The 461,373-nt window shown below is 70.4% G+C and carries 393 protein-coding genes, 3 rRNA genes, 6 pseudogenes, 1 CRISPR repeat array and 1 riboswitch (2 of these 404 cut by a window edge); of the genes and pseudogenes, 208 read left to right on the top strand and 194 right to left on the bottom strand.

The genetic code is table 11. The annotated features are described in order from the left end of the window. Positions 1-331: the 3' portion of a DEAD/DEAH box helicase gene (locus tag ACFQVD_RS13225; protein ID WP_343961216.1), read on the top strand. The gene continues 2,399 nt to the left of window position 1, outside the view; the window shows 331 of its 2,730 coding nt (coding positions 2,400-2,730); the start codon falls outside the window, past its left edge; it ends in the stop codon at positions 329-331. 56 nt (positions 332-387) lie between these two features. Here the strand turns inward: ACFQVD_RS13225 and ACFQVD_RS13220 are convergent, their stop codons facing one another. From ACFQVD_RS13220 to ACFQVD_RS13210, 3 genes are all read right to left on the bottom strand, one after another. Beyond that, the gene (locus tag ACFQVD_RS13220; protein WP_386271206.1) at positions 388-1,815 is read right to left on the bottom strand and encodes an RNB domain-containing ribonuclease; all 1,428 of its coding nucleotides are present in this window, start codon (positions 1,813-1,815) and stop codon (positions 388-390) included. An 80-nt stretch (positions 1,816-1,895) separates the two neighbouring features. After that, complete coding sequence (locus ACFQVD_RS13215) at positions 1,896-2,789, bottom strand: 5'-3' exonuclease (protein WP_343974054.1); 894 nt, start codon at positions 2,787-2,789, stop codon at positions 1,896-1,898. A gap of 17 nt (positions 2,790-2,806) precedes the next feature. Beyond that, positions 2,807-4,024 (bottom strand): PP2C family protein-serine/threonine phosphatase, encoded by a 1,218-nt coding sequence (locus tag ACFQVD_RS13210; protein ID WP_343974057.1) that lies wholly within the window; start codon positions 4,022-4,024, stop codon positions 2,807-2,809. Between the two features lie 255 nt (positions 4,025-4,279). Here ACFQVD_RS13210 and ACFQVD_RS13205 point away from each other — a divergent pair, with 255 nt between their 5' ends. Next, on the top strand, positions 4,280-5,365 hold the full coding sequence (locus ACFQVD_RS13205) for a M24 family metallopeptidase (protein ID WP_343974060.1): 1,086 nt from the start codon (positions 4,280-4,282) through the stop codon (positions 5,363-5,365). 124 nt (positions 5,366-5,489) lie between these two features. Here ACFQVD_RS13205 and ACFQVD_RS13200 read toward each other — a convergent pair whose 3' ends face one another. Together ACFQVD_RS13200 and ACFQVD_RS13195 are read right to left on the bottom strand one after the other, a co-directional pair. Then, positions 5,490-6,899 carry a dihydrolipoyl dehydrogenase family protein gene (locus ACFQVD_RS13200; RefSeq protein ID WP_364151571.1) on the bottom strand — a complete coding sequence of 470 codons (1,410 nt, stop codon included), beginning with the start codon at positions 6,897-6,899 and terminating at the stop codon, positions 5,490-5,492. 256 nt (positions 6,900-7,155) lie between these two features. Then, positions 7,156-8,106 (bottom strand): pirin family protein, encoded by a 951-nt coding sequence (locus ACFQVD_RS13195; protein ID WP_343974066.1) that lies wholly within the window; start codon positions 8,104-8,106, stop codon positions 7,156-7,158. A gap of 122 nt (positions 8,107-8,228) precedes the next feature. On the opposite strand from ACFQVD_RS13195, the gene ACFQVD_RS13190 reads away from it, so the two are divergent. Both ACFQVD_RS13190 and ACFQVD_RS13185 read left to right on the top strand, forming a co-directional pair. After that, the gene (locus ACFQVD_RS13190; protein WP_343974069.1) at positions 8,229-8,705 is read left to right on the top strand and encodes an Lrp/AsnC family transcriptional regulator; all 477 of its coding nucleotides are present in this window, start codon (positions 8,229-8,231) and stop codon (positions 8,703-8,705) included. Between the two features lie 67 nt (positions 8,706-8,772). Then, on the top strand, positions 8,773-9,729 hold the full coding sequence (locus tag ACFQVD_RS13185) for a nucleoside hydrolase (RefSeq protein WP_343974071.1): 957 nt from the start codon (positions 8,773-8,775) through the stop codon (positions 9,727-9,729). 121 nt (positions 9,730-9,850) lie between these two features. Here the strand turns inward: ACFQVD_RS13185 and ACFQVD_RS13180 are convergent, their stop codons facing one another. Then, positions 9,851-10,693: a dioxygenase family protein gene (locus ACFQVD_RS13180; RefSeq protein WP_343974073.1), complete on the bottom strand. Its 843-nt coding sequence runs from the start codon at positions 10,691-10,693 to the stop codon at positions 9,851-9,853. A 448-nt stretch (positions 10,694-11,141) separates the two neighbouring features. Between ACFQVD_RS13180 and ACFQVD_RS13175 the strand changes: the two genes are divergently transcribed. Beyond that, complete coding sequence (locus ACFQVD_RS13175) at positions 11,142-11,402, top strand: hypothetical protein (RefSeq protein WP_343974077.1); 261 nt, start codon at positions 11,142-11,144, stop codon at positions 11,400-11,402. 14 nt (positions 11,403-11,416) lie between these two features. On the opposite strand, the gene ACFQVD_RS13170 is transcribed toward ACFQVD_RS13175, so the two are convergent. From ACFQVD_RS13170 to ACFQVD_RS13145, 6 genes are read right to left on the bottom strand one after another with little or no spacing between them, the layout of a single operon-like run. Then, positions 11,417-12,388 (bottom strand): N-acetylglucosamine kinase, encoded by a 972-nt coding sequence (locus ACFQVD_RS13170; protein ID WP_364151578.1) that lies wholly within the window; start codon positions 12,386-12,388, stop codon positions 11,417-11,419. Next, the gene (locus ACFQVD_RS13165) at positions 12,385-13,644 is read right to left on the bottom strand and encodes a 6-phospho-beta-glucosidase (RefSeq protein ID WP_343974083.1); all 1,260 of its coding nucleotides are present in this window, start codon (positions 13,642-13,644) and stop codon (positions 12,385-12,387) included. Before ACFQVD_RS13165 ends, ACFQVD_RS13170 begins: the two co-directional genes overlap by 4 nt. Then, complete coding sequence (locus ACFQVD_RS13160) at positions 13,641-14,519, bottom strand: carbohydrate ABC transporter permease (protein ID WP_343974086.1); 879 nt, start codon at positions 14,517-14,519, stop codon at positions 13,641-13,643. The genes ACFQVD_RS13165 and ACFQVD_RS13160 overlap by 4 nt, the downstream gene beginning before the upstream one ends. Then, a complete protein-coding gene (locus ACFQVD_RS13155) occupies positions 14,516-15,457 on the bottom strand; it encodes a carbohydrate ABC transporter permease (RefSeq protein ID WP_343974089.1) in 942 nt (313 codons plus the stop codon). Before ACFQVD_RS13155 ends, ACFQVD_RS13160 begins: the two co-directional genes overlap by 4 nt. Before the next feature lie 6 nt (positions 15,458-15,463). Further along, entirely contained in the window at positions 15,464-16,807 is a 1,344-nt protein-coding gene (locus ACFQVD_RS13150) for an extracellular solute-binding protein (protein WP_343974092.1), read from the bottom strand. A 40-nt stretch (positions 16,808-16,847) separates the two neighbouring features. Continuing rightward, positions 16,848-18,044, bottom strand: a complete 1,197-nt coding sequence (locus ACFQVD_RS13145; RefSeq protein ID WP_364151583.1) for an ROK family transcriptional regulator — start codon at positions 18,042-18,044, stop codon at positions 16,848-16,850. A gap of 409 nt (positions 18,045-18,453) precedes the next feature. On the opposite strand from ACFQVD_RS13145, the gene ACFQVD_RS13140 reads away from it, so the two are divergent. The 4 genes from ACFQVD_RS13140 (at position 18,454) to ACFQVD_RS13125 (ending at position 24,246) form a co-directional block, all read left to right on the top strand. Next, positions 18,454-20,565, top strand: a complete 2,112-nt coding sequence (locus ACFQVD_RS13140) for a HelD family protein (RefSeq protein ID WP_343974101.1) — start codon at positions 18,454-18,456, stop codon at positions 20,563-20,565. A 579-nt stretch (positions 20,566-21,144) separates the two neighbouring features. Next, on the top strand, positions 21,145-22,812 hold the full coding sequence (lnt, locus tag ACFQVD_RS13135) for an apolipoprotein N-acyltransferase (protein WP_343974104.1): 1,668 nt from the start codon (positions 21,145-21,147) through the stop codon (positions 22,810-22,812). Beyond that, on the top strand, positions 22,812-23,564 hold the full coding sequence (locus ACFQVD_RS13130) for a polyprenol monophosphomannose synthase (protein WP_343974107.1): 753 nt from the start codon (positions 22,812-22,814) through the stop codon (positions 23,562-23,564). Before lnt ends, ACFQVD_RS13130 begins: the two co-directional genes overlap by 1 nt. Before the next feature lie 130 nt (positions 23,565-23,694). Beyond that, a complete protein-coding gene (locus tag ACFQVD_RS13125) occupies positions 23,695-24,246 on the top strand; it encodes an FxsA family protein (protein ID WP_343974110.1) in 552 nt (183 codons plus the stop codon). Here the strand turns inward: ACFQVD_RS13125 and ACFQVD_RS13120 are convergent. After that, the gene (locus tag ACFQVD_RS13120) at positions 24,233-24,676 is read right to left on the bottom strand and encodes an SRPBCC family protein (protein ID WP_343974113.1); all 444 of its coding nucleotides are present in this window, start codon (positions 24,674-24,676) and stop codon (positions 24,233-24,235) included. The genes ACFQVD_RS13125 and ACFQVD_RS13120 overlap by 14 nt on opposite strands. A 204-nt stretch (positions 24,677-24,880) precedes the next feature. Between ACFQVD_RS13120 and ACFQVD_RS13115 the strand changes: the two genes are divergently transcribed. Then, positions 24,881-25,378: a GNAT family N-acetyltransferase gene (locus tag ACFQVD_RS13115; protein WP_343974116.1), complete on the top strand. Its 498-nt coding sequence runs from the start codon at positions 24,881-24,883 to the stop codon at positions 25,376-25,378. A 111-nt stretch (positions 25,379-25,489) separates the two neighbouring features. Here the strand turns inward: ACFQVD_RS13115 and ACFQVD_RS13110 are convergent, their stop codons facing one another. After that, on the bottom strand, positions 25,490-26,053 hold the full coding sequence (locus ACFQVD_RS13110; protein ID WP_343974119.1) for a snapalysin family zinc-dependent metalloprotease: 564 nt from the start codon (positions 26,051-26,053) through the stop codon (positions 25,490-25,492). 64 nt (positions 26,054-26,117) lie between these two features. After that, positions 26,118-27,239: a S1 family peptidase gene (locus ACFQVD_RS13105; RefSeq protein ID WP_343974122.1), complete on the bottom strand. Its 1,122-nt coding sequence runs from the start codon at positions 27,237-27,239 to the stop codon at positions 26,118-26,120. Positions 27,240-27,631: 392 nt separating this feature from the next. Between ACFQVD_RS13105 and ACFQVD_RS13100 the strand changes: the two genes are divergently transcribed. Continuing rightward, positions 27,632-28,828, top strand: coding sequence for a PP2C family protein-serine/threonine phosphatase (locus tag ACFQVD_RS13100; RefSeq protein ID WP_343974177.1), 1,197 nt, complete (start codon positions 27,632-27,634; stop codon positions 28,826-28,828). Positions 28,829-28,846: 18 nt separating this feature from the next. Here the strand turns inward: ACFQVD_RS13100 and ACFQVD_RS13095 are convergent, their stop codons facing one another. The 4 genes from ACFQVD_RS13095 to ACFQVD_RS13080 form a co-directional block, all read right to left on the bottom strand. Next, on the bottom strand, positions 28,847-29,665 hold the full coding sequence (locus ACFQVD_RS13095) for an isocitrate lyase/PEP mutase family protein (RefSeq protein WP_343974125.1): 819 nt from the start codon (positions 29,663-29,665) through the stop codon (positions 28,847-28,849). A 171-nt stretch (positions 29,666-29,836) separates the two neighbouring features. Next, the gene (locus ACFQVD_RS13090; RefSeq protein WP_030904469.1) at positions 29,837-30,181 is read right to left on the bottom strand and encodes an RNA polymerase-binding protein RbpA; all 345 of its coding nucleotides are present in this window, start codon (positions 30,179-30,181) and stop codon (positions 29,837-29,839) included. A gap of 148 nt (positions 30,182-30,329) precedes the next feature. Further along, complete coding sequence (locus tag ACFQVD_RS13085; RefSeq protein WP_343974180.1) at positions 30,330-31,745, bottom strand: MFS transporter; 1,416 nt, start codon at positions 31,743-31,745, stop codon at positions 30,330-30,332. 142 nt (positions 31,746-31,887) lie between these two features. Then, complete coding sequence (locus ACFQVD_RS13080; RefSeq protein WP_343974132.1) at positions 31,888-32,685, bottom strand: glycerophosphodiester phosphodiesterase; 798 nt, start codon at positions 32,683-32,685, stop codon at positions 31,888-31,890. A gap of 241 nt (positions 32,686-32,926) precedes the next feature. On the opposite strand from ACFQVD_RS13080, the gene qcrB reads away from it, so the two are divergent. Then, positions 32,927-34,618: a cytochrome bc1 complex cytochrome b subunit gene (qcrB, locus tag ACFQVD_RS13075; RefSeq protein ID WP_343974135.1), complete on the top strand. Its 1,692-nt coding sequence runs from the start codon at positions 32,927-32,929 to the stop codon at positions 34,616-34,618. Positions 34,619-34,621: 3 nt separating this feature from the next. Here the strand turns inward: qcrB and ACFQVD_RS13070 are convergent, their stop codons facing one another. From ACFQVD_RS13070 to ACFQVD_RS13050, 5 genes are all read right to left on the bottom strand, one after another. Continuing rightward, positions 34,622-35,179, bottom strand: a complete 558-nt coding sequence (locus ACFQVD_RS13070; RefSeq protein WP_343974138.1) for a TrmH family RNA methyltransferase — start codon at positions 35,177-35,179, stop codon at positions 34,622-34,624. Positions 35,180-35,255: 76 nt separating this feature from the next. Then, complete coding sequence (locus ACFQVD_RS13065) at positions 35,256-35,870, bottom strand: class I SAM-dependent methyltransferase (RefSeq protein ID WP_343974141.1); 615 nt, start codon at positions 35,868-35,870, stop codon at positions 35,256-35,258. A 32-nt stretch (positions 35,871-35,902) separates the two neighbouring features. Next, positions 35,903-36,850: a VWA domain-containing protein gene (locus ACFQVD_RS13060; protein ID WP_343974144.1), complete on the bottom strand. Its 948-nt coding sequence runs from the start codon at positions 36,848-36,850 to the stop codon at positions 35,903-35,905. Further along, on the bottom strand, positions 36,847-37,908 hold the full coding sequence (locus ACFQVD_RS13055) for a DUF58 domain-containing protein (protein WP_343974147.1): 1,062 nt from the start codon (positions 37,906-37,908) through the stop codon (positions 36,847-36,849). The genes ACFQVD_RS13060 and ACFQVD_RS13055 overlap by 4 nt, the downstream gene beginning before the upstream one ends. Positions 37,909-38,008: 100 nt before the next feature. Further along, on the bottom strand, positions 38,009-39,013 hold the full coding sequence (locus ACFQVD_RS13050) for an AAA family ATPase (protein WP_030904452.1): 1,005 nt from the start codon (positions 39,011-39,013) through the stop codon (positions 38,009-38,011). 227 nt (positions 39,014-39,240) lie between these two features. Between ACFQVD_RS13050 and ACFQVD_RS13045 the strand changes: the two genes are divergently transcribed. The 3 genes from ACFQVD_RS13045 (at position 39,241) to ACFQVD_RS13035 (ending at position 42,722) form a co-directional block, all read left to right on the top strand. Then, positions 39,241-40,005: a hypothetical protein gene (locus ACFQVD_RS13045; RefSeq protein WP_343974151.1), complete on the top strand. Its 765-nt coding sequence runs from the start codon at positions 39,241-39,243 to the stop codon at positions 40,003-40,005. Between the two features lie 524 nt (positions 40,006-40,529). Further along, positions 40,530-42,188 carry a catalase gene (locus tag ACFQVD_RS13040; protein ID WP_343974154.1) on the top strand — a complete coding sequence of 553 codons (1,659 nt, stop codon included), beginning with the start codon at positions 40,530-40,532 and terminating at the stop codon, positions 42,186-42,188. A gap of 261 nt (positions 42,189-42,449) precedes the next feature. Continuing rightward, on the top strand, positions 42,450-42,722 hold the full coding sequence (locus tag ACFQVD_RS13035) for a WhiB family transcriptional regulator (protein WP_343974157.1): 273 nt from the start codon (positions 42,450-42,452) through the stop codon (positions 42,720-42,722). Here ACFQVD_RS13035 and ACFQVD_RS13030 read toward each other — a convergent pair. From ACFQVD_RS13030 to ACFQVD_RS12950, 17 genes are all read right to left on the bottom strand, one after another. Further along, positions 42,715-43,665: a DUF72 domain-containing protein gene (locus tag ACFQVD_RS13030; protein ID WP_343974160.1), complete on the bottom strand. Its 951-nt coding sequence runs from the start codon at positions 43,663-43,665 to the stop codon at positions 42,715-42,717. The two genes, ACFQVD_RS13035 and ACFQVD_RS13030, sit on opposite strands and share 8 nt — an antisense overlap. Positions 43,666-43,713: 48 nt before the next feature. After that, positions 43,714-44,763, bottom strand: coding sequence for an NAD-dependent epimerase/dehydratase family protein (locus ACFQVD_RS13025; protein ID WP_343974163.1), 1,050 nt, complete (start codon positions 44,761-44,763; stop codon positions 43,714-43,716). A gap of 96 nt (positions 44,764-44,859) precedes the next feature. After that, positions 44,860-45,663, bottom strand: a complete 804-nt coding sequence (locus tag ACFQVD_RS13020; RefSeq protein ID WP_343974166.1) for a DUF3152 domain-containing protein — start codon at positions 45,661-45,663, stop codon at positions 44,860-44,862. 211 nt (positions 45,664-45,874) lie between these two features. Continuing rightward, positions 45,875-46,819, bottom strand: a complete 945-nt coding sequence (bdeA, locus tag ACFQVD_RS13015; protein WP_386274312.1) for a bis(hydroxyethyl) terephthalate hydrolase — start codon at positions 46,817-46,819, stop codon at positions 45,875-45,877. Positions 46,820-47,025: 206 nt separating this feature from the next. Further along, entirely contained in the window at positions 47,026-49,785 is a 2,760-nt protein-coding gene (locus ACFQVD_RS13010) for a helix-turn-helix transcriptional regulator (protein ID WP_343974169.1), read from the bottom strand. A 166-nt stretch (positions 49,786-49,951) separates the two neighbouring features. After that, complete coding sequence (ptsP, locus tag ACFQVD_RS13005; RefSeq protein WP_343974172.1) at positions 49,952-51,601, bottom strand: phosphoenolpyruvate--protein phosphotransferase; 1,650 nt, start codon at positions 51,599-51,601, stop codon at positions 49,952-49,954. Continuing rightward, on the bottom strand, positions 51,594-51,878 hold the full coding sequence (locus ACFQVD_RS13000) for an HPr family phosphocarrier protein (protein WP_030904431.1): 285 nt from the start codon (positions 51,876-51,878) through the stop codon (positions 51,594-51,596). The genes ptsP and ACFQVD_RS13000 overlap by 8 nt, the downstream gene beginning before the upstream one ends. Positions 51,879-52,058: 180 nt before the next feature. Next, the gene (locus ACFQVD_RS12995; RefSeq protein ID WP_386271191.1) at positions 52,059-53,093 is read right to left on the bottom strand and encodes a zinc-dependent dehydrogenase; all 1,035 of its coding nucleotides are present in this window, start codon (positions 53,091-53,093) and stop codon (positions 52,059-52,061) included. Further along, complete coding sequence (locus tag ACFQVD_RS12990; RefSeq protein ID WP_343982482.1) at positions 53,090-53,560, bottom strand: PTS sugar transporter subunit IIA; 471 nt, start codon at positions 53,558-53,560, stop codon at positions 53,090-53,092. Before ACFQVD_RS12990 ends, ACFQVD_RS12995 begins: the two co-directional genes overlap by 4 nt. Further along, positions 53,541-53,849, bottom strand: a complete 309-nt coding sequence (locus ACFQVD_RS12985; protein WP_386271189.1) for a PTS lactose transporter subunit IIB — start codon at positions 53,847-53,849, stop codon at positions 53,541-53,543. The genes ACFQVD_RS12990 and ACFQVD_RS12985 overlap by 20 nt, the downstream gene beginning before the upstream one ends. A gap of 42 nt (positions 53,850-53,891) precedes the next feature. After that, the gene (gene mtlA, locus ACFQVD_RS12980; protein ID WP_386271187.1) at positions 53,892-55,028 is read right to left on the bottom strand and encodes a mannitol-specific PTS transporter subunit IIC; all 1,137 of its coding nucleotides are present in this window, start codon (positions 55,026-55,028) and stop codon (positions 53,892-53,894) included. 79 nt (positions 55,029-55,107) lie between these two features. Next, positions 55,108-56,049, bottom strand: coding sequence for a 1-phosphofructokinase (gene pfkB, locus ACFQVD_RS12975; RefSeq protein WP_386271185.1), 942 nt, complete (start codon positions 56,047-56,049; stop codon positions 55,108-55,110). After that, positions 56,046-56,807 (bottom strand): DeoR/GlpR family DNA-binding transcription regulator, encoded by a 762-nt coding sequence (locus ACFQVD_RS12970; protein ID WP_386271183.1) that lies wholly within the window; start codon positions 56,805-56,807, stop codon positions 56,046-56,048. The genes pfkB and ACFQVD_RS12970 overlap by 4 nt, the downstream gene beginning before the upstream one ends. 208 nt (positions 56,808-57,015) lie before the next feature. Beyond that, on the bottom strand, positions 57,016-57,558 hold the full coding sequence (locus ACFQVD_RS12965) for an RNA 2'-phosphotransferase (RefSeq protein WP_343960971.1): 543 nt from the start codon (positions 57,556-57,558) through the stop codon (positions 57,016-57,018). 64 nt (positions 57,559-57,622) lie between these two features. After that, positions 57,623-58,066: a type II toxin-antitoxin system PemK/MazF family toxin gene (locus ACFQVD_RS12960; RefSeq protein WP_343960974.1), complete on the bottom strand. Its 444-nt coding sequence runs from the start codon at positions 58,064-58,066 to the stop codon at positions 57,623-57,625. Between the two features lie 121 nt (positions 58,067-58,187). Next, positions 58,188-58,385 (bottom strand): DUF5302 domain-containing protein, encoded by a 198-nt coding sequence (locus ACFQVD_RS12955; RefSeq protein WP_343960976.1) that lies wholly within the window; start codon positions 58,383-58,385, stop codon positions 58,188-58,190. Between the two features lie 221 nt (positions 58,386-58,606). Continuing rightward, complete coding sequence (locus tag ACFQVD_RS12950) at positions 58,607-58,789, bottom strand: hypothetical protein (protein WP_343960978.1); 183 nt, start codon at positions 58,787-58,789, stop codon at positions 58,607-58,609. A gap of 88 nt (positions 58,790-58,877) precedes the next feature. Here ACFQVD_RS12950 and ACFQVD_RS12945 point away from each other — a divergent pair, with 88 nt between their 5' ends. Both ACFQVD_RS12945 and ACFQVD_RS12940 read left to right on the top strand, forming a co-directional pair. Further along, positions 58,878-59,315: a MarR family winged helix-turn-helix transcriptional regulator gene (locus ACFQVD_RS12945; protein ID WP_343960980.1), complete on the top strand. Its 438-nt coding sequence runs from the start codon at positions 58,878-58,880 to the stop codon at positions 59,313-59,315. A 22-nt stretch (positions 59,316-59,337) separates the two neighbouring features. After that, positions 59,338-59,565 carry an HGxxPAAW family protein gene (locus tag ACFQVD_RS12940; RefSeq protein ID WP_343960983.1) on the top strand — a complete coding sequence of 76 codons (228 nt, stop codon included), beginning with the start codon at positions 59,338-59,340 and terminating at the stop codon, positions 59,563-59,565. On the opposite strand, the gene ACFQVD_RS12935 is transcribed toward ACFQVD_RS12940, so the two are convergent. From ACFQVD_RS12935 to ACFQVD_RS12925, 3 genes are all read right to left on the bottom strand, one after another. Then, entirely contained in the window at positions 59,566-59,910 is a 345-nt protein-coding gene (locus tag ACFQVD_RS12935) for an anti-sigma factor antagonist (RefSeq protein WP_343960985.1), read from the bottom strand. 82 nt (positions 59,911-59,992) lie between these two features. Continuing rightward, on the bottom strand, positions 59,993-60,664 hold the full coding sequence (locus tag ACFQVD_RS12930) for a response regulator (RefSeq protein ID WP_343960987.1): 672 nt from the start codon (positions 60,662-60,664) through the stop codon (positions 59,993-59,995). Further along, a complete protein-coding gene (locus ACFQVD_RS12925) occupies positions 60,664-62,346 on the bottom strand; it encodes a sensor histidine kinase (RefSeq protein ID WP_343960989.1) in 1,683 nt (560 codons plus the stop codon). Before ACFQVD_RS12925 ends, ACFQVD_RS12930 begins: the two co-directional genes overlap by 1 nt. An 89-nt stretch (positions 62,347-62,435) precedes the next feature. Here ACFQVD_RS12925 and ACFQVD_RS12920 point away from each other — a divergent pair, with 89 nt between their 5' ends. The 14 genes from ACFQVD_RS12920 to ACFQVD_RS12855 all read left to right on the top strand — a co-directional run bounded on the left by ACFQVD_RS12920 (position 62,436) and on the right by ACFQVD_RS12855 (position 76,410). Then, positions 62,436-63,791: a cation:dicarboxylate symporter family transporter gene (locus tag ACFQVD_RS12920; RefSeq protein WP_343960991.1), complete on the top strand. Its 1,356-nt coding sequence runs from the start codon at positions 62,436-62,438 to the stop codon at positions 63,789-63,791. A gap of 266 nt (positions 63,792-64,057) precedes the next feature. Continuing rightward, a complete protein-coding gene (locus ACFQVD_RS12915) occupies positions 64,058-64,816 on the top strand; it encodes an SDR family NAD(P)-dependent oxidoreductase (protein ID WP_343960994.1) in 759 nt (252 codons plus the stop codon). A gap of 2 nt (positions 64,817-64,818) precedes the next feature. Continuing rightward, on the top strand, positions 64,819-66,168 hold the full coding sequence (locus tag ACFQVD_RS12910; RefSeq protein ID WP_343960996.1) for a class-II fumarase/aspartase family protein: 1,350 nt from the start codon (positions 64,819-64,821) through the stop codon (positions 66,166-66,168). Beyond that, positions 66,161-67,108, top strand: a complete 948-nt coding sequence (locus ACFQVD_RS12905; protein WP_343960998.1) for a thiamine pyrophosphate-dependent dehydrogenase E1 component subunit alpha — start codon at positions 66,161-66,163, stop codon at positions 67,106-67,108. Before ACFQVD_RS12910 ends, ACFQVD_RS12905 begins: the two co-directional genes overlap by 8 nt. Further along, on the top strand, positions 67,101-68,108 hold the full coding sequence (locus ACFQVD_RS12900) for an alpha-ketoacid dehydrogenase subunit beta (RefSeq protein ID WP_343961000.1): 1,008 nt from the start codon (positions 67,101-67,103) through the stop codon (positions 68,106-68,108). The genes ACFQVD_RS12905 and ACFQVD_RS12900 overlap by 8 nt, the downstream gene beginning before the upstream one ends. A gap of 209 nt (positions 68,109-68,317) precedes the next feature. Next, entirely contained in the window at positions 68,318-69,301 is a 984-nt protein-coding gene (locus tag ACFQVD_RS12895; protein ID WP_343961002.1) for a sugar ABC transporter substrate-binding protein, read from the top strand. Further along, the gene (locus ACFQVD_RS12890; RefSeq protein WP_343961004.1) at positions 69,298-70,812 is read left to right on the top strand and encodes a sugar ABC transporter ATP-binding protein; all 1,515 of its coding nucleotides are present in this window, start codon (positions 69,298-69,300) and stop codon (positions 70,810-70,812) included. Before ACFQVD_RS12895 ends, ACFQVD_RS12890 begins: the two co-directional genes overlap by 4 nt. Continuing rightward, positions 70,802-72,064: an ABC transporter permease gene (locus ACFQVD_RS12885; RefSeq protein ID WP_343961006.1), complete on the top strand. Its 1,263-nt coding sequence runs from the start codon at positions 70,802-70,804 to the stop codon at positions 72,062-72,064. The genes ACFQVD_RS12890 and ACFQVD_RS12885 overlap by 11 nt, the downstream gene beginning before the upstream one ends. Beyond that, positions 72,061-72,519: a VOC family protein gene (locus ACFQVD_RS12880; RefSeq protein WP_343961008.1), complete on the top strand. Its 459-nt coding sequence runs from the start codon at positions 72,061-72,063 to the stop codon at positions 72,517-72,519. The genes ACFQVD_RS12885 and ACFQVD_RS12880 overlap by 4 nt, the downstream gene beginning before the upstream one ends. An 89-nt stretch (positions 72,520-72,608) precedes the next feature. Next, positions 72,609-73,451, top strand: a complete 843-nt coding sequence (locus tag ACFQVD_RS12875) for an amidohydrolase family protein (RefSeq protein ID WP_343961010.1) — start codon at positions 72,609-72,611, stop codon at positions 73,449-73,451. 2 nt (positions 73,452-73,453) lie between these two features. Beyond that, a complete protein-coding gene (locus ACFQVD_RS12870; RefSeq protein ID WP_343961012.1) occupies positions 73,454-74,563 on the top strand; it encodes a Gfo/Idh/MocA family protein in 1,110 nt (369 codons plus the stop codon). Between the two features lie 20 nt (positions 74,564-74,583). Further along, a complete protein-coding gene (locus ACFQVD_RS12865) occupies positions 74,584-75,615 on the top strand; it encodes a LacI family DNA-binding transcriptional regulator (RefSeq protein ID WP_343961014.1) in 1,032 nt (343 codons plus the stop codon). Between the two features lie 289 nt (positions 75,616-75,904). Next, the gene (locus ACFQVD_RS12860; protein WP_343961016.1) at positions 75,905-76,051 is read left to right on the top strand and encodes a hypothetical protein; all 147 of its coding nucleotides are present in this window, start codon (positions 75,905-75,907) and stop codon (positions 76,049-76,051) included. Next, positions 76,048-76,410 (top strand): MmcQ/YjbR family DNA-binding protein, encoded by a 363-nt coding sequence (locus tag ACFQVD_RS12855; RefSeq protein WP_343961018.1) that lies wholly within the window; start codon positions 76,048-76,050, stop codon positions 76,408-76,410. The genes ACFQVD_RS12860 and ACFQVD_RS12855 overlap by 4 nt, the downstream gene beginning before the upstream one ends. Here the strand turns inward: ACFQVD_RS12855 and ACFQVD_RS12850 are convergent. Further along, positions 76,394-77,323 (bottom strand): hypothetical protein, encoded by a 930-nt coding sequence (locus tag ACFQVD_RS12850; RefSeq protein ID WP_343961021.1) that lies wholly within the window; start codon positions 77,321-77,323, stop codon positions 76,394-76,396. The genes ACFQVD_RS12855 and ACFQVD_RS12850 overlap by 17 nt on opposite strands. 197 nt (positions 77,324-77,520) lie before the next feature. On the opposite strand from ACFQVD_RS12850, the gene ACFQVD_RS12845 reads away from it, so the two are divergent. Genes ACFQVD_RS12845 through ACFQVD_RS12830 form a run of 4 tightly spaced genes read left to right on the top strand, consistent with a single transcriptional unit; the run spans position 77,521 to position 82,245 of the window. Then, entirely contained in the window at positions 77,521-78,729 is a 1,209-nt protein-coding gene (locus tag ACFQVD_RS12845) for an LLM class flavin-dependent oxidoreductase (protein ID WP_386271171.1), read from the top strand. After that, positions 78,726-80,051, top strand: coding sequence for an NtaA/DmoA family FMN-dependent monooxygenase (locus tag ACFQVD_RS12840; RefSeq protein ID WP_343961025.1), 1,326 nt, complete (start codon positions 78,726-78,728; stop codon positions 80,049-80,051). The genes ACFQVD_RS12845 and ACFQVD_RS12840 overlap by 4 nt, the downstream gene beginning before the upstream one ends. Next, on the top strand, positions 80,048-81,121 hold the full coding sequence (locus tag ACFQVD_RS12835; RefSeq protein ID WP_343961027.1) for an LLM class flavin-dependent oxidoreductase: 1,074 nt from the start codon (positions 80,048-80,050) through the stop codon (positions 81,119-81,121). Before ACFQVD_RS12840 ends, ACFQVD_RS12835 begins: the two co-directional genes overlap by 4 nt. Beyond that, positions 81,118-82,245, top strand: coding sequence for an LLM class flavin-dependent oxidoreductase (locus ACFQVD_RS12830; RefSeq protein ID WP_343961029.1), 1,128 nt, complete (start codon positions 81,118-81,120; stop codon positions 82,243-82,245). The genes ACFQVD_RS12835 and ACFQVD_RS12830 overlap by 4 nt, the downstream gene beginning before the upstream one ends. Before the next feature lie 126 nt (positions 82,246-82,371). Here the strand turns inward: ACFQVD_RS12830 and ACFQVD_RS12825 are convergent, their stop codons facing one another. Together ACFQVD_RS12825 and ACFQVD_RS12820 are read right to left on the bottom strand one after the other, a co-directional pair. Continuing rightward, positions 82,372-83,529 carry a cation:proton antiporter gene (locus ACFQVD_RS12825; protein ID WP_343961031.1) on the bottom strand — a complete coding sequence of 386 codons (1,158 nt, stop codon included), beginning with the start codon at positions 83,527-83,529 and terminating at the stop codon, positions 82,372-82,374. An 8-nt stretch (positions 83,530-83,537) separates the two neighbouring features. After that, positions 83,538-84,020, bottom strand: coding sequence for a cation:proton antiporter regulatory subunit (locus ACFQVD_RS12820; RefSeq protein ID WP_326639330.1), 483 nt, complete (start codon positions 84,018-84,020; stop codon positions 83,538-83,540). Positions 84,021-84,185: 165 nt separating this feature from the next. On the opposite strand from ACFQVD_RS12820, the gene ACFQVD_RS12815 reads away from it, so the two are divergent. From ACFQVD_RS12815 to ACFQVD_RS12790, 6 genes are all read left to right on the top strand, one after another. Continuing rightward, positions 84,186-85,016 (top strand): ABC transporter permease, encoded by an 831-nt coding sequence (locus ACFQVD_RS12815; protein ID WP_343961037.1) that lies wholly within the window; start codon positions 84,186-84,188, stop codon positions 85,014-85,016. Further along, on the top strand, positions 84,989-85,756 hold the full coding sequence (locus tag ACFQVD_RS12810; RefSeq protein ID WP_343961039.1) for an ABC transporter ATP-binding protein: 768 nt from the start codon (positions 84,989-84,991) through the stop codon (positions 85,754-85,756). Before ACFQVD_RS12815 ends, ACFQVD_RS12810 begins: the two co-directional genes overlap by 28 nt. Then, positions 85,753-86,739, top strand: coding sequence for an ABC transporter substrate-binding protein (locus ACFQVD_RS12805; RefSeq protein WP_343961041.1), 987 nt, complete (start codon positions 85,753-85,755; stop codon positions 86,737-86,739). Before ACFQVD_RS12810 ends, ACFQVD_RS12805 begins: the two co-directional genes overlap by 4 nt. Before the next feature lie 49 nt (positions 86,740-86,788). Further along, positions 86,789-87,895 carry an LLM class flavin-dependent oxidoreductase gene (locus tag ACFQVD_RS12800; RefSeq protein WP_343961044.1) on the top strand — a complete coding sequence of 369 codons (1,107 nt, stop codon included), beginning with the start codon at positions 86,789-86,791 and terminating at the stop codon, positions 87,893-87,895. 245 nt (positions 87,896-88,140) lie between these two features. Next, positions 88,141-89,322 (top strand): helix-turn-helix domain-containing protein, encoded by a 1,182-nt coding sequence (locus ACFQVD_RS12795; RefSeq protein WP_343961046.1) that lies wholly within the window; start codon positions 88,141-88,143, stop codon positions 89,320-89,322. Between the two features lie 203 nt (positions 89,323-89,525). After that, complete coding sequence (locus tag ACFQVD_RS12790) at positions 89,526-89,948, top strand: hypothetical protein (protein WP_343961048.1); 423 nt, start codon at positions 89,526-89,528, stop codon at positions 89,946-89,948. Positions 89,949-90,138: 190 nt separating this feature from the next. Here the strand turns inward: ACFQVD_RS12790 and ACFQVD_RS12785 are convergent, their stop codons facing one another. Beyond that, on the bottom strand, positions 90,139-91,473 hold the full coding sequence (locus ACFQVD_RS12785) for a helix-turn-helix domain-containing protein (protein ID WP_386271165.1): 1,335 nt from the start codon (positions 91,471-91,473) through the stop codon (positions 90,139-90,141). Between the two features lie 221 nt (positions 91,474-91,694). Here ACFQVD_RS12785 and ACFQVD_RS12780 point away from each other — a divergent pair, with 221 nt between their 5' ends. From ACFQVD_RS12780 to ACFQVD_RS12740, 9 genes and pseudogenes are all read left to right on the top strand, one after another. Beyond that, on the top strand, positions 91,695-93,197 hold the full coding sequence (locus ACFQVD_RS12780) for a hypothetical protein (protein WP_343961053.1): 1,503 nt from the start codon (positions 91,695-91,697) through the stop codon (positions 93,195-93,197). Next, a complete protein-coding gene (locus tag ACFQVD_RS12775) occupies positions 93,194-93,835 on the top strand; it encodes a hypothetical protein (RefSeq protein ID WP_343961055.1) in 642 nt (213 codons plus the stop codon). Before ACFQVD_RS12780 ends, ACFQVD_RS12775 begins: the two co-directional genes overlap by 4 nt. A 92-nt stretch (positions 93,836-93,927) precedes the next feature. Then, positions 93,928-94,269 (top strand): annotated as a pseudogene (locus ACFQVD_RS12770) (class I SAM-dependent methyltransferase); the annotation flags it as partial. 9 nt (positions 94,270-94,278) lie between these two features. After that, positions 94,279-94,620 carry a hypothetical protein gene (locus ACFQVD_RS12765; RefSeq protein WP_343961059.1) on the top strand — a complete coding sequence of 114 codons (342 nt, stop codon included), beginning with the start codon at positions 94,279-94,281 and terminating at the stop codon, positions 94,618-94,620. Between the two features lie 5 nt (positions 94,621-94,625). After that, entirely contained in the window at positions 94,626-95,438 is an 813-nt protein-coding gene (locus tag ACFQVD_RS12760) for a hypothetical protein (protein ID WP_343961061.1), read from the top strand. Beyond that, entirely contained in the window at positions 95,438-96,391 is a 954-nt protein-coding gene (locus tag ACFQVD_RS12755; RefSeq protein WP_343961063.1) for a GNAT family N-acetyltransferase, read from the top strand. Before ACFQVD_RS12760 ends, ACFQVD_RS12755 begins: the two co-directional genes overlap by 1 nt. Next, entirely contained in the window at positions 96,388-97,491 is a 1,104-nt protein-coding gene (locus tag ACFQVD_RS12750; protein ID WP_343961065.1) for an aldo/keto reductase, read from the top strand. Before ACFQVD_RS12755 ends, ACFQVD_RS12750 begins: the two co-directional genes overlap by 4 nt. Continuing rightward, entirely contained in the window at positions 97,491-98,318 is an 828-nt protein-coding gene (locus tag ACFQVD_RS12745) for an endonuclease/exonuclease/phosphatase family protein (RefSeq protein WP_343961067.1), read from the top strand. Before ACFQVD_RS12750 ends, ACFQVD_RS12745 begins: the two co-directional genes overlap by 1 nt. Before the next feature lie 90 nt (positions 98,319-98,408). Next, positions 98,409-100,538 (top strand): B12-binding domain-containing radical SAM protein, encoded by a 2,130-nt coding sequence (locus tag ACFQVD_RS12740; RefSeq protein WP_386271161.1) that lies wholly within the window; start codon positions 98,409-98,411, stop codon positions 100,536-100,538. Here the strand turns inward: ACFQVD_RS12740 and ACFQVD_RS12735 are convergent. Next, positions 100,535-101,170, bottom strand: a complete 636-nt coding sequence (locus ACFQVD_RS12735; protein ID WP_343961070.1) for a hypothetical protein — start codon at positions 101,168-101,170, stop codon at positions 100,535-100,537. The genes ACFQVD_RS12740 and ACFQVD_RS12735 overlap by 4 nt on opposite strands. Positions 101,171-101,734: 564 nt before the next feature. Between ACFQVD_RS12735 and istA the strand changes: the two genes are divergently transcribed. The 4 genes and pseudogenes from istA to ACFQVD_RS12715 form a co-directional block, all read left to right on the top strand. Beyond that, entirely contained in the window at positions 101,735-103,264 is a 1,530-nt protein-coding gene (istA, locus tag ACFQVD_RS12730; RefSeq protein ID WP_386274280.1) for an IS21 family transposase, read from the top strand. After that, positions 103,261-104,040 (top strand): IS21-like element helper ATPase IstB, encoded by a 780-nt coding sequence (gene istB, locus ACFQVD_RS12725; RefSeq protein ID WP_364159275.1) that lies wholly within the window; start codon positions 103,261-103,263, stop codon positions 104,038-104,040. Before istA ends, istB begins: the two co-directional genes overlap by 4 nt. A 119-nt stretch (positions 104,041-104,159) precedes the next feature. Further along, positions 104,160-105,589: a CRISPR direct-repeat array (repeat unit 28 nt; unit sequence GGACCATCCCCGCGTGCGCGGGGAGCAC). Between the two features lie 331 nt (positions 105,590-105,920). Next, complete coding sequence (locus ACFQVD_RS12720; protein WP_343978184.1) at positions 105,921-106,307, top strand: YciI family protein; 387 nt, start codon at positions 105,921-105,923, stop codon at positions 106,305-106,307. After that, positions 106,307-106,543, top strand: a pseudogene (locus ACFQVD_RS12715) (sigma factor); the annotation flags it as partial. The gene ACFQVD_RS12720 and the pseudogene ACFQVD_RS12715, both read left to right, overlap by 1 nt. Before the next feature lie 44 nt (positions 106,544-106,587). On the opposite strand, the gene ACFQVD_RS12710 reads toward ACFQVD_RS12715, so the two are convergent. The 5 genes from ACFQVD_RS12710 to ACFQVD_RS12690 all read right to left on the bottom strand — a co-directional run bounded on the left by ACFQVD_RS12710 (position 106,588) and on the right by ACFQVD_RS12690 (position 109,524). After that, entirely contained in the window at positions 106,588-107,376 is a 789-nt protein-coding gene (locus ACFQVD_RS12710) for an endonuclease domain-containing protein (protein WP_386271158.1), read from the bottom strand. Next, positions 107,373-108,050 carry a recombinase family protein gene (locus ACFQVD_RS12705; protein ID WP_343978179.1) on the bottom strand — a complete coding sequence of 226 codons (678 nt, stop codon included), beginning with the start codon at positions 108,048-108,050 and terminating at the stop codon, positions 107,373-107,375. The genes ACFQVD_RS12710 and ACFQVD_RS12705 overlap by 4 nt, the downstream gene beginning before the upstream one ends. Next, positions 108,047-108,265: a hypothetical protein gene (locus tag ACFQVD_RS12700; protein WP_343978176.1), complete on the bottom strand. Its 219-nt coding sequence runs from the start codon at positions 108,263-108,265 to the stop codon at positions 108,047-108,049. Before ACFQVD_RS12700 ends, ACFQVD_RS12705 begins: the two co-directional genes overlap by 4 nt. Further along, entirely contained in the window at positions 108,240-108,983 is a 744-nt protein-coding gene (locus ACFQVD_RS12695; RefSeq protein WP_343978173.1) for a peptide deformylase, read from the bottom strand. The genes ACFQVD_RS12700 and ACFQVD_RS12695 overlap by 26 nt, the downstream gene beginning before the upstream one ends. Positions 108,984-109,356: 373 nt before the next feature. Next, positions 109,357-109,524: a hypothetical protein gene (locus ACFQVD_RS12690; protein ID WP_343978170.1), complete on the bottom strand. Its 168-nt coding sequence runs from the start codon at positions 109,522-109,524 to the stop codon at positions 109,357-109,359. A 112-nt stretch (positions 109,525-109,636) separates the two neighbouring features. Here ACFQVD_RS12690 and ACFQVD_RS12685 point away from each other — a divergent pair, with 112 nt between their 5' ends. The 3 genes from ACFQVD_RS12685 (at position 109,637) to ACFQVD_RS12675 (ending at position 116,703) form a co-directional block, all read left to right on the top strand. Continuing rightward, the gene (locus tag ACFQVD_RS12685) at positions 109,637-115,354 is read left to right on the top strand and encodes a DNRLRE domain-containing protein (RefSeq protein WP_343978167.1); all 5,718 of its coding nucleotides are present in this window, start codon (positions 109,637-109,639) and stop codon (positions 115,352-115,354) included. Between the two features lie 27 nt (positions 115,355-115,381). Then, positions 115,382-116,014, top strand: coding sequence for a hypothetical protein (locus ACFQVD_RS12680; protein WP_343978165.1), 633 nt, complete (start codon positions 115,382-115,384; stop codon positions 116,012-116,014). A gap of 224 nt (positions 116,015-116,238) precedes the next feature. Continuing rightward, positions 116,239-116,703, top strand: coding sequence for a hypothetical protein (locus tag ACFQVD_RS12675; protein WP_343978162.1), 465 nt, complete (start codon positions 116,239-116,241; stop codon positions 116,701-116,703). A gap of 458 nt (positions 116,704-117,161) precedes the next feature. Here the strand turns inward: ACFQVD_RS12675 and ACFQVD_RS12670 are convergent, their stop codons facing one another. Further along, positions 117,162-117,395 carry a helix-turn-helix transcriptional regulator gene (locus ACFQVD_RS12670; RefSeq protein WP_343978159.1) on the bottom strand — a complete coding sequence of 78 codons (234 nt, stop codon included), beginning with the start codon at positions 117,393-117,395 and terminating at the stop codon, positions 117,162-117,164. Continuing rightward, positions 117,392-117,712 (bottom strand): hypothetical protein, encoded by a 321-nt coding sequence (locus ACFQVD_RS12665; protein ID WP_343978156.1) that lies wholly within the window; start codon positions 117,710-117,712, stop codon positions 117,392-117,394. The genes ACFQVD_RS12670 and ACFQVD_RS12665 overlap by 4 nt, the downstream gene beginning before the upstream one ends. A 101-nt stretch (positions 117,713-117,813) precedes the next feature. On the opposite strand from ACFQVD_RS12665, the gene ACFQVD_RS12660 reads away from it, so the two are divergent. Both ACFQVD_RS12660 and ACFQVD_RS12655 read left to right on the top strand, forming a co-directional pair. After that, positions 117,814-119,193, top strand: a complete 1,380-nt coding sequence (locus tag ACFQVD_RS12660; RefSeq protein ID WP_343978153.1) for an IS630 family transposase — start codon at positions 117,814-117,816, stop codon at positions 119,191-119,193. 791 nt (positions 119,194-119,984) lie between these two features. Next, positions 119,985-121,391 carry an IS701 family transposase gene (locus ACFQVD_RS12655; protein WP_343978150.1) on the top strand — a complete coding sequence of 469 codons (1,407 nt, stop codon included), beginning with the start codon at positions 119,985-119,987 and terminating at the stop codon, positions 121,389-121,391. A gap of 60 nt (positions 121,392-121,451) precedes the next feature. Here the strand turns inward: ACFQVD_RS12655 and ACFQVD_RS12650 are convergent, their stop codons facing one another. Together ACFQVD_RS12650 and ACFQVD_RS12645 are read right to left on the bottom strand one after the other, a co-directional pair. Further along, the gene (locus ACFQVD_RS12650) at positions 121,452-122,006 is read right to left on the bottom strand and encodes a transposase (RefSeq protein WP_343978147.1); all 555 of its coding nucleotides are present in this window, start codon (positions 122,004-122,006) and stop codon (positions 121,452-121,454) included. Beyond that, a complete protein-coding gene (locus ACFQVD_RS12645) occupies positions 122,003-122,611 on the bottom strand; it encodes a helix-turn-helix domain-containing protein (protein ID WP_343978144.1) in 609 nt (202 codons plus the stop codon). Before ACFQVD_RS12645 ends, ACFQVD_RS12650 begins: the two co-directional genes overlap by 4 nt. Before the next feature lie 91 nt (positions 122,612-122,702). Here ACFQVD_RS12645 and ACFQVD_RS12640 point away from each other — a divergent pair, with 91 nt between their 5' ends. From ACFQVD_RS12640 to ACFQVD_RS12625, 4 genes are all read left to right on the top strand, one after another. Beyond that, the gene (locus tag ACFQVD_RS12640; RefSeq protein ID WP_343978141.1) at positions 122,703-122,936 is read left to right on the top strand and encodes a hypothetical protein; all 234 of its coding nucleotides are present in this window, start codon (positions 122,703-122,705) and stop codon (positions 122,934-122,936) included. Positions 122,937-122,997: 61 nt separating this feature from the next. Then, on the top strand, positions 122,998-124,176 hold the full coding sequence (locus ACFQVD_RS12635; RefSeq protein ID WP_343978137.1) for a saccharopine dehydrogenase family protein: 1,179 nt from the start codon (positions 122,998-123,000) through the stop codon (positions 124,174-124,176). A 377-nt stretch (positions 124,177-124,553) separates the two neighbouring features. Beyond that, complete coding sequence (locus tag ACFQVD_RS12630) at positions 124,554-124,838, top strand: DUF1540 domain-containing protein (protein ID WP_343978134.1); 285 nt, start codon at positions 124,554-124,556, stop codon at positions 124,836-124,838. A 77-nt stretch (positions 124,839-124,915) separates the two neighbouring features. After that, positions 124,916-126,088 carry an NADH:flavin oxidoreductase gene (locus tag ACFQVD_RS12625; RefSeq protein ID WP_343978131.1) on the top strand — a complete coding sequence of 391 codons (1,173 nt, stop codon included), beginning with the start codon at positions 124,916-124,918 and terminating at the stop codon, positions 126,086-126,088. A gap of 12 nt (positions 126,089-126,100) precedes the next feature. On the opposite strand, the gene ACFQVD_RS12620 is transcribed toward ACFQVD_RS12625, so the two are convergent. Together ACFQVD_RS12620 and ACFQVD_RS12615 are read right to left on the bottom strand one after the other, a co-directional pair. Next, complete coding sequence (locus tag ACFQVD_RS12620; RefSeq protein WP_386368498.1) at positions 126,101-127,543, bottom strand: MFS transporter; 1,443 nt, start codon at positions 127,541-127,543, stop codon at positions 126,101-126,103. A 239-nt stretch (positions 127,544-127,782) separates the two neighbouring features. Beyond that, entirely contained in the window at positions 127,783-129,381 is a 1,599-nt protein-coding gene (locus ACFQVD_RS12615; protein ID WP_343978125.1) for a M4 family metallopeptidase, read from the bottom strand. A gap of 316 nt (positions 129,382-129,697) precedes the next feature. Here ACFQVD_RS12615 and ACFQVD_RS12610 point away from each other — a divergent pair, with 316 nt between their 5' ends. Beyond that, positions 129,698-130,510 carry an SAM-dependent methyltransferase gene (locus tag ACFQVD_RS12610; protein WP_343978122.1) on the top strand — a complete coding sequence of 271 codons (813 nt, stop codon included), beginning with the start codon at positions 129,698-129,700 and terminating at the stop codon, positions 130,508-130,510. 156 nt (positions 130,511-130,666) lie between these two features. Beyond that, complete coding sequence (locus tag ACFQVD_RS12605; RefSeq protein ID WP_343978119.1) at positions 130,667-131,308, top strand: lysoplasmalogenase; 642 nt, start codon at positions 130,667-130,669, stop codon at positions 131,306-131,308. A 102-nt stretch (positions 131,309-131,410) separates the two neighbouring features. Here the strand turns inward: ACFQVD_RS12605 and ACFQVD_RS12600 are convergent, their stop codons facing one another. The 7 genes from ACFQVD_RS12600 to ACFQVD_RS12570 form a co-directional block, all read right to left on the bottom strand. Continuing rightward, positions 131,411-132,313 carry a dioxygenase family protein gene (locus tag ACFQVD_RS12600; protein WP_343978116.1) on the bottom strand — a complete coding sequence of 301 codons (903 nt, stop codon included), beginning with the start codon at positions 132,311-132,313 and terminating at the stop codon, positions 131,411-131,413. 28 nt (positions 132,314-132,341) lie between these two features. Then, on the bottom strand, positions 132,342-132,626 hold the full coding sequence (locus ACFQVD_RS12595; protein WP_364156863.1) for a fumarylacetoacetate hydrolase family protein: 285 nt from the start codon (positions 132,624-132,626) through the stop codon (positions 132,342-132,344). Next, positions 132,626-133,066, bottom strand: coding sequence for an OsmC family protein (locus ACFQVD_RS12590; RefSeq protein ID WP_343978113.1), 441 nt, complete (start codon positions 133,064-133,066; stop codon positions 132,626-132,628). The genes ACFQVD_RS12595 and ACFQVD_RS12590 overlap by 1 nt, the downstream gene beginning before the upstream one ends. A 167-nt stretch (positions 133,067-133,233) precedes the next feature. Then, on the bottom strand, positions 133,234-133,494 hold the full coding sequence (locus ACFQVD_RS12585) for a DUF1876 domain-containing protein (protein WP_343978110.1): 261 nt from the start codon (positions 133,492-133,494) through the stop codon (positions 133,234-133,236). A 104-nt stretch (positions 133,495-133,598) separates the two neighbouring features. Next, on the bottom strand, positions 133,599-134,717 hold the full coding sequence (gene fbp, locus ACFQVD_RS12580) for a fructose-1,6-bisphosphate aldolase/phosphatase (RefSeq protein WP_343978107.1): 1,119 nt from the start codon (positions 134,715-134,717) through the stop codon (positions 133,599-133,601). 210 nt (positions 134,718-134,927) lie between these two features. Beyond that, a complete protein-coding gene (locus tag ACFQVD_RS12575) occupies positions 134,928-135,359 on the bottom strand; it encodes an Hsp20/alpha crystallin family protein (RefSeq protein ID WP_343978104.1) in 432 nt (143 codons plus the stop codon). A gap of 334 nt (positions 135,360-135,693) precedes the next feature. After that, positions 135,694-136,149, bottom strand: coding sequence for a MarR family winged helix-turn-helix transcriptional regulator (locus ACFQVD_RS12570; RefSeq protein ID WP_343978100.1), 456 nt, complete (start codon positions 136,147-136,149; stop codon positions 135,694-135,696). A gap of 146 nt (positions 136,150-136,295) precedes the next feature. On the opposite strand from ACFQVD_RS12570, the gene ACFQVD_RS12565 reads away from it, so the two are divergent. The 3 genes from ACFQVD_RS12565 (at position 136,296) to ACFQVD_RS12555 (ending at position 140,421) form a co-directional block, all read left to right on the top strand. Beyond that, positions 136,296-137,735 carry an MFS transporter gene (locus ACFQVD_RS12565; RefSeq protein ID WP_343978097.1) on the top strand — a complete coding sequence of 480 codons (1,440 nt, stop codon included), beginning with the start codon at positions 136,296-136,298 and terminating at the stop codon, positions 137,733-137,735. A 184-nt stretch (positions 137,736-137,919) separates the two neighbouring features. Next, positions 137,920-139,671 (top strand): serine/threonine-protein kinase, encoded by a 1,752-nt coding sequence (locus ACFQVD_RS12560; protein ID WP_343978094.1) that lies wholly within the window; start codon positions 137,920-137,922, stop codon positions 139,669-139,671. Between the two features lie 252 nt (positions 139,672-139,923). Beyond that, the gene (locus tag ACFQVD_RS12555) at positions 139,924-140,421 is read left to right on the top strand and encodes a DUF1203 domain-containing protein (protein WP_343978092.1); all 498 of its coding nucleotides are present in this window, start codon (positions 139,924-139,926) and stop codon (positions 140,419-140,421) included. 74 nt (positions 140,422-140,495) lie between these two features. On the opposite strand, the gene ACFQVD_RS12550 is transcribed toward ACFQVD_RS12555, so the two are convergent. The 13 genes from ACFQVD_RS12550 to ACFQVD_RS12490 all read right to left on the bottom strand — a co-directional run bounded on the left by ACFQVD_RS12550 (position 140,496) and on the right by ACFQVD_RS12490 (position 156,269). Next, positions 140,496-141,659 carry an acyl-CoA dehydrogenase family protein gene (locus tag ACFQVD_RS12550; protein WP_343978089.1) on the bottom strand — a complete coding sequence of 388 codons (1,164 nt, stop codon included), beginning with the start codon at positions 141,657-141,659 and terminating at the stop codon, positions 140,496-140,498. Continuing rightward, on the bottom strand, positions 141,646-142,845 hold the full coding sequence (locus tag ACFQVD_RS12545) for a CaiB/BaiF CoA transferase family protein (RefSeq protein WP_343978086.1): 1,200 nt from the start codon (positions 142,843-142,845) through the stop codon (positions 141,646-141,648). Before ACFQVD_RS12545 ends, ACFQVD_RS12550 begins: the two co-directional genes overlap by 14 nt. 40 nt (positions 142,846-142,885) lie before the next feature. Continuing rightward, positions 142,886-144,352 (bottom strand): FGGY family carbohydrate kinase, encoded by a 1,467-nt coding sequence (locus ACFQVD_RS12540; RefSeq protein WP_343978084.1) that lies wholly within the window; start codon positions 144,350-144,352, stop codon positions 142,886-142,888. Further along, complete coding sequence (locus tag ACFQVD_RS12535; RefSeq protein ID WP_343978081.1) at positions 144,349-146,100, bottom strand: glycerol-3-phosphate dehydrogenase/oxidase; 1,752 nt, start codon at positions 146,098-146,100, stop codon at positions 144,349-144,351. Before ACFQVD_RS12535 ends, ACFQVD_RS12540 begins: the two co-directional genes overlap by 4 nt. An 11-nt stretch (positions 146,101-146,111) precedes the next feature. After that, the gene (locus tag ACFQVD_RS12530; protein ID WP_343978078.1) at positions 146,112-147,128 is read right to left on the bottom strand and encodes a DUF2804 domain-containing protein; all 1,017 of its coding nucleotides are present in this window, start codon (positions 147,126-147,128) and stop codon (positions 146,112-146,114) included. Next, positions 147,125-148,555 (bottom strand): NAD-dependent succinate-semialdehyde dehydrogenase, encoded by a 1,431-nt coding sequence (locus ACFQVD_RS12525; RefSeq protein WP_343978075.1) that lies wholly within the window; start codon positions 148,553-148,555, stop codon positions 147,125-147,127. The genes ACFQVD_RS12530 and ACFQVD_RS12525 overlap by 4 nt, the downstream gene beginning before the upstream one ends. Further along, positions 148,552-149,232, bottom strand: a complete 681-nt coding sequence (locus ACFQVD_RS12520) for a GntR family transcriptional regulator (RefSeq protein ID WP_343978072.1) — start codon at positions 149,230-149,232, stop codon at positions 148,552-148,554. The genes ACFQVD_RS12525 and ACFQVD_RS12520 overlap by 4 nt, the downstream gene beginning before the upstream one ends. Positions 149,233-149,248: 16 nt before the next feature. After that, positions 149,249-150,409 (bottom strand): mandelate racemase/muconate lactonizing enzyme family protein, encoded by a 1,161-nt coding sequence (locus ACFQVD_RS12515; RefSeq protein ID WP_343978069.1) that lies wholly within the window; start codon positions 150,407-150,409, stop codon positions 149,249-149,251. 7 nt (positions 150,410-150,416) lie between these two features. Further along, a complete protein-coding gene (locus tag ACFQVD_RS12510; RefSeq protein ID WP_343978066.1) occupies positions 150,417-151,286 on the bottom strand; it encodes a carbohydrate ABC transporter permease in 870 nt (289 codons plus the stop codon). After that, positions 151,280-152,119 carry a carbohydrate ABC transporter permease gene (locus ACFQVD_RS12505; protein ID WP_343978063.1) on the bottom strand — a complete coding sequence of 280 codons (840 nt, stop codon included), beginning with the start codon at positions 152,117-152,119 and terminating at the stop codon, positions 151,280-151,282. The genes ACFQVD_RS12510 and ACFQVD_RS12505 overlap by 7 nt, the downstream gene beginning before the upstream one ends. A 113-nt stretch (positions 152,120-152,232) precedes the next feature. Next, positions 152,233-153,591, bottom strand: coding sequence for an ABC transporter substrate-binding protein (locus ACFQVD_RS12500; RefSeq protein ID WP_343978059.1), 1,359 nt, complete (start codon positions 153,589-153,591; stop codon positions 152,233-152,235). A 59-nt stretch (positions 153,592-153,650) separates the two neighbouring features. Then, positions 153,651-154,781, bottom strand: a complete 1,131-nt coding sequence (locus tag ACFQVD_RS12495; protein ID WP_343978056.1) for a zinc-binding dehydrogenase — start codon at positions 154,779-154,781, stop codon at positions 153,651-153,653. Between the two features lie 210 nt (positions 154,782-154,991). Next, positions 154,992-156,269: a YncE family protein gene (locus tag ACFQVD_RS12490; protein ID WP_343978053.1), complete on the bottom strand. Its 1,278-nt coding sequence runs from the start codon at positions 156,267-156,269 to the stop codon at positions 154,992-154,994. A gap of 325 nt (positions 156,270-156,594) precedes the next feature. On the opposite strand from ACFQVD_RS12490, the gene ACFQVD_RS12485 reads away from it, so the two are divergent. Then, positions 156,595-156,999: a hypothetical protein gene (locus ACFQVD_RS12485; RefSeq protein ID WP_343978050.1), complete on the top strand. Its 405-nt coding sequence runs from the start codon at positions 156,595-156,597 to the stop codon at positions 156,997-156,999. 92 nt (positions 157,000-157,091) lie between these two features. Here the strand turns inward: ACFQVD_RS12485 and ACFQVD_RS12480 are convergent, their stop codons facing one another. From ACFQVD_RS12480 to ACFQVD_RS12430, 11 genes are all read right to left on the bottom strand, one after another. Beyond that, a complete protein-coding gene (locus ACFQVD_RS12480) occupies positions 157,092-158,036 on the bottom strand; it encodes a MurR/RpiR family transcriptional regulator (RefSeq protein WP_343978047.1) in 945 nt (314 codons plus the stop codon). Between the two features lie 173 nt (positions 158,037-158,209). Further along, positions 158,210-159,535 (bottom strand): ArgE/DapE family deacylase, encoded by a 1,326-nt coding sequence (locus ACFQVD_RS12475; RefSeq protein ID WP_343978044.1) that lies wholly within the window; start codon positions 159,533-159,535, stop codon positions 158,210-158,212. Then, the gene (locus ACFQVD_RS12470) at positions 159,532-160,530 is read right to left on the bottom strand and encodes a branched-chain amino acid ABC transporter permease (protein WP_343978187.1); all 999 of its coding nucleotides are present in this window, start codon (positions 160,528-160,530) and stop codon (positions 159,532-159,534) included. Before ACFQVD_RS12470 ends, ACFQVD_RS12475 begins: the two co-directional genes overlap by 4 nt. A 5-nt stretch (positions 160,531-160,535) precedes the next feature. Beyond that, positions 160,536-161,411, bottom strand: a complete 876-nt coding sequence (locus ACFQVD_RS12465) for a branched-chain amino acid ABC transporter permease (RefSeq protein WP_343978041.1) — start codon at positions 161,409-161,411, stop codon at positions 160,536-160,538. Beyond that, positions 161,398-162,129 carry an ABC transporter ATP-binding protein gene (locus tag ACFQVD_RS12460; RefSeq protein WP_343978038.1) on the bottom strand — a complete coding sequence of 244 codons (732 nt, stop codon included), beginning with the start codon at positions 162,127-162,129 and terminating at the stop codon, positions 161,398-161,400. The genes ACFQVD_RS12465 and ACFQVD_RS12460 overlap by 14 nt, the downstream gene beginning before the upstream one ends. Continuing rightward, positions 162,126-162,872 (bottom strand): ABC transporter ATP-binding protein, encoded by a 747-nt coding sequence (locus ACFQVD_RS12455; RefSeq protein ID WP_343978035.1) that lies wholly within the window; start codon positions 162,870-162,872, stop codon positions 162,126-162,128. Before ACFQVD_RS12455 ends, ACFQVD_RS12460 begins: the two co-directional genes overlap by 4 nt. Continuing rightward, a complete protein-coding gene (locus ACFQVD_RS12450; RefSeq protein ID WP_386271140.1) occupies positions 162,869-163,684 on the bottom strand; it encodes an SDR family NAD(P)-dependent oxidoreductase in 816 nt (271 codons plus the stop codon). The genes ACFQVD_RS12455 and ACFQVD_RS12450 overlap by 4 nt, the downstream gene beginning before the upstream one ends. Before the next feature lie 78 nt (positions 163,685-163,762). Next, positions 163,763-165,352 carry a gamma-glutamyltransferase gene (locus tag ACFQVD_RS12445; protein WP_386271138.1) on the bottom strand — a complete coding sequence of 530 codons (1,590 nt, stop codon included), beginning with the start codon at positions 165,350-165,352 and terminating at the stop codon, positions 163,763-163,765. A gap of 28 nt (positions 165,353-165,380) precedes the next feature. Further along, positions 165,381-166,226 carry a polysaccharide deacetylase family protein gene (locus ACFQVD_RS12440; RefSeq protein WP_364220875.1) on the bottom strand — a complete coding sequence of 282 codons (846 nt, stop codon included), beginning with the start codon at positions 166,224-166,226 and terminating at the stop codon, positions 165,381-165,383. Next, on the bottom strand, positions 166,223-167,536 hold the full coding sequence (locus ACFQVD_RS12435; RefSeq protein WP_343967842.1) for an ABC transporter substrate-binding protein: 1,314 nt from the start codon (positions 167,534-167,536) through the stop codon (positions 166,223-166,225). Before ACFQVD_RS12435 ends, ACFQVD_RS12440 begins: the two co-directional genes overlap by 4 nt. Before the next feature lie 201 nt (positions 167,537-167,737). Then, the gene (locus ACFQVD_RS12430) at positions 167,738-168,532 is read right to left on the bottom strand and encodes an SDR family NAD(P)-dependent oxidoreductase (protein ID WP_343967844.1); all 795 of its coding nucleotides are present in this window, start codon (positions 168,530-168,532) and stop codon (positions 167,738-167,740) included. Between the two features lie 197 nt (positions 168,533-168,729). On the opposite strand from ACFQVD_RS12430, the gene ACFQVD_RS12425 reads away from it, so the two are divergent. The 3 genes from ACFQVD_RS12425 to ACFQVD_RS12415 are packed head-to-tail and all read left to right on the top strand — an operon-like array spanning position 168,730 to position 172,365. Further along, positions 168,730-170,019 (top strand): glutamine synthetase family protein, encoded by a 1,290-nt coding sequence (locus ACFQVD_RS12425; protein WP_343967846.1) that lies wholly within the window; start codon positions 168,730-168,732, stop codon positions 170,017-170,019. Continuing rightward, the gene (locus ACFQVD_RS12420) at positions 170,009-171,181 is read left to right on the top strand and encodes an amidohydrolase family protein (protein ID WP_343967849.1); all 1,173 of its coding nucleotides are present in this window, start codon (positions 170,009-170,011) and stop codon (positions 171,179-171,181) included. The genes ACFQVD_RS12425 and ACFQVD_RS12420 overlap by 11 nt, the downstream gene beginning before the upstream one ends. Then, a complete protein-coding gene (locus ACFQVD_RS12415) occupies positions 171,178-172,365 on the top strand; it encodes a M20 metallopeptidase family protein (protein ID WP_343967851.1) in 1,188 nt (395 codons plus the stop codon). The genes ACFQVD_RS12420 and ACFQVD_RS12415 overlap by 4 nt, the downstream gene beginning before the upstream one ends. 13 nt (positions 172,366-172,378) lie before the next feature. Here the strand turns inward: ACFQVD_RS12415 and ACFQVD_RS12410 are convergent, their stop codons facing one another. Genes ACFQVD_RS12410 through ACFQVD_RS12400 form a run of 3 tightly spaced genes read right to left on the bottom strand, consistent with a single transcriptional unit; the run spans position 172,379 to position 174,608 of the window. Further along, entirely contained in the window at positions 172,379-172,927 is a 549-nt protein-coding gene (locus tag ACFQVD_RS12410; protein ID WP_343967853.1) for a hypothetical protein, read from the bottom strand. Between the two features lie 12 nt (positions 172,928-172,939). Beyond that, positions 172,940-173,914, bottom strand: a complete 975-nt coding sequence (locus ACFQVD_RS12405) for an ankyrin repeat domain-containing protein (protein ID WP_343967855.1) — start codon at positions 173,912-173,914, stop codon at positions 172,940-172,942. A gap of 1 nt (position 173,915) precedes the next feature. Continuing rightward, a complete protein-coding gene (locus tag ACFQVD_RS12400; RefSeq protein ID WP_386271132.1) occupies positions 173,916-174,608 on the bottom strand; it encodes an endonuclease V in 693 nt (230 codons plus the stop codon). A 287-nt stretch (positions 174,609-174,895) separates the two neighbouring features. On the opposite strand from ACFQVD_RS12400, the gene ACFQVD_RS12395 reads away from it, so the two are divergent. Continuing rightward, positions 174,896-176,065 carry an MBL fold metallo-hydrolase gene (locus ACFQVD_RS12395; RefSeq protein WP_343967859.1) on the top strand — a complete coding sequence of 390 codons (1,170 nt, stop codon included), beginning with the start codon at positions 174,896-174,898 and terminating at the stop codon, positions 176,063-176,065. A 31-nt stretch (positions 176,066-176,096) separates the two neighbouring features. On the opposite strand, the gene ACFQVD_RS12390 is transcribed toward ACFQVD_RS12395, so the two are convergent. From ACFQVD_RS12390 to ACFQVD_RS12380, 3 genes are all read right to left on the bottom strand, one after another. Then, positions 176,097-176,861: a nucleotidyltransferase domain-containing protein gene (locus ACFQVD_RS12390; RefSeq protein WP_343967861.1), complete on the bottom strand. Its 765-nt coding sequence runs from the start codon at positions 176,859-176,861 to the stop codon at positions 176,097-176,099. Next, on the bottom strand, positions 176,858-177,508 hold the full coding sequence (locus ACFQVD_RS12385; protein WP_343967863.1) for a nucleotidyltransferase domain-containing protein: 651 nt from the start codon (positions 177,506-177,508) through the stop codon (positions 176,858-176,860). Before ACFQVD_RS12385 ends, ACFQVD_RS12390 begins: the two co-directional genes overlap by 4 nt. A 106-nt stretch (positions 177,509-177,614) precedes the next feature. Then, positions 177,615-178,262, bottom strand: coding sequence for a pyridoxamine 5'-phosphate oxidase family protein (locus ACFQVD_RS12380; protein WP_343967865.1), 648 nt, complete (start codon positions 178,260-178,262; stop codon positions 177,615-177,617). A 288-nt stretch (positions 178,263-178,550) separates the two neighbouring features. On the opposite strand from ACFQVD_RS12380, the gene ACFQVD_RS12375 reads away from it, so the two are divergent. Further along, complete coding sequence (locus ACFQVD_RS12375) at positions 178,551-180,515, top strand: Xaa-Pro dipeptidyl-peptidase (RefSeq protein WP_343967867.1); 1,965 nt, start codon at positions 178,551-178,553, stop codon at positions 180,513-180,515. Positions 180,516-180,701: 186 nt separating this feature from the next. After that, a complete protein-coding gene (locus tag ACFQVD_RS12370) occupies positions 180,702-180,872 on the top strand; it encodes a hypothetical protein (protein WP_169750237.1) in 171 nt (56 codons plus the stop codon). Between the two features lie 108 nt (positions 180,873-180,980). Here ACFQVD_RS12370 and ACFQVD_RS12365 read toward each other — a convergent pair whose 3' ends face one another. Together ACFQVD_RS12365 and ACFQVD_RS12360 are read right to left on the bottom strand one after the other, a co-directional pair. Further along, positions 180,981-181,199: a DUF2277 domain-containing protein gene (locus tag ACFQVD_RS12365; protein WP_343967870.1), complete on the bottom strand. Its 219-nt coding sequence runs from the start codon at positions 181,197-181,199 to the stop codon at positions 180,981-180,983. 212 nt (positions 181,200-181,411) lie between these two features. After that, positions 181,412-182,719 (bottom strand): serine hydroxymethyltransferase, encoded by a 1,308-nt coding sequence (locus tag ACFQVD_RS12360; RefSeq protein ID WP_386271128.1) that lies wholly within the window; start codon positions 182,717-182,719, stop codon positions 181,412-181,414. Between the two features lie 139 nt (positions 182,720-182,858). Here ACFQVD_RS12360 and ACFQVD_RS12355 point away from each other — a divergent pair, with 139 nt between their 5' ends. From ACFQVD_RS12355 to ACFQVD_RS12345, 3 genes are read left to right on the top strand one after another with little or no spacing between them, the layout of a single operon-like run. Then, positions 182,859-183,938, top strand: coding sequence for a helix-turn-helix domain-containing protein (locus tag ACFQVD_RS12355; protein WP_343967874.1), 1,080 nt, complete (start codon positions 182,859-182,861; stop codon positions 183,936-183,938). Between the two features lie 29 nt (positions 183,939-183,967). Next, positions 183,968-184,126 carry a hypothetical protein gene (locus ACFQVD_RS12350; protein ID WP_343967876.1) on the top strand — a complete coding sequence of 53 codons (159 nt, stop codon included), beginning with the start codon at positions 183,968-183,970 and terminating at the stop codon, positions 184,124-184,126. 3 nt (positions 184,127-184,129) lie between these two features. Beyond that, the gene (locus ACFQVD_RS12345; RefSeq protein WP_343967878.1) at positions 184,130-185,566 is read left to right on the top strand and encodes a WS/DGAT/MGAT family O-acyltransferase; all 1,437 of its coding nucleotides are present in this window, start codon (positions 184,130-184,132) and stop codon (positions 185,564-185,566) included. On the opposite strand, the gene ACFQVD_RS12340 is transcribed toward ACFQVD_RS12345, so the two are convergent. From ACFQVD_RS12340 to ACFQVD_RS12325, 4 genes are all read right to left on the bottom strand, one after another. Next, positions 185,453-185,980, bottom strand: coding sequence for an ATP-binding protein (locus ACFQVD_RS12340; RefSeq protein WP_343967881.1), 528 nt, complete (start codon positions 185,978-185,980; stop codon positions 185,453-185,455). The two genes, ACFQVD_RS12345 and ACFQVD_RS12340, sit on opposite strands and share 114 nt — an antisense overlap. 188 nt (positions 185,981-186,168) lie before the next feature. Further along, positions 186,169-186,714, bottom strand: a complete 546-nt coding sequence (locus ACFQVD_RS12335; protein ID WP_343967883.1) for a type 1 glutamine amidotransferase domain-containing protein — start codon at positions 186,712-186,714, stop codon at positions 186,169-186,171. Positions 186,715-186,745: 31 nt separating this feature from the next. After that, a complete protein-coding gene (locus ACFQVD_RS12330) occupies positions 186,746-187,063 on the bottom strand; it encodes a DUF4031 domain-containing protein (protein WP_343967885.1) in 318 nt (105 codons plus the stop codon). After that, complete coding sequence (locus ACFQVD_RS12325; RefSeq protein ID WP_343967888.1) at positions 187,060-187,611, bottom strand: TetR/AcrR family transcriptional regulator; 552 nt, start codon at positions 187,609-187,611, stop codon at positions 187,060-187,062. Before ACFQVD_RS12325 ends, ACFQVD_RS12330 begins: the two co-directional genes overlap by 4 nt. A gap of 112 nt (positions 187,612-187,723) precedes the next feature. Here ACFQVD_RS12325 and ACFQVD_RS12320 point away from each other — a divergent pair, with 112 nt between their 5' ends. The 5 genes from ACFQVD_RS12320 to ACFQVD_RS12300 all read left to right on the top strand — a co-directional run bounded on the left by ACFQVD_RS12320 (position 187,724) and on the right by ACFQVD_RS12300 (position 192,776). After that, complete coding sequence (locus ACFQVD_RS12320) at positions 187,724-189,298, top strand: MDR family MFS transporter (RefSeq protein ID WP_343967892.1); 1,575 nt, start codon at positions 187,724-187,726, stop codon at positions 189,296-189,298. A gap of 60 nt (positions 189,299-189,358) precedes the next feature. Beyond that, the gene (locus tag ACFQVD_RS12315; RefSeq protein WP_343967895.1) at positions 189,359-190,312 is read left to right on the top strand and encodes a GNAT family N-acetyltransferase; all 954 of its coding nucleotides are present in this window, start codon (positions 189,359-189,361) and stop codon (positions 190,310-190,312) included. A gap of 115 nt (positions 190,313-190,427) precedes the next feature. Next, positions 190,428-191,363: an ABC transporter ATP-binding protein gene (locus ACFQVD_RS12310; RefSeq protein WP_343967897.1), complete on the top strand. Its 936-nt coding sequence runs from the start codon at positions 190,428-190,430 to the stop codon at positions 191,361-191,363. A gap of 34 nt (positions 191,364-191,397) precedes the next feature. Further along, positions 191,398-192,198 carry an ABC transporter permease gene (locus ACFQVD_RS12305; RefSeq protein WP_343967900.1) on the top strand — a complete coding sequence of 267 codons (801 nt, stop codon included), beginning with the start codon at positions 191,398-191,400 and terminating at the stop codon, positions 192,196-192,198. Next, entirely contained in the window at positions 192,195-192,776 is a 582-nt protein-coding gene (locus tag ACFQVD_RS12300) for a TetR/AcrR family transcriptional regulator (RefSeq protein ID WP_343967903.1), read from the top strand. Before ACFQVD_RS12305 ends, ACFQVD_RS12300 begins: the two co-directional genes overlap by 4 nt. A gap of 162 nt (positions 192,777-192,938) precedes the next feature. Here the strand turns inward: ACFQVD_RS12300 and ACFQVD_RS12295 are convergent, their stop codons facing one another. The 4 genes from ACFQVD_RS12295 to ACFQVD_RS12280 form a co-directional block, all read right to left on the bottom strand. Beyond that, entirely contained in the window at positions 192,939-194,234 is a 1,296-nt protein-coding gene (locus ACFQVD_RS12295) for an AAA family ATPase (protein ID WP_030922360.1), read from the bottom strand. 166 nt (positions 194,235-194,400) lie between these two features. Next, the gene (locus ACFQVD_RS12290) at positions 194,401-195,870 is read right to left on the bottom strand and encodes a hypothetical protein (protein ID WP_343967906.1); all 1,470 of its coding nucleotides are present in this window, start codon (positions 195,868-195,870) and stop codon (positions 194,401-194,403) included. Positions 195,871-195,922: 52 nt separating this feature from the next. After that, positions 195,923-197,050 (bottom strand): hypothetical protein, encoded by a 1,128-nt coding sequence (locus tag ACFQVD_RS12285; protein ID WP_343967908.1) that lies wholly within the window; start codon positions 197,048-197,050, stop codon positions 195,923-195,925. A 28-nt stretch (positions 197,051-197,078) separates the two neighbouring features. After that, positions 197,079-197,855 carry a hypothetical protein gene (locus ACFQVD_RS12280; protein WP_343967910.1) on the bottom strand — a complete coding sequence of 259 codons (777 nt, stop codon included), beginning with the start codon at positions 197,853-197,855 and terminating at the stop codon, positions 197,079-197,081. A gap of 397 nt (positions 197,856-198,252) precedes the next feature. Between ACFQVD_RS12280 and ACFQVD_RS12275 the strand changes: the two genes are divergently transcribed. Together ACFQVD_RS12275 and ACFQVD_RS12270 are read left to right on the top strand one after the other, a co-directional pair. After that, positions 198,253-198,549 carry a FadR/GntR family transcriptional regulator gene (locus ACFQVD_RS12275; RefSeq protein WP_343967912.1) on the top strand — a complete coding sequence of 99 codons (297 nt, stop codon included), beginning with the start codon at positions 198,253-198,255 and terminating at the stop codon, positions 198,547-198,549. Further along, positions 198,513-198,830 (top strand): FadR/GntR family transcriptional regulator, encoded by a 318-nt coding sequence (locus ACFQVD_RS12270; RefSeq protein ID WP_343967914.1) that lies wholly within the window; start codon positions 198,513-198,515, stop codon positions 198,828-198,830. The genes ACFQVD_RS12275 and ACFQVD_RS12270 overlap by 37 nt, the downstream gene beginning before the upstream one ends. Positions 198,831-198,849: 19 nt before the next feature. Here ACFQVD_RS12270 and ACFQVD_RS12265 read toward each other — a convergent pair whose 3' ends face one another. Further along, positions 198,850-199,329, bottom strand: a complete 480-nt coding sequence (locus ACFQVD_RS12265) for a hypothetical protein (protein WP_343967916.1) — start codon at positions 199,327-199,329, stop codon at positions 198,850-198,852. A gap of 339 nt (positions 199,330-199,668) precedes the next feature. Between ACFQVD_RS12265 and ACFQVD_RS12260 the strand changes: the two genes are divergently transcribed. After that, positions 199,669-200,283 (top strand): hypothetical protein, encoded by a 615-nt coding sequence (locus tag ACFQVD_RS12260; protein ID WP_343967918.1) that lies wholly within the window; start codon positions 199,669-199,671, stop codon positions 200,281-200,283. On the opposite strand, the gene ACFQVD_RS12255 is transcribed toward ACFQVD_RS12260, so the two are convergent. Then, positions 200,256-201,650, bottom strand: a complete 1,395-nt coding sequence (locus tag ACFQVD_RS12255; RefSeq protein WP_343967921.1) for an MFS transporter — start codon at positions 201,648-201,650, stop codon at positions 200,256-200,258. The two genes, ACFQVD_RS12260 and ACFQVD_RS12255, sit on opposite strands and share 28 nt — an antisense overlap. A gap of 196 nt (positions 201,651-201,846) precedes the next feature. On the opposite strand from ACFQVD_RS12255, the gene ACFQVD_RS12250 reads away from it, so the two are divergent. The 3 genes from ACFQVD_RS12250 to ACFQVD_RS12240 are packed head-to-tail and all read left to right on the top strand — an operon-like array spanning position 201,847 to position 205,655. Continuing rightward, on the top strand, positions 201,847-203,604 hold the full coding sequence (locus tag ACFQVD_RS12250; protein WP_343967923.1) for an ABC transporter ATP-binding protein/permease: 1,758 nt from the start codon (positions 201,847-201,849) through the stop codon (positions 203,602-203,604). After that, a complete protein-coding gene (gene cydC, locus ACFQVD_RS12245; RefSeq protein ID WP_343967925.1) occupies positions 203,601-205,391 on the top strand; it encodes a thiol reductant ABC exporter subunit CydC in 1,791 nt (596 codons plus the stop codon). The genes ACFQVD_RS12250 and cydC overlap by 4 nt, the downstream gene beginning before the upstream one ends. Positions 205,392-205,436: 45 nt before the next feature. Next, complete coding sequence (locus tag ACFQVD_RS12240; protein ID WP_343967927.1) at positions 205,437-205,655, top strand: hypothetical protein; 219 nt, start codon at positions 205,437-205,439, stop codon at positions 205,653-205,655. A 51-nt stretch (positions 205,656-205,706) separates the two neighbouring features. On the opposite strand, the gene gndA is transcribed toward ACFQVD_RS12240, so the two are convergent. From gndA to ACFQVD_RS12225, 3 genes are all read right to left on the bottom strand, one after another. Beyond that, positions 205,707-207,137: an NADP-dependent phosphogluconate dehydrogenase gene (gene gndA / locus ACFQVD_RS12235; protein ID WP_343967929.1), complete on the bottom strand. Its 1,431-nt coding sequence runs from the start codon at positions 207,135-207,137 to the stop codon at positions 205,707-205,709. 320 nt (positions 207,138-207,457) lie between these two features. Then, positions 207,458-209,086 (bottom strand): serine/threonine-protein kinase, encoded by a 1,629-nt coding sequence (locus ACFQVD_RS12230; protein WP_343967932.1) that lies wholly within the window; start codon positions 209,084-209,086, stop codon positions 207,458-207,460. 57 nt (positions 209,087-209,143) lie between these two features. After that, positions 209,144-210,403, bottom strand: a complete 1,260-nt coding sequence (locus ACFQVD_RS12225) for a glycosyltransferase family 4 protein (protein WP_343967934.1) — start codon at positions 210,401-210,403, stop codon at positions 209,144-209,146. 295 nt (positions 210,404-210,698) lie between these two features. Between ACFQVD_RS12225 and ACFQVD_RS12220 the strand changes: the two genes are divergently transcribed. From ACFQVD_RS12220 to rrf, 4 genes are all read left to right on the top strand, one after another. Further along, positions 210,699-211,283: a TetR/AcrR family transcriptional regulator gene (locus ACFQVD_RS12220; protein WP_343967936.1), complete on the top strand. Its 585-nt coding sequence runs from the start codon at positions 210,699-210,701 to the stop codon at positions 211,281-211,283. A gap of 618 nt (positions 211,284-211,901) precedes the next feature. Then, positions 211,902-213,427 (top strand): 16S ribosomal RNA (locus ACFQVD_RS12215). A 385-nt stretch (positions 213,428-213,812) separates the two neighbouring features. Then, positions 213,813-216,942 (top strand): 23S ribosomal RNA (locus tag ACFQVD_RS12210). A gap of 71 nt (positions 216,943-217,013) precedes the next feature. Then, positions 217,014-217,130, top strand: a 5S ribosomal RNA gene (rrf, locus tag ACFQVD_RS12205). Together the 16S, 23S and 5S rRNA genes form the textbook arrangement of a ribosomal RNA operon. Before the next feature lie 115 nt (positions 217,131-217,245). Here rrf and ACFQVD_RS12200 read toward each other — a convergent pair. After that, positions 217,246-218,241 carry a phosphotransferase family protein gene (locus ACFQVD_RS12200; protein ID WP_343978445.1) on the bottom strand — a complete coding sequence of 332 codons (996 nt, stop codon included), beginning with the start codon at positions 218,239-218,241 and terminating at the stop codon, positions 217,246-217,248. Beyond that, the gene (locus tag ACFQVD_RS12195; protein ID WP_343978442.1) at positions 218,238-219,428 is read right to left on the bottom strand and encodes an acyl-CoA dehydrogenase family protein; all 1,191 of its coding nucleotides are present in this window, start codon (positions 219,426-219,428) and stop codon (positions 218,238-218,240) included. Before ACFQVD_RS12195 ends, ACFQVD_RS12200 begins: the two co-directional genes overlap by 4 nt. A 52-nt stretch (positions 219,429-219,480) precedes the next feature. Between ACFQVD_RS12195 and ACFQVD_RS12190 the strand changes: the two genes are divergently transcribed. The 3 genes from ACFQVD_RS12190 to ACFQVD_RS12180 all read left to right on the top strand — a co-directional run bounded on the left by ACFQVD_RS12190 (position 219,481) and on the right by ACFQVD_RS12180 (position 225,082). Further along, positions 219,481-219,843 carry a DUF6285 domain-containing protein gene (locus ACFQVD_RS12190; protein WP_343978439.1) on the top strand — a complete coding sequence of 121 codons (363 nt, stop codon included), beginning with the start codon at positions 219,481-219,483 and terminating at the stop codon, positions 219,841-219,843. A gap of 621 nt (positions 219,844-220,464) precedes the next feature. Continuing rightward, positions 220,465-221,643, top strand: a complete 1,179-nt coding sequence (locus ACFQVD_RS12185; protein WP_343978436.1) for a sugar phosphate isomerase/epimerase family protein — start codon at positions 220,465-220,467, stop codon at positions 221,641-221,643. 118 nt (positions 221,644-221,761) lie between these two features. After that, on the top strand, positions 221,762-225,082 hold the full coding sequence (locus ACFQVD_RS12180; protein ID WP_343978433.1) for a PQQ-dependent sugar dehydrogenase: 3,321 nt from the start codon (positions 221,762-221,764) through the stop codon (positions 225,080-225,082). Between the two features lie 56 nt (positions 225,083-225,138). Here the strand turns inward: ACFQVD_RS12180 and mctP are convergent, their stop codons facing one another. The 4 genes from mctP to ACFQVD_RS12160 all read right to left on the bottom strand — a co-directional run bounded on the left by mctP (position 225,139) and on the right by ACFQVD_RS12160 (position 228,278). Beyond that, positions 225,139-226,734 carry a monocarboxylate uptake permease MctP gene (mctP, locus tag ACFQVD_RS12175; RefSeq protein WP_343978430.1) on the bottom strand — a complete coding sequence of 532 codons (1,596 nt, stop codon included), beginning with the start codon at positions 226,732-226,734 and terminating at the stop codon, positions 225,139-225,141. Between the two features lie 4 nt (positions 226,735-226,738). Beyond that, positions 226,739-226,948: a DUF3311 domain-containing protein gene (locus ACFQVD_RS12170; protein ID WP_343978427.1), complete on the bottom strand. Its 210-nt coding sequence runs from the start codon at positions 226,946-226,948 to the stop codon at positions 226,739-226,741. 134 nt (positions 226,949-227,082) lie between these two features. Further along, the gene (locus ACFQVD_RS12165; protein WP_343978424.1) at positions 227,083-227,724 is read right to left on the bottom strand and encodes a carboxymuconolactone decarboxylase family protein; all 642 of its coding nucleotides are present in this window, start codon (positions 227,722-227,724) and stop codon (positions 227,083-227,085) included. Continuing rightward, positions 227,724-228,278 carry a VOC family protein gene (locus tag ACFQVD_RS12160; protein WP_030914976.1) on the bottom strand — a complete coding sequence of 185 codons (555 nt, stop codon included), beginning with the start codon at positions 228,276-228,278 and terminating at the stop codon, positions 227,724-227,726. The genes ACFQVD_RS12165 and ACFQVD_RS12160 overlap by 1 nt, the downstream gene beginning before the upstream one ends. A 468-nt stretch (positions 228,279-228,746) precedes the next feature. On the opposite strand from ACFQVD_RS12160, the gene ACFQVD_RS12155 reads away from it, so the two are divergent. Further along, the gene (locus ACFQVD_RS12155; RefSeq protein ID WP_343978419.1) at positions 228,747-229,778 is read left to right on the top strand and encodes a LacI family DNA-binding transcriptional regulator; all 1,032 of its coding nucleotides are present in this window, start codon (positions 228,747-228,749) and stop codon (positions 229,776-229,778) included. Positions 229,779-229,981: 203 nt separating this feature from the next. After that, the gene (locus ACFQVD_RS12150; RefSeq protein ID WP_343978416.1) at positions 229,982-230,896 is read left to right on the top strand and encodes an SDR family oxidoreductase; all 915 of its coding nucleotides are present in this window, start codon (positions 229,982-229,984) and stop codon (positions 230,894-230,896) included. A gap of 16 nt (positions 230,897-230,912) precedes the next feature. Here the strand turns inward: ACFQVD_RS12150 and ACFQVD_RS12145 are convergent, their stop codons facing one another. Next, positions 230,913-231,941 carry a helix-turn-helix transcriptional regulator gene (locus ACFQVD_RS12145; protein ID WP_364155127.1) on the bottom strand — a complete coding sequence of 343 codons (1,029 nt, stop codon included), beginning with the start codon at positions 231,939-231,941 and terminating at the stop codon, positions 230,913-230,915. A gap of 392 nt (positions 231,942-232,333) precedes the next feature. On the opposite strand from ACFQVD_RS12145, the gene ACFQVD_RS12140 reads away from it, so the two are divergent. The 3 genes from ACFQVD_RS12140 (at position 232,334) to thyX (ending at position 237,788) form a co-directional block, all read left to right on the top strand. After that, a complete protein-coding gene (locus tag ACFQVD_RS12140) occupies positions 232,334-234,475 on the top strand; it encodes an anthranilate synthase component I (protein WP_343978410.1) in 2,142 nt (713 codons plus the stop codon). Positions 234,476-234,747: 272 nt separating this feature from the next. Then, positions 234,748-236,061: an amidohydrolase family protein gene (locus ACFQVD_RS12135; RefSeq protein WP_343978407.1), complete on the top strand. Its 1,314-nt coding sequence runs from the start codon at positions 234,748-234,750 to the stop codon at positions 236,059-236,061. Between the two features lie 86 nt (positions 236,062-236,147). Then, positions 236,148-237,788 carry an FAD-dependent thymidylate synthase gene (gene thyX, locus ACFQVD_RS12130; protein ID WP_343978404.1) on the top strand — a complete coding sequence of 547 codons (1,641 nt, stop codon included), beginning with the start codon at positions 236,148-236,150 and terminating at the stop codon, positions 237,786-237,788. Positions 237,789-237,860: 72 nt separating this feature from the next. On the opposite strand, the gene ACFQVD_RS12125 is transcribed toward thyX, so the two are convergent. Together ACFQVD_RS12125 and ACFQVD_RS12120 are read right to left on the bottom strand one after the other, a co-directional pair. After that, positions 237,861-238,190 (bottom strand): molybdopterin synthase sulfur carrier subunit, encoded by a 330-nt coding sequence (locus ACFQVD_RS12125; RefSeq protein WP_343978401.1) that lies wholly within the window; start codon positions 238,188-238,190, stop codon positions 237,861-237,863. A 341-nt stretch (positions 238,191-238,531) separates the two neighbouring features. Then, a complete protein-coding gene (locus tag ACFQVD_RS12120) occupies positions 238,532-239,647 on the bottom strand; it encodes a globin domain-containing protein (protein ID WP_343978398.1) in 1,116 nt (371 codons plus the stop codon). Positions 239,648-240,055: 408 nt separating this feature from the next. Between ACFQVD_RS12120 and ACFQVD_RS12115 the strand changes: the two genes are divergently transcribed. Then, positions 240,056-240,970, top strand: a complete 915-nt coding sequence (locus ACFQVD_RS12115) for an alpha/beta hydrolase (RefSeq protein WP_343978395.1) — start codon at positions 240,056-240,058, stop codon at positions 240,968-240,970. A gap of 50 nt (positions 240,971-241,020) precedes the next feature. Here ACFQVD_RS12115 and ACFQVD_RS12110 read toward each other — a convergent pair whose 3' ends face one another. Together ACFQVD_RS12110 and ACFQVD_RS12105 are read right to left on the bottom strand one after the other, a co-directional pair. Continuing rightward, positions 241,021-242,202, bottom strand: a complete 1,182-nt coding sequence (locus ACFQVD_RS12110; RefSeq protein WP_343978392.1) for an acyl-CoA dehydrogenase family protein — start codon at positions 242,200-242,202, stop codon at positions 241,021-241,023. Between the two features lie 80 nt (positions 242,203-242,282). Then, positions 242,283-242,891: a class I SAM-dependent methyltransferase gene (locus ACFQVD_RS12105; protein WP_343978389.1), complete on the bottom strand. Its 609-nt coding sequence runs from the start codon at positions 242,889-242,891 to the stop codon at positions 242,283-242,285. A 217-nt stretch (positions 242,892-243,108) separates the two neighbouring features. Here ACFQVD_RS12105 and ACFQVD_RS12100 point away from each other — a divergent pair, with 217 nt between their 5' ends. The 9 genes from ACFQVD_RS12100 (at position 243,109) to ACFQVD_RS12060 (ending at position 253,657) form a co-directional block, all read left to right on the top strand. Continuing rightward, a complete protein-coding gene (locus ACFQVD_RS12100; protein ID WP_343978386.1) occupies positions 243,109-243,528 on the top strand; it encodes a hypothetical protein in 420 nt (139 codons plus the stop codon). Between the two features lie 251 nt (positions 243,529-243,779). Continuing rightward, the gene (locus tag ACFQVD_RS12095) at positions 243,780-244,376 is read left to right on the top strand and encodes a CDP-alcohol phosphatidyltransferase family protein (RefSeq protein WP_343978383.1); all 597 of its coding nucleotides are present in this window, start codon (positions 243,780-243,782) and stop codon (positions 244,374-244,376) included. Positions 244,377-244,379: 3 nt separating this feature from the next. Further along, positions 244,380-246,881 carry a mannose-1-phosphate guanyltransferase gene (locus tag ACFQVD_RS12090; RefSeq protein WP_343978380.1) on the top strand — a complete coding sequence of 834 codons (2,502 nt, stop codon included), beginning with the start codon at positions 244,380-244,382 and terminating at the stop codon, positions 246,879-246,881. 227 nt (positions 246,882-247,108) lie between these two features. Further along, positions 247,109-247,621: an FHA domain-containing protein gene (locus tag ACFQVD_RS12085; protein ID WP_343978377.1), complete on the top strand. Its 513-nt coding sequence runs from the start codon at positions 247,109-247,111 to the stop codon at positions 247,619-247,621. 26 nt (positions 247,622-247,647) lie between these two features. Then, positions 247,648-248,298 (top strand): transcriptional regulator FtsR, encoded by a 651-nt coding sequence (gene ftsR, locus ACFQVD_RS12080; RefSeq protein ID WP_386271103.1) that lies wholly within the window; start codon positions 247,648-247,650, stop codon positions 248,296-248,298. A gap of 79 nt (positions 248,299-248,377) precedes the next feature. Then, positions 248,378-248,848, top strand: a complete 471-nt coding sequence (locus ACFQVD_RS12075) for a bifunctional nuclease family protein (protein ID WP_326639501.1) — start codon at positions 248,378-248,380, stop codon at positions 248,846-248,848. Between the two features lie 144 nt (positions 248,849-248,992). Beyond that, a complete protein-coding gene (locus ACFQVD_RS12070) occupies positions 248,993-249,613 on the top strand; it encodes a MerR family transcriptional regulator (RefSeq protein ID WP_343978365.1) in 621 nt (206 codons plus the stop codon). A 15-nt stretch (positions 249,614-249,628) separates the two neighbouring features. Beyond that, positions 249,629-249,721: riboswitch (glycine riboswitch) on the top strand. A gap of 182 nt (positions 249,722-249,903) precedes the next feature. Next, positions 249,904-252,759 (top strand): aminomethyl-transferring glycine dehydrogenase, encoded by a 2,856-nt coding sequence (gene gcvP / locus ACFQVD_RS12065; protein ID WP_343978362.1) that lies wholly within the window; start codon positions 249,904-249,906, stop codon positions 252,757-252,759. A 115-nt stretch (positions 252,760-252,874) separates the two neighbouring features. Beyond that, positions 252,875-253,657, top strand: a complete 783-nt coding sequence (locus ACFQVD_RS12060) for a tetratricopeptide repeat protein (RefSeq protein ID WP_343978359.1) — start codon at positions 252,875-252,877, stop codon at positions 253,655-253,657. Positions 253,658-253,792: 135 nt separating this feature from the next. Here ACFQVD_RS12060 and ACFQVD_RS12055 read toward each other — a convergent pair whose 3' ends face one another. Beyond that, the gene (locus ACFQVD_RS12055; protein ID WP_343978355.1) at positions 253,793-254,107 is read right to left on the bottom strand and encodes a hypothetical protein; all 315 of its coding nucleotides are present in this window, start codon (positions 254,105-254,107) and stop codon (positions 253,793-253,795) included. A gap of 104 nt (positions 254,108-254,211) precedes the next feature. Between ACFQVD_RS12055 and ACFQVD_RS12050 the strand changes: the two genes are divergently transcribed. Continuing rightward, positions 254,212-254,844, top strand: coding sequence for an alpha/beta hydrolase family protein (locus tag ACFQVD_RS12050; protein ID WP_343978457.1), 633 nt, complete (start codon positions 254,212-254,214; stop codon positions 254,842-254,844). Positions 254,845-254,861: 17 nt separating this feature from the next. On the opposite strand, the gene ACFQVD_RS12045 is transcribed toward ACFQVD_RS12050, so the two are convergent. Both ACFQVD_RS12045 and ACFQVD_RS12040 read right to left on the bottom strand, forming a co-directional pair. Then, a complete protein-coding gene (locus ACFQVD_RS12045; RefSeq protein WP_030915037.1) occupies positions 254,862-255,053 on the bottom strand; it encodes a DUF5999 family protein in 192 nt (63 codons plus the stop codon). Between the two features lie 404 nt (positions 255,054-255,457). Beyond that, on the bottom strand, positions 255,458-256,045 hold the full coding sequence (locus ACFQVD_RS12040; RefSeq protein WP_343978350.1) for a TetR/AcrR family transcriptional regulator C-terminal domain-containing protein: 588 nt from the start codon (positions 256,043-256,045) through the stop codon (positions 255,458-255,460). Between the two features lie 213 nt (positions 256,046-256,258). Here ACFQVD_RS12040 and ACFQVD_RS12035 point away from each other — a divergent pair, with 213 nt between their 5' ends. Continuing rightward, positions 256,259-256,660 (top strand): hypothetical protein, encoded by a 402-nt coding sequence (locus ACFQVD_RS12035; RefSeq protein ID WP_386271098.1) that lies wholly within the window; start codon positions 256,259-256,261, stop codon positions 256,658-256,660. A 19-nt stretch (positions 256,661-256,679) separates the two neighbouring features. Here the strand turns inward: ACFQVD_RS12035 and ACFQVD_RS12030 are convergent, their stop codons facing one another. From ACFQVD_RS12030 to ACFQVD_RS12020, 3 genes are all read right to left on the bottom strand, one after another. Then, positions 256,680-257,339, bottom strand: coding sequence for an isochorismatase family protein (locus ACFQVD_RS12030; RefSeq protein WP_343978344.1), 660 nt, complete (start codon positions 257,337-257,339; stop codon positions 256,680-256,682). Positions 257,340-257,554: 215 nt separating this feature from the next. Then, positions 257,555-258,721 (bottom strand): isochorismate synthase, encoded by a 1,167-nt coding sequence (locus tag ACFQVD_RS12025; protein WP_343978341.1) that lies wholly within the window; start codon positions 258,719-258,721, stop codon positions 257,555-257,557. Positions 258,722-258,741: 20 nt separating this feature from the next. Further along, on the bottom strand, positions 258,742-259,509 hold the full coding sequence (locus tag ACFQVD_RS12020) for a 2,3-dihydro-2,3-dihydroxybenzoate dehydrogenase (protein WP_386271095.1): 768 nt from the start codon (positions 259,507-259,509) through the stop codon (positions 258,742-258,744). Positions 259,510-259,884: 375 nt separating this feature from the next. Here ACFQVD_RS12020 and ACFQVD_RS12015 point away from each other — a divergent pair, with 375 nt between their 5' ends. Then, positions 259,885-260,094 (top strand): MbtH family protein, encoded by a 210-nt coding sequence (locus tag ACFQVD_RS12015; protein ID WP_343978336.1) that lies wholly within the window; start codon positions 259,885-259,887, stop codon positions 260,092-260,094. 87 nt (positions 260,095-260,181) lie between these two features. Here the strand turns inward: ACFQVD_RS12015 and ACFQVD_RS12010 are convergent, their stop codons facing one another. The 3 genes from ACFQVD_RS12010 to ACFQVD_RS12000 all read right to left on the bottom strand — a co-directional run bounded on the left by ACFQVD_RS12010 (position 260,182) and on the right by ACFQVD_RS12000 (position 263,310). Then, positions 260,182-261,516, bottom strand: coding sequence for an RNA polymerase sigma factor (locus ACFQVD_RS12010; RefSeq protein WP_343978333.1), 1,335 nt, complete (start codon positions 261,514-261,516; stop codon positions 260,182-260,184). A gap of 192 nt (positions 261,517-261,708) precedes the next feature. Continuing rightward, positions 261,709-262,086: a hypothetical protein gene (locus tag ACFQVD_RS12005; RefSeq protein WP_343978330.1), complete on the bottom strand. Its 378-nt coding sequence runs from the start codon at positions 262,084-262,086 to the stop codon at positions 261,709-261,711. A gap of 48 nt (positions 262,087-262,134) precedes the next feature. Then, the gene (locus ACFQVD_RS12000; RefSeq protein ID WP_343978454.1) at positions 262,135-263,310 is read right to left on the bottom strand and encodes an AMP-binding protein; all 1,176 of its coding nucleotides are present in this window, start codon (positions 263,308-263,310) and stop codon (positions 262,135-262,137) included. A 116-nt stretch (positions 263,311-263,426) separates the two neighbouring features. Here ACFQVD_RS12000 and menB point away from each other — a divergent pair, with 116 nt between their 5' ends. After that, the gene (gene menB, locus ACFQVD_RS11995; RefSeq protein WP_343978451.1) at positions 263,427-264,281 is read left to right on the top strand and encodes a 1,4-dihydroxy-2-naphthoyl-CoA synthase; all 855 of its coding nucleotides are present in this window, start codon (positions 263,427-263,429) and stop codon (positions 264,279-264,281) included. Positions 264,282-264,398: 117 nt separating this feature from the next. Next, positions 264,399-266,057, top strand: a complete 1,659-nt coding sequence (gene menD, locus ACFQVD_RS11990) for a 2-succinyl-5-enolpyruvyl-6-hydroxy-3-cyclohexene-1-carboxylic-acid synthase (protein WP_343978327.1) — start codon at positions 264,399-264,401, stop codon at positions 266,055-266,057. A gap of 40 nt (positions 266,058-266,097) precedes the next feature. On the opposite strand, the gene ACFQVD_RS11985 is transcribed toward menD, so the two are convergent. After that, on the bottom strand, positions 266,098-266,829 hold the full coding sequence (locus ACFQVD_RS11985) for an ABC transporter permease (protein WP_343978324.1): 732 nt from the start codon (positions 266,827-266,829) through the stop codon (positions 266,098-266,100). After that, positions 266,826-267,512: an ABC transporter ATP-binding protein gene (locus ACFQVD_RS11980; protein ID WP_343978321.1), complete on the bottom strand. Its 687-nt coding sequence runs from the start codon at positions 267,510-267,512 to the stop codon at positions 266,826-266,828. The genes ACFQVD_RS11985 and ACFQVD_RS11980 overlap by 4 nt, the downstream gene beginning before the upstream one ends. 155 nt (positions 267,513-267,667) lie before the next feature. Between ACFQVD_RS11980 and ACFQVD_RS11975 the strand changes: the two genes are divergently transcribed. The 9 genes from ACFQVD_RS11975 to clpB all read left to right on the top strand — a co-directional run bounded on the left by ACFQVD_RS11975 (position 267,668) and on the right by clpB (position 276,923). Continuing rightward, positions 267,668-268,438 carry a histidine kinase dimerization/phosphoacceptor domain-containing protein gene (locus ACFQVD_RS11975; RefSeq protein ID WP_343978318.1) on the top strand — a complete coding sequence of 257 codons (771 nt, stop codon included), beginning with the start codon at positions 267,668-267,670 and terminating at the stop codon, positions 268,436-268,438. Beyond that, entirely contained in the window at positions 268,435-268,767 is a 333-nt protein-coding gene (locus ACFQVD_RS11970) for a sensor histidine kinase (protein WP_386368490.1), read from the top strand. The genes ACFQVD_RS11975 and ACFQVD_RS11970 overlap by 4 nt, the downstream gene beginning before the upstream one ends. Before the next feature lie 175 nt (positions 268,768-268,942). After that, the gene (locus tag ACFQVD_RS11965) at positions 268,943-269,584 is read left to right on the top strand and encodes a response regulator transcription factor (RefSeq protein WP_343978315.1); all 642 of its coding nucleotides are present in this window, start codon (positions 268,943-268,945) and stop codon (positions 269,582-269,584) included. Between the two features lie 169 nt (positions 269,585-269,753). After that, on the top strand, positions 269,754-270,236 hold the full coding sequence (locus ACFQVD_RS11960) for a general stress protein (RefSeq protein WP_343978311.1): 483 nt from the start codon (positions 269,754-269,756) through the stop codon (positions 270,234-270,236). A gap of 131 nt (positions 270,237-270,367) precedes the next feature. Further along, positions 270,368-272,266, top strand: a complete 1,899-nt coding sequence (gene dnaK, locus ACFQVD_RS11955) for a molecular chaperone DnaK (protein WP_343978308.1) — start codon at positions 270,368-270,370, stop codon at positions 272,264-272,266. Further along, positions 272,259-272,939 carry a nucleotide exchange factor GrpE gene (locus ACFQVD_RS11950; protein ID WP_343978305.1) on the top strand — a complete coding sequence of 227 codons (681 nt, stop codon included), beginning with the start codon at positions 272,259-272,261 and terminating at the stop codon, positions 272,937-272,939. Before dnaK ends, ACFQVD_RS11950 begins: the two co-directional genes overlap by 8 nt. After that, positions 272,939-273,895: a DnaJ C-terminal domain-containing protein gene (locus ACFQVD_RS11945; RefSeq protein ID WP_343978302.1), complete on the top strand. Its 957-nt coding sequence runs from the start codon at positions 272,939-272,941 to the stop codon at positions 273,893-273,895. Before ACFQVD_RS11950 ends, ACFQVD_RS11945 begins: the two co-directional genes overlap by 1 nt. Continuing rightward, positions 273,892-274,326, top strand: coding sequence for a chaperone modulator CbpM (locus ACFQVD_RS11940; protein ID WP_343978299.1), 435 nt, complete (start codon positions 273,892-273,894; stop codon positions 274,324-274,326). Before ACFQVD_RS11945 ends, ACFQVD_RS11940 begins: the two co-directional genes overlap by 4 nt. Beyond that, positions 274,323-276,923, top strand: a complete 2,601-nt coding sequence (clpB, locus tag ACFQVD_RS11935) for an ATP-dependent chaperone ClpB (protein WP_343978448.1) — start codon at positions 274,323-274,325, stop codon at positions 276,921-276,923. The genes ACFQVD_RS11940 and clpB overlap by 4 nt, the downstream gene beginning before the upstream one ends. 193 nt (positions 276,924-277,116) lie before the next feature. Here the strand turns inward: clpB and ACFQVD_RS11930 are convergent, their stop codons facing one another. Both ACFQVD_RS11930 and tnpA read right to left on the bottom strand, forming a co-directional pair. Further along, positions 277,117-279,432: an AAA family ATPase gene (locus tag ACFQVD_RS11930; protein ID WP_386271082.1), complete on the bottom strand. Its 2,316-nt coding sequence runs from the start codon at positions 279,430-279,432 to the stop codon at positions 277,117-277,119. Positions 279,433-280,470: 1,038 nt separating this feature from the next. Next, the gene (tnpA, locus tag ACFQVD_RS11925; RefSeq protein ID WP_343982708.1) at positions 280,471-280,968 is read right to left on the bottom strand and encodes an IS200/IS605 family transposase; all 498 of its coding nucleotides are present in this window, start codon (positions 280,966-280,968) and stop codon (positions 280,471-280,473) included. A 33-nt stretch (positions 280,969-281,001) separates the two neighbouring features. On the opposite strand from tnpA, the gene ACFQVD_RS11920 reads away from it, so the two are divergent. From ACFQVD_RS11920 to ACFQVD_RS11905, 4 genes are all read left to right on the top strand, one after another. Next, entirely contained in the window at positions 281,002-282,153 is a 1,152-nt protein-coding gene (locus ACFQVD_RS11920; protein WP_343982705.1) for an RNA-guided endonuclease InsQ/TnpB family protein, read from the top strand. A 71-nt stretch (positions 282,154-282,224) separates the two neighbouring features. Beyond that, the gene (locus ACFQVD_RS11915; RefSeq protein ID WP_343982701.1) at positions 282,225-283,028 is read left to right on the top strand and encodes an inositol monophosphatase family protein; all 804 of its coding nucleotides are present in this window, start codon (positions 282,225-282,227) and stop codon (positions 283,026-283,028) included. Positions 283,029-283,139: 111 nt separating this feature from the next. After that, on the top strand, positions 283,140-284,462 hold the full coding sequence (locus tag ACFQVD_RS11910; RefSeq protein ID WP_364155079.1) for a lanthionine synthetase LanC family protein: 1,323 nt from the start codon (positions 283,140-283,142) through the stop codon (positions 284,460-284,462). A 337-nt stretch (positions 284,463-284,799) separates the two neighbouring features. Then, positions 284,800-285,690 (top strand): hypothetical protein, encoded by an 891-nt coding sequence (locus ACFQVD_RS11905; protein WP_343980515.1) that lies wholly within the window; start codon positions 284,800-284,802, stop codon positions 285,688-285,690. Positions 285,691-285,908: 218 nt separating this feature from the next. Here the strand turns inward: ACFQVD_RS11905 and ACFQVD_RS11900 are convergent, their stop codons facing one another. Continuing rightward, positions 285,909-286,895, bottom strand: coding sequence for a sulfotransferase family protein (locus ACFQVD_RS11900; RefSeq protein WP_343980518.1), 987 nt, complete (start codon positions 286,893-286,895; stop codon positions 285,909-285,911). Positions 286,896-287,336: 441 nt separating this feature from the next. On the opposite strand from ACFQVD_RS11900, the gene ACFQVD_RS11895 reads away from it, so the two are divergent. The 3 genes from ACFQVD_RS11895 to ACFQVD_RS11885 all read left to right on the top strand — a co-directional run bounded on the left by ACFQVD_RS11895 (position 287,337) and on the right by ACFQVD_RS11885 (position 289,176). Then, positions 287,337-287,966 carry a YigZ family protein gene (locus ACFQVD_RS11895; protein ID WP_343980521.1) on the top strand — a complete coding sequence of 210 codons (630 nt, stop codon included), beginning with the start codon at positions 287,337-287,339 and terminating at the stop codon, positions 287,964-287,966. Positions 287,967-288,314: 348 nt separating this feature from the next. Beyond that, positions 288,315-288,950, top strand: coding sequence for a DedA family protein (locus tag ACFQVD_RS11890; RefSeq protein ID WP_343980524.1), 636 nt, complete (start codon positions 288,315-288,317; stop codon positions 288,948-288,950). A 109-nt stretch (positions 288,951-289,059) separates the two neighbouring features. Continuing rightward, positions 289,060-289,176: a histidine kinase gene (locus ACFQVD_RS11885; RefSeq protein WP_343980527.1), complete on the top strand. Its 117-nt coding sequence runs from the start codon at positions 289,060-289,062 to the stop codon at positions 289,174-289,176. A 212-nt stretch (positions 289,177-289,388) separates the two neighbouring features. Here ACFQVD_RS11885 and ACFQVD_RS11880 read toward each other — a convergent pair whose 3' ends face one another. From ACFQVD_RS11880 to ACFQVD_RS11855, 6 genes are all read right to left on the bottom strand, one after another. Beyond that, a complete protein-coding gene (locus tag ACFQVD_RS11880) occupies positions 289,389-290,729 on the bottom strand; it encodes a sulfatase family protein (RefSeq protein WP_343980530.1) in 1,341 nt (446 codons plus the stop codon). A 246-nt stretch (positions 290,730-290,975) separates the two neighbouring features. Then, the gene (locus tag ACFQVD_RS11875) at positions 290,976-291,902 is read right to left on the bottom strand and encodes an ABC transporter substrate-binding protein (protein ID WP_343980533.1); all 927 of its coding nucleotides are present in this window, start codon (positions 291,900-291,902) and stop codon (positions 290,976-290,978) included. Between the two features lie 118 nt (positions 291,903-292,020). Continuing rightward, positions 292,021-292,998, bottom strand: coding sequence for a formylglycine-generating enzyme family protein (locus tag ACFQVD_RS11870; RefSeq protein ID WP_343980536.1), 978 nt, complete (start codon positions 292,996-292,998; stop codon positions 292,021-292,023). After that, positions 292,995-295,175 carry an arylsulfatase gene (locus tag ACFQVD_RS11865; protein ID WP_343980539.1) on the bottom strand — a complete coding sequence of 727 codons (2,181 nt, stop codon included), beginning with the start codon at positions 295,173-295,175 and terminating at the stop codon, positions 292,995-292,997. Before ACFQVD_RS11865 ends, ACFQVD_RS11870 begins: the two co-directional genes overlap by 4 nt. After that, the gene (locus ACFQVD_RS11860; RefSeq protein ID WP_343980542.1) at positions 295,172-295,897 is read right to left on the bottom strand and encodes an ABC transporter permease; all 726 of its coding nucleotides are present in this window, start codon (positions 295,895-295,897) and stop codon (positions 295,172-295,174) included. The genes ACFQVD_RS11865 and ACFQVD_RS11860 overlap by 4 nt, the downstream gene beginning before the upstream one ends. A gap of 92 nt (positions 295,898-295,989) precedes the next feature. Then, a complete protein-coding gene (locus ACFQVD_RS11855) occupies positions 295,990-296,814 on the bottom strand; it encodes an ABC transporter ATP-binding protein (RefSeq protein ID WP_343980545.1) in 825 nt (274 codons plus the stop codon). A 210-nt stretch (positions 296,815-297,024) separates the two neighbouring features. Here ACFQVD_RS11855 and ACFQVD_RS11850 point away from each other — a divergent pair, with 210 nt between their 5' ends. After that, on the top strand, positions 297,025-297,735 hold the full coding sequence (locus tag ACFQVD_RS11850; RefSeq protein WP_386368485.1) for a GntR family transcriptional regulator: 711 nt from the start codon (positions 297,025-297,027) through the stop codon (positions 297,733-297,735). 147 nt (positions 297,736-297,882) lie between these two features. Here the strand turns inward: ACFQVD_RS11850 and ACFQVD_RS11845 are convergent, their stop codons facing one another. Beyond that, positions 297,883-298,437 carry a GNAT family N-acetyltransferase gene (locus ACFQVD_RS11845; protein ID WP_343980551.1) on the bottom strand — a complete coding sequence of 185 codons (555 nt, stop codon included), beginning with the start codon at positions 298,435-298,437 and terminating at the stop codon, positions 297,883-297,885. A gap of 176 nt (positions 298,438-298,613) precedes the next feature. Beyond that, positions 298,614-299,843, bottom strand: a complete 1,230-nt coding sequence (locus ACFQVD_RS11840) for an isochorismate synthase (RefSeq protein ID WP_343980554.1) — start codon at positions 299,841-299,843, stop codon at positions 298,614-298,616. A 179-nt stretch (positions 299,844-300,022) separates the two neighbouring features. Between ACFQVD_RS11840 and ACFQVD_RS11835 the strand changes: the two genes are divergently transcribed. Beyond that, positions 300,023-300,877, top strand: a complete 855-nt coding sequence (locus ACFQVD_RS11835) for an SGNH/GDSL hydrolase family protein (RefSeq protein WP_343980556.1) — start codon at positions 300,023-300,025, stop codon at positions 300,875-300,877. A 25-nt stretch (positions 300,878-300,902) separates the two neighbouring features. Here ACFQVD_RS11835 and ACFQVD_RS11830 read toward each other — a convergent pair whose 3' ends face one another. The 5 genes from ACFQVD_RS11830 to ACFQVD_RS11810 form a co-directional block, all read right to left on the bottom strand. Continuing rightward, the gene (locus tag ACFQVD_RS11830; RefSeq protein WP_343980559.1) at positions 300,903-301,508 is read right to left on the bottom strand and encodes a response regulator transcription factor; all 606 of its coding nucleotides are present in this window, start codon (positions 301,506-301,508) and stop codon (positions 300,903-300,905) included. Positions 301,509-301,575: 67 nt separating this feature from the next. Continuing rightward, on the bottom strand, positions 301,576-302,625 hold the full coding sequence (locus tag ACFQVD_RS11825) for a sensor histidine kinase (protein WP_343980562.1): 1,050 nt from the start codon (positions 302,623-302,625) through the stop codon (positions 301,576-301,578). Positions 302,626-302,767: 142 nt separating this feature from the next. Beyond that, positions 302,768-303,493, bottom strand: a complete 726-nt coding sequence (locus ACFQVD_RS11820; protein WP_343980566.1) for an ABC transporter permease — start codon at positions 303,491-303,493, stop codon at positions 302,768-302,770. Continuing rightward, entirely contained in the window at positions 303,493-304,350 is an 858-nt protein-coding gene (locus ACFQVD_RS11815; RefSeq protein ID WP_343980569.1) for an ABC transporter ATP-binding protein, read from the bottom strand. Before ACFQVD_RS11815 ends, ACFQVD_RS11820 begins: the two co-directional genes overlap by 1 nt. A 255-nt stretch (positions 304,351-304,605) precedes the next feature. Beyond that, entirely contained in the window at positions 304,606-305,352 is a 747-nt protein-coding gene (locus tag ACFQVD_RS11810) for an alpha/beta fold hydrolase (protein ID WP_343980572.1), read from the bottom strand. Positions 305,353-305,435: 83 nt separating this feature from the next. Between ACFQVD_RS11810 and ACFQVD_RS11805 the strand changes: the two genes are divergently transcribed. Together ACFQVD_RS11805 and ACFQVD_RS11800 are read left to right on the top strand one after the other, a co-directional pair. Beyond that, complete coding sequence (locus ACFQVD_RS11805; protein WP_364155065.1) at positions 305,436-306,392, top strand: helix-turn-helix transcriptional regulator; 957 nt, start codon at positions 305,436-305,438, stop codon at positions 306,390-306,392. Positions 306,393-306,607: 215 nt separating this feature from the next. Continuing rightward, entirely contained in the window at positions 306,608-307,003 is a 396-nt protein-coding gene (locus ACFQVD_RS11800) for a VOC family protein (RefSeq protein ID WP_343980579.1), read from the top strand. A gap of 57 nt (positions 307,004-307,060) precedes the next feature. On the opposite strand, the gene ACFQVD_RS11795 is transcribed toward ACFQVD_RS11800, so the two are convergent. After that, positions 307,061-310,276 (bottom strand): S41 family peptidase, encoded by a 3,216-nt coding sequence (locus tag ACFQVD_RS11795; RefSeq protein ID WP_343980582.1) that lies wholly within the window; start codon positions 310,274-310,276, stop codon positions 307,061-307,063. A 70-nt stretch (positions 310,277-310,346) separates the two neighbouring features. Continuing rightward, positions 310,347-310,526, bottom strand: a complete 180-nt coding sequence (locus ACFQVD_RS11790) for a hypothetical protein (RefSeq protein WP_343980585.1) — start codon at positions 310,524-310,526, stop codon at positions 310,347-310,349. A 603-nt stretch (positions 310,527-311,129) separates the two neighbouring features. Between ACFQVD_RS11790 and ACFQVD_RS11785 the strand changes: the two genes are divergently transcribed. Then, a complete protein-coding gene (locus tag ACFQVD_RS11785; protein WP_343980587.1) occupies positions 311,130-311,420 on the top strand; it encodes a DUF3040 domain-containing protein in 291 nt (96 codons plus the stop codon). A 31-nt stretch (positions 311,421-311,451) separates the two neighbouring features. Here ACFQVD_RS11785 and ACFQVD_RS11780 read toward each other — a convergent pair whose 3' ends face one another. The 4 genes from ACFQVD_RS11780 to ACFQVD_RS11765 all read right to left on the bottom strand — a co-directional run bounded on the left by ACFQVD_RS11780 (position 311,452) and on the right by ACFQVD_RS11765 (position 316,877). Next, a complete protein-coding gene (locus tag ACFQVD_RS11780) occupies positions 311,452-313,083 on the bottom strand; it encodes a penicillin-binding transpeptidase domain-containing protein (RefSeq protein ID WP_343980590.1) in 1,632 nt (543 codons plus the stop codon). A 72-nt stretch (positions 313,084-313,155) separates the two neighbouring features. Continuing rightward, entirely contained in the window at positions 313,156-313,806 is a 651-nt protein-coding gene (locus tag ACFQVD_RS11775; RefSeq protein ID WP_343980593.1) for a lysophospholipid acyltransferase family protein, read from the bottom strand. A gap of 570 nt (positions 313,807-314,376) precedes the next feature. After that, entirely contained in the window at positions 314,377-315,795 is a 1,419-nt protein-coding gene (locus ACFQVD_RS11770) for a rhamnulokinase (protein ID WP_343980596.1), read from the bottom strand. Between the two features lie 20 nt (positions 315,796-315,815). Beyond that, positions 315,816-316,877 (bottom strand): LacI family DNA-binding transcriptional regulator, encoded by a 1,062-nt coding sequence (locus ACFQVD_RS11765; RefSeq protein WP_343980599.1) that lies wholly within the window; start codon positions 316,875-316,877, stop codon positions 315,816-315,818. A 196-nt stretch (positions 316,878-317,073) separates the two neighbouring features. Between ACFQVD_RS11765 and ACFQVD_RS11760 the strand changes: the two genes are divergently transcribed. The 8 genes from ACFQVD_RS11760 to ACFQVD_RS11725 all read left to right on the top strand — a co-directional run bounded on the left by ACFQVD_RS11760 (position 317,074) and on the right by ACFQVD_RS11725 (position 330,225). Continuing rightward, positions 317,074-318,615, top strand: coding sequence for a sugar ABC transporter ATP-binding protein (locus ACFQVD_RS11760; RefSeq protein WP_343980602.1), 1,542 nt, complete (start codon positions 317,074-317,076; stop codon positions 318,613-318,615). Between the two features lie 64 nt (positions 318,616-318,679). Continuing rightward, positions 318,680-319,702 carry an ABC transporter permease gene (locus ACFQVD_RS11755; protein WP_343980605.1) on the top strand — a complete coding sequence of 341 codons (1,023 nt, stop codon included), beginning with the start codon at positions 318,680-318,682 and terminating at the stop codon, positions 319,700-319,702. After that, complete coding sequence (locus ACFQVD_RS11750; RefSeq protein WP_343980608.1) at positions 319,692-320,759, top strand: ABC transporter permease; 1,068 nt, start codon at positions 319,692-319,694, stop codon at positions 320,757-320,759. Before ACFQVD_RS11755 ends, ACFQVD_RS11750 begins: the two co-directional genes overlap by 11 nt. Positions 320,760-320,769: 10 nt before the next feature. Next, on the top strand, positions 320,770-321,858 hold the full coding sequence (gene rhaS, locus ACFQVD_RS11745) for a rhamnose ABC transporter substrate-binding protein (protein ID WP_343980610.1): 1,089 nt from the start codon (positions 320,770-320,772) through the stop codon (positions 321,856-321,858). A gap of 160 nt (positions 321,859-322,018) precedes the next feature. Then, entirely contained in the window at positions 322,019-323,170 is a 1,152-nt protein-coding gene (gene rhaI / locus ACFQVD_RS11740) for an L-rhamnose isomerase (protein ID WP_343980613.1), read from the top strand. A 51-nt stretch (positions 323,171-323,221) separates the two neighbouring features. Continuing rightward, entirely contained in the window at positions 323,222-325,264 is a 2,043-nt protein-coding gene (locus ACFQVD_RS11735; RefSeq protein ID WP_343980615.1) for a bifunctional aldolase/short-chain dehydrogenase, read from the top strand. A gap of 40 nt (positions 325,265-325,304) precedes the next feature. After that, complete coding sequence (locus tag ACFQVD_RS11730; protein WP_343980617.1) at positions 325,305-326,732, top strand: L-fucose/L-arabinose isomerase family protein; 1,428 nt, start codon at positions 325,305-325,307, stop codon at positions 326,730-326,732. A 466-nt stretch (positions 326,733-327,198) separates the two neighbouring features. After that, positions 327,199-330,225 carry a glycosyl hydrolase gene (locus tag ACFQVD_RS11725; protein WP_343980620.1) on the top strand — a complete coding sequence of 1,009 codons (3,027 nt, stop codon included), beginning with the start codon at positions 327,199-327,201 and terminating at the stop codon, positions 330,223-330,225. Between the two features lie 54 nt (positions 330,226-330,279). On the opposite strand, the gene ACFQVD_RS11720 is transcribed toward ACFQVD_RS11725, so the two are convergent. Together ACFQVD_RS11720 and ACFQVD_RS11715 are read right to left on the bottom strand one after the other, a co-directional pair. Then, positions 330,280-330,828, bottom strand: coding sequence for a hypothetical protein (locus tag ACFQVD_RS11720; protein WP_364155048.1), 549 nt, complete (start codon positions 330,826-330,828; stop codon positions 330,280-330,282). 144 nt (positions 330,829-330,972) lie between these two features. Next, positions 330,973-331,947, bottom strand: coding sequence for a tyrosine-type recombinase/integrase (locus ACFQVD_RS11715; protein WP_343980622.1), 975 nt, complete (start codon positions 331,945-331,947; stop codon positions 330,973-330,975). 90 nt (positions 331,948-332,037) lie between these two features. Between ACFQVD_RS11715 and ACFQVD_RS11710 the strand changes: the two genes are divergently transcribed. The 4 genes from ACFQVD_RS11710 to ACFQVD_RS11695 all read left to right on the top strand — a co-directional run bounded on the left by ACFQVD_RS11710 (position 332,038) and on the right by ACFQVD_RS11695 (position 335,514). Further along, positions 332,038-332,583, top strand: coding sequence for an MOSC domain-containing protein (locus ACFQVD_RS11710; RefSeq protein ID WP_343980625.1), 546 nt, complete (start codon positions 332,038-332,040; stop codon positions 332,581-332,583). A gap of 49 nt (positions 332,584-332,632) precedes the next feature. After that, complete coding sequence (locus ACFQVD_RS11705) at positions 332,633-333,430, top strand: GNAT family N-acetyltransferase (protein WP_343980628.1); 798 nt, start codon at positions 332,633-332,635, stop codon at positions 333,428-333,430. Positions 333,431-333,566: 136 nt separating this feature from the next. After that, positions 333,567-334,670, top strand: coding sequence for a winged helix DNA-binding domain-containing protein (locus tag ACFQVD_RS11700; RefSeq protein ID WP_343980631.1), 1,104 nt, complete (start codon positions 333,567-333,569; stop codon positions 334,668-334,670). Between the two features lie 199 nt (positions 334,671-334,869). Then, positions 334,870-335,514: a LysE family translocator gene (locus ACFQVD_RS11695; RefSeq protein WP_343980634.1), complete on the top strand. Its 645-nt coding sequence runs from the start codon at positions 334,870-334,872 to the stop codon at positions 335,512-335,514. Positions 335,515-335,720: 206 nt separating this feature from the next. On the opposite strand, the gene ACFQVD_RS11690 is transcribed toward ACFQVD_RS11695, so the two are convergent. Beyond that, positions 335,721-336,092, bottom strand: a complete 372-nt coding sequence (locus ACFQVD_RS11690; RefSeq protein WP_343980637.1) for a VOC family protein — start codon at positions 336,090-336,092, stop codon at positions 335,721-335,723. Between the two features lie 349 nt (positions 336,093-336,441). On the opposite strand from ACFQVD_RS11690, the gene ACFQVD_RS11685 reads away from it, so the two are divergent. Next, positions 336,442-337,995, top strand: coding sequence for an FAD-dependent monooxygenase (locus ACFQVD_RS11685; protein WP_343980640.1), 1,554 nt, complete (start codon positions 336,442-336,444; stop codon positions 337,993-337,995). Between the two features lie 180 nt (positions 337,996-338,175). Beyond that, on the top strand, positions 338,176-339,132 hold the full coding sequence (locus ACFQVD_RS11680) for a LysR family transcriptional regulator (protein WP_343980643.1): 957 nt from the start codon (positions 338,176-338,178) through the stop codon (positions 339,130-339,132). A gap of 105 nt (positions 339,133-339,237) precedes the next feature. Here the strand turns inward: ACFQVD_RS11680 and ACFQVD_RS11675 are convergent, their stop codons facing one another. The 7 genes from ACFQVD_RS11675 to ACFQVD_RS11645 all read right to left on the bottom strand — a co-directional run bounded on the left by ACFQVD_RS11675 (position 339,238) and on the right by ACFQVD_RS11645 (position 346,873). Beyond that, positions 339,238-340,434, bottom strand: a complete 1,197-nt coding sequence (locus ACFQVD_RS11675) for a vWA domain-containing protein (protein WP_343980646.1) — start codon at positions 340,432-340,434, stop codon at positions 339,238-339,240. Continuing rightward, positions 340,424-341,173: an SRPBCC family protein gene (locus ACFQVD_RS11670; RefSeq protein WP_343980649.1), complete on the bottom strand. Its 750-nt coding sequence runs from the start codon at positions 341,171-341,173 to the stop codon at positions 340,424-340,426. Before ACFQVD_RS11670 ends, ACFQVD_RS11675 begins: the two co-directional genes overlap by 11 nt. A gap of 35 nt (positions 341,174-341,208) precedes the next feature. Then, complete coding sequence (locus tag ACFQVD_RS11665) at positions 341,209-342,099, bottom strand: AAA family ATPase (RefSeq protein WP_343980654.1); 891 nt, start codon at positions 342,097-342,099, stop codon at positions 341,209-341,211. An 81-nt stretch (positions 342,100-342,180) separates the two neighbouring features. Further along, on the bottom strand, positions 342,181-343,068 hold the full coding sequence (locus tag ACFQVD_RS11660; RefSeq protein ID WP_364155140.1) for an XdhC family protein: 888 nt from the start codon (positions 343,066-343,068) through the stop codon (positions 342,181-342,183). Positions 343,069-343,108: 40 nt separating this feature from the next. Beyond that, on the bottom strand, positions 343,109-345,502 hold the full coding sequence (locus tag ACFQVD_RS11655) for an aerobic carbon-monoxide dehydrogenase large subunit (protein WP_343968611.1): 2,394 nt from the start codon (positions 345,500-345,502) through the stop codon (positions 343,109-343,111). Then, positions 345,499-345,996 (bottom strand): (2Fe-2S)-binding protein, encoded by a 498-nt coding sequence (locus tag ACFQVD_RS11650; protein ID WP_343968609.1) that lies wholly within the window; start codon positions 345,994-345,996, stop codon positions 345,499-345,501. The genes ACFQVD_RS11655 and ACFQVD_RS11650 overlap by 4 nt, the downstream gene beginning before the upstream one ends. A gap of 1 nt (position 345,997) precedes the next feature. Continuing rightward, positions 345,998-346,873, bottom strand: coding sequence for an FAD binding domain-containing protein (locus tag ACFQVD_RS11645; RefSeq protein WP_343968607.1), 876 nt, complete (start codon positions 346,871-346,873; stop codon positions 345,998-346,000). Between the two features lie 656 nt (positions 346,874-347,529). Between ACFQVD_RS11645 and ACFQVD_RS11640 the strand changes: the two genes are divergently transcribed. The 3 genes from ACFQVD_RS11640 to ACFQVD_RS11630 all read left to right on the top strand — a co-directional run bounded on the left by ACFQVD_RS11640 (position 347,530) and on the right by ACFQVD_RS11630 (position 354,446). Beyond that, positions 347,530-348,933 (top strand): glycoside hydrolase family 43 protein, encoded by a 1,404-nt coding sequence (locus tag ACFQVD_RS11640; protein WP_343968605.1) that lies wholly within the window; start codon positions 347,530-347,532, stop codon positions 348,931-348,933. A gap of 47 nt (positions 348,934-348,980) precedes the next feature. Beyond that, complete coding sequence (locus tag ACFQVD_RS11635; protein WP_343968603.1) at positions 348,981-353,069, top strand: galactose-binding domain-containing protein; 4,089 nt, start codon at positions 348,981-348,983, stop codon at positions 353,067-353,069. A gap of 96 nt (positions 353,070-353,165) precedes the next feature. Next, positions 353,166-354,446, top strand: a complete 1,281-nt coding sequence (locus ACFQVD_RS11630) for a hypothetical protein (RefSeq protein ID WP_343968601.1) — start codon at positions 353,166-353,168, stop codon at positions 354,444-354,446. A 48-nt stretch (positions 354,447-354,494) separates the two neighbouring features. On the opposite strand, the gene ACFQVD_RS11625 is transcribed toward ACFQVD_RS11630, so the two are convergent. Beyond that, positions 354,495-355,706 carry a leucine-rich repeat domain-containing protein gene (locus ACFQVD_RS11625; protein ID WP_343968599.1) on the bottom strand — a complete coding sequence of 404 codons (1,212 nt, stop codon included), beginning with the start codon at positions 355,704-355,706 and terminating at the stop codon, positions 354,495-354,497. Positions 355,707-355,922: 216 nt separating this feature from the next. On the opposite strand from ACFQVD_RS11625, the gene ACFQVD_RS11620 reads away from it, so the two are divergent. The 4 genes from ACFQVD_RS11620 to ACFQVD_RS11605 all read left to right on the top strand — a co-directional run bounded on the left by ACFQVD_RS11620 (position 355,923) and on the right by ACFQVD_RS11605 (position 360,616). Continuing rightward, entirely contained in the window at positions 355,923-357,095 is a 1,173-nt protein-coding gene (locus tag ACFQVD_RS11620; RefSeq protein ID WP_343968597.1) for a UDP-N-acetylglucosamine--N-acetylmuramyl-(pentapeptide) pyrophosphoryl-undecaprenol N-acetylglucosamine transferase, read from the top strand. 427 nt (positions 357,096-357,522) lie between these two features. Further along, positions 357,523-358,554 carry a LacI family DNA-binding transcriptional regulator gene (locus ACFQVD_RS11615; protein ID WP_343968595.1) on the top strand — a complete coding sequence of 344 codons (1,032 nt, stop codon included), beginning with the start codon at positions 357,523-357,525 and terminating at the stop codon, positions 358,552-358,554. 12 nt (positions 358,555-358,566) lie between these two features. After that, positions 358,567-359,541 (top strand): ABC transporter substrate-binding protein, encoded by a 975-nt coding sequence (locus tag ACFQVD_RS11610; protein WP_343968593.1) that lies wholly within the window; start codon positions 358,567-358,569, stop codon positions 359,539-359,541. Positions 359,542-359,776: 235 nt separating this feature from the next. Next, on the top strand, positions 359,777-360,616 hold the full coding sequence (locus ACFQVD_RS11605) for an NAD(P)H-binding protein (RefSeq protein ID WP_386271058.1): 840 nt from the start codon (positions 359,777-359,779) through the stop codon (positions 360,614-360,616). Between the two features lie 14 nt (positions 360,617-360,630). Here the strand turns inward: ACFQVD_RS11605 and ACFQVD_RS11600 are convergent. The 4 genes and pseudogenes from ACFQVD_RS11600 to ACFQVD_RS11585 form a co-directional block, all read right to left on the bottom strand. Continuing rightward, positions 360,631-361,584: pseudogene (locus tag ACFQVD_RS11600) on the bottom strand (RNA polymerase sigma factor); the annotation flags it as partial. 324 nt (positions 361,585-361,908) lie between these two features. Next, positions 361,909-362,418, bottom strand: a complete 510-nt coding sequence (locus ACFQVD_RS11595; RefSeq protein WP_343968589.1) for a hypothetical protein — start codon at positions 362,416-362,418, stop codon at positions 361,909-361,911. Between the two features lie 426 nt (positions 362,419-362,844). After that, a complete protein-coding gene (locus ACFQVD_RS11590) occupies positions 362,845-363,852 on the bottom strand; it encodes a zinc-dependent alcohol dehydrogenase family protein (RefSeq protein ID WP_343968587.1) in 1,008 nt (335 codons plus the stop codon). Between the two features lie 11 nt (positions 363,853-363,863). Then, positions 363,864-364,538, bottom strand: a complete 675-nt coding sequence (locus tag ACFQVD_RS11585) for a pyridoxamine 5'-phosphate oxidase family protein (protein ID WP_343968585.1) — start codon at positions 364,536-364,538, stop codon at positions 363,864-363,866. Positions 364,539-364,832: 294 nt separating this feature from the next. Between ACFQVD_RS11585 and ACFQVD_RS11580 the strand changes: the two genes are divergently transcribed. From ACFQVD_RS11580 to ACFQVD_RS11570, 3 genes are read left to right on the top strand one after another with little or no spacing between them, the layout of a single operon-like run. Further along, on the top strand, positions 364,833-366,218 hold the full coding sequence (locus ACFQVD_RS11580) for a cytochrome ubiquinol oxidase subunit I (RefSeq protein WP_343968583.1): 1,386 nt from the start codon (positions 364,833-364,835) through the stop codon (positions 366,216-366,218). A gap of 21 nt (positions 366,219-366,239) precedes the next feature. Then, a complete protein-coding gene (gene cydB / locus ACFQVD_RS11575; RefSeq protein WP_364212610.1) occupies positions 366,240-367,235 on the top strand; it encodes a cytochrome d ubiquinol oxidase subunit II in 996 nt (331 codons plus the stop codon). Between the two features lie 31 nt (positions 367,236-367,266). After that, on the top strand, positions 367,267-368,034 hold the full coding sequence (locus ACFQVD_RS11570; protein ID WP_386271054.1) for a sugar phosphate isomerase/epimerase family protein: 768 nt from the start codon (positions 367,267-367,269) through the stop codon (positions 368,032-368,034). 2 nt (positions 368,035-368,036) lie between these two features. On the opposite strand, the gene ACFQVD_RS11565 is transcribed toward ACFQVD_RS11570, so the two are convergent. The 3 genes from ACFQVD_RS11565 to ACFQVD_RS11555 all read right to left on the bottom strand — a co-directional run bounded on the left by ACFQVD_RS11565 (position 368,037) and on the right by ACFQVD_RS11555 (position 369,615). Then, positions 368,037-368,615 carry an HAD-IA family hydrolase gene (locus ACFQVD_RS11565; protein ID WP_343968575.1) on the bottom strand — a complete coding sequence of 193 codons (579 nt, stop codon included), beginning with the start codon at positions 368,613-368,615 and terminating at the stop codon, positions 368,037-368,039. Positions 368,616-368,742: 127 nt separating this feature from the next. Further along, positions 368,743-369,297 (bottom strand): hypothetical protein, encoded by a 555-nt coding sequence (locus ACFQVD_RS11560; RefSeq protein WP_343968573.1) that lies wholly within the window; start codon positions 369,295-369,297, stop codon positions 368,743-368,745. 6 nt (positions 369,298-369,303) lie between these two features. Further along, positions 369,304-369,615: an alpha/beta fold hydrolase gene (locus tag ACFQVD_RS11555; RefSeq protein WP_343968571.1), complete on the bottom strand. Its 312-nt coding sequence runs from the start codon at positions 369,613-369,615 to the stop codon at positions 369,304-369,306. A gap of 228 nt (positions 369,616-369,843) precedes the next feature. On the opposite strand from ACFQVD_RS11555, the gene ACFQVD_RS11550 reads away from it, so the two are divergent. From ACFQVD_RS11550 to ACFQVD_RS11520, 7 genes are all read left to right on the top strand, one after another. Continuing rightward, the gene (locus ACFQVD_RS11550; protein ID WP_343968569.1) at positions 369,844-370,722 is read left to right on the top strand and encodes a DUF4132 domain-containing protein; all 879 of its coding nucleotides are present in this window, start codon (positions 369,844-369,846) and stop codon (positions 370,720-370,722) included. Continuing rightward, positions 370,719-375,707, top strand: coding sequence for a DNA-binding protein (locus ACFQVD_RS11545; RefSeq protein WP_386271050.1), 4,989 nt, complete (start codon positions 370,719-370,721; stop codon positions 375,705-375,707). Before ACFQVD_RS11550 ends, ACFQVD_RS11545 begins: the two co-directional genes overlap by 4 nt. A 139-nt stretch (positions 375,708-375,846) precedes the next feature. Next, positions 375,847-377,034: an ATP-binding protein gene (locus tag ACFQVD_RS11540; RefSeq protein ID WP_343978701.1), complete on the top strand. Its 1,188-nt coding sequence runs from the start codon at positions 375,847-375,849 to the stop codon at positions 377,032-377,034. Continuing rightward, a complete protein-coding gene (locus ACFQVD_RS11535; RefSeq protein WP_386271047.1) occupies positions 377,031-380,714 on the top strand; it encodes a vWA domain-containing protein in 3,684 nt (1,227 codons plus the stop codon). Before ACFQVD_RS11540 ends, ACFQVD_RS11535 begins: the two co-directional genes overlap by 4 nt. Then, positions 380,711-382,693, top strand: a complete 1,983-nt coding sequence (locus ACFQVD_RS11530) for a hypothetical protein (RefSeq protein ID WP_343976876.1) — start codon at positions 380,711-380,713, stop codon at positions 382,691-382,693. The genes ACFQVD_RS11535 and ACFQVD_RS11530 overlap by 4 nt, the downstream gene beginning before the upstream one ends. 122 nt (positions 382,694-382,815) lie before the next feature. Next, positions 382,816-383,244 (top strand): nitroreductase family deazaflavin-dependent oxidoreductase, encoded by a 429-nt coding sequence (locus ACFQVD_RS11525; RefSeq protein WP_343976874.1) that lies wholly within the window; start codon positions 382,816-382,818, stop codon positions 383,242-383,244. 267 nt (positions 383,245-383,511) lie between these two features. Next, positions 383,512-384,921 carry a helix-turn-helix transcriptional regulator gene (locus ACFQVD_RS11520; protein WP_343976870.1) on the top strand — a complete coding sequence of 470 codons (1,410 nt, stop codon included), beginning with the start codon at positions 383,512-383,514 and terminating at the stop codon, positions 384,919-384,921. A gap of 39 nt (positions 384,922-384,960) precedes the next feature. Here ACFQVD_RS11520 and ACFQVD_RS11515 read toward each other — a convergent pair whose 3' ends face one another. From ACFQVD_RS11515 to ACFQVD_RS11505, 3 genes are all read right to left on the bottom strand, one after another. Further along, entirely contained in the window at positions 384,961-386,148 is a 1,188-nt protein-coding gene (locus tag ACFQVD_RS11515) for an IS30 family transposase (protein ID WP_449343694.1), read from the bottom strand. A gap of 219 nt (positions 386,149-386,367) precedes the next feature. Then, positions 386,368-387,930: an FAD-dependent oxidoreductase gene (locus ACFQVD_RS11510; protein WP_343965077.1), complete on the bottom strand. Its 1,563-nt coding sequence runs from the start codon at positions 387,928-387,930 to the stop codon at positions 386,368-386,370. Between the two features lie 108 nt (positions 387,931-388,038). Then, entirely contained in the window at positions 388,039-389,055 is a 1,017-nt protein-coding gene (locus ACFQVD_RS11505) for a hypothetical protein (RefSeq protein WP_343965075.1), read from the bottom strand. Between the two features lie 95 nt (positions 389,056-389,150). On the opposite strand from ACFQVD_RS11505, the gene ACFQVD_RS11500 reads away from it, so the two are divergent. The 3 genes and pseudogenes from ACFQVD_RS11500 (at position 389,151) to ACFQVD_RS11490 (ending at position 390,495) form a co-directional block, all read left to right on the top strand. Next, on the top strand, positions 389,151-389,804 hold the full coding sequence (locus ACFQVD_RS11500) for a TetR/AcrR family transcriptional regulator (RefSeq protein ID WP_343965073.1): 654 nt from the start codon (positions 389,151-389,153) through the stop codon (positions 389,802-389,804). A gap of 152 nt (positions 389,805-389,956) precedes the next feature. Further along, a pseudogene (locus tag ACFQVD_RS11495) lies at positions 389,957-390,094 on the top strand (tyrosine-type recombinase/integrase); the annotation flags it as partial. A gap of 215 nt (positions 390,095-390,309) precedes the next feature. Next, complete coding sequence (locus tag ACFQVD_RS11490; RefSeq protein ID WP_386274481.1) at positions 390,310-390,495, top strand: hypothetical protein; 186 nt, start codon at positions 390,310-390,312, stop codon at positions 390,493-390,495. On the opposite strand, the gene ACFQVD_RS11485 is transcribed toward ACFQVD_RS11490, so the two are convergent. The 3 genes from ACFQVD_RS11485 to ACFQVD_RS11475 form a co-directional block, all read right to left on the bottom strand. After that, on the bottom strand, positions 390,452-390,835 hold the full coding sequence (locus tag ACFQVD_RS11485; protein ID WP_343965079.1) for a hypothetical protein: 384 nt from the start codon (positions 390,833-390,835) through the stop codon (positions 390,452-390,454). The genes ACFQVD_RS11490 and ACFQVD_RS11485 overlap by 44 nt on opposite strands. A gap of 301 nt (positions 390,836-391,136) precedes the next feature. Further along, positions 391,137-391,805 (bottom strand): TetR/AcrR family transcriptional regulator, encoded by a 669-nt coding sequence (locus tag ACFQVD_RS11480; protein ID WP_343965071.1) that lies wholly within the window; start codon positions 391,803-391,805, stop codon positions 391,137-391,139. 10 nt (positions 391,806-391,815) lie between these two features. Next, positions 391,816-391,989: an alpha/beta fold hydrolase gene (locus ACFQVD_RS11475; RefSeq protein ID WP_343965069.1), complete on the bottom strand. Its 174-nt coding sequence runs from the start codon at positions 391,987-391,989 to the stop codon at positions 391,816-391,818. Positions 391,990-392,413: 424 nt separating this feature from the next. Here ACFQVD_RS11475 and ACFQVD_RS11470 point away from each other — a divergent pair, with 424 nt between their 5' ends. The 7 genes from ACFQVD_RS11470 to ACFQVD_RS11440 all read left to right on the top strand — a co-directional run bounded on the left by ACFQVD_RS11470 (position 392,414) and on the right by ACFQVD_RS11440 (position 407,177). Beyond that, entirely contained in the window at positions 392,414-395,821 is a 3,408-nt protein-coding gene (locus ACFQVD_RS11470; protein ID WP_343965067.1) for a hypothetical protein, read from the top strand. Between the two features lie 130 nt (positions 395,822-395,951). Then, on the top strand, positions 395,952-396,116 hold the full coding sequence (locus tag ACFQVD_RS11465) for a hypothetical protein (RefSeq protein ID WP_343965065.1): 165 nt from the start codon (positions 395,952-395,954) through the stop codon (positions 396,114-396,116). Continuing rightward, positions 396,113-398,809, top strand: coding sequence for a LamG domain-containing protein (locus ACFQVD_RS11460; protein WP_343965063.1), 2,697 nt, complete (start codon positions 396,113-396,115; stop codon positions 398,807-398,809). The genes ACFQVD_RS11465 and ACFQVD_RS11460 overlap by 4 nt, the downstream gene beginning before the upstream one ends. A 26-nt stretch (positions 398,810-398,835) precedes the next feature. Continuing rightward, positions 398,836-400,131: a ComEC/Rec2 family competence protein gene (locus ACFQVD_RS11455; RefSeq protein ID WP_343965061.1), complete on the top strand. Its 1,296-nt coding sequence runs from the start codon at positions 398,836-398,838 to the stop codon at positions 400,129-400,131. Further along, a complete protein-coding gene (locus tag ACFQVD_RS11450; protein ID WP_386271043.1) occupies positions 400,131-404,408 on the top strand; it encodes a DUF6603 domain-containing protein in 4,278 nt (1,425 codons plus the stop codon). Before ACFQVD_RS11455 ends, ACFQVD_RS11450 begins: the two co-directional genes overlap by 1 nt. Beyond that, positions 404,401-406,224 carry a hypothetical protein gene (locus ACFQVD_RS11445; protein WP_343965057.1) on the top strand — a complete coding sequence of 608 codons (1,824 nt, stop codon included), beginning with the start codon at positions 404,401-404,403 and terminating at the stop codon, positions 406,222-406,224. The genes ACFQVD_RS11450 and ACFQVD_RS11445 overlap by 8 nt, the downstream gene beginning before the upstream one ends. 116 nt (positions 406,225-406,340) lie before the next feature. Beyond that, on the top strand, positions 406,341-407,177 hold the full coding sequence (locus ACFQVD_RS11440) for a maleylpyruvate isomerase family mycothiol-dependent enzyme (RefSeq protein WP_343965055.1): 837 nt from the start codon (positions 406,341-406,343) through the stop codon (positions 407,175-407,177). A 20-nt stretch (positions 407,178-407,197) separates the two neighbouring features. Here ACFQVD_RS11440 and ACFQVD_RS11435 read toward each other — a convergent pair. Further along, positions 407,198-407,482, bottom strand: a pseudogene (locus tag ACFQVD_RS11435) (response regulator transcription factor); the annotation flags it as partial. Positions 407,483-407,566: 84 nt separating this feature from the next. On the opposite strand from ACFQVD_RS11435, the gene ACFQVD_RS11430 reads away from it, so the two are divergent. Beyond that, positions 407,567-408,586 (top strand): iron chelate uptake ABC transporter family permease subunit, encoded by a 1,020-nt coding sequence (locus ACFQVD_RS11430; RefSeq protein ID WP_343965053.1) that lies wholly within the window; start codon positions 407,567-407,569, stop codon positions 408,584-408,586. Next, positions 408,583-409,593, top strand: coding sequence for a FecCD family ABC transporter permease (locus ACFQVD_RS11425; RefSeq protein WP_343965051.1), 1,011 nt, complete (start codon positions 408,583-408,585; stop codon positions 409,591-409,593). Before ACFQVD_RS11430 ends, ACFQVD_RS11425 begins: the two co-directional genes overlap by 4 nt. A 35-nt stretch (positions 409,594-409,628) precedes the next feature. Here ACFQVD_RS11425 and entS read toward each other — a convergent pair whose 3' ends face one another. Continuing rightward, complete coding sequence (entS, locus tag ACFQVD_RS11420) at positions 409,629-410,870, bottom strand: enterobactin transporter EntS (RefSeq protein WP_343965049.1); 1,242 nt, start codon at positions 410,868-410,870, stop codon at positions 409,629-409,631. Between the two features lie 78 nt (positions 410,871-410,948). Between entS and panD the strand changes: the two genes are divergently transcribed. Together panD and ACFQVD_RS11410 are read left to right on the top strand one after the other, a co-directional pair. Further along, a complete protein-coding gene (gene panD, locus ACFQVD_RS11415; protein WP_343965047.1) occupies positions 410,949-411,356 on the top strand; it encodes an aspartate 1-decarboxylase in 408 nt (135 codons plus the stop codon). A gap of 3 nt (positions 411,357-411,359) precedes the next feature. Further along, the gene (locus ACFQVD_RS11410) at positions 411,360-412,934 is read left to right on the top strand and encodes a (2,3-dihydroxybenzoyl)adenylate synthase (protein ID WP_343965045.1); all 1,575 of its coding nucleotides are present in this window, start codon (positions 411,360-411,362) and stop codon (positions 412,932-412,934) included. Between the two features lie 105 nt (positions 412,935-413,039). Here ACFQVD_RS11410 and ACFQVD_RS11405 read toward each other — a convergent pair whose 3' ends face one another. Next, positions 413,040-414,350: a salicylate synthase gene (locus ACFQVD_RS11405; RefSeq protein WP_343965043.1), complete on the bottom strand. Its 1,311-nt coding sequence runs from the start codon at positions 414,348-414,350 to the stop codon at positions 413,040-413,042. 139 nt (positions 414,351-414,489) lie between these two features. Here ACFQVD_RS11405 and ACFQVD_RS11400 point away from each other — a divergent pair, with 139 nt between their 5' ends. From ACFQVD_RS11400 to ACFQVD_RS11380, 5 genes are all read left to right on the top strand, one after another. Beyond that, on the top strand, positions 414,490-426,591 hold the full coding sequence (locus tag ACFQVD_RS11400) for an amino acid adenylation domain-containing protein (RefSeq protein ID WP_386271039.1): 12,102 nt from the start codon (positions 414,490-414,492) through the stop codon (positions 426,589-426,591). Positions 426,592-426,683: 92 nt separating this feature from the next. After that, a complete protein-coding gene (locus tag ACFQVD_RS11395; protein ID WP_343978950.1) occupies positions 426,684-427,709 on the top strand; it encodes an iron-siderophore ABC transporter substrate-binding protein in 1,026 nt (341 codons plus the stop codon). A gap of 68 nt (positions 427,710-427,777) precedes the next feature. Next, the gene (locus ACFQVD_RS11390) at positions 427,778-429,052 is read left to right on the top strand and encodes a lysine N(6)-hydroxylase/L-ornithine N(5)-oxygenase family protein (RefSeq protein ID WP_343978947.1); all 1,275 of its coding nucleotides are present in this window, start codon (positions 427,778-427,780) and stop codon (positions 429,050-429,052) included. A gap of 143 nt (positions 429,053-429,195) precedes the next feature. Further along, positions 429,196-429,501, top strand: coding sequence for a hypothetical protein (locus tag ACFQVD_RS11385; protein ID WP_343978944.1), 306 nt, complete (start codon positions 429,196-429,198; stop codon positions 429,499-429,501). A gap of 239 nt (positions 429,502-429,740) precedes the next feature. Next, positions 429,741-430,211, top strand: coding sequence for a hypothetical protein (locus ACFQVD_RS11380; RefSeq protein WP_343978941.1), 471 nt, complete (start codon positions 429,741-429,743; stop codon positions 430,209-430,211). Positions 430,212-430,431: 220 nt separating this feature from the next. On the opposite strand, the gene ACFQVD_RS11375 is transcribed toward ACFQVD_RS11380, so the two are convergent. Next, positions 430,432-430,842: a DUF2000 domain-containing protein gene (locus ACFQVD_RS11375; RefSeq protein WP_343978938.1), complete on the bottom strand. Its 411-nt coding sequence runs from the start codon at positions 430,840-430,842 to the stop codon at positions 430,432-430,434. Positions 430,843-430,996: 154 nt separating this feature from the next. Between ACFQVD_RS11375 and ACFQVD_RS11370 the strand changes: the two genes are divergently transcribed. Further along, positions 430,997-431,833, top strand: coding sequence for a helix-turn-helix transcriptional regulator (locus ACFQVD_RS11370; RefSeq protein WP_343978935.1), 837 nt, complete (start codon positions 430,997-430,999; stop codon positions 431,831-431,833). A 107-nt stretch (positions 431,834-431,940) separates the two neighbouring features. Here ACFQVD_RS11370 and ACFQVD_RS11365 read toward each other — a convergent pair whose 3' ends face one another. Beyond that, the gene (locus ACFQVD_RS11365; protein ID WP_343978932.1) at positions 431,941-432,933 is read right to left on the bottom strand and encodes an alpha/beta fold hydrolase; all 993 of its coding nucleotides are present in this window, start codon (positions 432,931-432,933) and stop codon (positions 431,941-431,943) included. A gap of 279 nt (positions 432,934-433,212) precedes the next feature. Between ACFQVD_RS11365 and ACFQVD_RS11360 the strand changes: the two genes are divergently transcribed. The 5 genes from ACFQVD_RS11360 to efeB all read left to right on the top strand — a co-directional run bounded on the left by ACFQVD_RS11360 (position 433,213) and on the right by efeB (position 438,123). Further along, entirely contained in the window at positions 433,213-433,998 is a 786-nt protein-coding gene (locus ACFQVD_RS11360; protein WP_343978929.1) for an SDR family NAD(P)-dependent oxidoreductase, read from the top strand. Continuing rightward, entirely contained in the window at positions 433,988-434,641 is a 654-nt protein-coding gene (locus tag ACFQVD_RS11355) for a TetR/AcrR family transcriptional regulator (RefSeq protein WP_343978926.1), read from the top strand. The genes ACFQVD_RS11360 and ACFQVD_RS11355 overlap by 11 nt, the downstream gene beginning before the upstream one ends. A gap of 182 nt (positions 434,642-434,823) precedes the next feature. Then, a complete protein-coding gene (gene efeU / locus ACFQVD_RS11350; protein ID WP_343978923.1) occupies positions 434,824-435,675 on the top strand; it encodes an iron uptake transporter permease EfeU in 852 nt (283 codons plus the stop codon). A 21-nt stretch (positions 435,676-435,696) separates the two neighbouring features. Beyond that, complete coding sequence (efeO, locus tag ACFQVD_RS11345; RefSeq protein ID WP_343978921.1) at positions 435,697-436,842, top strand: iron uptake system protein EfeO; 1,146 nt, start codon at positions 435,697-435,699, stop codon at positions 436,840-436,842. A 27-nt stretch (positions 436,843-436,869) separates the two neighbouring features. After that, a complete protein-coding gene (gene efeB, locus ACFQVD_RS11340; RefSeq protein ID WP_343978919.1) occupies positions 436,870-438,123 on the top strand; it encodes an iron uptake transporter deferrochelatase/peroxidase subunit in 1,254 nt (417 codons plus the stop codon). A gap of 191 nt (positions 438,124-438,314) precedes the next feature. Here efeB and ACFQVD_RS11335 read toward each other — a convergent pair whose 3' ends face one another. Both ACFQVD_RS11335 and ACFQVD_RS11330 read right to left on the bottom strand, forming a co-directional pair. After that, a complete protein-coding gene (locus ACFQVD_RS11335; protein WP_343978916.1) occupies positions 438,315-438,926 on the bottom strand; it encodes a TetR/AcrR family transcriptional regulator in 612 nt (203 codons plus the stop codon). Continuing rightward, entirely contained in the window at positions 438,927-440,579 is a 1,653-nt protein-coding gene (locus ACFQVD_RS11330) for an MFS transporter (protein WP_343978913.1), read from the bottom strand. 115 nt (positions 440,580-440,694) lie between these two features. Here ACFQVD_RS11330 and ACFQVD_RS11325 point away from each other — a divergent pair, with 115 nt between their 5' ends. Continuing rightward, positions 440,695-441,117: an amino acid--tRNA ligase-related protein gene (locus ACFQVD_RS11325; protein ID WP_343978910.1), complete on the top strand. Its 423-nt coding sequence runs from the start codon at positions 440,695-440,697 to the stop codon at positions 441,115-441,117. 260 nt (positions 441,118-441,377) lie between these two features. Here ACFQVD_RS11325 and ACFQVD_RS11320 read toward each other — a convergent pair whose 3' ends face one another. Further along, positions 441,378-441,770, bottom strand: coding sequence for an ATP-binding protein (locus ACFQVD_RS11320; protein WP_343978907.1), 393 nt, complete (start codon positions 441,768-441,770; stop codon positions 441,378-441,380). A gap of 542 nt (positions 441,771-442,312) precedes the next feature. Here ACFQVD_RS11320 and ACFQVD_RS11315 point away from each other — a divergent pair. The 3 genes from ACFQVD_RS11315 to ACFQVD_RS11305 all read left to right on the top strand — a co-directional run bounded on the left by ACFQVD_RS11315 (position 442,313) and on the right by ACFQVD_RS11305 (position 443,737). Further along, complete coding sequence (locus tag ACFQVD_RS11315) at positions 442,313-443,149, top strand: helix-turn-helix domain-containing protein (protein WP_343978904.1); 837 nt, start codon at positions 442,313-442,315, stop codon at positions 443,147-443,149. Beyond that, positions 443,131-443,355 carry a DUF397 domain-containing protein gene (locus ACFQVD_RS11310; protein WP_343978901.1) on the top strand — a complete coding sequence of 75 codons (225 nt, stop codon included), beginning with the start codon at positions 443,131-443,133 and terminating at the stop codon, positions 443,353-443,355. The genes ACFQVD_RS11315 and ACFQVD_RS11310 overlap by 19 nt, the downstream gene beginning before the upstream one ends. Positions 443,356-443,482: 127 nt before the next feature. Next, positions 443,483-443,737 carry a hypothetical protein gene (locus ACFQVD_RS11305; RefSeq protein WP_343978897.1) on the top strand — a complete coding sequence of 85 codons (255 nt, stop codon included), beginning with the start codon at positions 443,483-443,485 and terminating at the stop codon, positions 443,735-443,737. Between the two features lie 83 nt (positions 443,738-443,820). Here ACFQVD_RS11305 and ACFQVD_RS11300 read toward each other — a convergent pair whose 3' ends face one another. Both ACFQVD_RS11300 and ACFQVD_RS11295 read right to left on the bottom strand, forming a co-directional pair. Beyond that, on the bottom strand, positions 443,821-444,225 hold the full coding sequence (locus ACFQVD_RS11300) for a transposase (RefSeq protein ID WP_343978894.1): 405 nt from the start codon (positions 444,223-444,225) through the stop codon (positions 443,821-443,823). Between the two features lie 6 nt (positions 444,226-444,231). Then, a pseudogene (locus ACFQVD_RS11295) lies at positions 444,232-444,294 on the bottom strand (hypothetical protein); the annotation flags it as partial. Between the two features lie 178 nt (positions 444,295-444,472). On the opposite strand from ACFQVD_RS11295, the gene ACFQVD_RS11290 reads away from it, so the two are divergent. From ACFQVD_RS11290 to ACFQVD_RS11275, 4 genes are all read left to right on the top strand, one after another. Next, positions 444,473-445,669 carry a cytochrome P450 gene (locus ACFQVD_RS11290; RefSeq protein ID WP_343978891.1) on the top strand — a complete coding sequence of 399 codons (1,197 nt, stop codon included), beginning with the start codon at positions 444,473-444,475 and terminating at the stop codon, positions 445,667-445,669. Positions 445,670-445,671: 2 nt separating this feature from the next. Then, entirely contained in the window at positions 445,672-446,322 is a 651-nt protein-coding gene (locus tag ACFQVD_RS11285) for a TetR/AcrR family transcriptional regulator (RefSeq protein ID WP_386271030.1), read from the top strand. Positions 446,323-446,535: 213 nt separating this feature from the next. After that, positions 446,536-447,774, top strand: coding sequence for a cytochrome P450 (locus tag ACFQVD_RS11280; protein ID WP_343978885.1), 1,239 nt, complete (start codon positions 446,536-446,538; stop codon positions 447,772-447,774). A gap of 31 nt (positions 447,775-447,805) precedes the next feature. After that, positions 447,806-448,000 (top strand): ferredoxin, encoded by a 195-nt coding sequence (locus ACFQVD_RS11275; RefSeq protein WP_343978882.1) that lies wholly within the window; start codon positions 447,806-447,808, stop codon positions 447,998-448,000. Positions 448,001-448,028: 28 nt separating this feature from the next. Here ACFQVD_RS11275 and ACFQVD_RS11270 read toward each other — a convergent pair whose 3' ends face one another. Then, positions 448,029-448,778 (bottom strand): Mut7-C RNAse domain-containing protein, encoded by a 750-nt coding sequence (locus tag ACFQVD_RS11270; protein ID WP_343978879.1) that lies wholly within the window; start codon positions 448,776-448,778, stop codon positions 448,029-448,031. Positions 448,779-449,362: 584 nt separating this feature from the next. On the opposite strand from ACFQVD_RS11270, the gene lanL reads away from it, so the two are divergent. From lanL to ACFQVD_RS11245, 4 genes are all read left to right on the top strand, one after another. Then, positions 449,363-452,230 (top strand): class IV lanthionine synthetase LanL, encoded by a 2,868-nt coding sequence (gene lanL, locus ACFQVD_RS11260; RefSeq protein WP_386271027.1) that lies wholly within the window; start codon positions 449,363-449,365, stop codon positions 452,228-452,230. Between the two features lie 198 nt (positions 452,231-452,428). Further along, on the top strand, positions 452,429-454,195 hold the full coding sequence (locus tag ACFQVD_RS11255; RefSeq protein ID WP_343982214.1) for an ABC transporter ATP-binding protein: 1,767 nt from the start codon (positions 452,429-452,431) through the stop codon (positions 454,193-454,195). 68 nt (positions 454,196-454,263) lie between these two features. Next, complete coding sequence (locus ACFQVD_RS11250) at positions 454,264-454,494, top strand: zinc-ribbon domain-containing protein (RefSeq protein WP_030915582.1); 231 nt, start codon at positions 454,264-454,266, stop codon at positions 454,492-454,494. Between the two features lie 9 nt (positions 454,495-454,503). Next, positions 454,504-454,653 (top strand): hypothetical protein, encoded by a 150-nt coding sequence (locus tag ACFQVD_RS11245; RefSeq protein ID WP_343982218.1) that lies wholly within the window; start codon positions 454,504-454,506, stop codon positions 454,651-454,653. A 10-nt stretch (positions 454,654-454,663) separates the two neighbouring features. Here the strand turns inward: ACFQVD_RS11245 and ACFQVD_RS11240 are convergent, their stop codons facing one another. Together ACFQVD_RS11240 and ACFQVD_RS11235 are read right to left on the bottom strand one after the other, a co-directional pair. Continuing rightward, positions 454,664-455,899 carry a YncE family protein gene (locus tag ACFQVD_RS11240; protein ID WP_343982221.1) on the bottom strand — a complete coding sequence of 412 codons (1,236 nt, stop codon included), beginning with the start codon at positions 455,897-455,899 and terminating at the stop codon, positions 454,664-454,666. A gap of 211 nt (positions 455,900-456,110) precedes the next feature. Further along, positions 456,111-458,423, bottom strand: coding sequence for an excinuclease ABC subunit UvrA (locus ACFQVD_RS11235; RefSeq protein WP_343982225.1), 2,313 nt, complete (start codon positions 458,421-458,423; stop codon positions 456,111-456,113). A 76-nt stretch (positions 458,424-458,499) separates the two neighbouring features. Here ACFQVD_RS11235 and ACFQVD_RS11230 point away from each other — a divergent pair, with 76 nt between their 5' ends. Both ACFQVD_RS11230 and ACFQVD_RS11225 read left to right on the top strand, forming a co-directional pair. Next, complete coding sequence (locus tag ACFQVD_RS11230; RefSeq protein WP_343982228.1) at positions 458,500-459,291, top strand: TetR/AcrR family transcriptional regulator; 792 nt, start codon at positions 458,500-458,502, stop codon at positions 459,289-459,291. Positions 459,292-459,408: 117 nt separating this feature from the next. Next, entirely contained in the window at positions 459,409-459,606 is a 198-nt protein-coding gene (locus tag ACFQVD_RS11225) for a DUF6203 family protein (RefSeq protein WP_343982231.1), read from the top strand. A 124-nt stretch (positions 459,607-459,730) separates the two neighbouring features. On the opposite strand, the gene ACFQVD_RS11220 is transcribed toward ACFQVD_RS11225, so the two are convergent. After that, positions 459,731-460,498, bottom strand: coding sequence for a HalD/BesD family halogenase (locus tag ACFQVD_RS11220; RefSeq protein ID WP_343982235.1), 768 nt, complete (start codon positions 460,496-460,498; stop codon positions 459,731-459,733). A 159-nt stretch (positions 460,499-460,657) separates the two neighbouring features. Here ACFQVD_RS11220 and ACFQVD_RS11215 point away from each other — a divergent pair, with 159 nt between their 5' ends. Continuing rightward, positions 460,658-461,373, top strand: partial view of a B12-binding domain-containing radical SAM protein gene (locus ACFQVD_RS11215; protein ID WP_343982238.1) — the start only. The gene runs 1,210 nt beyond the window's last position; only the first 716 of its 1,926 coding nucleotides appear in the window; its start codon is at positions 460,658-460,660; the stop codon falls past the right edge of the window.

Raw genomic sequence — 461,373 nt, 5'->3', positions numbered from 1 at the left:
GCAGACGCTGGCCGACATGGTCCGTCTCTGGGGTGAGTTGGAGTCGATCGAGAGCGACCACGGCCTGTCGTTCATCAGGGAACCCGACTTCGGCTTCGCCTGGGCGGCCTTCCGCTGGGCCAGGGGCCACACCCTGGACTCCGTGCTCCGAGACGGCGCCGGCGGCGCGGAGCTGGCAGCGGGAGACTTCGTACGCTGGATGAAGCAGCTGCTCGACCTTCTCGGCCAGATCTCCACTGCCGCCCCGGCCGGGAGCAAGGTCAAGCAGAACGCGAGCAAGGCGATGGACGCGCTGCGTCGCGGGGTGGTGGCCTACTCGTCCCTGGCCTGAGCCAGGCCGCGCGAGGGGCGTGCCGGGCATGGCTGGTTTCCCGGGGCGAGGCGCGGTCAGGCCAGGCTGAAGCGGACCTCGCGGGTGGTCGGGTCGGCGCGTGTCAGCCGAACGCGCACACTCCTGCCCAGCCCGAGCCCTTCGCCGTCGCAGCGGGCCACCACCGCCGGATCGGTGAGCTGCACCTGGCCCCACGGCCGCTCCTCGGCCACGTCGATCACCACCGCGTCGAACGTCTGGCCCACCCGCTCGCGGAGCACGAAGGCCTCCACCAGGTCCACGCACGCCCTCTCGACGCCGTTCACGCGCCGCCCGGTGGTGTGCATGATCTCCGGCAGCTCGTCCATGGCCTCCTGGACGTCCTGCGGCACCGGCTCGCCCGCCGCGATGGCCAGGCAGATCTCCGTGGCGTAGCGGTCGATGAGCCGGCGCAGCGGCGCGGTCACATGCGCGTACGGCGCGCCCACCGCGGCGTGCTCCGCCTGCGAGGGGGGCTCGCCGTTGAAGGCCACGTAACCGGCGCCGCGCAGCAGCACCGTCGACTCCTGCAGGAACGCGGCCTGCTCGGGAATCTTCGGGTCGAGGGCGTGCACGACGTCGCCGTACCCCGCGCCCTCCGGCCAGGGCACGCCGAGTGCCGCGGCCACCCTGCGGACCTGGGCGACTCTCTCGGCGGGGGCGGGCGGCAGCACCCGCAGCAGGCCGATCTCGGCGTCCAGCATCATCGAGGCGGCGGCCATGCCCGTCAGCAGCGAGATCTGCGCGTTCCACGCCTCGGCCTCCAGCGGGGCGCGCAGCTCCAGCCGGTAGCCGTCCCCGTCCGGAACGACCTCCTGGTCGGGGGTGGGCAGCGTGACGCCGCCGCCGGCCCGCTCCAGGGCGAGCCTGAGCCGGCCGATCTCGGCCAGCAGCCGCAGCGTGCCGTCGGCGGTGCCGGTGTCGATCGCGGCCTGCGCGTAGTCGTAGTCGAGCCGCTCGCGGCTGCGTACCAGCGCCCTGGTCACGTCCGCGCCCACGATCCGGCCCTCCGCGTCGAGGTCGACGCACCACAGCGCGGCGGGCCTGGTCACGCCCGGCAGCAGGCTGGCGGCGGCCTCCGACAGCAGCGGCGGGTGCAGCGGCACGCGCCCGTCGGGCATGTAGACCGTCTCGCCCCGGGTGCGGGCCTCGGCGTCGATCGCCCCGCCGGGCCTGACGAACGCCCCGACATCGGCGATGGCGTACCAGACGCGGTAGCCCCCGGGCCGTTCCTCCAGGTGCACGGCCTGGTCGAGGTCCATCGCCCCCGGAGGGTCGATGGTGATCAGTGGCAGGTCGGTCCGGTCCAGCCGGGGCAGGGTGGGCACCTCGGCGACCCACTCGGCCTCGTCGACCACCGCCCGGGGGAATCCCTCGGGCAGCTTCATCTCACGGCGGATCCGTTCGAAACCGTCGTCGAGCCGGGGGTGGGACTCTCCGGGGACCCGGATGCTCTTGTGAGGCACAGGGAGCAACCTACCGGCTTGCGGCGGTCCCGCCCTACCGACTAGGGCGAAATGGTCAGATCGGACATTCGGCGGACGGGTCAGAGCGCGGAGGTCAGGCGTTCCAGCGGCCCGCCCAGGCCGTAGCGCTCGCTCAGCGCCGTCAGGGTGTCCGGGTCGCGGGGCTTGGCCGGGAGCGTGAGGTCGGCCTCGGGCAGGGGCGCGTCGCGGGCGACCCGGACCACCTCGGGGGCCACCCGCAGGTAGTCGCGGGCGGCCGACAGCCTGGCACGCTGCCCCGAGGTCAGGTCGCCGTCCCCGTCGACGGCGCGTAGTAGCGCCTCCAGGGAGCCGAACCGGGTGATCAGAGCCGCCGCGGTCTTGTCGCCCACCCCCGGCACGCCCGGCAGGCCGTCACTGGGGTCGCCGCGCAGGGTGGCGAAGTCGGCGTAGGAGCGGCCGGGGATGCCGTACTTCTCGGCGACGGCGACCTCGTCGACCACCTGGAGGTTCTTGACTCCTCTGGCGGTGTAGAGAACGCGAACCGGCCGGGAGTCGTCGACCAGCTGGAACAGGTCGCGGTCACCGGTGACGACGTCGACCTGGCCGCTCGCCCGTGCGGTGAGCGTGCCCATCACGTCGTCGGCCTCGTAGCCGGGCACGCCGATGCGGGCGATGCCCACCGCGTCGAGCACCTGCTCGATCACCGGCACCTGCGGGGCGAGCGTGTCCGGAGTCTCCTCGGCACCGCCCTCGGCGACCCGGTGGGTCTTGTACGTGGGGATGGCCGCCACCCGGAAGGCGGGGCGCCAGTCGGCGTCCATACAGGCCACGAGCTCGTGGGGAGAGTACTGGCGGACCAGCATGGCGATCATGTCGATGACGCCGCGCACCGCGTTGACGGGCATGCCATCGGGCGAGGTCATCGACTCGGGAATCCCGTAGAAGGCGCGGTAGTACAGCGACGGGGTGTCAAGAAGCATCAGGCCGGGCATGGCGACCATTTAACCAATCAGCCGAGCACCCCGATGGCCAGAACGCAGGTGTCATCCTCGGGATTGGGGCCGCCGATCACCTCGATGAGCTGATCGAGCCCGTCGTTCGGATCCCCTCTCAGCAGGGCCGCGGCCTCCATGGTCAGTGCCAGGCCCTCGTCGATGTCCCGGGTGCGCCGCTCCACCAGCCCGTCGGTGAAGAGCAGCAGCAGGTCGTCCTCCCGCAGTTCGACCCCGGCCAGCTCGTACGGCTCGTCGGGGGTGGCGCCCAGCAACACTCCGGCCGGCGGGTCGAGCTGGGTGGCGGTCCCCTCGCGGACCAGGATCGGTGCCGGGTGCCCGGCCTGTCCCCAGGTGAACATCCTGGTGGCCGGGTCGAGGTGGCCGACGATCGTGGTCGCCGTCGTCTCCGGCATCCGGTGCAGCACAAGGTCGTTGAGCCAGGCCAGCAGCCGGTCGGGGGAGTGGCCGGTCATCGCGAGGCCGACCAGGGCGTGCCGCAGCTGGGCCATCTGGGAGATCGCGGGCATCCCGTGCCCGGCCACGTCGCCGATGGCCAGCAGCACCCTGTCGTCAGGCAGGGGAACGGCGTCGTACCAGTCGCCGCCGAGGCTGGGCTTGGCGTCCGCCGCCACATAGCGGACCGCGATGCGCGCGTGCGGCAGGTCGATGGTCTCTCCCAGGCCGGGCATTATCGCCTCGCGTAGCGCGAGGCTCATGTGGTGTTCCTTCTCGGCCTGTTCGCGGACGCGGAGCAGCTTGCTCCGCGACTCGGACATGACGCGCTCGGCACGACGTCGGCAGGTGATGTCCTGGACGACACCGTGCACGGCGGCGTGACCGCCGGTCACGACGGGATCGAGCACGGCGCGAAGATGGCGGAGCTCGCCGTGGCGGCGGATGCGGAACTCGACCTCCCCGGGTTCGGCCCGGTGCATGACGGACCACAGGCGCAGATCGAGGTCGGGACGGTCGGTCGCCTCGACGTGGCCGGCCAGATCGCGCAGGTGGATCGGGCCGTCGCCGGGATCCCGGCCGAATATGGTGTACATCTGATCGGACCAGATCGACTCTCCGGTCTGGAGATTCCACTCGGTCCAGCCCATATCGCCCAGGCGTTCCGCGTGCGCCAGGCGGGTGTTGAGGAGTTGCCGCTCCACGGCCATGTGCTCGTCCGGTTCGTCTCGCAACCGCTGCGCCATCTCAGCGGCGATCGACGGAGCCGGACCGGTCACCTGGTCGTTTCGTGGGGGGAGGGGGGGCTGGTGGCCGCCCACTACGCCGACCATGTAGCTCGCTCTCGAAATGTATAGCTTTGCGGATATTTTGCCAACAAAATGTGATCGTACTTCAACGGATTGTAGTGGCGGGGTTGCCCTCGTGCCTTCCTTTTCCTGAGTTTCGGTCCCGGGGCCGCTCCCGGATGCATCGCCGCTTCGCCCGGGATTAGATTGGTCGGTGTGACGACGGACTCCTCTGATCTCTATCCTGTGACCCGACTGGAGGCAGCCCGCGAGGCCGCCGCGACCGCCGGGCTCGACGCGCTACTGCTCACGCCAGGCCCGGACCTGCGTTACGTGACCGGTTATGAGGCGCTGCCGCTGGAGCGGCTCACCTGCCTGGTGCTCCCGGTCGTGGGTGAGGCCTTCCTGATGGTGCCCCGCCTGGAGTTGCCCGCCGCCGAACACTCTCCGGCGTCCAGGCTCGGCGTGGAGTTCGTCCCCTGGGACGAGACCGACGACCCGTACGCGGTCGTCGGCGGGCGTTTGGGCGCGGTTGGAAAGGTGGGCCTCGCCGACCGGATGTGGGCGATGCAGTCGCTGCGCCTGCGCGATGCGATCCCCGGAGCCGAGCAGGTGCTCGCCGGGACGGTCCTGCGCGGACTACGGATGCGCAAGAGCCCGGCCGAGGTGGTGGCGCTGCGCGAGGCGGGCGCCGCGATCGACGCCGTCCACGCCCAGGTGCCCGGCTTCCTGCGGGCCGGCCGGACCGAGCGGGAGATCGGCAGGGACATCGCCGAGGCGATCATCGCGGCCGGGCACTCCACCGTCGACTTCGTCATCGTCGGTTCCGGTCCCAACGGTGCCAGCCCGCACCACGAGCTGTCGGACCGGATCGTCAGGGAGCGCGAGCCGATCGTGGTCGACATCGGGGGGCAGATGCCCGACGGCTACTGCTCGGACTCCACCCGCGTCTATGCCATCGGCGAGCCTCCGGCGGGCTTCCTGAAGTACTACGAGGTGCTCAGGCACGCCCAGCAGGCGGCCTGCGACGCGGTGCGTCCCGGGGTGCCGTGCGAGGCGATCGACACCGCCGCGCGAGACGTGATCGCGGCCGAGGGGTACGGCGACTACTTCATCCACCGCACCGGCCACGGCATCGGCCTGGAGACCCACGAGGAGCCCTACATCGTCGCGGGCAACGCCGAGCCGCTGGCGCCCGGTTTCGCCTTCTCCGTCGAGCCCGGCATCTACCTGCCCGGGGCGCACGGCGCCCGCATCGAGGACATCCTCGTCTGCACGGAGGAGGGCGGCGAGCGGGTCAACCACCGCACCCGCGAGCTGGTGGTCGTCTGACGGGTGCTCCGGCAGGTCTCCGTCCGGCCCCCGTCCGGCCGTGCCGTGGCGATCGCGCCCCGGGACGCTCCGCGGGCCGAGGAGATCACCGGGGCCGCCCGCCCGAGCCTCCGTCACAACCCGGCTAGAGCCCGTACGTCTCCAGCAGCCGCAGCCAGATCTCGCTGACGGTGGGGAAGGACGGCACGGCATGCCAGAGCCGGTCGAGGGTCACCTCGGCGGTGACGGCGATCGTCGCGGCGTGCAGCAGCTCGCCCACGGCCGGGCCGACGAAGGTCACCCCCAGCAGGACACGGCGCCGCTCGTCCACCACGGCCTTGGCCATGCCGCGGTAGCCGTCGCCCTGCAGGTAGGCTCCCGACACCCTGCCCAGGTCGTACTCGACCACGCGGACGTCGAACCCCTCGCGGCGGGCCTGGGACTCGGTCCGGCCGACCGCGCACACCTGCGGGTCGGTGAAGACGACCTGCGGCGCGCCGTAGCCGTCCGCCACGTCGCGCAGTCCCGGCAGGTCGTCGGGCTCGCCCTTGGCTCGCGCCGCGATGACGTCGCCGCACAGTCGTGCCTGGTACTTGCCCATGTGGGTGAGCAGGGCGCGGCCGTTGACGTCGCCCACCGCGTACAGCCGGCCGTCGGAGACGCCGGTCGCGCGCATGCTGTCGTCGACCTCCACCGAGCGCCCGGCCTCCAGGCCGACGCTCTCCAGGCCCAGGTCGCCGGTCGCGGGACGCCTGCCGGTGGCCACCAGCAGCTCGTCCGCCTCGACGGGCGGCCCCTCGGACAGGTGGAGGGTGACCGGGCCTCCCGGCCGGGGCCGCTCGACCTTCGTCACCTGGACGCCCTCGCGCACCGTGATGCCCGCCTCGGCGAACGAGGCGGCCACCAGTTCCCCGGCGAACGGCTCCATCCTGCCGAGCAGCCCGCCGCGTGCCAGCACCGTCGTCTCTCTCGCGCCGAGTCCGTGCATGGCCTGGGCCATCTCGCAGGCCACCACGCCGCCGCCCAGCACGGCCAGCCGCTCGGGGACGCGCCTGGCCGCCGTCACCTCATGGCTGGTCCACGGCCTGGCCTCGGCCAGGCCGTGAATCGGCGGGATGAGCGCGTCGCTGCCGGTGGCCAGCACGACCGCGTGCCTGGCGGTCAGGGTGCGGACCGAGCCGTCCTCCGCGCTCACCGCGACCCGTCCTGGGCCGTCCAGCCGCCCGTGACCGCGGACGAACTCCACGGGCACGCTCCTGATCCACTCGACCTGGCCGCTGTCGTCCAGGTGGGACACCGCCTCGTCGCGCCGGGCGAGCACGGCGGCGGTGTCGATCGGGCCCAGTGTCAGGCCCGGTACCCGGGCGACCTCGGCGGCCAGCTCCACCGGGCGCAGCAGCGCCTTGCTGGGGATGCACGCCCAGTACGAGCACTCGCCACCGGCCAGGCGCCTCTCGACGATCGCGGCGGTCAGCCCTCCCCTGACCGCGCGGTCGGCGACGTTCTCGCCCGCGGGGCCCGCGCCCACAACCACCACGTCGAACTCGTCAGACACGACTTACCTCCCAGGCCGAACCGGTCATGGACCCGTACCGCTCCCGTGGCGCGGGTCGTACCAGCTTCGCACCCTCCGGTCCGGGCCGGAGACACGCGGGGCTCCGGCGAGGCGCGGCTCCCTCCTTCGCGTCGAGAGGCGCGGCCTGACCGGTGATCCCGGCCACTGGTCCCACTGGTCCCAGCCACGGCGGGAGCCGCGGGACAGCGCCCGGCGGCGGGCGGGGCCGTCCCGGACGGGGGTGGGGACCGGCCCGTCAGCGGCGGCGTCCGCGAGCCTTCAGGGCGGTCAGCGGAAGTTCGGGAGCGGGCAGCGGGATGGCGCCGCCGGGCACCGTGCCGAACTCCTCGCCCTCCATCCACTCCTGCCGGAACCGGGCGATCTCCTCGTGGCTGCGGCCGACGAAGTTCCACCACATGACGATCCGCTCCTCGAACGGCTCGCCGCCGATGAGCAGCAGCCGACCGGCGTCCTCGGCCCCCATGGTCAGTGCCGAGCGCCCGCCGCCCAGGTAGAGCAGCGGCCCGGGGGTCAGGTCCGTCTCGTCGACCCGCACGGTGCCGGACAGGGCCAGCACGGCGTACTCGAAGCCGGGCCGGAGCGGGACGGAGATCGCCGCGCCGGCCTCCAGCCGCACCTCGGCCCCGACCAGCGGGGTGTGCACCGTCGCCGGTGACCTGACGCCGTCCAACTCGCCCATGATGACGGTCACCCCGGCGCCCGGCAGGGTCAGTTCGGGCAGCACCGGGTGGTGCTCGAAGGCCGGGGCCGTCCCGCGGGCGGCCGAGGGGAGAGCCACCCACAGCTGGACTCCGTGCAGGTCGGCCTCGGCGGCCGACTCCTCGGAGTGGGAGATGGCACGCCCCGCGGTCATCAGGTTGAGCTGGCCCGGTCTGATCAGCTGCTCGCTACCGACGCTGTCGCGGTGCAGGATCTCGCCCGCCATGAGCCAGCTGACGGTCTGCAGCCCGGTGTGCGGGTGCGGAGGGACGTTCATCGTCGTCTTCTCCGGGCCGTAGTGGTCGACGAAGCACCAGGCGCCGACCATTCTGATGTCCCGGTTCGGCAGGGTTCTGGTGACCTTCATCGCCCGCGGGCCGCCCAGCACCACGTCCCTGCCGGCCAGCAGTTCGGTCACCGGCTCCGCCGAGACGTCCTCGAGGCCACCGCAGGCCGATTCCCGCGGATCTGTTTCCAGGTTGCTCATCTCGCGACTTTACGTTCCGATCCGGCCGCCACGGGAACCGGGCTTGAGGTCGCCCGTGGTTGGGACCGTGCCGTGACATCCGGACGGTGCGTGTGCTCTCCGGTGCCGTTACCGTTTACGGGATGGAGGAGATCGACCGCTGTATCGTCACGTTGCTGGCCAGAGATGGCCGGATGAGCTTCACCGATCTCGCCAGGGAGACCGGGTTGTCGGTGTCGGCGGTGCACCAGCGGGTGCGCAGGCTGGAGAAGCGCGGGGTGCTGCGGGGTTACGCGGCGCTGGTCGACTACGACGCCGTCGGGCTGCCGCTCACCGCGTTCGTGTCCATCAAGCCGATCGATCCGGCCGCCGCCGACGACGCCCCGGAACGGCTGGCCCACCTGAGCGCCGTCGAGGCGTGCCACAGCGTGGCCGGGGACGAGAGCTACATTCTCAAGGTCCGGGTGGCCTCGCCGATCGCGCTCGAGGAACTGCTGAACCAGATCCGCACCGCCGCCAACGTCTCGACCCGCACCACGGTCGTGCTCAGCACGCCGTACGAGCACCGTCCTCCGGAGCCGGCCGGCACGGAGGCCGGTAAGCCCGACGAGCGCGCCTGAGCCCGAAAGGCGCAGGCTACTAAATGCCGATTTGCCGGGCATGGGGTAGTTAATCCAAGCTGAACGGGTGTCAGCCAGGAAGATCATTATTGACTGTGACCCGGGGATCGACGACGCCCTGGCGCTCGCCCTCGCTCATGGGAGCCCCGACCTGGAGGTCTTGGGGATCACCACGGTCGGCGGCAACGTCGACCTGGCCAGGACCACGGACAACGCGCTGCGGCTCCGCGAGTTCCTGGGGTTCGGCGACGTGCCGGTCACCGCGGGCAGCGCGGGAGCCCTGCTGCGCGCCCGGGTGGACGCGGCCGACGTGCACGGCGGCTCCGGTCTCGGGGACGCGCTGCTGCCTCCGGCGACGCTCCCGCCGGCCGCGGGGCACGCCGTCGACTTCATCGTCGAGACGCTCAGGGCCGATCCGGGCGAGGTGACCCTGGTCGCCATCGGCCCGCTGACCAACGTGGCGCTCGCGGTGCTCAGGGAGCCGAGGATCGTCGGCTGGGCGCGGGGGCTCACGATCCTCGGCGGATCGTACACCCGGGGCAACTTCTCCCCGGCGGCCGAGTTCAACATCGCCGCCGACCCGGAGGCCGCCGCGATCGTCTTCGGCGCGGGCTGGACGGTGACCATGATCGGCCTTGACGTGAGCCGTGCCGCCATGGCCACGGAGGCGGTGGCGGCCCGAATGGCGGCCATGGGCAGGCTCGGCGCCGACCTGCTCATCCCGTGCGTGCGGTTCTACGGCATGATCACCGCCGACGGCGGGCCCGCGATCCACGACGCCTGCGCGGTCGCCCACCTGATCGACCCGTCGCTGATCACCCTGGAACCCGCGGTCGTCGACGTCGAGACGGCGGGCCGCTTCACCTCGGGGATGACCGTGACCGACTTCGACCTCCGGGGCCGCGCCCCCAACGCGCTGGTCGGCACCTCGCTCGACGTCGGCCGCTTCTGGGACCTGCTGCTGGCCGTCTACGCGCGGGTCGCGGAGTCGATCGAGCGCAGGGAGAAGCGCGTCGGACACTGACCGGGAGACCTCCGGCGGGTGCCCGGTCCGGGGAGAGGCCGGACCGGGCACCCGGGCCTCGGCGACACGACGTCCACGAGCGGAGGTGGGTGGTCGCCGGTCATGCCGGCCGTCCGGTGCGTCAGACGCGCCGCCACAGGGCCGGTACGTTCGGCGGCTCCCATCCGGCGTAGGCCGTGTGCCCTTGCAGGCAGCGGTAGGTCACGCCACCGTAGGTGACCTGGTCGCCGGCCTTGTAGTCCGTTCCGGCCTGCCACGTCCCGCCCCCGTTGGGTGGGCTCGTGGTCGGCGTCGGGCTGGGCGACGGGGTGCCGACGATGTCGAGCACGAAGTCGAACGTCGCCTCCCTGCCGGAACCGGCCGTGCGCACGGTCATGACCAGTGACGGGTCGAAGATCGTGTCGGTGTTGTTGCGCGGTTCGTTCGGGAAGTAGAGCTGGGTGGTGAGCACCGGCCGGTTCGGGGCCTGGACCTTGACGTGGATGTGCCGGGTGCGTCCGGGATACAGGCCCGGAACGATCGTGGTCAGTTTGAACGCGCCCTGGGCGTCGCTGAACTGGTGCCCGCGGAAGCCGAATCCGCTGTTGTCGTAGGCGCCGTTGGTGTCCGCCTGCCAGAAGTCCAGGAGCGCGTTGGCGATCGGCTGGCACGAGCGGCCGAACACGTAGCCGCTGACGGTCAGCGGGACGCCCGGTGTGCCGGGCCCGGCCAGTGAGGTGCGCCGCGGCGAGTTGGGCTTGAAGTAGGGCCCCTCGGTCTGGGCGATCGTCGGGTCGTCGCCGTCGTCGCAGAAGGGGGTGGGGGCGAGCAGCCCGTCCGCTCGCCGCGCGTCGCGGGCCAGCGCGGGAGCCTGGCCGACCAGCAGCGGAATCGGGGCGATGAGAGCGGCCTTCAGCAGGGTCTTGCGGCTGATGCCCTCGCTCTCGTCGCCGGTATTCTGGTGGTGGATGTTCTCGGCGTCCACAATGGCCTCCTTGGCCTCCGGGGGACGTGCCTGGACGCGACCTGTCGAACGCGCGCGGCGCCGGGGCGGCCGGTCGAAACCGGCGCCGCACGACACCGCCGCGGGGAACCGGCGGGACCTGGCAGCCTGGACGTGCACAAGGCTTACATTGGACGTGAGGCCGCAATACCCTCCATGTTTCTATAACTTTGCCATATGACTACCGCAGTAGTAATCATGCAGGTGAGGGCCGCTTGAATAAGGCTTTCGCCACGTCATACCAAATATTTATGACACGAATGGGATGACATGACCGGTGAAATTCCGGTGGGTGATTCAGCTCGCGGATATCTCCGTTTCACCGCATGGGGACGGGGCACCTCCGCGTGGAGCCCGGGTGGCGGCGGTCGTCTACAGAGTTCGGCGCTGGGCAGTTACCTCTTGTGGACACTGGCGAAAGGAGCCGGCCGTGCCTGACAACAATGCGCTGATCATTCGATTCCATCCGGTGGGAGGTGAGGACGTCTCCGTGACGAGCGGGGACTTCGACGGGGAGGCCGAGGCGCTGGAGGCGATCTCCCGTGCTCTGGACGAACGGCGCAGCCTGGTGCTGACCCAGGTGAGATACGGCTTCGAGACCGAGACGATCGGCATGGTCGTCAACCTGGCCAACGTGGTGTCGGTACGGGTGTCCAAGCCGGGCGAGGTCCAAGCCGGACAGTACCTGTAACGGCGCCTCGCGGGTCATGTCGCGGCGTGGAAGTGGGCTCGCAGACGGGCCCTGGCCTCCTCGGTGGCGCCGAGGGCGTCCAACCCCAGGAGGGCGGCCCCCATGATGGGGGCGACGTCGGCGACGATCGGCTTGGCCTGCGGAGCCCGCTCCGCGAAGCCCCGCTCAAGCAGCTCGCTCATCAGCGGGTCGCGGGCGGTGAGCACGCCGCCGCCCAGGACCACCTCCATCGGCACGGCGAGCAGGTCCAGGCGGCGCAGCGCGACCACCGCGAGCACGACGACCTCCTCGGCCATCCGCGCCACCAGCGAGCGGGCCACCCCGTCGCCCCGGGCGGCGACGGCCATCAGCACCGGTACCAGCTCGTTCAGCCTGCCGTAGGGCAGCTCGCCGAAGTGGATGGCCAGGGACACCTCCTCGACGGTGCGGGTGCCGAAGTGCTCACGGATCGCGGAGGTCAGCGCGCTGGCGGGACCCCGGCCGTCCTCGGCGCGTACGGCGTGCCAGAGCGCCTCCTCGCCGAGGCCGAGGCCGCCGCCCCAGTCGCCGGTGAGCCGCCCCAGAGCCGGGTATCTCGCCACCTCCCCCGAGGGGGAGACCGCCACCGCGTTGATGCCGGCGCCGCACACCACGGCCACGCCCGCGGGGCCCGAGGCCCCGGCGCGCAGCAGCGCGAAGGTGTCGTTGCCGACGGTCGCCTCCGTGCCGTACCCCCGCCGGAGGATCTCCGCGCGGAGCGCGTCCTCCTCCACCGGCAGGTCCGCGCCCGCCACGTAGGCGGCCACGTGGTCGGCGTACGGCGCGGCCGCCCCCTCGCCGAGCGCGGAGCGCACGGCGTCGCCGATCACGTCGATCGCGGCGCCCACCCCCGCGGTCTGCGGCTGGAAGGCGCCGGCGCGCCCGGTGGCGATGACCGAACCGTCCTCGCGGACCAACGCGACGTCGGTCTTGCTGTTGCCGCCGTCGACGGCCAGGACCGTCCTCACGCGTTCGCCCAGGACAGGTGCCCGCGGTTGGCCTCGATCAGGCGCCGGGCCAGGTCTTTCGAGAGCGCGGCCTGCCCGATCAGCGGGTGGGCCAGCAGTGCGTCGGCGACACGGTCCTCGCCGCCGTGCAGCGCGGCCGCGAGCGCCAGCGTCTCGTACGCCGTGACGTGGGCGATGAGCCCGGCGAAGAGCGGCTCCACCGGCTCCACCGGCAGCGCGGTCGCGCCCGCCGCGGTGATCGTGGCCGGGACCTCGATGACCGCCTCGTCGGGCAGGAACGGCAGCGTGCCGTCGTTGCGCAGGTTGACCACCTGGGTGTCGCCGCGCTCGCCGACCAGCGAGGCGATCAACGCCACCGCGGCCTCCGAGTAGAAGGCGCCGCCGCGCTTCTCCAGGAGTTCCGGCTTGGTGTCCACGGCCGGGTCGGTGTACATCTCCAGCAGCGCCGTCTCCATCGCCGAGACCTCGGCCGCCCGCGACGGCCTGGTCCGCTGCTCGGCCACCACCAGGTCGTGCTCGTAGAAGTAGCGCAGGTAGTAGGAGGGGACCACGCCCAGATGCCGGATCAGCGCGGCGCTCAGGCCGACGTCCTCGGCGATCTCCTCGGCGTGGCTCTCCAGCAGCCGCGGCAGCACGTCGACTCCGTCCAGCCGGACGGCCCGCTCCCAGGTGAGGTGGTTCAGGCCGACGTGGCCCAGGGAGATCCGCTCGGGGGCGACGCCCAGGTTCGCGGCGAAGCGGCGCTGGAAGCCGATGGCCACGTTGCACAGGCCGATGGCCCGGTGCCCGGCCTCCAGCAGCGCCCTGGTGACGATGCCGACCGGGTTGGTGAAGTCGACTATCCAGGCGTCGGGCGCGTGTTCCCTGATCTTCTCTGCGATGTCCAGCACCACCGGTACCGTGCGCAGCGCCTTGGCCAGCCCACCCGCCCCGGTCGTCTCCTGGCCGACGCAGCCGCACTCCAGGGGCAGGGTCTCGTCCACGTCACGCGCGGCCTGGCCGCCGACACGCAGTTGCAGCAGGACCGCCCGTGCCCCGGCGACGCCCTCCTCGACGGAGGTGGTGGCGACGACCCTGGCCGGATGCCCGGCCCGCGCCAGCATCCGGCGCGCCATGCCGGACACCGGCTCCAGCCGGCGGACGTCCGGGTCGACCAGCGCGATCTCGGTCAGCGGGAGCTCGTCGCGTAGTCGTGCGAACCCGTCGATCAGCTCCGGCGTGTACGTCGAGCCGCCCCCGACAACGGCGAGTTTCACCCTTTTACTCCTGTCAGCGTGACGCCCTCGATGAAGACCTTCTGGGCGAAGAAGAACACGATGATCACCGGGGCCATGACGAGCAGGGTCGCCGCCATGGTGAGGTTCCACTGCACGCTGTGCAGTGCCCGGAAGGACGCCAGCCCGAGGGAGAGCGTCCAGTTTTCCTCGTTTATCTGGGCGTAGAGCAGTGGGCCGTAGTAATCGTTCCAGCAGTAGAAGAACTGGAACAGGCCCACCGCCGCTATCGCCGGACGCGCCATCGGCAGGATCACCCTGATCAGGGTCTGGAGGTCCGAGCACCCGTCCACCCGGGCGGCCTCGGTGTACTCCCTGGGGATCGTGACCAGGAACTGCCGGAGCAGGAAGATCGAGAAGGCGTCCCCGAACAGCATCGGCAGGATCAGCGGCCACAGCGTGCCGGTGAGGTCCAGGCGCGCCCAGATGAGGTAGACGGGGACCGCGACGACCTGCGGCGGCAACATCATCATCGTGATGACCGCGAGGAAGGCGAGCCTGCGCCCGCGGAAGCGGAAGCGGGCCATCGCGTAGGCCACCGGGATCGACGACAGCAGCATGAACGCGGTGCCGAGCCCGGCGTACAGGAACGTGTTGCCCAGCCAGGCCAGCAGCCGCGACCTGGCGAACACCTCGGCGAAGTTGCCCCAGTTCCAGGTGTCCGGCCACAGGTCGCCGGTGAGCGTCTGGTCGGTGCTCATGACCGCGGTCAGCGCCACGAACACCAGCGGGGCGACGAACATCAGCGACAGCGCCACGGCGACGGCATGGGTGGCGATCCAGTACAGAACCCTGCGGGTACGCGGGCCGCGCGCGGGGGAACCCGGCGCCGCGCGCTTCATGGTCAGGGTGGTCATCGGTCTCCTCCCTGGTCGAACGCGCGGAACCGGCGGAGCAGGACGAGGGTGAAGAGCGTGGAGACTGCGAACAGCAGCAGGGCCAGTACGCAGGCGTAGCCCATGCTGAAGTCGCGGAAGCCCACGTGGAACAGCCACTGCGCCAGCGTCAGCGTCGACAACTCGGGGTAGCCGGGGACGAAGGCGGTGCCGGGGGAGTCGGTGACCCCGGCGGCGACCCGGGAGGCGATCATCGCCTGGGTGAAGTACTGCAGGGCGTAGATGACGCCGGTGACCGCCGAGAACATCAGCACCGGCGAGATCGTCGGCAGCGTGATGCTCCTGAACTGCCGCCATCCGCCGGCCCCGTCGATCGCGGCCGCCTCGTACAGATGCTTCGGCACGTCCAGCAGGGCCGCAAGGAAGATCATCATTGTGTTGCCGATGCCCCACATGGCCAGCAGGGTCAGGCCGGGTTTGGCCCAGTTCGCGTCGCCGAACCAGTCGGGCGCGGTGATCCCGGAGAGTTCGATGAACTGGTTGAAGGGGCCCGAGGGGTTCAGCAGGAACACGAAGGAGACGGTTCCGGCCACCACCGGGACCAGCGAGGGCAGGTAGAGGACGGTGCGGAAGAAACCGGCCCCCGCCTTGAGCCGGGTGAGCAGCTGCGCCACGCCCAGCCCGAAGATCACCTGGGCGGGGACCATGAAGACCACGAACCAGAGCGTGTTCCTGATGGAGACCCAGGCCCGGTCGTCCACCAGGAAGTAGCGGTAGTTGTCCAGGCCCACGAACTCCAGGGTGAACAGGTCGTAGCGGTGGAAGGAGAAGTAGAGGGTCGCACCGAGGGGGTAGGCGAAGAACAGCGCGAACCCCACCAGCCAGGGCGACATCCAGAGGAGGGCCACCAGGCCCTCACGGCGCCGCCACCTGGGCGGCGCCGTGTGGACGATGCTCATCGAGGCTCAGCCCCCGGAGAGCTTCAGCTTGTCGTCGAGACGCTTGTCGACCTTGGCCAGCTCGGCGTCGAGGTCGGTGACCGCCCCCTTCTCCCACCGGCCGAGGAACTCCTGCACCGTGTCCTGGTTGAAGGTGCTGTTGACGTTCGCCGGGACCGTGCTCGTCTTCGGATGGGCGAAGATGTCGAGGAATGTCTGGAAGTTCGGGTCCTTGTCCAGGTCGGGGGACTCCAGCGAGGCCTTGGTGGTCGGCACGTTGCGCAGCGCGTTGGAGAGCGTGACCAGCGCCGAGGTGTCGGTGGTCAGATACTTGACCAGTTCCCAGGCCGCCTGCGGGTTCTTGGCCCCCTTGGGCACACCGATCACGGTGCCCGCGGTGAAGCCGCTGCCGTACAGGTCGGGCCTGGTGTCGGAGACCGGGAGCGGTGCGGTGCCGTAGTCGAGGTCCTTGGCCTCACCGGCGATCATGGCGTTACGCCACTCGCCGTCCAGGACCATGGCGACCTTGCCCTTGTAGAACGGGTGGCCGGCCGACCACTCCTGGCCCAGGCTCTTGCGGAACTTCTCCAGCTTGTCGTAGCCGTACCAGTCGACGAGGTCCTTCTGCCAGCGCAGCAGTTCCCGCCACGCCGGGTCGGAGCCGATCGCCGAGGTGCCGTCCGGCTTGTACCAGGTGGCGCCGACCATCGGGGCGAGGTGCGAGGCGGAGTTCTCGTAGTACTGGAAACTCGGGATGAACCCGGCGACCTCGATGTTGCCCTCCGCGTCACGGACCGTGAGCTTCTTGGTCAGCTCGGTCAGCTCCGAGAGCGTCTTGGGCGGCTCGGAGCCCTTCATCAGGGCCCTGTTGTAGTAGAGCCCGTACGCGTCGGCGAGCAGGGGCATCACGCACCGCCTGCCCTCGTACTCGGTGTAGGAGCGCGAGACCTCGGGCAGCACGGACAGGTCGATGCCGTCCTGTCCGATCACCGGGGTGAGGTCCTGGAACGTTCCGCTGCGGCACCACTGGGCCACGTTGTCCGTGGTGAAGGAGGAGGCGATGTCAGGGGCCTTCCCGCCGCGCACCGCCTGGGTGATCTGCTCGTCCTGGACGCCCTTGACCAGTTTGACGGTTATCTGGGGAAATTTCGTACGGAATCCGGCTATGGCGTCTTCGAACGCCTTGACCTCGCCGGGTGCGGAGAATCCGTGCCACAGCTCGATGGCCGAGGCCGGCAGGGCGGCGGAGGCCGAGCCTGAGGGCTTGGGGCGCGAACCGAGCGTGGGCGCGCCCTCGGTGCCCGCGGTGCAGGCGGTCAGAGCGGCGGCCGTCAGGGTGGCGAGGGTGAGGGTGAGAAAGCGTCGGTGCACGACGGCTGCCTCCTGGGGGTGGGGGGGATACGCGGGAGGATCAAGAGAGGACTGTGGAGCCGAAGACCTCTTCGCGCGCGGTCGCGAGGGCCAGATCCAGCGCGCCGGCGAGGACGGGATTGCCCTCGACGGTTGACAGCAGCAGCGGTGGCCGGGGGATGGTCAGCGCGTGGAGTTCGTGCTCGACGAGTTCGCGCAGGGTGTCGCCGCCCGCGAGCAGGGTCCCGCCGGTCAGTACGATGATCTCGGGGTCGATGACCGAGGTGATCGAGGCCAGCCCGACTGCCAGCCGGGAGGCGATGTCGCGCAGCCCGGCACGGGCGTCGTCGGCGCGCCTGCCGGTGGACGCGGCGGCCCGCACCGCGTTCAGCACCGCCTGCGCGGGGGCGCCGCCGCGCACGCCGTACGACCGGAGGATCTTGAGCACCGCGGGGCCGCCGGTCAGTGCCTGGTAGCCGTGGTTGGCGTAGCGGCCGGTCTCCCTGGCGGTCGGCGCGCCGGGGGTGGGCATGTAGCCGATCTCGCCGGCGCCGCCGGTGGCGCCCCGGTGCAGCCGGCCGCCGAGGACCAGCGCCGCGCCCAGGCCCTCGTCGGCCCAGAGCAGCACGAAGTCCCGGTGGCCCCGGCCCACGCCGTGCGCCTGCTCGGCCTGGGCGACGAGGTTGACGTTGTTCTCTATCGCGACCGGTACGCCCAGGCCGTCGCCGAGGGTGCGGACCAGGTCGGGGATGTGCCAGCCGGGCATGTCCCTGCTGGTGGCGTAGGCCAGCCTGCCGGTGCCCGGGTCGATCGTGCCCTGCACGCCGATGACCACGCACCGCGGCGTCTCCGGAGCACCCGCGCCCTCCAGCGCGGCGGCGACCCGATCCACCGCGTCGCCGCCGGAGCGGCCGGGAGTGGGCAGGTGGTACTCGCCGACCACGGCGCCGGTGATGTCGGCGACCCTGACGTCGATGCCCGCGCGCGTGACGTCCATCGCGGCGGCGTACGCGGCGGCCGGGTTGAGCCGGTAGACCTCGGCGGTGCGGCCGGGCAGTCCCTCGCGGATGCCGTTGAGCACGACCAGGCCCGCCTCCTGCAGGCGGATGAGCAGCTGCGAGGCGGTGGGCTTGGACAGGCCGGTGAGGGCACCGATCTCCGGGCGGGTCAGCGGGCCGCGCTCCAGCAGTGCCTGCAGGGCGGCGCGGTCGTTGATCGCGCGCAGCAGGCTCGGGGTGCCCGGCGTCGGCTGCTTCACTGGCCCTCCGTGTGCGTCCTCGCATTCACCGATGAGGCGAAGTTAGGAAACTTTCCTAACTTCGAGTGAATGTAAGGAACCCGGCGGATCCCCGTCAAGCGGGCAGGAGGCGTCGCAATGAAGCTGTGATGGCTCAGGGGCGGGTAAACTTCTCGACGGACCTGCTAGGGTGATGGTTTGTCATAACAACTAGCGCAATGGTCCGGAGTATCCCATTACTAGCAACGATAATGGAGCGACGGCAACCCGTCAAATCGAGCTGACCAAGGAGCAGGAGTATGTCTCCGCTCTCTACGCGAGGCTCGATCTGCTGCGCGAGCGCACCCAGCGGCAGCTGGACGGCGTCCTCGCGCAGGGAGGGAGCGGGGGCACGCACCAGAACCGCTCTGAGCGCGACACCTTCGCCGGGATGTACGCCGAGCGCCTGGGCCGCCTGTGGGCGGTCGAGAACGGCCTGTGCTTCGGCCGGCTCGACAACGCCGACGACACCTCCCTCTACATCGGCCGCATCGGCATGGCCGACGACGACCAGCGCCGACTGCTGATCGACTGGCGCGCCCCGGTCGCCCAGCCCTTCTACGGCGCCACCCCCGCGGCCTCGATGGGCGTCACCCGCCGCCGCCACCTGCAGACCAAGGGCCGCAGGGTGATCGGGATCGACGATGACCTCCTGGATCTCGACAACCTCACGGACGAGGACGTGGCCACCCTCAACGGGGAGGCCGCCCTGCTCGCCTCCCTGGCCGCTCGGCGCACCGGGCGGATGCGCGACATCGTGGCCACCATCCAGTCGGAGCAGGACCGCATCATCCGCTCGGACCTGGACGGGGTGCTGGTCGTGCAGGGCGGTCCCGGGACCGGCAAGACCGTGGTCGCGCTGCACCGCGCGGCCTACCTGCTCTACACCCACAGGGAGAAGCTGGCCCGCAGGGGGGTGCTCATCCTCGGGCCGAACCTGACGTTCCTGCGCTACATCGAGCAGGTGCTGCCCTCCCTGGGCGAGACCGACGTGCTGTTGTCGACGGTCTCCGAGCTGTACCCGGGGGTCGTTCCCGGGCGCAAGGAGCCTTCGGAGGTGGCCGGGCTCAAGGGTGACTCCCGGATGGCCCAGGTCGTCGCGCGGGCCGTGCGCGAGCGGCAGCGGGTGCCGCGCAAGCCGATCGAGATCCGCCTCGACCGCTACACCCTGCGACTGGAGGGCAACGTCCTGGAGGCGGCGCGCAACAGGGCGGCCCGCTCCAGGCGGGCGCACAACGAGGCCCGCTCGATCTTCGTCCGCCACCTGCTCAACGCGCTCGCCCGCCAGGCGGCCAGGCAGCTGGGCAAGGGGATGATCGACGACGACGAGCTGGCCGACATCCGCGAGGAGCTCCGTACCGAGCGGCCCGTCAAGGCGGCCCTGAACCGGCTCTGGCCCTACGTCACACCACAGCAGCTCCTGATCGGGTTGTTCACCTCCCGAGAGCGCCTCGACCACGCCGCCGCCGAGTTCGGCGAGGCCGAGCGGGAGCTGATGCTGCGCGAGCCGCCCCGCAAGGGGGAGAACTGGTGGGCCGAGTCCGACGTGCCGCTCCTGGACGAGGCCGCCGAACTGCTCGGCGACATCGACCCCGCGGTGCTGCGGGCCGGGGCCTGGATGGCCGAGGAGGAGCAGGCGGCGCAGCGGGCCGCCGCGCTCGACGAGCGGCAGCACCAGCTCGAGTACGCCAAGGAGGTCCTGGAGCTGACCGGGCTCTCCGACATCATGGACGCCGAGAAGTTCGCCGCCCGCCATCTCGGCGACGACGTCTTCCTGACCACCGCTGAGCGCGCCGCGGCGGACCGCAACTGGGCCTTCGGCCACGTCATCGTGGACGAGGCGCAGGAGCTGTCGCCGATGGACTGGCGGATGCTGATGCGACGCTGCCCGACGCGGTCGATGACGATCGTCGGCGACCTGGCCCAGACCGGGTCCTCGGCCGGGGCGCGCTCCTGGGGCCGGGTCCTGGACCCCTACGTGGCCGGGCGCTGGCGCGAGGAGACCCTCAGCGTCAACTACCGCACCCCGGCGGAGCTGATGGCGGTGGCCGCCGACGTGCTCACCCTGGTCGATCCGGCGCTGAAGGCCCCGGCCTCGGTCAGGGAGACCGGGACGCGCCCGTGGGCGGACTCACCGACGGCCTCGCTCGGCGACGTCGTCAAGGCCGAGATCGTGGAGGGTGGGCGACTTGTCGTGATCGTCCCCGAGTCGCGCGCACGGGAACTCGGAGAGGTGGTGCTCCGCTCCGTCGACGGCGCGGTCGCCGGTCCGGGGTCCGCCGCCCTGGACGCCCAGGTGGCGGTGCTGACCGTCGCCGAGGCCAAGGGGCTGGAGTTCGACGCGGTCATCGTGGTCGAACCGGAGTCGATCCTGGGCGAGTCCCCGCGCGGGGCCAGCGACCTTTACGTGGCGTTGACCCGCGCGACCCAGCGGCTTGGCGTCGTGCATGACGGTCCGCTTCCCGATGCCCTCGCTCGACTTGAGAGACATCGGATCACATGAGACCATTGACGGCTCTCGTCGATCATGTCCCAGCTGCGAAAACTTGATGTTTCCGCTGTTAGTGACACGGTTGACATCTGCGCTGGGCTCGGTAGTTTGCTGCCCAGTCCAGCACGGGACTGGCCGGTCGGCCGCCTTCCGACATCGTCGTTTCCTGCGCCCGTGACGGGGGTGACCCCGTCCGTTCAGCCAGACGCAGGGCCGGCAGTCCGTCGAGGCGGGGCACTCCTTCCGGGCGGGGGGTTGGACCCAGGAGGGGTCCGGGCACCCAGTAGACAACGGCAATCCGCGCTCGCCGCCGACGGGACGGAACCGGTCCGAAGGGTTGCCCGGGCTCTCTTCCCGCTCCCGTGCGAGCGCCGCAAGCGTCGGGGCGGTCCGGGGTGTCGAAGGACACCCCGGACCGCCCCGTTGCCGGGTACGGGAGCCCTTCTGGGGGTTTGCTGGTTTCAGGGCGTTCTGGTGGGCTTATGAGGAATATGTCGTGGAACTTTTTGGGGGCGTGCCCGCTGGGCGGTAGCGTTCGGGCAGGAGGACCGGGCGTCGCCGGCCCGTACGACATCGCAAGGAGCCCCGCCCGTGGTGCAGGAGAAGACGGCCGCCCCGGTGCCGGAGGCGTCCGAGACGGACGACCCGGCAGGTGAGGCGGTCTCGCCTCTCCCCTCCCGTCTGGAACTGCCCGCCCGCGTCGCGGGCGTGGTGGCCGGTGGCCTGCTGATCTTCCTCGCCTTCCCGCCGCTCGGGTTCTGGTTCCTCGCTCCGCTCGGCATGGCCTTGGCGCTCCTGGCGGTGCACGGCACCCGCCCGCGCCGTGGCGCCTGGCTGGGCCTGCTGGCCGGGCTCGCCCTGCTGCTGCCCGGCCTGCGCTGGGTGAGCCCGATCGGTATCGACGCCTGGCTGGGGCTGGTCGCCATGGAGAGCGTCTTCTACGCCGCCTGGGGTGCGGGCGCCGCCCTGGTGGCCAGGCTGCGCCTGTGGCCACTGTGGAGCGCCGCGCTCTGGGTGGCGGCCGAGTGGGCCAGGGGTGAGTTCCCCTTCGGCGGGTTCCCCTGGGCGCGGGTGGCCTTCAGCCAGGGTGAGTCGATCTTCACTCCGTACGCGGCACTCGGCGGGGCGCCGCTGGTGAGCTTCGCGGTGGCCCTGTGCGGTGGCCTGCTCGCGCTGGCGGTGTCACGGTCGTTCACGGCTCCGCGCACGTCTCCGGCACAGGGAGGGGCCAGGGGCCCGCGCTGGGGGCGGGCCGTCGCGTGGCCGCTCGCCGGGGCGCTGGCCGTGCCGGCCGGGGCGCTGGCCGTCCCCAGGTACGGCGACGAGGGCGAGAACGTGACCGTCGGTGTCATCCAGGGCAACGTCCCCGGCCGGGGCATGCACCCGCTGGGCGACGAGCCGGCCGTGGTCCTCGGCAACCACACCAGGATGCTGCACCAGATGGCGCGGGACATCAGGGAGGGCAGGACCCCCCGCCCCGACCTGGTCGTGCTGCCGGAGAACTCCACGGACATCGATCCGCTGCGCAGCGAGTTCGCCAGGAGCGAGATCGACGCGGCGGTCAAGGACATCGGGGTGCCCGTCCTGGTCGGCGCGGTGGTCGGGATCGGGGAGAAGAACCGGGCGACCCGCAGTCTGGTCTGGGACCCGGTGACCGGGCCCGGCGCCCACTACGACAAGCAGCAGCTGGTCCCCTTCGGGGAGTACACCCCGCTCAAGGAGCTCGTGCTGGCCCTGTTCGAACGCGCCTCCCTGGTCGGCAAGCAGTCGGTGGCGGGCACCCGCGACGGCGACCTCAGGATGGGGCCGGTGACCATCGGCGCGATCAACTGCTACGAGGTGGCCTTCGACGGCATCGTGGGCGACACCGCCAGGACGGGCGCCTCGCCGCTGGTGGTGCAGACCAACAACGCCACCTACGCACTGACCAACCTGCCGCCGCAGCAACTCGCCATGTCCCAGTTGCGGGCCGTGGAGCACAATCGGGCGGTGATCACTTCCGCAATTACGGGTATATCGGCATATGTGACTCCAAGCGGTTCGATCGCCTGGCGCACCGGGGAACTGGTGCCCGCCATGAACGTCCTGACAGTCCCCGTCAGGACCGCGCAGACCATCGCCACGCGCGTGGGCGCGCTGCCCGAATGGGCCTTGATACTTGTGGGTGCGGGCGCGGTGGCCGTCGCCTGGCGGCGCCGGACGCGCGGCGTGGGGCACTCCGTGATCCGAAAAGACGATCAGCAGGTGGGAGACGCGTGATGGAGCGGATGCTTGGTCGGGTGCTCGTCATCGTCCCGACGTACAACGAGCGGGAGAACCTGCCGATGATCACCCGGCGGCTGCGCGAGGCCGTGCCCGAGGCGCACCTCCTGGTCGTCGACGACGACAGCCCCGACGGCACGGGGGCGGTCGCCGACAAGCTGGTGGCCGATGACGACCACGTCCACGTGCTGCACCGGCCGGGAGGCAAGCAGGGCCTGGGCGCGGCCTACATCGCGGGTTTCCGCTGGGGCCTGGGGGAGGGCTTCGGTGTCCTCGTGGAGATGGACGCCGACGGCTCCCACCGGCCAGAGGAACTGCCCAAGCTGCTGGACAGGCTGACCCGCGGGGCCGACCTGGCGATCGGCTCCCGCTGGGTGCCCGGCGGCAAGGTCGTCAACTGGCCGGCCTCGCGGGAGTTCCTGTCGCGCGGCGCCAACGTCTACACCCGGTTCATGCTCGGCCTTCCGGTCCGCGACGCCACCGCGGGGTTCCGTGCCTACCGGGCCGCCACCCTGGAGAAGATCGGCCTGGAGGACGTCGAGTCGCAGGGCTACTGCTTCCAGGTGGACCTGACCCTGCGTACGGTCCGCAACGGGCTGCGCGTCACCGAGGTGCCGATCACCTTCGTGGACCGCACCATCGGGACCAGCAAGATGGGACGCGGCGTGGTGGTCGAAGCCTTCTGGCGGGTCGCCGCCTGGGGTGTCATGGGCCTGCCCGCGCGTCTGCGCCGCCGCCGCGGTCGCTGATCCTCGGGGTACGGCGAGGGTGCGGTCCCAAGGCTCCGCCGAAGACGCGTCCACGCTGAGCGAACGCGGAACGCACGACCGCTCCGCAGCGTTGTCATGTCATACGGCTGTCGCATGAGTTGAGGCAAAGATGCGCTTTCTGCTGGTCCTGACCTTCCTTGTAGTGCCGGTCCTTGAGGTGTTGGTGCTCATCCAGGTCGGTCAGGTCATCGGTGGCTGGACGACGCTGGCCCTTCTGCTCGCCGGGGGCCTGCTCGGTTCCTGGATCGTGCGCCGCGAGGGCCGCCGGGCCTGGCGCAACCTTCAGAGCGCGCTGCAGAGCGGGCGGATGCCGGACCGCGAACTCGCCGGCGGCGGCCTGACCCTCGTGGGCGGCACGTTGCTGCTCATCCCCGGCTTCCTCTCCGACGTGCTGGGCGTCCTGTGCCTGCTGCCCTTCACCCGGCCGGTGGTCCGCAGGCTCGGCGCCTGGTTCTTCGCCCGCCGGGTGCGCACCATCATGGCCAGGAACGCGGCGGGCGCCGGACTCGGTTCGCCGTTCGGCGACGGCTCGCCCTTCGACGTGCTGCGCGACGCCGGGAGGCCGCCCGGCTCGGGTCCGATCCTGCACGGGGAGGTCATCCGTGACGAGCCGGCCGCCTCCGAAGGGGCGGCCGGTCCTCGGAGCCTCACCGATCGCTGAGCGCGGCCAGGCGGCGCAGTGAGAGCCGGAACAGCGCGGCGTTCAGCGGCCTGACCGCCAGCCAGCCGAGTCGTCCGGCCGCGCCGAACGGCAGGTCGAGATCCTCTTCCCAGATGATCGTGCTGCCGCCGCCCTCGCGGGGCAGCACGCGGAAGACCCCGGTGCCGCGCACCGGCCGCCCCGTGTGCCGGACCCCCACGCTCCTGGGCGGGTCCCACTCGGTGATCTCCATGGTGTCGAGGAACCCGAGAGGTCCCACGCCGGTGAAGGCCGCCAGCCGGCTCCCGGTGCTACGGCCGTTCCCGGCGGTGATTCGTGCCCGGGTCAGGACCATCCACTCGTCGTGCCTCGACCAGTCGGTCAGCACGGAGAAGACCTGCTCGGGCCGGGCGTGTGCGTCCACCGAGACGCTGATATGGGAACGGGTCACCTCCGGTTCCTTCCCATCGCCCGGCGGTCGATCCTCTGGGAGGCACCGCGGACATTGGTAAAAAATCCTATTTTACCTACCTTTTAAGTAGAGTTAAAGTTGTGAGAATGTGATGGCCTGGCGGGCGACGCCGGTCCGGGCCGGCGCCATGCGGAAGTTCCGGACGGTCCGTGACCGCGGGAACGGAGAGGAAGTGGGGCTGTTGTGACCGCGTTCGCGAAGGGAGCCGGCCTGGTCACGGTCAGGCCCGTTCCCTGGGACGACGGTGCGGCTGTGGCGCTGCGCCAGGCCATGACCGAGGAGATGGGCGCCCGCTACGCCGACCTGCTCGCCGCCACCCCCGGCCTGCTGCCCCGGGGCATGGACGTCGAGCCTGAGACCGTCGCCTACAGCGGGGTCGCGTACTCGGCGGAGGGGCTTCCCGTCGGGCACGTGGCGCTGCGCAGGCTCGGCGGAGAACTGGAGCTCAAGCGGATGTTCGTGGTCCCCTCGCATCGGGGCACCCGCGTGGCGCGAGCCCTGCTGGCCGCGGCGGAGGACGCGGCTCGCGCGCTGGGCGCGTCCCGGATCATCCTGCAGACCGGTGACCGCCAGCCGGACGCGGTGAGGCTGTACCGGAGGGAGGGATACACCCCTGTCCCGATCTTTCCTCCGTACGAACGGCTCGCGGGTTCCCACTGCTTCGAGAAACTCCTGTCGTGACCCATGGTCAGAGCCGGGGCTCCCGGCGAACACGAGCCGACACGCCTTCGCCGGCCCGGCCGATGGGTTCGGCCGGACCGGCGAGGTGCCCGTGGGTACCTGGATGATCAGCTAGGACGCCACGCGCTCCGGGCTGTCGACGTAGATCTCACCGAAGTCGATCGCCGGGGCGAACCCGGCGAAGTTCCGCTGGACTTCGGCCTTCTCCGCCGCGTTCGGGTAGGGGTTGGTGCAGTTCGTGCCCGCGCTCGCGCCGGACATCAGGTCCGTGCACCGGCCGGTGCGCCGGTCGGGCAGGCCCAGGATGTGGCCGATCTCGTGGGTGGCGATACGCAGCGGGTTGTGGCCCTCGGCGGTCGCCTGCCGTCCCATCCACACGGTTCCGCGGCCCAGGCTGGTGGGCTGCGCGCGAGGCCAGCCGTTGTCGGCGAGCACCACGAAGTCCGCCGGGCTGCCGGCCACCAGCCGCACGTTCGAGACGCTGGAGTTCCAAATCTGTGCCGCCTGATCCACGGCGGACCGGAACTCCGCGGCTCTGCTCGCGTCGTATCTGAGCACGCGTACGGCCGCCGTACGAGTGTCAGCCGCGTGGACGAGCGTGGCCTGGACGGGGATGGCCACCAGGAAGGCCAGTCCCAGGATGAGGGCGACACCGAAGCGAGTGATTCTAGACATTTCTAGCGGGCCTCCTCGGCCATCGGGGGGTTGCTCGCGGGGAGCAGCTGGTGAGGAGGCGGGGTCAGCCGGTGACGAGCGTCAGCCCGTACACCGAGAGGATCTCGTTGACCGGCTGGTGGTAGGTGGTGCCGCCGACGGTGCAGTTGCCCGAACCGCCGGAGGTGACGCCCTGGGCCTGGCTGCCGGAGATGTAGGAACCGCCGGAGTCGCCCGGCTGGGCGCACACGGTGGTGCGGGTCAGGCCGCTCACCGTGCCCTGCGAGTAGGTCACGCTGGTGTTGTGCTGGCTGATGACGCCGCAGCGCCAGCCGGTGGTCGAGCCGGAGCGGCAGATCGAGGCGCCGACCGAGGCCTGGGTGGAGCCGCGGACGATCACGTTCGCGCCGCCGGAACCGCGCACCCACGGCTGCACGGTGTGGCCGGGAGTGGCGACCCAGGCGTAGTCGTTGCCGGGGAACGACGAACCCTGGAAGGTGCCGGACGGGTTGGTGGTGGTGTTGCCGGCCCGGCCGCAGTGTCCCGCGGTCACGAAGCCGGGGGTGGTTCCCTTGCGGACGGAGAAGCCGATGCTGCACCGGCTGGAGCCGATGTAGTAGGCGAGGCCGCCGATGATGTTGGCGAAGGGCTGGGGCTTCTCGGCGGAGAGCGTCACCCGGACGGCGTTCTTGTCGACGCCCGCGGCGGAGACGAGGGCCTCGCCCGCGGCCTGGTCGCCGGTGAGGACGACGACGCTGTTGGTGGTGACGTCGACGTACCAGAGGGACGCGCCGGCCCTGGCCTCCGCGGAGGCCTGGTCGAGACCGTCCTTGACGGCGTTGAGTTCGGCCAGGGTCCGGCCGACGATCACGGGCTGCGCGCCCTTGGCCCTGATGGCGGCGGCGTCGGCGGCGTCGGTGGTGGCCACGGAGAGCTGGGAGGCGTCGCCGTTGAGCCAGGCACCGGCGTAGTCGGCGCCGAGTTCACCGCTCAGGGCGGACTCCGAGGCGGCCGCGCGCTGCTCGTTGGCCAGTCGCTGCACGGCCTGCTCGGCGGTGAGGCCGAGGTCGCGCTGGAGGGCCTCGAGCATCGCTGCCGGAGGCTGGGGGGCGAGGGGGGCGGGTGCTGCGGAGGCGGGCGCCACGGTGGCGGCCAGGTACAGGGCCACGGTGGTGGCTCCGGCCAGGAGGGTACCTCGACGTAACATGAACACTCCTTGTGAGGGGTGCTGTCAAGGTATTTGCGGGGCGCCCGTTAAGGGATCTCCCAAAAAATCCCTATCGCGATGTTATGGAGTCCTGATCACCGATGGCGGGAGTGATCGGCCCGGACACGATCTGGAGCACGTCTACCCGCACCGGCAGGCCGTGGCCCTGTGCGGGGGTGACTGACAGGCCGCCGGCGGATGCGGATCCCGGGGAAAGGGCCGGGTTGATCCCCTTCGCGGGGGTAGAGGTTCTTCTGAAGGCGTCGGATGAGCCGTTCGTGTTCGGCGTCCGGCGCGGACCGGGGTCTCGAGGAGTCGCCGTGGACGGATCCACACCATCCACGCCGCAGGTGGGCTGCAACGACGTGGGGCCTCACCGGGGACGGGCGAGAATGCTCGCGGGACTTGTCGAGGCCAGCCATCTGAGCACGGTGGAGCGGCTGCCGTCCCTCGTTGAGGAGCACGCCGCGCATGTCGGTCTGTACGACGTGCTGATCTACCTGGCCGACCTGCAACAGGATGTGCTGCGCCCTCTGACCGGCCGGGGCGAGAGCGCCGAGCGGGAGCCGGCCGAACTGCGGATCGACGGAACGCTGGCGGGACGTGCCTTCCAGGAGATGCGCGTGCTGCCCGGCGCCGGTGCCGCGGGCGAGGGGGGACGATGGTGGGTGCCGCTGCTGGACGGCACGGAACGCCTCGGGGTGCTGCGCGTCAGTGCCCGGCCGGACACCGACGGCGACCGGTCGCAGGAGGACATGCGGCACCTGGCGTCCGTGGTCGCGCTGATGCTGGTGAGCAAGCGTTCCCAGAGCGACTCCTATGCCCGGCTGGTGCGGACCCGGCCGATGAACGTCGCCGCCGAGATGCAGTGGAACCTGTTGCCGCCGCTCACCTTCGCCAGCGAGAAGGTGATCATCGGTGCCGCGCTCGAACCGGCGTACGAGCTCGGCGGCGACGCCTTCGACTACGGGCTGGACGGCGAAGCCGTCCACCTGGCGGTCTTCGACGCGATGGGCCATGACGCGTCGGCCGGGCTGACCGCCAACCTCGCGGTGGCCGCCTGCCGCAACCAGCGCCGCCAGGGGGCCGGCCTCGTCCGGGTCAGCGAGGGGATCGAGGAGGTGCTGATCAAGGAGTTCGGCCAGGGCAACCGTTTCGCCACGGCCATTCTGGCCGACCTGAACATGCGCACCGGAGTGTTCGCCTGGGTCAACCGGGGTCATCACCCGCCGGTGGTGATCAGAGGGGGGCGATGGGTCACCACCCTGAGATGCCCGCCCGCCCACCCGCTGGGCCTCGGACTCGGACTGCCGGTGACCCTGTGCAGGGAGCAGCTGGAGCCAGGCGACCGCGTGCTCCTCTACACCGACGGCATGGTCGAGGCCCGCGACCGCGCGGGCAGGGAGTTCGGTCTGGCGCGCTTCGTCGACTTCATCATCCGGCACAACGCCGACGGCCTGCCCGTGCCGGAGACCCTGCGCCGCCTGGTCCGCAGCGTGCTGAAACACCACGACGGCAGGCTCCAGGACGATGCCACGGTCCTGCTGGTGGAGTGGTGCGGCGGAGCCGAGGGCAAGCTCAGCCTCTGAGCCCGGCGGGGCGCCGGATCAGAGCGCGGGGGAGTAGGGGCTCTCACCGTCCCGGATCGCGGTGAGCATCCGGGCCGTGTACGCCTGCACGGCCTTGTGCAGGCCGTGGCCGAAGCTCACCCGGGCCACCCCGAGGGAGGCCAGCTCGCCGAGCGACGGCGTACCCGGACGGAACAGGATGTTGATCGGCCCCTCGATCCGCTCGGCCAGTGCGCGGACGGCCTCGGCCTCGGCCGCGAAGATCGGGTAGACGCAGTCGGCGCCCGCCTCCAGGTAGCGGCGGCCCCGCCGCACCGATTCGGCCAGCCGCTCCCCGGCGTCTCCCGTGCCGTTCATGTAGGTGTCGATCCGGGCGTTGATCACCAGGTCCACGCCGGCGTCGGCCGCGGCGGACCGGACGGCGCCCAGGAAGGCCGCCTGCTCGTCGACGTCGACCATGGCACCGGTGCGCGGATCGGAATCCTCCAGGTTGCAGCCGGAGGCCCCGGCGGCGGCGAGCCGCTCGACCAGTTCGGCGGGCTCCAGCCCGTAGCCGCGTTCCATGTCCGCGGTGACGGGCAGGCCGACCGAGCGGCTGATCCTGGCGATCGCGGCCAGCATCTCCTCGACGGGTGTCTCCTCACCGTCGTCGTAGCCGAGCACCGGGGCGACGGCGGCGCTGCCGGTGGCGATCACCGGGAACCCCTCGGCCTCGACGGCACGTGCCGACGCGGCGTCCCAGACGTTGGGCACCACCAGCGGTCGGCCCGGCACGTGCAGCGCCCGGAGCGCCGCGGCTTTCTCACCGGCCGTCGTCGAGGTGGTGCCGGTGGTCTCTCTGCTGGTCTGAGTGGTCATGGAAATGACCTTAGGGAGAAAGCGAACCGACCCCAAGGACCAATTCCGCACTAATCGGCTGAGCCACTTCGCGCCCCGGTCGTCACCGGGGCAGCGGAGAAGGCAGTGGAGAAGACGGAGACCTTCGGCCCCCTGGTCAGGGGGCCGAAGGTCTCCGTCCCTTCGAATCCGTCAGGCGCTCTTGCGGCGCTGGGCGCGTAGAATCGCCAGGCGCTCGTTGAGCACCTCCTCCAGGTCCTCGATCGTGCGGCGCTCCAGCAGCATGTCCCAGTGCGTACGCGGGGGCTTGGCCTTCTTGGCCTCCGGCACCTCGCCGTCCACCCGGAGGGCGGTCGCACCGCACATGCGGCACTCCCAGGTCGCCGGGATCTCGGCCTCAGCGGCAAGCGGAACGTCGAATCGATGGCCCTTCGGGCAGGTGTAGGACACCTCCTGGCGCGGGGCCAGATCGGTGTTGCGGTCGTTCTCGTAGCTGGTCGCCCCGAGCCGGGTACCGCGTAGCGCACGCTCGCCCATGTCTGAATGCCTCCTGAGGGCCCCGTCGTGAGGGGTTCGTCTCCCACGGCGTACAACGCTTGATACCGTGTGTGGATTCCCACAGACAGCGTGATCCAATCGCACGTTCTTGACCCGGTCTGTGAAGGAACCCTTTTCCGGAGCGTTCTCAGAGGCGTTCCGGCACCTGGTTTCCGGCCGCCCTGATGGCCTTGGGCAGGTCGATGAGGGCGAGCAGCACGAAACCGAGCACGAAGAAGATCACCAAAGAGACGATGCCCAGGCGATAGCTGTCGGTCAGCTGGAGCGCCAGGCCGAGGGTGAACGACCCGAGGAACGTCGAGCCCTTGTCGCTGATCTCGTACAGGCTGTAGTACTCCGCCTCCTTGCCCCGCGGGATCACATGTGAGAACAGTGACCGCGACAGTGCCTGCGTCCCGCCCATCACGATCGCGATGGCGAATCCCAGCGCGAAGAAAGGCCCGGCCGACCCCTTGGGCAGGAAGTAGGCCACGGCCACCACGGCGACCCAGGCGATCAACGCGACCATCACGACCCGCTTGGCCCCGTAGGAGGCGGCGAGCCGGCCGAGCAGCAGCGCCCCGAAGAAGGCCACGAACTGCACCATCAGGATCGCCGCGATCCGCACCTCCTGGCCAAGACCGAGCTCCTTGTCGGCATAGGTGGCCGAGAAGGAGATGACGGTCTGCACGCCGTCGTTGTAGATGAGATAGGCGACCAGGAAGCCCAAGGTCAGCGGGTAGCGCCGTAGCTCCCTGATGGTGCGGCCCAGCTGGCGGAAGCTGCCCGTCACGGCCTGGGCGGTCGTCTCGGTGCCGGGGGCGAGCGCCCGCCGGTTGCGCAGCCGCAGCAGCGGGATGACGGTGAACCCGCCCCACCACAGGCCCGCCGAGGCCAGGGCGATGCGCACCGCTTCGGCCTCGGTGACGCCGAAGGACCTGTGCTTGAGGAAGAGCACCAGGTGGAAGGCGAGCAGCAGGCCGCCGCCGAGGTAGCCGAAGCCCCACCCCTGGGCGGAGACCCGGTCGCGCTCGTCCGCCGTGGCGATCTCCGGCAGGAACGAGTTGTAGATCACGAACGCGGCGGCGAAGGCCACGTTGGCCACCAGGAACAGCGCGCCGCCCAGCAGGTAGCGTCCGTCGGCGACGAACCAGAAGCAGAGGGTGGCGCCGGCGCCGAGGTAGGCGAACAGCCCCATGAGCTCCTTCTTGCGGCCGGTGTGGTCGGCCAGGGCGCCCGCCACGGGCATCAGGATGATCTGCAGGATGGCCGCGGTGCCCACCACGAAGGAGTAGTAGGCGCTGGGCCGCACGTCGAACCCGAGCACGTCCACGTAGGGGCGACCCTGGGCGGCGGTCTCCGCGATCGTCGTCAGGTAGGGGCCGAGGAAGACCGTCAGGACGGTGGTGGGGAAGGCGGAGTTCGCCCAGTCGTAGAAGTACCAGCCGCGCTGTTCGCGGCGGCGGGCCTGGGGGGTTTCCTCGACGACCTGTTCGGAGGTCATGGGGGTCCTCGGTTCGCTGGGGGGCGGGGGGCAGGGGCGCTCGCGCGGTCGTGCGTTCAGGTCGCCACGAGAGGGCAGGCGCGTGGTGGCCGGGCCGGTGCTCTCGCGGGGTCCCGCCTGTCCCGGCGGTCACGCGCCCGCACGCCACTCATCTCACCCGGGCGGCTCATGTGACTCACGCGGTTCACGCGGTTCACGCGGTTCATGCGGCGAGACGGCCGGGGTGCCACTGACCACGGGCCTCCAGCACGTCGCGCAGCCCGGAGATGTTGTCGGTCATCAGGCCGTCCACGCCCGCGTCGAGTAGGCGTTCCATCACCCCGGTGTTGTTGACGGTCCACACGTGGACCTGCATGCCGAGCGCGTGCGCCGTGCGGACCAGGGCGGGCGTGGTGATCCGCAGGCCGCGGAAGCCCACCGGCACCTGCGCGCACGGTACCCCGGCGCGGGCCAGGCGGGCGAGCAGCCGGCCGTATCCGGAGGTGGTGGCGGCGGCGCGCAGGGCCGCCACGCCGCGTGGTCCGAGCGAGGAGCACACCTCGCGACCGATCGCGGCACGGGCGCGGGCGAGTCGCTCCTCGGAGAAGGAGGTGAGGCAGATCCGGTTGTGGGAGGCGGTCCGCCTGACCGTCTCGGCGAGCGGCGCGATGGCCGCCGCCTCCTTGACGTCGATGTTGAAACGCGCCTCGGGCCACGAGCCCAGCAGGTCCTCCATCAGCGGGATCTCGTCCACGCCGCCGATCCGTGCCTCGCGCACCAGCCGGTACGGCAGCGCGGCGATCCGTCCCCGGCGATCGGTCACCCGGTCCAGCGTGTGGTCGTGGAAGGCCAGGAGCACTCCGTCGGAGGTGGCGTGCGCGTCGGTCTCCAGGTAGGTGTAACCGAGCTCGACGGCCCGCTCGAAGGCGGCGAAGGTGTTCTCCCTTCCCTCGGCCGCCCCGCCCCGGTGGGCGAAGGCGAGTGGGGCGGGATGGTCGAGGAAGGCATAACGACGCTGCACGTGCAGGAGTATGCCCCCTGTGAGCAGGGCTCGCCATCGCGGGCAGGTGAACATTTGGGTCACAAGACCACGGAACCGGACCGATCGGCGAGTCTTTGCCTCGGCTTGTTCATCGGCTTGTTCATCACCATGGATGATGAAAAACACCTGGTCGTCCACGGCAGACCTCGCCGTTTCAGCTGGTTCTCGGTTCACGGGAGCACGACGTCGAGACCGAGGTCCACGAGAACGGAGGCCGCGCATGAGCACCGGGAGCATTCCGAAGCCCGTGGCGGGCGTCAGCGGGTTCGTCGACGACCGCCTCGGCGCCGCCTCCTTTCTCAAGCGCAACATGCGGAAGCTCTTCCCCGACCACTGGACGTTCCTGCTCGGCGAGATACCGCTCTACTCGTTCGTCGTCCTGCTGCTGACCGGCGTGTTCCTGACGTTCTTCTTCAGGCCCACCATGGGCGAGATCGTCTACGACGGCTCCTATGGCCCGCTGCGGGGCATCATGATGTCCGAGGCGTACGCCTCGACGTTGAACATCAGCTTCGACGTGCGCGGTGGCCTGCTGATGCGGCAGATGCACCACTGGGCCGCCCTGCTGTTCGTCGCCGGGATGATGGCGCACATGCTCCGGATCTTCTTCATGGGCGCCTACCGCAAGCCCAGGGAGCTGAACTGGGTGATCGGCGTGCTGCTGCTGATGCTGGCCCTGGCCGAGGGGCTGACCGGCTACTCCCTGGCCGACGACCTGCTCTCCGGTGTCGGCCTGCGGATCACCGCGGGCACGATGATCTCGTTTCCGGTGATCGGCACCTGGCTCACCTTCTTCCTCTTCGGCGGCCAGTATCCCGGCGAGGACATCATCTCCAGGTTCTACTCGATACACATCCTGCTCCTGCCGGGCGTCCTGCTGGCGCTGATCACCGCCCACCTGATGCTCACCTGGGTGCTGAAGCACACGCAACTGCCGGGCAAGGGCCGCACCAACGACAACGTGGTGGGCGGGCCGACGTACCCCTCCTTCATGGCCAAGTCGGGCGCCTTCTTCATGTTCACCTTCGGGGTCATCGCGCTGCTGGGCACCTTCGCGCAGATCAACCCGATCTGGTTGTACGGTCCCTACACCCCGGCCAACATCTCGGCTGGTTCGCAGCCCGACTTCTATCTGGCGTTCCTGGACGGCGCGCTCCGCCTGATGCCCTCCTGGGAGATCAACTTCCTGGGCTTCACGCTGCCGATGAGCGTGCTGATCCCGGCGCTGGTGCCGGCGGGCATCATCATGACGGGCCTGGCGCTGTATCCGTTCATCGAGTCGTGGGTCACCGGGGACCGCCGCGAGCACAATGTGGTGGACCGTCCCCGGAACAACCCGCACCGCACCTCGATCGGCCTGGCCGCGATCACGTTCTACGGGATCCTGTGGCTGATAGCCTCGAACGACGAGATCGCCGCGTTCTTCCACCTCTCGCTGAACATGCTGACCTACACCGGCCGCGTCATGATCTTCCTGGGGCCGGCCCTGGCCTACTACATCACCTACCGGATCTGCCTGGGCCTGCAGCGCCGCGACGCCGCGCAGATCGGCCACGGCGTGGAGACCGGCGTGATCAAGCGTCGGCCGCTGGGCGACTACATCGAGGTGCACGTCCCGCCCAACGAGGGCATCGAGGCCCTCATCCGGGGCAAGAGGCCGATCCCGACCATCTCCACGGCCGTCGAGGACGAGGAGGGGATCCCCGCGGCCAAAAAACACCGCCGGCTCGCCAGGCTTCGCGCCAGGATGAGCAGGGTCTACGGGGGCGAGAAGGTCCCGCTCGACGGTGCCCGGGGGCACGACGGGCAGAGGCCGGACGGGCAGGGAGCCGAAGGGCGCGCGGCCATCGGTTCGGGCACCGGTTCGGGCACCGGTTCGGGCACGGAGGAGAGCGGGCGCCCGAACCGATGACGGTCAGTCCTCCGGCAGCGCCCTGCCCGACCACTCCTGGCGGCGGACCTCCGCCACCGCGATCGCCGCCGCGACCGAGACGTTGAACGAGCCGACCCGGCCCACCTGCGGGATGTAGCAGACGCCGTCGACGGCCTCCAGCAGCGCGGGGGAGCATCCGTGGTCCTCGCTGCCCACCACCAGGCACACGTCGCCGTCCAGTTTGGCCTCGGACAGAGGCACCGCGTCGCCGGTCAACTCCACCGCGACCACGGTGAACCCGTCGTCCCTGGCCGCCCGTACGGCCTCCAGGACGGGCACCGGCTCCTCCCAGGCCACCAGGCGGTCGGTGCCCAGCGCGGTCTTCTGCGCCTTTGGGTTGGTCGGCGGGGTGGCGTTGCCCGCCAGCCAGATCCGCTCCACCCCGAAGGCGGCGGCCGTGCGGAAGATGGAACCGACGTTGAACGGGCCGGTCACCGACTCCAGGATCAGTGCGAGCCGCCCCTCGGTGTTTCTTCGCCAGGTGCGGTTGAGGCGCTTGACATCGGTCGGGCGCAGCTGCCTGCGCGGGTTCGCCGTCATCGGTCGTTCACCGTTCCTCGTCGTTCCTCGTTCGTCTCTCGGGCGGCTCGTGTCCCGCCCGCCGGGATGACCGTGCTCACCGCGCCGGGTCCGCCTGCGACCTGGCCTGCACCCGGAGGATCCGGTACGCCGAGCGGGAGGCCACCCGCTCGGTGGGCCAGCCCCGCTCGTTCAGCCAGCGCTGCAGGGAGTCCGAGCCCAGGTGCTTCTGGACCACCAGGTGGGCGACGCCGTCGGGGGCGAGGCGTGACAGCCAGCGGGTCAGCATCTCGTGCATCGCGGCCTTGCCGATGCGGATCGCCGGATTGGACCAGATGGCGGAGAACCGCACCTGGGGCGGAACCTCGTCGACGTGCATCGCCCTCACGTTGCCGAGGGAGGCGGACCTGGCGTTCCTGGCGCACAGCTCCACGGACCTGCGGTTGACGTCCACCGCCCAGACCGTCGCCTCGGGGGCGCGCGAGGCCATCGTCAGCGCGATCGGCCCGTAACCGCAGCCCAGGTCGAGCAGGTCGCCGCCGGACGGCGGAGGAGGCACGCTCTCCAGCAGGATCCGGGTGCCCACATCGACGCGCTCGGCGGAGAAGACCCCGCTGTCGGTCTCCAGCTTCAGGTGAAGGTCGGGGAGCACGAGCGTGACCGAGCCGGGACGGTCGGCGGTCTCGGGACGCTCCTCGAAGTAATGTGCCACGTCGTAGAACGTTACCAATGGCGGGGACCCGCTCAGGGCAGCCGCGACCCCAGCAGCAGGGCCACCCCGGCGGTCACCAGCCCGGTCAGGACCGCCGCCACCACGAACCACTGGGTGACCTCCTGGTTGACCGTCCGGTAACCCAGCGAGGTGCCGATCTGCTCGTACACCTCCCGCAGCTGGCTGCCGGACTCCGCCTCGTAGGCCCGGCCGCCGGTGCCGTCCGACAGGGTCTGCAGCGTGGTCTTGTTCACCGGCACGTTCACGTCGCGCCCGTCGATCGAGACGGTGCCCTCCTGGGTGCCGTAGGCGATCGTGGAGACCGGCACGCGCGAGCTCATCGCCGACTCGATCGCCTCCGCCACCGAGCGGCCGGAGGTGTTGTCGCCGTCGGACAGCAGTACGATCGCCGCGGGCGGGGGGTCGGTCACCGCCCGCTGGTCGAAGGAGCGCAACGAGTCCAGGGAGCTGAACACCGCCTCGCCGATCGCGGTGCCCGCACGGGTGCTCAGGTTGCCCAGGGAGGTGTTCACCGCCTGGTGGTCGGTGGTGGGGGAGACCACGACGGAGGCGGAGCGGGCGAAGGCGACCAGCCCGACGTTGAAGCGTTCCGGCAGGTCCGCGACGAACTTCTGGGCCGCCTCCTTGGCTGCGGCGATCCGGTTCGGCTGGACGTCGTCGGCCTCCATCGACAGCGAGACGTCCAGCGCGATGATGATCGTCGCGCGGTCGCGGGGAATCCGTACCGAATCGGCGGGACGGGCCGAGCCCACGATCAGCAGGCCCATCATGACGAGGAACAGCAGCGGGGCGACGTGCCGCCGCCAGCCGGGCTCCGAGGGGGTCACCAGCGTCAGCAGCGGCAGGTTGGTGAAGCGCAGCGCGTAGCGGCGCCGGGCGAACTGGGCGGCCACGTAGCCCGCCACGAGCAGCGCCAGCGCGGCGAACAGCCACAGCCAGGCCGGAGAGAGGAAAGTCACCGTGTCGCTCCCGACCTCGGGTGCCTATGGGTCAGGTACGCCATGCGCCGCTGCCGCAGTACGAACTGGGCGATGTCGAAGACCCAGTCGCGGTCGGTGCGCAGCACCAGGTGGGCCACCCCGCAGCGGCGCAACGCCGTCTGGTTGGCCGCCCGCTGCGCGGCGGCGGCTTCCGCGTACGCCCGGCGGACCTTGGGCGTGAGCTGGATCTGGCGGCTTCGCCCCGACTCCGGGTCGGTCAGGTTGACCAGTCCGACCGCCGGCAGCTCCAGCTCGCGGGGGTCGATCACCTCGACGGCCATCACCTGGTGGTGAGCGGCCAGCCTGCGGATCGGCCGCTCCCAGGGCAGCTCCAGGGTGGGATCGAGCGTGGGTTCGGGGTCGAGAAAGTCGGAGACGATCACTCGCAGGCCGCGCCGTCGCCGTGCCGAGGCCATCACCTCGATCGCCTCGGCCAGGTCGGGGGCGTCGATGACGGCACGACCCCTGGGAGCCTCCATCAGCGAGTGCAGCAGGCCGTACAGCGCCGGGCGGCCGCTCCTGGCGGGCATCCGGTGGACGTACTCGTCGTGCAGGACGTACGTGCCGAAGCGGTTTCCGATCCGGCCCGCCAGGAAGCCGATCGCCCCGATGGCGGCCACGACCAGGTCCCGCTTCTCCATGTCGGCGGTGCCGAAGTCCATGCTGGGCGACAGGTCGGCCAGCGCCCAGGTCTCCAGCTCCCGGTCGGCGACCAGGTCGCGCACGTGCGGGACCGTCGTGCGGGCGGTCACCGCCCAGTCCATCCGCCGGATGTCGTCCTCGCCGGGCACGTAGACCCGGCTGTCGCCGAACTCGCTGCCAGGACCGGGAAGAAGCCCCTGGTAGGCACCCTGTAGCAACCCGTCCAGGCGCCGTACGATGGTGAGCTCCAGCCGCCGCAGTGCCTGCTCGGCAGTGCCGATTGCGACGCTGCGCGTCGCGGTGAGGCCGCTCTTACCCGGCTCCTTCCCTGCTACCGGCGACGCTGCGCGTCGCGGTGAGGCCGCTCTTACCCGGCTCCTTCCCTCGTCGTTCATCCGCTTCGCTCCTTCACTCCTCAGTCCAGTCCCCGGCGCGGCCTCACGGAAGTCCCTCAGTCCAGGTATGGGCACGTCCCCACGCCGCTTTCTGAGGTGGTCACCGGGGGCCCTGGTTCCAGACGACGAGGGGGGGCGGAACGGCGGCGAGGATCTGGCGGATCACGTCCTCGGGATCGATCCCGTCCGCCAGGGCGTCGAAGGTGAGCATCAGCCGGTGGGACATCACGTCCACCGCCACGTCGCGGATGTCGTCGGGGAGCAGGTAGTCGCGGCCCCGCAGCAGCGCCAGGCCACGTCCCGCCGCGACCAGGCCGAGGGTGGCCCGGGGGCTGACACCGATCTCGATGTTCTCCTCCAGCCCGGCCAGGCCGTAGTCGGCGGGGGAGCGGGTGGCCATCACGAGCCTGACCACGTAATCGGCGACGAGCTGGTGCACCGAGACCTGATCGGCCATCGACTGCAGCGCGGCCAGCCGCGCGGGGTCGAGCACCGCCCTGGGCGTCGGCGGCGTGACGCTCATCCGGTGCAGGATCTCCAGTTCCTCGTGGGCGCTGGGATGGGCGACGCGGACCTTGAACAGGAACCGGTCGCGCTGGACCTCGGGGAGGGGGTAGACGCCCTCGGACTCGATCGGGTTCTGGGTGGCCAGCACGATGAACGGCCTGGGCAGCGGGTGGGTCTCCCCGGCCAGGGTCACCTGCCGCTCGGCCATGACCTCCAGCAGCGCCGACTGCACCTTGGCCGGGGCACGGTTGATCTCGTCGGCGAGCAGGAAGTTGACGAACACCGGGCCGAGCTCGACGTCGAAGACCTCGCGGGAGGGGTGGTACACCCGGGTGCCCACGATGTCACTGGGGACCAGGTCGGGGGTGAACTGGATACGGGCGAAGGCGCCGCCGACCACGGTGGCCAGCGTCGAGGCGGCCAGGGTCTTGGCCACGCCCGGTACACCCTCCAGCAGGCAGTGGCCACGGGCGAGGAGCGCCACGAGCAACCGCTCCACCATGTGCTCCTGCCCGACGATGACCCGCCGGACCTCGGTCAGGGCGTCGCGCAGCAGTCCGGTGTCGATCTCGCTCGGCAGTTCTTCTGCGACGGTCATGTCGATATTCCATCACGTCCGGCAAGGGAACCGCCGGGTCGACCCGGCGGTGAATCGCCTCCCTCGTCATGCTTCTCGTGTTCGAGACGGCCGGTGCCCGTCTCGGCCGAGGGAGGCGAGCAGCCGGCTTCTCGGGTGGGGAGGTCCCCCGAGCCCGGTGGCGGCCCGTGCGGCGTGCCCGATCTCGTCACCCGTGCGGCATGGGGTGATCGGCCGGGTGTGCTTTCATGTCAGACGTGGCCACTCCGCTCCAGTATGGCGACCCGCCCCAGCTGGGACCCTTCGTCGTGCAGGCACGTCTGCGGGTGGGGCCCGCCGGGCTGGTCTATCTCGGGCTCGCCCCCGACGGCAGGGCCGTCTCGGTCGCGGTGCTGACCAGGGGAGCCGCGCTCGACCCGGCGGCCCGCGACCGCTTCGTCACCGGTGTCCGTGACGCGGCGGCCAGCCGTTCCGGTGTCCGCGGCTGGATGGCCAGGGCGACCCGCGGGCGCACCGCGGTGGCCGACACGGTTCCGCAGGTGCTGGCCATGGACGGCGGGAGCGCCCCGTGGGTGGCCACGCCGTACGAGCCCGACAGGGCGGGAGCGGAGCGGTTCCTCGAACCGGTGCTGGTCAGCGGAACGCTGATCGGCGAGCAGCACGGCCCCGACTTCGCGCCGCACTGGGTGGGCGACCGCTCGCCCGCGCTGCCCGCGCCGCCCAAGGACGCGCCGCCGCCGACCGAGACCCGCCGGGCCGTGATCGCCGCGGGGGTCGTGCTGACCCTGCTGCTCGTGTTGCTGGCCGTGACGGTCTGGCTCCTGCTGCGCAAGGAGGACGATTTCCGGCCGCCGCCGAGGCCGCTTCCGCCCACGGTGTTCGTGCCGACCCCGCCCCCGATCCCGGCGACGCCGGATCCCGGCCGGCCCACTCCTTCGCCGTCGCCGAGCCGGAGCGGGACCGGTACCCCCGGCCCTGAGCAGGGCGACGAGAACGAGGGCGAGCCGATCTAGGAGGGCGCCGTGAGGCCGCGCCGGGGACTGGACCGAGGAGCGAAGGAGCGAAGCGGATGAGCGACGAGGGAAGGAGCCGGGTCCCAGCGGCCGAACCGCGACGCGCAGCGTCGCAAATGGCTCGTGAGGCCGCGCCGGGGACTGGACCGAGGAGTGCCCGTGAGGCCGCGCCGGGGACTGGACCGAGGAGCGAAGGAGCGAAGCGGATGAGCGACGAGGGAAGGAGCCGGACAAGAGCGGCCTCACCGCGACGCGCAGCGTCGCCGACAACACGGAGCGAAGCGGATGAGCGACGAGGGAAGGAGCCGGACAAGAGCGGCCTCACCGCGACGCGCCGGCGTCGCCATAGGCACGGCGACGCCATAAGAACGCCGAGCCGCTGTCCGGCCGTTTAAATTGCCATCCTTCTTTGTGAAGATTCTTCTCTTTGTCGCTATAAAACGCCCTCTGTCGGATAAGGGGGACCGTGTACCGATATGAAGTGGTACGCCGAACGTGACCGCGGCAGGGAAGGAATCGTCATCATGACGGATGTGTCGAGCGTGGGGCCCCAGCCGGGCGATGACCGCCCGATTCTGACCAACCGGCAGGGGCACCAGGTCTACGACAACCAGAATCAGCGCACGGTCGGCGCGAGGGGTCCGGCCACGCTGGAGAACTACCAGTTCCTGGAGAAGATCAGCCACTTCGATCGCGAGCGCATCCCCGAGCGGGTGGTCCACGCCCGAGGGACGACCTCCTACGGTTACTTCGAGGCCTACGGCACGTTCGGTGACGAGCCGATCAGCCGCTACACCCGGGCGAAACTCTTCCAGGAGCCCGGAAAGCGGACCGATGTGGCAGTCCGGTTCTCCACCGTGATCGGTGGCAGGGACTCCTCCGAGGCCGCCCGCGACCCGCGCGGGTTCGCGGTGAAGTTCTACACCGAGGACGGCAACTGGGACCTCGTCGGCAACAACCTGGGGGTCTTCTTCATCAGGGACGCCATCAAGTTCCCCGATGTGATCCACTCGCTCAAGCCGGACCCGGTGACGTTCAGGCAGGAACCCGGCCGGATCTTCGACTTCATGTCACAGACGCCGGAGAGCATGCACATGCTCGTCAACCTGTTCAGCCCGCGCGGCATCCCGGCCGACTACCGGCACATGCAGGGATTCGGGGTCAACACCTACAAGTGGGAGAACCAGGAAGGCGACAGCCGTCTGGTGAAGTACCACTGGATCCCCAAGCAGGGCGTGCGCAGCATGACCGCCGAGGACGCCGCGGCCGTACAGGCACTGGACCTCGGACACGCCACCAGGGACCTGCACGAGGCGATCGAGCGGGGTGACTTCCCCGAGTGGGAGCTGCGGGTGCAGATGATGAGCGACGACGACCACCCCGAGCTGGACTTCGACCCGCTGGACGACACCAAGGTGTGGCCGGAGAACGAGTTCCCGCCCATGCCGGTCGGCAGGATGGTGCTGAACCGCAACGTGGCCAACAACTTCGCCGAGAACGAGCAGATCTCCTTCGGGACCGGTGTCCTGGTCGACGGCCTCGACTTCTCCGACGACAAGATGCTGGTGGGCCGTACGTTCTCCTACAGCGACACCCAGCGCCACCGGGTGGGGCCCAACTACCTGCAGCTCCCGGTCAACCAGGCCAAGCACGCCGAGGTGCGCACCAACCAGCGCGACGGGCAGATGACCTATTTCGTCGACGGCCAGGGCGAGAACCCGCACGTCAACTACGAGCCGTCCATCACCGGGGGGCTCAGGGAGGGGCAGTACCCCACCTACGACGAGCAGGGGCCGGTCATCTCCGGGAGGCTGACCCGCAAGCGCATTCCGCGTACCAACGACTACACCCAGGCAGGCCAGCGCTACATGCTCATGGAGCAGTGGGAGCGCGACGATCTCGTGCGGAACTTCGTCGACCTGCTCTCCCAGGCCTCGCGCCCCGTCCAGGAGCGGATGGTCTGGCACTTCCTGATGGTCGAGGACGACCTCGGGCTCAGGGTGGGGGAGGGGCTGGGCATCAGCCCCGGGGACGTCTCCCACCTGAAGCCGTTGGTCGGCCAGGACCTGACGGACGAGGACCGCGAGCGGCTGTCCAAGCTGGGCAAGAACGGGCCGCGCGACGTGACCGGCCTGAAGATGACGCACTGCGTGCCCGACGAGCGGGCACGGGTGGAGCGGTAGTAACCGGTCGCCGGGCCGGGGTGCGCGCCCCGGCCCGGCGGGAGCGGCGGTCGCCGGGCCCCGGAGCGCGCGGGGATGGTCAGGCCGTCGGGCACCGCCGGGGTCGGGCCCGTTGATCGGGATTTCCCTTAACGGAAGAGACCATCGGTCAAAATCACCCGATTTTTCCGCTTAAAAGGTATGAGTGCCACTACAGCGGGCACGCGATCCTCAACCTGAGCTGCCAGTATCTGAGCCGTTCTCACTCCCAATTGGATCGCCATGCCTGTTAAGAGCAACGTTATTCCGATCATCAGCTGGTCCCGCCGCTCCTCCTGCCTCAGCGAGGATCCCGAACTCTTCTTTCCGGTGTCCTACGAGGGGCCGGGTCGTGAACAGTACGAGCGCGCCAGAGCCGTGTGCCGCCGCTGCCCGGTGCGCGGGCGTTGTCTGGAGTACGCGTTGAACACCCAGCAGATGGACGGCGTGTGGGGAGGCACCACCCCCGACGAGCGCAGGGCCACCATGACCAGGGCGAGGCGCCAGGTCAGGTAGCGGTGCCCCGGAACCGGTCGGCCGTCCGGGCCTCGTCCTGCCCGTCCTGTTCGCCGGGCTCGCCCGCCTCTTCGACGAGCGCGCCGAACCTGGCGGCGTTGCGCTGGGCGTTGTCCCGGCAGCAGTTGTTGAAGAGCACGTGGGTGACCTCGGCCTGTGCGGCGAGCTCTCTGATCCTGACCGCCCAGTGCTCGAGTTCCGCCTCCGAGTACAGGTAGGCGAAGCGCTCGTCGATGTTCTTGCTGGTCCACCTGCCGGAGTGCCCATGCAGCCGTACCACGGCGAGGCCGGAGGTCGCGGCCAGGACCGGCGGGATCGACGAAGGATGCCCCTGGGGCATGTCGACCCCCACGTAGGCGAGATCGTGTTCGGCGAGGAAGGCCAGGGTGTCCTCGCGGTTCTCCTCGTCCATCCAGGTGTGGTTGCGGAACTCGACGCTGATCCGCATCGGCGCGCAGCGCCGGGCGCACTCCAGGATGTGGCGCCTGTTGTTCTCCCCGATCGGGAACCACGGCGGGAACTGGAAGAGCACCGCTCCCAGCCTGCCCGCCTCGTGCAGCGGTTCCAGCGCGCTGAGGAATCGCCGCCAGACCTCGTCGACGATCTCCGGCGGCACGTCTTTGAGGTAGAGGTTGTGCTCCGGCGGTGCGCCGAGTCTCTCCCGCAGGTCCCGGTAGAGGGCGGCAGGCCGGGTGGGGTGCCCGGTCAGCAGGGAGAACGCCTTGACGTCGAAGGTGAACCCCGGACGGGTGCGGTCTCGCCAGGACTCCACGGTGCTCTGCGACGGCGGGTGGTAGTAGGTGGCGTCCACCTCGGCGATCGGAAACCTCGACGCGTAGTAGGCCAGTCGCTTCGCCGGGGTGGAGGCGTCACCGGGATACCAGCCCGACTCCAGCAGCGATCGGTGCGTCCACGAGGCGGTGCCCACGAGGATCCTGCTCATGCCCGCGTCCCTCCTGACGATTCCGGCGGTCCCGTCGCCGCGTGGTCTCTACGGCCTCGCGCCGACGCCGCCGGCCAACTCGCCCAGGCGTCCGGGCCCTCCGGTGCGCGGTGAGAGTGGCGGGGTGTCCATACCTTCGGCGTCGCGCAGTCCCGAGAACAGCTCGCTCATCGCCTCCAGCGCCGTGTGCCGCGGCTGCCAGCCCAGCTCGGCATGGGCGCGGCCGGTATCCATGATCGGCATTCTGAGCACCAGGTCGACCAGGCCCGGTGAGGCGGGTACCAGCCTCAGGTGCCAGGCCGCGGCGGCCGCGCTCCTGAGCGCCCAGCCGGAGACGGGCACCAGCCGGGCGCCGAGCAGATCGGCCAGCACCGAGGGCTCGATCACCGGGCCGGCCGCGATGTTGAAGGCACCCGACACCGGACGGGTGACCGCCAGCCGGTAGGCCTCGCCGACGTCGGCGCTGTGCACCACCTGGAAACGGAGCCCGGGGGTGTCGGGCACGAGAGGGATCAGGCTCGGCCGCAGCAGCCGCTGCGGCACGAACGGGCCGCCGAACAGTCGCCGCTGCTCAACCGCCGCCTCCCGCTTGAAGGTGAATCCCGGCCGCAGCCGCACGACCCTGATCTGTGGGTGGTCGCGTTCGAACGTGTCGAGTACCCGTTCGAGGTAGGCCTTCTCCCTGCCGTAGGCGGCGCCGGGCCAGCCGTGGGTCGGCCAGTCCTCGGCGACCGCTCGGTCCTTGCGCGCGGAGGAGTAGGCGCCGACCGAGGAGGCGTGCACGAGCGTGGAGACGCCCGAGCGCGCGGCGGCCTCGAAGACCCTGATACCGCCGAGGACGTTGTTCCGCCAGGTGGTCACCGGGTCACGGGTGGGCTGGAACAGCCACGCCAGGTGGATGACCGCGTCGGCCCCCTCCAACTGCGGCGCCAGGTCGCCGGTGGTGATGTCCACGGCCCGCCAGGTGGTCTTGGGCGGCTGCCAGGCCGGCGGCCTGCGGGCCAGGCCCACGATGGATGTGATGTCGGGATCGGCGGCAAGGGCGGACACCACGCTGGTGCCCACGTTTCCGGTCGCGCCGACTATGGCTACTCGCATGTCTACCGGGTGCCCGGGGAGAGGCCGGTGAATCTTCTCCCGTCACGGCTTTGCCGTACGTGGTGGTTCACCGGCCGCACATGACCGCCGTGCCGGTCAGCGGCGGGGTGACGGCCAGGGGTTGGGGCGGCAGCCGTACAGGGACTTGGTCTGCTGGAGCATCACCGGGGCCCGCCGGCCGGGGCCGGGGCAGGACACGTGGCCGTGGCCGAGGCCGTGCCCGACCTCGTGGCTGATGACGTACTCGCGGTAGGAGGCCACGTCACGGCCGTAGCCTCGTGCCCCGGTGTTCCAGCGGACCGCGTTGATGATCGCGCGCTCGCCGTTCCAGCAGGACAGCGTGCCGTTGGTCCGCATCGGCAGGCAACGCCGGTCGGCGGTCTCCGGGCTGCTCAGCGAGACCCTGAGCTTCACCGGGCCGCGCGCCACCCGTTTGAACCGGTACCCCCAGCCGCGCGGGTCGTTGAGGATCCGGTGCACCTCGGAGGCGAACTCCTCCACCTCGAACGGCAGGCCCCGCTCGACCTCCACCGCGTACCGGATGACCCTGCCCTTGCCCCTGGGAGGTCTGGCCTCGCCGGGGGCGACGGCGTAGCGGCCCTTGGCCGCCCGGGGCACCTTCATCCTCAGCGGCTGCTGCCGACCGTTGGCCAGCAGGAGCGGCTCCTTGACCGGGCCAGAGGGGTCGGCCGTCCCCCGAGGCTGCGGTGGCGGGGTCGGTGTCACCGGTGTCACGGGTATCTGGGGCAGGGCGGCGTCCGGGGGTGGGGGAATATCGGGAACGGCTTCGAGGTGACCGCTCAGCAGGGTGACCGCTCCGGCCGTGAAGGTGGCCACGACGCTGAACGCGAGAAGCCACATAACGGTCTTGGAGTCACGTCGACTTTCGTTCCTGGACATAGTCCGTAAACCCTATTGCCCCCCGGCGGTAACTGATCAAACCGGGGGAAAATCCATCAGATGATGGCATCTCAGGGAGCCCCGCGGTGGGTACGCCGACGGCGGCCGCGTGCGGCGGCCGCCGTCGGATCAGGGGGTTCGCGGTCGCGGGCCGCCGCCGGTGCCGTGCTTCGACGGCGGCCCGGTGACGGCCCGGTGGTGGTCCGGTGTCCTAGGAGTGCGGGCAGGTGTCCTGGTACTCGGAGATGTTCCGGTCACCCCGGGGCGCGGGGCACAGGAACTGCTCGTAGCGGGTGTCGTTGTCGACGAACCGCTTCAGCCACGAGATGCTGTACTTGGCGATCGTCGTGTTGGAGCTGTTGGGCGCGAAGTGGCTGGCGCCGTCGAGCTCCAGGTAGGCCTTCTCCGAGGAGGCCGGGATGCTGTTGTAGAACGGCTTGGAGTGCAGGCTCACCGAGGCGATGCTGTCGTTCTCCGCGCCGACGATCAGCGTCGGGACCCGGATGCCCGACCAGCTCTTGGTCAGGTGCCACGCGGTCAGCGGGACGGCCGCCTGCAGCTGCGGTCGGCTGTTGGCGGCCTCCAGAGTGCCGCCGCCGCCCATCGAGTGCCCCATCACGCCGAGCCTGCCGGCGTCGACCCGGCTGGCCGCCGAACTGCTCTGCACCAGGTAGTCGAGCGCGGCCAGCAGTTGCCTGCCGCGGCTGGCGGGCTGGTCGGAGGTGGTGATGGTGTCGATGTTGAAGACCACGAAACCGTGGGAGGCCAGCCGCGAGGCGAGCCAGGCCATGCTCGACTTGCTCGCGGTGTAGCCCGGGGCGATGGCTATTCCGCCGAAGGTCCCCTCGCTGGTGGACGTCGGGTAGTAGATCGTCCCTCCGCCGAAGCCGGTCACCCGGAGCGAGGAGACGTTGGTCTCCGCGATCGCGAACGGCCCTCTGACCGCCTCGATGCTGGCGTTGGTCGGGTCGGGGCCGCGGTCGTACGGGCCTGCGGCGGCGGCCTGTGCGGCGGGGGCCGCGACGGCCTGCGCGGCGGGCGCGAGGCCCCCGCCGGTGCCGAGCAGAGCGAGTGCGAGGGTCAGCGTGGCGACAGTCGTCGCCCGGCGGGACCGCCTGGGCGCGCGGGCCTGGGGGGTGGTGCGGTACGGCTGCACGTTGCTGTACTCCGTTCCTGTGGGGGGAACCAGGGCGATACGGTGGTCGGGTCGACAACCGTTCGTCGCGCGCCGGTCCGCCGCCGGAGGCGGCGGCACGGTCAGCGCCACCAGGTGACCCCTCGGGTTTCTGACAGTCGCCACTTTCTCGTTGTCAGGCCGGAAGTGCATCGGTGAAATCACCCGTACTGCATCGCACCCGTGAATCAGGACATCAGCCGCACCAGCTCCACCCGCGAGCGGATGTCGAGCTTGGTGAAGATGTTCCTGAGGTGGTGCTCGACGGTCCTCGGACTCAGGAAGAGCCGGGCCGCCACCTCCCGGTTGGTGGCGCCGTCCGCGACGATCCGCGCGATCTGGTACTGCTGCGCCGTGAGTTTCCCGGTGGCCCCGGGGTGGGACGACCTGACGGCCTCCCCGGCCCCGCGCAGCTCGGTGCGGGCCTGCTCGGCCCAGAGGCGCGCGCCGAACCGCTCGAACGTCTCCAGGGCGCTGTGCAGATGCTCCCTGGCCGCGCCGGGGCGCCGGTTCCTGCGCAGGGCACTGCCGAAGAGCAGCTGGGTGCGGGCCGTCTCGAACTCGGAGAAACCCTGGTGGTGCAGGTCGAGCGCCGCTCTGAAGTACTCCTCGGCGTCTCCGGGGGCGGCCAGGAGCGCGTGACAGCGCGTGGCGAGCGCGCGTCGGTCGGGGCTGCGGGTGCTGCCCACCCAGCCGTCCAGCACCCGCAGGGCCCTCTCGGCCGCCTGCCGGTCGCCGGTGCGGGCGGCGGCCTCGACGAAGTGGGGCGTCGATATGACCCGCACCACGAGGTGGCCGCCTGCCCCGCCCGATCCGGACGTGGCCCGCAGCCGCTTGGCCGCGTCGGCGTGGCGTCCCGCCGCGAGGTCGAGGTGGGCCAGCGCCCAGTTGCCGAGTGCCCCCGCCACCCCCAGGCCGTGGGCGCCCGCCAGCTCGATGGCGCTCGCCGCCCTGATCGCGCACGTCTCCTCGTCGCCCTCGACGGCCGCGGTGAGCGCGAGCCATCCCAGGTGCTGGCCCGCGCTGTTGGGCCTGCCGCGTTCCTGGGCTATCCGGAGTCCCTCGACGGCGCTGGCGGCGATGGAGGCGTAGCGGCCCATCCAGATCTCGGCCTGGATCATGAACTCCAGTACCTGGGGCACCGTGGAGACCGCCCCGAGCGCGCGCGCCGTCTCCACCGCCCGGCCGAACAGCCGCTGCGCCTGCGCGTCGTCACCCAGCAGCAGGCCGGCCACGCCCGCCCACACCAGCACCGACGGGGTACGCACCGAGGGCGCGAGCTCCAGCACCCGGCGGAGCGGATCGGCCGCCTCCCGGTGACGGCCGCCGAAGGTCGCCGCCGTACCGGCCAGATACTCGAACATCAGCTGGGTGGCCGCCGGGTCGTCCGGGCGGCGCAGCGCGGCGGCCCGCCGCGCTATGTCCAGGTAGCGAACGTTGTCGCCGGCCAGATAGCTCGCCTCGCCCGCGCGGATGAACACCCGGACGGCCTGTCCCCGATCCCTGTCCAGTAGCGACTCGGCCGCCGACATCAGGTCGTCCCCGGCGCTGCCGGTCTTCCCGCTGCGCAGCTCCAGGTTGCCGCGGATCAGCTCGGCCTGGCTCCGTACCTCCTCGGAGATGGTCAGCGAGTGCAGGCGGGCCAGCAGCGACCGGGTGCGCCTGGGCAGCCCGGCACGCCACGCGCGGTTGGCGGCGGCGGCCAGGCGCGCGGCCTTGACGTCGCCGTGCGCGGTCAGTTCGGCCGCCCGCTCGAAGGCGAGGAAGGAGGCCGGATGGCCTCCCTGGAGGTCCGCCGCCGCGGCGGCCGCGGCCAGTTCGTCGGCCAGTGACTCGTCGGGGCCGTCCATCGCCTCGGCCCGATGCCAGGCGCGCCGCAGCCGCTGGTGGTCGTGGCGCAGCACGCCGGCGAGCAGGCGGTGCGCCGTTCGGCGCCCGGCAAGCGAGGAACCGGCGTAGACCACGGCCCGCATCGCGGGCTCACGGAAGTCGTAGCGGTCGCCGGCGGCGTCGGCGACGCGGACGATCACGCCCGCCCTCTCCGCCGGTTCGAGCACGGTCAGCGCGCAGCGCGGCTTCGCGGCCTCGAGCAGGGTGACCGTCTCCAGGTCGGGGTCGGCCGCGAGCAGCAGGAGCATGTCCGCGGTGTCGCCGGGCAGCCGCGCCAACCGGTCGGCGTACGCGCGCCAGAGCCGCCCGCCCCTCGGCAGCGTCTCGGGCGGCGCGACGGCGCCGGAGAGCTGCTCGGGACTGAGCGACCGGGCGAGTTCTCCGAGCGCGAGCGGGTTGCCGCAGGCGATCTCCAGCAGCGACGCCCGCACGTCATCGGCCAGTTCCGGCGCCAGGTCGTCCGCCAGTCGCCCGGCCGCCTCCTTGTCCAGGGCGCTCAGCTCGAAGGCCGGTATGTCGTCGGGGACCGCGGTGCCGTCGTCGGCACCGAACAGTAGTACCACCGCCTCCCCTGTCAGCCGCCTGGCCGCGAAGAAGAGCGCCTCGCGGCTGGGCGCGTCGAGATGGTGAACGTCGTCGACGCAGGCCAGCACCGGGCCGTCGAGGGCCACCAGGAGATTGAGCACCGCGGCGGGAAGCGCCAGCCCGCCGTCCACCGCGCCCAGTTCCAGTGCTCGCGCCAGCGCCACGGCCTGTGCCGGGGGCAGCGCGGGCAGCCGGTCGGCGACCGGCCGGAGCAGTCCGTGCAGCCCGGCGCAGGGCAGGTGCGACTCCGCCTCGGTGCCGCGTGCCCTGAGCACGGCGAAGTCGCCCGACTCGCCCGCGCGCTCAGCCGCGACATCGAGCATCGCGGTCTTTCCCGTTCCCCGTGCCCCCCGCAGGATCAGCGCGCCTCCCGATCCGTCGCGCGCGGCGTCGAGAAGTCGCAACAGTGCGTCCTGCTCCGCGTCACGGCCGTGCAGTGCCGGTGACCGGATGACGGGGGAGGGTGAGGGCATGTCCCAGTGTTACGCGCGTATGTCGCGCCTGGAAAGGGCCGGGGCGGGGTCTCCGCCGGCCCGCACCGGTGCCCCGGCACCTTCCGGGGAGAACACCGGTGATTTCACCGATGCGTGCCGGGGAAACGGGCCGGAGGGAGGGGGTCTCCGGCCCGTTTCAGGGGGGTCACCAACCCGGGAGGATCATCTTTCTGGCCTGCCCGGGGTCGTCCGCGCCCAGGGCGAGCCGGGCGTTGTCGCGGCACTGCGCCAGGGAGTGCGCGGCGAGGCTCTCCCGCACCGCGGGCACGCTGGGCGCCGACATCGACAGACTGGTGACGCCCAACCCGACCAGGACCGTCGCCAGGAGCGGGTCCGCCGCCGCCTCGCCGCACACGCCGACGGGCTTGCCCACCGCCTGCCCGGCCGCGGCGCAGTCGGCGATCAGCTGGAGCAGCGCCGCCTGCCAGGGGTCGAGCAGGTCGGCGAGATCTCCGTGCTGCCGGTCGGAGGCGAATGTGTACTGACTCAGGTCGTTGGTGCCGATGCTCAGGAAGTCGAGCTCCTTCAGCAGGCGTTCGGCGCGCAGCGCGGCGGCGGGGACCTCCACCATCGCCCCGACGCGGGCGATTCCCCGGGCGCGGGCCCGCCCGGCGAAGTCGGCCGCCTCGCCCACCGTCGTCACCATGGGCGCCATCACCCACGGCTCGGCCCCGCTCTGGCGCGCGGCCTCGGCGATGGCGTCGAGCTGGGTGTCGAGCACCTCGGGCCTGACCCGGGACACCCGCAGCCCCCGCACGCCCAGCGCCGGGTTGGTCTCTTCGGCCAGCCCGAGGAACGGCAGCGGCTTGTCGGTGCCCGCGTCAAGGGTGCGGACCACGACGTGCCCGCCGGGCGCGGCGCGGAAGACCGCGGCGTAGGCGGCCACCTGCTCCTCATAGCCCGGCTCCTCACGCCGGTCCAGGAAGAGGAACTCCGTACGGAACAGTCCCACTCCCTCGGCGTCCACCCCCTGCGGTGCGAGGTCGGCCGCGGAGCCGATGTTGAGCAGCAGCTTGACCGGGTGGTCGTCGGAGGTCCGGCCGGGGCCCCGGCTCGTGCTCGTCCGGCGGCGTTCGGCCTCCGCCAGGCGCTGGATCTCGGCGGCGGCCTCCTCGCCGATGCCGACCTCCACCTCGCCCCGCAGACCGTCGACGGACACCCACGTCCCCTCGCCGACCTCGCTCACCTCCCGGCAGGCGACCACGGCGGGCAGGCCGCGGGCGCGGGCCAGGATGGCGGTGTGGCTGGTCGGACCACCCCGTGAGGTGACGAGGGCGAGAACGCTGTCGGGGTCCAGGTTCACCGTGTCGGCGGGGGAGAGATCCTCGGCGATCAGGACGAAGGGATGACCGGGGGTGGGCACCCCGGGGACGGGTAGGCCGAGCACCGCCGCGACGGCCCGGTTACGGACGTCGTCGAGGTCGGCGGCTCGCTCGGCGATGTAACCGCCCGCCGCCAGCAGTGCGCGCCGATGATGGGCGCATGCCTCGTCGATGGCGTGCGCGGCGTCCTTGCCCGACCTGACGGCGGCCTCCACGGACTCGTGCAGACCGGGGTCGTCGGCGATGAAGGACTGCGCCTCCAGGATCGCCCGCGCGTCGGCGTCGGGCGCCTTCTCGGCCCGCTCCGCCAGTTCGGCGGCGGTGGCTCGCAGCGCGTCCAGTGCCCGGCCGAGTTCGGCGTCGGCGTCGGCGACCGGCGTGGGGGCCGGCAGCTCCGGCGGGGCCGCCATCCGGCAGACTCGCCCGGCGGCCCGCCCCGGGCTCACGCCCAGGCCCTTGAGCGTCTCAGCCATGCGGTGTCTCTTCGGCGTCGAGGTCGCGGGCGAGCAGGTCGGCGAGGGAGTCGAGTGCCTCGTCGGCTCCCGGTCCCTCCGCGTCCAGGGTGACCTCCGTGCCGTGCGTCGCGCCCAGCGCCAGCACGGCGAGCATGCTGTTGGCGGGTACGGGTTTGCCTTCCCCGACACGGATGCGGACGGGCATCCCCTGCTTGGCCGCGGCCTGCACGAAGATCTTCGCGGGCCGGGCGTGCAGGCCCGTGCTTGAGGCGATGACCACTGTCCTCTCCGGCATCTCCGGTTCTCCTTCTGCGTGTTCTGCGAGTGGTGTGAGCTTGCGCCGGCCCTCCCGCCGGATCCGGCGGGAGGCGGGCGGGGCACCCCGATGTGGATCGGGGTGCCCTCCGGCGGCTCCCCGGTATGGCCTTTCGCTCCTGCCCGGCCCGAAGGCCCGAAGCTCCGGGGGCCGGGGCGGTCAGGGTTCGATGGTGACCTTGATGGCCTCGCCCCTGCTGACGATGTCGATCCCCTCCAGAACCTCCGCGAGCGGCAACCGATGCGTGATCAGATCGGAGACCGGCACCGAACCGTCGGCGATCAACCCCAGAGCCCGCGCGTTGTGCGCGGGACTGGACCCGTTCGCCCCCACGATGGTCAACTCCCGGTAGTGCACCAGATTGGAGTCACACCCGATGATCGGATTGTCCTTGGGCAGACCACCGAAGAAACTGATCCGCCCCTGACGGGCCGCCATCCGCAACGCCTGCTCCTGGGCCGCCCCCGAGGCCGCGGCGGTGATGACGACATCGGCGCCCCTGTCCTCGGTCAGCTTGAGCACCTGCTCGACCACGTCCTGGCCGTGCACCGCCGCGTCCGGGGCGACCAGAGCGGCGGCCATCTCCAGCCGCTCGGCGTTGATGTCGACCAGGAAGACCCGGCCCGCGCCGCGCGAGCGGGCCAGCCGCACGTGCAGGCAGCCGATCGGGCCCGACCCCATGATCACCACGTCGTCGCCCTCGCCGACCCGGGCCAGTTCCTGGCCGTTGAGCACACAGGCCAGCGGCTCGGCCACCGAGGCCTCGGCGAAACCGACCCCGTCAGGGATCCGGTTGACGCCGTCGACCGCGAGCACCTTGGCCGGGATGATCATGTAGTCGGCGAAACCGCCGTCGTAGTGATACCCCATCGACTCCTGGTTCGGGCACACCGTCATCCGGCCCCGCAGGCACTCGGCGCAGCTGCCGCACGGGATCGCGGCGATCACCTGCACCCGCTCGCCCGCAACCCATCCGCTCACCCCCTCGCCGACCTCGGCGACCTCACCGGCGATCTCGTGCCCCATGACCCTGGGCGGCCGGATGTGGTGATGACCGTGTCTGGAGATCTTCACATCCGTGCCGCAGGTCGAGCAGTTGCGCACACCGATCTTGATCTCACCCGGTCCGGCGACGGGCTCCGGCGCCTCCTCGACGCGGATATCGCCGGGAGCGTAGAAACGGGCGACCTTCACTGTGCTTCGTCCCCTTCGTTGGGTTGCAGCAGCCCGACCACCTGGGCGACCTCGGTCGCCTCGCGAAGGGCCCGGGCCTGCTCGGGATCCATCAGGATCTGGGCGAGTTCGGCCAGCAGCCGCACATGACCATCGCCCTTGGCCGCGATACCGATACACACCGTGACCTGCTCGCCGTCCCAGTCGACGCCCTGGGGAAAGCGCAGCACGCAGATCGCGTCATGGTGAACGGCGTCCTTCGCGGCCAGGGTGCCGTGCGGGATGGCGACCCCTTCGCCGACGTAGGTGGAGATCGAACGCTCCCGCTCCAGCATCGCGGCGATATAGGAGCTTTCCACCGCGCCCACCTCGAGCAGCGCCTGACCGCACTGGCCGATCGCGTCATCACGGCCGGTGGCGGAGGCCTCCAGCAGGATGGCGCGTGGGTCCAGCGGTAGTGGCGCGGCCTCAGGCATCGACGATGCCACCGTTCTTGATCGTGTTGATCAGCCTGGTCACCGCCGGGTCCCCGATGAAGACCTGGAAGGAGACCAGTACCTTCTCCGGGGCGCCGGCCCGGGCCCGGCCGGCCAGACCCGCATGACAGAGAACCACATCGGCATCGGCCGGAATCGAGTTGACCGGGGTGTGCTCGACCTGGACATTGTGGCTTTTCAACTGCTTGCGCAACTGGGTGGCCAGCATCACGCTGCTGCCCATCCCCGCGTCACACGCCACGATGATCTTACGGATGTCCTTGCTGTCGATACTGGGCACCGCTCAGACCTCCTTCAGGACGGATACGCTCTTGGCCACCGCTCAGGCCTCCTTGAGGGTGGGCGCACCCTCGGACCCGGCGACGCCCTCGCCCTCGCCCTGGCCCTGGCCTTCGCCTTCGCCTTCGCCCTCGTCCTTGCCGCGGCCGAAACCGAGCAGGACCGAGGCCACCGCGAAGGACACCGCGGTCGCGGCGAAGATCCCGGCCAGCACCCCGAACCAGCCACCCTTGGGCGTCACCGCCAGGTAGGCGAAGATACTGCCCGGCGAGGCCGCCGACACCAGACCCGCACCGGTCATGATGAAGACCAGGATGCCGGTGGCGCCACCGGCGATGACCGCCAGGATCAGCCGGGGCTTCATCAGCACATACGGGAAGTAGATCTCATGGATCCCGCCCAGGAAGTGAATGATGATCGCCGCCGGGGTGCTGGGACGCAGCAGACGCGGCCCGAAGAACATGTAGGCCAGCAACAACCCCAGGCCCGGGCCGGGGTTGGACTCCAGCATGAACAGGATCGACTTACCGAACTGGGTCACCTCGTTGGCGCCCAGCGGGGTCAGCACCCCGTGATTGATCGCGTTGTTGAGGAACAACACCTTGGCCGGCTCGATCAGGATCGAGGCCAGCGGCAGCAGGTTGGACTCCACCAGCCAGCCCACCGCGTTGCCGGCCGCGGTGGTGACCGCCGAGACGACCGGGCCGATGCCCCACACACCCACCAGGGCCATCGCGCCGCCGACGATACCGGCGCTGAAGTTGTCGACCAGCATCTCAAAGCCGGCCTTGATCCGGTCGGCGAGGAAGGCGTCGATGAGCTTGATCAGGAACGCCGCCAGCGGCCCCATGATCATCGCGCCGAGGAACATCGGGTTCTCCGCGCCCACCACGACACCCATGGTGGCCACCGCGCCGACCACCGCACCCCGCTGGCCATGGACCATCCGCCCGCCGGTATAACCGATCAGGACGGGCAGCAGCGTGGTGATCATCGGCCCGACCAGAGCCGCCAGGCTCTCGTTCGGCAGCCAGCCGGTCGGGATGAACAAGGCGGTGATCAGACCCCAGGCGATGAACGCCCCGATGTTCGGCATGATCATCCCGGCCAGATACCCGCCGAAACGCTGGATCTTCGCTTTCACCCCGGTTCCGGTGATGGTGGGGGTGTATTCGCTCATGTGATTGTGCTCCTTCCGGGGCGGCCGGCCCCCAAGGAAAAGAGGGGAGACCGGCCAGGGGGGTGGATCCGCGCCGCTGTCAGCCCCCGGACCGCAGCGGCAGGGTGGGATCGGCGGCGATGACACGCACGTCATCACGCCGAATGTCATCAGGGCCGGGCATCCGGCTGCCCGGCAGCCCGACCGCGGCGGTCGCCCAGGCCAGCGCCTCGACCAACGCCTCCTGCCCGCACGCGCCGGCGGCCAGGAACCCCGCCAGCATCGCGTCACCGGCACCAACCGAACTACGCGGCTCGGCCAGCGCGCACCGGCCGAACCACACCTGATCGCCTTGCAACAAAATCGCGCCGTCGGCGCCCAGACTGGCCAGCACCGTGCCCGCGCCCCGGGCCCGCAGACTTTCGGCCGCCTTGATCGCATCCCCCAGGCAGGAGATGACCATGCCGGTGGCCTCGCTCAACTCCTCCCGGTTGGGCTTGACCAGGGCCGGAGCCTGGGTGAGCGCGTGAACGAACGCAGGCCCGCTGGTGTCGACCGCGACGTTGATCCCGGCCCCGGTGAAACGCTCACACAGGCGGGCATAGACATCGACGGGCACCCGCGGCGGCAGACTCCCCGAGGCCACCACCCAGTCCGCCGAGCCGGCCGCACCGAGCACCGCGGCGGCCAGAGCCTCCAGCTCGGCCGGCGACAACGCCGTCCCCGGCTCGTTGATCTTCGTGACCGTGCCGTCCGGCTCGGCCAGCGCGACATTGGAACGGGTGGCCCCGGCCACCGGCACGGTGACCATCTCGATCCCCTCGGCCGACAGCAGGCTCACCAGCCGCCGCCCCTCGTCCCCGCCGAAGGGCACCACCGCACACGAGCGGACCCGGTTGGCCAGCAACGCCCGCGAGACGTTGACCCCCTTGCCGCCGGGGTCCAGATGCGTCGCGGCCGCCCGGATCACCGCCCCGCGCCGCAGCGAGGCCACCTCGATCGTGCGATCCAGGCTGGGATTGAGGGTCAAGGTGACGATCACGCCCGGATCACCTCGGGCCCGGCCGCGGCCAGCTCGGCCGCCACCCCGCTGTCGAGACCCATGTCACTGATCACCACATCGATCTCCTGGAGCGCGGCGAACCGGGCCAGATAGGTGTTGGCGAACTTGGTGTGATCGGCCAGCAGCACGCAGCGCTGCGCCGCGGTGACCATCGCCCGCTTGATCGCGGCCTCGGCCGGATCCGGGGTCGTCAGCCCCTTGGCCACCGAACAGCCGTTGGCCGCCATGAACGCCACGTCCACGTGCAACTCGGCCAACGGCCGCAGCGCCCAGTCATCAACGGTGGCCAGGGTCCGCCCCCGCACCCGCCCCCCCAGCATGATCACCGTCAGGTTCGCGCGGGTGGCCAGCGCGGTGGCCAGCGGCGGGGAGTTCACGATCACGGTCAGCTCCCGGTCGGTCGGCAGCGCCTGTGCGAGCCTTCCGGTTGTCGAGCCGGCGTCGATGATGATCGCGCCGTCCTCGGGAAGCTCGGCCAGCGCCGCCTTGGCGATGCACTCCTTCTCCGCGATCATCACCTCGTCGCGGGCGGCCAGCTCGGGTTCGAAACCGAGGCGCTCGACCGGGATCGCCCCGCCGTGCACGCGCCGCAGCACCCCCGAGCGTTCCAGTGCGGTCAGGTCCCGGCGGATCGTCTCGGTGGTGACGGCGAACTCCTCCGAGAGCGTCACCACGTCCACACGTCCGATGGTTCGCGCTCGGCGCAGGATCTCCTGCTGCCGCTCCTCGGCGTACATGCTGTTGATTCACCGCCGTTTCCATGTTGTTTCAGCTTTATTTACACCCGAATATGTTGGAAGGTCAATGGTTGGCTTCCGTCAGGCTGAGTCGAGCACGAAAAACCTAGGTGTTTACCTGGAGTGCGGGCACACATGGCCGGAGGGTACGGACGCCCGAGATCTTTGGGGTGCGCTGGAAACGGTGCCCCTCGCCGTGGGAGGTCCCTCAGCCGGGAAACGAGATGTGGGCGGACGGCACGTGGGCGGTCAGCCAGACGCCGTTGGCACTGACCTGGAACTCGTGACCCGCCCGGTGCATCTCACCTGAGCGGACGACCAGCACGACCGGCCTGCCCCGGCGCGCACCCACCCGGGTCGCGGTTTCCCGATCGGGGGAGAGGTGCACCGCGTGCCGGGTCATCGGCCGCAGGCCGTCCTTCCTGATGGCGGCCACGCGTGAGCCCACCGTTCCGTGGAACAGGACCTCGGGCGGCTCGACCGCGGGAAGGTCCAGGGCGACCTCGACCGAGTGGCCCTGGTTGGCGCGGATCCGGTCACCCTCGATGGTGAAGCGCCGCTTGTCGTTGCCCGCGACCACCTGCGCGAGCTCGTCGCGGGTGATCACCAAGCCGTGCCGCGCGGCGGCGGCGAGCAGGGCGTCGATGTCCGCCCACCCCTGCGGGTCGAGGACCAGCCCGATGCGCTCGGGCTGGTGCCGGAGATGCGCGGAGAGATATTTGGAGACTCGAACCAGTCGTTTGTTGTCCATGGAACAACAGGATGCTGACTCGCCCGCCGCTTTTCGGCGGGTTCGCGTGGGGTGTCTCCCGGCCTCAGCCGTCGGCGGCCCAGCCGTGGGTGCGCTTGAGCACAGCGGCCACGCGGGCGAAGCGCTCGGCGTCGAGGACGGAGCCCTCCCGCCGGATGTCGTCCTCGTCGAGAGCGAAGATCCGGTCGAGACGCAGGTAGGAGACGCGGTTCTCCCGGTCCCAGCGGCCGGGGCCGAGCTCCAGCCAGTCGCTCGGATCGCCGTTGCCACCTCGGCTGGACAGCATCAGCGCGAGCAGCTTGTGCCCGTGGCGGCCGACGACCAGCAGCGGCCGGTCCTTGCCGCGGTTCGGGTCCTCCTCGTAGGGGACCCAGGCCCAGACGATCTCGCCGGGGTCGGCGAGCCCGTCGAGGTCGGGGGAGTAGTTCAGGGTCGCCGCCCGGTCGACACGGTAGACCTCGCTGACCGCGCCTCGAACCGGTCGGGGGTCCTCGCCAAGATCACGCACAGACGCAGCCTATTGCAGGCACACGGCGCCTTTCAAAGGGGGGGGCGGTGCCGCCCGCTGGCCGGACGCCAGCCGGGCGGCGATCGGTCCGGGGCATCCGGACCCGGTTCGGGTGCGCGGCTCAGCCGCCACTCTTGCGGCGGAAGGAGCGCTTGGCCGCAGCCGGGCCGTGAGCACCGTGGATCTTCGAGGCGTTCTTCCCCTTGCCCCCGGCGTTCGCGTCCGCCTGGGCGAGCTTCTTGCGCTCCAGGGCCTCGCGGAACTTACGCTTCAGTTCGTCGTCGGAACTCTCCGGCTCCTCCGGCGTGACGTCAGACATGCAGACCTCCTGATCTGGCCGATCCGGCTGATCCGGGCGGACGGTCCCACCCTGGCCAACCGGACCTCATCCTCTCATGTTTCGAACATGGATCCGGCTGGCCGGAACGCGTCGCGGGCCTGGCCGCGAGGGCCGGTCGCCGACGGTGCTCGCGACGGCGCCCGCGGCGGTGCCTTCGGCGGCGGCCGGGACGTGTGGTGACCGGGGAGGGGGCACTCCCTCTAGTTCAGGTCCATGGCCATCAGCAGCAGCAGTCCGGCGAGGTGGCCGACGACCACGAAGACGATCACGAAGATGAAGACGAACTTCGCCGGGCCGTGCTCGAAGTTACGGCCCTCCTTGAGCGCGGGTCGCGTGGCCTGGCGCTCGGCGATCCGCTCCTCGATCGACTTGCTGTGAAACATGGGGATCCTTTGCTCGCCGATGCTTGGGGCGATAATAGTTTGTGTATTAATTATCGTACTATGTCGGGTGGAGGTGCGTGTGAGTGACATGACTGATCCGCTAAGTCTGGAGAGCCAGGTGTGTTTCGCCCTGGCGGTCGCCTCGCGCAACGTCATCGGGGTCTACCGGCCGCTGCTGGAGCCGATGGGGCTGACCCACCCCCAGTATTTGGTCATGCTCGCCCTCTGGGAGCAGGCGCCGCTGTCGGTCAAGGAGCTGAGCAAGCTACTGAGACTCGACCCCGGTACGCTGTCCCCGCTGCTGAAGCGTCTCGAGGCCGTTGGCTACATCCGGAGGCAGCGTGACGGCCAGGACCAGCGTGTCCTGGCAGTCTCGCTCACGCCGGAGGGCCGAGGGCTGCGGGACGAGGCGGAGAAGGTTCCGCCGGCGATCGTCAGGCGTCTGGGAACGAACCTGGAGGAGCTCCAGGAGCTCCACCGGTCGCTGAACCGGGTGATCGCCGCGGCGGACGGCGCGCATCACTGATTCATGTGGAGAGGAAAGGCTCATGGCTGGAAGCCACGGAGGAAGTCCCAAGTCTTGGCTTGCGGTGATCATCATTCTGCTGGGGTTCACCGTGGGAGGCGTGGCCCTGTGCCTCGGCCCCAACTGGATGCTCTTCTGGATCGGGACCGGGATCGTCGCGATCGGTGGAGTGGTCGCTCTGGCGGTCGACATCTTCTCGGATGTCATCATCGACGCCCCTCGGGTGCCGCTGGACAACGGCAACAGCTGATCAGACCTCCTGCAGCGCCTCCTCGACAGAGGTGAAGACCTCGAAGGAGGGGCGCAGGCCGGTGATGGCGAGAATGCGCTCCAGGGTGCCGTGCACGCCGACGAGCGCAAGACGGACACCCAGAGCGCGACTCCGCTGGAGCACCAGGATCAGCTCCGCGACCCCGGTGGAGTCGCAGAAGGTGAGCCCCGTGACATCGGCCACGATCAGAGAAGGCGCTTCGACCTCCCAGGCGTTCTCCATCTCCAGGCGGAGGACAGGGGCGTGCCGGTAGTCGAGCTCTCCGAGCACCTGGACGACGAACACCGTCCCGAACAGGTTCGATGAGGCCGTGAAAAAGGTCATGGCTGGCTCCTTTGCCCGCAGGTGGCAGGGCGGGCTGTCCTTTTTCCTACCAGGTCCGGCGCCGCCGTGCTCCCGGAGGGCGTCAAACGACCCGGTAGAGCAGCTCGGGCCGTCCGACCCCACCGTACTGGGGAACCCGGCGGGTGATTCCGCTCTCCGTCAGATGCTCCAGGTAGCGGCGGGCGGTCACCCGGGAGACGCCGATCGCAGCCCCGGTGGTCTGGGCCGACAGGCCGCCGGGAGATTTGCGTAGCTCCGCCAGCACGGCGTCGAGAGTGGCCTGGGTCATCCCCTTGGGCAGGAGGCTCTGCGCCGGACCCCGCAGCGCCGCCAGGGTGCGGTCCACCTCGCCTTGGCCGCTGGCCTCTCCCAGGCCCTCCACCGAGGAGCGGAACTCCGCGTAGTGGGTGAGCTTCTCCTTGAGCGAGGCGAAGGTGAACGGCTTGAGCAGATACTGGGCCACACCGACGGAGACCGCGGACCTGACCACCGACAGGTCCCGTGCGGAGGTGACCGCTATGACGTCCGACATCACGCCCGCCGCCCGCAGCGTCCGGCACACCTCAAGACCGTGCACGTCGGGCAGGTAGAGGTCGAGCAGGATCAGATCGACCGGGTGGTGCCGTAGGAAGCGCAGTGCCTCCCCGCCGGATCTGGCCACCCCCGCCACCCGGAAGCCGGGCACCCGCTCCACGAAGACCCGGTTCGCCTCGGCGGTGATCTCCTCGTCCTCGACCACCAGTACCGAGATCATCACATTTCCTTTCCGCGCAGCGGCAGCCGTACGGTGAACACCGCGCCCGCCCCGCTCTCCAGGACGGTGCTCTCCAGGACGGTGCTCTCCAGGACGGTGCTCTCCGGGATGGTACGGGCCGTCCCCGTCGCATGGGGCGGTCGTACCGGGTGACCGACCTCGATCGTTCCGCCCAGGCGGCGGACCGCCTGGCCGACCATGGCCAGCCCGAGGCCGCGGCCGTCGCCCTTGGTGGTCCATCCCCTGCGGAAGGCCTCGCCCGCCGTCGCGGGGTCGAGCCCCGGGCCGCTGTCGGCCACGCTGATCACGAAGGCCGTCTCGTCGGCGCGCAGCCGCACCTCCACCCGGGCGGGAGGGGTTCCCGCCGTGGCGGCTTCGGCCGCGTTGTCTATCAGGTTGCCGACGATCGTCACCAGATCGCGGGTGTCCAGGCCGAGGTCGTCGAGCTCGCTGTCCGCGGTGATCGCCAGCTCCACCCCCCGTTCCCCGGCCTCGGCGCTCTTGCCCAGCAGCAGCGCGGCGAGCACGGGTTCGCGTACGGCGCCCACCACCCGGTCGGTGAGCTGCTGTGCGGCCCTGATCTCCGCGGTCGCGAACGCCACGGCCTGCTCGGCGCGGCCAAGCTCGACGAGGGTGATGACCGTGTGAAGCCGGTTGGCCGACTCGTGCGCGGCGGCCCGCAGGGAGTCGGCGAAGCCGCGCTCGGCGTCCAGCTGCCCGGCCAGGGACTGCAGCTCGGTGTGGTCGCGGAGGGTGACCACGGTGCCGAGCGAGCGGTTGCCTGAGCGGACCACCGCCGCGTTCACCACCAGCGTCCGCTCCCCGGTCATATGGATCTCGTCGGTGCGGTTCTCGGCCGTCGAGAGCCGCTCGCCCAGTGCGGTGGGAAGGCCCAGCTCGGTGACGTGCCGTCCGTTCACCTCGCCCGCGAGGCCCAGGAGCTCCCGGGCGCCGTCGTTGCAGAGCGTCACCCTGCCCGCGTCGTCGACGAGCAGCAGCCCCTCCCGTACGGCGTGCAGGATCGCGTCGTGGTACTCGTACATCCGGCTCAGCTCGGTGGGGCCCATGCCGTGGGTCTGGCGGCGTAGCCGGGCCCCGACCAGGTAGGTGCCCACCCCGCCGAGGGACAGGCCGAGCAGGCCGATCAGCGCGGCGCCGGCGATCTGGCCGCGGAGCCTGACGCTGATCTTGTTGATCGTGATGCCCGCGCTGACCAGGGCCCTCACCCGGCCGCGGTCATCACGGACCGGGGCGACGGCGCGGACCGAGGGGCCGAGGGTGCCGGTGTAGGTCTCGGTGAAGACCTGCCCGGCCAGGGCGGGTGCGGTGTTGCCGAGGAAGCGGTGGCCGATCTGGGCCGGGTTGGGATGCGTGTAGCGCACGCCGTCCAGGCTCATGATCGTGATGAAGTCGACCCCGGTCTCCCGCCTCACCCGTTCCGCGTACGGCTGCAGGGCCGTCGAGTCGCCCAGGGAGGCGAGGACGGAGGGGGAGTCGGCCACGCTGACCGTCACCGCTCTGGCGGTGCCGACGGCCTCCTCGACGAGCAGGTCGCGCATCTGCAGGAAGGCGAGCAGCGCACCACCGATCACGGTGACGCCCACGACGACGATCTGCAGCGCCAGCATCTGCCTGGCCAGGCTCCAGCCACGCACCTGTCTGGAAAGCTCCCGCAAGTTCACGAACGAAATGTACGCAATGGTGACTTAGATCACAGCGTCGACGGATAGTCGCTCGACCGGATTTTTCTTCTACCACGGTGGAGACACGCATGAGCGCGGCCCGAGATAGAACACACTACCTGTACATAGCCGTGATCGCCGCTGTGGTCGCCGGAGTCACGGTCGGGCTCGTCGCCCCCGATCTCGGCAAGGAGCTGAAGCCACTCGGCACCGCCTTCGTCGCCCTGATCAAGATGATGATCAGCCCGATCATCTTCTGCACCATCGTGCTCGGCGTCGGATCCGTCACCAAGGCCGCCAAGGTCGGCAAGGTCGGTGGTCTCGCGCTCGGCTACTTCCTCGCCATGTCGACGGTCGCGCTGGGCATCGGCCTGCTCGTGGGCAACCTGATCGACCCGGGGCAGGGCCTCGCGCTCACCGACGAGCTCCGCAAGGCCGCCGAGGCCGAGGCGGCCAAGGGCGGCGAGAGCGACACGGTGACGTTCCTGCTCGGGATCATCCCCACCACGCTGGTCTCGGCGTTCACCGAGGGCGAGGTGCTGCAGACCCTTCTCGTCGCGCTGCTCGCCGGGTTCGCCCTGCAGGCGATGGGCGAACGCGGCAGGCCCGTGCTGAACGGCATCGCGCACATCCAGCGGCTCGTCTTCCGGATCCTCGCCATGATCATGTGGGCCGCCCCCGTCGGCGCCTTCGGCGCGATGGCCGCGGTCGTCGGCGCCACCGGCGTGGACGCGCTCAAGAGCCTCGGCGTCATCATGCTCGCCTTCTACGTGACCTGCCTGCTCTTCGTGTTCGTCGTCCTCGGCCCGATGCTCTGGCTGGTGGCGCGGATCGGGCTGCTCTCGCTCCTGCGCTACCTGGGCAGGGAGTTCCTGCTGATCCTGTCGACCTCGTCGTCGGAGTCGGCGCTGCCGCGCCTGATCGCCAAGATGGAGCACCTCGGCGTGAGCCGGCCGGTCGCCGGGATCACCGTGCCGACCGGCTACTCCTTCAACCTGGACGGCACCGCCATCTACCTCACCATGGCCACGCTGTTCGTCGCGAGCGCCACCGGCGCGCCGCTCTCCTTCGGAGAGCAGATCTCCCTGCTGGTCTTCATGATGATCGCGTCGAAGGGCGCGGCCGGGGTCACCGGCGCCGGCCTGGCCACCCTCGCCGGGGGCCTGCAGTCCCACCGCCCCGACCTGGTCGACGGCGTCGGTCTCATCGTCGGCATCGACCGTTTCATGTCCGAGGCGCGGGCGCTGACCAACTTCGCGGGCAACGCGGTCGCCACGGTCCTGGTCGGCACCTGGACCGGCGAGTTCGACCGGGAGCGCGCGGCCGAGGTACTGGCGGGGAGGGTCCCGTTCGACGAGACGACCCTCCTGGACGACGACGATGACGGCGGCGACACCCCGCCGCCCGCCGCGCGCTCGGACGACCCGGTGATGTCACCGGCATAGCGGGAATCCGGGCGGCCGGCGTACGGGCCGGTGCCGGACACTTGTCTCGGGGGAGCGAGTGTCCGGCACCGGCCCGTATCCGTACCGGAACGCCCAGGTGAGCCCCGCGACTTCCGGGCGCACACCGGTCCGTGGAAGCGCTGCGGAGCGGGTTAACACCAGAAAAATTTCGCAATAAAAACGATTGACCGACCTCTTGTCCGTTTTGTGAGGCCACTGCTACATTCCCAGTCAATCGTTTGACCAACCAAAGGGGATCCTCGGGGATGGCTGTCACGATCGACCTGACGGGGCGCACGGCGCTCGTCACCGGTGCCGCGGGAGGTCTGGGTTTCGGATGCGCCCAGGCGCTGGCCGAAGCGGGAGCCGACCTCGTCGTCTCCGATCTCGCAGGGCCGCGGCTCACCGAGGCCGCCTCCTCTCTTGGGGCGCGCGAGTGGGCCACCGACCTCACCGACCCCGGCCAGGCGGTGGCGCTGGCCGAGGGGATCGGCCGGATCGACATCCTGGTGAACTGCGCGGGGGTCATGCGCACCACGCCCCTGCTGGATGTGTCGCCGGAGGAGTGGCGGCGCGTCGTCGACGTCAACCTCAATGGCGCCTTCTGGATCACCCAGGCCGTCGGGCGCCGGATGGTCGAGCAGGGCGGCGGGTCCATTGTGACCCTCGCCTCCGTCGCCGCCCGCTCGGGGCGGCCCAACGCCGCCCACTACTCGGCGACCAAGACCGCGCTGCTGTCGCTGACCAAGTCGGCCGCGGAGGCCTTCGCGCCGGTGCGGGTCAACGCGGTCTGCCCAGGGATCTTCCTCACCCCCATGTGGGACGGAATCATCGCCGATCGTGACGCCCGCTTCGGCCCGGACGCGGGCGCGCACTATCTCAAGGAGGTCAGCGACCGCTCCCCGCTCCGGCGTCCCGGCCGCCCGGACGAGCTGGCCTCCGCCGTGCTCTTCCTCGCCAGCGACCTCGCGTCGTTCGTCACCGGCCAGGCGCTCAACGTCGACGGCGGACTGGAGATGAACTGACCGTGCAGACCTTCAAGCTGCTGCCCAAGTTGTTCGGCGACGCGGGCATGGCCGATGTCTTCTCCGCCGAACGCACCGTGCTCTCCTGGCTGCGGGTCGAGGCCGCGCTGGCCCAGGCACAGGCCGAGGCGGGGGTGATCGACGAGAGCGACGCCGAGGCCATCATCGGGGCTTGCGTACCGGCCAACATCGACGTCGAGCGCCTCTGGCAGGAAGCCGTCAACGTCGGCTATCCCATCCTCCCGCTGGTGCGCATGATCGCCGCGGCGCTGCCCGAGGGGCCCAACGGCCGCGTGCACTACGGGGCGACCACCCAGGACATCATGGACAGCGGTCTCTCGCTGCAGATGAGGGAGGCGCTGGACCACCTGACCGCGCTGCTGGACGCCTTCGGCGGAGTGCTCGCCGAGCTGGTCGAGGAACACGCGGGCACCGTCGTGGCCGCGCGGACCCACGCCCAGCAGGCCGTGCCCACCACCTTCGGCGCGAAGATGGCGGTGCTGCTCGCCGAGGTCACCCGCCAGCGCCGGCGGCTGCGCACCGCCGCGAGGCAGGTCCCGCTCGTCTCCCTGTTCGGCGCCGGCGGTACCTCCGCCGCGATGGGCGAGCAGGCGGCCGTGGTCAGGAAAGGCGTGGCCTCCCGGCTCGGGTTGGTGCCGACCGACGTGCCCTGGCACGTGGCCAGGGACGGAGTCGCCGAGTTCGGAGTCGTCTGCGCGGGTGTCACGGCGACCGCCGCCAGGTTCGCCCGCGAGATCGTCGACCTGTCCAGGACCGAGGTCGGAGAGGTTCGCGAGGCGGGCGGCCACCATCGCGGCGCGTCCTCCACGATGCCGCAGAAGGCCAACCCGATCGGCTGCGAGGCCATCATCGGGATGTCCGGCACGGCGGGGGCGCTCAGTTCCGCGGTGTTCCGGGCGATGGAGGCGGGCCATGAGCGGGCCGCGGGCGAGTGGCAGGTGGAGTGGTACGTGGTGCCGCAGCTCGCCGAGCTCGCCGCGGGCGCGCTGGCCACGGCCGCGGAGGTGGCCCGGGGGCTGCAGGTCTTCCCCGAGGCGATGCGGAGCAACCTCGGTGCCGAGGGTGGCCTGATCATGGCGGAGGCGTACATGATGCGCCTCGCCCCCGCCCTGGGGCGGGAGCAGGCGCACGATCTGGTCTACAAGGCGGCCCACGAGGCGCGGGCACGCGGTCGCGCGCTCGCCGAGACCCTGCGTGAGGTGGCCGCTCCCGGTGAGCTCGCGAGCCTGGGACCGCTGCCGATGCCTCCCGAGTCCTACCTCGGCGACGCCGAGACGATCTGTGTGACCGCGCTGGCGGCGTGGCGAACCAAGGAGAACGACGATGAGTGAGCGACGGCTCGCGGATCTGCTGGCCATGTGGCGGATCCGGGCCTTCGAGGAGAAGGTGCGCGACCTGCGGCTCGAAGGGCCGATCGTCGGCTCGGTGCACCTGTGCATCGGTCAGGAGGCGATCCCCGTCGGCGCTTGCGACGCCCTGCAAGCCGAGGACGCGCTGTTCGCGACATACCGCGGCCACGGTTGGGCGCTCGCCAGGGGCGTGCCCGCCGAGCCGCTCTTCGCGGAGCTGATGGGCCGGGCCACCGGCGTCAACGGCGGAAGGGGCGGCTCCGCCTACTTCACCGCCGCCGAGTACGGCTTCCACGGCGAGAACTCCATCGTGGGCGCCGGTGCTCCGATCGCCTGCGGCGCGGCGCTCGCCGGCCGGTTCGACGGCTCCGGGCGGGTGGCGGTCACCGTCTTCGGCGACGGTGCGATGAACCAGGGCGCGGTGCACGAGGCGATGAACTTCGCCGCCGCCTTCGACCTCCCGGTGGTCTTCGTGTGCGAGAACAATCGCTACTCGGAGCTGACCCCGATCGCCGACATGGTCCGCGGCGGACGCCTGGCCGACCGGGCCGCCGCCTACGGCATGCCCGGCCATCGCATTGACGGCAATGACGTCGAGGCGGTCCGCTTCCACGTGCGCGACGCCGTCGAGGTCGCCCGCGAGGGCGGCGGACCGACGCTGCTGGAGTGCATGACGGAGCGCATCTCCGGCCATTACATCGGTGACGCGGAAAGCTACCGCAGGCCTGGGGAGATGGACCGGATCAGGCGCAGGGAGCCGATCGCGCGGCTGCGTGAGGGCCTGCTCGCCGACGGTGTTACCGCGGCCGAGATCGACGCGGTCGAGAGCCGCGCGAGGGCCGAGACCGAGGCCGCCGCCGCGGCCGCGCTGGCCGCACCGCTCGCCGACCCCGCGACCGTGATGGAGCACCTCTATGCCTGAGAGCACCGTTTCCGAGACCACCCGCAAACTGTCGTACGGGGAGGCCGTCAACGCGGCGCTGCACCGCCTGATGGAGGAGTTGCCGGAGACGCTCGTCTACGGCGAGGACGTGGGCGTGCCCGGCGGCGTCTTCGGTGTGACGCGGGGCCTGCGCAAGCAGTACGGTGACCGCGCGTTCGACACTCCGATCAGCGAGTCGGCGATCCTCGGCAGTGCCGTGGGCGCGGCCATGATGGGCCGCCGCCCGGTCGTCGAGATCATGTGGGCTGACTTCTCGCTCGTCGCGCTCGACCAGATCGTGAACCAGGCGGCGAACGTCCGCTACGTCTCCGGCGGGCGCCTGGCGGCGCCGCTGACGATCCGCACCCAGCAGGGCAACGGACCGGGCGCGTGCGCGCAGCACTCCCAGTGCCTGGAGGCGCTGTTCCTGCACGTTCCCGGGCTGCGGGTGTGCATGCCGTCCACCCCGCAGGACGCCCACGACCTGCTGGTCACGGCGGTGCACAGTGACGACCCCGTCCTGGTGGTCGAGAACAGGACTCTCTACTTCGGGGCGAAGGAGGAGGTGCGCGTCGGTGGCCCGGTCCTGCCGATGGGCGGCTCGCGGATCCGCCACGAGGGCTCCGACGCCACCGTCGTCACCTGGGGCGCCATGACCTGGCGGGCGGTGGAGGCCGCCAGGAGCCTGGCCATGGAGGGCATCGGGGTCGAGGTGGTCGAGACGCCCTGGCTCAACCCGTTCGACACCGGCGCGGTGGTCGGCAGCGCCCGCCGCACGGGCAGGCTCGCGGTGGTCCACGAGGCCAATGTCACCGGCGGTTTCGGTGCGGAGGTCGTCGCGCGGGTGGTCGGCGCGGGGGTGGTGCTGAAGGCACCCCCGATCCGCGTCGGCACGCCGGATGTCAGAATGCCCGCCGCGCCGGTCCTGGCGCAGGAGCTCGTCCCGGACGCGCGCCGTATCGCGGGCGAGGTGCGAACGCTCGTCCTGGGCGGTTCGTGACAGCGGCCCCGATGACGAACCGGTCCGTGACTCCTCCGCTCCCCTCCCTCGGCCGAGGTGGGCGACGGACGAGCCCGGCCCGTTTCGAACCCGGGAACCCGACCAGGGAGGCGATTCCCCTGCCGGGGGAACCCGGCGGTCCCCTCGCCGGAGCCGATGGGGCGCCGCCGTCAAGTCAAACGTTTGACCTCTTATCAGCAGGAGAAACAATGAAGAAGGCATTCCTCGTGGTGGCCGCCCTCGCGGTCGGTGCGACCGCCTGTGGCGGCTCCTCGGGCACGGATGAGGCCGCGCCGGAGAGCGGGAAGAAGCAGTACACGATCGGCGTCTCCAATCTCGGCCTGAGCTTTCCCTTCCCCGCCGCGATCGGCAAGGGCATCAAGGAGGAGGCGGCCAAGCTCGGCGTCACGATCGTCGAACTGGACGCGCAGGGCAAGGCCGACAAGCAGAGCAACGACATCCAGGACCTGATGGCCCAGCAGCCCGACGGCGTACTGATGCTGCCGGTCGACTCCGGTGTCGCGCAGGGCCTCGCCGACCGGCTGAAGGCCGCGAACATCCCCACGGTCGCGGTGGCCTCCCAGGTCGGCGACCCCAAGACCCGCAAGCTCAAGGACGTCTACCCCGGGCTGGTCGCCCTGGTCACCCAGGACGAGTACGCGGCCGGCGGCAAGGCCGGGGAGATCGCCGCCCAGATCGTGCCCGGCGGAGGCAAGATCGCCATCGTCGAGGGCGCGGCGGGCTTCGCCGAGGTCGTCAACCGCTGGCAGGACTTCCCCGCGGCCTCCGAGGCGAAGGGGGCGAAGTTCGAGGTCGTCGCCAGGCAGCCCGGAGACTGGGTGCAGGACAAGGCCCAGTCGGCGTGCCAGAACATGCTGGCGTCCAACCCCGGCGTTCAGCTCTTCTACGCCCAGTCCGACGACATGTCGGTGGGCTGTGCCAAGGCGGTCAAGGCCGCGGGCTCCGAGGCCAAGGTCATCGGCATCGGGGGCAGCAAGCTCGGAATCGACGCGATCAACGCGGGCGACGTGGTGGGCACGGTCTGCTTCAAACCCGAGGACCTCGGCAGGCTCGCCCTGACCACCCTCTACAAGCACCTGACCGGTGAGCAGAGGCAGGACGCCGCCTTCGTGACCTACGACACCCCGTCGATCACGAAGGACAACGTCGCCGACTGCACCCCGCAGTGGTGACCGCCCCGCTGCTCTCCCTGGAGGGCGTCGGCAAGTCGTTCCCCAACGGCACCGTCGCACTGCGGGGAGCGAGGTTGAACGTCCTGCCGGGAAGCGTGCACGGTCTGGTGGGTGCCAACGGCGCGGGTAAGTCAACGATGATCAAGGTCATCGCCGGGGTACACGCGCCGACGACGGGAACCGTGCGCTGGAAGGGCGAGGAGGTCGTCTGGCGTGACCCCGGATCCGCCAGGAAGGCGGGCGTCGCGACGATCATGCAGCACGTACCGCTCGCCCCGTCGCTCACCGTGCTGGAGAACGTCTTCCTCGGCGCTCCCGGGCCATGGCGGCTGCCGCGCGCCCGCCGTGCGGAGTTCGCCGGGCTGCTGGAGCGCGTCAACTACCTGATCGACCCCGACGCCGAGGTGATGGACCTGGCCATCGGGGAGCGGCAGATGGTGGCGATCCTCCAGGCGCTCGCCATCGGCGCCGAGCTCGTCGTCATGGACGAGCCGACCGCCTCGCTCGCCGAGGGCGAGCGGCAGGTCGTCTTCGAGGTGGTCAGGAGACTCAGCGCCCAGGGCACCGCGTTCCTGTACGTCTCGCACTTCCTCGACGAGGTGCTCTCGCTCACCGACCGGGTCACCGTCCTGCGGGACGGGACCGTCGTCGAGGAGGGGGAGACGGACGCCTACGACGAGGACCGGCTGGTCCAGGCGATCGTCGGCCGGGACCTGCTCGCCGTGGAGCGTCGCACGGCCCCGCCCGCCGAGATCTCCGGACCGGCGTTGCTGGCCGTGCGGGAGCTGAACGCCCCGGCGGGCGTACGCGACGTCTCCTTCGAGGTACGTCCGGGAGAGGTCGTCGGCTTCGCGGGCCTGCTCGGCTCCGGGCGCTCGGAGATTCTGCACGCCGCCTACGGCGCCGACCCTCACGCCCGCGGTGAGGTACGGGTCGCCGGCGAGAAGGTGCGGCGAGGCCCGCGCGCGGCCGTCGCCGCCGGTATGGCGCTGGTCCCCGAGGACCGTAACGCCCAGGGCCTGATCGGTACCTTCCCGATCTGGAAGAACATCTCACTGCCCGACCTGCCGTCCCTGGCCCTGGGCCGGGTGATCCCGGGGGAGGGCGCGGAGACGGAGCGTGCCGCCCGGGTCATCGAGGACCTTGGCATCGTCTGCCCGGGACCCGAGGCCATGGTCACCGAGCTGTCCGGCGGTAACGCGCAGAAGGTCGTCTTCGGCAAGTGGCTGCACGGCGGGACCCGGATCCTCATGCTCGACGAGCCCACCGCCGGAGTCGATGTCGGGGCCAAGGCCGACATCCTCGAACTCGTCCGCGGATTCGCCGCCCGGGGAGGCGCCGTGCTCATGGTGAGCAGCGAGTTCGAGGAGATCCTCGCGGTGGCGACCCGCGTGTTCGTCGTCCGCGAGGGCCGGATCGTCGCCGAACGACCGGCACACGAGACATCCGAGGAGGAACTGCTGATGCTGGCCAACGGATTCGGTGAGGGAGGTGCGCAGGGTGCCGCCTGAGACCTCGCCCCGCACCCCCGCGGCCCTGCCCGCGCGGCGCTCGCGGCTGACCGCCGCGCTGCGGCCCGGCAACGCCGGGGTGGTCTACGCCTTCGTGCTCATCGTCGCCGTGCTGACGCTGCTCTCGGCCCAGCTGGGCCGGCCGAGTTACCTGTCACCGACCAACATCGTCAACATCCTGGACCAGTCGTCGCTGGTGGCCATCCTCGCCGTGTTCACCACGGTGGTCCTGATCAGTGGGAACTTCGACCTCTCCGTCGCCTCGGTCTCCGCCTTCTCGGCCGCGACGGTGCTCAGCCTGGTCAGCACGCTTGGGCTGCCGATGGCGATGGCGATCGCACTGGGCGCGGGACTCCTCTGCGGTGCGGTCAACGGGCTGATCGTCCAGCGGGTCGGTATCAACGCCTTCATCGTGACGTTGGGCACCATGACGGCCGTACGCGGCCTGGTGCTCATCCTCACCGACGGCCGCACGATCACCGCCGAGGACCCCGACGCGCAGCGGGCGCTGATCGCGCTACAGGCCGGGTACTGGACGGTCCCGCACATCCTGGCCGTCGCCGGAGCGGTGGTCCTGGTCGTCGGGGCGGTGCTGGCCCTGCTCGCACGCAGGTCCGGCGGCAGCCCGCTGCGCGGTGGCGTCGCGGTGGCGGCCGGTGCCGTCCTGATCGCGCTCAGCCCGGTCCTCGGCTTCGAGTTGCGGCTGAGCAAGCCCACGTACTACCTCCTCGTGATCGTCACGATCACCTGGGCCGTGCTGCGCTACACCGTGATCGGCCGCCGCCTGTACGCCGTCGGCAGCAATGCCGAGGCCGCCCGCCTGTCCGGTATCAACGTCGACCGCTACAAGATCGGCGCGTTCGTGCTCAACGGTCTCGGCTCCGGTTTCGTCGGCGTGCTGTTCGCCGCCAAGTTGCTGGCCATCAACCCGACAGGCCTGCAGGGCACCGAGCTCACCGTGCTCGCCGCCGCGATCCTCGGCGGCACCTCGCTGTTCGGCGGCCTCGGCAGCGTGCTGAAGTCCGTCGTCGGCGCGCTGATCCTGTTCACTCTGGACAACGGGTTCAACGTGCTCAATCTGGGGGCCAACTACCAGGGCCTGATCGTCGGCACCGTGGTCATCGTGGCCGCGGCCATCTACACCATCGCCGGGCGGCAGCGCCAGGTTCGCCGGGTGCGGGAGTCACAGGCGAAACCGGTGGAGACCACTCCGGAACCCAGCGAACCCGAAAGACAGGGGGTGCTGCGATGAGGGGAGTCTGGCACTTCTCCTTCACCGTCGCCGACCTTGACAGGTCCGTGGCCTTCTACCGTGATCTGCTCGGCTTCACGCTCGTGCACCGGCAGGACCAGGACAACGACTACACCCGCAGCCTCGTCGGCTACCCCGACGCCGTGCTGCGCATCGCGCAGCTGGCCGTACCCGGTCAGCCGCGCGGGGTCTCCACCCACGACCTGGAACTCGTCGAGTATGTCCGCCCGCGCGGCGAGGGCAGGGACCCGGCCAGGCACCTGCCGGGCGCCGCCCACCTGGCGCTCGCCGTCACCGACGCCCGTGCCGAGTACGCGCGGCTGTCGGCGGCGGGGGTGCGTTTCGTCTCGCCGCCCAACGAGATCACCGCCGGGGTCAACGCGGGCGGGTTCGCCTGCTACTTCCTCGACCCGGACGAGATCACCTTGGAGTTCGTGCAGCCGCCGCCACGCTGACGAACTCCCCGGATCCAGCGGCGTTGACACCCCCGGTGGAGCGTCCTAGTTTGTGCAAACTCAAACGATTGATCGAAAAGGAGCGGTGGATGGCCGTCATCGATGCCCACCAGCACTTCTGGAACCTGGAGACGGGTTCCTACTCCTGGTTGACGCCGGAGGCGGGGCCGATCCACCGCACCTTCGCCCCCGAAGAGCTCCTCGGGCAGCTCGCCGCCGCAGGTGTGGAGCGGACCGTGCTGGTCCAGGCCGCCGACACCTACGCCGACACCGACGCGATGCTGGCGCAGGCGGACGCCCACGACTTCATCGCCGCGGTGGTGGGCTGGGTTCCGCTGAACCGGCCGGAGGAGGCCGCCGAGGCGCTGGAGCGCTATGGACGGCACCCGAGGTTCGCCGGGGTCAGGCATCTCATCCACGACGATCCCGACCCCGACTGGGTGATCCAGGACTCGGTGGTCGAGGGGCTGGGCCTCCTCGCGGCGGCGGGGCTGCCGTTCGACGTGGTCGCGGTGCTGCCCAGGCACCTGGAGCACGTGCCGGTCCTCGCCGAGCGTGTCCCCGGGCTGCGGCTGGTCATCGATCACCTGGCCAAGCCGCCGATCAGGGAGAAGGGCTGGGAGCCATGGGCGTCGCTGATCGCCCGAGCCGCCGAGCATCCCGATGTGTACGCCAAGGTGTCCGGTCTCAACACCGCCGCCGACGCCGAGACCTGGACCGCCGAGGACCTCCGCCCCTACGTCGACCACGCGATCGAGGTGTTCGGCCCCGACCGGCTGATGTTCGGCAGTGACTGGCCGGTGGCCGTCCTCGCCGGAGACTACGCCAAGGTGTGGCGGGAGACGGGCGTGCTGCTCGCGGGCCTTGACGAGAACGACCGCGCGGCCGTACTCGGAGATACGGCCGCGCGCTTCTACCGGATCGAGGCCTGACCGTGCTGGACCTGCTCACTCCGATCGCGGCCGCCGCCGACCTGACCATCCCGGCGGGACACCGGCTCCCGATCGCGGTCGTCGGGGCGGGCGCCATCGTCGACGTCGCCCACCTGCCCGCCTACCGCGCCGCCGGCCTGGAGGTGACCGGCCTGTACGACCTCGACGGGGAACGGGCCCGTGAGGTGGCCGCCCGGCATGGCGTCACGACGGTGTACGGCTCCCTGCGGGAGTTGCTCTCCGACGAGCGGATCGCCGTGGTGGACATCGCCGTCGCACCCGAGGCGCAGCCCGGCATCGCGCGGGCGGTTCTGGAGAGCGGCAGGCACGTGCTCTGCCAGAAGCCCTTCGCTCCCGACGTCGCCACCGGAAGGCAACTCGTCGACCTGGCCGCCGCGCGCGGGTTGAAGATCGCGGTCAACCAGCAGCTCCGCTTTGACGAGGGAATCGCCGCCGCGCGGGCCATGGTCAGGGCCGGATGGGTCGGTGAACCGACCACGATGACGTTCACCGTGAACATAGCCACCGACTGGAGCGGCTGGGAGTGGCTCGTCTCCACGGACCGCCTGGAGATCGTCTATCACTCGATCCACTACCTGGACGCCATCCGCTCCATTCTCGGCGACCCGGTGACCGTGTTCTGCACCGGCAGCCGTACGGCGGGTCAGCTCCCCAAGGGGGAGACTCGCACTATGAGCACCCTGGTCTACCCCGGCGACGTGCGGGCCCTGGTCCACGTGACGCACGAGAACCGGACCGGCGACCACGAGGCCGCGTTCCGAATCGACGGCACCGAGGGGGCGATCAAGGGAACCCTCGGGCTCCTCTACGACTACCCGCACGGCCGTCCCGACACACTGCTGGTCAACAGCCGCACGGTACCGACCGACGGCTGGCTGCCGTACCCGGTGACCACCCGCTGGCTGCCGGACGCGGTCGCCGGGCCCATGGGGTCGCTGCTCGCCGCGATCGCGGAAGGTGGTGAGCCGGAGACGGCCGGTGCCGACAACCTGGGCACCCTCGCCCTGCTGGACGCCCTCTACCGCTCCATGGAGACCGGGGAGAGCAGGCGCCTGCGGGCCGGGCCGGAGCCGGTGGGGGAGGCACGGTGAGGTCCGGGACGGACGGCGGCGTGAAACCCGGAGTGAGGGGCGGGGGGAAACCCGTCCGGGTGACCCTGGCCCACGTCGCGGCGGAGGCGAGGGTCGACCGTGCGGTGGTCTCGCGGGTCGTGAACAACGACCCGTCGCTCAACATCCGGCCGGAGACCAGGGAGCGCGTCCTCGCCGCGGTCGCCGCGCTGGGATACCGGCCGAACGTGGCGGCCCGGAGTCTGCGCACGGCCCGCGCCCACATGTTCGGCCTGTTCATCCCCGACTTCGCCAACCCCGTCTACGCGGAGATCATCAAGGGGGCCGAGGCCGCCGCGGCGGCGCTGAGCTACGTGCTCGTCACCGGCAGCGCCGCGGGGGCGGGGCTCGGCGGCTACATGGACCTGCTCGGGCAGGGCAGGATCGACGGCCTGCTGCTGGCGGGCGCCGAGGGCGAGTCCGGCCTGATCGAGCAGCTGGATCGGGCGACCGTGCCATGGATCATGCTCAACCGCAGGAGCCCCTCGGTCAAGCGCTACGTGGTCCTGGACGACGAGCGGGCGGCCAGGCTCGCGGTCGAGCATCTGGTGGGGCTCGGCCATCGTCGTGTCGCCCATCTCGCCGGGCCCGACGGCGCCGACACGGCGCTGCGGCGCCGGGCGGGATATTCCATGGCGATGAGTGCCGCGGGCCTGCCGGAGGGGCAGGTCGTCGCCGCCGACTACACTCCCGCCGGCGGTGCCGCGGCGATGGCCGAACTGCTCGCCGCCCCCGACCCTCCCACCGCGGTCTTCGTGGCCAACGTCGCCTCCGCCATCGGCGCCATGGAAGCCGTACGGGCGGCGGGTCTGGAGATCCCCCGCCAGATCTCCATGGTCGCCGTGCACGACCTGGACCTCGCCAGCTACCTGGCACCGCCGCTCACCACGGTCCGGATGCCTCTGGCGGAGCTTGGCAGGAGAGGGGTGGCCCTGCTCGGCAGCCTCAAGCCGGAGGAGAGCGTCGAGGAGGTTCTCGACGGTCCCATCGAGCTGATCGTCCGCCGCTCCACGGCCCCGCCGCACGGAACCTGAGCCGTGACCCGGGCTGTCCGGGGCGTCCGGGGCGTCCGGGGCGAGCCTGCCCGAGGTCGCCCCGGACCGGCCCTGTTCGGGCCCGGGCGTCCGGGAGCGCTCAGGCCGACCGGTGCAGGAAGCCGAGGTCGAGTGCGGGCAGCCCGGCCCGGACCGTGGTCCGCCGGGCCTCGGGGTGAACCTCGCGAACATTGTCAGCTCCCGTCGTCGATGATCCGGTGTGCCTGCTCGCGGTGCGCCATTCCTGGTCCCCTTCGCGCTCCGGGCGGGGACGCGCTAGCGTGCGGGGGTGGATGGGACCTTCGCCGTCGAGGAGGCGCGGACGCTCATGCCCGCGCTGCTGAAGCAGGCCGCCGGGCTCGCGCCCTCGGAGGCCCTCGACCTGCGGTGGACCCTGCGCCGGGTCATCGCCTCCCTCGACGAGTCGTCACGATGATCACGGCCGACGACGTGCGCCGCGTCGCCATGGCGTTGCCCAGGACCGAGGAGAGGGTCGTCAGGGACCGGGTGACGTTCCGGGTGGGCCGGATCGTCTACGTAGCGATCTCGCCCGACGAGACCTCGATGGGATTCGCCTTCCCCAAGGAGGAGCGGGCCGCGCTGATCGCGTCCGCGCCGGAGACGTTCCACATGCCCCGGCCCTCCGACGAGCGCTACAACTGGGTGCGGGTCCGGCTCGCGGCGATCGACGCGACCGAGCTGCGCGAGCTGGTCGAGGACGCCTGGCGGATGGTCGCGCCCAAACGGGTCGTGGCCGCCCACTTCGGGGAGCCGGTGGTCAGGAGGTCCCGCTGAGATGAACCTCCCGGGCCAGCCTCGTCGTCTGGCCGGTGGAGCGCTGCCAGGTGGCCCCGGCCGGGTGGGCGGTCAGCAGGACCATGATCCAGCGCTCCCCGGGGCCGACGAGGCCGGTGCTGTGCAGTACGGGACGGCCCAGGTCGGGTACGGGACCGGCTCCGGCGGGTGCCGCCGTGGTGCCCCCGCTCGGTGCGGTGGCGCCCAGGGCCGCCGGAGCCGGAGAGGCGGAGGTGAAGGCGGCGGAGGCGGTGCGGGCGGCGGGAGAGGTCGCCGGGCGGCAGCGGACCGGGGGCGTGGAGCCGTATCCCGACCAGCCCTGCTTGACCGCCCACGGCCCGCGCACCCCACGGGGGATGCCGAAGTACTGGTCGAAGCCGTCGGAGCCGCACTGCCCGGCCCTGCGCAGGTGGCCCAGGATCAGACCGCTGACCTTGGGGTCGGCCCGGTCGAGCAGGTAGCGGTAGGTCTTGACGACATCCATCGCGCTGAGCGAGGTATAGCCCCAGAATCCCGGTTTGTCGGCCGGTGGGGGAGTGGTGTCGGTGAGTTGTAGCTTGCGCGCCATCCGCTGGATGATCCTTCCCTGGCCGCCCCTGCTCCAGAAGGAGGTCGCGGCGTCGTCGTCGCTGACCCGCAGCATGACCTTGAGCAGTGCCAGGTCCTCCTTGGAGACGCCGCTGCGCGACTCCAGACGGTCGATCGCGATGAGGATCTTCACCACCGACGCCGACCGGAACCTCCGGTGCGCGTTGCGGTACTCGGTCACCTTCGCGCTCTGCCGGTCGAAGACCACGTAACCGGCGGTCACCCCGGCCGGGACATGTGGCTTGCCGGGGGCGGTGGCCGAGGCCGGAGTGGTGGCCGCCAGGAGGGGGAGGGCGGTCGCGAGGACCGTCAGCAAACGCGTCACAAGACAAATGCCTACCAGATCCCGGCGTCGGCGACAGGAAGACGACCTCTGGAAGGAGGCGTTCCGCGAAGGTCCACACCATGGAGACTCCCCGGGACCCGCTCCCGGAAGCGTGCCTCGGGACCCGCCGGTCGATCTCCGGCGATATAACCAACTAAACATGTAGAGATTACGGGTTTTAATGTTACTGTCGTTATATGTCGGCAGTTCCCCTGCATCTCGCCGTCGCTCTCGACGGCGCCGGATGGCACCCCGCGGCCTGGCGTGATCCCGCCGCCTCCCCGAAAGCCCTGTTCACCGCCGCCTATTGGGCCGGACTGGTGGCCGAAGCCGAGCACGGCCTGCTCGACTTCGTCACCATCGAGGACTCCCTCGCCCTGCAGACCACTCTTCTGGACGGCCACGACGGCCGTGCCGACCAGGTACGCGGCCGGCTCGACGCCGTCCTGGTGGCCTCCAGGATCGCCCCCCTGACCAGCCGGATCGGGCTGGTGCCCACGGTGACCACCACGCACACCGAGCCCTTCCACGTCGCGAGCTCCATCGCCACCCTCGACCACGTCAGCACCGGGCGGGCCGGGTGGCGCGCCCAGATCTCCGGGCGCCGCACCGAGGCGGCCCACTTCGGCCGCCGCGAGGTTCCCGAGCTCCGCCCCGAGAACCTCGCCGACCTCGACAAGGCGGGCGTCGTGCGGGAGCTGTTCGCCGACGCCGCCGACGCCGTCGAGGCCGTGCGGCGCCTCTGGGACAGCTGGGAGGACGACGCGGTCATCCGCGACGTGGCCACCGGCCGGTTCGTCGACCGGGACCGGCTCCACTACGTCGACTTCGAGGGGGCGGGCTTCACGGTCAAGGGGCCCTCCATCGTGCCGAGGCCGCCCCAGGGGCAGCCGCTGGTCACCGCGCTGGCCCACTCCCGGCTCCCGTACGAGTTCGCCGCGCGCGGCGCCGACGTCGTCTACGTCACGCCACACGACAGTGAGCAGGCGCGGGCCGTCGTACGCGAGGTACGGGAGATCTCCGGGCAGGTGCGCGATCCGGCCGCGGAGGAGCTGAGGATATTCGCGGACCTGGTCGTCCTCCTCGATGACGACGCCAAGGGCGCCCGCGAACGCAAGGCACGGCTCGACGAGATCGACGGCGCCACCTACACCTCCGACGCCGCGATCTTCACGGGTACCCCGGGAGAGCTCGCCGACCTGCTCCTGGAATGGCGCGCGGCCGGGCTGCAAGGGTTCCGGCTCCGGCCCGCCGTGCTGCCGACCGACCTGACCGCGATCACCCGCGGCCTGGTGCCCGAGCTGCGCGGCCGCGGCGCCTTCCGCCACGCGTACCAGGCCGGCACGCTCCGCGGCCACCTCCACCTGCCCCGACCCGCCAGCCGCTACGCAGGGAGCCGACGATGAAGCAGGTCATCCTCGCCGCCCACTTCCCGGGCGTGAACAACCACACGGTCTGGAGCGATCCGGCCTCGGGCAGCCAGATCGACTTCGCCTCCTTCGCCCACCTGGCGCGGACCGCCGAGCGCGGCAGGTTCGACTTCTTCTTCCTGGCAGACGGGCAGCGGCTGCGCGAGCAGCGCGGCAGGATCCACGACCTCGACGTGGTCGGCCGCCCCGACTCGCTCACCGTGCTCTCCGGGCTGGCCGCGGTCACCGACCACCTGGGCCTGGCCGGGACCGTCAACGCCACCTTCAACGAGCCGTACGAGCTCGCCCGCAAGCTCGCCACCCTCGACCACCTGTCCGGTGGCCGGGCCGGGTGGAACGTCGTCACCTCCTCCGACGCGTTCACCGGGGAGAACTTCCGCAGGGGCGGCTTCCTGGAGCACTCGCAACGCTACGAGCGGGCCGAGGAGTTCGTCCGGACGGTCCGCGAGCTCTGGGACTCCTGGGCCGCCGACGACCTCGTCGCGGACCCGGCGACGGCCACGTTCGCCAGACGGGAGGCGGGGAGGTTCGCCCACCGGGGCACCCACTTCGACATCGGCGGCCACTTCACCGTGCCGCGCAGCCCGCAGGGCCGCCCGCTGACCATCCAGGCCGGAGACTCCGAGGGCGGCAGGGCCTTCGCGGCGGCCACCGCCGACGCCGTCTTCTCCCGGCACAGCAGGCTCGAAGAGGGGCAGGCCTTCTACCGCGACATCAAGTCGAGGCTGGCCGCGCACGGCAGGTCCCCCGACTCGCTGAAGATCCTCCCCGGTGTCACGTTCGCGCTCGGTGACACCGACGCCGAGGCCCAGGAGAACGCCGACCACATCCGCCGCCAGCAGGTCAGCCCGCAGACCGCGATCCTGCTGCTCGAACAGCTGTGGAACCGCGACCTGTCGGCCTACGACCCAGAGGGCCCGCTTCCCGAGATCGACCCGGACGTCTCGGAAGACTCGATCATCAAGGGCCGGACCAGGATGTCCAGGGACCCGCTCAAAACCGCGGCGGAGTGGCGGGCCCTGGCGGAGTCCAAACGGCTCGGCATCCGCGACCTGATCATCGAGGTGACCGGTAGGCAGTCCTTCATCGGCTCGCCCTCGCGCGTCGCCGAGGAGATCAACGAGTTCGTGCAGAGCGACGCCTCCGACGGTTTCATCCTGGTGCCGCACCTCACCCCCGGGGGCCTGGACGACTTCGTCGACAAGGTCGTCCCGCTGCTGCAGGAGCGCGGAGTCCTCCGCGCCGAGTACGAGACCACCACGCTACGCGGCCACCTGGGGCTGGAGGGGCACCGTTGAAATTCCTCGCCATCACCCTCATCGTCCACGGCCCCAACCCCGTCACCGGGGAGCTCAAGTCGACCAACGCGCGCCTGCGCGAGGTGGTCGAGAACGCCGTGCTGGCCGAGGAACTCGGGTTTGACGGCTTCGGCGTCGGGGAGCGGCACGAGCGCCCGTTCATCTCCTCCTCCCCGCCGGTCGTGCTCAGCCACATCGCGGCGAAGACGTCGACGATCAAACTGTTCACCGCGGTCACCACGCTGAGCCTGCTGGATCCGGTACGGGCCTACGAGGACTACGCCACCCTCGACCACCTCTCCGACGGCCGCCTGGAGCTCATCATCGGCAAGGGCAACGGGGCCGCGCAGGCCCAGCTCTTCCAGGTGACCGGCGAGGACCAGTGGGAGCGCAACCGGGAGGGCTACGAGCTCTTCCGCCGCCTGTGGCGGGAGGACAGGGTGACCTGGTCCGGTAGGTTCAGGCCGTCCCTGACCGACGCCGAGACCTGGCCGCGCCCGCTGCAGCGGCCCATCCGCGTCTGGCACGGCAGTGCCACCAGCAAGGAGTCGGTGGACCTCGCCGCCCAGTACGGAGACCCGCTGTTCTCCGCCAACGTCAGCAACCCGGTCGAGCCGTACGCCGAGCTGATCCGTTACTACCGGGAACGCTGGGAGTTCCACGGCCACGACCCCGCCGACGCCCTGGTGGGCGCGGGCACCGCCGGGTACTACGCGGCCAGGAACTCCCAGGACGCGATCGAGACCTATCGGCCGATCTTCAATGCCAGGCTGGAGCTGTTCAGGAAGGTCGGGGTGGACCCGGTCTTCCACACCCTGGAGGACGCGATCGAGCGCAGCTCGATCCTGGTCGGCAGCCCGCAGCAGATCATCGACAAGGTGCACCGCTACCACCAGCGGCTCGGGCACGAGGTCATGCACCTGCACGCGGACGCGGACGGCCTCACCGACAAGCAGCACCGGACGGCACTGGAACTCTTCCAGAGCGACATCGCCCCGGTGCTGCGCGCGGAGATCCCCAGCAGACCGTTCCCCCGGCACGAGGGCGCGCGGGACGGGAGGCGCTCATGACCGCCCTGTCGGTCCTCGACCTGGCCCCGGTCCCGTCCGGCGGCACGCCGGGCGACGCGCTGCGCAACACCCTGGACCTGGCCAGGCGGGTCGAGGAGTTCGGCTACCTCCGCTACTGGGTGGCCGAGCACCACTTCGCGTCCGGCGTCGCCAGCGCAGCCCCGGCCGTGCTCGCCGCCCTGGTGGCCGCCGCGACCAGCACGATCAGGGTCGGCTCGGGAGCCGTACAGCTCGGGCACCAGACCGCGCTGTCGGTGGTCGAGCAGTTCGGCCTCATCGACGCGCTCCACCCGGGCCGGGTCGACCTCGGCCTGGGCCGGTCGGGCCGGCGCAAGGCCGAGTTCGCCGAGCCGGCGAGGAAGGCCCCGCCCGCGCCGAGGCCCGCCAGGGTCGTGGACGGCCTGCTCATCCCCGAACCCTTCTCCTTCACCGCGCTCGCGAGGTCGCCGCTGCTCTCCCTGTACGGCTCGCTGCTCCAGCAGCCCGGCGCGGAAAGCCCCGACTTCGCCGACCAGGTGGACGACATCGCGGCGCTGATCGCCGGCACCTACCGCTCCCCGGAGGGGGTGGCCGCGCACGCGGTGCCCGGCGAGGGCGCGGACCTGCGGCTGTGGATCCTGGGCAGCAGCGGCGGGCAGAGCGCGCAGGTGGCGGGGGAGCGGGGGCTGCCGTTCGCGGCGAACTACCACGTCAGCCCGTCCGGCGTGCTGGAGGCCGCGGAGGCGTACCGGGAGGCGTTCAAGCCCTCGGAGACCCTGGCGGAACCCCATCTGATCGTCTCGGCGGACGTCGTGGTGGCCGAGGACGACGAGAGGGCCCGCGAGCTCGCCTCCCCGTACGGGCTCTGGGTCCGCAGCATCCGCAGCGGTGCCGGAGCGATCCCGTTCCCGACACCGGCCGAGGCCGCGGCCCACGAGTGGACGAAGGAGGACCGTGCGCTGGTCGCCGACCGGCTGGACACCCAGTTCGTCGGCTCCCCGGGCACCGTCGCCGAGCGGTTGCGCGTCCTGCGCGACGTCACCGGCGCCCACGAGTTGCTCGTCACCACCATCACCCACGATCACGCCGACCGGGTCCGCTCCTACGAGCTGCTCGCCGAGGAGTGGTCGAGGCCCGTCGCCTGAGAGGGGACACCCCCGGTGGCGGCCACTCGCCGTCCGTGCCCCGGAACAGGTGGGGGCGGGCTGCCGGGTGCGTGGGCCCGGCCGCGTCCGTCGTCGCGGCCGGGCCCACGTACCAGGTCGGGCAGGTCAGGCGCGTTTGGCGATGGCGGTGATGAAGGGCTGCATCAGCCGGGCGGCCAGCGGGCCGAACGCGGCGAGGATGAGGACGTAGGCGGCGGCCAGCGGCCCCAGGTCGGGGTGGACTCCGGCGGCCACCGCGAGACCGGCGATCACGATGTTGAACTCGCCTCGGGGGATGAGCGCGATTCCGGCCCGGGCCTGTCCGGCTCTGGCGATGCCCGCCCGATGGGCGGCGTAGGCACCGGTGAGCAGTTTCGTGATCATGCTGATCACGGCGAGGAGCACCGCCAGTCCGGCGACCGGGAGTATCTTGGTCGGATCGGTCTGAAGGCCGAAGAAGACGAAGAACACCGCGGCGAACAGGTCGCGGATCGGGGTGAGCAGTTCCTGCGCGTCCTCGGCCAGCTCGCCGGAGAGGGCGATGCCGACCAGGAAGGCGCCGACCGCGGCCGAGACCTGGAGCTGCTGGGCCACTCCGGCGACCAGCAGCGCGAGCCCGATCACCTTCAGCAGCAGTACCTCGGAGTTGGGGCTGGAGACGAACGCCTCGATGAACCTGCCGTAGCGGAGCGCGACCAGCAGTACGACGCTGACCGTGCCCAACGCGATCGCCACGGCGATCGCACCGCTGGCGAAGCTCAGCCCGGCCAGCACCGCGGTGAGGATCGGCAGGTAGACGGCCATCGTCAGGTCCTCGAAGACCAGCAGCGACAGCACCACCGGTGTCTCGCGGTTACCGATCCACCCCAGGTCGGACAGGACCTTGGCGGTGATCCCGGAGGAGGTGGCGTAGGTGACGCCGGCCATGGCGATGGCGGCCACCGGACCCCAGCCCAGCAGCAGTGCGGTGATCGCGCCCGGTGCGGCGTTGAGCACCAGGTCGACCACGCCCGCGCGGGCGTTGCCCTTCAGGCTGGTCACCAGCTCGGAGGCGTTGTACTCCAGACCGAGGGTGAGCAGCAGCAGGATGACGCCGAGTTCGGCGCCTACGGAGGTGAACTCCTCGCTGGTGGCCAGGGGCAGGATGCCGCCGGTGCCGAAGGCCAGTCCGGCGATGAGGTACAGGGGAATGGGCGAGATACCGACTTTGAGGGCGAGCGCGCCGAGGATGCCGAGCCCGAGAAGGACAGCACCGAGCTCAAGGAAAAGAATTGCCGTATGCACCAGGTTTCCTACCCGCCGGACAGGATGTCAGAGACGGCGGATGTGCTCTCCGGGCTGCCCACCACGACCACCACGTCGTTTCCGAGCAACCCGAAATCGGGGGCGGGGCTGGCGAACACCTGACCCTCGCGAACCACGGCCACGATGGAGGCGCCGGTACGGGTGCGGACGCGCGCGTCACCCATCGGCCGGCCGGCGTACGGCGAGCCGGGCGTGATCGGCAGCTGCAGGCTGACGAGTCCCTCGACCTCGCTGTGCAGGGCGTTGAGGCGCTGCACGATGCGCGGGGCGCCGAGCAGTTCGGCGAGCGCGTCGGCCTCCTCGTCGTTCAGTTTTATGGTCTCGCATGCGCGGTCGGGATCATCAGGGTCGTACAGCACCAGGTCGCGACGGCCCGTGCGGTGAGAGACGATTCCTATTCGCCTGCCTGAGCGCGTCGTGAACTCGTGCCGCAGCCCTATACCTGGCAGTGCCGTCTGCTCGACCTCCACCGTGCCAGCTCCTTGCGTGTGTTTGCCTGATTCTCTTGCCAGGAGAACCTACCAACTCGGGCTTTGTCGAGTAATGTCGAGGATAACCGGTATTACCGATTGACTTTGTGGGTTATTTGGCCGACGATGAGCGGGAACCCGCCCCCAGCCTCAGTGAGGTCTTCCGTGCCCGCTCCTGTCGTCGACGTGGGGGTGCCACAGCGGGCCGCGCGAACGCGGTCACGTGTGCCCCTGCCCTCCGCCGCCGTCTGGCAGCGCCTTGTCAGCCCCCTGGTCATCGTCGTCGTCTGGCAGGTCGCCGGCGCCGTCGGACTTCTCCCGGAACAACTCCTCGCCTCGCCCGTCAAGGTCCTCACCGCCGCCGCCGGGCTCGTCGAGGAGGGTGTCCTGCCCGAGGCGATCGCCGTCTCGCTCCAGCGGGCGGCGATCGGCTTCACTCTCGGCGCGGTCGCCGGGATCGGCCTGGCCCTCGTGGCGGGGCTCAGCCGCATCGGCGAGAACGCCGTCGACCCGCCGCTGCAGATGCTGCGGGCGCTCCCGCTGTTCGGCCTGATCCCGCTCTTCATCCTCTGGTTCGGGATCGGCGAGACGCCCAAAGTGGCGCTGGTCGCCCTCGGCGTGGCCTTCCCGCTCTACCTCAACACCTTCTCCGGAATCCGCGGCGTCGACGGCAGGCTCGCCGAGGTGGCCCGGGTGCTGCGGCTGAGCCGCACGGAGACCGTCACCCACATCGTCCTGCCGGGCGCGCTGGCCCAGACCCTCGTCGGCCTGCGGCAGAGCCTGGGCGTGGCCTGGCTGGCGCTGATCGTGGCCGAGCAGATCAACGCGGACGCCGGCCTGGGACACATGATCAACGATGCCCGGGAGTTCCTGCGCACCGACGTGATCGTCGTCGGTCTGATCGTCTACGCGATCCTCGGGCTGCTGACCGACGCGCTGGTGCGCCTGCTGGAGAGGAGGGCCCTGTCATGGCGACAGAGCTTCCTGTCACGTTGACCCCGCCGCGCACGGTGATCCCGCTCCGTGCGGCGGCTCCGGTGGCCGCGGTCAGGGGACTCACCCGGGACTTCGGGGAACGCCGGGTTCTCGACGGGGTCGACCTGGAGATCGGCCGTGGCGAGTTCGTCGCCCTGCTCGGCCGGAGCGGCTCGGGCAAGTCCACGCTGCTGCGGGTGCTCGCGGGACTCGACCCCGGCGCCGAGGGCGAGGTCGAGGTCGGCGGCACCGCCGCCGTGGCCTTCCAGGAGCCCCGGCTCGTACCGTGGAAGCGGGTCCTGGCCAACGTCGCACTCGGGCTGCGCGCCCCCGACCCGCGCGCCGCCGCGCTGGCCGCGTTGGAGGAGGTCGGTCTCGGCGCCCTGCGCGACGCCTGGCCGCTCACCCTGTCCGGCGGCGAGGCCCAGCGGGCCTCCCTGGCCAGGGCGCTGGTCCGCGAGCCCGGCCTGCTCCTGCTCGACGAGCCGTTCAGCGCCCTGGACGCGCTGACCCGCATCACCATCCACCGGCTCGTGCTCGACCTGTGGGCCCGGCACCGCCCCGGCATCCTGCTCGTCACCCACGATGTGGACGAGGCCGTGCTGCTGGCCGACCGTGTCCTGGTGCTCGACGGGGGCGCCATCGCCCACGAGTCCGGGATCGAGCTGCCCCGCCCCCGCCACCGCGACCACCCCGAGCTCATCGCACTGCGCTCCACCCTGCTCGACAGGCTGGGCGTCACCCCGGAGGAAACCGCATGAAACGTCGTATCGCCGTGGCTCTGCTCCTGTTCCTCACCACCGCGTGCGGAGCCGGGGAAGGACAGGGTGTCCGCGCCGACGGTTCGGTCGACCTGTCCCAGGTGACGCTCCGCGTCGGCGACCAGAAGGGCACGGGCCTGCAGGCGCTGCTGACCGCGGCCGGCCAGCTCGACGACGTCAAGTACAAGGTCACCTGGTCACAGTTCACCTCGGGGCCACCGATCCTGGAGGCCATCAACGCCGGTTCGGTGGACTTCGGCGCGGTCGGCAACGCGCCGCCGGTCTTCGCGGCCGCCGCAGGGGCGAAGATCTCCGTTGTCGCGGTCGCCGAGAAGGGTCTCGGCGGCCAGGCGGTCGTCGTCCCCGCCGACTCGCCCGTCAGGTCCCCGGCGGACCTGCGCGGCAAGCGCGTCGCGGTGGCCAAGGGCAGCTCCGCCAACTTCCACCTGCTGGCCGTGCTGAAGAAGGAGGGATTGAGTTTCGCCGACATCCAACCCCAGTACCTCCAGCCGCCGGACGCCCTGGCCGCGCTCTCCTCCGGCAGGATCGACGCCTGGGCCATCTGGGATCCCTACACCGCCCAGGCCGAGTCGCAGACCAAGGCGCGCATCCTGGTCGACGGCGAGGGTTACGCCAACGGCTTCGAGTTCCAGATCGCCGGGAAGGAGGCCCTCGCCGACCCGGCACGCACCGCCGCGCTGGGCGACTGGGTGGCGCGCGTCCGCAGGGCACATCAGTGGGCCAACGAGCACCCGGACGAGTGGTCCAAGGTCTTCTCCGAGCTCACCGGGCTGGACCAGGCCGTCGTCGGCGCGGCGATCAAGCGCAGCTCGTACCAGGACCTCAGGCTCGCCGGTGACGTCGTCGACCGCGAGCAGCTCGTCGCCGACGCCTTCAGCGAGGCCAAGCTCATCCCCGTCCCCGTCACGTTCGCGGACTTCGTCGACACCCGGTTCGACGCCACCCTGGACGACCCCTCGTGACGCCCGCCCCGAGGTCCGTGCCCGGGGGACCCACGCCTGGAGGCATCCGATGAAGTTCCACTGGTTCCTGCCCACCGCCGGTGACAGCCGGGTCCTCACCGGGGGCGGCCACGGCCTCGGCAGGGGGCACGGCCGCTCCGAGGCGGCCACGTTCCGCCCGCCGGACATCGAGTACCTGGCGCAGGTCGCCCGCTCCGCCGAGCAACTCGGCTTCGAGGCGGTGCTGACCCCGACCGGCACCTGGTGCGAGGACGCCTGGCTGGTCACCGCCGCGCTGACCCGTGAGACCGAGCGGCTGAAGTTCCTCGTCGCCTTCCGGCCGGGCTTCATGTCACCGACGCTGGCCGCGCAGATGGCCGCCACCTACCAGCGGCTCTCGCGCGGCAGGCTGCTGCTCAACGTGGTGACCGGCGGGGAGAGCGCCGAGCAGGCCAGGTTCGGCGACCACCTGTCCAAGGACGAGCGCTACGCGCGCACCGACGAGTTCCTGTCGGTCGTGCGCGGCGCCTGGAGCGGTACTCCCTACGACTTCGACGGCGGTCACTACCGCGTCGAGGGCGCGACGGTCGCCGAGACGCCCGACCCCGTCCCGGAGATCTACTTCGGCGGCTCCTCGCGGGCCGCCGGACCGGTCGCGGCCAGGCACGTGGACGTCTACCTCACCTGGGGCGAGCCCCCCGGGCAGGTGGCGGAGAAGATCGAGTGGATCCGGGAGCTGGCGGAGGAGCGGGGCCGTAAGCTCCGCTTCGGCATCCGGCTGCACGTGATCACCCGCGACAGCGAGCGCGACGCCTGGGCGGAGGCCGAGCGATTGCTGGCCGCCATCGACCCGGCCGACATCGTTTCGGCCAGAAAGCTGCTCGGCCGTAGCGAGTCGGTCGGCCAGCGGCGCATGCTGGAGCTGCACGAGGGCTTCACCGGGGGCACCGCCCGCGACCTGGAGATCCATCCGAACCTCTGGGCCGGGGTCGGCCTCGTGCGGGGCGGTGCCGGCACCGCGCTGGTCGGCAGCCACTCCCAGGTCGCCGAGCGGATCGAGGAGTACGCCTCGCTCGGCATCGAGGAGTTCGTCCTGTCCGGCTACCCCCACCTGGAGGAGGCGTACTGGTTCGGCGAGAACGTGCTCCCCCGCGTCGCCGCGCCTGCTCTAAGGTGATCATGACCACGCTGTCTGAGCCTTCCGCAACGGAATGGGAGGAAGCCCGCTCTGTACTGCGGCGCAATCAGGACAGCCGTTGCCAGGCGGACCTGGACCAGTTCGAGCCCTACGAGCCGGCGCAGAAGCTGCTGCGGACACCAGTCTGGCAGAGAGGGGGAAAGTACCCGCGCATCCTCGCCGATAAGTGGGTCCCGCATGCTTAGCCTGGGAGTGTCTACGTCACCAGGGGAAGGGGCGAGGCTATGCCCGAAAGTAGCGCGGTAAACGAGCTGGCGGCACGGGTGTTCAGCGTCCGTAAGCGGCGCGGGCTCAGCCAGAAGCAGCTCGCCCGGTTGTCGGGGATATCGGAAAGTTGGGTGTCGAAACTGGAGCAGGGCATCCACCGCGACGTGCGGCTGAGCACGGTCCGTAAACTCGCGGCCGCGCTGCAGGTGTCCACCACGTACCTGATGGGCGGCCGAGGCGACACCGAACACGAGGTCGAACCTGACCAGACGTTGTGGGCGCCGACCTACCAGGCATTGATCGGCCTGGCCGGTCCGCCCGGCGAGGAGCCGACCATCGACAGCGTGCGCGGCGGCATAGAGGCGTTGAAGGCACCGCTGGCCGGGAACCGCTACAGCGAGCTGGCGGCGGCGCTGCCGGTGCTGCTGCGCGACGTCGAAACATTCGACGGTGAGGGCCGGGCACTGCGGTCTCAGCTGCTGAACACGGCCGGATGGGTGCTCACTCAAACCCGCCAGTTCGCCATGGCCGAACCCACCCTGGACCGGGCGATCGACATCGCGGAGGACCGGCTCGACGCGGCCGCCGCCGTCAACACCCGTGTGTGGCTGCACCTGCGGCAGGGGCAGCTCGACCAGGCGCGCACCCTCGCGACGAAGTGGGCCGACGACATGGAACCGAGGTTTTCGAAAGCGACCACAGCTGAGCTGACCATGTGGGGGCGCCTGCTGATCAGCGTGTCCAACGCGGCCATCAGGGACAACCGCCCCGGCGAGGCGGAGGACGCGCTCAAGCTGGCGCGGGCGGCGGCCGTCCGGATCGGCTACGAGGTGCTGTCGGACACGAGCACGGCGCGGACGTTCGGGCCGACAACAGTCGGCATGATCGACGCGGAGAACGCGGCGGTGTTGGACCAGCCCGACCGGGTTCTGAGAATCGCCGAACGTATTTCCTCCCAGCCGCGGTACGCCACCTCGGTCAGCCGGTTGCGGCACCAGCTCGACGTCGCCCACGCGCTGACGGTGACGAGGAGGCACGCTGAATCGCTCGCCGTTCTGCAGCGGCTGGCGGAGGTGGCGCCGGAGTGGTTGGCCGCGCAGCGGTACGGCCGCGACATCCTGAGCCACATGTTCGCGGCGAAACGCACACTGACCCCGGAGATGCGTAACCTCGCCGACGCCATTGGATTGCCGTACTGACCAGCGAAGATAACAGCCACTGCTAGTTACGGTGATCGCGGAAACAAACTGTCAGTGACACACAGTGGTGAGCGACTTACGGTCGGAATGTGGTCCATATCACGCCCTCGCTGTTCGGGGCGGGCGCCGTCGAGGAAGAAGGGGGCGGCGTTGACCGCGGGACCCCACGGTCCTGACCTGTCACTGTACGAAAGCCGACACATATGACATCCCCACAGTTGCATCACGCTGATGCCTCGCAGGTACGCCCTAGTCCTGCGGAGCTGATCGGACAGCTCGTCGAAGCCGCCATGCGGCGTGGCCTGACTGTCAAGCAGACCGGGAACGCCATCCTGAACTTCTCGCACCCGCCTGAGTACAGCAGCGAAGGCGACCCCGGCGACCTGGTCCGCGCTCGGCTGCTTTTCTCAGGCCTGTCGCAGATGGTTGTTCTCGTGCGGGACAAGGATGTTCCGCAGCCTGAGAGCGGGGCGCCCGCCCTGGCCTGGTACTGGTGGTGGCAGGGCGACCGGCTGGCTGGCGAAAGCAGTGCCGACGAACTGGAGCGTCTCGCCGCCGCCGCTGACATCGAAACGGCAGCCGACAAGATCGCATACGTGTTGCGGGTAGGCTCTCCCACCGCCTGACCGCACTGCGTTTCCGCCCGACCCTGGTTCCGCGTGGTCACGCGGAACCAGGGTCGGGTTTCCCTTGTCCAAGCCCTCCTGTGGGGGCCTGACGTGTTCGCCGGTTGGGGCTGGACGGGGTGAGCGCGCGGGGGGCATCGGCGCGTTCAGAGCCTCCCAAACGCGCCCCAGGCTGGTGGTGCCCCGGTTTTCAGGCGGGCAGCGACTCCAGATAGGTGCGGAACTCTTTCGCCGTGGGTTCCCCGTCGGGGAGTCGCCCGGCGAAGGCTCGGAGCTGGTCGGCGGCCCGGCTGGACTCGACGCCGGGCAGCAGGTCGGCGGCGCGGCGCGCCGTGTCGAGGGCACTGCCCAGGTCGCCCTGGTCGAGTTCAGCGGCGGCGACAGCGGCCAGGCCGAGCACCGCGTCGCGGGTGTAGTCGCCGCCGCGGTCGGCGATGCCCTGCTCCAGCAGCCGCACCGCGATGTCGGACCGGCCGAGCCGCACGAACCCCAACCCGACCTCGATCGTGTGGGACGGCTGCCGCATCCAGTAAATCCACGGCGGGTCGTCGTCGGGGGTGCGGCGCCCCCAATGGTCGTCGGCGCGGAACAGGGTTTCGATGGCTTGCCGCTGTTCGCCGACGGCGGCGTGGGCGCGGACCTGCCACGCGTCGAGCATGGCGTGCACAGTGCGGGAAGCTCCGGCGCCGATGCGTTGCCGGGCGGTGTGCAGCAGGTTGAGGGCGGCGCGGCCGTCGCCGGCGTAGGTGTGCTGCATCGCCATGAGCGACAGAATGTACGCGCCGGTCAGGGTGTCGCCTCCGGTGGCGGAGGTGCGCAGCCCCGCATGCCAGTAGCGGTCGGCGGCGGCCTGGCGGCCGGAGTCGAACGCGCACCAGCCGGCGAAGCGCAGCAGCTCACCGGCCAAGCCGAGCAGGCGCTGTTCGACCGGGGCCCGGTAGCGGCCGCGGTGGAGCAGCCGGGCCACGAGTTGCAGGTCGGCTTGGGCGAGGTTCAGGCAGTAGTCGCCGCCGACCAGGTCGTCGAGGTGCCACAGCTGGCGGGTTCGGCATTCGACCCAGTTGGTGACGTCGGTGTCGACGGTGCCGCCGTTGGCGGCGTGGCTGATTTTCTGCGCGGGCACGGCCGCCCACGCGCTGGCCAGCCGGGCGGCGTCGTCGCCTGCGATGAGGGGGAACGCCCGCCGGTCGGTGCTGGCGTCCAGGCAGCCGGTGAGGGTGAGTTTCGCTGTGCTGGCCGTCCACGCCTCGTGCAGTGGTTCGGTGCCGTGGACGGTCAGCAGCCATGACGGCCACGGCAAAGCGAGCACGGTGTTCGGGTCGACGCCGACTTCCTCGGCGATCGCGAACTGCGCGTCGAGCTCCGGCACGGTGCCGCGCTCCCACCGGTGGATCTTCTGCCGGTGGGTGGCCATGTTCAGGCCGGACCGTCGCCGTACGAGTTCGGCGACGTCGGCGAGGGTCCAGCCACGCTGGTGCCGCAGGTACGTCAGCGGGTGGTGGAACAGGTTCCGGTCGCCGCCCACGCGGAACCCCTTCTTGTCCAGGAGGGTGCAGGAGATGACAGCGAGATTACGTCGTTGCCCTGGCCCGGGCTGCTGGTACCGGCTTGGCTGACATCAGAACGTGACCAGCAGAGCGCGAGGTGCGACGGGAGGGGCCAGTGATGGCCGTCCCCTTCTCCCCACGCTTCGAATAAGGAGCTCTCGGTGATGATCTTCATGCGGGTGGCGGGTACCGGAACCGGGTGGTTCGGGTGATCCCGCCGGGACGGGTCGCGTCCCTTGACTTCCGGGGTGAGCCGACGGACCTGCCGGAAGCGTTCGCGGCGGTGATCGAAGCGGTCGCGAAACTCGTCGACGTGGTCGACGTGACCGGCGACGCGTTCGACACACGGGTACGGGCACGGCCCGGCGGCGTGGTCCGGTTACTGGCCGACGTGCCCGCCCAGAGTAAAGCGTTCAGCGCGGGCACGCTCGTCGTGACAATGGTGCTGGAGGAAACCACCGGCTGGTCGCTTGAGGAGATGAAAGCGATTCTCGGCGCGGTGCGGCGGGTACCGTTCACCGCCACCGAAATGGGGGTGCTGCGCGCGCAGATGCCGCTGACAGGGGAGCTTCCGCTGTTCGCGCCGCCGGGCTGTCTGTCGCAGGTGGCGCCGGTGTTGACCGTGCACCACATGACGGACTTCCTGGTGCTCGTCGAAGCGGTGCGGGCGATGGGGGTGCCGGCGCAAGCCATCACCGTGCTCGACAAGGGGTACCCGTACCGGCACACCGCCCGGGTTGACACCCACCTGACCCGGCAGGGCGTCACGGTGTGGCCGTGGGAGCGGGCCGCGGACGCGTTGGACGACCACGCCTGCCGGGCCGCCCAGCTCGGCCGGAAAGGGCTGCTGGTCGACGACGGCGGGTACACCCTGCCGGTGCTGCTGGCCGACCGGCCCGGCCTGCTGCCGGACTTCGTCGGCCTGGTCGAGCAAACCATGTCCGGCATCACGAAGCTGGAACCGTGGCAGGGGCGGTTGCCGTTGCCGGTGTTCTCCGTCGCCGAGTCGACGATGAAAGCAACGGTGGAGTCGTACGGGGTGGCGGACGCGGCGATCCGTAACGTGCTGCGGCTGCTGCCAGAGGAGAAACTCGAAGGGCAGCCCGCCCTGGTGGTGGGGTGGGGCCGCATCGGCGAGCAGGTCGCGGAGGTACTGCGGTCCCGGCGGATGCGGGTGGCGGTGCACGACCAGCAGTTGGTGCGGCTCGTCGCCGCCCACGAGCGGGGATTCGTCACCGGCCGCTGCCTGAGCGCGCTGCTGTCGGAGCACCGGCCGGTGCTGGTCGTCGGCAGCACCGGCCGTACGTGTCTGCGGGGCGAACACGCCGCCGCCATCCGCGGCGACTGCCACCTGGTGTCGACCACGTCACGGGACCGGGAGTTCGCGGTCGCCGAGCTCGCCGGCGAAGCCGTGCACGTCAGCGACGACGGGCTGCTGGGTCTGGGGTTGCGGCTGCGATCAGGGGCGCGGGTGACGATCGTCGGCGACGGGTACCCGGTGAACTTCCACCACGCCGAGTCGCTGCCGAACAGCTACTCCGATGTGATCCTCGCGAGTCTCCTCGTGGGCGCCGCCACTCTCGCCGCCCCCGGCCACGGGTTCGCACCGGGCCATAACGTGGCCGCGTCGAACCGGGTTCTGGAATCGTGCGGGCTGCTGGAACGGTACTACGCCCGGTTCGGTCCGAAAGCCGTCCGGTGACGCGGCCGGTCACCGGACAGGGGGAGCGGTACTTCACCGTCGCCGACGCGGGGACGATGTTCAACCCGGGAGTGGTGACCAGCAACGCCCGCCGCCGCCGCGTCTGGTACGAGGAACACGACCCGGCCGCCGCGGTGAGGATCGCGCTTACCGTCGCCCGCCGCTCCTGGATCGACGCGGTAACGGTCGTCCCCGCCGGGGTTGCCCTGGCCGGGGCGGGCCTGGCGCTGGCGTTCGGCGAACACCTGTACGAGGTGCGGCGGTTACGGGGGCTGCGGGGGGCGTGTGTGACGAGCCCGGTGAGGCCGCCGCTGCCGCGGGCCCGGCTGTGCCGGCTGCCGCACCTGGTCACTGTCGAAGGACGCGACGGGGCGTGGCGGGATGTCGCGGTGTGGGAAGTCATGCACGCCGACCGGTTCCAAACGTGGCTGGGCCGTGACAGCGCCGACCTGAAAACCGTGGAGCAGTGGCTGCCGCACCTTCTGAGGTTGCGGGGTGCGGTGCGGGCCAGGGAACTACCTGACTGCGGGGCCGTGCGGGCGCTGTACGCGCTGCTGGAAACCCGTTACCTGTCGCTTCGCCTGGTGCTGGAAAACCCGCACCTGTTCGAAACGTTACTTACGAAGGAGACACGTTGACTAGCAGCTGGTTTTCGCCGTCCGGCGGTGACCTGTCAGCCGGGTACGCCCGCCACGCCGGAACGTTGCGGGGCGCGCTGCGGCACGCCCTGGTGGCTCGGGCGTTGCGCACCCACCTGCCTGACGGGCAGCAGCGGGTGTTGGACGTCGGCGGCGGCGATGGCCACCAGGCCGCGCAGCTTGCCCGCGTCGGCCACCTGGTGACGGTGCTCGACCCGGACCCGGCAATGCTGGAACGCGCCGCTGCCCGGATCGCCGCCGAACCCGGCGAAGTGCGGGACCGGGTTCGTCTCGTCGAAGGGGACGGCGAACACGCCGAAGACGTGGTCGGCGGCGGCTTCGACGTGGTGCTGTGCCACGGCGTGCTCATGTACGTCGCTGACCCTGATCGGTTTGTCCGGCACTTGGCGGGGGCGGCCCGGCCGGGCGGCTTGGTGTCGTTGATGACGAAAAACCAGGACGCGCTGGCCATGCGGCCCGGGCTGGAAGGCCGGTGGGCTGACACGCTCACCGCGCTGCGTGGCGGCCCGCAGCTGGGCAACCTGGGGGTGACCAGCCGCGCCCACAGCGCCGCCGCTGTCGCAACGATGCTGGCGGAGGCGGGCGCGGCCACCACCGCCTGGTACGGGGTGCGGGTGTTCACCGACCATCTGGGCGACGCCCCCGTGGGGGAGAACTTCGACCTGGTGCTCGACGCCGAATGGGAGGCGGGGCGCCGCGACCCGTACCGGCGGGTCGCCCGGCTGCTGCATTTCGTCGCGTGGACCGCCCGGGAAGGACAGTGACCGGGATGCGAACAGCACCTCTTACCGTGGTGGACGCCTGGTCAATGGCGCGCCGCAGCTGCAGCCGGTCGTGTTTCTGCTACCACGCGACGTGGCGGCCGTTCCGCCAGGCCGGAGTGAAAAGCAACCCGCGCTGGCACCTCGACTTCTACCAGCAGGGTCTCGCCGGGCGAACCCCCGCCAGGGTGCTGGTGTGCGGCTCGTCGGACGAGACGATGCCGCAGCTGCTGACCGGGTTGCTGCCCCGCGCGGAGGTCACTGTCGCGGACGCCTGCCCTACGCCGCTGCGTCTCATCGACGCGTGGGCCGACTGGGCGGGGGCGGACGTTGTCACCGCCCGGTCACACGCCCCCGGGCTGGTCGGCCTGTCCGGACCATTCGATGTGATCGTCACTGACGGGTTGTTGTCGCTGCTGCCTGGCACGGCCGCGCGAGACGCGCTGCTCGCCCGGTGGGCGGAGCTGCTGGCCGGCGACGGTGTGCTGCTGTACACGACCCGGCTGGCGGGTCCGGGCGGCCAGCTGGAGTTCGACAAACCCAGCCGGGCGGTGCAGGCGTTAGCTGCCGCGACGTGGCCCGCCCCGCCGGCGGAGCGGGTGCGGCTCGCCCGGGAGCGGTGGCAGACGCCGTCCCGGCCCGCCCCGTACAAGACGGCTGGGCAGGTCGCTGACGCGTTCCGCGCGCAGTTCAAGCAGGTGCGGGTGTTCACTCGGGCGGCGGCGCCGACGCTGACGTTGGCGGCGCATCCGGCGTTTTGGGCGGGGCGGGGCAGCGTGTGTGTCGGCGTGGTCGCCGCCCTGCCGAGAGAGGAGCGGTGATGCAGCCGGTCAACATTTCCGTGTACCGGCCCGGTACCGTCCTGGACGATGAGCTCGCCGGCCTCGGGTACGCGGCGATGCGGGGCTGGCCGGATCAGCGGCCGGTGACGGCCGCGCTGGTGCGGTCACGGCTCCGCCCGCCGGGGAAGGCGCTGCCGACGATGCTGTTCGTGTCGCGGACGGCGAGCGGCGGCCTGGCCGCCGCGGCGGCGGTGCGGCATTCCGCGGCGCCCGGCGCACCGGCCCGCCTGTGGGGGCCTGTGGTCGCCCCCGAATGGCAGCGGCGGGGGCTGGGCACCCTGCTGCTGCAGTACGTGACGGATTATCTGCCCGGGCATGGGGTGGTGGCGCTCACCGCGGAAATCCCGGCGTCCCGCGAGCACGGGTGCGCCCTGTACGAACGCGCCGGATGGGTTCCGCACTCGTCGGCGGTGCTGCTGAAAGGGCCGCTCGCACCACCCGCCCACCCGCCAGTCGGCGGGGTGCGGGTGCGGCCGGTGGGGGTGTCTGACGCGGCCGCGCTGGGCCGCCTGTACCGGGCGGTCAACCCCGGCCATGGGGGTGTCGTGGCGGAGAACACGTACTGGCGGTGGGGGAGCGACGAACGGTTCGTCGCTGACGGGCTGCTCGGCGTGGACGGCGCCGTCGGGGAGTTGCGGGCGGCCGCCCTGGTGTACCCGCTCATTCACGCATCGCCGGGGGAGCCCGCGGAGGCGTTGCTGGCCGACGTGCTCGTGCGGCCCGGCGAGGATCGGGCGGCGGTGGCGCAGCCGTTGATCGCGGCGACGTTGGCTGCCGGCATCCGCCATGACGCCGTGGTGGCCCGCGCCGTGGTTCCGGCCGCCCAGCGTGACCTGCTGGCAGACCTGCGCGCGGCAGGCCTGACCGCTCGGGAAGACATTCGCTACTACCAGGCGCCGCTGAAATCATCTGCTCGAAGGGAAGCGTCATGACATCGTCTGCTGTTTCGTCGTCGCGTCGGACGTTGGGCCGGTGCGGTATCACCGTGCCCGCGGTCGGGGTCGGCTGCTGGGGGATCGGCGGCCCAGCGGAAAACCTGGGTCTACCGATGGGGTGGTCCACCGGTAGTTCCGCAGCGGCTGCCGCCGCTGGCCTGGAAACCGCCTGGCAGGGCGGCGCCCGCCTGTTCGACACCGCTGACGTGTACGGGTTGGGCCGGTCTGAAAGGCTGCTGGGTGACCTGGTGGCGCGGGTGCCGCGCGACGAGATCGTGCTGGTGTCCAAGGTCGGCTACTTCGCAGGCACCGCCCAGCATGGGTTCGACCCGCGGCACATGCGCCGCCAGCTGGAACAAACCCTGGACAACCTGCGCACCGACCACGTCGACGTGTATTTCCTGCATCATTCGGAGTTCGGGGCCGGTGACCGGTGGTTGGAGCCCGCGGTCGAGGCGATGCGGGCGTTCACCCGGGAGGGGCTGATCCGGGCGGTTGGTATGCGTGGGCCGCACCGGTTCGCGCGTGATCGTCTTACTGTGGCTGCGGACCAGCGCGGCGACAAGATCGCCCGGTTCCAGGCGGTGTTCGACGTGGTTCGCCCGGACGTGCTCGCGGTCCGCGACCACTTGCTGTCACCTGCCGCCCGCTCGGAAGGGATCTTCGCGTTCGCGGAGCGGCACAACGTCGGCGTGCTGATCAACAAGCCGTTGGCGCAGGGCCTGCTCACCGGCGTCTACGACCCGACTGCCCTGCCGCTGTTCGGGGCGGGGGATCACCGCTCCCGGAAGCGGTGGTTCACCCCCGCGGCGATCGAGGTCATCAACGGAGGGTTGAAGGAACTTCACGGCGTGGTCGGCTGGAACCGCAAAGACCTGATCCGGGTCGCTTTGTGGGCGTGTTTGGGCCGGTACGAGCAAGCGGCGGTGCTGGTGGGTTTCACCACACCGGAGCAGGTGGCGATGAACCTGTCCGCGCTGAGCGACCCCCCGCACCCAGAACTGATCGCCCAAGCCCGCGCGATCATGGGGCGGGTACAGGCCCGCCTGGACGAACAAGGCGAGGTTTTCCTCGACGAAACCGGGGGAAGCGCCTGATGGGCGGGGCCGGCCACCAGCAGCTGAGTTTCTCGCCGCCGGAGGCGCAGCACGGTGTGCTGCCAGGCCAGGTGCGGGTGCTGACGCTCAACGTGCAGCACGCCAGCCCGTCCCGGTCGCGGCGGCAAGCTGACTGGTTGGCGGGGCAGGACGCCGACGTGGTTGTGCTGACCGAGGTGACGCCGGGCGGCCACAGCATCGCTCAGGAGTTGAGCGAGCGGGGGTTCTCCGTGCACCTGGCCGACGGCGGCTCCGACTACCTGACTGTGGTCGCCTCCCGCATCGGCAAGCAGGAACCGGTCCCCGAGGTGCGACCCGGTCACCTGCCGCACCGGTGCGCCGCTGTCCGCATCCACCTCGACGACGGGCTCACCGTCGGCGTGGTCGGCCTGTACGTGCCGTCCCGCGGCCCCCGAGAACGCCGCAACGTCGACAAACGCGCGTTTCAGAACGCGGTGGTGGAGTTGCTGCCCGACATGGCTGGTGAACTCGCCGTGACAGGCCCTGTCGTCATCGCCGGAGACCTGAACGTCGTCGAACGGGGCCACCGGCCGCACCACACCGTGTTCGGCACCTGGGAGTACGAGTTTTACGCCGCATTCGCCGCCGCCGGGTACGGCGACGCTTTCCGCCACTGCCACCCCGACGGGCTCGACCACTCCTGGTACGGGCGCCGCAGCGGCGAAGGCTACCGCTTCGACCATATTTTCAGCTCGCCCGTGGCCGCAGTCGTCGACTGCCGTTACGTGCACGAGCCGCGCACCACGGGGCTCAGTGACCACGCGGCGATGACCGCGACCCTCGCCGTGCCCGCCAGCACTCTCTAACACCGCTCGTCTCACACCCTCGTGGCGCCGCTTCGCGGCGCCACGAGGCGAGTTCGTCATGCCCTTCTTCTTCTATGCACGGAGGTTCGCATGCCCCCCACCGCCGCCAGCCTGAACCTGCTGCTGGACGCCATCGGCCGGCTCAGGCTCACCCCGCTGACCGCCGCCCAGCAGCAGACGATCCGGGAAGTCCCCTACTCCCAGCCGAACAGGTTGCGTGACGTCGTGGCCGGGCTGCTGCCTGGCCACGACGTCGTGCTCGCCGGAACGTTGGAGCGGCGGCTGCTGGCCGCCACCACCGGCCGGCCCGGCACATGGCTGCTGGCCGACCTGTCCGGGCAGCCGCACGAAACCCGCGCCTGGCCCGGCTGGGCCGCGCAGCACCTGCGGCTGCACACCCCCGGGGGCTGGGTCAGCCGCGCCGACCTGACGGGCGCCGCGGTGGCCCGGCTGACCCGGCCGCGAATCCTCCTCGCCGCCCTGTACCGGCCCGAGTGCTTTCCGCTGCCGCGTTTCCCGCTGGCGATCTCCGACCTGGCGAGGGCGGCCCGCTCCACCCTGTCGGGGCACGTGAACCTGATGGACATGCAGCTCGGCGCCACCCTCGACGACATCATCGGAGCCGTCCGCGCCCAGCGGCCCGACATCCTCGGAGTGTCGGCGACGTTCGGCCAGCACGATTTGATGACCCGCCTGCTCGACGCGGTCCAAGACGACGTGCCGCTGATCCTCGCCGGCGGCAGCTTGACGGTCCGCAACGAAGCGCTGCTGCTGGAACGTTACCCGCAGCTGCTCATCGCCCGCGGCGCCGGCGAGCCGACCATCCGTGACGTCATCGCCCACTGGCACGGCGACCTCGAACGTGATCAGATCCACGGCATCGGGTACGTGGGGGCGGCCCGCGGCGGCGCTTTCACGCTGGCCCGCCGCCGCACCGCGGTCGTCCCGAACCGGGACGCCGACGACTTCTTCCCCGAACTGGACTTGATGCAGGACACGTTCGCCCACCAAGGGGTGGCACAGCTGGAAACCACGAGAGGCTGCACCAGTAAATGCTCGTTCTGCCCGAGAGGCCACAAAGGCACCTGGGCGGGGGGAGCCCCGGAGCAGCTGCAGTGGATGCTGGCCGCCCTCGACGAGGAGTTCAACCGCCACCCCGGGATTTCCCGCACCCTGTACCTGGTCGACGAGGAGGCCATCGGGCGCGGCGACGACGCGGTGCCGCGAGCCCTGGCTGTCGCCGCGGAAATCACGAAAGCCGGTTTCCGGTGGGAGACGTCGTGCCGTATCGACCAGGTCGCCCACCCCGGGTACGACACCGGCTGGCATGTGGAGCGGGCCCACATGTGGCGGACCCTCGTCCGTGACGGGCTGCGCCGCTGCCTGTTCGGTGTGGAATCCGGGGTGACGTCCATTCTGGAACGTTTCAACAAGGACACCACTGCGGAGCAGAACGCGCTGGGCATCCGTACCCTGTCGGCGCTGGGCACACCGACCCGCTTCACCTACATCACGTTCGACCAGCTGATGACGGTTGAGGAGTTGCGTGCCACGCACGCCTTCCTAGGCCGCACTGATCTGCTGCTGCGCCCGCTGCCGCACCTGAGCGCCGAACAGATCGTCGACGGTGTCCGAGACCCGGGATTCATCGCCGAGCACAGCACCGGCCGGCCGTTTTACACCGGCGTGTCATACATGCTGGTGTCGATGGAGTGTTTGATCGGCGCCGCCTACACCCGGCAGGTGCAGGCGGCGGGCCTGGCCGGGCAGGTGCGCCCGTCGATGGGCCGCGTCGACGCGGCGTTCGCCGATTCGCGGATCGGCGTGTGCTCCGAGCGGGCGCAGCTGTGGGTGGACCGCAATTTCGCGATCGACTACACGCTGAAATCCCTGGAAAAGGTGTTGGACGGTGAGCCGCGCCGGCAGGTCCGGGCGGCCCGGGTCGTCATCAAGGACGCCGCGTTCACCATCCTCACCGGCATGATCAACCTGGTGGATGGGTGTGTTGACCCGTCGCAGGGGGCGCCGCTCACCGCCCTGCTCGACGCCCTGCTCGACGCCGAGTTCGACCGGCTGCGCGACCGCATGGCCACCACCGTCCCCGCGGTGGTGGCGGCGCTGCCGGGCCAGGCCGCCGACCGGCTCGTCTACGAGCACCAGCGGTGGGCGGCCTCAACAGGCTGGGAGCTGATCAACGCTGCTGACCCGTGCGGAACCTAACCGGCGGAAGGCTCAGGGATCGGTACCCAGTTGAACTCGGGGCAGTGGCGAGCGTACGTGACGAGTTTCCACGTCGCGTAGTCGCCGGTGCGGCCAGAGCCGCGCAGCAGGTGCTTCACCCAGGTGTGGGCGACGCGTTCCTCCCGGCTCATGCCGGCATCGATTTCGTCGAGCATGCGGCAGGCGACCGTGAAGTCTTCCTCGGTGAGCGCCGACAGGTCGATGTCGACACCATCGACGTCAAAGGAGAACACCAGCCGGGTGGTGGTGAAACTGGTGAAGCGTTCACCTTTGAACGCGGCGTGCGGGGCGAGCGCCGCCATCAGCTCGTCCCGCTCGGCGACGGGGTAGCCGATACCCAGGTCCAGGTCGCTGGACTCCAGGTTGAGCTGAATGCCGAAAGAGCCGACATCGCGTGGGGTGTGGCCCGTCCAGGACTCGACGAGCCGGGCTGCTTCGGCACGGATCCGCAGGAGCCGCGGGTCCTCCGCGCGGCGCGCCTGCCAGAACGCTTCGGCTCGGGCGAACTCGCCGGCGGGAAACGACTCAGGGTTGGCCCACTTGGCAGCGAGGAAGACGTCAAGATCAAGAGCGGTGGTGTGCGCGTCTGCGGACAGTGTTTGGTCGGTCACCGGGTCAGCGTAGTAACAGCAGTGTCGTCGACTACGCAGGTTGACGGTAATTGGTGGCGGCGTCCGGCAGCTCAGTGCGCTGCGCTCTGGCCGTGAGCAGAAGACGAGGGGGCTTCGGCGCCTGCGCGAGGGCGGCACCGTCGCCTCCGCTTACCCCGGCTTGTTCGTGGCTGGCGGCCGGTGCGCCCCTCTATGCCAAGCTCAACTGGGGACCATCCCCGCGTGCGCGGGGAGCACAAGCGAGTGGACACCCCGGCAGGGTGGGCGACGGGACCATCCCCGCGTGAGCGGGGAGCACGGCGATCCCGTGCCCGTAGACCTGTTGAGACAGGGACCATCCTGAGAGCGGTCACGTGGAACTCTTGATCGGCGGACAGAAAAGTCGCGGCTGACGGACACCGGTTCCTGGTGGGCGGCCACCAAAAGTCTTGGTCAATGGCCAGGCCGATCTCCTGATCTTGTCCGTGTGTCACAGCTTGGGTTCCCCTCCGCGGGGGCTTGGGTTGCGGGTTGTCGAGACCTTGCACCCCAGACCCGCGGAGGGGGCCCGTGACGAAGTCTGGCATGGAGCTGATGGAGATTTACGAGGCTTACGACCTGACCGGGTGCGCCTGGTCGGCGGCGCAACTGGCGGGGTGTGACCCCAAGACGGTGCGCCGGTATATCGCGATCCGCGCGGCGGGCGGCAACCCGCACCAGCCGGCGCCGCGACCTAAGGCGATCGACGCGTTCCTGGCGAAGATCGAGGAGAAGGTCGACCGGTCGAAAGGGAAGATCCGCGCGGACGTGGTGCACAAAGACCTGGTCGCGATGGGATTCGCCGGGTCCGAGCGGACCACGCGGCGGGCGGTCGCCGAGATCAAGGCGGCCTGGAAGGCCGGACGGCGGCGCGTCTACCGGCCCTGGGTGCCTGAGCCGGGGATGTGGCTGCAGTGGGACTGGGGCGAGGGCCCGCGGATCGGTGAGCGCCGCACGCAGCTGTTTTGTGCCTGGCTGGCCTGGTCGCGGTTTCGGGTGGTGATCCCCGCCTGGGATCAGACGCTGGCCACGTTGACGTCGTGCCTGGACGCGGCGCTGCGGCGGCTGGGCGGGGCGCCGACGTATCTGCTGACCGACAACCCCAAGACGGTCACGATCGAGCACATCGCCCGCATCGCGGTGCGCCACCCGCAGATCGTCGAGCTGGGGCGGCATTACGGGTGCGTGGTGACTACCTGCGAGCCGTTCGATCCCGAGTCCAAGGGCGGGGTGGAGGCAACGGTGAAGATCGCCAAGGCGGACCTGGTGCCCACCCACGCCAACCTCCGCGCCGCCTATGGGAGTTTCACCGAGTTGGAGACCGCGTGTGCTGCCTGGAGTGAGCACATCAACGGCCGCCGCCATCGCGAGACACACCGGCCGCCGATCGAGATGCTGGCCGAGGAACGCGCTCGCCTGCACGTGCTGCCCGCCGATCCCTACGTGCTCGCGCTCGGCGCCGAGCGCCTGGTCTGCGACGACCGGACCGTCCGCTGGGGCGATGTGCGCTACTCGGTGCCGCCCGGCCACGAGGGACAGACGGTCTGGTGCCGCGTCCACGGCGACGAGTTGGTCATCGTCGGCCGCTCCGGCACCGATGAGCAGCACGGTCAGCACGGTCTGAGGGAACTGTGGCGGCATCGGCTGTCGGTTCCGGGCCGGCCGCGGATCGTCGATGCCCACTATCCCGAGCACGAGGGCGGCAACGGCCCCAAAGCGCCCCGGCCTCGCCCGCGGACCAAGGCCGAAGAAGCGTTCCTGGCGATCGGGCCGGGTGCGCAGGCGTGGCTGATCGAGGCCGCCGCCACCGGAGTGGTGCGGATCCGCACCAAAATGGCCCGCGCGGTCGAGCTGGCCAGTCTGCTGGGCGCGGCCCGGGTGGATGAGGCGCTCGGCCTGGCCGCGATCAACGGCCGGTTCGCCGAAGCCGATCTGGCCTCCATCTGCGACCACCTCGCGTTGCATGAGCACGCCGGTGAAAACACCCGTGTCGACGAGGCTCACTCGGTCCAGCCCGGCACCGCTTCCTGGGCTGCCTTCAGTAACACCAACAGCGTCAAAGGAGATCACTCGTGAGTGTCACCCTTCCTGCGGCCCCACCGGTCCCGGCCGAGTTGGAGGCCCTGTTTCGCCGGATGCGTTTTCCTTACGCCCGCAAAGCGGCGCCCGAGGTGCTGGCGACCGCCCGCGCGCAACGCTGGGACCCAGCCGAAGTCGTGCGCGTCCTGCTCAATGAGGAGGTCGTCGGCCGCGACCAGGCGACCCGCCGCAACCGGCGCAAGAGCGCGGGCTTTCCCTCCGGCAAGACCTTTTCCTCCTGGCGGCGCGAGGGCTCCACGATCAACGAGGCCACCCAGAACGCGCTGATGACGCTGGAATGGGTCAGCCGCGCGGAGAACCTGGTGATCGCCGGACCGTCCGGCACCGGCAAGTCCCACTTCGCTGAGGCACTGTCGCATCTGGCGATCGAAAAAGACCTGCGGGTGGCCTGGTTCACTCTGGAGTCTCTCAGTGCCACGGTCGGCCGGGCCAAGATCGACGGATCGGTCTCGCGCGCCATCGGCCGCATCTGCCGCAGCGACGTCATCGTTATCGATGATATCGGGTTGCTGCCGGTCGGCCACGAGACCTCCGAGGCGTTCTACCGCGTTATCGATGCCGCCTACGAGCGCCGCTCGGTCGTGGTCACCAGCAACATCCACCCGTCGGGTTTCGACACCATCATGCCCAAGACGCTCGCCACCGCGACCGTCGACCGGCTGATGCACCACGCCCACCTGGTGGAGACCAGCGGCGACTCCCATCGCCTGGCCGAGGCTCTGTCCGGGCGTGGAGTGATCCCGCTGACCTGACCGCCCACCCGGAGATCGACCTGGCCACCCACCGGGATTCCCAGTGGCCACGCCAGGAATTTTGATGGCCATCAGCCAGGAGAAATCTGGCCGCTCAACTGGAGAACGGCGTGTCCGCTAGCACATCCCCGCGTGCGCGGGGAGCACAGGATGTCTGCGGCTTCCCTGTCGGCGCGGTGGGGACCATCCCCACGTGCGCGGGGAGCACCACGGGCTTGCCTTGGGAACCCATAGGAGGACGGGACCATCCCCGCGTGCGCGGGGAGCATAGGCCGTCGTCGTGCTTGATCTCCATGACGTGGGGACCATCCCCGCGTGCGCGGAGAGCACGTGACGTCGAGCCCGAACTCGTTCCACGCGAAGGGACCATCCCCGCGTGCGCGGGGAGCACAGCAGCGGGCGGTCCTTTACGCGGGCGGTGCAGGGAGCATCCCCGCGTGCGCGGGGAGCACAGATTGAGAAGGCTAAGGCATTCCGGTTCCGAGGGACCATCCCCGCGTGCGCGGGGAGCACGCCCCTTGCCGAGCGAGGCGGACCCGAGCCGGAGGACCATCCCCGCGTGCGCGGGGAGCACACGGGGCAACGTCTCACCGGCTGATCACTCCAGGGACCCTCCCCGCGTGCGCGGGGAGCACAGAACCATGAACACCACCCTGATCCCCGGCACGGGACCATCCCCGCGTGTGCGGGGAGCACCGTAATGGCGACGCTCCCGCCGTCCGGCATCAAGGACCATCCCCGCGTGCGCGGGGAGCACGAGCGGGAGGCACAGGACCGTGCCGACACACTGGGACCATCCCCGCGTGCGCGGGGAGCACTCCGACTGCTTGGTCTCGGCGTACGCGATGAGGGGACCATCCCCGCGTGCGCGGGGAGCACGGCGTCCGGCGGGGCGAAGAAGACCAGCACCAGGGACCATCCCCGCGTGCGCGGGGAGCACGTCTGCCCGCCGGATGGAACCGTGCTCGACCCGGGACCATCCCCGCGTGCGCGGGGAGCACGGCGGGGCACCATGACCCGCGAGGGGTCACCCGGGACCATCCCCGCGTGCGCGGGGAGCACCGCGAGTGAACGAGGGCTTCTCGGTAGCGGCCGGGACCATCCCCGCGTGCGCGGGGAGCACAGATCGCGCCGTGGTGCACGCAGGCCGTGATCGGGACCATCCCCGCGTGCGCGGGGAGCACACCGCCTCGACCTGGTCGGCGGCGAACATGTCGGGACCATCCCCGCGTGCGCGGGGAGCACAGACGTCCAGAGGTCTAGATGCCCGAATGGGGGGACCATCCCCGCGTGCGCGGGGAGCACCCACCACCTCCATACCACGACACCATCGTTTCGGGACCATCCCCGCGTGCGCGGGGAGCACTTGTGCGCGGCCACGCCGATCTTCAAGACCTCGGGACCATCCCCGCGTGCGCGGGGAGCACCCGTGAGCGTCTTGTCGATGAGGAGCAGCAGCAGGACCATCCCCGCGTGCGCGGGGAGCACAAGTCGAACGCTGTCCCCGACAGGCCGCCGGAGGGACCATCCCCGCGTGCGCGGGGAGCACAGACGTCCAGGTGTCTAGATCTCCAGAGGGGATGGACCATCCCCGCGCGGGGATGGTCCCCAGCCGGTGACGACCGGCAGGCGGAGGTCGGCGCGATCGTTATCTGGGGTTGTTAAGCGAACCTGCTGGTCAATCGTATGAAGGTCGTTAAGGCACATCAGGCAAGTGGAGGCGGGCATGGTGGAGTCCGGCGCGAAGGTGATCGATCGGTGATTAGCCGTTGCGATGTCGCTGTGAGAGATTTCTCCGGGGTCGTGTCGATCGGCGGGCCGCTCGTTCGACGTGAGGGAGTGAGGGCCGAGGGGCGGCCCCGCCGGACGAGGAGAACACGATGTCGAAGTACATGCTGATCATGCGGGGCGCCGATGAGACGAACGCGGCCATGATGGCTTCGATCGACGAGGCGATGGCCGCGACCGGCCGGTTCATCGAGGACATGATGAAGGCTGGGGTCCTCGTCGCGGCCGAAGGGCTGGACGATCCGGGTCAGGGCGTCGTGGTTGACTTCGCAGGCGAGGCGCCGGTGGTCACGGACGGGCCCTACGGTGAGACCAGGGAACTGTTCGGTGGCTACTTCCTGCTCGATGTCGCCACGAAGCAGGAGGCGGTCGAGTGGGCCAAGCGGGTCCCGGCGGTCCGCGGGTCCAAGATCGAGGTACGGCGGGTGGCCGAGGCCGACGAGGTCCCGCAGGGCGGCGAGAACGACGGCCGGATCTGATGGGCAGAGCCGACGTTGAGGCCGTCTGGCGGATCGAGTCGGCCCGGATCGTCGCCGCGCTGACCCGCTTCACCGGCGATTTCGGGCTGGCCGAGGACGCGGCCCAGGAGGCGGTGGCCGAGGCGCTGGTGTCGTGGCCGCACGCCTGTCCGGCCAATCCGGCCGGCTGGCTGATGGCCACGGCCCGGCGGCGGGCGATCGACGCGATCCGCCGCCGGGCCGCTCTCCAGGACCGATAGGCCTCCGGGGAGGAGCGGACCGGAGGCCGATGCCGAGCGCCTCACGCGCCGGATCGCCGGGGTTTGCGGCTGATCGCAGCTCGCGGGTAGGTCAGGCCGAGGTGAGCGGCCGGCGGGTCGTTGAGGTAGTCGCCCCAGGCGCAGCCGGTGGGGTGGGGGCAGGTCTCCAGCCAGGTGTTGCAGTGCCGGCATAGCAGGCCGCGGACCTGGAAGCTGGCGGGGTCGTGGTCGACGAACACACCGAGCGTGCTGTGGCATGTGTGGCAGGCCGGGCCCAGGGCCGCGATCAGCGCTCTGATGATCGGGCCGAGGACCGGCCCCTGGAACGGAGGCCACCGTGCGCTGTCTTGGTCGACCGGGCAGCGCTCGCGTCGCCTGACGAGCGCGGGGTCGGTCTCGGAGTCGAGGGCGAGCTCGGAGTCGAGGGCGAGCACCGCCCAGCGTACCGACCCGCTTCCCGGGTGGCCCTCCTCTGGCCGGGTGCCGGTGGGCGGGTTGACCCGATAGTGGTGTCCGTCCGCGCTCCACCACTTGCACCATTGCTCGTGCGGCAGAGCTGGGGGCGGCGGCTTCTTCCGTCCTCGCCACGCTCGAGCGCAAAGGTATCGCGTGCCATGACGCAGGTGGTAGCGGCCGTCGTCGCCGAGCACGGCGATCGGAGGGGTGAGCGCGACGGATCCGGTGATGAGGCGGCAGGGCTGAGCGGCCCTGGCGGAGGCCAGCGCTGCCAGGGCCGCGGGCTCGTCGGTGTCGGCCACCCAGGCCAGCCGGTGCAGGAGCGCGTCGCGACGGTGCTCGGGGAAGTCGGCGGGCCCCAGCCAGGCGATCATGAGGTTGTCTGCGAGGCGGGGAGTTCGTGAGCACCTGCGGTCCTGCCGGTGCGGAGCTGTTGCAGGTCGGGGATGTGGTTGTACAGGGTGCCCGGGGAGACGCCGAGCAGCTTGGCGATCGAGGTGATCGAGTTGGCGGGGTTGGGCAGCATGTCGCGGGCGGCGCGCAGGAGTTCGGGGGTGATGACGGTGGGGCGTCCGCCGGTGCGGCCGCGGGCCCTGGCGGCGGCCAGGCCGTCGCGGGTGCCGGCGACGATGAGTTCGCGGATGAACTCGGCCAGGGCGGCGAAGACGTGGAAGATGAGCCGGCCGCCGGGGGTGGTGGTGTCGAGGTTCTCGTGCAGCGAGGTGAAGCCGATCTCGCGCTTGCGCAGCTCGCCGGCCATGGTGATGAGGTCGGCCAGGGAGCGGCCGTAGCGATCCAGGCTCGGGACGACGAGGGTGTCGCCCTCGGTCAGGAAGGCGTGGCAGGCGGCGAGCTCGGGCCGGTCGGCGGTCTTGCCGGACTTCTTGTCGGCGAACACGCGCCGGCAGCCCGCCGTCTTGAGCGCGTCCAGCTGGCGCTCGAGGTTCTGCCCGGCGGTGGAGACGCGGGCGTAGCCGATGCGGATCTCGCTGCGGTGGGCGGGGAAGGCGGCCAGCGGGTCGGCGGGGAGCTGCAGGGCGTCGGTCACGCCGGCCATTCTCTCAACAAACGGTGTTCGGAGGTTGTTGAACCGCCCGGGTTGTTGAAGGAGTTTTTGAAGGCTTGGGAGGCCTCCGGCAGCCCGTTTTCAAGATCTTCAGAAAACGAGGTTTTCTGAAGCTGCGGGAGGTCTTCGATCGCGGGTTGCGGCCCGGCCGCGCGCCGCTTTCGTTCGTCGTCAGGGGCGTCTCCAGGGCTGGCCAATGCCGCGATACTCCTCCACCGGGATGGGCGTGACGCCCTTTCGCATGCGGCTGGTGTACAGCCGGCCGGCGAGGTGGTCGATCTCGTGGGCGACCAGGCGGGCCAGCCCGTACGGGAACGCGGTGATCTTTCTCTGCCCGTCCAGGGTGGTGTGCTCGACCTCCAGGGTGAGCGGGCGGGGGGCCATGCCGCGCACGTCGAAGAAGGACAGGCATCCCTCGTACTGCTCGTCGGTCTCGGCGCAGGCGTCGGTGATGCGGGGGTTGAGCAGCACGACCGGGTCGGCGTCGGGGTCGGGCGGGATGACGATGGCGGCGGCCCGGCCGATGCCGACCTGCGGCGCGGCCAGGCCCATGCCCTTGCCGAACACGTGGTGTTCGCGGACCCGTTGCAGAGCGGCGAACAGTGCGTCGATCACCTCGCTGGCCGCCTCGGCCTGCTCGGGTAGGTCGAAGGGCTCGGCGACGGCGGCCAGGATGGCATCTCCGGCCTGGACGATCCCGGCGGCCTTCATCCGGTCGCTGCTGGTGCGCAGGCTCGGCGCTGCGTCCGTCTCGCCGGGCCGGGCGCGGAAGCGCCATTCCAGCCGGTAGCGGGCGCCCATCGGCGGATCGGCGGTGCCCCAGGCGAACAGCGTCTCATCCGCGCGCTGGGTACGGGTGATGGGGTCGTGCAGCGGGACGGCCTCGGCGGTGGTGGAGGTCTCGGTGCCCCACACCTTCGGCTCGAGCGCGGGTCGCCGAGATGCTCGGCTACACCTTTCAAGCCACTACACGCCACGCGGCGGCGGCTGGCAGCCCTTGGAGCCGTTACGCCGCTGGCGACCACACAGAGTGACCATGGATCTGCCCGCACAGGCGAACACAGATCACTCAATCAACGGTCTCTGCCAGTACTGACCCCCGACTCATCCCGAACGCCCAGACCGAAAACCACGTGCCCGCAAGGGGCGACGGTCGCCCATCGTGACCTGCGCCAACCTCAGCTCCAGGTTCTTCTGCTCGGTATCGGCGCTCCAGCGCACTACGCCCTCGTCCATCCGGGCGCCCAGGTGGATGTGCCGCAGTGCGTCGGCCGTGACCGTACGTCAATCAGCTCTCGGCAGGCAACTGGTCGACGCGGCCCGGCTCCACCTCGGTCGCGGCCGCGATCAATTGCACCAGGCCGCTGACGGTCGGGATGCGCGGGCCGATCCCCACATGCGGCGCATCCGCGATCGGGTCGTCTGGCAGGTCATCGCGCCACAGCTGTGCGTACACCGCTTAATGATCACAGAACGCGGTTTTCCTGCCGCTAATAAAGATCTTTACAGGTACCTTACGCCATGTCATGATCACTCCGTTTTGCCGCTTTTATAAATGAAAGGCACGAGTGACCACATCACGCACATCGTCCGGCTTATCGCGCTGGACGTGCCGCCGCGCTGCCCTGGTCGCGGCTCTGACGCTGCCGCTCTCGCTGATGAGCGCGCCCGCGATCGCCCAGAGCCCCGCCCCACCCCCCACCGCACCCCCCACGACGTCACTCCCGAGCGCCCCCACGACGCCGACCGGAAAAGCACTGGCGCAGGCCAAGAAGGAGAACCGGCGCGTCGAGGTCGAGTCGATGCGCTCGGAGAGCACCACGTTCTACGCCAACCCGGACGGCAAGACGGTCCGGATGGAGTCCAGTGCCCAGCCGATCCGGAAGAGGAACGCCGACGGCAAGGGTTTCACGCCGATCGACACCACCCTCGTCAAGGCGGACGGCGCCATCAAGCCCAAGGCCACGCTCGGCGACCTCGTTCTGTCCGCGGGCCGAGACAAGACCCTGCTCAAGAGCCAGGTGACCGGCGCCCCGGCAGCGGCGGACGACGCCACGGCGAAGATCAGCACACCCTCGGCACTGCCTGAGCCGCAGCTAGAGGGCAACACCGCCACTTACCCCGGCGCCTATGGCAAGGGCCGCGACCTCCTGGTGACCGCGACCGCGACCGGTTTCCGGCAGCAGATCGTTATCACCGAACGGCCCAGCGGGCCGGTCAGCTTCAAAATGCCGGTGGCACTGCCCGCCGGGCTCTCCTTCGGCAAGAACGCGCAGGGCCGGCCCATCATCGTGGGCAAGGACGGCAAGACGCTGACCGAACTGCGGCCGACACTCCTGCAGGACGCCACGGCCGCCGACGCCTACGCCCCCATCGACGCAGGCAAGGTCGGCAAAGCCGCGATCAGCTTCGATGACGACGGTAAGTCGCTGGTGTTCGCCCCAGATGCCGTGTTCCTGGCTGACCCTGCGGTCACCTATCCCGTGACCATGGCGGCCGTGGCAGCCGACTGGTGGGAGACCCACACCGGCGCAGGCGGTCTGCCCAAGCAGGGCTGGGACACCTTCGTCAACAACGCCGACTACCAGGACAGCTGGGACAACTTCACCCTGGACCGGATCCTGGTCGGCAAGTCCGACAGCGGCACCGTGCGCTGGCGCAGCTACATCAAGTTCCCCGACATACCCGACGAGTTCCGCGGCCTCGAGGTGCAGAATGCCGACCTGATCCTGTGGAACCACCTGTCCAACGACTGCGGGACCTACGTCGGCTCTGGGATCACCACCCGGCGGGTCACGTCGCTCTGGGACGAAGCGACCATGACGTGGAACAGCCAGCCTTCGGTTACCTCAACGGGCCAGATCACCGAGGGCGCCGCTTACAGCCCCAACTGCACCAGCGGAGCCGCGAGCTGGGCAGGCAAGGAATGGGACCTGGTCTACTCGATCGACGAGATCGTCCAGGCATGGTCGGACGGTGCCTCCAACTACGGCGTCCAGCTCAGTGCCGGCAACGAGTCGGACATCACCAACTGGCGCCGCTACCGGACCGACGAGGCAGGCGGCTGCAGGAGCACCCCGCTGGAGGAGTGCAAGGGGCAACTCCACCCGCCCATCCTCACCGTGGACTTCGAGCTCCCGCCCACCCCGGTGGTCGGCGCGCTGCTGATGAGCCCGGATGAGACCAGGCCCACGTCGATTACCGAGCTCAACGCGTGGGCGGCGCGCGGCCGGGTGTCGAACACCCTGCCCGAGCCCGCCCCGGCCACCTTCGAGGAAGACTTGGCCTATCGGTCCTCGTCGGACCAGGACGTCACCACATCAACCGACGACTTGCAAGTACCGTTGCCCTCCCCAGAGGAAGGGGTCACTGCACGCTGGCCGTTCAGCGAGGCAACGGGGACGACCGCGGCTGACGTCTCGGGGAACAACCACACAGCCACAGTGAACAACGGAGTCACGTGGACTCCCGGAGTAAGCAACTCCGCCCTGACCAATGCGGTCGTCGCCAGTGAGTCCACCACACATCCCGAGGCGCAGACCCCGCAGCCGGCTCGAATCGCTGCTTCGCGACAGGCCGTCGCGCAAAAGTCCGCCGTCGAGGTCACCGATGAGACGACCGCGACCAGCGTCACCTACGCCCAGCCAGACGGGAAGACGTTCAAGACCGAGGTCGCGGCCGGTCCGGTACGCGCCCGGCAGGGCGGCGCCTGGGTGCCGATCGACACGACTCTGACCGAGCAGGGCGGCAAGCTGCGGACCAAGACCCTCGCCGAGGGCGCGGTCGTGGAGCTGTCCGCGGGCGGCACGGACCCGTTCGTGAAGATGACGACCGACGGCAAGTCGTACGCGCTGCGCTGGCCGACGCCGCTGCCCAAGCCGACGGTCAAGGGCAGCGTGGCCACCTACACCGACGCCGCCGGCGTGGGCGCGGACCTGGTGGTGACGGCGTTGCCGGCCGGGTTCCGGCACGAGGTGGTGCTGCGCCAGCGGCCCGCCAAGCCGCTGCAGCTGCGGATCGGCGTAGACGACGACGGTCTGACCCTGACCGAGGGCAAGGGCGGCCGGCTGCTGCTGAAGGGCAAGAACAAGAAGCTGGTCGCTGCAGCGGGACAGCCGATCATGCGGGACGACAGCGGCAAGGGCCGGCCTGCGTCAGCCAAGCGCGGCGAGGCCAGCACGAACGTGGTCACCAAGGACGGCCGTACGGAGCTAGTAGTCAAGCCGGACCAGGCGTTCCTGGCGGACGCAGGCACCACCTACCCGGTGCGGGTGGCTTCGGCGGTCACGCTGCCGCTTGGTGCCGACGTGGACGTCAGCACCAACGACACGATCGACCTGCCCGCCTACCCAGACAACCAGTACATGGTTGCCGGCACCATGACAGACGCGCTTAAAGCCCGGGTGCACCTGCAGTTCGACACCACTGGCCTGCAAGGCAGCACGGTCACCGCCGCCACGCTGTCGATGAACACCATCGACAGCCACAACTGCGGCGCCGCGCTCGCCAACGGCATCCAGGTCGCCCGCCTCACCGGCGCCTGGGACCCGGACAACCTGTACTGGGCCAACAAGCCCGCCCTCACCACCGAGGACGCCTCCACCAACTTCAAGGGCGTCACCCAGGACTGCGCCACCTACCCGGACAGCATGGACTGGAACGTCACCGGCATCGCCCAGGACTGGGCCGCTGGAGCCGCCAACCACGGCCTGGTGCTCAAGTCGCCCGGCGAGGCGAACATCAACAACTACCGGGTGTTCACCTCCTCCGAGGACACCGACTTCAATCTGCCGCCCAAGCTGACCATCACCACCAGCGGCCCGGCCTCGCAACCGGCCGTCTCCGCCCCGGCCATCACACCAGCGCACACGGCCGACGGCGTCACCGTGACCAGCTCGCTCACCCCGCAGCTCGCCGCGACGGTCGCCGACTCCGCGGGCGGCAACCTCACCGGCCAGTTCGAGGTCGAGCACGACCCGGCCGCCGCCGGGCAGGGCAGCGGCCAGATCTGGACCGGGACCTCACCCGAGGTCACCTCCGGCGAGCAGGCTGTGGTGACCGTTCCCGCGGGCAAGCTGGTCGACGGCTGGAAGATCCGCTGGCGCGCCCGCGCAGTGAACCCGGCCGCCTCGGTCTCGTCATCATGGTCGGCATGGCAGGAGGTAACGGTTGACGTTCCCGATCCAGGCACTCAGCCAACAGTAGGAGCCCTGCAGGTCAATCCGTCGCAGCTCATCGACGGGAAGCTACATACCGCCTCGCTCACCCCCAGCCTGCTGGCGCAGGTCACAGACCCACTCGGCGGAACCCTCAGGGCCGAGTTCGAGGTCGAGCACGACCCGGCGGTCCCCGGGCAGGGCACAGGGCAGATCTGGTCCGGCTCCGCAGATAACGTGACATCGGGAACGCAAGCGAACGTCACCATCCCGGCCGGCGAACTGGCAGACGGGTGGGAACTACGCTGGCGCGCTCGCGCAGTCGTCGGCGAGACATCATCGCCCTGGTCGGACTGGCAGCTCATCAGGGTCAAGCTTGCCCAGCCCAGCCCCGGTCCGCTGGCACAGACCGCTCAGGCGGTCATCAACACCGACCAGAGCTTCACTGTGGCGGCATGGCTGAGGTGGGACAGGGACGGCACGTACACCGCTCTTGAACAGCGCGGCACCAACCAGGCTCCCTTCCAACTGGGCAACGACCCTGAGCGTGGCCTGATCTTCACCTTTACCAGCGCGGATACCGCCAGTCCTAGCGTCGAGGGCGTGTTCTCCGGCGTGAAGGCTCCAGTCAACGAGTGGTTCCATCTTGCCGCCGTGTACACGCGCGACTCCAACACAGCCACGCTCTACCTGGACGGCAGGCCGATCGGAAGCAACACGCTTACCTTCACTCCCTGGAAGTCCTCCGGGCCGCTAACGCTCGGCACGGCCATGAACGGCAGCATCGACGAAGTCTGGGTCTACGGCCGTGATCTCATCGACGACGAAGTCTTCGCGCTGATGGACGGCAGCCCGACGGCTCCGCTCGGAGCCGTCGGGCAGAAGGCTCCGTCAAGTGCCACGGCACTCGCCGCTGGCCGCTACGACAGGATCTCCCCGGAGACCTGCTGGGAAGACCATGGCTGGCGCACGCGCACCTACGGCCTGATGAAGAACCGCTTCAGTGGCTGCATGCTCCATTCGCTCGCAGTGTTCAGCGGAACGGTCAGCTCCGACGATGACGGCATCGATGTCGACGCGGATCAAGAATGGGCCGGTAAGGTCATGCTGGTGGCCAAGACCTTCAGCGGCAAGGCCGACCTTGACGCTGGGGCGACCACCCGCGATATGTGGTTCGACCTGTACGTCGGCCACAGCAGTTGGACGGGCATCGATTTCTTCCCCAATGACGATGTCCCGCTCACCATCGGTATGGCTCCCTCGCGAGGTCAGACGGCATGTCGTGATGTCACCACCTTCCAAGGCGCCACCCAGAAGAACCATCTGACCATGGACGTTGAGGACTGGATCGAGGCCGCAGACGAAACCGATGACGGGAAGTGGTCCAAGCTCGCCACCTTCCGATTCCGCTCCGACCCGGCTCACGCTCTCAACAGCCCAGAGAAGATCGCCACCTGCGTGTTCAAGCCGTACGTGCACATGACCAGCAGCTTCCACCTGCCCCTTTTCGAGTACGGCACGATCGAGGAAAAGGCTCAGATCACCTGCGATTCCGCCCGGTACATCGCGGAGCGGGCGGGCGGGTGCACGCTTCCGGTGCTGCCGTCGATCGAGTGGCGGATGGGAGCCAACTACGACCTCGCTTACAAGCACTACTGGAAGGCCTGCTACCAGTCGGCCGACACCTATCCCAAGGACTCGGCCAAAACCATTCTCGGATGCGCGGTGGACGGCACCCAGCGTCCCCCCAAATCCAATTACCTGTGGCGAATCGACGACCCGTCGGCAAAGAACAGCAACGCCCGGGCCAAAGCACGATGCGACAGCCTGTGGCCCGGTGCCACCTGGCCTGCTCAGGAGTGCGACGAATACCCGTTCCAATCTTCGGGAACCCGGAACGCCGATAATGACACCCACCGAAATTTCTCGGTGTGCTCCATGCCGAAGACACAAAACGGAGAGGCGGGCAAAGCGCTGACCCGTCTCTACAATCGCGATCGGATCCTGTACGGCCAAAACTTCTTCAACCGCTTCGCCACCAAACTCACCAGTGTCGAACCTATGAAGGACCTGTGCTTTCAGCCGATAAAGCAGAGTTCAGGCTTCTTTAATGACCAACCGAAAGACTAGGGGCTAGCCCGCGTGGCGGGAGAGAACATGTTCTCTCCCGCCACGCGGCTGTTACTAGATAATGAAAGATCGAAAATGAACTTCCAGGAAACAGTGCAGCGTTACGCAGAACTCCTCCTCGGAGACGGCAGCTGGCTTACCGAGGAGCTTGCATGGACGGTTCTACGGCCGCGAGTCGGACCACTGACGCTGAGCGATGTCGCGCAGCGGTTGGCCGGGAACAGCCACGCACTCATCGTCGAGCGCGATTTCGAGGAGGCCTACACGGACAATGCTGTCGTACTCGACGCAACGGATGAAGCCGTGATGATCGTAGACCTTCACAGAACGAGCAACACGCCAGACCCGGACTTCATCGCCCAGCTCAGTCGCAACGTTGATGTCTGGCACGTCTCCTGGCATACGGCGCTGAGCCGACGGATGATCCATGCCCTGGATGGGCGCATCATCGCAGCCGTCCCCCATCTTGACCCAGCCGATGCTGTCGGCGAGGATCTCCACTCAGTCCAAGCCGAACTGGCTGCTCTGTCCGCAGCTCAACATGACCCCTGGCCCGCCGTCGAGGCAACCGCCCTGGCCATTGTTGAAAAACGCACAGGCGCACGGCTGCGCCTCGATTGGTTCGACCACGCTCATCCTTCGATAGCCATTGATCAATGACGTCAATGCCATGGTGGCCTTCTGTGTAATAACCCAGAGTTCGTTGAGTAGTTCAGCATGGCCATAGCTGCAGGACCTGGGCTTACCTCCTGGGATCCCTGGTTCTTTCGAGATTGATGAGACTTCAGAGATTCTGAAGGTCTATCGTCCTCGTTGTTCGTCTTGCATAGATGGCGAAGACGAGGAGGCTGGACTTGGCGCTGGCTGTGGTGAAGGATCTTCGCGTGGCCCGAGCCCCGGCCACCGCCGAAGACCTGGAGGCGCTGGAGACCGATGTGCTGGCCGGGTTCATCCTGGCCCGAGCGGCGGCGGGGCTGTCGGACGGCACGATCTCCTCAGATGTGGTGCATCTGGAGCAGGTGCGGGCCTGGTTCGGGCGGCCACTGTGGGAGATGGAGCCCGCCGACGCCGACGCATACTTCGGCAAGGTGATGCGCGGCGCCGCCAGGGGCACCCGCTTGTCGCGAGCGCAGGCGATCAAGACCTACTTCCTATTCGGGGTGCCGTGTTGGGTCGGACCGGGGCGCCCTGCCGTGATTACTCCCGGTGGGTTTCCCCGGCCCGCCCGCCGCACCCGGCGTGCGTGTCTCCGCGCACCGGGCGCTCCACATGCCTTGCCCGCTGGTCAGCCGCCTGAGGCGGTTGCCGCTGTCGGAGCCCATGGAGTCGCGATGTTGCCACCGCGGTAGCGGTAGCGCTTCACCGAGACAGTGGATGTGCCGGTGAAGGCGACTCCCTGGTGAGCGATTCTCCAGCCGACGTCGCAGAAGCGACGCCTGAACTCCGGCATCCCCATGCGGGCCTTGCCCGCATATTTCCGGCGGATCCGGGGCATGACGAGCATCCGAACGAAAAGTCCCGTTAGCGGGTGGCGCCAGCTCTGGCCGAGCCATGGTCGATCGTTATCTGGGGTTGTCAAACGAACTTGCTGGTCAGCAACATGAAGGTCGTTAAAGCACATCAGGCAAGTAGAGACGAGCATGGCCGGGACTAGTGCGACAGTCTCCTGGCGCGTGGGAAGCAATAGGTCATTGCGATGAGGCGTCGCAGCGCGGTGTGGGCGGGTGGGCCCCAGATAGCCTTGCCACTGGGCGGCCGCAGACGCCAGCCTCTCCGATGAGGATGCCGCTGAGGGTGCGGCCTACCGCTAGGGCACCTTGGGTAGCTCGAACAGGTGCCTGACCGGGATCGGCAAAGCGTCCGCGATCTGGAACACCTTGTCGAGGTGCGGGCTGTACATGCCGTTCTCGATCCGGTTGATGGTTTTGCGGTCCACTTCGGCCAGCTCGCCCAGCTGCTCCTGTGTCAGGCCGTGCGCCTCGCGCAGCTCGCGCAGCCTAAGTGGTCCTGCCCATAAGTTCTTCGGGGGTTGGGGATTCACCAGTGGCTGAGGTATAAGTCGCAGGCGCAGTCGAGGGCGTCTTGGGGAGTGCCGACGGGTAGGCCGGTGGGCAGGATCTGGTTCTCGTACTTGCCGCTGCTGGCGAGGTAGAGCCCGAATCCCCAGGTGGAGGCCGATCCGCCGTAGCGGAGCCGGATGAGGGGCAGCCGGTCGCCGTCGGCCAGCTCGCCCTCGATGTAGGCGAACTGGCCGTGGTAACGGACGTGCAGGTCGGCCAGCTGGGGCCAGTGGTCGCGGGCGTGCTGACGCAGACGCTGGGCCAGGGAGGTCTTGGTCGAGGCCGGGATGGCGGGCATGACGGCTATCTTGCCGTCTCCGGCGTGTCGATCATGGCGTGAGACAGTGATCACGGGCATGGTCGTGCGAACCCCCGAAGATCTTCCCGAGAGTCTCCCGCGTGCCTGTCCTTCGTGCCCGCCAGATCGTGTTGACCGCGTCCGAACGGCGTCGGCTCAAGCAGCTGGCCTATTCCCGTACCGCCCCCTACCAACTGGTCGTTCGCGTTCGGGTCGTGTTGGACGCCGCGCACGGCTACTCCAACAACGCGATCACCCGCAGACAGGGCGTAGCAGTCGATACCGTCCGGTTGTGGCGCGGCCGATACGCCGACCAGGGCTTGGACGGGTTGAAGGACCGGCCCCGCCCGGGCCGGCCACCCCGCCTCACCCCGGTCCAAAAGGCCGAGGTCAAAGCCTTGGCCTGCCAACTACCGGCCGAGAGCGGAGTGCCACTGTCTCGTTGGAGCGGCAGCGACCTGGCCGCCGAGGTGATCGGCCGGGGCATCACCGACAAGATTTCAGCCTCGACCGTCCGCCGGATCCTGGCCGCCGACGCACTCAAGCCCTGGCAGTACCAGTCGTGGGTGTTCATCCGCGACCCCGGATTCACCGTCAAGGCGGCCCGGGTGCTGGACCTCTACCAGCGGGTCTGGGACGGACAGCCACTGGGCGAGGATGAGTACGTGATCTCCTCGGATGAGAAGACCTCGATCCAGGCCCGCTGCCGCTGTCACCCGGCCCTGCCGTCCGGCACCGCCCGCAGGATGCGGGTCAACCACGAATACGACCGGGGCGGTTCGCTGGCCTACCTTGCCGCCTACGACGTCCACCACGCCCGCGTGATCGGGCACTGCGCGGCCAAGACCGGCATCGTCCCGTTCATGACCCTGGCCGAGAAAGTCATGACCACCGAGCCCTATGCCTCGGCAAGGCGGGTGTTCTGGGTCGTCGACAACGGCTCCTCCCACCGCGGCAAAGCCGCCGCCGACCGGCTCTGCGCCCGCTTCCCGAACGCGGTGATGGTCCATACCCCGGTGCATGCGTCCTGGTTGAACCAGGTGGAGATCTTCTTCTCCATCGTGCAGCGCAAGGTCGTCACACCCAACGACTTCACCAGCCTTGACCAGGTCGAAGACCGGCTGATCGCCTTCGAGCGTCGTTACAACGAGACCGCACAACGAGACCGCCCGGCCCTTCAGATGGGAGTTCACCCCGACCGACCTCGAGGACCTGATGGCCCGGATCGAGCGACACGAACAGAAAGAGCACCACTCCCAGCAACCCAGTGGCTGCGATCACCAGCCTGCCGCACTACCAGCAGCCGCGTGAACCCCCGAAGAACTTACGGAGCGGACCACTTAGCCATGATCTGGCCGTCCCGGCTGGTCCACTGCTCGCCGTACTTACCGAACTTGGCGGTGGCTTTCTGCGGGTCTTCAGGAACGGTCTCGCTGTCGAAGAAGGCCATGTTCCCGATCGTGTCGGCGGTCCGGAGGTAGAGGGAGGCCTGCTCGCACGCTAGCCAGACCACGTGCTGACGCGCGTGGGGAGGCAGGGTAAGGAACCGTTCGACCAGTTCGCGCCGCTGCGCGGCGGACAGCTTCGCCAGCTCCCAGGGTTGTGGTCTGGTACTGGGGGAGTCAGGCGCCGGGGTGTCGCCGAGAGCGGAACGGACACGGTGCACGGTCGACGCGTCGTTGTCGAGCAGCCCGTCCAGGTCGTAGATGAACTGTTCGACATCGTGTTTAGCGAAGCGCGCGAGCGCCAGGAAGAGATCACGCCTGATCGCAATCGCTTCGGGAGAGGAATCGTCCCTCCCGCACTTCGACCACAGGTCGAGCCATGCTGCTTGCAGCACGTCAGGGTTCTTGAGACGGTTGATGAGAATATTCAACGTCGTCTCGGCGGGTTTTCTATCCGTTTCGGGATCGTTCCGAAGAGGCGTGAGCGACGTCTCGAAGACAGCGAGGTCGCTCTGCAGCACGGCCTGAACTTTCTTTCCGAGCCCGTCCTTCACTGCACGGTCGTAGTCGCGGATCGCTGACATCAGCGCTGGCGGATGGTACCTGCGGTCGAAGTTGCGGGAGTCTTCCAGCCATCCCAGCAGTTCTGTGGCGGCCGCCGGGAAGTTCAGCAGCGAAGGGCTAGACCATCCGCGTTCCGGCGCTCTCAGGGCGTGCCGTACCTCGTCCGCAGTGTCTGGCTCCCTGAGGTCAGCAGAAGAGGACTCAGCCACATACCCTCCCTAATCGGTGGTTTGTTGACGTGGGGTTGATGCCGCAGTAAACCGGTGGATAGGGATGATCGCTGCTGTTCGGGGGTGGTCATGGTGGTGACCGCGCGGCGTCCGTGTCCACCGGCGCCGGGTCCGTTGGAGGAGTACGCGACCCGGTTCGATGATCTATGGTGCTCGCTCGCGCAGCGCCGGGGGTTTCGCGAATATCTGGCCGGGCTGTTGTTGCCGCGGGACCGAAACAAGACGCTGACCTGCCTGGCCGGTGCGGAGCCGGTGGTCGGAGCCCAGAACGCGGCGGTGCAGCGGCTGCAGTTCTTCCTGTCGGAGTCGCCGTGGGATCCCGAGGCGATCAACGCCCGGCGTCTTGAGCTGCTGCGGGCCGATCCGGCGACCGCGCCGCATACGGGCGGGGTACTGGTGGTCGACGACACCGGCGACCGCAAGGACGGCACCGCCACCGCGCACACCGCCCACCAGTACCTGGGCTCGGTCGGGAAGATCGAGAACGGGATCGTGGCGGTGACCACGCTCTGGGCCGACGAGCGGGTCTATTATCCGCTGCACGCGCCGCCCTACACCCCCGCGAGTCGGCTGCCTCGCGGCCGCAGCGATCCGGCATTTCGCACCAAGCCGCAGCTCGCGACCGCTCTGGCGGGTCGAGCTCAGGCCGCCGCCATACCCTTCCGGGCGCTGGTGGCCGACTGCGCCTACGGCGACAATGCCGCCTTCACCGCTGAACTATGGGCGGCCCGGCTGCCGTTCGTGCTCGCGCTCAAGCCGCACAAGGGCTCCTGGGCCCCGGCCGATGAGGCGTACACGCCGATCGACGCCGCCCGGGAGCTCTCCTGGGGAGGTCCCCAAGCGCCGGGCGTCTGGACCAAGGTCGTGCGGCGGTTTCGAGACGGCCACACCACCGTGTGGTGGGCCGCCGACGCGGTCCTGGGCGGCTACGGCCCTCACCAGGCAGTCCGGCTGATCGTCGCGACCGCCGACCCGGCGACGCTGCCGGTCAAGGCGACCTGGTATCTGGCCACCAACCTGCCCCGCCCCGGCGGTCCGCGCGCTGTCGCCTCGTCTTTCCCGCCCGCCGGCCTGGCCGAGATCGTGCGTCTCTACGGCCTGCGGACCTGGATCGAACAGGGCTACAAGCAGGTTAAGGACGAACTCGGCTGGGCCGATTTCCAGGTCCGCTCCGATGCCGCGATCCGCCGCCACTGGACCCTGGTGATGTGCGCGTTCACCTTCTGCTGGCATGCCCGGCCCGCCGATTCGGCCCCGCCGCCACACCTCCCGCCCGCCCCGGCCGACGCCGACGGCGGAGAGAGGGGGGCTCACCGTCACGGTGCCACCCGTGCCACTGTGCTGGCCTCGGGCCGCCCGCTACGTCCGCGGCTGGCTGACCCCCTGCGCGCTGCTGCAACGCTGGTGGCGCAACTGGTCGAGCAGGCCCCCGCCCGCTGAACTACAAGCCCTGGTCACAGCCGTCACCGCGGGACGGCCCCTCAACCTCTACGCCCCGTTTTAACAAACCACCGTAATGCTGCGTTCCTTAAAGCAGGTAGATGAACTTGCGGCGCAGGATTCGGGGCTGTGGGGTGGTCGCCCCCAGATCCAGGGGTGGGCGTGGGCGTTGAGTTGCGCGGTGGCGAGGGTGACCGCGTGGGTGATCTCGGTGGCGTCGGCGAGGGTCTGCCCGGCGAACGCCGTCTTACGCAGCAGCCGCCACCAGCCCTCGGCCAGGTTCAGCCAGCAGGCCTTGACCGGGATGAACACCTGGCGGATCCGCGGATGGCGCAGCAGCCATTGGCGGACCTTCCAGCTGGAGTGGCTGGAGAGATTGTCGGTGACGACCATGATCGGGCCGCGCCGGTTCGCCTTGCCGATCTGCGTCAGCAGCTGGATCCAGCCGTCGCTGTTGCGCGAAGGCGCGCAGAAGGTGAGCTTGATGCCGTCGCGGATGCGCAAGCCGCCGTATACCCAGCTCTTGTCGGCGCCGCGGGAATAGGTCAGCGGCGCTTTGATCCGGTGCCCGTCGACCGGCCAGGCGGGCGCGGGTGCGAAGGTCCGCGGGGTCACCGGTCCCAGCTCGTCGGTGCAGATGACCGTGGTGCCGGGCGGTGGCTGGGCGTAGAGGCCGATGACCTCGGCTCTTTTGGGGCGAAATCCGGATCGGTCGAGGTGGTCCAGGAGCGGGGATGGCGCCAGCGGACCTTCTCGGTGAGCAGGATCCGGCGGACCTGGCTGCGCGCGATGACGATGCCCTGCGCGCGGGCTGCGGTGGTCAGGCTGTCCAGCGTCCACTCGGCGGGGCCGGCCTTCTCGTCTGCGACCAGGTCCCCGGCCTCGTCGCGGACTGGTCTCCCGGGCGGAGTCGAGCGCGCCAGCTCGATGAGCTGCCCGCGTTCGAGTTCGGTGATGCGTGGTTTGCGGCCTGCCCCGGGCCGGTCGCCCAGTCCGGCCAGGCCTTCGGCGTTGAAGCGCTCGATTCGCTCGCGTACGGTCTGCATGTGACAGCCCAGCTTGGCCGCGATGGCACTGGTGCGCAGGCCCTGCCAGCTGAACGCGATGATCTGCGCTCTCATGATCCAGTCGGCCGGGGCGTGACGGGCCCCGGCCAGCTTGCAGATCTGTCGTTTCTCTTCGGCATCCATCGGCGGACGCGCATGCAGCAGTTTCGGCATGCTTCTATCTCCTTCGGACTGTTACCACCCTAGCGAGTGGTCTGTCCGGAATCTCTGGAGCACCTCACATTCAAGGAAAAGGTCTTCGCCCTTGTGGTTGCTGGAGCAGGGCATGTCACCGGATCAGGTGGCCGATGCGCTGGGAGTGGGCTGCGAATCGGTGTTCCGCTGGGAACGCCAAGCGCGGGCAGGCGGTGATCAGGCGCCGCGGATCAAGAAGGCGCCAGGCTGGCCGCGGCGGCCGACGCCCGGGCAGGAGCAGACGGTCAAGGCGGTGGTGTGTGATGCCACCCCTCTCCGCGTCGCCAGGCCCGTCCAGGAGTGATCACGGCCACATCCGGCGAGCCCGTCTTGCGCGTGGTCTCCGCGGGGAGGAATCTCGGTGCATGCCTGACGACCGCCCGTACGACATCGTGCTGTTCGGCGCCACCGGGTTCACCGGGGCGCTCACCGCGGAGTACCTCGCGCGCAACGCCGGTCCCGCCCTTCGCTGGGCGCTGGCCGGGCGCAACCGGGCCAAACTCGAAGCGGTCAGGGACCGGATCGGCCTGCCCGAGCTGCCGCTGCTCCACGCCGACGCGACCGACCCGGCCTCCCTGGTGGAGATCGCCCGGCAGGCCAGGGTCGTCGCGACCACCGTGGGCCCCTACGTCTTCTACGGCGAGCCGCTGGTGGCGGCCTGCGCCGACGCGGGCACCCACTACGCCGACATCACCGGCGAGCCCGAGTTCGTCGACCGCATGTTCATCCGTCACCACGAGCGGGCCGCGAGGACCGGGGCCAAGCTCGTGCACGCCTGCGGGTTCGACTCCGTCCCGCACGACCTCGGCGCCTACTTCACGGTCAGGCAGCTGCCCGAGGGGGTGCCGCTGGAGGTCAGCGGCTTCGTCCGGGCCTCCGGCGCCGCCTCCGGCGGCACCGCGCACTCCCTCGTGACGGCGATCTCCCGCTTCCGGCAGACGATCGAGGCCGCGAACGTCCGGCGCGAACTCGAAACCGTCTCCGGACCCGCCACGGCCTCCGCGACCAGGAAGACGCGTGGCGTGCCCGGCTCGGTCCGCCACGTCGGGGGCTGGGCCCTGCCGCTGCCCACGCTCGACCCGCAGATCGTCGCTCGCTCGGCCCGCGCGCTGGACCGCTATGGCCCCGACTTCACCTACCGTCACCACCTCGCGGTCAGGCGACTGCCCGTCGCGCTCGGCCTCGCCGCCGGAGCGGGTGCCCTCGCGCTGCTCGCCCAGATCCCACCGACGCGTTCCCTGCTGCTGCGCCGCTTCGCACCCGGTGAGGGGCCCGGCGTCGAGCAGCGGGCCAGGAGCTGGTTCAAGGTCACCTTCCTCGGCCTGGGCGGCGGGGCGCGCGTCGTCACCGAGGTCGCGGGCGGCGACCCCGGTTACGGCGAGACCGCCAAGATGCTCGGCGAGTCGGCGCTCTGCCTGGCGACGGACGACCTCCCGGAGGTCTCCGGTCAGCTGACCACCGCCGTGGCGATGGGCGACGCGCTGATCGGCCGCCTTCAGCGGGCGGGCATCACCTTCACGGTGCTGAGCGACTCGCGCAAATAGGCGTTCGTGACATCGGTCGTCCCCGCCTCGGTGGAGAAGGGGCCGGGAAGCTCCGTTCGGCGGGGCCGGCCGGGTGCCTTCCCGATCGTGAAGGTCCGTCGGAGGCCGCTCTTGGCGAAGCCTTGGGGGCCAGCTGAGCGTGAAGGTGATTCGGGCGCGGTACTAGACCGGTTAGTCCCTGTGTCCGCGTGCGGGAACGGGGACCGCGTCATGTCCGACTCCTGAGCGCGGAAGAGCGTGGTGAGGACCTGACGGCCCGGGTGCCGGCGGAGGAGCCGGCGCCGCCGCGCGGTGATACCGAACAGAACGTCGGGCGACCGGCCCCGACGATGGCCGGCCACGTCCGGGGCAGGCCCGAGTCCCAGGAGGCGTCAGCCATGAAAATGCCCGCAGTCAACGAGTGCCAGGTCGATGCGTGCGCCTACAACGCGGAGCACATCTGCCACGCGCTGGCCATCACGGTCGGCAACAGTCATCACGCGGAGTGCGAGACCTTCTTCAAGGTCGACGTGAAGGGGGGCGACCCCGCCGCCACCGGCCGCGTCGGCGCCTGCAAGATGTCCGACTGCCAGCACAACGTCCAGTACGAATGCCAGGCCTCCGGCATCGTGGTCGGTTACGCGCAGAAGGACATCGACTGCCTCACGTACGCGCCGGCCTGACCGCGGACGAGCCGTACGGCGACGGAACAGCGTCTCGATCTCTTGGCATCCAAGCGCTTGTTTGGTAACACTGGCCCATGGCAGAAACCGCCGCGGACGTCTTCGCACCCGCGAAGCTCGGGCCGATCACCCTGCGCAACCGCCTGATCAAGGCGGCCACCTTCGAGGGCATGACCCCCGAGGCGCTGGTCTCCGACGAGCTGATCGGCTTTCACCGGCGGGTGGCCGCCGGGGGCGTCGGCATGACCACGGTGGCCTACTGCACGGTGGCGCCGGAAGGCCGTACGCAGTGGCGGCAGATCTGGATGCGCCCGGAGGCCGTGCCCGGTCTGCGCCGTCTCGCCGAGGCGGTGCACGCCGAGGGCGCCGCCATCTCCGCGCAGATCGGCCACGCCGGCCCGGTGGCCAATCCCGCCTCCAACAGGCTCCCCGCGCTGGGCCCGTCCCGGCGCTTCAACTGGCTGGGCATGAGCATGACCCGGGCGGCGACCGTCGCGGACATCGAGCGCATCGTCCGCGCGCACGCCGACGCGGCGCTCCTGGCGGAGGAGTCGGGATTCGACGCCGTCGAGATCCACCTGGGACACAACTATCTGGTCAGCTCCTTCCTCAGCCCTCGGCTCAACAACAGGACCGACGGCTACGGTGGCAGCCCGGTCAACCGGGCCCGGCTGGCGCGCGAGGTCGCCCTGGCGGTGAGGGAGGCCGTCGGCGGCCGGATTGCGATCCTGGCCAAGCTCAACATGGACGACGGGGTCAGCGGCGGCCTGACACCCGACGAGAGCCTCCAGGTCGCGACCTGGCTGGAGGCGGACGGCGGCCTCGACGCCATCGAGCTGACGGTGGGCAGTTCGCTGCTCAACCCGATGTACCTGTTCAAGGGCGACGCCCCGATCCGTGACTTCGCCGCGGCCCTGCGGCAGCCGCAGCGGCTGGGGGTGCGGCTGCTGGGCGGCCGGTTCCTGCGCTCCTACCCCTACCGGGACGGCTACCTGCTCGACGACGCCCGCGCCTTCCGCGCCGCCCTGAAGATGCCGCTGGTGCTCCTCGGCGGCGTCACCAACCTGGCGACCATGGAACTGGCCATGCGCGAGGGCTTCCAGTTCGCCGCCATGGGCCGGGCCCTGCTCATGGAGCCGGACCTGCCCAACCGGATCATGAAGGACCGCGCTGTCGAATCCCGGTGCATCCACTGCAACCGGTGCATGTCGACGATCTACTCCGGCACCCGGTGCGTGCTCGCCGAGTGATCGCGCCCGGTCTCAGTCGAGCCCGGAACGCCGGGAGGCGAACACGTCGGCGACGGCCACCACCAGCGAGATCAGCACGAAGACGATGGTGACCAGCAGCGAGTGCCGGAACGCCAGCGCGTAGTCGCCGTGGGAGGAGGCGACCTCGGAGAAGAACACCGCGCCGATCGCCGCGATGCCCATGGCCGCGCCGATCCGCTGCCCCGTCTGGAGCACCCCGCCGGCGGCTCCGGCCACCGGGACCGGTACCTCCGACAGGGTCAGCGTCTGGTTGGGGGAGATCACCAGGCCGCTGCCCAGCCCGGCGAAGACCAGCGGCAGCGCGATGGCCCAGCCCACATGCTCGCCGGGGACCAGCAGCACCGCGAGCACCGTGACGCCCAGCGAGGCCGCGACCACCAGCAGTCCCGACACCACCAGTGACCGGCCCAGCCGGGTGACGACCCGGCCGCCCAGTGCGGCGGTCACGGCCGACCCCCCGGCGAACGGGGTGGTCGCCAGCCCGGCCTCCAGGGCCGAGTAGCTCAGGCCGTTCTGCAGGTACAGGGTGAGCACGAAGAAGATCGCGGTGAAACCGGCGAAGTAGAGCGTCCCGAGCAGGACGCCGAGCGCGTACGAGCGCCTGCGGAACAGGGACAGGTCGACGACCGGCTGGTGGCTTCGTCCGTATCGGCGCTCCCAGGCGACGAAGACGGCTAGCACCACGATCCCGGCGAGCAGGGCCAGCCACTTTTCCGGGCCCCGCCACTGCTGCCCCTCGACGAACGGCAGGAGCGCCAGCGTGATGCCGGCGGCGAGCAGCAGCACGCCCACCGGGTCCATGCTCTCCCGGGGACGCCTCCCGTGGGCGGGAGGCCGGATGTAGCGGTATGCCAGGACCACGGCCAGCACGCCGATCGGCACGTTGACGTAGAAGACGAGGCGCCAGGCGTCGGGGCCGCCACCGAGCTGGATGAGCGCCCCGCCGAGCAGCGGGCCCACCGCGGTCGAGACACCGATCACGGTGCCCAGCATCCCGAACGCCCGGCCCCGCTCCGCTCCCCGGAAGAGCTGCTGGATCAACCCGCTGACCTGCGGGTTCAATATCCCGCCCGCCATTCCCTGAACGAGTCTCGCGATGACCAGGAACGTCGGGTCGCCGGCCATCCCGGCCGCCGCGCTGGACAGGGTGAACAGGACGACGCCGAGAACGAACGCGTTGCGCCGGCCGTGCATGTCGCCGAACCGTCCGGCGGGGATCAACGCCAGCCCGAAGGTGAGCGCGTACCCCGACACCACCCACTGCAGGTCGCTCTGCGGAGCGTCCAGCCCGGTGCGGATCGCCGGCAGCGCCACGTTGACGATGCTGACGTCCAGCAGGGTCATGAAGCCGGCGACGAGGCAGACGGTCAGCGCCTTCCAGCGGCGCGGGTCGGCCCCCTCCTGCTCCTGGAGGGCCGTCGCCTCGCCGCTCATCCGGCCGCGCGGTGCGGGGATCCGGCTTCCCGGTCCGCGGACCTTTCCCACCCGCCGTCTTTCAGGCCTCCGGGCGGTACGGGTGACCGGCTGAGGACCATCGTCCGCCCCCGTTCTACGCCTCCGGCTTTCAGCAGCCCGTATCTACCCCTCTCGGATGTTCAAATCACAGTCCGGGCCCCGGCGAGTCGCCGGAGCCCGGACTGTGGTTCATCTTCGGAGCCGGAAGCCGCCCGGTGCTACGGGCAGGTCGCCTCGCCGCTCTGCAGCGGGACGTTCACCGCGCTCCAGGCGGCCTTGACCGCGTTGACCTCGACGCAGCCGCTGAAGAGCGCCTTGGCGGCGGCCACGGTGGCCTTCCGCGCCTTGGGGTGCGTCCACGGCGAGGTCTTGCTGTTCAGCCCGGCCTGGAAGATCTGGCCGGCCTTCTGGATGCCGATGCCGGTCAGGGTGGACGGACCCGAGCAGACGGGGCTGGCCGGCTTGCCCACCGGGTTGGTGCCCTCGGCGAGCAGGTAGAACCAGTGGTTCTGCGGGCCCGCTCCCGCGTGCACCTCGTAGTTGAAGGGGGAGGTGTAGCAGTTGGGGTCGCCGAGCGCGGCGGGGTTGTACATGTTGCGGATCTCACCCGCGCCGACCAGGTTGACCTCCTCGCCCACCAGGTAGTCCGGCGGGTCGAGGGTGGCGGGCTGGTTGGCGTAGTGCTCGGTCAGCGCGCCGAAGATGTCGCCCGTCGACTCGTTCAGGCCGCCGGCCTCGGTGGTGTTGGACACGGTGGCCCCGGAGTACTGGAAGACGGCGTGGCCGTACTCGTGGCCGACCACGTCCATCGAGGTGGCCTGCCGGTTGTTGGCCTGGTTACGCCCGAAGTTGGTGTAGCTGCCGGTCCAGTAGGCGTTGACGGCGCTCAGGCCGACCCGGGCCGGGAACGCGCCGCCGGAGCCGTTGAACCCGTTGCGGCCCAGCCAGTTGCGGAGCATGTTCCACTCCGTCTGCGCCGCGTACAGGGCGTCGACGCAGGCGGTCTCCAGGTTGGTGCCCGAGCCGGTGCCCCAGGCGTCGTCGGTTCCGGTGTAGGCGGTGCCGCCCTGCCCGCCGCAGCGCAGGCCGGGACGGGTGGTGTCGGTCATCGAGTACGAACTGCCGGAGCCGGAGGTCTGGATGGTCACCGGGTTGCCGTTGTAGTAGCTGTTGCCGGTCCCGGCGCGGACCTCGTCGTAGGAGTCGACGATCGACCCGTCGAGGGCGTCCACGAAGACGTGCAGGACGCTCGGGGTCTCGCCGTTGGCGCCGGTGACGACCACCTCCCAGGCCAGCTTGGGCGTGGTGGTGGCGGCGTGCACGAGCAGCCGGGGGGTGCTCACGCTCTCCACGGTGGACACCTGCGCGCGGGCGGTGGCGGTCGCCGCGGCGGCGTCCACCTTGCTCGTGACGTCGACCGTGATCCTGGACTGCTGGCCCGAGCTCACCGACCCGACCAGCTCTCCGGCCCGGTCGGTGGAGACGATCACTTCACCGCCGAACACCGGCAGACCCCGGTAGGTGCGCGCGTAGGTCAGGTACTGCAGGCCCTGGGCGCCGGAGATGTTGGCGATCAGGGTGAACTTCTCGTTCTGCCCCTTCAGGAGGGCTTCCGACCTCATGGCGATGGTGGCGTTGGCGGTGGTGACGGCGCGGTTGCGCGCCTCCGCGTCCGGCGGTGAGTAGGCCGGGGGGTCGGCGGAGAGGGCGCTGGCGGCGATGTCCGCCGACGCCGACGTGCTGCTCACCGCGGCGGGGGTGATCAGGGTGGCGACGGCCATTACGGCTACGGCGCCCAGCTTGGTCTTCGGATTCACGGGGGGCGATTCCTCTCGGTGTCCCTTGTGGGGAGGAGGGATACAGGGAGCCCTGAGAGTCGGGGCTCCCCCAAAGCTGACACCGAGTGAGGCAGTCGAACACCTAACAAAATCCCATAACGCCGTGATATGGGCGGTTGTCCGTACCGGGGTACCTGCTGTTATGGCTCGCCGTTGCGGGGGAGAACATCATGTTTTAGGACTCCCTCGACTGAATTGGTCTGATGTACGGCGATTTTTTCGTCGGGCCGATCGGAGATCATCTAGGGTGGGCTCCGATCGTGTTGTTACGGGGTGCGCTGGTGAGGAGGCTCTGATGAGCGAGGGAATCACAGAGGTCGACACCGAGGTGTTGGCGCGAATCGACACCTCGGTCCCACATTCGGCGCGGGTGTGGGACTACTGGCTTGGCGGTAAGGACAACTACGGTCCCGACCGCGCGGTCGGCGACGAGATCGTGAAGGTCATGCCGGATCTGCCGGTCAACGCGCGGGCCGAGCGGGAGTTCATCGGCCGGGTCGTGCGCCATCTGGCCGGTGAGGCGGGCATCGACCAGTTCCTGGACGTGGGCACCGGCATTCCGGCCGCGGACAACACCCACCAGGTCGCCCAGCGGGTCAACCCCAAGGCGCGGATCGTCTACGTCGACAACGACCCGATCGTGCTGGCCCACGCCAGGGCGTTGCTGCGCGGCACCCCGGATGGGGAGACCGCCTACATCGACGCCGACCTGCGCGATCCCGAGCCCATCCTGCGACAGGCCGCGCGGACACTGGACTTCTCCCGGCCGGTCGCGCTGATGCTGATGGGCGTCCTGGAGTTCGTCCCCGACGGGGACCAGGCCCACACCGCGGTGCGCACGCTGCTGGACGCGCTCCCCTCGGGCAGCCACCTGGCCATCGCGCACAGCGTGCACAGCCCGTCGATGGACGAGGCCGCCGCCAGGTGGAACGCCAGCGCCGCCACCCCGCTCACCCTCCGCACCCGGCAGCAGCTGGAGGAGTTCCTCGGCGGGCTGGAGTTGCTGGAGCCCGGCGTGGTGTCGCTGCCCACGTGGCGGCCCGAGCCGCAGACCAGCTTCCGCGACCGCGACGTCTTCCAGTACGGCGGCGTGGGCCGCAAGCCGTAGGGCACCTCGCCGTCCGCGTGTTCTGACCCGGGAGTCCGGATCGGCCCCGCCCGGTCCGGGGGCCCGGTGCCCACCTGGCGGCCCGCGCGGCCCGGGTACCGTCGAAAGGCGACGGGCGCCTAGGGCCTGCCGGGTGGCAGGCCCTAGCATCCAGATGTGCAGAATGATGTTCTGAGGGCCGGAGCGGTCTCCCGCACCCTGTCGGCCGCCTTCTGGCTCTGTTCCGCGGTCCATCTGGCGCTGGTCGCCGTCGGCGAAGGCCCGATGAACTCCGTGACCAAGGCGCTGCTGATGCCGCTGCTCGCGGCCTGGGTGCTGGCGCGGCGGGGACCGCGCCTGCTGGTGGCGGCGCTCCTGCTCTCCTGGGGCGGCGACGTGGCCCTGGAGATCGACGGTCTCTTCATCGCGGGCATGGCCCTGTTCGCCGGGGCGCACGTCTGCTACGTGACCTGTCTCGTCCGCGAGGGGGCACTTCGGGTGTTGCGCCGCCCGGCGATCCCGGTGGTCTACGGCGTCCTGTGGGCGGGAATGATCTTCCTCCTCTGGCCGGGCCTGGGCGACCTGCGCCTGCCGGTGGCGGTCTACTCGCTGCTGCTGACCGCCACCGCGGTGACCGCCGCCGGTCTCGGCCCGCGCATCGGGACCGGCGGCGCCCTGTTCCTGCTCTCCGACGCGCTGATCGCGTTCGGCCTGGCGGACCTTCCCCGCCCGCCGATGACCGGCCTGGTGATCATGGCTACTTACGTCGCGGCCCAGTACCTCCTGGCCTCGGGCATCGTCGATCGCCTCCGTGACTGAAGTGATCGCACAGCCGGCGGCGGATGCCCCTCCGCCGGAGGGGACATCCGACCGGTCCGCTCCGGGGAGATCGTCACCGGCAGGGGCCGCGGTTCTCCATGATCACCTTTTCATCTCCGACTCGGTGGCGAGCCTGATGTCGAACGTGACGTCCAGGTAGGGCCCGTCCATCCCGTACCGCTCGATCGAGGCCTGGTCCTCGCGCGGCTCGAAGTCGACGATGATCTCCGGCTTGACCGCGAAGGCGGCGTCGGAGTCCAGGTAGGGGTCGTCGTTGACGAACACGTGGGTGGTCAGCGTGTGATGCCCGGCCGCCTCGACGCGGATGTGAAGATGGCCGGGGCGCATGGGATGACGTCCCATGGCGCGGAGCATGTCGCCTGCCGGGCCGTCCATCGGCACGGGGTAGCTGGCGGGCTTCACGGTGCGAAACCAGTACTCGCCGTTCTCGTCGGTGGTGAACAGACCGCGCAGGTTGCCTTCTGGCTGCTCGGCGTCCTGGGTGTCGTAGTGGCCCTTGTCGTCGGCCTGCCACACGTCGAGGATCGCACCCGGCAGGCGGTTCCCGTGGCAGTCCTGCACGGTGCCGTGGATCACGGCGCTCTCGGCCCGGCCCCATTCGGGGCCCGCGGCGATGAGGTCACCCAGTTCGCGCGGCGGGGCCACGGAGTGGAAGGGGCCCTCCACCGAACTCGGCGTCATGTCGGCCGGTCCCTGGTTGTTCACGTCGTCGACGAGCGTGGTCAGTCCCAGCATGTCCGAGAGCAGGACGAACTCCTGCCGGGTGGGCGTGCAGAACGAACCGGTACGTGCGAGGAAGGCGAGTCCCGCCTCCCACTCGGCCGCCGTGGGCCGCACGTCCTCGACGAAGCCGTGCAGGTGACGGATGAGGCTCTCCATGATGGTCATCAATCGGGTGTCCGCACCCTGGAGCTGGCCGACGACCTGCTCGGTCACGGGGGGGCTGCCGGCCGGGCCGCGCCCGGAGCCCATGGTCTCACTCATGCCCAGTCCTCTGCGCTCGCTGTGTTGATCACTGGAGTACGGGCGCCGCTCGGCTTCCCGACCTCCACCTCGACCACGTCGCCGTCGTGCAGCAGCCGCGGGGTGTACGCGGGTAGCCGATCCCGGACGGCGTTCCGGCGGCGATGACGGCGCCGGGCCGGAGCGTGAACGTGCGGCTGTCGAACGAGAGAGTCGTCCCTGCTGAGAAGATCATCTTATTGGTCGAGGAGATCGAGAGTATCCGGCTCGTCAAGAAGCCGGGCGAGGCGGGTCGCTCCGCGGAGTTCTTCGGCCTGGACGTCACCGATGGCATCAGGTCGTTTCGATCGCCTCCATGACCGCTCCCTCCTCGGTGCGGACCTGAAGGGTGATCTCCGGCGGCAGCCGCAGCGAGTTGTGCACGGCGCTGTGCTCCACGACGGTGGTGAACGATTCCCGAAGCCCTTCGGGAAGGCCGGGAGCGTCGACGACCAGATCGATTCGGCCGACCCGTGCCGGACGCAGCTCCAGGTCGTAGTGGGCGGTCACGGTGACGCCGGCGGGCAGCTCACATCGGTGAAGGTAGCGTTCGGCGCGATGGGCGACGCAGGCCGCGAGACTCCCGACGAACAGCTCGACCGGAATGGGGCCGGTGTCGCCTCCGCCGAAGTCCGTGGGCTGGTCGACACGGATGGTGTGGCGGCGTATCCGAACGTCGAAGCGGTCGCCGCCGTGCCAGGTGATCTTCACCATTCCGTTCCGGTTCTGCTTCATGGGTGACTCCACGGGTGTGTTCAGGTTCCGTAGGTGGAGCACGTGGATCTCATCGCCCCGGGATGGCCCCTGTGCGTCGACAGGTGAAGAGCGCGCACCGTCCGCGGACCGTGGCCGAGGCGGACGGTGCGGTCATGCCGATCCCGGTGGCCCGAGGCGAGAGGCCGTCACCATGAGGTGGGCCCGGCGGCGACCTGGGCGATGTCCTCCGCGGTGACGGTGCGCAACCTTTCCGCCAGATCGGCGAGCGCGCGGGCGACCGCGAGCTCGTCGCCGATCTCGGGGACCGACTGGTCGACCGGGTTGCGGCGCGCGTGACCGATCCCGGTCAGGTGGGTGTCGTCCTTGGTGGTCAGGAGCGCCCGGGCGGAGGTGTCATCGCCCTCTTCGGTGATGTAGATCTGCACGGTCCATTGCTTGGCTTCCATGGAAGGAACCTCCGATCGAACGGGTGTTCGCGGTGTCGTGCCCTCGAGTGCGCGGCGGGCCGATCGGACGCCGATCGCCCGGGATGACCGGGCGGTCGCGTGGATCATCCGACGGGTGTCGCGATCTCGGTGGTCATCGGGGTCCAGCGGTTCGCGAGCCGCTGGGCGAGAGCGGGCATGGTGGTGTACTCCAGTTCCGACAGTGGCAGCCGGTGCGGTTCGAACGGACCGTGGCGGCGGAGATAGTCCATGATCTCGGAGGCCTGGGCCCGTGCGCCGTCGAAGGCCGGATCGTCGAACATGTCGCGCGGGCCGATCAGCTTCCCGTCGTGGATCTGGAATCCCAGCGCGACCACGCGCGGCGGGCCGTCGAACCGGGACGGGTGCGCCTGCCGGACCGGGACAGGCAGGAACGGCGCGTGGTGCGAGCCGCGCATGCACCCGGCGACCGTGTACGGGAAGGCGAAGGGTTCCAGTGCCTCGCCGACCGCCGGCAACCCGGACTGGCAGCGGACGATCATCACCGGGTCGTCCTTGCCGACGTACTTGCCGGCGATCAGGGACAGCCGCTGGGTGCTGGTCGTGGCCGCGGTCTCACCCAGGGTCTTGGAACGGACGCCGTGGATCACGTAACGGGCCGGGGCGCCGATGTACATCAGCATGTCGTACAGGTCGGCCGGGCAGTCGAAGACGATGCGCTTCTCCTCGTACAGGTCGTAGACCTCGAAGCCGAAGCCGGCGTGCATCTTTCCGTCGATGACCAGGCCCGCGGTGTTGAACGGGTCGGCGAACATCTTGTACAGCGGCAGGTTCCACGCGCCCGGCTCGGTCTTGTCGGCCAGGAAGCACAGCACCGGCTCTGACGGGCGCTCCTCGAACTCCAGTTCCGCGTACCCGGGACCCATGCCCCGCAGGTTGCCGGAGAAGGCGTCCGACAGCAGGTCCTGGCCGGCGCCGTACAGGCCGAGTCCCTTGGCGATGTGGGTGGTGGCCTGGAAGGTGTCCCAGGCGAAGGAGTGGATGAGCCCCGCGTCGGCGCCGTAGGTGTGGGTCATGATGAGCGAGATGTCGTCGCCGCAGCTGGCGACCTGGCCGTCGATGAGCAGTCCCGAGGCGGTCGCCCGGTCGATCTCGCGGCGGGCCTCGGCCATCATGTTCGGGTGCACCGCGGAGTGGCCGACGAACCCCCCGGTGTCGGCCTTGATGACACTCAAAGTGATCATGATGATCCCCCCGTGGGTTGTCCTGCTTCCACGCTGGTCAGGGGCCTTGCGTATGGATAGGGCAGAAGGCCCCGGCCGGGCGGGACTTCCGTACCTGCTTGTGGGGGGTGCTCGGGCGGCCCGCGACCGGTGATCCGCGCGCGGAGGATCCGCCGCGATCCGCGGGTCATGAGCGGACCCGCGTCATGTCGAGCGGGTCCGCCCGATCCGTCAGGACTCTTGCCGAGGCGTGGACTCGATCTGGATGTGCTTCTCCTGCTGTTTGGTGTCGGCGAGTTTGACGCTGACCTCCAGAACCCCCTTGTCGTAGGAAGCCTTGACGTCGTTCTCGTCCACGTCGCTGGGCAGTGTGATCGACCGGGTGAAGGAGCCGTAGCGGAACTCCGTCCGCTGCTGGTCCCTCTGCTCGTCACGCCGCTCGGCGTGGATGGTCAGGAGACCGTTGGACAGGGTGATGTCGACATCCTTGTCGGGGTCGATTCCCGGCAACTCGGCCCGCAGTACGTAGCGATCGTCCTTGACGTAGTCCTCGAACTTGATGGGCTGCGCCGCCGGCGACTGCAGGGCGGCGAGGGGCATGTCCAACCAGTTGAACAGTTCGGGGACGAGGCCTCGCCGCTCGCGGATCATCGGCATGCTCATGGTGTCCTCCTTGTCTACCGGGGTCTTCCCATATCTCCATCACACCACCGGGCAGGACTCGGGATAACAGTCAGAGGTCCCTAAACACGTAGGTCTTTTGGCCGCCGTGCCCGACGCCGGAAAGCCGTCGACGCCCTTCGAACCGTGGCTCGGGCGCGATTCGAGGCGGCACCACCGGATCGCGGCGGTGGCCTGGGCCGAGGCCGCGCCGTCGGCGGCCACGGCGCTGGGACGGGGGTTGTCGGCCGGAGGTCTTCGCGCAGAGCCGGGTGTGGTGCCCGAGGGGCCAGGGCGGCCCTGACCGGAAACCTCGGAGGGCACCACCGGCAGGCGGTCAGGGACGGGGCCAGGGGCGGCCGGTGAGACGTTCGATATCGGTGTTGAACCGCTGGAGGCAGGCGGCGAAGGTGGCGACCTCCTCGGGCGTCCAGCCGTCCAGCACCTTGTCCATGCTGCGGACGATCTCGTCGCGCTGGCACCGGAGGCGGCGCTCGCCTTCGGCGCTGATGTGGAACTTGCGGGCGATGCCCCCGTCGGGGTCGGGGATGCGTTCGACCAGCCCGGCGCGGAGCATGGCCGAGGTCTGCCGGTTGAGGGTGGAGGGGTCCAGGTCGAACGCCTCGCTGAGCTGCCCGATGGACATCGGGCCGACGAGCTGGATGCGGCTGAGCAGGACGTAGGCGCTGCGGTCCAGGTGGTCGCCCGCACGTTCGGCGCGGGACAGGGTCAGGTGGTAGTACCGCCCGAGCAGCATGGTCTCGTACTCGATCGAGTGTGTGGGCTTCTCCAAGCCGATCCCTCTCCAGACTTCCTCGCGTCCTGTTCCGCCATACGAGCGCGCATCGGTGGTCGGTGTGTATCACCCCCATTTTATGCATCAAGCACATTATGTGTATCGTACACATCGCCTTATTTGTCCAGACAAGGGAGATCCACGTGGACGACTCCACGTCCACCACCCGCCCCGGTGGGATCGTCGGTGTGCTGGCGGTGGCCGGTATCGTCGCCTCGCTCATGCAGACCCTGGTGGTGCCGCTGATCGGCGAGCTGCCACGCATATTGCACACCGACGCGGCCAACGCCTCCTGGGTGATCACCATCACCCTGCTGGTGGGGGCGGTGGCCGTCCCGGTGATCGGGCGGCTCGGCGACCTGTACGGCAAGCGCCGGATGATGCTGGCCTGCTCGGTACCGATCATCGCGGGCTGCGTGACCTGCGCGCTGGCCGACTCGGTGACCCAGATGATCATCGGGCGAGGTCTGCAGGGCATGGGCATGGGCATGATCCCGCTGGGCATCAGCGCACTGCGTGACCTGCTGCCGTCCGAGCGGGTAGGCCCCGCGATCGCGCTGATGAGCTCGTCCATGGGCATCGGCGGAGCGCTCGGGATGCCGGTCGCGGCGGCGGTCGCCGAGTACGCGAGCTGGCGGGTGCTGTTCTGGGGCGCGACCGCGCTGAGCGTGCTGGTCGCCGGCCTGATCTGGCTGCTGGTGCCCGCCACGCCCGCCCGGACCACGGGACGCCTCGACGTCGTCGGCGCGCTCGGCCTGGGCATCGGCCTGGTCTGCCTGCTGCTGGGGGTTTCCAAGGGTGCGGACTGGGGCTGGGCGAGCGGAACCACCCTCGGGCTGTTCGCCGTCGCGCTGGTCGTCTTCGTGGTGTGGGGCTGGTGGGAGCTGCGAGCCGGTGACCCACTGGTCGATCTGCGCGTCACCGCCCGGCGCCCGGTACTGCTGACCAACGTGGCCTCGATCGTGGTCGGATTCGCGATGTACGCCCAGGCGCTGATCGTGATCCAGATCCTGCAGCTGCCCGAGGCCACCGGGTACGGTCTGGGCCAGTCGATGCTGGCCGCCGGCCTGTGGACGGCCCCGTCGGGCCTGATGATGATGGTGGTCTCGCCGCTGGGCGCACGGCTGTCGGCCGCTCGCGGCCCCAAGGTCACCCTGGTCACCGGCAGCCTGGTCATGGCGCTCGGGTACGGCTCATCGATGGCCCTGCTCGGGACGACGTGGGGCCTGCTGATCGTCACCTGCCTCTGCAGCATAGGCGTCGGACTGGCCTACGGCGCGATGCCCGCCCTGATCATGGGTGCGGTTCCCCGGTCGGAAACCGCCGCGGCCAACAGCTTCAACTCACTGATGCGCTCCATCGGCACCTCGGTGTCAGCCGCGGTGATCGGTGTCGTCCTCACCCAGATGACCATGCGGCTGGGCGGGCACACCCTGCCGTCCGAGAGCGGCTTCCGCACCGGTCTGCTGATCGGCTGTGGCGTCGCGCTCGTCGCCGCGGCGATCGCCTCCGCGATCCCGGCGCGCCGGGCCGACTCCCCGGCCGAGGACGCCGTCACCGCCGAACCGGCGACCGTGTCCTGACGCCTCCACCGAGGACTCCGCCGTTCCGCCCTCGAACGCGCGGAGCGCCCTGAGCACCCGGACAGGGGAACCGCGCCAAGAAGCGGGTCTGTTGACATCGCCGCCGACGGTTTGAGCCGGTGCAGAACTTTGCGGAGGTGGACGGCATCTCATCGAAGGAGTAGATGAGGCGAGGGGGCCAGCGATGATCGACGCTCTTCAACCGGGTGATCCGCAGCGGCTGGGGGAGTACTGGCTGGCCGGTCGGTTGGGGGCCGGGGGGCAGGGGGTGGTCTACGACGCCTACGACGAGGACGGGACCCGTGTCGCGATCAAGGTTCTGCACAGCTCCGGCGGTGCTTCGCAGTATCTGAAGGAGGTGCGGGCGGCCCAGCGGGTCGCGTCGTTCTGCACCGCGAAGATCCTCCAGGCGCGTCTGGAGGGTCCCAGGCCGTACATCGTCAGTGAGTTCGTCAACGGGCTGAGTCTGGGCCGGGTCGTTCAGGACGGTCGTCGCTTCCAGGGCGATGACCTGCATCGGCTGGCGATCGGGGTGGTGACCGCGCTGGTGGCCATCCACGAGGCCGGGATGATCCATCGTGATCTCAAGCCCGACAACATCCTGCTCGGCCCCGACGGCCCGCGACTGATCGACTTCGGGATCGCCCGGACCGTGGAGATGTCGCTGACCCCCATGGGGATGCCCGCCGGCACCCCTCCGTACATGGCGCCGGAGATCTTCGAGGGTAGGCGGGCCGGAGCGGCGGCCGATGTCTTCTCCTGGGGGGCGATCGTGTTGTTCGCCGTCACGGGCGAGCATGCCTTCCAGGCCGATTCCGTTCTCGGGGTGGCTCGTCGGGTGCTCACCGCCGATCCTGATCTCGGTATGTTGCCGGAGTCGCTGCGTATGCTGGTCGGTGCGGCGCTGGCCAAGGACCCGCTCGCCCGGCCGACGGCCCGCGCCATCCTGTCCGCCCTCATCAACGACACACCGGACACCCCCGGCGACCTGATGGCGGCGGGTAGCGCGGAGGCAGGGTCACCGGCCCGGTGGGAGCCGATCGATCCGACCCTGGGCATGATCGCCGAGGATGCCTACACCGCCCTCACCCCTGAGGAACGCGACCGTGTTCCCGAGGTCTTCCTCCGCCTGGTGACGGTCGGCGACGACGGCGACCTGTTGCCCCGGCCGGTCCCGCACGCCGAACTCTTCGGCGGGCTGACACCTCCGGAGGAGCGGGTGCTGCACAACATGCTCATGGCTTTCCGTGACCTGGTCACCCATGCCGATGAGCGGATCACCCTCGCCAGGCCCGCGGTGCTGAGGGCCTGGCCTCGGCTGCGCGGCTGGCTCGACACCGAGCGCGACGGCCTGCCCGTCCATCACCGGATCCGGCAGGCCGCGCAGGCGTGGGAGACCCGCGGCCGGCGACCGGGAGACGTGCTCAGCGGCGGAGTTCTGGAAGAGGCCCTGCTCTGGGTCACCACAGGCCGTCGGCGTCTCGTACTGAACCGGCTGGAGAGCGAGTTCCTCAACGCCGGCACCCGCGCCCTGACCCGCGACATCCGGCGCCGCCAGGCCCTCACCGTCTTCCTGGCCGCGCTCCTCGCCGTGGCCCTGGTGGCGACGGCCCTGGCCGTACGGGCGCGGCGAGACGCCGACCACCGGCGCGACGTGGCCGTCTCCCACCGGCTCGCCGCGCAGAGCGAACTCCTCGCCGGCGATCCCAGGCTGTCGGCACTGCTGGCGGTGGCGGCCTGGCGCGTCAGCCCGACCCCCGAGGCCCGCACCGGCATGCTCACCGCCCTGAGCGACCCGGAGCGCGCGATCCTGGCCGGCCACACCAACGTGCCCGACCCGGTCACGGCGGACACCCCCGGCCCCACGGAGAACGAGCCCGAGGTCGGCACACCGACCCTGGGCCAGCTGCTGAACCGCGCGGTGCGCGCGGCCTGAGAGGCCGGCACCGACACCGGGCCGGACACCCGCCGGCCCGGCCACTCCGATGAGACACGGCCCCGCCCCGGCGAACCGGGGCGGGGCCTCATCTTCGATCCCCGACCCGTGTCCTGGGATCGCCCCGGCGGTTCACCGGCCGGCTTGAGCCGTACGGGAACCTTGAGCCGTACGGAACAGCGTGATGGTCCGGCCCGCAACCAGGTCTGATTTCCGCCAGCGCACCGACCGGTCAGGGCCGAACATCGATCCATGAGCACCTTCCGTACTTTCGCCATCGACGCCGAGGTCGTCGCCGGGTTGCGGGTCCGTGACGACGCCGGGCGCCCGCCCCGTCCGGTCACCGACACCGAGGGAGGTTCCCCGCTGCGCTGCTGCCTGCGTCACAGCCTCCCCGGAGAGGAACTCGCCCTGCTCTCGTACGCGCCGCTGCGCCGGTGGGCGGCCCAGGCCGGAGCCGACCCCGGCCCGTACGACGAGGTGGGCCCGGTGTTCGTGCACGCCGAGCCGTGCGAGGGGTTCGGCGGGACGGATTTTCCCGCCGGGATGGGGGGTGAGCTGCGGGTCTTCCGCGCCTACGACGACAGGGGCGGCATCCTGGGCGGACGGCTGGTGGAGCACCACGTCAGCGGTGACGCCATCGCGTCGGAGGCCGTCCTGGCCGAGCAGTTCGCCGACCCCGAGGTGGAACTGGTGCACGTACGGGCCGTGCTGTTCGGCTGCTTCATGTTCGAGGTACGCCGCGCCTGACCCCGGCCCCCCGGGATCGCGTCCTCCGCCTGACCGGCAGGCCGGCCAGGCGGAGGACGGCCCCGCCCGGCCGGTCAGCGGAAGGCGGAGTGGCCGGTGACCGCCCGGCCGAGGGTGAGGGCGTGGATCTCCTCGGTGCCCTCATAGGTGGCGACGCTCTCCAGGTTGACCAGGTGGCGCATCACCGGATACTCGAGGGTGATCCCGTTGGCCCCGTGCACGCCGCGCGCGACGGCGGCCACCCGCTGGGCGGCGCGCACGTTGGCGAGCTTGCCGAAACTGATGTGGGAGTGGTGGGCCCGCCCCTCGTCCTTGAGGCGGCCGATCCGCAGGGCCGTCAGGTTCGCCTGGTCGACGTCCACCAGCATGTCGGCGATCTTCCGCTGGGTGAGCTGGAAGGCGGCGATCGGCCGGCCGAACTGGGTGCGGGTCCGCGCGTAGCCGAGCGCCGCCTCGAAGCAGTCGCGGGCCGCTCCCGCGGCTCCCCACACGATGCCGAAGCGCGCCTCGGACAGGCACGACAGCGGGGCCTTGACGCCCTCGGCGAGGGGGAGCGCCGCCTCGTGCGGGAGCCGTACGCCGTCGAGGACGAGTTCGGAGGTGATCGAGGCGCGCAGCGAGATCTTCCCGTGCAGTGTGGTGGCGGAGAAACCCGCGGTGTCGCGGGGGACGAGGAAGCCGCGGATGCCGTCCTCGGCTCTCGCCCACACGACGGCGACGTCGGCGACCGACCCGTTGGTGATCCACATCTTGGTGCCGTCGAGGACCCAGTCCATCCCGTCCCTGCGGGCCCGGGTACGCATCGAGCCCGGGTCGCTGCCCGAGTCGGGCTCGGTCAGGCCGAAGCAGCCGATGGCCTCACCGGCCGCCATGCGCGGCAGCCACTCCCGCTTCTGCTCCTCGGAGCCGAACCGGTGGATCGCCGTCATCGCCAGCGAGCCCTGGACGGACACCAGGCTGCGCAGTCCGCTGTCAACGGCCTCCAGTTCGCGGCAGGCCAGCCCGTAGCTCACCGCGTTGGTGCCCGCGCAACCGTAGCCCTCCAGGTGCATGCCCAGCACGCCCAGCGCGCCCAGGCCCCTGGCCACCGCGTGCGGGTCGGGGATGGTGCCCGCCTCGAACCAGCCGGCGACGTGCGGCCGGAGTTCGGCGCGGCAGTAGTCGCGCACGGCGTCGCGGATCGCTCGCTCCTCGTCGTTCAGGTCGCGGTCGACTTCCAGGAAATCATGCGGGTTCAACAGGGGGCCTCACTGAGTGGACGGCTTGATGGATGGCGCCCGCCTGCCGGAGGAGGGCGATGCGGTCGTCGGTGATGCCGAGTTCGGCCAGCAGTTCGCGGGTGTGCTGGCCGAGAAGCGGCGGGGGAGCGATGTCGCGGTCGGCGGAGACGCTCTCCAGGGTGAATCCGGTGCGGATGAGCTCCAGCGGTCCGGCGGTCGGGTGCTGGAGCCGCAGGGTCACGTCGCCGGCCGTGCGGATCGCGTCCAGGACGCCCCGGATCCTGCCGGAGGGAACTCCGGCGGCGTCGAGCCGCGCGATCCATTCGTCCACCGTGCGGGTCGCGAAGACGGCGCCGAGTTCGGCGACCAGCGCGTCGCGTTCGCGGACGCGGCCGTCGTTGGTGCGGAAACGGGCATCGCCCGTCAGGTCGTCGCGTCCGATCGCCGCGCACAGCGCGCGGAACAGCCGGTCGTTGCCCGCGGCGACCATGAGACGGCCGTCGGCCGCCTCGAACGCCTGGTAGGGCACCACCGTCGGGTGCGCGTTGCCGTAGGCGAGCGCCTCCTCACCCGAGACCAGCGCGCTCTGCGCCACGTTGACCAGACCGGACAGCGCCGATCCCAGGAGCGAGACCTCGACCAGCTCGCCCTGTCCCCGGGTCGCCTGGCGGTGCAGGGCGCCCAGGATCGCGACGGCCGCGTTGAGCCCGGCGAGCACGTCGGTGATCGCGACCCCGACCTTGCTCGGGGACTCGCCGGTGATGTGCATGTAGCCGCTCTCGGCCTGGATCGTCGCGTCGAACCCCGGCCGGTCGCCGCCGGGGAACCCGGTGATCGAGCAGTACACGACGCCCGGGTTCGCCTGCCGTACCGCCTCGTATCCGATGCCCAGGCGCTCGGCGACCCCGGGGCGGAAGTTCTCGATGACCACGTCCGCCTCGGCGCACAGCCGCTGGGCGACCTCGCGGCCGAAGGGGTGCTTGACGTCGAGCGCGAGACTCCGCTTGCCGCGGTTCACCGCGAGATAGTAGGCGGCCTCGCCGCCCGCGTACGGTGGGCCCCAGGCCCGGGTGTCGTCGCCGTGCTCCGGATGCTCGACCTTGATCACATCCGCGCCGAGCTCGGCGAGGACCATGGTGGCGTACGGCCCGGCCAGGACCCGGGAGAAGTCGGCGATCCGGATCCCGTCGAGCGGACCCGTCATCGTCCCTCCCACGGGAACCGGCTGCCGAGACCGGCTGGACTCATGACCCGAACCGCCGGGCCGCGTCCACCGCGTCGAGCCAGCGGCGGTACCCCTCCGGAGAGATCTCGCGGGGCTCGAAGACCCGGCCGCCACCTCTCACCTCGGAGATCTCGGCCGGGTCGCGCCACACCCCGCCCGCCAGGCCGGCCAGGAAGGCGGCGCCCAGGCCGGTGGCCTCGGTGGTGTCCGGCCGTACCACCGGCCGGCCCAGGAGATCGGCCTGGATCTGGCAGAGCAGGTCGTTGGACGCGGCTCCGCCGTCCACCGCCAGATGGGAGACGGGGATGCCCGCCGCACCGCTGACGGCCTCCACGACGTCGCGGATCTGGTAGGCGATGCCGTCGAGGACGGCACGGGCGAGATGGGCGCCGGTGGTGCCCCGGGTGATGCCCAGCAGGGCGCCCCTGGCCCGCGGATCCCAGTGCGGCGTGCCGATGCCGGTGAGCGCGGGGACGAAGATCAGCCCGTCGCTGTCGGGCACGGACGCGGCCAGCCGCTCGCTCTCGGCCGAGTCGCTGATCACGCCCAGCCCGTCACGCAGCCACTGCACCGCGGCTCCGGTGACGAACACCGATCCCTCCACGGCGTACTGGACCGGCTCGCCGGCGAGTTGCCAGGCGACGGTGGACAGCAGTCCCGCGTCGGCGGGGGCGAGTCGGTCGCCGGTGTTGACCAGCAGGAAGCTGCCCGTGCCGTAGGTGCACTTCATCGCGCCGGGAGTGAACGCGGCGTGGCCGAACAGCGCGGCCTGCTGGTCTCCCGCCACTCCGCCGATCGGCAGGTCCAGCCCGAGAAAGTGGTCGGGCGCGGTGCGGCCGATGAGCGCGCTCGAAGGAACGATCTCCGGCAGTGCGGCCGGCGGCACCTCGAAGAGCTCGGTCAGCTCAGCGGACCAGCCGGCCGTGGCGAGGTCGAACAGCAGGGTCCGGGAGGCGTTGGACGGATCCGTGGCGTGCAGCCGGCCGCCGGTGAGCCGGGCCAGCAGGTAGGAGTCGACGGTGCCGACCGCGGTGCGGCCCTCTCGCACACCGGCCCAGACCTCCGGGAGGTTCCCGCGCAGCCAGGCCAGCTTGGTGGCGGAGAAGTAGGGGTCCAGCGGGAGCCCGGTGAGCTCGCGGATCCGCGGCTCGTGCTCCCTGAGCCGGTCGCACTCTCCGGCGGAGCGGCGATCCTGCCAGACGATCGCCCGGGTCGTCGGCCGCAGGGTCGCGCGGTCCCAGAGCACGACGGTCTCGCGCTGGTTGGTCAGCCCGACACAGGAGACCGGTACGGCCGCCGCGGCGAGCGCGTCCGAGCAGGCCCGCAGCGTGGCGGCCCAGATCTCGTCGGGGTCGTGCTCGACGAGGCCGGGCGCGGGAAAGTGCTGCGGGAACTCCTGGTGGCCGCGGCCCAGGACACGCCCGTCCTGCGCGACCACGAGTGAGGTGACACCGGTGGTCCCGGCGTCGATGGCCAGAACGCTCACGCGGCACCACTCCATCGGCCGGCGAGGTCGGCGAGCAGGGGGACGAGTTCGGCGTCGGCGGAGGTGTCCAGCGCCGAGTGGGTCACCTCGGCCGCGTGCGTGTAGCTCCCGGCCTGCTCGGCGGCCCAGCTCGCGGTACGGCCCAGCGCGCCGGCCAGCAGGCGGGCCACATGGGGTGCGGCGCTCACGCCTCCGTCGGCGGTCTCCAGCCCGGCCCGGCTGCGGCGGCGCAGTATGTCGTCCACGGTCATCGCGGCCTCGTGCCGTGCGGCGTACAGGACCTCGGCCGCCAGCAGTGAGGGGGTGCCCGGTACGGGTTCCAGCAGTTCCGGGTTCCGGCGGCCCAGGGTCAGCAGGGCCGGGTAGTCGGCGCCGTAACGGCGTGCCAGCCGTTCCACCGCCGCCACGGGAAGTCCCGCGGCCACGGCCGCGGAGTCGCGGCGGTTCCAGGCCTGGGCGTAGCCGTTGGAACCGACCAGCCCGAGGTGCTCGGTCACCGACGGGCGGACCTTCGGCAGGCCGCGCACCACCGCGTCGACCGCGTCCTTGGCCATGATCCGGTAGGTGGTCAGTTTGCCGCCGACGACGACCACGACGCCGGGCGCGACCTCCTTGACCACGTGTTCGCGGCTGATGGCCGTGGTGGAGTTCCGGTCGGGCTGGTCCACCAGGGGACGCAGGCCGGCGTACACGCCGAGCACGTCGTCCCTGGTCAGCGGATCGCTCAGCCACTGGTTGGCCTGGTCCAGCAGGTAGCGAACGTCGGCGCCGGTGGGGAGCACCGGCCCGGGGCCGATCTCCCAGGGGGTGTCCGTGGTGCCGACGAGCACCACGTCCCCCGTCGGGATCAGGAACAGCACGGAGTGGGGCGTGCGGGCGATCAGCGCGCTGTCGAGCCTCAGCCGCTCGCGTGACACGACCAGGTGCACGCCCTTGGAGGCGCGGACCCCCACCTGCTGGTCGCCGAGCATCTGCTGGGTGAGCCCTGACCAGGGGCCGGTGGCCAGCACCACGCGGCGTGCGCGGACCGTGAACTCCGTACCGGTGAGCAGGTCCTCGCAGGTGGCGACCGTGTGGTCGGAGCGGGAGGCCAGGGCGTTGACCCGGACCCGGGTCAGCACGGTGGCCCCCTCCCGCGCGGCCGTACGGGCGAGTGTGACGACCAGGCGGGCGTCGTCCACGTGGCCGTCGTCGTAGGCCAGCGCGCCGACGGCGGCGTCACGGCGCAACTGCGGCGCCTCGCGGAGCAGGGCGCGGTGGGTCAGGTGCCGGTGCCGGCGGAAGCCGTGCCGGTCGCCGATCCCGGCGAGCGCGTCGTAGAGGGTCAGCCCGGCGCCCACGTAGCCGCGCTCCCAGACCCGGTGGGTCAGCGGATAGAGGAAGGACATTCGCTGGACGAGGTGTGGCGCCAGGTCCTGCAGCAGGCCGCGCTCGTGCAGCGCCTCCCGGACCAGCCCGAACTCCATCTGCTCCAGGTAGCGTACGCCGCCGTGGAGCAGGCGGCTGGAGTTGCTGGAGGTTCCCGAGGCAAGGTCGCCGCCCTCCAGCAGGGCCGTGGTCAGCCCGCGTGAGGCCGCGTCCAGTGCCGCGCCCGCGCCGGTCGCGCCGCCGCCGACCACCAGGACGTCCAGCAGGCCGCCGGTCAACTCGGTCAGGTCACAGTCACGGCGCAGCGGGTCGAGGCTGTCGCCCGCTCCGAAGGGCAGACCGGCCGCGAACGGTTCACGCTCTCGCTCAGAGATCATCATGTTCTGCTCCATTACCAGCGTCGCTGTACTTCCTCGGCCCAGCCGTACAGGTCGTCGATCCTGATCACGGTTCCGTCGTCGGCGACAACGGTGCCGCGGTAGTGACCGAAGGCCTGGTCCTCCCGGCTGCGCATGTAGCGGAGCCGGGTGACGTCGGAGGACCGGACGTACTCGGGGACGAACTCCAGGTCGACCCGCTCGCCGGTGATCTGCCAGGGGGCCATCCAGTCGGAGGTGTCATAGCGCCAGACCAGCTCCTCGCTGATCTTGTGCAGCCTTCCGTCCAGGAAGATCCCGTTCTCCACGCTGCCGGTACCGTCGGTCCACTTGCCGCCGATCTGCACGCCGATCTCGTGGCCGCCGGAGCGCCCGGACGCCGCGCCCCAGTTCCACAGCACGTTGCCGGGCCACCGGCCACGTCCGTGGTCCAGGGTGGCGAGGGTGTCCTCGGCGGTCAGCTTGATGCGGCGGCCGTTCACGACCAGCGTGCCCTCGGCGGGGCGTCCGAGATCCTTGACGGTGTACTGGAAGCGGCGGGATGACCAGGGCACGACCACGCCCAGGCTGTCACGGCCCTCGACGCGGTGCACGAGCAGGTCGGCCTCGAACTCGGGGGACCTGACCCGTAGCCGGGTTCCCACGGTCGCCTCGTCCACGGCGATCTTGACCGGGCCCTTCGCGATCCTGACGCTGCCCTCGCCGCTCCGCTCGGAGAATCCGGTGCCCTGGCTCGGTACGAGCAGGCTCCGGCTGAACACGTCCTTCTTCGTGGCGCGGTCCAGGTACCAGACGGACTCACCGGCCAGATAGTCCAGGCTGGAGGCGCTGAAGGAGAAGATGTGCTCGGGACTGGTCAGGCACCAGTAGTCCCAGCGCATCGTACGGCCCCAGCCCCGGATGTTGGACCGGTGCAGCGGGGTACGGCTCCAGCCGACCGCGTCCGGATTGAGGCGCCCATCCGGACGGCAGAGGTCGACCCGCTTGGTGATCTCACGCTCGACGATCCGGCGGGAGGTCTCCTCGGTCATCGGCCCAGTCCCACGTTGACGTACTTGTACTCCACGAAATCCTCCACTCCGTGACGGCCGCCCTCGCGGCCGTATCCACTGCCCTTGACCCCGCCGAACGGCCCCTGCGGCGGGGCGAGCGGGGCTCCGTTGACCGAGACGATGCCGAACTGAAGTTCCTCGCAGACGCGCACGACCCGGCCCAGGTCCCGCGTCCACAGGTAGGCGGCCAGGCCGTACGGCGTGGCGTTGGCCCTGGCCACCACGTCGGCGTCCTCTGCGGCGCCGAAGGTCAGGATCGGGGCGACCGGGCCGAAGGTCTCCTGCCGGCACACGAGCATGTCGTCGGTGACGCCGGTCAGAACGGTGGGCGGGTGCAGCCTTCCGGTTCCCTCCCGGCGGGTCGTCGCGAGCCGGGCGCCGTGCGTGAGCGCGTCCTCGACGTGCCGCCTGACCTTGGCGAGCGCCCGGTCGTCGATCAGCGGGCCCATCGTGACGCCGGGGTCCATGCCGTTGCCCACGGTGATCGCCTCGGCCAGCCTGACGAGCTCGTCGGTGAACTCCGCGGCGACGGACTCGTGGACGTAGATCCGGTTCGGGGAGGTGCAGGCCTGGCCGGCGTTCATGAACTTGGCCCGGGCCACGCCCGCGGCGGCGGCGGTCACGTCGGCGTCGGGGAAGACGAGCACCGGGGCATGGCCGCCCAGTTCGACGCTGAGCCGTTTGACGTCGTCGGCGCTCTGCCGGATCAGCTGCCTGCCGACGGCCGTCGAGCCGGTGAACGAGACCTTCCTGACCCGTGAGTCGGCCATGACCGTCTCGGCGAACTCCTGCGGCCGGGACGTGGTGACCAGGTTGAAGACCCCCGGTGGGAAACCGGCCTCGGTCAGGCACTCGGCGACCGCGATCGCCGACAGCGGGGTGAGTTCGGAGGGCTTGAGGACCACGGTGCACCCCGCGGCCAGTGCCGGGCCCAGCTTGCGGGTGATCATCGAGACCGGGAAGTTCCAGGGGGTGATCGCCGCGACGACGCCCACCGGTTCCGGCAGCAGCCAGATGCGGGTGTCGGTGCTGGTGGAGGGGATGGTCTCGCCGTACACGCGGCGGGTCTCCTCGGCGGACCACAGGAGGTGGTCGGCTCCCGCGACCACCTCGCCGGTCGCCTCCGCCAGCGGTTTGCCCTGCTCGGCGGTCATCACCGCGCCGATCGCCTCGGCCCGGTCGGTCAGCAGCTCGGCGGCCCGGCGCATGATCGCGGCGCGTTGGTGCGCGGGCATGGCGCGCCAGCCGGGGAGCGCGGAGGCCGCCGCGTCGACGGCCTCGGTGGTCAGCTTCCCGTCGCAGTCGGCCACTTCGGCGACGGTCTCGCCGGTCGCCGGATCGGTGACCGCGAAGCGTTCCGCCGCGTCACGCCAGCGCCCTCCGACGAGGGCCTGTCCCGTCTTCATCTCTCCTCCTCCATCACTTCGATCAGCGCGGCCAGCGCGGCCATCTCGTGGGCGTACTGCAGCTCGCTCGCGCGGCCGATGTCCCCCTCGGCGAGTGCGTCCCTTATCGCCACGTGCTCGGCGTGGGATTTCGGCAGCCGCCAGGGGACCAGCCGGAAGCCGCGCTGGGCGGTCTCCGTCTTCGACCACAGGCCCACCAGCATCCGGTGCACCAGGCGGGACTTCTCGGTGTCGCAGATCAGCGAGTGGAACCGGCGGTTCAGGCCGGCGAAGGCGGCGACGTCGCCGCTGTCGATGGCGACGACCGAGGCCTCCAGGACGGTGTCCACCTCCAGCAACCTGGCGCCGCTGAGCGGAGCCGGGTGGAGCTGGAGGGCCAGGGAGGTGAGCGCGGCGCGGATGCCGTACAGCTCCCGCACGTTGTCCACGGTGAACTCGGCGACCACCGCGCCGATGTGCGGGCGCTCGACGAGCCACTCCTCGGACACGAGCTGCTTGATGGCCTCACGTACCGGTGTGTCGCTGACGCCGACGGCCTCGGCCACCACCCTGGTGATGATCTTCGTGCCGGGCTGGGCCTGGCCCGACATGATCATTTGCTTGATGTGGTCGGCCGCGAGATCCGCCTTGGTGCGGAACGGCTTCGGCCGGCCTGACGGGGGGAACACCTCTGTCATCGCTGTTGGACACCCCTCAAACCCGTTGGACGGTCAGCGGCTCGATCGCCGCGTGGTCCAGCTCTACACCGAGACCGGGGCGGTCCGGAACGGCTACAACCCCGTTGGAATCGGGCAGCAGCGGCTCGGTGAGCATGACGTGGAAAACCTCCGGAACGATCACTGGGGGATCGTAGGGGTATTCCAGCCAGTCGCAGTTGGGCAGTGAGGCGCAGAGCTGCAGGTTGCCTGCCACCCCGAGTCCGGTGGCCCAGGCGTGCGGGACGACCCGGCGGTGCCTGGCCGCGGCCATCGCGCCGAAGTCGCGCAGGGCCGCGATGTCCTCGCTCTCGTTGGCATCCGGCTGGTAGATGGTGAAGCAGTCGTCCTCCAGCAGTCGGACGAGCTGGCCGATGCCCCGGTTGTGCTCGCCGCCGGCGATCGGGATCGGCGAGGCCGCGGTGAGCTCGCACAGCGCGCGGTAGTCGTGGCGGGGGAGCGGCTCCTCCAGCCAGGCGACGCCGAGATCGGCCAGTTCCCTGGCGGTGGTCAGGGCCCGGTCGAAGTCCCACATCATGCGGCTGCCGTCGGGCCGGTAGCGCCAGCGCGCCGCGGCCTGGTTGGCGTCCACCATGATGGCGATCTCCGGGCCCACGGCCTCGCGGACCGCGGCCACCTGGGCGACGTCCTCGGCGATCGTGTCGGCGTGGACGCGCAGTTTCACGCCGGTGAAGCCCTCCGACACCACGCGCAGTGCGTCCTCGGCCCGCTGCTCGGGGTCGCGGACCTCGCCGAAGCTGGCGTAGGCGCGGACCCGGCGGGCATGCCCGCCCCAGAGCTGGTACAGCGGGCGCCCGCAGGCCTTGCCGACGGCGTCCCAGACGGCCACGCTCACCACCCACGGGCGCGGGAAGACGTACTCGGCCACGTAGCGCAGGTGGTTGGCGATGTGGCCGGTGGCGAACAGGTCCATCCCGACCAGCCGGGGGCGGATCCATCCCCTGATGGTCTCCAGCAGCAACGGGCCGGTGGCGTGGCCCATGTCGCCGCCCGCCACGCCGACCACGCCCTCGTCGGTCTCGACCTCGACGATCACGGCGGACATGCTGCGGTGGGCGCCCTCGGGGGCCCACGACGGGGCGAAGGGGCGTGGATAGGGCAGTTCGATGAGGCGCGCCCGGACATCTCTGATCCTCATTGCCGCCTCATCCCTTGGTCGCGCCATCGGCGAGACCCTTGATCAGATACTTCTGCACGGCCAGCGCGAAGATCACCACAGGCAGTACGGTGAGCGTGCCCACGGCGGCCAGCGGGCCCCAGAGCCCGCCCTTCTCGGTGTCGGCCGCGATCCCGGCGATGGCCACCGGGATGGTGACGGCCTTGTCGTTGGTGAGGATCAGGGCGAACAGCAACTCCTCCCAGGCCAGGATGATGCAGAAGATCAACGTGGAGACCATGCCGGTCAGGCTGCACGGCACGATGATCCGGAAGAACGCCCCGATCCGGGAGCAGCCGTCGATCATCGCGGCCTCCTCCAGCTCCTTGGGCAGGCTCTTGAAGAACGCGCGCATCAGCCAGACGACGTACGGAACCAGGAAGGTCACGTAGGCGAGGATCACGGTGATGTACTGGTCGGTCAGCCCCAGCTTGCGGGCCACCAGGAACATCGGCACGACCAGCGCGATCGGCGGTACCGCGCGCGAGGCCAGGATGAGGCCGCCCATGACACCCGCGCCGCGCATCCTCATCCTGGACAGCGCGTAGCCGGCCATCGAGCCGGCGACCATCGAGATGATCGCCGCCCCCACCGCCACGATGATCGTGTTGATCATGCGGGGCAGGATGCGGGCCTGATGGAAGTAGCTGACGTAGTTGTCGAAGGTGATCTCGCTGATCCACTTCGGCGGGATGGTGAAGATGTCCTTGGGCAGCTTGAAGGAGATGCTGATCATGAAGATCACGGGGTACAGGAAGGCCAGCGTGACCAGGATCGCGGCCGTGATCGTCGCGATCCGTCCCAGGCGGGCCCGGCCGGCCTGCCGGTTTCCGGGTGCCGGGGCGGCGGTGCTCACCATCGGTTCTCCAGACGACGGCTGATGCTGAACAGGAAGTAGGTGAGAACGACGGTGATGATCAGCACTATCGTCGCCATCGAGGAGGCCGAGCCGAACTCCAGGCTGCGGAAGCCCTTCTCGTAGATGTAGAGGTTCACCACGTTGGTGGCGTTACCCGGGCCGCCCCTGGTCGCGGCGAGCGCGATGTCGAACATCTTCACCGCACCGAGCCACCGGACCACGAAGGCCGCGGCCATCACCGGCACCAGCAGCGGCAGCGTGATACGCCACAACGTCTGCCAGCGGCCGGCGCCGTCGGACTTGGCCGCCTCGTACACGTCACCCGGCAGGGCCATGATCCCGGCCGCGGCGATGAGGACCACGAACGGCGTCCACCGCCAGGTGTCGATCAGGATCACGCTGACCATGGCGAGGGTCGGGTCGCCGATCCACTCCACCGGGCCGATGCCGACCAGGCCGAGCGTGTAGTTGACCACGCCCCAGAGCGGGTCGAGCAGCATCCGCCAGACACCGCCGGCCACGACCGGGGCGACCACCATGGGGATGAGGAACAGCGCGCGCAGCACGCCGCGGCCCCGCCACTCCACGTTGAGCAGGAAGGCGATGGCGAACCCGAGGATCATCTGCAGCGGCAGCGCGATCACCAGGTAGATGCCGGTGACCTTGAGCGACTCCAGGAAACCCGGGTCCCTCAGCACCATCTCGTAGTTCTTCCAGCCCACCCAGCCGACGGGTTCGAAGAGCGCCAGGTCGAAGTCGGAGAAGCTCACCCAGAGCGTGTAGAAGATCGGATAGAGCAGCATGCCCGCCAGCAGGACGAGCGCCGGGGTCATGAACAACCACGCGGTACCTGGCTCGCCGAGCCGGAACCGCCGGGCGGCCCTGGGGCCGGACCCCCGGGCAGGGGCCTTGCCGGCCCCTGCCCGGTGTGTGCGAGTGGAGACACTCACTGCGGGTAACCCTTGGACTTCAGCAGCTCGGTGATCTCCTTGGCCGCCTCGTCGACGGCCTGCTCGGCGGTCGCCTGACCGGACATCGCCCGGCTCGTCTGCAGGGCGAGGATCTGCTGGACCGCGTCGGCCTCGGGGAGCCGCGGCCGCCACATCTTGTTCTTCTCCACCGCGGCGTAACCGGCCTTCAGCGCCTCGTAGACCGGGGCGGCCCACTCGGCCGCCGGAGTGCCGTTCAGCGTGGAGTTACGCGCCGGAAACGTTCCCAGCGCGCTTCCGGCGAACTGCTCGCCCTCCTTGGAGGTGATCCACTGCAGCCAGGTCCACGCGGCGGCCGGGTGCCGCGTCTTCTTGGCGATGCCCGCCGACCACACGCCGCGATGCGCGCCCGGACCGGCCGAACCCGCCGGGAGGGTGGTGAGGCCGACGTCCTCCGGCTTCAGCGTGGTGGACGTCTCGTCCACGGCCGTGCCCTTGTAGACGCTGCCCCACATGAGCATGGTGGCGGTCCGGCCCTGGCGGAAGGCCTCGAGCGGCTCGTTGAACTGGTAGGTGCTCGCTCCCGGCGGGGCGTACTTCAGCAGGTCGACATGGGTCTGCAGGGCCTTCACCCCGGCCTCGTTGTTGAACGCGACCTTGAGGTCGTCGTCCAGCAGCGCCACGCCGTTGGAGTTCAGGACGGTCTGCCAGACGGTCGGGGTGAGCGGGTCCTTGGTGAAGTAGGTGCCGATCGCCCAGGCGTCGACCTTGCCGTCGCCGTCGGTGTCCTGGACCAGCTTCTTGGCGTCGGCGAAGTACTGTTCCCACGTCGTCTCCGCCGTGGGTTCCTGGACGCCGGCCTTCTTGTACAGCTTCTTGTTGTAGAACATCAGCAGCAGGTTGGAGCGGACCGGGACGGTGTACTGCTTGCCGTCCCACTGACCCGCGGCGAGCGGGGTGGGGTTGAAGTCGGCCCAGTCGTAGCCCGCGTCGGTCCACTTGCTCACGTCGGCCTTGAGGTCCATCAGGCCGCCGGTCTTGGCCAGCTGGGGGATCCACGAGTCGTCGCCGAGCACCACGTCGTAGGTCGGGGTGGGCCCGGTCAGCTCCAGCATGGTCTTGGGGAGCTGGTCGTTGTACGGCACGCCGTCCACGGAGACCTTGATATTGGGGTACTTCTTGTTGAACTCGGGGACCAGCTGGTCCTGCCACTGCTTGGCGAAGGCGTCGTTGGCGATGACCCTGATGGACACGGGGTTCTCCGCCGTGCCGAGTCCGCCGCCGTCGGCGGAGACCTCGGACGCCGTCGAGCCGCACGCTGTGATGGTCAGGCCGAGCGCGGCTGCTGCTGCGGTCAACCGGAGGGAACGGCGCATGGCCGGTCCTCCTCTCGGGGGTTGTACAGGATGGGGAAAGGGGTGTTGCGGAGAAGAGGTCAGAGGGCGGGGTCGATCGCGAGCTTGACGATGTCCCGGCCGTCAAGGGGGGAGCCGTCGCCGAGGGCGGCGAGGGCCTCGCCCACCCGTCCCAGCGGCACCCGGTGGCTGACCACACGGTCGTACGGCCGGCCGCCGCGTTCCAGGATGAGCAGCGCCTGGTGGTAGTGACGCAGCATGTCGGGGCCCGCGCCGTAGACACCGGCGATGGTGATGTCCCGTTTCAGCAGGTCGCTGAAGGGATTGAAGGGGATCGTCCCCCGATCGGTGAAGTTGCCCAGCTCGGCGAGCACGCCACCGTCGGCCACCAGGCCGATGGCCTCCATGAAGGCGGCCGGCGAGCCGCTGGCGCCTATCACGCAGTCGGCTCCCGGCGCGCCGAGCACGTCGAACACCGCACTGCGGCGCTCGGCCACGCCGGTCAGTTCCTGGATGCTCACCGTCGCGTCCGCCCCGAGCGCCGCCGCCAGTTCCAGCCGCGCGTCCGGAGCACCCACCGCGACGACCCGGTGCGCTCCCGCCGCGCGGGCCGCGACCACGGCCATCAGCCCGATCGCGCCCACTCCCTGGACGACCACGGTGGAGCCGACGCCGACCGAGCCCCGGGTGATCCCGTGCAGCGCCACCGACATCGGCTCCTGCAGGACCGCCACCTCGGCGGGCAGGGTCGTCCGATAGAACACCGTGCCCGCGTTGGCGGCGTGCAGGTAGTCGGCGAATCCGCCCGTCAGATGCGGTGGGGTCGTCACCGGTGAGGTGAACCCGTAGGACGGGCGCCGGTCAGGACAGCCGGCGGGACGGTGCCGCACCTGGCACTGGTAGCAGCGCCCGCAGCTCAGTGCGGGGAAGACGCCGACACGGTCGCCCACGGCCACGGGCTGCCCGCTGTGATCGGCGTTCACCCCCTCACCGAGAGCGGCCAGGGTGCCGACGATCTCGTGCCCCAGCAGGGCGGGAAAGGTGATCCTGTCAAGGCGTCCCCGGTAGATGTGCGCGTCGGTGCCGCAGACGCCGCACAGTTCCAGCTTGACGACGAACTCACCCGGACCGGGGTCGGGGACGGGGTAGGACCGGACCTCCACCGGCCCTGCGGCGTCCATGACGACTGCTGCTCGCGCCGCTGCCCTCATCCATCCCCTCCATATTCTGGATTCTATAGAATATGGAGGGAACCATAGGAGGCTTCCACAAGAGGGGTCAATAGCCGGATTGCATCTGTTACCAGGACGTTTCATGCTTTGGTCGCCCAGGTGTCCGGTTTGCCGCTGGTCCGCCCCCGGTACGGCACCCCTCACCACCCGCGCCGGAGCGGACCGCCGACGACCGGCGTGACGTAGGTGTCAGCGGAAGATCCCGGTGTGGCCGAGTGAGTAGCGTCCGGGCTGGGGGTAGATGGACAGGCCGTGCGGGCCGGCGCCGACATCGATCTTGCGGATGAGGCCGCCGTTCTCGGTGTCGAACACGTAGACCACCCCGTCATAGCGCCCGGACAGCCACAGACGGCGGCCGTCGGCCGACACGCCGCCCATGTCCGGTGAGCCGCCGCCGGGAATGTGCCAGGTGTCGATCGGGAGGCGAAGGGCGAAGGAGACGACCGAGACCGACCCGGCGCCCCGGTTGGAGACGTACAGCACCTTCGAGTCCCGGCTGACGTAGAGGCCGTGGGCGCCCGCGCCGGTTTTGATGAAACCCGTGACCCGGAAATCTGCGGCGTCGACGAGCCACACGCCGTCCTTGGCCATGTCGGCGACATAGAAGACGGTGCCGTCCGGGGAGAGCTTCACATCCTGCGGCATGTTGGGGTACGGCATGTGGCCGTGTCGCATGGCGTCGTGCGCCATGTCGTGTTCCATCTGGTACGACGCGTTGTCGCCCTGCGGGGTCACGCGCCGGATGCCCCTGCGTCGTGTGGTGCCGTCCGCCAGGTCGATGACGGCGCGGACCCTACGGGCGGCTGTGTCGATGACCACCAGCTGACCGGAGAACTCGCAGCTGCCGAGGAGGAGGCCGCCGTCGGCGGTGAAGTCCGCGTGGTTGATCCCCCGGCAGGGCATGTGCAGCGAGTGCCGGAGCCGCATGGTGCGCGGGTTGAGGAAGTCGAGCCGGTTCTCCCGCTCGGCCATCACCAGGGCGGTGCGGCCGTCCGGGGTGAAGTACAGGTTGTAGGGGTCGTCGACGAGCACCGGCTTGCCCGCCCTACCGGTCATGGGGTCGATCGGTGTCAGGGAGTTGCCGTCGTTGTTGTTGACCCAGAGCGTCTTCAGATCCCACGAGGGGACGACGTGCTGCGGTCGCCGGCCCACCGCGAAGGTGCGGAGCACCCGGTAGGTACGTGGGTCGATCACGCTGACGGTGTCGCTCTCGCTGTTGGGCACGTAGACCCGCTCGGGAAACCTCGCCACGACCGGGCTGAGCATACCGGGCCGGTCATGGGCGTAGACGTCCACCGGCGTGGCCGATCGGGTGGCCGAGGCGCTCGCCGCACTGCCCGGCGAGGTGGCGGCGGGCGTCCCGCCGGCGGCCCCGGCGTGGTGAGGCAAGCCTGGCGCCGGCGCCGGGCGCCCGCCCGCGCAGGCGGACAGGACGCACGACACCAACCCGATCAGGGGAATGGTCACACCGGGCCTTCGCCGCCCACTTCTCAGCCGCCGCATGACCCGCCCCTTCGATCCGACGCCGACTCTTCGTCGACTATGGAAACGTTAGGAGCGGGTAGGTCGGCAGACGTTCAACCCGTGGTTAGCGTGGTGTTCGCTTTCTTCCGCGACTTGCCCCGGTGACGACGGGCCTTTCTCTAGCCCACGGAGCATGAGATCACCGTCTGTGGCACGTTCAGCACCGTGCCGAGGTCTCCCCGGTGCCTTTCGGACAGGAATCCCGGATTTCCGGACCTCTGCGACGGCCTTGCTTGGTATCCGGCCGGTACGGCGGCACGGTGGAGGCATGACTCAGACAGCAACCGTCACCCGCCGCTGGCGCAGGTTCGCCTGGCACTACGTCGAGATGGTCATCGCGATGTTCGCCGGCATGTTCGCCCTGGGCATGCTCCTGTCCGCCGTCGGGCTCGGCTTCTCCCACGAGCGGCAGCCCGAACTCGCCTACCTGTTGATGGCGTTCGACATGTCCGTCGGCATGGTGATCTGGATGCGCTACCGGGGCCACGGCTGGGCGGCCACCCTGGAGATGTGCGCCGCCATGTTCGTCCCCGTCGTGCCGCTCTTCCCGCTGCTCTGGCTGGGTCTCGTCGACGGCGGGGCGGTGATGACGCTCGCCCACGTGGCGATGTTCCCGCTGATGCTGGCCGCGATGCTCTGGCGCCGCGACGAGTACGCCGGTTGTGCGGCCTGACGGCCGAGCCTCCGCGGGCATCGGGCCGTGACCCGTACAGCGTTGGCGCACGGTGGCGGCCAACGCTGTACGGGTCACCGTCGGAAATACCGTCAGGAGTGGTCTTCCGCGGCGGCCCGGGTCCCGCGGGGCGGCTCGGCGCCGGTGCCGGGACCGGTCGGGGTGAGCGGTCCGTCGTCCTCGCGCAGCACGTCGTCGGCCATCTGGTCGTACTCGGCCACCCGGCTCCTGCCCGCCTCGCCGAGCTGCTCCACCACCGCGGCGACCAGCGTTTCGAGCAGCGCGACCGCCGGGGTCAGCGAGTCGAACGGTGAGGGCGAGCGGACCTGGGCGGGCAGCACGACGTCCGCCACCGTGGCGGCGGGCGACAGCCACGGGTCGGTCAGCAGCACGATCTTCACGTTGCGCGCCGCGGCGGCGCGGGCGAAGGCGATCGTCTCGCGCTGGTAGCGCCGGTAGTCGAAGAGCACCAGCACGTCGCGGCGGCCCATGTCGAGCAGGTGGGCGGCGTGGTCGGCGGTGGACCCGGCGATGTACGTCGCGTTGGGGCGCAACTGGTGCAGGTGGGCGATGAGGTACTGGGCCAGGATGGTGCTGAACCGGCCACCGGCCGCCGAGATGCGGCGGCCGGGGTCGGCCAGCAGTTCCGCGGCCTTGACCAGCTCCCCCTCGGGAAGCTGGTCGAAGGTCATGGCGGTGGCGTCCAGCAGCACCCGGCGGGACCGGCTCAGCACCCTGCCGGTGTCCTCCTCGGCACTGCCGTACTGGGCCAGGGGAGAGGAGTAGCGCTGCTGGGTCTCGCGTTTGAGCGCCTGCTGCAACTCCGGGTAGCCCTCGAAGCCCAGCCGGTAGGCCAGCCGCAGCACGGTGGCCGGGCTGGTCTGGGCCTGGCTCGCGACGGTGGCCAGCGGCTCCAGACCGGCGGTCGGGTAGCCCGCGAGCAGGGTGCGGGCGACCCGCTGCTCCGCACGGGGCAGCTTGGGCAGCACGTCGCGGAGCTGGGCCGCGACGGTGCGCGGCTCAGGGGTGCCGAGCATGTTGCCTCCTCATGGGCGGCCGCCGGATCGTGCGGCGCGTCGCAAGGAAGGGATCATGCCACGAACCGTATGAAAAGAGAACGTCGTGCTCGGATCGAGCACCGCTCACCCGTCGCTCGCGCCCCATCGCCCACCGCCCGCCGGTGGTTCCCAGCCTCGCGGCCGTCCGGCGCTCACCGCTCGCCCGCGAGCCCGCACCAGTCGATCGCGGTCAGCGCGTAGGTCTTCGCCGACTGCACCAGCTGGGCGATCTCCACGTACTCGTTCTCCGCGTGCGCGGTGTAGCCGACGCCCGGGCCGTACACCAGGCCGCCGATGCCCTTGCGGTCCATCCAGGTCAGGTCGCACACGCCCATGAAGCCGGTCGTCAGCGGCGGCTGCCCGCCGGTCGCCGTGGTGTGCGCGCCGACCAGCGTCGCGCTCAGCGGGGCGTCGTCGGGCAGCGAGTAGGGCGGCCAGAGCAGCTTCCACTCGAACACCGGCGGGTGCTCGCGCAGCCACGGGTCGGTGCGGCAGGCGTCCATGACCCGGGACTCGATCTCGGCCATGACCTCCTCGTTGGACCGGTCGGGGTGGTGGTAGACGCAGTACTCCACGACCAGCTCGTCGGCGAGGAAGAAGGGCACCAGGATGCCCGAGGGGTTGGCCCGCAGCACGCCGGGCAGCAGGTTGAAGTAGCCGGGCGGGAAGAGCGGGTGCCGGTTGTGCCGGGCCCAGTCGTCCTCCAGCGCGCGCAGCGCCTGGTAGACCACCCAGAACTTGTCGACGGTGTTGACGCCGAGCGCGTCGCCCTCCAGGGTCGGGTGCACGGTCATGCCCCGCAGCCCGGAGTGCGCGGTCTTGCCCTCCAGGGAGACGCTGAACCAGAGCAGGCCCGGCGTCACCGGCACCGACGCCGGCAGGGTGCCCGCCTGCCCGGACGGCTCGCAGACGATGGCCGCGTCCGCGCCGAACCCGGCCTCCAGCACCGCGGTGGTGCCGGCCTCGTGGTCGCCGACCTCCTCGCCGACGACGCCCTGCAGGACCAGGTCACCGGCCAGGCGCACGCCGGCCCCGCGCAGCGCGAGGGCCGCGTAGGCCGCGGCGACCAGGCCGCCCTTCATGTCCGTCGCGCCGCGCCCGATCACCGCGTCGTCGGTGACCTGGGCACGGAACGGGTCGCCGCGCCACCGGTCGAGGCGACCCGGCGGTACGACGTCGACGTGCCCGTTGAGCAGCAGCGACCGGCCGCCGCCCGCGCCGGACACGACGCCGCAGGCGTTGTCGCGGCCCCGCTCCACGGTGACCTTGGTGACCTCGGCCCCGGCCTCGGCGTACAGGTCGCCGAGCAGCGCGCTGACGTCGCCCTCCGCCCCGACGATCTTGTCGTACTCCTGGCCGGGGTAGCGCGGGTTCACGCTGGGGATGGCGATCGCGTCGGCCAGGCTGGAGACCATCCGCTCGGCGAGCAGGTCGACCTGCTCCAGCACCCGGCGGGTCACGTCGTGTTCGGCGGTCATGCGGTCTCCTTCGAGGTGGTGGGAAGTGGCTCCGGAGCGGGGTCGCGGGGCCGCCGGAGCGAGGTGAGGACGGAGTTCGTGATGCCGGCCAGGCCCTTGGGGGCGATCCAGAGCACCACGAGGATCAGCATGGCGATCACCATGTCGCGCCAGGCCCCGGCGTCCTGCAGCACGTCGGAGACCAGGGTGACGACCACGGCGCCGACGATCGGCCCGTAGACGCTGCCGCTGCCGCCCAGGAAGATCATGCTGAGCAGCAGGGTCAGGTAGCCGAAGCCGAAGACGTCGGTGCTGACCACGCCGTTGAGGAAGGCGTTGAAGCTGCCGGCCACCCCGGCCACGGCCGCGCCGATCATGAAGACGATCAGGTGCTGGCGCACCCTGGAGACGCCCCGGCTGGTGGCCAGCGCCTCGTTGTCGCGCAGTGCCAGCAGCGACATGCCCAGGGTCGAGCGGGTCAGCACCCGTACCAGCACGGTGACCGCGAACAGCAGCGCGGCACCGAGGAAGTAGTAGCCGATCCGGCCGTCGGCCCGCAGGTTGACGTCGCCCAGGCTGAGGCGGGGGATGCCGACGATGCCGTTGGATCCGCCGGTCAGGCCCGCCTGCCCGAGCACCAGGTAGATGCAGAGCTGGGAGAAGACGTACGTGGCCAGGCCCACGTAGATGCCGCGCAGCCGCAGTACCGGCAGGAACGCCACCAGCGAGGCCAGCAGGGCCGACAACCCCGAGATCGGCAGGGCCAGCCACGGGTCGATGCCGGTGCGGGTGGCCAGGATGCCCGTGGTGTAGGCGCCGATGCCGAAGAACCCGATCTGGGCGAAGTTGAAGATGCCGGCGAAACCGAGGGTGAGGTTCCAGCTCATGGCGAGCACGCCGTACATCGTGAAGAGGATCAGCAGCAGCCGGGCGTGCGGGTCGGTGAAGACCAGTGGCAGGACCACCAGGACCGTCGCGTAGACCGGCCAGCCGACCCAGGAGCGCAGGTTGGTCATGACGTTCACGCGCTCCTCACCTTGGTCCGCAGCAGTCCCTCGGGTTTGACCAGCATGATCACGATCATTGCGAGGAAGACCAGGACCGGGCTCCAGGAGAGCCCGAAGTAGTAAGTGGTGACGGCCTCGAGCAGGCCGATGGCGTACGCGCCGGCGATGGTGCCCGTCAGGCTGCCTGCTCCGCCGAAGGCGAGCACCACGAAGGCCCGCAGCAGCGGGTCGCCGCCCATGCCCGGGGAGATGAACTGCATGCTGCCGAGCAGCGCCCCGGCCACGGTGGCCAGGCCGATCGCGACCACGACCACGAAGACGTAGACCCGGCGCGGTGCGATGCCGAGCAGCTGGGCGTGCTCGCGGTTCTGTTCCAGCGCCCGTACGGTCAGCCCGATGCCGGTGCGTTTGAGGACCAGGGCCAGCAGGCCCACCAGCAGCGGGGCCAGCAGGATCGTGACGAGCTGGCTGCCCTGGGCGACCGCCCCGGCGACCTCGACGCGCGCGCCACCGAACGGCGGGAGCTGCTTGATCTCCGGTCCCCAGATCAGCTGGGCGCCGCTCTGCAGCAGCATCGTGGCCGCCAGCGTGGCGACCATCACCAGCATGTCGCCTCCTGGACGCCGGATGAACGGGCTGACCAGCAGGAACTCGTAGGCCAATCCGATCAGCGCCATCGCCGCCACGGCGCCGAGCAGCGCGACCGCCACCGGCAGCCCGCCGGCGTCCAGCAGCGTCCAGGTCAGGTAGGCGCCGAACATCATCAGCGCGCCGTGCCCGAAGTTGAAGACCCGCAGCGTGGACCAGATCAGCGTCAGTCCCGCCGCCATGAGCATGTAGAGGCCGCCGAGGACGAGCGTGCTCGTCACGATGACACTAATGCCGTCCATCGGCGGTCCCTCCCAGGAAGAGCGACATCATCTCGTCGCGGCTGCGGCTGCCGTCCGACGCGCCGCTGTCCACCACGTCGCCGTGCAGGATGACGTGGTAGCGGTCGGTCAGGTCGAGCACCAGGTCCATGTCGCCGTCGATCAGGATGACCGACGAGACCTCGGCGCGGACCCGCACGATGCACTCGCTCAGCTCGTGCTTGACCTTCGGTGACAGGCCCAGCGTGGGCTCGTCGAGGATCAGCAGCGTGGGCCGGGCCATCAGGCCCATGCCGAGGCTGGCCATCTGGCGTTCCCCGCCGCTGAGCGTGCCGGTGAGCTGCCGGCGCCGCTCCTTGAGCTTGGGGAAGACCGAGAACACCTGGTCGATCCCGTCCCGCCAGGTCGAGGAGTGCCCGCTGGAGGACGCGGAGAGCCGCAGTGCCTCCTCCACGGTCAGTTGCGGGAACAGCCGCGAGCCCTGTGGCACGTGGACGAGCCCGCGCCTGACCAGGCTGCCGGGGGACTCGCCCCTGGTGTCCCGTCCGGCGAAGGCGATCGTGCCGGAGGCGGCCCGGTGCAGGTTGGAGACGCAGCGCAGCAGCGTGGTCTTGCCGTGGCCGTTCGGCCCCAGCAGCCCGACCGCCTCGTGCTGCCCGACGCGCAGCGAGATGCCGCGCAACACCTTCGCCTGGCCGTAGCCGGCGGTGAGGTTCTCCACGGTCAGCAGATCGCTCATCGTGCGGCCCCCGGTCCCAGGTAGGCTTCGACGACCCTCGGGTCGGACAGGACCTCGGCCGGCCGGCCGGTCACGATGATCCGGCCGCTGTCGAGGACCGCCATCCGGTCGGCGAGCGCCTCCAGCACCGACAGCACGTGCTCGATGATCACCATGGTGACGCCCGTGCCGCGCACCCCGGCCAGCAATCGGATCAGCGCGTCCTGGTCGGCCGGGTCGAGGCCGGCCGCGGGCTCGTCGAGCAGCAGTACCGAAGGGCCGCTGACCAGCGCGCCGGCGATCATCAGGCGTTTGCGGTCGATCAGCGAAAGCCCGTCGGCCGGGCGGTTCGGGTCGCCGCCGAGCTCCACCGCGTCCAGCGCCTCCCGGCACCGGGCGGGGGCCCAGCGCCTGGCCTTGCCCGCGCCGCCGTACGCCGAGCCGATGCGGACGTTCTCCAGCACGCTCAGCGACTCGAAGACGGCCTCGGTCTGGAAGGTGCGCTTGAGGCCGGCCTTGGCGATCCAGCGCGGCGAGCGGTTCTGGATCTCGTGGCCGTCGAAGATCACCTTTCCGGAGTCGGGCCGGATCGGGATACCGGTGAGCAGGTTGAACAGCGTGCTCTTGCCCGCGCCGTTGGGGCCGGCCAGGCCGAAGACCTCGTCGCGCGTCACCGACATCGAGACGCCGTCGACGGCCCTGAGGCTGCCGAAAGACTTGCCGACCTCGTGCGCGGCGAGGATGACCTGCGAGTCCCCGTTCACGACGCGGCCTGCCCGGGCCCGCGCCAGTCGCCCTGGGCGAGGAAGCCGCCGTCGACCGGGAGCAGCACGCCGTTGACGAACGAGGCGTCCGGGGCGACCAGGAACGCGACCGCCGCGGCGATCTCGTCCGGCGAGCACTGCCGCCCGGCCGGCTGGCGGGCCGCCGCCGCCTCGCGCTGCCGCAGGGACTCCGCGGCGGCCTCGGCGTCGAGCAGGCTCCGCGAGTCGCCCATGTCGTTGTCGACGTAGCCGGGCAGCACGGCGTTGACCCGGATTCCCCGCGGGCCGCCCTCGATGGCGAGCTGCCGGGTCAGGTTGGCGATGGCGCCCTTGGCCGCGGAGTAGGCGGGGAAGGCCGACAGGCCGGTGACCCCGAAGATGGACGACAGGTTGACCATGGCACCCGCCCGGCCCGCGGCCAGCAGCGGGAACGCCGCCCTGGCGCACAGGAACGTCCCGGTGACGTTGACGTCCATCACCCTGCGCCACTCGGAGATCGGTACCCCGGTGACGCCGCCGCCGCTCTCCGCGACGCCGGCGTTGTTGACCAGGATGTCCAGGCCGCCGAACTCATCCGAGACCCGGGCGAACAGCGCCTCGACACTGCCCTCGTCGGAGACGTCCGCCGCCTGGAACACGCACGCGGGGCCGTCCCCCGACAACTCCAGAGCGGTACGCGTTCCGCGTTCCACGTCGACGTCGGCGATCATGACCCGCGCCCCCTCCGCGCGCAGGCGGTGCGCGATGGCCGCGCCGATCCCGCCCGCCGCGCCTGTGACCAGGGCGCGTTGCCCGGTCAGAGTGCTCGCCATCGCGATATCTCCCTCAATCTGCTGGTACTCGTGGTGTTGGTCGGCCGTGGTGGGCCGCGACCGGGTGTCCGGCCTGTCTCATCCGCCGGGCAGGCCCACCCCGTACGGCTTCATCCGGTCGACGCCGGGGGACCACGCTCCGCCACCGCGTCGCGCGATGCCGTTGGGGCGGGCGAAGTGCCAGGTGGTGGGCTCCTCGCTGACGACCTGGACGTCGAACCCGGCGGCGGAGAGGCCGGCCGCGGCTCCCGCGTCGCGCGAGTCCAGCCAGACGCGGTCACCCTCGGCGTGGATCCTCGGTGCCGAGATCGCCTCCTGGAGGTCCGCGCCGTCACGCCAGCGGGCGGCGATCTGGGCGACGGCGGAGATGATCCGCCGCCCGCCCGAGGCGCCGAGCGTCGCCTCGGCGTCCCCGGGGCCGGTCAGCACGACGGGACTGACCGCGCTGAGCCCGGCCGCGCCCGGGGCGACGCTGGTCACCCGGCCGGGGCGGGGGTCGAAGTACATCATCCCGTCGTTCAGCACGATGCCGGTCTCCGGTTCCACCATGCGGGAGCCGAACAGGTCGAGCACCGTCTGGGTGAGCGAGACCGTCATGCCCTCGTCGTCGACCGCCGACAGGTGCGAGGTGCATCCCGCCCTGGTGGAGCCGCCGGGGGGTGCGGGGGAGGAATGCCCGCCCGCTATCCAGTCGGCCACCACCTCGTCGGCGTACTCGGGGGAGGCCAGCCGCGCCCAGGGCGCCGGTCCCTGGTGGGAGGTGGTGACCTCGCGCAACCGGTCCTCGAACGCGTGGGACAGCACCCGCGCCCACAGGCGCGCCCCGGGATCCAGCCCCCGGCGCCGGGCGGCCTCGACCAGTTGCAGTGCCTCGATCACCGAGATCACCCCGGTGGCGTGCGGTCCGTACAGCCGCATCGGGCCGATCTCGACGGGAAGGACCTCGGACTCGTCGGCGACGTACCCGCCGAAGTCCTTCTCCGACAGCAGGCCACCGGCCCCGGTGACCGCCGTCGCGATCGCGCGGGCGGCCCGGCCCAGGTAGAACGCGTCGGGGCCGCCGGCGCCGATCTCGCGGAGCACCCGGGCCAGCCGGGGTTGGACGAGCGGGTCGCCGGGGCCCTGGGACGGGCCGCGCAGCGGCAGGCCGCCGGGCAGGAAGAGTTCCGCGGAGGAGGGGAAGGCCCGCAGCGTCCGGGCCTCGGCGCAGATCGCCGAGGAGGCGAACCAGTTGGTCTCGTGTCCCGCCTCGGCCAGTTCGATCGCCGGGGCGAGCACCTGGGCCAGCGGCAGGCGGCCGAACCTGGCGTGCGCCCGGCACAGCGCGGCGACCGCCCCGGGAACGCCCACCGACAGCGGGCCGACGATGTTCGCGTCGTCGCGCACGGCCGGCCAGTTGTACAGGCCGGTGCCGGCCGCGGACGCCGCCGGGGCGAACATCTCCGGACGCGCCAGGCCCGGGGCCCGGATCGGGCCGCACACGACGGTCGCGGCCGGGGCGCCCGGTTCGCGCACCACCAGCCAGGCGCCGCCGCCGAGCCCGCTCATGTAGGGCTCGACCACTCCGGTGGCGAAGGCCGTGGCGACCGCCGCGTCCACGGCGGTGCCGCCCGCGCGCAGCATCGACGCCCCCGCGCGCGCCGCCCTCGGGTCGGGTGCGGTGACCATCCCACCGGTTCCCGGGGGAGGGCCCGGCTCAGCCCTGCCAGGCATCGGCGATCTCGCTCAGCGTCGCGAACCAGACGTCGCCCGCCGCCAGCATCCGCTCGACCAGCGCCTCCAGGACGAGCAGGTGGTGGGCCCGGCCGATGGTCTGCGGGTGCATGGTGAGCACGTAGACCGCGCCCGGCACCCGCTGGTGGGCGTAGTCGAAGATGGTGTTCCAGCGGTCTTCCATGTCGCGGTGGGAACCCAGCGGGGAGACCCCGGCGACGTACTCCACCGAGGGCCAGTCGTCGAGATACCACGACACGGGGATCTCCACGATCCGGCTCTCCGGGCCGAACTCGCTGGCCGACTCGTAGTTCACCGTGACCCGCCGGGGCCGGTACGGCTCGAACTCCCGGCCCATCAGCGAGCTGTCCCAGTCGAAGCCGAACTCCTCCAGCAGGTCCAGCGTGCTCTCGGAGAAGTCCCAGGCGGGCGAGCGGTAGCCGCGCGGACGGCGCCCGACGACCTGCTCGTGCTGGCGCAGCGCGACCTCCATGAGCCGGCGCTCCTCGTCGGGCCCCAGGTCGGGCACGACCTCGTGGTAGCAGCCGTGCGCGGCGATCTCGTGCCCGGCCGCCAGGATCTGCTCGATGCGGTGCGGGAAGGTCACCAGGTCGTGGCCGGGGGTGGCCCAGGTCGCCGGCAGATCGTTGCGGCCGAGCAGTTCCAGCAGCCGGGGCACCCCCTGCTCGGCGCCGAAGTCACCGCGCGACAGGTAGGACGGCGACGTGCGGCCCATGGTGCCCATCCAGGGGGAGTGGGCGTCGAAGTCGAAGGTCAGTGCCACGGCCATCCGCTTGCCCGGCGGCAGCAGCAGGGAGGCGGAGGTCACTTCTTCATCCACGGCGGGAGCTGGAAGGAGCCCGACTTGTACTTCTCAGGGGCGATCAGCACCCGCTTCTCGTCCTGGAACTGGAAGGACTGCAGCGGCACGTAGTCGTCGCCCTGCTTGGCCAGGTGCGTGGTCTGGTCGAACACGATCCGGCCGGAGGCCCGCTCGCTGTCGCTCTTGCCGATGGCGGCACCGATCGCCGGCGCGTCGTCGGGGTCGCCGACCTCGCGCAGCGCGTCGGCGTAGATCATGGTCTCCACGTAGGTCATCACGCCCTGCGGGTCGACGTTGTCGGTCCCGTACGCGGCCTGCCAGTCCTTCTGCAGCTGAGCGGCCGGCGCGTAGCCGGGCGAGGGCACCATGCCCGCGAGGTTGTTGAACAGCACGCCCTCGGCCTGCTGCTTGGTCAGCTCGAAGAACTGGGGCTGGTTGGGGCCGTACTGCATGAAGACCAGGGACTCGGTGGGCTTCTGCAGGAACTGCTGCAGGAAGCTGGCCTCGTTGGAGACCTGGTAGTCGGTGTTGACGATGAAGTCGGGGTCGGCGGAGCGGATCTTCCCGAGAACCGTGCCCCAGTCGTTGACCGTGCCGAACGGCACCTTCTCCTGGCCGGCGATGCTCCAGCCCTTGGCCTTGAAGTGCTTGACCAGGCCGTCGGCGATGTTCTCGCTGTAGGGGTTGTCGGAGCGGACGATGAACGCCGACTTGTTGCGCGGCTTCCACAGCCCCTGCTCGGCCCAGGACTCCGCCAGGTCGACCGGCTCGGTGCCGTAGGCGTCGTAGTCAGGGGTGATCGACCAGACCGTGGGGTACTTCGCCGGGTCCTTCTCGATGATGGCCTGGGTCTGCGCGGTGTTGCCGCCGATGAGGTAGACCTTCTCCGCCGCGGCGAACTCGTCGATCTCGAAGTTGGACGTGGAGGCGTAGCCGGTGACGACCGCCTTCACCGACTCGTCGTCGGTCAGGGTCTGCACGCCCTTGGTCACCGCGTCGTTGGACTGGCTCTGCACGTCCACGACCTTGAGCTTGAACGTGTACCCGTTCACGCCGCCGGCCTCGTTGAGCTGCTTGACGGCCAGCTCGGCTCCCTGCTTCATGCCCAGGCCGTCGGATGCCAGGGCCCCGGTCAGCGGGGCGAGCAGGCCGATCTGGATCTCCTTCGTGCCGGCCGCGCCGCCGGTCTCCGCGGCGGAGGCGTCGGGGGAGGTGGAGGAGGAGCACGCGGTGAGCGCCGCCAGGGCGCCCGTCACCGCGACGGCGGTGATCGCCCGGATGGGCGTCCGGGGACGGAGGAAGGGGGAACGGGCCACGGTGAAGCCTCTCTGCGTCTGGGGGACGAGCGGACGAACGCATGCGGGACATGCCGAAGGGCGTCACATGCCTGTTTTGCACCGTTCTGTCACTGTCGACAATTGAAACGTACGTTGCATCCTGCGGCAAAGGCTAGACCTGTAAAAGGTTTGTTACTTAAACTCGATCCGCCGCACCGCTCTGATCTCGTAAAACGTGGTTCAGCTCGGCGGCAGGGCCGTTCCGGCCAGGAAGCCTCCGTCCACGTCGAGAACACTCCCCGTGATGAAGGAGGAGTCCGGATCGGCGAGAAACACGCACGCCCGCGCGATCTCCGCCGGCGTGCCCATGCGATGCACCGGCTGCCCGGCGACCAGCGCCGCCACGTACTCGGCCGAGAGCGCCGCGGTGGCCGGGACCTCGATCAGCCCGGGGGCGACGGCGTTGACGGTGATCTGTGACGGGGCGAACTCCAGCGCCAGGACCCTGGTGAGCATCTCCACCGCCGCCTTGGACGAGCAGTAGTGGGCGGCGCCCACCCGGGCCGAGCGGGCCGCGCCGGAGGAGACGTTGACGATCCGGCGCCCGCCCCCGAGGGCGCCGGAGGCGCGGGCGAAGGCCTGCGAGGCCAGCATCACGCCGCGGACGTTGACGGCGAACACCTCGTCCCACTCCGCGGCGGTCATGTCGAGTACCGGGGTGTTCGGATAGACCCCGGCGCAGTTGACCAGCACGTCCACTCCGCCGTGCAGGGCGGTCACCCGCTCGAAGGCGGCGGTCACCGACTCCGGGTCGCGCACGTCCAGACGCACCGCCGAGGCCGCCGGCGATCGGCCCGGGACGGCGGCGAGCTCCGCGGTGACCCTCGCCGTGCGCGTCTCGTCGAGGTCGGCGACGACGACCGTCGCCCCCGCCTCGTGGAACGCCTCGGTGATGCCCCGGCCGATGCCCTGGGCTCCGCCGGTGACCAGGACCACTGTCCCGTTGAACCTGCTCGGAGAGAGGTTGTCCGTCATGGAAGGCCTTCCGATGATGCCGGGCGGGAGCGGCCTCCCGCCGGCTCGACACATATGACCTGGGCGTTTCTGTCAGGGGTACCAGGTAACACGCATGCTAAGTTTCATTCCGCCGCCTTGACCATACATGTGAACCGTATGTTTCACTTAGGGCGGCCGGGACGCGAGGTGCGGACCGGACTGGGAGGAGAGAGCCGATGACGACAGGGACCGCCTTCGTGGCGACCTGTGACCTCGCGGCCCAGGTGCGGGGCCGGGCTACCCCGGTGGCCCGGCTGGACCAGACGTTGCGCACCGGAGTGGGATGGGTTCCCGCCAATCTGGCGCTGACTTGTTTCGGCCACCTGGCCGACGACAACGTCTTCGGTTCGGTGGGCGACCTGAGGCTGCTCCCCGACCCCGCGACGGCCGTCGACCTGCCCGCCGACGGCCCGGTGCCGGGCACCCGGCTCTACCTCGCCGACCAGACCGGCCTGGACGGCAGCCCCTGGCCCGGCTGCCCGCGCGGCTTCCTCGCCCGCGCGCTGGCGGACCTGAGAGAGATCGCGGGCCTTGAGGTGAACGCCTCCTTCGAGCACGAGTTCATGCTCGGCGGCCAGGCCGAGGCCCCGCCCTTCTCCTTCCAGCGCCTGCGCGGCGCCGAGCCGTTCGGCGCCGACCTGGTCGCGCTGCTGGAGACGGCCGGGCTGGAGCCGGAGAGCTGGCTCCCCGAGTACGGGGACGGCCAGTTCGAGATCACCCTGCGGCCCGCCCCCGGAATGGTCGCCGCAGACCGGGCGGTCCTGCTGCGCGAGCTCGTCCGCGACCTCGCCCGCCGCCGGGGGCACCCGGTCACCTTCGTCCCGCTGGCCGACCCCGCGGGCGTCGGCAACGGCGTCCACGTGCACTTCTCGCTCCGCGAGGTCGGCGGCGGCCCGGTGATGTTCGACGCCGGAGCACCCGGCAGGCTCTCCTCGACCGCGGCCAGGTTCGCGGCCGGAATCCTGCGGCACGCCGGTGCGGTGGTGGCCGTCACCGCGCCCAGCGTCGGCTCCTACCTGCGGCTCACCCCGCACCGGTGGAGCGCCGGCGGGGTCTTCCTCGCCGAGCGCAACCGCGAGGCGCTGCTGCGCATCGCGCCGACCGTCGAGATCGGCGGCGCCGACCCCGCGGGCCAGCTCCACCTGGAGTACCGGGCGGCGGACGCCACGGCCAACCCGTGGCTGGTGCTCGGCATCCTGATCCGCGCCGGCCTCGCGGGACTGGCCGGGGCCGAGCCCGCCCGGGTGTGGCCGGAGACCGCGACCGAGGCCGACCTGGCCGAAGAGCCCGCGCTCCCCGGCTCCCTGCCGGAGGCGCTCGCCGCGCTGGAGGCCGACGAGGTCGCCCGAGGCTGGTTCCCCCACGAACTGCTCCACACGTTCCTCGCGGTGCGACGGGCCGAGCTGGCCTGCGTCAAGGGACTGCCCGACCACGAGCTCTGCCGGAGGGTCGCCGATGTCTACTGAGAACTTCTCCGGGGATGCGGCCGGCGATCTGGAGAGTGTGCTCGCCACCCTGCCCCTGGTCGACCACCATGTGCACGGCGCCTCCTCGGGAGAGCTGGGCCGCGGTGAGTTCGAGACGCTGGTGACCGAGTCCGACCGGCCGATCCCGGCGTTCATGACCCAGTTCGACTCCCAGCTGGGCTTCGCGATCCGCCGCTGGTGCGCGCCGGTCCTCGGCCTGCCCGCCCACGCCGCACCGGAGGACTACCTGGCGCGCCGCACCGAACTGGGCGCCGCCGAGGTCAACCGGCTGCTACTGGCCGCCGGCGGCATCGGCCGCTTCCTGCTGGAGACCGGTTATCGGGGCGACGACGTCCTGGACCCGGCCGGGATGGCGGAGGCGTCGGGGCGGCCCGTGCACGAGGTGGTCCGCATCGAGCAGGTGCTGGAGCAGGTGGCCGCCTCGGGAGTCTCGGCCGCGGAACTGCCGGGCCGCTTCCGTGAGGAGTTGGCGCGCCGCACCGCCGACGCCGTCGGCCTCAAGAGCATCGTCGCCTACCGGCACGGCTTCGCCTTCGACCCGGCACCACCCGGCGACCGGGAGGTCGTCCTGGCGGCGGGCCGCTGGCTGTCCGCCGGCGAGGCGAGTGGCCAGTGGCGGGTGGACGACCCGGTGCTGCTCCGCCTCGGACTCTGGGCCGGGGTGGAGCGCGGGCTGCCGCTGCAACTGCACGCCGGTTACGGGGACCCCGATGTGGAGCTGCACATGTGTGACCCGCTGCTGCTCACCCGCTGGCTGAAGCTCATCGAGCCGCACGGCGTGGACATCCTGCTGCTGCACTGCTACCCGTACCACCGCAACGCCGGTTATCTCGCCCAGGTCTTCCCGCACGTCTACTTCGACGTCGGTCTCGGCGTCAACTACACCGGCAGCCGGTCGGACGCGCTGATCGCCGAGTCGCTGGAACTCGCGCCGTTCGCCAAGATCTTGTTCTCCTCGGACGCCTGGGGGCCGGCGGAGCTGCACATGCTGGGGGCGCACCTGTTCCGCCGCGGGCTCGGCCGGGCGCTGCGCGGGTGGGTCGACGCCGGAGAGTGGGCCGAGGAGGAGGCCGTCCGGGTGGCCACCATGATCGGCGTGGACAACGCCCTGCGCGTCTACGGTCTGGAAGCGGCCAAATGATCGAGCCTCTTGCCTTCGGCCCGGCCGTCGACTCCGTCGAGGCCGGGCTCCGGACGGCACTGGAGCGACGGCTGCCCGCCGCGACGGAGCTGCGCCGCCGGCTGCACGCCCACCCCGACCTGTCGGGGGAGGAGGGGCCGACCCGCGACCTGATCCTGGCCGAGCTGCCCGGACGCCCCGTGGACGCGGTGGCCGGTACGGGCGCGCTGGTGCGCGTCGGCGGCCCCGGGCCCGCGGTCGCCGTACGGGCCGAACTCGACGCGCTGGCGGTGACCGAGCGGACCGGTGTCGACTGGGCGTCCGGGAGGCCGGGCCGCATGCACGCCTGCGGGCACGACGTGCATCTCGCCGCCCTGGTGGCGCTCTGCCACGCGGTCGGTGACACCCCCGGCGCGCCTCCGCTGGTCGCGATGCTCCAGCCGCGCGAGGAGACCTATCCCTCCGGCGCCCACGACATCGCCCGGTCGCCGTCGCTGGCGGAGCACCAGATCACCGCCATCATCGGCGCGCACGTCCAGCCCACCCTGCCGCGGGGCGAGGTCGCGGCCACTCCCGGCACGGTGAACGCCGCCGCCGACGAGTTCACGGTCGTGGTCAGGGGCCGCGGCGGGCACGCCGCCTACCCTCACCTGACCAGCGATCCGGTACTCGCGCTCGCGCACGTCGTCGTCGCCCTGCAGCGGGTGGTCAGCCGTGACGTCGACCCGACCAGCTCGGCGGTCCTCGGCGTCTCCACACTGACGGCCGGCAGCGCACCCAACGTCGTGCCCGACGAGGCCACGGCCGGCGGTACGGTCAGGGCACTGAGCGAGCGCATCCGCGACCAGGTGCACGCCCGGCTGGAGGAGGTCGCGGACCTGGTCGCGCGGGCCCACGGCTGCGAGGCCAAGGTGAGCATCACCCGGGGGGAGCCGGTCCTGTACAACGACTCCGGGCTCGCCGCCCGAGCCGGTGCCCACCTGACCGACCTGGGCCTCACCCTCTCGCGGCCGCTGCTCTCCTTCGGCGCCGACGACTTCTCCTATCTCTCCGCGGTGCTGCCCGGCCTGATGATGTTCGTCGGGGTCGGTGACGGCACGGACGTACGCATGCACAGCGCCGGTTTCCTGCCCGGCGACGACGCGGTGCGCGATGTCGCGCTGACCATGCTGGCGGGTTACCTCGCGGCGGCGGAGAGGATGTAGCCGCGAAGGACGCTCAACCGGTGGCGTGTTCCCAGTAGGGGTCGCGGTAGAGCATGACCGAGGTGCCGCGCAGGAGCTCGTCGGGGGCGGAGAGCAGCACGAGTTCGCCCCTCGCCTCCAGGGAGCGCAGGACGTCGCGGACCCGCGGGCCGACCGGCAGCCGGCCCACCGGGAGGTTGAGGGTGTCGCGGGCCAGGTCGGCCACCTCGGAGAGCCGGAACGGCTCGGTGAAGCCGGCGATGAGCCCGCGGACGAACTCGACGGTGATCATCGTCTCGGCCTCGGCGTGGGCGAGCTGCCAGGTCAGCTGCGCCCTGCGCCGGCCGGTTCCGGCGCAGGCCGTGCACTGCTGGGAGAAGTCGGGCACGATGTTCTCGACGGCGCTGCCCAGGCAGGTGGTGCACTGGTTGGTCTCGGACGCGTGCAGCTCGGCCGCCGTCCTGTCGGCCAGCGGCCTGCCGCACAGGCAGAGGTAGACCCGGAACCCGCCGCGTACCAGGACGAGGTCGTCGGCATCGTCGGGTATGTCTTCCCAGAGCGCGGTGATCGTATGGATTCTCATCGTTGTGCGACTCTACCCATTTCGCCGCAGTGTGACGGGGACCAGTCTCATCGGAGCGCTCCACAGCCACTCCTCGGTGATGTAGGTGGAGGTCAGCAGCGTCATCAGGCCCAGGGTGCGCTCGGTCGCGGTGGAGGGGTGGGCGCCGCAGTCGCCGAAACGGCACATCCACAGTTCGACCATGCTGCTGTCGGAGAGCTGCTCGTGCACCGAGGGCCGTCCGGCGGGGAGGCCGTCCCGCCAGATGTCGACGGACGCGCTGGCGAACGGGAAGGCCCCGGCCAGCACCCCGCCACCCGAGGTGACGGCACGGCCGACCCCGTCGTGCACCGGAAGGATGCCGTCGGACTGGAAGAGCACCACCCCGCCTCCCGGCGGGCTGGCCACCCGCAGGACCTCCACGGGTGAGGCGCGCTCGGCGCTCCACAGCTCGCCGGTCGAAAGCGGCGGGCACGACTCAGGCGCGGCGCCCAGGCGGCGGATGACCTCGTCCTCGGTCACCTCGCCGACGAAGGCGACGCACAGCCCCTCGTTGTAGTCCTCGTACGAGAACATCATCGCGTCGACGGTGTCCTGGAGCTCGCGGAGCCTGGGGCTGACGGTGGGGGCTCCGGGCAGTTGGTCGAACAGGTCGGCCAGTTCGGTGAAGAGCGCCTGGGAACCGGGGGAGCGGCCCGCGATGCACGGCCGCCAGGGGTCCGCGCCCGCGGCGAGCAGGACCCGTACGGCGTCGTCCCAGCCGTGGCGTACGGCCTCCCAGAGCGGGGTGGCGCCGTCGGCGTCGACGGGGTCGACCTCCGCGCCCGAGGCCAGCAGCAGCTCCATCACCTGGACGGCACCCTCCTGGGCGGCCCGGTGCAGGGGCGTCGTGCGCAGCCACGGTAGCCACTGCCCGGGATCGAACCCGCTCGCCAGCCGCCGGCGGATCCGTGCCAGGTTGGTGTCGCGCCACGCGTCGACATCCTCGGCCCACTCGTTGTCGCTCACTTCATCCCATTTCGTCGTACTGAGCGGATCCAACCAGGTCCGGACGACAGTTTTCGATCAGCGCCTCGCGGGAGAGCCGGTCGGCGGCGCGGGTCGTCTCGGGAAGGCGGTAGCGGGGTGTCAGGTTCAGCACGTTGTGGCAGGCCGTGGCGAGGTCGACACGGTGTCCCACGGAGACGAAGACGGGCTTGATCCCGTGCCGGGTGCGCAGCACGCGGCCGACGACGTCGCCGTCCAGCGTCAGGTCGGTCCACGAGCCCCGCTCGGGCGCGGGCGTGGGATAGGTGCCGACGAAGGCGGTCTTGCCGACCCCGATCGTGGGCAGTCCGGTGAGCACGCCGAGATGGCAGGCCAGGCCGAAGCGGCGCGGGTGCGCCAGGCCGTATCCGTCGCAGACGACCAGGTCGGGGGGTGCGGAGAGCCGCTCAAGGGCGTCCAGCAGGGCGGGAACCTCCCGGAAGGCGAGCAGCCCGGGGACGTAGTCGAAGGCCACCCTCCCGCTGACGGCGACCTTTTCGACGATCTCCAGCGTCGTTCCGTCCAGCACGGTCACCGCCGCCGCCAGCCGGTCCCTGTCGTAGGCGACGTCCACCCCGGCGACCCTGGCCGGACTGCGGGGGCCGGGACCGGTCAGGTCGAGCAGCGTTCTGAGCTCGTCCTGGATGGCTTCGGCCTCCATGACAGTGCGCGGCATTTGTACCTTCATAACTCCATGATCGCTACTTTTACATTATGACGTTATATTTTGGGGCTGTTCGTCTTCTTTGGTGACTGGTGAAGCCGCCGCGCGGGTCTGCCCGTGGTGGGACGAGAGCGTTGGCGGAGCCGGGCCCTCTGGCCTCTGTTCATCGCGACGCCGGGCGCGGCGGAGCCGAGGTCGGTTCTCGCGACGCCGGGCGGGTCCTGCCCGAGACATGCCGGGAACAGCCGCGAAGCCGAGATCGTTCTGCAGGCACTGGCGACTTCAGGAGCGTGGGCCGCATGGCGGGCAGCAGATCGATCGGGCGTCTCCTCGTGGGCGGGCTGGCACTGGCCGCCGCCGGGTGGGCGTTGAAGGACATCCCCGCGGAACTCGGGGGCAGGGCCAGGGGGGAGCGGCTGGAGCGGATGCGCCGCTCGCCGCAGTTCCACGACGGCCTCTTTCGCAACTCCACGCCCGGCGTCTTCGTACCCTCGCCGCAGAGCGCGCGGGAGATCGCCTGGAACATGCTGCACAACCGCGAGGAACGCCGCCCGGCCACGCCGGTCCCGGTGGTGACCGCACCGGCGGGCGGGCCGTCCCCGACCGGGCTGAGCGTCATCTGGTACGGTCACGCCACCGCGCTGCTGGAGATCGAGGGCCGCCGCGTGCTCGTCGACCCGGTGTGGAGCAGGCGCGCCTCGCCCTCCCAGCTGGTCGGCCCGCGGCGCCTGCACCCGATGCCGGGGCCACTGGCAGGTCTTCCGCCGCTCGACGCGATCGTGATCTCGCACGATCACTACGACCACCTCGACCGCGCGACGGTACGCGGCCTGCTCGCGCTGCAGACCGCGCCGTTCCTGGTGCCGCTGGGAATCGGCGCCCATCTGGAGCGCTGGGGCGTGCCCGCCTCGCGGATCGTCGAACTCGACTGGGACGAGGAGGCGAGCGTCGCGGGCCTGCGGTTCGTCGCGACCGCCGCCCGTCACTTCTCCGGTCGCACCCTCAACCGCAACGTCACCCTGTGGGGCTCCTGGGTCATCGCCGGCCGGGAGAGGAAGGTCTTCTACGCCGGCGACTCCGGATACTTCGACGGCTACGCCGGGATCGGCGCCGCGCACGGCCCGTTCGATCTCACGCTCATGCCGATCGGCGCCTACAACGCCGCCTGGCCCGACATCCACATGAACCCGGAGGAGGCGGTCAACGCCCACCTCGACCTGGGCGGCAGGCTGCTCCTCCCGGTCCACTGGGCGACCTTCACCCTGGCCACGCACCCCTGGGCCGAACCGGTCGACCGCCTCTGGCGCGAGGCCAAGGCCCGGGACGTCCGCCTCGCCGTCCCCCGCCCGGGCGAGCGCGTCGACACCGCCGACGTCCCACTGCTGGAGAGCTGGTGGGAACTGCTGCGCGGCGGCGAGACGGGCCGCCGGCCGCGACAGCCGCCGCTCCCGCCCTCCCCGAGACTCTGAGCGACGCGCGCGTGACGACTCCGGCGGGATTTCAGGCCCTCGCGGCTCTCATCGACAGACGGGCGCGAACGACGAGATCGTGCACCGCATCCGCCGACGGCGCGGTGTCGGGAAGGCGGGAGGCGTCCCGCGCCTCCTCCAGTTCCCCGGTCAGCCGGCCGACGTCGCGTGCCAGTCGTGCCAGGCCCGGCGCGCCCGCCGGCGGCCGGCCGTGTTCGGCGGATCGCTTGGCGGCGATCAGGTCACCGAGATAGGGCGGCCCGCCGGAGAGCCGGGTGAGGTCGGCTTCCAGCTCTCCGGTGCGCATCAGACGGAGGCCGGTGAGCAGTACGCGGAAGGTGTAGAGCAACGGCTTGAGCTCGCCGGAGCGTTCGAACAGCCGCCACTGGGTACGGGCGAATCCCAGATAGTGGTGGGCGTGGTGGCGGGTGACGCAGCCGGGGGCGGCGGCGATCATCTCCCGGTGGACCGGCGAGGTGGCCACCACCAGCGGGGAGAGCAACTGTTCCAGCACATAGCCGTTGCGGCGCAGCAGCAGGCGGCAGAACTTGGCCAGGTCGTGGGTGACCAGGTCCACCTCGACACCGTCGCGTACCCAGGAGCGGGTGAGGGTCTCACTCCCCGTCCGCAGGCCGACCACCTCCTCCAGCGGCAGCAGGTGAACGCCGCGCAGGTCGACGTCGGAGTCGGCGGAGGGGAAACCGTACAGGTGCGCCCCGCTGACCGTGGCGAAGGCGGTCGGATGCGCCTGCCCGGCGGGAATCTCGGCCAGCCAGGACGGCAGGGTCACGGTCACAGCGCCGCCTCTCTGGTACTCGCCAGGTATTCCTCCACGCGTCGCCGGTCGGGTTCGGCGGGCAGCGTGCCCGTGCCGTCGAACCTCGCGGTCAGCTCGGAGCGCCAGCGGTCGACCTCGTCCCAGGAGAGCTCTCCCCGCCGTACGGCGAGCAGCCGGTCGCGGTGGGCGTCCATCCGGACCAGGGGCTCGCCGTGGCGGACCAGGTGCAGACCGCTGAGCAGCAGGCGGACCATGTGCATGGCCTGCTTCCATCTGGGGCGCTCGGGGTCCAACCGGCGGAACTGGGCGTTGGCGTATCCGACGAAGGTCTGTCCGGCGCGCCCGGAGACGAAGGCGCCCCGGATGGAGAGCAGTTCCTCGCCCGCGGCGGTGGCGTGCTCGACGATCGGCGACCACAGGCATTCCAGCACCGTCGGGTTGGCCTCCAACGCGAGCGCGCAGAACCGCTCGACCTCCCACGAGAACTGCTCGGGCAGCGGCCCCTCGACATGCGTGGGCGGCTTGGCCAGCCGCCAGAACAGCCGGGTCGGTGCCACGAAGACCCCGCGCCTGTCGACGTCGGAGTCCTCGTTCTCCAGCCCGTATGCCCGCGAGCCGACCACCACCGACAGCACCGAGTGATCCGGGACGTACCGTACCTCCATCCGCACAGCCTGCCAGCCCCGTGCCCGGCACCGGTACGGGTTTTCCCGGACCCCCGTCCACCGCGCGCGAGCGCCTCCAGATCGGATCCCGGGGTCGGTGCCGCCGTCAGTACAGGTTCTCGCGGGCGTCGATGCTCAGGTCGTCGTCGATGAGCTTGGCCGACCACTCCAGGTCCAGCTGCTCCTTGAAGATCCGGCCGAGCGTGGGCCGCGCCCCGCGGTCCGGCCACCGCTCCGGCTGCCAGAGCGCCGACCGCCGGAAGGCCTTGGCGCAGTGGAAGAAGCACTCCCGCACCTCGACGCTGACCGCCAGCGTGGGAACCTTCCCCCTCACGCGCAGGCGTTCCATGTACGGGGCCTGGCTGACCACCCGCGCCCGCCCGTTGACGCGCAGGGTCTCCTCGGTGCCCGGCACCACGAACAGCAGGCCGACCTGCGGGTTGGCGACGATGTTGCGCAGGCTGTCGAGCCGGCGGTTGCCGGGCCGCTCGGGGATCACCAGCGTGTGGTCGTCGAGGACCAGCACGCCGCCGGGCTCCTCGCCGCGTGGGGAGACGTCGCAGGTGCCGTCGGATCCCGAGGTCGCCAGCAGCAGGAAGGGCGAGGTGGCGATGAAGTCACGGGCGTGCCCGTCGAGACGGCCGATGTCCTTGCGCAGGACGACCTCACCGACCTCGCCGACGATCCGGCGGAGTTCTTCTTCCGAGTTGACCGTGATGATCGAGCCGGTTTCACCGGTATCGAGGGAAGGCATGAAGTAAGGCTAGCCTTCCTTGAATCTCGCCTCAACGGCACCCTTCCCGCCCGGTGGGCGTATGGGGGCCGGTGAGCGGCGGGAGGAGCGGAACGGGGCTTCGCACCCCCCGTCCGACGGGCACATGGTGTTCCGTGAGCGGCGGAACGGGGCTACACCCCGGAACTCTCGCTTAACGCGAGATAGCCGCCCATTCGTTATATCTTTGATCTTGCAGGTCAAGATTGCTTCGCAGGAGATTGACCGGAGTTGTCAGGTTTTATGCGACCCTCTGGGAGTTCTCCTCCGATGAACAGATGGAAGACGATCATCGTCGCGCTGGCGGTCATCCTGCCGGCCGGTGTGCTGCCGGCCGCCGCGTCACCCGTGCCGGCCGCCCGATCCGCGGCCCCCCTGATAGAGAACGGCGAGACCCAGCCGGTCTACTCGCGCGCCGACGCGCTGACCGAGACCGTGTTCGTCGAGGTCGCCGGGGTCGACAGCGACGCCGACGGGCTCCCCGACCGGGTCGCCGTCGACATCATGCGCCCCAAGGAGACCGACTCCGGGACGAAGGTCCCGGTCATCATGGAGGCCAGCCCCTACTACGCGGGCGGCAACGACGTGCCCAACCACGTCGTCGACCTCGACGGCTCCGACCCCGCGGGCATGGAGTACCGGCGCAACAAGTTCAACGACCTGCACGACGAGATGTTCGGCGACGGCTCCGACGTGGCCCGCGCGGTCGCTCCGCCCTTCCGCGGCTACTACGACAACTACTTCGTGCCGCGCGGCTACGCGATCGCGCTGGTGGAGAACCTCGGCTCGGGCCGGGCGACCGGCTGTCCCACCACCGGCCTGGACAACGAGACCGCGGGCCCCAAGGCCGCGATCGACTGGCTCAACGGCCGCGCCCGCGGATTCGACGCGGTCGGCAACGAGGTCAAGGCCGGCTGGTCCACCGGGAACGTCGGCATGATCGGAGTCTCCTACAACGGCACGCTGCCCAACGCCGTCGCCGCGACCGGGGTCAAGGGCCTCAAGGCGATCGTGCCGATCGCGGCCATCTCCTCCTGGTACGACTACTACCGGGCCAACGGCGGCGTGCTGGCCCCCGGCGGCTACCAGGGTGAGGACGCCGACGTGCTCGCCCGCTACGTGCTGACCCGTCAGAACGCCCAGCAGGCCTGCGGCGCGCTGATGGACCGGATAGAGAAGGACCAGGACCGGGTCACCGGCGACTACTCCGGCTTCTGGGACCGGCGCAACTACCTCAACGACGTGCGCAAGGTCCGCGCGGCGGTCTTCCTGGTGCACGGCCTCAACGACTGGAACGTCAAGACCAAGCAGGCCGTCCAGTGGTGGGACGCCCTCGCGAAGCGGAACGTGCCCCGCAAGATCTGGCTCCACCAGGGCGCGCACTTCAACCCGTTCTCCTTCGCCGGGCGCAACGCCGAGTGGCTGCGCCAGCTCCACCGCTGGTTCGACTTCCACCTGTACGGCCTGCGCAACGGCATCATGGACGAGCCGCAGGCGGACGTGGAGTCGGGTCCGGGGCAGTGGGCGCAGCACGCCTCGTGGCCGCTGCCGGGCACCCGCGACGTACGGCTCCAGCTGGCCGCAGGGCAGGACGGCCGCAACGGCACCCTGGGCGCCGACCGCCCCCGAGGCCGCGCCGTCGTCGAGTCCTTCGTCGACCAGAGCACCCGAGGTGCCGACCAGCTCGTCGAGAACACCGAGAGCACCGACCCCAACCGCCTGGCCTACCTGTCGAGCCCGCTGGCCCGCGACGCGCGTCTGTCCGGCACCCCGGAGGTCTCGGTGCGGGCCGCGTTCAAGGGCGGGCGCTCGCCGTACCTGACGGCGCTGCTCGTCGACTACGGCACCGACGCCCGCGCCTACGGTGACGTCGCCTACGGTGCCACCCAGGTCTGCTACGGACAGGGCGTGCCCGGCGACACCGGCTGCGCCCGGTTGGCCGAGCACGTCACGGTGACCGCCCCCTACAAGATCATCACAAGGGGCTGGCTGGACGTCCGTAACCGCGACTCCGCGGCCAGGACCGAACTGCTGCGCGAAAACCGCTTCTACGACTTCCGCTTCGACCTCCAGCCCGGCGACTACGTCGTCAAGGCCGGTCACCGGATCGGCGTCGTGCTCATCTCCACGGACCGCGACTTCACGCTGCGCCTGCCCCCGGGCACCGCCGTCTCGGTCGACCCCCGCGCCAGCTCGGTCACCCTCCCTCTCGTCGGCGGCCGCTCCGCCCTCTAGGATCACGACCCTCGATCCGGGTGAGCGGGCGCGTTCCCGGCGTGTCCGCTTCCCCGATCGGGGAAGCCGTCGAGTACCCCGGGTGGGGGACGGGGCCGGGGCTCTTCTGGGGGATGACCCTGGCCTGTCCCTGACATCGGCTCGCGGGTCTGCCGCCGGGCCCGGCCAGGGCCTAGCGTTGAGGACATGGGACGAATTCTTCTGATCGTGGCGGCCGTGGTGATCGCCTTCATCTTGCTGGGCTCGGTTCTGGGCTTCCTGTTCACGCTCCTCAAGTGGGCTCTGATCATCGGTCTGGTAGGCGTGGTGGTCATGTTCGCGAGCAGGCTCTTCCGCTCCTCGAACGTACGCGACTGACCCGATGCCCGGTGAGCCCGGCCGCCGTCGGCGGAGTACGGGTGGCCCGATGCCGAGGTTCCGCCGCCGGCACCCCCGTGTCGGCGGCGGACGGGCAGAGGTTCCCGGTCAGTCCCGGGACACCTGCTTCAGCTGGAGCTCGTCGAGCAGGGCCCGGGTCGCGGCGGTCACCGCGTCCACGGCCCTCTCGAAGGCCTCGGCGTTGCGCGCCGAGGGGGAGCGGAAACCCGACACCTTGCGGACGTACTGGAGCGCGGCGGCTCGTACGTCGTCGTCGGTCACGTCGCTGGCGTAGGGCTCACGAAGAGTCTTGATGCTGCGGCACATGACAGGACGGTACTCCGTCCCGTGGCTCTCCCGGCCCCGGCCGAGTAGATCATCGCCGCCGGGCGGCTCCGCGACCCGTGCCGGTCGAACCGGGACGCCCGCGAGCCGGGTTCCGCCGGCAGGGGATACACGTGGGTGGGGTGGTCAGGGGAATTTGACGGACCGGCCCGCCAGGGGGCGCACCCCCGGGGGTCGAGCGGGCCGGTCCGGGATCATGGGATGGCGCGGCGCAGGGCCAGTGCGTCCCGACGAACCTTCGCGGGGGTCTGGCCGTCGATGAGCAGGCGGCGCATCAGGGCCGCGACCTCGCCCATGGTGTCCGGGCCGAAGCCGCGACGGGTCACCTCCTGGGTGCCGATCCGCAGGCCCCGCCTGGGCTCCCCGGCCGGCCGGCCGGGCAGGCCGACGCCGCTGAGGTAGACGCCCCCCTCGGCCAGCAGCCGGGCGGCCTCGTCCCCGCCGCCGAACGCGCCCGCGTCCACCGCCACATGATGCGAGACGGTCCAGCCCCGATGGGCGGCGACCACGGTGAAGCCCTCGCGGTCCAGCGCGGCGGCCAGCGCCCCGGCGTTGGCGATGCAGCGGTCGGCGTACCCGGAACCTCCCGCGGCGTGCTCCGCGGCGACGACGGCCAGGGGAGCCAGGCGGGAGGCGTCGTAGTTGGCGGTCAGGCCGGGATAGGCCGCCGCCGCCACCTGCCGGGCGAGATCCGCGTCGCGGGTCACGACGGCCCCGCCGGGTGGCCCGCCGAAGGACTTGTAGGTGGACATGGTCATCAAGTGCGCGCCCTCGTCCAGTGGCCGCTGGAACCGGCCGCCCGCGATCAGTCCCGCCACGTGCGAGGCGTCATAGAGCAGCAGGGCGCCCACCTCGTCGCAGGCCGCCCGCACCCGCGCCACGTCGTAGGGGAACAGCATCAGGCTCGCCCCGAGCACCACCAGCGCGGGCCGCCGCTCGCGCAGGAACGCCGGGAGGGCCGCGTGGTCGACATCGAGCCGTCCGGTGTCGTAGGGCAGGTCGGCGACCCGCAGGCCGCGGATCCCGGCGGCGCCCTGGGCGTGGTGGCTGGTGTGGCCGCCGGCGGCCTGAGGCAGCACCGCGATCGTGTCGCCGGGGCCGGCGAACGCGCTGTAGCAGGCGAGGTTGGCCAGTGTGGCGCTCTGCAGCCGCACCTCGGCGAACTCACCGCCCATCAGCGCCGCGATCTGGAGCGGGACCAGCACCTCCAGCACGTCCAGCTCCTCCAGGCCGGTCTGGCGTTTGTCGCCCGGCCAGCCCATCGAAGGCCGGCAGCCCAGGGAGATCTCATGGGCGGCCCTGGCGCGCTCGCTCATCGTGTTGGTGCCGGCGTACAGGACCACACCGTCCTCGTCGAGGCGGCCGCGGTGCTCGGCCAGCACCGCGTCGACCAGCCTGGTCACCGCGTCCAGGCTCAGCCCCGACACCTCGGCCTCGAGCTCGGCCAGGCGCGGCTGCGCCTGGGGCGGTGCCCACGGGGCGACGCGGCTGCGCTCCTGCACGAAGCTCCTTTCACGGGGCTGTCAGGCGGCTCTCACGAGGTGGACCCCTCCAGAACGAATACTGTGACGCTACGGCCAGTGCCGGGGGGAGTCATCGTTCCGCCAGCGGAGATCCTTCCTACATCTGTAGGATTGGAACGTGATCGCGGATGATGTTCAGGACCTGTTGGAGGCGCTGGCCGCGAGCGTGGGCAGGGGCATGTCCGTCGACGACCTGGAGGGTCGGGTCGTCGCGCACAGCGCCCACCACGGGGAGGTCGACCAGGTCAGGGCCCACGCCATTCTGTCACGGTCGGTTCCCGCGGCGGTGGGGGCCTGGCAGGAGAAGCACGGGGTGGCCTCGACCCGGGAGCCGGTCAGGGTTCCGGAGAATCCCTCGCTGGGCATGGCGGCCCGGCTCTGCGTGCCCCTGCTCCACCAGGGCCGCCGGGTCGGCTACCTGTGGATCATCGAGGGCCCGGGTCCGTTGAACCCGCAGGAGCAGGGCAGGGCCGTGCGTGACGCCGCCGCGATCGCGGCCCTGCTCGACGACGGCGGCAGCTCCCACACCCTGAGTCTCCTGCTCACCGGCGAGATCGGTGTGCGGCGTGCGGCCGGAGTGCTCGGGGAGGGGCCGCTGCGCGTCCTGGCGCTGCGGGGCGACCCGGCCCTCCTGCGTGAGGCGGTCGGCGCGGAGCTGGCCAGGACGCGCCGGCCACCGGCCTTCACGATCCTGGACCGGCACGCCGTGCTGCTGCTCAACCGTGGTGAGGACGTGACGGCGCTGGGGGAGCGGCTGGCGGCGCGGACCCGCACGGGCGCCGGGGTCAGCGCACCGCACCCGGGGCTCGAGTCGGCCGTGCGGGCACATGAGGAGGCGCTCACCGCGGCCAGGGCGGCGGCGGCGGAACCGGCGCTGCGGCCGGTCGCCCACTGGCCGGATCTGGGCGTCTACCGGCTGCTCGCCGAGCCGGTCGCCGGTACCCCCGGTACTCCCGGCACGTTCGGCGGTCCGCTTGACGCGCTGCGGGAGCATCCGGCGCTCCTGGTCACCCTGGAGACCTACCTGGACAGCGGGGGAGACGCCCAGGAGACCGCCCGGCTGCTCCACCTGCACCGCACCAGCCTCTATTACCGCCTCACCAGAATCGAGCAGCTGGCCGACCGCAACCTCAAGAACGGAACCCACAGGTTAGAACTTCATCTCGCGCTGAAGCTCGGTCGCTGGAATGCGGTGTAACGGCCGGGCAATCCGGGCACAGCTCTGCGATGTCGCAGTTGATCAGCGAGATCATGACCGTCGTCATCGTGCTCATGCTCATCCCGCTGTCGTTGGTCATCGTGTCGGTGTTCGTCCTCGTCGCACTCGCGACGTTGGCTCTGGTGACACCACGGGAGCAGGATGGAAGAACGACTTCCCGGAGGTAGACGATGCGACAGCTCAGCGCGGTGGACACGCAGTTCCTGAATTTCGAGACCTCGACGAACGTCGCGAACGTCGGGGGGCTCGCCATCCTGTCGGGCAGGCTGTCGCGGAGCGACCTGGTGTCGCTGCTGGCCCGGCGGCTCCACCTGGCCGCGCCCTTCCGCATGCGACTCGTCTCCGTCCCGTTTGGCCTGGACCATCCGTACTGGACCGAGGACTCCAGGATCGACCTCGACTACCACGTGCGCGAGATCGCGCTGCCCGGCCCGGGCAGCGACGAGCAGCTGGGTGAGCAGGTGGCCAGGCTGCACGCCCGCTGCCTCGACCGGCGGCGGCCGCTCTGGGAGATGTATCTGATCCACGGTCTGGCCGGAGACCGTACGGCTCTCTACACGAAGGTCCACCACGCCGCGGTCGACGGCGTCACCGGCGCCGACGTGCTGGCCAGCCTGCTGGACACCTCCCCCGAGCCCGCCGAGGTCGAGATGGCGCCCGCGGCCGAGCCCGAGGAGCGGATCGACACGCGCGAGATGGTCGCCAGGGGAATCGTCAAGGCGGTGGTCAACCCGGCCAACATGGTACGGTTCCTGATCAACGCCGTCCCGCACCTGGACGAGATCCCCCTGATCTCCCAGGTACCCGGGGCCGGGCTGGTCTCGCGGCTCACCCGGCAACTGGCCAACCGCCTGTCGGGTACCGCGGAGGTGCCCGACATGCCGCGGATGACGGTCCCCCGTACCCCCTTCAGCGGCAGGATCAGCGCGCACCGCAGGTTCGCCTACGCGGCCCTGCCGCTGGAGGACGTCAAGCTGGTCAAGAACGCCCTCGGCGTCACGGTGAACGACGTGGTGATGGCCCTGTGCGCCGGGGCGTTGCGCCAGTGGCTGATCAAGCACGACGCGCTGCCCGAGCAGCCTCTCGTCGCGGGGGTGCCGTTCTCGCTCCGTGTCCCCGGTGACCGGCGCGCGGGCAACCAGGTCACCATCATGATCACGACGCTGGCGACGCAGGTGGCCGACCCGCTGGAACGGCTGCTGGCGGTACGTGACGCGATGCGGCTGATCAAGGATCGCTCGTCGCTGGCCCCGGCCAGCTGGATTCAGGAGCTCAGCGACATCATGCCCTCCGCGTTGACCGGCCTGGCCTCCCGGGCGGCCTTCGACCTCTTCGCCGACAGCGCGGGTCCGATCAACGTGATGATCTCCAACGTGCCCGGCCCGCAACTCCCCCTCTACGTGAGCGGTGCCCGGCTGCTGTCGTACTACCCGGTCTCGGTGGTGACCGACGCCAGTGGCGGCCTCAACATCACGGTCTTCTCCTACGACGGCTCACTTGACGTCGGCGTGATCGCCTGCCGGGAGATGGTTCCCGACGTCTGGGCCGTCACGGACTATCTCAGGGACGCCCTGCTGGAGCTGAAGCTCCTCGCTGAGCAGCAGTGACAGGCCGGGCGCGCCCTTGACGAAGCGCAGGGTCTTCTCCAGGCAGACGATCGAGCCTTTTTCCTTCCTGCTGACGAAACGGATGTCGTCGGCCAGGGCGCGCATGATCAGCAGGCCCCGGCCGTGTTCGGAGGTGGGGGGCGGGGAGGCGGGGCCCGAGAAGTCGAAGCCGTCGCCCGCGTCCACCACCTTGATCACGCAACGGTCCCTGGAGAGCTCGGTGCTGACCATGTAGTCGTCGCTGGGTGTGGCATGCTGGATGACGTTGGAACACGCCTCCGAGAGCATGAGCTGGATGTCCTCGCGGATCTGGGACACCACGCCAAGGGCGCGGAGCGAGGCGTCGAGAAGTTGCCTGATCACGGGAACGCTGGCGGCGTCACGCGGCAGACGCAACGCGATCGTGGCCTCCACGGTGTCCTCCTTTCGCAGCCGGTTCTCCTAAAACTTGCCCGGCACGCTCCGTCCTAACCTGAGATGGGTGATCGTGACTTTGGATATCGGAAAGGTGCGGCAAAGTTCGGTGAATGGAAGAAACGCGGCACAGCGGCAGAGAACAGCCGGCCCCCTCGGGGGATCGGCTGTTCTCGTGACTCCTTGCCTCAGCCGGAGAACGCGTCGACCGCGGCCTGGCAGAAGGCCTTGAGGTCGTCGGGCTTGCGGCTGGTGATCAGCGTGTTCGGGCCCGAGGTGCAGATCACGACCTCGTGGTCCTCCCAGTTCGCGCCGGCGTTGCGCAGGTCGGTCGCGAGGCTCGGCCAGGACGTGACCATGCGCCCGCGCACCACGTCCGCCTCGATCAGCGTCCAGGGCGCGTGACAGATGGCCGCGACGGGCTTGCCCGCGTCGAAGAAGCCCTTCGCGAAGCCGACCGCCTCGGGCACGGTACGCAGCAGGTCGGGATTGGCGACGCCGCCCGGCAGCACCAGCCCGTCGAAGTCGGCGGCGGAGACCTCCTCGACCGTCGCGTCCACGGGGAACCGGTCGGCCTTGTCGAGGTGGTTGAACGCCTGGACCTGACCCCGCTCGGTGGAGACGAGTCTGGGGGTGGCCCCGGCCCGCTTGACGGCGTTCCACGGCTCGGTGAGCTCGACCTGCTCGATGCCCTCCGGGGCCACGAGGAAAGCGATCGTTTTGGCGTTCAGCATGTCATCCCCTTTGTGACGTGCGGTGATGTCTTCAGGGGGGCGTCATGCCCGGGGTTTTGGAATCTATGCGAGGGCCACTGATTCCAGGACGAACCTTGCGGCGGCGGAGGCCGGAACCGATGAGCCGGGTGATGAGCTCGCGCGAGGAGACGGCCTCCGCTCCCAGCGCGACGGCCCGCTCGTAGAAGCTCTCGGGAACGTCGTAGTGGTCGCGGTCGAAGGCGCGGCGCGGTACGCCCAGTGCCTCCGCGAAGGCGTGCAGCTCCTCGGTCGAGCTGTCGCTGACCAGGTGCGACCAGAACAGACCGTGCGGACCCGGCCAGTTGGGCGGGTCGATGAGCACGCTCACCGCCGGACGAGGTCGAGCGCGACCTCCAGGGCGGCGGCCCGCCGCTCCTCGTCGGAGATCGTCTCGTCCCCGAGGACGATCCACGCGGCGTGCAGCGCGAACAGGGCCATCGAGTTCCTCAGCCGGGTGGCGGTGGGATCGTCCGGTTCGACGAGGAAGGTGAGCAGGTCCAGCATCCGGTGCCGGGTCTTCTCCATCGTCGGATGGTTCTTGAGCGAGGTCTGGTTGCGCTCGAAGAACCGCATGATCTCGTGGTGCCGGTCCCGGTGCAGGTCGTCGGAGTAACGGCGGAGCAGTTCGCGGCGCGTCTCCTCGGTGCGCGGCTGGGACGAGGCCCAGGCGATCAGCTTCTCGACCGCGCGTACCCGGTCCTCGGCCAGGCTGGCGACGATGTCGTCCTTGGTCTTGAAGTGATAGTAGAGGGCCGCCTTGGTCACGCCGAGGGCCTCGGCTATCTCGCGGAGCGAGGTGGCCTCATAGCCCTGCTCGACGAAAAGAGTCAGGGCGATGTCCTGAATGCGCGTCCGGGTGTCGACGTGTTCCCTCATGGTTCCCTTTACCGAGAAATCAACTTGACGGCCGGCAAGTAAGCGGCCTACATTCCCAGCATATCCGACACTAGCCGGTCGGCAAGTAAGCAAGATCTCTTTAGGGGGAAAAGTGAACGAGGTCGCGGCCGCACCGGGGCGGCGCCGCGAGGTCATGGTAGTGCTACCGGGCCTGATGCTCGCGATGGTCCTGGCCATGCTCGACAACATGATCGTCGGCACCGCGATGCCCCGCATCGTCGGCGAGCTCGGCGGGCTCACCCACCTGTCCTGGGTGGTGACCGCCTACGTGCTCGGCACCACCGTCTCGACCCCCATCTGGGGCAAGATCGGTGACCTGTACGGCAGGAAGAACATCTTCCTCGCCTCCATCGGCATCTTCATGATCGGCTCGGTGCTCTGCGGCATGGCGGGCTCGGAGATGCTCGGCGGCCCGTCCGACGGGATGATGCAGCTCATCGCGTTCCGGGCGTTCCAGGGCCTCGGCGCGGGCGGCCTGCTGGTCAACGCCATGGCGATCATCGGCGACCTCGTCCCGCCCCGCGAGCGCGGCCAGTACCAGGGCATCATGGCCGCCGTTATGTCGCTGGCCATGATCGCCGGTCCGCTCGTCGGCGGGTTCATCACCGACCACCTCGACTGGCGCTGGGCCTTCTACGTGAACCTGCCCATCGGGTTCATCGCGCTGGCCCTGCTGGCGATCAAGCTGAAGCTGCCCAGGCATCGCACCGAGCACCGCATCGACTGGCTCGGCGCGGCCCTGCTCTCGGTCGGCATCACCGCGCTGGTCCTCATCACCACCTGGGGCGGCAACGACTACGCGTGGAACTCGCCGCAGATCCTCGGCCTGGCGGCACTCGCCGTCGTCACGCTGGCGCTGTTCATTCCGGTGGAGCGGCGTGCCGCCGAGCCCATCATGCCGCTCAACGTCTTCCGTGACCGCAACTTCAGCCTGATCTCGGGTGTGGGCTTCCTGCTCGGCTTCGCCATGTTCGGTGTCATCAACTTCCTGCCGCTGTTCCAGCAGACGGTTCAGGGGGCCACGGCCACCAACTCCGGCCTGCTGCTGCTCCCGATGATGGGTGCCTCCATGGTGGTCTCGCTCTTCGTCGGCCGCGCCATCACCCGGACGGGCAAGTACAAGCTCTACCCGGTCCTCGGTGGCGTGATCATGGCGATCGGCATGTGGCTGCTCTCCCTGATGGACGTGCACACACCCGCCTGGCAGACCGGCGTGTTCATCGCGGTGCTCGGCCTCGGCATGGGGTTCCTGATGCAGACCACCATGCTGATCGCCCAGAACAGCGTCGAGCAGAAGGACCTCGGCGTCGCCAGCAGCGCCTCGACCTTCTTCCGCTCCATCGGCGGCTCGTTCGGCGTCTCGCTGTTCGGCGCGATCTTCAACAACCGCCTCAGCTCCAACCTGGAGAGCAAGCTGGGCGCCGCGGGCGAGCAGCTCGCCTCCGGCGGTGCCCAGTTCAACCCGGCGGCCCTGCACGAGCTGCCCTCGGGAGTACGGATCGGCTTCCTGGAGTCGCTGGCCGACTCCATCTCCGGCGTCTTCTGGTGGGCGATCCTGTTCGCCGTCCTGGTTCCGCTGCTGGCGGCCTTCATCAAGGAGATCCCGTTGCGCGGCGGCCCCGAGAGCGCCCAGGAGGCCGAGGCCCAGGTGCCGGTGCTCGACTGATCAACCGATCCCAAGTTCCGACCCAGCGATTCCCAACCGGCCCCCGCCACGATGAGGGGCATGAAGACGACCATCCCCGCCGCCGGGTACCTCACCCGGCGGCCTTCCGCCGCCGACGCCCCCGAGATCCACGAGCTGATCTCGCTCTGCGACACCCAGGTGATCGGCAAGGCCGACATGACCCTCGACGATGTCGCCGACCAGCTGAACGACTCGTCCTTCGACACCGAGTCCGACGGCTGGCTCGTCCACGACGAGAGCGGGCGCCTGGTGGCCTGGGCCTGGGCCTGCCGCAAGGGCGTCAGTGACAACGTCGACGTCGACGTGGTCGTGCACCCCGGCGCGCCGGAGCTGACCGGCCCGCTCTGGGACACCGTGACCGAGCGGGCCGGGCAGATCGCCGCCGAGCTGGGCCACGACCGGGCCGTGGTGGACATCGGTCTCTACCGCGAGGACAGCGGCAAGCGCGCCGTCGCCGCCGCCCGTGGTTTCAGCGCCGCCACCAGTTTCATCCGGCTCCGCGCCGACCACACCGGGCCGGTCGGCCGCCCCGGCCCGCCGGCCGGGGTGACCGTGCACGACGGGCTCACCGAGGAGGTGCGCCGCCAGGGCCACGCCGTGGAGCAGGCCGGCTTCGCCGACCACTTCGGGTTCGCCCCGAAGGACTACGACGAGTGGCACGACGAGCTGAACTCCTCGGTCAACACCGACTGGTCGCAACTGGCGGTCGCCCGCCTCGACGGTGAGCCCGTGGCGATGCTGCTGGGGACCAACGCCTTCCTCGGGGACGAGAACTGCGGCTACGTGCGCAGGCTGGCGGTGCTCCCCGCCTTCAGGGGCCGCGGCCTGGGCCGCTTCATGCTGCGCGGGGCTTTCGCCGACGACGCCCGTCGCGGACGGGTCGGCACCTACCTGCACGTCGACGCCAACAACAGCACGCCCGCCCTCGACCTCTACCTCTCGGTGGGCATGCGCCAGGTGCTGGCCATCGACGTCTGGCGGCGCACGATCTGACCCGTGCCGTACGGCGCCGTCGACCGGGGAATGGTCGCCCCCGTTGACGGCGCCCCGGCCAGTGGGGATCCAGGCCGGTTTGTGATCCGCCCTACCGGTAGGTAGGCTGACCGCCGTGCTCAAGAACACCTCGGTTGGCGTGACCGACCTCATGAAGTCCTACGGGGAGCGAACGGTTCTCAACGGTGTCTCGCTCCATGTCCGGCGCGGTGGCCGCACGGTCGTTCTAGGTCCGAACGGTGCGGGAAAGTCCACGTTGCTGGAGATCATCTCGACGCTGCGTTCGCCGACATCGGGAACGGTCGTGGTGGAAGGGCACGATGTCGTGACAGATACCCGGGCCGTGCGGCGCCTGATCGGGTTGGCACCCCAGTCCAACGCGCTCGATCCGCTGGCGACTCCACTGGAGGTGCTCGGCTTTCAGGGGGCGGCTCTGGGCCTCGGCACCCGGACCGCGCGTCGCCGCTCGCGCGAGTTGGTGGAACTGTTCAGACTCGGAGACCACCAGAACACGCGCATCGCGAAGCTGTCGGGCGGGACACGCCGAAAGGTCGATCTCGCTGTCGCACTGGTGGGCTCGCCGTCACTTATCGTGCTCGACGAGCCCACAACCGGTCTGGACCCTCTCGCCCGGATGGACTTCTGGGATGAATTGAAACGACTGAGCTCCGATGCCGGGTCGCGTACGCTCCTGATCTCCACGCAGGACCTCCACGAGGCAGAGGTGCTGGCGACCGACATCGTCGTTCTCCGAGACGGCAAGGTCATCGCGCACGACTCTCCTGACGCACTCAAGAGCCTCGTCGGTGACCGCACCCTGACACTGACCTTGGACACCCTCGAATCGACTGACAGGCTGATCGAGGCCACCCTCGCCGGGTTCCGGCCGGAGTCCGGCGAACCGACCACGGTCCGCCTCGCGCTTCCCCGCGATCCTGCCGTGCTCCGTGCGGCGCTCGATGACATCGGCACCGTCGCGGCGTCGGTCGAACAGATGCGGCTGGCCGGCCCATCCCTCGACGACGTTTTCGCCGCCCTCGCCACGGGCTGACCAACGACACGGACTCTCCCCGGAAGGACCCGGCATGACCGCAACCGCCATCCCTGTCATGAGTACCCGCCGCGCCGGCACGATTCGAGTGACCGCGGCGGCCACCCGCCGCTCCTTGCGCGCCGTGTTCCGTTCGCCCGCGCTGCTGATCAGCCCGCTCGCCCAATCACTGTTCTTCCTCCTGATCTACTCAGGGCAACTCAGCAACGTCGGGGCCGGCTATCTCGGCGACCAGACCTTCATCGCGTTCCTCCTACCGCTGATCCTGCTCACCGGCGTCGCAACCGGCGCCGGTACCGCCGGGACGCTGATCTTGGGCGACATTACGAGCGGATACCTCGACCGGCTCCGCGTCGCTCACGGAACGGTAACCCCGTTCCTCGCCGGCACGCTCATCGCCACTCTCGTCGCCGTCACGGTGCAGGCCCTCCTCACGACCGGCGGAGCGATGATCGCTGGATATCGCCCCACGGAGTGGACCGGGACTTTCGGGATGCTCGCGCTCATGCTGATCCTCGGTGCCGCGGTTTCCCTGTTGAGTGTCGCCGTCGCGGTCCGCACCGCCTCGTCGTCGACCACCAACCTCGTCACGCTGGCCTTCTTCGGGTCGTCGTTCTTCACGGGCGTGTTCGCCCCCGTCGACGAGCTCTCCGGCTGGATGCGGGCGATCGCCACGGTGAACCCCCTCACGTACATCATCGACACCGCCCGGCAACTCGAGAGCGAAAGCGACCTCACCGTTGTTCCGCTCACCTCGGTCATCATGACTACGCTTGTCGTCATGGGGTTCATCGCCTGCGGCCTCGCGCTCAACCACGCACGGAGGAACCGATGACCACCGCGACCGACACCCGCGCGCAGATCATGGACGCCTTCGGCGACCAACTCTCCGTTACCGGCTATCCGGGGATCTCTCTCGTCGGCGTCGCGCGCACGGTCGGCATCCGGAAACCTTCGATCTATCACCACTTCCCGGGCGGCAAGGAAGAGCTCTACACCGCTGTGGCGATCCGGTTCATCGACACCTCACACACCCGGATCGCCAACGCGCTTGCCTGCGGGGCTACATTCGAAGAACAACTGACGGCACTCGTACACGTCACCGCCGAACACGCCGGAACGACAATCTCATTCGAACAGCGCATCTACGACGCACTCGAACTCGTGAGCCCCACCACCAAAGACCAAGTCTCCGCGCTCTACGTCGAAGCCGTCCTCACTCCCGTCGTCACGCTCTTCACCGAGGCAGTGCAGGAGGGCCGAATCAGCGGAGACCCGCAGTTCCTCGCGAACGCCTTCCTCCACCTCGCACGCGCTTCGAGCCTCGGGGCCGGCAACGACGCGCCACAAATCGTCGAACTCTTTCTCAACGGCGCCCGCCCTCGGCGCGACGGCACAACACGCACGCGCTGACGGTCCGTCGCGGGCACACCCCCGTCGCCCTCGCTTTTCCGGTCCTCAAGGGGCACAAGCTGATCTTCGCCAACCCCGCTGCGCGGATGATGGCGGGAATGCCCGCCCGCACCTACCCCAGACGTGCGGAGCGGAATCCGAACGCCTTCTTCCCCCTGCTCTTCAGTCATCAGGAGTCACCCGGTGCTTGGAGAGGTGGGCCAGCACCGCCTGGTTGGCCTCCCAGCCGTCGGGGAACTTCACCGGCACGCCGAGCTGGACCGGCTCGGCCGACGGGTGGGCGTCCAGCAGTTCGGGGATGCCCGCCCTGGCCACCACGACGCAGGCGTGGCGGTGCCGGGAGGCGAGCACGCACAGCCGCCCCGACTCCAGGTGGAACGCGGTGGCGTCGCGGCGCCCGGAGAGGGGATGGAGCACGATCGTCACGTCGTACTCCCGGCCCTGCAGGCGGTTGGCGGTGTCCACGGTGATCTCCGGCGGCACCCCGGCGGCCCTGATCGCGGCCACCTGGTCGCGGTGCGCGGCGCCGATGGCGATCCGGTCGGCCGTGACGGGATGGCTGCCGCGCTCGGAGTGCGCGACCGGACTCCGCTGGAGCAGCCGCGTCGCCAGGCTCGCGGTCGCCAGCACGGCCTCCGCGTCGGTGCGCACCGTGTGGCGGCTGGGCAGCTCGTACAGTGCCCAGCCAGACCCGGCCGCCTCCTCCAGCGCCAGGTCGAAGGGGGTGCGCATGCCGTTCACCGTGAACTCCAGCGACCGGTCGGCGGGGCCCGTCCCCGCGCGGAACCCGGTGAAGGGATAGAACGCCTCGGAGACCACGGGCGCGGCCGAGGCGGGCAGCCGCCAGGAGACCGGCAGCCGGTGCACCGGCAGGTCGGGGTTGTGTCGCAGCAGCACCGAGACCGCGCTCTGCACCGGGTCCCACGACAGGCCCGCCCAGCGGTCGCCGTCCACGATCGAGAACGGGTCGAGCTGGCCGGGGTCGCCCACGAACAACGACCGTTCGAACAGCGAGGCGATGCGCAGCAGCTTGTCCGAACGCATCTGGTAGGCCTCGTCGACGATGGCCCAGGGCCAGGTACGGTCGCCGATCCATGCCCACTTGTCCGCGGTGGCGATCACCACGGCCGGGTCCCCCAGGTCGGGCAGCTTGCCCGCGACCGAGACGTTGGGCAGGGCGAGGATGCGGCCGGGCGTGATGTAGCCGCTCGCCGAGAGCCGGCCGACCCCCAGGTCGGGATGCTCGGCCGCGAGCCGTTCCACCAGGTCGTCCACCTGCTCGTTGGTCTGCGCGACGATCATCAGCGGCTCGCCGGTCTCGGCGATGTGCCCCGCGGCCTTGACCACCAGCGTGGACTTGCCCGCGCCCGGAGGCGAGTCCACGACCACGCCGCGGTGACGGGGCAGGTCGGCCAGGACGGCGTCCACCACGGCCGCCGCCTCCTGCTGCGGCGTCATGCCACGCCTCCGCCACTGCTCGCCAGGTCCGTGCCGAGGCCGGTCACCCGGGCGCTGCGGCCCGCCGCTCCGGCACCGGCGGCCCGGTCTTTCGGTGCCGCCGCCGAGCGGGGAGCACGCACGGCCGAAAGGGACATCGGCCGGCCGTGCGGGGTCCGGTGAACGCTCAAAGCCATTCCTCCTGCGCGTCGTCGTCGCCGGGCTCGTACTCCTCCGGCGGCCCGCCGTGGGTCCACGGCGTCTGCTCGGGGTCCGGCAGCGCCGCCGACGACTGGAAGTCATCCATCAGTGAGGTGTACGAGACCCGCTCGCCCGGTTCGGGCACCGAACCCGGAGCCGGGGTCCTGCCCCGCCCCATCCCTTTGGTGATCTTAAGGGTGATCTCCCCGTCGACGGCCTCGACGATCTCGGCCGCGTGGCCGCGCCGGTCGGGGCTGCCGACGGTGGTGCCGGGCGTGAGCCGCACCGGGTCGCCGGTCCTCACCGTGATCAGGGGCCGGAGCTTGCGAGAGCGGCCCTCGCCCTCGCTGTGCTCGGGATCGGCGGCGATCACCGTCCCGGCGAAGGCCTCGCCGGTCAGCCGGTACTCGGCCATGAGCAGCGGGTCGTCGTGGGCCCGCTGCACGTCGTAGCTCGCCCGTGCCCGCTCCAGCCCCGCCAGCCTCGCGGCGGCGCTCACCGCCCCGTCCCTGCGGGCCTGCGGTGGGCTTCCCTCGGCGATCCGCTCGACGAACCGGGTGAACGACCCGCGGTCGATCTCCCAGCGGTCCTTCACCCGGGAACCCTCCGGCAGCGACCGCAGCAGGTCGACGGTCCGCCACATCAGCCGCCAGGTGGGGTCGAGCTGGGTGCGCAGCGCCTGGCTGACCCGGTCGACGGCACGGTCGGTCGGCGCCTCCTCGTAGGCGCGGATCGCGGGAGCGAGCACCTCGTTGTCGAAGCCCGGGTCGGTGGTGGGGCCCGCCGGCGGCCAGAGCAGCGGGTCCTCGGCCTCCTCGGCCGCCCGGTGACCGGACATTCCCGGCGGCGGGTCGATCCATCCCAGCAGCGCCGCCAGATTCGCGTCCTCCAGGCTGCTCTGCCCGGTCGCCCAGTGCAGGCTCAGTGCCTCGGTCGCCGCGAGCAGCACCGAGGAGCCCGGCTGCTGGGACCGGTCGGCGAAGTAGGTCAGCCACCGGCCGAGCAGCGGTACCGACGGGTGCACCGGATAGGGTCCCTCGGCCCTGCGGAACCGGGTGGAACGGCCGAGCAGCCCGGTGAACGCGGCGGCGGACCGGTTCGGCACGAGGATCTGCGGCGCGTCCAGGCACCGCTCGTACGGCTCGCCACCCCTGCGCTCGACCGTCTCGGTGCTTTTCTCGAACCCCTCGATATAGGGCAGCAGCACCTCGGCCAGCCCGGCGGCGAAGGCGAACCGCAGGTCCCGGTTACGTGGCTGGGGCACGACGAGCAGCCGGGGGTGGCCCGGGTCGGTGCCCACCATGGCGGCCAGCGGCGCGGCGGCCTCGCCGGCGAGCTTGAGCGGGATGAGCACCAGCGGCTGGTCGGAGATGTGGCAGTGCCGGACCGTGGTGATCCGCTGTGCGACGCCGTCCCTGACGGCTCGCAGCCGCGCCAGCGCCGTCAGCGCGCTCACCTGTCGTCCGCCCTCGCCGCGGCGGCCCCCGGCCCGGCGGCCTCGACGATCCTCACCGCAGCGACTCCTCGCGCAGCCGGTCCGCCAGCCGGAGCAGGCGGGCGATCTCCTCCTGGCCCTCGGCCACCTCGCGGGTGCCCTCGGCCAGGCCGAGCGCCTCGTGCATGCCGGAGACGCCGCCCAGCTGGTCGCGGATCTGACGCCCGAGCAGGTCGGTGGATCCGCAGGCGCGGGCCTCGTGACGGCAGAACATGCACATGTCGCAGGTGGACAGGCAGTCGGGCGCGTAGCGGGCGGGCACCTGGAGCAGCGCCTGGGTCAGCTCGTCCGCCGAACGGGTCGGCACCCCGTCCTCGCCGGGGGCCAGATCGAAGGTGAGGTCGTCCGGCAGGCCCTCCAGCAGGTACTCGACCCTGGTCATCCTGGTGAGCTGGCGGCCCAGCACCGACAGTTGCTTGCGCACGTCGACCAGTGCCGCGGTCGGGCGGTTGGCGAAGTTCTCCGGGCAGACGAGCACCACGTCGTGGGAGACGCGCTCCGGGTCGTGTCCGAGCTCGGCCATGAGCGTGCGCAACGCCAGGACGTAGACCGCCGCCTGCCGTGCCGCCGCCGCGACCTTGTCAGGCTCGGCCTGGCCGTCGATCATGCCGAACGACTTGATCTCCACGATGTGGAAGCGCCCGCCGATCTGGAAGGCCACCACGTCCGGTTCGAGGTAGGAGGTGTGCCCGGCGATCTCCAGGCTGAACAGCGGGTGGTCGTAGAACACCGCGGTCCCGTCGTCCTCGCGCGCCGCGCGGTCGATCAGCGCCCGGGTGTGCGAGTGGCGCAGGTGCGAGCCGACGCTCTCCACGTCCCGGTAGCCGACCTGGGCGACGGACAGGCCGAGCAGCTCGCGCAGCAGCCGCAACAGTTCGGCGCAGCCGTTCTCCTTGACCAGCGACTCGAAGACGTTGCCGCGGGTGATCGCGAACTGGGACTGGCCGAACGGGGCGGGGAAACCGACGTGCCGGGCCGTGCGGTCCTTGTCCACGCCCGCGGCGTCCATCACCGCCCGGCGCGCGCAACCGGGGTTGGCGGCCAGCGCCGCGATGGCCCGCGCGTCGTGCGGGCGGGCGGGCATCGTCCCGCGCAGCTCGTCAAGCCTGTTCAGGAAGGCTCTCTCCCGAAGGCTGCTCATGCGCGGGTTCCCCCGTCCAGCCGGGTCTTCAACAGGCCCCCCTCAAGGTGTTCATCGCGGTGACGCCGAACAGGCGCTCGGCGTCCGGTAGTTGCCTCGTCGCCCGCGCCGCCACCTCGGCCCGCTGCGCGGTGTCGGCGGCCCGGTGCACCTCCAGCTCGGCCCGTGCCGCGCGGATCGCGGTCGCGGGATCGGCCGGGGCGAAGCCCTCGACGGCGCCCGGGATGTTCTGCGCCATCCGCGACAGCAGCCGCATCGCCCCGGCCGGCGGCTCGGCCAGCCGCGCCAGGTGCTCGGCGATGCGCATGGTCGAGGTGAGGAAGTCGACGCGCGGGCTCAGCGGTCCCAGCACCCGCGACTCGGCCGGCCAGGTGCTGTCGGCGAGCAGCCCCCGGGCGGGGGAGAGGCGGTCGGTCAGCGCGGCGCACAGGTAGTACGGCCTGGCGTAGGGGTCGCCGCGGAACGAGCGCTCCTCGTCCCGGCGCAGGCTGGTCAGCTGTGAGCCGCGGAGTTCGCGGGAGAAGAACGCGTCGTTCACCGCCACGATGAGCTTGGCCGAGGTCGGTACGCCCAGCATGGCCAGCGCCTGGTGCACCTGCTCCCTGATGGGCAGCAGCGAGGTCTCGGGCTCGCACGCGGGCGCCGGCGCCTCGGAGCTTATCGCCGCGTCCCATGCCTGTTCGGCTCTGCGCAACTCCCCGCGCAGCGACCGGGCGAGCGAGTTCTCCTTCGCCTTGACCGCCCGTCGCACCTCGGCGCGGAGACCGGCTATTCGCCGTTCCAACGCGTCCAGTGAATCACTCACGGCCCGGAGCGTAACAGGAGTTCCACTGGTCTCCCTTCAATTCCAGTGAATTCCAGTATTAAAGAGCGGCCATCGCATCGCGATAATGCGACAAAAAGGTCATTTAATACGTAACTTACTGCCGGACCTGGAGAACCTGACAGATGTCGAGCGCCCCGTTATCCGAGACATCCGGACCGTGACGGGCCACCGGCACGAGACCGGCGGCGGCCGTTACGCCGCCGCGGTGTCCGCGCCGGGAGGTTTCGGGGTCCCCGGACCGGTGAGCCGCGAACCGGCGGACCCGACCGGCAGGCCGGGTGCTGGAATTCCCCGCTTCCAAGCCTTGGGCGGACATCGATCCGGAAGCCCTTTCCAAGGCCGCATCCCCGAGCCGGGAGGGTCCAGTCGCTCCAGCGTGCGGGAGGCGATCAAAACCCTCAGCGCGCTCGACATCGTCGAGGTGCGGCACGGGCACGGCACCTACGTCGGGCGGCTGTCCTTCGCCGCACTTGTCGAGAGTCTGACCTTTCGGGGGCTGCTCAGCCGGTCCGACGACTTCCGGGTGCTCTCCGAGCTGGGCGAGGTCCGCCAGACGATAGAGCAGGGGCTGGCCGGCTCGATCGTCGCCGCCTTCGACGATACCCCCACGCCGAACTGCTCGGCCTCGCCACCCAGATGGACGAACGCGCGGCCCGCGGCGAGGCCTTCATAGAGCAGGATCGCGAGTTCCACCTGCTGCTCATGGAACCGCTGGGCAACGAGCTGGTCACCCAGCTCACCGCCGCGTTCTGGGACGTCCACGCCATCGTGGCGCACACCCTGGACGCGACTCCCGAGTCGGTGCGGGAGACCGTCGAGGCGCACCATGCGATCGTCACGGCCGCCGCCGGTGACGTCGCCGCGTTCACGCGGGCCATCGCGGCCCATTACGCCCCGATCCAGCGGAGGCTTCAGGAGGAACCGGGGCGCCAGGAACCCGCGGCTGACGCCTGAGGGTTCCTGGCGCTTCCGATCACCCCTGAACGCCGGCCGGTGGCGCGAGCCAGGCGGGTAGCGGGCGGGTGTGCAGCACGTCCAGCCGCGAGACGGCCCGGGTCGGCACGACGTAGAGCCGGTTGAGTCCTCGGGGCTCGGTTTCGGCGATCTCGGCGGGCTCGGCCACCACCACGTGGTGGTACTCCAGCCCCTTGGCCATTGTCGCGGGGACGGCGGTGACGCGGGCCGCGGGGGCGATGTCGTCGAGTGTGGCGACCTCGACGCCTTCGGCCCTCAGCGCCGTCACCGGCTCGCCGAGGGCCGCGTCGGCGGCGATCACCGCGACCGAGCCCTCATGGCCGAGCGCCTCGCGCACCGCGCGGACCGCGGAGCCGGCGAGGTCGGGTGTCCGGAGGACCTCGAGGCGGCCGTCCGTACGGAACGAGCGAGTCCTGGGCACGTCCACAGCCGGCTCCTCCAGCAGGCGGTCGGAGATCGCGACGACGGCGGCGGGCACCCGGAAACCTGTGGTCAGGGCGGTCGGCTCCGCAGCGAGGTGTGCGCGGACTTCGAGGTCAAACTTCGTGAGTTCAGCTGAACACCGCTCCGGCCGTACGGCGCACGCGGCCTCTTCGCCGTGCACCCGAGCCCGCGTCGCGGTGGACCAGGGCCGCGGCCCGTCCGCGTGGACCCCTGCCGCGCCGGGGTCCGGGCGGGTCGCGACCCGGTTCCGTCATTGACAGGCGTCTCCACGTGTTCCTACTTTGGAAACAGTGTTTCCTCTAGGGAATCGGATGGTAGTGCCGTGGAATACCCCCTCTCTTTGGCGCTTGTGGACTTCTTGCCGGTTCTCGCTATGGCGACCGGTATCACCCTGCTCGTTCCCGGGGTTGGTGCCGTCGCCGGACCGAAAGTGATGCGTGTCGCACTGGCCGGAGGGCTGTCCATCGTGACCGGCGGCGCCCTCAAGGCCACTTGGAAGACCATCGTGGCCCTGGGCGGCCCTGACATCGTCTGGATGGCCAAGGCGCAGTTCTTCCTGCTCGGGCCGGGCTTCACCATCCTCGCCTGGGCGCTGCTGAGCGTCCGTCCCGGTGATGCGGGCAGGAGGATCGCTCCGCTGTGGGCGTTCGTGGCCTTCGCTCTGATCGGAGTCGTCGCCGCGGCCGGAGTCGGAGCGACTTGGCCGCTGCTCGTCGTGACCACGGCATCGTCGACGCTCCTCGCCGTGCGGCTGATCCTGCTGGCCCAGAAGTCGGGTGACACCGTGGCGATGGCCCTGCTGGGGTTCAACATCCTCGGTAGCTACAGCATGGGAATGCTCGCCGGGCAGCCGGAGCAGACCATCGCCCTGCAGTGGTTTGAGGAGTCGCTCAACACCTGCGTCTGGACGGCCTTCGCGGTGGCGGTGTGGTGGCTGACCCGGGCCGGGCGAGCACTCGCTCATGTCCGGACGGCTCCCGTGTCATAGCTGGAGCGCGCCTGCAGCACGACCAGGCCACTGATCGTCGCGGGCACCAGCAGGGCGGTGAAGGCGTAGAGCAGTGAGCCGAACAGGTCGGACACCGCGCCCACCAGGAGAGGCCCGAGCGCTCCGCTGAGGGCGAGGGTGAACTGGAGGAGGGCGAAGCCGACGCCGCGCCGCTCCGCCGGCAGCAGATCGGCCAGGCCCGCGGTCAGGTTGGCGATCGCCACGCAGAAGAAGGCATTGGTGATCAGGAACATCACGATGCGTACCCCGAGGACCGGCACGCCCACCGCGGCCCCGAGGAACAGCGCGCCGGCGAGCAGGCTGCCACCGCTCAGCGTGACACGCCAGGCCCGCCGGCGGTCCTGCCACCTGTCGCCGTATCGGCTGCCGAGCAGGGTGCCCGCGATGATGCCCACCAGGCCGGCGCCTCCGGCGATGCCCGCCGCCGGCCCGGCCTCCAGGCCGTTGAAGCGCTGCAGGAAGGTGGGCAGCCACCACATGATTCCGCCGATGCCGAAGAAGAGCAGCCCGAGACCGGTGAAGACCAGGCGTACCGCCCGGATCGCGATCACCTCTCGCATCTGCGGGATCACCTCGCGAAGACGCGGCTTCTCCGCGGCTGTCGCCGTCGCGTCGTCCGCTGTCGTCTCGTCCTTCGTCGCGGCGGCATCCGGCCCCGGAACGCCGGCGGCTTTCTGGGCCTCGCCGATACGGTCGCCGATCCCGCGGATCGGCTCGCGTAGCGTCAGGCAGAGGAGGGCCACCAGCAGGCCGGGAACGAACACGAAGAAGAACGCGCTACGCCAGCCGTACGCCTGCCCGACGGCACCGCCCACGGCCACGCCGATGGGGGTGCCGGCGAAGTAGGCCATGCGCTCGAATCCGAAGGCCCGGGCACGCGAGCCCGGCGGATAGTAGTCGGCCAGCAGGCTGGCCGCCGGTGGGCTGTAGAGCTGGCTGGCACCGCCGAGCAGGACGCGCATGCCGAAGAAGAGGGCGAACGTCGGGGCGAGCCCGGAGCCCAGGGTGAGCAGGGCCCACGACCCCACGATGGCCGCCATGAGGCCGGTGCGCCGTCCGGTGTCCGCGAGATAGCCGGCCGGCAGGAGCAGGATGGCACTGGCCACCAGTGAGGCTGTCGAGATCGCGCCTCCCCAGGTGTCACTGAATCCGAACTCCGCCTGGATCAGTGGCAACGCACCCGCGACCAGGTAGAACTCGACCTTGTCGACGAGCGAGACCAGCGCGATGACGGCGGCCGCCCACCAGCCGAAGGGGGCCGCGCGGTCCAACCGGACTTGGGCCGGCGGGCGGCCCGCATAGACGGCCATCTCGATTTCGGGGGGCCGGGAAACCGTGTGGTCCATGCGTGACCTCCGTACTTGCTCAAACCTATTGACTGAGCATCTGTTCAGATGACTTGATAGTGAAACATCGTCCCCATGAGGGAAACGAGATTCGGGGGCCCGTAGCCGCCCGGGCCTGTTGGCCGAGCGCCTGTTCGGGTGACTTCATAGTGAAACATCGTTCCCTTAGGGGAAACAAGGGTCGGAGGGTGCATAGATGGATGCGCTGTCGGCGGAGCAGGGTGCCTCGCCCGCGCCGCCGAAACCGGAGTCGCTGATGGGCGCGATCCGGGGTCGTGTGCTGTGGTCCGTACTGGGTACCTGGTCGCAGGCGCTCGCCACCACGGCGCTTCTCCTGCTCGTGGGCGCGGCGATCGGAGAGATCGCGGCAGGACGAACGCCGAGTAGCGGGCTGATCATCGGTCTGGTGGCGGCCGCCGCGCTGCGGGCCCTGTTCGCGGCACTGATCCCGGCCGTCACCATCCGAGCCGGCGGTTTCCTGGAGGTGAGTCTGCGAGCGCGGATCTACCGCCACCTGCTCCGGCTGGGCGCGCCCCTGCGCTCACGCGAGCAGAGCGGTCAGCTGGTCTCCACCGCCACCGAGGCGGTCGAACTGGTCGCCACCTACTACGCGACCTTCCTCGGCCCGATCCTGGCCTCGATGACGGTTCCGGTTCTGGTCCTCGCCGCGATCGCGCTGTTCGTCGACCCGTGGGCGGCGCTCGTCATCGCCATCGCGGTACCGGCGATCCCGCTCACCGTCGGGATCTTCGAACGGAGCTTCGCCAAGGTCAGCGCGGGCTACCGGGACACCGCCAACCGGCTGGCAGCCCGATTCCTGGACGCGCTGCAGGGGTTGTCGACGCTCAAGCTCTTCAACCAGGGCACCGCACACGGCAGGACCCTGGCAAGCGCGTCGGAGGATCTCCGCCGGGCGATCATGCGGCTGCTGGCCGGGAACCAGGTCATCCTGTTCGTGGTCGACACGGTGTTCTCCCTGGGGATGATCACCGCAGCCACGGTTCTGGCGATGGTACGGCTGGACGAGGGCGCGATCGGCATCGGCGAGGCGGTCGCGCTGGTCCTGCTCGCCACCCAGCTCGTCGAGCCGCTGGACAAGGTCGGCCAGTTCTTCTACATCGGGATGGGCGGCAGCGCCGCGGCCAAGGAGATCAAACGACTCCTGGCCGAGCGGCCGTCGATACCCGATCCCGCGACGCCGGCGCCCGACGGCGCCCCCGCGGAGGTCGAGTTCCACGGCGTGAGCTTCGCCTACGACCCGGGGTCCCCGGTGCTCCGCGACGTGAGTTTCAGGATCACGCCGGGAGAGAAACTCGCCCTGGTCGGTCCGTCCGGGTCCGGAAAGTCCACCGCCGCGGCTCTGCTCCAGCGCAACATCGCCGCGGGCGAGGGCGTCGTCAGCATCGGCGGCCACAACGTCACCGAGGTACCCGGCGACTGGGTGCGCGAGCAGATCACCGTCGTCGCCCAGACCACCTACCTGTTCACCGGCACGCTGCGGGACAACCTCAGGGTCGCCGCCCCCGGCGCCGACGACGACCGGCTGTGGCAGGCGTTGCGCACCGCCAACCTCGACGAGTTCGTCCGCGGCCTGCCGGAGGGCCTGGACACTCCGACCGGCGAGCGCGGCCTGATGCTGTCGGGCGGGCAGGCCCAGCGGGTCGCGATCGCGCGAGCCGTACTCAAGGACGCGCCCATCCTGATCCTGGACGAGCCCACCTCGAACGTCGACCTGGAGTCCGAAGCGGCGATCCTCTCCGCACTGGACCGGCTCGCCGTCGGACGCACGGTTCTCGTGATCGCGCACCGCCTGGCCACCGTACGAGACGCCGACCACATCGTGGTCCTGGAAGACGGCCGTGTCACCGAGCACGGCACCCACGACGAACTGCTGTCGGGCACCGGGCACTACGCCCGCGCCATGCGACGCACAGAGGCGGAGACCGGATCATGACCACCGAGGAGATGACCCGCGCCCGGATCAGTCGGCGCCTGCTCGACTTCGGCCGCCCGCTCTGGCCCCCGCTCACCACCTCGGTGACCTTCCGGGTGCTTCAGATGTGCCTCAACATCGCCCTGTACGGCATCGGATCCTGGGGCGTCACCCGCGTCGCCTCCGGAGACGCCGGGGTGATCACATCCGTGGCCGTCACGATGGTCGTCATCGCGTTCGCCAAAGGCCTGTTCCGCTACATCGAGCAGTACTTCGGGCACTTCGTCGCGTTCAAGCTGCTGGCCATGCTGCGCGACGACTTCTACACGCGGATCGAGCCGCAGGCCCCCGCGGGAATCGAGGGGCGCCGCACCGGTGACCTGCTCGCCCGCGTCATGAAGGACATCGACCGTATCGAGGTGTTCTACGCCCACACCATCGCTCCGTCACTGGCCGCGGCGATCGTCCCGCTCGTCTCGCTGTCGGTGCTGGGCGCGGCCTTCAGTCCCGTCGTCGCCCTGGTGCTGGCGCCGTTCCTGGTCGCCGTGGGTGTCGTCGTTCCCTGGATGAGTCACCGGGCGGCCGCCACGGCGGCCACCGACCTGCGGCAGGCCCGCGGCGATGTCTCCCAGCACATGACCGACGGTGTGCAGGGCGTACGCGAGGTGCTGGCCTTCGGATACGGCACCCGCCGCCTCGACGAGCTCGGCGAGCTCGGTTCGGCGGGGGCGGGCGCCGTCGGGCGGCTGGGGGCGATGATCTCGGTACGGCGCGGGCTGAACGAGCTGCTGGTGGCCGCCGGCGTCATCGCGGTCCTGTTCGCCGGAGCCGCACAGGGACTCTCCTGGCAGGACGTCGCGATCGTGGTCGCGATCAGCCTGGCGACCTTCGGGCCGGTTCTCGGCGTCGAGGAGTTCATCGCTGACCTGGAGCAGGCGTTCGCCGGCGCCCGGCGCATCTGGGAGGTCACCGACCGGCCCCCGGTGGTCGCCGACCCGCCCGCCCCCGTCGCCGCGCCGGCCGAGCCGTCGATCGGCTTCGAGGGCGTCACGTTCGGCTACCCGACCGCCGTGCCCGGCCTGACCCCTCCCGCGGTCACCGACGTCTCGTTCACCGTCCCGGCCGGCAAACGGTACGCGGTCGTGGGCACCTCGGGTTCCGGCAAGTCCACGCTGATCTCGCTGCTGCTGCGGTTCTGGGATCCGGCCTCGGGATCGATCCGCGTCGGGGACGTCCCGATCGACCGTCTGAGCCTGGAGGAGCTGCGCGACCTCGTCGCCGTCGTCGGCCAGCGCACGTATCTGTTCAACGACACGGTCGCCGCGAACCTGCGCATCGCCCGCCCCGAGGCCACCCAGCAGGAACTGGAGGCGGCCTGCCGCAGGGCGGCGCTGCACGACACGATCCTGGCGATGCCCGAGGGCTACGAGAGCGTCGTCGGAGAGATGGGCGAACGCCTGTCCGGTGGCCAGCGGCAGCGGTTGTCGATCGCCCGGGCGCTGCTGAAGGACGCCCCGATCCTCGTCCTGGACGAGGCGACCTCCGAACTCGACGTGCACACCGAGGCCGAGATCCAGCGGCAGATCGACGACCTCGCCGAGGGACGGACCCTCCTGGTCGTCGCGCACCGCCTCTCCACGGTGACCGACGCCGACCGGATCCTGGTCATGGACCGCGGCAGGCTCGTGGAGCAGGGGACCCACCGAGAGCTGCTCGCGGAAGGGGGCGCCTACGCGCGCCTGTACGCCCGCCAGGTCGACGACCTCGACCAGCCGACGGCCCCCACCGCGGGCCGGGCGTCCACCTGAGGCGTGGCCGCGGGGAAGCTGCATTCTTCCCCAGAAAGGGTTTCCATGCTACGCCGGAATCCCCGCCGGCCGCGGCGGCTGTTCACCGTCGTCTGCCACCGCGTGCGCCTCGCACTGGCGGAACTGCTCAAGGAGCGCTTCGACATCGACCACACCACCCTCCAGGTGGACCCCGGTGGCCCGGAGGCCGACCCGGCGCAGGTCGTACCGCGTCAGCACTGCCCGGACCCGCACGGTCCCCGGCACCGCGGCGGCCACAGCTGAGCGGTCGGCCGGGGGAGGGGCGGCGGAGCCTTCCGCCGCCCGCCGAGGATGTCAGCTCCCGATCTCCGTGCGGTCGCCCGACCACAGGGTGTGGAAGGAGCCCTCGCGGTCCACCCGCTGGTAGGTGTGCGCACCGAAGAAGTCACGCTGGCCCTGGATCAGGGCCGCAGGCAGGCGCTCGGCCCGCAGCCCGTCGTAGTAGGCCAGCGCGGTGGAGAAACCCGGTGCCGGGATGCCCAGTTCGGCGGCCTTCGCCACCACCCGCCGCCACGAGTCCTGCGCCAGGGTCAGCGCCTCGGCGAAATAGGGGGCGGCGAGCAGGGTGACCGGCTTGTCCGGCGCCGCGTACGCCTCGCGGATGCGGTCCAGGAAGACGGCGCGGATGATGCAGCCGCCCCGCCAGATCGTGGCCAGCACGCCGGGGTCGACGTTCCAGCCGTACTCGGCGCTACCCGCCCTGATCATGTCGAATCCCTGGGAGTAGGCGACGATCTTCGACGCGTACAGCGCCCGCCGCACATCCTCGGCGAAGTCCTCGCCGACGGCGCCGGCCGGTACGCCCGAAGGACCCGGCAGGCCGCGCGCGGCCGCGCGCAGGTCGGCGTGGCCGGACAGGGAGCGGGCGAACACCGCCTCGGCGATGCCGCTCACCGGAACCCCCAGGTCCAGGGCGATCTGCACGGTCCACCGGCCGGTGCCCTTCTGCTCCGCCCGGTCGGCGATCACGTCGACGAGCGGCCTGCCGGTGGCCGCGTCGACCTGGCGGAGCACCTCGGCGGTGATCTCGATCAGGTACGAGGACAGCTCGCCCGAGTTCCACTCCGCGAAGATGTCCGCGAGCTCCGCCGGGGTCCGGCCGAGCCCCTGCCTGAGCAGGTCGTACGCCTCGGCGATGAGCTGCATGTCGGCGTACTCGATGCCGTTGTGCACCATCTTCACGAAGTGCCCGGCACCGTCGGGACCGATGTGCGCGCAGCAGGGCACGCCGTCGACCTTCGCCGCGATGTCCTCCAGCAGCGGGCCCAGCGCCTCGTACGACTCCTTCGAGCCGCCGGGCATGATGCTCGGCCCGAGCAGCGCGCCCTCCTCCCCGCCGGAGACCCCCGCGCCGACGAAGTGCAGGCCGCGCTCGCGCAGCGCGGCCTCGCGCCTGCGCGTGTCGAGGAAGTGCGCGTTCCCGCCGTCCACCAGCATGTCGCCCGGCTCCAGCAGGGGAGCGAACTCCTCGATCACCGCGTCGGTCGCCGCCCCGGCCTTGACCATGATCAGGATGCGCCGGGGGCGCTCCAGCGCCGCGACGAACTCCTCGGGAGTCTCGCAGGGGACGAAGGTCCCCTCGTCCCCGTGCTCCTCGACCAGTGCCTTGGTCCTGTGATGTGACCTGTTGTGCACCGCTACCACATGCCCGTGCCTCGCCAGGTTACGGGCGAGGTTCGCCCCCATGACGGCCAGCCCTGTCACACCGATCTGTGCCTGAGTCATCACATACCTCCAACTCGGAGACCTCGGTCCTCACGACCGGGAAAGAAAACACGACAGGATGCCACATAGTGGGTTTCTCGAAAGCATGAGCGAACCCGGTCCGTGCGTCATCACCGCTTATGACGTACGCGGATCGCGAAGCGAGCGTTCACATCTCGCCTCATCCAATCCTTCACCTCAAGAATGCCAGTCCCTACTCGCCCTGACTAAAGGGGCGAAGAGAGTGTCGGCGCCGTGCCGACCGGCGGACCGTCCGCTTCCGAGCGGTTCCGGCCCCGGCTGGGAGCGGGAGCGACGTGACCGGATCCCACCCCGAGGGCTCACCGGCCGAAGCGGATTCCCGGCGTCTCCAGGCCGATGAGGCCGCCCAGGCACCGATAGGTCCGTGCCCCACCCTGGAACTGCTCCTGGGAGGGGGGCAGGACCGTGCCCTGCCACCTGCTCCGCCTATCACTGCGGGTGTCGTGCATGGAGGCGAACATGACCTGCTCCGAGCACACCTTCCGCACCGTCGGATGCTTCTCCAGGGCCGCCAGGTCGTAGGTGAGCGAGTCCTGCGGAAGCGGCGCGATCGCGTACGTCTCCCACACGTGCGTCTCCTCGCAGCCGATCCGCCTGGCCGTGGTGTCGCCCGCGATCGAGACGAGGCCGCCCCAGCACTCGGGCTCCGCCACGCACGCGGCCCCCGCACCGGCGACCGCCGAGGCGGGGCAGGCCGCCGTGACGGTGCGAACCTCCGGAACCTTGGGGGCCGCGGACGCGCCGGGCGCCGAGGCCGTGCCGTCCCCGGCGTTCTCGCCGCCCCGGCCCGACTGCTGCGAGGTGGTCGGGGTCCGGTCGCGATTCTCGATGTACATGAGCCCGGCCCCGGCCAGCAGCAGGATCACGAAGGCTACGGCCACCGCGACGAAGACCCGCGTGTTCGACGAGGCGGGATGCTCCGGCGGTTTGGTACCGCTCACCCCCGGAGAGGTCAGATGCGACCGCACCGGCTCCCTGCCGGGCCCGCCCTGGACCGGCGGCGCGCCGTACGGCGGTGGCGTTGTGGCATACGGCGGAGATGGAGCCGGAGCCGGGGGAGGGGGGACGGGCCGTGGGGCACGGGACGGGAAGGCCGGAACCTCCCCCGTCGAACGCAGTCCCGCGAGGGCGTCGCGCAGCGCGGCCACCGAGGGGGTGCGCCGCGCGGGGTCGGTGGCCATGGCATCCCTGAGCACGGCGGTCAGTTCCGGCGGCACCCCCGGGATCTCGGGGACGGGCAGGCGGTGCAGGGCCATGATGACCGCGATGTTGACCACGCCGCTCTCCGGGAAGCGTGGAGGGCGCCCGGAGAGCAGCGCGTACAGCGTGGCGGCGAGGGAGTAGACGTCACCCGCGGGGGCGGGTTCGGTCAGCTCGAACGCCTCGGGCGGGGCATAGGCCGGGGTGAGGGACTCCCTGGTCACCGATGCCTCGCCGCCCGACGAGGACATGGTGGCCAGGCCGAAGTCGGAGAGCACCGCATTGCCGTACCGGTTGATCAGGATGTTGGCGGGTTTGATGTCGCGGTGCAGCACTCCGGCGGCATGCGCCGCGGACAGCGCGTCGGCGATCTTGATACCGATGTCGGTGACCTCGGCCGGCGGCAGCCGCCCCTCCACACGCATCCGATCCAGCAGCGACCCGCCAGGGCACAGCTCCAGGACCATGTACGGCCGCCCGTCGGGCAGGACCCCGGCGTCGTAGACATGGGCGACGTGCGGATGGCCGGAGAGGGCACCCGCCGAGGTCACCTCGCGCATGAAACGGCGCCGGTCCCGTTCCGAGACCAGCACCCGGTTGTCCACCTTGAGCGCGACCTCACGCTCCACCGCCAGCTGCCTGGCCCGGTAGACGATCCCGAAACCACCCTGGCCGAGCACCCCGGACACCTCGTAGCCCGGTACGGCGACGGCACCCGCTCCGGCCACCTGCCACCTCCTGAAGACGAGCGGCAGATTACCGGAGTTTCACCCGCGAACCACGCGTTATACCGGCCCGCGCCGCTTCCGGTCGCCGGGATGTCCGTCACCGAGTTCCGCCAGAAGCGCGTCCCAGCGGGCCCCGACGGCGTCGAGGCTGTAGTCGGCTGCCGTCAGCACCGCGTTGTCGCCGAGCCTGCCACGCAGCTCCCGGTCCTCGATCAGCCGGCAGAGCGCCTCGGCGAGCGCCGCCGGTCTCCTCGGCGGCACGAGCAGCCCGTTGTGCTCGTGCACGATGACCTCCCCGGGGCCGTGCGGGCAGTCGAAGCTCACCACCGGCACGCCCTTGCTCATCGCCTCCAGGATCGTCATGCTGAATCCCTCGTGGCGCGAGCTGACGGCGTAGATCGATGACTTGGCCAGCTCCATGCCGATCTCCGACGAGCTGCCCATGAGCAACATCGTGTCCGACAGCCCGGCCTCCTCGATCCTGGCGCGGAGCTTCCGCTCGGCCTCGGGCCTGCCACGCCCGTAAAGGCGCAACACCCAGTCGGGGTGCGCCGCGGCGACGGGCTGCCATGCCTTCACCAGCAGGTCGAAGCCCTTGGCGTGCACCATCCTGCCGATGGCGACCACGACTTTCTCGTCCAGCTTCGCGATGTCACCGGACAGCGCGGTCACGGCGTTCGGGATGCGCAGCAGCCGTCCGGGCGGTGTCCTCAGAACCCTGCGGTAGTGCTCCAGGTCCACCTGCGTCAACGTGACGAAGGCGTCCAGCCTGCCGTAGCGCCGCTTGATGAGCCGGACGACCTCGGGGGAGTGCACGTCGAGTGCCACGTGCTCCTGGCCGATGGTGATGACGCCCGGGGGTGCGAACAGGGCGGTGATCAGGTTGAATCCCGGCCGGGTGGAGATCAGCACGCCGGTGCGCATGGATCGCAGACAGCGGACCATGCGCAGGTCCGTCAGCAGTGAGACCGCCCGGTAGACGTTCTCCTGCCTCGGGATCAGCATGCTCGGCAGGCGCGACAGCAGCCATCCCACCGGGCCTCGCCGCCGGGTCCTGTCGTCCAGGAACGACACCCGCACGCCCGGCGGGATGGGAAAGAACGGTTCCCTGGCCGTCCGGACCACGCTGACGATCTCCACATCGCGCTCGCGGGCCAGATGGCCCGCCAGGTTGAGCACGGTCCTGATGGTGCCGCCCATTCCGTACGCGTGCTGCAGCAGGATCCGGACGGTTCTCGTGTCGGGCACCGGAGCGCGCCTCGCCCGCCTCGCGTTGAGCGCCCGCAGCACCCCGAACGCCATCCGCCTGACAGCCACCCGTGCTCGCCGCGTCCTCGACATGCTGAGAGCCCCCCGCCCGTCCCGCATTCCCTGTCATTCCCCTTTCCCGGAGCTACTTCCGCTAAAGCGCACACGCCGGACATCTCGCTCACTGCCTGACAGATCGTCGTACGGGCCGCAGCGGTCCTGGACCGCCGGTGAATCGGTCCCGCCCGTCCTTCGCGACGTGAGCTCATGTCCCCTGCCCCACCGGAGCCGCTGTTCGCGTTCACGGCGCTTCCGGCCGGGGCGCCCGGCCTATGCTGTTCCTCTCCGTGTGAGGGGAGCATCGGTGGGCGGACGGGATCCGGATCGGCGTCGAGCGTTGCTCGACGCCGCGGACCGGGTGATCCGGCGTGAGGGACCCGAGGCGTCCATGGCGTCGATCGCCGCAGAGGCGGGGGTCACCAAGCCCATCCTCTACCGGCACTTCGGCGACAAGAGCGGGCTCTACCAGGCCCTGGCGAACCGGCATGTCCGCACCGTGGTCGGCCTGCTGCGCCCGGAGTTCGACCGGGCCAAGGCCGACCTGCGCAGTCGCGCCCGAGCGACGATCGACGCCTATCTGGAGATGATCGCGGCCAACCTGAATCTCTACCGGTTCCTCTTCTACCGGGCCGGCGCGGAGGACAGCCGGACCCACTCCCAGATGACCGCGATCGTGCGCAGCCTCGGTGAGGAACTCGGCACGGTGATCGCCGCCGAGACGGCGGTGCCCGATCCGGTTCGCGCCCAGGTATTGGGTCACGCCTTCGTCGGTATGGTTCAGGCCACCGGTGACTGGTGGCTGGAGCATCCCGAGGTGGACCGCGCCGAAGTCGTCGAGGGGCTGGTCAGCGTCATCGTGGCGACGATGTCGGCCACGCTCTCCCGCTGACGTCGCCTGTCACCGAACCTCTTCGCCGGCGCCACGGCCTCAAGGGTCGTCACCACATAAGCGTGCGATTCATCGGTCTTCCGGGCGGTCGGGTCTCTCTGGGGACGTGGTCGATTTGACGATGCGGGACGAGGTTCGTACAGTTCACCAGACCCGAGGGAGACGGCGGTGGCGCCGGGGCCTCGGGAACCTCTCTAACGATCTTCATCCCAAGGGGATATCTATCTCCAAAGGGGTCTGGTTCGACATGAATCAGATGGTCGAGTACGTTAGAAGGGTTGCTCTGGAAACGGAGTCGCCGAATTCCAGCAAGACCTGCAAGATCAAGTCAATCGATTCAAAACGAGCCGGTTTGACACGAAAAAGCGGGCCTGAAAGAATAACGGCACAACGAAAGAACAGCACGAAAACGAACCGCCCCTGGTTCTCCGGCCAAAACCAGCCGGGACGACGGTGTACGCGTCCGTTTCTTGAGAACTCAACAGTGTGTTAAAAGCCAGTGCATGAAGCACAACCCTGTCCAACCTGCCCTGTCATTGGGGTGGGGGACGGATTCCTTTGGTTGAACATCCATCATGTGTGATGGGTGCTTTCAGCCGGGAGCAACTGTTCAGACATTGTTTGGAGAGTTTGATCCTGGCTCAGGACGAACGCTGGCGGCGTGCTTAACACATGCAAGTCGAGCGGAAAGGCCCTTCGGGGTACTCGAGCGGCGAACGGGTGAGTAACACGTGAGTAACCTGCCCCTGACTCTGGGATAAGCCCGGGAAACTGGGTCTAATACCGGATACGACACCTCCCGGCATCGGGTGGGTGTGGAAAGTTTTTTCGGTTGGGGATGGACTCGCGGCCTATCAGCTTGTTGGTGGGGTAACGGCCTACCAAGGCGACGACGGGTAGCCGGCCTGAGAGGGCGACCGGCCACACTGGGACTGAGACACGGCCCAGACTCCTACGGGAGGCAGCAGTGGGGAATATTGCGCAATGGGCGAAAGCCTGACGCAGCGACGCCGCGTGGGGGATGACGGCCTTCGGGTTGTAAACCTCTTTCAGCAGGGACGAAGTTGACGTGTACCTGCAGAAGAAGCGCCGGCTAACTACGTGCCAGCAGCCGCGGTAATACGTAGGGCGCAAGCGTTGTCCGGAATTATTGGGCGTAAAGAGCTCGTAGGTGGCTTGTCACGTCGGGTGTGAAAGCTTGGGGCTTAACTCCAGGTCTGCATTCGATACGGGCTGGCTAGAGGTAGGTAGGGGAGAACGGAATTCCTGGTGTAGCGGTGAAATGCGCAGATATCAGGAGGAACACCGGTGGCGAAGGCGGTTCTCTGGGCCTTACCTGACGCTGAGGAGCGAAAGCGTGGGGAGCGAACAGGATTAGATACCCTGGTAGTCCACGCTGTAAACGTTGGGCGCTAGGTGTGGGGACCTTCCACGGTTTCCGCGCCGTAGCTAACGCATTAAGCGCCCCGCCTGGGGAGTACGGCCGCAAGGCTAAAACTCAAAGGAATTGACGGGGGCCCGCACAAGCGGCGGAGCATGTTGCTTAATTCGACGCAACGCGAAGAACCTTACCAAGGCTTGACATCGCCCGGAAAGCTTCAGAGATGGAGCCCTCTTCGGACTGGGTGACAGGTGGTGCATGGCTGTCGTCAGCTCGTGTCGTGAGATGTTGGGTTAAGTCCCGCAACGAGCGCAACCCTTGTTCAATGTTGCCAGCACGCTCCTTTTAGGGGTGGTGGGGACTCATTGGAGACTGCCGGGGTCAACTCGGAGGAAGGTGGGGATGACGTCAAGTCATCATGCCCCTTATGTCTTGGGCTGCAAACATGCTACAATGGCCGGTACAGAGGGTTGCGATACCGTGAGGTGGAGCGAATCCCTAAAAGCCGGTCTCAGTTCGGATTGGGGTCTGCAACTCGACCCCATGAAGTCGGAGTCGCTAGTAATCGCAGATCAGCAACGCTGCGGTGAATACGTTCCCGGGCCTTGTACACACCGCCCGTCACGTCACGAAAGTCGGCAACACCCGAAGCCCGTGGCCCAACCAGCTTGTCTGGGGGGAGCGGTCGAAGGTGGGGCTGGCGATTGGGACGAAGTCGTAACAAGGTAGCCGTACCGGAAGGTGCGGCTGGATCACCTCCTTTCTAAGGAGCATCGGTCGCGGTCATCTTCGGGTGGTCGTGGTCCATGCCGTGTTCGTGGGCGAACGTTCCACGCTCGGCGCGCTCATTAGTGGAGCACTGGCTATTCGATCGGGCCTTGCCGGCCGGACTGTCTAGTACCGCCCTCGTGAGAGGGAGTGGGAACGGGGTTTCGGGGGTGGGGGCTGGTCGAACACACTGTTGGGTCCTGAGGAAACGGACATTGTGGCGGGCCCGCTTGTGGCGGGCTTGCTGTCTGTTGGAGCCTCATGCGGGACCGATCATCTGTCACATCGGCTTGGGATGTTTGTCCTGGGTGCTGGTGGCGGGTCTGGTCTGGTCGCTGTTTGTTGTTTGAGATTTGCATAGTGGACGCGAGCATCTTTGTGGCCAAGTTTTTTAGGGCACACGGTGGATGCCTTGGCATCAGGAGCCGATGAAGGACGTGGGAGGCTGCGTTAAGCCCCGGGGAGTCGCCAACCAGACTTTGATCCGGGGATGTCCGAATGGGGAAACCTAGCACCAGTCATGTGGTGTTGCCTCCGCCTGAATGTATAGGGCGGTTGGTGGTAACGCGGGGAAGTGAAACATCTCAGTACCCGTAGGAAGAGAAAACAAATAGTGATTCCGTGAGTAGTGGTGAGCGAAAGCGGATCAGGCTAAACCGTAGGCGTGTGATAGCCGGCAGGCGTTGCGTTTACGGGGTTGTGGGACCCTCTGGGAGGAGCTGCCGTTCCTCCAGACAGTAAGAAATCCTTCCGATAGCTGAAGCTTCTGGGAAGTGGCGCCGTAGACCGTGAGAGTCGGGTAGGCGAAATTGGTTGGACTGTTGGAGGGGATCCCAAGTAGCACGGGGCCCGAGAAATCCTGTGTGAATCTGCCAGGACCACCTGGTAAGCCTAAATACTCCCTGATGACCGATAGTGAACAAGTACCGTGAGGGAAAGGTGAAAAGCGCCCCGGTGAGGGGTCGTGAAATAGTACCTGAAACCGTGTGCCTACAAGCCGTAGGAGCGTAAACGCTTTTCGGAGTGTTTGTGATGTGACTGCGTGCCTTTTGAAGAATGAGCCTGCGAGTTATGGTGTGTGGCGAGGTTAACCCGTGTGGGGGAGCCGTAGCGAAAGCGAGTCTGAATAGGGCGTTTGAGTCGCATGCTGTAGACCCGAAGCGGAGTGATCTAGGCATGGGCAGGTTGAAGCGCGGGTAAGACCGCGTGGAGGACCGAACCCACCAGGGTTGAAAACCTGGGGGATGACCTGTGTTTAGGGGTGAAAGGCCAATCAAACTCCGTGATAGCTGGTTCTCCCCGAAATGCATTTAGGTGCAGCGTTGCGTGTTTCTTGCCGGAGGTAGAGCACTGGATGGCTAATGGGCCCGACAAGGTTACTGACGTCAGCCAAACTCCGAATGCCGGTAAGTGAGAGCGCAGCAGTGAGACTGCGGGGGATAAGCTCCGTAGTCGAGAGGGAAACAGCCCAGACCACCGACTAAGGCCCCTAAGCGTGTGCTAAGTGGGAAAGGATGTGGAGTCGCAGTGACAACCAGGAGGTTGGCTTAGAAGCAGCCATCCTTGAAAGAGTGCGTAATAGCTCACTGGTCAAGTGATTCCGCGCCGACAATGTAGCGGGGCTCAAGTACACCGCCGAAGTCGTGGCATTCACACGTATAACTGAGCCTTTGTGGTTTAGGTGTGTGGATGGGTAGGGGAGCGTCGTGCGGCCGGCGAAGCAGCGGAGTGATCCAGCTGTGGAGGCTGTGCGAGTGAGAATGCAGGCATGAGTAGCGAATCAGAAGTGAGAAACTTCTGCGCCGGATGACCAAGGGTTCCTGGGGCAGGCTAATCCGCCCAGGGTAAGTCGGGACCTAAGGCGAGGCCGACAGGCGTAGTCGATGGACAACGGGTTGATATTCCCGTACCCGCTACGATGCGCCAATACTGAATCCAGTGATACTAAGGGTCCTTAACCCCTCCGAGCCTTCGGGCTTGGGGTGAGGGTGAACGCCTGGCCTGAACTGGTAGTAGGTAAGCGATGGGGTGACGCAGGAAGGTAGCCCAGCCCAGGCGATGGTAGTCCTGGGGTAAGCATGTAGGACGTGTTGTAGGCAAATCCGCAACACATTGAGTCTGAGATGTGATGCCGAGCCGATTGTGGCGAAGTGGGTGATCCTATGCTGCCGAGAAAAGCCTCTAGTGAGTGTCGTGGCGGCCCGTACCCTAAACCGACTCAGGTGGTCAGGTAGAGAATACTAAGGCGATCGGGTGAACTGTGGTTAAGGAACTCGGCAAATTGCCCCCGTAACTTCGGGAGAAGGGGGGCCTTCGCTGGTGACGAACCTTTGCGTTCTGAGCTGGTGGGGGTCGCAGAGGCCAGGGGGAAGCGACTGTTTACTAAAAACACAGGTCCGTGCGAAGTCGTAAGACGATGTATACGGACTGACGCCTGCCCGGTGCTGGAACGTTAAGGGGACCGGTTAGTGGAGTTTCGACTTCGCGAAGCTGAGAACTTAAGCGCCAGTAAACGGCGGTGGTAACTATAACCATCCTAAGGTAGCGAAATTCCTTGTCGGGTAAGTTCCGACCTGCACGAATGGCGTAACGACTTCCCCGCTGTCTCAACCGCAGACCCGGCGAAATTGCACTACGAGTAAAGATGCTCGTTACGCGCAGCAGGACGGAAAGACCCCGGGACCTTCACTATAGCTTGACATTGGCGTTTGGAGCGTCTTGTGTAGGATAGGTGGGAGACGGTGAAGCTATCACGCTAGTGGTGGTGGAGTCATTGGTGAAATACCACTCTGGTCGTTTTGAACGTCTAACTTCGGTCCGTGATCCGGATCAGGGACAGTGTCTGGTGGGTAGTTTAACTGGGGCGGTTGCCTCCTAAAGAGTAACGGAGGCGCCCAAAGGTTCCCTCAGCCTGGTTGGCAATCAGGTGTCGAGTGTAAGTGCACAAGGGAGCTTGACTGTGAGACCGACGGGTCGAGCAGGAGCGAAAGCTGGGACTAGTGATCCGGCGGTGGCATGTGGAAGCGCCGTCGCTCAACGGCTAAAAGGTACCCCGGGGATAACAGGCTGATCTTCCCCAAGAGTCCATATCGACGGGATGGTTTGGCACCTCGATGTCGGCTCGTCGCATCCTGGGGCTGGAGTAGGTCCCAAGGGTTGGGCTGTTCGCCCATTAAAGCGGCACGCGAGCTGGGTTTAGAACGTCGCGAGACAGTTCGGTCCCTATCCGCTGCGCGCGCAGGAGACTTGAAAGGAGCTGTCCCTAGTACGAGAGGACCGGGACGGACGAACCTCTGGTGTGCCAGTTGTTCCGCCAGGAGCACGGCTGGTTGGCTACGTTCGGAAGGGATAACCGCTGAAAGCATCTAAGCGGGAAGCTCGCCTTGAGATGAGGTCTCCCACCCTGTGAGGGGGTAAGGCTCCCGGTAGACGACCGGGTTGATAGGCTGGAGGTGGAAGCGCAGTAATGTGTGGAGCTGACCAGTACTAATAGGCCGAGGACTTGACCACAAAGCAGTTCTTGCTCGCGTCCACTAGGCAATTCTGAGACAGCAAACGGTGGTTTGTGTGTTTCATAGTGTTACGGCGGTTATGGCGAAGGGGAAACACCCGGTTACATTCCGAACCCGGAAGTTAAGCTCTTCAGCGCCGATGGTACTGCACCGGGGACGGTGTGGGAGAGTAGGTCGCCGCCGGACAATCTTTCATATGAAGGCCCTCACCTTTCGGTGGGGGCCTTCGTGTTTTCCGGGGTTTTGTGTGCCCCGGATACCGCCGTCAGGTGGGACTTCGTGCGGAGAACGGCGCCAGGTTTCAGCCCAGGGCCTCAAGGAGATCCCATTCGGTCTCGCAGACACGGCGGCCGATCGCGGCCAGTTCCACGGACCGGGCGCCACCCTCAAGGTGGCGCAGGGTCTGCGTGACGCAGATGATCCCCCACTTCAGCACACCGAACGTCTCCCACCAGCGCAGCGCGTCGCGGTCGACGGGATACCCGCTCGCCCGCTCGTAGGACTGGACGAGCCGCTCGTACTCTCCGAACCCGCCCACCGGCAGCGGCGATCCGAAGCGCCAGGACTTCACGCACAACCAGCCGAGGTCCTCCATCGGATCGCCGGCGTGGGCGAGTTCCCAGTCGAGCACCGATCGGACCCCGTCGGGGCCGATGACGAGGTTGCCGTTCCGGAAGTCGCCGTGCACCACGGTCACCCGCTCGCTCGCGGGGCGGCAGCCGGCGAGGCGGCGGAACGCCAGCTCGAAGACCGGGTGCGAGCTGCCGGTGAGATCCAGTATGTCCCGCCACGACCGGAGCGGGTCGTCCGGCTCGATCGACCGCCTGCCGGCCGAAACCCCGAGATCGGTCCCGGGCGTGAGCGAGACCAGCGGCATGCGATGGATCGCGGCCAGGATCTCGCCGCACTGGGCGGCCAGCAGCGGCCGGGCGTCCGTGAAGGCGTCGTCGCGGAGGATCCTGCGCGGGATCGTCTCCCCGTCCACCCGGCTCATCAGGATGTACGACTCTCCGGCCGCCAGCACCCGGGGCACGGGAACGCCTGCCGTCTCCGCCGCCCGCATCAGCCGAGCCTCCCCGGCCAGGCCGATCCCGGCCGACCCGATTCCCGAATCCGGGACGGTGCCCGGAGAGTCCAGGCGCAGGATCAGCTCATGCCTGACGCCGTCAGGAACGACGCCGTCAGGAACGATGACGTCCAGAGCCCAGGTCTCCCGCGAAGCGCCGCCCGGCAGCCGGATCCGCGAGGTGATGGCCGAGCCCGGCCCGAACACGTCCGAGACGAGGTCGTCGATCATCGAAGGCCGAACTCCCAGTTGCCCCCCGCCGCGTACTCGCCCAGGATCCGGCGGCCCACCGAGTCGATGTGCACCTCGTCGGGGCCGTCGTAGACGCGACCGGCCCGGGCGTGCCGGTACATCCGGTCCAGCGGGGTGTCCGGGGTCAGCCCCGCGGCACCGTACACCTGGATGGCCCGGTCGATCACGTTGTGCAGCATCCGTGCCCCGGCCACCTTGGCCACTCCGATCTCCACCCGCGCCTGCTCCCCCCGGTCGATGGCCTCCGCCGCGCTCAACGTCAGCAGCCGGGCCGACTGGATCTCGGTGTAGGAGTCGAACACGTGCTGGCGCATCAGCTGTTTGTCCGCCAGCGGCCGGCCGAAGGCGCTGCGCTCGTGCAGGCGGCGGCACATCAGGTCGAAGGCCCGCTGGGCCTGGCCCAGCCAGCGCATGCAGTGGAAGATCCGGCCGGGGCCCAGCCGCTGCTGGGCGATGACAAAGCCCTGGCCACGCGGCCCGAGCAGGTTGGAGGCGGGCACCCGCACGTCGGAGTAGCGGACCTCGCAGTGACCGCCGTCGATGCCCAGCACCGGGGTGTCGCGCACGATGGTGTAGCCGGGTGTGTCGGTCGGCACCAGGATCATGGAGAACGCCAGGTGCGGGGCGACATCCGTCTCGGTACGGCACATCACCGTCGTGTACGCGGCCCGGTCCGCCCCGGTGGTGAACCACTTGTGGCCGTTGATCACCCACTCGTCGCCGTCCAGCACCGCCGTGGTCTGGAGCTGGGTGGGATCGCTGCTGGAGACGTTCGGCTCGGTCATCGCGAAACTCGGCCAGATCTCCGCCTGGACCAGTGGGGCGAGGAATCGTTCGCGCTGCTCAGGGCTGGCGTGCAGGCGCAGCATCAGTGAGTCCTGCAGGGTGAACGTGCCGAGCGCCAGCTGCCCGAACTCGCTGCGGCCCTGCACCTCGTTCACGTACACGTAGTCGAGGAAGGGCAACCCCCCGCCGCCCAGCTCGCGGGGGTGCCCGAGGGCCCACAGCCCTTCCTTCTTCGCCTGTGCCTGCAGTTCGCGCAGGAGCGAGGCGGCCTCGGGCCCGGCCTCGTGGAGCAGGGCCTCCGCCGGCTCTACCCGTTCGGTCATGAACGCCTGGACGGCGTCACGAATCGGCCGGACGCTGTCGGGAACCGCGAAGCTCATGGAATGATCTCACCGGAGATTCGTTGCCGCGTCAACGGATAAGGAGTTCCTTATGTCGCAGGGCATGCCCCATGACGTACCGTCCGCAGCTCGGCTCGTCGCCGCGGTCCGTGACTTTCTGGAGAGCGACGTGCTCCCGGTCGTCGAGGGCCGGGTCCGTTTCCACACCCGGGTGGCGGTCAACGTGCTGAGCACGGTCGAGCGGGAGCTCGAACTCGGACCCGCGCAGCACGCGGCCCACCGCGCGCGCCTCGACGCGCTCGGCTTCGCCTCGGACGCCGAGCTCGCCGCCGCGATCCGCGAGGGCCTGGACGGCCCGGATCTTCTGGACGCCCTGACGGCAGCCGTACGGGACAAGCTGGCCGTGGCGAACCCCGGCTACACCGCTGCCCCGGATGTTCCGCCCCGCCGCTGACTGCCCGTCTCATCTGCTCGGTTCTGAACTCGGCCTGATCACGCCTCGGTCCGCCCCGCCGGCAAGGTGCCTTGCCGGCCGCCTGTCGCTCGATGCTTCTGCCGATTATGGGCGAAAGTCATGAGGCTTTCAACCAAAACCCTCGTCCGGCCGGGTCATGCGACGCCCGTCGCAGGTCGATCCGCGTGTCGTGGAGGTGAACGGCCGTGGGTGCCTGCCGGATCAACCTGCTCGGGTTCCTGCGAGCCGGAGCCTGGTTGGGCCTCCCGGAGGGCGGCCATCCAGGTCTACCTGGGCAGACTCCCTGGGGCGGGGCTGCTGGGGGTCTGGTGATCAAGATTGTGCGCCAGGGCGACTTTGGTCGTGAGCGACAGAAAGTTCAAGTGATCACGACAAAAGTGCTTCCTAAATGGGTAAAAGACGCGTAACTTCCACGCCAAGTTCTCTGCACGGCATCGAGAGGACGAAGTGAGTCGGTCGGCGGCATCCACGGCAGGTCCCCGCGGGGAGGTGACCTGCCGGGCGATGCCGTCGGACCTGCGGCGGAAAGGGGCCGGTGGTCACTCGGTCGAGGCATCGGGGATCACGGGGCTCCGTCCACCCACACGGAGGTAGGAAAAGATGAGCGCACACGAAGAAGAGATCGACGAGGTCGCCGGCGCGTTGCGCCGCAGGCTCGGGCTGAACCGCCGCCAGTTCCTCGCGGCCACGACGGGAATCACCGCGGTGGCCGCCATGTCGGCGGTCGGCCCGCTCGCGTCGGCCGCGTACGCGTCCCCCGGCGACGAGCAGGAGCGCGGCCATGGTCACGGCGACAAGAACGTGCTGGTGCCGGAGGCCAAGCGGGGCATCATCCTCTACACCGTCCGCGACGTGATCTCCCGTGATCCGGCGACGAACCTGCCCGCCGGCTTCCGGCGCGTGTTCGAGGAGCTCTCGCGGATCGGCTACAAGCAGGTGGAGTTCGCGGGCTACCGCCAGCACGCGAACGCCGAGGGCGGGGCCGATCTGGAGACCGTCGAGGGCGCCCGGCTGCTGCGCCGCTGGCTCGACGACAACGGGCTCAAGGCACAGGGCAACCACGGTTTCATCCCCGGCTCCTGGCCGCTCACCGAGGCCGACCTCGATCGCTTCAAGCGGACCCTGGAGATCGCCAACATCCTCGGCATGGAGCACGTGGGCACCGGTGGCGACCCGACCAACAGCGCCTACAAGGCGGACTGGGACGTCGCCGCACAGAAATGGAACGGCCTCGGCTCGATCGCCTCGGCCGCCGGTCTCAAGTTGTACACGCACAACCACGACGCGGCGTACGGCTTCCTGCTCGACGAGGGTCCGCTCGACGAGCTGGGCCGGCCCACCCGCTCGTCGGGCGTCCGAAAGCTGGAGTACTTCCTCAAGATCACCAGCCGCAGGCACGTCTATCTCGAGATGGACATCTTCTGGGCGCACGTGGCCCAGTTCAAGCACCGCACCTACACCGCGCGCGACGGCTCCGCCAGGACCGACATCTTCGACCCCCTGAAGCTCGTGCGGCAGAACGAGAAGCGCTTCCCGCTGTTCCACGCCAAGGACGGCAAGGCCAACGAGGCCACCGCCAACGGCTACGACATGGTGCCGTTCGGCACCGGGGACATCGACTACAGCACCTTCTTCTCCAAGCTGGACATAGAGAAGCGCCACAACCCGATGTACGAGCAGGACAACGCGCCCGGAGGAACGGCGGAGCCGGGCCGCTCGCTGCAGTACGCCGATCTCAGCTACAAGAACATGGCCGCCCTGCGCCGCGGTCGCCACTGACGCTCCGCTCGAAGAACCCGAGAAGTTCGGCGGACCGCCACGTGATCGCTGCCGTTGCCGCGGCGCGAGTGGCGGTCCGCCCTGTCCTGACACCCCCCTGAAGAAGAGGCTCAGGAAATTGAAGCGTACCCGCACGATGGTCGGCAGGGCACTCGCCGCTCTGTTGTTCCCCTCGGTGGTGCTGGTCGCCGTGCCCGCACCCGCACACGCCCATGAAGCCGCCACGCACTGGTCGAACTACGAGAAGATCACGCTGACCAAGAACGTCGGCGAGCCGATCGACATGGCGGTCCTCCCGGACAGGAGGGTCCTGCACACCGCCCGCAACGGTGACATCCGCCTGACCGACGGTGACACCGGCATCACCAAGGTCATCAACACGATCCCCGTCTACGCGAACTCCGAGGACGGTCTCCAGACGATCGCGATCGACCCCGGCTTCGCCCGGAACAAGTGGGTCTACGTCTACTACGCGCCGAAGACGATGACGGCGCCGTACCCGGAGACGACCCCCACCGGGTCGGCGCCCAACTCGCTGCCCGCGGGCGCGGACGAGTCGTACTGGAACCAGTGGAGGGGCTACAACCAGCTGTCCCGGTTCAAATGGACCGGTGACGCCCTGGACCTCTCCACCGAGCAGGTCATCATCAGGATCGAGACGCAGCGCGGGCAGTGCTGCCACGTCGCGGGCGACATGGACTGGGACGCCGAGGGCAACCTCTACCTCGTCACCGGTGACAACACCCCCGCGGGCACGCCCGGGGCCAACGGCATGGCGCCCAACAACGACGCCCCCGGGATGAATCCGGGGCTCGACGCGCGGCGCGGCGCGGGCAACAGCAACGACCTGCGCGGCAAGATCCTGCGGATCACCGTGCAGGAGGACGGCTCCTACACGGTCCCGGCCGGCAACCTGTTCCCGCCGGGAACGGCCAAGACCCGTCCTGAGATCTTCGTGACGGGTGTGCGGAACGCCTTCCGCATGGACGTCGACGACGTGACCGGCACGGTGTCGTGGGGTGACTACGGCCCCGACGCCGGGGCACCCGACCCCGCCCGGGGCCCCCTGGGCTACGTCGAGTGGAACGTCACCCCCATCGACAAGCCGATGAACAGCGGCTGGCCGTACTGCACCGGCGACAACTTCAACTACAACGACTGGAACTTCGCGACCTCGACGCCGCGCGCGTGGTTCGACTGCGCGGCCGGACCGGCGAACACCTCGCGATGGAACACCGGGCTGGACACGCTGCCTCCCGCGACCCCGGCGGACCTCTACTACGGCGACAACAACACTCACCAGCCGGCGGAGTGGGCCGGGCTCACCGACTTCGAGGCGGCGGGCGGGCAGGGGCCGATGGGCGGCCCCGTCTACCACTACGACGCGGCGAACCCGTCGACGACGAAGTTCCCCGAGTACTGGGACAAGAAGTTCTTCTTCGCCGAGTTCTCGCAGGACTATCTCGCGGCGTTCACCGTGACGGCGCCGGACGGGCCGGTGACCAAGCTCGAACACTTCCTGCCCAACGGCGCGCTGACCGCGGCGGCGATGCCGATCACCGACAGTCCGATGGACATCGAGTTCGGCCCCGACGGGTCGCTGTACGTGCTCGACTACGGCGACGGCTTCTTCCGCGCCAATCCCGACGCGGGCCTGTACCGCATCGACTACGCCGAGGGGAACAAGACCCCGCAGGCGAAGATCGTCGCCAAGCCGTCGTCGAGCAGTACCGCGCCCCTCACCGTCGACTTCAGCGCGGCGTCGTCGATCGACACCGAGCCGGGCCCGCTGCGCTACGAGTGGGACTTCGACGGCAACGGGACCTTCGACGCCACCGGCGTCACGGCCTCGCACACCTACACCGTGCTCGGGCAGTACGCCGCCCGGCTCCGCGTGACCGATGAGCAGGGCAGGTTCGGGCTCACCTCGACCGAGATCACCGTGGGCAACACCGCGCCCGAGGTGACCATCCAGATGCCGGGCAACGGTGCCTTCTTCGACTGGGGCGACGCGGTGCCCTTCCAGGTCAAGGTCTCCGACAAGGAGGACGGAGACAACCCCGTGTGCAGCCGGGTGCAGTGGACCTTCGGGCTCGGCCACGACGTGCACGCGCATCCGGAGACCCTCGGCACGGGATGCTCCGGCGCCTGGCCGACGCCGGCCGACGCCCCCGAGCACGGCGAGACCGAGAACATCTTCGGCGTCGTGGTGGTGAGCTACCGGGACAACGGTGCCGGTGACATCCCCGGCGCGCTCGGCGACGCCACGCTCATCCTCAACCCCAGGCAACTGCAGGCCGAGCACGCGGACGCGAGCAGCGGTGTCACGAGGGTGGAGGATGAGAGCGCGTCCGGCCTGGCGAAGATCACGTCGTTCGACGCCGAGGACTGGATCGCGTACGACCCGGTGAACTTCGCCGGTATCACCGGCGTGCGGACCCGCGCCTCCGGTGCGGGAACGCTGTCCCTGCGGTGGGGCTCGGCGACGGCGGATCCGTTCGCCACCGTGACCGTGCCCGCCGGGGCGGGCTGGCAGAACGTGGACACCACGTTCACCGGTGCCCCGACCGGTAGTGGGAAGCTCTACATCACCTCGACCGGCGGCGTGGAGGTCGACGGGTTCACCTTCCAAGGGGTCGGGGCCGGGGACGAGACGCCCCCGACCGTGTCGGCCACGCTCACCCCCGCCCAGCCGGGCGGAGAGAACGGCTGGTACACCGGCAACGTCACGCTGACGGTCACCGCGACCGACAACGGCACGGTGGCGAGTCGGCAGTACTCGCTCAACGGTGGTACCACGTGGTCGAACGCCAACAACCCGGTCACGCTGAGTGCCGAGGGTGCCGTCGAGGTGTTCTACCGGGCGACCGACAACGCGGGCAACGTCTCGCAGGTCGGCAAGGTCACGGTGCGGATCGACAAGAGTGCCCCGGTTCTGTCCGTGAGCGGGGTGGAGGCCGGTGAGTACGGTGACTCCGCGTCCCTCACCCCCGTCTTCTCGGCGTCGGACGCGACCTCGGGGGTGGCGAGCGTGACGGCGGCCATCGGTGACCTGCAGGTCACCTCCGGCAAGCCGGTCGACCTGTGGCGACTGGCGCTCGGTGCGAACACGCTGACCGTCACCGCGAAGGACAAGGCGGGCCACATCACGAAACAGACCGTCGCGTTCGAGGTCACGACCTCCTTCACCGATCTTCAGAAGCTCCTCGACGGTTTCAAGGCGGCGGGCCTGGTGAAGGGCGACTCGCTGAACGACCAGCTCAAGGAGGCCAGGAAGCACGCGGACAGGGGCAAGACGAAGAACGCCGTCAAGTCCCTGGAGCAGTTCGTGAAACACGCCCGCGACCCGCGCAAGGTGACCGACGCCGCGGTGCGCGTCGTGCTCGTCCGAGACGCGGAGGCGCTGATCGCGCAGCTTCGCGCCCCGGCCGGCGGATGACGCGGGCGCGGGGGGAGGGCCTGACCGGCTCTCCCCCCGCGCTCGGTGTGGGGACGTCAGTGGGCGGTGAGGTCCAGGTCCTTGATCCTGGGGTCGCCCTCGTCGGCGAGGTAGTGGTCGGGCAGGGTGGCGTCATCGCCTTCGGCCACCTTGGTGGAACGCGCGACGACCGTGCCGAGCGCGGCGACGGCCAGGTTGACCGCCAGTGCGACGATGCCCGCGTAGATGGTCATCTTGGTGTCGAGGCCCAGCTTCTCCAGCGGGAACGCAGAACCGGCGAAGTGCAGCTTGCCGGTGACCGGGTTGCCGATGTTGTAGAGCAGGAGCATCCCGGCTCCCATGCCGGCCACCCACCCGGCGATCAGGCCACCGCGGTGGAACCAGCGGGTGTAGAGGCCGAGCGCCACGGAAGGGAGTGTCTGCAGGATGATGACGCCGCCGATGAGTTGCAGGTCGATGGAGAAGCCGGTGTCCAGGAACAGGATGCACAGCACCGCGCCGACCTTGACGAGCAGCGAGGTGATTTTGGAGACCCGGGCCTCGTCGGCGTCGGTGGCGTTCGGCTTCAGGTACTCCTTGTAGATGTTGCGGGTGAACAGGTTCGCCGCGGCAATGGACATGATCGCGGCGGGGACCAGTGCGCCGATGCCGATCGCGGCGTAGGCGACGCCGGTGAACCAGTCGGGGAACATCCGGTCGAACAGCTGCGGCACGATCGTGTTGTTGTCCGTGCCGATGGGCTTGATCCCGGCCGCGACGGCCATGAAGCCGAGCAGCGCGATCAGGCCGAGCAGCAGGCTGTAGGCCGGGAGAGCGGACATGTTCCGCTTGATCACGCCGCGGTTCCTGGAGGCGAGCACGCCGGTGATGCTGTGCGGGTAGAGGAAGAGCGCGAGCGCCGACCCCAGGGCCAGCGTGACGTACTGCAGCTGGTTGCCGGCGTTGAGCAGGATGCCGTCGCCGGGTGCGGGACTGGCGTCGAACTTGGCCTGGGCGGCGTCGAAGATCCCTGACCAGCCGCCCTCCAGCTGGGCGGGGATCGCGATGATCGCGACCAGGATCACGATGTAGATCAGCGTGTCCTTGACGAACGCGATCAGTGCCGGGGCGCGCAGGCCCGACTGGTAGGTGTACGCGGCCAGGATCGCGAACGCGATGATGATCGGCAGGTGGCCGGTCACGCCCATCGACTTCAGCACCGCCTCGATGCCGACGAGCTGGAGCGCGATGTAGGGCATCGTCGCGACGATGCCGGTGATCGCGACCAGCAGCGCCAGCGTGGGCGAGCCGAACCTGGCCCGGACGAAGTCGGCGGGCGTCACGAAGCCGTGCACGTGCGAGACCGACCAGAGGCGGACCAGCACGAGGAAGACGATCGGGTAGACCACGATCGTGTAGGGCACCGCGAAGAAGCCCGTCGCGCCCGCGCCCCAGATCAGGGCGGGCACGGCCACGAAGGTGTAGGCGGTGTAGAGGTCGCCGCCGACCAGGAACCAGGTGACCCACGAGCCGAAGCTGCGGCCGCCCAGGCCCCACTCGTCGAGGCTGGCCAGGCTGTCCGGGCGGCGCCAGCGCGCCGCCACGAACCCCATGCCGCTGACGAGCAGGAACAGTACGGTGAAGATGATGATCTCGGTCAGGTGCGCGTCCATCCGGTCACCGCCGCTTGGTCATCTGGTAGACGATCGAGGTGCAGGTCACGCCGACCGCGATGAAGGCGAGCTGGAGCCAGTAGAAGAGCGGAAAGCCGAAAAGCCGAGGTTCATCGGAATTGTAGAGAAATGGAAGTAAAGGTAGGATGATCGGCACGATAAGCAGCCAGTTCCACGGGCTGCGATCGCTCCGGTCCCCGTTCGGTGTGGTCAACGCGGTCTCCTGTGGCTGGAGAGGGGACGCCCGAGCAGGATCATCCCCATCGGTTGACCGGCAGCGTAATTACCTGGACCTTCCTTTCGGGGCGCGGAGCGCCGAGTGGAACGGTTGGCGCGACGAACGGTAGGTCAGCCCGGCCCGGCGATGTCGTCGGCGATGTCACGGGTGCCGTACCCCTGGGGAGCCTCCGCTTCGACGACGGGTTCCGGCCGGTCGTCGAACTCCAGGCGGAGTGCCCTTGACATGGTCGCGTGCATTTCGTAAAGGCAGGTGATGTAGGTCAGCTCCAGGATCTGCTCGTCCGGCAGGTGCGCCTTCAGGACCGCGAATATCTCGTCGTGCACCCGGCCGCCGTCGAGCACCAGGCCGTCGGTGTAGGCCAGCACGGCCCGCTCCAGCTCGTTGAAGTGCGGGCTGACCTGCCAGTGCGCGACCGCCTGGACCTTCTCCTCCGGCACCCCCAGTGCCCGCATCTGCTTGCAGTGCTGGGAGAAGACGAACTGGCTGCCCCGGGCCCAGCCGGCCCGCGACTGGCCGAGTTCGCGCAGCACCGGGTCGATCTTGCTCTCCCGGTACAGCTGGAAGCCCTTCACGCAGTGTCGCAGGATGACCGGGTCCAGTGCGAAGACGGTCCACCAGTCGCCGGGGGAGCCGGTCGCGGTGCCCGGTTCGGCCACCGGGTCCCTGTCCGGGCCGAACAGCCGGTCGTAGAAGAAGAGCGTCAGCGGGTCCGTGGCCTCCGCGCGGGGGATCTGGCGCAGGCGCGGCATCACACGGTCCTTTCCGCGGCGGTTCTCGGCTCGTGCCGGACGTCGGTGGGCAGGCCCAGTTCCCTGGTCCAGGCGGCGAACTCCACCAGGATGCCGTCTGGATCCTTGAAGTAGATCGACCTGACGAACACGCCCTCTCCCATGGTGGGCGCCACGCCGAACTCGCTGTCGTCGTGGTTGAGGATCACCCCGACGTCCACGCCCTTGGCGAGGAGCTTGTCGCGGTACTCCTCTATCTTGTCCGGGGCGACATCGAGGGCGATGTGGTTCATCGAGCCGACCGCGGAGAGCATCTCGCCCCGGTCCGGCAGGTTCTTCGGCGCCGAGACGCCGGGAATCCCCTCGGGGGCGTCGGGGAACCAGAAGAACGCCAGCGCGTTGCCTCCGCCGCAGTCGAAGAAGAAGTGCTGTCCCCATCCCATCGGCAGCTCGATCGTCTTGATCAGGGGCATGCCCAGGACGCCGGAGTAGAAGTCGATCGTCTGCTTCATGTCCGAGCACACCAGTGCGAGATGGTTGATCCCGCGTAGCTCGAACTCGCTGTTGTCCGCCATGTTCTCCTCGCTTCTTCGAGTAATTCATTACTTATCACAGGAGGGTGAGGGCAGGTGGACGGCGTGTGCTGCCCCACTCGCGCCGGAGGGGGTCAAGTCGCGGATGGGGGGTGCGCCGACCGGCTCTTTCCGTACGGGTGCCGACTCCTATTAATCGGTTAACTTAAAAGATGGACGGCATCGTCCCCTGATTTGTCGGCTCTGTCCGCAGGCGGTCCTGAATGTTGAAGCCCATGGACTGAACCGAGTAAGTTACTCGGAAGTTACGTGTGAGGTGGCGGCGGCGTCGACGCCGCGTTGCCGGCGTGCCGTCTCTCGATCCTTCGGCTCCGGTTCGCTCATGGAACCTGCTGGCAGCAGAGGGTTGACCCGTCGTGCCGGAGCGAGGGGCAGGAGCGTGCCCCTTCTCTCTCCGGTGAGCCGACCCGCTATCCTTGGCCGATAAGAACCGGTTCATCAGGGGGAACTGTGAAACGTCCGACGATCGCTGACATCGCTCGTCGTGCCGGCGTGTCCAAGGGCGCCGTCTCCTACGCGCTCAACGGGCAGCCAGGGGTCTCGGAGGCCACCCGTGCCAACATTCTCGCGATCTCCAAGGAGCTCGGCTGGCAGCCCAACAGCGCGGCGCGCGCCCTCAACGGTGCCCGCGCCCACACCATCGGCCTCGCGCTGTTCCGCCCGGCCCGCACCCTGGGCATGGAACCGTTCTTCATGGAGCTGATCAGTGGTATCGAGACCGAGCTCGCGGACCGGTCCTACGCGCTGATGCTGCAGGTGGTCGCCGACCACACGCAGGAGATCGAGGTGTACCGGCGCTGGTGGGGGGAGGGGCGCGTCGACGGTGCCTTTCTGGTGGACCTGCACCTCGGCGACGCCCGGGTGGAGGCGATGCGGTCACTGAACATGCCGGTCGTGGTGATCGGACACCCCTCGCAGGCAGGTCCGTTGAGCACGGTCTGGTCGGACGACGGCCTGGCCATCAGGGAGACCGTGGAGTATCTGGTGGCGCTGGGGCACCGGAGCATCGCCAGGGTCGCGGGGCTGCCCAGGCTCGTGCACACCACGCTGCGCGACCAGGCCTTCGTTCAGGCGTGCCAGGACGCGGGCCCGGGGCGCGTCGAGCATCTGATCCTCCACACCGACTACACCGGTGAGGAGGGGGCCAGGATGACCCGGCGGCTGCTCAGCTCGCCCCGGCGGCCCACCGCCATCGTCTACGACAACGACATAATGGCCGTCGCCGGGTTGTCGGTGGCACAGGAGATGGTTCTGGACGTTCCGGCCGACCTGTCCATCGTCGCCTGGGACGACTCCCCGCTCTCGCAGGTCGTGCGCCCGCCGCTGACCGCGCTCACCCGGGACATCCCCGCCTACGGAGCCTGTGCCGCCCGTCAGCTGCTCGCACTGATCGCCGGAGAACCGGCCGCCCTCTCGGTGGAGGACCGCCCCGCCACCCTGATCCCGCGCGGCAGCACCGGCCCCGCCCGCGGCCCGCGCTGACGGTCAGGACATCGGGCACCGGGCATGCCGCCCGGCTCCGACCAGGGCCTGGTGCCGGAAGTCGAGGGACGCGGCTGTTCCCGGAGCCCGCCGGGTTCGGCGGGGGCAGGCCGGAGGAGGCGCTGGTCACCGGCTGACGATCTCCTACGGTGGGCGGCGAGAACATGACAGAGGATGTCCTTTTTTCGCGCCAGGCTCGTCCCATGAACAGCACGCTGGAAGGAAAGGTCGCCCTGGTCGCCGGGGCGACGAGAGGAACCGGCCGGGGGATCGCGGTGGAGTTGGGCGCCGCGGGCGCCACGGTCTACTGCACGGGCAGGAGCACGCGGCGGCGACGCTCGGAGATGAACCGGCCGGAGACCGTCGAGGAGACGGCCGAGCACGTGACCCGCGCCGGCGGGCAGGGCATCGCGGTCGAGGTGGACCACCTGGAGCCGGAGGCGGTGCGCGCCCTGGTGGAGCGGATCCGGCGTGAACGGGGAAGGCTCGACCTCCTCGTCAACGACATCTGGGGCGCCGACCCGCTGACGGAGTGGAACGTCCCCGTCTGGGAACACTCGCTCGACGACGGCCTGCGCATCCTCCGGCTGGCGATCGACACCCACCTGATCACCAGCCATCACGCTCTGCCGCTGCTGATCGAGAACCCCGGCGGCCTGGTGGTCGAGGTGACCGACGGCACCCTGGAGTACAACCTGGCCAACTACCGGCTCTCGGCCTTCTACGACCTGGCCAAGCTCTCGGTGAACCGCCTGGCCTTCACCCAGGCGCACGAACTGCGCCCGCACGGCTGTTGCGCGGTCTCGCTGACCCCCGGCTGGCTCCGCTCGGAGAGCATGCTGGAGAACTTCGGCGTCACCGAGGAGAACTGGCGGGACGCCACGGCGAAGCAGCCGCATTTCGTGATCTCCGAGTCGCCCTCCTACACCGGGCGCGCGGTCGTCGCCCTCGCCGCCGACGAGGACAGGATGCGCTGGTCGGGGCAGTCCGTCTCCAGCGGGCGGCTCGCCCAGGTGTACGGCTTCACCGACCTCGACGGCAGCAGGCCCGACGCCTGGCGCTATATCGAGGAGGTCGAGAGCAAGGGCAGGCCCGCCGACGCCACCGGCTACCGCTGACCGGCGCCGGGAGCGGTCACCCGGCTGACCCGCCGCCGCCCGGGGAGCCGTACAGGTCATGCATGCGGGCGGCGGCGCCGGCGACGCGGGCACGTAGGTCGGGCGGGTCGAGGACCTCGGCCTCCGGGCCGAAGCGGAGGACCTGGTCGTAGGCGACCTCCAGCGACTCGACGGGCAGCCGGAGCGTGACCCACCCCTGCCCGTCGGGCTCGCCGGCGGAGGCCAGCGCGTCGTCGAGGGCCGCCCGGTCGGCGATGACGGGGAGCAGGCGAAGGGCGGCGGGGCTGAGCCTCACGGTGACGTCCATGGTGAGCAGGGAGTTCGCGAACCGTGCCGACTTCTCGCTCCAGAACGCGGCCAGGTCGAAGGCGCCGTCCCGCTCGAAGCGCAGGGCGGGGTGGAGCTCGACCTCGTCGAAGCGATCGACCCGATAGATCGCCGACCGGGTCGCCAGGTACCAGACCCCCGCCTTCAGCACCAGCCCGTACGGCTCCAGGCGCCGCCGGGCGGCCTCGGCCCCTCCGGTCTGCCCGGTCTGCCCGGTCGGATGGGAACGGGCGGTGCGCCGGTAGCGGGCGGTGACCGGGTGGTCGCCCCACACGGCCCTGGCCAGCGGTGCCAGCGCCGTAGGGGGAGGCCGCTCGCTCGCGAACCAGCCGGGGGCGTCCAGGTGGAAGCGCTGCGCGGCGGTCACGGGGGCGTCCCGCAGGCCGGGGGAGAGCGCGGCCGAGGCCTTCAGCCGCGCCGTGGCTGCCACCTCGCCCAGTCCCATCTCCCGCAGCGCCTCGGGCACGCCCGACAGGAACAGCGCCTCGGCCTCGGCGCGGTCCAGCCCGGTGAGGCGGGTGCGGTACCCGTCCAGCAGCCGGTAGCCGCCGCCCCGCCCCCGGTCGGCGTAGACCGGCACGCCGGCCTCCGACAGGGCGAGCACGTCACGGTGGACGGTCCGCTCGGAGATCTCCAGCTCCCGGGAGAGCTCCATCGCGGTCATCCGCCCCCGAGCCTGGAGCAGCAGCACCAACGACATCAACCTGGCCGCGCGCATCCTCCGACCCTAGTACGCGGGCCGAGGACCCCCACCCGAGATCACCGGGAGCAGGCGGCGCCGTCCGGCTGTACGTCGCGGACGCGAACCACCACGTCGGCGAAGACCGGATCGACCTCGCGTCCGAAACCGGCGCCGGACGGGGCCTTTCCGCACAAGGGAAAGCGGTGCTCCCCGACCGGAGGGCGGGCACAGCGCGGATCACGTTGCATGATCACGGTCGTCGCCGGTACTGTGGCGACATGCGATACCAGGTTGCCCTTCGGTGGTGGCGCCGCTTCTAGGCGGCGCAGGTTTCGCATTCGCGAGCAGACAGACGGCCGCCCAGGGAGGCGGCCTTCTCTGCGTCCGCTCCCTCTGGGCATCAGGGAAATCAAAGGGGCGATAACGCAGTGGAGACGAGCCGATATACCACCGCCGGCGGCGTGGGGATCGAGGTCACCGCGTCCGACGTGCCGGAGACGGTGCTTGAGGACGTCGTCACGACGCTCGGTGAGCGCCGTGGTGGAGTGCTCTCCTCCGGGATGGAGTATCCCGGCCGCTACAGCCGATGGCACCTCGCCTACGTCGATCCCTGCCTGGAGATCGTGGCCAGGGGACGCAGGATCTCCGCCCGCGCGCTGAACGCCCGCGGCAGGGTGGTGCTGCCCGCCGTCGTGTCCTGCCTGCTGGCGGCGGGCAAGCCCGTCGAGGAGCCGACAGGCGATTTCGTCGAGGTGTACGTGGCGGAGTCCGAGGACATCCTCCCCGAGGAGATGCGCAGCCGCCGTCCCACGGTCTTCACCGCGATCCGCGAGGTCATCGCCGTGTTCAAGGGCGAGGACGAGCACCTGGGCCTGTACGGCTCCTTCGGCTACGACCTGGCCTTCCAGTTCGAGCCGATCAGGCAGGTCCTGCCGCGGGGCGCCGACCAGCGCGACCTCGTGCTGCACCTGCCCGACCGGGTGATGGTGATCGACCGCAAGCGGGAGACCAGCAAGGAGTTCCGCTACGAGTTCACGGTGGACGGCCTCTCCACCCACGGGCTCGCCCGCGAGGGGGAGGTCGTACCGCTGCCCCCCGCGCCGTCCGAGCTCCCGGCCGACCCGGAGAAGGGCTCCTATGCCCAGGTGGTGGCCGCGGCCAAGGAGAAGTTCGTCCGTGGCGACCTGTTCGAGGTCGTTCCCGGTCAGGTCTTCCACGCGCCCTGCACCGACCCGGCGGCCTTCTACCGGGAACTGCGCCAGATCAATCCGGCACCGTACGAGTTCCTGTTCAACCTCGGCGAGGGCGAGCACCTGGTCGGTGCCTCCCCGGAGATGTACGTCCGGGTCAGCGGCGACCGCGTCGAGACCTGCCCCATCTCCGGCACCATCGCCAGGGGCAGCAACCCGGTCGAGGACGCCGACGCGATCCGTACCCTCCTGTCCAGCGTCAAGGAGGAGTCGGAGCTGACCATGTGCACGGACGTGGACCGCAACGACAAGTCGCGCGTCTGCGTGCCGGGGACGGTCCGGGTGATCGGGCGGCGCCAGATCGAGATGTACTCCAGGCTGATCCACACCGTCGACCACATCGAGGGCAGGCTACGGCCGGAGTTCGACGCGCTCGACGCCTTCCTCACCCACATGTGGGCCGTCACCGTCACCGGTGCCCCCAAGACCTGGGCCATGCAGTTCATCGAGGACCACGAGGCCACCACCCGCCGCTGGTACGGCGGAGCCGTCGGCTACATCGGCTTCGACGGCTCGATGAACACCGGCCTGACCCTGCGCACCGCGCAGATCCGCGGCGGGGTCGCCACCGTCAGGGCCGGGGCCACGCTGCTGTTCGACTCCGACCCCGCCTCCGAGGAGCGGGAGACCGAGCTCAAGGCCAGCGCCCTGCTGGGTGCTCTGGCGGCGGTCGGCGTGGGCCCGCAGGCGCAGGCCGAGCCCCAGGCGGCCGCGGCACCGCCGGGAAGCGGGATGAAGGTCCTGCTCGTCGACCACGAGGACTCCTTCGTCAACACCCTCGCCGACTACTTCCGCCAGCAGGACGCCGAGGTCGTCACGCTCCGGCACGGCTTCCCCGTCACGATGATCGACGAGATCGCGCCGTCCCTGGTGGTGCTGTCGCCGGGTCCCGGCTGGCCCTCCGACTTCGGGCTCCCGGCCCTGATCGACGCCCTCTACGAGCGCGACCTGCCGGTGTTCGGCGTCTGCCTCGGACTGCAGGGCATGGTGGAGCAGGCGGGCGGCACGCTGGAGTTGCTGTCCCACCCCGAGCACGGCAAGCGTGGCCGGGTCCGGCGGCTGGGCGACAGCGCCCTGCTCGACGGGCTCCCCGAGGAGTTCACCGCCGCGCGCTACCACTCGGTCCACGCCAAGCGGCCGGGTGTCGCCGGTTTCACCACCACCGCGCTCACCCCCGACGGCGCGGTGATGGCGATCGAGGACGTGGAGCGGCGCCGCTTCGCGGTGCAGTTCCACCCCGAGTCGATCCTCACCGCGGAGGGAGGCGCGGGAGCGAAGATCATCGCCAACGTTCTCCGGCTCTGCCGCACGCCCGGGTAAAGAGCCGGTATTTCGAACCCGGCCCTCACCCCGGATGACCATCATGTTCGGCAAGGGGATTGCCGGGTTCACCCGGCAGGTGAATCGCTTCTCCGCCAAGGTCCTTGGGATCGAAACGGCCAGGCCTTGGCCGTCGCCCACCTCGGCCGAGGAGAGGCGGGAAGCCACCCCCTCCGGGGAGCGGAGAAGTCACGGAGTTCTCCCCGTCGCAGGGACCGCGGGGGTGACGGCCGGATCCGGCCGCCGCCCCCGCGACCGGGGGAGGAGCGGGCATGAGGTCGGACGGTGTGCTGCCCGTCGAGCTGCCCGACGCCGTACGGGAGGCGCTGCTGGCGCCGCTGGTCGACCAGAACTGCCACGGCGTGCGCCGTGACGACCTGACCAGGGCCCGGTTCGAGACGCTGCTCAGCGACGCGGGAACTCCGGCACCCCCGGGCACCACCCACTTCGACACCCCCGTCGGCACCGCGGTCCGTCGCTGGTGCGCACCCGTCCTCGGTCTCGCCCCGCACGTGCCGCCGGCCGTGTACCTGGCCCGCCGGGCGGAGTTGGGCGCCACCGAGGTGAACCGGCGACTGCTGGGCGCCGCCGGGATAGCCACCTTCCTGTTCGACGGATTCGACCACTTGGACGGCCCGAACGGTGGTCCCGACAGTGGTCCCGACAGTGGTCCCGACGGTGACCTCGGCGGGCCCGAGGTGCTGCCGCCAGCCGAGATGGGCCACGCGGGCGGCGCCGGCACCGCGCGGGTCGTCCACATCGAGCGGGCCGAGGAGGAGGTGGCCAGGACCGCGGCCTCGGGGGTCTCCTACATCTCGGCCCTCGCCCAGATCCTCGCCGCGCGGGCCGTCCGCGCCGTCGCGCTGAAGTCGGTCACGGCCCACAGGTCCGGGCTCCATCTCGACCCGGCCAGGCCGAGCCGGGGAGCGGTGATCGCGGCGGCCACCCGGCGGCTGGCCTGCCCGGGCGAGCGGCTCGTCGACCAGGTGCTCCTGCGCCACCTGCTCTGGACGGCCGTCGACGTGGCCAGGGAGTACGGGCGGCCGCTGCAGTTCCACACCGGCCACCCCCACTACGGCGGCGCGCGCCAGGGAGCCCATGCCGGTCGCGGCGGCCGCGTGGACGTCGGTGCCTTCGGGACTCCCGACGTCGTCGAAGGCCACGCGGTCCCCGGCCGGTACGGCACGGGTCCGGCACCGATGACCGGCTTCATCGTGGCCGTGCAGCCGATGGGCGTGCCCGTCGTCCTGCTGCACTGTCACCCGTTCCACCGCCGGGCGGCCTACCTCGCCGGTGTGCTCCCGCATGTCTACGTCGACGTGGGCGCGGCGCTGACCCGCAGCGCCACGGGCTCGGCCGCGGTCATGGCGGAACTGCTCGAACTGGCGCCGTTCCACAAGCAGTTGTTCGGCTCCGGCGGCCACGGCGTGGCGGAGACCTGTCACCTTGGCGCCCTGCACTACCGGCGAGGGCTGGCCGGGGCGCTCGCCGCGCGACTGGCCGACGGCGAGTGGAGCGTCTCGGACGCCGTCCGGGTGGCCCAGATGATCGGCTCGGGCAACGCCCGCCGGATCTACCGGTTGTGAGCGGCGCCCGTCTTCGGGGCGGCGGAGGAGCCTTCGCCGTTACGGCTACGATATGCGCGACCGACGAGGCGACGAGGGGGATCCAGGTGACGGGCGATGAGGCAGAGGCACGTTTTCTTGACGACGTGACCGTGGAGTTGGTCAAGCACAGCGCCTCCGACTCCGACGTGCTCTGGGCGGCGCGGGTCTCGACCGCGGGGGAACAGTCCCTGGAGGAGGTCGGCAAGGATCCCGCGCGGTCCAGAGGGCTGATCAACTTCCTGATGCGCGACCGGCATGGCAGCCCCTTCGAGCACAACTCGATGACCTTCCTGGTCAGCGCGCCGATCTTCGTCTTCCGCGAATTTCACCGCCACAGGGTCGGATGGTGCCTCGCCGGCGACTCAGAGATCACATTGGTGAGTGAAAAGGGACACATCCGTCGACGGACGATTGGAGAGCTTTACCGGCTCTGGCATCACGGTGTCGAGGACACGCTGCCTCGGACCGGAGGAGGAGTGTCCTGGCATGAAAAAGCGCGAAAATGGAACGCTCAAGTCAAGCATGCGAACCGGTCGCACTATCTGGGGTTGCACGACACTCGCGAATCCGCCGAGCGGGCAGTGGCCGCGTTCAGGGCGGAAAACCCTTCCAGGCGGCTGAGGAAGCTCGATTCGGTCCGTCGTAACCACGTCCGCTGCTACGACGAGACGACCTTTCAGGCTTCGAGAGCCAGGATCCTCGACGTCATGGAGTCCGGGGTCAAGAGCCTGATCAGGCTGACTACCGCGAGCGGTCAGGAGCTGAGATGCTCGGTGGATCACGCGATACTCACCCCCGACGGATGGCGGAAAGCCGGGGAACTGCGGGCCGGAGACGCTCTGATGATCGGGGGCACCGCCCCTCGTCCTTCCGAGGCGCTGGTCCCTCCGTCCCTGCGCCGTGGGATCGGTGTCTGGACCTCCATGCAGCGGCTGAGGCTCATCGGAGAGATAGACACGTGTTATCTCTGTTCCGGCAGCTTCGCGCGGGAGGATCTGGCGCTCGATCATGTGGTTCCTGTCGCCGCCGATCTGCTGAAGGCACTGGACGAGCGCAACCTGGCACCTGTCTGCCTGCCCTGTCACCGGAAGAAGAGCGACTCGGAGCAGGCGCTGGCCAGGCGTGGCGGGAAAATCGCCATGGCCAAGCCAGACTTGATCACTTCGATCGAGGACGGTGGCGAGGAGATGACCTACGACCTTTCCGTCGAGGGTCCCTGGCACAATTTCCTGGCCAATGGGATCGTTGTTCACAACTCGTACAACGAGGAAAGTGGGCGTTACCGCGAGCTCCAGCCCAATTTCTATGTTCCGGGGGTGGAGCGGAAGCTGGTTCAGGAAGGCCGGCCGGGTAAGTACGTCTTCGCCGAGGGCAGCGCCGAGCAGCACAAGCTCGTCACCGAGGCGATGGAGGCGTCCTACCGGCAGTCCTACGCCGCCTACCGGGAGATGCTGGAGGCCGGCATCGCCCGCGAGGTGGCCAGGGCGGTGCTGCCCGTCGGGCTGTTCTCCTCGATGTACGCCACCTGCAACGCCCGTTCGCTCATGCACTTCCTCTCCCTGCGTACCAAGAACGAGCAGGCCAAGGTGCCCTCGTTCCCGCAGCGTGAGATCGAGATGGTGGCGGAGAAGATGGAGGCCGCCTGGGCGACGCTGATGCCCCTGACGCACGAGGCCTTCGTGGCCGGCGGCAGGGTCGCCCCCTAGGTCCTGTCGCCCGCCGGGTCTTCGGCACGCGGCCTGAGGTCTCGCGTGGACGTGGCCCGGGGCGCGGGCGGGTCAGCTCGTGGTCTCCTGGCGGCGCGAGAGGGTGGGCAGGACGAGAATCTCGGCCCCCGGGGGCAGTGCGCAGTCGAGGCCGCCGAGATGCCGGGCGTTCTCGCCGCAGACGAACATGCTGATATGGCGGCGGATGCTCCCGTAGTCGTCGCGGAGCCGTTGCTCCAGGGACGGGTGCGTGCGGCGGAGCGTGTCGAGGGCGGAACCCAGCGTGGGATCGCCGCCCTCGTGATCGGCGACGGCGAAGACGCGGACCTCGGTGTTCTCGCCGGCCCAGTGCCGCAGGGGGGCGGGAAGCATGAAGGTCACCAGCGTGACGGGTCTGGCCATCGGTTCAGAGCGCCGGGTGGCGCGGGGCGGGCGGGGCCGGTGCGCCCGAGGGACGGGTGCCGCGGCCGGAAATGGCCGTATGCCGGAGGCGGGCATGGCCCTGACCTTGGAGGGCCCGCCGCCGGTGGAGGGGACCGGGGGCGGATTCGTGCGGATGGACGGCTGTGGAGACGTGCGGGGAACGGGGGCGGCGGTCGAGAGGGGGGCACGGGCTGTGAGGGGGGCAGTCGTGCATGACCATCTCCTTTCGGATTGGGCCTCATGCTGCCATGCCATACCGTGTCCCGCCGGACTCTATGGAATTTGCGTGATCACTTTGGGGGATTAATCCTGATTGTCGGTCAAGGCTCGCCCTGCGCGATGTCCCGGTGGATGTGGGCCAGGGGCATCCCGCCCCGCTGGAGCCGGTGGACCGTCTCGTTGACCATGGCGGTCGGGCCGCAGACGTAGGCCTCGTGTTCGGACCAGGAGTGGAACCGCTCCATCACCTCGGCCACCTGGCCCCGCATGCCGTCGTACCCGGGTTGTCCGGAGACCACGGGGAGCACCCGCAGCCACGGGAAGGCCGACGCCATCCGGAACAGGTCGGTCAGGTCGTAGAGTTCCCCGGCGGTGCGGGCGCCGTGGAGCAGGTGGATGTTGGGGCGGCGCCCGGAGCCGATCACATGCTCCAGGATGGCCTTGATCGGTGCCAGGCCGGTGCCGCCGGCCACGCACAGGAGGTCGCGTCCGGAGTCGGTGGGAACCATGGTGCCGATCGGGGGCCCCAGCATCAGGTTGTCTCCGATCCGGGTGCGCTGGACCAACGTGGTGGAGACCCAGCCGCCGGAGACCGCGCGGACGTGCAGGCGGATCGTGTTGTCGTCCCGGGGCGCGTTCGCGATGGAGAAGGTACGCCAGACACGTGGCCAGCGCGCGGTCTGCACGCTGACGTACTGGCCGGGCAGGTAGGGCAGGTCCTGGTCGAGCCGTAAGGTGATCACCGCGATGTCCGGGGTGCGGAGTTCGTGGTCGATCACCTCGGCCAGCCACCAGGCGGGCGACACCCCCGCGTCGGACTCGGCCGATTCGATCATGAGATTGGCGGCGGCGGTGTAGGCGGCGGTCCATGCCGCCTCTATCTCGGGGGTCCAGATCTCGGCGGCGAAGCGCCTGACCGTGGCCAGGAGCGCGTTGCCGATCGCGGTGTAGTGCTCGGCGAGCACGCCGTACTTCCGGTGGTCGCGGCCGAGCTGCCCCAGAAACGAGGCCAGACCGTCGGGGCTGTCCAGGCTCCAGACGATTCTGGTCAGCGCGCCGAACAGGCGGTCGCGCTGTACGTCCATCGCCGGTGGGAACATCGTCCGCAGGTGCGGGCTCTCGGCGAACAGGCGTCCGTAGAAGTATGCCGCGGCCTTGTCCGCGACCGGTTCGACGATGGCGAAGCTTTCCTTGACGAGACGCGGATTCAAAGACATTTAACGAACCCACCCTAATTGATCGGCTCAAAGTCCGATCACGCAGATCCACCTCCCTGACGGCTCCGGGTGACGAGCGACCGGCAGCCCCGGCTCACCTGGTCACTCGAAATTCGAGTCTTCCATCACCGGGTAGGCGTCACAACCATTTCTCAGCAATATGGTGGGAAATCTAACTATCTGTAATTAGGGAGTTATTTTGGGTGACCGGACAATCCGGTTCGAGGAAAATAGGCGAATAATAATCACGTTCGTTTTGAGCGGAGGGCTCGCTGTTCGAGAGACTTTCCGTCATTTCGGGGTTCCGGGTGGCCGGGGGCGTTGTGGCGGCCGGGACTCCCGGCGGGGCGACACCGACGCCTCGACGCCTCCCGCGGCCGACCGGGCCCGGCGGGTAAGGTGCCGACCATGCCGTTGCACCCGCAGGCCGAGGCCTACCTGAAGACTTTCCAGACAGACCTCGGTGTCCCGCTCTCCACACTCACCGCCGAGACGATCGTCGCGATGCGGGCCCTCGACGCCTTCGCCGAGCAACGTGGTCCGATCATCCCGCTCCCGCTGGTCAGGGATGACGTCGTCGCGGGCGTGCCGGTCCGCGTCTACCGGCCGGCGGAGGACGGCCGCCCCCTCCCGGCGATCGTCTACTTTCACGGCGGAGGCTGGGTCTTCGGCAGCGTCGACCGCAACGACGCCCTCGGCCGTGACCTCGCGGTGCGCAACGGGGCGGTGGTGATCTCGGTCGACTACCGGCTCGCCCCCGACCACCCCTTCCCCGCCGCGGCCGACGACGCCTGGAGCGTCGTCCGGGACGTCTTCGGCCGCCCCGGCGTCTACGGGGCCGATCCCGAGCGCATCGCGGTCTGCGGAGACAGCGCCGGGGGCAACCTGGCCGCCGTGGCCGCCTGGCAGGCCAGGGATGCCGGGTTCGGGCTGGCCCACCAGCTGCTCGTCTACCCGATAGCCGACGTGGCCATGGACACCGGGAGCTACCGCGCCTACGCCAGCGGCTTCGGGCTCGGCGCCGACGAGATGGCCTGGTTCGTCGCGCAGTACGGCGGCGATCCGGTCGACCCCCGGCTGGCTCCCGTCCGGCTGGCCGACAAGGCCGGTCTGGCCCCGGCGACGGTGATCACCGCCGAGTGCGACCCGCTCTGTGACGAGGGTGAGGAGTACGCCGCCCAGCTGGCCGCGGCCGGGGTGCCGGTCGAGGTCAGGAGGTACGAGGGGGCGATCCACGGCTTCTTCGGCCTGCCGGGCTTCTTCGACCAGGCGACCGAGGCCCGCGAGTACGCCGCGGCCCGTCTCGCGGAGGCTTTCAAATAGGGGGTGCGCCCTGCCCGGCTCCGGCCGGGCGGGCGCACCCGGCGATCAGGTCAGAAGCTCCTGGGAAGTCCGAGCACCTGGGTGGCCAGATAGTTGAGCAGGAGTTCCTCGGTGACGGGGGCGACCTTGCCGATGCGGGCGTCGGCCAGCAGGCGGGCCACCGGGTACTCCAGCGAGTAGGCCATGCCGCCGTGCGTCTGGAACGCGTGGTCGGCCGCCTCCCAGGCCGCCTGGGAGGCGGTCAGCTTGGCGATGTTGGCCTCGGTGCCGCAGGGCAACTGCCTGTCGAACAGCCAGGCGGCCTTGTACAGCATCAGCCTGGCCAGCTCGATCTTGGCCTTGACCTGGGCGAGAGGGAAGGCGATGGCCTGGTTGGCGCCGATCGGACGGCCGAACACCTCGCGCTCCTTGGCGTACTGCACGGCCACCCGCAGCGCCACCTCGGCGCCGCCGAGCGCGGAGGCGGCCAGCAGGACGCGCTCGGGGTTGAGGATGTCCCACAGCACCAGCGCGCCCTGATCGACCTCACCGACCACGTTCCTCTCCGGGACCCGCAGGTCGTCTATGAAGACCATGTTGGACGGGGTGGTGTTGGCGCCCATCTTCGGGATGGGCTGGAAGGAGAGCCGACCGGCCGCGACGGCCTCGGGGACGTTCACCAGCAGGACGGTCAGGCCGTTGGTGCGGGGCTTGGCCTCGGCGGCCGGGATGGTCCGGGTGACCAGGAGCATCCAGGTGGCGCGCTGCACGCCGGTGATCCAGATCTTCTGGCCGTTGACGACGAACTCCGCCCCGTCGCGACGGGCGGAGGTGGAGATGCCCAGGGCGTTGGACCCGGCGTCGGGCTCGGTCAGCGCGAAGCAGGTCTCCAGCTCGCCGGTGGCCAGCCCGGGCAGCAGTTCGTCGCGCTGCCAGGGGCTGCCGTGCCTGGCCAGGGTCATGGCGCCGAACCCGGGGGTGAGCACGTAGGTGAACGCCGAGCCACCGGCCGAGCCGGAGGCCGACAGGGTCTCGGTGGCCACGGCCAGCTCCAGCAGGCCCTGACCGCCGCCCCCGTACTCCTCGGGCACGGCCAGGCCGAGCCAGCCGCCCTTGGCCAGATCCTGCCAGACCTCCTCCGGCCAGCGTTTCTCACTCTCGCACCGCTGCCAGTAGTCCAGGTCGTAGCGCGCGCAGATGTCGCCGACGCCGCGTTGGACGGCGAGGGCGCTCTCCGGAAGTGTGAAGTCCACGGTGACCAACTCCATTCTAGTTGCGCGCGCAATCGTAGAACGAAGTTCGGTAAGCCTCCAGGGCCACCGGGACGCGGGGATCAGTTCTGCTGGACGGCACCCAGGCGCGGCCTGCGCGTGTGGTAGACGAAGGCGGGCGGTACGTTGCCCCACACCGTGCGGCCCGCGACGACCTCCTCGAAGGTGTCGACCAGGCGCTTCCTGAAACGCCGTGCGGGAGGAAGGTGCTTGGCGAAACTGTAGGCGAAGGTGGTGAAGGCCGTGTGCGGACCCATGATCGCGATGACCGCGTCCAGCAGGCGGCCCTGTGTCTCCTCGGAGAACGAGGCCCAGGGGAGCCCGCTCACGATCACGTCGGCCCTGGGGAGACCGCGCTCCCGCAGCAGTTGGGGCAGCCGCGCCGCGTCATCGGTCACGACGTCCACCCCGGGGTTCCTGGCGGCGAGGAAATCGGCCAGCCTGGGGTTGATCTCGACGGCCATGTGGTGCCCCCGGCCCCCCAGCCTGCGCTGGATCTCCGCGGTGAACACACCGGTGCCCGGGCCGAGTTCGACGATCACCGGATCCCCCCGGTGGGGGACCGGCGAGGCCACCGCCTCGGCGAGCCGCCGCGAGCTCGGCGCCACCGCTCCGACGGTGCCCGGCGAGCGAATCCACTGCCCAAGAAAGAGCGTGGTGTCATTGGTCATGCTGTGAAGCGTAAAGGGTGCGCCGGGGCGTCGCGCGCGTCATTTCGGTACGATTTTCGGTCGCGTGCGAGGCGGCGCCCCCGGCCGGTGAACGCACACCGGCCGGAGAATCCGCCAAGAGGTGGACAGCGAGGTCAGCCCCCAGGGTGACGATCGGCTGACGCCCCGCGGCCACGATGTGTTCCGAACCAGTCATCCAAGGTTAAGGACACATCACATGCAGGAGGTCATCTCCCCACTGAGGCCGGCGGGGAATCGCCCGGTCCCCGCGGGCCTGCTGTACGGCCTGCGCATCCTGGTCGTCGCCCAGGCGGCCGGCCTCATCGCCGCCGCCTCGTTCGCCGGCCAGGCGGTGCACGGCGGGGAGGCGCTGGCCGAGACCCACGTGCTGGCCGGGATGGTGGTGCACCTGATCGCACTGCTGCAGATCGTCGTGGCCGTCATGGTCTGGCGCCCCGGACGCGGTGCCGGCTGGCCCGCGCTGGCCAGCGTCGGCCTCTTCCTGGTCGGCATGGCACAGCACTTCAGCTGGGAGGCGCTCGGCACCCACGTCCCCAGCGGGCTGGCCCTGTTCGGGATGACCGTCGCGGTGCTCGTCTGGGCCTGGTCCCCGGGCGCCGCCGCGCGCCGCTCCTGATCCGGGCGGCGTCTCCGGGATCGGATGACGCCGCCGATCGGAACCACGCCGCCGCGCGGCCGCGGCGGCGTGGTTCCCCGCACTCCTCCCACCTCGCCTCCGGCCGCCGCCCCGGGCTCTGTCGCGCCCCCGGGCGCCCCCTGGTCGCGCGCCCGGCGGTCCGCGCCCGCCCCCTCGCCGGATGGCCGTACGGCCCGTGTGAGCCCCGCACGGGTAGGGTCGCATCAGGCACGGGGGAGGGAGACGGACCGGTGAATCCGGAAGCATCGGGAGCCGAAGATCGAATCTGGACGGTTCCCAACGCGTTGAGCCTGGCCAGGCTCCTGGGGGTGCCGGTCTTCCTCTGGCTGGTGCTGGGCCCGAAGGCCGACGGCTGGGCCGTCGCGCTGCTGATGCTGGCGGGGTTCTCCGACTGGCTCGACGGCAAGATCGCCCGCGCCTGGAACCAGACCAGCCGGCTCGGCCGTCTGCTCGACCCGCTGGCCGACCGGCTCTACATCCTGGCCACCCTGTTCGGCCTCGCCATGCGCGAGATCATCCCCTGGTGGCTGGCACTGGCCGTCCCGCTGCGCGACGTGATGCTGCTGGGCATCCCGCTCATCCTGCGCCGCCTCGGCTACGGCCCGGCGCTGCCCGTGCACTTCCTCGGCAAGGCCGCCACCGCCAACCTCCTCTACGCCTTCCCCCTGCTCTTCCTCGCCCACCACGACGCCTGGTACGCCGATCCCGCCCGGATCGTCGGCTGGTCCCTGGCCATCTGGGGCACAGGCCTGTACTGGTGGTCCGGAGTGCTGTATTGGGTACAGGTGCGTCAGCTGACAAGCGAGGCCAAACGCCTTAAGAGGTGATCTGTGAAGGCCGTCGTCATGGCGGGCGGGGAGGGGACACGGCTCCGGCCGATGACCGCGAACCAGCCCAAGCCTCTCCTGCCCGTGATCAATCGGCCGATCATGGAGCACGTGCTGCGCCTCCTGAAACGGCACGGTTTCACCGAGACGGTGGTCACCGTGCAGTTCCTGGCGGCCCTGGTCCGCAACTACTTCGGCGACGGCGACGAGCTCGGCATGAGCCTGCACTACGCCACCGAGGACACCCCGCTCGGCACCGCGGGCAGCGTCAAGAACGCCGCGGACCGGCTGCGCGACGACCGCTTCCTGGTCATCTCCGGCGACGCGCTGACGGACATCGACCTGACGGACATGATCCGCTTCCATCGTGAGAACGGCGCGATGGTCACGATCGGGCTCAAGCGCGTTCCCAACCCGCTGGAGTTCGGCATCGTCATCGTCGACGACCACGGGCGGGTGGAGCGCTTCCTGGAGAAGCCCACCTGGGGCCAGGTCTTCTCCGACACCGTCAACACCGGCATCTACGTGATGGAGCCCGAGGTCCTCGACGAGATCGCGGCGGGGGAGTCCGTCGACTGGTCGGGAGACGTGTTCCCCCGGCTGCTGGAGCGCGGAGCCCCGCTGTACGGCTACGTGGCCGACGGCTACTGGGAGGACGTCGGCACCCACGAGAGCTACCTCAAGGCCCAGGCCGACGTCCTGTCGGGCCGGGTCAGGGTCGACATCGACGCCTTCGAGGTCTCGCCGGGCGTCTGGGTGGCCGAGGGAGCCTCGGTCGACACCGACGCCATCCTCAAGGGCCCGCTCTACATCGGCGACTACGCCAAGGTCGAGGCGGGGGCCGAGCTGCGCGAGTACACCGTGCTGGGCAGCAACGCGGTGGTCAGAGAGGGGGCCTTCCTGCACCGCGCGGTCGTCCACGACAACGTCTACATCGGGCCCAGCGCCCACCTGCGCGGCTGCGTGATCGGCAAGAACACCGACCTGATGACCGCGGCCAGGGTCGAGGAGGGCGCCGTCATCGGCGACGAGTGCATCATCGAGGCCGAGGCGTACATCTCCTCCGGCGTCAAGATCTACCCGTTCAAGACCATCGAGGCCGGGGCGGTGATCAACAACAGCGTCATCTGGGAGCCGCGCGCCCAGCGCAACCTGTTCGGCCCCCGGGGGGTCTCCGGGCTGGTCAACGTGGAGATCACCCCCGAGCTGTGCGTGCGGCTCGCCAGCGCCTACGCCACCACCCTGAAGAAGGGCGCCTCGGTCATCACCTCCCGCGACTCCTCCCGCGCCGCGCGGGCGCTGAAGCGGGCCGTGATCAGCGCCCTCAACGCCAGTGCGATCAACGTGCTCGACCTGGAGGCGTCCCCGCTCCCCGTGGCGCGCTTCCACACCGCCAGGGAGAACGCGGTGGGCGGCATCGCGCTGCGCACCACCCCCGGCGACCCGCAGAGCGTCGACATCGTCTTCATGGACGAGCACGGCGCGGACCTGTCGCCGCCGGCCCAGCGCAAGCTGGACCGGGTCTTCTCCCGGCAGGAGTTCCGCCGCGCCTTCCCCGGTGAGATCGCCGAGCTGAGCTTCCCCGCCAGGGCGGTGGAGGACTACACGCACGAGCTGCTCCGCCTGGTCGACATCAGCGGGGTACGTGACGCCGACATGAAGGTCGTGGTCGACTGCGCGGGAGGCACCTCCTCGCTGGTGCTGCCCAGTCTGCTCGGCCGGGTCGGGGTGGACGTGCTGACCGTCAACAACCGGCTGGACGACGCCTCGCCCACCGAGACCCTCGCCGAGCGCCGTCGCGACCTGCAGCGCCTGTCGGAGCTCGTCAGCTCCTCCAGGGCGGCCTTCGGGGTGCGTTTCGACCCGGTGGGGGAGCGGGTCGCGCTGGTGGACGAGATGGGCCAGCTGATCAGTGAGGAGCGCGCCCTGCTGGTGGTGCTCGACCTGGTCGCGGCCGAGCGCCGCGGCGGCAGGGTGGCACTGCCGGTCACCACCACCCGGGTGGCAGAGCAGGTCTGCAGGTTCCACGGGGTCCAGGCCGAGTGGACGTCCACCGCGATCGACGCGCTCACCGCCGCCGCCAGGGGTCCGGAGATGATCTTCGCGGCCGACGGGCGCGGCGGTTTCATCGTGCCCGAGTTCGGCCCCACGGTGGACGGTCTGGCGGTGTTCCTGCGCCTGCTCGGGCTGGTGGCCAGGACCCGGCTCTCGCTCAGCCAGATCGACGCCAGGATACCCGAGGCCAAGCTGCTGCGCCGTACCGTGCCGACTCCGTGGGCGGCCAAGGGAGCGGTGATGCGCTCGGTCATCGAGGCCGCCGAGCACCACCGCATCGACACCACCGACGGGGTGCGGGTCGTCTCGGAGGACGGCAGCTGGACCCTGGTGCTGCCCGACCCGACCGAGGCGGTGACCCACCTGTGGGCCGAGGGGTTCGACGTCGACTCCGCCCAGACCCTGATCGAGCGCTGGGCGCGGGTGGTGGAGGAGGCCGCCGGGGGTTGAGGCGGCCCGCGCGACAAATACCGCGCGGCGCCATGGACCAGGGGCAGTGTCCCCTGTAACTTTGTCACCGACCGTACCCGCGGTTCAGCGTCAACCTTGACCTTCGCGCCTCATCACTGTATGTTGCGGCATTCGCAGTCTGAGAAAACCCTTGAGAAGCGAAGAAGCGAGGCGCGCATCACTGAGCACAGTTGCCGCGTCTTCGCGGTAGGAGGCCGAGCCGATCGATGCCGAGCGTCTACTGCACGCAGTGCGGTCATGCCAATCCTGAGGATGCCCGTTTCTGTTCACGATGCGGGTCGCCGCTTACCAGGTCCGACACACCCGGAGACAGCACATCGACGATCTCCCTCTCCGGGATCGAGGCCTACGAGGCGGAGACCGGTGAGACGCTTCTCGCCGAGCGGCAGGCCGTCGAGCAGTTGCCCGCCGGCACCGCGTTGCTGGTCGCGATGCGCGGCCCCAACGCCGGCAGCCGGTTCCTGCTCGACAGCGACCTCACCACGGTGGGCCGCCACCCCGAGAGCGACATCTTCCTCGACGACATCACGGTCTCGCGCCGTCACGTGGAGTTCTACCGGCGCGGCGGCGGTGTCTTCACGGTCCGCGACGTCGGTAGCCTGAACGGCACGTACGTCAATCGTGAGCGCATCGAGGAGGTCCCGCTGTACGGCGGGGACGAGGTGCAGATCGGCAAGTTCCGCCTCGTCTTCCTCACCCGCGGCGCCGCTGGAGGATGATGAGCTCGCAGGCCGCTCGTGCGCACATGAGCATCGGGGAGGTGCTCGCTCTCCTGCAGGGCGAGTTCCCCGATGTCAGCATCTCCAAGATTCGCTTCCTGGAGGGCGAGGGGCTGATCGAGCCGGAGCGCAGTCCCTCCGGTTATCGCAAGTTCACCTACGCAGACGTCGAGCGGCTCCGCTACATCCTCAGCGAGCAGCGTGATCGCTACCTGCCGCTGCGCGTGATCAAGGATCATCTGGAGGCGGCCGACCGCGAGGAGCGCCCGGCGGCCCGGCCGCGGGCCGTCCCCGACGACGCGCCCCCCGAGGTCCGCCTCACCCGAGAGGAGTTCCTCGCCGCCGCCGAGCTCGACGAGGAGACCCTCACGGAGCTGGAGGACTACGGTCTGCTGGCCGCCGTGGCCCGCTACTACGACGCCGAGGCACTGGTCGTGGCCCGCAGTGTGGGCGCCCTGGCCGCCTTCGGCCTGCGCGCCCGCCACCTGCGGGCGGTCAAGGCCGCCGCGGAACGCGAGGCGGGACTGGTGGAACAGGCCGTCGCCCCGTTGCTGCGCCGTCGCGGCCCCGGCGCGATCGACCAGGCGGACGAGACGGCGAGGGAGATCTCCGGCCTCCTGCTGGAATTGCACGCCTCGTTGCTGCGTTCCGGAGTCCGTGGGGCACTGGGCCGGTGAGAGCCTGACCAGGCACTCGTACCCCCACGAGTGTTACGTTGAACAAACCGGTCGGAATCCAGCGAAGACGGAGCAGCCCGTGTTGCAGATGGAGGTCGTGGGCGTTCGAGTTGAAATGCCCTCCAACCAGCCGATCGTCTTGCTGAAAGAGACGCATGGGGAGCGTTACCTACCTATCTGGATCGGCATGACGGAAGCCACGGCGATCGCCATGGCCCAGGCCGAGGAACCACCACCCCGGCCACTTACCCACGACCTGTTCCGGGACGTGCTCGAGGGGCTCGGAGTCAGGTTGAGCACTGTCAACATCGTCGCTTTACGCGACGGCATCTTCTTCGCGGACCTCGTGTTCTCCAACGGGGTCGAGGTGAGCGCGCGTCCTTCCGACTCGATCGCCTTGGCACTTCGCACCGGCGCACGTATCTTCGCGAGTGAGGATGTGGTACGGGAGGCAGGGGTGATCATCCCTGACGACCAGGAGGACGAGGTGGAGAAGTTCAGGGAGTTCCTTGACACGATCACGCCTGAGGACTTCGGCCGCGCGGGGTAGGAATTTCGGTGCATTTACGCTTCACGACGCGCCGGGTGGGGTCGTTGACTGGACTTGGCCCCAGTCCTACGGTGCAAGTGAAACCTGCGGTCGTGCGTAAACCCCCAGATCAGGCCGTGGGATGAGAGAAAGCCGGAGGTCCGCGTGGCGGTCAGCAGCGGCGAGGGTAGAAACGCCGACCAGGATGACCCGGAACGGCGCCAGTCGGCACGTCAGCGCGCGGGTGAAGAGGGTCTGCTGTTCGACGGGGAACCGGTGAAAGTACCCGCCGACATCGGCTACAGGGGGCCGACGGCCTGTTCGGCGGCAGGAATCACCTACCGGCAACTCGACTACTGGGCGCGGACCGGCCTGGTCGAGCCCACCGTGAGAGCCGCCCACGGCTCCGGCTCCCAGCGGCTGTACGGCTTCCGTGACATTCTGGTCCTCAAGGTTGTCAAGCGCCTCCTCGACACCGGCGTCTCCCTCCAGCAGATCCGCATCGCCGTGCAGCACCTGCGGGAGCGGGGCGTCAACGACCTGGCCCAGATCACTCTGATGAGCGACGGGGTGAGCGTCTACGAGTGCACCTCGCCCGACGAGGTCATCGACCTGCTCCAGGGTGGCCAGGGAGTCTTCGGTATCGCGCTGGGACGGGTGTGGCAGGAGGTGGAGGGCTCCCTCGCGGATCTTCCCGGCGAACGCGCGGAGTCGGGCGGGGGCCCTTTAGGCGATCATCAGGCCGATGAGTTGGCCCGTCGCCGCCGAGCGCGACGAACCGGGTAAACTCGGACTTGCCGCTGACCCTGTGCGGGAGAGACCCCGACCGCGATCGGGGCGCCGAAGGAGCAACCTCCCCGGAATCTCTCAGGCACCCTGTACCGCACGGACGAGGCAACTCTGGAAAGCAGGCGCGCCCGCCAGGCGCGTCTCACCGACGGTGCAAGCCTCCCGGCAAGGGCAGGTGAAGCTCTCAGGTAGCGACCACGTCGTGATGACAGTCGTGATGACAGAGGGGGAGAGCCGGCATACGCCCGCGCCCAGCACCGGTCTCCACCCCGCCCGAGAGGCTTCTCATGACCGATCTGTCATCGCTCAGCGAACTCGCTCCCCCGCCGTTCGCGACCCGTCACATCGGGCCCGACGACGCCGACCAGACCCGCATGCTGGAGGCGGTCGGATTCGCCTCCGTCGCCGACCTGGTCGCGGTGGCCGTGCCCGAGGCGATCCGCTCCTTCGCCCGGCTGGGTCTGCCCCCGGCGGCAGGAGAGTCCGAGACCCTCGCCGAGCTGCGGGTCCTCGCCGGGCGCAACACGCTGCTCACCTCGATGATCGGCCTGGGCTACCACGACACGATCACCCCGGGTGTCATCCGCCGCAACCTCCTGGAGAATCCGGGCTGGTACACCGCCTACACGCCCTACCAGCCGGAGATCTCCCAGGGCCGGCTGGAGGCCCTGATCAACTTCCAGACCGTCGTCTCCGACCTGACCGCCCTCGACGTCGCGGGGGCCTCCCTGCTGGACGAGGCCACCGCCGCGGCCGAGGCGATGACCCTGGCCCGCCGCGCGGGCCGCACCCCGTCGAAGGTGTTCGTGGTCGACGCCGACGCGCTGCCGCAGACCAAGGCGGTGTTGCGCACCCGTGCCGAGCCGCTCGGCATCGAGCTGGTCGAGAGCGACCTCACCGGGGAGCTTCCCGACTGCTTCGGCGTGCTCGTGCAGTACCCCGGCGCCAGCGGCAGGATCCGCGACTTCCGAGCCGTCGCCGACGCCGCCCACGCGCGCGGTGCCCAGGTGGTCGCCGCCGCGGACCTGCTCGCCCTCACCCTCCTGGCCGCGCCGGGCGAGCTCGGCGCCGACATCGCGATCGGCTCCTCGCAGCGCTTCGGCGTCCCCCTCGGCTTCGGCGGTCCTCACGCCGCCTACATGGCGGTCCGTGACGGCCTCCAGCGCCAGCTGCCCGGCCGCCTGGTCGGCGTCTCCCAGGACGTCGAGGGACGTCCCGCCTACCGGCTCGCGCTCCAGACCCGCGAGCAGCACATCCGCCGCGAGAAGGCCACCAGCAACATCTGCACCGCGCAGGTGCTGCTCGCCGTGATCGCCGGCATGTACGCCGTCTACCACGGCCCCGAGGGTCTGCGCAGGATCGGCCGCCGCGTCCACCGGCACGCCGTCGTGCTCGCCGAGGGGCTGCGCCAGGGCGGCGTCGAGGTGGTCCACGACACCTTCTTCGACACCGTGCTCGCCCGGGTGCCCGGGCGTGCCGCCGAAGTCGTCGCCGCGGCCCGGGAGAACGGCGTCAACCTGCGCCTGGTCGACGCCGACCACGTGGGCGTCACCTGCGACGAGAGGACCGAGGTGCTCCATCTGGAGCAGGTCCTGGCCGCCTTCGAGGTCAGCGGAACCGTGCTGGCCGACCTGGACGCCGCCGCGCACGACGCGCTGCCCGGCGCGCTGGCGCGGGTCAGCGACTACCTCACCCACCCGGTCTTCCACAGCCACCGCTCCGAGACGGCCATGCTGCGCTACCTGCGCAGGCTCCAGGACAAGGACGTCGCGCTGGACCGGTCGATGATCCCGCTGGGCTCCTGCACCATGAAGCTCAACGCGACCACCGAGATGGAGCCGATCACCTGGCCGGAGTTCGCCGGGCTGCACCCGTACGCGCCGGAGGACCAGGCGGCGGGCTACGCCGAGCTGGTCGGGGAGCTGGAGCGCTGGCTGGCCGAGGTCACCGGTTATGACGCGGTGTCGATCCAGCCGAACGCCGGCTCCCAGGGCGAGTTCGCCGGCCTTCTGGCGATCCGCGCCTACCATACGGCGCGTGGCGAGTCGGATCGTGACGTCTGCCTGATCCCCTCGTCCGCGCACGGTACCAACGCCGCCAGCGCCGTGATGGCCGGCATGCGCGTCGCCGTGGTCGCCTGCGACGACAACGGCAACGTGGACCTCGACGACCTCGTCGCGAAGATCGAAAAGCACCGCGACCGGCTTGCCGCGATCATGGTGACCTACCCGTCCACGCACGGCGTGTACGAGGAGACGATCGTCGATGTCTGCGAGCTGGTACACGAGGCCGGTGGGCAGGTCTACGTCGACGGCGCGAACCTCAACGCTCTGGTCGGCCTGGCCAGGCCGGGCGAGTTCGGGGCGGACGTCTCCCACCTCAACCTGCACAAGACCTTCTGCATCCCGCACGGCGGCGGCGGCCCCGGTGTCGGCCCGGTCGCGGTCCGCGCCCACCTGGCCGACTACCTGCCAGGCCACCCGCTGCGCGGCGGCTCGGCGGTCGGCCCGGTCTCGGCCGCACCGTACGGCTCCGCCGGCATCCTGCCCATCTCCTGGGCCTACATCCGGATGATGGGCGCCGACGGGCTGAAGGCGGCCACCGAGCAGGCCATCCTGTCGGCCAACTACCTGGCCCGCAGGCTCGCTCCCCACTTCCCGGTTCTCTACACCGGCCGCGGCGGCCTCGTCGCCCACGAGTGCATCATCGATCTGCGCCAGATCACCAAGGAGACCGGCGTGACGGTCGACGACGTGGCCAAGCGCCTCGTCGACTACGGTTTCCACGCCCCGACCATGTCCTTCCCGGTGGCCGGCACGTTGATGATCGAGCCGACCGAGAGCGAGGACCTGGCCGAGCTCGACCGGTTCTGCGAGGCGATGATCGCGATTCGCGGTGAGATCGAGAAGGTCGCCTCCGGCGCCTACGACAGGGTCGACAACCCGCTGCGCAACGCCCCGCACACGGCCGGCAGCCTCGTCGCCGACGAGTGGGGGCACCCCTACACCCGCACCGAGGCGGCCTACCCGCTGCCCTCGCTGCGCGAGGGCAAGTACTGGTCGCCGGTCCGCCGCATCGACCAGGCCTACGGCGACCGCAACCTGGTGTGCTCCTGCCCGCCCCTGGAGGCATACGAAGACTGATCCTCGCCGCGGCCCGCATCTCGCGAGAACCGCGTATCCGTAGGGAATGCGGGAGGACGGACGGCGCCCCGAGTCGTTAGGCTCGGGGCGTCTCCGTATCCGGGAAGGACCCTGCATGCCTGAGGTGGACACCCGTCCCTTGGACACCGCGCGAAGACTGGCCGAGTCCGGCGACCTCGACGGCGCCGCCGTGATCTTCGCGGAGCTGGCCGCCGACCCCGACGAACCCGATCGGGCACAGGCGGCGGTGGGTCTCGCCGTGGTGCTCCAGGAGCGCGGAGACGTGCCGGGTTCCCGCGCGGCCGCGCGCACCGCGCTGGCGACAGGGCACCCGGAGTTCGCCGCCCAGGCCGCCTGCCTGCTCGCGGGGAGCTTCGAGCGGGAGGGGATGGCCGACCAGGCCCGCGCCGCCTGGCAGGCCGCGCTGGGCGTCGGCCACCCCGCCTACGTCCCATCGGCGCACATGGCCCTCGCCAGGCTCGCCACGGGCGCGGAGGAGGCCGAACGGTCGCTGCGTGAGGCGTTGGCCACCGGAGACCCGGAGGTCGCTCCTCGTGCCGCTCAGCGGTTGGCGGAGGCGCTCATCGAGGAGGGCGAGCCGGGGGAGGCCGCCCAGGTGCTGCTGGAGGCGCTCTCGGTGCCGGACGCGGCCGAGGTGCCGAGGCTGCGGGTGATGCTCGGCATCGCCCACCTGGAGCTGGCGTGCGCCGAGTTCTCCGGTGCGATCGAGGAGGGCGGCGATGTCGAGACCGGCGCGCTTGCCATCGAGCTCCTGGCCCGCACGCTCCCGCTCAGAGGACGCGGCGAGGACGCCGAGCGCGTCTGGCGCTACGGCCTCGACAGTGCCGACGCCGACCTCGCCGGTGAGGTCCGTCTCCGCCGGGGCCGCGACGTCTGAGTCGCGCGACGTCCGAATCCCGTGGTGCTTGACCCCTGGGACCCCTGGGACGGCTGGGCCCGGACCCCGGGGCGGGGTCCGGCGTGACCGGGACGCGCCCGATGGAATGCCGGTCCGGCGGGCGGTCCGGAACGGTCAGTCGCGTTCCCGCCGGCGGCTCAGGGCGTGGGCGACGTTGATCGCGACGATGCCGCCCCAGGCCAGCAGCAGTCCGGCGCTGCCCGCCTCGGCCGCCGCGATGGCGGTCAGCGGGATGCCGAAGCCCATCGAGCCGAGCGCGATCGGGATCGAGGGGTTCCCGGCCTTGCGCGCCCCGCGCGCCCCGGCGGCGTGCATCTCGGCGTGCACCCGGTGGGCGATGGTCGCGTCCAGGCGTGACACGAACGACTCGATGAGGGCGGTCTCGTACTCCGGGCCGAGATCACGGCGGGCCTCGAGAGTGGCGCGCATGTCCTGGCGGATATCTTGGTAGTCCTGCACTCTTCGATTGTTCTCCCGCGCCCGGCCGACGGGCATCAGTCGTTAGGACGAGATCCGTGTCCATCTCCGAGCCCATGTCCGGCCCGGCTACCGTCCCGCCTCTGGAGGTCGCGACCCCGCACGGCCCGGCCCTGGTGGAGATCGACGAGGTGGCCACCCCGCGCTTCCTGCTGGTGCTCACCCACGGCTCGGCCGGGGGAGTGGACGCCCCCGACCTGCTGGCGGTGCGGGACGCCGTGACGGCGGTCGGCGGGACCGTCGCACGGGTGCTCCAGCCGTTCCGGATGCGCGGTGCCCGGGCGCCGGGTTCGGCGGCCAGACAGGACGAGGCGTGGGAGACGCTGGTGGCCGTCCTGCGCGAGCGCTACCCGGGGCTGCCGCTCGCGCAGGGCGGGAGGAGTAACGGGGCCAGGGTCGCCTGCCGTACGGCCCGCCGGGTCGGGGCCCGCCTGGTCGTCGCGCTGGCCTTTCCGTTGCACCCGCCGGGCAGGCCGGAGCGGTCACGCGCCGGGGAGCTGCGCGCGGCGGGTGTGGACGTGCTGGTGGTGAACGGAGACCGGGACCCGTTCGGCGTGCCCGAAGCGGCGGATGCCGCGCGCCTGGTCGTGCTGCCGGGACAGGGCCACGACCTCGGGAAGGACCCTGCCAGGGTGGGCGAGGTGGTCGCCGAATGGCTCGACGCGAGGATGCGGCCGGGCCCGGTGTGAGTTCGGTGTGAGTGCCGTCAGGCGACGCCGGCCAGTGGCCGGTGTGGCTCGATGACGGCGCCGTCGGGGAGGAGCTCGCCGGTGTCTTCGAACAGCACCACACCGTTGCAGAGCAGGCTCCAGCCCTGCTCGGGGTGGGCCGCCATGGTGCGGGCGGCTTCGCGGTCCAGCGCCTCGGCGGGCGGACAGGACGGCTCGTGCGGGCACATCGGCGTGCCTCCGGATCTCTCGTGTCGGCTCGCCCGGGTCACACCGGGTACGGGGTGGGCATCGGGCATCCGGCGGGCACCGTCACCGATGGGTCTCCGTTCCCACGCATGACGGGGACGAGCATCTGAATGTTGACATATGGCCATGCGAGCCCTGATAGAGCGAGGCTCGCACATCAAGCAGATCAAGTGTGCGATCGATCGCACCTCGGCGACATAGCCCGTTAGGACTGTTTACGAACTGGTAGAGGGCCAGTCCGTCAGGGCTTTATCGGGGGATGTGACCTATAACACAGCATGCCTCATATAAGGATATTCGGCCAAGGGCGACACGCCGCGAGTCGGGTAAACGATCGATTACAACTTCCTGACGTGCGCCGATGCGGGCCTTCGCCGCTTACCGGCTACCGCCTGCCCAGGCCGGCCAGGAGCGCGTCCAGCCCGTACTCGAAGTCGGTGTCCGCCCCGGGGCTGCCGCCTCCCTGCGAGGGGGGGCGCCACGGCTCGTTCTCGTCGCCGGAGGGCTCGGCCCAGCCCGACTGCTGCACCTCCACCGCCACCGCGCCGAAGACGTAGGCCCTCAGCGCCCGCACCGCTCCCGCCGCGTCGGCCAGCCCCGCGTCGGCCAGTTGGTCGGTCTGCTCCCTGATCGCGATCGCGGCCCGGCCTCTCGGGGGCTTGGTCAGGGCCAGCGCCAGCACCCCCGGGTGCTCCCTGAGCGCGGCGCGGCTCGCCCGGCACCAGGCCCTCGCGCTCTCCTGCCAGCTCTCGCCGGGCTCGACGTGGACCGTGGTGACATGCTCGGCCAGCGCGTCCATGAGGGCGTCCTTGCCGCGGGGCAGGTGGTGGTAGATGGCCATCGCCTCCACCTGGAGCGCGTCGCCCAGCCGTCGCATGGTCAGGCGCCGGAGCCCCTGGCCGTCGGCGATGTGGAGGGCGGCGTCGATGATGCGCTCCCTGGAGAGCGGGATGGGTGGTCGCTTGGCAGGCATGGGGGCATCCTGTCACCGGTGACCTTACTGCGTAAAGGAAGGCGCGCCGGACAGATCGATCCGCTTCGCACACGGCCGTTCCGTGCGCGCCCGATACCGGGAGCCGGCTCCCGGCACGGCCGATCCCGAGTACCTGAGGTGGGGACGAACGGCGTAGGCTACGACCGGTGACCTGCCGGAGGCGACCCGGCGACCGGTGAGAGAGGGCAGAAGATGGCGTTTTTCCGACCGAGCGTGAGCCGGGAGGCGGAGGTTCGCTACCACGCTGACCAGGAGGTCGGGAAGGGCTTCCCCGAGCTTCTGGAGAAGGCGCGCGCGGCCGAGGCCGACCTGCGCCGGGCGCAGGCCGATCTGGCTTCCGTGCAGGAACTGCGAGCCGCCGGGCTGGCCTTCGACAGGGCGCTGACCGAGGCTCTGCGTGCGGCCGAGGCCAACCAGCGTGCGACGTTCGGCATCAAGTCGTACGACGACCGCATCCGCCGTCGCAAGGGCAGGGCCACCCCCCGGGGTGCCGAGTGGACCGCCGAGGTGAACCGCCTGCGCACCCTGCGCGAGCAGAACCGGCTGACCGGCATTCCCCGGGTCCCGCGCCCGGTGGTCGCCGCCGCCCGCTGAGCCGGGCGTGCCGCCCGGCTCAGCGGGCGGCGTGTGCGGCGGAGGCGGTGAGCAGTCGCTGGACGCGGACGGCGGCCAGGACCGCCGCGCACCGCTCGGCCGCGTAGGTCTGGGCCATCCGGTGGTGTTCGGCGGAGAAGTCGGCCACCCCGTCGGCGACGAAGAACACCTCCACGTCTCCCATGAAGGCGTCGCAGGCCGTCATCAGGCAGCCGATGTGGGCGTAGATGCCGGTGACGATGAGCTGGTCGCGGCCCTGCTCGGTGAGCAGTTCACGGAGCGGGGTGCGGTGGAAGGCGCTGTAGCGCCACTTGGTGAGCCGGATGTCGGCCGGGCCCGGGGTGAGCGCGGTGACGATCTCCTGGGCGCCGGGGTCGGCACCCACCCCTGCTCCCCAGAAGTCCTCCAGCAGGCCACGCTGTGCCGAGGTCTGTCCGCCCGGTTGGGCCGAGTAGACCACCGGGATGCCGAGTCGCCAGGCCGTCTCGCGGAGGCCGGTGATCGCCGAGACCAGTTCCACGATCGGTGAGGTTCCCGGCGCGAACGCGTTGACGAAGTAGTTCTGCATGTCGTGGACGAGCAGCACCGCCCGGCGGGCGTCCGGTGTCCAGGAGACGCGGTTGACCGGCATCTCGTCCTCGCGGGGCATCGGATAGGGGGTGATGGTGGGTATGGCCACGGCTGCCTCTCCTTCTTACCTTGTGCTCGACGTCTCGACGCGTACGGGGGATCGCCGGGAGCGCGAGTTCGTCCTGTGTGCCTTGGCGGTGGTGGTTCGGCTGGGTCTTCGCGAGCGGGAGCCGGTCGGGGATCGCTCTCGTGGCCGGTCCCGCCTCGGCGGGAGGGTCTTCGGCACGGCCGGTTGACCGGCGCCGGGCGGCCGGGGCGGCCTCTTCACCTCTCCGATCTCTCTCCGGGGCAGGGGGCGGAGTCCAGGTCCAGGCCGAGGGCGTGCAGGAGGGTGCGGAACTTGGCGGAGGTTTCGGCCAGTTCCTCTTCGGGGACCGAGCCCGCCACGATCCCGCCGCCGGCGAACAGCCGGATGCCCGCGCCGGTCACCTCGGCACAGCGGATGGCCACCGCCCATTCGCCGTTGCCCGAGGTGTCGCACCAGCCGACCATGCCGCTGTAGAAGCCCCGGTCGAAGGGTTCGATGCCGGTGATGGCGGCGCGTGCCGCGGCGGTGGGGGTGCCGCAGACCGCGGGGGTCGGGTGCAGGGCGACGGCCAGGTCGAGGGAGGTGGTCCGGGGGTCGGCGAGTCGGCCGGTGATTTTGCTGGACAGGTGCCACATGGTCGAGGTGCAGATCAGTGACGGCTCGGATGGGACGCTCAGTGCCCGGCAGTGTGGGGCGAGTGCGGCGGCCACGGCCTGGACCACGACCGCGTGCTCGTGCTGGTCCTTGGCCGAGCAGAGAAGCGCCGCCGCCCGGCGGCGGTCCTCCGCGGGGTCGGCGCTGCGCGCGGCCGAGCCGGCCAGTGGGTTGGCGACGACGGCGGGGCCGTCCCTGGAGACCAGTAGTTCGGGGCTGGCGCCCACCAGGATCCGTCCGCCCGGCAGGTCGATGGCGAAGACGTGGCCGTGCGGATCGCGTACCGCCAGGCGTCGGACCATCGAGGCGACGTCGGCGGGTTCGGGCCTCGTCAGTTCCAGGGATCTGGCCAGTACCACCTTCTCCACCGATCCGGTGCGGAGCAGTTCCAGTACCCGCCGGACGCCTTCCAGGTGGCCCGCGGGTGTGGGGACGGGGGTGATCCGCCATGGTCGTGTGCTCTCCCTGCGTGGTGGCTCGCCGGGTAGGAAGGGGTCGGCCCAGCGGGTGCGCAGGGGGGTGACCAGGTGCGCCGAGGCGGGGTCGTCGAATGGGACCGCACCGAGGATCAGGTCGCCGTGCCCGCGTACGCTCTGGGCCAGTTCCCGCAGGGTGCGCACGGGGGGCAGCACGGCGGCGACGCCTCCGGCGAGGAGGGTGTGCCGGGGGGAGGAGAAGATCGATGAGGAGCCTGGCCGGTATTCGTCGAGGAGTTCGGTGGCGCTGATCGCCTCGTATGCGATAGTCAAAGCTGACCTTTCGGGGGATCTCAGGCCCGGAGCGTGGCGCCGCCGTCCACGTACAGGTCTTGCATGGTGATGTGCCGGGCACGGTCCGAGGCGAGGAACAGCACCGCCTCGGCGATGTCCGAGGGGTCGGCCAGCCGGCCCAGTGGAATGCCCACGCGGTAGGAGGACGGATCTCCCTCAAGCACGGTGCGGGGGTCGAGCCCCGCCTGCATCGCGGTGTCCGTCGATCCGGGCGAGACCACGTTGCAGCGGATGCCGTGGCGGGCGAGTTCCAGCCCGGCGCATCGGGTGAACATGACCGCGGCGGCCTTGGAGGCCGCGTATGCCGCCATGCCGACGCGCGGTACGCCCGCGGCGTTGGAGGCCACGGTGACGACCGTTCCGCGGCCGCGGGGGATCATGTGGCGGGTCACGGCGCGGAGGGTGTGGAAGACCCCGCCGGCGTTCACCGCGAACACGTGTTCCCAGTCGTCGGCGCTCAGATCGGTCACCGCGCCGGTACGCAGTACGCCCGCGACGTTGACCAGGACGCCGATGGGTCCCAGTTCGTTCTCGACCCTGCTGACGACGGCGTCAACCTGGCCGGGGTCCCTGACGTCGGCCAGGTGGCGGGCGATCGGCTCTGGCCGGCTCTCCCAGGGTCCGTCGCGCACATCGACTCCGGCCACGATCATCCCGGCGCGGGCGAGAGCCGTCGCGACGGCGGCTCCGATGCCTCCCGCGGCGCCCGTTACCAGGGCCACCGTCCCGGGGAGGCCAGGATGGTCTTGCCTGTTGGTCACATACACCTCACCAAAAAGTTTAGGTTAGCCTTACCTCACTTGCCCCATGCGTCAGGGGATGTCAGTAGATGTGAAATGTGATCTGGTCATGATGATATGCCGCTTGACGCCTGCGTCAATAAGGTGGATTTTAGGTTAGGCTTTCCTAATTAAAACCTGTCTCAGGAGTCCCCCCGGTCACTCGTTCGGCGCCGTGGCCAGGTGCTCTCCGAAAGCGTCAGGCGACCCTTCGTCCGCTCCCGGATCCCTGGATCCGGGAGGGGGAACCCGTCCGCCCGGCGGGTGACCTCCGTTCGCGTCGCTCGCCTCCCCTCCCCGAGAGGGGCACCCGATTCCGATCTCCGGGCCGGAGGCCCGGGATGTTCCCGCTGGAGGTACTCGATGACCAATCCGTTCGACGACGAGAGCGCGCCGTTCCTGGTACTGGTGAACGCGGAGGGCCAGCACTCGCTGTGGCCCGCGTTCGCCGGCGTCCCCGCGGGCTGGGAGGTCGCCCACGGTGAGGACTCCCGCGCCGGGTGCCTGGCCTACGTCGAGGGCTCCTGGACCGACATGCGCCCCAGGAGCCTTGCCGCCGCGATGGGCGGCTGATCGCCGGACCTCTCGCGGCGGCCCAGGAGACGGCGAAGGGCGCCCTCACGGACCGGGAGGTCTCGCGGGGGCGCCCTTCGGGGCGGGTCAGCTGGCCCAGTCGAGCAGCGGGCGTGTGTTGCTGGGGTGGCGGAGCTTGGAGAGCGACTCCTTCTCCAGCTGGCGGATGCGCTCGCGGGTCAGGCCGAGGTGCTTGCCGATCTCGTCGAGGGTGTGGGGCTTACCGTCGATGAGACCGAAGCGCAAGGCCATGATCTTGGCCTCCCGCGGGGAGAGGTTGCCGAGCACACCGCGCAACTGCTCGCCCAGCAGCTGGCGGTCGACGACCTCCGAGGCCTCGGGCGAGTCGATGTCCTCGATGAGGTCACCGATGGTGGTCTCGCCGTCCTCGCCGATGGTGGCGTTGAGGCTGATCGGCTGGCGGCTGGTGCGCAGCAGCTCCTCGATCTGGTCGGGAGTCTTGTCCAGCTCGACGGCAAGCTCGTCCGGCGTGGGCTCGCGGCCCAGGCGCTGGTGCATGTCGCGCTCGATACGCGACAGCTTGGAGAGCATCTCCAGCACGTGCACCGGCAGCCTGATGGTGCGGGCCGAGTCGGCGAAGCCACGCTGGATGGCCTGACGGATCCACCACATGGCGTAGGTGGAGAACTTGTAGCCCTTGGTGTAGTCGAACTTCTCCACCGCGCGGATCAGGCCGAGGTTGCCCTCCTGGACCACGTCGAGCAGGGCCATGCCCCGGTCCGTGTATTTCTTCGCCACGGAGACGACCAGGCGGAGGTTGGCCTCCAGCATGTGGTCCTTGGCCCGGCGGCCGTCCTCGGCGATCCACTCCAGGTCGTCGCGCATGACCGCGGACAGGCCCGGCTCGGCCTCCAGCTTGGACTCGGCGTACAGGCCGGCCTCGATGCGCTTGGCCAGCTCGACCTCCTGGGCGGCGGTGAGCAGGGTGCGGCGGCCGATCGACTTCAGATAGGTGTGCACGGAGTCGCCCATGACGGAGGAGTGGTCGTCCAGGTCGAAGGTCGATTCGGTCTCCGTCTCGGCCTCCATCTCCTCCGGGGGGTTCCACTCGTCGTCCGCCTCCGCCGCGGCGTCCTTGCCCTTGGCCGCGGTCTCGGTCTTGGCCGACGCCTTCTTCGCGGGGGCGGGCTTCGCCTTGCGGGCGGTGCTCTTGCGGGTGGTGGTCTTCGCCGCCTTGGCGGTGGCAGGGGAGAGCACGGGCTCGTTCTCGGCGGCCAGGCTGACGCCGGACTCGGTGAGCTCTCGCAGGATCGACCTGCCCTCGGTGGGGCTGATGCCCGCCTCGGCGAAGGCGTGACGCAGCTCCGCGAGTGAAAGGTGGCCCTGAACTCGCCCTCGGTCAATGAGCTGTTCGAGGGTCGTCGGGGCTTCAGATGAGGCCGCCACGGCGGTCGGGGGCATGAGGACACCTCCTCCATCACGGAGTCGTCTGATTACGGTTTTCAGTCTTCGGGTGGGGCGGCCTGGGGCCGCTCGGCGCACCAGTACCAATAACCACAGCCAAGAACTTTCTGTTCCCGACTTGACTCGGAAAATATGATGGGTGGACCGTCCTCTCGGCGATCCACCCGTGTACGAGTGCCTGGTAGGGCCCTATTCGGTCACGTCCGAGGAGTCCTCGATCACGTCAAGAGGGCCCTCGACCATGGGCATCGGGAAGGGCTCGGCCTCTTCCATGCGGTGCTCCGTCCAGTAGCCGACGACCTTCTCCGGATCCGGGTTGACCTTCTCGGAGAGCACATAGCCCTCCGAGGACGGGGGCGGTGCCGTCGGCGACGGCTCCTGTGAGGGCGGGCCGCCCCGGGACGAGGACGGGGCGGGGTCGTGCGGAGCGACCGGCACCGGATCGCCCGATGTTCTCCCGCTCTTCCCGATGCCTCCCGCCGCGGCGGCCGCCGTGACGGAGATGCCACCGGCCAGGACCAGGCTCACGACTCCAGCCGAGACCCATGTCTTGCGGGTGACGTTCATGAGATTGTCCTCCTGCTTCGGCTATCCCTTGGACGTGTGACAGCGTCTTCACGGTTCCCGGTCACGACCATAACGGAGAGTTTCCAGGTCCGGCTTGCCGTTGGTCAAAAGCGGTATTTCGGTCATTACGATCAGCTCGGCGGGAGCCGCGTAGGCGGGTAGCCGCTCCTTGGCGAAGGCGCGCAACTCGGCCAGGGACGGCGGGGCCTGCGAAACGACGAAGGCCACCACCCGTTCGCCCCACTCGGGATCGGGGCGGCCGACCACGGCGACGTCGATGATCGCGGGATGCTCGGCCAGCGCGGCGGCCACCGCCGCGGCGACGACCTTCTCGCCCCCGGTGTTGATGACGTCGTCGGCCCGCCCCAGCACGCGCAGCCGCCCGTCATCCAGGGCGCCCAGATCCGAGGTGAGGAACCAGTCACCGTCGCGCGCGGCCTCGGTGAGGCCGCGCTGGAGCCGGTAGCCGGAGAACAGCACCGGCCCGCTCAGGCGGATCCGGCCGTCGCCGCCGATGCCGACCCCCACCCCGTCGAGAGGCTCGCCGTCGTAGACGCACCCGCCGCAGGTCTCGCTCATGCCGTACGTGGTGACCACCCGTGCGCCGGCCGCGCGGGCCGCGTCGAGCAGGTCGGGGGGAGCGGCGGCACCGCCGAGCAGGATCGTCTTGAACATCGACAGATCCGCGTGGAGCAGGCGGCGCAACTGGGTGGGCACCAGCGAGACGTGGTCGGCGCCGCTGGTGAGCACCGCCTCGGGGGAGAACCCCTCATGCGTGATCGGCTCGGTCCCGCCCAGTAGCGCCCTCACCAGAACCTGCAGGCCGGACACGTGGGAGGGGGGCAGGCAGCAGAGCCAGCGCTCGCCCGCCCCCGCGTCCAGGCGCCGCAGCGAGGCCGACGCCGAAGCCCTCAGCGCCTCGGCCGACAGCTGCACGCCCTTCGGGGTGCCGGTCGAACCGCTGGTGGCGATGACCACCGCCACCTCGGCGGGCACGCCGACGCCGTCCTCGCGGCGGACCCCGTCGACGTGGGTCGGGCGCAGGGCCTCCAGCGTCGCCCGCAACGCGGGGGCGGGCAGGGCGGGGGACAGCGGCAGGATGGCCGGGCCCTGGCCTTCCAGTGCCGAGCCGACGGCCCGGAACAGCTCCGGACCCGCCGCGGACACCACGGCATGCAGTTCTCGTTGCACGGAAAGCCACTCCTCGTGCACAGGAATGGTCATCACAGTCGTAAGGTTAGTGCCGAAAGCCGGACAACGGCCGGGGACGGCCCCGGCGCAGCGGAGGGGGCGAAGCAATCGTGGGCACGGAGAGAGTCGAGCCGGGCGCGGACGAGCAGGTGGCGGCGGAGACGACTCCCGAGCGGGACGGTGCGGTCGACTGGAAGAGGTCCGGTCAGTACGAGGACATCGTCTACGAGACCGGCGAGGGCATCGCCAAGATCACGATCAACCGTCCGGAGCGGCACAACGCGTTCCGCCCGACCACGCTCTTCGAGCTCAAGGAGGCCTTCAACGCCGCCCAGGAGGACTCCGAGGTCGGTGTGATCATCTTCACCGGCGCGGGCGACAGGGCCTTCTGCTCCGGCGGCGACCAGAAGATCCGCGGTGACGACGGCTACGTCGACAAGTCCACCCCGCACGTGGGCAGGCTCAACGTGCTGGACCTGCAGGTTCAGATCCGCCGCTGCCCCAAGCCGGTCATCGCGATGATCGCCGGTTACGCCATCGGCGGCGGCCACGTGCTGCACGTGTGCTGCGACCTGTCCATCGCCGCCGACAACGCGGTCTTCGGCCAGACCGGTCCCAAGGTCGGCTCCTTCGACGGCGGCTACGGCTCCTGGCTGCTGGCCGAGACCGTGGGCCTGAAGCGGGCCCGCGAGATCTGGTACCTCTGCCGCCAGTACGACGCGCAGACCGCCCTGAACTGGGGGCTGGTCAACGCGGTCGTCCCGCTCGCCGAGCTTGAGGCCGAGACGGTCAGGTGGGCCAGGGAGATGCTGGAGAAGTCGCCGCTGGCGCTGCGCATGCTCAAGGGCGCGCTGAACGCGGTGACCGACGGCGCCGCCGGGATGCAGCAGTTCGCCGGCGACGCCACCCTGCTCTACTACATGAGCGAGGAGGCGCAGGAGGGCCGCGACGCCTTCAAGGAGAAGCGCGCCCCCGACTTCGGCAGGTTCCCGCGCCGCCCCTAGGGGCAGCGAAGATCCGAACGGGGCCGGTCCCGAGGCGCGCCGTCCCGCGTAGGCGAGGTCGGTTTCGCGCGCCTCGGGATGGACCTACCCCCGGGTGCGGAGTTAAGGAGGCGATGCGTGAATCCCGCGACCGCGCTCGCGACCGTGCTGGTCGACGAGCTCGCCCGCTGCGGTGTCACGGACGTGGTGCTCGCGCCGGGGTCGCGCTCGGCGCCGCTCGCCCTCGCCGTGCACGCCGACAGCCGTATTCGGCTGCACGTGCGGGTGGACGAGCGCTCGGCCTCCTTCCTCGCGGTGGGGCTGGCCCGCCGCAGCGAGCGGCCGGTCGTCCTGATCTGCACCTCCGGCACCGCGGCGGCCAACTTCCATCCGGCCGTCATCGAGGCGCACGAGTCGGGGGTGCCGCTGCTGGTGCTCACCGCCGACCGCCCGCCCGAGCTGCGCGACACCGGCGCGAGCCAGACCGTCGACCAGATCAAGCTGTACGGCACGGCCGTCCGCTGGTTCAGCGAGGTCGGCGCGCCCGAGGAGCGGCCGGGGCAGGTCGCCTACTGGCGGTCGCTGGCCTGCCGCGCCTACCAGCGCGCGCTGGGCCCCTACGACCCGGGCCCGGTCCACCTCAACGTGGCCTTCCGGGAGCCGTTGATCCCTGACGGCGACCTCTCCTGGTGCGAGTCCCTGGAGAGCGACGCGCCGGGGCCGTGGATCCGCGCCAGAGTGGGCTCCCCGTCGGTGGCGCTGCACCTGCCGCCGACCCGGCGGGGCGTGCTCGTCGTCGGCGACGGCGCGACCAACGTGCGCCGATACGTGGCGGCGGCGGGCATGGCCGGGTGGCCCGTCCTGTCGGAGCCCAACGGCGGTGCCCGCTACGGCGACCACGCGATGTCCACCTACCACTTCCTTCTCGGCACCCCGGAGTTCGCCGACCGGCACCGGCCGGACGTGGTGGTCACCCTGGGCCGTCCCGGGCTGTCACGGCCGCTGCTCAACTGGCTGAGTCAGGCGGACGAGCACATCGTGGTCGCCGCCGACATGACCCGCTGGCCCGACCCGACCCGCTCGGCCACCCAGGCCGCCCAGGTGGTGGAGATCCCGATCCCGGCGGGCGACGACACGTGGCTGCACTCCTGGCGTCGCGCCGAGACGGCGGCCAGGACCGCGATCGACGACGTGCTGGACAGGGCCGGGCTCAGCGAGCCGCGCCTGGCCCGCGACCTGGTGGACGCGCTGCCCAACGGGTCCCTGCTGTTCTCCGGCTCCTCCATGCCGATCCGCGACCTGGACCAGGCGATGCGCTCCCGGCGGGGACTGCGGATCCTGGCCAACCGGGGAGCGGCGGGAATCGACGGCGTCGTGTCGACCGCGATGGGCGCGGCCCTCGCCCACAACGGCCCCTCCTACGCCCTGATGGGCGATCTGACCTTCCTGCACGACCAGAACGGTCTGGTCCTCAGCCCTCGCGAGCCCCGCCCCGACCTCTGCCTGGTCGTGGTGAACAACGACGGCGGCGGGATCTTCTCGCTGCTTCCCCAGGCCACGCTCCGCGACCCCTTCGAGCGGATCTTCGGCACCACGCACGGGGTGGACCTGGGCTACCTGGCAGCCGCCACCGGCACGCCGTACACCTTCGTGAACGAGCCGGGCCAGCTGGTGAAGGCGCTGCGCGGTGAGGGGCTGCGCATCGTCGAGGTGCGGACGGAGCGGGAGTCCAACGCGATGCTGCACGGCATGATGCGCGACGCGGCCCACGCCGCCGTCCGCGAGGTCATGTCCTGACGCTCCCCCCCGCCCGCACCTGTGTCGGTGTACGGCGAGATCAGGTGATGTCGCGGCGGAGCGTCAGCGCGCGGGCGGCCAGCACGATCACCACGACATAGCCGGCGAACAGCAGCCCGCCGCCCCAGGCGGGCAGCAGCTCACCGCCCCGCATGTTCATGCCGCCCAGGGCGCGGGCCGCCCCGGTCGGCAGCCACCGGCCCAGGCCGGGCAGCAGCATGGTGAGCAGGTAGTCGGCGTACATGAACCAGGCCAGCGCCACCGCCACCGCCGCGACCTGGTTGCGGAGCAGAGCTCCGAGGCCCACTCCGAGCAGGCCGTACAGGACGACGCTGAGCATCGAGCCGAGCAGTACCACCGGCACCCGGGGAGTCCAGGAGGGATGACCGGCCAGGCCGAGCATGACCAGGCCCGCCGCCAGCGTGACCAGCGCCGACACCGCGCCGACGAGCAGCCCGACGATGCCGTACGCGGCCAGCTTCGCCCCCACCACCCTCTCCCGCCGGGGGGTGACCAGGAACTGCCAGGTGATCGTCTGGTGGCGGTTCTCCCCGGCCATGCCCAGGACACCGAGGATCAGGGCGAAGACATAGGACTGCTGGGCCATGTTGTAGACGTTCTCGATCTGCGGCGCCGTCGCGCCGCCCGACTCCGCCGTCGCGACCATCAGCCCCGCCCAGAGCACGCACAGCGGGGGTGCCAGGGCGACGAGGATCCAGGTGACGCGGCTCGCGCGGGCCTTGAACAGCTCGGCGCGGATCAGACGGCTCATCCGGTCACCTCCACGTACAGCTCCTCCAGGTCGGTCCGCGGGGTCAGCGGGCCCTGCCAGGCGAGGCGGCCCGCGGTAAGGATGATCACGTGGTCGGCGATCTGCCGGATCTCGGCGAGTACGTGTGTGGAGACCAGGACCGTGCGGCCCTGGTGGGTGTAGGCCCGCAGGAAGCCCCGCAGCCAGCGCATGCCCGCCGGGTCCAGGCCGTTGGCGGGCTCGTCGAGGATGAGGATCTCCGGGTCTCCCAGCAGGGCGGAGGCCAGGGCGAGCCGCTGGCGCATGCCCAGGGAGAAGCCCCGCACCCTGCGGTCGGCCGCGGCGGTGAGGTCGACCTGCTCCAGCGCGTGCGCCACACACGAGGGCTCCAGCCCCGCGGCGAGGCGGAGCGTCTCCAGGTGCGCGCGGGCGCTCAGCCCGGGGTGGAAGGCCGTCGACTCCAGTACCGCGCCGACCGTGGCGACGGGCCGGTCCAGGTCACGGTAGGCCGTGCCGCCGATCGTGGCGGTGCCGCGGGTGGGCGCGACCAGGCCGAGGATCATGCGCAGGGTGGTGGTCTTGCCCGCCCCGTTGGGGCCGAGAAAGGCGGTGAGCGTTCCTCGTTCCACGGTGAAGGACAGGTCGTCCACGGCGTGTACCCCGCCGAACGACTTGCCGAGATGAGTGACGCTGATTGCTGACATGGTCCCGACGATGACCTGCCGGCAGGTGCGGGCACATGGTGCCGGAGGTGGAGCCGGCAACCTCCACCCGGGAGGGGATCGTCGTGCGGTCGGGTGGAGGCATCTCCACCCTGGGGTCCATGGTCCCTTCCGGTAGGCACCGGTAGCTTGTCGTCGTGGCCATCCTCCGCAGCCCGCCCGTGCGCAGGTTTCTCGCCGTCCTGCTGGTGGGATACCTGCTCTTCGGCCCGGTGGCCGCCGCCGTCGAGGTGGGGGCGCCCGGGTTGCCCGCGGTGATCCCGATCGGCGCCCTCACCCTGGGGTGTTGCCTGTGGGCGCTGCGCGGTGAGGACCTCAGGCGCAACGTCCCGCTGCTCGCCCTCACCCTGGCCGGAGGGCTCGCCCTGAACGCGATCAGCCTCTACAGCGGGATGGGTTTCCTGTACGTCGTCGTCTTCGCCGCACCGTTCAAGACCCGTCTCTGGCCGGGGGCGACGCTGGTCACGGCCGATCTCGTCGGCACGACGGCGCTCTCCTTCGCCCTGGGCGTCCCTTCCGGCGCCGTCTGGGGCAACGCCGCCGGGCTCGCCTACTCCGCGGTCTTCGTCTTCCTGCTGCGGCATGTGAAGACGATCAGGGAGCACGGAGCGGCACTCGCCGAGGCGCGGGCGGGCGAGGCCGTGCTCGCTGAGCGGGCGCGGCTGGCCAGGGAGGTCCACGACATCCTGGCGCACTCGCAGTCGGCGCAGATCGTCCATCTGGAGGGGCGCGGCTGCTGCTGGAGCGGGGCGACGATCCGGCGGCGGCGCTCGACCGGGTCGAGCGGGCGGTGCGCCTGGCGCGGACCGGGCTGGAGGAGACCCGCCGGGCGCTCGACGCGCTGCGCGGGGAGGAGTTGCCGCTGGCCGAGCGGCTGGAGCGGCTGGCTGTGGAGTTCCGGTCGGTGACCGGGGCGCCCTGCACGGTCTCGGTCACCGGGAGCCTCGACTCGCTGGAGGCCGGAGCCCGGCTGGCGGTGGCCAGGACCGCCCAGGAGGCACTGACGAACGTGCGCAAGCACGCGCCGGGCGCCGCGGTCTCGGTGGCGCTGCGCCGCGTCGAGGGCTGGTGTGAGCTGGAGGTGTGCGACACGGGTGGCCCGCCGGGCCGGCTGTCGTCGTCGGGGGGAGGGTACGGGCTGGTGGGGATGCGCGAGCGGGCCGAGCTGATCGGCGGGTCACTGGCCGCGAGGCCGGGTGCGGAGGGCTTCAGGGTCCTCCTGCGGGTCCCGGCGTGAGCCGCTCACGGCGCGGTGCCGCCTCGGGGGCGGGCACCGCGCCGCGGACGATTCACGCCGGTGCGGGCCCCGACGCGGGGGTGGGGGAGGCGGCGCGTGGCCGCGGCACGGCTCCACCCCGGCGGGGAAGACGCCACAGAGCACGGGCGGAGTCGAGGGACGCGGGGGTGCCGAGGTGACCGTGCGGGTGCTGGTGGCCGACGATCAGACGGTGGTGCGCGAGGGGCTGGTGCTGCTACTGGGGCTGCTGCCCGGTGTCGAGGTCGTCGGCGCGGCGGCCGACGGCGGAGAGGCGGTCCGGCTTGTCGGCGAGCTCGGGCCCGACGTGGTCCTGATGGATCTGCGGATGCCCCGTATGGACGGGGTGGAGGCGACCCGCAGGATCAGGGCGGCTCACCCGGAGGTCCACGTGGTGGTCCTGACGACGTACTCCGACGACGAGTCGGTCTTCGCCGCGCTGGGTGCCGGGGCGCGGGGCTACCTGACCAAGGACACCGACGCCGAGTCCCTGGCCTCGGCCATCGCGACCGTGGTCGAGGGACAGGCCCAGTTCGACCCCGGCATCCAGCGGCGGCTGGCCGAGGCGGTGACGGTGAACCGCCGCGCGCCGGACCTGCCCGACGGGCTCACCCGCCGTGAGAGCGAGGTGCTACGGCTGATAGCGGCGGGTCGCTCGAACGCGGAGATCGCCGGAGAGCTGTTCGTCTCCGAGGCGACGGTCAAGACCCACATCAACAACCTCTTCGCCAAGGCGGGGCTGCGGGACCGCGCCCAGGCCGTGACGTACGCCTTCCGGCACGGTCTGGGACCCGACTGACCGCGACGGCGCGGCGGTGGGACACCGGTGGCGAACGGGGAGCCGACAGGGGGCGGGCCGAGGCGCGAGGGCGATGACTGTCAGATCTGGGGATGTGGGGGCGCCGTCCCGAGGGGCACGGTGAGCGGGTAAGGATCCACTTCGCGGGTACCCGTTGAAGGGAAGTGCCATGCCATCGGATGTCACCTTGAAGGCCCATGAGACGGTGGCGGGTTTCGGCGCCTACGCCGAGGCCCAGCGTGCCGTGGACCAGCTCTCCGACCAGAAGTTCCCGGTCGAGCACGCCCTGATCGTCGGAGTCGGGCTCCGGCTCGTCGAGAGGGTGCTCGGGCGGCTGACCTACCTTCGCGCCGCGTGGATGGGGGCCGGTGCCGGTGCCTGGTTCGGCCTGCTGATCGGCCTGTTCTTCGCGATCTTCACTCCGGGGCGCTTCCCCTTCGTCCTGGTCCTGTGGGGCCTGATCTGGGGGGCCGTGGCCGGAGCGATCTTCGGACTGATCGGTCACGCGCTCACCGGGGGCAAGCGGGACTTCCTTTCGTCGAGTTCGATCGTCGCCGACCGTTACGAGGTGCTGGTGGAGACCCCGTACGCCGCCGAGGCGCGCAGGCTGCTCAACGTGGGCATGTCCCCGCAGATGCCACAGCAGATCTGATCGGCGGCCCCTGAGCAGGGCGCGCGCCGGCGTGCCGTGCCCGCCACCTGGATCACCGGACTCACCGGGGCGTGGAGCGGCCAGGCCCGAGGATCGGGGCGGCGACGCCGTCATGTCCACAGGAGATCAGCATGCCTAAAACAGTTGGAATCGACCTCGGCACCACCAACTCGGTGATCGCCACGATGGAGGGCGACAAGCCCACGGTGATCCCCAATGCCGAGGGGGTGCGGACGACGCCGTCGGTCGTGGCGTTCACCGAGAGCGGTGAGCGCCTGGTCGGGCAGCTTGCCCGCCGTCAGGCGATCCTGAACCCCAAGGGAACGATCTACTCGGCCAAGCGCTTCATCGGCCGCCGCTACGACGAGGTCACCAGCGAGCTGAACGCCGTCTCGTTCGACGTCGTCCCAGGTCCGGACGGTGCCGTCCGCTTCAAGATCCACGAGAAGCTGTACGCGCCGGAGGAGATCGCCGCGGCCGTGCTGCGCAAGCTGGTGGACGACGCCTCGAAGTTCCTGGGGGAGAAGATCACCGAGGCGGTCATCACCGTGCCCGCGTACTTCAACGACTCCCAGCGCCAGGCCACCAAGGACGCGGGGAAGATCGCCGGCCTGGAGGTCCTGCGGATCGTCAACGAGCCGACCGCGGCGGCTCTCGCCTACGGCCTCGACCGCAAGGAGAACGAGACCGTGCTCGTCTTCGACCTGGGCGGCGGCACCTTCGACGTCAGCATCCTCGCCATCGGCGACGGCGTCGTCGAGGTACGGGCGACCGCGGGCGACACCCATCTGGGCGGTGACGACTTCGACCGGCGCATCGTCGACCACCTCGCCGACGAGTTCCAGCGGGACAACGGCATCGACCTGCGCCAGGATCCCCAGGCCCTGCAGCGGCTCTTCGAGGCCGCGGAGAAGGCCAAGGTCGAGCTGTCGGCGGTCAGCCAGACGCAGGTCAGCCTGCCCTTCATCACGGCGGACGCCTCGGGCCCCAAACACCTGAACGCCACGCTGCGGCGCTCCACCTTCGAGGAGATCACCGCCGACCTGCTCGAACGGTGCAAGCCCCCCATCCAGCAGGCCATGGCCGACGCCAAGCTCACCGCCGACGACATCGACGAGGTGATCCTGGTGGGCGGCTCGACCAGGATGCCCGCGGTGCAGAGCCTGGTGCGCCGCATGACGGGTGGCAAGGACCCGAACATGACGGTCAACCCCGACGAGGTCGTGGCGCTGGGCGCGGCGGTCCAGGCCGCCGTCATCAAGGGCGAGCTGAAGGACGTCGTGCTGCTGGACGTGACGCCGCTCTCCCTCGGCATCGAGACGCTCGGCGGGGTGATGACGAAGGTCATCGAGCGCAACACCACCATTCCGGCCCGCCGCTCCGAGGTGTTCAGCACCGCGGAGGACAACCAGACCGCCGTGGACGTCGCCGTGCTGCAGGGCGAGCGCGAGCGCGCCGCCGACAACCGTTCCCTCGGCCGGTTCCGGCTGGAGAACATCAGGCCCGCTCCGCGCGGCGTGCCGCAGGTCGATGTGACCTTCGACATCGACGCCAACGGGATCCTGAACGTTTCGGCCAAGGACAAGGACACCGGCGCCGAGCAGCGCATCACGATCAGCGAGAGCTCGAACCTGGACACCGGTGAGGTCGAGCGGATGGTCGCCGACGCCGAGCGGCACCGCGAGGAGGACCAGCGGATGCGGCAGGTCATCGACGCGCGCAACGAGCTCGACAGTGCCGCCTACCAGGTGGAGCACCGCCTGGCCGAGCTGGGGGAGTCGGTGCCCGTCCATGAGAAGGCGCGGGGCGAGATGCTGGTGAACGACGCCCGCGAGGCGATCAAGCAGGAGGCCCCGCTCGACCGGGTCCGCTCGCTCACCGCCGAGCTCCAGCAGGTCTACCACAGCTTCGGCGCGTCGGCCTCCGGCGCCTCCGGCCCGGGGAAGGGCGCGACCGGGGCTCCGGGCGGTCAGGCGGGTGCCGGCGGGAACGACGACGTCATCGACGCGGAGTTCACGACCGATGAGTGAGACAGCCGGGCAGGGCGGCCACGTCCCTGGTCGTGAGCCGGATCCGCGGGCCCAGGGCCGGCCTGGCGCCGAGGGGTCGGGCAAGGACCGGAACCGGCAAGGCGGCCAGGAGGAGCACGGCGGGAAGAGCCATGCGCAAGAACGGCGCGGTCAAGGACAGCACGGTCAAGGACCGCATGCCCAGGAGGCGCGCGGGGAGCCAGAGGCCGCCCCGGCCGACCTGGCGGCCCGGGTCGAGGAGCTCCAGGCCCTGGTGAGCGACCTGCAGGACCGCTGGCGGCGCGCCCTCGCCGACCTTGACAACCTGCGCAAGCGCGTCAGCAGGGACACCGGGCGGATGCGGGAGGAGGAGCGGGCGCGGGCCGCCACCGAATGGCTGCCCGTACTGGACAACCTGGACCGCGCGCTGGAGCACGCGGAGACCGACCCCGCCTCCATCGTCGACGGGATGCGGGCGATCAGGGACCAGGCGCAGGAGGTGCTCTCCCTCCTCGGCTACCCGCGCCGCGACGACGCCGGCGCCGCCTTCGACCCGGCCAGGCACGAGGCGGTGGCCGTGCTCCCGCAGGAGGGCGTGCCCGACGGCACGGTCCTGCAGGTGGTGCGGCCCGGCTACGGAGACGGCGAACAACAGCTACGGCCCGCGCTGGTCGTGGTGGCCAAGGGGGACTGATGCCCCCCGAGCGCGACTTCTACGAGATCCTCGGAGTGCGGAGGGGCGCGAGCCAGGAGGAGATCCAGCGCGCCTACCGCAAGCTGGCGCGGGTCAACCACCCCGACGTCAACAAGGACCCGGCCGCCGAGGACCGCTTCAAGGAGGTCTCCGAGGCGTACAGCGTGCTGTCCGACCCCGCGACCCGGCGCCGCTACGACGCCTTCGGGCCGAACTTCCGCCAGGTGCCCGAGGACGTGGACCCCGAGGCATGGGCGCGCGCCCAGGGCCGCCGTACGCGGGCCGGCGCGGGGGCGGGCCGTGCCGGCGGGGGCAGGGCCACGGGGCAGGCCGGTTTCGGGGAGGGGATCGACCTCGACGACCTTCTCGAAGGGCTGTTCTCCGGACGGGGAGCGCGGGGAGGCAGGGCCGGCGGAGGCTGGGGGCCGATCCCCGGCGCCGACCAGGAGGCCGAGATCGAGCTGAGCGTCGAGGACGCCTACCGGGGCGGCCGCCACTCGATCACCGTCGGCTCGCGCACGCTGCGGGTCGAGATTCCCGCGGGTGTCTCCGAGGGGCAGCGCATCAGGCTGGCCGGACAGGGCGGAAGGGGCGGCGACGGGGCACCTGCGGGCGACCTCTACCTGATCGTCAGGATCGCGCCGCACCCCCGGTACCGGGTCTCGGGGCGAGACATCCACGTCCTGCTCCAGGTCACCCCGTGGGAGGCGGCGCTCGGCGCCACCGTCGCGATCGACACCCCCGCGGGCGAGGCCAAGGTCAAGGTGCCGGCGGGCACCTCCAGCGGCAGGCGGCTGCGGCTGCGCGGCAGGGGGATGCCCGGTCCCCAGAACAAGGCGGGCGACCTGTACGCCGAGGTGCGGATCATGGTTCCGGCCCGGCTGTCGGAGGAGGAGCGGCGGCTGTTCGAGCAGCTCGCCGCTGTCTCCACGTTCGATCCGAGGAGACGGCGATGACCCATCCCTTCCCGGAGCGCAGGCCGCCCCACCCGGGGGCGCGGCCCTCCGGCCCGCGGGGGGCGGCCTCGGCCGGGGGCTCCGTCTCCCGCCCGGGGAGGGCGTCGGGCGGAGTGGAGCGGACCTATCAGCTCACCAGGCCCGAGCGCCTGGATCTGGAGACGTTCGCCAGCGCGACGGGGACCCACCCCGAGCTGGTGCGACGCCTTGTCAGGCTGGGCCTGCTCGAGGCCGGGACCGACTCCGCCGGGCACCTGTGGTTCCCGCCTCCCGAAGTGCTCACCATGGCGCGGATCCGGCGGCTGCGGGCCGGGTTCTCGATCAACTACGCCGCGCTCGGCCTCGTGCTCGACCTGCTGGACCGCATCGCCCAGCTGGAGGCCGCCCAGCGTGGGCGTTCCCGACTCACCGGAGGCTCGCCGTGGACATGAACCAGCTGACCCAGAAGTCGCAGGAGGCGCTGCACGACGCGCAGACCAAGGCCCTGCGCTTCGGGCACACCGAGGTGGACGGCGAGCACCTGCTGCTGGCGCTGCTCGACCAGCCGGAGGGGCTGATATCCCGCCTGCTCTCGTACGCGAACGTCGACACCGGCAGGCTCAGGGACGATCTGGAGGCGGAGCTGGGCCGCCGCCCCAAGGTGAGCGGCCCCGGTGCCGCGCCGGGCCAGGTCTATGTGACGCAGCGGCTCTCCCGCCTGCTGGACACGGCCAAGCGGGAGGCCGACCGGCTCAAGGACGAGTACGTGTCGGTGGAGCACCTGCTCATCGCCCTGCTGGAGGAGGGCAGTTCGAGCTCCGCCGGGAGGCTGCTGCACGATCAGGGGCTGACCAGGGACGGCTTCCTCAAGGCGCTCACCGCGGTCCGCGGCAACCAGCGGGTGACGTCCGCGATGCCCGAGGTGGCGTACGAGGCGCTGGAGAAGTACGGGCGCGACCTGGTGGCCGACGCCCTGTCGGGCAAGCTCGACCCGGTCGTCGGGCGCGACGCCGAGATCCGCCGCGTCGTGCAGATCCTGTCCCGCAAGACGAAGAACAATCCCGTACTGGTCGGTGACCCCGGTGTCGGCAAGACCGCCATCGTGGAGGGCCTCGCGCAGCGGATCAGCCACGGGGACGTGCCGGAGGGACTCAAGGGCAAGACGGTCTTCAGCCTCGACATGGGCTCGCTGGTGGCCGGGGCGAAGTACCGGGGCGAGTTCGAGGAGCGCCTCAAGGCCGTGCTCAACGAGGTCAAGGCCGCCGAGGGGCGGATCCTGCTCTTCGTCGACGAGTTGCACACCGTGGTGGGCGCCGGAGCGGCCGAGGGCGCCATGGACGCGGGCAACATGCTCAAGCCCATGCTGGCCCGCGGCGAGCTGCACATGATCGGGGCGACGACCCTCAGCGAGTACCGCAAGCACATCGAGAAGGACGCCGCGCTGGAGCGCCGGTTCCAGCCGGTGATGGTCGACGAGCCCTCGGTCGAGGACGCCATCTCCATCCTGCGCGGCCTGCGCGAGCGCCTGGAGATCTTTCACGGGGTGAAGATCCAGGACAGCGCGCTGGTGGCCGCCGTCGTGCTGAGCCACCGCTACATCTCCGATCGCTTCCTGCCGGACAAGGCCATCGACCTGGTGGACGAGGCGTGCGCGATGCTCCGTACGGAGATCGACTCGATGCCCGCCGCGCTCGACGAGCTCACCCGCAGGGTGATGCGCCTGGAGATCGAGGAGGCCGCGCTCGCCAAGGAGGAGGATCTCGCGAGCGGGGTCCGCCTGGAGGAGCTGCGCGCGGAGCTCGCCGACGTGCGCGCCGAGGCCGACGCCATGCGGGCGCAGTGGGAGGCCGAGCGGCACGCGCTACGCGCGGTCCAGAACCTGCGCGAGGAGATCGAACACGTACGTGCCGACGCCGATCGGGCCGAACGCGACTACGACCTCAACCGTGCCGCGGAGCTGCGGCACGGCAGGCTGCCCGACCTGGAGCGACGGCTGGAGGCGGAGGAGGAGCGTCTGCTCGCCAAGCAGGGGACGGCGCGCCTGCTGCGCGAGGTCGTCACCGACGACGAGATCTCGATGATCGTCTCCCGGTGGACGGGCATCCCGGTGAGCCGCCTGCAGGAGGGCGAGAGGGAGAAGCTCCTCCGGCTCGACCAGGTCCTGCACGAGCGGGTGATCGGCCAGGACGAGGCGGTGCGGCTGGTGGCCGACGCCGTCATCCGGGCCCGTTCCGGCATCAAGGACCCGCGCCGCCCGATCGGGTCGTTCATCTTCCTGGGACCGACGGGCGTCGGCAAGACCGAGCTGGCCAAGGCGCTCGCGGAGGCGCTCTTCGACACCGAGGACAACATGATCCGCATCGACATGAGCGAGTACCAGGAGCGGCACACCGTCAGCCGCCTCGTCGGCGCGCCCCCCGGCTACGTGGGGTACGAGGAGGGCGGCCAGCTGACCGAGGCCGTGCGGCGCAAGCCGTACTCCGTGGTGCTCTTCGACGAGGTGGAGAAGGCGCACGCGGATGTCTTCAACACGCTGTTGCAGGTGCTGGACGACGGGCGGCTCACCGACGCGCAGGGCAGGACCGTCGACTTCCGCAACACGGTCCTGATCATGACCTCCAACATCGGCTCCGTCTACCTCCTCGACGGCGTCACACCGAGCGGAGAGATCGAGGAGGAGGCGCAGCAGCGGGTGATGGCCGAGCTGCGCGCGCACTTCCGCCCCGAGTTCCTCAACCGCGTCGACGACATCGTGATCTTCAAGCCGCTCACCATGGAGGAGATCGAGCGCATCGTCGGCCTGATGTTCGCCGAGCTGCGGACCCGTCTCGAACAGCGGGGGATCCGGCTGGACGTCACCGAGGCCGCGCTCAGGTACATCGCCGAGCGCGGCTACGACCCGGTCTACGGCGCCCGCCCGCTGCGCCGGTTCATCTCCAGGGAGGTCGAGACGCGCATCGGTCGCGCACTGCTGTCCGGGGAGGCCTACGAGGGGGGCGTGGTCCGGGTCGACCTCGCCGAGGGGGAGCTCGACGTCACCTACCGATGAGGAGAACCGGCGACGTCACCAGATGTCGTGCGATGCCGGAACCGCGGGAAGGGGAGCCGGATCCCCACGGTCGCGGCGGGCACCCCGCGCTGCGGCGACCGCGGCAGCGCGCCGTCCCGGATCGCCGAGGCGGTCGAAACACGAGCACCTCGCCAAGGGGACGGTCCAGGTGAACCGCGTCCGGGAGGGGCGCTCAGGGGTCTTCGCGGAGGTCTCGGTGGCCGTGGTGGACGCCCTCCTCGGCGGAGAGCCTGGCCAGCTCGACCCGGGAGTGGATGCCCAGCTTGCGGAAGACCTGCCGCAGGTGGAAGGCGACCGTGTGCTCGCTGATGAACATCTGCTCGGCGGCGTTCCGGTTCGTCAGCCCCTGGGAGACCAGGTCGCAGACGGCCTGCTCGGTGCCGGTCAGGCTGGCCCATCCCGAGGTGGGATGGGCGGTCCTGACCCAGTGGCGGCGCCGCTCGCCCAGCAGCCGCAGCCTGCCCCGTACCCGGGCGGCGTCACGGACGGCCCCCATCGCGCCGTAGCAGGCGAGCGCGATCTTGAGGTTCTGCACGGCCGGATCCCGGCAGCCGTCGTCCGCGCCGAGCAGCACGCCCAGATCCTCCGCCGCCGACCCCCTGGCCCACGGATCGCCGTGCCCGGCCACCGCGCGGCCCAGCGCCTCGGGGTCGCCCTCCCGCAGTCCACGGGCGTGGTCGGCGGCCACCGACGGGCTGGGCAGGCCGGGGCTGCGCCGGGCGATGCCCTCGGCCGCGTCGATCACGGCGTCGGCCCGGTGCCGCTGACCCGTCGCCATGGCCAGCCGCACCAGCCAGGCCGCGGCGGTGGGCTCGCTGGTCAGCGCCCCGGTGTGCCGGGGAAGCGCGTCGTACAGCCCGCCGAGCGAGCTCATCCCGCCCGTGGCTCCGTCGCGCGCCTCGTTGATCCGACCGGCCACCAGCTCCGAGCGCAGCCACGTGCGCGGGGGCAGGCCTCGTGCCGACCCGGCGAGGTTCCTCTCCATGTACCTGACGGCCCCCGGCAGGTCGCCCGCCCGCAGTGACGCGGTGCCGAGCACCGACAGGGCCGAGGAGGCCGGTAACGGGGCGCCCAGGATCCCGGCGGCGGCCAGGGCGGCCTCCGCGTGCTCGATCGCGCTGCCGAGCCTGCCCGCGGCCAGGTGCAGGCGGGCGCGCAGGACGGGGATCTCCGCGGCCCAGGCCGGCTCGCCCTCGGCCTCGGCCGCGGCGATCTCCGTCGTGCTCTCCGCCTCCTCCAGCAGCCAGAGGTCGATCAGCATCGAGGCGAGCACGGCCCGGGGCTGCTGCCGCCGCCGTCCACCGGCCGGTTGCTCCACGGCCTCGCGCGCCAGGTCCAGTCCGTACGAGAGCCTGCCCTCGTCCCAGGCCAGCAGGGCCAGGTCCGTCAGCGTCTCGGCGCCGCCGCCCCCGGTCAGACGGGCCGGGCGGGCCGGGCGGGTCCGGGCGGCGCGCTCGACCTGTTCGCGCAGCGCTCGTCGCACCGGTTGGGGCACCCTCTCGACGACCGAGCGCCACAGCAGTTCGTGCCTGAACGCCAGCTCGTCGGGGGTGGTGACGAGCACGCCCGCGGCCAGGGCCTCCTCCAGCGCGGGAAGCAGTGCGGCCGGGGTCTCGCCGAGCATCTCGGCCGCGTACGCCGGTGAGAACGAGCGCCCGAGCACCGCCGTGGCCTCCAGCAGGTACCTGGTCTTGGCGCCGAGCTCGTTCAGCCGCCGCCGGACGGCGGTGTGCACCCGCAGGGGCAGCTCGGCTCCGGCCGGAGTGGTCTCGGCCAGCCGGGCGACGCCGTCCCGCACGAGGACGGCGCCCTCCTCGCACAGTCCGGTGAGATATTCCGACAGCAGCAGCGGGTTGCCGCCGGCCTGTGCGGCCAGTGCCGCCAGATCCTTCCCGGGAGCCGCGCCCAGGATGTCGGCGCAGACCTCGGCGACCGCGCCGTCGTCGAGCGGGCGCAGTACGGTCCGGGTGGCCCCCTCCTCTTCGAGCAGGTCGAACAGCCGTCTGGCGTCGCCGCGCGCCGGGGTGCTGCGGCAGGCCAGCAGCCATGCCACCGGCCGTTCGGCCAGCCGCGAGGGCAGTGTGCGCAGGGCCATGAGCGTGGCGGGATCGGCCCACTGTAGATCGTCCAGGGTGACCAGCAGCGGCCCCGCGCCCAGCCTTCTCTCCAGCGAGGCCCTGACCTGCTCGGCCAGCCAGAGCAGCAGGCTGGGACCGTCGGGGGCGGCGTTCCTGGCCACGGCCAGGGGTGCCGGGGACTCCTCCAGGGCCGACAGCAGCGGCCCCAGCGGTGTCAGCCGTCCCAGCTCGTCGGCCCGTCCGTTCGCGACCGCCGTCCCCCGCGCGGCCGCGAGACCGGCCGCTTCGCCGAGCAGCAGCGTCTTGCCTGTCCCCGGCTCGCCCTCGACGAGCATGACGTTCCCTGTGGTGGACGCGACGCCTTCCAGCAGGGCGAGGACCGCCGCCTGTTCATCTCTCCGGCCGCGCATCGTCTTGTCTCGGATCTGGGGTCATACGCCAGGCTTTCTTAGCGGTGATTACCCGTATGACATCCCCATCGGGCGAAATGCCATGCGGTGGATGCTCCCGACTACTGGTTGTTTGATGCAGATTTGACCTTTAAGTACGACTTCTAGTCCTTCTGTCGATCTGGCCGATGCCCGACGAGCGTGATCTCCGGGAGGCGATCGCCGCGTGCGTTTCGTACGGTCCCCTCCCCGGCGGGGACCGGATTGTCCTGACGAAAAACGGCCGAGGCTCGCGGAGATGCCCGCCACGCGGGTAGGGGGCGTGCGTTCTCGTACAGGATGGGAGTCGGGGCGGCTCTAGAGACCACGGGCCTGCGCACAGCACTTGAACAAGCCCATGGCGAGAACCTTGAACTCCGGCGCGAACTCGCCCGCCGGGGCGGATGACCGTTGAGCACCATTCCAGCAACTGAGCAGCAGGCTGTTCCTAGGAGCAGCCAGTCAGGATCAGAACCGCGGTCAAGATAAGCGAGACGAGCGAGGTCCACCCTCCCACACAGAGTGCTGCCGCCAGGGCGAACGGGACTGCACTAAGCAACGACCACCACAGCGGGTCCGTCGTGGATAGCCCCAGCTTGCCGAGGGCTGACGCCCCGGCAACCCAGCTGATCGCCCCGAGAATCAAGACCGCGCCCGCCCACAGCACCCTGCCGCCTGGGGTCGCCGTCATCGACGAACCGTCGGGTGTCATGAGCGCCACAACATACAAAACGGCCATCGCGAAGAGCGCGGCGAAGACCAAGACGATCGGGCCCAGCCCGAGAACAAAGACAGCGACAACATAGAAGCAGGGGCCAAGCAACGAGCCCCACTCCGATTATTTGACCGACAGTTTAGGGCCATTTCCGGCCCGACAGAACCGCCTTCCACCTGGCGACTAACGCAGATGACCGCATCGCAAGATCGTAACGTTTACTCAGCAACATCCGGGAGTGCTGAGTGACGCGACAAGCCAACGCTCCTGCGATCGCATGAACATTCTGATCAGCCTTGACGCCCTCACCTCATGATCGTCCTGCAGATAAGTTCCGGGCCGGGAGGAATGGCTTCCCTTCCTGCGCCCGGACGCTGGTCCGGACGTTTCTGGCTCTCGATGTACTCGCGGATGATCTCCACTGGTGCGCCGCCGCACGAGCCGGCGAAGTACGACGGCGACCACAGGTGACCGTGCATGATGTGCCGGTCGATCCGGCCGGTGAACTCCTTGCGCAGGTAATGCGCCGAGACGCCCTTGAGCCGGTTGACCAGAGTCGAGATCGGCAGTTTGGGCGGGTAGTGCACGAGTAGGTGCACGTGGTCTTCCTCGCCGTTGAACTCCCCCAGGGCCGCGCCGAGCTGGGCGCACACCTCCCGCATGACCTCCTCGCAGCGGGTGAGCATCGCATCATTAAGGACGCCGCCCCGGTACTTGGTGACGAAGACAAGATGAACTTGAAGGTTGTAGATGACGCTACGGCCCCTTCTTACATCAGGGTCTGGTTCCCATCGAGGTGACATAGACAAGATGATACCCATGGTAAAATCCCGGGGATGAAGCTGGTCGTGCAGGTGAAGCTGCTCCCCGACGCCGCCACGGAGGTGGCGCTGCGGGAGACGCTGACCCTGTGCAACCGGGCCGCCAACCACGCATCCCGCCGCGCCTTCGACACCGGCACCAAGAACAAGACCTCCCTGCAGCGCCTCGTCTACGGCGACCTGAAGGCCATGGGCCTGTCCGCGCAGCCCGCCATCCACATCGCGCGGAAAGTCGCCGGGGCCTACGCCACACTGAAGGCCAACCTGAAGGCCGGAAACCACGGCCCGAACACCGCCACGCGGCGCACCAAGGTCGAGAGCAAACCGATCCGGTTCCGCAAGGACGCCGCGCAGCCCTACGACGACCGGTGTCTGTCCTGGCAGTACGGCGCCTCTACGATCTCGATCTGGACCGCGCGCGGCCGCTTTGGCCGCATCCCCTTCGCCTGCTCGCCCGAACAGATGAAGTTGCCGACCGCCTACCGCAAGGGCGAGTCCGACCTGGTGTTTCGGGGCGGCTCCTGGTACCTGTACGCCACCTGCGAGATGCCCCAACCCCAGACCTTCGAGCCCGACGGGTTCCTCGGCGTGGATCTCGGCATCGCCAACATCGCCACCGCATCCGATGGCATCGTCCACGCCGGCAAGCACCTGAACCAGGTACGCCACCGCAACCGGCGGCTGCGCCGACGCCTGCAATCCAAGGGCACCAAGGCCGCCAAGAGGCTCCTGCGCAAGATCTCCGGCCGGGAAGCGCGCTTCGCGGCCGACACCAACCACCGCATCTCCAAGACCATCGTGACCGAGGCGCAACGCACCTCGCGCGGCATCGCCCTGGAAGACCTGGGCGGCATCCGCGCAAGGGTACGGCTCCGCAAGCCCCAGCGGGTCACGCTGCACTCTTGGAGCTTCCACCAGTTCGGCTCCTTCGTCGCCTACAAGGCGTCCCGGGCCGGGGTGCCGGTGGTGTACGTGGACCCGGCCCACACCTCGCAGGGGTGCTCGGCATGCGGCCACATCTCGAAGAAGAACCGGCCCGATCAGGCCACCTTCCGATGCATGTCGTGCGGCTTCGCTGAGCACGCCGACGTGAACGCGGCCCGTAACATCGCCGTGCGCGGTGTCGCGAGCTGGGCAGTGAGTCACGCTACCGACGACGCGGCCTGAACCGTGCACCCCATGCACGATGAGGAGCTGCAAGCTCGGCCCCTAGGGCCGAGAAGCTGACTGGAGGAAGCATGGATCAGAGCACCTCGACAGAGCTCTCGGCCGTCGCGGTCGAGGCAGCCCGCGCGGCGGGCGACCGGCTCCGCAAGGCGTTCAGGTCGCGTCCCGCGGTCGAGACCAAGAGCGACTTCCACGATCCGGTGACCGAGCACGACCGTGCCGCGGAGGAGATCATCCGGGAGGTCATCGAAAGGCGCGTCCCGGGCAGCACGGTCATCGGCGAGGAGGGCGGCAGCGAGGGGTCCGGTGAGATCCGCTGGTACGTCGACCCGATCGACGGGACCGCGAACTTCGCCGCCGGGCTGCCCTTCTTCTGCGTGTCGATCGCCGCCGCCGCCGGGGACGAGGTGGTCGCCGGGGTGGTCTACGACCCGGTGCGCGACGACGAGTTCCGGGCCGACCTGGGCGGGGCCTGGTGCAACGACGTGCGGTTGCGCAGCGCCGGTGCCACGCGCGATCGGGAGGCGATGCTGCTGACCAGTTATCCCACCCCCCGTGAGCTGGCCGACGGCGGGGAGGAGGTGCTGCGCGAGTTCGGCCGGATGCTGGCGTCGTTCGCCTCCACGCGCCGTCCGGGCAGCACGGCGCTCAAGCTGGCCCATGTCGCGGGAGGGTGGGCGGACGTCGCCTACGGCAGTAGGGTCAGCCCATGGGACGTGGCGGCGGGGTCGCTGCTGGTCCGGCAGGCGGGGGGAGTGTTCATCCCGCTGGACGGATCGATCTTCGAACCCGGCGGCTACCTCGCCCATGTCGGCGGGTTCGATCTGGCGGGATCGGTCATGAGCGATCTGGTTCCCCCGGGCCGCTCGGCCTGAACACGGGCGAGGGGAGACCCGCGTGGTCCACGAGCAGGCGTCACCGCATTACCTATTGATCCTGTAGGAAATACAGGTAACATGATTGTCTCGCCGTACGAAGGAGCCGCCATGAGCCTGGAGTCGAGGGCGGAGAGCCCGCTGGCCACCGCGGTCGGGGCCGCGCGCTGGATCCGCTCGGCGGCCGTGGACGACGAGCGGGGACGGCACTGGCAGGCCAACCCCGACCCCCGGGGCCAGGCCGCGATGCCCGACCACCCCCTGTCGTTGTACTCGGGGGCGGCCGGGATCATCCTGTTCTTCCTGGAGCTCGCCGCCGCCACGGGTGAGGAGGGCTACCTGGACGACGCCGCGGCCGGGGCCCGCTATCTCGCCGCCACCTGGCGGGAGCAGGCCGATCTCTCCCTCCACCACGGTCTGGCCGGGGTGATGTTCGCCCTCGCCGAGGCCGGATGGGCCACCGGTGAACGGGGTTTCGAAGTCGAGGCGGGCGCGGTCGCCGACCGCATCGTGCGCAGTGCCCGCCCCATCGACGGCGGCCTGGGCTGGACCGGTGACCCCGCCCAGCGCGGCGACGGCGGGATCATCCTCGGCCTGCTGCACGCCGGGGGCATCCTGGGGGTGCCCGCCTACCAGGAGATCGCCGTCGAGGCCGGCGCCCGCATCGCCGCACTCGCCGTCCCCGGCCACCGCTTCGGCGAGGGCGCCTGCGCCGACCTGCCGCTGGACGCGGTCACCCCGGGGTTCCTGTCCGGCACGGCCGGCACCGCCTTCCTGCTCGCCCGCCTGTACGGCGTGACCGGCGAGACCCGCTTTCTCGACGGCTCTCGCAGGGGGGCCGACTTCGTCCGCGCGGTCAGCGCCGTGACCGAACGGTGCGCGCTGGTGCCGCACCACATCCCGCAGGGCCGCGACCTGCACTACCTGGGCTTCTGCTCCGGCTCAGCGGGGGTCGCCCGGACCTTCTACGAGCTGTACCGGGTGTCGGGTGACGCCGGAGACCTCGACTGGGTCGAGCGGCTGGCCAGGGGGATCGTCAGCAGCGGCGCCCCCGCCGGCCAGAGCGGTGGCCACTGGAACTCGGCCTGCCAGTGCTGCGGCACCGCCGGGCTGGTGGAGCTGTTCGTCGGGCTCTGGGCGGCGACCGGCCGCCCGCAGCACCTGGAGTTCGCCCGCACGCTGGGGGAGAACCTGACCGGCCTGGCAACCGGCCACGACGGCCGGGGCTCTCGCTGGTACCAGGCCTACCGGCGGCTGCGTCCCTGGGAGGTCACCGCCGACACCGGCTACATGGTCGGCGCCGCGGGCATCGGGGCCGCGCTCCTGCATCTGGACGCCACCGCGCGCCCGCAGGAGGCCCGGCGGCTCATCCTGCCGCCGGACAACCCGTTCCCCGCCATCCCGCTGCCGAGCGCGACGCTCCGCCGGTCCTGAAGAGCGTGGAAGGCGCGTCGCCGGTGAACCGGGCGATCATCGTGGGGGAGCACGGCGCGGGCCCGCGTACCTCCCCCCACCCTGTACGGTCGGCATCGAGGTCTTCGCGGGTCCCGGCATCACGGCCCCGTCCCCTGGCGCGCACGGCATCCGGACCATGTCACCCCCGCGCGCCCGATCGTGCCGGTCCGGCCGTGGAGGGACGGCGGCCGCCGCGCCTCCCACGCCGGAGGCCCGAGAACGACGCACCCTTTGGCCGTCAAGGGGTGACAAAACTCGTGACCATGATTGGTGATTCTCCGTGAGTGCCACCCAGGGCCTGCCTAATCTCGGTGTCGTGACGATCGAGGATTTCCTTCCCGACCCGGGCCGTTCCACAGTCGCGATCGAACCGGCCCGGCCGGGCGTGGGCCACTGGGCCGGTGCGCCGAGCGCCGTGGCGAGCGACGGGCTGATCTATCTCGCCTACCGGCTGCGCCGCCCCGTCGGCGAGGGTCGCGGCTACGCCGTCGCCGTCGCCCGCTCCACCGACGGCGAGCGGTTCGAGACCCTGCTCACCATCGACAGGCGGGAGATGGACACCGAGTCACTGGAGCGACCCACCCTGGTCCGCACACCGGAAGGGCGCTGGCGGCTCTACCTCAGCTGCGCCACCTACGACACCAAGCACTGGCGGGTCGAGGTGCTGGAGGCCGACGACCCGTCCGGGTTCCGCGCCTCGCAGCGGCAGGTGGTGCTACCCGGCGACCCGAAGACCGGCGTCAAGGACCCGGTGATCGTGCGGCGGGGCGGCGTGTGGCATCTGTGGGCCTCCTGCCACCCCCTGGCGGAGGACGACGAGGCCGACCAGATGGTGACCGACTACGCCACCAGCGCCGACGGCATCGAGTGGACCTGGCAGGGCACCGCGCTCAGCGGCCGGCCCGGAGACTGGGACGCCCGGGGGGCGCGGGTGGCGGCGGTCCGCTTCCTCGGGGAGCAGGTGGTGGCCTTCTACGACGGCAGGGCCACGGCGGCGGAGAACTACGAGGAGAAGACCGGTGTCGCGGTCGGCGCCGACCCGGCGGAGCTGACCCCGGTCGGCACCGGGCCGGCCGCCCTCTCGCCGCACGCGGGCGGGGGCCTGCGCTACCTGGACATCGTGGACCTGCCGGAGGGCGGGCGGCGGCTCTACTACGAGTACACCCGCGCTGACGGGGCGCACGAGCTCCGCACCGAGCTGCGCTGAGCACGGCCGCCGGCCTGCGCGAGGTCACGCCGATCACGCCCCGGCCGGGCACGGTGAGGTTCGAACGGTGAGGCCCACGAGCCCCGTACCGGGTGGTGCCGCCCGGTACGGGGCTCGGGCGCGCACCGGCGAATCGGGGACTCCCGGAAGGGAGAACACCGTCACGGCAACGGGGCGGCTCGCCGGCCTCGCGGCGGACACCGAGAGTCGGCGAACGGTCAAACCTGGGGGCGGCCGTTGCGGGCCTGGCGCTGGCCGTTGGGGCGGACGCCCACCAGGCCGCCGGAGCGTTCGCGGGGGCGGAGCCAGTCGCTGAAGTCCTCGCCGGTCACCCTCTGCAGCAGTGCCACGTCCTGGGTGAAGTGGGAGATCAGTTTCTCCCGCTGGTCCCAGGTCAGCGGCTGGCGGGAGCGGGCCCGCCGCTGCAGCGTGCGCTCCAGTGGATCGGTCAGCGCCACGCTCACCCGCGACGGCAGGAACCGTCCCACGGACGACCCCACGCGCAACGCCCGCGACAGCATCCGGTGTCCGCGGGTCGGCTCCGGATGGGCGGTCACGTTCTCCCGGGGGACCTCGGTGACGACGCCGGTCTCCACGCCGAGGAAGCGGCAGATCCGGTCCAGCGTGTCGGCGGGCCGGTCGACCAGGTCGCGGTAGCGGTAGACGAGCACCTGTTCGCGGGGGAACAGGGTGAACAGGTGTTCCAGCTGCCTGCCGTACCTGCCGAGCCCCAGGTAGTGCCAGAACGGCGCCCAGCCGGCCGCGACCCTTCGTTCCTCCTCGGCGCAGGCCTCCAGCACGTCGCCGATCGGCTCCAGTCCGGCCGACCACAGATGTGTCCAGTTGGAGTGGGCGCGCTCCACCGGGTCGCGCAGCACCACGATGAGCCTGGCGTCGGGGATGGTCCTCCTGATGCGCCGCTGGGCCGCCAGGTCGTAGAGGTAGAACGGCGTGGACTCGCCGGTGAGCGTTCCCGGCGGTGCCGCGTCGAACAGGGCTTCGTAGTCCTCGCGCCGCCAGACGTGCTCGCGGTAGGTCTGGACGTCGCCCGGGCCTCCCTTGGTGGGAGGGGGGCCGTCACTGAGGAAGAACTTCGGCTCCTTCACCGGGGACATGAACAGCTCCGGGTGCCGGGCCAGTGCGGCGTGCAGGGCGGTGGTCCCGGTTTTAGGAGCACCGATCGTGAGGAAATTCGGCAGGGGCATCGTTATTACCCTCAATCCCTACTATTATTATTGGTAAATATAACCCCTTTCCCGGTGAAGGCAAGCGTCCCACCGCGGGGTCGTCGTGCCCCAAAGGCCTGCCCCTTGGCGGGAGTTCCAGTCGCCGGCGCCTGACCCCCAGCTCATGGGGGGCGAGTCGCACTGTTTCGTTCAATGAACGCCAGGTGCTTCTCTGCTATTTCGACGTCGCGAGGGGGTTTTTGTTGCGTTGTAAATAAACGCGGCGTCCGTTCCGTATTCCGATCCTGATGCGGCCCGCCGGACTCCCGGGGGCGAGCGCGGCCCCGGGATCCTTTCCGCGGCGGCGATCGAGCATCGGGCCACCCGCCGCGAGGGCTTCGGCATCGGGACGCCTCCTAGGGCGGCCGGAAAGGCGTGCGCGAAGGAGCGAACCGGGAACCCCGCCGATACCCTTGCCGAATGCCCGACCCGTATCTGACTCCGCGGAACACGACAGAGCACGAGATCGACATAAGGCGCTCCCGTTTCCTGTGCGCCATCGGTCAGGTCACCTCGGAGGAAGAGGCCAGGGAGTTCATCGCCGGCCGCAAACGGCTGTACTGTGACGCCACGCACAACTGCTCGGCCTACGTGATCGGTGGCGACCGCCGCATCCAGCGGGCCGACGACGACGGCGAGCCCGGTGGCACCGCGGGCACCCCGATGCTGGAGACCCTGCTGCGCAGGGGCGTCGCCGACGTGGTGGCGGTGGTCACCCGGTACTTCGGCGGGGTGAAGCTCGGTGCGGGAGGTCTGGTCCGCGCGTACGGCTCGTCGGTCGGCAAGACGCTGGATCTCACGCCGCTGGTCGAGATGGTGCCCGCCAGGGTCATGGCCGTGACCGTGGACCACGTCCAGGCCGGGCGGCTGGAGAACGACCTGCGCATCTCGCCGTACGAGGTCAGGGAGGTCCGCTACGGCGCGGAGGTCGGCTTCCGCGTCGCGGTGCGCGAGCGTGACCTGGCCGGCTTTCCCGGCTGGGTCGCCACGCTGACCGCGGGCCGCGCCAGGATCGAGCAGGGCGAGACGGTCCATCTCAAAAACAGCTGAAATGGTGCCGGACCGTATAAGAGTAAAGATATTCAGACGTCCCCCGCGTGGGCTCAAACCATTTTTCGGCGGCGGTCAATGTGGGATAGGTCACAGTTGGGTGTGGCGAGACCCGCCGGAGGGCGGGTGCGCCCGCCCTTTCCCGGGCCGTGACGGCCGCTGCCCGCCGCACTCGCCTGGTCGGCCGACACCCACCCTGACGTGCGAGAACCCCGGAGATTTAGTGATCGCCGCAATGGGGTTCCAGGCACCTGTGGTTTTCCGCAGCCGAACCCTGTGGCGTGCACGAGGCGGGAACGGGCGCATTCCTCATCCACGCCCTACCCAACTCTCCGTAGCCTTGTCCCTATGAGTTCACCGAATCTCGACGGAGTCGCCGGATGGGCGATCAACCTTATGGAAACCCTGGGTGCGCCAGGGGCGGGGCTGGCGATCGCACTTGAGAACCTGTTCCCGCCGCTGCCCAGCGAGGTGATCCTGCCGCTGGCCGGGTTCACCGCGAGCAAGGGGAACATGGGGCTGTTCGACGCCGTGCTCTGGACGACCCTGGGATCGGTGATCGGCGCGCTGGCGCTGTACGGGGTCGGGGCCGTGCTGGGCCGCGAACGCGTGGTGTTCATCGCCTCCAAGCTGCCGCTGGTCAGCGTCTCCGACATTGAGAAGACCGAGGCGTGGTTCGCCAAGCACGGCAGGAAGACCGTCTTCTTCGGCCGGATGATCCCCATCTTCCGGAGCCTCATCTCGATCCCGGCGGGGGTCGAGCGGATGCCGATCCTCATCTTCACCCTGCTCACCACCCTGGGCAGCCTCATCTGGAACACGGCGTTCGTGATGGCGGGGTTCCTGCTGGGAGAGAACTGGTCGCTGGTCGAGGACTACATGGGGATCGTCTCGAAGGCCGTGCTGGGCATCGTGATCCTCGCCGTGCTGGTCTTCGTGGTCGTCAGGCTGTCCGACAGGCGCAAGGGAAAGCACCACGCCTGATCCGTGAAACCGCCGAACAGGGCCTGCCGGATGTCGGCAGGCCTCGCGCTCGGGGCCCTCTCGGCCGGGGCCGGACCGCACCGAACCGGCCGGGACATGGACGGGCATCGTGGCGGCGGCCGATCAGGAGCGCAGGCGCATCGAGCGCGACCTGCGCGACGGCGTGCAGCAGCGCCTGGTCTCGCCGGCCATGTTGATCGGGGCGCTCGTCCGAACTGCTCGATGAGCTTTTCCGTCAGGCCCACGATCAGGCTCAGCAGGTGCTGGGAGCCCTGAAGCCGCCGCCCCTGCCGCACGCTCCGACTCCGAGCGCCAAGCGCTCTCCGCGGCGGCCCCCGTCGCCGCGGAGGCCGCCGCCGAAATCAAGACGAGCAACCGCCGAACCCGGCCGCACGCCAAGGAACCCGAGCGCGCGGCCGACACCACGGTGGACACGGTTCACGTGAAGGCCCAAAGCTCGTTGTCGTCGACCAAGGTCGCGGCGTCGATACGCTTGAACTCATCTGATTCGTAGTACGTGAACGTCCTGCCCTCCGTAGTGCGCCACCACGACTCAAGCTTGGCTTTGAGTCGATGCTTCAGGTCCTCGTATGTTGTGTCGGCGGCGAGGTTGCGCTCCTCGTGGGGATCATGCTGAAGGTCGTACAACTCCTCGGCGGGTTCGTCGGGGCCGTAGTAGTAGACGTACTTGTAGGAACGAGTCACGATCATCCGGAACGGGTGCCACCCCCAGTAGGCGCCGTAGTGCTCCATGAAGACCTGCTCAGGACCTTCTGCCTGCCGGAGCACCACATCGGTGACCGAGCGGTTCGGCCAGTCGTCGGGTACTTCCACCCCGGCGAGTTCCATCAGAGTTCGGGGCAGGCTCACGTTCACTCCGAGGCTCGCCGTGCGGGCACCGCCCGCGACACCGGGCGCCTTGATGATCAGAGGAACACGGAAGAGTTCTTCGTACGGGAATGTGCCTTTCAGCCGCAAGCCGTGGCCGCCCATCATGTCGCCGTGATCTGATGTGAACGCGATAACCGAATCGTTCCAAAGACCGCGGCCCTCGAGTGCGTGGCGGACTCTGCCAAAGAGTTCGTCTACTTTGGTGATCATTGAGTAGTACTGCGTCATTTCAAGACGCAACTGTTGCCTGGTGACGCCTCCTCCGGGCGACTCTCTTCTTTTTCTCTGGAACTCGGGCCTGCCGGTCAGGTCGTCGGCAAAGGAGGGGGGAATCGGCATCTGTTCCGGGTCGAACGACCGGATGTATGGCTCGACGGACTCGAAGGGGGGATGCGGCTGATGGAGGGATATCACTAGGAAGAGCGGTTCCGTCGCGTCGTAGCTCGCCAGGAAGTTCGTGGCGTCGCGAGTGATCTCCTCGTCCACGACCGCCAGGGAACCTCCGCCACCGCGTTCGATCCCCTTCTCGTAGCCGAGCTTCTCAAGCGGGTACCCGAAGTGGCTCTTACCGAAGTAGGCGGTCCGGTAACCGTGTTCCTTGAGGACCTGCGCGATGGTGCGGTGCCGGGGGCCAAGGTGGCCGGTATGGCCACCGAAGCCATAGATCACCATCACGCCGGCCTCGTGGGGGTGGAGGCCTGTCTGCAGGGACATGCGAGACGGTGAACATTGTGGGTTCGAGCAGTAGAACCGGTCGAAGAAAACGCCTTCGTCGGCGAGCGCGTCGAGGTTGGGCGTCCGGGCCAGCGGATCGACACGGCCCTGTCTCATGTACTGCATCTGGTCGCAGATGAACAGCACGATGTGCTTGCCGGGTAAATCAGACATGCTCACTTCATGCTCCGATCCGATCGATGATTAGGGGAGAACAGCTATGGGCGGGCCTTTCGGGCGCGGTGAGGTGTCCGCCCTTGAGTGCGTGCTCGCTCCCGCTCGTCAGGGCGTGGTGTTGAGCAGCAGCCGACCACGGATGAGCTGTCCTGGCGTGGTGTGGACCTCCATGCCGTCGCAGGCCCGCCATCGAAGCCGGATGAGGGTACCTCGGAATTTCACCGATGGAGTCGACCACGCCTCCTAGCGCCGTACACGCCCCGTAGCGCCGTTGAGTACCTCCCAGGTCGCGATCTCGTCGACGCTGACCGGCTTCTTCAGGACACCGAGCTGTTGGTACTCGCTGAGCGCGCTCTCCCAGAGCGCCTTGTCCATCCACCCCCATCCGTGCTGCTGGGTCTGGGGTCCGTACAGGAAGCCGGGAAGAAGGGTCTTGATCTCCTCAAGCTCGTGCTTCTTCTGAAGCCCGGGAGCGGTCTCGGCCACCATGTCGACCGCCTGCTGTGGGTTGTCGATCGCGTAGGCCCATCCCTTGGAGACCGCTTCGAGGAAGGCGACCAGTTCGTCTCGGCGGTTGGTGAGGGTTTCCTCCGTGGCGATGTAGTAGTTGGACTGGATGCGCACGCCGTTGTCCCACAGGGTCTGGTGGTTGAGGCCCTTCTCCTTGGCGGGGGCCAGTTGCTGGAGGTTGAGCACCCAGGCGGCGAAGAGGTCTACCTGCCCCGTGATGAGCGGGGTCGTGTCCGCGCCGACCTTGACCAGTTCGACGTCCGACAGGTCCAGGCCGTTCTTGCGGAGCAGCGCGGAGAGCAGGGGCTCTCCACCGACCTGCACCCCGATCTTCTTGCCCTTGTACTGACTCACGCTGGTGATGCCGCTGCTCTTCAGGGAGAAGTAGGCCAGCGGCGCCTTCTGCATCGCGGCGCCGAAACAGCGGACGGGGATGTCTTGACTGCGCGCCAACATCAGCGCGGGCGCGTAGGTGATTCCGACCAGGGAGTTTCCCCCCGCCACCAGCGGGATCGGATTGGCGTTCGGGCCACCTGGCCGGGTGGCCACCGTCAGCCCGACCTCCTTGAAGTACCCGAGTTTGTCGGCCGCGATCTCGCCGGCCGACTGGACGTTGGCGAGCCAGGCGAGCTGCAGGGAGAGATTCTTCGTGCCGGGCACGGTGGTGTTCCGTGTGACCGCGTCGCGACGGTCCTGCCCGCAACCCGCGAGCAGAGTGGCTGAGCTTAGTCCGGCGACGCCTGCGAGCGCTGTCTTGAGCATGGAGCGCCGGGAGAGATCATTGTTCGGCATGGGTGTCCTCTGGGGGTGTTCTCAAGAAAGGAGAGGCCGTACGGAGAATGCACCGAAAGCCGAGATGTGAGCTCGACGTGTCGGCGGCCTGGGGGCTGCGAGCTGCCGGTCGGTAGCGTCGGCAGTAGTCGGGGGCGCACAGGTGCGAGCCGCCCTTGGTGACGAAGCGTGGAATACGGGCTTGTGGCATCGTGGGATCCCACGCGTCGTCCGGAACTCGCGGGGGGCCGCAGCAGGGTGACGGGGCCTTCGCTGACCGGCGGGTGGCGGTCCACCAGCTGGTGGTCCACTCCCACACGTTTCCCGTCATGTCGTGGAGGCCGTACCGGTTGGCCGGGTAGGAGCCGACGGGGGAGGTCCCCACCCAGCCGTCCGCGGCGAGGTTCTCCCAGGGGAACCGGCCCTGCCAGGTGTTCGCCCGATACTTCCCGCCGGGGGTGAACTCGTCGCCCCACTCGTAGCGCGCCTGGTGCAGACCTCCGCGCGCGGCGTGCTCCCACTCGTCCTCGCCGGCGAGCTCGGCTCCTCGCCAGCGCGCGTAGGCGCGGGCGTCCTCGATCGTGACGTGGACCACCGGATGGTCCTCCACACCGGCGATGTCACTGCCCGGCCCTGAGGGGTGATACCAGGTGACGCCCGGTACGACCTGCCACCACTGCGAGGCGTCGTTCAGGTCGACTGGATGGTCACCGGGAGTGAACAGCAGAGAGGAGGGGGCTCGCAGGTCAGGAGGCAGGTCGCGGTACACGCTCGCGTCCAGCGGACGTTCCGCGTCGGTGACATGACCTGTCGCCTCGACGAACTCGGCGAACCGCCGGTTCGTCACCGGGCAGGGGTCCATCCAGAAGCCGGCCACGAGCACCTCGCGCGCGGGGGCTTCCTCCGGATACGCGGTGTCACACCCCACGATGGTTCTGCCGCCGGGAATCCAGACCATTCCCTCGGCGGCAGCGGGCCCGGTCATGTGGGACGCTCCTCAAGCAGTCTGAGGTCCAGTCGCAGCAGACGCCCCAGCACCCCAGCACTGAGTACCGGCGAGGCGCTGTCACGCCCAACGGCCAGGCCGAGGAACGAGACGTTGTCGAGCGTCAGGGGGATACGTCCCTCGCCGACGGTCACATCGTCGATGAGCAGCCGGACGCTGCCGCCCCGCTCCCGCGCGGGGCGAAACGAGATCTCCACTCGCGCCGGGACGGTGGGAACGGGCATCCCGGCACTGACACGGGTGCGGTGGCCGAGCGCGTTGTACTCGTAGACCAAGATCCCGTCGATGATGCCGAGCCCGTGCCCGGTGAGCGCGCTGCCCTGGGCGAACACCGTCCCGTCGCCCTCCCCGGCCAGCAGGTCCGCCCGGCAGCTCCAGGCACGCCTCGCCAGGTTGGGGGCGAGGCCGAAGGGAACGTAGGTCGGCGGGTACAGGGTCCACCGGGTGCGCCGGTAGGCGGGGGCGACGTGGCCGCCGTTGAGCATGTCGCGCATGGGACGGTCGTCCAGCGGGAGGATGCCGTTGGCCTCGGCCTCCCGCCACCAGAGCGCGGCCAGTTGCTCGACGAGACGAGGCTGCCGGGCGGCGAGGTCGTGGTGTTCCGAGACGTCGGTATGGAGGTCGTACAGGCGCCACCGGTCCTGGGCGTAGTCCTCACCCGTAACGTGCTCGGCGACGATCTTCCATCGCTCGTGCACCAGCGCCCGGTGACCGAACATCTCGAATGCCTGGGTTCGGCGGCCTGCGGGGACGTCCGGGTTGTCGAGCGCGGGGGCGACGCTCCGCCCGTCCATCGGACGTTGCGGCACACCGGCGATCGACCTCGGCGGGTCGATGCCGACGACGTCGAGGATCGTCGGGGTGATGTCGATGGCGTGCACGAACTGCGTCCGCACCGCCCCGGCGTCTCCGATCCTGTGGGGATAGCGGACCAGCAGCGGCGTGTTGACACCACCGCCGTCCACGTACTGCTTGTAACGCCGGAAGGGGGTGTTGCTCGCCATGGCCCAGCCTGCCGGGTAGTGCGGGGCGGTCGTCCTGCCTCCGGCCGCCTCAAGGAAGCGCTCCGACTCGGACAGCTCCTCCGACAGGCCGTTGTACGGGGCGAGCACCTGCATGGCGCCGCTCCCGCCCTCGTGACTGGCACCGTTGTCGCTCAACAGCACGATCATCGTGTCGTCGAGAACACCGCATCCGCCCAGTGCGTCGAGCAGCCGCCCGATCTGTGTGTCGGTGTGCTCGAGGAAGGCCGCGTAGGTCGCCTGCAGCCGGGTGGCGACGCGGCGCTGCCGGTCGTCGAGGTCGTGCCAGGCCGGTATGTCCTGGGGCCGCTCTGACAGCTCCGTCCCCTGTGGAACGATCCCAAGCTCGATCTGCCGCTGGAGGCGTTCCAGGCGAATCCGGTCCCAGCCGTGCGCGAAGACCTCGTCGTACTTCTCCACCAGGTGCACCGGCACCTGAAACGGCGCGTGGGTCGCGCCGAAGGCCAGATAGAGGAAGAATGGCCGGTCGGCAGCCAGTGAGGTCTGTTCGCGTACGAAGAGTACGGCTTCGTCGGTCAGGTCTTCGGACAGGTGGTAGTCGTCGCCGAAGTCCCGGCGTATCCGTGTGTTGTCCCGGACGAGCTCCGGCGTGTAGTGGTCGGTCACCCCGCCCATGAAGCCGTAGAAACGCTGGAATCCCCGGCCCAACGGCCAGTTGTGGAAGGGGCCGGCGTGCGAGGTCTCCGTCAGCGGCGCGAGGTGCCACTTGCCGACCGCCATGGTCGCGTAACCGTTCGTGTCAAGGATCTGGGCGAGCGTGCCGCAGGTGGCGGAGATCTGGCCACGGCAGTTGGGAAATCCGGTGTCCACCTCGGACAGGAACCGCATACCGACGTTGTGTGAATTCCGGCCGGTGAGGAGGGCCGCCCGGGTCGGGGAGCACAGTGGCGTGGTGTGGAAGTTCCTGAAGCGCAGGCCGTCGGAGGCGAGCCGGTCGATGTTGGGCGTCCTGATCTCCGATCCGTAACAGCCGAGGTCCGCGAATCCGGTGTCGTCGAGGACGATCACCACGATGTTGGGCCGGTTCGAGTGGCTGGGGGTCTCGGGCCACCACGGCGTGGACTCGGTGACGGAGGTGCCGATGACGCCGCGGAACTCTTCCTCGAAGGTCATCGCGCCGGCTCCTGCTCCCAGCGCACGATCAGCTTCTCGGCGACGGCGACGAGCCCGAAGGCGATTATCGCGAGTATCGAGACGACCAACATCGTCGCGTACAGCAGTGTCGTGTTGAAGTCGAACGTCGACTGGATGATCAGGTAGCCGAGCCCCCTGTCCGCGCCGATCCACTCACCCACCACGGCGCCGAGCACGCAGTTCCCTGTTGCGATCTTCAGTGCGGAGAAGATGAAGGGAAGGGCGCTGAACACCCTCACCCGCAGGAACGTCTCCCACGGCCGCGCCGAGAGGATCGCCATGAGCTCCAGCATTTTGGGATCGACGTTCTTGAAGCCGACGATCGCGTTGACCAGCGTCGGAAAGAACGAGATCAACGCCGCGATCACAATCTTGGGTGTGGCGTCGTTGCCGAAGATGATGATGAGGATCGGCGCGATGGCGATGATCGGGACCGTGCGCAGGCCGACCACGATGGGAAAGGTGAGTCGTTCGAGGAACGGGCTCATCACGAAGACGACGGCCAGCGCGATGGCCGCGGCGTTTCCGATCGCGAAGCCCAGGAAGGCCTCCTGCGCGGTCTGACCGGTGTTGGAGTAGATGAGTTCCCAGTTGTCGACAAAAGCGGTAAAGACCTTCGAGGGGGCCGGCACCAGGTAGACGGGCACGGCAAAGGCCCGAACCACGGCTTCCCACAGCGCGACAAACAGGACGAAGCCCATGGCCGGTACGAGAGTCCGCGCGATCGGTGACCGCTTCTTCGACCTCCTTTTTTCCTGGAGGCGGCCGTGCTCACGAGTGCCCGCCTGGACGGTCACAGTTCCTCCTCGGTGAGCAGGCGCCGCAACTGGGCGACGATGCCGGTGAACTGGGGGCTGTCTCGCAAGGACAACTCGCGGGGGTACGGCAGAGGCACCTCCACCGTCGCCCTGACGCGACCCGGTCTGGAGGACATGAGGATCACGCGCTGCCCGAGGAACACGGCCTCCGGGATCGAGTGCGTGACGAAGACGATCGTCGTCTTGCTGGCCTGCCAGATGTCCAGAAGCTGGACATTCAGCCGGTCGCGGGTCAGCTCGTCCAGGGCGCCGAACGGCTCGTCCATCAGGAGAATGTCGGGCTTGGTCACCAGCGCCCGCGCGATGGCGACCCGCTGCCGCATTCCTCCCGAGAGCTGGGACGGGTAGGCCTGAGCGAAGGAGGTGAGCCCGACCACGGCGAGAGCCTCGTCCGGCGACATGCCGAGCTTGCCGCGCACGCGCGACGGCCCGACCTGGGTCGGTAGGAGCACGTTGTCGATGACCCGCCGCCAGGGCAGCAGGGTGGCGTCCTGGAACACGAAGCCAACGCGCCGGTGCGCTCGGGCGGTGCCTGGGCTGTCGCCCAGGACGTTCAGCTCTCCCTCCTCGGGACGCAGCAGGTCGGCGATGAGGCGGAGTGTGGTGGACTTGCCGCAGCCGGAAGGGCCGAGTACCGATAGGAACCCGCCGTGCCCGACCCCGAAACTCACGTCGTCAAGAGCGACGATCCTGTCACCGCCGACGGTGAAGGAGACGGTGACCCGGTCAAGGGCGAGTGCCTCGCGGCTACCGGTGTTAGGTAATGTGTCTGATTTTTCACGCTCGGTCGATCTGTTCATCGCCGCTCAACTCCTATCCGGCCGGCATGTCCGACGCCTCCGATGAGCGGTGGCGCCAAGTTGCCGCTGATAAGGCCATCAGGATAGGTTGGACCTTCTACCTCGTCAATATTCATTCCGGCAGAATCGGTGCTGTCGAATGGGCGGTAGTGGTGTGACCGGAAGCAAGGAAGGGTGGGCCTGATGCCATCACAACCTGCGACGCGATCAGTGCAGCGCACTCAGCGGAGCGCCCTCGTGCGGGAACTGCTCGAACGGTTCCCCGCCGACTCCAAGCTGCCCCCCGAGGTGACCCTCGCCTCCGAGCTCGGGGTTTCACGCAACACGCTCCGCGAGGCGTTGGAGGAGTTACGTGTCCGTGGGCTCGTGGTTCGCCGGTGGGGCATAGGCACCTTCATGGCGAAGCGGCCCGAGCAGATCGAGTACACGCTCTCGGACCTGGTGTCCGTCGAGACGCTGCTCACCGCCGCCGGACGTGTGTGCCGCATCGTCGAGCAGCCCCACGGGAAGGTGCCGGCGGACGACGATGTCGCCACCGCCCTGCATGTCCCGCGAAAAAGCGAGGTCTGGAAGACCGACCGGCTCTACTTCGCCGACGAGATCCCCGTGGTGTGGGTCCACGAGTTCCTGCCCACCTTGCTCGACGGAGTCTCCATCGACCCCCGGGGGGTGGGCGATGACATCCAGGCGTACTTCGCGCAGCAACTCGGTATACCCCTGAGTCATGCCGACGCCTACCTGGAGCCACTGGTGCCGGACGAGAGGACTTCCGAGTTGTTGGACGTCGATTCCTCGACGCTGGTGGTCCGCACCTGGCAGACGATCTATACGGTCAGGGGGCACACCGCGGTGTACGCCGTGGCGACGTTCCGGCCCGACATCCTCCACATCAAGTTCCAGCGTCGCCCCCCTGTCCTGTAGCGCCTGTAGCGCCAGGTGGGCGGGCTGCTGCATGTCGCCGGCCACAGCCGCCGTGTTCTGGCCGTGCTGCGCTATCTCGGCCTCCGACGCCGGATCCCGGCCGGTCGAAGATCGAGGATACGGCGGCCGCCCCGGTACACCCGCCGCTCAGAGCCGGAGCTCGTCCTCCTGGGCCGAGGTGAGGTCGCTGGGCCAGAGCCGGTAGACGTTGAGGCGCGTCTCGTAGTACTTGTCCGTCTCGCCGACCCACTGCATGCCGATGCGCCTGGCCGTGCCGGCGCCGCGCTCGTTGTTCACCCGCACGACCGCGACGAGTTCGTGGGCACCGATGGAGAAGGCCCATCCGGCCAGGGCGCGGCCGGCCTCGGTGGCGTAGCCGTGCCCCCAGAAGTCGGGGGCGAGCTGCCAGCCGATCTCGATGTCCTCCTCGTCGGGCGGCAGGTACCTCAGGGAGAGGCCACCGATGATCCGCTGGTCGGAGTTGCGGACGATCGCCCAGCGGCCGAGCGGGGGTGTCAGGGTTTCACGGTTGCGTTCCCACGCCTCCAGCGTGGCCCGCATGGCCCCCTCACCGTCGAGCTGGTTCATCGCCGGAGACAGCCACCGGGTGACCTCCGGTGTGCCGTAGATGGCCAGAGCGTCGCGGGCGTCCTCGGGACTCCAGTCGCGTACCGTGAGGCGGTCGGTGGTCAGTAACGCCATGGTCTTCCTCTCCCCGGCGAGCGAGCCGGCCGTGCGGCGACGAGAGAACAGCGAGTAGCAGAAAGTGTTGTTTTCTTGCCGGAAATGTCCGATGTGTTGCCCTTGTGAGGGTACGCCCATCTGGCTGCCGTCGACCAGCCGGGTGGGAATTACCCGTTCAGGGGTGATCGCCCTGGTCAGCCCTCCAAGGCGTACTGCATCACCCGGAGCTTGGCCTGGGCCTCGGCGAGCTCGGACGCGGGATCGGAGTCGCCCATGATGCCGCACCCGGCGAACAGCCTGGCCCGGGGGCCCTCGATCTGGGCGCAACGCAGCGCGATCCCCCACTCGCCGTCCCCCCGCGCGTCGATCCAACCGACCGGACCGGCGTATCCGGCGCGGTCCATGCCCTCAAGCTCGCGGATGACGCCGAGCGCGGCCCCGGTCGGGGTGCCGCCGACGGCGGCGGTCGGGTGCATGGCCGCCACCACGTCCAGGACCGAGATCCCCGCCGACAGCCGCCCGGTCACCGGGCTGGCCAGATGCTGGACGTTGGGGAGCACCAGGAGTTCGGGCTCCTCGGGGATCTTCAGTTCGGCGCAGAGCGGGTCGAGCGCCTCCCGTACCGACGCGACCGCGCAGGCATGCTCGTAGCGGTCCTTCTCCGAGGAGAACAGGGCGGCGCCGCGTGCCATGTCGTCCGCCCGGTCGCTGCCCCGCGCGATCGTGCCGGCCAGCACCAGGGACTCGACGGTCTCCCCGGTACGCCGGACCAGCAGCTCGGGGGTGGCGCCGACCAGCCCGGCGCAGGAGAAGGTGTAGCACTCCGGGTAGCGGCCCGACAGGCGGGCCAGCAGCAGGCGGACGTCGATCGCCCGCTCGGCGACGGCGGTCAGGTCGCGGGCGAGCACCGTCTTCTCCAACCGGCCCGACCTGATCCGCCGGACGGCGCGGGCCACGGCGTGCTCCCACTCCGGCGCGCTCAGGCTGCCGTCGCCGTACCGGATCCTGCCGGGGTCGCGGAGCGGGGTGACGGCGTCGAGCCGCTGCTCACCGACGGTGGTCAGCCAGGCGCGGCCGTCGCGGCGGGCGAGGACGGTCCGGGGGACGAGAAGGACCGACCCGCGTGACTCCGGGTCGAAGGTGAACGAGCCGAAGGCGACGGGGCCCGAACCGGGGGTCGTCACGTCGTCGGCGACATCCGCCTCGCCGAAGAGGTCCGACAGCCGGTCACGAGCCCAGTCGAAACGCCGGGGGCCGGGCGGCACCTCCAGACGCAGGGCCTCGCCCCAGGCCACGAGGCCCTCTCCGCGCCTGACCCAGGCATAGGGCGCGGTCTCCGGCAGTCGTGCGAACAGGTCACCGGGGTCGTCGACGGAGGTGGTTCGCACCACGAGAGGACGGGTTGATCCGAGCGCTACACTCACCTCCGCCACTCTATGCCGGAAACTGAACATGTTCGACGGCGGTTCCCCCGTCAGCACGGCCGCCACGCGGTGTCAAGAAAACCAAGGCACTCGGTCAACGGAACCTGCCGTCCTGGCCTGCGGTGATACATCCGAAGCAGACGCGATCTCTCAGCGGAGGTGTCATGCTTCGCAGGACTGTGACAGCACTCACAGGGCTGGCCGCCCTGACGGTCGCCCAAGCCGTTCCGGCCGGGGCGACAGCGGTGGGGCAACCCTGGCGGCCGGTGGTCATGGCGGCGCTCGGAGACTCCATCAGCGCGGGGTTCAACGCCTGCGGGTGGTACGTCACCTGCGCCTCGCGTTCCTGGTCGACCGGCGAGCACCGCGATGTCAGGAGCCACTACCTGAGGCTACGCGCCCTGGACGTGGCACTCGCCGGGCACAATGTGAACCTCGCCGTCCCCGGCTCCACCAGCGCCGACCTGGCCGGGCAGGTGACGCAGGCGGTCGGCCACCGCGCCGACTACGTGACGCTCCTGATCGGCGCCCAGGACGTCTGCGTGTCCGAGGAGCGGCTGATGACCCCCGTGGCCGTCTACGAGAGCCGGGTGGCCGGGGCGCTGGCCCTGCTGCGGGCGGGCAGGCCCGACGCCCGGGTGTTCGTGGCGAGCATCCCCGACATCAGCCGGCTCTGGCAGACCGGTAGGAACAACCTGGTGGCACGCGGGTTCTGGGAGGTGGGCCGGATCTGTCCCACCATGCTGGCGCGCCCCACCTCGACGTCGGCGGCCGACCAGGCCCGCCGCGACCGGGTGCGCGACCGGGTGATCGGTTTCAACGCCGCACTCGCCAGGGTCTGCGCGGCGTACGGCCCGAACTGCCGGTTCGACGGCAACGAGGTGTTCAGGCAGGCGTTCACGCTGAGCCACATCAGCAAGTGGGACTTCTTCCACCCCAACGCCGCGGGTCAGCGGCTGATCGCGGAGAAGACCTACGGCGCGATGCGCGACTGGCTCGCGGAAGAGGAACCGGTGCCCGTCCTCGCCCCCTGAACCGGCGGCCCGGACCGGCCGGTCCTCAGAGCCAGCCGTTGTGCCGGGCGGTGCGGGCGGCCTCGATGCGGTTACGGGTGCCGGTCTTGCCGATCGCGGCGGACAGGTAGTTGCGGACGGTGCTCTCCGACAGGTGCAGCCGCCGAGAGATGTCGGCGATCGTCGCGCCGTCCGCCCCCGCGGCCAGTACGTCCCGCTCGCGATCGGTCAGCGGGCTGGCGCCGGCGCTCAGCGCGGCGGCGGCCAGCGCGGGATCGATCACCTTCTCGCCCGCCAGGACCCGGCGGATCGCCGCGGCGAGATCCTCGACGGGGCCGTCCTTGACGAGGAATCCGGCGGCGCCCGCCTCCATCGCCCGGCGCAGGTAGCCGGGCCTGCCGAAGGTGGTCAGGATCAGCACCCGGCAGCCGGGCAGCCGGTCCCGGAGGCCGGCCGCGGCTTCCAGGCCGCTGATCCCCGGCATCTCGACGTCCAGCAGGGCGATGTCGGGACGTGTGTCCAGCGCGGCGGCCACGACCTCGTCGCCCCCGGCGACCGTGGCGACGACCTCGATGTCGTCCTCCAGGCCGAGAAGCAGGGCCAGCGCGCTGCGCATCATGCCCTGGTCCTCGGCCAGCAGCACCCTGATCATGAAAGCGTTCCTCCTCGGCGGAAAACCAGCGATCTCGAAAGGCTCCTCCCCGGCGGAAGAGCGCCGATCACGGGAGCGTCACCCTCAGCACGAAGCCGTCGCCTCCGCCGGCCTCCAGCGTTCCGCCGAGCGCGACGACCCGCTCGGTCAGGCCGCGCAGGCCGTTGCCCAGGGCCCCCGGGCCGGCCCCCCGGCCGTCGTCGCGGATCTCCAGCACCGTGCCCTCCAGAGTGATCTCGCAGGTGCGGGCGGCGCTGTGGCGGACGACATTGGTCACACCCTCCCGCACGGCCCAGCCCAGCAGGGCGTCCGCCTCCGGCGCGGGGCGGTCCTCGGAGACGGTGACCGTGGCGGCGATGCCCGCGTCGGCCAGCACCGTGCGCGCCGAGGCCAGCTCGGCGGCCAGCCCGCGCCCCCGGTAACCGCTGACCGCGGCCCGCACCTCGGTCAGCGCCTTCCGGCCGACCGCCTCGATGTCGGCCGCCTGCCGAGCCGCCGCCTCCGCGTCGCGGGGGGCCAGCCGCCGTACGGCCTCCGCCTTGACCACCATCACCGACAGGGTGTGCCCGAGCAGGTCGTGCAGGTCGCGGGAGAACCGCAGCCGCTCCTCGGCCACCGCGACCCGGGCCAGCTCCTCACGGGTCTCCTGGAGCTCGGTGATCACGGAGAAGAGCTTCAGGACGACGCTGACCACCAGGCCGCCGGTGGCCGTTCCCCAGGTGGCCAGGGAGATACTCGCCCAGCCGGCTCCCGAATGCCACATCACCGCGGTCAGTGCGAGAGTCAGGACGGTCAGGAGGAGGTAGACGGACCTGCCGCGCAGCACGACCCCGCAGGCGATCGTCATCAGCGGTGCGAGGTAGAACCAGTTCTGCGCCGGCCCCGTCAGCAGCAGGAAGATCACCACCAGCAGCCCGGCCAGGGCCACGGCCGCCGCTCGTCGCCGGCCACGGAAGGACAGCCGGATGCAGAGCACGTACAGGACGGCGAAGCCGACGACGCCCAGCGCGGCCGGCAGCGCCGGCCGCACGTGTCCTTCCACGAGGTCGCTGATCGGGGGGTAGGCGATCAGCAGCCACGGATAGAAGGCGAGCTCCCCGGGCCCCTGCCTTCTCAACCTCCCCGACCACTTCCGTCCGGCCGCTCCCGGCCGTTCCGGTCTCGCCCTCTTCGGCCTCTTCGGCCCCTCCCGCCCGGTGACCCCCGGTCCCTCCGGCTTCCCGCTCATCCGGCCACTCCTATCACGCGGCCCGCGCGATTCACACCACGCGCCCGGCCCGGCGGTAGCCGTACACCGCCAGGACGCCGAAGGCGACCAGCCAGCCGGTCAGGATCAGTGCCACGCCGGCCCCGGGCGCCTGACCGAAGGCGATCTTCCGCGCCAGGTCGGCGTAGGCGAAACTCGGCGTCCACTCCGCGAGCGCCTTCAGCCAGGAGGGGAAGGTCTCGGCGGGCAGCCACAGACCTCCGACGATCGCCAGCGCCAGGTTGGCCGCGATGTTGAGCACGGCGGCGGTCTGGCCGCTGAACCGGTAGCCGATGGCCAGGCCGAGCAGGGTGAAGGGCAGGGAACCCGCCCAGAGCAGCAGCACGATCGAGGCCCACTGCCAGATCTCCAGCCGTACCCCGTTGAGCAGCGCCGCCGACAGGCACACCCCGGCGATCGCGGGCAGTACCACGAGCATCCCGGTGCCCGCCTTGCCGGCGATCACCTGTACCGGCGCCAGGGGAGTGATGCGCAGCTGCCGCAGCCAGCCCGCGGTCCTGTCCTCGGCGATGCCGGCGCCGTTGTTGAAGGCCGAGCCGATCGCGCCGAAGGCGGCCATGCTGACCATCACGTGCAGGACGGCCCAGCCGTGGTCGTCACCCGCCACGCCGAGGTTGGTGAAGAGCAGGTACATCACCACGGGCATGGTGAAACCCATGATCACGTATCCCGGGTCGCGGCGGGCTCTGGCGATCTCCAGGCGGATGTAGCCGAGCATCAGGCGTCCGCTCCCGTCAGTGCGATGAAGGCGTCCTCGAGCGCGGCGGGGACCACCTCAAGGTCTCGTACGGCTCCCGCCTCGGCCAGCGCCAGCACGGTGGCGTCGGCGTCGCGGGTGCGCAGGTGAGCGCGCTCCCCACGGCTCTCGACGGAGGTGACCCCGGGAAGGAGTTCCAGCCAGGCCGTCTCCGGGGCGGAGACGGTGACGCTGACCGTGGTCAGCGAGACCAGGCGCTTGATCTCCCGGCTGGTGCCGTCGGCCACGATCCGGCCTCTGTCGATCACCACCACCCGGTCGGCGTACTCGTCGGCCTCCTCCAGGTAGTGGGTGGAGAACAGCACGGTCCTGCCGCGCGCGGCGAAGGCACGCATGCTCTCCCAGAACTCCCGCCTGGCCCGGACGTCCAGCGCCGCGGTCGGCTCGTCCAGCAGGATCAGCTCCGGGTCCCCGGCCAGCGCCAGCGCGAAGCGGAGGCGCTGCGCCTGGCCGCCGGAGAGCCGCTCCACCCTGCGGCCGGCCAGCTCCTCCAGCCCCGCGACGGCCATCACCTCCCGTAGCGGGAGCGGCGCCCGGTAGGTCCCGGAGACGAAGCCGAGCAGCTCACCGACCGTGGTCCGGGAGACCAGGCCGCCCTCCTGAGGCATCGCCGCCAGCCGTCCGCTCCGGATCGCGGTCTCCGGGGCGCCCCCGAACACGCGTACCGTCCCGGAGTCGGCGGCCAGCAGCCCGAGCAGCAACCGGATACCGGTCGACTTGCCCGCGCCGTTGGGACCGAGCAGGGCGACGGTCTGCCCGGCGGGGATGTCGAGGCTGAGGTCGTCCACGGCGCGTACCGCCCCGAAACGTTTGGTCACGTTATTGAGTGACACCGCGTTATTCGTCATGCGAAAGACGCTACGGAGGGCGCAGGATCCCAGGTAGATCCATCGATCCAGGGCTGCCCGGGACAAATGTCACCCCTCGGTGCTCGCGGAGTTCCCGGCCCGTCACCGGAATCACAGCGTGGAGGCCCCGGTGGACCCTGTGGTGGGGGCATCGGGCGGGGCAGGCCGGCCGCTCTCAGCCTCGCCTGCCCTTTCCCGTTCCCCCCGCCCGGTCGGGCTTTCGTCTCAGACCGCCAGCGCGGCGAGCGCGGCCGCGGTCTCCTCCGGCCTGGAGAACATCGGCCAGTGGCCGGTGGGCACCGCCGCGAAGCTCCACTCGGGTCCGGCGAGCGCCGCGAAGGCCGGGTGACCGGCGTCGATCATGGCGTGCACCTGCTCCAGCGGGAACGAGCACGCGATGAGCGTCTTGGGCAGCGCGTCCGCGCCGCCCTTGAGCACCAGGGGCCGGGTCATCGTCCCGTACGGCTGGGGGGTCGCGCGGGAGGTGAACCATTCGCGCTCGGCCTCGCCCAGCCCCTCCAGGCTGGCCCCGGCCTGCTCCTGCTCCTCCCAGGAGATGAGCGGGTAACCCACCCCGTCGCCCCGCTCGGCGACCCGCTTCTCGATGAACGCCCGCCACTCGGGCTCGTTGATGTCCAACTGGGTCATGCCGTCGGCCAGCGGACCGCCGTCGAGGTAGACGATCCGGGCGACGCGCTCGGGAATCCGGTCGGCCGCGCCGGTGACCGGCGCGCCGGCCCCGCTGTGGGCGACGAGGATCACCTCGCTCAGGTCCGCGAAGACGACGGTGTTCACGATGTCCTGGATGTGGGTCTCCAGATCGACCCCGGGGCCCGCCAGATGCGCTCTGTCGCCGAGCCCGGTGAGCGTGACCGGGTGGACCTCGTGCCCGGCCTCGCGCAGCGGCCGGGTTACCTTCTCCCAGGCCCACGCGCCCAGCCAGAAACCGGGAACCAGCAGGTAAGTGCTCATATCTCAGCTCTCCTTCGTTCGCCTGGTCTCACCCTAGGATCGAACCCGGACAGTATCGGTCCTGATTTTTGAGGAGATCTCGAATGACCGCCGCGAGGGTCCTCGCGCTGCTGGAGCTGCTGCAGGCCGCTCCCGGCCTGACCGGTCCCGATCTCGCCGCCAGGCTGGAGGTGGACGAGCGCACGGTGCGCCGCTACGTGGTGCGGCTGTCGGAGCTCGGCGTGCCGGTCTCGGCCGAGCGGGGCCGCCACGGCGGCTACCGGCTGCTGCCCGGCTACAAGCTGCCGCCGCTGATGCTCACCGACGACGAGGCCACCGCGGTGGTGCTGGGGCTGCTGGCCGGGCGGCGGACCGGGCTGGCGGTGGGGGAGACGGCCACCGAGAGCGCCCTGGCCAAGATCCAGCGGGTGCTCCCGGGGCCGCTGCGCGAGCGCGTCGACGCGATCTCGGAGACGCTGGGCCACACCGGCGCCGCGACGCGGGCACCCGCCCCGAGGGCGGGCCCGCTGCTCGCCCTCGCCGACGCCGCCCGCCGCCGGGTCACCGTCCGGCTGGCCTACCGCTCCTGGCGTGGCGACGCCTCGACGCGCGACCTGGACCCGTACGGCATCGTCTTCCACTCCGGCCGCTGGTACGTCGCGGGACTCGACCACGGCAGCGGGGAGATCAGGACCTTCCGGGTGGACCGGGTGGCGGGCGCCGAGCGCACCGAGCGGAGATTCCCGGGCCCGGACGACTTCGACCCGGTCGCGCACGTGGTCGGATCGCTGTCGGCGGTGCCCTACCGCCACGAGGTCAGGGTGCTGCTGGAGGCCACGCTGGAGGAGGCCGCGGCCCGGATTCCCGCCGCCACGGCGACCCTGGCCGAGACCTCAGCCGGGGTGCTGCTGACCACCAGGGCCGAGCGGCTGGACGGGATGGCCCAGATGCTCGCCGGCCTCGGCTGGCCGTTCACCGTCGTCGCCCCCGCCGAACTGCGCGACGAGGTCAGAGCCCTCGCCGCCCGCCTCCTCGCCTCCGCCGACACCACCCCGCCCTGACCGGGGCTCCTGCGGATCGAACCGGCCGGGTGGAGCCGAGGATTCCGTGCCGCATATCTATATATCGAGTTTGACTTATATAAGTTAAAACTGAAATACTCGTCGTCGGCCACGCCCGGGCGAGGCGCACCGGCCCGCCGGGACCGCCGGCGAGCCGACCGCCCTGGCGGCCGAGAACATCCGTACTTCCACCTACCCTGACGGGAGTTCATCCGATGTCACAAAAAATAACCACTTTCCTGATGTTCGAAGGAGCGGCGGAGGAAGCGATGACGTTCTACACGTCGCTGTTCGACGACGCGGAGATCCTCGCCATCGCCCGCTATGGTCCCGAGGGGCCTGGCGCGGAGGGCAGCGTGCAGCACGCCACGTTCACGCTGGCGGGCCAGGAGTACATGGCCATCGACAGCAACGTGCAGCACGCCTTCACCTTCACCCCCTCGGTCTCGCTGTACGTGCAGTGCGAGTCGGAGGCGGAGATCGAGCGCCTGTACGCGGCGCTGCTGGAGAACGGCGAGCCACTGATGCCGCTCGGCTCCTACGGCTTCAGCAAGCTCTTCGGCTGGACCAACGACCGCTTCGGCGTCTCCTGGCAGCTGAACCTCGCCTGATTCCTCCCCGGCCCGCCGCGGCGGATCCCGCACGCTCGTGACGCGGCCGGCTCGCGGTCAGCGGGAACGCCGGCGGGGTGGCAGGCGTGGCACCACGAGCCGAGGGCGGGCCGCCGGGTTGGGGGTGTGCGGCGGCTGCAGGACCAGGCGCTCCAGGGCGACCTCGATCGCCCGGTCCAGCTGGGTGTCCACGCCCGCCGCGTAGTCCTGCGGGGTGATGTCGACCTCGATGTCGGGGTCGGTGCCGTAGTTCTCCACCCGCCAGCCCACGTCGTCGAAGGCGAAGGAGAACTCCGGCTGGGTGGTGACCGTCCCGTCGGCCAGGTGATGCCGGGGCCAGATGCCGATCACCCCGCCCCAGGTGCGCTTGCCGATCAGCGGGCCCAGGCCGAGCAGCTTGAAGGTGTGGCTGAAGATGTCGCCGTCGGAGCCCGCCCACTCGTTGGCGATCGCCACCATCGGGCCGCGCGGTGACTCGTCGGGGTAGGGCTCTGGTACGCCCCAGCGGGGGAAGTTGTAACCCAGGCGGCGCCGGGCCAGCTTCTCCAGCAGCAGCGCCGACACGTGGCCGCCGCCGTTGAAGCGGACGTCCACCACGAGCGCCTCGCGGTCGTACTCGGTCAGGAAGCCGCGGTGGAACTCGGCGTAGCCCTCCGGGCCCATGTCGGGGATGTGCAGGTAGCCGATCCGGCCGCCGCCGAGCTCGTGGCAGCGGGCCCGGTTGGCCTCCACCCAGTCGCGGTAGCGGCCCGGCTGCTCGTCGCCGATGGCCATGACGGTGACGGTCCGCCGCTCGTCCCCGCGCCGGATGGTGAGCTGGACCTCCTGGTCAGCCTGGTTGACCAGCAGCTCGTCGGGGCTCACTTCGCCGCCGACGGGCTGGCCGTTGACGGCCAGCACCACGTCACCCGGCTGCACGTCCACCCCGAGGCGGTTGAGCGGCGAGGTCGCCTCGGGGTCCCACCGGTCACCGCCGACGATCCTCGCGATCCGGTGGACACCGTCCTCAAAGGCCCAGTCGACGCCCAGCTTGCCCTGCCGGTAGTGCGGCCGGGGCCGGTAGGCGCCGCCGCTCTCGTAGGCGTGCGAGGTGCCCAGCTCACCGAGGAGCTCCCACAGCAGGTCGGAGAACTCCCCCCGGGTGGTGACCCGGTCGACCAGCGGCAGGTAACGCAGGTAGACGCCGTCCCAGTCGAGCCCGGCCATGTCCTCGGTCCAGAAGTTCTCCCGCTGCAGCCGCCAGGCCTCCCTGAACATCTGCCGCCACTCGGCCTCGGGGCGGATGGACACCTTGACCCGGGACAGGTCCACCCATCCGCTCGTCCGGCCCGGGGTCTCGTCGCTCTCGGGCTCCTCGCCCGCCTTGACCACCCGCAGCCGCCTGCCCGCCTGGTAGAGCAACGTGCTCTGGTCACGGCCGAGCCGGAACTCCGACACGTCCCCGACCATGGTCTCCTGCTTCTGCTTGGCGAAGTCGTAGACGTGCAGGGTGCCCTCGGAGGAGTCGGCGTAGTCGTCACCGAGACTGCCCTCGACGGGAAAGGTCAGGTAGACGGCCTTGCCCTTGATGCCGGCGATGCCCTCGTAGCGGCCCTCGGGGACGGGGAAGCCGACGATCCGGTTCTCGATGCCGTCCAGATCGATGACCACCTCGGGCACCTCGTCGTCCTCGTTCTCGTCATCGTCGCCGTCGTCGTCCGTGAGAGGCCGGGGCTTGGGGACGAAGGGAGAGGTGACGTCGGTGCGGAGCGCGATCGCGTAGGGGCGGGAGCCCAGCGGGAAGCCCAGATCGAAGTGGAGCTCGTCGTAGACGGGATTGAAGACGCGTTTGCCGATGAAGTAGAGATAGTCGCCGCCCGGGTCGAAGGCGGGCAGGACGTCCGCCAGCACCGGCCGGGTGGCGAAGAACGCCTCGCCCGTTTCGACCCGGCACAGTTTCACCGCCGTCGTCTGCGCGGTGTCCCGGCAGGCGTACGCCAGCCAGCGGCCGTCGGGGGACCAGGCCAGGTCCTCGATCGCGCCGAACCGGCTGGAGTCGACGGTCCTGCCCTGTGCCAGGCCCCTGCTCTTCTTGGCGGCCCTGGGGGACCTCTTCGGTGCGAGGTCGACCAGGATCAGCTCGTTGCGGTGGTTGGCCACCGCGACCAGGTCGGCCGTGGGGGAGACCTCCAGCGCGGTGGCGCGGCCGACCTCGAGGTGGTCGAGCCTGACGGGGTCGGCGGAGCCGTCGGCGGTGAGCACCACCAGCACCTCGCGGTCGCCCTCGTCGCTGGCCGCAGCCACCAGTCGCTCACCGTCGTTGAGCCAGTTCAGCAGCCGGTAACGCACCCCGTACAGCGCCCCGTGCTGGCGTACCGGACCCTCCCAGGCGGCGAAGGAGAACGCCTTGCCCCGGGTGGTGATGGCCAGGCCACTGCCGTCGGGGCTGAGCGTGGCGCTGTCCAGGAAGTTCTCGGCCGAGGCGAAGCGGCGGTTGAGCTGGGTGCGCGAGCTGCGCAGCCGTACCTCGATGGGGCGCGACTCGCCCTCCTCCACCAGGTAGAGCTCGGCTCCGGCATGGTAGACCAGCCGGTGGCCGTCGCCGGACAGGTTGCGGGCGTAGTAGTCGGCGTGGTCCGAGTGCCTGCGCAGGTCGCCGCCGTTCGCGTCGCAGGAGTAGACGTTGCCCACGCCCTCGTGGTCGGAGATGAAGTAGACCCGGTCCCCCACCCAGCAGGGCGAGGCGAGATTGCCGGGGAGCGCGGTGAGCCGCCGGAACCGCCCGTCGTCGCCGGTCTCGATCCACAGATCGCCCACCGTGCCGCCTCGGTAGCGCTTCCACCGGGCGGGGTCGGCGGTGTTGCGGCCGAGCACGATCCGCGGGCCGTAGGAGATGGTGTTGGCCGGGCCGTACGGCAGGAGCTCGGGCATCCCATCCGGTTCCACCCGGTGCAGCCGGTTGCGGCCGTCGAAGGGCTGGCCCTGGTCGCTGGCGTAGACGATGCCGCCGTCGGGATCCCAGCCGGTGACGCTGGACCGGGCACCGTGGTAGGTCACCCGCCGGGCCGCGCCTCCGTCGGCGGGCATCACGTAGACCTCCTCGGGCCCCTCCTCGCGGCCGACGAAGGCGAGCCGGTCGCCATCGGGGGAGAAGCGCGGGTATCCCGCCTCGGCCACCCCGGCGGTCAGCCGGAAGGCCCGCCCGCCGCCGGCGGTGACCATCCACAGGTCGTCCTCGGCGGCGAAGACCACCATGTTGCCGAAGATCGTCGGAAAACGAAGGTAGGCGGACATCGTGTCACTCCATGATCGGGCGACCGGGTTTCATGCCGGTCGCCCGATCATGATTTCACGCCCTCGGCGGCTAGGAGGCTCGTCCACCCGGGTGGACGGACCCCGTCTCGGGCAACCTGATCTCGGGCTGTCCGGCCTGTTTCTTCGCCTGTTTGGCGGAGCGTGTCGCTTTTATGGCGGCCTTCTTGCTCTTGCCCGAGCTCTTCGCCGCCTTGTTCTTGCTGTCCTTGGTGTTCTTGGTGTCCGTCATCGTTTCCCCCGTTGTGCTTGATGGACGACGCCCTTGATTAGGCACTCAAGGGGGTTTAATACCCTTTGCAAGCATCAACCACCCACAGACTGTGTGGTTGTGGATACGGTGCGTGGCCGAGGGTGGCGCCGGCCGGCACGTCGAATCAGGTGCGCTCCTCGCGTCCGGGGGCTCCGGTGAGAGCTCCTGCCGCCGCGCTCACTCATGCCCCGATGATCGCTGTGTCGGTGTCGCGCACGCGGAGCTCGCGGTGGCGGGCCGGTGGCGGCCGGTGGCGGCCAGGAGCGCGAGGTCGCCTTCGAGGCCGTCCGAGACGGTCCGCCGACGTCGGGCGGGGGGCCGCTCGTCCCGGGGGCCGTCCGGACGAGCCGCCGGAGCGGCCGATGGCGGTGATCGGGACCGCGGGAATGTCGAGATCGCGGAGAAGGCTGGGAATCGCCCGACAGCTGAGTCGCGGCCCTTCCGCCCCCGAGGGAGGGCATGATCACGTGCTTGGATCGCGCCTGCGAAAAGAAGAGGTAAATCGCAGCCCTCGGAACGGATAATGATCTTCACGATTGGGCAGAACGTCGGCACATGGCTTGCGTTCCGGGGAGGTGATGCATGGCCTGGTCACAAGACGAGGAGCGCATGCTGCTGCAGATCGAGCGCCATCTCGTCGATGAGGATCCGCGGCTCGCCGCGCGGCTGGAGTCGTTCAACGAACGTGTCCAGCGCAAGGAGGGTGGCGGTGGCCGCAAACGCGGAACCACGAAGGGCCGGGGGCGTTCTGCCAGACGCCTGCGCCGTTCGACGGTCATCATCATGTTCAGCTGGTTGCTGATCGCGACGTTGATCGCCACGCTTCTCATCATGGTGCTGCGCCACGAGGCGGCCGCGGCGTTCCCGCTGTGACAACGGCCGCCGCCGCGATCGCGGCCGTTCGTCAGCCGAGGGCGCGCAGGAAGTCGGCGGCCACCGGGGCGGCGACCGCCCCGCCGCCGGAGCCCTCCTCGACGATCACCGCGAAGGCCAGGTCGCCGCGGAAGCCGATGAACCAGGCGTGGGTCTTCAGGTCGTCCTGCGCGCCGTACTCGGCGGTCCCGGTCTTGCCCCGGGTGCCCCGGGGCAGGCCCGCGTCCTTCGCCGTTCCCTTGGTGACCACCGCGGACATCATCTGGTGCATGCCGGGCATGACGGCCTCGGGGAGCGGCTGAGACTCGACCTTCTGCTCGACCGAGGGGACCAGGGTCGGCGGGCGCCAGGTGCCGTCGGCCAGCGCGGCGGCCACCGAGGCCATCATCAGCGGACTGGCGGTGATCCGGCCCTGCCCGAAGGACTCCGCGGCCAGCTCCGCGTCGCTCTGGGCTCTGGGAAAGCTGCCCTTGGCGGCCGGGACGCCGATGCTGAACTGCTTGTTGAAACCGAACAGCTCCGCGGTGCTCAGCAGTTTGTCGGCGCCCAGCCGCTCCTTGGCCAGGGGCGCGAAGGTGGTGTTGCAGGAGTGGGCGAAGGAGTCGGACAGCGACACCGAACCGTAGGCGGCGTGGTGGGAGTTGCGGATCGGCAGGCCGCCGACCTTGACGTCCTTGGGGCAGGTGACCCGATCGCCCGGCTTCATCCCCTCGGCCAGCAGTCCCACGGCGGTGACCGCCTTGAAGGTCGAGCCGGGGGGATAGTTGCCGTCCAGTGCCCGGTTGAAGCCGCCCTTGTTGTTCACCACCGAGAGGATCTCGCCTGTCGAGGGTTTGATCGCGACCAGCGCGGTGGTCTTCTCCAGGTCGCGGACCGCCTCGACCGCGGCTCGCTGGACCCGCATGTCCAAGCTGGTCTCCAGGTTCTCTCCGGCCTCGCCCTCGATCTTGCCGAGCGTCTTGACGGTCTTCTTGTCCGCGCCGACGAGCTCGACCTCGGTGTCGGGGGTGCCGGCCAGGCGCTTCTGGAAGGTGCTCTGCAACCCGCTCGCGCCGACCGCGTCGCCGACCTTGTAGGGGACCCCCAGTTTCGCGACGCTCTTCGCCGTGGCCTTCTCCAGGTAGCCGACGAGCTGCTGCACCGAGCCGCCCACGTCGGCGCCGTCGATGCGGGCGCCGTCGGCGGAGGTGATCGCGGCACGCTCCGGCCACTTCGTTCTCAACGCGAAGACGGTGGTCGCGGTCAGGTCGGGGTGGACGGCACTGGGCGACCACCTGACCCGCCAGTGCCGGTCGACGACCGCCAGGTCGACGCTGCCGGAGTAACTCCACTCACCGACGTCCTTCAGCTTCAGCGTCGCGGTGTAGGAGGCCTGGCCGGTGCCGTCCCCGGTCTCGCGCACCCCGTCGAGCCGTACCACGGTGTTCTCCACCGCCAGGGCCTTGCGCATGTTGTCGTACGTCGTGGCGAGTGCCGGATCCGGCGCTGCCAGCTCGGCGCGCATGCCCGCCAGGTCGCCGCTCTGCCAGGCGCTGACGAATCGCTGTGCGGTCTCCTGGGGCGTGCCCCTGGTGTGCAGGTACCACCAGGCGCCGCCGCCGGCGGCCCCCGCCACCAGTACGACGGCCACCGATGTGATCGCGATCGTTCTGCCCCGTGCCACGTGATCCCCTCAGCTCTCGGTCCCCCAGGGCCGCAGCCTAGCGTGACCTGCGCGAGATATTCCGATAAATGATCATTTGCCCTGTGTACGGCTGGGCGCGTAGCTCGTCACGTACTCCTGCCCGGACAGCTCCTGGATCGCGGTCATGATCTCGTCGGTCACCCTGCGCCGGTCGCGCGCGCTCGTCTCGGAGCCGGTGAAGGTCATCGGCTTGCCGATGCGGACGTTCACCCGGCCAGGCCTGGGCCTCGCGGCACCGATCGGCAGCACCTTGTCGGTGCCCTCCATCGCCACCGGGACCACCGGCGCGCCGGTGGCCAGGGCCAGCCAGGAGACGCCGACCTTGCCCCGGTAGAGGCGGCCGTCGGGAGAGCGGGTGCCCTCGGGGTAGATGCCGAACAGTTCGCCGTTGCCGAGCACCTTCGCCGCCGCGTCGAGCATGTCCTGGGCCGAGGTCGGGCTCTGCCGGTCGATGCTGATCTGGCCGGTGGCGCGCATCCACATCGCGGTGACGGGGTTACCGGTGAAGTACTCGGCCTTGGCGACGAAGCGCACCTGGCGCTTGAGCACCAGCGGCAGGAAGGTCGAGTCGAGGATCGACAGATGGTTGGAGGCCATGATGGCCGGGCCCGTGACGGGAACGTGCTCATGCCCGGTGACCGTGGTCGGCCAGAGCAGATGCAGGAGCGGAGCGCTGACAGTCTTGGTCAGGCGATAGAGCACGGACTCTCCTCATGAGACGGGTTCACCACACTAGGTGGTGGCCCGACGGCTGACGGTTGTACGCAACCGCACAAGCGGAGCGGCCGGGTTTGTAGCCCTCCTCCAACAGCGTGGCCCTTTTCCGGGGCGAGCCCGACGAAATCCTCCGGTCGAGCCCGGTGAAAAAGAAACGTCCCGCGAGCCCTGGGGGCTCGCGGGACGCGATGTCTTGGTGCCGATGTGGCGGTCGCCTCCTCGGCGAGAGGCACAACACGGCTCCAGCCGAACGGTATTCCGTGAAGGCGGTAATTTGCGGCCCGGGGGACACAAACCACATCGGCACGATCACTCTAACGGACGTCCGCCGGTGGTTATTCCGCTTCTCCCGTCACCGGCGTGTCAGACAGGGCCGGTGGCCTCCGGCCACTCGCAGCTCACGGCGGGAATCGGGCGGCCCCGCCGCGCGACGTCCCGGCCCGCGAGGTGCGGTCTCATCCGCCGGGAGCGGCGTGCGAGGGGAAGGTTCAAGGCGCGGGTGTGCTCTTTCGGCGGCCGGCCGCGGGGATCGCCGGCGCGGCGCCGCAGGAAGGCTCAGCAGTCGGCCAGCCGGGCCTGCGCGCGGGCCCACGGCTCGTCGTCCCCTTCGGGGAGGTAGGTGACCAACTGCTCGCTCTGCCGCACCAGGGCGCGGATATCGGAGACCACCCCTTGGGCGCGGGCCTGGACCAGGGCGTTGCCGAGGGCGGCGGCCTCCACCGGCCCGGCGACCACGGGCAGGCCGGTCGCGTTGGCGGTCATCCGGCAGAGCAGCGCGTTGCGGGCGCCGCCGCCGACCACGTGCACGACCTCCACATCCCGGCCGCTGAGGCGCACGGCGTCGCGAAGCGTGCGCCGGTAGGCCAGGGCCAGGCTCTCCAGCACGCACCGTACGGTTTGCGCCTGTCCCCGCGGGGGCCGCTGGCCGGTTCGCTCGCAGTAGGTCGTGATCCGGGCCGGCATGTCGCCGGGGGGCATGAAGACCGGATCGTCCGGGTCGACCACCGCCTGGAACGGGTCGGCCTGCGCGGCGGCGTCGAGCAGGCCGGCCACGTCGGTCTCGCCCCAGGTGCGCATGCACTCCTGCAGGATCCACAGACCCATCACGTTGCGCAGGTACCGGACGGTGCCGTCGAGGCCGCCCTCGTTGGTGAAGTTGGCCAGACGGCTCTCCTCGGTCAGGACGGGCTCGGGGAGTTCGAGCCCGACCAGCGACCAGGTGCCGGAGGAGATGTAGGCGAACCGTTCGGTGCTCGCGGGTACCGCCGCCACCGCGGAGGCGGTGTCGTGCGAGGCGACCGTGGTGATCGGGGTGGAGTCAGGCAGCCCGGTCTCCGCCGCCACCTCGGCCAGCAGCGTCCCGGCGGGCGCTCCGGGGTGCCGCAGCTCCGGTAGCAGCCCGGCGGGCAGACCCAGTCGCTCCGCCAGCCCCCGTGCCCAGTCGCCGGTCCGCACGTCGTACAGGCCGGTGGTGGAGGCGTTGGTGACCTCCGCGCCGACGGAACCGGTCAGCCAGCGGGTCAGCAGGTCCGGGATCATCAGCAGCGTCTCGGCGCGGCCGAGATCCGGTTCGGCGAGCAGCTGGTAGACGGTGTTGAACGGCAGGAACTGCAACCCGCCGACCTGGTAGAGGGTGTCGGCTCCCAGGTCGGCGACGACCCGCTCCATGATCCCGTCGGTCCGCCCGTCGCGGTAGTGCACCGGGTTGCCGATGAGCCGTCCCGCGCCGTCGAGCAGCCCGTAGTCGACGGCCCAGGAGTCGATGCCGATCGAGTCGACCGGCCCGGCCTCGCGAAGCCCGTCGAGCACCCCTCGATAGAGGGCGAGGATGTCCCAGTGCAGGGTGCCGTCGACCCGGACCGGGCGGTTGGCGAAGCGGTGCGCCTCGGTCAGGCCGATCCGCTCGCCTTCGATCCGCGCCGTCATCACCCGGCCGCTGGAGGCTCCCAGGTCGACCGCCGCGTAAACGCTCATCTGTCACTCACCACTCGTGGTCAGGTGGCCGCCGCCGTTCCGTCCGCCTCTCGGCCGGTGGACTCGCGGGCGACCAGTTCGGGCTGGAACATGATCTGCCGGTGGGCGTGCTCGCCGGGGTTGCCGCACTCGTCCAGCAGCAGTTCGGTGGCGATCCGCCCGAGTTCGTAGGTGGGCTGACGGATCGAGCTCAGCGACACCGCCGAGGCCACCGTGAAGTCGATGTCGTCGTAGCCGATCAGGGCCACGTCACCGGGCACGCCGACCCCGGCCTGGTGCAGGCCGCGCAGTACACCGAGGGCGAGCATGTCGTTGGCGCAGAAGATCGCCTCGGGCAGCCGCCGGGAGCGGATCAGCCGCTCCGCCGCCTGCTGGCCCGCCCGCGCGGTCATCGCGGGCATCTCCACCGTCTCCAGCGCGGTCGCCGGGGCGAGACCCGCGGCGGTGAGAGCCAGCTCCACGCCCCGTCTGCGGTCCGCGCACTGCCGGATGGTCAGCGGGCCGGTGATGTGGTGGATGCTCCGCGCGCCGCGCTCCAGCAGGTGGCGGGCGGCCAGCCGGCCGCCCGCCACGTCGTCGACGCTCACCGAGCACAGGTCGGGCCGGTACGCCGGGTGGTCGACCAGCACCACGCTGATGCCACGCTCGCGCAGCTCGTCGAGCCGCCGGGGATCGTCGTCCGACGGCGTGATCAGCACGCCGCGTACCCGATGTTCGGCGAACACGCGCAGGTTGTGCTCCTCCTTGGTGCGGGAACCTCCCGAGTTGCCGAGGATCACCGCGTAGCCGAGCTCGCTGGCGACCTCCTCGGCGCCCGCGGCGACGTCGGTGAAGAACGGGTTGCCGATGTCCATGAGCGACAGCCCGATGGTCCGGCTGTGCCCGGCGCGCAGCGTCGAGGCGGAGCCGTGCCGGACGAAGCCGAGCTCGCGGATCGCGCGCCTGACGCGCTCCCGGGTCTCGGGGGCGACCCGCTCCGGCCGGTTGAGCACGTTGGACACCGTGCCGGGGGAGACCTGGGCGACCCGAGCGACCTCCTTGATGCCGACGCCGCTCACCCGCTGCCCCCCTTGACCCGGCATAGATTAAAACGTGTTACACGATGTCGGCAAGACCTTACTCAAAGATGGCGGTAGGCCTACCACCCCCCTGCCTGCGTAGTTGTCGTAACGCGTTGGAAACGAGAGCTTCACCACCCATTGACAACGCCGGACGCTGCGGATTAGCGTCCGGTCAGTCTTCTAAAACGTTTTTAGAGCAGGGAAGGGGTGTGGCGCGGTGACCGCACCGGGCGAAGGGGAGGCGCCACCCGGGCCGCCCCCCGACGGGGCCCCTCCGGTCCTGGCGCTGGCCGGGGTCAGCAAGGCGTTCGGCGCCGTGCAGGCGTTGCGCGAGGTCTCTCTGAACCTTTACGCCGGAGAGGCGCACGCGCTCGCCGGGGAGAACGGCGCGGGGAAGTCCACTCTGGTGAAGACCCTGGCCGGGGTGCACCGTCCGGACGCCGGGCAGGTCCTGCTGGACGGAGAACCGGTGGAGTTCGGCAGTCCCGCCGACGCCCAGCAGGCGGGCGTGGCCGTGATCTACCAGGAACCCACGATGTTCCCCGACCTGTCGGTCGCCGAGAACATCTTCATCGGCCGGCAGCCCAAGGCCGCGCTCCGCCGCATCGACCGCAGGGCCATGCACGGCCGGGCCGCCGAGCTGTTCAAACGGCTCGGCGTGGCGCTCGACCCCGAGCAGCCGGCCCGTGGTCTGTCCATCGCCGACCAGCAGCTCGTGGAGATCGCCAAGGCGCTCTCCCGGGACGCCCGGGTGCTGATCATGGACGAACCCACCGCGGCGCTGTCTGGCAACGAGGTGACCCGGCTGTTCAACGTGGTCAAGGCGCTGCGCGAGCAGGGGTGCGCGGTGCTGTTCATCTCGCACCGCCTGGACGAGATCTTCGAGCTCTGCCAGCGGGTCACCACGCTGCGCGACGGCGGCTGGATCGCCAGCGAACCCGTCGCGGGCCTGACCCACGACGACCTGATCCGCCGTATGGTCGGCCGCGACCTCGACAACCTCTATCCCAAGCAGGAGACCGTGGTCGGCGAGGTCGCCCTCAAGGTCGGCCGGCTCACCCGTGAGGGCGTGTTCACCGACGTCTCCTTCGAGGTGCGGCGAGGCGAGATCGTGGCACTGGCGGGGCTGGTCGGCGCCGGGCGCAGCGAGGTCGCCCGGGCCGTCTTCGGAGTGGACCGCTGGGACGCCGGGACCGTGGAGGTCAACGGAGAGCGGCTGCCGCCCGCGTCCCCGACCGCCGCGATGTCCGCGGGCCTGGCCCTGGTCCCCGAGGACAGGCGTCAGCAGGGGTTGGTGATGGACCACTCGATCGAGCGCAACATCGGCATCACCGGCCTGAAGGCGCTGCGCCGTGGCCCGGTGATATCCCGGGCCGCCGAGCGGGACCGCGCCCGCGACTGGGCCATCCGGCTCCAGCTCAAGTTCAACCGGCTGTCGGACGCGGTGAACGTGCTCTCCGGCGGCAACCAGCAGAAGGTCGTGCTGGGCAAGTGGTTGTCCACCAAGCCCGACGTGCTCATCATCGACGAGCCCACCCGGGGCATCGACGTGGGCACCAAGGCCGAGGTGCACCGCCTGCTGTCCCAGCTGGCCGCCGACGGGCTCGCCGTGCTGATGATCTCCTCCGACCTGCCCGAGGTGCTGGGCATGGCCGACCGGGTGCTCGTCATGCAGGAGGGGCGGCTCGTCGCCGAGATCCCGCGGGAGCGGGCCACCGAGGAGAGCGTGATGACCGCAGCGACCGGAGGGACCTCGTGATCGACAGGAACGAGGGCGCCGGAAAGCGCGGTGCCCGGGTCATGCGGCGGACGGAGGATGCCTCGTGAGCACCGTCACCGCCGGGCGGAGCACCCGGAACCTGGTGGACCTGGTCTTCCGGGCCCGCGAGCTGAGCATCGTGGCGGCACTGGCCGTCCTGGTCATCGTGACCGTGGGCGTCAACGGCAACTTCCTGTCCGAGCAGGGCGTCAAGGACATCTTCCTCAACGCCTCCATCCTGGTGCTGCTCGCCGTGGGCCAGTCCGTCGTGGTCATCACCCGCAACATCGACCTGTCCGTCGGCTCGGTCGTCGGCCTGGTGGCCTTCACCGTCGGGGACTTCCTCGCCGCCGACCACGGCAGGGGCATCGTCTTCGCGGTGGTGCTGGGCGTCGCGATCGGCGCGCTCTGCGGACTGGTCAACGGCCTGCTGGTCAGCTTCGGCCGAGTCCCGGCCCTGGTGGTGACGCTCGGCACGCTGTACGTGATCCAGGGCGTCGACCACTACATCGCCCACGGCAGGCAGATCAACGCCGTCGACCTCCCTCCGGCGCTGCTGTCGCTGGGCAACGGCACGGTGTTCGGCATCCCGTACCTGCCGATGATCGCCGTCCTGGTGATGCTGGCCGTCGGCTACTACCTGCGCTCCTACGCCTCCGGCCGGGACTTCTACGCCATCGGCTCCAGCCCGGAGGCGGCGGCGCTGGCCGGTGTGGCCGTACGGCGCCGCGTCATGGCGGCCTATCTCTTCAGCGGTGCGCTCGCCGGCCTGGCCGGGGTGCTCTGGCTCTCCCGGTTCGGCACCGTCGTCGCCGACGCCGCGAACGGCTGGGAACTCCAGGTGGTCAGCGCCGTCGTGGTCGGCGGCGTGGCGATCACCGGCGGTGTCGGCACCGTGTACGGCGCGGCCCTCGGCGCGCTGCTGCTCACCACGATCACCAGCGCGCTGGTCGTGCTCAAGGTCAGCCCGTTCTGGCAGCAGGCCATCACCGGCGCGTTGCTGCTTCTGGCGATCAGTGTCGACCGGCTGCTCGCCCTGCGGGTCGCGAGGGTACTGCGGAGGAGGAACTCCCGACATGGCTCCTGACGTGAAGTCCGCCACCGGCGCCGCGGACACGGCCGCTCCGTCCCTCGCCGGGCTGCCGGAGCGTGGCTCGCCAGGCCGCCTCCTCCGCTGGGACGTGCTGGTCGGCCTGCTCCTGGTGCTCGTCTTCATCGGCGGCTCGGTGGGATCGCCCGGCTTCGCCGGCGTCGACAACCTGTCCTTCGCCCTCGGCGACCTCGGTGAGATCGCGCTGATCGCACTGGCGATGACCATGCTGGTCGTCGCCGCCGAGGTGGACCTGTCGGTGGCCTCCGTGCTCGGCCTGTCGAGCGCGCTGGTCGGCACCCTGTGGGACGCCGGCTGGGCGATCGAGACGATCATCCCGCTGGTGGTCGTGGTCGGGGCGGTGTGCGGCCTGGTCAACGGCCTGCTGGTGACCAGGCTGGGACTGCCCTCGCTGGCGGTGACGATCGGCACGCTGGCGCTCTACCGGGGGCTGGCCTACGTGGTGCTCGGGGACAGGGCCATCGCCGAGTTCCCGCAGCAGTACGTCTCCCTCGCCGTGGAGGATGTTCCCGGTACCCCGATCCCCTATCCGGTGGCGCTGTTCGTCCTGCTGGCGATCATCACCGGCGTCGTGCTGCACGCCACCGGATTCGGCCGCTCGCTGTTCGCCATCGGCGCCCAGGAGGAGGCCGCGCTGTTCGCCGGCATCCGGGTCAAGCGCGTCAAGCTCATCCTGTTCGTGCTCTCCGGCACGGTCGCCGCCTTCGCCGGAGTGATCTTCACCCTCCGCTACGGAAGCGCCCGCGCCGACAACGGCATGGGCCTGGAGCTGGCCGTCATCGCGGCCGTCCTGCTGGGCGGCGTCGACTTCGACGGCGGCAAGGGCACCCTCGGCGGGGTGATCGCCGGAGTGCTGCTCATCGGCCTTCTCCGCAACCTGCTCATGCTCAACGACGTGTCGACGGAGATCCAGTCGATCGTCACCGGACTCCTCCTGATCATCTCGGTGATCACCCCGCGTCTCGTTGCCGTCATCGGGCAACGCCGGCGCCGTCCGTCACCCGTCCCATCGCCCACACCCCCCGCATCCTGAGGAAGCGCTTATGTTCACTGTTTCGCGAAGGTCCGCCTCGACCGCGGTCATGGCCGGCCTGCTCTCGCTCGGGCTCGTCGCCTGCGGCGGCGGCACCACCAAGGACTCGGCCGGCTCGGCGGCCTCCTCGGCCCCGGCGGCCTCGGCTCCGGCCACGGCCGACCCGAACGCGCCGCTCAAGGAAGGGCTGAAGCTCGCGTTCCTGCCCAAGCAGATCAACAACCCCTACGAGACGATCGTCGACAAGGCGGGCATCGAGGCGGCGGCCGAGTTCAAGGGCGAGGCCAAGGAGGTCGGTCCCTCCGACGCCTCGGCCTCCTCGCAGGTGTCCTACATCAACACGCTGACCCAGCAGGGCCACGACGCGATCCTGATCGCGGCCAACGACGCCAACGCGGTGTGCGGCCCGCTTCAGCAGGCCCGCACCAAGGGTGTGAAGATCGTCTCCTACGACTCCGACGCCTCCAAGGACTGCCGGGACATCTTCATCAACCAGGCCAACTCCGAGGAGATCGGACGCAGCCAGGTGAAACTGCTGTCGGAGATGATCGGCGGCAAGGGCGAGGTGGCGATCCTGTCGGCGACGGCGAACGCGACCAACCAGAACACCTGGATCGAGTTCATGAAGGACGAGCTGGGCAAGCCCGAGTACGCCGAGCTGAAGCTGGTCAAGGTCGCCTACGGCGACGACGACGACCAGAAATCCTTCCAGGAGACCCAGGGACTGCTGCAGGCATACCCGGACCTGAAGGGCATCATCTCCCCGACCACGGTCGGCATCTCCGCCGCCGCCCGCTACATCTCCGGCTCCAAGTACAAGGGCGAGGTCGTGCTGACCGGGCTGGGCACCCCGAACCAGATGCGCCAGTTCGTCAAGGACGGCACGGTGGAGAAGTTCGCGCTGTGGAACCCCAAGGACCTGGGCTACCTGGCCTCCTACGCCGCCGCGGCGCTGGCCTCGGGACAGATCACCGGCGCCGAGGGCGAGGTGCTCAAGGCCGGCAGGCTCGGCGAGCGGACCATCGGCAAGGACGGGGAGATCATCCTGGGCCCGCCCTTCGTCTTCGACAAGGCCAACATCGACCAGTTCGACTTCTGACGGACACCGCCGGGCACGGCGCGCCCGACCCGCGCGCGCCGTGCCCGGGTGGGACCGGCCGGCGTGCGTGCCGGAACGGTCGGACCGCGTACCCCCACTGGATCAGGAAGATAGGAGGAGGGGCTGCCACGGCCGTGGCCGGGGCCGCCCCGGAGCTTCGATGAGCGACATCAAGACCGCCCTGCTGGCGCAGGCCATCGAGACCCCGTCATGGGCGTACGGCAACAGCGGTACCCGGTTCAAGGTGTTCGCCCAGCGAGGGGTGCCCCGGGATCCGTACGAGAAGCTCGCGGACGCCGCGCAGGTGCACGCCTTCACGGGCGCCGCGCCGAGCGTGGCGCTGCACATCCCCTGGGACCGGGTCGACGACTACGCCGACCTCGCGGCGCACGCGTCGAACCTGGGAGTGCGGATCGGCGCGATCAACTCCAACGTCTTCCAGGACGACGACTACATGCTGGGCAGCGTGACGAGCCCGGACGCGCGGGTGCGGCGCAAGGCGACCGACCACCTGCTGGAGTGCGTCGACGTCATGGACGCCACCGGTTCGGACACGCTCAAGCTGTGGTTCTCCGACGGCACCAACTACCCCGGCCAGGACGACATCCGTTCCCGGCAGGACCGGCTGGCCGAGTCGCTGGCCGAGGTCTACGACCGGCTGGGCGAGCACCAGCGCTTCCTGCTGGAGTACAAGCTGTTCGAGCCGGCCTTCTACACCACCGACGTGCCCGACTGGGGCACCGCCTACGCCCACTGCGTCAAGCTCGGCCCCAAGGCACAGGTGGTGGTCGACACCGGGCACCACGCGCCGGGCACCAACATCGAGTTCATCGTGGCGTTCCTGCTGCGCGAGGGCAAGCTGGGCGGGTTCGACTTCAACTCCCGCTTCTACGCCGACGATGACCTGATGGCGGGGGCCGCCGACCCGTTCCAGCTCTTCCGTATCATGTTCGAGGTGGTTCGCGGTGGCGGATACACCGAGGACGTGGCGTTCATGCTGGACCAGTGCCACAACATCGAGCCGAAGATCGCCGGGCAGATCCGGTCGGTGATGAACGTGCAGGAGGCCACGGCCAAGGCGTTGCTGGTGGACCGGGCGGCACTGGCGGCGGCGCAGTCCGCCGGTGACGTGCTGGGGGCCAACGGGGTGTTCATGGACGCCTACAACACCGACGTGCGCCCGCTCCTGGCGGAGGTACGCGCCGAGCGGGGGCTGGACCCCGACCCGATGGCCGCCTACGCGCGCTCGGGGTACTTCGAGAAGATCGCCGCCGAGCGTGTCGGCGGTGCCCAGGCCGGCTGGGGCGCCTGAGACCCGCGCCTCGCACTCTGAGAACACGGTTCATTCGTTGGGGGATATTTCATGAGAACGCCGGTTGAGAAACTGCTGCAGCGGTCACGGGCGCTCGGCGCGGACCCGCGCAACACCAACTTCGCGGGCGGCAACACCTCGGCCAAGGGCGTGGCCGTCGACCCGGTGACCGGCTCCGACGTGGAGCTGATGTGGGTCAAGGGATCCGGAGGAGACCTCGGCACGCTGGCCGAGACGGGCCTGGCCGTACTGCGGCTGGACCGGCTGCACGCCCTGAGCGGTGTCTACCCGGGCGTCGAACGCGAGGATGAGATGGTCGCCGCATTCGACTTCTGCGCCTTCGGCAAGGGCGGTGCGGCGCCGTCGATCGACACCGCGATGCACGGCCTGGTGGACGCGGCACACGTGGACCACCTGCACCCGGACGCGGGCATCGCGATCGCCACCGCCGCCGACGGCGAGGCGCTGACGGCACGGATCTTCGGCGACCGGGTGGTCTGGGTGCCGTGGCGGCGCCCCGGCTTCCAGCTCGGCCTCGACATCGCCGCGATCAAGAAGGACAACCCGCAGGCCGTGGGCTGTGTCCTCGGTGGCCACGGCATCACCGCCTGGGGCGACACCTCCGAGGAGTGCGAGGCCAACTCGCTGTGGATCATCCGGACCGCCGAGGCCCACATCGCCGAACACGGCGCGGCCGAACCGTTCGGCCCGGTCAGGCCCGGCTACCGGCCGCTTCCCGAGGAGGCCCGGCGCGAGCGGGCCGCCGCGCTCTTCCCGGTGATCCGCGGCCTGGCCTCCACCGACGTGGCGCAGGTCGGCCACTACACCGCCACCGACGAGGTGCTGGACTTCCTGTCCCGCGAGCGTCACCCCGAACTGGCCGCGCTGGGCACCTCCTGCCCCGACCACTTCCTGCGCACCAAGGTGGCCCCGCTGGTGCTCGACCTGCCCGCCGAGGCTCCGCTCGACGACGCCGTCACCCGGCTGCGCGAGCTGCACGCCGCCTACCGCGAGGAGTACGCGGCCTACTACGGCCGGCACGCCACCGCCGACTCACCCGCCATGCGCGGCGCGGATCCGGCGATCGTGCTGGTGCCGGGGGTGGGCATGTTCTCCTTCGGCCGGGACAAGCAGACCGCCCGGGTGGCCGGGGAGTTCTACGTCAACGCGATCAACGTGATGCGCGGCGCCGAGGCGCTGTCGCGCTACGCCCCGATCGAGGAGAGCGAGAAGTTCCGGATCGAGTACTGGGAACTGGAGGAGGCCAAGCTGCGCCGGATGCCGGCGCCGAAGCCGCTGGCCACCAGGGTCGCGCTGGTCACCGGGGGCGGCTCGGGCATCGGCGCGGCCACCGCCCGCAGGCTGGCCGCCGAGGGCGCGTGCGTGGTGGTGGCCGATCGCGACCTGGACGCCGCGGAGAAGGTCGCCGCCGAGCTCGGCGCCAGGGCCTACCGGGTCGAGGACGTGGCGACCGCCGTGCGGATGGACGTCACGGACGAGGCACAGGTGATCGCCGCGCTCCAGGCGACGGTACTGGCGTTCGGCGGGGTGGACCTGGTGGTCAACAACGCCGGCCTGTCGCTGTCACGCTCGCTGCTGGAGACCAGCGTCACCGACTGGGACCTGCAGCACGACGTCATGGCCCGCGGCTCGTTCCTGGTCTCGCGGGAGAGCACCCGGGTGATGGTCGGCCAGGGCATGGGCGGGGAGATCGTCTACATCTCCTCCAAGAACGGGGTGTTCGCCGGGCCGAACAACGTGGCCTACGGGGCGGCCAAGGCCGACCAGGCGCACCAGGTGCGGCTGCTGGCGGCCGAGCTGGGCCAGTACGGGATCAGGGTCAACGGCATCAACCCCGACGGGGTGGTGCGCGGCTCCGGCATCTTCGCCTCGGGCTGGGGGGCCAACCGGGCGGCGGTGTACGGGGTGCAGGAGGAGAAACTGGGCGAGTACTACGCGCAGCGCACCCTGCTCAAGCGCGAGGTGCTGCCCGAGCACATCGCCGCCGCGGTCTTCCAGCTGACCCAGCTCACCCAGACCACCGGCCTGCACATCCCGGTGGACGCCGGTGTCGCCGCCGCCTTCCTGCGCTGACCCCGCTTCCCGTGGCAATCCCCGCTGAGAGGAGAACGTCTTGACCACGGCTCTGGATCGGATCGTCCCGCCCCGCACGAAGGTGGGGCTGGTCGCCGGCGGGCTGGGGGCCTACTGGCCGCAGTTCCCCGACCTGCTCCCGCAGCTCCGGCGCTCCTCCGAGCGCGTCTCGGAGCGGATGCGGGAGCTGGGGTGTGACGTCGTCGACGTCGGCTTCATCTCCGACGCCCAGGAGGGCGCGGTCGCGGCGGAGAGGCTGCGCGAGGCCGGCTGTGACATCATCGTGGGCTTCCTGACCACGTACATGACCGCGACGATGCTCCTGCCGGTCGCGCAGCGCAGTGGCGCGCCGGTACTGCTGATCAATCTCCAGCCCAGCGAGTCGATGGACCACGCGACCTTCGACACCGGTCAGTGGCTCGCCTACTGCGGGGCGTGCCCGCTGCCGGAGATGGCCAACACCTTCATCCGCGCGGGCATCCCCTTCCGGTCGGTGTCGGGGTACCTGGAGGACGAGCGGGCCTGGGCCAAGATCGGCCGATGGGTGCGGGCCGCCGGTGTGCGCGCCGCGTTGCGCCGGGGCCGCCACGGGCTGATGGGACACCTGTACCCCGGCATGCTCGACGTGGCCACCGACCTGACCCTGGTGCCGGTGAACCTCGGCGGGCACGTGGAGGTGCTGGAGTTCGACGACCTGCGGGTGCGGGTGGAGAAGGTCACCGACGCCGAGGTCAAGGAGCGCACCGGTCTGGCACGGGAGGTCTTCGAGCTGGCCGACACGGTCAACGACGAGGACTTCGCCTGGGCCGCGCGGGTCTCGGTCGGGCTGGACCGGCTGGTGGAGGACTTCGCCCTCGACAGCCTGGCCTACTACCACCGGGGTCTGGACGGGGAGATCCACGAGCGGCTGGGCGCGGGCATGATCCTGGGCTCGTCCCTGCTGACCGCGCGGGGCATCCCCACGGCCGGTGAGTACGAACTGCGTACCTCGCTCGCCATGCTGGTCATGGACCGGCTCGGGGCAGGCGGTTCGTTCACCGAACTGCAGGCGCTGGACTTCGCGCGCGGCCATGTGGAGATGGGCCATGACGGCCCCGCCCACCTGGCGATCAGCGCGCGCCGGCCGCTGCTGCGCGGGCTGGGCGTCTACCACGGCAAGCGCGGCTGGGGCGTTTCGGTGGAGTTCGACGTGGCGCACGGTCCGGTGACCACGCTCGGCCTGCTGCAGCGGCGCGACGGGACGTTCGCCTTCGTGGTCTCCGAGGGCGTCACGGTGGAGGGTCCGCTGCTGCGGATCGGCAACACCACCTCGCGGGTGGACTTCGGCTGCGACCCGGGGGAGTGGACCGACGCGTGGAGCGCCACGGGCATCTCCCATCACTGGGCGCTGGGCATCGGCCACCGGCTGGCCGAACTGCGCGCGGTCGCCGACCTGCTCGGCATCGAGGTCGTCCACGTCCAGCCCTGAAGCGAGGCCCCGCCGGCCGCCCCTCCCGAGGGAATGACCACTCCACCGGGCGGCGGCGCGGCCCGCGACTTCGGGGAGAGCACCCCGCGCGGGGGTGAACCACCCGGCACCCAATCGACGTCGACCCCGGATCCTACGGTCCGGGGTCCATCCGCCCACGCCCGAGAACACCTCTGCGACCCCGGGGAGAAGCGACACCTTGACCGTCCTCCCCGCGGCTGAGGCCGGGGAATTCCGGCCCCCGCGGGCCGGGATTCCCGATCCACCGGCAACCGCCCGGCCGGCCTGAGCCGGCCGGTTCCCACGTCGCGTCCACAGGCGTCTCACCTCTCCGCCAACCCGTCGATCACACCGCGGCGGCCTGTCAGCGCCACCGCCGAACCCCTTACCGAACCGCGCGGCGCCGCGCCGTGCTTCCGCACCCCCCAGAGCCAGAGCTCGGGGTCTCCACGCTCAAGGAGATTCGATGAGTAACGACAGCGCCCGGCACGTCCGGTTCACCCGTAGGCGCCTCCTGCAGGCCGGGGCCCTCGCCGGAGCGGTCACCGCGGTCGGCTGGAGCTCCCTCCCGGGCGCGGCCACCGCCCGGACCTCCGCTCAGATCCTCGGCAAGGACAAGGACCTCACCGGTTGGTTCGCCAACCCGGGCCGCGACGTACAGCCCAGGTTCCGCTGGTGGTGGCCGGACGCGAAGGTCGATCCCGCCGAGATCAGGCGCGAGGTCGACCAGATCGCCGACGCCGGCTTCGGCGGCGCGGAGATCGCCGCCGTCCACCACAGCATCAAGGACAAGTCGGTCCTCGATGTGGCGGCCAACGGCTGGGGCACGCCGGCATGGAACGCCGCCGTCGAGGCCGCTCTCGACCAGGCGGCCAAGCGCGGGATCACCATCGACATCACCCTCGGGCCGAGTTGGCCCGCCGCCGTTCCCACCATTACCGCCGACAGCCCCGCCGCGGTCAAGGAGCTCGCCTACGGCACCGCGACCGTCGCGGCCGGCGCGGCGTACAGCGGTCCCGCCCCCGCTCCCGCCGTCGCCGCCGCCCCCGGCGTCACCGTGCAGAAGCTCATCCTCGTCCAGGCGGTCCGGGTCGACACGGCCAACTCCACCCGTAAGGAGACCGGGCTCGACGCCGCCTCCGTCCAGGACCTGACGGGCCAGGTCGCCGACGGGCAGCTCAGCTGGACCGCCCCGGCCGACGGGCAGTGGGTCATCCTGTCGTACTGGGAGCGCGGCTCCGGTCAGCGCCCCGAGTCCGACCCGCACACTGACCCGCTCTCCTACGTCGTCGACCACTTCAGCCGGGCCGGGACTCAGGCGGTGATCGACTTCTGGGAGGCCAACCTGCTGACCCCCCGGATCCGCGAGCTCCTGAAGAAGGCCGGTGGCGCCCTGTTCGAGGACTCCATCGAGTTGGAGACCGACGCGCTCAACTGGACGCCGGACCTGCCCGCCGAGTTCGAGCGGCGCCGGGGCTACCCGCTCCACCGGTACCTGCCGGTGATCGTGCGCAACAACGAGAACCCGGTCTACTCCTACGAGGCGGAACTGACCCGGCAGGTCCGGCATGACTTCTGGGAGACGGTCTCCGACCTCTTCAACGAGCACCACTTCACGATGCTCCGCGACTGGGCGCACACGATCGGCATGGGGCTGCGCGCCCAGCCGTACGGGCTGGAGACCGACGCGATCGCGTCCGCCGCCATCCTCGACGTCCCCGAGGGCGAGTCGCTGGGGTTCAAGAACCTCGACGACTACCGGGCACTGGCCGGCGGCCGGGACATGGCGGGCCGGATCGTGCTGTCCTGTGAGGCGGGAGCGTACCAGGGCGGTGCCTACAACACGACGTGGGAGAAGTTCCTGCGGACCATGGGCGGCGCGTACGCGGCCGGCCTGAACCAGACCTACCTGCACGGCTTCTCCTACGCCTCGGCCCCCGGCGTCAACTGGCCGGGCTATGCGGCCTTCACCCCGTACAACGGCGGGGTCGGCTACTCCGAGTCGTGGGGCCCTCGCCACCCGACCTGGCGGCACGTCCGCGATGTCTCCGGCTACCTGAGCCGCGTCCACCAGGTGATGCAGGCCGGAACGGTCAGGGCGGACGTGGCGGTCTTCCGGCAGAAGGGCTACACCAAGACCGGGATCGGTGCCAACTGGTTCACCGCCAGCGGCATCCCGCTCGGCTGGACCCACCAGTTCCTCAGCGCCCCGTTGCTCGACCTGCCGAGCGCGACCGTGTCCGGAGGCCGGCTGGCGCCCGGCGGGCCCGGGTACAAGGCGCTGTTCGTCGAGGGCGACCTGTTCGCCGGCGGCGACCGCACGCTCCCGGTGGTCGTCGCCGAGAAGCTGCTCGGTTACACCAGGGCGGGGCTGTCGCTGATCTTCCTTGGCGACTGGTCGGCGGCCAAGGTGCCAGGCGTGGCCAAGGAGGGCGAGAACGAGCGGCTGCGGACGATCCTCGCCGAGCTGTTCGCCCAGCCCAAGGTGCGCGTCGTGGCGGACAAGGCGCGGGTGGGCGAGGCCCTGGCCGAGCTGGGACTGCGGCCGGACGCGATGTACGCGCAGAGCTCGACCCTGCTCAACGCCCGCCGGGTCGCCGACGGTGTGGACTACTACTACCTCTGCAACGGCAAGCACGCCGAGACCGTGAAGCCGCCGGTCGCCGCGATCGACCACGAGATCTCGCTGACGCGCACCACCCGCGACGCGGTGCCGTACCGGCTGGACCTCTGGACCGGTCAGGCCGATCGGATCGCCGCCTACACCGAGGACGGTGACCGGGTCCGGGTCAGGGTGGCCCTCCAGCCGAGCCAGGCCGTTGTCATCGCGCTCGGCAAGCCCGGCCTGTTCGGCACCAAGGGGGGCCGCCGCCAGAACGCCGTCACCACCACCGCCGATGAGGTCCGTTTCATCGACGGAGAGCTGATGGTGCGCGACACCCAGGCCGGGAGCTACCAGACCGTCCTGTCCAACGGCCGCACGGTCACGACCGTCATCGAGGCCCTGCCCGAGCCGATGACGCTGACCACGTGGCGGCTGGAGGCCGAGGACTGGAAGCCGGGCGCCTCCGCCACCGAGACGGCCGTCGCCACATGGAAGCCGGCGCTCGACGCGCTCAAGCCATGGCCGCAGATCCCCGAGCTGGCGGACGTCTCCGGCATCGGCCGCTACACCGCCGTCGTCGAGCTGGGCGCCGGGTGGACCGGTGGGCACGGTGCCTACCTGGAACTGGGCGAGGTGTTCGACACCTGCCGGGTGACGGTCAACGGCAGGCGGCTGCCCCCCGTCGACCTGATCAACCCGGTGGTGGACCTCGGCGCGCACCTGCGCCGCGGGCGCAACACCATCGAGGTCGAGGTGGCCACCACGCTGAACAACCGCCTGCGCGTCGCCGACCCCGGCGTCTACAGCGGCATGCCCCGCCAGAACTACGGCCTGATCGGCCCGGTCCGGCTGGTCCCCTACGGTCAGGCCCGCGTCTCCGGCACGTGACGCCCGCTCGACGGAGGGCACCGTCCGGGCCCGCACGGCGGACACCGTGACGCTCTACGCCGTCGGCTCCGGGACCTGGACCTTCCCGGCCGTCGCCATGGGCTGATCCTCCACCTGCCCGGATCTCTCCGCCCGGGACCACGCGTCCCGGGCGGAGAGGTCCGCGGTTCCGGGGAGCGTCTCCGCGGGCCCGACGGAGACGGCCGAGGAAGGGGTGCGCTCGCGCACGTCCTCGCTGCGGATCGCCATCACAGCGGGCGGGCTGCCCAGGTCACCGTACCTGGCGGCGACGGCGGCGGTGATCGCCCGGCAGGCGTCGGCGACCGTCTCCTTCGAGGAGCCCGGCGGCTGACCGGCCGACAGGTGACCCAGCAGCGCCGCGAACCGCAGCTCCTCGGCCGCCGCGCGGGGAATCCCGTCGTCGGACGGCGGCAGGGGCCGGTCCAGCCAGAACACCCCGCCGCGCAGGAACGCGGGATATGTCACCTCGTCCCGCTGGAGCGTGCGCACCGAGTCGACCAGTAACCGCCCGAACTCCGTCAGGTCGGTATCCGGTGGCAGGTCGGTCGTGACCAGCAGCGAAACCCTCAGTGCGTTGACCATGAGCGGTTATCCCTCCTTGAGGTGGCTCATAGTAGGGGGCGCCACCGACAGTTACGGTGCGGCTGGTGAATCGTGGCGAGTCCGGGTTTCGATCAGAGGGCCGCAGGTACCGGTGGATCACCGCTCGCGGTCCCGCGCCGACGGTCAGAGTGGCCTGGGGGCGGGCAGGGTGATCCTGTCGACGGCCTCGCGGCGGCGCCGTTCGGGACGGCGGTCGTAGCGGGCCGTGGTGGCGGGGGAGGAGTGGCCGACGAGGGCCTGCGCGGTGGCCAGGTCCACCCCGGCGTCGAGCAGCTCGCCGATGAAGGTGCGCCTGAAGTCGTGCGGGGTACGTGCCCCGGCGCCGGCCTCGGCCAGGCGCCTGGCCAGGATGTCGGCGACCGCCTGGCCGGTCATGGGCGCTGGCCCGCGGTCCCTGGTCCGCAGCCGGCCGAACTTGCTGATGGGGCAGAACAGGGCACCCGCGGAGCGGCCCCGTACGGCCAGCCAGCGTTCCATCCTGGCCACGGCCTCGGTGGTGAGGTAGACCATCCGCTCCTTGTCGCGCTTGCCGCGCACCCGCAGCGAGCGGGAGCCGGGGTCGTAGTCGCCCAGCGCGAGCCCGGAGATCTCGGCGCGGCGGCAGCCGGTGGAGTAGAGCACCGCCAGCAGGGCGGCGTCGCGGACCCCCGCGGCGGAGTCGTCGCGATCGCAGGCGGCCAGCGCGGCGCCCACCACCTCAGGCGGGACGTGCTGGCCCGTTGGCAGGCGGGTGTGCTCGACCGTCGGCAGGTCCGCGGCGCGCTGGTACTCCTCGGCGGTCATCAGGCCGAGCCGCCAGGCCTCGCGCAGCACCCTGCGCAGCGCGACCAGGTGCTTGTTGACGTACGAGGGGGACCAGCCGCGCTCGGTCATCAGGGCGCGGATGCGTACCGTGTGCTCGTAGCGCAGCAGGTGCCAGGGCTGGCCCGCGCCGCTGGAGACCTCCTCGCCGGAGACGAGCGCCGCGAGCCTGTCGAGACAGCCGCGCATGGTGCGGCGGGACTCGGCGCTGGTCAGGGAGTCGAGATACACCCGGTAGGGGTCTCGTGCGGGCTCGATGGACGGGCCGGGCGAGACGGGGACGGCTGGCACGCTCACCGTGCCGACCCTACCGGGCGTCATGAATCCACGTCGTGAAGGCGCGGGCGCGAGATTCCATTCCCGCCGGATAGGAGGAAGGATCGCGGTATGACGGACGGACGAGTGACGGCGGTCAGCCGTAGCGCCACCCACACCTTCGGCAAGACCACGGAACCCGTCATCCGGCTGCTGGCCGGGCTGGGCGTGGAGGGGGACGCGCACCTCGGGGTGACCGTGAAGCACCGGTCGAGGGTGGCGCAGGATCCCACCCAGCCCAACCTGCGCCAGGTCCACCTGATCCAGGCCGAACTCCACGACGAACTGCGGGCCGCGGGTTTCTCGGTGGCCGCCGGAGAGCTGGGGGAGAACGTCACCACCCGGGGCGTCGACCTGCTGGGCCTGCCGGTGGGGACGCTGCTCGGACTGGGGCGGGAGGCGGTGGTGAAGGTGACCGGGCTGCGCAATCCCTGCGGGCAGATCGAGGGTTTCCAGAGGGGCCTGCTCAAGCAGGTGGTGGGCAGGGACGAGAACGGCGAGCCGGTCCGCAGGGCCGGGGTGATGGGCGTGGTGGTGGCGGGCGGTGAGGTGCGGCCCGGCGATCCGATCGAGGTGGAGCGGCCATCGCCCCCGCACCGGCGCCTGGACCGCGTCTAGGTCCATAACGCCATGTCGCAGCCGATAAGTGTGTGGTTGGCTGTCCCCAATGGACATCTCATCGCGCGCTTCCGCCTACCTTCGGGCATATGACGAGCAGCTCCGGGCCCGGCCGATGCCGGGTCGCACGGCCGAGAGGATCGGGCCGCTGCTGAGGGTCGTGTCGAACGGCCACGGCCAAGGTTTCCTGACATATCGCGACCTTGGTGGTTTGGAGGGTGTCGAGCTGGACGCCTTCATCGCGCGCCAGCGGGACTTCTTCACCCGGGTCGGGCGCGAGGTCGAGTGGAAGTACCACGGTTACGACCTGCCCGCCGACCTGCCCGAGCGGCTCGCGGCGGCCGGGTTCGAGGCGGGGGAGCGGGAGACGCTGCTCGTCGGCGAGGCCGGTGAGCTGGCCGGTGCCCACGTGCCACCCGCCGGGGTGCGGCTGCGCGAGGTGGCGGGGCGGGATGACCTGGAGCGCATCCGCGAGCTGGAGGAGACGGTCTGGGATGCCGACCACGGCTGGCTGCCCGGCATGCTGGAGCGCGAGCTCGCCGGCCCTGGGGATCCGTGCACGGTGGTGATCGCCGAGGCGGGCGGGCAGGTGGTGTGCGCGGCATGGGCGCGTTTCCACGAGGGCACCGACTTCGTCTCACTGTGGGGCGGCTCGACCCTGAAGGAGTGGCGGGGCAGGGGTATCTACCGGGCGATGGTGTCGTACCGGGCGGAGCTTGCGGTGGCACGAGGTTTCCGCCTGGTGCAGGTGGACGCCTCCGATGCCAGCCGCCCGATCCTGGCCAGGCTCGGCCTGGAGGCGATCACGACGACGACGCCGTACGTGTGGGTGCCGCCGACCCTCTGACCTGGCGTCGCCCGCGATCTGGCCCGCTGGAAGCAATATGAGGTGAGTTATTTGATTCTGGTAGCTTGGCGCGGATCAACTGGATCAAGACGAGATCGCGCCGTCGCGACTCGCGGCTCGCGACGAGAGGACACGCATGTCCGAGGTGCTAAGTCGGCGCGCGCTCAACCGGGCCACCCTGGAGCGGCAGCTGCTGCTGGCCCGCGCCGAGTCGTCCGCGTTGGAGGCGGTCCGGCACCTGTACGGCATGCAGGCCCAGGCACCCAACCCTCCCTACGTCGGGCTCTGGACACGCCTGGCCGGGTTCACCCACGGCGACCTCGCCCGGTTGATCAACGAGCGCCAGGTGGTGAGGCTGGCGCTGATGCGCTCCACCATCCATCTGGTCACCGCCGACGACTGCCTGGCGCTTCGCCCGCTGCTGGGGCCGACGCTGGCGCGGGGCCTGCGGGGGGGCATGCACGGCAAGGGCCTGGCCGGCGTGGACCTGGACGAGCTTGCCGTCACCGGGCGCAAGCTGGTGGAGGAACGTCCTTTGACATTCCGTGAGCTCGGGGTGCTGCTGCAGGAGCGGTGGCCGGATTCCCCGGCCGCCGCCCTGGTCGCCGGGGTGCGCAACACGCTGGCGCTGGTGCAGGTCCCGCCGAGAGGGATCTGGGGGGTGGGCGGCCAGGCCACCCACACCACCGCGGAGGCATGGCTGGGTCGGCCCCAGGACGAGCGGCCCTCCGCCGAGGAGGCGATCCGCCGCTACCTCGCCGCCTACGGTCCCGCCACGGTGATGGACGTTCAGCAGTGGTCGGGCATGACCCGCCTGGGGGAGATCGTTCGCGGGATGGGCCTGCGGACCTTCGCGACCGAGGACGGCGCGGAGCTGTTCGACCTGCCCGAGGCGCCGCGCCCCGGCCCCGAGACCCCTGCCCCGGTGCGCTACCTGTCGGAGTTCGACAACACGCTGCTGTCGTTCGCCCCGCGGACCAGGACCCGGATCACGGAGGAGGAGTATCGGGGGCGGATCTTCACGATCAACGGCATCATCAAGGCGACGGTGCTGGTCGACGGCTTCGTGCGGGGCATGTGGAAGGTGACGGGGAAACGGGGCGAGGCGATCCTGGAGGTGGAGCTGTTCGCGCCGGTGAGCGCGGGGGAGCGGGCGGACCTGGAGCTGGAGGGAGCACGCCTGCTCGACTTCGTCGCCCCTGAGGCGTCAGCTCGCGACATCCGCTTCCGCGAGGCCTGACCGCGCCGCTTCCGCGAGGTCGCGCCGGCCGATGGGCCAGGTGGGCGGTGTCCTTGACCGGGCGAATCAGGCCAGGGTCTGCACTGCCGGGGCGAGGGCGTCCCAGTGCCGTGGGCCGATCGGCCGGGGTCGATGGTTACCAGGCCAATTCTGGAAATTGGCCGTTCTCCCGGCGGGAGGGATGCTCGATGATGTGCCCATGATCTCTATCAGTGCCCTCGCGGGCATCGCCGTGGTCGCCCTCGGCCTGGTGCTCACCCCCGGCCCCAACATGATCTACCTGGTCTCGCGGTCCGTGACGCAGGGGCGCTGGGCCGGGCTGATCTCGCTGGCGGGCGTCGCGGCGGGCTTTCTGGTCTACCTGCTGGCGGCGGTGGCCGGGATCGCCACGATCTTCGCGGTGGTGCCCGCCGTCTACACGGCGGTCAAGCTCGCGGGCGCCGGGTACCTGCTCTGGCTGGCCTGGAAGACGATCAGGCCCGGCGGTGAGCCGATCTTCGCCCCCGGCACCCTCCCGGTGGACCCGCCGCGCCGGCTGTTCTCCATGGGGTTGGTCACCAACCTGCTCAACCCCAAGATCGCCATTGTGTACGTGTCGGTGCTGCCGCAGCTCGTCGATCCGGCCCGGGGCGACGTCGGCACGCAGAGCCTCCTGCTGGGAGCCATCCAGATCGTCATCGCCCTGTCGGTCAACGCGATGATCGTGCTGACCGCGGGCTCGGCCGCGACCTTCCTCGCGCGGCGGCCCACCTGGATGCGCGTGCAGCGCTACTTGACGGGCACCGTGCTCGTGGGCCTCGCCATCCGCGTCGCCGGCGACCGCTCGCCCGCCGTGGCCGCCTAGGGGCCGTTCTCGCCGGTGCCGGCCCGTCGCTCTCGTCCGGGTACGCCTTGGGGCCCGGCCCGGGGTGGCCCCTCCGGCACGTGACACCCGGGCCGCCACGCGCTCACGCGTGCGCTCCATGTCGTGGTCGGCCGCACGGTGTGCCTGGCGGGAACCGCCCGGATGCGGGGCGAGACGGGTCCGGCCGGGGGGCCGCGCTCCGGTTCTCAGCCGTGACTGAGGTCGACGACGCAGAAGACGTTGCCCTCGGGGTCGGCGAGGACCACGAAGTCGGGGTCGTCCGGATAGAGGTCCCAGTCGACGCGTTCGGCCCCCAGCGACACCAGTCGCTCCACTTCGGACGCCTGCCCGGCGGCGTCGGGGACGAACAGGTCGAGGTGCGTCCGGGGATGACGGCGCACCGGCGTCCTGCTGATGTCCAGTGCCAGCGGGACGCCGTCACCCTCCACCGGGTCGATCACGGTCCAGTCGTCCCCGGTCTCGCCCTCGCGCGGCGCGTAGTCCAGCGCCCGCGTCCAGAACCCGACGGCACGTCGCATGTCGGTGACGCCCAGCACCACCTGTCCGATCCTCACCATGTGCCGATCCTGGCAGGGATTCCCGGCAGGGGGGAACCCGGAGGGTCCGGGCCGCGACCGTGCCCGGGACCCTCTCCCGGTTCGCGGCCGTTGACGCGAACACGGCCACCGGGCTCGGTCGCGGACGTGCCTCCGGATGTGTTCCCCGGTGTTCGAGGAAGACGCGGACCTCTCGTCAACCGGGGTTGACGGAGGGTTGGTGTCAACCTATATTGACATTCACGGGCGGTGCGCGGGCGCCGAGACGGTTTCAACGCGTGGCCGTATACGGGCCGTGGCCGTTTCGCCGCCCCCTCGGCGGGTGGCGTGCCATCGCGCCCGCTCCCTCATCCGATCAAGGAGGTTTGTGATGTCCGTTGACGTCGTGATCGCCGGTGGTGGCCCGAACGGGCTGATGCTGGCCTGCGAGCTGAGCCTGGCAGGTGTCCGCCCGGTGCTGCTGGAGCGGCTGCCGGAGCCGGGCGAGGAGCCCAGGGCCAACGGACTGGTCGGGCGGGTGGTCCAGGTGCTCGACAGCCGGGGCCTGTACCGGCGGTTCACCGGTGCCTCACACCCCCCGGTTCCCGCGCCGTTCTTCATGTTCGGCGGCATGCACCTGGACCTGAGCGCGCTGGACCCCGGCCCGCTGCACATCCTCCCGATCCCGCAGCGCCGCCTGGAGCAGCTGTTACAGGAGCGGGCGCTGGAGCTCGGGGTGGAGATCCGGCGCGGCCACGAACTGGTGGACCTGGCGCAGGACGGGGACGGTGTCACGGTCGCCGTCCACGCCCCCGGCGGAGACTACGAGCTGCGCACCCGCTATCTGGTCGGCTGCGACGGAGCCCACAGCGTCGTACGGAAGCGGGCCGGTATCGGCTTCCCCGGCGCCACCGCCGAGGACGTCGTGTCGCGCAGCGCCCACGCCGTCCTGCCCGCCTCCGCGCTCGATCCCGCGACCGGCGAGCTGCTGCTGGCCGGGGCACGCTGGAGGCCGTTCATGTTCCACCGAACCGCACACGGCGTGTTCGCCCTCGCGTCGTTCGAACCGGGCGTGCACCTCGTGACCACCATGGAGTGGGGGCGGGGGCGGATCGACGAGCGGGTGCCGATGACCCTGGAGGAGTTGCGTGACAGCGTGCACAGGGTGCTCGGGGCCGACCTGCCGATGACCCCGCCGGCGAGCCGAGGCCCCCATGTGCTCCGCCGCCTCACCGGCGGCAACACCCGCCTGGCCGACCGCTACCGCGCCGGTCGCGTGCTGGTGGCCGGGGACGCCGCGCACGTCCACTCCGCGGTCGGCGGTCCCGGGCTCAACCTCGGCCTGCAGGACGTTGTGAACCTCGGCTGGAAACTCGCCGCCGAGGTTCACGGCTGGGCGCCGCCGGGACTGCTCGACACCTACCACGGCGAACGGCACCCCGTGGGCCGGCGGGTCGTCACGCACACCCGGGCGCAGGCCGCCCTGCTCGCCCCCGGCGAAGAGGTCACCGCGCTGCGCGAGCTCTTCGCCGAGCTGCTCGAACACAAGGAGAACCGGCGGCACATCGCCGAGCTCATGGCGGGTTCGGACATCCGCTACGACATGGGGGATGCCTGCCCGGTGCCGCACCCCCTCCTCGGCCGCCCGGCACCGGACCTCTCCCTCGCCACGGACGCGGGCGCCGTGCGGCTCGCGGACCTGACGCACGGCGCCCGGCCGCTCCTCCTCGACCTCGGTGGGGGCGACGAGCTGGAGGAGACGGCGGCGGGCTGGAAGGACCGGGTGGACGTCGTCACCGCCACTTCCAGCCGGCGGGTCCCCGCCGGGCTGCTGATCCGCCCGGACGGCTACGTCGCCTGGACGTCCCCTGACGAGGAAACGGGCGATCCCGTGAGCCTCGGCCTACGGGAGGCGCTGGCCACCTGGTTCGGCGTCCCCGCGTAGGTCTTCTCGTTCCGCGCCGCCCACCTGACCCTCGCCTGCCCTATCTCGACCCTGGCCCAGCGGTGGTTGCCGTTCGACATCCACACCCCGCCCCTGCGCCTCGCGGGCACCCCGTAGCCGCCGAACGCCCTCCGCGGCTCTCACTGTCGCCGGCGAAGTCCGTGCCGTAGCGTTCCACGCGTGACACCCACCCAGCTGCGCGCGTTCGCCACAGTGGTACGGCTCGGTTCGGTAAAGCTGGCGGCGGGGGAGCTGGAGGTGTCGGAGGCCGCCGTCTCGCTGCACATCGGCCAGCTGCGCAGGGAACTCGGCGACCAGTTGTTCACGCGGACGGCCTCCGGGCTCGCCTTCACCCCCGGCGGCCTGCGGCTGGCGAGCCGCGCGACGGAGATGCTCAGCCTGCAGGAGCGCACGATCGTCGAGGTGGGCCAGGCGGCCCGTGGCCGGCGGTTGCTGCGCGTCGCCGCGTCGAGCCTGTTCGCCGAGTACGCGGCTCCCGGCCTGATCGAGCTGTTCGCCGGCCGGGCCGCCGACCTCGATGTGGAGCTGAGCGTGCACGACCCGCGGAAGTTCGGCGCCCTGCTGCACTCGCGGGCGGTGGACGTGGCGATCGGGCCCAGGACGGGCAACCTGGACGAGTCGCTGGCGTGCCGGCCGTTCCTCAACTATCAGGTGATCGTCGTGTCCGGCCCGGACCATCCGCTCGCCGGGCTCGACGCCGGCGCCCACCAGCTGCGCGAGGAGACCTGGCAGCTCGGCCCGTCGGCCGCGGCGGACATCGGTGCCGTTCCCACGATTCTGCGCCGGGTCAGCGTGCCCGAGGAGCACCAGCGGATCTTCCAGAGTCACGCGGCGGCGCTGGAGGAGGTCAAGCGCAACCACGGCGTGGCACCGACGGTCTCCTTCGCGGTGGCGCGGGATCTGGCCACCGGCCGTCTCGTCCACATCGCCGGCCGCGCTCTCCGGTACGACGGTGTGTGGGCCACGCTGACCCTCGTCGAGCGTGGTGCCCCGTCGGTGGCCGCCGAGCTCGTCCGGTTCGTCACCACCCCGCGCGCCACGCAGGCCATGCTGCGCGGTCCGGGGGTGAGCCCCGGCCGGTTCCGCCCCTCCATCCACGTCACCCTCTGGAGCTAGGCCCCTTCGCCCACCGGGGTCAGGCGGCGCGCCGCGATCTTCTCCGCCGCCCTGCGAGGCACCAGCTGACCGATCCTCGCCACGGTGAGTTCCGCGGAACAGGACCTAACGGGCGGCGGAGATCTCGGCGATCACATGCCGCAGGGACCGGAAGGTGTCCGCGGGCAGCAGCCGGTCGCAGTACGGCAGGGCGGCGGCCATGGCGGCGACGCGCGGTTCGAAGCCGGGGGCGGAGGCCCTGGGGTTCATCCAGATCACCCGGTGCGCGCGCCGGCGCAGTCGCGCCATGGCGGCGGCCATGGCCTCCGGGGGGTCGCTGTCCCAGCCGTCCGAACCGATGATCACCACGGCGCCCCGTACCGACCCTCCGTGGTGGGAGGCGAGCAGAGCCCGCACGTTGGTCGCTATCCGTGTCCCGCCGAACCGGTCGGAGACCCTTTCCGTGGCCTGCTCGACGGCGACGGCCGCGGACCTGTGCGCCAGGATCGGGGTCAACCGTGTCAGCGACGTGGCGAAGGCGAACACCTCCGCGCCGGCGGCCAGCGCCAGGGCGCGCATCAGGTGCAGGTAGGCGGGCGCCTGCGCCTGCATGGACTGGCTGACGTCACAGAGCAGCACGACGCGTCGAGGCCTGTCGACCGCCCGCTCCCGCAGCAGGTGGAGTGGTTCCCAGCCGGTCCGGCGGGATCGCTGGACCGTGGCTCGCACCGCGACCCTCCTGCCACGGGGGTCGGCCGCGAGTCGCCGGCTGCGCCTGGTGGGCCAGTCGGTCACCGCGGAACGCAGCCACCCGCCGAGCAGTTCCATCTCCCGCGCGTCGAGTTCCTCGAACGGCACCTCCGCCCGCCCTTGGAGGTCGCTCGGCAGGCGGTCGGGCACGGCCGGCGGGCTGTCCGACCGCTCCGCGTCGGCGACCACCGCGGGGAGCGTCGCCCAGGGCAGCGCGTCCCCTGGCCGCCGGTCCGCGAAGGCGGGCGGGAAGACGGAGACGTCGTCGTCTCCGCCGGTCACGGCGGCCCGCGACCGGCGGCGCGTGGGCGGGTCCAGGGCGAGTGCCGCGTCGCCGAACACGGCCGCGAACACCGTGTCGAAGGTGTCGATCTCCGAGCGCCGCCGTACCAGGCTGATGCGGGCGGCCCAGTACAGCCTCGGCAGCGAGTCCGGAGGGGAGGCCGCCAGCGCGTTGACGAGGTCGTCGACGGCGGTGAGACCGACCGGCACGCCGTGCTGCCGGAGCCGGACCGCCAGCGCGACGGCGAACGCCGCCCGATCGACACCCGGCGCCGGCCCGCTAGGCGACAAGGAGGTAGACGACGACGGCGACGAGGACGACGAGGACGGCGAGGACCGGAAGCACCCGCCGGTAGACGGATCCGCCGGCGACGCTCATCACGTCCAGCGGTTCGGGGTCGATCGCCGGGGCGTTCTCGCCCGCTTCCCGGGGGACCGGTTCGGGGTCCGTCCGGACGTTCCCCGCTGCGGTCCCGGCCGGAACGCCTTCGGGTTCGGAGCCCGGCGGGACGCTCGCCGGCCGCCGGTCGGCGGTGGGGGGAGCGGCGGATACCGGACTCCCGGCGACCTCGGCCGCTGCGGCCGTATCGGCGGCGAGCCTTCCTTCGAGGCAGTCGACGAACTGGCCGAGCAGCTTCCCGGAGACCTCTTTGATCATTCCGCTGCCGAACTGGGCGATCTTTCCGGAGATCTTCAGGTCGGTGTCGACGGTGACGACGGTACGTGCGCCGTCGGCCCGGAGCAGTGCGGTGATGACCGCTGAGGCGTTGCCCGCCCCTCGCGAGTCACGGCCTCTGGCGTCGATGACGGCACGGTGGTTCACCTCGTCCTTCTCGACGAACCTGACCGTGCCCGCGTACTCGGAGACGACGGGGCCGACCTTCACCCGGACCTTGCCGGAGTGGACCTCGCCCTCGACACCGGTCAGCTGGGCCCCCGGCATGCACGGGGCTATCCCCTCGAGGTCGGTGAGCACCGTCCACGCCCGGTCGATCGGAACGTTGACCGTGAACTCATTGTCAATCCTCATGAACCGCCCTTTCTACGCCGTCTTCGTGCCGTCGATCAGGCGGTCGCGCCGCAGGCGTCGCCCGGGTCGTCGAGCGCGCCGGTGATCGTGTCACGGTCGTCGGGTGTCTTCGCGATGGTGCTCAGCGTCCGGACGACGTCCTGCCTGACCAGACGGGTCGCGCCGACCGCGGACAGGGCCGCGACCCAGTCGATCGTCTCCGCCATGCCGGGGGCCTTGTCCAGGTCGAACCGGCGCACCCGGCCGATGAACTCGGTGACCGACCTGATCAGTGCCTCGTTCGCGCCGGGTACCGAACGGCGCAGGATCTCCACGGCCCGCTCGGCCTCGGGAAAGTCGATCCAGTGGTACAGGCAGCGCCGCCGGAGCGCGTCGTGCAGGTCCCTGCTGCGGTTGGAGGTCAGTACGACGACCGGCCGGCGTTTCGCGGTGAACGTGCCGAGCTCCGGAATCGTGATCGAGGACTCGCCGAGGAACTCGAACAGCAGGGCCTCGAACTCGTCGTCGGCGCGGTCGATCTCGTCGATCAGCAGCACCGGCGGCACCGGGCCGTCGTGCCGGACGGCCCGCAGGATCGGGCGTTCCTGCAGGAACTCCGCGCTGAACAGGTCGGCGTCGGCCAGGCTGTCCCGCCGTGACTCGGCGAGCCGGATGGCGAGCAGTTGCCGCTGGTAGTTCCACTCGTAGAGCGCCTCGCTCGCGGTCAACACCTCGTAGCACTGCAGCCGGATCAGAGGGGTGTCCAGGACGCGGGCCAGGGCCTTGGCGGCGGTCGTCTTACCGACGCCGGGTTCCCCCTCCAGCAGCAGGGGCCGGTCGAGAACCAGCGCGAAGAACAGCGCCGCGGCGGTGCCCTCGTCGACCAGGTAGTCCATCTCGTCCAGCCGCCGCCTTACCTCGTCGGCGTCGGCGAAGGCCGGGGTCACGACGCACCCTCGGCGCCGGGACCGGTTCGCGACGGTGGCGGGCGATACTCCGGGCGGCGCGAGTCGGTTGCCTGCACGTCTCTACCGCCTGTCCTTCTCCGCGTGACGTTCCCGGCAGCCCGGTCCGCAGAACCACACGTCCTCGCCGTCGACGGCCAGGTGGGGCGTGTCGGGGGAGACGGTCACCGCCATTCCGCAGACGGGGTCGACGGCCTGGATGATCGGACTCGCCGCGGCCTCGCCGCCCGCGGGAGCGGGGACGGGTACCGCCGGGGTCAGCCCGCGGGTGCGGATCGCGGCGATGATCTCGGCCAGGATCGACACGGCGATCTCGTGCGCGGTGCGGGCCCCGATCTGGAACCCGGCCGGTGAGCTGATCCGGGCACGCTCGGTCTCGGTGAGTCCCATCTCCGCCAGCACCGCCGCGCCGCGCCGGCGGCTGGCCACCAGGCCGACGAGCCCGACCCCGGCGTCCAGTGCCGCGCGGATCGCGGCGGTCTCACCGCGCCCGTGGCCGGTCACCACGGCCGCGGTGGCGCCCGCAGGCCCCTGCCCGTCCGCCGCCCGCCGGACGGTGAGGTCCAGCGGGCCGGCCAGCTCGGCCAGCGCCTCGGCGATCGGTGACTCGCCGGCGACCCAGATCACCGGTGGCGGCAGCAACGGCTGGAGAAAGATCTCCAGTGCGCCGCCCGACAGGCAGGGGTTCACCACGACCTGGGCGCCGGGGGAGTCGGGGAAGGCCGGCTCGCCCTCCGGCAGCACCCGCAGCAGCACCGAGCGGCCGTCCCTGAGCGCGCCGAGAGCCGCCGTGCGCACGGAGCTCTCCGCGCACCGGCCGCCGACGAAGCCCTCGATGGACCCGTCGGGCAGCACGATGGCGTCGTCGCCGGCGTTGACCGAGGTCGGGTAGTGGGCGCGGACCACGAGCGCGTGGACGAACGGGACGCGGTCCGCGGCCAGTTCTCTCATTCGCACCGAGATACCGGAAGGCATGGACGCTCCGATTCGGTCAGATCGGCGGCTGCGGTGCGCCGCGCATGGCGTCCCACACTCGGGAGGGGGTGAGCGGCATGTCGGCGTGGCGGATGCCGAACGGTTTGAGGGCGTCGACGACCGCGTTGACGATCGCCGGAGGGGAGCCGACCGTCGCCGACTCGCCGACGCCCTTCGCGCCGATCGGGTGATGGGGCGAGGGTGTCACGGTGAATCCCGTCTCCCAGTCGGGAACCTCCAGCGAGGTCGGGATGAGATAGTCCATGAGCGACCCGCCCAGGCAGTTGCCGTCCTCGTCGAAGGCGATCATCTCCATCAACGCCATGCCGACGCCGTCGGTGAGACCGCCGTGCACCTGCCCCTCGATGATCATCGGGTTGATCTGGGTGCCGCAGTCGTCGACCGCGATGAACCGCCGCACCTTGACCTGGGCGGTGCCCGGGTCGATGTCGACGACGCAGATGTAGGCGCCGTGCGGATAGGTCAGATTCTCCGGGTTGTAGCAGATCTGTGCCTCCAGCCCGCCCTCGACGCCCTCGGGCAGGTCTCCCGCGCCGTGCGCCCTCATGGCGATGTCCTGGATCGTCACGGACTTTCCAGGGTCGCCCTTGACGTGGAAGGCCCCCTTGCGCCATTCCAGGTCGGCGACGGAGACCTCCAGCATTCCCGAGGCGATGAGCCGTGCCTTGTCGCGTACCTTGCGCGCCACCAGGGCCGCGGCCGCACCGGAGACCGGGGTGGAGCGGCTGCCGTAGGTGCCCAGGCCGAACGGCGTCTGGTCGGTGTCGCCGTGCACGACGTCGATGTCGGCGGGCGGGATGCCGATCTCCTCGGCGACGATCTGCGCGAAGGTCGTCTCGTGGCCCTGCCCCTGGGTCTGCACGGACAGTCGCACCACCGCCTTTCCGGTCGGGTGGACGCGCAGCTCGCAGCCGTCGGCCATGCCCAGGCCCAGGATGTCCATGTCCTTGCGCGGGCCAGCGCCGACCGCCTCGGTGAAGAAGGAGACGCCGATCCCCATCAGCTCACCGCGGGCCCGCCGCTCGGCCTGCTCGGCGCGGAGCTCGTGGTAGCCGGCGATCTCCATGGCCCTGCGCATGGTCGGCTCGTAGTCGCCGGAGTCGTAGACCCAGCCGGTCTTGGTGCGGTACGGGAACTGGTCGGGCTGGATGAAGTTCCTGACGCGCAACTCGACCGGATCCATCTCCAGCTCGTAGGCCAGGCAGTCGACGATGCGCTCGATGAGGTACACGGCCTCGGTGATGCGGAACGAGCAGGCGTAGGCGACGCCGCCGGGCGCCTTGTTCGTGTGGACGGCGGTCATCCTGCAGTACGCCGCCTGAAGGTCGTAGCTGCCGGTGAACACGCCGAAGAAGCCGGCCGGATACTTCACCGGGGCGGCGACGCCGTTGAAGGCGCCGTGGTCGGCGAGCACGTTGGTGCGGACGGCCAGGATCTTTCCGTCCCTGCTCGCCGCGATCTCGCCGCGCATGATGTAGTCGCGGGCGAAACCGGTGCTCGTGAGGTTCTCCGAGCGGTCCTCCATCCATTTCACCGGCTTGCCGGTGACGATCGACGCCACGATCGCGCAGACATAGCCGGGATAGATTGGAACCTTCCCCCCGAAGCCACCGCCGATATCCGGTGCGATGACCCGGATCTTGTGCTCGGGCAGGCCGGCGACGATCGCGTACAACGTGCGGTGGGCGTGCGGCGCCTGGGTCGTGGACCAGAGTGTCAGCCTGCCGTCGATCCGGTCGTAGTCGGCGACGCACCCGCAGGTCTCCATCGGCGCGGGGTGTACGCGAGGATAGACGATGTCCTGGCTGACGACGACGTCGGCTGTCGCGAACACCGCCTCGGTGGCCGCCTCGTCACCGGTCTCCCAGTCGAAGACGTGGTTGTTCTCCTTGCCCTCCAGGTCGTCGCGGATGACGGGGGCGCCGGGGTCGAGGGCCCTGCGCACGTCTGTCACCGGTTCGAGGACGTCGTACTCGACGTCGATCAGCTCCAGCGCGTCGCGCGCCGCGTAGTGGTCCTCCGCCACGACGAACGCGACCTCCTGGCCCTGGAAGCGGACCTTGTCCGTCGCCAGCACGGCCTGCACGTCGCCGGAGAGGGTGGGCATCCAGGCCAGCCCCTTCTCGGCCAGGGCGGCACCGGTGACGACCGCCTTGACCTTCGGGTGCGCCTCGGCCGCGCTGGTGTCGATGCTCACGATCCGCGCGTGCGCGACGGGGGAGCGGAGGATCGCCAGGTGCAGCATGCCCGGCAGGCGCACGTCGTCGCAGTAGCGGCCCTTCCCCCGGACGAACCGGGGGTCCTCCTTGCGCAGCATCCGGCCGTAGCCGACCGGCTTGTGGTCGTTGCTCTCGAACTCGGCGGCGAAGCGGTCGTCGGTGGTGGTCATGGCGCGCTCCCGGTGGTGGCGGCCGGCTGCGAGCCCGCCTCGTGAGCGGCGGCCCACCGGACAGAACGGACGATGGTCGCATAACCAGTGCACCGGCAGATCTGGCCGGAGATCGCCTCGCGGATCTCCTGCTCGGAGGGGTCTGGGTTGCGGTCGAGCAGGGCCCGCGCGGTCATCATCATGCCGGACGTGCAGAACCCGCACTGCAGGCCGTGGCACTCCATGAATCCTCGCTGCACGGGATCGAGTTCGCCGTCCTGTTCGAGGTCCTCCACCGTGCGTACCTCGTGGCCGCCGGCCATCGCCGCGAGCACGGTGCACGACTTGACCGGCTCGCCGTCGAGCCACACCACGCAGGTGCCGCAGTTGCTCGTGTCGCAGCCCCAGTGGGTGCCCGTCAGCCCCAGGTGGTCACGGAGGAAGTGGACCAGCAGCAGGCGGCCCTCGATCTCCCCGGTGACCTCCTCACCGTTGACGATCATCGAAACCTGCACGTCATCCTCCCTCGCTGATCCGGGCGACGGACCGCCGCAGTGCCCGCCTGGTGAGTTCCTTGGCGAGGTGGCGCTTGTAGTCGGCGCTGCCGCGCATGTCGGTGACCGGGCTGCAGCTCTCGGCGGCGAGGGCACCGGCCCGCTCGTAGAGCTCCTCGGACGGCGGCCTGCCGCGCAACGCCTCGGAGACCGCGGGCAGCCCCGTCGTGTTCGGGCCCACCGCGGCCAGGCCGACCCGGGCGTCGGAGATCACTCCGTCGGTCAGCCAGACGGCCGCGCCCGCGGACACGATCGCCCAGTCGCCCGCGCGCCGCTCGACCTTCTCGTAGGCACTCGACCCGTTCGGCCGCGCCGGGATGCGGATCTCGATCAGCATCTCGTCGTCCGCGACCGCCGTCTCGTACGGGCCGCGATGGAACTCCTCCATCGTCACGACCCGCTCCCCGGTCCGGCCGCGGATCACGCAGCTCGCCCCGAGGGTGGTGCACACGGCCGACAGGTCCTCCGAGGGATCGGCCTGGCAGAGCGAGCCGCCCAGGGTGCCTCGGTTGCGGACGATCGGGTCGGCGATGACCCGTTCGGCGTCACGGAAGATCGGAAATGCCCTGGCGAGCTCGTCCGACTCCAGCAGCTCGCGGTGGCGGGTCATCGCGCCGATACGGGTCTGCGCCGGTTCCATCCGGATGTATCCCAGCTCGCCGTGCAGATCGTTGATGTCGATCAGGTACTCCGGGTTGGCCAGCCGGAGCTTCATCATCGGGAGCAGGCTGTGACCGCCCGCGAGGAGCCGCGCCGAACTCCCCAGCCGCTCCAGCAACCCGATGGCGTGATCGACGCTGGTGGCACGCTCGTACTCCAACGGGGCCGGAACCTGCATGCGGACACCCCTCCGTCTCGTGCTCGGCAGCCCAGTGCACTCCGGCCCCGCGAAGCTGTCAACGGCCACCTAAGCATTCCCTTAATTCGCGAAAGAGGCGTCGGCCGGGGGCCCGGGGGCGGTCCGGCCGCCGCGTACCCCGAGTACGGGAGCCGGCGTGGCGGACCGGGGGATCGCCGGTGCAGGCTTCCCAGGACCGGCCGGGTCGCCGGTTCTCTCCCGGAGACGCCCGCGCCGGTCGCCGGTGTGAGGGCGTGCCGCGGAAAAGGGGGCGTTCACCGTCGGGAGGCGGTCACGCCTCCGGGGACGATCGAGGGACTACCGAATGTCCATGGCCGGCCCCGGTAAAACTCCTCTTCCGCTGTTCGAGACTCGGGCATCACAAATGTTAGCCCTATCATTTTTTTTCCAATCTTTTTCCGGCCGAAGGTGTTAAATGGGGGGGTAAAGTGCCAGGTCAAAGCGTTTTCGGCAGCCCTGGAGTTTGGGCCTTGACAGCGATTCTGTTATCGCAAACACTCAGGAAATCTCGGCGAAACAAAGCTCGGAGTTCCCCGTTCCGGGTGGCGAGTTCCCGTGATCGGAATTGTTAGCGTTAACACAAGTAATCGTCAGACATTGGCAAGCGCCATGATCACCCCCCCAGGAGCAGTGTCATGAGAAGACGATGGACAACGGCCCTCGCCATGATCTTCGCCTTCACCCTCGTCCTCGCCTTGGCCGGACCCGCGCCCGCCGCGAGCCCGATCACGACGTCCATCTACACCGCCGACCCCGCCGCGCTGGTCGTCGGCGACACCATGTACCTGTACACCGGCCACGACGAAGCGGCCCCAGGCGGCACCAACTTCGTCATGCGCGACTGGCACGTGTTCTCCTCCACCGACGCCACGACCTGGACGGACCATGGGGCGAGGCTCTCGCTGTCGAACCTCCCCTGGGCCGGTGCCGACGCGTGGGCGGGAGAGGTCGAGCCCCGCGGCGGCAAGTACTACTGGTACGTCCCGGTCAACGGCAACGGCGCGGGCTGGATGGACATCGGCGTCGCGGTCGGCGACAGCCCGCTCGGCCCGTTCACCGACGCCAAGGGCGGGCCGCTGATCAGCGACAGCACCCCGAACTCCTCGCCGCTCAACATCGACCCGACGGTCTTCACCGACGACGACGGCCAGGCGTACATCTACTGGGGCTCCTACTACGGCCTGCGCGCGGCCAAGCTCAAGCCCGACATGATCAACCTGGACGGCCCGGTGATCACTCCGGCGGGGGTGAGCAACTTCTGGGAGGCCCCCTGGATGTTCAAGCGGAACGGCACCTACTATCTCGCCTACGCCGCCAACGACTCCGGCTGCTCCCAGCCCGGCTACGCCTGCATCCGCTACGCCACCGCCACCAGCCCGCTCGGCCCCTGGACGCATCGCGGTGTCGTGCTCGACCAGGTCAGCTCGACCACCAACCACCCGGCCATCGTCGAGTTCAAGGGCCAGTGGTACATGGTCTACCACAACGCCGCGGCGCCGGGCGGGGGCAACTTCCGCCGTTCGGTCACCCTGGACAAGCTCTACTGGAACGCCGACGGCACCATGCAGAAGGTCGTGCAGACCTCCGGCGGAGGAGGCGGCCAGCCGCCCTCCGGTACCAACCACGCGCTGACCGCCACCGCCTCCACCTCGTACGTCTCTCCCTGGGAGACCCTCGGAGCGATCAACGACGGCTATGTCCCGGCGAGCTCCGCCGACCACAGCCACGGTGCGTACGGCAACTGGAACCACCAGGGCACCGAGTGGATCGAGTACCGGTGGACCACCGCCAAGAGCGTCGGCAAGGTGGCGACCTACTGGTTCGACGACGATCAGGGCATCGACCTGCCCGCCTCCTGCAAGGTGCAGTACTGGAACGGCAGCGCCTACGTCGACGTGCCCGGCCAGTCGGCCTGCGGCGTCGCGGCGAACACCTACAACGTCACCACGTTCACCCCGGTCTCGACCACCCGGCTGAGACTGAGCATCACCTCCAGAACCGGCTACTCGACCGGTGTCCTGGAATGGATGGCTCTCTAGGAGCACGCAGGCCCCCGTGTCAACCCCCCTCCGAGAGATGTGAAGCGATGCCCGTCCTCTCCCGCGCCCGGCGGTCGCTGACCGCCGCCGCCGTCACCCTGCTTCTCGCCGCGACCTCGCTCACGCTCGGCACCCCCGCCTCGGCGGTGCAGAGCATCGGACTGCCCACCTTCAGCGGGCCCGCGATCCCGGCCCCGCCCGTCCCGTACACGCCCGGCAACATGATGCAGAGCATCTACGACGCCGAGAGTTCGGGCACCGACTTCTGGATGGACCGGCTGCTGTCACGCTCCGGCAACGACCCCGCGGGCACCTGGCTGATGAGCCGGGGCCGCGCGGTCTTCATGAAGAACCACACCCCGTCCGTCATCGGCTTCGGCGGTCAGGTGGCCTACTGGGAGAGCATCTCCAACGAGCACGCCTACTCGGTGGCGATCTCGCCCGGCACGTTCACCGAGCAGCCCGCCCAGCGCTGGCAGGCGCCCAGCCACTGGAAGAGCGTGCACACCAGCGGCTCCCTGGTGGTGAACGTCACCAAGTTCATCACCCACGACAACGTCGCGGTCACCAACCTGTCGGTCACCAACAACGGTTCCGGGTCCCAGACGCTCACCCTTAAGGCGACCTCGCCGTACGCCAAGACCCCGGTGGGCACCGAGCTCACCGGCATCGTGGACGCCAAGAACAAGCTCACCACGATCTTCCCCAGGCTCTCCGGGGACGGCTTCGCCGTCAGCGGCACCGACCTGACCCGCTCGCTCACCGTCGCCGCCGGGGCGACCGTGACGACCAAGGTGGTGATGGGCTTCGTGACCGACGAGCTCCCGGCCTCGCTCACCGAGTACCAGTCGTACCGCTCGGCCACCCCCGCCGCCGCGTTCGCGACGCACGTGCGGGCCTACAACCAGTGGTGGGCGCAGAACATCCCCTACATCGACGTGCCCGAGCCCGCCATCAAGAAGAGCGTCTACTACCGCTGGTGGCTGATGCGCTTCAACCATCTGGACGCCGACATTCCCGGCCAGGACTACCAGTGGCCGACCTCGGTCGAGGGTGCCCTGGGCTACAACAACGCCATCGCGCTGACCGTGCCGATGTTCGTGGACGAGCTCAAGTACCTGCGCAACCCGATGTACTCCTACGGACCGTGGGTGTCGGCCGGCGAGGTGTCGAAGAACGGCCGCTACATGGACAACCCGGGTGATCCGGAGAACTGGTCCAACAGCTACACCCAGTACATCTCCGAGGCGGCCTGGCGCAGCTACCAGATCCACGGCGGCCAGCCCGGCATCGCGGCCAACCTCGCCCGCTACGCCGAGCAGGACGTCAAGGGCCAGCTCGCCTTCTACGACCAGGACCACAACAACCTCATCGAGTACGACTGGGGAGCGCTGACCGGCAACGACGCCGACGCCGTCTCCTTCCACTGGCGCGCCGGGCGCCTGGACCGCACCGAGTCGGCCTACGTCTACAGCAACGCCATGGCCTCGGCCTCCGCCTACGACGCGGTCGGCAACACCGCCAAGGCCAACGAGATGCGCACCATCGCCACCAACGTCAAGAACGCGATCGTCAACGTGCTCTGGAACCCCACGGCGAAGGTGCTGCAGCACCGGCATGTGTCGACCAACGCGCTGGTGCCCTGGAAGGAGATCAACAACTTCTATCCGTACTCGGTGGGCCTGATGCCCAACACCGCCACCTACCGCGAGGCGCTGCGGTTGTTCGACGACGAGACCGAGTATCCGATCTTCCCGTTCTACACCGCCAACCAGAAGGACAAGGCCGCCGCGGCGGCCGCTGGCAACCCGGGTTCCAACAACTTCTCGCAGATCAACTCGACCGTGCAGTTCCGGCTGCTCTCCTCGGCGCTGCGCAACTACCCGACCTCCTACATCACCGGTGACCACTACAAGAAGCTGCTGTACTGGAACGCCTGGGCGCAGTACGTCGGCGGCAACACCGCCTGGCCCGACTCCAACGAGTTCTGGGCCAACTGGAACCCCGGGACGAAGACCATCGACTACCGCTCCTGGATCCACCACACGATCCTGGGCAGCAGCAACTGGACGGTCGTCGAGGACGTGGCGGGCCTGCGCCCGCGCGACGACGGCAAGGTCGAGCTGTCGCCGATCGACATCGGCTGGTCGCACTTCACGGTCAACAACCTGCGCTACCGCAACAGCGACCTGACCGTCGTCTGGGACGACCCCGCCGACGGCGTCGTCCGCTACACCGGTGTCCCGCAGGGCTACTCGGTGTACGTCAACGGCACCCGGGCCCTCACCGTCGACCGCCTCACCCGGCTCGTCTACGACCCGGCCACCGGCACGGTGACCTTCCCCGGCGCCGCCGGCACCGTCGGCCACAACGTCGCGATGCCCGGCATGCAGGCGCCCACCCAGGTGGTGCAGACCGACGCCCGCGTGGTCGACATGTTCGCCAAGGCCGGGGTCAACCTCACCTCCGGCGCCGCCCCGGCCAACCTCGCCCAGGGCCGGGCCGCCACGGCCTCCTACACCGCGTCCGGAACCACCACGGCCGCGGCGGTGGACGGCTACACCATCAACGACCCGATCTGGGGCGCCAAGGGCTCGGCCAACACCCAGGACTGGTACGAGATCGACCTCGGCTCGTCGCAGACCTTCAACGACGTGCGGCTGCACTTCCGCAACGACCGCGCGGCGGGAGGCTACGCCGAACCCGCGATGTACCAGATCCAGTATCACGACGGCAGCACCTGGGTCACCGTCCCCAACCAGGCCAAGAGCCCGGCGGCGCCGGTGTCCAACTACAACCGGGTCCGCTTCCCCGCGATCGGCGCCCAGCGGGTCCGGGTGCTGATGACCCACAGGGCGGGCCTCAGGACGGGCCTCACCGAGATCAAGATCTACAATTCCGCGGGCAGCCCGCCCGCCGAGACCAACCAGGCCCCCTACGTCCTCGCCAGAAAGGATCCCGCCTACAACCAGCCCTCACAGGTGCGGCTGCTCGGCACCGTCAAGGACGACGCGCTGCCCAACGGCACCCTGAGCACCACCTGGTCGCTGGTCGGCGGCCCGGGAACGGCCGTCTTCACCGCGCCGGCCGCGGCCGTCACGCTGGCCTCGTTCACCGTCGCGGGCACCTACACGGTGCGGCTCACCGCGAGCGACGGCGCCTCCACGGCCACCTCGGACGTCACGGTCACCGTCGCCCAGGGCTCCGGCGGCGGGGGCGGCGCGGCCAACGTGGCGGGCTCCGCCACCGCGTCGGCGTCCTACACCTCCCCCTGGGAGTCGGTGAACGCGATCAACGACGGGTTCACCCCGGCGAGTTCCAACGACTCCGCCAACCCGCGCTGGGGGACCTGGCCCGAGACCGGCACCCAGTGGGCCGAGCTGACCTGGAGCCAGCCGCAGCGGCTCAACTCCGCCGAACTGTACTTCTTCGACGACAACGGCGGGGTGCGCGTGCCCGCGTCCTGGAAACTGCAGTACTGGAACGGGAGCGCCTACGCGGACGTGCCCGGCGCGGGCACGTACAACAGGGCGCTGAACACCTTCAACAAGGTCGACTTCACTCCGGTGACCACGACCCGGCTACGGGCGTCGCTGACCAGCGGCGCCGGATCCGTCGGCCTCCTGGAGTGGCGGGCCTACGCGGAGGTCCCGCAGTCGATCCGCCCGGTCCACCAGGCGACCCTGGCGGGGCAGGTCCCCACGCTGCCCACCACGGTCACGAAGGTCTACGCCAACGGCTCCCGGGTGAACTCCCCGGTCACCTGGGCGCAGATCACCCCCGCCCAGGTGGCGAACGGCGGCTCGAGCCTCACCGTGGCGGGGATCGTCGAAGGGGCGAGCACGACCGCCTCGGCCACGGTGTGGGTGCGCACGACCGGCGCGGTCAGCATCACCTTCATCGAGCCGGAGACCGTCTTCACCCCGGTGGGGGTGGCCCCGTCCCTGCCCTCGACGGTCACCGCCACCTTCAACGACGGTTCGAAGGACAACGTCACCACGACGGTGAACTGGGCGTCGATCCCCGCCTCCCGGTACGCCTCGGCCGGGACCTTCACCGTCACCGGCACCGTGCCGGGCACCTCGCTCGCCGCCCAGGCGACCGTCACCGTGGGAGGCGCCGCCTCATCCGGCTAGGCCCCGGTGTCCCACCCTCCTCCCGGGCTCAGGCCCGGGAGGAGGACCGCAAGCACGCCCACCGTTCGAGACCTGACCCCTTACGGAGGTTCGCGCATGAGACGCTGGTGGATGGCGGCCGTCCCCGTCCTGATACTCGGCTTACTGATGTCTCCGGCCGACGCGGCGGTGGCCGCGCCCGGAGACGGCAACCTGGCGGTCAACGCGACCGCGACCGCCTCCTACACCTCTCCCTGGGAGAGCATCGCGGCGATCAAGGACGACATCGACCCCCCGCAGTCCAACGACACGGTCAACCCCCGCTGGGGCACCTGGCCGCAGACCGGTGCGCAGTGGGCCGAGCTGACCTGGGCGCAGCCGCAGGCACTGCGCTCGGCACAGGTGTACTTCTTCGACGACAACGGCGGGGTGCGCGTGCCCGCGTCGTGGCGGCTGCAGTACTGGAACGGGAGCGCCTACGCCGACGTCACCGGCGCGAGCGGCTACCCGACGGCGGTCAACGCCTACAACAGGGTTGTCTTCACCGGTGTCACCACGACCAGGCTGCGCGTGCTGCTGCAGAGCGGCGCGGGCTCGGTCGGCCTGCTGGAGGTGAAGGTCTACGCCACCGAGTCACCCGGCGACGGAGGCGGCACCGGCTGGAGCCCGCCGGCCAACCTCGTCACCCCGCTCAACCAGGTCTGGCAGCACGTCGAGAGCACCTACAACCCCGGGCCCTCCGCCTTCCGCAACTACGGCTGGGACCAGGTCATGGCCAACGGCGGGAGCATCAACTACTGCGTGCGGTGGGACTCCTCGGCACCGGTCTCGGCCGCCCTGCGCGACCAGATCCACGCCTCGCTCGCCCGGCAGTTCAAGAAGTGGATGGACGTGATGGCCGGCCACAACGGCTGGCCGTACGCGAACGTCCCGGTCAAGGTGGTCGGCTGGGCCGTGCGCGACCGTGCCACCCTGCAGTGGAGCGACAACTCCGTGGACGTCTACGTCAACGACATCCGTGAGAACGCTCCCCAGTGCGCTCAGCCCTGCGGCCGGTTCTTCAACCAGAACGGCCAGTATCCCAACTGTCCCGGCGGCCTCGCGCGCCACTACGACATGTCCTTGTGGCTCACCGCGGGCATGAGCGGCGGCGCGGGCGGGGACTGGGGTCAGCGCATCGGCAGCGAGTACTACGTGAGCAACCTCAACGCCGACAACATACACATACTGCTCCATGAGATGGGGCACAGCTTCGGCCTCGACGACTTCTACGACTGGACGCCCACCGGCGTCGGAGGCTTCCTCATGAAGGCGGGAAGCGCCGGTCAGATCACCGAGTTCGACAAGTGGATGTTCCGCGACTGGTGGCGCCATCTCAAGAGCCGTTACGGCCTGTGAGAGCTCTTCGGCCGGTGCCCCTCCCCGGGGCCCGGCCGTCCTCCCCGCCTAGCCCCGCCCGATGATCCGGTCGCCGAGCCGGGCGACGAGCTGCGCGCGTACGTGCGCCGGAAGGGCGCAGCCGTGCGCGACGAGCGTGTCGAGCGAGGGCAGGTCGAGGAGCACGGCCCAGTCCTGGACGTCCTCGCAGTAGGAGACGTCGAGGTGACGGAGACCTTTCAGCGCCTGGAGCGGGGCCAGCGACCGCACGGGCGTGTTCCTGATCGACAGGTGCTCCAGCGTGCGCAGGCCCTCGATGCCGTCCAGGCCGGTCAGCGGCGTGTGCTCCAGGTCCAGCCGCGTCAGCGAGGTGAGGGCGGAGATGTCCTCGGGGACGCGGTGCAGGCGGCTGCCGGACAGGTCGAGCTCCGTCACCCCGGCCGGTGCGGCGAGGGCCGAGAGCAGGAGCGCCGGCGGCGGGAGTATCACCGGCCGGGGCTGGGCGAGCACCGGTGACCGCCCGGCGGCGGCCTCCTGCAGGACACGCCAGCGGTCCACCGGCTCGCCCAGCCCGCCGAGGCGGACGTAGCCCGAGGGCAGCCACGGCGCCAGCCGCTCGGCCACGATGTCGGCGCGGTCGCCGACGCCGACGACACCGGCCCGCAGCAGGCCGTAGTGCTCGTACGCGTGCTCGGCGGGCACGAACAGGTCCGCCACGATGTCCCCGCCCGCGACGAGGGAGCCGTCGTTGCCGGAACAGAAGATCACTCCTGCGGCGACGGTACCGAGCACCAGGTGGTCCGCCGCGCTGTGGATTGCGCGGGCCCGCAGGTCACCGGCCACCGCGAGATAGCTCTCCGAGACGTCGCCGTCGTCGAGGAGCCCCTCCACCACCAGCGAACCGATCACGATCAGCGGCGCCTTCACGTCCAACCACCCGGGAACGTAGGTGTCGCCGAGCCAGATGGTGGCCCGCTGCACGGTCCATCCTGACTCGGTCCGCTCCGCGCCGTGGGGGAAGACCGAAGGCGCCTCGCCGGGAAACGCCAGCGACCACGCCTGAGCGAACAGCAGGCCGTAGACGGGAGGCATGATGTGGTGCGGCCACTCCCCGGCCTGAGCCGGTCGCCGTAGCCAGGATCCGATCGGATGCAGCTCTTCGGCGATGTCACCGAAATAGTCCAGCGCCTCCGCGCCGGCCCCGGCTCGCTGCCGGAGCACCGCCAGCGCGTCACCAAGACGCTCCGACGCCCCGGCGAAATGCTCTTCCGTCAAATCCATGTCACATACGGTACTCACCGCAACGAATGCCGTGCGCCGTTCGAGTGACGCTCCCGGATGCCGGGCGTGTCGGAGAAACCACCGGGCGCGACCGCCCGGCGACGAAGGGCAAAGTGGATCTTCGCTGGGACCTCGGGTACCGTGCCCGGGGCCCGGAGAACTCCGGTGCGCCCCGCGAACACGAATCATTGTGACATCGGAAGGATGAACCGACATATGGACACCGGCAATCACCGGACCCTGCGGTTGCTCGTCACCGGAGGCGGAACCGGTGGCCACACCTACCCCGCGCTGACCACGGTCGCGGCCCTGCGCGACCACGCCGGCGCGCGGGGGCTCGGCCTGGACGTGCTCTGGGTCGGTACGGCGACCGGCCTGGAGGCCCGCATCGCGGCGGAGCACGGCATCCCGTTCCGGGCCATCAAGGCCGGCAAGCTCAGGCGTTCGCCCAACCCGCGTGAGCTGCTCACCAACCTCGTGGACATGTTCCGGATCCCCGTCGGCGTGCTCCAGGCGTTCGGTATCGCCGCCCGCTACCGCCCCGACGTGGTGCTGTCGACCGGCGGGTACGTCTGCGTGCCGCTGGGCGTCGCCTCCCGGGTGCTGGGCCGCCCGCTGGTCATGCACGAGCAGATCACCTCGCTGGGTCTGGCCAACCGCATCCTGTCGCGCTTCGCCCGGCGGATCGCGCTGACCCACCCCTCCTCGATCGAGCACCTGCCCGCCGGGGTGCGCGACCGGGCCGTGGTCACCGGCAACCCGGTCCGCCCCCATCTGCTGCGCGGCAACGTCGACGCCGGACGGCGCCACTTCGGGCTCTCGTCCGACCTGCCGGTGGTCTACGTGACCGGCGGCGCGCAGGGCAGCCGTCAGATCAACACCATGGTCGAGACGATCCTGCCCGAACTGCTCGCCAGGGCGCAGGTGCTCCACCAGTGCGGCCCCGACTGGATCGACCAGCTCACCCGTACCGCCGAGGGGCTTCCCGAGCGGCTGCGCGATCGTTATCACCCTGTGCCGTACGTCGGCGCGGAGCTGGCCGACGTGTTCGCCGCGGCCGATGTCGTGGTCTCCCGCAGCGGCGCGGGCACCGTCGCCGAGCTGACCGCCGTGGGCAAGGCCTCCGTCCTTATCCCCCTGGTGCCCTCCGCCGCCGACGAGCAGCGTCAGAACGCCCGTTACCTCGCCGAGGCGGGTGCCGCCCGGGCGCTGCTGGAGAACGGTCCCACCGCCGAGGCGCTCCTGGCCGAGCTGGACGCGCTCCTGCGGGATCCGGGCGCTCGTGCCGCCACGGCCGGCGCCGCGGGCTCCCTCGGCCGTGTCGACGCCGCCGACGCACTGGCCCTGGTGCTCCTGGAGGAGGCGAGGGTGGCCGGCAAGGCCGGCTGAACCGGATGGGTCCGTCGGCGAACAACCTCGAAGAACCTCGGAGCCCGTCCATGAGACGCGCCGAACTCGCGGGGCCGGAGGGGGACCGGCCGTGAGGCGGGCGCCTGGGATGAGATGAGGGCGGATCGGCGGCGGTGACGGATCGGCTGGTCACCGAGCCGGCGCCGCCGCGGGACGGGTTCGCCGTCATCGGGGATCCATGCCCTTGTGTGTGGGGGCGGGAGGGGCGGTCATCGGGCTCTGATTGTTAGCGCTACCAGCTGGGGCGTCAAGAGTATCCGGCATCACGATTCGGGAAGAAACTCCGTTTGGAAAGGGAAATCCAGGTCGCTGCGCAGAGCGTAGAAAAGGTGCCTTCCTCGGTATTGACAGGCTCGGTGTTATCGCAAACACTCTGGTAACCCCAGCGAAACATGGCGAGGACCCCATGACACCGAGCTCCGACGACGGCAGGGCACGGACCAGACCGGCGGTGCTCGACGACGTCGCCGAGCTCGCCGGGGTCTCCGCCATGACCGTGTCGCGAGCGCTGAACGCGCCCGACAGGGTGCGCCCCGAGACCCGGGCGCGCGTCATGGCGGCGGTGAACAAGCTCGGCTACCGGCCCAACCCGGCCGCGCGCCAGCTCGTCACGGGCCGCTCGGGTGTGCTCGGCGTGGTCAGCTTCGACACCACCCTGTACGGGCCCGCCTCCACGCTCTACGCGATCGAGCAGGCGGCCAGGCAGAACGACTACGTGGTCAACATCGCCAGCCTCGGCGCGCTGAATCGCAGGTCGATCGGTGAGGGGGTCGAGCGGCTGCGCGCGCAGTCGGTCGACGGCATCGTCATCGTCGCCCCCCACGAGTCGGCCGCCGACGGCCTGCGCCACCTCTCACCCGGTCTCCCGGTGGTCGCGGTGGACGCCGGGGAGGACATCCCGGTCCCCGTCGTCATGGTCGACCAGCGCGGTGGCGCCGTACGGGCGACGCGACATCTGCTGAGCCTCGGCCACGAGACGGTCTGGCACCTGTCCGGCCCTCCCAACTGGATCGACGCCAGGGGACGGGTCGAGGGGTGGCGGTCCGTCCTGGAGGCCGAGGGGCGGCCGGTGCCCGAGGCGGCGGCCGGTGACTGGAGCGCCTACTCCGGTTACCGGCTCGGCAAGCGGCTGGCCGGCGATCCGTCGGTCACGGCGGTCTTCGTGGCCAACGACCAGATGACCCTGGGGGTGCTGCGGGCCCTGCGCGAGGCCGGCCGGCGCGTCCCCGAGGACGTGAGCGTGGTGGGCTTCGACGACGTGCCCGAGGCCGCCTACTTCTGGCCGCCGCTGACGACGGTCAGGCAGAACTTCGGCGAGGTCGGCCGGCACGCTTTCCGGCTGCTGCTCGACCGTATCCAGGGCACCGAGCAAGAAGGCCCGCGCATCGTGGAACCCGAACTGGTGGTCAGGGAGAGCAGCGGTCCCGCCCCCCACTGAAAGAGAGAAACCATGTTCAAGAAAGTGCCCGCGGCGCTGGCCGCCGGGCTTCTGACCCTCGTGCTCACCGCCTGCGGCGGTGGCGACGCCGGGAGCGGTGGCGGATCCGACCGGATCACGCTCGGCTTCTCGCAGGTCGGCGCGGAGAGCGGCTGGCGGACCGCGAACACCAAGTCCGTCCAGGAGGCGGCCAAGGAGGCCGGCATCGACCTGAAGTTCTCCGACGCCCAGCAGAAGCAGGAGAACCAGATCAAGGCCATCCGCTCGTTCATCCAGCAGAAGGTCGACGCGATCGCCTTCTCGCCGGTGGTCGAGTCGGGCTGGGACACCGTGCTGAAGGAGGTCAAGGACGCCGGCATCCCGGTCATCCTGACCGACAGGGCCGTCGACTCCGCCGACACCTCGCTCTACCGGACCTTCATCGGCTCCGACTTCGTCATCGAGGGCCAGAAGTCCGGCGAGTGGCTGGTCAAGGAGTACGAGGGCGAGTCGGGCCCGGTCAACATCGTCGAACTTCAGGGCACCACGGGCTCCGCGCCCGCCAACGACAGGAAGAAGGGCTTCGGGGAGGCCATCGCGGCCGACCCCAAGTTCAAGATCATCGCTTCGCAGACCGGTGACTTCACCCGCGCCAAGGGCAAGGAGGTCATGGAGGCCTTCCTCAAGGCGCACAAGGACATCGACGTCCTGTTCGCGCACAACGACGACATGGGTCTGGGGGCGATCGAGGCGATCGAGGGCGCGGGACTCAAGCCGGGCACCGACATTAAGATCATTACCATCGACGCGGTCAGGGACGGCATGCAGGCCCTGGCCGACGGGAAGATCAACTTCATCGCGGAGTGCAGCCCGCTGCTCGGCCCGCAACTGATGGACCTGGTCAAGAAGGCGGTCAAGGGCGAGCAGATCCCGCAGCGGGTCCTCACCGAGGAGACCACCTTCACCCCCGAGCAGGCCAAGACGGCCCTGCCCGATCGCAAGTACTAGCCGCGCCGGCGGCGAGGTCCCCCGGGGCCTCGCCGGTGGCCGGGGAGCGCCGACGCCGGGAATCCGGGCGTCGGCGATCCGATCGCCCGGAGAGTCCGCCGGGCGGCGGTGACGGCCCGGAGCGGTGGCGGGAGTTAAATCGGAGGCGGGCGAAGGCCCGTCGCCGGTACGCTCCCTCGGCATCTCCAGGCCGTCACCGACCAGGCCCCGCGGGGCCGGAAAAGAAGAGCCGTAGTTGACCAGGATCGCGGTAACCGGTGTAACCGGAAATCTAGGACGCCTCGTCGTTGAGGATCTGCTCGCCAAGGTTCCTCCCGGTGACCTCGTCGCCCTCGCCCGCACCCCGGAGAAGGCGGCCGACCTGCCGGGCCGCGGTGTCGAGGTGCGCCGGGGAGACCACGACGACGCCGTCTCCCTCGACGCCGCCCTCAAGGGGATCGAGGTCCTGTTCCTGGTGTCCGGCCCGGACATGACGCCCGGGGTCCGCCTGCGGCAGCACCGCACCGTCATCGACCGCGCCGTCCGGGCGGGGGTGCGCCGGATCGTCTACACCGGTGCTGCCGGCGCGGAGAACGACCCTGTGGTCGGTGGCCCGGCCGCCGACCACACGGCCACGGAAAAGGCGCTTCACGAGTCGGGGACGGCCTACACCGTGCTGCGCAACGCGCTCTACTCCGAGGCGTTCCTGGGCACCGCGCTGGCCCAGGCGAGGCAGACCGGCGAGATCACCTCCTCCACCGGCGGCCGGCCGCTCAACACCGCGCGGCTCCGCGACCTGGCGCTGGCGGCGAGCGCCGCCCTGACCGGCGCCGGGCACGAGAACGCCACCTACGAGCTGTACGGCCCGCTCTGGACCTATCCGGAGCTTGCCGCGGCCCTCGCACGCGTCCTGGGCGGCCCCGTCGGCTATCGGGAGGTCACCGACGCGGAGGCCGGCTGGCTGGGAAGCCTGTTCCCCGCGGTGCGCGCGGGCGCCCTGGCGACGACCGGCCCCGATCTCGCGCGCCTGCTCGGCCGGCCGGCCGCCGGCCTGGAGGAGACGGCCGCCGCCCTCGCCGCGCGCATGGGCGGCTGAGCTCCGGCGGCCGGTCAGGTCAGATAGTCGCGCAGGGCCCGCGAGCGCGAGGGGTGGCGCAGCTTCGTCATGGTCTTGGACTCGATCTGCCGGATGCGCTCGCGGGTCACCCCGTAGGCGCGGCCGATCTCCTCCAGGGTCTTCGGCCGCCCGTCGCCAAGCCCGAACCGCATCGCCACCACCCCGGCCTCACGCTCCGACAGCGCCTCCAGGATCGTGTGCAACTGCTCCTGAAGCAGCGCGGAGGCCACCGCGTCCTCGGGGGTGATCGCCTCGGAGTCCTCGATGAGGTCGCCGAACTCGCTGTCGCCCTCGGTGCCCAGCGGGCTGTGCAGGGAGATCGGCTCCCGACCGTACCCCTGGACCTCGACGACCCGCTCCGGGGTCATCTCCAGCTCCACGGCCAGTTCCTCGGGGGTGGGCTCGCGGCCCAGGTCCGTCGTCATCTGCCGGTGCACGCGCGCCAGCTTGTTGATCACCTCGACCATGTGCACGGGGATGCGGATGGTGCGGGCCTGGTCGGCGAGCGCCCGGGTGATCGCCTGCTTGATCCACCAGGTGGCGTACGTGGAGAACTTGAACCCCTTGGTGTAGTCGAACTTCTCCACGGCGCGGATCAAGCCCAGATTGCCCTCCTGGATCAGGTCCAGGAACAGCATGCCCCGGCCGGTGTGGCGCTTGGCCAGTGACACCACCAGGCGCAGGTTCGCCTCCAGCAGATGGTTCTTGGCCCGGTGGCCGTCCTCGGCGAGCCATTCGAGCTCCGCGCGCACGTCGGGCTGGAGTAGATCGCTGTCGTTGAGCCGCTCGGCGGCGAACAGGCCGGCCTCGATGCGCCTGGCGAGCTCGACCTCCTGCTCGGCGTTGAGCAGGGGAATCCTGCCGATCTGCTTGAGATAGTCCTTGACCGGGTCGGTGCTCGCTCCGACACTCGCCTCCAGGGCGGCGGGCATCTCGTCGTCGTCGGTCAGGACGAGTTCGTCTTCCTCAACGGTGCCTTCCACGGTGGCGGCTTCCATGGCGTTCACACCTTCCCCGGGTCTGGTCAGATACAACAACCCGTGCAGTTCAAGGTACGTCCCGCGAAGGTGTGCTGCGGCGCCTGGCTCGCCGTCGTGTCCTTCGCTGGGAGCGGAGAGTTTCCGCCGCCGGGCTCTCATGCTGGAAGGTGCCGGCGCCGAGCGGGCGGCCGGGCCGCCTCCCCAGGCGAGGAGGCGGCCCGGCCGCCCTTCGGCGACGCTGCGGGCGTCGCGATGGCGGTCGGATGTACGGGACGGGGCGGGACCTCGGGATCAGGCTGGGAAGTCGCTCGGAGAGACGCCGCGGGTAGGGGCGTTACCTCCCCTGGTGGGAGTGAGGGTGAGGGTCCAGATGGTCGAACTGGTGGAGGTCGTGACGAACCTCAGCCGCTTGTCGAAACGCCGGTAGGCGGGATTGCGGGTGAACCTGCCACTGGAGGTGCTGAATCTGTGGCCGGAGGTGTAGAAGATGGTGTAGGTGCCGTCCCTGACCACCCTGACGGTGGCGGTGGACCGTGCGCGGACGTAGACGCTGAGCGCCTTGGACCTGCCGCGGACCAGGGTGATGACGGCGTCCGTCCGGTTGCCGTTCTTGACCTTAAGGGTGCCCTGCCCGCGGCTGTAGCGGGAGTAGAGGATCTTTCCGTTGCCCGGCCGTGCCGCCGCCGCGGCGGAGATCGTGACGGTCTCCGCAGTCGAGGCGGCCGCGGGGGTGGCGGCGATGGAGCCGGTCAGCAGAACAGACGCGAGGATCGCTCCCGCGAGGGGGCGTAGTTTGACCATTGCGTAAATATGACCAATCTGTGATGGCAGGTCAAAGTTATTTATGTCTTCAGTGGATTTTCAGTTGTTCTGCGAAGATATTGGAACCTGTGGCGAGGCCGATTTCGTACCGGCCGGTGCGAGAGAGTGAACGGTCAGGTCACCTGGCCGTGTACCAGAGGACGACCTTCTCCAACTCCGTGGCGGGGCCGTCCGCGAGAACGCGCACGATCTCACCGCGCAGATCCAGCATGACGATCTTCGTGGTCCTCCCGGGCATGGTGGCGAGGAAGTGGCGGTCGCCCAGCCAGCCGCCGAACCTCAGTCCGTTCCGGCATGGTCCGGCTTCCTCTCCGGGGCGGTTACCTTTTCCGTGGCCCTGACGGTTCGCGGGCGCGGCACGGATCCGACGCCGGCAACGGGGTGGAGCGGCGATCACCTCCCCGGTCAGGGGGCGGAGACCGTCAGGACGGCGGCGCCCTCGACCTGGTCGGCGGCCAGGTCGGCCAGGGCCCGGTCGGCCTCGGCCAGGGGGTAGGGCACCGTGGTCACCCGGGGCGGGTGGACCATGGCGAGCTCCAGGTAGGCCCGGCCGTCGGCCCGGGTGTTGGCGGTGACGCTGCGCAGGGTGCGCTCCTGGAACAGGTGGCGCTGGTAGGTCAGCGGCGGGATGTCGCTGAGATGGATGCCCGCCACCGCGAGGGTGCCGCCCCGCTCCAGCGCGGCCAGCGCGACCGGTACCAGCTCGCCCACCGGGGCGAACAGGATCGCCGAGTCCAGCGGCTCGGGCGGGGCGTCCGCGGCGTCGCCCGCCGAGGCCGCGCCCAGCGTCATGGCCAGTTCCCTGGCTCTGGCCGAACGGGTCAGCACGTGTACCGTCGCGCCCTGGGCGATGGCGATCTGCGCGGTCAGATGCGCCGAGGCGCCGAAGCCGTAGATGCCCAGGCGCCCGCCGGGAGGAAGGTCGCTGCGGAGCAGCGCGCGGTAGCCGATGATCCCGGCGCACAGCAGCGGTGCCAGCTTCTCCGCCGGCGTCTCCGGCGGCAGCGGGTAGGCGAAGTCCTCGGGAACGGTCAGGTATTCGGCATAGCCGCCGTCGGCGTCCCAGCCGGTGTAGGTCGAGCGAGGACAGAGGTTCTCCGAGCCACGCAGGCAGTAGCGGCAGTGACCGCAGGTCGAGCGGAGCCAGGCCGCGCCCACCCGGGTGCCCGGCGACAGCCGTCCGGCGCCGGGACCGGCGGCCACCACCCGGCCCACGGCCTCGTGGCCGGGGGTGGTCCTCGGACGGCGTGGCCGCAGGTCGCCCTCGGCGAGATGCAGGTCGGTACGGCAGACCGCGCAGACCTCGACACGGACCAGCACCTCGCCGGGCCCGGGGGAGGGGACCGGGACGCGGACCTGACGCAGGGGGCGCGAGAGGATCGGCCCCGGGTGGGTGACGACCCAGGCGTCCATCTCCGCGGGGATCACAGGCCGTGCCGGATGCGCCGGCCGCTGACCTCGGTGGCGGTGATCCTCACGTACAGTTCCCGCTCGCCTCCCGCCCACGGCCGGACGCCCAGCGCCGCCAGGGCGGCCCGGTCCTTCTCGGAGGAGACGTGCCGGATCCCGCCGCGCACCAGCACGCTCCAGCCCTCGTGGCAGGCGTCGTCGATCCGGTCGACCTCGAAGGCGACCTTGCACTCGACCCCCCGGATCCCGGTGCGCAGGGAGGCGTCGAGCGGGCCGCCGAAGGCGGTGCGGAAGATCACCGAGTCGCCGTGCAGGGCGTAGTTGACCGGAAGGATCACCGGACCGTCGGCCTCCTCGAAGGCGATCCTGCCCACCCCTCCGGGGGTGATGAGCCGCAGGCACTCGTCCCGGTCGAGCTTCTCCAGCACGGGGTGACCCGTTGCCGGGCCGTGACCGGGCGGCAGGCCGGTGTACTTGCCGAGCAGTTCCTCGGGCCTGGTGTCCAGGGCGGTGGCCACCCGGTTCACGGTGCCGGTGTTCGGTGAGGCCGCGGACTCCTCCAGGTAGGCGAGATAACCGGGATCGATTCCGGCCCGCCTCGCCAACTCCTCCCGGCTGAAGCCGAGATCCTCGCGTCGTCTGGCGATCCGGCGGCCAAGGTCGCCCGGCGCCGATCTGCGTCCGGTCATGGGTTTCTCCCACCGAGAAGATCGATGTCGCTGCGAGTCCGGGGCTCCTCCGGCTCCGCGTTCCTCGATCGGCATCACCTGAGGCTTCCCCCGCGGCCACAAGCCCCTAACCCGCCACCTCACCTGCGGAGACCTCGCCGCCGTCCGTGATCTTCCAGGGCGAGGGCCATAAGTCCCGGATGCGGGGGCGAGGGGGCGGGACCAAGGTCCCCCCGATCAGGGCCCGGCGGCCCTACGTGGCAAACCCCCTAATCGGAATCCTTGCGGAGATATCACTCGTGAGACGGAGCATCGATGGACGTCTTGGACCTGTCGCGCTGGCAGTTCGGGATTACGACGGTCTACCACTTCCTGTTCGTGCCGCTGACGATCGGTCTGTCGGTACTCGTCGCAGGATTCCAGACCGCCTGGCACCGTACAGGCAATCCCACCTACCTGCGGATGACGAAGTTCTGGGGACGTCTGTTCCTGATCAACTTCGCGATGGGGGTGGTCACCGGCATCGTGCAGGAATTCCAGTTCGGGATGAACTGGAGTGACTACTCCCGCTTCGTCGGTGACGTGTTCGGCGCGCCGCTGGCGATGGAGGGACTGATGGCCTTCTTCCTGGAGTCCACCTTCCTCGGACTGTGGATCTTCGGTTGGGAGCGGCTGTCGCCCAGGGTCCACCTGGCCACGATCTGGATCGCCGCGATCGGCACCAACCTGTCGGCCTATTTCATCCTCGCCGCCAACTCCTGGATGCAGCACCCGGTCGGCTACCGCCTCAACCCCGAGACCGGCCGCGCGGAGCTCACCGACATCTGGGCGGTGCTCACCAACTCCACCACCCTGGTCACCTTCCCGCACGTGCTGTTCGGCGCGTTCGTCGCCGCCGGAACGTTCGTCGCCGGAGTGAGCGCCTGGCAGTTGCTCAGGAAGAGGCACGTGGAGCTCTTCCGCGTCTCGGCGCGGGTGGCCATGGCCGTCACCCTGGTCGCCGCGATCGGGGTGTCCCTCTCCGGGCACTGGCAGGCGCAGATCATGACCGAGCAGCAGCCGATGAAGATGGCCGCCGCCGAGGCGCTGTGGGAGGACGAGACCTCCGCCGGCTTCTCGATATTCGCCGTCGGCGATGTCGAGAACGGGCGCAACCACATCAACCTGCAGATCCCCTACGGCCTCAGCCTGCTGTCCACCAACACGCTGGACGGCGAGGTGGAGGGCATCAACGACATCCAGGCCCGCTACGAGAGCATCTACGGCCCCGGCGACTACCGGCCGGTGGTCGGCCTGGCCTACTGGTCCTTCCGGTTGATGATCGGCTTCGGCATGCTGGCCGCGCTCCTGGCCCTGGCCGGGCTCTGGTTCACCCGCCGCGGCCGGCTCCCCGCCGGCGCCTGGTTCCACCGGATCGCCATCGCAGGCATCGCGCTGCCCTTCCTGGCCAACTCGCTGGGGTGGATCTTCACCGAGATGGGCCGCCAGCCCTGGACCGTCTTCGGGCTGATGCGTACCGCGGCCGCCGTCTCACCGGGCGTCGACGTCACCGAGGTCGCGATCACCCTGGTCGGCTTCACCCTTCTCTACGCGGTGCTCGCGGCGATCGAGGTCCGGCTGCTCCTCAAGTTCATCCGCCTCGGCCCCGAGGACGAGACCGAGAAGCCTTCCGAAGACACCACCCCCGCGCTCTCCTACTGAGGCACCGACCAAGGAACCCCCATGGAACTCACCACCGTCTGGTTCGTGCTCATCGCCGTGCTGTGGACCGGCTACTTCGTCCTGGAGGGATTCGACTTCGGCGTCGGCATCCTGCTGCCGTTGCTGGGCAGGGACGAGGCCGACCGCAGGACCGTCCTGGCCACCATCGGGCCGGTCTGGGACGGCAACGAGGTCTGGCTGCTGGTCGCCGGAGGAGCCACGTTCGCCGCCTTCCCCGAGTGGTACGCGACCCTGTTCAGCGGGTTCTACCTGCCGCTGTTCCTCATCCTCGTCGCGCTCATCCTGCGTGGCGTGGCCATCGAGTACCGAAACAAGAGCGAAAGCTCCCGAGGCTGGGACCGCACGCTGTTCATCGGATCGCTGCTCCCCGCCTTCCTGTGGGGCGTGGCCTTCGCCAACATCGTCCGGGGCGTCCCGCTGGACGCCGACCACGAGTACACCGGGACGCTGCTCACCCTGCTCAACCCGTACGCGCTGCTGGGTGGCCTGGCCACGCTCTCGCTGTTCGTGCTGCACGGCGCGCTCTTCCTGACCCTGCGCACCGACGGCGACCTGCGCGCCCGCTCGGCCGTCATGGCGAAGAGGCTCGCCGTGGTCACCCTGGTCGTGGGCGGAGCCTTCCTGGCCGCCACCCAGCTCAGCGGCGGCAGGCCCGCCACCTGGGCGAGCGCCGCGCTGGCCGCCGCCGGGATCGCGGGCGCGCTGCTCGCCACTCTGCGCGGCCGCGACGGCTGGGCCTTCACCGCCAACGCGGTGGCCGTCGTCGCCATCACGGTCACCCTCTTCGGTAACCTCTGGCCCGACGTGATGCCCGCACTGGACCCGGCCAACAGCCTGAACGTCGACAACGCCGCATCCAGCCCGTACACGCTCACGGTGATGACGTGGGTCGCCGTCGTCTTCACCCCGCTCGTCCTCGCCTACCAGGGCTGGACCTACTGGGTCTTCCGCCGCCGTCTGACCCGCACCGACCACGGCGGCGCCCACGTGGTCTAGCGTCTACGGTGAACGTTCTCCAGGGGGCTCGATGCGGTTGGCGTTCAGCACGCTCGGCATGCCGGGGCAGGGGCTCGCGCGGGCCGTCGAGACGGCCGTGGCGTACGGGTGCGCCGGGCTCGAACTCCGCCTCCACCCCGATACCGGGGTCCACGCCGGGCTCTCCCCGGCGCGGCGGGCGGAGGTACGCGCGGCCGTCGGGGCGGCCCGGCTGGAGATCTCCGCCCTCGCGGGATACGTCAGGATCGCCGTGACCGGCCCGGACGAGCCCGTGGTACGGGAACTCCGCGAGGACCTGGTCCTCGCCGCGGACCTGGGCGCTCCCGCCGTGCGGGTCTTTCCCGGCGGGCAGGACCTCGAGGCGGGGGCGCGGCGGCTGCGCGCGGTCGCGGACCTGTGCGCCGAGTCCGGGGTGCGGGTGCTGGTGGAGACCCACGACGCCATGCCGACCGGTGCCGCGGTCGGACGGCTGCTGGACGCCGCGAGTGTGCCCGAGACCGCGGGCGCGCTGTGGGACGTGCTGCACCCGTGGCGCCACGGCGAGGCGCCCGCCGGCACCCTGGCCGCGCTGGGTGATCACCTTGCGTACGTGCAGATCAAGGACGCGGTCTCGGCGGACGACACCACTCCGGTGCCGCTGTGGGCGGGCGGGGTTCCCCTGGACGGGTGCGGTGATCTGCTGCGCGGCTTCGGCGGCTGGGTCTGTCTGGAATGGGAACGCGCCTGGTACCCGCAGGTGGCGCCGGTGGAGGAGATCCTTCCCGGCGCCCGCGAGTGGGTGGCGCGCTTCTCGGCCTGATCTCAGCCCCGATGCCACGAGGACGGTCGCGCCGGATGGAGGACGGCGTTGATACCGAGCGCCGCCGCGGCGCGGACGTTGACCGCCCGGTCGTCGAGAAAGGTGACGTCACCGGGGGCGGCGTCGAGCCGGCGCAGGACCTGCTCGAAGACGGCGGCATCCGGCTTGGCCAGGGCCAGCCGGCAGCTGTAGAAGCGATGGGTGAACGCCGCGGACCACGGCGCGTCGTCGATGGCCGCCGCCAGCGACTCGGGGGCGTTGGACAGCAGGGCGAGCCTGTGGCGCCCGGCGAACCCCTCGATCGCGCGCAGGGTGTCGGGGTCGAGGTGGGACCAGCTCGCGGTGTCCGCCGCGTCGAGCCTGGCCACGAGGGGATCGCCGTCGTCGAGCGTCCGGCCGAGGACCTCGCTCCAGTACGCGTGGGGGGCCTGGCCGAGGTCGTAGGCGTCACGGTGGCGCCAGTAGCGGTCACGGAAGGTCGCGAGGTCCTGGCCGGCGAGCTCCGCCATGACCGCTATCTCGCCGGCGGGCTGTGGCCTGGAGATGACCTCGCCGTAGTCAAGCAGCATCCATGTGGTCACGGGCTCTCCTCGTTGTGGGCCGGCACCGGCGTGCCCGGCGCCTCTCCAGCCTGCCCGGTGCGCCGGGGCGGAGAGGCACTTCCGGGCCGGAAGTCCTGGATTTCTCGGGCGGTCGCGGTTCGGCGCCTCAGCCGGTGACGATCGTCAGGTCGGCGCGGGCACGGACGTCGTCGCGAGTGTGGAACCTCTCCTCCTGGGCCGCCCAGCGCTCCCAGTGCGGGGCGTAGAGATCGCCGTCGCGTTCCAGCGCGCGGGCCTTGCGCACCTCGTCGGCCGCCTCCACCCAGAGCAGGCCGCTCAGGTACGGCGCGGCGGCCAGCGCGCCGGAGCCGGTGCCGTCGACGACCAGGGTCCCGGTGGCCGGAACCTCGTGCCACTCGGCGTATGCGCCGTCCGCCCAGTCGTAGCGTCGCCATCGTGCGGGCCGGTTCAGGCTCAGCGGCAGCAGGATCCACTCGACCAGCGCGTCGACCCCGCCCAGCAGGCCGTCCCACCCCGGGTAGAGGTCGTCCATCCGTACGACGGGAGCGGCCGGCTCCGCGGCCACGGCGGTGGCGAGGGTGGACTTCCCCGACCCCGAGCGCCCCTCGACGGCCAGGACACGGGTGCGCCCCGCCCGGGTGGGGCGGGCGCGCAGCCAGGCGGAGATCCGCGGCGCGTGGCCGTTCATGGTCTGCGTCATCGCGCGTCACCCCGGCCCGGCCGCCCGGGGGGCCGATGAAGCGCGCCAAGGAACCGCGTACGCGCCTCCCGTCGAGCAGCCGACGAGGGCCGCCCGCTCCACCCCGAGCGCGTCGAGCACCGCCGGCAGCTCCTCGTGGTGCGCGAACTCACCGGCCGCGTCGCCGGACCCGCCGTACCCGCGCCAGTCGTAGCGGATCACCCGGTGGCGTGCCGACAGTGCCAGGAACCGGTGCTCCCACATCCGCCGGTCGGCCATCCCCGCGTGCGCGAACAGCACCGCGGGACCGGAGCCCGCCTCGTCGTACGCAAGTTCCACGCCGTCTCGTCGAATCGTCGCCACCCCGGCAACCTACCGAGTGGACACCACTCCTGGAACGTGTGTTCGCCGTCGACGAAGCATCGCAGGGGTGCCCGCGCGACGGCCGGGCCGCACACCGGGTTCGGGTTTGTCGGTCAGGGGCGTTAGCGTTCCGCGCATCACGGTCGCGGGTGAGGAGATCCCCGCGGACGTCGGCAATCCGTGCGTGGTGAGAGGCGGGATCCTTTGGGCTGGCTGGCGGCGGGCGACGGGTACGAGGTCGCTCTTGTGGAGGGCCGGGTGGCGGCGAGGGCCACCTCCGGTCGCGCGGCGGGACGACGGCTGAAGTCGCTGCCCAAACAGGTGCGTGAGCATCCCGAGGTCGAGCGGCTGCGCCGCCTGGCCGAATGGCTCGACCGGCACGAGGCCGCCTGCGTGGCGCGGGTGGACGCCTGGATGGTGTCGTCCCTGCCCGTTCCCACCGAGCTGGTGGCCCGGGTGTGGCCGGACGAGGCGTGGCGGTCGGTACTGCGCGACCTGGTGGTGGTCGGTGACGACGAGGTGGGTTTCCTGCGGGACGTCACCGACTCCGGCGAGCTGCGGGTCGTGAACCTGGACGGCGAGACCGTCCGGCTGTCCCCGGAGACGGTGACCCTGCCGCATCCGGTGCTGTTGCCGGATCTGGAGGAGCTGAGGGAGTTCGCCGCGGAGCTGGGCGTGACCCAGCGCGTCGAGCAGATCCACCGGGCGACCTGGGGCAGGCCGGTCGATTTCGTGGAGCCGGGAAAGCAGGAGGAGAAGGCCGCGGAGGTGAAGGAGTTCGCCGGGGGAAGGTTCGCCTCCCGGTTCGGTCTCGCCGCCCGCGCCACCTCGCTCGGCTACCGCGTTTCCGGTGGCTACGCCACCTGTGTGGTGCGCGACGCGGGGCGAAGCGCCGAGGCCTCCGTCTGGATCGGCGAGCCCTACTGGGACGGCGAGACCGAGACGGGCGACCTGACTTGGCGCGACCGGGAGGGCAGGCGGCTGCCGTCGCGGGAGATCGGCCCGGTGGCCTGGTCGGAGGGAATGCGCATGGCCGCGGCGCTGTACGCCGGCCGCGACGTCGAGAAGGGAACGAACGCGTGAGCCACACCACGTCGTCGCCGGGCACCCCGGCGAGTCAGCCGCCCGGGGAGCCGGAGCGGGCCGAGGTCACGGACGCGGCCATGGTTCGGGAGCTGCTGGAGGCCGGGGCGGTCCTGCCGTCCGGCGCGAGCGGGGGCGGTGAGCGGGCGGTGCCGTTGACCGCGCGCGCCTACCGGCACCCCGGGCTTGCGGAGCGGGTGGTGGTGCGTCTGGTCGCCGAGGAGCTGGGCGCCGCGGAGGATGCCGCGGCCCGCTTCCTCGGGCTGGAGCCGGACGGCGAGCCGGTCGTCGTCGGGGTGGGCCTGCGGCGCTCGCTCGGGTTCCCCGAGTGGGTGCTCGTGCATCACCCACAGGACGGCCACCACGCGCTCGCCCTGGTGCCGGAGCTGGACCGCGCGGGCAGGCAGGTGAAGTCCAAGCCGAAGGCCGCCCTCGACGCCTACCAGCGGCTCGCCACGCAGCTGGCCGGGGCCGTCCCGCACTTCCTGCCGACGTTCCTCGAACAGGCGGGCCGGGTGTTCCTCTCGGTGGAGAACACCGCCTATGCGGCGCAGCTGTTCACCCAGGCGCGCAGGGCCGAGGCGGAACACGGACTGCCCGTCGACGAGGACCGGCTTGACGCGGTGTTCCTGGAGTTCGCACTCGCGGGAGCCCTGCCGGTCAAGGCCCTGTCGGCGTACGCGAAGGAGTTGGCGGGCCGGGTGCCGGCCGGCGAGGCCCTGCGCAGGGTCCGCCGGCTGTGTGTGCGCCGCACGGCGGCCGGGCTGTCGCCGTCCGCGCAGATGGCCGCCGAACTGCGTCGCCTGGCCAGGGCCGCCGGGCGCGACGCGGACGCCGAGGAGCAGGAGTACCTGGCGGACCTGCTCGGCCTGCCCGCCACCTCAGGAGCGCCGCTGGGCTGGTGGAAGGCGCATCGCCCCGCCTTGGTGGCCCTTGCCCGAAGAGAGCCCGCGATCCGCGGGACGCTGCTGAACATGATGCCCGTCAACGGTGACGGCGAGATGCCCGCCCTCTGGCTGGAGATGCTGGAGGACTCGGGAGCCGTCGCGGGCCTGGGCGCGGACGAGGTGCCCGAGCGGGAGCGCCCCGCCGACGGCACAGCGGGCTGGCTCGGACGTTTCCTGGGCATCTGGAATCCGGGGCGGCGGTCCGGCTCGCGGCTGCCGGGCCTGTACACGCTGGTCGAGCGGGTGGCGGGACGGCTGCGTACCGAGCTCGCCGGCACGGGCGGGGCCGTGCCCTTCAAGCCGGAACCCGACCTGCTCGACCTGCTGCTGTCGCTGGAGGTCCCGGTCGCCGATCCGGGCGACGGCGTGGGTCTCCTGCTGGAGTTCTGGGCCGGGAAGGAAGAGGGGCGCGACCTGCTCGCGCTGGCCGCCGACCCGCGCTTCCGGCCCGCGTTCCAGTACGCCGCCTACAGGTTCTACGACGACACCGACGGGCGGCGCGCCGTGCGCCGCCTGGCGGCGTCCCCCGGCGGCCGGACGATGCTGGCCGACTGGGTGGGCGAGGTCGCCCGGCGCTCGGTCGCCACCGGCCTGCCGCAGCTGCCCGACGCGCTCAAACGGCTCACCTGGTTGCCCGGTGAGGCGCTGGCCCTCGCGAGGGAGGAGGTCGCCGAGGCGGCCCGCGCCGACCTCGCCGCCGAGCTCGCCAGGACACTGCGCGGCGGACTCCTCGACGAGCTGGGCTGGCCCGCCTGGGAGGACGCGGTCGCCGATCTCGCCGGCCCCAAGGGGACGCGCGAGATCGAGGTCGCCGACGCCTGGCCGAACCTGATCGTCTCGGGTCCCTCCCAGGTCAGGGTGATCGGCCCGGAGGGGACCGTGCTCACCCACGACCTGCGCCCCGCCCCGGACGGCACCTGGGGAGATCCCGGCTTCCACCACGTGGACGGCGAGTTGCTCGTCTACTGGCACACCTACGGCGCGGGCGACGAGCTGCGCGGATACTGGCACTCCTCGGCGGGCACGACCTTGACGCTGGAGGGGACGGACAACAGGTGGATGCCGGGCGCCGACACGGTCACCCTGCCGCTGCCCGGCGGCGGCAGGGCCACGGGTGCCGGAGTGCTGCACCCGGGTGACACCACGGTGCCCGGCAGGCGCACGCTGATCGGGGACGGGACCTCGTTCTGGACCTGGGACGGAGACGTCGAACACTGGCGCGAGCACGACCCGTCCGGCATGGCCGACGGCAGGCTGAGCATGCCCGGCTTCCTCGCCGACGCGCTGAACTCGGCACCGGTGGGCAGCACCTTCCACGGCGGCTGGGTGCTGCCCTTCGCGGGAGAGGCGGCCCCGGCCGGAGTCCCGGTGAGCGGACTGCTCGGCTGGCGGACGGTCCGGCTGCCCGACGGGTCGCTACGCGGTGAGGACCTGGCCGGTCGCACCGTCACCCTGCGCGGCGGCCAGGACGGCCCCGGGCGACCGTCGCGCGCGGTGACGTTCCCCGGCGACGACCGGCCGCGTGCCCTTGTCAAGGACTACCGCGAGATCAAGCTCGTCGACCTTGAAGGCGCCGTCGTCGCGACGGCCTCCGAGGAGCAGGCGCCCGGCCCCTTCGCGGAGGGCACCGTGCTGCTGCCGCCCCTGCGTTACTGGCACCTCATGCGGGCCCGCGACCCGGAGGGCTCGCTGGCCCTGCGCGGGATCGACAGGGAGACGGCGGCGGCCCTGCTGAAGGCCGCGAGCTCCCTCGACTCCGCGCGGCTCGCGCACCCCGCCCAGCCGGGACGGACACCGGGAGCCAGACGCCCGGCCCGCGAGGAGCTGTGCGAGCTGGTCCGCACGCTGCTGCCGGGACTCACCCACGACGCGCTGATCGCCGGAGTCGCCGGGGTGACGGCGTTCGCCGCCGCACAGCAGGCGACTCTGGACGCGGCGGCGGCCAGGCTCGCCGGCGCCCTCACCGGCGAGCAGGCGGAGCAGGAGCCGGACGGCCCCGATGACCAGCTGTTCATCGAGGCGCTCAACGGCCTCGGCGCCTCGGCCGACCACTGGTCGCGAGGAGAGCAGTCCCGAGGGGTCCTCCGGCAACTGCGGACGCTCGGCCGCGAGCGGCGGGATCCCTCCGGCCCGGCCGTCCGCCTCCATCTGGACGGCCAGAAGCTCGCGCAGTCCCGGCTGGGCTGGGAGCCACTGCTCCGCCACTCGGCCGCGATCGCCTACCGGGCGGCGTCGGCGCTTGAACCCGAGCGGGCGGAGGCGCTGCGAAGGCTGCTCTCCGAGATCGACGCGCTCGGACTGGCCTCCGCGGCCGAGCCCACCCCGTGGCGTCGGCTCGTGGCGCACCTGGAGAGCGGCTGGCTCGATGACGCCAGGGACAGCTGGTACGACAGCCGCTGGCGCGGAGTGCTTCCGCTGGAGGGAGGCGCCTTCATCGCCTTCCTGGAGGCCGACCCGGAGAGCGACGGTTGTACCTTCACGGGACTCTTCCACGACCCGGCCGGCCGCTTCGAAACCCCTCACCCCTACACCGTGCGCTCCCTGGGCCCGGTCGGCGAGACCAGGCAGCCGGGCTGGCTCGGGGAGTTCCTCGGGGAACTCCCCGGACGCGGCCCTGCGCCCTGGCGGGTGAAGGACGCCGAGGAGTTCGCGCGGCTCACCGGGGTGACCACGACGACCGCCAGGCTGATCGTCGCCGGGCTGCCGTACGTGGACACCTACCAGCGCAACTTCCTGCCCGCCGAGGTGCGGGCCGCGCTCGGCCTGAAGGCGGCGGAGGCCGCCGTCGCCAAGGACGAACTGCGCCGGCTGGACGCCGCCGTCCGGCGCGAGGTCGTCGCCGCGCTGCTGCCCGAGAACCCGGCCGCGCTGTGGACCGAAGGCCCGGACGTCGCCGCCGCCGCGCGGGTATGGAACGACAGGGTGGGACGGCGCGCCGCCGTCCCGGAGTGGCTTCTCGGCGAGGCGGCCCGCGCGGTGCGCACCGGATGGGAGCCCGGCCGGGCGCTGCCCGCCCTGCTCGACCCGGCCTCGGCGCCGGAGCTCGGCACGGACCTGCGATGGCGGGTGAAGGGCGACCGCGTCTCCCCGGTCGACGGCGCCGGCACCGGGTTCACCGAGTCCACGCTGGTCTCCACGGTCGCGTTGACCGCGTGGCTGGCCCACCGGCTGCCCTCGGGCGATGCCGTGCGGGCCGCGCTGCCCGCTGTGCTGGCCGTGCTCTCCGACCGGCTGGCGAACCCCGAGCTCCTGCTCGACCTGGGCCGCTACGTCGACCTTCCCGGATTCAGGAGGATCGCCGGAGCCCCCACCGAAGTCGCCGAGGGCTGGGAACGCTACGGCGCGGTGGTCATGGCCACCTACGACGACCAGCCTTCGCCGGGCCTGCGTACCGCCCTGCTCGACGCCTCGGGGAGCGACCCCTACCTGCCCGCCCTGCGGGCCCTGACCGGTGACCAGGGGCAGCCGTTCCCGGTCGAGACGGCACTGCGCACCGTTCGCGACCCGCGTTTCGAGGCGCTACTCGCCGACCCCGGAGACCCCGTGGCGGGGGAGCGCGCGGCCGACGGCACCTGGTGGCCGCAGGATCCCTCCCGCTCCGTGCCCGCGCTGCTCTCCGAGGCCGCGACGCGGTACGGGCTGGGTCAGGACGCCGCCGCGCTCTACCTGGCGCTGCTCGCGATGCCGGACCCCACGGACAAGAACGTCACCCGGTGGACCGGATGGAAGCCCGCGCGGTTCAAGGCGGCCCGCGCCGAACTGGCCGGCACCGACCTGGTGGTCGAGGCCGGTCGCGCCCGAGCCGGTCGTTCACTCTTCCTGCCGGGAGCCTGGACGGACCTCAGGACCCCGAACCTCCCGCTCGAACGGTGGAAACTCCCCATGCTCGACCTGCTCGACGCGGAGAGCGCGCCGCTCGGCGTGGTCGTTCCCATCGAACCCGCCGCCGACCTCTACGCCAGGGCGTGGCAGCGGGTCCGCGGCGGCGACATCCCCCGATTCGAGGAACTCCGGGTGCGGCGCGGCAGGCGCCGCTGAGCGGGGGCGGGCCCCGCCCCCGCGGATCGCTCACCGGAAACCACCGGTTCCCAACGGACCGGCCGGCTGGAACGCGCCTGGGACCGCCCCGTGCGTTCCAGCCGGCCGGGCAGCACGACAGACAGAAGGATCTTCCCCGATGACCATGACCGAACAGACGGTTTCCCCGGCTCCCTCCGGCCGGCAGACGCTACCGGCGGAGGAACGGCACGCCGCCGAGCTCGCCTTCCTCGCCGCCCACGACGACGGTCCCCGGCCCCCCGGCTGGTCGCTGACCCCGCGCGCGGTCGTCACGTTCGTCTGCGGCAGCGAGGGGCAGGCCCTCGAACCGCCCAGAGCCCGGCAGCCGAGTAAGGACGAAGGCTCCGCCTCGCCCGCCCGGCTCGTCATCGCCCCCAAGTTCGTCGGCGAGCGCTCCCTGGTGGAACGCTGCGTGGTCACCCTCGCCGGTGAGCGCGGCCTGCTGCTGGTCGGCGAGCCGGGTACCGCCAAGTCGATGCTGTCCGAGCTGCTCGCCGCCGCCGTCTGCGGCACGAGCGCGCTCACCGTGCAGGGCACCGCGGGCACCAGCGAGGACGCCTTCCGTTACGGCTGGAACTACGCCCTGCTCCTGGCTCAGGGGCCGAGCCGCCAGGCGCTGGTCGACTCCCCGGTGCTGTCCGCCATGCGATCCGGGCGGGTCGTCCGGATCGAGGAGATCACCCGCTGCCTGCCCGAGGTGCAGGACGCCTTGGTGTCGATCCTGTCCGACCGTCGTCTCAGCGTGCCCGAACTCGCCGGCACGCCCGACGCGCTGACCTCGGCGGCCCCGGGCTTCACCGTGATCGCCACGGCCAACCTGCGCGACCGGGGGGTCTCGGAGATGTCGGCGGCGCTCAAGCGCCGGTTCAACTTCGAGACGGTCGCCCCCATCGCCGACCCCGCCGCCGAGGCCGCTCTGGTGCGCGGACAGGCCACCGCCGTGGTGCGCCGGGCCGGCGCGGCCTTCGGCGTCGACGACGCCGTGCTGGACGCCCTGGTCACCGTCTTCCGGGACCTGCGCTCCGGCCGCTCGGCCGAGGGCTGGGACGTGGAACGGCCGGGAACCGTGATGTCCACCGCCGAGGCGGTGCAGGTGGCGGCCTCCCTCGGGGTGGCGGCGGCCTATCTCCCCGGCGGGGACGTCCTCGACCTGATGCCCGGTCACCTGCTCGGTGTGGTTCGCAAGGACGACCCGGCCGACCACGCGCGACTGCTCGGCTACTGGGACGGCCCGGTGCGGCGCCGCGCCGAGGACGGTTCCGCGATGTGGCGTCGTCTCTGGGACCTGCGGGAGAACCTGCGTTGACAGGCGACCGGCAGACGAGTGCTCAGAGCGCGCGGGACGCGCATACCCGGAAAACGACGGCTCAGGGTTCCGAGGTCTCGGATGCGGCCCCGCGGCAGGACGGAACCGGGGAGGCGACCGGCCACCATCCCCGGGAGGCGGTCGACGCGCTGGCCGGGGCCACGCGGCCCTACCTGCTCGGCGTGCGCCACCACAGCCCCGCGCTGGCGGCGGCGGTTCCGGCACTGCTCGACGCCGCCGGAGCGGAGGTGGTCTGCGTCGAGTTGCCCGCCGACTTCCAGCCGTGGTTGGTCCACCTGGCGGATCCGGCCACCCTCGCACCGGTCGCCCTGGCCGGGACACGCGGCGACGGGCGGCTCGGGTTCTACCCGTTCGCCGACTTCTCGCCGGAGCTGGCCGCCATTCGCTGGGCGCGTGAACGCGGGGCCGAGGTGCTCTGCTGCGACCTTCCGATCTCCGACCCCGGCTGGTCGGAGAGTGACCGGGCCCGGCCGGACGCGACGGAGGCGCCGCGGGCCAGGGCCTTCGCCGACGCTCTCACCGCCTCGGTCACGGGCCGGGAGGGGGACGACATGTGGGACCGCGCCGTCGAGGTGCTCGCCCCCGGCTGCCCGCCCGAGGCGGTACGCCGGGCGGCGCTGGGTGTCGGCTGGGCGCTGCGACAGGACGCGGAGGCCTCGGGCGGAGTGCCGCCCGGTGACCTGGTCCGCGAGGCGCACATGCGCGGAGTGCTCGCCGGGGCCGCCGGCGGCGGCCGGCGGGTCGCCGCCGTGATCGGCGCTTTCCACGCCCCCGCCCTGCTCGCTCCCGACCGGGCGGACCCGGGGCGGCGCACCGGCGCTCCCGACGCGCCGGCGGCCCAGGATCCCTCGCCCGCCACGTCCCTCGTCCCGTACGCCTTCGACCTGCTCGACTCCAGGTCCGGCTACCCGGCGGGCATCCGTGACCCGCGCTGGCAGCAGGCGGTTCTCGCCGCGGGCGGCGACCCCGGAAAGGTCAGGGACGCCGCCGCCCGTACGATCACCGAGCTCTGCCGCGAACTGCGCGCCGCTGGGCACACGGCGGGCACCGGCGAGGCCGTGGAGACGCTTCGGCTGGCCTGCGACCTGGCCCGGTTGCGCGGCCTGCCCGCGCCGGGGCGCGGCGAGCTGCTGGAGGCGGTGACGACGGTGCTCGGCCAGGGCGAACCTCTCGGGCGCGGCCGGGCGCTCGCCCGTGCCCTTGAGACGGTGCTCGTCGGCACCGAGCGCGGCAGGATCGCGCCGGGCACGCCCCGTTCCGGGCTCGGCCCCGCGGTCGAGGCCGAACTGGCGGAGCTGCGGCTGCCCCACCCCGGCGATCCGGATCCCCGAGAGGTCCGTCTCGACCCGCTCCGCTCCGATCTGGACCGCCGCCGTGAGATCCTGCTGCAACGCCTGCTGGTGTGCGGAACCGGGTACGGTCGGCCGGCCGAGGTGGCGGGCACGGGTGACGCGACGGCACTCACCACCCGCTGGTCGCTCTCCTGGACCCCCTCGGTCGCCGCACTGCTGGACCTGGCGGGCGTCCGAGGCGTCACCGCGGCTCTGGCAGCCGCGGGGACGCTGCGCGAGACCTTCCGCGGGGAGTCCGCCGAGGGCGGCCCCACCTGCTCGGCGATTCTCACGGGGCTGCGGGCCGCGGCCGTCTGCGATCTGCGGGACCTGGTCGCGGACCGCATCGAGGACGCCGCCGCCGTGCTTCCCGCCACCGCGGGGCTGCCCGACCTGCTCGGGGCCCTCGACCTGCTGGAGGCGCTGCGCCGCGAGCATCTTCCAGGAACCACACCGGAGAGCCGGAAGCGGGCCGCGGAGCTGTTCGGCACCCTGCTGGAGGCCGCCGTACGGTCCCTGCCAGGGCTGGCCGGAAGTGACCGGCCCGAGGACGCGACCGCCCTGACAGCGCTCGCCGTCCGCTCCGCCGAGCACCGGCTCGGCCTGCGTCTCGACGACGCGCTGAGCACTCTCACGCGCACCGGCTCACCGCTCGTCCAGGGGGCCGCGCTCGCGGCCCGGATCCTGCTCGACCTGGACGCGCCCGGCACCCTCGGGGTCAGAATCGCGGGATGGGTCGACGGTGCCACGGGCACGGAGGGCCGCCACCGCCTGTCCCGCGCGATCGCCGGCCTGCTGGTCGCCGCGGGCCCGCTCCTGGAGTCGGCCGCCGAGGCTCTCGACCCGCTGCTCGACCGCGTCGACGGTCTCAGCGACCAGGACTTCCTGGACCGTCTTCCCGCGCTGCGCGGTGGTTTCGACACGCTCACCCCGGTGGCACGGGACCGGTTGCTGCGAGCCGTGACCGACCGTCTCGGCGACCGGCTCGACCTGGCGCTGAGCGCCCCGTCCGAGATCCTGGCCCTTTGGACCGCCGCGGATGTCGCCGGGCTGGCCGCGCTGAACACCCTGCGATTCCGCGTACCCGGTCTCTTTCCGCCGGGCGAGGCGGTCACGGTCGCCGGGGAGCCGGACCTTTCGGCCGTGCCTGCGGAAAGGACGGAGCCGGTGCTCCCTGCGGTACCCGCGGCGGAGCGGGAGGCCGCCTCGCGGCGCCTCGCTCCGGCCGATCGGTGGCGGCTGCTCCTCGGCAGGGAGTCCGGGCGGCTGCCCGCCGACGCCAGGCGTTACGCGCACGCCCTGGACGAGCTGTACGGGATGGGAAGGGGAGAGGGGGCAGCCGACTTCGGGTCCGGCGGCGACTGCGGCGGGCAGGGCGTGTCCTTTCCCTCCGCCCGCGAGTGGGCAGCGGAACTCGACGCCCTGTTCGGAACCGAGGTGCGGGAGGAGGTGCTGGCCCGTGCGGCCGACAGCGGGCGGACCGACGTACTGTCCGAGCTCGACCCCGACACGGTACGCCCGTCGATCGAGCTGCTGACCTCTGTCCTGTCCCTGGCGGGCGGGCTGCCCGAGCAGCGGCTGGCCCGGCTCCGTCCACTGGTCCGCCGCCTGGTCGCCGAGCTGGCCAGGGAGCTGACCACCCGGATGCGCCCGGCGCTCGCCGGCCTGGCGACGCCGCGCCCCACCCGCCGCCCCGGCGGCCGGCTCAACCTGCCCGCCACGCTCCGGGCCAACCTGGCACACACCCGCAGGACCGGCGACGGCAGGTTTCTCGTCGTCCCTGAGCGGCCGGTCTTCAGCACGCGGGTACGCGACGAGGCCGACTGGCGGCTGGTCTTCGTGGTCGACGTCTCGGGCTCGATGGAGGCCTCGGTGGTCTGGTCCGCGCTGACCGCGGCCGTCCTGGGAGGCGTTCCCACCCTCTCCACCCATTTCCTGGCCTTCTCCACCCAGGTGATCGACCTGACCGACCGGGTCGCCGATCCGCTGTCACTGCTGCTCGACGTGCGGGTCGGCGGTGGCACCCACATCGCCGCCGGGCTCGCCCACGCGCGCTCCCTGGTCACCGTGCCGAGTCGCACGCTCGTCGTGGTGGTCAGCGACTTTGAGGAGGGCTATCCGCTCGGAGGGCTGCTCGGCGAGGTCCGCTCCCTCGTCTCCTCCGGTGTGCACCTGCTGGGCTGCGCCGCCCTGGACGACACCGGGGCCCCGCGCTACTCGGTGCCCGTCGCGCGGCAGCTCGTCGCGGCCGGGATGCCCGTCGCGGCACTCAGTCCGCTCGCCCTCGCCCGCTGGGTGGGCGACCGCCTCCGAGGAGAGAACCGTTGAACCTTCCAGCCTCCGCCTCCCCGGCAGGGCAACTGCCACCGGTGGAGCCGCACGTGGTCGCCTCGGCGGTGGAGGAGCTCACCCCCAGGCTGCGGAAGAGACTCGACGCGGCGATCGAGCGCTGCGCCGGGCTTGCCGTCACCGCCTCAGGGCAGACCGTCTCCATCAGCTGGGGCGAGGACGCGGTGGTCACCCTCAGCCCGGGGCCTTCGGGCAGGATCGCCGACCCCGATGCGGCCCGGTGCGGCTGCCTGCTCGCGCCCCGCTGCCTGCATCGCGCCGCCGTACTGAGCGTCTGCCCGGTCGCGGAGGCCGACCTGCCGGCGACCGCCGAGCCGGTCGCCGACGCGTCATCCGGTTCGGACGCGGGGGCGGACGCGCCCCTCGACCCGGTTCCCGGCCGGGAAACCGCACAGAACACGACCGGGAGAGCCGCCCAGGAGGCCGGGCCCGGACCCAGGCAGATGGCCGCCGCGGCCGGGTTGTGGGACGCCGCTACCGCGGTGCTCATGGGCGGGGTGCCCGGTGCCGGAGCGGTACCCCAGGCGGAGCTGCTCCGCGCGGCTCACACCGCCAGGCTGGCGGGCCTGCACAGGGCCGAGGCCGCCGCCCTGCGCGTCGTGCGCGGCCTGCGTGCGGCTCGTGCACGCCATGACGGTCACCGCCTGGCCGACCTGGTCTCCGCGCTCCGGGAACTTCTGCTGACCGCGGGCAGGCTCGCCGCGGCCGACCCCGATCCAGCCCTGGTGGGAACCGCGCGCCGCGCCTACCGGCAAGGCGAGGCACTGAAGGTGTACGGGGTCTGTCGGGAACCGGTGATCAGCGCCACCGGCTACGGAGGGGTGGTCACCCACCTCGTCGCCGAGGACGGCCGCTGGTTCTCCATCGCCGACGTCAGGCCCGGAGGATCGGCGCGTGCCCGTGGTGCCGCCACCGCCACGGTCGCGCTCGGCGCCGCAGCTCTCGACCACGCAGGGCTGGCCAGAGGAGGACTGCTGATCTCCGGCGCGGAGATCTCCCCCGAGGGCCGTCTCGGCGCGGGTCGCGGCGTGCGGGCCAACCCCGTCGCGGGTCTGTCCTGGTCGGCCTCGCCGCTGGCGGCACTGTTCGCCAGGCCGCTCGCCGAGACCGCCGGCGTGATGTTCTCCGGGGACCCCTGGGACGATCCGCGGGACGGCGGGGGAGCGGGGCAGCCGGTCGGATGCGACCTGGTGATCGTCGGTGCCGAGGGAGACCGGGTACTCGCCCGCGAGCTGACGCCCCGTGCGGAGCCGGGTGGCGAAGCGGGCGCGTTCCCCGCGTCCGCCGGACGTTCCGGCGCCGACGGCCCCCTCGGCGGACTGCTGATCCGGCTCGCGCCGGCCGACTCCCATCCCGATCTGGCCCATGTCGCCAACCTGCGGCAGCTCGCGTCCAGGCCGGGGCTGAGGGTACGGGTGATCGGCAGGTTGGACCCCGACAGGGCCGCCACCCTGCGCCCGCTCGCGATCGGGCCGGTCCCCGGAGCCGGTCCGACGTTGCGCCTGCCCGCCGAGTGGATGGACCGCGCCGATCTCGGATACGACCGCCTGCGAGGTTCCCACCTTCCGTCTCGCGAGGACTGCCGGCCCCGAAAGGAGGCGGCCGAGGCCGGCCCCGACCCGGTGGCGGCCTCACCCCTGTGGCGGGCGCGCCGCCTGGTGGAGCTGGCCGTTTCCGGTGGGCGGCGGACGGTCGCGGAGTCCGCGCGCGGCGACTCCCTCGCCCGGCGGGCCGCGCTTCGCCGCGCGGGCTTCGAGACCGCCGCCGACCTCGCCGACGCGCTCACCGCGGAGGCCGACCGCCGCACCCGCGATGTGTTCGGTCGTCTGGTCGACTCCGGCGACGACCTGTACGCCTGGACGTGGCTCGCCGCCGCCGTCCATCTCACGGTCACGGAACGGGCACTGGTCCGGGCCTCCTGGCACGACGACCGCGCTACCGGAGAGCAGGCCGGATGACATCCGCACCGGGATCCGTGGCGCTCCCCGGTGTTCGGCCGCCCTGGGTGAACGCCCTGGCGGGTGCGGGCGGGAAGGACCGGATCAAGAAATGTCACCGGTGGCCGATAGCGTTGCGCGGCATGAGCGATGAGATCACCGACTCCCCCACCGGTTGGGTCGCCAAGCACGCCCGCAGGTACGTCGAGTCGAACGGCGCGGAGGGCCACCTCTATCACGGCCGGCCGACACTGCTGCTGACGACGGTCGGCCGCAGGTCCGGGGTGCGCCGGCGCACCCCGCTGATCTACGGCCGCGACGGTGACGCCTACGTGGTCGTCGCCTCCAACGGAGGGGCCGCCGACCACCCGCTGTGGTACCACAACCTGCTGGTCCTGCCCCAGGCCGAGGTGCAGGTGGAAGCCCGGACGTTCACGGCCCTCGCGCGGACCGCGACCGCCGAGGAGAAGCCCGCGCTGTGGCGGCAGATGGTCGGCATTCACGCCGAGTACGCCGACTACCAGCGCAGGACCGACCGCGACATCCCGGTGGTGATCCTCACGCCCGCCTGAGGTCCCGGACCCGTCACCCGGTCATGACCGCTCGTCCGCGCCGGGGATCTCACGACGGAGTCAGAGGCGGGCCACGACCGTCGCGGTCGCGCGCACGGCTGCGATCCGATGGCGGCGCCCAGCGAGGCCGTGAGCTGTTCGTGATCTCATTTGGACCGCGACAATGCTGGCCACAAAGGGCAGTACGATCTACTGTAATTGACAATAAACCGTGCGTAAGGAGTGGGGCGTGGATCTCATCGTGCCGCCGGCGGAACGGGTGTGCTGATGGCCAGTCAAGCAAGCATCGGTGACCGCATCCGCAGATTGCGGTTGAGCAAGCACATGTCCCAGGCGCAGCTGGCCGGGTCCGATCTGTCTGACAGTTATGTTTCGCTCATCGAGTCGGGGAAGCGGAATCCCACTCCGAACGTCACGCGCCTGCTGGCCGAGCGGCTCGGCTGCGGTATCGAGTTCCTGCTCCACGGGATCGAGCCGCACCAGCGCGTCGACACCGGGCTCGCCCTGCGCCACGCCGAACTGGAGCTGTACCACGGAGATCCGGTCGTGGCGGCCGATCGTTTCGCGGAGACGGTCAGGGCCGCAGGTGACGACAACGTCGCTCTCGCCGCGCAGGCGAGGTTCGGCCGGGCTCGTGCGCTGGAGGCCCAGGGACACACGGCGCGGGCGGTCGAGGCGTACGAGCGGCTTCGCCGCGAGGCCGCGGCGCATCCCGAGCGCCTTGCCGACCTGCCGGTCGTCGTGGCGCTCTGCCGCTGCTACCACCGAGCCGGTGACGCGCTACGCGCCCGGGATCTCGGGCTGAACGCTCTGGCGCAGGCCGTTCGGCTCGGGCTCGACCAGGGCGCCCTGGCTCTCGACCTCGCCGTGGTGCTCGCCGAGACGGAGATCGACCTGGCATATGCCGAGCGCGTGCTGTCGGCGTCCGGCGTGCCCGAGGCCACAGGCCGCGGTCCGGAGGTTCTCGGCCTGTGGCAGGCCAGCGCGGCCGCGGCGGAGAAGGACTCCGCACTGGCCCTGCGGCTCGCGGAGGACGCCATCGCCGCCGGCCGGTCCACCCGGATGGCCTCCGACTACGCCCGGAGCGCGATGTGCTGGGCGTGGATCACCGCCGCGAGTCCCGAGGGGGCCGGCCTTGACCGGGCGGGCGGGTTCGCCGCCGCCGCGGCCGAGGTCCTCGCGCGCCTGTCACCCGGGGCGGTCGAACATGCCCGGAGCCTGGTCGTGCTCTCCCGCGTGCGGTTGCGCGCCGGTGACCTGGACGCCGCCGCCGACCTGTCGGAGCGGGCTCTCGGCCTGCTCACCGGTGTGCGCGGGACGGTGCCGGCCATGGCGTACGTGGTCCTGGCCGAGCTCGCCTTGGCACGCTCCAAGGACGGCGGCCCGGCGCTGGCGGAGGCGCAGGAGGCGCTCGCCGACCCGGCCACCACGTCGGCCTCCCGCACCGACAGGCAGTCGGCCAGGCTCTGGCGTGAGATCGGCGACCTCTGGGGGCGGGCCGGATCACCGCAGAGGCAGGCGAACGCCTATCGCCGGGCGCTCGAGACCGTGGGGGTCTGCTCGCGGCTGGAGACGCCGTCCGGCTTGACATGGCGTGCGGTGGCGACTTCCGCGACCCCGGCGAGCCCGGTGATTTCAGCGCGTCTCGGCGTCTCGGGTGAGTCGAGAACCGGGTGATGGGTGAATTCGAGTGATCATCGCAACGGTGACGGATAGTCATAGTGCCAGAGCTTGATCAAAAATGTCGGCTGGAGTGCGCCAGCCGAGCGTCTTGCGGGGGCGAGTGTTGAGACGCTCTTCAACGGCGCGTAGGTCGGCCGCGGTATGGACGGACAGGTCGGTGCGTTTGGGGAAGTACTGGCGAAGCAGCCCGTTGGTGTTCTCATTGGTGCCGCGCTGCCATGGGCTGCCCGGCTGGGCGAAGAACACGCCTTCGTTCAGGTAAGCGGCTATCTGGTCATGGTGGGCCATCTCTGCTCCTTGGTCCCAGGTCAGTGTCAGCCGCACTGACGGCGGCATGTCGAGCAGTACGGCGATGAGGCCATCGCGAACGGCCTGCGCGTCATGGCGGATCGGAAGCGCGACCAGGCGCACGTAGCGGCTCTTGCGGTCGACGAGCGTGGCGATGGCGGACTGGTTCAACCGCCCGGTGATCAGGTCGCCCTCCCAGTCCCCGACACGCTGGCGTTGCTCGACCACGCTCGGACGGCCTCCAATGAGCAGCGCGGGCGCGATAAAGCGAGGGCTGCGTCGGTTAGATCGGCGGCGGCGTTTGCGGAGAGGCCGCCCGGTGCGCAGCCGACGCGTGAGTTTCCGGCTCAATCCGCCCTTTCCCCCCTGGTAGAGCGCCCGGTAGATCGTCTCGTGGCAGATGTGCCAGCTCGGCCGGTCGGGCCGGCTCCGGCGCAGGTACGCGGCGATCTGCTCGGGGCTCCACTCCAGTTCCAGCTTGGCCTGAACCTCCGCTCGCAGATCCCCATCTGCCAGCAGGCGACCTTGGCGTGGGCGCCGGGCTCGTTGCCGCGCCCGCACATGAGCCAGGTCGCCGTCATAGACGCCCCGGTCGTGTTGAAGTGTGTTGCGGCGCAGCTCTCGGCTGATGGTCGAGGGAGATCGCCCGAGCCGTTCGGCTATCACGCGTACTCCCAGGCCCTGCGCCCGCAAGGTGGCGATTCGCTGTCGCTCCAGCAGCGACAGGAACCGACTCGATCGGGCGGTCTCAGCCAGCCGCGCCGGAGGGAGCCCTCCGTTCTCCGCCCGCCATCGGTACCCGGTCTTGCGTCCGATGCCTACAGCACGACATGCATCGACCGTCCCCACGCCTGACAGCACCAGCCGCCAGTACTCCGACTCGACATCCAACCTGCGCTTGGGTCCTCGCCTCGCCATCAACACGCCCCTAATGATCAGGTGTGTTGCGACAAGCACTAGAACCCAGGCGTCGCCACGGGGTCACCATTCGCGCGTCGTCAACAACGTTCGTTCCGGTTTCGTCCGGTACGGCAGGTAGAGGTGGTGCGGTGTCCGAGAAGATGTTCTCCGAGGAGCAGCTGGAGCAGCTGCGTTCGTACCCGGAGATCGCCAGCGATGAGTTGATCCGGTACCACGTACGTGCCCGAAACTTCAGGTGTGGGCGGGCTTGACGACTCCGAACCACCGCTGCAAGGCTGCCCGGAGTGTTTCGATCTCCATGGGATCGGGCCGGGGTGATGCAGATGCCCAGGCCACATAGCAGTCCGGTCGAAGGAGCAGGGCGGTGGGCGCGGGGGTCTGGGAGCGCGCCGTGACGATATCGACCTGGTCGTGCCGCAGGGCAAGTGTCTCCGCCAGTGATGCTTCTTCGGTCAGGTCGAGCAGCAGAGGGCGTGCGGTTCTGGTTAGCTCGGCCAGCCGGACCGGCCCGGTCGGGGTGTGCAGGTCCATATCTGGGGCGAACCGGCCGGTCAGCGGGTGCGCCTCGCGTTCGCCCATGTCGTAGCGGACGTCGGCGCCCGCGGTGAGTTCGGCCAGGCGCTGCACGGTGCTTTGGTCGCGAAGCAGTTCGGTGAACACCTCGCGCAGTCCGGTGACATCGCTGCCGGGGGCGATCAGGGCCGCCTGTGCCTGCGCGTTCAGCACCATGCGCTGGGCAGCCGATCGCCGCTCTGTCTCGTAACTGTTCAGCAGCCCGGACGGGGCGCTTCCCCGGATCTCGGCGGCGAGTTTCCAGCCGAGATTGGCCGCATCCTGCAGGCCGAGGTTGAGCCCTGGACCGCCCCCCGTGGCGGCGTACACGTGCGCGGCGTCACCGATCAGGAACACCCGGCCGTCGGCGAACCGTTCGGCGATTCGGGTGTTACCGCCGGTCAGTCGGCGCAGCACGTGCGGCCCTGCACCGTCGGGCGGACCAAGCGGCACGTCGACGCCGAGCACGCGGCGGATACTCACCCGCAACTCCTCCAGGCTCATTGGAGCGTTGCTCTCGGGCAGGTCCCACTCTGTGGTGCTGACCAGCGGTGGGTGGCCGGGCATCGGCGCGTAGGAGAACCCGCCATGTTCGGTGCGGTGGGGCAGGAACGGCAGAACAGCGCCGTGGCCGGGCACGTTCAGCGCACCGGTCGCGGAATCGACCCAGTCCGCCGGGACCGTCGCGTGCGCTGAGCAGACGGTCATCCGGTCGTAGGTGATGCCGGGGAATTTGATGCCGGAGAGCTTGCGCGTGCTGCTGTGCGCTCCATCCGCGCCTATGAGGTACCGGGCCCGCAATTGGTAGGTCTCGCCCGGGCTCGCGACGTCGATGGTAACCGCGTCGTCGTCCTGCGACAGGCCGACGACTTCGTGTCCCCGCCGGATTTCCACGCCTAGTTCGGTGGCGCGCTCCTGCAGGACCTGCACAATGCGTCGCTGCGGCACCGGCAGGGCATAGACGGGGCTGTCCTGCAGCAGGCTCAGGTCCAGGCCCATCGCGCCGAACATGAAGTATCCGGAGTTCGGCTGCGGAGGTTGTGGGCTACCGCTGAGACGTTCATGCAGACCCCGGTGGTCAAGCATTTTCACGACCTGGCCCAGCAGTCCGTTCGCCTTGGGTTCCTGGCTCGGCTCCGGTAGCCGTTCCAGCACGATCGGCCGGACCCCTGCCAGGCTCATTTCGCAGGCCAGCATCAGCCCGTTCGGGCCACCGCCGGCGATGACGACATCTGTGATCACGTTTTTCCTTAGTTCGTACGGAAATGGGCGGGACGGATGGCGCGCTAAAGCGCAGGGTCGTGGGCGTGCCGGGGCGACTCGCTCCGGGTTACGGTCCTTGGGACGTGGTCAGCCGCGGTAGTACTCGGCGAGGGTGGTGAAGGCGGCCTTGGGATCCCAGGGCATGGCGGGGTAGGTGGCTCCGAGCCGGTCCTCGTAGACCTTGACGATGCCGTAACTGGCCAGGTCCAGGTCGTCGCGGGGATCGCCGTCGGGCCGGTGCACATGGTCGTACAGTGCGAAGGTGAACACAAACGTGCTGTCGACGCCGCCGGCTTCGAATGCCTCTAGCAGCTCACGCACGTACGCGGCCTGACCAGGCTCGTCCCGGGCATACTCACTATTCAACCGAACAGGCCCGTCCTTGTCGTACTCGACGATCTCCAAACCGAGAGCGCCTCGCTCGCCTGCACCCTGGTAGCTGGCCGCGCCGAACTCGGTGATTGCGACCGGCTTCCCCTGCGCGACCAGGCCACGGACGCCTTCGGCGAAACGGTCGGCGATCTCGGCCGACCGATAGAGATCCATGGACACGATGTCGAAGAGTGCCCAGTCGACGCGCTCAAGTGGTACGGAGGCGTAGGTCATCTTGCCGCCGAAGCGCTCGCGGACCAGTGCCACGGCCGTGCCGAGGAATTCGTTGACACGTGTGCTGACCTCGGCGATCTGCTCCCGCACGCGATCCGGCTGGCTCAGCAACGCGACCCGCTCGTCGGTGCCGTCACCGGGCAGGAACCCGGGATTCATCAGGCTCAACTCGGCACCGACGACGAACACCACCTCGGCTCCCCGTCGCCTCAGCCGCTCCGCGCGTTCGGCGCAGTCCGCGAACAGCGGCAGCATCTCCTCGGCGGTCAGTTCGAGAGGGTAGGGGGAGAACCAGACCTCCAGGCCCAAATCGGCGGCGTGTGCCGCCGCCAGCTCAATCCGCTCCGGGTCGCCACCCATGATACGGACCGCGGTGCAGTGCAGGTCATCGCGGATGATGCGCAGCTCGCGCTCGACCACGTCCGGGTCGAAGCGTTTGCGGGAGGTCGCTCCGTTCTTGACGAAGCCGGTGTCGTAGCTAATGCCTTTGGCCCTCATCGTTCTGGTCCTTCCTGGCGGGTGAGGATGCCAGATTAGGCATAAAAATGCGTACACGCAAATTTTCGTGCACGCATCTAAGCTATGCTGAGATCGTGACGACGAGACGGACGGGGCTGCGCGAGCAAAAGAAGCGGGCCACCCGAGATGCCTTGCGCGCGGCGGCCCTGCGGCTGGCCCTGGAGCGTGGACCAGACAACGTACGCGTCGATGACATCGCCGAGGCCGCCGGCGTCTCACCGAGGACGTACAACAACTACTTCTCCAGCCGTGAACAGGCGATCGTCGCCGCCGTCTCCGGCGAACGGGAAGCGCGGGTCGCGGCGGCGGTGGCCGACCGGCCCGCCGGCGTCGGCCTTGCCGATGCCGTCATCGAGGCGATCGTGGATCAGTACACCGCCCCGGATGAATCCGGGCGGGACGCGCTGCTGCTGATCACCACCCGTCCCGCGCTACGGGACGCATTCATCGAAACCGTCACCGCGATCGAACATCCTCTCACCGACGCGATTGCCGAACGTCTCGGCGACGGCGACCCGCACACCGCACGGGTGCTCGCGGCGAGCGTGGCTGCCGCAGTTCGCGTGGCGCTCGAGCAGTGGTTGCAGACGACTGCCTCGTCCGCCACAACCAGCGGGCTCGTCGTGCCGTCCGGCTCGCTTCCGGACCTCCTTCGCACCACGCTCGCACCTCTCATACCCGCACTCGACGCCGCCGAGCAACGAGCACTCCGCCACCGGTATCAGTGAACTCCCGCCTCAAGAAACGGCGCCCCGGCATCTGCCGCTGAATCGTCGCTGGCGCGTAGGAATCCGCCGAACACCACCAATCAGACCGTGCCATCCCGGCCACCCGGCTGGACAAGCTGTTCACCGATCCCACGCGCGCCCTGCGCGAACGGGTGCTGTGGCGGCTCCTGTACGACACGGCCGCCCGCGCCGAGGAAATCCTCAGCCTCAACGTCGAGGACCTCGACCTGGAGTTCCGCCGCGCCCGGGTCGTCTCCAAGGGCGGCGCCATCGAATACGTGCACTGGGCCACCGCCACCGCCCGGCTGCTGCCCCGCCTGCTGGTCGGCCGGACTGCCGGGCCGGTGTTCCTGGCCGACCGGCGCGCCCCGCTTCCGAGCCTCGCGCACCCGCGCGCGGTGACATCTGCCCGATCACCGGGCGGGGGCGGCTGTCCTATCCGCGCGCCGAGTACCTGTTCAAGACCGCCTCCGTCAAGCTGGATCCGCACCGCCAGGGATGGACGTTGCACCAGCTCCGGCACAGCGCGTTGCAGCATCTCGCGCAGGCTGGACGGACCGCCCCGGAGTTGCGGGCCAAGAGCCGCCACCAGCACCTGTCCAGCCTCGGCCGGTACGTTCGCCTGGGCGAGGAGACTTCCGCGCGCATCACCGCCGAAGCCGACCCCGCCCAGCGCCGCCGTTCCCGCTGAGCTCCACCCCCGCGCGCTGGAACGAACCGCGATCAGGAGGACTCACCAGCAGCACCTGATCATCGCCAGCGTCAGGCTCGACGCGGTACCCGGCCGTGCGCAGGTCGTCGGAGTACCGGGCGAGCTCCAGCGCGGACGTCTCGGCGTCGTCGGCACATGCGACCTGGAACGACCTTCCGCCGCTGCCGCCCTCCACGACGAACCCGCCGTGGCGCTCACTGAATTCCCGATGCCCCGCCTTGCGCAGCACCGCCCGGATGATCTCAGCGTCCCGGTCCCGCGCCGTCCACAACGGGCGACCGCCCGCGCCATACCCGAACTCCGGCTTGTCGTCGCTCATGGTCAACACCGTAAGCGAATCGAGACCTCAGCCATAGGGGCCCGTATCAACCCAGGTCAGGTGCTACTTCGTTGGAAATTTCTTCATTGCTACCGGGACCCCTGATCAGGCGGTCTCGGGGCTTGAGCAGCAACCGAACGGCCAGTCACGTTAAGGAGCCCGGCGGGCATCTCTTATCGTGACTGGCCGTTCTGATGCGGGTGGTCGCGGGATGGCTGGTAGAACCCCCTGGTCAGTCGATGAGGTTCACGGTGCGGCGGAAGGTGGTGGCGGCGGCTTCCAGGTCCGCGAGGATGGATGGTTACTGGTCGGGGTGCGGGTGAGGAGTTTGGGTCGGTGCGGCTCGGCCCGGGGGCGGCCGTAGTGCGGCCATAGGTCCGAAGAGGTGGTCGAGGTGGTAGTTGATGATCGCGGTGGCGGCTTCGTGGCTGCGTTGTCGGCCCAGGACGCTTGCGGTCAGGCCGTTGGCGAGGGCCAGAAGTGTGGCGACCTCGGTGCGCGGGTCGCGATCGGAGGCGAGGTTCCCGGCCTGCTGCGCGGTGGTGAGCCGGGTGGTGAGGAAGTCCTCCAGCGCGTCGGGGCGGGTAAGCGCGGCCGCGGCGAGGGCCGGGTCGGTGAGAGCGGCGGTGTAGTAGGCGGTCCAGGCGAGTGAGTCCAGTCGGCTCTGCTCGTCGGAGGGCAGGATCGCGCCGAGGACGGCTTCGAAGACACTTCGCGTGGACAGCCCGCCCGTGGCGGCGGCGGCCCGCTGCTTGACCCGGTGGTCCAGACGGACGGTCAGCTCGGCGAGGCCGGAGTCGAGCAGGGCTTGCTTGTCGGTGAAGTAGTACTGGACGACGCGCAGCGAGACTCCGGCCTCGGCGGCGATCTCACGCATCGACACCGCCTGCAGGCCGCGGGTGCCGGCGATGCGTAACAACGCCTCGGTCAACTGGCGTCGCCGCTCGTCATGGTCCACCTGTTTGGGCATGGCTGGTTTCCTAGCCGCGGTCCGTGCTGTGCTCCGGCGTTGCGATCTCGGCCTGGGCTTGGCCGAGGAAGGTGAGGATCCGCTCGGTGACCAGGTCTGGAGCTTCGACGGGCAGCGCGTGTCCGGTGTCGGGCACGATCTCCACCCGCCACGACGGGGCGACCTCGGCCAGCCGCGCGGCCACCGCCTGCGCGGCGTGCAGCGCGCTGTGGGCGCCCAGCAGTACCTGTACGGGTACCGACAGCTCGCGCGTTCGTCGGTGTAGGCGGGTGGGATGGGCAGACGTCGTCCAGAAGTCAGCTCTGGTAACGGGAACCCGGCTCCGCGGTGAGCTGCAGGAAGCCCTTCCAGGCCGCCAAGAGCAGCGGTTGGGGCGAACCGAACGTGATGCCGATCGGGAGCCACAAAAGACCGGTGGGTTCCCTCCCGAAGACCTTCATTGGTGCTGAACTCACCGGCTTTCTCGGAGCAAGGTAGGTGAATGAGGCTTCTCGGTAATTGCGGAGAAATTCTCTGCGTGTTACAGCCTTGAACTTCAGTCTTCCCGGAATAACGTGCATATCGTTATTGTGTGGCGGTCGGTCTGATAGTGGGGCGAGAGGGGCTTAATGGCTGATGCGCTCGTGGTTCCGATGCGTCTGGCGGCGCTCTATCTGAAGGACGAGGTCGGAGTCGTCGAGCCGGTGGACTTCACCCGACTGCCGTACGTCGATCCCATTACGAAACGGGACGTCCGGCCAGGCGCCCCGTACATCAGTGAGGAGATTCTCCCCGACCCCTTCGAGGACCAGGACTTCCTGCTCGGGCCGGGAGTGCACCTGCACTGGTCGCTTCCGGACGCGCTGACCCGGCTCGTCCAGGAGGACGGGAGGACGCGGGTGCCCGCCGTGCCGAACCGGTGGCTGGTGACGCGTCGCCGGGAAGGGGCTTTGGAACGTTCCTGGGTGGTCGAGAGCGACTACCTGGCCGCCCCGGACGACGCGAACGCGGCCGGGATCGCGTTCCCTGCGACCGACGGTGGCGTCCCGTTTCGCAGGCTCGGCCGGGCCGTGCCCCTTGAGACGTGGCGGCCTGGCCTGCCGGGAGACAGGCTGCCGCAGGTGACGGCGATCGGGCACGGCGATCCCGCCTTCGCGGCCTTCTACCCGGGCTGCCACAGCGTGTTCGGCTTCCACGACACCGACTTCACCGGCTCCCGCCCGCCGAGCGGCACCCAGTACGAGGTCGCGGGCTGGTTTTCGGCCGCCGCGCAGGACACCCTCGCCGGCCTGACCACCGGCTCCGGATGGCGGGCCGCGCTGGCGGACGGGTTCGGCTGGGGCGTCCCGGACGGCAGCGCCCGCCCGGCGTCCACGGTGTGCTACGCGTCGCTGATCTTCAGACCGGACGGCCGGGCCGTCAGCCCGCTGCTGTACGACCAGGACGGCGGCGTGTTCGTCGGCACGAGCGCGACCGAGGCGCTGGCCGCCCACCTCGGGACGGTGCTCGACGGGGTCGCCCCCGACGAGGCCGAGAACCTGCTCGAAGCCCTGGCCTACGCCGACGAGCTGGAGGCCAAGCCGCTCGACGTCGGCGCCAAGCTGGCCGAGGAGCGGCACGCCGACGGCTTCCGGCCGCTGCCCCCGAGACGGCTGTGGACGATCCGCAGGGAGGACACCCCGAACGTGGACGCCGCCACCCGCCAGCGGCGCGAGGCACTGGCGCTGCCACGCGAGGCCGGCGACCTGCTCAACGGGCTCAACATCGCGCAGGAGGATCTCGACCGTGCCGAGGAGGCGCTGGTCGGCCTGCGAGAGCAGCTGTTCGCCGACTGGTACAGATACATGATCTGCGCCTACCCGAACGCGGGCCTGCGCGAGAGCTACCCCGACCCCGACGAGGTGCGCTCCTACCTCGAACGGCACATCGACCACCTGGACGAGCTGACCAACCTCCTGAGCCGCCCGAAGGACGCCGTCACCGCGGCCCGTACCGCCCTCGAAGCCGCCTTGGCGACGTACAACACCCGGACGGCGGGGCCGTCCGGCGCGACGTTCGTCCTCGACACCGTCCCGGCGCCGCAGTTCTACCTGCCCGCCGAGCCGGTCGTGCTGCTGACCGGCCAGGTGGCCACGCCCTCCGACCGGCACGGCCAGGACGGCGAGGGCAGCCCAGACGGCCTGCTGCCCTGCCGGGTGCTCGCGGTCGCCGACCCGCGCGACCCCGTGTCGCTGCGGCGGGAGCTGCCCGCGCTCGGCCTGAAGCCGGACGTCTGGGCGCACAACCCGTGGCACCCGGTGCTCCTGCACTGGGAGGCGGAGTTCCTCGCCACCGGCGGCGGTGACAATCTCGACCCGGACGACCCCGTCTACGCGCCGACGTTCGTCACCGACGCCTACGAGCTGGCTCCCGGCGAGGCGGACCTGCGGACCAGGCCAGGCTACGAGGCCCCGACCCGGGTCGCGAGCGTCTACTCGGGCACCACGGTCCTGTCGCGGAGCGCCGGACCGGTGATGTCGGCACGCATCCTGCGGTACCTGGCGGGCAGCGTCATCGCCGCCTACAACGCGGCGAACGGGACGACGGTCGAACCCTCCGCCTTCCAGGAGGACCCGGACACCGTCATCACCTGGTACGCCGAGAACGGCGAGGACGCCCGCCTCAAGACGATCATCTCGATGTATCGGCACCTGGCCGAGAACGAGGGCGGCAACCTCGCCCAGGTGCTCGGCGGCTTCAACGACGCGCTGCTCATGCGGCGGCTCACCCGCCAGCTCCCGATCGCCGACCCGCTCGGCTTCCCCGACTACCAGAGGTTCGCGGCGGAGGTCGCGCGGGCCGTTGGCGAGAACACCCGGCACGCGCCGGAGCCGCTGTCGGGCTTCAACCCGATCCGCGCCGGGGTGATGCGCCTGAACCGGCTGCGGATCGTCGACAACTTCGGGCTGGCCTGCGACGTCGACACCGACACCGCGGTCACCACGACGCGGATGCGCGTTCCCGACCGTCCAGGCTGGGCCGCGATGCCGCCGCGGCTGGCCCAGCCGTCCCGGCTGTCGTTCCGCTGGCTGGACTCCGACCACGAACTGCGCGAGATGAACGACGTGCCGGTGACCTCCCCGGTGTGCGGGTGGCTGGTCCCCGACGACCTGGACGACGGCCTCGCCTTCTACGACGGCGACGGCGTCCAGCTCGGCCTGATCACCGCGAGCCCGGAGCCGTCCAACGCGAAACTGGCCCGCTGGCTGCCCTCCCCGGGCAGCACGGTCACCGGCATCGCGGGGATCGGCAACGCGCACCTGCGGGCGGTGGCCACCCGGATCCAGGCGCTCGGCCCGGACGCGTTCGCGGAGTTCCTGTCGAGCCTGGACACGCTGACGGCGGGCGTCGAACCCGAGGACCACAGCCTGGACGTGCTGACCGCCCGGCCGCTGGCCGTCCTGCGCGCCGAGCTCGACCTTCAGGTCATGGGGCCGCTCGCCGTCCACCAGGACTGGAACGTCTTCCGGCAGGACATGCGGCGCAGCACCCGCGACTCCAACGGCTATCAAAACGTCGCGCTGCCCGTGCGGGTCGGCGCGGCCGACCGGCTGAACGACGGGCTCATCGGGTACTGGATCGAGGGAGCGGATCCGGCCTCCGGTCTCGGCGGGTTCCTGCCCGTCACGACGGCGCCGCCGCTGACCGTCGGGATCGACCTGCCGCCGTACACGCTCACTCTGCTGGCCGACCCCCGGGCCCCGATCCACGTCACGTCCGGCTTCCTGCCGGGCAAGGCGGCCACCCTGCCCGCCGAGCAGTACCGCGCCGCGATGGACGCGCTGCGCGTCCCGGAGTTCACCGCGCCCGTGCTCGTGGACGGCGACAGCCTGGCGCTGCCCGTGCCGGACGTCCCAGGGCACCGGTGGAGCTGGCGCGAGCGCACCCCGTCGGCCTGGACCGACAGGCCGCTCGACCCCGTCCACGACGACGCGGGCGCCCCCGCCCTGCCGACGGCCCGAGAGGGCTGGCTCACGCTCGTCCCGGACACCGAGTAGTTCATCCCCGGGCCCGGAATCCCTGCCCCCGAATCCCGGCCCGGAATCCCAGTCCCGAATCCCGCGACATCGGCTCCGGTACGCGATGTCGCGGACAACGCGTACCGGACCCCGAGCAGAGGAACCCCTCATGCAGAAGATCAACCTGACGCTGACGCTCCCCGAGGTCAACCAGATCCTCGACGCGCTCGGCGCGCTCCCCTACGCCCAGGTCTTCGAACTGGTCGCCACCGTGCAGCAGCAGGCCCAGGGCCAGCTCGGTCTCGCCTCGGTCCCCGAGGAGAGGCACGGATGAGCGACTCCCTGGTCCTGCACTGGCCGCTGGACGCCCTCGCCCCGCAGAAAACCGTCCTCGACAGCGGTCCCAACCAGCTGACGGGCACCTTCGTCGAGGCGCCGACGGTCGTCACCGACCCGAAGTTCGCCTGCCTGCGCCTGGGCGGCGGCAACCAGTACGCGGTCGTGCCCGCGGGCCGGCCGCTCCTCGCCCTCACGACCTACACCCTCTCGGCGTGGATCAACTGGTCCGGGGGCGGCACCACGGCGGTGTTCGGCAAGCAGTCGCCCAACATCCGGCTGCGCCTGGAGAGTAACGGGTGCCTTGAGCACATGTTCAACACGACCCGCGGCCTGGACAGCCACTCGACCGACGCCGGGGTGATCCCGCCGAACACGTGGAAGCACGTCGCCGTCACCCACGACAACACCAGCGCGCGGATCTTCGTGGACGGCAGGCTCGTCGCGGAGCAGGTCAGGCAGGGCGTCTCGCGCGTGGCCGACCAGGAGGACTTCTGCCTGGGATGGGGTAACGCCACGGCGGCCTACACCGGGCTACTCGCGCAGTTCCGGGTGTACGACAGGGCGCTGACCGCCGCGGAGATCCTGCGGGACATGGCCGACGACGAGCCGCCCCTGGAGATGTTCGTCCGCTCGCACCCGCTGGACTTCGCCTTCGTCAACGACGACGACCAGCCGGTGCTCTACATCGACGACGTCAAGCTCCAGACGATGACGTTGCGGCTCACCAACAGCTCGCGCGGCACGGTGGAGGCGATGCCGCTCACCGGCGTGTCCTCCAGCACCTACCACTTCGCGCTGCGCCTGCGGAAGGGGACGCTCGCCGCCGGGCTCACCCCCACCCTGAACTCCACCGACTGGGCGATGGTGCCCGAGGCGGACGGCACGGCCCTGTACTTCCAGTGGAAGAACGCCAGGCCGATCCCGCCGGACGGCACCGTCTCGGTCGAGGTGGCGGGCCTCAACGCCGACGGCACGGACGGCACCCACGGCACCCAGCTGGAACTGGACTACAAGAACATCAGATACTCCGGCCAGACCATGCCGCTGGTCGGCACCCGGGTGCAGTACCTGGACGTGATCAACCATCGGGGCCTGCACAACATCCCGCTGGACATCCGCCTCGTCGGCGGCGACCGGGTGCTCAGCGACGGCACGACGCCCAACAAACTGAAGCTCCACATCGCCAATACGATGCGCGCCGGCAAGGGCATCCCGCTGCTGAAGGGCCTGCCGACCTCGACCTTCCAGATCTCGTTCGACGCCGAGGCCGACAGCGGCGCGGACGCCGACAAGACGCCCTGGGCGCTCACCAAGGTGGGCGCGGCCGGGGGCGTCGGGCTCTCGGTCACCGGCACCCGGTGGAGCGCGAGGAAACGCCCGGACAAGGTCAGGACGTGGGAGATCACTCCCGCCGCCGACACCGTGCTCGCCCCCGGCGAGTACATCGAGATCGACCTCACCAACATCCTCGCCCTGCCCAAACCGGGACACGCCCCGATCCTCGTCGAGTACGAGAACATCCCCGGCTACGCCGACGGCTCGGCGACCGTGATGGTGGACCGCACCCCGCTGCTGTTCACGCGGTCCTCCGCCGGAGTCAACGTCGCCGCGGACAGGATCGAAGCGCGGTTCCAGATCGTCCACACCCCGCAGGACGCCAACGGCGACGCGCTGGTGATCGGCCGCAAGTCCGAGCAGAACCTGCGCCTGGGCTACGACCGCACCTACACCTGGATCCAGTCGCACGTCGGGCTGCCACTCGCGATCAACCCGCTGGGCAACACCGTCGGGATCGGCACCGGCGCCCCCGAGGCCCGCCTGCACATCGTCCACACCAACCAGGACGCCGGGGGCAACGCACTGATCCTTGGGCCGACCAACCAGGCGGCGCACCTGCGCCTGGGTTACCACCAGGACTACTCCTGGATCCAGTCCGGCGGCTCCAAGCCTCTGCTGATCAACCCCAAGGGCGACGCCGTGGGTATCGGCCCGGTGGGCTCCCCGCAGGGCAAGCTGCACGTCGTCCACGTCAACCAGGACTCGCTGGGCGGTGCGGTGATCGTCGGCCCGACCGACCAGGCGCACCTGCGCATCGGCCACCACCAGACCTACTCCTGGATCCAGTCAGGCGGTGCCCGGCCCCTGCTGATCAACCCGCTCGGCCCCGACCAGATCGGTTTCGGCACGCCCGGTCCGCTGGGCGGCAAGGTGACGATCAGGAACGACAGCGGTCACCTGCAGCTGCGCAGGGACACCTCACAGGGCGCGAGCGGGCAGACGCTGTATCTGGAGCTGTTCCAGGAGAACACGCCGGGCACGGCCGTCACGTACCCGACGATCCGCTTCCACCACGCCAACAAGTTCTGGCACCGGATCGAGGGCCGCCCCGAGGGCATCGCTTTCAAGGACGGCAACATCCCCGTCGACCAGCTCATCGACGTCATCGCCAGGACCTTCGTCGGCCAGAACCTGCGGATCGGCGGCGTCACCATCGGCGAGAACGAGCTGCGCATCCTGCAGCGCCTCGCCGCGGGACAGCTGGAGTTCGACCTCTACAACACCAAGCAGGGCGAGTACGCCTACGCGGCCGACTACGAGCCGCGCGACAACGACCGGCGCTACGTCTACACCTGGCGGCAGAAGAACCGCATCAACCAGGGCCGCTGGCGCATCGACTTCCCCTCCTGAGACCTCTCCTCCCGAGCAGGTGTGACATGCCGCAGAACTCCCGCGACCGTACGGACATCAAGACCGCGAGCAAGGGCTACGGAAACGTCTCGACGCGCAGCAAGACCAAGCCCGAACGTGACAAGAAGAAGAAGGACGAGGAGGACAGGGCCAGAGAGCGGGCCAAGGCCGTGGCGGCGGCGCGCGCCAGGGAGATAGCGAGCCGGCCCGCGGCCAAGGCGGGGACCCGCGACGACGAGAACTTCCACGCCGCCTTCATCCAGATGGGCCAGGGCGACTGCACGATCATGTGCACCCCGGAGGGCCGGGTCGTGATGATCGACTGCGGCTCCGACTCCTACCGTGAGGTGATCGGAGCCGATGAGGATCTGCCGGAAGCCGGGGAGGAAGAGGACGAGGAGAAGGAGACGAAGAAAGACCTGGAGACCCTGCGGCGGATCATCGGCGGCACCCTGAAGCACGAGAAGTTTCTCAAGGGCAGCAACACCGTGGACCTGCTGATCCTCACCCATCCCGACGCCGACCACTACAACAAGCTCTCGGCCGTGATGGACGACAGCGTCGAGTTCCAGAAGGTCTACCACAGCAAGTCGCGAGCTCACTACTCCAAGGGGGGCACCAGCGCCTGGATCCTGGCCCACGCCGCCGACGAGAACCTCATCTTCGAGGTGGATCACCACAGGAACGGCGCCGACCAGGTGATCGCGCTCAACGGCGTGCCCGTCCTCGCCCCGCCCGAGGACGAGGACCCGCCCGAGGGCGGCGTGCTCGACGGCAAGGGCGGCATCCTCGTCCTCGACGAGCCGAACTGCAAGATCTCACTGCTGTCGGGCAACGTGAACACGACCGCCCACAAGGACCACAGCACGCCCGCGAACCGGGGCAGCCTGGTGGTCCTCATCGAGGTGTTCAAGAAGAAGAGGCTGCTGCTGTCCGGAGACGCCACCCTCAACACCGAACAGTACGTGGTGGACCACCACTCGGCCCGGATCGGGAGCGTCGACCTGGCGACCGCGAGCCACCACGGCAGCGACAACACCTCCGCCCTGGCCGCGTACGTGACAGCGGTCAAGCCCAAGCAGCTCCTGGTGAGCGCGGGCAAGCAGATCAAGATGCACCACCTGCCCTCCGCGGCCGTCCTGAACCGGTACATGGCCGTGATGGCGACGGCGCAGAAGATCCCCGAGCACACCCTGTACTACTGGGCTCCGGGCGGGCTCAACAGCTACAACGCCGAGTCGATGAAGACCGAGCTGCCCGTCTACATCACCGGCTCCTACGGAACCTGGCCGTACTCGATCCTCGCCAAGGACAACAAGTGATGACGCCCGAACAGCTCAAAGCGGCTCTGCATGCGGGGGGCACGGCCCTGGACCTGGACGTCGCGGCGCTCGGCTCGGCCCTGCTCTCGGCCCACCTCGGGGAACGATTCACCCTCGGCGCCGTCACCGGGCGCACCGAGCTCGCGAACGGCGTGACCGTGACGGGTACCGGCACGAGCGGCCCGTTCACCGGCCTCGCGGTGACCGCCACCTTCACGAGTGACGGCTCGGCGGTCACCGCCGACGTCACCGGGGCCGGTGACGAGAGCTGGACGTTCGTCACGGCCTACCCCGTGCTCAAGGCCACCGTCTTCGAGACGCTCCGCTTCCGGCACCCGGAGCTCCATCTGACCCCGGCCGGGCTCGCCTTCACCGGCACGCTGATCATCACCACCCCGATGGCGCCGCTGGACCTGATGATGCCCGGCGCGGTCCACGCGGTGACCGGCGAGATCGAGATGGTCACCGAGATCGAGGGGCTGGGCCTGGACATCACCCCCGTCCCGGACATCGTGCTCTACGGCCCCGAGAACCACACCCTCGACCTCGGGCTGATCACCCTGACCGACCTGCGGTACGAGATCTTCGCCGACCCGTGGCTGAACTACGCGACCGGCGACATGGACCCGCGGGGCCGGATCGCGCTGACCGGCGCGATCCCGTTCACCGCGTCGGGCACGACGCACCAGGTGCTCATCGGTGCCGACATCTTCGGCTGGGGCGAGAGCCTCGTGTTCAAGGCCGATCTCGGAGAGCTGGGCGAGGCCGCCTTCGAGGAGATCGCCGCCTTCCTCGGGCAGGGCTCGCTGGACATCCCGTTCGACGTCGAGGTCACCGCCCCGGTGGTGCCCCGTGACCTCACCGTCCGCCTCACGCCGAAGGCCACCCGGATGATCTCCCACGTCTCGCTCACCCTGCAGACGTCGCACGAGTGGGATCTCGGCCTTTTCGTCGTGCAGGCCCTGGACCTCACCTTCCGGGTGGACGACCCGCTCGGCGAGGCCCGCGTCACCGTCGGGCTGGCGGGCCTGTTCGGGATCGGTGAGCACGGCACCCTGGAGATCAGCGCGGGGCTCGGCGACTCCCTCGCGCTCGGCGGCGCCCTGCGCGAGGGCGACCCGCCGCTGAGCATCCGCGAAGTCTGGCGGGAGTTCACGAACGAGACCGACGCGACCCACCTGCCCGACCTCAAGGTCGAGCACTTCGACCTGTCGGCGGTGCTCCCCTCGGGGACGAACCCGCTGACCGTCTCGGCGGTGCTCGAGGTGGACGGGCAGTGGAGGATCGCCGAAGGCGTGATGCTGGAGGACCTGAGGTTCGCCTTCGACATCGACGACGACGTCACGTTCGCCTCCTCGGCGGCGCTGCTGGTCTCCACCGTCGGGGTGTACGTCTCGGCGACCTACGACGCCGCCGAGGGCTGGAGGTTCGAGGGCGGCAGCAGGCCGGGGCGGCGACTGCCGATCGGTGAGATGATCGGCTCGCTGTCGGCGCGGTTCGGCGCGCCGCCGCTGCCCGCACCGCTGGCCGGGCTCACCGTGCACGACCTGGCGGCCTCCTTCGCGACGAAGACCGCGCGGTTCCTCTTCACCGCCGGCATGCGCTTCCCGATCGACACGACCGAGGTGGACCTGACCGTCGCGATCGACACGTCGGCGGGCACGTACGACGGGATGATCGCGGTCCTGGTGAGGCCCGGCCTGGCGTTGGACTTCGGGGTGCACTTCGCGCGGCAGGCAGGCGCGAACCGGTTCGCGGCCACCTACCGGCGGGGCGGCGCCGCGCCCACGGTCAGGGAACTCGTCGCGGCGCTGGCGCCCTCGGCGGCGGTGGACATCCCGGAGGACATCGTGGTGGGCGTCGACGACGCGCTGCTCGCCGTCGAGGGCGACACCCACGTCTTCGAGGTCGACCTCACGGCCAAGGTGGATCTGTCCAAGCTGCCCGTCGTCGGGCCGCGCCTGACCGGGGACCAGGTCGTCGGGTTCGATCCGCTGCGCATCGTGGCCACCACCGGGACGCTCACCTCCGAGCAGGTCACCGCGCTGAACGCGATCCTGCCGCCGGACGTGGCGCGGCTGGAGGCCGAGGAGTATCCGAAGGGGTTCGCCTTCAGCGGACACCTGCGGCTCGGTCCGCTGGAGCGGGCCGTCACGCTGCCCGTCGGCACGCCCGCCCAGGTGACGCCCACGCAGGCCAAGACCGCCGACGACGTGCTGTGGTACAGGGCGCAGGCCGACTTCGGGCCGGTCCACGTCGAACGGGTGGGGCTGGCCTACGAGCACGTGCCGGACCGGCCAGCGCGACTGGCCGTGCTGGTGGACGCGTCGATCTCGGCGGGTGGGCTCACACTGGCCTGCGACGGGCTGTCGGCGGCGGTGTCGCTGGCCGACCCGACCGCCCCGCCGGTGTTCGACCTGGCCGGGCTCGGCGTCTCCTACACCGGCGGGCCGGTCACGGTGAGCGGGGCGTTCCTGGCGAACACCGTGACGTACGAGGGCAGGAACCTGCCCGCCTACAGCGGCAAGGCCGTCATCGGCACCGAGACGTTCACCGTCGGCGCGCTCGGCTCCTACATGCAACTGCCCGAGGGGCCGTCACTGTTCGTGTACGCCTTCCTGGACTACCCGGTCGGAGGACCCGCGTTCTTCTTCGTCGAGGGGATCGCGGCCGGGTTCGGTTACAACCGGAGGATCGTCGCACCGCCCGTCGAGAGGATCGCCGACTTCCCGCTGGTGGCCGAGGCCGTCGGCGCGGTCGTACCGGGCACCCTGGCGACCGAGCTGGCCCGTCTGGAGGACGACCTGCCGCCCTCGCCAGGCGACCTCTTCCTCGCGGCGGGCGTCCACTTCACCTCGTTCAAGATGATCGACTCGTTCCTGCTGGTGACGGCCCAGTTCGGGCACCGCTTCGAGATGAACGTGCTCGGCCTGTCCACCCTGGTCCTGCCGGTGGCGGACGCGGCGCAGGCGGGGGTCACGCCCGTCGCCGAGATCCAGCTCGCGCTGAGGGCGAGGTTCGCGCCGGACGACGGGTACTTCTCGCTGCAGGCGCAGCTCACGTCCAACTCCTACCTGCTGTCGCGAGCGTGCCGCCTGACGGGCGGGTTCGCGTTCGTCACCTGGTTCGGCGACGAGCACCGGGGCGACTTCGTGCTCAGCGTCGGCGGTTACCATCCGCACTTCGGTGTGCCCGACCACTACCCGGCCGTCCCGCGGCTGGGATTCTCCTGGCAGGTCACGCCGCAGCTCAGCATGAAGGGCTCGGCCTACTACGCCCTCACTCCCGGCGCGCTGATGGCGGGGGCCGCGCTCAGCGCCGTCTACGAGGACGGGTCGCTGCGGGCCTGGTTCGACGCGGCGATGGACTTCCTCATCGCCTGGCAGCCCTACCACTACGAGGCCGGGCTGCGCATCGGCGTCGGGGCCTCCTACACGTTCGAATTCCTGGGCACCCACACGATCACCGCGCACGTCGGTACCGACGTGCGGTTCTGGGGGCCGGAGTTCGGCGGCACGGCCACGATCGACCTGGACGTCATCTCGTTCACCATCTCGTTCGGGTCCTCGTCCGGCGCGTCGGCACGGCCCGTTCCGTGGGGCCGGTTCAGGACGGCGCAGCTGCCGGCGGACGCCGACGTCGTCACGGTCGTGTTGCGCGGCGGCTCGCCGAAGGACTCCTCGGGTACCTACCTGGGCGCGGTCGACCCGGCCGGCCTGGAACTGCTCGTCGACTCGGCCGTGCCCGCCACCTCGGCCATGTCCGCGGGGACCGCGCTGGAGGGCACCGGGGCCGAGCCGTTCGGGATCGCGCCGGTGGGGGCCGCCCCCGGCACGTTCACCTCGGTCCAGACGATCAAGATCACCCGTGGCGGGGACACGGTGAACTCCGCCTTCCGGTTCGAGCCGGTCGGCAAGAGCCTGCCCGCCGCGCTGTGGGGCGACCGGCTCACCCCGTCGCTGGGCAGGCCGGCGCTGCGCGACGACCTGCTCACCGGGTACGTGATCCGGCCGAACCCTCCGCGGGAACCGGCGACGACCCAGATCCTTCCGTTGTCGAGGCTGAGGGCGGCCACGTCCCTGTCCAGCGACCCGGCCTTCTCCTGGACGGAGCTGCCGGCGTTCACCCGGGCCTCCGACCAGAGGCTGGACCTGGCGGCCGGGGCGCGGGCCCGATCGGCCATCGCGGGCAAGCTGCTGCCGGGCCTGCGGATCGACCTGAACGGGCTGACCGCGACCGATTTCCTCCAGGCCCCGGAGGTGGGCTCGCATGGCTGACGACCTGACCTTCCTGGCGTACCGGCGGCCGTCCCTGCCGCTGGGCGACTACACGATCAGGGCCACGCAGGACCTGAGGAGCGTCGCTCCGGCGGCCGGGGTGGATCCCACCACCTTCGAGACGACCCGGACGTTCAGCGTGTCCGGGGACCGGTTCACGCTGACGCCCGGGACGGTGCGGTCGGTGTTCCCGCCGAACGGGAGCCTCGGCGAGCACTCCACCGTGCTGCCCCACGTGGTGCTCGACCGGGCGACGCTGCCGTGGGAACGGAGCGCGACGGCGCAGACCGGGGTGTCGGCGACGGCGCCGCCCTGGCTCGCCCTGCTGGTGTTCAGCGGGGACGAGGAACCGATACAGAAGACCGTCACGCTCGGGATGCTCGCCTCGGGAGGGGCCTACATTCCGGCACCGACCCTGGAGCGGGGACAGAACGGGGCCGACCCGGTGAACGTGATCGACGTGCCGCGCTCCCTGCTGGTCTCGATCATGCCGAGCCTGAACGACCTGGAACGGCTCGCGCACGTCCGCCGGGCCGATGAGGAGACCGCGGTCGTCATCGCCAACCGGCTTCCCGCACCGGGGGTCTCCTCCACCGTCCACCTGGTCTCGATCGAGGGACGCTACGGCGCCTCGGGGTTCGGCGCGGGGCCCGACGCGCCCGGCGCGCTGGTGCGCCTGGTGACGCTGGCCGGCTGGCGGTTCTCCTGCGTGGCGAAGGAGTTCACCTTCCCCTACCTGGTCCGGGCGCTGGCCCATGGGGGACGGCCCTTCCGGCTGCCCGACAGCGGGGAGCCGGCGGCCGAGCCGTTCCTGCGCCAGGGGTACGTGCCCGTCGCGCACACGCTGCGGCAGGGCGGGCGGACGGCGTCGTGGTACCGGGGGCCGTTCGTCACCGGCGACTCCTCCGCCGACACGCGCTTCGGCGTCCGCACACCGGACGAGCTGTTGCGCTACCACCCGTCGACCGGGATGCTCGACATCGGCTACGCCGCGGCGTGGCAGCTCGGACGGCTGCTCACGCTCCAGCACGCAGCGGTGGCGAGAAGCGTCTACACCTGGAAGCGGCGCCGCGCCATGGCGGAAGGGCGCGACGAGCCGTCCGGCCACCCGCTGGAGATCACCGGCATCGACGACACGATGCCCGACGACGTGAAGGTCTTCCTCGACGACCTCGCGCGGTTGCGCGGGGTGCCCTACCGCTACCTCGTGCCGGACGAGCGACTGCTGCCCGTCGAGACGATCCGCTTCCTCCAGCTCGACCCGCGCTGGATCGCCCATCTGCTGGACGGGGCGACGAGCGTCGGCCGGGTCACCAGGGCCGACGCCGACCGGGACCGGCTGAGGCCGCCACCGGTGGACACCTCGAAGATCACCGGGGCGCTGATCCGTTCCGACCTCGTGTCGGGCTATCCGGGGTTGCTCATCGACGGGTACGCCTCGGCCGACGAGAGCGAGCCGCTGCCGTTGCTGCGGCTCGAACGGCTGTCGCCGACGGTCCTGCTCTGCCTGTTCAAAGGTGTACTGGGCCGTTTCGACCTGCGCCGGCCTCCCGAGGAGCAGCACTTCGGCGTGGAGCCGCCGGCCGAAGGCCCGGCCGCGGGCCGGTTCGGTAAGACCCTGCGCGCCGCCGACGGCTCACCGGGCCCGTCGATCCCGCCGCAGACGCTCGGCGCGTCCAGAACGGTGCCCGTCACGGCCCTGACGAACGCGATGGCGGAGACCCTGAGGGGGTCTCCCTCCGTCTTCGACTCGGCCGCCTTCGCCCGCCAGATGATCGAAACCGCCGAACGCGTCACGTTCCTCCGCATCCCCTGAGGCCGTTCACGGCGCGGCAGCCGATATCCGGCACGCGCCCCACCAGCGGTGTCGTGAAGCCCCGGGCCGGAAAATCTGTGGCCGGGTGTCGTGCCGAGGCGGTTTACTGTCACGGCATGACGATCTTCGGTCCCGTGATCGACACCCGGCCCCTGTTCCCACGCGAACGTCGCGCGCTGCTCGGCCTGCTCGGATCACTGGATCCGCAGGATTGGGAGCGGCCGACGGTCTGCCCGGGGTGGAATGTTCATGATGTCGTCGGACACGTCCTCAACGACTACCTGCGTCGGCTCTCGGGCGGTCGGGACGGGTACGGTGGTGCCGTTTTCGCCAGTGATGAGACGTTGCCCGCCTACCTGGCACGTGTCAATGAGGAGTTCGTCCGGGCGTTTCGTCAATGCAGCCCGCAGGTGATGATCGAGCTGCTGGCCCATCTGGGCCCCGAGCTCGACGCCCTGTGGTCGGTCCGCGACCTGGACGCCCCCGCCGATCTGGACGTGTCCTGGGCCGCCACGGATCTGACCAGTCCCGCCTGGCTCGACATCGCCCGCGAATACACGGAGTTCTGGGTCCACCAGCAGCAGATACGCGATGCCGTCTCCCGTCCGGGCGCCGGTGACCCGGATCTGCTGGGTCCCGTCATCGACACGTTCCTGCGCGCGCTTCCCCACACCCTGCGGGCCGAGACCCGCCCCGAGGGCACGGTCATGCGATTCGACGTCACCGGCTCGGCGGGCGGTGTCTGGTTTGTCGCACGACAGGCCGGTCGATGGCACATGGCTCCTGGCGACACGGTGGACGAACCCGTCGCGCATGTCACGATGGATCAGGATGTGCTCTGGCGTCTCGCCAGTCGGGGAATCACCGTCGAGGAGGCGCGACGACGCTCGGGCACGCACGGCGACCTCGGCCTGACCTCGGCCGCGACCACTCTCCTCGCGGTCGTCCGGTAACCCGCACGGCGGGTCCTTCGTCACCGAGACACCGGAACGGGGTGGCACCCGGCCGGGGTGGAGCGTCCCGCGCGACCGGAGTGGTGGCGATCCGCCCGATGCCGGTGGGACTTCGGTCGCGCTGACAGGGCCGCCGCCTGGGTGCGGCGCTCCATGCTGAGCTTGGACAGCATGTTGGAGACGTGGTTCTTGACGGTCTTCTCGGCCAGGTGCATCCGCTCGCCGATCTGCCGGTCGGTCAGACCCTCGCCGATGAGTTCCAGGATGTGCCGCTCCTGGTCCGTCAGCGCCTCCAGTCGTCGCCGTACGACCTCGCGGGTCACGGGCCGAGCCCCCGGGGCCAGATCTTCCCCTCGCCACCTGGGTTAGGTTAGGCTAACTTTAATCGCGTGCCTCCTCCCGTAAAGAGCGCGTATCTTGCCAAACGGCTGGCCGGTCTGTGCCTGCTGGGCGGCCTGCTGCTGCTCGCCGTGCTGGCCGGCATCGTGATCGGTGCCAAGCAGATCCCGCCCGACCAGGCCCTGGCCGGGGTGTTCTTCCCGGACGGCTCGGAGAATGCACTGATCATCCAGGAGTTGCGGCTGCCGCGCACGCTGCTGGGGGTCGCCGTCGGGGCGGCGCTGGGACTGGCGGGCGCGCTCATGCAGGCGCTGACCCGCAACCCCCTGGCCGAACCCGGCCTGCTCGGTGTCAACGGCGGCGCCGCGGTGGCGGTGGTGGCGGTGATCGGCCTGTTCCGGGTGGACGATGTCCTCGTCTACGTGTGGGCGGCGTTCCTCGGGGCGGCCGGAGCCGCGCTGCTGGTCTACCTGATCGGGTCGCGTGGCCGTTCAGGCGCCACACCCGCGCGGCTGGTCCTGGCGGGCGCCGGGATCAACGCGGTGTTCAGCTCCCTGTCGGCGGGGATGATGCTGCTCAGCCCGCGCAGTTTCAACGGCTTCCGTTTCTGGCAGGTGGGTTCGCTGTCCGGGCGTGACCTCGCCGTCTTCATGCGGATCGGCCCGTTCCTGCTGGCGGGAACGGTGCTGGCGCTCTGCCTGGCGCGACCGCTCAATGCCCTGGCCCTGGGGGAGGACACGGGGCGGGCGCTGGGCGCCCGGCCCGGCCTGACCCGTGCGCTGGGGGCGCTGGCGGTCGTGGTGCTGTGCGGTGCCGCCACGGCGGCGGTGGGGCCGATCGCGTTCATCGGGCTGGCGGTGCCCTTCGTGGTCCGGGCGCTGGTCGGTCCCGACCAGCGCTGGGTGCTGTCGTACTCGCTGCTGCTGGCGCCGGTGCTGCTGCTCGCCGCCGACGTCGCCGGGCGCGTGGTCGCGGCGCCCGGCGAGCTGGAGACGGGCATCGTCACCGCGTTCCTGGGCGCCCCCCTCCTGGCGCTGATGGTCCGCCGCGGAAGGGTTCCCCAACTGTGAGCACGAGTCGTGTCCTGCGCGTCGGGACGATGTCCCTGCGGTGGGAGCCGCGCGTCGTCGTGGTGTGCGTCGCACTGGTGGCCGTCACGCTGGGGGCGGCCGTGTCGGTGGTCGGCAGCGGTGACTTCCCCATCTCCGCCGCCGAGGTGGTGGGAGCGCTGACCGGGCAGGGGGACCGGGCCACGGAGTTCATCGTGCTCACGTTGCGCCTGCCCAGGGTGTTCACCGGCCTGCTCGCCGGCGCGGCACTCGGCTTGAGCGGGGCCGTCTTCCAGAGCGTCACGCGCAACCCGCTGGGCAGCCCCGACATCATCGGGTTCACCACGGGGTCGGCCACCGGCGCGCTGTTGCAGATCCTGGTCATCGGCGGTGGCGCCGTCGCCATCGCGGCCAGTTCCGTCCTCGGCGCGGTGCTGACCGCGCTCGCCGTCTATCTGGTCGCCTACCGGGGCGGGGTGCACGGCTACCGGCTGGTCCTGGTCGGGGTCGCCGCGGCCGCGATGCTTGAGGCGTTCAACGCCTACCTCGTCACCCGCGCGGAGTTGCGCGAGGCGTACGAGGCGGCATTCTGGCTCACCGGCAGCCTGAACGGCAGGGGCTGGCAGCACGCCTGGCCACTCGCCCTGGCCATGGCGGTGCTCGTACCGGTCGCGCTGGCCTTCGGGGGCCGGCTGCGCATGGGCGAGCTCGGAGACGACGCGGCCCGGGCGCTCGGCGTGCCGGTCCAGCGGACGCGGGCCGCGCTCGTGGTGATCGGGGTGGGACTGGTGGCGGTGGCGACCGCGGCGGTGGGGCCGGTCCCGTTCGTCGCGCTGGCCGCGCCGCAGCTGGCGCGCGGGCTCACCCGCAGGCCAGGTACGCAGCTCGTGCCGGCCGCGCTGATGGGCGCGGCGCTGCTCGTCTTCAGTGACCTGGTGACACTGCACCTGCCGGTCGCGGTGCCGGTCGGTGTGGTCACCGGCGTGCTGGGCGGCGTCTACCTGATCTGGCTGCTGTCGACGCGATGAGCCACCGCACGCGCGCCCGGGCACGGGCGGCGCGGCTAGGCGTCCTGAGATTCGGTCTCCAGGGTCGCGCCGCGCAGGCCGGTGAGCGTGAGGGCCAGGGCCAGCGCCAGCGCGGCGCTGGCCGTTCCGTACACGACGATCGCGGCACCGGGGGCCAGGTAACGGCCGAGCGCGCCCGCGCCGAGCGCGCCGACGGCCTCGCCGCCGGTCTCCTGGGCGGCCCACAGGGCGTTCACCCGGCCGAGGTAACCGTCGGGGGTGTGCGCCTGGATGAGGCCGTAGCGGATGATCTCCTCGATGGACGCGACGAAGCCGTACCCGAAGAGGATCGCGACGGCGAGCGCGGGATGCCGGGCCAGCCCGAGGCAGGCGAGGAGCACGAAGCCGCAGACCGACGCGACGAGCAGCGCCCTGCCAGGTGCGCGCGAGTGCACGACCCACCCGCTGGTGATCGAGCCGAGCACCGCGCCGCAGGCCGGCGCGGTGTAGAGCAGGCCGATCGTGGCGGGACCACCGCCCAGCTGCAGGGTCGCGAACGCGGGCATGAGCACCGGAATGCCGCCCGCCACCATGAACAGCAGGCCGAGCAGCATGAGCGAGCCGACGACGCGGTGGGTGGCCACGAACCGCAGTCCGGAGCCGATCGCCCTCAACGGGTTCTCGGTGACCACGACGGCCGGTCTCAGGGCGGGGAGCCTCGTCAGCAGGCCGAGGGTGACCAGGGTGCCGAAGGCCGCGGCCGCGTAGTTCCAGCCGACGCCGAACGCCGAGATGGTCAGGCCGCCGAGCGCGGGAGAGATCATCGAGCCGAGTCGTACGGTCAGCGCGTTGAGCGCGCCCGCCGCGACGAGCTTGTCCGGGGGGACCAGGGCGGGGGTCGCGGCCAGCAGCGCGGTGACGCTGACGCCGGTCGCCAGCCCGTCCCAGGCCGCGAGCACGTAGATCGCGGCCAGTGAGGGGGAGGGCAGGAAGGCGTTCAACGCCAGCAGCGCGAAGCCCAGCCCGGCCGTGCCGCGCGCCAGGAGCATCAACCGGCGCCGGTCCTGCCGGTCGGCCAGCACCCCGCCCCACAGGAACCCGGCGAGCAGGGCGAACCCCTCGGCGGAGGAGACGGCGCCGACATGTACCGTCGATCCGGTCATCGCGTAGACCTGTACGGGCACCGCGACCAGGAGCATGCCGATGCCGAAGACCGACACGGTGCGTGCGACGAACACGTCGCGAAAGGCCCTGCTGGTTCTCAGCGGGCTGACGTCCATGGCCAGACGGCGCAGCATCTTCGGGCTTCTCCTTGGCGGGCGAAATCAGTAAGGTGAGCCTAACCTTAGTTGACCTTCGGGAAAGAGGACAGAGCAGTGCAGCGGGTCCTTATGAATGGAAAGATCCACCGTGCCACCGTGACCCAGGCGGACCTGCACTACGTGGGTTCCCTGACGATCGACGCCGAGCTGATGGCCGCCGCCGACATCGTCGAGGGTGAGCAGGTCCACGTCGTCGACATCGACAACGGCGCCCGTCTCGTCACCTACGCGATCACCGGTGAGGCCGGCAGCGGGGTCATCGGTGTCAACGGCGCGGCCGCCCACCTGGTTCATCCGGGGCACCTGGTCATCATCATCTCGTACGGGACGTTCGACGCCGCGGAGGTGGAGGCGCACCGGCCCAAGGTCGTCCACGTGGACGGCGCCAACCGCGTCGTCGCGCTCGGCTCCGATCCGGCCGAGCCGGTCGCCGGTGCGGCGGCCCAGATCGCGGGGCGGTGACCGATGGAGGGGTTCACTCCGTGGCCCGAGGAGTTCGCGGCGCGCTACCAGGCCGAGGGATACTGGAGCGACCGGCTGCTCGGCGACGTGCTGAGCGGGGGCGACCCCGAGCGGACCGCGCTCGTGGCCGGGGAGGAGCGGCTGACCTACGCCGAGCTGGACCGCCGGGCCGGCCGCACCGCCGCAGGCTTCGCGCGGCTGGGCATCCGGCGGGGTGACCGCGTCGTGGTGCAGCTGCCCAACACCGCCTCCTTCGTCGTCGTCTTCCTCGCTCTGGTGAGGATCGGCGCCGCCCCGGTGCTGGCCCTGCCCGCGCACCGGGGGAGCGAGATCGGCTACCTGTGCGAGCTGAGCGAGGCCAGGGCGTACGTCATCCCCGACACTCACGGCGGGTTCGACTACCGAGACCTGGCCCGTTCGCTGGCGGTGGAGCATGTCGTGGTGGACGGGGACGCCCAGGAGTTCCGCGCGCTGGCCGACCTCGACACCGGCGCGGAGACGGACATGTCCGACGAGCGCCCCGACCCCGCCGACGTGGGGGTGTTCCTGCTCTCCGGCGGCACCACCGGGCTTCCGAAGCTCATCCCGCGCACCCACCGCGACTACGTCTACAACCTGGAGGCCAGCGCCGAAGTCTGCGGCTTCACCTCCGAGACCGTCTACCTCGTGGTGCTCCCGGTCGCGCACAACTTCGCGCTCGCCTGCCCGGGCGTCCTCGGGGTGTTCGCCAAGGGCGGCACGGTCGTGCTGGCCCCCTCCGGGGCGCCCGACGAGGCGTTCCCGCTCATCGAACGGGAGAGGGCGACCGTGTGCGCGGTGGTGCCGCCCATCGCGCTGCTCTGGCTGGAGGCGGCGTCCTGGTCGCGGGAGGACCTGTCGTCGCTGGAGCTGTTGCAGGTCGGCGGTGCCAAGTTCGCGGCCGAGCGGGCCGCGCAGGTCCCCGGCGTGCTGGGCTGTGCGGTGCAGCAGGTGCTGGGGATGGCCGAGGGACTGCTCAACTTCACCCGCCTGGACGATCCCCGGGAGCTGGTCGACACCACGCAGGGCAGGCCGCTGTCGCCGGCCGACGAGATCCTGGTGGTCGACTCCGGCGACGTGGAGGTCGCCCCCGGCGAGGTCGGCGAGTTGCTCACCCGCGGTCCCTACACCCTGCGCGGCTACTACCGCGCGCCCGAGCACAACGCGCGCTCCTTCACCCCCGACGGTTTCTACCGGAGCGGAGATCTGGTGCGGGTGCTCCCCTCAGGCCATCTCGTCGTGGAGGGCAGGGTCAAGGACCAGATCAACCGGGGCGGTGACAAGATCTCGGCCGAGGAACTGGAGAACCACCTGCTGGCCCATCCCGCGGTGCACGACGCCGCCGTGGTCGGTATGCCGGACCCGGTGATGGGGGAGCGCACCTGTGCCTTCCTGATCGTGCGGGACCAGGCGCCGACGCTGCGGGAGGTCAAGCAGTTCCTGAAGGAACGCGGCGTGGCGGGATACAAGTGGCCCGACCGTGTCGAGCTGGTCGACGCCTTCCCCCGCACCCCGGTCGGCAAGGTCAGCAAGAAGGAACTCGCCGCGGGTCTGCGCTGAGCGCCGCACGCACGAGACGCCGGGGAAGCGGGCGTCTCGTGCGTGTGGCGCCCCTGCCCTCGCGACCTGGGGAAAGCGCCCTCGCGCGCACGGCAGGGGCGTCGCTCACCCGCGCGCGACCACGTACGGGGCGATGCTGGAGAGCTTCTCGCAGGTCTCCTCGTACTCGCGCTCGGGCGTCGAAGCGGACACGATGCCGGCGCCGGCCCGCAGCCATGCCCGGCCGTTCTCGGCGTAGAGGGCGCGCAGCACCAGGGCGGCGTCCATCGACCCGTCCCGCGAGACGGTCAGGACGGCCCCGGAGTAGAGCCCGCGCCGCTCCTCCAGCCGGGTGATCGCGTCGATCGCCTCCGGCTTGGGGATGCCGGAGGCGGTCACGCCGGGAAACAGCGCGTCGAGCGCGTCCCAGCAGGTGCGGCCGGGTGCCAGCTCGCCGCTGACACTGGAGCCCAGGTGCTGCACGCTGCCGCGTTCCTTCACCGCCATGAAGCCGGTGACCCGGACCGTGTCGGTCGCGCACACCCGATACAGCTCCTGCTGCGAGGTGCGTACCGAGACCGCGTGCTCGAAGATCTCCTTGGGGTCGCTCTCCAGCTCGTGGCGGGTCAGCGAGTCCGTGCTCTCCCCCCGGCCGAAGGCCCGCGTGCCGGCCAGTGGCTGGGTCGTGACCGTGCCGTGCCCGTCGACGCTCGCCAGCACCTCGGGGCTGAACCCGGTGGCCTGGAAGCCGTCCAGGTCGAGGAGGAACGAGCGGGCCGGGGTGTTGGCGACACGACCGCACACGTACGTCGCGACGACGTCGACGGGGAACGGGATCGGCAGCCGGCGGGAGACGATGACCTTCTGGTAGAGCCCGGCGGCGATCTCGGAGACCGCCTGCGCGACCCGCGACCGGTAGTGGTCGCCGCCGGAGCGCACGTCGACCGGCGACGGTGCCGCGATCCGGGACGGGCCTGGGGCGGACAGCAGCCTGGCGACCCGATCGGCCTCGCCGGCGTCGGCGCTCACCACCAGCGCGCGTCCCGCCTCGACGCGCACCTCGGTGCGCGGCACGATCAGGTGGGCGAGCCGGCCCGCCGGGACGCTCGCGGCGAACTCGAACGCGATCCAGCCATAGGCGTTCCAGGCCGGCCAGGGGGCCGCGCCGAACACCGCCTCCAGCGCCGCGGCCGGCCGGCCCGACCACGGCTCTTCCACGGAGGGCCCGTCCGGCCAGCGGCTGCGCACGACTCCGGGGTCGAGGATCACCTCGCCCGACACCCCGCCCGCGAAGGTCCACAGGCCAGGTCTTTCGTACACGATGTAGTCGTCGAACAGCCCTGAGCCGGCCAGGCGGGTGACCAGGTGCAGTGGATCGACCGGGCTGTCGACGACCACCTCCGTGCGCACCTCATCCGTACCGATGCCAAAGGACACAAGACCCACCCCTCTGAGGGACCGGAAAATCCGATCAATTTAGGCAAGGCTAACCTTGTGCCGATTTAATAGGCAAGGCTAACCTAACCTTCAGGCGGTGTGATCGCCTGGCCCCGGACCCACAAAGAAAGAGTTGAGCGTGCGGGAACAGCAGGACGTCGCACGGCGGCGCGAACTGATGCGGCGGATGATGGCCGAGGCGGGGCTCAGCCCAGGCAGGGACAGGATCGTGCCACGCGGGTCCGGCGGCCCCGCACCGCTGTCCTACGCGCAGCAGAGCATGTGGCTGCACCACCGGACGTTTCCCGCCAGCCCGGCCTACAACGTCTGCCTGCTGGTGCACATGTCGGGTGAGCTCGACCCGGAGGCGCTGCGCGAGGCGCTGCGCGCCCTCATCCGCCGCCACGCGGTGCTGCGCACCGTCTACGACGACCGGGACGAGAACGGGCCGGTGCAGCACGTCCTGGCCGACGACTCCCTCGACCTTCCGGTGCGCGACTGCGCCGACGCCGAGGCACGCGCCGGGCGACTCGCGGCGCTCCCCTTCGACCTGCGCGCCGAGAGGCCGATCCGGCTGGAACTGCTCCGGCTCGGCGCACGGAGGTACGCCCTCGTCCTGGTCGTGCACCACATCGCCTGGGACGGCATGACCTGGGGTTCGCTCTCGCGCGACCTGTCGGCGCTGTACCGGGCCGCCGTCCGGGGGGAGCCAGACGGCCTTCCCACGCTGACCGTCCAGTATCCGGACTTCGCCGCCTGGGAGCAGGGCCGCCCGCGCTCCGCCAAGGAGATGGACTACTGGCGGCGGCGCCTCGACCCGCCGCCCGCGCCCCTCGACCTGCCCGCCGACCGCCCGCGCGGCGCGACCGCCTCCGAACGGGGCGGACGCCGGGCGCGTCGTTTCGACGACACGGTCACCGAGGGGATGCGGAGGCTCGCCGCCGCTGAGAACGTCACCCCGTACATGGTGATGCTCGCCGCCCACGCGGTGCTGCTGCACCGCTACACCGGCGCCGTCGACATCGCGATCGGCTCGGCGGTCATGAACCGCGAGCACACCGAGATCGAGCGGCTGGCCGGAAACTTCGGCAACACCCTCGTGCTCCGCACCGACCTGTCCGGCGCGCCCACCTTCCGCGAGGTCCTGCACCGGGTCCGCGACACCTGCACCGAGGGGTTCGCCCACCGGACGCTGCCGTACGACACGATCGTCCAGGAGCTGCGGCCCGCACGGCAGCGCGGCAGGTCGCCGTTCTTCGACACCATGCTGCTGTTCCTCACCCAGGAGATCGGCGAGCTGGACCTGCCGGGCGTCACCACGAGCTGGACGCACATCCACAACGGCACCACTCACTTCGACCTGTCGCTTGAGGCGTTCGTCAGGCCACAGGGCATGACCGTCGAGGCCACCTTCCGGCGCGAGCTGTTCGACGACGAGCGCGTCGACGCGCTCCTGGCCCACCTGGAGACGCTGCTTGAGAGCGCGCTGAGCCGCCCGGACCTGCGGATCGCCGACCTGGAGCTGCTCGCCGCGGACGAACTGGCCCTGCTGGCGGAGTGGAACGACACCGGGTGTCCCGTCCAGGACGCGACGGTGACCTCCCTGTTCGAGGAGCAGGTCGCGCGCACCCCGGACGCGGTCGCCGTCGCAGGCGGGGGCGACGGTGAGCCGGGCACGCTCACCTACGCGGAGCTGGACCGGCGGGCCTCGGGTCTCGCCCGGCTGCTGCGCGAGCGCGGCGCGGGACCCGACCGGGTCGTCGCGCTGGCCCTGCCCCGTACCCCGGACCTGGTGGTCGCGCTGCTGGCCGTGCTGAAGTCCGGCGCCGCCTACCTGCCGCTGGACACCGAGCACCCGGCCGACCGGCTGGCCTACATGATCCAGGACGCGGACCCGCTCTGCGTGATCGCGACTCCGGAGACCGCCGCCCTCCTCCCGGAGGGAACCGCCGTGCTGACACCGTCCGGACCCCTGCCCGAGCCCGAGCCGTCACATCCGGCCCGAGGCGGCGACCTGGCGTACGTCATCTACACCTCGGGCTCGACCGGCCGCCCCAAGGGTGTGGCGATCCCGCACTCCGCGCTCACCGCGTTCCTGCTCACGATGCGGGAGCGCCTGGCCCTGGGCGCGGCGGACCGGCTCGTCGCGGTGACCACGATCGCCTTCGACATCGCGGCGCTGGAGCTGTACGTACCGCTGATCAGCGGCGCGACCGTCGTGCTGGCCGGACGTGAGACCGTGCGCGACCCCGCGGCGCTGGGCGGCCTGCTCGCCGGGGCGACCATCGTCCAGGGCACCCCTTCGCTGCTGGGCTCGCTGGAGCCGGCCGCCCTGGCCGGGCTGCGGGTGCTCGTCGGCGGCGAGGCCCTGCCGGCCGCGCTCGCCGGGACCCTCCACTCGGTGGCGGCGTCGGCGGTCAACGTGTACGGGCCGACCGAGGCGACGGTCTGGGCGACCTCCGCCGACCTGCCGGCGACCGGGATCGGCCGCCCGTTCCCCAACACCCGCGCGTACGTCCTGGACCCCGCGCTGCGTCCCGCGCCGGTCGGCGTCCCCGGGGAGCTCTACCTCGCGGGCGAGCAGCTGGCCCGCGGCTACGCCGGCCGTCCGGGGCTGACCGCGGAACGCTTCGTCGCCGACCCCTTCGGCCCGCCGGGCGAGCGCATGTACCGCACCGGGGACCTGGCCCGCTGGAGCCGCGACGGGTCGCTGGAGTACCTGGGGCGCGGCGACGACCAGGTGAAGATCCGCGGATTCCGGATCGAGCCCGACGAGGTGCAGGCCGTGCTCGCCGCCCACCCCGGTGTCGCGCGGGTCGCGGTCGTGGTCCGCGAGGACAGGCCGGGCGAGCGGAGACTCGTCGCCTACGTCGTGCCGCGCCCCGGCTTCCGGGAGGCGGACCTGCGGGCCGCCGCGGCCAGAGTGCTGCCCGAATACATGCTGCCCGGTGCGGTGGTCACCCTTGAGGAACTGCCGCGGACCGTCAACGGCAAGCTCGACCGGACCGCGTTGCCCGCACCCGAGGTACAGGTGTCGAGCCGGGGGCCGCGCGACGACCGCGAGGCGGCGCTCTGCGCGGTCTTCGCCGAGACGCTCGGCCTGGACACGCTGGGAATCGACGTGGGGATCGACGACGACTTCTTCGCGCTGGGCGGCCACTCCCTGCTGGCCACCCGCCTCGCCGGCCGGGTGCGCGCCACGCTCGACGCCGAGCTCACCATCGCCGACGTCTTCGAGGCGCCCACCGTCGCCACGCTGGCGCCCAGGCTGGTGCGGGGCACCCGGCCGAGGGTGCGCGACGTGACCAGACCCGAGGTCGTCCCCGCCTCGGCGGCCCAGCGCGGCTTCTGGTTCGAGGAGCGGCTGCGCGGCCCCTCGGCCGCCGACGCGCTCCCGCTCGGCCTGCGCCTGCACGGCCCGGTCGACGTCGACGCGCTGCGTGCCGCGTTCGGCGACGTCGTGGCGCGGCACGAGGCGCTGCGCACCCTGCTGGTGGAGGGCCCCGACGGGTTGCCGGTCCAGCGTGTCGTAGAGGTCGGCGAGGCCGGCGAGGCCGGCGGGATCGTGTTCGACGTGGTGGACGCGCGCGGCTGGACCGAGGCGCGGCTGCGGGCCGCCGAGGCGCGGGCCGCCTCGCACGTCTTCGACCTCGGCGCCGACCTGCCGATCCGGGCGACCCTGCTGCGTGTCTCCGCCGAGGAGTCCGTCCTGGTCGTGCTCCAGCACCACGCCGCCGCCGACGAGTGGTCGTTCACGCCGCTGCTCGCCGACCTTTCCCGCGCCTACACCGCCCGCGGCGCGGGCACCGCGCCCGACTGGGCCCCGCTGCCCGTGCAGTACGCCGACTACGCCGTCTGGCAGAGCCGGACCGCCGGTTTCACCGACCAGCTGGCCTTCTGGGAGCGGACGCTCCGCGAACCACCCGAGGAGAGCACGCCGCTGGCCGACCGGCCCCGGCCCGCCGAGGCGAGCCACCGGGGCGGGCTGGCCTCGTTCGAGCTGCCGCTGGCCGGTGCGCGCAGGCTGGCCCTGGAGACCGGAACCAGCGTGTTCATGGTCCTGCACGCCGCCGTGGCCGCGCTGCTGCACCGGGCGGGCGCGGGCGAGGACGTCGCGCTCGGCTCGCCCATCGCGGGCCGGGCGGACGCGGACCTCGCGGACCTGGTCGGGGTGTTCGTCAACCTCGTCGTGCTCCGCACCGACCTGTCGGGGGACCCGAGCTTCACCGAACTGCTCGAGCGGGTCCGGCACACCGACCTCGCCGCGTTCTCCAACTCCGACGTGCCGTTCGAGCAGGTCGTGGAACGGCTCGCGCCGGAGCGCTCGCTCGCCCGCAGCCCCTTGTTCCAGGTGATGATCGTCCACCAGCGGCTGGAGGACGTGCGGCTGCGGCTGCCCGGCGTGCGCGCCGAGCCGTTCCTGCCCGAGACCGGCGGCGTCAAGTTCGACCTGGACATCTACTTCGCCGAGGGCGAGGAGCGGATCGAGGGGTTCGTCGCCTACGCCGCCGACCTCTTCGACGCGGGGACCGTCACCGGCCTGCTCGCCGACCTCGGCGAACTGCTCGATCGGGTCACCGAGGACCCGGCGCGGCGCCTGTCGTCGCTCGGCGCCCCGGTCATCAGGCCCGACACCGTCCGGGAGTACCCCCCGCTCACCGTCGCCGAGCGGATCGAGGCGCAGGTGGCGCGCACCCCGCACGCCACGGCCGTCGTCTGCGGCGGCACCGTGCTCGACTACGCCGAACTGGACGAGCGGGCCGATGCCCTCGCCGACCGGCTCGCCGCGGCGGGAGCGGGTCCCGAGAAGATCGTCGCGATCGCGCTGCCCCGCTCGGCCGAGTTCGTCGTGGCGCTGCTCGCCGTGCTCAAGACCGGTGCGGCCTACCTGCCCATCGACACGACCTATCCCCGCTCCCGGATCGAGATGATGCTCGGAGTCGCCCGGCCCCTGCTGGTGGTCGGCGCCGACGAGCCGCCCCTGGACGCGCCGCCCCGCGCCCGGCACCGGCCCCACCCCGACCACCCCGCATACGTGATCTTCACCTCGGGGTCCACCGGGACGCCCAAGGCCGTCGTCGGAACCCAGCGGGCGCTGGCCAACCGGCTCGCCTGGGGCGCCGATCTCGCCGCGGCCGGCGTGCGGGTGGCCAAGAGCTCCCCGGCCTTCATCGACGGCAGCACCGAACTGCTCGGCGGCCTCATCGCCGGTGACACCGTCGTCGTCGCGGACGACGAGACCGCCACCGACGCGCTCGCCCTGGCCGAACTGATCCGCGGCCACGGGGTGAACCTGGTGACCGTCGTGCCGAGTCTGCTGGCCGCGCTCCTGGAGACCGGAGAGTTCGGCTCGGTGACCACGTGGGTGAGCAGCGGCGAGGCCCTGCCCACCGCCCTGGCCGAGCGGGTCCCCTCCCGGCTGGTCAACCTGTACGGCTGCTCGGAGGCGGCCGGGGACAGCCTGATCGCCGAGGGCGGTGGCGGGCTGGTCCCGATCGCCAACACCGTCGAGTACGTGCTGGACGCCGGGCTTCGCGAGGTGCCGGTCGGTGAGCTCTATCTGGCCGGAGACGGCCTGGCGCGCGGGTATCTCGATGACCCGACCCGTACCGCCGAGCGGTTCGTGGCCAACCCCTTCGGCCCGCCGGGCTCGCGGCTCTACCGCACCGGCGACCGGGTGCGCCGCCGCCGCGACGGCACCCTGGACTTCCTGGGCAGGGCCGACGACCAGATCAAGATCCGTGGCTTCCGGGTCGAACCCGGTGAGGTCGAGGCGGTGCTCGCCGCCCGGCCCGGCGTGCGGCAGGCGGCCGTGGTGGCCCGCACGGGCCCGCGCCTGGTCGGCTACATCGTGGGTGAGACCGGCCTCGACCTCGACGCATTGCACGCCGGGCTCGCTGAGATCCTGCCGGACCACCTGGTCCCCTCGGTGCTCGTCGGCCTCGACCGGCTGCCGCTCACCCCCAACGGCAAGCTGGATCGGCGGGCGCTGCCCGAGCCGGCGGCCCGCGAGGGCCGGGCGCCGCGGACCGACGCCGAGCGCGGCCTCGCCGGGCTCGTCGCCGAGACCCTCGGGCGGGACGGCGTCAACGCCGACGACGACTTCTTCCGCACCGGCGGCGACAGCATCAGCGCGGCCCTGCTGGTGGGACGCGCCCGCCGCGCGGGCCTCTCCTTCACGGTCCGTGACGTCTTCCGGTCGCGTACCGTCGAGGCCCTGGCCCGGATCGCGGTGGCCCTGCCCGCCGATGTGCCCGCCGATGTGCCCGCCGATGTGTTCGGTGATGTGCCCGGTGGTGTGCCCGCCGACGCCGCGCGGGTCCACCCCGAGGGCGTGACGGCACCCTCGGGCGGGTCGTCCGAGTCGCGCGCCGAGCTGCCGCTCTCGCCGCTGCAGGAAGGGCTGCTGTTCCACCTGATGCTGGCCGGCGAGGACCGCGACGTCTACGTCCAGCAGGCCGTGGTGACCCTGTCGGGACCCGTCGACCCCGGCCGCCTCGCCGGGGCCGCGCGCCAGGTGCTGCTGAAGTTCCCCAACCTGCGGGCCGGGTTCCGCACCGACGGCGGCCGGGCGGTGCAGTTCGTCCCGGAGCGGTTCGAGGTCGACTGGACCTATGCCGAGACCGGCGAGGCGGAGGCGCTGGAGGCGTTCGTCGAGGCACAACGCGCCCGGCCGTTCGTCCCCGACTCCCCGCCGCTGATCCGCTTCGCACTGGCCAGGGTGGCCGAGGACGACTTCCGGCTGGTGCTCACCTCCGAGCTGATCCTGCTGGACGGCTGGTCGGGTGGCCTGCTGGTCACCTCGCTGCTGGAGTTCTACACCGACGCCGACGCCGAGCGGGACCGTCCCGTGGTCGGTTTCCACGCCTACCTCGACTGGGTGAACGGGCAGGACCGGCAGGCCGCGACCAAGTCCTGGGGCCGTGCTCTGGACGGGCTCGACGAGCCGACCCTGCTCAGGCCCGAGTCGGCCGACCGTCCCGCCGACCTCGCCGGTGCCGGGGAGATCCACCGCGCGCTGCCCGAGGACCTCACCAGTCGGCTCGGTGCCCTCGCCCGAGAGTCCGGGCTCACCCTCGCCGCACTGTACGAGAGTGCCTGGGGGCTGCTGCTGGCGGGCCTCACCGGCCGTGACGACGTGGTCTTCGGCGTCTCGGTGTCCGGTCGCCACCCCGACGTGGACGGCGTCGAGTCCGTCGTCGGGCTGCTGTTCAACACGGTCCCCGTCCGGGTGCGGGCCGCTGCGGCGGACCCGCTGCGTGCCGTACTGGAACGGACGCAGACCTTCCAGTCGGAGCTGTTCGACCACTCCTACGTCGCGCTCGCCGACGTGCAGCGGGTGACGGGCCTCGGGACCCTCTTCGACACCCTCTTCGTGTTCCAGAACTTCCCCGGCATGCCCACCGACCGCGGCTTCGGCCCCGGAGGCGACGTGCGGGTGCTCGGCCGCCAGGTCCGCGACGCGACCCACTACCCGATCACCATGGTCGTCGAACCCGGTGCGGGCCTGCGCGTCATGTACCGGGGCGACGCCTTCACCGAGGCCGAGACCGAACGTCTCACCGACCGGTACGTGCGGGTCCTGGAGACGCTGGCCGCCGCGCCCGAGACCCCCTGCCACCGGCTCGACCTGCTGCTGCCCGACGAGCACGACCGGCTGCGCCGGGACTGGGCCGAGGCCGAACGGCCGGTGCCCGACCTCACCATCGCCGAGCTGCTCGCCGAGCAGGCCGAGCGTACCCCGTACGAGCTCGCCCTGGTCTCCCAGCCCGACGTGCGGCTCACCTACGCCGAGCTGGACGCCGCCGCCAACCGCCTGGCCAGGCTGCTCAGGGCGCACGGGGCGGGCCCCGAGCGGGTGGTCGCCCTGGCGCTGCCCCGGTCGGCGGAGATGGTCGTCGCGCTGTTCGCGGTGCTCAAGACGGGCGCCGCCTACCTGCCCCTGGAGCTGGACTACCCGGCCGAGCGGCTGGACTTCATGCTGGCCGACGCCGCCCCGGTCTGCCTGGTCTCGCACCGCGACATCGCCGCCGGACTGACCTGCCCGGGTGCCCCGGTCCTGCTCGACGACCCGGCCGTACAGGAGCGGCTGGCCGCGCTGCCCGGCACCGGGCTGACGAGGCAGGAGCTGCCCGATTTCGGCAGGGAGGTGCCGGGCCGGCTGGACCACCCGGCGTACGTGATCTACACCTCCGGCTCCACCGGGCGCCCCAAGGGCGTGGTCACCCCCTACCGGGGTCTGACCAACATGCAGTTCAACCACCGGGCCAACATCTTCGACCCGGTGGTGGCCTCGGCCGGGCGCCGGCTGCGGATCGCGCACACCGTGTCGTTCTCCTTCGACATGTCGTGGGAGGAACTGCTCTGGCTCATCGAGGGCCACGAGGTGCACGTCTGCGACGAGGAGCTGCGGCGCGACGCCGAGGCGCTCACCGAATACCTGCGGCGTCACCGGATCGACGTGATCAACGTGACGCCGACCTACGCGCAGCAACTCCTGGAGGAGGGGCTGCTGGACGGGGAGCACCGCCCGCCGCTGGTGCTGCTGGGCGGCGAGGCCGTCCCCGCGGCGGTCTGGGACCGGCTCGCGCGGGCCGAGGGGGTGCTCGGCTACAACCTCTACGGCCCGACCGAGTACACGATCAACACGCTGGGCGGCGGCACCGAGGACAGCGCCACGCCCACGGTCGGCAGGCCGATCTGGAACACCCGCGGCTACGTGCTCGACGGCTGGCTGCGGCCGGTGCCGCCGGGCGCGCCGGGGGAGCTCTACATCGCGGGCGCGGGCCTGGCCCGCGGCTACCTCGACCGGCCCGGCCTGACCGCCGAACGGTTCGTGGCCGACCCCTTCGGCGGCGGCCGGATGTACCGGACCGGCGACCTGGTGCGGGTGCGCCAGGACGGCAACATCGACTTCCTGGGCCGCACCGACGAGCAGGTGAAGATCCGCGGCTACCGGGTCGAGCTCGAGGAGGTCGAGAGCGCGCTGGCGGCCGAGCCCGGCGTCGGGCAGGCGGCCGTCATCGCGGTCGGCACCGACGTGCCCGGTGTGAAGCGCCTCATCGGCTACGTGGTGCCCGACGGCGCCGCGCGGCCCGACGCCGAGCGCGAGCACCTGGCGGAGTGGCGGCAGATCTACGACGCCGAGTACACCGAGATCGGCACGGCGGTGCACGCCGAGGACTTCGCGGGCTGGGACAGCAGCTACGACGGGCTGCCCATCCCGCTTGCGCACATGCGCGAATGGCGCGACACCACGGTGGCCCGCGTCCAGGCCCTCACCCCCCGGCGGGTGCTGGAGATCGGCGTCGGCACCGGCCTGCTGCTGTCGCGGCTCGCCCCCGGCTGCCAGGAGTACTGGGGCACCGACTTCGCGGCCCCCGTCATCGCCAAGCTCCAGGCGGACCTCGGCCCCGGCTCGCCGGTACGCCTGAGCTGCCGGCCCGCCCACGACACCGCGGGGTTGCCCGCCGGCCACTTCGACACGGTGGTCGTCAACTCCGTGGTCCAGTACTTCCCGAGTGCCGGATACCTCGCCGACGTGATCGCCGCCGCGATGGACCTGCTCGCCCCCGGCGGTGCGCTGTTCATCGGTGACGTGCGCGACCTGCGGTCGGTGCGTTGCCTGCACGCGGCGATCCAGCTCGGCAGGGGCGGTGGCGACGGCGACGGTGGCGGCATCGGTGCGGCGGCGATCGACCGGGCGGTGCGGATGGAGAAGGAACTCCTCCTCGACCCCGCGTTCTTCGCCGCCCTCGACCTGGCCGCGCGGGTGGAGGTCCGTACCAAGCGCGGCGTCCACCACAACGAACTCAGCAGGCACCGCTACGACGTGACGCTCTGGAAGTCACCCGCCGTGCCCCCCATCGAGACCTCGGTGCTGGACTGGGCGGGCCTCGACGACCTGGCCACCCGGCTGTCCGGCGGTCTTCCCGGGCCGCTCAGGGTGCGTGCCATCCCCGATCCCAGGCTCTCCGCCGAGCTCGCCGCGCTACGTGCGATCGAGGGCGGGGCCCCCGCGGAGGAGGCGCGCGAGCTGTTGCGGGCATCCCCGCGGGGCGTCGAACCCGAACTGCTGTACGCGCTCGACCCGGGCGTGGTGACCACCCCCTCGGCCGAGGTCGGTCACTACGACGCGGTCTTCGGCGGCGGGGCAGCCTTCCTGCCGGCCGATCCGGAACGCAGGCCCACGTCGTACGCGAACAACCCGGCGGCGGCCCGCGACCACGGGGCGCTCGCCGCCCGGGTGCGCGAGGGGCTCAGGCGGCGGCTGCCCGGCTACATGGTGCCGAGCGCGGTCATGACGCTGGACGCGCTCCCGCTGACCGTCAACGGCAAGCTGGACCGGCGGGCACTGCCCGCCCCCGACCGGCAGGGGCCGCGCGGCAGGGGCCGCGCCGCCAGGACCGCGGTGGAACAGCTGCTGTGCACGCTCTTCGGCGAGGTGCTCGACGTCGCCGGCGTCGGGATCGACGACAACTTCTTCGAGCTGGGCGGGCACTCGCTGCTGGCGACCCGGCTGGTCGGCAGGGTCCGCGCGGTGCTCCGCGCCGAGCTCGCGATCCGGGACCTGTTCGAGGCGCCGAACGTCGCCGAGCTCGCCACCCGGTTGCACGACAGGGCCGGTGTCGCGCTCAGGCCCCCGCTGACTCCCCGGCGGCGTCCCGAACGCGTCCCGCTGTCGTACGCGCAGCGCCGGCTCTGGCTGCTCGACCAGATCCTGCGTGAGGACGAGGGGCCCCGCGAGGCGTACCACCTGCCGCTGGCCGTGCGCCTGAGCGGCGAGATCGACGTGGCCGCGCTGGAGGCCGCGCTCGGCGACGTGACGGCCAGGCACGAGAGCCTGCGGACCGTCTTCGCCGAGCACGAGGGCGTGCCGTACCAGCGGGTCCTGCCGCCGGAGTCGGCACGCCCCGCCCTGGAGATCACGGCCTGCTCGCCGGAGGAGGTGATCGCGCGTCCGTTCGACCTGGCCACCCAGATCCCGCTGCGGGTCGCACTCATCCCGGAGGGGGAGAACGAGCACCTACTGCTCGCGGTCTTCCACCACATCGCGTTCGACGAGTGGTCCTTCGGGCCGTTCGCCAGGGACGTGGCACGGGCCTACGCCGCGCGGGTGGACGGAGCGGCGCCCGCGGGGGAGCCCCCCGCGGTGCAGTACGCCGACTACACGCTCTGGCAGCGTGAGCTGCTCGGCGATCCGGTCGACCCGGGCAGCCCGCACGCCCGCCAGCTCGCCTACTGGGCGAAGGCGCTGTCGGGCATGCCGGCGGAGATCCCGCTGCCGGTGGACCGGCCCAGGCCGGCCACCGTCGGCCAGCGCGGCGCGACCGTGACCAGGCGGCTGCCCCAGGCGCTGGTCGAGCGGCTCCGCGGGCTCGCGCGCGAGGCCCGGGGGAGCATGTTCATGGTCTGCCAGAGCGCGGTCGCCGCGCTGCTGCACCGCGCGGGGGCGGGGGAGGACATCCCGCTGGGCAGTCCCGTCGCGGGCCGCACCGACGAGGCGGCCGGCGACCTGGTCGGCTTCTTCGTCAACACGCTGGTGCTCCGCGCCGACGCCTCGGGCGACCCCTCCTTCACCGAGCTGCTCGCCCGCGTCCGCGACACCGACCTGGCCGGTCTGGCCAACCAGGACCTGCCGTTCGAGGCGCTCGTCGAGGCGCTGCGGCCACCCCGGGTGCCCGGCCGCAACCCGCTCTTCCAGGTGATGGTCGGCTACGAGAACCAGGCCATGGGCGAGGTGCGCTTCCCCGGGCTGCGGCAGCGGGAGGCGCTCTTCAGCCCGCCCGCGGCCAAGTTCGACCTGGACTTCATCTTCAGGGAGCGGGGCGAGGAGCTCCATCTCGTCGTCGACTACTCGGCCGACCTGTTCGACCCGGCCACGATCGACACGATGCTCCGCGCGCTCGTCGACGTGCTGGAGACCGTCGCGGACGACCCGGAGACGCGGCTGAGCGACCTGCCGGTGGCGCTCCAGGCCCGTACGGTCACCCAGGCCGGCACCGGGTACGCCGCCCGGCGCGACGACGACCGCGAGGCGCTGTTGTGCCGGGCGTTCGCCGAGGTCCTGGAGGTGGACGTGGTCGGGCCGCACGACAACTTCTTCGAGCTGGGCGGTCACTCGCTGCTCGCCATGGAGCTGGTGCGCCGGATTCGCAGGGAGCCGGGCTGTGCCGGAGTGAGGATCGCGACCCTCATGACCGCCCAGACCGTCGCCGAACTCGTGAACCGGCTGGAATAAGGCGCTTCACACGGCCTCCAAAGATTGCTAAGTTAGGTTAGCCTTACCTAATGCTGAGAGCCCTTGTCGGCTCTGGAAGGAAACCCACACCTATGCGCGACACGATGCGCCGCCTGGCCGCGACAGGAACGCTGCTGCTGGGCCTCGGCCTGGTGGGCGCGTGCGCCGGTGACGGCGGCGAACGGCCCGCCGCGGGCACCCCCGCGACCCAGGCCGCCTCCGGGTTCCCGGTCACCATCACGCACAAGCTCGGCACCACCACGATCGAATCCGCCCCCCAGCGCATCGTCGCCCTCGGCGAGGTGGACCAGGACACCCTGCTGGCCCTGGGGGTGCAGCCGATCGCCATGGCCGAACTGACCGGCGTCCAGGCCGACGGGCTCGCCCCCTGGACCGCGCCCAGGATCTCCGGAGCCAAGCCGACGCTGCTGAAGGCCGGTGAGTCGGGCTTCTCGCTGGAGCAGATCGCCGCGCTCAAGCCGGACCTGATCCTCGCGGGTGGCGACTACTACATCGACAAGGAGTACGCCAACCTCTCCCAGCTCGCGCCGACCACCGCCTACCAGACCGGCCCCGCCGAGGACTCCTGGCAGACGGTGGCCCGCCAGGTCGCCAAGGCGGTCGGCAGGACCGACGAGGGCGAGAAGCTCGTCACCGACGTCGAAGCGAAGATCGACTCTGTCAAGGCCGCCTACCCCGAGCTGTCCGGCAAGAAGTTCGCGCTGACCAGCGTCTTCCCCTCGGGGAACATCGGCGTGCTGAAGTCCGAAACCGATATCAGCGTCCAGCTCTTCGAGCAGTTCGGGCTGGTGCTGCCCGAGGAGATCAAAACGCTTCCCGGCGACGGCTTCGCGGCCGAGCTGAGCATGGAGAAGGTCAAGGTCCTCGACGTCGACCTGCTGCTCAGCCACTACAACGACGACGCCGCCACGCAGAAGAAGATCGAGGCCAACAAGCTCTTCGCCGGCCTGGACGTGGTCAGGCGGGGCTCCTACGTGCCGCTGGACCTCACCGCGTTCTGGCCGCTGCGCACGCCGACGCCGCTGGCGGTCCCCCACGTGATCGACCAGGTCGTGCCGCGGGTCGCCGAGGCGGCCAAGGCCGCCGGCGCGTCCTGACACACCCCGCCCCCCTTCCCCGCCGCCTCGGTGGCGGGGACCATCTCCTCAATATGTGAGAGGCGAACATGTCGAGCCCGGTCTATGACGTCGTGGGCATCGGTTTCGGCCCTTCCAACCTCGCGCTCGCGGTGGCCCTGGAAGAGGAGCGCGGCTCCGATGTGAACGCGGTCTTCTTCGAGAGGCAACCCAGGTTCGGCTGGCACCGCAACATGCTCATCGAGGGCGCCACGATGCAGGTGCACTTCCTCAAGGACCTGGTCACCCTGCGCAACCCGACAAGCTCCTACTCCTTTCTGTCCTACCTCCAGGACAGGGGGAGGCTGGTCGACTTCATCAACCACAAGACCATGTTTCCCACCCGGCTGGAGTTCCACGACTACCTGGAATGGGTCGCCGCCTCCTTCGCCGGTCTGGTGCGCTACGACTCCGAGGTCGTCGCGGTGCGTCCGTACGACGACGACACCCTCGAGGTCGTCGTGGAACGCGGCGACGAGCTGCACACCTGCCTGACGCGCAACCTCGTGATCGCGGCCGGACTCGAACCCGTGCTGCCCGACGGCGTGCGGCAGGGCGAGCGGATCTGGCACACCGAGGAACTGCTGGCCAGGCTCGAATCCCTCGGCGAGCGCGTCCCGGCACGGTTCGTCGTGGTCGGCGCCGGGCAGAGCGCGGCCGAGGCCGCCGAGCACCTGCACCGCACCTACCCGTCCGCGGAGGTCTGCGCCGTCTTCACCAGGTACGGCTACTCGCCGGCCGACGACAGCCCCTTCGCCAACCGCATCTTCGACCCGCAGGCCGTCGACCACTTCTTCGCCGCCCCCGAGGAGGTGAAGCGCATGCTGCTCGCCTACTCCAGGAACACCAACTACTCGGTGGTGGACCTCGACCTCATCGACGAGCTCTACCGGCGTTCCTACGCGGAGAAGGTCGCCGGTGTCGAGCGGCTGCGCATGCTGAACGCCTCCCGTCTGCTCGGCGTGGACGGCGACGGCGACGGCGCCCGCGTCAGGATGTGCTTCCTGCCCACGGGCGAGGTGAGCACGATCGAGGCCGACGCTGTCGTCTGCGCGACCGGCTACCGCGAGCGCGATCCGCGAGACCTGCTCGGCGAGGCGGGCGAGCACTGCCTCACGGGTGAGACGGGCGCGCTGCTGGTGGAGCGTGACTACCGGGTCGCCACCGTCCCAGGCCGGACCTGGGGCGTCTACCTCCAGGGGGCCACCGAGGACACCCACGGGATCGCCTCCTCGCTGCTGTCCATGACCGCCGTCCGCACCGGAGAGATCGTGCGCTCCATCGCCCGGCGCTCGGCGGGGGTCCCCCAGGGGGCCGAGTCGTAACCGGCGTTCCGGAAGGCGGCGCCGGACTCCTCGGCCCGCTCGGGCGCGGAACGTCCCGACACGGGGTGATCGGCTGCGTGACTCCATGTGTTCACTTGATTACCTTTGGTGGTGCCATGCTCCGTAGGTAACCGAGGAGGATCATGAACACCTTCACCCGCAGTGTCCGCATCGGCCTGGCAGGGGCGGTTCTGGCCGGCGCCGGCCTACTCGGCGTACTTCCCGTGACCGGTGCCCACGCCGCGTCGTCCCAGGTCGCGCCGGCGGTCGCCTGCTCGTCCACGGCTGCGGACGGCTGGATCTGCTACCTGCGGTACTGCGACGCCTACTACTGCTACTACGACTGCTATCCGACCCTGGCCGCGCGCAACAAGGGGGAGAAGCCCTCCGACACCATCCGTGTTCCCAAGCCCGAGGGGACACCGCCCGCCCAGATCACCAAGCCCTGACCGGCGGAGCCGGGACACCGTGGACCAGGTACGTGCGATCGTGCCGTCCACGCTGTGGAGGGCTCACCGCGAGGGTTTCCGCGGCGCACCGGACGGCCGTCCGGGCATCTGCCCGGACGGCCGTCCTGTGCGGCCGGCCGGGCGGCTCCGGCCGGGCTGAGACCTTCTCGTCCCGGAGCCCGCCCCGGGACAAGCCAGACGCAAGGGGCTTCCAAGTCGACGGGGATATCCCTTTAGCCATGCGTAAGGGATTGATCGGTGTGATGTTGACGGCGCTGCTCGCCGGAGGCCCGGCCGTCGCGGCGGAGGCCACGACGGAGAAGGCCACCGCGGGAGCGGTGAGCGGGGACCTGCTCCACTGGGGGCCGGTCCGGTCGGCGGGCGGGCACGGCGGGTATGCCAGGGCCAACGTGTGGATCACGGACTTCGGCGCCGAGACGTTCACCGTGTCCGGAACGCTCCACGACCGCGACGGACACCCCGGCCACTGCGCCTACATCCGCGCCAGGTTCCACTACACCGGAGGCGGTACGGGCTGGGCCCGGCCACGCTCGACCTGCCGCGCGAACGACCTGTTCAGGCTGTCCTCGGACGGGGAGATCACCCGGGTGGACGTCAGGGTCTGCGTGCTGGACAGCAGGAAGCGCAGAACCTCGCACTGCCATGTCGACGTCATCCGCGCCGAGACCGTCGCCAACTGGCCGCGCTAGCCGTACTCACCCCGCGGTGCGGCAACGGTGACCGGGTGTCCCGCCGGACCCCGTCCGCTCGTACAGCCCGGACGGCCGGGATGTCGTCGCGCCCCACCCGGGGACACCCGCGGTCGGCTCCGTGCGCGCCGGCCCGGTCGGCCGGTGCGGCGGGCACATGGCGGGCCATGCCCCTCCTCCGGTCGCGATGCCGCCGCGCCGTCGAGCGACTCCGCCCGGTTCAGGGGTGGAGGGCGAGCCCCTTGAGCACCTTGTCGACCCCGTTGCGCGGGCCGTACACCGCGAGCCCGACCAGGCGGAGTTCCTCGGCGGGCACGGCGCGCACCGCGGCCCGGTTGTCCTCGTCGTTGTCGGTCTTGAACAGTTCCTCCGTGTACAGGGCCGTCTCCAGCCCGCGTGCCAGCGCGCGGGCGTGTGCCGCGGCGAGGCCGGGGCCGTCCGCGGCGTAGACCAGGACGGGCTGGCGGAACATCGCCAGGTAGTGGTTGCCGGACCCGTCGGCGTACGGCTCGCCCATCGCCTCGGGTCCGCCCCCCGCCACTCCGCTCGCCAGGAACGCGGTGACGTTGAGCTTCTGCCAGAGGGCGAGGTCCGCGCGCACCACAATGCCGATCTTCGTGTCGAAACGCATGTCCCGCAGCATCTCCGGCCGCGCCCCGCCGGGTATTGAACGCTCGTGCGGCACGAGAGTGAGCTGCTTCTCGTCTCCGGTCGAGGTGGGCGACGGCCAAGCCCTGACCGTTCCGAACACCGGAACCGTGACCGGGAAGCGATTCAATGGCCCCATGTCAGGTGACTGGTCGCGCTACTGGTGCTCGCCCCGGCCGGGGCTGGAGGCGATGCACGCCCACTTCGAGCGGCACACCTACCACCGGCACAGCCACGAGACCTACTCCTTCGGGATCACCGACGACGGCCGGCAGGCGTTCACCTGCCGGGGTGCGGGCCACACGAGCACGGCGGGGATGGTGCTGGCGTTCAACCCGGACGACCCGCACGACGGCCGGGCGGCCGATGAGCTCGGTTTCACCTACCGGATCGTGCACATCGGCCCCGAGCTCGTCTCCGGTGCGCTGGCCGGGTTCGCGGGCCGCGCGGCCGGGCTGCCGCTGTTCGCCGAGCCGGTCGTCCACGACCCGGTGCTCGCCGGAGGGCTGGGCCGCCTGCACGCCGCGCTTCTCGGCGGAGCCCCCGCCCTGGTCGCCGACGAGCTGCTGGACGCGGTCATTCCCGACCTGGTCCGCCGCGCGGCCCTCAGCGGTCCCGCCGCGAGGGGCCCGCGGTTCCGGGCGGGGAGCCGGGGCGCGGCGGACGTCGCCGGGCAAGTGGCGGAACTGCTCGAGGACGACTACCGGACCGACCACACCGCCGACTCCCTGGCCGCCGTGTCCGGATCCAGCAGGTTCACCGTCTACCGGGCCTTCCGGGCGGCGTACGGGATGGCGCCGAGCGATTACCAGCGGCAGGTTCGCCTGCGGGTGGCTCGTGGGCTGCTGTCGCGGGGCACGCCGATCGCGGACGCCGCGGCGGAGACCGGTTTCGCCGACCAAAGTCATCTGAACCGCTGGTTCGTCCGCTGGTACGGCATCACCCCGGGTGTCTATCGCCGTGCCGCCCGCTGAACCGAGAGGCATCCTCATGATCGGTCCGTCACGGCAGGGCGACGGTGCCGGAGGTGGACAGGGTTCCCGCGTCGCCGGCCTGCGCGTGTTCGGCGGCGCGGGGCGGGTCAGCTCTTCCGGTGGGCGGCGACGACCTCGCCGATCGCGTCGAGGACGAGGTCGGGCTGGGCGTTCTGAACATAGTGCTCGGTCGTGTCCGCGACGACCAGGCGGCCCCGGGCCGACAGCGCGGCCAGGCTCCGGGCGTGCGCGACGGCCTCGGCCGGCTGGCCTCCCGCGGAGATGACCACTACCGGCAGGTCACCCCAGGCCTTCGGACGGACCGTCGCGCGGACCTGGGCGGCGCTGTCCACCGAGGCCCAGGCCTCGGCGCGGCCGGCTGCCATGCTGCTGGAACCGTAGACGACGGTGGCGTGGGCGCGGGCCGTCGCGGTGGCGTCGGCCGGTACGAAGACGTCGTCCAGCAGCCGCAGCAGGCCGAGCCGGGCGATCAGCTGGTTGACGGTGAACTGGGCCGAGATCAGCGGCCGGGAGATCAGCAGCGCGGTACCGGCCGTCTCATCGGTGACGTCGATCAGCACCAGCCCGGCGGTCAGGTCTCGCCACCGGTCGGCGAAGACACGAACGGTGTTGCCGCCGTAGGAGTGCCCGACCAGGACGTAAGGTCCTGCCTCCCCGGCGACGGCCAGTAACGTGCGCAACTCTTCGGCGAGGTGCTCCGCCGTACGCGGCAGAGGGCTGTCCTCGCTCCAGGCGTATCCGGCCCGGTCGTAGGAGCACACCCGGCTGCCGGTGGCGAGCCCGCGCTGGATCGTCTCCCAGCTCGCGCTCGACTCCGCCAGTCCCGCCTCGAGCACGACGGTGGGCGCGCCCCTCCCGGTGCAGTGCAGGTGGAGGCGGTGGCCACCCACGTCGACCAGCCGCCCCGGTGGCCGGTGTCGTCCGGCGTCGTCCTGCCGTGCGGCCGTCTCGTAGAGGAACCCGGCCCCCGCCGTCAGCACGAACAGTCCCGCGCCCCAGGCGGTGATCCGCAGCAGCAGCCTTCGTGGTCGCCACCTGCCGGGTCGTACCCGGGTGTTCGGGGGCTCTTCGTCCTTCATGTTTCCGAATCTAGGGAAACGGCTCGCCCGTTCCCTCCTCCACGGAGAGGAACCCGCGGTGCTACCCGTGTTTCACCTCTGCCCGGTCCCTCCTCCTCCGGGAGGAACCGGATCGGGTACGAGCCGGGCACGGTGAGATGGACGACATGAGGGCGGCCCGCGTCTCTCCGGCGACGGCCACCGGCTCTTCCCGCGAGGCCCCGCCGCTCACCTTTCGAGATGCCGTCCGGCGGCCTCCCGATTCTAGAGAGTCTCTCTAGAATCGGCTACGATTTAGCCATGGGACCTACTGTCGTCATCACCGGTGGCAACCGCGGGATCGGCCTGGCCACGGCCGAGGAGTTCGCCCGCCGCGATCACCGGGTGGTGGTCGTGGCCAGGAACCCCGCCGCGGCGGGCGAGGCCGCCCGGCTCGGCGCCGATCTGGTCGCCGGAGACCTCTCGACGTTGAAAGGGGTCCGGGCCGTCGCCGAGGCACTGGCCGGAACCTGCCCGCGGCTCGACGTGCTGGTGCACAACGCCGGGATCTGGCCATCGGCGCGGCGGCTCACCGAGGACGGGTTCGAGGAGTCCTTCGCCGTCAACCACCTGGCGCCCTTCCTGCTCAACCACCTGCTGGAGGATCGCCTGAGCAGGGTCGTCCAGGTCACCGCGGGCCTGTACGGCACGGGCCAGGTCGACCTCGCGCGCACCCCGGCCGGAGCGGACTTCTCTCCGCTGCGCACCTATGCCAACACCAAGCTCTGCAACCTGGCGCTGATGCCGCTGTGGGCCGAGCGCTGGAGGTCACGGGGCATCACGATCGACGCCGTCCACCCCGGAGTGATCAGGACCGGGCTCGGTGACCGGAGCGGCCTCGCGGGGGTGCTGCTGAGGGCCGCGAAGCGGCTGTGGAAGGCGCCGGCCGACGGCGCGGCGCCGGTCGTACGGCTGGCGCTCGACCGGGCCGGCACCGGACGGTACTTCGACGTCGACCGCGAACTGCCCCTCGCCTCCGTGGCCGCCGACCCCGCGCGGGCGGGGGAACTGTGGGCGCAGGCCGCGGAGCTGACCGGTGTCGCCTAGGCAGCGGCGCGGCGAGCAGACCCGGGAGCGGCTGCTGGCGGCGGCACTGGACCTCTACGCGGAGAAGGGCGCCGACGGCTTCACCATGACGGCGGTGACCGCTACCAGCGGCGTCAGCGTCGGAAGCCTCTACCACCACTTCGGCAGCTTCGACGGGCTGGCGGCCGCCCTCTACGCGCGCTGCCTGTCCGACCTGCTCGACGCCGTCATCGCCGCACTCGACGCGGTGCCGCAGGGGCGGGAGGGAGGCCCCCGCGACGGTACCGAGGCGCGGGCCGCCGCCGGCGTCCGGGCCGTGGTCACCGGATATCTCGGTTTCACCCGCGAGCACACGGCCGCCGCGCGCTTCGTCCACGCCTCCGCCTACGCCGACTTCCTGGCCGCGCACGAGGATCTGATCGCGGAGGAGAAGGAGCCCAGGCTGGCCGGGATCCTGGGCTGGCTGCGACCGTACATCAGGGCGGGGCTGGTCGTGGGGCTGCCCGACGAGCTGATCGAGATGCTGGTCGTCGGCCCGGTCGCGGAGACGGCCCGCCGCTGGCTGGCCGGGGCCCCCGGTATCGACCTGGACGAGGCGTCCCGACTGCTTCCCGAGCGGATCTGGCGATCCCTGCGGGCCGCCGAGGCTCCGATGGCGAGGTAGGAGAGGGTACGAGGTGCCAAGCGTGGAACGCCCAAAGACGGGGTGAACCGCTTGATCATACGCATACGGCATTATCACCGCACTGTTCATGTCTTTCGTACCCCGGTGGGAATTATCTCCTTGTGAAGAGTAAGGTTGCCCTGCCCTAATTTAGGCAAGCCTTTCCATCTCATGGAGTGACGGTGTTCGCCAGCTATCTCATCGGATTACGCGAAGGTCTGGAGGCCGCGCTCGTCGTCTCCGTGCTCGTCGCTCTCCTCGTCAAAAGTGATCGACGTGACCGGCTTCCCCTCGTCTGGGCCGGGGTCGGCGCCGCTCTCGTGCTGTCGATCGCGTTCGGCGCGCTGCTCACCTTCACCGTCGCCCATCTGGAATACCGGCAGCAGGAGTTGTTCGAGGCGGTCACCTCGCTGCTGGCCACCGTGTTCGTCACCTGGATGATCTTCTGGATGCGGGGTGCCGCCCGTACGATCTCCGGTGACCTGCGCGCCAAGCTGAGCGAGGCCCTGGAGGTCGGCGCGATCGCGGTGGTCGTGATGGCCTTCCTCGCCGTGGCGCGCGAGGGCCTGGAGACCGCGTTGCTGTTCTTCGCCTCGGTGCAGGGCGCCACCACCACCGCGGTCCCGCTGATCGGGATCAGCCTGGGGCTGATCACCGCGGTCCTGCTGGGCTGGGCCATCTACCGCAGCGCGATGCGGATCAACCTGACCAAGTTCTTCACCTGGACCGGCCTGCTGCTGATCCTGGTCGCCGCCGGAATCTTCAAGTACGGCGTGCACGACCTGCAGGAGGCGGCCGTCCTGCCGGGCCTGTCCAGCTACGCCTTCGACATCAGCGGCGTGTTGCCCGCCGACTCCTGGTACGGTGCCCTGCTGGCCGGGATGTTCAACATCACCCCGCAGCCGAGCGTGCTGGAGACGGTGGCCTGGGCCGCCTACGCGGTGCCCACGCTCATCCTCTTCCTGCGGCCGTGGCGCAGCCGCCCGACCCCCTCACCCGCCACCCCCTCGACCGACCCGCAGCCCGCGGGCTGAAACCGCCTGAACAGGACGATCATGCGTACTTCCCTTGCCATCGCCGCGGGCGCACTCGCCCTCACCGGCCTCGCGGCCTGCTCCTCCGAGCCCACCCCGGCCACGGACGCGGGTGCCTCCGCGGCTCCGGCCAAGGGCGGTCCCGTCGCGGTGGCCGCCACCGACACCGAGTGCAAGGTCGCCGTCACCGAGGTGGCCGCGGGCACCTCGACATTCGCGATCACCAACGGTGGCACCAAGGTGACCGAGTTCTACGTCTACGCTCCCGGCGACCGGGTCATGGGAGAGGTGGAGAACATCGTGCCGGGCCTGACCCGCGAGGTGATCGTCGAGTTGCCGGCCGGCAGCTACGAGACCGCCTGCAAGCCCGGCATGGTCGGCAAGGGCGTCCGCGGCCCGCTCAAGGTCACCGGCGAGCACAAGCCGCTCAGCGACGACGCCCAGCTCGCCGAGGCGACCGCCAGCTACAAGCGCTACATCAAGTCGCAGAGCGACACGCTGCTGGTCAAGGCGCAGGAGTTCGTCGACGCGGTCAAGGCCGAGGACATCGACAAGGCCAAGGCGCTCTTCCCGGTCTCCCGCACCTACTGGGAGCGGATCGAGCCGGTCGCGGAGATCTTCGGCGACCTCGACCCGGCCATCGACGCCCGGGAGAACGACGTGGCCGAGGGGGAGGAGTGGACCGGCTTCCACCGGATCGAGAAGGACCTCTGGGTCAAGAAGGATGTCAGCAAGGACGGCCCGATCGCCGACAAGCTGATGGCCGACATCAAGACCATCGTGGAGCAGTCCAACTCCGCCGAGCTGTCGCCGGTGCTGCTGGCCAACGGCGCCAAGGGCCTGCTCGACGAGGTGGCCTCCGGGAAGATCACCGGTGAGGAGGACCGCTACTCGCACACCGACCTGTGGGACTTCGACGCCAACCTGCAGGGTTCCAAGGCCGCGGTGCAGGCGCTCCGTCCCGTTCTGGAGGAACGCGCCCCGGAGCTGGTGAAGACGCTGGACGAGAAGTTCGCCGGGGCCGAGGCCGCGCTCGGCGCGCACCAGAAGGGCGACGGCTGGAAGCTGCACACCGAGCTGTCCAAGGACGACCTCAAGAAGTTGTCGGACGCGATCAACGCGCTCGCCGAGCCGATCAGTAAGATCGCCGCGGTGGTGGCGAAGTAACGAGCGACCTGTCGTAGAGAGGGTTCGATGAGCGAGCGGATCAGTCGCAGGAAGCTGTTCGGCATGGGCGCGGCCGGCGTGGCGGTCGCCGGCGCGGGTGTGATCGCGGTGCGCGGGATCGGTGACGAGCCCGCGCCCACCACGGTCGCCTCCGTCTCCGACGCGGTCCCCTTCTACGGCGAGCACCAGGCGGGCATCGTCACCCCGGCACAGGACCGGCTGCACTTCGTCTCCTTTGACGTCATCACCGAAAAGAAGGCGGAGCTGGCCGAACTGCTCCAGGAGTGGACCGCCGCCGCGGCCCGGATGACTCAGGGCCAGGAGGCGGGCGCGTTCGGCGCGGTCGGCGGCGAGCCGGAGGCGCCGCCGGACGACACCGGCGAGGCCCTCGGCCTGCCCGCCTCCGGGCTGACGCTGACCGTCGGCTTCGGCGGATCGCTCTTCGACGACCGGTTCGGGCTGGCCTCGCGCAGGCCGGCCGCGCTGGCCGACCTGCCGCACCTGCCCGGCGACGCGCTGCTGCCGGAGATCTCCGGCGGTGACCTGTGCGTGCAGGCGTGCGCGCACGACCCGCAGGTGGCGGTGCACGCCATCCGTAACCTGGCGCGCATCGGCTTCGGCCGGGTCTCGGTGCGCTGGTCCCAGCTCGGCTTCGGACGCACCTCGTCGACCTCGCGCGCGCAGGCGACGCCGCGCAACCTGATGGGGTTCAAGGACGGCACGGCCAACCTCAAGCTGGAGGACGTGGCGCTGCTGAAGGAGCAGCTCTGGGTGGGTTCCGGCGACGGCCCCGACTGGATGACCGGCGGCAGCTACCTGGTCACCCGCAAGATCCGGATGCTGGTCGAGACCTGGGACCGGGCGCCGCTGGTCGAGCAGGAGCAGATCTTCGGCCGGGACAAGGGGGAGGGGGCACCGCTGGGCAAGAAGAACGAGTTCGACCCGATCGACTTCGAGGCCAAGGGGCCCGACGGGAAGCCCCTGATCTTCGACGACGCGCACGTACGGCTCGCCCACCCGTCCCACAACGGCGGTGCGCACCTGCTGCGCCGCGGCTACAACTACGTGGACGGCTCCGACGGCCTGGGCAGGCTGGACGCCGGCCTGTTCTTCATGGCCTACCAGCGCGACCCCCACCGCCAGTTCGTCACCGTGCAACGCTCCCTGGCGGGCAAGGACTCCCTCAACGAGTACATCAAGCACGTCTCCAGCGCCCTGTTCGCCTGCCCGCCCGGCGTGCGCGACGCGGGCGACTACTGGGGCCGCGCTCTGTTCTCCTGACCATCGAGGCCGGTGCGGGACGCCCTCGAAAAGCGCTGTTCCGCGCGGCGACGGGCCTGGTGGCCACAGCCGGTGAAGGGCCGCGCGCCGCCGCGTCGCCATGGCGGTGTTCCCAGTCGCCGGAGTTCCCGTCTCACCGGTGCCTTCCCGGCTCGTACCGCTCCTCCCCGGATATTCCGACCGGCGTCAGGTCAGCGCAGAGTCCGGCAGAACATGTCGAGGGTGATCTCGATGATCTCGGACGTGTCCTCCGCGCCGAGGCCGCCGGAGGACTCCGACGCGAGGCGCCGGGTGCCCGCGCGGAGCACGCCCCAGGCGAGCTCGGCCCGCAGGGCGGGATGGTCGTATCCCGCCTCGCGGAGCACGTCGCCGAGCGGCTCGATGAGCGACCCGTGCAACTCCTCCAGCCGTGCCAGGCACTCGGCCGGCAGTCCGAGCGTCTGCGCCGCCGGGACCAGCGCGTAGTCGGCACTGCCGACGAACTCGAGCGCGACCCTGCCGTACGCCCGGAGCCGCCCGTCGAGTGAGCCGGTCGGCCCGTCGGGCGGGGCTTCCGCCATGGTGGCGCGCAGGCGGCCGGCCCAGCGGGGGAAGCCCTCCTCGGTGAGCTGGGCGAGGATGTCGGCGGTGGAGGAGAAGTAGCGGTAGACGCTCGATCGGGCCAGGCCGATCCGGGCGCCCACCGCCGCCGGGGTGAGCGCGTGCACACCTTGCGCGGCCAGGATCTCGCGCGCCGCCTCCAGCAGGGCGGCGTGCTGGTTGGCCCGGTGGTCGGCGACGGTCGCCGCGCTGATCCTCGGCATCTACACCTCCTGGTGGCGTCCTCCGCTGTCCGGCCCGGGTGTCCCCGCTCCGTCACTGTCATTCTCCCCGCCTTCGTCCCCGTCCGCGTCCTCGCCGTCCCGGGTGGGAGCGGCGGTACGCGGGAGCAGGAACGTGAAGCCGAGCCCGGCCAGCAGGACCAGCCCGGTGATGACCGGCACCCTGCGGGTCGCCTCCGTGGCGCCCGCGACCGCCGCCGCGTGGACGGCCGGATCGCTCAGCCCCGGGATGGCCGCACCACCGCTCTCCTGCACGGCGTTCGCCACGCTCGTGCGGACCTGCTCCGGATAGGAGGACATGTTCTTCTCGACCGACGAGCCGAGTCCGGTGACCAGCACCCCGCCCAGGACGGCGACCCCCAGCCCCGCACCGACCTGGCGGATCGCGCTCTGCAACCCGGAGGCCTGACCCGCCTGCCGGGCGGGCACGTCGGCCATCAGCACGCTGGTGAGCTGGGCCGTGGCGAAGCCGATGCCGAAGCCGTAGACGAGCATCCAGGGCACGATCCGCCACACGCTCATGCCGGCCTCCAGGGAGAGACCGATGCCGACGGCGCCCACGACCTCCAGGGCGAGGCCGATCTGCACGACAGTCCGTGAGTTCACCTTCCTGGTCAGGACGGGGACCACGCCGCCGGCCAGGAAGGTGCCCACGGCGAGGGTGGCGATGATGAGGCCGGCCGTGAACGCGCTGTGGCCGAGCGCGGACTGCAGGAACAGCGGCAGCACCAGGATCACACCGAACTCGCCCAGCGCCACGATCATCGCGGCTATCGCGCCGTAGCGGAAGCCGGGCAGTGTGAACAGTGTCAGGTCGATCAGCACGGGGCGCCCGGCCCGCTCGCGTCGCCGCTCCAGCAGGATGAAGGCGGCCACGGCCAGGATGCCGATGCCGAACGCGAAGGGCACCGGGGAGACCTCCTCGAACCGCAGTCCGAAGAGTTCGGCGGGCCGCAGGGGAGTGAGCCAGCCGTACTTCTGACCCTCGATGAGGCCGAAGACGACGGAGAACATGCCCAGCACGATCAGCGCGATGCCCAGCGGGTCGTGACCGGTGGCCCGATCCTCACGGGAGGCGGGGATGCGCAGCGCGCCGAGCAGGACCAGCGCGCCGATGGGCAGGTTGATCCAGAACGCCGCACGCCAGCCGTGGTCGGTGACCAGCCAGCCGCCGACCAGCGGCCCGATGGCGGCCATACCGCCGACGATCGAGCCCCAGATCGCGAATCCGATCACCCGCTGCCTGCCGAAGTAGGTGGAGTTGATGATCGCGAGCGTCATGGGCATGGCCATCGCGGCGCCCACTCCCTGGGTTGCCCTGGCTCCGATCAGCATCGCGCCGCTCCCCGCGACCGCCGCCAGCAGGCTCGCCACCAGGAAGACCACGATGCCCGTGGCGAACAGCTGCGGCCTGCCGCGCTGGTCACCGATACGGCCCAGCGGGATGAGCAGGGACGCGAACACCAGCAGGTAGAGGGAGTTGACCCACTCCACATCGGTGACCGTGAGCCCCAGATCGTCGATCATCGCCGGAACGGCGACGTTCACGATCGTCGCGTCGATGACGACCATCGACACACCGACCGCGAGCACGAAGAGAGGCAGCCAGCTTTGACGAGAACTTGGCGACGACATGTCGCGAACTATAGCAACACCATGTCGCTATCTATCCAGGCGCACCTCGACCTTGGCCGCTTCGGTCTCGTCTTCGAGCGGGTCTACGAGGTCGGACCGGTCCTTCACTCACACCATGCCCGCGCTGCCGGACAGATCCGTGGTGGTGCACTTCACCGACGTCCTTGAGATGATCAGTAAGGCGATCGGCCGGGACATCACCGCCGAGCCCGACCTCGCATCGGCGCACGAGCGCTGGATCGGCGAGCGGGCCTTGCGCGAGCACGGCTCGGACTTCGTGTTCGTCGAGGGCTACCCGACCGCGCACCGTGCCTTCTACACGCATCCGGACCCGGCGCGGCCCGGCCACTCGCGCGCGTTCGACCTGATATTCCGTGGCCTGGAGCTGGTCAGCGGCGGCCAGCGGATGCACTGGCACGCCGACTACGTGCGGACGCTGACCGCGCGCGGCGAGAGCGACCTGTCGGCGTACTCGGGATACCTCGACGCGATGCGCTCCGGCATGCCGCCGCACGGCGGCTTCGCGTTCGGGCTGTAACGGTTCCTGGCCCGTCTGCTCGACGTGCCGAACATCCGCCAGGTCACCCTCTTCCCCCGCGACCTGCACCGGCTCGCTCCGTAAACGACCCGCTTGTGGCCGAGGTGGAGGAGGCCGGCGTCCCGGACGAGGATGGGATCAGGTCCGTGGACGCCGGCCTTTTCGTACGGTCCACGCCCGGCACGGGGGAGCCGTCTGCGTGGACCGGCTCCGGGGTCGGCGGGATCGGGGGGATCCCGGCTGTCCGGAGGTCGGGGAGATCAGGGCCGGGTGGGGAGGTCGAACCAGATGACTCGTCCGGTTTCGCTCTCCTTCCAGCCCCAGGCCGATGACAGCTCCTGAACAAGCCACAAACCACGGCCGTTCTCGCTGAGCGAGTCCACCTGTGCGGGAACCTGTGGGATGGCTCCTGATGAGCCCCCGTCGATCACTTCCACATGCAGTGTGTGGTCGTGGTCGGCAACCACCAGCCGCAGCATCCCATCCGGCCTGCGCCCGGAGTCAGAGTGTTGTACGGCATTCGCCACCAGTTCGCTGACCAGTAGCTCAACCTCGTCCGCCCTCGGATGCCCTGCCACTTCCGGCAACTCCCGTACATACGCCCGCGCCACCGCGATCGAACTCGGCGAGCCGGGGAGATCAACGGCACTCATTGCGCTATCTCCCAGACACGGTTTGCCGCCTCGCTCGACAGTGTCCGCACTCGCTGGCCCTCGCCCCGGCCCCAGGTGAAGAACCACGTTCCCTTGAACCTCAGCGCCATGATCCGCAACGGCCCAGCCGCCCGAGAAACCAGCAGAGCCGGTTCCTCTCCGGTAGGCAGCTCAACTATCGCGCTCAGGCCAAGCGTGTGCAGGTCCCATGCCAATCGGACCAGGTGAAGGTACTGATCTTCTTTCACGTGCCGAGGAATCCGCTGAGTGCTTACAGGCGAACTGCTATTTGTCCGGATAGTGCGACTTTCGGAATCTTGATTTGTCATCTTGGGCTCCAGCTATGCGAGGTAATTGTCGGTTTATCGTTGTGATCTTCCCTGGTGGCTCGTTTGATGTACGCCCAGGATGCAAGCAGACACGGCTGTCTCGCATAGGAAGTCGAAGGACAATCCGATTGCAGAAAACCTCAGCTGATGTAAGAGATTTCGCTACCGTGTAAGCAAAGGTCGGCGGCGCGCCAAGAAACCTCGGAGGCAATCATGGTCAAAAACCTCGATTCCCACCTGTCTCCTCTCGTGCGCTTTGGCCGTGAGCTGGCCAGATGTCGTAAAGAAGCAGGGTGGTCACAAAGACGGCTGGCCGGCCGCCTTGGATGCTCACCGTCTCTTGTGGGGCACATCGAAGCCGGTACCCGTAACCCGCAACTCGACTTCGCGGAGGCATGCGATCGCGTCTTCAATCTTCCCGAGAGTGACTACTTCGTCCGGTTATATCGACGGATCCACCAGTCACCCTCCGGGCCGGGATGGTTCCTCCGCTGGCTGGAGGAGATCGAGCCTGGGGCAGCCGTGCTGCGGATCTGGGCACCCTTCTTGATTCCTGGGCTGCTCCAGACAGAGGACTATGCGCGGGCCGTCTTTCTCGGTCACTTCTCGACTCCCGAAACAGAGATAGAAGATCAGGTAGCGGCTCGTATGCGGCGACAGGAAATTCTCAACCGGGATAATTCTCCGGAACTTCGGGTTCTTCTGGATGAGTGGGTTCTTAAACGCCCGATCGGTGGCAGGGAAGTCATGTACCAGCAGCTCAGTCACCTGGCAGCCATCGCGCAGCACCGCCGCGTGACGGTACAACTCGTTCCCTATGACACCTCTTGCACAGACGGCCTGTTGTCGGCGTTTGTCATTGCGGAACTGCCCGACGCGCCACTCGCTGTCTCCGTCGATTCGGCAGGTAAAGGCGAAGTGTCAGCAGAGCATGATCTCGTCACGCGGATCTTGGATCGTTATGACAGACTGAGCACAGAGGCATATCGTCCAGGCGAATCACTCGAAAAGATCAAGGAAGCAGTGGAGCGATGGAGCTTAAAGATCTGACCGTTACGGATCTCTCCGGGGCTGTGTGGAAGAAGAGTTCCCGCAGCGGCAACAACGGCGGTGAGTGCGTCGAGGTCGCAACCAACCTTCCCCGCGTCGTAGCTGTCCGTGACAGCAAGAACCCGACTGGCCCAGCGCTCGTCTTCGCCCCTGCCGCTTGGTCGGCGTTTCTGAGCGGCATCAAGGGTGGCGAGTTCGGCATCTGAGGCTGGATCCACCGAGCCGAATCTGGACTGAAGATCCTGAAACGAGAGGAGGTGCCCTCTGACCTAGGATGATAGGAGTTCTTCAGGCTTCCGTCACCTTGATCGAGAGGGCACCTCCCACGTGCGATTGCTCCACGAATCTGCCAAGACCCATGCGATCCTCGACGAGGAACGTGTGGTCGCGTACGGCGGACTGGGGCCGATGATGCGACTGGCCGAGCGGTGCGGCCTGGAAGAGCCAGCGGCCGAGCACGTCGCCCCCGCACACCAAGATCGGCGGCAAGAGCATGCTGGTAGAGGGCTGAACGTGCCGACCTCCACGCTGTCCACCCCGCTGGCCGTCCTGGTCGTGACCGGCACCGGTTGCGCAGCGGGTGTGTGAACTCTGTCCGCAGCATGGCCTGGTGTATCCGTGAGCCGGTTGGCGCGGCCCGATCGGCAGGTGCGAGCGCCACTGGGTTTGGCCTATGTGCTGGTGCTCAAGCGGCGCAAGAAGAACAAGCGCAACCGGCCACCGGTATGCGCGACGAAATCACCGACCGCCCGGGCTGTATGGATCGAGGAGCCGCCGACCATCAGGAAGATCAGCCCGGTGACGGTCCGCAGCAGGTGCGCGCAAAACTCGATGAACGCCCACCGGTCCATCGAGCCGTATCCCAGCCGGTAGCGCAGCGTGCCGTCCACGCCTACCGCCGAGAACATCTTCACCGACTGACGCTCGGCACCGGCGTGCACCGACAGAGTCCGCCCGGCCACTCCCCAGGTGGTACCACCGCGATGATCGACGCGCATGCTCATCTCGTCGGCGAACAGCACCAGCGCCCCCCGCCTGCGCGCCTGCAGGCAGATCGCGGGAAAGAACGTCCTCATCCACCGGGTGATGGCCGCCGGATCACGCCGCCACGCCCGATAGGCCGGACGCTGCGGCGACAGGCCCAGCCCGCGAAGCCCTCCGTGTCAGGCGGCGACCACTTGACGGGACGGGTAAGAGCGGCCTGACGGATTTTAGACAGTTTTTAAGTCAGTTGCTTGACTTAAGTTAACAACCTCGGTTGACTGATCGTGACTTGAAAGTCGGTTCGGGGGAGGCATGATGGGTCAGGGTGACGGTGGGCCGATGCTGAGCTATCCGATTCCCGGTGAGGCGGCGCTGGAGCCGCCGGCCGAGTGGGCGCGACTGCGACAGGGGTGTCCGGTCGCGCGGGTGACGCTGCCCAGCGGGGACGAGGCATCGCTGGTCACGCGCTATGAGGACGTCAAACTGGTGTTGTCCGACCCGCGGTTCACCCGGCCGACGCACGCGGACGGCGCGGCCCGGATCTCGGCCACCGAGTCGGGCGGGCTGTTCGACAACGAGATGTCGATGTCGATACCGCAGACCGGCGGGGAGCACCGGCGATGGCGGCGGATGCTCGGCAAATGGTTCACCGCCAAGCGCATGGCCGCGCTGCGGCCGGGGATGGAGGCGATGGCCGAGCGGCTCATCGACGACATGCTGGAGCGGGGACATCCGGCGGACCTCAAGGCGGGCCTGGGCTTCCCGTTGCCGGTCTGGGTGATCTGCGACCTGCTCGGAGTCCCGGATTCGGACCGGGACAGGTTCGCGTACTGGTCCGACACGTTGCTCAACCTGACCAGGTACACGCAGGAGGAGATCGACGAGGCACAGGCCGACTTCCTCAAGTACATGACCGCCCATGTCATCGCCAAGCGCGCTGAGCCGGGCGAGGACCTGCTCAGTGAGCTCATCACCGGCACCGACGCAGACGGCGGGCGGCTGTCCGAGGCGACACTGGTGGCCACCGGCCAGGGTCTGCTGGTCGCCGGGCACGAGACCACCGCGAACATGATCGGCAAGATGGTGGCGATGCTGCTGGCCGACCGGCGGCGCTGGGACCGGCTCCTGGCGGATCGCTCGCTGGTGCGCTCCGCGGTGGAGGAGGCGCTGCGGTTCGACGCCAACCCGGGATTCGGCATGCCGCGCTACCTCGGCGAGGAGATCGAGGTAGCCGGGACCCTGCTGCCGCGCGGGACGACCGTGGTGTGCAACATGGCCGCCGCCAACCGCGACGAGAGCGCCTTCGACGGTGCCGACGAGATGGACCTCGGCCGCACCCCGAACCCCCATCTGGCCTTCGGCGCCGGGGTGCACTCCTGCCTGGGACAGGCGCTGGCCCGCACCGAGCTGCAGGTCGTGCTCGAGGTGCTGCTGCGCCGCCTTCCCTCCCTGGAACTCGCCGTCCCGGTGGAGGACCTGCGCAAGGTCGAGGGGCTCGTGGTCGGCGGGTTGCGCGAGGTTCCGGTGCGATGGTGACCATGGCAGGCAGGATCGCCAGGGCCGAGCGGGCCGGTACCACGCGGGAGTCGATCCTGGCGGCGGCGGAGCGGCTGTTCGCCGAGCACGGGGTGTTCGCCGTGTCCAACCGCCAGGTCAGCGAGGCCGCGGGGCAGGGGAACAACGCCGCGGTCGGCTATCACTTCGGCACCAAGGCCGATCTGGTGCGCGCCATCGTGCGCAGACACACCGAGCGGACCGAGCGGCTGCGCCTGCGGATGCTGGCCGAGATCGGCGACAGCTCGGACGTGCGGGACTGGCTGGCCTGCCTGGTGCGCCCGAGTGCCGAGCACCTGGCCGCCCTGGGCGACCTCACCTGGTACGGCCGGTTCGGTGCCCAGGTGATGACCGACCCTGTGCTTCGCGAGATCATGGTCGAGGAGTCCCTCACCTCGCCGGCGCTGCACCGGGTCCTCGACGGGCTGAACCGATGCCTTCCGGACCTGCCCGCCGAGGTGCGTGCCGAGCGCGGTGACATGGCCCGCCAGCTGATGGTGCACATGTACGCCGAGCGTGAGCGCGCTCTCGCCGAGGGCACCCCCACACCCCGATCCAACTGGCACGACGCCGCGACCGGATTGATCGACGCGCTCGTCGGGCTGTGGCTGGCACCGGTCACGCCCTGCCCATGACGGGAGCCGTCGCGCCTCGGCGGATCGCAGGCAGAGGAGGAGGCAACGATTCGTATCGGAGGTCGCCGACGCACTTTCCGGTCTCGCATCAGCCCTGCGACGACAGCCGGGAGAAGCCGGTCCGGCACCGCTCTCGGCGACGACCACCGCCCCTTCACGAGGATCGATGCCTGCCGCGAACACGTCGCGGTACAGGCCCCATTGGAGGAATCGATGACCAGTACGTTGAATCCGGCGAGTGGGCACCCCGCGGAGATTCCGGAGTACCCGATGGCCAGGGCGGCGGGCTGCCCGTTCGATCCGCCCCCGACCCTGCGGGCCAAGCAGCAGGAGGGGCCGCTCACCAAGGTCCGCCTGTGGGACGGCAGCACCCCGTGGCTGGTCACCCGTTACGCCGAGCAACGGGCGCTGCTGGCCGACCCGAGGGTCAGTTCCGACGTCACCCGGCCCGGCTACCCGAGCCCGGCCCCCGTCACCGGCTCGTCGAAGGTCAGCTTCATCCTGATGGACGATCCCGAGCACGCCCGGCTGCGGCGGATGGTGACGGCGCCGTTCGCCGTCAGGCGGGTGGCGGCGATGCGGCCGGCCATCCAGAAGATCGTCGACGAGCTGATCGACGACATGCTCGCCGGCCCGAAGCCGGTCGACCTGGTCGAGGCGTTCGCCCTGCCGGTGCCCTCGCTGGTGATCTGCGAGCTGCTCGGTGTGCCGTACGCCGACCATGACTTCTTCCAGGACAACAGCAAGACCGTCATCAAGCGGGACGCGACACCCGAGCAGCGGTCGGCCGCCCTCGGCCGGCTGGCCGGCTACCTGGACGACCTGCTGGGAGAGAAGCTCGCCGACCCCGGCGACGACATGCTGTCCCAGCTGACCGAGCGGATCAAGAGCGGGGAGCTGTCCCGGCAGGACGCGGCCCGGATGGGGGTGCTGCTGCTGATCGCCGGGCACGAGACCACCGCGAACATGATCGCGCTCGGTACGCTCGCCCTGCTGGAACACCCCGACCAGTTGGCCCTCCTCCGCGACATCGACGATGACACCGACGGTGAGAGGCTGGTCGCCTCGGCGGTGGAGGAACTGCTGCGCTACCTGCACATCACGCACAACGGGCGGCGCCGGGCGGTACTGGAGGACATCGAGATCGCCGGGCAGCTCATCCGCGCCGGCGACGGGCTGATCATGGCCAACGACATCGGCAACCGCGACCCCGAGGTGTTCCCCGACCCCGACCGGCTGGACCTCCGGCGTGACGCCCGCCGCCACGTGGCCTTCGGCTTCGGGGTGCACCAGTGCCTGGGCCAGTCGCTGGCCCGGCTGGAACTGCAGATCGTCTACAGCACCCTCTACCGGCGCATCCCCACCCTGCGGCCGGCCGCGGATCTGGAACAGATCCCGTTCAAGCACGACGGGTCCGTCTACGGAGTCTACGAACTCCCCGTGACCTGGTGACTCTCCCCGGTACGGCAATCAGGAGGTTCTCATGAAGGTGACCGTCGACCAGGACAGGTGTGTCGCTTCCGGGCAGTGCGTGGTCGCCGCCGCGGAGGTGTTCGACCAGCGCGACGAGGACGGTGTCGTCGTGCTGCTCGACCCCGACCCGCCGGCGGAACAGGCCGCCGACGTTCGGCACGCCGCGACGGTCTGCCCGGCGCTGGCCATCCAGATCGAGGATTGACGTCCCGGTCAGTACGTTCGCGCCGTGCTCAGCCGCTTCCCTGACCGAGGCCGGCCAGGTGCACGGCCGATCGTACGATCTCCTCCAGGTGTTCGCTGTGCGCGCCGCGCCAGTAGATCTGGCCGCATTTCGAGCATCGGCCGTAGACGTCGTAGGAACGCCTGGTCCCGGCCTCCAGCAGGCGGTCGATCTCGTGCTTTTCGACGGGTATCAACTCTCCGTTGCAGGCCGTGCAGCGGGTCCACGGCCGTAGCGGCGGTGCGAACCGCTCCAGCAGGTCGTGAAGTTGGTCATGCGCCTTGTTGCCTCGCACGTAGGCGCCGAGCCAGAGCGCCCGGCGGCACAGCAGACCGTGGTCCTGGGTCAGCAGCACGCGGCGTTCCCTGTTCGCCTCGACGACCAGTGCGGGATCGTCCATGTCGTTGTAGTAGGTCGCGTCCACGCCCAGCAGCCGGAGCCTTCGCGCGAGGGTGCCCAGATGGACGTCGAGCAGGAACCTGGGCGCGTGCTGTCCCGGTTCGAGCGGCACTCGCTGGGGGCGGGGTACGGCGTGAACGTGGATCACATCACCGGCGGCGGGCTGGTAGGACGGGCCGACCTCCACGCCTTCGACGACCAAGGGCCCCACCTCCGGCAACGGAACACCGAGCGACTCCACGACATGTCCCAGCGTCGATGTCCCATCGGGCGCCACCCGCTGCCACTCGCTTCGCCGGCGCGCGGGCAGGAACAGCAGCAGCTCGGGGGCGACATGCAGGTGGACATCAGATTCGCTCACCCTGCCAGCATGCCATCCGCCACAGGCTCCGAGATGAATCAAACGGCCTCGAATGCGGGTTGACACGGTGCGGAGCACCCGGCCGCGCCACCGGGGCGCGGCACCTCCCGACTCGACATCGTTCATCCCCACCACAGGGGCGGGCCGGGCCCGCCAAAGGCGACCGGACCGGCTGCCGGCCACCTACCGGCGCACTCATGGAGTCACCTACTTCCACGGCCGCTACCGCGCCGGGCGACGACCGCCCAGGACCGCGGCTATTACGGCCACGCAGTAAGGTGAAGTCATGACGAGTGTAAATCACCGACATTGCTTTACGTATGAATGACAATCTCTTCCTCGGTGGAGTGTGCCGCGTATAGCTGTTTCCACGAGGTTTCGGCGGGACGAACCCCTGTAGGGGCGGCCAGGGCGAGTGCGTCAATAAATGCGAATAATGGTGTGACCGATTCGGTGAAGATTTTTTCGCACCGGATAAACGCCCGCTCACCTCGTAAGCAATTGAAATTCCATTCGCTGGCAACAGCTCTCTGTCAATCTCGGGTTCTGCGAGAAAGAGCCCCGACGACAGAGAGTGGGTCCACGTGAGGACGCGTCCGGGAGACCCCGCCATCCTCTGCGACATCGTGACCGCCGAGCTCGGGCGCGCGGGCGCCCGGGAGTGGTCGATCACTGATGACGGGCTCTGGTGCAAGGTCACGCCGGACACCTACGCGATCCCCGACCAGGGGTGGAAGCTGCACGTCTCCGCGACGATGCTCTCCGCCCCCGTGGTGCTCTCCCGCGTCTCGCGGGTGCTGGCCGGAGCCAGGTGCGCCTTCAAGTTCCCCGCCCGGCTGGACGACTACTGGAAATTCCTCGAACCGCACTGCAGCCGCGCGCAGGCCGGGAAGTTCGTCACCGTCTACCCGCGCGACGACGCGGAGTCGGTCCGCCTGGCCGCCCTGCTGGACGAGGTCACCCGGGGCCTTCCCGGACCCGTGATCCTCTCCGACCGCCCCTACCGGGCGGGCGGGATCGTGCACTACCGCTACGGCGCCTTCCGCGGGCACAGGACACTCGGCAACGACGGGTTCTACGAGATCCGGCTGCGCTCACCGGAGGGCCGCCTCGTCCTCGACGCGCGGGAGCCGCGCTTCTCCCCGCCGCCGTTCGCGGTCTGCCCGTTCGAGGCTCCGGCGGCGGGCCGGCGGCCCGGAGCGGCCGCGATCATGCTGAACGGCCGCTTCATCGTCCGCGAAGCCGTAAGGCACGCCAACCGGGGCGGGGTTTATCTCGCCGAGGACACCAGGACAGGGCGCGAGGTGGTCGTCAAGGAGGGCCGCCCGCACGCGTGCGCCGATCTGAGCGGCAGGGACGCGCGGGACCGGGTGGCGACGGAGCGCTCCCGCCTTGAGGATCTCGCGGTGACCGGGGCGGTGCCGGCCGTGGTGGACTTCTTCGAGCAGGGCGGGCACGCCTTCCTCGTCGAGGAGCGTGTGCCGGGGATCACGCTGCAACGCTGGTCGGACGGGAACGCCGGCCCGCTGGGCGAGAACGGCTTCGGCAACGGGGCGGCGGAGGTCCTGCCCCTCCTCGGCCGGCTGGTCGAGCTGCTGAAGGCGGTGCACGGCCGGGGGCACGTGTTCGGCGACCTCTCGCCGAACAACGTGATGCTGCTCCCCGGCGGCGGGCTCCGGCTCATCGACCTGGAGCACGCGGCCGTGCCGGGTGCCACCGTCATGGTGGGCGGGACCCCGGGCTACCTGGCGCCGGAGCTGGTGGAGCATGTCGGGGAACCCCGGCCCGCATCGGACGGCGGCGCCGACCTCTACAGCCTCGGCGCGATGGCGTACTTCCTCGCGGTCGGCGCCCACCTGGACCCGCCGGGCGCCCACCTGGACCCGCCGGGCCCCGGCCGGGTCGCGGCGGTGGCCACCGACAACCCCACGCTGGCCCTGCTGCGGCCACTGGTAGAGGGCCTGCTGGCGGCGGAGCCGGAACGCCGCTGGCCCCTGGAGCGATGCGAACGCTTCCTCGCCGGACGACTCACCCGCCGGCCGAGCGCCGTCGGGCCCACCGCCGGGCCCACCGTCGGGCCCACCGCCGGGCCCACCGTCGGGCCCACCGCCGGGCCCACCGCCGGGCCCACCGTCGGGCCCACCGCCGGGCCAGGCGCCGCGGAACCCGCCCGGCCGCCCCACCGGATCGATCGGCTGATCGACGACGGGATCGCGCACCTGGTGGAGGCGGCGGATCCGGACGGCGGCAGCCTGGCGGCGTGGTCCGACGCCTCCGGCGGGCCCGAGGCGGATCCGTGCTCGGTGCACGCCGGCGCGGCGGGCGTCCTCGGGGTCCTGACGCTGGCCATGCCCGCACCGGAGGCGTCCGCCGCGGTCGCCGCGCTCTCCCGCAGGCTGCGGCTGCGGCTGGCGGAGGAGGACGTCTGGCGGCCCGGCCTCCACTTCGGCCGCTCCGGAGCGGTGTGGGCGCTGCACGACGCGGCGGCGGCCCTGGACGACGCCGGGCTGGCCCGGTACGCGGTGCGGGCGGCGAGCCTGCTGCCGACGGATCACCCCGGCCCGGACGTGACGCACGGGCTGGCCGGATGCGGCATGACGGTCCTGCGCGTCGCGCTGGGGTCAGGCGATCCGGCGCTGATGGAACGCGCGGCCACGATCTTCCAGAATCTGCACGACGCGCGGTCGTACCTGGACGGCCACCCGCAGTGGCCGACACCGCGGACCTTCGACTCCGGCCTCGCCGGAGCCAACCACTTCGGTTTCGCGCACGGCCTCGCCGGGATCGGGACCGCACTGCTCCACGCGGGCCGGGTCCTCGACCGGCCGGACTGGACGGAGACCGTGCACGAGGTCGCCCGCGCCCTATACGCGCACGCGGACGTCGACGGCGACACCGCCTGGTGGCCGACCCTCCGCGGTGACCTGGGAACGGTGCGTCCCCGCAGGCCGTACTGGTGCAGCGGATCCTCCGGAATCGGCTCCTTCCTGGTGAGGTACTGGCGCGCCACCGGCGACCCGAAGGCACTGGACCTCGCGCGCGGGGCGGCGGCGGCCGTGCACCGCACCCGGTGGCAGTCGGGGCCGGTGCCGTGCCATGGGCTCCCCGGCGACGGCGAGTTCCTGCTCGACATGGCCGATCTCACCGGTGACGACCGCTACCACCGGTGGGCCCGGGACCTGGCCGCCTGCCTGGCGAGCAGGGCGGTCGGCCGTTCCGGCCGGCTGCTCGTGCCCGACGCCCAGGCGGGCTTCTCACCCACCTTCCTCGGAGGTACGGCGGGCGTCGTCGCCTTCCTCCTCCGGCTGCGTCACGGGCATCCCCGACTGTGGATGCCCGACGACGCCCCCAGACTCGCCGTTCGCGACGGGACGGCGATGAAAGAAGAGCGGGCCGTATCAGAGGCGGCCCCGCCGACCACAGGAGGTAAAGACCATGTCCTTCGACGTTGAGGACCTGCAGGCTCTCCAGGAGCTGGAGCCGGGCACCAACGAGGCGCTCCGGCTGACCCACTGCTTCAAGCACGCCGGCTGCACCGACGGCTGACGTGACAGGCGACTGATGTGAAGGCCCCGCCCTCCCGCTCCCGGGAGGGCGGGGCTCTGCCCGATCACCTGACGTTCGATCATCAGACAAGGACTGGTACGGCCGTGCGCGATCGTCCCCCCTCCGCCCCGGAGCCCCCTCCCGCCCCAGGGACCTGGCGCAGGGTCGTGCGGCTGTTCATGCCGTACCGGGCCGCCGTCTGCGTCCTCGTCGTGCTCATCGCCGCCTACTCAGCCATGAACGCCGCCGTCCCGCTGCTGACGCGGGTGGTCTTCGACCGGGCGCTCTTCGGGCCTGGCGGCCCCGACCTGCGGCTGCTCGCCCTGATCGCCGGGCTGGCCGCGGCGATCGCCTGCGCGGTGGGCGCCGTGGACCTGGGGCAGACGTGGCTGTCGGCCCGCGTCGCGCAGCGGGTGGTGCACGGGCTACGCACCGAGATGTTCGGCCGCCTGCAGCGCATGCCGCTCGCCTTCTTCGCCGCGGAGCGGGGCGGCGAGATCCAGTCGCGGCTGGCCGGCGACACCACGCAGATCGAGTACGCGGTCAAGGACACCCTGCCCGGCGCGCTCTCCGGCCTCATCGGATTCGTGGTCGCGGCCGGCGCGATGGTGACCCTGTCACCGGTGCTCGCGGGCGTCGCCCTGATCCTCGCGCCGCTCGTCCTGCTGGTGGCCTCCCGGTCGGGGCGGGCGCTCTCGACCCTGTCGGCCGACGGCCAGCGCACCCGGGCGGAGCTCTCCTCCATCATCGCCGAACGCCTGTCGCCGGGGGGCGTCACCATGGCCAGGGTGCACGGCAGGCGTCAGGAGGAGGCCGCCGGGTTCGCCGCGGAGAGCGAACGGCTGGCACGGCTGGGGATCCGTTCCGGCCTGGTGGCCCAGCTGGTGCTGAGCGTGGGCCACGTCTTCTTCGTGCTGACCCCCTACCTGGTGTTCGTGGCGGCGGGGCTGACCGGCGGGATCACTCCGGGCACCCTGGTCGCCTTCACCGTGCTGCAGGCGAGGCTCCACCAGCCCCTGTGGCAGATCCTGCACATCTCCACCGAGTTCCGCGCCGCCCAAGGGGCGTTCGAGAGGGTCTTCGGCTACCTCGACCTCCAGCCGGAGCCGGAGACGAGACAGAGCCCCGCCCCGGGCCCCGGCGCGCTCGCCGTCCGCGAGGCCGGCTTCCGCTACCCGGGGACGGGTGAGGAGGACCGTCCGGCGCTGTACGGCGTGAGCCTCGAGATCCCGGCCGCCTCCACCACGCTGGTGGTGGGCCCGAGCGGCTCGGGCAAGACGACGCTCGGCCACCTGCTCGCCGGGCTGCACCCGCCCACCGAGGGGACGGTCGTGATCGACGGGACGGAGTTCGGGGCGCCGTTGCCCGGACGGATCTGCATCGCCACGCAGGAGCCCTTCCTCTTCCAGGGATCGGTCGCCGACAACCTCAGATACGCCGCGCCCGGCGCCACGATGGACGATCTCGTGCGGTCCTGCCGGATCACCCGGATCCACGAGCGGATCGCGGCGCTCCCGGACGGCTACGACTCGCCGGCGGGCGAGCGGGGGGCACTGTTCTCCGGCGGCGAACGGCAGCGCATCGCCCTGGCCCGCGCGCTCCTGGCCGACGCGTCCGTGCTCGTACTCGACGAGGCGACCTCCGCGCTCGACCCGCTGACCGAGCTGGAGGTCGTCGAGGCGATCCTGGCGGAACGGGCCGGGCGGACGACCGTGATGATCACTCACAGGTTCGGCGTACTCGACTCCTTCGACACCGTCGTGGCGCTGGAGGAGGGGCGGGTGGTGGAGTACGGCCCGCGCCTCGACCTGCTCGGCGACCGGCACGGGCTGTATGCCCGGATGGTCCGCGCGCAGACCGGCGCGGCGTAACCTGCTCGGGGCCGCGCTCATGGAGGCGGGGCGGGCCACCGGCAGGCTCCGTCGGGTATGACTGGGGGATGCTCATCTTCGGACTCCGCACCGTGACCCACCGGCTCGGTGTGCTGACGCTTCTCTGCCGCAACTGCGGCAACACGGCGGCGCAGGTGCTGTCCAGGAAGGTCACCAAGTTCAGCCTGTTCTTCGTCCCGCTGTTCCCGGTGCGGACGAAGTACGGAGTGCAGTGCACTTTCTGCGGGGCGTCCTATGACATCTCGAAGGACGAGGCGGACCGTCTGGCGGTCCGCTGAGCGCCGCTCATGACGGGGTGGAAAGCTCCGGCGGGGCGTTCGGCCGGCCGGGCCCGCTGGGACGGCCAGGACCTGCGCGCCTTCACCGGCACCTACGGCGAATACCTTCTTGGCAAGGTCTCCAAGGTGTTCCCGCGGCTGCGCGAGGACGTCCTGTGAGCACCGCCCGTCATCCCACGGCGGCGTCCAGGGAGCCGATCACGTCCTCGGCGACCTGTCCCAGCCGCTCGCGCTGAGGAAAGTCGCCCACCGGCACGCGGGCCACCTCGCGCGCGGTCTCGTAGTCCACGACCGAGATCGCGTTCTTCTCGCTGAGCGACACCGAACAGTGCCGGCCGCCGGCGGCCGTGGCCGTCCAGTACGGCAGGCTCCCGGTGTCGTAGTGCACGTAACCCCGTGTGGTCAGCCCGGGGCGGTCGACGATCGCCACGTAGTCGTCGATCGTGCCGGCCACGCAGAGCTCGTCGCCGTCCGCCGACATCGCCATGCCGTGGTGCGCGGAGTTCTGCGGGTAGTCGTCGGCGGCGAGCCTGCCGCCCGCCTCGCTGAAGGGCATCTCCACCTGCCGGGTGATCTTCCCGGTGGTCAGATCGACCTCGGCGAAGCCGTTGAAGTAGGAGAACTGGGCGTACATCGTCCGGTTGTCGGGAGTGAACACCGCGGGGCGGATGCCGTACTCGAAGGTGTGTTTCCTGATCACCTTCAGCGTGGCGCTGTCCACGACGGTGAGCTGCCGAGCGCCTTTGAGCGCGTTCAGCGACCGAGGCAGGGAGGTGATGCCGATGCTGGAGTTGTAGAGGAGGCTGCCGTCGGGGGAGTAGTCGTTGGCGTGTGGGTAGGTGCCGGTCGGGATGTCGGTTACGAGCCTGCCGGTGGCGGTGTCGATCACCTGCGCCACGGAGGCCGTCGTCGCCGACACGACGAAGTGCCTGCCGTCGGCGGAGAGCGCCGCGTGGTCGGCCTTGAAGCCCTTGATCTTGTAGCGCCACAGCATCCTCCGGCCGGCGATGTCGAAGGCGACCGCGTCCGACAGGTTGCCGCGGGAGACGTACAGTGTGCGCCCGTCAGGGGAGACCGCCATGTCGTCGACGAGCTTGCGGTATCCCTGGATCCGGTTGACCGCCTCGTATCCCGCGCGCTCGACCGGGTTCATCGCCCTCAGGCGCTCGTCGAGATCCGGGACCGCGTCGAACGAGCCCAGGTTGCGGTAGGTGCGGCCGTCGACGAAGCTGACCGTTCCGCCCTGAGCGTTTCCCACCAGGAGCACCTCTCGCAGGGACGCCGACCGGGCCGCGGTGGCGGGGCCGATGAGGGCCGCCAGCAGTACGGCGGCCGCGGAGAGCGGCATGACGGATTTCAGGGAAGGTGCGCGCACGGTGTCGCCGTCCTCTCGGTCGATGGGCACTTCCGTGAGCTCGCGCCGCGGGACCGGTCGCCGTGGCCGATGGCGGGAGGGCGCACCCGCCCCGACGGCCGGGATCCGTTCAGGGGAGAACGCTACAGGCGCCCGCGGGCGGGCGCTTGTGAGCGTGTCAGCAATTCACCCGGCGGGATTGTCTCCGCTCTGACAACCCGGCGGGGGAGGCGCTCCGGGCCGCTGAGCGCGGTCAGCGATGTCACCGCTTCCCGGTCGACGTCTGGTTCCTCCCCAGGTAGGTACGCAGGTGCCGGGCGGTGAGCGAGTCCCCTTCCGAGACCAGGTCCGCGGGAGTGCCGGTGAAGACCACCCGGCCGCCGTCGTGGCCGGCACCCGGGCCGAGGTCGATGATCCAGTCGGCGTGGGCCATCACCGCCTGGTGGTGCTCGATGACGATGACCGTGTTGCCGTCGTCGACCAGCCGGTCCAGCAGGGCCAGGAGCTGGTCCACGTCCGCCAGGTGCAGGCCGGTGGTCGGCTCGTCCAGCACGTACGTGGTGGCCTTCTCCGCCATCCGGATGGCCAGCTTGAGCCGCTGCCGTTCGCCGCCGGACAGGGTGGTGAGCGGCTGGCCCAGGCCGAGGTAGCCCAGGCCCACGTCGGCGAGCCGGTCCAGGACGGCGCGGGCCGGGCCGGAGGCGAAGAAGTCGCGGGCCTCGGCCACCGACATGGCCAGCACCTCGCTGATGTCCTTGCCGCGCAGCTTGTGGGTGAGCACCTCGGGGGTGAACCGTCTCCCCTCGCACTGCTCGCACACCGACGCCACCCCGGCCATCATCGCCAGGTCGGTGTAGACCAGGCCGATGCCCTTGCAGTTCGGGCAGGCCCCCTCGGAGTTCGCGCTGAACAGGGCGGCCTTGACCCCGTTGGCCTTGGCGAAGGCGGTGCGGATCGCATCGAGCAGCCCGCTGTAGGTGGCCGGGTTGCTACGGCGCGACCCCCGGATCGGGGCCTGGTCGACCACCGCGACGTCGTCCAGGCGGTGGAGCGAGCCGTGGATCAGCGAGCTCTTGCCCGAGCCGGCCACGCCGGTGACCACGGTCAGCACGCCCAGCGGAATGTCGACGCTCACGTCTTTCAGGTTGTGCAGGCGGGCGCCGGTGATGGACAGCCGCCCGCTGGGCTGCCGTACCTTCTCACGCAGGCGGGCCCGGTGGTCCAGGTGGCGGCCGGTCAGGGAGTCCGACGCGCGCAGCCCGGCCACGTCGCCGGTGAAGCAGATCCGCCCGCCGGACGAACCGGCTCCGGGGCCGAGGTCGACCACGTGGTCGGCGATCTCGATCGTCTCCGGCTTGTGCTCGACCACCAGGACCGTGTTGCCCTTGTCGCGCAGCCGGAGCAACAGGCCGTTCATCCGCTCGATGTCGTGCGGGTGCAGGCCCACCGTGGGCTCGTCGAAGACGTAGGTGACGTCGGTCAGGCTGGAGCCCAGATGCCGGACCATCTTCACCCGCTGGGCCTCGCCTCCGGACAGGGTGGCCGATTCGCGGTCCAGGCTCAGGTAGCCCAGGCCGATCTCGACGAGCGAGTCCAGGGTGTCGCGCAGGGTGGCGACCAGCGGCCGTACCGACTCGTCCTCGATGTCCCGGACGAAGTCGGCCAGGTCGCTGATCTGCATGGCGGCGCAGTCGGCGATGTTGCGTCCGTTGATCTTCGAGCCGAGCGCGGCGGGGTTGAGCCTGGTGCCGCCGCACGCCGGGCAGTCGGTGAACGTCACGGCCCGGTCCACGAACGCCCGGATGTGCGGTTGCATCGACTCGCGGTCCTTGGCGAGGTAGAGCCGCCGCACCTTGACCAGCAGCCCCTCGTAGGTGGTGTTCATGGTGCCGATCTTGATCTTGGTGGCGGGTCTGTGCAGGAAGTCCTCCCACTGGGCCGGGGTGTAGTCCTTGAGCTTGACGTCGCGGTCGAAGTACCCGGAGTGGGCGATGTTCTGCCAGTACCACGAGTCCACATTGAAGTTCGGGACGGTGATCGCCCCCTCGTTGAGCGAGAGGTCGGTGTCGACCAGCTGGGAGACGTCGACGTCCGACACCCGGCCTAGCCCCTCGCACCCCGGGCACATGCCCTCGGCGCTGTTGAAGCTGAACGCGGTCGAGGTGCCGACGTGCGGGGTGCCGATCCGGCTGAAGACGATCCGCAGCATCGTCTGCGCGTCGGTCGCCGTGCCGACCGTGGAGCGGGAGTTGGCGCCCATCCGCTCCTGGTCGACGACGATCGCCGCGCTCAGGTTGCGCAGCGCGTCGACGTCGGGCCGGCCGAGGCTGGGCATGAACGACTGGACGAAGGCCGTGTAGGTCTCGTTGATCAGCCGCTGCGACTCCGCGGCGATGGTGCCGAAGACGAGGGAGGACTTTCCGGAGCCGGACACCCCGGTGAAGACGGTGAGCCGGCGCTTGGGAATGTCCAGCGAGATGTCGGCCAGGTTGTTCTCCCTGGCCCCGCGGACCTCGATCACGTCGTGGCTGTCCGCGGCGGCGCCGTGGTCGTCGGTGGGGGTGAAGGGGGACACAGACCTTCTCCTTGATATCCTTAGGGCGTAAAGAGATAGCCCGGCAAAGTTAGTTTATGCCGTAAGGAGTGGCAAATTGGTGGTCTTCGCCGGCCAGGGCGACGCGCGCCGTTCGATGGCCCTGCTGTGGCGTGCCGACAGCCCGGCGCAGGGACGGCCTGGACCGAAGCCCGCTCTGAGCGTGGACGAGATCCTGGACGCGGCCGTCGCCATCGCCGACGGGCAGGGGATGGCGGCGCTGTCCATGCGCGCGGTGGGCGAACGGCTCGGCCGCACCGCGATGGCCCTCTACACCTACGTGCCCAGCAAGAGCGAGCTGGTCGACCTGATGTACGACCGGGTCCTCGCCGAGCTGCCCGTCTCCTACGAGCTCGGGGCGGGCTGGCGGGCGGCCGTGACCTCCTGGGCGGGGCAGATGTGGGCGTTCTACCTGCGCCACCCGTGGGTGCTGCAGGTCTCGCAGGCGCGCCCGGTGCTGGGTCCCAACGAGTACGTCATGCTGGAGACGGTGCTGCGGATCCTCCGTGAGACGGGTCTTACGGCCGGGGCGCTGCGGCGTCTCGTCGGGGTGCTGTTCCACTTCGTGCGCGCGGCGGCGCAGACGGTCGCGGAGTCGCGCCAGGCCCCGGCGGCGACCGGGATGTCCGACGAGGAGTGGTGGTACGCCCGCTCGGCCGTGCTGGAGGAGGTCGCGCCGGACTTCGCCGAGCGGTTCCCGACGCTGACCTGGCTGGACGGCGAGGGCGCCTACCAGTCCGAGGACGAGAGCGTGCCCTACCTGGAACAGGAGGCCAAGGAGACCTTCGCGGCCGGTCTCGCCGTCCTGCTGGACGGCATCGAGGCGGCGATGGGCAGAGCCGGTCTCTGACCACCTGCGCGCTCCACGCCGGTCACGGTCTCCGTGCGGCCGGGAACCCTCCGGTTCCAGCCGCGTAGGGGAAGCCGAGGTCGCCTAATCAGGCCGTCTCGGGGCAGGGACAGTCCTATGAAAAATTTTCTCAAGGCCGTGGTGGCACGCCGGCTGGTCCGTACCCCGATCGGTCTGGCGATCCTGGCGGCGGGCTGGTTCATGGGACGGCGGCGCAGGCAGCGCGCGCTGAGACGGGGGGAGGAGCCGGACGGGGTGCGACGAGATGATTCGCGCGGGCGCGCGGTTCCGGTCCGTTCCGGTCGCAGGCGCTGATGACTCACCGCGTCCGCCGTACGACAGGGTTCGCCGCGTGGCCATGTGCGGCCGTCCGGTCGGTGTCCCGAAAACAGGCGGGACGGCCCGGTCGTCGACCGGGCCGTCCCGCCCGTCCCGAAGCTCAGTTGAACATCGCCTCCATGGTCTCGTGTGACTGCTCCTTCTTCGCGTCGGACTCGCTGCCCCAGCAGGTGTTGAGGATGATCCGGGTGCGGTCCTCCGACAGCGGCACCGTGCGGTGCAGCGTCGTGTCGGAGCGCAGGAAGTAGATGTCGCCGCTCTGGTGGGCGTAGGTGCTGATCGGGTAGCGGATGAGGTGGTCGTGGACCCGGGGGTCCTCCTTCACCCAGTTGGTGTGCGGAACGCACTGGAGCATGCCGCCGTACTCGCTGCTCGGCGCCTCCAGGATCCAGATGAGGGTGAAGCTGAAGTCGCCCCAGTGCCAGCCGTGGGTGTCGCCCTGCTTCTCCTGGCGGATGATGACGTACTTCTCCTCGTCCCAGGGGCAGTTGACGACGGGCTCGTTGGCCAGCCGGCCCAGGAAGTCCTTGAGGGCGGGGGAGTCGTAGAGCTCCGGGATCAGGGAGCTGTCCTGGGCGATGGACTGCTGGCTGACCGTGCTCATCTTGCGCGGGGAGTTGCTGGTCTCCTTGAGGTTGATGTCGATCCGGCGCGCGTGCAGGTCGAGCAGGCGCTCCACCTCGTCCGAGACGAGATCCTTGACCTCCTCGGAGACCACGTTCCGCAACTTGACGTAGCCGTTCCTGCGGAAATCATGGGAGAATTTGCGGATTTCCCAGGGGTCCTGAAAGGTCTTTTCGAGATGCTCCGCGATCCGGTCGTCGAGTGAGAGCGTCCCGAGGCCGGTCTCGTAGTCGTGAGTCGGCATACGGTTTCTCCTCCGTGGTTATCGAGGTTTCCAGAACCGTAACACGCGAGTGGTGTCCGCAATTAGTGTGCGTTGTCCGTCCGGTCCCCCTGTGAAAGCATGAGCGGATTCCATCCGATCGGCTTCAGAAATTACTCGGACTACGCAGGGACGAGCGTCATGAACACCAAAGTCACATTCGTCGAGCTGTCTGCATTCGAGGCCATCCTGCCCCTTGCCTCCGGTTACATGCAGGCTTACGCGCAGCATGATCCGGAGGTGGGGTCGCGATGTGATTTCGAGATCTTCTCCGCCCCGGTGTCCGCGGACAGAAAGGAGGTGATCGCAGAACTCCTGGAAAAGCGCAGCGACGTCTACGCCATCAGTTGCTACATCTGGAACATCGGATTCGCGCGCGCGGTGCTGGCCGCGCTGCACGAGCGTCTCCCGGCGGCCCAGTTCATCCTCGGCGGCCCCCAGGTCATGCTGCACGCCGAGGAGTACGTCGCCCCCGAGCAGGAGAACGTCGTCGTCTGCAACGGCGAGGGCGAGAAGACGATGCTGCAGTACCTGCGCCAGGTGATCGGCGACGACCCCGACTTCTCGGCCGTCGACGGGATCAGCTTCTGGCGGTCGGGGGAACTCGTCACCACCGAGGCCGCCGAGCGGGTACGCGACCTGATGGAGGTGCCCTCGCCCTTCACCTCCGGCGTCTTCGAGGAGGGCAAGTACACCACCGCCATCCTGGAGACCAATCGAGGATGCCCGTTCAGCTGCGGTTTCTGTTTCTGGGGCGCGGCGACCAACGACAAGGTCCACAAGTTCGAGGACCAGCGGGTCCGCGACGACATCACCTGGATCAGCAAGCACGACTTCGTGTCGATCTTCATCGCGGA

This window comes from Streptosporangium amethystogenes subsp. fukuiense (genome assembly GCF_042665875.1).
Classification (GTDB): Bacteria; Actinomycetota; Actinomycetes; order Streptosporangiales; family Streptosporangiaceae; genus Streptosporangium; species Streptosporangium fukuiense.
Note: the sequence above shows the minus strand (reverse complement) of the source record. Positions and strands in the feature narration are given on the sequence as shown.

Coding starts and splice junctions, on each gene's coding strand:
- ACFQVD_RS13215 (WP_343974054.1), bottom strand. CDS start 2,789: ATGCCCGGCCTGATGCTTCTTGACACCCCGTCGCTGTACTACCGCGCC.
- ACFQVD_RS13195 (WP_343974066.1), bottom strand. CDS start 8,106: ATGAGCAACCTGGAAACAGATCCGCGGGAATCGGCCTGCGGTGGCCTC.
- ACFQVD_RS13190 (WP_343974069.1), top strand. CDS start 8,229: ATGGAGGAGATCGACCGCTGTATCGTCACGTTGCTGGCCAGAGATGGC.
- ACFQVD_RS13160 (WP_343974086.1), bottom strand. CDS start 14,519: ATGACCACCCTGACCATGAAGCGCGCGGCGCCGGGTTCCCCCGCGCGC.
- ACFQVD_RS13155 (WP_343974089.1), bottom strand. CDS start 15,457: ATGAGCATCGTCCACACGGCGCCGCCCAGGTGGCGGCGCCGTGAGGGC.
- ACFQVD_RS13140 (WP_343974101.1), top strand. CDS start 18,454: ATGTACGCCGAGCGCCTGGGCCGCCTGTGGGCGGTCGAGAACGGCCTG.
- ACFQVD_RS13130 (WP_343974107.1), top strand. CDS start 22,812: ATGGAGCGGATGCTTGGTCGGGTGCTCGTCATCGTCCCGACGTACAAC.
- ACFQVD_RS13125 (WP_343974110.1), top strand. CDS start 23,695: ATGCGCTTTCTGCTGGTCCTGACCTTCCTTGTAGTGCCGGTCCTTGAG.
- ACFQVD_RS13110 (WP_343974119.1), bottom strand. CDS start 26,053: ATGTCTAGAATCACTCGCTTCGGTGTCGCCCTCATCCTGGGACTGGCC.
- ACFQVD_RS13105 (WP_343974122.1), bottom strand. CDS start 27,239: ATGTTACGTCGAGGTACCCTCCTGGCCGGAGCCACCACCGTGGCCCTG.
- ACFQVD_RS13100 (WP_343974177.1), top strand. CDS start 27,632: ATGCTCGCGGGACTTGTCGAGGCCAGCCATCTGAGCACGGTGGAGCGG.
- ACFQVD_RS13095 (WP_343974125.1), bottom strand. CDS start 29,665: ATGACCACTCAGACCAGCAGAGAGACCACCGGCACCACCTCGACGACG.
- ACFQVD_RS13090 (WP_030904469.1), bottom strand. CDS start 30,181: ATGGGCGAGCGTGCGCTACGCGGTACCCGGCTCGGGGCGACCAGCTAC.
- qcrB (WP_343974135.1), top strand. CDS start 32,927: ATGAGCACCGGGAGCATTCCGAAGCCCGTGGCGGGCGTCAGCGGGTTC.
- ACFQVD_RS13070 (WP_343974138.1), bottom strand. CDS start 35,179: ATGACGGCGAACCCGCGCAGGCAGCTGCGCCCGACCGATGTCAAGCGC.
- ACFQVD_RS13055 (WP_343974147.1), bottom strand. CDS start 37,908: ATGAACGACGAGGGAAGGAGCCGGGTAAGAGCGGCCTCACCGCGACGC.
- ACFQVD_RS13050 (WP_030904452.1), bottom strand. CDS start 39,013: ATGACCGTCGCAGAAGAACTGCCGAGCGAGATCGACACCGGACTGCTG.
- ACFQVD_RS13045 (WP_343974151.1), top strand. CDS start 39,241: ATGTCAGACGTGGCCACTCCGCTCCAGTATGGCGACCCGCCCCAGCTG.
- ACFQVD_RS13040 (WP_343974154.1), top strand. CDS start 40,530: ATGACGGATGTGTCGAGCGTGGGGCCCCAGCCGGGCGATGACCGCCCG.
- ACFQVD_RS13035 (WP_343974157.1), top strand. CDS start 42,450: ATGCCTGTTAAGAGCAACGTTATTCCGATCATCAGCTGGTCCCGCCGC.
- ACFQVD_RS13030 (WP_343974160.1), bottom strand. CDS start 43,665: ATGAGCAGGATCCTCGTGGGCACCGCCTCGTGGACGCACCGATCGCTG.
- ACFQVD_RS13025 (WP_343974163.1), bottom strand. CDS start 44,763: ATGCGAGTAGCCATAGTCGGCGCGACCGGAAACGTGGGCACCAGCGTG.
- ACFQVD_RS13020 (WP_343974166.1), bottom strand. CDS start 45,663: ATGTCCAGGAACGAAAGTCGACGTGACTCCAAGACCGTTATGTGGCTT.
- ACFQVD_RS13010 (WP_343974169.1), bottom strand. CDS start 49,785: ATGCCCTCACCCTCCCCCGTCATCCGGTCACCGGCACTGCACGGCCGT.
- ptsP (WP_343974172.1), bottom strand. CDS start 51,601: ATGGCTGAGACGCTCAAGGGCCTGGGCGTGAGCCCGGGGCGGGCCGCC.
- ACFQVD_RS13000 (WP_030904431.1), bottom strand. CDS start 51,878: ATGCCGGAGAGGACAGTGGTCATCGCCTCAAGCACGGGCCTGCACGCC.
- mtlA (WP_386271187.1), bottom strand. CDS start 55,028: ATGAGCGAATACACCCCCACCATCACCGGAACCGGGGTGAAAGCGAAG.
- ACFQVD_RS12970 (WP_386271183.1), bottom strand. CDS start 56,807: ATGTACGCCGAGGAGCGGCAGCAGGAGATCCTGCGCCGAGCGCGAACC.
- ACFQVD_RS12965 (WP_343960971.1), bottom strand. CDS start 57,558: ATGGACAACAAACGACTGGTTCGAGTCTCCAAATATCTCTCCGCGCAT.
- ACFQVD_RS12955 (WP_343960976.1), bottom strand. CDS start 58,385: ATGTCTGACGTCACGCCGGAGGAGCCGGAGAGTTCCGACGACGAACTG.
- ACFQVD_RS12950 (WP_343960978.1), bottom strand. CDS start 58,789: ATGTTTCACAGCAAGTCGATCGAGGAGCGGATCGCCGAGCGCCAGGCC.
- ACFQVD_RS12945 (WP_343960980.1), top strand. CDS start 58,878: ATGACTGATCCGCTAAGTCTGGAGAGCCAGGTGTGTTTCGCCCTGGCG.
- ACFQVD_RS12940 (WP_343960983.1), top strand. CDS start 59,338: ATGGCTGGAAGCCACGGAGGAAGTCCCAAGTCTTGGCTTGCGGTGATC.
- ACFQVD_RS12935 (WP_343960985.1), bottom strand. CDS start 59,910: ATGACCTTTTTCACGGCCTCATCGAACCTGTTCGGGACGGTGTTCGTC.
- ACFQVD_RS12930 (WP_343960987.1), bottom strand. CDS start 60,664: ATGATCTCGGTACTGGTGGTCGAGGACGAGGAGATCACCGCCGAGGCG.
- ACFQVD_RS12920 (WP_343960991.1), top strand. CDS start 62,436: ATGAGCGCGGCCCGAGATAGAACACACTACCTGTACATAGCCGTGATC.
- ACFQVD_RS12915 (WP_343960994.1), top strand. CDS start 64,058: ATGGCTGTCACGATCGACCTGACGGGGCGCACGGCGCTCGTCACCGGT.
- ACFQVD_RS12905 (WP_343960998.1), top strand. CDS start 66,161: ATGAGTGAGCGACGGCTCGCGGATCTGCTGGCCATGTGGCGGATCCGG.
- ACFQVD_RS12900 (WP_343961000.1), top strand. CDS start 67,101: ATGCCTGAGAGCACCGTTTCCGAGACCACCCGCAAACTGTCGTACGGG.
- ACFQVD_RS12895 (WP_343961002.1), top strand. CDS start 68,318: ATGAAGAAGGCATTCCTCGTGGTGGCCGCCCTCGCGGTCGGTGCGACC.
- ACFQVD_RS12880 (WP_343961008.1), top strand. CDS start 72,061: ATGAGGGGAGTCTGGCACTTCTCCTTCACCGTCGCCGACCTTGACAGG.
- ACFQVD_RS12875 (WP_343961010.1), top strand. CDS start 72,609: ATGGCCGTCATCGATGCCCACCAGCACTTCTGGAACCTGGAGACGGGT.
- ACFQVD_RS12855 (WP_343961018.1), top strand. CDS start 76,048: ATGATCACGGCCGACGACGTGCGCCGCGTCGCCATGGCGTTGCCCAGG.
- ACFQVD_RS12845 (WP_386271171.1), top strand. CDS start 77,521: ATGTCGGCAGTTCCCCTGCATCTCGCCGTCGCTCTCGACGGCGCCGGA.
- ACFQVD_RS12840 (WP_343961025.1), top strand. CDS start 78,726: ATGAAGCAGGTCATCCTCGCCGCCCACTTCCCGGGCGTGAACAACCAC.
- ACFQVD_RS12830 (WP_343961029.1), top strand. CDS start 81,118: ATGACCGCCCTGTCGGTCCTCGACCTGGCCCCGGTCCCGTCCGGCGGC.
- ACFQVD_RS12810 (WP_343961039.1), top strand. CDS start 84,989: ATGGCGACAGAGCTTCCTGTCACGTTGACCCCGCCGCGCACGGTGATC.
- ACFQVD_RS12805 (WP_343961041.1), top strand. CDS start 85,753: ATGAAACGTCGTATCGCCGTGGCTCTGCTCCTGTTCCTCACCACCGCG.
- ACFQVD_RS12800 (WP_343961044.1), top strand. CDS start 86,789: ATGAAGTTCCACTGGTTCCTGCCCACCGCCGGTGACAGCCGGGTCCTC.
- ACFQVD_RS12795 (WP_343961046.1), top strand. CDS start 88,141: ATGCCCGAAAGTAGCGCGGTAAACGAGCTGGCGGCACGGGTGTTCAGC.
- ACFQVD_RS12790 (WP_343961048.1), top strand. CDS start 89,526: ATGACATCCCCACAGTTGCATCACGCTGATGCCTCGCAGGTACGCCCT.
- ACFQVD_RS12765 (WP_343961059.1), top strand. CDS start 94,279: ATGACGAAAAACCAGGACGCGCTGGCCATGCGGCCCGGGCTGGAAGGC.
- ACFQVD_RS12760 (WP_343961061.1), top strand. CDS start 94,626: ATGCGAACAGCACCTCTTACCGTGGTGGACGCCTGGTCAATGGCGCGC.
- ACFQVD_RS12755 (WP_343961063.1), top strand. CDS start 95,438: ATGCAGCCGGTCAACATTTCCGTGTACCGGCCCGGTACCGTCCTGGAC.
- ACFQVD_RS12750 (WP_343961065.1), top strand. CDS start 96,388: ATGACATCGTCTGCTGTTTCGTCGTCGCGTCGGACGTTGGGCCGGTGC.
- ACFQVD_RS12745 (WP_343961067.1), top strand. CDS start 97,491: ATGGGCGGGGCCGGCCACCAGCAGCTGAGTTTCTCGCCGCCGGAGGCG.
- ACFQVD_RS12740 (WP_386271161.1), top strand. CDS start 98,409: ATGCCCCCCACCGCCGCCAGCCTGAACCTGCTGCTGGACGCCATCGGC.
- istA (WP_386274280.1), top strand. CDS start 101,735: ATGGAGCTGATGGAGATTTACGAGGCTTACGACCTGACCGGGTGCGCC.
- ACFQVD_RS12720 (WP_343978184.1), top strand. CDS start 105,921: ATGTCGAAGTACATGCTGATCATGCGGGGCGCCGATGAGACGAACGCG.
- ACFQVD_RS12710 (WP_386271158.1), bottom strand. CDS start 107,376: ATGATCGCCTGGCTGGGGCCCGCCGACTTCCCCGAGCACCGTCGCGAC.
- ACFQVD_RS12680 (WP_343978165.1), top strand. CDS start 115,382: ATGTTCTCTCCCGCCACGCGGCTGTTACTAGATAATGAAAGATCGAAA.
- ACFQVD_RS12665 (WP_343978156.1), bottom strand. CDS start 117,712: ATGCCCGCCATCCCGGCCTCGACCAAGACCTCCCTGGCCCAGCGTCTG.
- ACFQVD_RS12645 (WP_343978144.1), bottom strand. CDS start 122,611: ATGCCGAAACTGCTGCATGCGCGTCCGCCGATGGATGCCGAAGAGAAA.
- ACFQVD_RS12635 (WP_343978137.1), top strand. CDS start 122,998: ATGCCTGACGACCGCCCGTACGACATCGTGCTGTTCGGCGCCACCGGG.
- ACFQVD_RS12630 (WP_343978134.1), top strand. CDS start 124,554: ATGAAAATGCCCGCAGTCAACGAGTGCCAGGTCGATGCGTGCGCCTAC.
- ACFQVD_RS12625 (WP_343978131.1), top strand. CDS start 124,916: ATGGCAGAAACCGCCGCGGACGTCTTCGCACCCGCGAAGCTCGGGCCG.
- ACFQVD_RS12620 (WP_386368498.1), bottom strand. CDS start 127,543: ATGAGCGGCGAGGCGACGGCCCTCCAGGAGCAGGAGGGGGCCGACCCG.
- ACFQVD_RS12610 (WP_343978122.1), top strand. CDS start 129,698: ATGAGCGAGGGAATCACAGAGGTCGACACCGAGGTGTTGGCGCGAATC.
- ACFQVD_RS12600 (WP_343978116.1), bottom strand. CDS start 132,313: ATGAGTGAGACCATGGGCTCCGGGCGCGGCCCGGCCGGCAGCCCCCCC.
- ACFQVD_RS12595 (WP_364156863.1), bottom strand. CDS start 132,626: ATGCCATCGGTGACGTCCAGGCCGAAGAACTCCGCGGAGCGACCCGCC.
- ACFQVD_RS12590 (WP_343978113.1), bottom strand. CDS start 133,066: ATGAAGCAGAACCGGAACGGAATGGTGAAGATCACCTGGCACGGCGGC.
- ACFQVD_RS12585 (WP_343978110.1), bottom strand. CDS start 133,494: ATGGAAGCCAAGCAATGGACCGTGCAGATCTACATCACCGAAGAGGGC.
- fbp (WP_343978107.1), bottom strand. CDS start 134,717: ATGATCACTTTGAGTGTCATCAAGGCCGACACCGGGGGGTTCGTCGGC.
- ACFQVD_RS12575 (WP_343978104.1), bottom strand. CDS start 135,359: ATGAGCATGCCGATGATCCGCGAGCGGCGAGGCCTCGTCCCCGAACTG.
- ACFQVD_RS12560 (WP_343978094.1), top strand. CDS start 137,920: ATGATCGACGCTCTTCAACCGGGTGATCCGCAGCGGCTGGGGGAGTAC.
- ACFQVD_RS12555 (WP_343978092.1), top strand. CDS start 139,924: ATGAGCACCTTCCGTACTTTCGCCATCGACGCCGAGGTCGTCGCCGGG.
- ACFQVD_RS12545 (WP_343978086.1), bottom strand. CDS start 142,845: ATGACGGGTCCGCTCGACGGGATCCGGATCGCCGACTTCTCCCGGGTC.
- ACFQVD_RS12535 (WP_343978081.1), bottom strand. CDS start 146,100: ATGATGATCTCTGAGCGAGAGCGTGAACCGTTCGCGGCCGGTCTGCCC.
- ACFQVD_RS12530 (WP_343978078.1), bottom strand. CDS start 147,128: ATGACCGAGGAGACCTCCCGCCGGATCGTCGAGCGTGAGATCACCAAG.
- ACFQVD_RS12525 (WP_343978075.1), bottom strand. CDS start 148,555: ATGAAGACGGGACAGGCCCTCGTCGGAGGGCGCTGGCGTGACGCGGCG.
- ACFQVD_RS12520 (WP_343978072.1), bottom strand. CDS start 149,232: ATGACAGAGGTGTTCCCCCCGTCAGGCCGGCCGAAGCCGTTCCGCACC.
- ACFQVD_RS12515 (WP_343978069.1), bottom strand. CDS start 150,409: ATGAGGATCAGAGATGTCCGGGCGCGCCTCATCGAACTGCCCTATCCA.
- ACFQVD_RS12510 (WP_343978066.1), bottom strand. CDS start 151,286: ATGGTGAGCACCGCCGCCCCGGCACCCGGAAACCGGCAGGCCGGCCGG.
- ACFQVD_RS12505 (WP_343978063.1), bottom strand. CDS start 152,119: ATGACCCCGGCGCTCGTCCTGCTGGCGGGCATGCTGCTCTATCCGATC.
- ACFQVD_RS12500 (WP_343978059.1), bottom strand. CDS start 153,591: ATGCGCCGTTCCCTCCGGTTGACCGCAGCAGCAGCCGCGCTCGGCCTG.
- ACFQVD_RS12495 (WP_343978056.1), bottom strand. CDS start 154,781: ATGAGGGCAGCGGCGCGAGCAGCAGTCGTCATGGACGCCGCAGGGCCG.
- ACFQVD_RS12485 (WP_343978050.1), top strand. CDS start 156,595: ATGACTCAGACAGCAACCGTCACCCGCCGCTGGCGCAGGTTCGCCTGG.
- ACFQVD_RS12480 (WP_343978047.1), bottom strand. CDS start 158,036: ATGCTCGGCACCCCTGAGCCGCGCACCGTCGCGGCCCAGCTCCGCGAC.
- ACFQVD_RS12475 (WP_343978044.1), bottom strand. CDS start 159,535: ATGACCGCCGAACACGACGTGACCCGCCGGGTGCTGGAGCAGGTCGAC.
- ACFQVD_RS12470 (WP_343978187.1), bottom strand. CDS start 160,530: ATGACCAACCTGCGCTCCTGGGTCGGCTGGCCGGTCTACGCGACGGTC.
- ACFQVD_RS12465 (WP_343978041.1), bottom strand. CDS start 161,411: ATGGACGGCATTAGTGTCATCGTGACGAGCACGCTCGTCCTCGGCGGC.
- ACFQVD_RS12460 (WP_343978038.1), bottom strand. CDS start 162,129: ATGAGCGATCTGCTGACCGTGGAGAACCTCACCGCCGGCTACGGCCAG.
- ACFQVD_RS12450 (WP_386271140.1), bottom strand. CDS start 163,684: ATGGCGAGCACTCTGACCGGGCAACGCGCCCTGGTCACAGGCGCGGCG.
- ACFQVD_RS12445 (WP_386271138.1), bottom strand. CDS start 165,352: ATGGTCACCGCACCCGACCCGAGGGCGGCGCGCGCGGGGGCGTCGATG.
- ACFQVD_RS12430 (WP_343967844.1), bottom strand. CDS start 168,532: ATGACGGACAACCTCTCTCCGAGCAGGTTCAACGGGACAGTGGTCCTG.
- ACFQVD_RS12425 (WP_343967846.1), top strand. CDS start 168,730: ATGACGACAGGGACCGCCTTCGTGGCGACCTGTGACCTCGCGGCCCAG.
- ACFQVD_RS12420 (WP_343967849.1), top strand. CDS start 170,009: ATGTCTACTGAGAACTTCTCCGGGGATGCGGCCGGCGATCTGGAGAGT.
- ACFQVD_RS12415 (WP_343967851.1), top strand. CDS start 171,178: ATGATCGAGCCTCTTGCCTTCGGCCCGGCCGTCGACTCCGTCGAGGCC.
- ACFQVD_RS12410 (WP_343967853.1), bottom strand. CDS start 172,927: ATGAGAATCCATACGATCACCGCGCTCTGGGAAGACATACCCGACGAT.
- ACFQVD_RS12400 (WP_386271132.1), bottom strand. CDS start 174,608: ATGCCGCGCACTGTCATGGAGGCCGAAGCCATCCAGGACGAGCTCAGA.
- ACFQVD_RS12395 (WP_343967859.1), top strand. CDS start 174,896: ATGGCGGGCAGCAGATCGATCGGGCGTCTCCTCGTGGGCGGGCTGGCA.
- ACFQVD_RS12385 (WP_343967863.1), bottom strand. CDS start 177,508: ATGGAGGTACGGTACGTCCCGGATCACTCGGTGCTGTCGGTGGTGGTC.
- ACFQVD_RS12380 (WP_343967865.1), bottom strand. CDS start 178,262: ATGCCTTCCCTCGATACCGGTGAAACCGGCTCGATCATCACGGTCAAC.
- ACFQVD_RS12375 (WP_343967867.1), top strand. CDS start 178,551: ATGAACAGATGGAAGACGATCATCGTCGCGCTGGCGGTCATCCTGCCG.
- ACFQVD_RS12370 (WP_169750237.1), top strand. CDS start 180,702: ATGGGACGAATTCTTCTGATCGTGGCGGCCGTGGTGATCGCCTTCATC.
- ACFQVD_RS12365 (WP_343967870.1), bottom strand. CDS start 181,199: ATGTGCCGCAGCATCAAGACTCTTCGTGAGCCCTACGCCAGCGACGTG.
- ACFQVD_RS12350 (WP_343967876.1), top strand. CDS start 183,968: ATGTCGCAGTTGATCAGCGAGATCATGACCGTCGTCATCGTGCTCATG.
- ACFQVD_RS12345 (WP_343967878.1), top strand. CDS start 184,130: ATGCGACAGCTCAGCGCGGTGGACACGCAGTTCCTGAATTTCGAGACC.
- ACFQVD_RS12335 (WP_343967883.1), bottom strand. CDS start 186,714: ATGCTGAACGCCAAAACGATCGCTTTCCTCGTGGCCCCGGAGGGCATC.
- ACFQVD_RS12325 (WP_343967888.1), bottom strand. CDS start 187,611: ATGAGGGAACACGTCGACACCCGGACGCGCATTCAGGACATCGCCCTG.
- ACFQVD_RS12315 (WP_343967895.1), top strand. CDS start 189,359: ATGAAGACGACCATCCCCGCCGCCGGGTACCTCACCCGGCGGCCTTCC.
- ACFQVD_RS12305 (WP_343967900.1), top strand. CDS start 191,398: ATGACCGCAACCGCCATCCCTGTCATGAGTACCCGCCGCGCCGGCACG.
- ACFQVD_RS12300 (WP_343967903.1), top strand. CDS start 192,195: ATGACCACCGCGACCGACACCCGCGCGCAGATCATGGACGCCTTCGGC.
- ACFQVD_RS12295 (WP_030922360.1), bottom strand. CDS start 194,234: ATGACGCCGCAGCAGGAGGCGGCGGCCGTGGTGGACGCCGTCCTGGCC.
- ACFQVD_RS12285 (WP_343967908.1), bottom strand. CDS start 197,050: ATGAGCAGCCTTCGGGAGAGAGCCTTCCTGAACAGGCTTGACGAGCTG.
- ACFQVD_RS12270 (WP_343967914.1), top strand. CDS start 198,513: ATGGACGAACGCGCGGCCCGCGGCGAGGCCTTCATAGAGCAGGATCGC.
- ACFQVD_RS12260 (WP_343967918.1), top strand. CDS start 199,669: ATGGCGACCGGTATCACCCTGCTCGTTCCCGGGGTTGGTGCCGTCGCC.
- ACFQVD_RS12255 (WP_343967921.1), bottom strand. CDS start 201,650: ATGGACCACACGGTTTCCCGGCCCCCCGAAATCGAGATGGCCGTCTAT.
- ACFQVD_RS12250 (WP_343967923.1), top strand. CDS start 201,847: ATGGATGCGCTGTCGGCGGAGCAGGGTGCCTCGCCCGCGCCGCCGAAA.
- cydC (WP_343967925.1), top strand. CDS start 203,601: ATGACCACCGAGGAGATGACCCGCGCCCGGATCAGTCGGCGCCTGCTC.
- ACFQVD_RS12240 (WP_343967927.1), top strand. CDS start 205,437: ATGCTACGCCGGAATCCCCGCCGGCCGCGGCGGCTGTTCACCGTCGTC.
- gndA (WP_343967929.1), bottom strand. CDS start 207,137: ATGACTCAGGCACAGATCGGTGTGACAGGGCTGGCCGTCATGGGGGCG.
- ACFQVD_RS12200 (WP_343978445.1), bottom strand. CDS start 218,241: ATGATCGACGACCTCGTCTCGGACGTGTTCGGGCCGGGCTCGGCCATC.
- ACFQVD_RS12195 (WP_343978442.1), bottom strand. CDS start 219,428: ATGAGCTTCGCGGTTCCCGACAGCGTCCGGCCGATTCGTGACGCCGTC.
- ACFQVD_RS12190 (WP_343978439.1), top strand. CDS start 219,481: ATGTCGCAGGGCATGCCCCATGACGTACCGTCCGCAGCTCGGCTCGTC.
- ACFQVD_RS12185 (WP_343978436.1), top strand. CDS start 220,465: ATGAGCGCACACGAAGAAGAGATCGACGAGGTCGCCGGCGCGTTGCGC.
- mctP (WP_343978430.1), bottom strand. CDS start 226,734: ATGGACGCGCACCTGACCGAGATCATCATCTTCACCGTACTGTTCCTG.
- ACFQVD_RS12165 (WP_343978424.1), bottom strand. CDS start 227,724: ATGCCGCGCCTGCGCCAGATCCCCCGCGCGGAGGCCACGGACCCGCTG.
- ACFQVD_RS12160 (WP_030914976.1), bottom strand. CDS start 228,278: ATGGCGGACAACAGCGAGTTCGAGCTACGCGGGATCAACCATCTCGCA.
- ACFQVD_RS12150 (WP_343978416.1), top strand. CDS start 229,982: ATGAACAGCACGCTGGAAGGAAAGGTCGCCCTGGTCGCCGGGGCGACG.
- ACFQVD_RS12145 (WP_364155127.1), bottom strand. CDS start 231,941: ATGCGCGCGGCCAGGTTGATGTCGTTGGTGCTGCTGCTCCAGGCTCGG.
- ACFQVD_RS12135 (WP_343978407.1), top strand. CDS start 234,748: ATGAGGTCGGACGGTGTGCTGCCCGTCGAGCTGCCCGACGCCGTACGG.
- ACFQVD_RS12125 (WP_343978401.1), bottom strand. CDS start 238,190: ATGGCCAGACCCGTCACGCTGGTGACCTTCATGCTTCCCGCCCCCCTG.
- ACFQVD_RS12120 (WP_343978398.1), bottom strand. CDS start 239,647: ATGTCTTTGAATCCGCGTCTCGTCAAGGAAAGCTTCGCCATCGTCGAA.
- ACFQVD_RS12115 (WP_343978395.1), top strand. CDS start 240,056: ATGCCGTTGCACCCGCAGGCCGAGGCCTACCTGAAGACTTTCCAGACA.
- ACFQVD_RS12105 (WP_343978389.1), bottom strand. CDS start 242,891: ATGACCAATGACACCACGCTCTTTCTTGGGCAGTGGATTCGCTCGCCG.
- ACFQVD_RS12100 (WP_343978386.1), top strand. CDS start 243,109: ATGCAGGAGGTCATCTCCCCACTGAGGCCGGCGGGGAATCGCCCGGTC.
- ACFQVD_RS12085 (WP_343978377.1), top strand. CDS start 247,109: ATGCCGAGCGTCTACTGCACGCAGTGCGGTCATGCCAATCCTGAGGAT.
- ftsR (WP_386271103.1), top strand. CDS start 247,648: ATGAGCATCGGGGAGGTGCTCGCTCTCCTGCAGGGCGAGTTCCCCGAT.
- gcvP (WP_343978362.1), top strand. CDS start 249,904: ATGACCGATCTGTCATCGCTCAGCGAACTCGCTCCCCCGCCGTTCGCG.
- ACFQVD_RS12060 (WP_343978359.1), top strand. CDS start 252,875: ATGCCTGAGGTGGACACCCGTCCCTTGGACACCGCGCGAAGACTGGCC.
- ACFQVD_RS12055 (WP_343978355.1), bottom strand. CDS start 254,107: ATGCGCGCCACTCTCGAGGCCCGCCGTGATCTCGGCCCGGAGTACGAG.
- ACFQVD_RS12050 (WP_343978457.1), top strand. CDS start 254,212: ATGTCCGGCCCGGCTACCGTCCCGCCTCTGGAGGTCGCGACCCCGCAC.
- ACFQVD_RS12045 (WP_030915037.1), bottom strand. CDS start 255,053: ATGTGCCCGCACGAGCCGTCCTGTCCGCCCGCCGAGGCGCTGGACCGC.
- ACFQVD_RS12040 (WP_343978350.1), bottom strand. CDS start 256,045: ATGCCTGCCAAGCGACCACCCATCCCGCTCTCCAGGGAGCGCATCATC.
- ACFQVD_RS12035 (WP_386271098.1), top strand. CDS start 256,259: ATGGCGTTTTTCCGACCGAGCGTGAGCCGGGAGGCGGAGGTTCGCTAC.
- ACFQVD_RS12015 (WP_343978336.1), top strand. CDS start 259,885: ATGACCAATCCGTTCGACGACGAGAGCGCGCCGTTCCTGGTACTGGTG.
- ACFQVD_RS12010 (WP_343978333.1), bottom strand. CDS start 261,516: ATGCCCCCGACCGCCGTGGCGGCCTCATCTGAAGCCCCGACGACCCTC.
- ACFQVD_RS12005 (WP_343978330.1), bottom strand. CDS start 262,086: ATGAACGTCACCCGCAAGACATGGGTCTCGGCTGGAGTCGTGAGCCTG.
- ACFQVD_RS12000 (WP_343978454.1), bottom strand. CDS start 263,310: ATGACCATTCCTGTGCACGAGGAGTGGCTTTCCGTGCAACGAGAACTG.
- ACFQVD_RS11985 (WP_343978324.1), bottom strand. CDS start 266,829: ATGAGCCGTCTGATCCGCGCCGAGCTGTTCAAGGCCCGCGCGAGCCGC.
- ACFQVD_RS11980 (WP_343978321.1), bottom strand. CDS start 267,512: ATGTCAGCAATCAGCGTCACTCATCTCGGCAAGTCGTTCGGCGGGGTA.
- ACFQVD_RS11960 (WP_343978311.1), top strand. CDS start 269,754: ATGCCATCGGATGTCACCTTGAAGGCCCATGAGACGGTGGCGGGTTTC.
- dnaK (WP_343978308.1), top strand. CDS start 270,368: ATGCCTAAAACAGTTGGAATCGACCTCGGCACCACCAACTCGGTGATC.
- ACFQVD_RS11950 (WP_343978305.1), top strand. CDS start 272,259: ATGAGTGAGACAGCCGGGCAGGGCGGCCACGTCCCTGGTCGTGAGCCG.
- ACFQVD_RS11945 (WP_343978302.1), top strand. CDS start 272,939: ATGCCCCCCGAGCGCGACTTCTACGAGATCCTCGGAGTGCGGAGGGGC.
- ACFQVD_RS11940 (WP_343978299.1), top strand. CDS start 273,892: ATGACCCATCCCTTCCCGGAGCGCAGGCCGCCCCACCCGGGGGCGCGG.
- clpB (WP_343978448.1), top strand. CDS start 274,323: ATGAACCAGCTGACCCAGAAGTCGCAGGAGGCGCTGCACGACGCGCAG.
- ACFQVD_RS11930 (WP_386271082.1), bottom strand. CDS start 279,432: ATGCGCGGCCGGAGAGATGAACAGGCGGCGGTCCTCGCCCTGCTGGAA.
- tnpA (WP_343982708.1), bottom strand. CDS start 280,968: ATGTCACCTCGATGGGAACCAGACCCTGATGTAAGAAGGGGCCGTAGC.
- ACFQVD_RS11920 (WP_343982705.1), top strand. CDS start 281,002: ATGAAGCTGGTCGTGCAGGTGAAGCTGCTCCCCGACGCCGCCACGGAG.
- ACFQVD_RS11915 (WP_343982701.1), top strand. CDS start 282,225: ATGGATCAGAGCACCTCGACAGAGCTCTCGGCCGTCGCGGTCGAGGCA.
- ACFQVD_RS11910 (WP_364155079.1), top strand. CDS start 283,140: ATGAGCCTGGAGTCGAGGGCGGAGAGCCCGCTGGCCACCGCGGTCGGG.
- ACFQVD_RS11900 (WP_343980518.1), bottom strand. CDS start 286,895: ATGCCCCTGCCGAATTTCCTCACGATCGGTGCTCCTAAAACCGGGACC.
- ACFQVD_RS11895 (WP_343980521.1), top strand. CDS start 287,337: ATGCCCGACCCGTATCTGACTCCGCGGAACACGACAGAGCACGAGATC.
- ACFQVD_RS11890 (WP_343980524.1), top strand. CDS start 288,315: ATGAGTTCACCGAATCTCGACGGAGTCGCCGGATGGGCGATCAACCTT.
- ACFQVD_RS11880 (WP_343980530.1), bottom strand. CDS start 290,729: ATGTCTGATTTACCCGGCAAGCACATCGTGCTGTTCATCTGCGACCAG.
- ACFQVD_RS11870 (WP_343980536.1), bottom strand. CDS start 292,998: ATGACCGGGCCCGCTGCCGCCGAGGGAATGGTCTGGATTCCCGGCGGC.
- ACFQVD_RS11865 (WP_343980539.1), bottom strand. CDS start 295,175: ATGACCTTCGAGGAAGAGTTCCGCGGCGTCATCGGCACCTCCGTCACC.
- ACFQVD_RS11860 (WP_343980542.1), bottom strand. CDS start 295,897: ATGGGCTTCGTCCTGTTTGTCGCGCTGTGGGAAGCCGTGGTTCGGGCC.
- ACFQVD_RS11855 (WP_343980545.1), bottom strand. CDS start 296,814: ATGAACAGATCGACCGAGCGTGAAAAATCAGACACATTACCTAACACC.
- ACFQVD_RS11845 (WP_343980551.1), bottom strand. CDS start 298,437: ATGGCGTTACTGACCACCGACCGCCTCACGGTACGCGACTGGAGTCCC.
- ACFQVD_RS11830 (WP_343980559.1), bottom strand. CDS start 301,508: ATGATCAGGGTGCTGCTGGCCGAGGACCAGGGCATGATGCGCAGCGCG.
- ACFQVD_RS11820 (WP_343980566.1), bottom strand. CDS start 303,493: ATGCTCGGCTACATCCGCCTGGAGATCGCCAGAGCCCGCCGCGACCCG.
- ACFQVD_RS11810 (WP_343980572.1), bottom strand. CDS start 305,352: ATGAGCACTTACCTGCTGGTTCCCGGTTTCTGGCTGGGCGCGTGGGCC.
- ACFQVD_RS11805 (WP_364155065.1), top strand. CDS start 305,436: ATGACCGCCGCGAGGGTCCTCGCGCTGCTGGAGCTGCTGCAGGCCGCT.
- ACFQVD_RS11800 (WP_343980579.1), top strand. CDS start 306,608: ATGTCACAAAAAATAACCACTTTCCTGATGTTCGAAGGAGCGGCGGAG.
- ACFQVD_RS11795 (WP_343980582.1), bottom strand. CDS start 310,276: ATGTCCGCCTACCTTCGTTTTCCGACGATCTTCGGCAACATGGTGGTC.
- ACFQVD_RS11790 (WP_343980585.1), bottom strand. CDS start 310,526: ATGACGGACACCAAGAACACCAAGGACAGCAAGAACAAGGCGGCGAAG.
- ACFQVD_RS11785 (WP_343980587.1), top strand. CDS start 311,130: ATGGCCTGGTCACAAGACGAGGAGCGCATGCTGCTGCAGATCGAGCGC.
- ACFQVD_RS11770 (WP_343980596.1), bottom strand. CDS start 315,795: ATGAGCGTTTACGCGGCGGTCGACCTGGGAGCCTCCAGCGGCCGGGTG.
- ACFQVD_RS11765 (WP_343980599.1), bottom strand. CDS start 316,877: ATGCCGGGTCAAGGGGGGCAGCGGGTGAGCGGCGTCGGCATCAAGGAG.
- ACFQVD_RS11750 (WP_343980608.1), top strand. CDS start 319,692: ATGGCTCCTGACGTGAAGTCCGCCACCGGCGCCGCGGACACGGCCGCT.
- rhaS (WP_343980610.1), top strand. CDS start 320,770: ATGTTCACTGTTTCGCGAAGGTCCGCCTCGACCGCGGTCATGGCCGGC.
- rhaI (WP_343980613.1), top strand. CDS start 322,019: ATGAGCGACATCAAGACCGCCCTGCTGGCGCAGGCCATCGAGACCCCG.
- ACFQVD_RS11735 (WP_343980615.1), top strand. CDS start 323,222: ATGAGAACGCCGGTTGAGAAACTGCTGCAGCGGTCACGGGCGCTCGGC.
- ACFQVD_RS11725 (WP_343980620.1), top strand. CDS start 327,199: ATGAGTAACGACAGCGCCCGGCACGTCCGGTTCACCCGTAGGCGCCTC.
- ACFQVD_RS11720 (WP_364155048.1), bottom strand. CDS start 330,828: ATGGTCAACGCACTGAGGGTTTCGCTGCTGGTCACGACCGACCTGCCA.
- ACFQVD_RS11710 (WP_343980625.1), top strand. CDS start 332,038: ATGACGGACGGACGAGTGACGGCGGTCAGCCGTAGCGCCACCCACACC.
- ACFQVD_RS11705 (WP_343980628.1), top strand. CDS start 332,633: ATGGACATCTCATCGCGCGCTTCCGCCTACCTTCGGGCATATGACGAG.
- ACFQVD_RS11700 (WP_343980631.1), top strand. CDS start 333,567: ATGTCCGAGGTGCTAAGTCGGCGCGCGCTCAACCGGGCCACCCTGGAG.
- ACFQVD_RS11695 (WP_343980634.1), top strand. CDS start 334,870: ATGATCTCTATCAGTGCCCTCGCGGGCATCGCCGTGGTCGCCCTCGGC.
- ACFQVD_RS11690 (WP_343980637.1), bottom strand. CDS start 336,092: ATGGTGAGGATCGGACAGGTGGTGCTGGGCGTCACCGACATGCGACGT.
- ACFQVD_RS11685 (WP_343980640.1), top strand. CDS start 336,442: ATGTCCGTTGACGTCGTGATCGCCGGTGGTGGCCCGAACGGGCTGATG.
- ACFQVD_RS11670 (WP_343980649.1), bottom strand. CDS start 341,173: ATGAGGATTGACAATGAGTTCACGGTCAACGTTCCGATCGACCGGGCG.
- ACFQVD_RS11660 (WP_364155140.1), bottom strand. CDS start 343,068: ATGAGAGAACTGGCCGCGGACCGCGTCCCGTTCGTCCACGCGCTCGTG.
- ACFQVD_RS11655 (WP_343968611.1), bottom strand. CDS start 345,502: ATGACCACCACCGACGACCGCTTCGCCGCCGAGTTCGAGAGCAACGAC.
- ACFQVD_RS11645 (WP_343968607.1), bottom strand. CDS start 346,873: ATGCAGGTTCCGGCCCCGTTGGAGTACGAGCGTGCCACCAGCGTCGAT.
- ACFQVD_RS11640 (WP_343968605.1), top strand. CDS start 347,530: ATGAGAAGACGATGGACAACGGCCCTCGCCATGATCTTCGCCTTCACC.
- ACFQVD_RS11635 (WP_343968603.1), top strand. CDS start 348,981: ATGCCCGTCCTCTCCCGCGCCCGGCGGTCGCTGACCGCCGCCGCCGTC.
- ACFQVD_RS11630 (WP_343968601.1), top strand. CDS start 353,166: ATGAGACGCTGGTGGATGGCGGCCGTCCCCGTCCTGATACTCGGCTTA.
- ACFQVD_RS11625 (WP_343968599.1), bottom strand. CDS start 355,706: ATGGATTTGACGGAAGAGCATTTCGCCGGGGCGTCGGAGCGTCTTGGT.
- ACFQVD_RS11620 (WP_343968597.1), top strand. CDS start 355,923: ATGGACACCGGCAATCACCGGACCCTGCGGTTGCTCGTCACCGGAGGC.
- ACFQVD_RS11615 (WP_343968595.1), top strand. CDS start 357,523: ATGACACCGAGCTCCGACGACGGCAGGGCACGGACCAGACCGGCGGTG.
- ACFQVD_RS11610 (WP_343968593.1), top strand. CDS start 358,567: ATGTTCAAGAAAGTGCCCGCGGCGCTGGCCGCCGGGCTTCTGACCCTC.
- ACFQVD_RS11595 (WP_343968589.1), bottom strand. CDS start 362,418: ATGGTCAAACTACGCCCCCTCGCGGGAGCGATCCTCGCGTCTGTTCTG.
- ACFQVD_RS11590 (WP_343968587.1), bottom strand. CDS start 363,852: ATGGACGCCTGGGTCGTCACCCACCCGGGGCCGATCCTCTCGCGCCCC.
- ACFQVD_RS11585 (WP_343968585.1), bottom strand. CDS start 364,538: ATGACCGGACGCAGATCGGCGCCGGGCGACCTTGGCCGCCGGATCGCC.
- ACFQVD_RS11580 (WP_343968583.1), top strand. CDS start 364,833: ATGGACGTCTTGGACCTGTCGCGCTGGCAGTTCGGGATTACGACGGTC.
- cydB (WP_364212610.1), top strand. CDS start 366,240: ATGGAACTCACCACCGTCTGGTTCGTGCTCATCGCCGTGCTGTGGACC.
- ACFQVD_RS11570 (WP_386271054.1), top strand. CDS start 367,267: ATGCGGTTGGCGTTCAGCACGCTCGGCATGCCGGGGCAGGGGCTCGCG.
- ACFQVD_RS11560 (WP_343968573.1), bottom strand. CDS start 369,297: ATGACGCAGACCATGAACGGCCACGCGCCGCGGATCTCCGCCTGGCTG.
- ACFQVD_RS11540 (WP_343978701.1), top strand. CDS start 375,847: ATGACCATGACCGAACAGACGGTTTCCCCGGCTCCCTCCGGCCGGCAG.
- ACFQVD_RS11525 (WP_343976874.1), top strand. CDS start 382,816: ATGAGCGATGAGATCACCGACTCCCCCACCGGTTGGGTCGCCAAGCAC.
- ACFQVD_RS11520 (WP_343976870.1), top strand. CDS start 383,512: ATGGCCAGTCAAGCAAGCATCGGTGACCGCATCCGCAGATTGCGGTTG.
- ACFQVD_RS11505 (WP_343965075.1), bottom strand. CDS start 389,055: ATGAGGGCCAAAGGCATTAGCTACGACACCGGCTTCGTCAAGAACGGA.
- ACFQVD_RS11485 (WP_343965079.1), bottom strand. CDS start 390,835: ATGAGCGACGACAAGCCGGAGTTCGGGTATGGCGCGGGCGGTCGCCCG.
- ACFQVD_RS11480 (WP_343965071.1), bottom strand. CDS start 391,805: ATGCCCAAACAGGTGGACCATGACGAGCGGCGACGCCAGTTGACCGAG.
- ACFQVD_RS11470 (WP_343965067.1), top strand. CDS start 392,414: ATGGCTGATGCGCTCGTGGTTCCGATGCGTCTGGCGGCGCTCTATCTG.
- ACFQVD_RS11465 (WP_343965065.1), top strand. CDS start 395,952: ATGCAGAAGATCAACCTGACGCTGACGCTCCCCGAGGTCAACCAGATC.
- ACFQVD_RS11460 (WP_343965063.1), top strand. CDS start 396,113: ATGAGCGACTCCCTGGTCCTGCACTGGCCGCTGGACGCCCTCGCCCCG.
- ACFQVD_RS11455 (WP_343965061.1), top strand. CDS start 398,836: ATGCCGCAGAACTCCCGCGACCGTACGGACATCAAGACCGCGAGCAAG.
- ACFQVD_RS11450 (WP_386271043.1), top strand. CDS start 400,131: ATGACGCCCGAACAGCTCAAAGCGGCTCTGCATGCGGGGGGCACGGCC.
- ACFQVD_RS11445 (WP_343965057.1), top strand. CDS start 404,401: ATGGCTGACGACCTGACCTTCCTGGCGTACCGGCGGCCGTCCCTGCCG.
- ACFQVD_RS11440 (WP_343965055.1), top strand. CDS start 406,341: ATGACGATCTTCGGTCCCGTGATCGACACCCGGCCCCTGTTCCCACGC.
- entS (WP_343965049.1), bottom strand. CDS start 410,870: ATGCTGCGCCGTCTGGCCATGGACGTCAGCCCGCTGAGAACCAGCAGG.
- ACFQVD_RS11410 (WP_343965045.1), top strand. CDS start 411,360: ATGGAGGGGTTCACTCCGTGGCCCGAGGAGTTCGCGGCGCGCTACCAG.
- ACFQVD_RS11395 (WP_343978950.1), top strand. CDS start 426,684: ATGCGCGACACGATGCGCCGCCTGGCCGCGACAGGAACGCTGCTGCTG.
- ACFQVD_RS11390 (WP_343978947.1), top strand. CDS start 427,778: ATGTCGAGCCCGGTCTATGACGTCGTGGGCATCGGTTTCGGCCCTTCC.
- ACFQVD_RS11385 (WP_343978944.1), top strand. CDS start 429,196: ATGAACACCTTCACCCGCAGTGTCCGCATCGGCCTGGCAGGGGCGGTT.
- ACFQVD_RS11380 (WP_343978941.1), top strand. CDS start 429,741: ATGCGTAAGGGATTGATCGGTGTGATGTTGACGGCGCTGCTCGCCGGA.
- ACFQVD_RS11375 (WP_343978938.1), bottom strand. CDS start 430,842: ATGCGTTTCGACACGAAGATCGGCATTGTGGTGCGCGCGGACCTCGCC.
- ACFQVD_RS11370 (WP_343978935.1), top strand. CDS start 430,997: ATGTCAGGTGACTGGTCGCGCTACTGGTGCTCGCCCCGGCCGGGGCTG.
- ACFQVD_RS11365 (WP_343978932.1), bottom strand. CDS start 432,933: ATGAAGGACGAAGAGCCCCCGAACACCCGGGTACGACCCGGCAGGTGG.
- ACFQVD_RS11360 (WP_343978929.1), top strand. CDS start 433,213: ATGGGACCTACTGTCGTCATCACCGGTGGCAACCGCGGGATCGGCCTG.
- efeO (WP_343978921.1), top strand. CDS start 435,697: ATGCGTACTTCCCTTGCCATCGCCGCGGGCGCACTCGCCCTCACCGGC.
- efeB (WP_343978919.1), top strand. CDS start 436,870: ATGAGCGAGCGGATCAGTCGCAGGAAGCTGTTCGGCATGGGCGCGGCC.
- ACFQVD_RS11335 (WP_343978916.1), bottom strand. CDS start 438,926: ATGCCGAGGATCAGCGCGGCGACCGTCGCCGACCACCGGGCCAACCAG.
- ACFQVD_RS11330 (WP_343978913.1), bottom strand. CDS start 440,579: ATGTCGTCGCCAAGTTCTCGTCAAAGCTGGCTGCCTCTCTTCGTGCTC.
- ACFQVD_RS11325 (WP_343978910.1), top strand. CDS start 440,695: ATGCCCGCGCTGCCGGACAGATCCGTGGTGGTGCACTTCACCGACGTC.
- ACFQVD_RS11320 (WP_343978907.1), bottom strand. CDS start 441,770: ATGAGTGCCGTTGATCTCCCCGGCTCGCCGAGTTCGATCGCGGTGGCG.
- ACFQVD_RS11315 (WP_343978904.1), top strand. CDS start 442,313: ATGGTCAAAAACCTCGATTCCCACCTGTCTCCTCTCGTGCGCTTTGGC.
- ACFQVD_RS11310 (WP_343978901.1), top strand. CDS start 443,131: ATGGAGCTTAAAGATCTGACCGTTACGGATCTCTCCGGGGCTGTGTGG.
- ACFQVD_RS11300 (WP_343978894.1), bottom strand. CDS start 444,225: ATGAGGACGTTCTTTCCCGCGATCTGCCTGCAGGCGCGCAGGCGGGGG.
- ACFQVD_RS11290 (WP_343978891.1), top strand. CDS start 444,473: ATGCTGAGCTATCCGATTCCCGGTGAGGCGGCGCTGGAGCCGCCGGCC.
- ACFQVD_RS11285 (WP_386271030.1), top strand. CDS start 445,672: ATGGCAGGCAGGATCGCCAGGGCCGAGCGGGCCGGTACCACGCGGGAG.
- ACFQVD_RS11280 (WP_343978885.1), top strand. CDS start 446,536: ATGACCAGTACGTTGAATCCGGCGAGTGGGCACCCCGCGGAGATTCCG.
- ACFQVD_RS11275 (WP_343978882.1), top strand. CDS start 447,806: ATGAAGGTGACCGTCGACCAGGACAGGTGTGTCGCTTCCGGGCAGTGC.
- ACFQVD_RS11250 (WP_030915582.1), top strand. CDS start 454,264: ATGCTCATCTTCGGACTCCGCACCGTGACCCACCGGCTCGGTGTGCTG.
- ACFQVD_RS11245 (WP_343982218.1), top strand. CDS start 454,504: ATGACGGGGTGGAAAGCTCCGGCGGGGCGTTCGGCCGGCCGGGCCCGC.
- ACFQVD_RS11225 (WP_343982231.1), top strand. CDS start 459,409: ATGAAAAATTTTCTCAAGGCCGTGGTGGCACGCCGGCTGGTCCGTACC.
- ACFQVD_RS11220 (WP_343982235.1), bottom strand. CDS start 460,498: ATGCCGACTCACGACTACGAGACCGGCCTCGGGACGCTCTCACTCGAC.